The organism is Candidatus Nitrosocosmicus oleophilus (genome assembly GCF_000802205.1).
Taxonomy (GTDB): domain Archaea; phylum Thermoproteota; class Nitrososphaeria; order Nitrososphaerales; family Nitrososphaeraceae; genus Nitrosocosmicus; species Nitrosocosmicus oleophilus.
Map to the genome: position 1 here is coordinate 634,385 of NZ_CP012850.1, position 461,373 is coordinate 1,095,757.

Sequence of the window (461,373 nt, forward strand, 5' to 3'; positions counted from 1 at the left end):
GTTAGACCTGTAAAAGAGAACTTTGAGATCGTAGCTGGCAATAGAAGATTTGATGCTTGCAAAAATTTGGGTTGGAAAAAGATCATATGTCATATAGTGGAACTAAACGACAAGGAGTCTTTTGAGATTTCCCTTACAGAAAATATACAGCGTAAAAATTTAGATCCAATTGAGGAAGCACGATTATACGAAATATATGTATCAAAACTTGGGTGGGGAGGGATATCTGAACTTGCATCTAAAATAGGAAAAAGTGTTTCTTATGTCGATAGACGACTTAGGCTGCTTGATCTACCCAGCGATGTAGTTGAATCTATTTCTCATTCATTGTTAACGCCATCAAGCGCTGAGGAATTAATTACAGTTAAAAGTAAAGAAATTCAATCATATTTAGCCAAACTTATAGTTGAAAAGAAATTGTCCTCAAGACAAACAAAGGACATGGTAAATCAGATGGAGTCAGCAAATGATTATGAAAGTTTTGAATTCTTAAATGGAACCAAAATTATTGACATTGATAATTTTACTTCAAAAATATTTGACAAGTCAATTACTATACTAAAGATTGCTTCAAATAAGTTAGGGACCTTAATACCTGAGATAGAAGAGAATTGGATAATATACGAATTGTTGATGCAACATAAAACTGTAATAGATAATAGAATTGATATATTGATAAAACAAAAGAGAAAATTATAGCATTTTTAGAATTTTGCCGCGCGGCAAAAATTATCTTACCATTGTATGATTCTTAGCATTCGATGAAAAGGTATAACTAATGGTTAGTAAATGTTGTCAAAAAAACTAAAATACTATAATATGAAACATTTGCTATGTCAATATCAGAATCTGATAAATTCAGATCCTCATATGAAGAAGAACAGGAAGAGTATATCTCTAACCCGGAAATGGATTATGAATCATTTGCTCTTCAAGCCGAATCTGAAAACTTTAATTCAAATGAAACGATGTTACCAGAGCAAGAATCAATGATCAATCAGACTGAGCAATTTGAAAATGAACAATTAGAGGAATCCGAGACCGAATATCAATTATTTGCTAACGAATTAAGAGATTCTGATTTCGAAGGTATGGCCTTTGAATTCGTACAACAATTAGGATCAAATTTTCAAGGATATACACAACAAATCGGGATAACTGGTGAATCTGAACAAATCATGGCCAGTCCTGAATCTGATAATCTTGTTAATGGTTACTTTGAAAATTCAGTAGCCAATATGGTTCCTAGTCTCGAAAGCGAAATGGATTCATTTTCGAACTATATACAAACTCAATTTCCAAATGGTGGAGAATATGAAACCTTTTCCTTGTTGGTAGATAGATATCAACCAATTCAATCTGAAGATTTTGTGAAAAGATTTGCTAGAAGGATTGCAAAAGCATCAAAAGGGTTTGTCAAAAGGGGATTAAAAAAAATCGGAGGTGCTGTAAAAGCAGTCGCAAAGGCTGGAAAATGGTTAGTAAATAAAGGCATCATACTTGGATTAAGAAAATTTATTAATTTTGTCAAGGGTAATATCAGAAAAATATTAAGAATTTTTGTAAGACGAGCTATAAGGGGATTGCCCCCAATATCAAGACCCTTCTTTACAAAGGCTGCAAGAAGGATAGGGTTGGCAGAGCAAATGTCTCCTGAAATGGAGCTTCAAAATGAGATGGTATTTGAAAATGAACAATTTAATACCTTCATAACTAGTGAATTAGAATTTGAGACTGAAAGTATGGTCTATGATGCTGAATCTGAAAATGAATCAGAAGAGGAATTTAATGCATTACAAGAAAATGAAAACCAGATTGCAGAGATGATGGAGGAATTTGACCGTCAGCTCTTTGCATTTGGAGAAAATGAACTCAACAATATTGTAAATTCTGAAGCCTCAAACCCATACAACCCTGAATCATACACACCTGAAGCCTCAAACCCATACAACCCTGAATCATACACACCTGAAGCCTCAAACCCATACAACCCTGAATCATACACACCTGAAGCCTCAAACCCATACAACCCTGAATCATACACACCTGAAGCCTCAAACCCATACAACCCTGAATCATACACACCTGAAGCCTCAAACCCATACAACCCTGAATCATACACACCTGAAGCCTCAAACCCATACAACCCTGAATCATACACACCTGAAGCCTCAAACCCATACAACCCTGAATCATACACACCTGAAGCCTCAAACCCATACAACCCTGAATCATACACACCTGAAGCCTCAAACCCATACAACCCTGAATCATACACACCTGAAGCCTCAAACCCATACAACCCTGAATCATACACACCTGAAGCCTCAAACCCATACAACCCTGAATCATACACACCTGAAGCCTCAAACCCATACAACCCTGAAGCTGAAATGGAAACGGAAAATAATCATGAGAATATGACTTTGGCTTATGATAACTTTGTAACTAACCTGAGGAATGATTTATCATCTTTCAACCTACAGTATGAACAATTCGCCCCAGCAATAATAACAGGTGCTAGAATTGCATTCAAAACGATACCACCTCTTAGGCGTAAGGTAATAAATTTAATTGCACAAGGTTTGCATAAATTATTAGGTAAATGGATACCAAAAAATATTGGCGATGTTGCTTACAAACCTCTGGCTAATATTCTCCTAAAACTAATGGGACTTGAAAGCTCTCATCCTAATCAATATACTGAACAGAGAGTATTTGCAGAAGCATTAGCCAATACCACGTTAGAATCATTAGTTAATACATTTAATTTGCCACAATCTATATTAGAAGGCGACAATTATACACTCGAGGCTGAAGTTGAGGGAATAGTTCAGCAAGCTGCCCTTAATAATTTTCCAGCCAGCGTTGTTCCAAGAATGGGACCAATTTCACAGTCCAGAACTTCATTACAATTTGTTTCTAGAGGTAAATATCAGATCTTAAATAGACCTATAAGAATAGTACTAACACCGTCTCAAGTAAATAGTATTAGGCTAAGAAATTCTTTGACACTCAATAGATTCCTTAGACAAAATTATAATTGGGATGGGAAATCTATCGTAACTATAGACGTAAGCGTATTCAGAAACCTTGCGGGCATGGCCAGACCATTTAAGATACTTCAAGACCATTTTGGAAAGGGTAGAAGAATTAGAATAACAATAGCACATTTAAGACGACTTTACAGATTAACTAGAAGAATCTCTAGACTTTTTAGACTATCTAGATTTTGGTCGTCATCATTTCCTGTATACTTTATCATAAACAAAGTTTCTATTTCTGGTAATCTAGGAAGACTGTCCATGGAGTCTGTAGCTCCAAGATCCTCACGGACTAGAGGAAATGATGTAAGGGCAAAATTAGATACGCTGGGTCGCCTTAATCTGTCATTTTATATTGATCAGCCAACCATAAACAAAATCAAATCTCTAGGCGGTACAAACATCTTGACAGGACTTAGAACGATGATGACAAAAATGTCATCTTCAAGTCAAACGTGGTTGCTAAATCTGCTAACTAAACTAAGGATCCCTAGATTCATTTCTCGTGGTATAGTAAGGTTATTGATGAGAGTAGCAAGACACTATATCAACAGATATAGCTCTTCAATACTAAGAAGGGTAAATGCTCTAATAAATACTTCAAATGGTTTAACTATAAAACTTCGCGTTCAATTGCCGACTAATTTTGTCCAGTCAATACGCAGAATAAATCCATTGAGGATACCGTCATTACTGAAATCACTAAGAAGGCTGTCGATCTCTATCTTGGTATTGCGTGGATATTCTTTGTGATTCCAAGCAGTAAGTCCAAATCAAGTAGTTGATTTAACATGTATCAAACCATTGCTGCTATATATGGTAAAGGTTTGCATAGAGATCAATCTAATGCTATTTTTCTTTTAAAGAACTCTCTGAATAGCTTAGACCATGCAATTCACAATTTGACAAACCCAGTATCAAAAATATCTGAACAAGCAAGAATGCATCTAAGATTTAATCAGAGGATCGCTGTTGAAAATTCCTTCTCACTAAGGACAGTATATCTGAGAAGATTACTCGCAGATCTAAAGCATGAATTATCACAACCTGATCTAAGAATCCTAAATAATCTCAATCTTATACGACTAAAACTCGAAACTGTTAGGAATGAATATCTCAGAAGTGAGATGGTTTTTGGATATTATATTGATCTCCTTCACACCAGGGCCATAAGTGGAGTGGAAAGAATTCTAAAAGGATATGATGTACTTGCTACAGAAACACTAAGGGTCTTTCTTTCTCCATTAGGATATGAAATACCTACAGTTATTGTTTATTTGGAGCAAATTGGCGATGGTGCAGCCATAATGCGAGCGGATGTATCACTATGGGATAGATACAGAAATCCATGTGCTGTAATCAAAATGCCTCAAAGTAACATTTGTACTCCTAGATCATCAATATTTCATGAAGCAGGACATCAAATCGGAAGTATTACGGGTCTAAATAAAGAGGGGGCTGAATTATTGTTTAACACGGTAAGAAGTTCAGGAGGTAGTGTCGCACTTGCAAATTATTGGAAATTTTGTGCTACTGAGATCATTGCCGATCAAATTGCAACTCAGCTTACTAATTGGATAGGTGCGCTAACCATGTTCAACATATATTCAGGATCATCGGGTAGCACTATTGGTATTGCAGGTAGAATGTTTTTTGTAATACCTAGAGATCCACACTTGATGGGTTATCTAAGAATTCTATCCAATCTCGAATCTTGTAAACAAGCATTCGGTGTGGGTCCATGGATTGATTTTGAAGAATCATTTAAGATTCTTTATCCTACCTATTTAGCATCTCCAAATTCCTTAAAGATCATAGAAGAGTCTCAGGCTTTACTACCTTCCATATGTAGAGCTCTATCCCTAACCAAATTAAAGTCTCTTGGTGGAAAAAGCTTGGAAGAAATGTTTCCAATGAAAAAATCGTCACCAAATATGATAAAAAAACTTTTAAACTTGGATCTCTCTAACTTTTCCATAGATATGGTAACAAGAATAAGATATCCTTTTCAGACATTAGTTGCATTTGGAATTATGCAGATGATGGGAGGCAAATCCACTTACTGGGTAACATCTGAAATGGGAAAATGGTTAAATTTTTTGGGCGAACAGGAGATGAAATAATTACAATGAGTGCTCAGGGCATAATATCAAATTTGAATATCGGAGATGTAGATCCTATTCAAAGACTAGGAAGAAAGGCGTTATTACAATTTGTGGCTTTGGACTATTGCATACATATTCAATCTAAAGTGCTGGCCGCAGCAATAGTAGATGGTTTACTGCCTAATGTTGCGGACCCACTATTCGATAGTGCTAACGATTTCTTAAAGAATCCATACAAGTTAGATTCAAATATGATAATTGAGCTAACCAACTATGTTAGTTTTCCCCGTAGTATCAATACATATCCTGATGAGATTATGCGGGTATTCAGAGACTATTATATATCCATCTCAATGCAACAGATCCTTTCACACGTACTTGTCAATACCCAAAGAATAGTTGATCTACAGTATGTAGAATTGGAAAACATTTCTGGAACATCAGAATCCTATGGGACTACTGATCAAATTGATAGTGATATACTCGATTATTATAGAGATATTAGGAATAGTCATGTTAAAGAGGAACTCGAGACATCAAATTCTGGAACTCCATTGAAGGGCGAATATGAAGAAATAATAATAAAATTTATTGAATCTATAGCTGATTTATCTAACCTAGATCTGGAAAACCTTTTACAAAATAATATGAACTATGTCGTTGACGAGCTAGAAAGAGAACGGATATTATTGACAAACGTTTTTCCCTTTCCTACCATTCCAGCAGTATCCCTCCTCCAACCCGACGTGTTAAATTCCAACACTAATGAGATAGTTAAAAATAACTTAGATAACCATATGACTACATATACAGAAATTTTCAGATTGGCTGGATTAACAGAAGTGATCAATATTTTTGACGCTTATTTACCTAATGATATTGTAGGAATTGTTAATTCCGACATTTTTTCTTCTATATTGGATTATTGGGGTCACTTATTTACCGAAAGTCGACCTGTGATTATTAATACCTTAACAACCACCTTGCCTAAAATTTCCGAAAAATTCGTGACTACTGTTACACCGTCAATATCCCAACAAGATCTTCGTTATAATTGTTTGAGATTAATGATTGATTATTTGCAAAAAACCATAAGATCAATAAGATTAGATGAGATGCAAAATATTTCTGAAAAGCCTACTGCTGCAAATTCGGTGGTTTTGTTTAGAAGTTTAAGAGCGATGACTGACGGCCTAATCAAACCTGTACCTGCGACTAAATTATTGGATCCAACATGGACTCCAGATGGTGATCTAACTGGAAGGCTGGGGTACATGTTTAACTGTTTATGGGTTTTATCCGCAGAAAGAGAGTTAAATACACTATTTAAGTTTGCATATGATGTTATATATGCATCTAATCCAGCCGTGGATCCTTACGGCTTGGGCAGCCAATCTCTAGGTGGATTAAAGGTAATTCCCGCGGCGGTCTTTCCTGGTAGCTTGGATTCAAGCAGTGCTTTGGAAAACTCCAAGAGTCTCATTGATCTGGATTTTGAGAACGATAAAAGGAGGATCAAAATCAAGGAAGAAAAGATGAAACGGTCTGGTGAACTAGAAAAAGTTATGATGAATGAAGGAGGGAGGTGGCTGATTTGAACAAATCTTCTTACACCTCCAGTCTGAAAATAGGGGTTCCGCAGGGTACCGTCCACCCCATATGGACTTACTATGTTTACTCTACCAACATTTACAACGTGATGAGAAGAGTATTGCGTACCTTCCTAATTACTAATAACCAATTTAGCTTAACTCCAGTAGAAGATCAAGAGGAAATCCAATTACTATTGGAAACCCTGAAATACGGTTATTCATCCCCTAAAACAACAATCGTCAGTGAATTTGGCTACGAACAATTACTTATTAATACTTTTCACAGAACATTTGGATTTTTTAACAACCCCAATCTGAAATATCCTCGATCTACTACCACGAATTCTAGATTCAAGAGCTTATTGGAGGATTCGGTCTTGCTAAATATAGCACAGGCTATTTGGAGTAAGAAAAGTACATTTCAATTGTTAGACGATCCAGCATCATTATATGAGCAAATTATCGACTTAAAAAGTATGTTACTGGCTTCTAAAACAAATACGATAGAATGGTTAAATAGATATTGGGTTAATATTTTTCATAGATTCTTTACCATATTGAACAATAGAAAACTCATTAGAGAAAAAATGGGTATAGTGGAAGTGGGTCCAGATAAGATACTCATAGCGCTTGGGGCTAAGTTTGGTGTCAACGTTCCAGTTGATACTCTCTATAGGTTCGAATTAGCTAACTATCTGAATACATTCTTGTTGAAGATAGAAAGAACAGATTGGAATGTAGATTCCACCGAAGCCTTGTATTCTAGTGACAACTTTTTTAAGCTTTTGTTCAGTGCTTATAAGGTAATAGAAAAAAGAGACTTTAAACGGGAAGTACAGTTTATAGCACCCTCTAATAGACAAACCGCATTTACTAGAGTATAGTAAATAATCCTTTTCGTGATGAGCTGTATTTCAAAAATAGTGCATCAATTTTTTTATTCTTAAAGTATGGAAAATAGACGCTTTTCTATTAGATGATTTTGTTAAAAGTCATATTGATTCTACTTCTTTGCTGCAAAAGACTGCCTAGCGCATCCAATACTCAGACAATAGTAGTATTTCTGAAAAAATACAAGAAAGTACCTTATACAAATACGACTTACATATGATTGTTTTCTATTTCTTTCAAAAAAGATATAGAATACAGAACATTTTGGTGCCATAGCTTTATAGAGACGTTAATAGAGTTTATTATGATAATTCAAAGATTTGAATATTAAGACATAACTAATATGTGATTATTTTTATGAAAATTTAGTTACCTTTTTCGATGGTTTTTCTAAAATGATTCAATTTCAATTTGAGAAAGTTACTATTATTTATATGAAGTATAAGTTTGAATTAATGTATTATTGAAGTACTCCTCTAAAATATTACAAGACCTATAAATATGTATTAGAATAATGGGTGTAATTCAAATGCCTGGCTATTTAAATACTTGTTACTAGATTAATAAACTATGTCCATTCATAGATTTCCCTTAATTAGAAATACTGATCCTGCAATTTTCTCTAATGAACGCTATCTAGATAATTTTGTTGAAATTGATTATGATAAAAATTATAAATCGAACCGAACAAATAATCCAAAAATTCTGAAACTGAAATATAGAGATAACGTTACAATCGAAATCTTGCAAGATCACATTCGACATGATTTTCTTAATCATGATTATGCTATTCGAAGTTTCAAATTTTATATGGGATTTCAGAATCGATTATATCCATCCAGTTTAAATCCATACACTGTTCCTAGGTTGTGTTACATAAAATCAAAAATCATAGAAATTACCTCGATTACAGATATGGATAGAATGGTCCTAATTCCTTCGCGGAGATTTCCCTTAAGTAATTCAGAAAATGAAAATTATGAGTTAGGATCAATCAAAAATGAGGAAAATTTGTTCGGAATTTTTCGGAATAGAATGAGCCTTGAAAAGAGGTACCTCAAAGCCAGATCATTAGTAGGAAAAAAAGGGATTTACGTAGTTCTTGTATATAATATTTATTTCTATGACGGAAGAATTTATGAAGGAGCATCTATTAATACGGGGGATCCTAGATCCCTGTTCAATGGACAATCACATGCAGAAGGACAATTCGATATACAATTTCGTAAATTGATAACAATAGGTGGCTACAATTCAAAAAATATTAGAGAAGTGATTATTAAAATTTCTCATAGCCCGTGCCAGAAGTGCGGACGTACTCTACATAATCTTCAGCAAAGTCATCCAAAAATTAAATGGACCTTAATTTATGAACAATATTGGGAAGGAGAAAGTAAAAATGCTCCTATGATAGCAAGGCGACTATTGCGTGTTTTCTTACCTGGTTGGAATATTTATCCACCACCGTAATCTCCATTTTACGATTTTCTCTTATCGTTACAATTTATAAACTGAAAAATAGAGACTTTCTACAAACTTATTATGCAAAAAAATTGGATACATGTTAGAAGGGAAAACCCGTTAAATGGATGACGAATATATTATTATCATATCAGGTTATATATAGAATGATTAGACTTTGAGTAATAAAACCAAATTGTCCATCTTATTTACATGTCCACACCACGGGATAATGAGGCTGGATAGACAGAGTATACGAGTCAAAGATCATCTACCTGATTCATGCAAGAAAGATCTGGGTCAAAAATTTAGCGATGATAATGATTTATTTACTCGACAGCTAACTGCAAGTATCGTAGATAATATACAAAGAAAAAGTGGAAAAAAACCGTATGATCAGGTAGCGGAATTTCACAGAAAGTATGTTGATTACAATAGATGTGAGGAATGTGCGTTTGAATTATCAAGCTTTTTAGCTAATCGAGCATACTTAGAATATCACAATGAGATATTACAAATAATTGAAGAAATGGTTCCAGAAAATGGGAATAGCTTGGCATTTTTATTCGATATTCATGGTACAGATCGAAAATCTATACAAGTTGAAGGTCAAAATTTTCCTTTTCAAGTGCTAATTGGAACTGATGAACAAAGGTCTATTCAAGCACTAACACAGATTGATTCGCAAGCTTGGTGGCATGATGGTAAGGGTCTAATACCACGGCTGCAGGGGAAAAACATAACAGTATTTCCTCCAAATAAAGATCTAGAAATCCAGAATCATATACTTGATGGTGGTTACACTATACAAAAGTATGGTAGTTCTCAATTCAAAAAAAGATTAGCAGCAATTCAAATCGAAGTCATTTATGAGATACGAACAGATAGGGATAAACGTCAAAAACTTGCTGAAGATTTAGCTGATTGCATTTATGAGTTTACTCTTCCATTTATACCCCATACTTAAATATTGAGACTTGACAATTAGAATCTAATCAAAATGTGATATTGGTTTCTCATCATGAACACATCTGCTTGTATGAGCATAAGATTTAATACAAATTTAATTATACTAGATCAGCTAATACATGACCCTCTTATTGAATACTCAAGGTTTTTGGATCATGTTCAACAGACGATGTGCATATATATTGAAAGTATTAGAGTATGTTTTAGTCATTCAATAAACAGTCTGAGACAAACAAAAAAAACTATCTATTATAAATACTATAAAAAATACATAGGTGAAATGAAGATTTACGAAAAATTGATGTTACTTTTAACTATTGCCTTTATATTTACTATACCTCTTGATATTAATACTATAATACATCAACAATCTTTTGCTCAAATTAGCCCTTCTCCTGAACGATTGCCACCTACTTCTACACCACCATTTGAAGAACTACCTCAACAACAAAAAGCCACATCGACAAACAAAACATGTATTATAACTCCTTCATTAATCGAAGTGGAAGGTACACCTCAACAGATTGAAGGTCCATATTTTGTTGATAGCATGCCCAACCGTTCTGACCTCCGAGTGGAACCATCCGATGGCTCAATTCAAGAAGGAATTCCTTTGAACATAACTATCAATGTCTATAGAGTTGATGACAGCGATGGAAATGGAAAAGAAACTTGTGTTCCTTTTAGTGGTGCCATAGTGGATATCTGGGAAGCAAATTCTCAAGGACTATATTCTGGAGTTAGAGAAGATGGTACTCAAGGACTGGATTACCTTCGGGGAAACCAAATTACTAATGAAAATGGAACAGTGAAATTTCAAACAATTTATCCAGGATGGTATGAAAACAGAGCTATACATATTCACTTGAAAGTTAGAGATTTTGAAGGTCCAGAGAAAATCTTTGAATGGACTTCTCAATTGTATCTTCCTAATTCAATAAATGAACAAGTACATTTACAACCTCCGTACAATGACCATGGACCTGTCCCCATGACAAATGAACAAGATTTTATTTATACTGGGCCTTCTACTGATGGTTTGATAAAAAATAATACAGGAAATCACTTAATCCTTAACATATCCAAGTCCGATGGCGGATATAGTGGTACATTTAATGTGGAATTGAACGCTACTATGGATACATAACAAACATAGACGAAGTTTGGGACTCGAAGCCCTGTCATAAAAACAGGGAATCTAACAAATTGAGTTTATTATGATGTAGGAGATGGGTTTGTTTACATGCTAGATGGTTACAGGTTAATATAGTATTTACTAATGATAAAGTCAATATATCTAAGGCACCAGAAGAGGGATTTGAACTCCGTAGTTATACTCTAAGAGACAAATAAAATGAAAAATATCTCCAATTAAAAGATTGAAGAAAATGAATTATCAATGTATCTCTATTAGCCACTGGATAGGACAATGATCCTTTATTATATTTACTGACCTTCGATTGCATAATTCAGTTTAGCGTTTTCAGACGGTGGCCCACTACACTTTAGCCAAAAGTACTCAGAATCAACTATTGATGATAAACCGCAGGTAACAAGGTTCGTAGGCACTAAAGAATTAGTCAAACCATCTATTATTGACACAAAGTTCATCCAGTGATTGTCATCAATATTCGTATATGTGGCGTATATTTTATTCATGTCGCTAATCAACAGTTCTTTGACAAATTTAAGAGGAATGGTCTTAATCATGTTGAAAGAGGTAGCATTAACTACTGAAATCCCGTCATCATCTACCGCATAAAGAGTATTAGTATCTTGATTTAGTTCCATATAATAAGGCGTGTGTTGACTCAACTTGATAGTTGTTATCACTTCATTAGAAGTACCATTAATTACCGAGATGGTTCCTTCCTGATTGAGTACATAAACTAGGTTTGTATGACCATCAGGAGATATGGACTGGATTATTCTAATAGGGCCAATTCCAACCTTCACTGTATCTATGACTTTTTCAGCTTCGGTATCTACTATGGAGACGGTTCCATTCGGTTTGAAAGCGTATGGGCTTCCTTCGTTGGCTACATATATTCTGTGATTACTGTTGTCCACTATCATGTCAGAAGGTGTATTACCGATCATTATTTGATTCTTATCCCAATAAGCGGTATCATTAATTACAGTGATAGTTCCGTTAGTCCCGGACTCATAGTAACTATTAAGTACGTATAATGTATGCGGATATTCGTATCCAACTTCTATTGGTCTGTACCCGGTAAAGATTGTTTCACTTATTGTATTTGAAGTAATGTTTAATTCCTTAATCCCGGATGTAGTCCAGTCAGTAAAATAGAACATATTAGAGTATGGTCCATACAATTGGTTGAAATCATTATGACCAATGTAAATTTTGTCAGTAATTGTTAGTGTTGGAAGGTTTATTACAAGAATATTTGAATTCTCACAACATAGGAGGACGTTTAGACTATCTAATTTGGTTACTGTTGGACGATAATCCGAGTCAACAGTCATGTTAATTGGAGATAATGTATTAGACAATTCATCGAGTATAGATATTGATGATTGGGACCATCCATATGGAATAATAAACAATTCACCCTTTGAAGCTTCAGCCAATGAAACATCAGATCCTAGTCCCAATTTTAATCCAGAGAAAGGTACCGTATTTACAACGCTAGTTAGAACAGAGTCATTTTTTATATTTTGATCAGTGATGGCGAATTGTGAAATTTTCCCATCAGGATTCCATCCCTTTAAATGTCCAGTTTCGTTGTCCTGTAGTGTTACAAAACTTCTATTGATTTCTGAGGAGTTGTATGTCGTAGCTAAAGACGAATAAGAGTAATTATCAAAAGGATAAAAGTAGATAGCACTAATAAACAGAATGATTCCCAACACAGGAATTAAAGGGTTTATATTATTTGTCGTACCATGGCTTTGAACCCCTATCTAATAAACCTTGTGTTAATATTCTAAGTATTATAAAATATTGTTTGAAAGTTTGAATTTTTCCTGATCCTTGTGATGTTATTAATAAAAAAATTTGTTTTGTATTAAGAAACATTGGGCATATTTAATGGAGTTAGATATGTCATGCTTGAATTCATTTTACTGATTCCTCGTTCCCAATACTCTCGTCTGCTATTGCATCAAGTAATGAATTAATGGATAATGTTTATCTAGATGATTTCAGTTTCGAGATAGGTAGTGACTGTATAGCCGAGGGACTTTAAAATGGGACGGATTGCACCATTTCAGAAGTAATATGACCATGAAGTGAAGAAAGAGCTTTCGAGGCGTTTCCATCTTTATAATGAATGTCTATTCCTAATTGATAGAGTATTTGGTACTATTTTTCTAGTCTTCATTGAAGATCATCATAGGAATTGATAAGTAATCCAAATAGACAAAGGAGGTTTGGGACTCGAATCTACGTCTTTCGGACGTGGGTTCCAACAAAAAAGGGCCTCCTACTCTTTAAACCACTTGACTAATCAAGGTCCGGGCCCGGTGGGCTTCAGGACGATATCAGTCCTATAATGTGGGTTCTATTGATTATTGACTGTATCGACTATCCATCCATTTGAATTCAAAAGAAGTTTGTAGTTATTCTAAAGTCCTCTCATTGCTATTTGGCAAATCCATAACACTGCCTTTAATTGGTTTATCTGGTTGTTCGAGAACTCCATCATCTTGTATTGGTGCCGCAGGACCAGATGGTGAGGATGGTGGAGGATTTGGTGGTGTATCAAGCATTTGAAGCTCCTTTTGGGTGCAATTGACATAACCTTCGCCTTCTACCCACGCACACTTTTGACAAAATGATTCTCCCAAGATACTGCCTTTAATTTTTTCTCTCCAACAACAAGTTTGATATTTATCATTAGGTCCAGACCATGAGCAATTACCACTATTAGAATATCCTGGGGCTGGTCTTTCAGCAAATACAAAAGTTGTACTAGAAACTAACCCTGCCATCAAAAGAGTCATAATAGCTGCTATCACAACATTACTTTTGATCATCATTCCTTATTCAACTTCTTTTTGTTTCCACTATCAATATTATTTGCATAAAAAATAGATATTTCGTACTTTTGGATATGATTTATAAAATACATGAACTTCATGTTCACAAAAAGTATTTTAGAATAACTAACAAATTCTAAGAATTTTAGACTAACAATAACATTAATCAAACTTAGGACGAATAGTTCAGTTAAAGACAATAGGCCTGGTGGGTTTAGTAATAGATATATTACGAATCCAAATTGCAAGTAATAACTATCATTGGTATAGATGTTACGATTTTGCAGATGAAAGCAGGATTAAGATCATCTTTCTAAATATCTTACATATTTCATTTCAATCGAAATAATGTTCAAAAATAACAAGATTATTAAACATAGTCATCTTAATCCTTTATTGAAGATTATGATACCCAAATTAATGGTCATGAGTTTATTGTTGGTGTCTACTGCGATTATCTTTTTCTCTCTTTGTGACGACTACGCATTAGGGCAATTTCAAGAAACTTCAAATGGTTCTGCGCCTACAGGTATGAATTTTTATTTTAATCCCATTTATAATGCATCAATTAATTATCCATCTAACTGGTCTGTGAATGAAACCGATCCGGACGCTACGGACAGGGTTGACCTTATTGCTACGTTTGTATCGCCCTATGAAACTTATAATGATAATTATACTGAATATGTAGAGGTGTATAGGGACGATGGAATTTTTTATGAAGCCGATTTAAATGAATATTTGCAAGAAGGGATTGATACTTATCAAAATATTTCCAATAACTTTACTATAATCGATTCTTCAACTTCAGGTACTCTTTCTAATCTCCCTGCTTATACTCTTAGTTATTCTCAAGTCATTGAGGGCCAAGATGGTCAAGAACCTATTAAACTTAAAAACTATGAGACAGGCACTTTGGTAAACAATACTGGATACTATATTACTTTTGTTGGAGAAGACAAACAATTTGATAAATACTTACCTATTGCAAAGCAAATGATCGACTCTTTCGAGTTGCTGTTGCCTTCATCTGTGAATTTAACCTATCCATCAGATGAATTAGAGGAATTAGATACTGGAACCAACGAGACCATTCCAACAAACAACGCGACTAATTCTAATCTTACTACAATAAATGATTCAAATGAAGATAAAATTATTAAGAACTCTACTGGCACGTCCAAGAGTGAAACTTTCTCTAAATTAGTTCAAGCCCTACGTGACATTCTTCAGCGTAACAACTAGTATAGTATGAATGGCATTTGAACATTTGTTGTATTCAAACATTCATGAATGGTGAAAGAAATAAAAGGATAGAACTCATAAACCACTACTCACGAGAATTTAGTCAAAATATGTAACCGATAAAAAGATTAATGTATCATAAAAGACTTAACCATTGACTTCTTCAGGTTAGAGGAACTATTTTTAACGTTTGATATACTTTCTTATGGTTTTGCTCACTTTAATGTATCCTTTGTAATAATTAGTCTAGATACCTTTTATAAATAGAATCAAAACAAGGATTTCTTATCACAATCCACCTGAGTAAGGACACGGTGGAAATATGTGGGCTAAAAACTATAAGGATTGGAAAGGTTCAACATTTTCCTTTAATCTTCTATTACTCTTATAAAAAAATATACAATAAAAAAAATGTTCTATATCTTCTAGTATAGTTATACATAATCAATAACTTTGAAATTACTACTAGTAAATTGGTGTACCAAAGTCACAATATACAAGCATTTCCCGTATTTAGCTTTTTTGTGTTTTTGTTAATTTCATCCTCTTTTTGCTCAACAATTCAACTCTCTTATGGTGCCTACGCCAAAGCTCCTCGATCACCATATGGACCTACAGTGAATGACGATACTCTCACAGTTGAAAAAGTTACAGATAATTTAGATATTCCTACGAGCATGGCATTTCTAGGTCCTAATGACATCCTGGTTACAGAAAAAACTACAGGTAAGGTAATGAGGATCTTGGATGGACTGGTGATGCCGCAGCCAGTTTTGGATGTCCCCGTAGCATCACTAATTGAGCGAGGATTACTCGGTATAGCTGTTTCCAAGAATATAGCAGAAGGAAAAACATATGTTTTCCTCTATTATACCGAATCTGGAGATGGAATAGATGAAAGTGACGCAAATAATCTTGTCGATCCATTGGGAAATAGGCTTTATCGTTACGAATTTGTTGATAGCAGATTAATAAATCCAGTTTTGTTATTGGACTTGACCGCAATTCCTCCAAACACTAGAGGTGAACATAATGGAGGCAAAATCCGAATTGGTCCAGATGATAATGTATACTTGATAGTTGGAGAAGTGGGTGGTCACAGAACTCAGGCACAAAATGTGTTCGATGGTCCAGCTCCAAATGGACTTGGAGGCGTACTTAGAATTAGTCAAGATGGTGGAATAGTAGATCCAGATAATCCTATTTTTGGTGATGGATTACCGCTAAATGTTTACTATGCAATGGGCATTCGAAATAGTTTTGGTATGGATTTTGATCCTCTAACAGGCAATCTTTGGGATACTGAAAACGGACCTGACACCGGTGATGAAATAAATTTAGTATTTCCGGGATTTAACAGCGGCTGGGTTCAAATTCAAGGTTATGAAGATGATGATTTACTAGAGAATGAAGCATCTGAAGCTAATTTGACAGAGTTTGGAAATAGTGAATATGCAGATCCAAAATTTGTTTGGGATACGACGATAGGCATAACTGCACTAAAGTTCCTGAATTCAGACAAACTGGGTAAAGAATATCAAAACAATATGTTCGTCGGAGACATTAATAATGGTCTCCTATACCGATTTACCCTTAATGAAGATCGAGATAATATTTTCATCAATGATACTTTTGTTGGTGATATCGATTCATTAGATGATAATGAAATAAATGACCCTAAAGAGAACCAGCCAATAATCTTTGGACAGGGTTTTGGAGGAATAACTGATATTCAGGTCGGTCCAGATGGCTACCTATACGTTTCAAGTTATTCAGGCTCTTTATATAAAATACTACCAGTATCTGAAAGCACTACTCCAAAGAATCAACCTAACTTGACCCCACAAAACACTACCTTGACAAATCAAACCGTTTCTGCAGTTATTTTAGGAATAGACGGAGATGATTCATATTCACCAGAACCAATTGAAATAAGGGCAGGTCAGACTGTTACTTGGCATAACGGAGATACCATATCACATACTGTTACTTCAGGACAAGATGGAGATCTAGATGAAGGAATCCTTTTTGATTCTGATGCTATAATACCTAACCAAGACTATAGCCTGACATTTGATACTCCTGGAGAATTCGATTACTATTGTATTTATCATCCCACTATGGTTGGTGAAGTAACAGTGAGTGGACCAGATGCATCTACATCTACATCAGAAGATTCTACAGATGAAGAATCAGATGAAGAAGACGGCTAGATGAGTATTGCATGTTTGCCTTGACAAATTAAAGGGCAAATATCTAGTGGTAAATAGAACGTGTATCCGCATACAGCTGCAGTCCATCTCTTTTCAAATTAGTAAATAAGAATAGTAACAGTTCTTATCCGTGGGGAAAGTTCCTAGTGGTAGTAGGGTTCTAATACAACTGTATGTCAACAGGTTCTTTTCAAGACAATTATTTTTTAAAATTAGTGTGATAATTGAAAGAAATAAATTCTCAAAGTTCCAATTGCTTTCGTGAAGGATAAACCATTTGATTTTCATGGTTCAAAGTTTACAATCAAGGTCCTTAGCTCCGAAACAGACTATAAATATACAGTTCTAGATATATTTCACCCACCCAATTTAGGTCCGGCGTTACATACACATCCAAAAGGTTCAGAAACTTTTTGCATAATTGATGGAGATTATCGCTTCATTTTAGATGGAAAATCGATCTTAGGTAGGCCCGGAGACACTATCTTTGTTCCGAAGGAAACTCCTCATCGATTTGAAGTAGGTCCAAAAGGTGGACATGCGATTGTAATTAGTCCCCCGGAACTTGAGTTTTATTTTTTCAAAGTCGGTGAATTGCTAGTTAAAGGACAGGTTTCTTATGAAGAAGAGTCAAGTATAGGAAAAAAGTATGGTCAGGTTTTTCTTGACAATACAAAACATTGGAGCTAATGTGATTATTTGTTATACATTAGAGACTATGAAGTCTAAATAAAATTTATAAACTATGATGATGAGGATATGTAATTAAAAATCACATTAGTTTGCAAAAATATCGGGAAAAGGTTTTTTTAGAAATAACTAGAAATGACAATAAGGTTTTCTTAATTATCGTATTATTACCGCATTGTATTTTATGGGTAACTATACATCTTTTGTTGCAGTTAGTGGTCATGCAATTCCTATTGCCTTTAAACCTCGACCTGATCAAATTGTAAATTCAACTACATCGATACCTGACAAGATATCAATTACTTTTAATGAACGGCCTGTATTGGATGCTAGTACTATTCGAGTCACGGATTCTAATGGGACTAGGATCGACAATAATGATCTCAAATTAGGAGATTCTGAAAAAGAACTTACAGTATCTTTGAATGCATCCAAAGTAGTATCAGGTGATTATTTTGTAGAATGGTTCGTCTTTTCTAAGGATGATGGTTTGATTACTAAAGGCTCATATTCTTTTTCATATGCTTCTGACAGGAGCTAAAACTTTCTTATCACATTTTTGCTTAAAATTTCAATATTGTATCTAAATTCCTTATTATTATCTTTTATGGAACCAAAAATGACCGATGCTGGAAACATTGTATTGATTACTTCAATACTCATGTTATATATCATAAATAATACATATATTTATCACTATTGTCAATAAATAACAAAATTACGATTTCTGCAATGATAAACTGTATATTAAATGAGTCGTAATTGATTCTTTACTATTACACATCATTGTTGATCAGGAAAAATGCGGAATTCTCTTATTGATATTTATTCAAATTTTGCTAAGAAACTAGAAAATAATTTTAAATCTTGAATCTCTTTTGAATAATATGATCATGTTACCATAAATTAAAATTAGTTTACAAACATCTAATGATGCTTGTTTAAAAAGACTCTGGTTATGTGACTTAGTTTTTAATATTAGTAAAGTGTTGATTCACGAAATAATTCGGTAAGTTGTAGATATATTATAGACATGTTAATATACCATGATCAATAATGGGGATTAATGCCAATATCAAATTATAGTATGTTAAAAGCTAAAGTTGTAGACTCCCGTTTTGCTTCAGGTACCAATCCTCATTATCAAATTAAGGTAGTAGATGATGAGAAGGAATACAGAATTGCTGTTAATGTTAGATCACAAGACGGATCAGACCTCCAGTATGTCCTTAATTCTCAATGGAATCATCCAATACAAGACGATTTAGAACAATTAGAACTTGGATTACACGGTATTCTAAGTAAGCCTGGAGGACTAGCTTTGGATTATATTCGTGGCAACGTAGTTGATCCACGACTCTTTATCACAATTCCTATGAATCTTCCTGGTCCAGATAACGACTTGAATGAAAAACTCAACCATTACATACAACGTGCAATGGCCGACGAAAGCGCCATTTTATACTCTTTTGGTGAACCCTGGGGTCCAGAAAATAAGAGAGACAAGATTTTTGGATTTCTTCCAGGTGCTGGAATTCACAATATTCATAAGAATCAAGGTAACAATTCCAACTGGGCTAATGATGACGGAGTTTGGCAAGATGGCGGTCTTCTTTTTCATTTCCCAGAACACAATCAATGGATAGCAATATTTCTAAGGTTTCAGAATCAATCCTGGCATACTGATGATGTTACTGGTCATAAAATTAAGGTCCCTACAAGTGGACCTCCTTCTGATTCGATCGCTGTTGAACCATTAAATAGAGACTCACTTCCCACTTCAGATCGTCCTGATGGGCTCATTAGGATTGTTGCTGCATTGGTTAACGATACAAATAGCCCAGAGAAAGAGACTGTTACATTATTAAATACTTCAAACGGCGAAGTATCATTAGATGGCTGGATGATAGCAGACAAACATAAAAATAAGATGCCTTTAAATGGAAAACTGACTAGGGGTAGCACCATTACTTTTCCCATTTCGCCGCCTGTAGTGTTTTCAAATAAGGGAGGAATTATAACGTTACTTGATGACCAAGGTCTCAAAGTTGATGGGGTATCATATACTAAGTCTCAGGCACGTCATCCAGGTTGGACCATAAAGTTCTGAATAATTGAAAAATAAAATGAGGAAATGCAAATGAACATAAGATTGGGTACTTTTAATCTGGAAAACTTGTTTTTAAGATATAGAATTCTAGACGGTGATAGAACTGGAACTTTTAATCCAAAACCTATCCCTTTTACAGATATATCTAAATTCATATCTACTTATACAGAATATCTAGAAAAATTTGGTGGACCAGAAAAACTCGAGAGTGATCCTAAGGCAAGAGAAAAATTGTACAAAGAACTGGCCTCAACCAGCAAAGGAAACAAAATTTTAGCTAAATTTCTTTTAGAAGGTGTATCGATAAACAATCTTCAAATCGATCAGTTGTACGCTGTTAATGAAACTCAAAGAAAAAGTACTGCAAAGGCCATGCGAGGAGAAGATAATGAAATGAATTTTCCAGATATTATGGCATTGCAGGAAGTCGAAAATATGCAAGCTCTAGGAGATTTTAATTCTACTAATTTCGATAAACACTATAAATATAGATACCTTATTGACGGTAATGACGATAGGCAAATTGATGTAGGGTTTTATAGTAATTTTCCTGCAACCCGAATTCGAACTCATCAATTTGCTAAGGACATAGATGGAACACATCTCTTTTCGAGAGACTGTCTTGAAATAGACTTTGCATTAACTGATGATGAAGAGAAGATCGATGATAGTACACCTATTCTAACAGTTTTTAATAACCACTTAAAATCTAAATTTATTGATTTTCGTGTGAAAGAAAGTGATAGAGAAAAAGCCAAACAAAATGCAGAGTCAAAAAGGAAAAGACAGGCTGATGAAATCGTACGTATTCTTAAGGAAAGATTCGAAGGTAATGATTTTGAAAAAAGAGATTTCATAGTATGTGGAGATTTTAATGATTCACCTTCATCTCCGTCTTTAACCAAATTATTAAACTCGGGAATAGAAAATGTAGTAAATAGAATTGGTAACGGAGACATAAAAAAAGAATGGACATACTATTATTCACAAGAAAATACCTTAGAACAGATGGATTACATACTCTTGTCACCGTCTTTATCCAAAAAGAACAAGAATAACAAACCAGAAATTGAAAGAAGAGGAATGGCCAATTACAGGAAACTAAAGACTGATCATAATTTTGACCTAAAGCGATTTGAAGGGGTAACAAAAAGAGGTACAGAAGCTTCAGATCATTGTCCGGTGTTCATGGAGTTAAATATAGAATAACAAATGAATCAAACTTACTTATGAATATCTGTCTAGTTTAATTACTAGCCTCATTTCTGTTTGCATACATCCGTCGGAATACGATTCAAGGTTGAATATGATCCGACAATTAATAAAATATTGAAATCCATTACAATCGAAGGTTCCTTACTACCAACGAGCCACAATCTTATACCCATTATATAATATTATGAACATTACAATTTGAAATAAATGAAGAAAATTTTTGTTTTTACAAGTTTTGTGCTGTCATTTGTGTTGACAGCCTCGTTAACAAGCATTTCATTGGGCCAGATGGCATTAGCCCAAGACCTGTCCAGTCTTAAAGATCATGCAACAAAGTTACTCACGGGAAATGACAATAGTCAGAGAACAGATAATATGTCAGAATCAGCATCCGATAATTCTACCTCATCTGACTCCTCATTAACACAGAGAGCAACCGATGCATTAGGTGCATTCTTAAAATAGAATACTTGGATCAAAATCTATAAAGGATTTTATTTATCTTTAACTATTATTTTGATGCCTCTCAAATTCTAGAAGTATAATAGTTTTTTATTGATTGTCATATTCTTTCTGAGCAGTAGATGATAACAAGCCTATACAAAATACGATCTGAATTGATAATCATTACCAGATAAAAGAACAGTGAGTTTGGACGCGTGGGGATTAGGGTCCCAGTGGTAGTAGGATTCTAATGTAATCTGCATGTGGCATTTTATTTCCGGTAATCGATAAAGAAATAATGCTTCTTTAAGTTATAATATTATCTTCAATGGGGAGACTGTTACAATCCTTGTTTTTTTAACTTAAAAATTTTATATTCTTTAACTAGATTTCATATATATACAACTAATTTATAGTTAATATTATGATTCCCAAAAAGGTCTACTCTACGAATTTGTTAAAACATAAAAAAATGTAAGAAGGGGTACAAGAAATCAGGCTTAAATTTCATTCGGTCTTTTTGTTAATTTTGATCAATAAATGGAAACAAACATCAACAACATGACGGTAACTATGAAAAGCAAATCCAGAACAGAAATAGAAATACTCTTGATAGTAATAATGAAAGTTTTAAGATAATTCAAATTTCAGTATATCAGTAAATCAATAAGAATAAATAATTACAGGCTTTTCCTCAACAACGTTGACCTGTGCATTAATCTTAAGTTCAACTAAATTTACCTGTATGCGAGTATTAGTTGCACCTAACGCTGTCAAATGAACAAGTTAAAACACTACAAAGGTATGGACAGGAATTCAATCAATGGCTTGAGACACTGCACTTCATATGAGAGTTAGACATTTCTGCGTAGAGCTCTATAATGTATATATGAATACCACCCATGGGTATGATGTTGCATTTTCAAAAAAAGAAGGGGAGCTGGAATGAGGTTTCACATAGAGAAAAAAGGTTTACGTGTTTTAGGGATAGCCGAAAGCTTCACAAAAACTAGTACTTGTTCCACACTTACAGGAATAGTAATGCGCCGTGATCTGGTAATTGACGGCATGGTTTTTGGAAATGTTACGATAGAAGGAAATGATTCGACACAAAATATCTTGTCTATGTATAGGTCATTGAGGAGAAACGACATCAATTGCATAATGCTTGATGGTCTTGTAATAAGCATGTACAATATTATAGACGGTGAAGAACTTGAAAAGAGCACTAGTGTTCCAGTTATAGCAATAACTTTCAAAGACTCTGAAGGACTAGAAGGTGCAATAAATCATCATTTTTCCAGTGACTCTGAGATGAAGATGAAATTAGAACAATATCGTAAACTAGGTAAGCGAGACGCAATTCTGTTAAGGACTGGTAAGATCTTGTTCGTACGATACTGGGGAATCAGTTCTGAAGAAGCATCCAAGATCGTTAATTTCTTTACGCTCCAAGGTTCAATTCCTGAGCCGATTAGAATAGCAAAACTTGCCGCACGTGCATGTATGCGAAACAAATAATCTGAACTCGGCTGATGTATGGCTTAGAGGAGGTAACCACATACTCTTCTAATTAGGTTGCTCGTTAGAATTATTTTCAAATGGAATATGAATACGCAAAGCGATTTTTAAATAATCTAAACTGATATGGGTAGGGTGTAACCTTAACTGTTCCTTACTACCACACAACATAAACCAAACGAAAGAAATCAAGAGAATCAAAGGAATCAGATCTTTTTATTTGTAAATTTAATTATATATTATCTGTTTGTCATGACGTTGTTATTAAGCAGAAAGGAAAAGGAAGAACTAGTTATCAAACTCGCTCGGGAAGGAAAGACAACAAGAGAGATCGCAAAAATTGTACACATATCTTTGAAAGATATAGGTGAAATAATAAAAAAATTTACTGGCGAAAGTAATTCTGAAAGTAACGAAGCGGAGAAAGAAAAGGAGAGATTAAGCAAATTATCTATTTATGCTCAAGCTTTTCAACTTTTTAGAGAAAAGAAATCATTAACTGAAGTCGTAATTACACTTGATTTAGAAGCAGACACTGTCTTGTATTACTATAAGGACTATCTTAGACTAAATCATCTGCATAAACTGGTTAATTTATATCACAGTTTAGTAAAAGATCTTCCCTTGTTTCTTCATTTGTTTAATAGAATAAAAGAAGAAGGATTAAGCAGGGAAGAAATCGCATATATGATAGAGATCCAAAGCAATATAGCAGATAAGCAAGAAACTGTTGTCTGGCTCAATAAACATATTTCAGAACTTGGGAAAGAAAAGCAGGAACTTGAGAAAGATATAATTAGGCTTAGAGAAATCAAGATGGATTTGGAACAATAGGCACCTTTTAGGGAAGAAGTAAATCAAAATTCAAGTATTTCTAAATCCAATGCCTGATCAATAATGCTTGCTTGACTAATTTGAGAAAATGGTGATATAGATTGAATACCCCCATTTTATCTATGATAGATTAAAACAACAGTAAAAGATTCTCAAGCAAATGACTTATCGTTATGTTATAAGCAACAACTTTATTAGAATAACCATGTCCTCCTGTATACTAATCACCAGGTTTGATCTCCCAACTCCAACCAGATGTTTTCCCAGTATCGAGATTAACAAAGCCGTCCAAAATTATTTCTAGATTAGGTGTAGATACACGGTTATTGGAAGCCATATCCCTGCGTAGAGGAACGAATGGCAAAATAACCTTACATGACATCTCCTTATTTTTAGGCTCTTTATTTCCCCCCATCTTTCAGAGCTTTATCCTTTAATTTGTCAGCAGGGACGAGTTGAGTTGATTCTCTTATGACCTGTTCCAGTTCCTCTATCTTGATATTCTTTAGGTCAATTAATTCTTCTTTAATATTTTATTAAAATAAGGTCTTGAAAGAGTCTTGGTAATCGAATCAATTTTTCTTTCCAGATCGGAGAGTGATTCTCTTGGATTCTCGTATAATTGATCGGTGTTACCGGAATGATTCAACTAATAAAAATTTGCTCTTTTGATATATAACAATATAGGAGGAACCCACATTTGAGGCGCCGGGAGTGGGACTCGAATCCATACCGTATAATCGTGGAGTCATCAAATAAAACTTTTTGATCCATAGAAGGGTTTGGGATTTGTTTACATGTCAGGTAGTCATGGGTTTTTACCATACGACTAGTATTGTATATCCTCTGATACATCGTGTAGTTTAAGTTCATAATTTATGGAAGGTAATATTGTCACTCATCCACAAAAATCCTTATATCATTTTTACTATAAATCATGTTATGAATTACCACACAGACACCGAATCTGGTTCTTCTGGGTCATCGGTGCTTAATGATGAGGTAGAAAATAAAAAAGCTATAAAGGAGATACAAGATAAACTAAATGAACTAGCACCTTCATTGCATAATTCGGTTAACCTAACTACCATTAAGGACCTTGAATTACGTGTATCCGATGTAGAGGGGAAAGTAGAAAAAATTCTTAGTATTCTAGAATCAAAAAAGGATATCAGATAGTCATGAATTACATGTGATTGATAAGTAAGTATATACCTAGAATAATGACTGAATTAAGCTGATTTGAAGCCATACTCTAATTATAAATTGATTGTTTAACAATATTGAAAGTATTAGAGTATGTTTTAGTCATTCAATAAACAGTCTGAGACAAAAAAAACTATCTATTATAAATACTATAAAAAATACATAGGTGAAATGAAGATTTACGAAAAATTGATGTTACTTTTAACTATTGCCTTTATATTTACTATACCTCTTGATATTAATACTATAATACATCAACAATCTTTTGCTCAAATTAGCCCTTCTCCTGAACGATTGCCACCTACTTCTACACCACCATTTGAAGAACTACCTCAACAACAAAAAGCCACATCGACAAACAAAACATGTATTATAACTCCTTCATTAATCGAAGTGGAAGGTACACCTCAACAGATTGAAGGTCCATATTTTGTTGATAGCATGCCCAACCGTTCTGACCTCCGAGTGGAACCATCCGATGGCTCAATTCAAGAAGGAATTCCTTTGAACATAACTATCAATGTCTATAGAGTTGATGACAGCGATGGAAATGGAAAAGAAACTTGTGTTCCTTTTAGTGGTGCCATAGTGGATATCTGGGAAGCAAATTCTCAAGGACTATATTCTGGAGTTAGAGAAGATGGTACTCAAGGACTGGATTACCTTCGGGGAAACCAAATTACTAATGAAAATGGAACAGTGAAATTTCAAACAATTTATCCAGGATGGTATGAAAACAGAGCTATACATATTCACTTGAAAGTTAGAGATTTTGAAGGTCCAGAGAAAATCTTTGAATGGACTTCTCAATTGTATCTTCCTAATTCAATAAATGAACAAGTACATTTACAACCTCCGTACAATGACCATGGACCTGTCCCCATGACAAATGAACAAGATTTTATTTATACTGGGCCTTCTACTGATGGTTTGATAAAAAATAATACAGGAAATCACTTAATCCTTAACATATCCAAGTCCGATGGCGGATATAGTGGTACATTTAATGTGGAATTGAACGCTACTATGGATACATAACAAACATAGACGAAGTTTGGGACTCGAATCTACGTCTTTCAGACGTGGGTTCCAACAACAAAAAGCATTAACTTTCATAAAAAATAAAATTTTCAGTTATAGAGTCTAAATCATAAGACGAGATGAATTTTAGTATCACATATTGATGCAGAATAGGATATACGAAAAGAAAAAGAAAACAATTTTTAGATTTGTTATTGTTAAATATTGCCAAAGCATAACAATATATAGCTGTAGTACACCATTAATATTAGGATATGTAGTCAAGTGCAAGTTTTAGATTTTAACCATGATGAATGTGATGAAAATGGCTCTAATTATGTTGTCTCTAGACCCGATAATCCTATCGATAATAAGGGTCAAATGAAATTCATTAATTATACGCAGCAATATTGTATTGGAATAATTGATATTGTTAATTCTACTAACGAAACATCAAAAATATCTAGTCCAAATAAATTGAGAAAATATTATTCGCTATTTCTTAATACAATGTCATCTGTAATCAATAGTTGCAATGGGAAGGTTATCAAAACTATTGGGGATAGTCTGTTTTTCTATTTTCCAAAAACTTGTAATGAGACCAATGAATCTGCTTTTCATGACGTATTTGAATGTGGGATGAGAATGCTTTCATCCAGTAGTAAATTGGATAGTCAATTACGTGAGAACGATTTACAACCTATCAATTACAGAATCTGTATGGATTACGGAGAGGTAGAGGTAGCGATGTCAGATAATTCTAATGAAGTCGACCTATTTGGATCGGTTGTTAACGAATGTTCAAAATTGAATAATTTTGTATCATCAAGAGAGTGGTGTATTGGAAAAAAACTGTATAATAGATCTAGTAAATCTCAATTCATCAACAACTACACCGTAAATAAGGTAAATATACAAAATAACTCCTATAATAATGTAAAATTCGATGTAAATTTTAATTATTTTTATTCTGTGAATATACTTGATAAAATTCAAAGAAAAAAGTCTATACTTGATTACAGAGAAACACAAAATACAATAAATAAGAACAATTTGGCAAAAGTTACCGACAAAACATCTATTAATATTCTCTTAATAGACGATGACAAAGATATTCTTTACACGTTTCATACTATTTTAAATAGTCAAGGTTATATCGTCAAGGCTTTTTCAGATGCAACTGAAGCTCTGGAACATGTTATCCGAAAAGGACCTTACTTTTATGACATGATCGTAATGGATATTCGAATGCCTGGAATAAATGGTATTCAGCTATATTATAGATTTAAAGCCATAGATCCCCATGCGAAAATTCTGCTAGTATCAGCACTGGACATTGTACCTGAATTAGTAGGTTCAATGCCTGGTATAGATATGAAAGAGATAGTAAGAAAGCCTATCGAAGCAGAAGATTTCATATTAAAAATAAAATCAACAATAAAAGTTTAACCTATGGGATTTATTGCCGCTAGTTACGAATAAGAAAAGTTCATTGCAAAACAATTATACAGTTTAATTTACAGTATCAGTCAAATTTACGCTCTTGTCTATAGGATCATAGAGGTGATAAGTACTTGTAAATTATACATTCTTTTACTTATAATTTAGACTTTTATTTCTATTTATGTATAGTACTTTATTTTCTCGATATATCCAGTTCAAAAGGTTATGATCATTATCTATTTGTAATCTCGAGGCTTTTAATTTCATTCCAATATTTTTCAAATAGGATTTCTTGAACATAAATCATGTGTTCTGAATTTGAGAATGATGCCACCAGCCTGTTTTCTAGATCATATTTTACCTGTAACATATATTTACTATCATTTGTTATAACCAACTCATGAAAGTTACCTAGTTTGTTGGTATAACCTAATTGTATCGGGTAGTAGTTTCTATTCATCCCATTAATCAATTCAAATTGTTTTACGAAATATTTGTCAATACCATCAGTTAAAATTTTAATATTGACTTCTTTTTTTAGTAATGGTTCAATTTTATTAATAAAGTTATTTCTATTCAGTATAGAGCTAAGGATTTTGATTGATGAAAATATTAATAGATCTTTCTTGCATTGCTCGATGATAAAAACTATTTCGGACTGAACATCTTCGAAATTAGTGATTGTTTTTTGGTAATCTGATTTTTCTTCATATTCTATCTCTTTGACTCTCAAAGCTAATGGGATGGCAATATCCCATAATTTCTCAAATAATTTCTCTTGCTTAGCCACCAATTCTTTTACGTTACTAAACAATGCTTGATCGGGTTGTTCTTTTTCATCATGAAAAATTTGAACCATATATGCTCTATTATCAAAAATTGCAAAGTTGCCTCGTAGATTTTCAATATGCCTTATATCATAGTATTTAATTGAATTTATTAAGTCAACATTTTCTTTCGTAATTTCTACAATTAATCTAAACTTAATTCCTTTATCTCTAGCTTGATTTTCAGCAAGCATTATACCATCTTTAAAGTATTTCCATACAAAAGTAAACATTAACCTATCCCATACTATATCAAATCCACGAACAATACTTTTAAGCGCGATTGATCCCATTTCTAACATTTTATCAGAATCATAAATTACTTCCGTAACCTCAGGAAAATAATGGTTCGACTCCTTCAATTGTTTAAATGTTGAATCATCCACCATTGTGGATTAACATCCCATTTGATAAAAACTTCGTGTTTTAAGGCAATTATGTACTCCCTATAACAAATCCTTGATAATTAATGTTAAGAAACCAAAATAAATGATTTACTATTCGGACAATACCTGTTTTAACACCGAGAAGCATTATCAATTCCTTCGCTTGCAGCGGGTGTACCAGCAATAGCATTCAACGTTACAAAGTCATGAATGGTACCAGGATATCGAGAGGCAGCCGTTGGAACTTCGGCTCATAGGATATCCATGTCTGTATTGGTATTTGGTGGGATATTTACCCGGCACTAGGTGGAGATTTTCCAGGAAACTTTGCACTAAATTCTACCAAAGCGTTATCCGCAGCCGTGATGGTATTACAGTCTTCTTTTCAGGATTTTGAATTCCAGAAGAACGGCCAGTGTTAAACTTTTTCTCATATTAAATGAGTGGGACTCGAATCTACGTCTTTCGGAGGTGGGTTCCAACAAAAAAGCCTCCTACTCTTTCAATCACGACTAATCAAGGTCCGAGCCCGTGGGGATACGATTCAAGGTTGAATATAACCCAAACCCGAAAATAATTGAAAAGGAACAGAGAAGTTTGGTAATATAATTTGGTTAAATGACGAACAAGATTGGGTTATAGTACAAGTTCAAGTTTTATTTCCTTATATAGTTCAAGATATTGATTATATATCATTCACAGATGATAGTGTTATAGGACATTAGAGCAAATTAATTTTAAAAAAAGAAATGGAAAAAGATTCGCTGTAGGTTTAGTTAATTTATGAAAGACCTAAGGTGCTTGGAGCAATACCACTACCAAAATCAATATTACACGTTACTGTGCTATTTGAAATAGTTGCGGTTGCATTCAGCAAATCATCCAGATATTATGGTCCCCTCGAGTTAGGTTACTAATGGATTTGTGTCTATTTGTGTTTCCTTTTGCTTTTCAGATTTTTTAAATAATCAATAAAAAATGTCGCAAAGACTCCAGCTGTCCCACTGCCGAGAATCACTATTGCAGTCCCGTATGTATTCCAAAAGGCCATAAATTCCTCATTAACAGTTAGTGGCGGTAGTACCTCTATTGTTAAATTACCTTTACCTATTATATCGCCGGTAGTTGGATATTTTTTGGACACTTGAAACTCTGGGTCCACAATTTCAGTTACTGTGTCATTAAACATAGGCGATGTCGACGATGTTGTTTGCACTAGCATTGAGGCCTCAAACGGTACAGTATACACACCTACTGGTGATTGTGGAGAAACCTCTACCTCAAATAGTGGGGGCTGGATTCTTTGGGCAGATACACTTAAGCCATTAGAGCTGAAATTAGTGCCATATTCAAAAGCTATACTAGTAACATTACTAGAGAGGGGCGTCTCTATCTCAGTCGGTACTATTTTCTTTTCTCCTTGTCTTATGACTATACTCTCGGGATGTGTTAATATGTCTATGACAGGTGGAGGAACAGCAACCCAGCTTGTGAAATCCCTTACTTCGCTTGACTTGAAGGACTCTGCTGTATAAAAAGATAAGCCGTAATTGCTTGGGGAATTTATGGAATCCAGGTTCAATCGCAGTTTGACATACCCTGGCCCTATTTTGGGATTACTGAAAAGATCAGTATAGTTTGTCTTGGATGCTATAAGTGCAGAAGTACCTGTTGATGATAACTGGTAAAGATATTCACTCCATTTTCCATTAGCTGCTTCAACATAATAGTTGAAATTGGCTCCGTTATATCCTGAATTTTGAGGCAAGGAAACAATGGCAATAAGCACACCATACCTGATCTTTTTGAAAGGTTGATCGTATGCAGAAGCATTTTCCGAATTTGATTTCACCCAAAATGTAATATCTAGGGTTTTTCCATCACTAAAATAATCCACTGCCAGTAGGTCTGCATGGTCGGACCTTAAATTAGCACTATCATTACCATAAGTTTGAACCCAGTCGTTTTTCTGATTGCTGATATTTTTATCATAAATTAAGACTTGATCAAACGCAGGCGGTGCAGCAAAAGCCTCATGAAAGGGCGAACAGGGGTTTAATATCGATAACAACACAAAAATAATACTAACTGAAGCAAAAGTTATGAATGAGTATTTTTGTAATTGCAAGTCCGTATTGAGTAACCCTTTATACACCAAATAAAATCATACATAGATAAGGTTTTTGTCAACAATTCGCATGTTTTAAGCACATTAATTATCCGAACTTCGGGATCTGAATCCACTATGCTCCTGCTTGAAACCTAACTAGCCTGACTAACTTGTTTCAATTTATGGAAGATCATAAAAAGAACAGCAACCAATGCGGCGCCCAATTGTTATATTTGGTTTAAGGTGTTGCCTTTATGCGGATTTGCGTATTATTTGGGAAAACTTCGTAACCAAGAGAGGAATTCGAAACCCTAATATTAAAAAAGATAAGATAATCAATATATTTATGTCATCGTATTTTGAAGATATTAAAATCAAAATGTTTGCGATATAAACCCAATAAATGAGGACCGTACTTTAGGATTGCTAACAAATTCTAAAACTCGTGTTATAACATTATTACGTATTAAACTTTAGGATTAATAGTTCATGAAAATGTAACTGCTATATTGTCTTCAAATAATTAGATCTTTGTTTGTTACTAATTCCTTAAATCATTTATATATCATTATATGTATTACTATATTAGGAGAGTATTTCAAATGCATAATAATAAAATATTACCATATTATCGGTTTAACAGTTTTTTTAATCAGGTTCCTAGGAAAGAACTCTATGATAGATACGAAGTATTCAGAGACTTTGATGATAGTTATAGAGGAATAGATAGCAAGATCAGTATGTTAAATCGCAATTCAGTGAATGATCCAAAGGAGATAGTAAGAGTAAGAGAATATGAAACACAAGAAGTGCCAATGTACTGGAATAAAAAAATAAAGGCCACACCAATAAACTAATAACCTGTGTTGGTGTAAGCGCTAATCCAATTTACTAAACTCCTTTGTAGAAAAGCAGGATACAGAATTTTATGTGAGGAGGATTAGGCAACTAATCTAGCATATTTATTAGACTTTAAGATAGATATGTTAATCTATAAAGCATACAATCTCATTTTTTTATGAAATGATAGAGTCATCAAGTCTAATTGATGTTTATTTCTGGTGGTGCTGGCGGCATCATTAAGAAAAAACCTTTGGAAGGTAACTGAGGATCATTTAACTTGTACTGGCAATTTACAATATTTTGTTCATAGCATATCAAAGTAGTATCATTCACTGAAGGAACTTTATAATATTTTATAACTTGGATATTTGAAAGAATTATTGCACCTTGATTTTCTAAAGTTCCATTTATTTTGTAAAATCCAGAAGAATTCTTAAAACTCTTTACGATTTCTACCAGAGTATTATCTATTGGTTCCTGGGGGGTAGACATTCTATCTGCATAGTAGTGTATTTCGGGTTTTTCATGATCGTTGTAAGCAAAGGAATTAACCTTGGATAACAGATCTGATATCGATAAACTGTATATAGCCAAGAGACCAAATAGTATCAAAGCAACAGCCAATACAGTTGATCCAAGTCTCATATGTTAGAAAATAGTATATACCAAACTATTTCATCAGTTGCAAGTTTTCTAGCAGAAAAAAGATCTTCTTTTTTACTATCTATCTTATATCTATACAATAATCTACAGGGTTCATGATTCTTAGATATATAAGTCCGATCCAATGTAAAAAGTGGGATAATAACATTCGACCTGTTATACCTAAATAGAGTAATATTTTTTTCTTAAGGGACAAGAACGATACAAAACCAGATGAAGTTGGGGACTCGAATCCATACCGTATAATCGTGGAGTCATCAAATAAAACTTTTTGATCCATAGAAGGGTTTGGGATTTGTTCACATGTCAGGTAGTCATGGATTCAAATCAATATATTATAGACCTGTGAAAATGGCATGTGGTTAATTTATCTGATATCAATATACCTCTTTTATCTAGTATACTAAAGAATTTTTGAATCCATATAAGACCTATTCTTATCTATCATTTCGTCCTAAGCAATTAAAGGTAAAAAGAAAATTTTTGAATGTAGGTTAAATATAAAAAATTGATCTGAAAAATTAATAATATTAAATGACTGTACACTGGTAAAATAATACAATTTGACATTCGACATCATAGATTTTTATAACAACGAGATATTGTATAGTAAAATTTAACTATGTAAGAAAAACCCAATTATTTGAAATAATTAAATACCTCTGTAGATAGCATTATTTATGTGGATACATAATGCACAATAAATTGGTTCTTTCAGGATCTTCGCCCCTAATTCTTCTTCTATTGCTTACATCTGTAGGATGGATATCAAGTGTATATGCTCAAGGCAATCTGAATATAAGCGAGTCACAAATAGTAAATCTTGAAGGAAGTTTAGCTCAAGTTTCTAATACCACTACAAAGGAAATTATTTCCTCCATTATAACTCCTTGGAACACAGGAAATAAATGATGAAGGTGATGATGACACTCGTGATTTATCAAACATCCACTACATCTTAAACTAACAACTTAATCGACCAACTAATTTCGATATGAGTTTTCTTATCGTGGTAACAACATAAGAAAGCAAATCAAACATTCAAATCCAAGGCGGCTGATCTATGAACGAAACAGGGTTGGGCTATACTTAAAATGATATGTTTGATTTTGAATTAGCAGAGACTCAGATAGACAAGTAAAATATTTCTTATTTAAACTGAAATAACCTACTATGCCTAACTAGTAAGGGTTTTTAGCTGTGGGGATTAAGTTCCTAGTGGAGTGGGGTCCTAACGTTAATAGAAAATTTGAATGCAATCTACAATTATGCAAATCTAATTATCATTTATTTAGTTACATCTTTGTAATATCTTCGCATGGATCTTTAAATTGAGTTTTATCTTACGTAAGTTTCTTGCCATACTGCGAATAATAATACGATAAGGAGTATAAAACCAGCAGCAGTAAGAATTTTGGCAATCTTTACGCGTCCAGCCAATGCGAATACTGCTGAAATTGCAAATGGTAAAATCATCTCCCATGTTATAGCAAACGCTTCAGAAATTCTTAGTTGTTCAGATATGGTAGGATTAATAGTGGTCAAACCCGCCAAAATCAATATACCTGCAATTACTGTTGCATCAATTCCAGCGATATCCCTATCTTCAAACACTTTGAAGTAGACACAAGACTAAAAATAAAGATTTTGATTAATAGTTATTTAGGAATATGATATTCAATAATCTATGTATGAAAATGCATCTTCTGGAATAACTTTAACTAGTTTAATCAAATGGATATTCTTATACAGTAATAGTTCTTATCCGTGGGATTTAAGTTCCTTGCGGTAGTGGGGTTCTATGAGATAATTAAATTTACTTAGATTAATCTTAAATTAAACTGAAACTATAAATTCAAAAAATGAGTAGAGATGGTTTAGCTCTGTGCTGCTGCGTTGCTGCCAGAGTTCTCTTGACTTTGGACGTTGATGTTGTTACCAGAACCTATTGTATCTCCACCAGATACTACTTGGCTGTTTTGGCTAGAGGATTGAGATTGACTGATGCTTTGGTCTGCAGAGTTTCCACCGTTGTCGTCATCATCGTCTTGTGCTAATGCATTGTTACCACTGTTCTTTTGGTGTTGGAAGCTAACATTGTTACATGAGAGGAAGGTAGTTCCACCAGAAGCACACAATGCGTTCTGTACTGAGGCTTGTGACTGAGATATTGATTGCTCAGCATGATTTCCTTTTTTCTTTTTGGTTGCGAAGGCATCATCCATAGCCACGATGGGACTTGCGAAAAGAGCTAATGCGACCACCATTGCGATTGATGCTACTAGGAGTTTTTTGTTTTGGTTTTTGTTGTGAATATTTGTTTTATTCATACAAGTCATACAATAGAAAAAATATATGGAGATTGCTAACTAGGTGCAATACTCTAATATTCTAGCAGTTTTAGAATTAAGTTATAAAATCCTAAACTAGTAGGGTTCTATAGCATGATGCTATGTATTATCGTATAATACTACATCAAAATAAAAAAATTTCAAAAATTTAGGCAGCTATTGGGTTTACTTCTACCTTTCTAAATTCTGATTGTTGTTGAATTATTTTCTTATCTTTTTCTATAGTTTTCTCCTGTTCCTCTTCTATTGGCATTTCATAATCACAGCACATAACATAATTTAGAAAACATTGTTTATATAATTATAAGAACAAATATGCAGAGTATCATGGTGACCATAAAGCATATCTTTCTGGTGACACATCCAAAAAACATGAAAACAATCAAATTTTGCTCTTTTAATATATAACGATATAGGCGGAACCCACGTTTGAGGCGCCGGGAGTGGGACTCGAACCCACGAGTCCGGAAGGACATCAGCTATCTATCCTTTAGTTCCTCATTTATTAGATCTCGAGGCTGACCCCTTTTAGGGCTGGATTTTTTGATTGCTTACCTAGCTTGGGTACCCCGGCTTTTTACCTTACATCACTTTGCAAGTGTTATATTTTTAAACTTATGTTAATAATTATTATTTCTCCATAAATAATTAATACCCTACATTATTACTAAAGATATGCTTTCATTAAATATTCAAGGGCCTACTCTAGATACTGTAAAAGCATTGTCTCTTACTGATCTCGCACTCATGTCTTATTCATCACACCTTTTAAGAAAAAGATTGACTAGTTATTTCAATATCGATTGTTTTACAGTCCCTGATCCATTTTCTGAAGAGAATGAATTTAATTATTTCGTAGTTGTGGACAAAGCAAATACTAACAGGATCATTTCTTTCATTGCATTAAAAGAAGTTCTTGATATTGATTTATGGGATTTACTCTTTGGTAAAGATATGTTAAGATTGGATATATCAAAAGAAGATGCACTATCTTTAAAACAGGAATTAATGCCTAAATATACTGACAATTTTTTCCCTATTCGAAAGGATAGCTCAATAATAGGGTATATTGCTTTTAGTTTCGAAGTCTGTGGTACGAAAAATTAACTACCTGTTTATTATTAATGACGAATTCTATACATATTTTAGGGATATATCTATTATAGCTGCAGATTTACTGAAATTGGTAATTCCAATTCACCATTTTTTTGTATGATTATTTTCATATCCTTTAGAATTTCTCTTGCTCTGGTAATTCCCTCTCTCTGAATAATCTTGTTTGCGATATCTTTCCTAAAGGAATCCGACCATTCTTGTCCGATTTTATATTTACCGTCAATTGTATCAACATTAATTTTTATTACTGTTAGATGTATGATGGATTTTGTATCTTGATTTAATTCAGCATACTTACCTTCCGATTGATATTTTTGCATCATTTTGTTCATTGCAAATGCTTTTTCTTGATTATCAGACACAACAGATGCTTTTCCTTTTATTACTATACTTGTATACAATGTGTCCGCGAAAGAAGCATCGGTAGGATGAAAATAGTACGAGGGCAGAAAGCAAATTTCCTTATCGACTTCAAATCCTACTTTTTGATTTCGTAGGAAGTTCTCAATTTTCTCTCCTCTGTGATGGGAATGCATATAAATTACATGTTCATAAAGTGTTGTTTTTTTGGTGGAGACATTCTTTACTATCTTGAAATCATTGTCTATATTTTCTCTTTTGCCGTCTTTTCGATATGTTGGCTTCCCGTAATCAAGGCTAAAATTTTTAGTGTTTAGATCTGTAACTGTATGAACAAAATTCATTGGAATTATTTGAGGATATCCGTTTACGTCAATTGTTGCTAATCTTCCAACATGTACATCGCTCAAAAATTCTATTATGTTGTTGATATTTTTTATTCTAAATCTGGACGTTAGTTGCATTTTTCTGCTCTTGTAGAACTAAAAAACCGACAATTCTGATTCATTCCTCTTTCATTCCTCTTTCATTCCCTTCTTCTGTAGTAGTAACTGGGGAAATTCTTTCTTTCCTTGCTAAAAATATCAATAAAATCCCAAACAGTCCCAATATTATTGACAAACCCTGAGCTCCGCCATAGGGTATAAATATATAATAACCAATCGAAAAGCAAAAACAGATTATGGCTTGTAAGGCATAAGTGATTGTCTTTCTTAAATCTATTTTTCTTGTGATGAAGCCTACTGCAAAAAATGCTATACTGGGATATATAATCAGCAGAATATACTGATCTATATCTATGCCATTGTGTGACATATTGTATTATATCTTTTTTGTATTAATTAAGATATCAAAAAATATGCCAAAAGTAAAAATTAACGATATGATTTCTGTTTTCTTCGTCTTGCCCCTGAGCCGCCAAATTTCTTTGACTCTGTTTGTCTTGGATCCCCAACCAACAAATGTCTATCAAATTCTGTTATTTTTTTCTTGATTTCTTCTCTGATGTTTCTTGTAAATGGATGATCCCTTGGATCCTTTGCACCTTTTGTTTCTCCTGTTAATGCACGTGAAATTGCTACTGCGCTTGCAAACGCTTGCCCCATGAAGCCGCCTCCATTGACGTGCACATTAACATCTACTCTATCCCTTAGTTCACCAATTATGTTAGTAGGTGTTAAAATGAGTTCCTTTGCTACTTCTGGTTGAATTACCTCTACAGGGATATTGTTAATTCTAATTTTTCCATTTCCTTTTACTATTGTAGCTACGGCTCTACATGTCTTCCTTTGTCCGGGATAAAGATCTATTTTATTCATATTATTGAACTACTCCTTTCCAACCTATCTGTTTTGCCACGTCACTCATGGATATGTAAAATGATTCGGGTCTCGTAATTTTGGCGTCCTCAAATGATTGCATTGCTGAATTTTTTAACTCATCTGGTACGCCTATATATACCCTTAATCTTTTAAAAGATTGCATTCCACTGGACTTTCTTTTTGGGACCATACCTCTTATCATTTTTGTAATTATGGTGTCTGGTCTTCTTGGATGAAATGGACCGTGAATTGGGTTAACAATTGATCCAACTTCTAATCTTTTCTTGTAACTTTCGATGACTTCATACTTATTTCCGGATACCATCACTTTTTCAGCATTTACTACGGATACTCTATTACCTTGCAATAATAATTTTGATACCTTCGAACATAGCCTTCCTGAAATACAATTTGTTGCATCGACTACTATGAGCTTATTTTGCTGTGGCTGACTTTCTTCTGGTTTTGTCTCCAACTTTGTTTCCTTAGCCAATTATTTTTACACCTTTCCCATCAGGATATTTACTTATTAATGATTGCAATGAAATAACTTCTGCCCCTGCAGAGTTCAATTTATTTATGGCAGTTTCTGAAAATGAATATGCATAAACTGTCAGTTTGTGCCCCAACGTTCCATTGCCCAAAATCTTGCCTGGAACTACCACTATATCCCCGTTATTAGTAATTTTATCCAATCTTTGGATGTTAACTTGTCTCCTGTTTGATCTAGATCTGGAAAATTCTTTCTCCAATGCTTTCCAAATTTGCGCCTTGTTACTTTTAAATGCTTTACGTAGAATCCAAACTGTATTATCTATTAAAGTATCGTTAAACATTACTTGCTATTCCAATTAAAAGAGTATAAAGTACCAAATAAATTTACCTAGAGGTTGTTTGGTATTTGGAGTGCGTTAATTGTTTCGCCAAAGTCCTTTATACTTTTATTTAGCTGCTCGATTGCTGCTATGATTATTTCCTCTGCAGTTAATGCTCCATTAGATTCAACAGTTAAAAAAATTTCATTTTCATTTTCGCCATATTTTACTACTGCTATTGTAGCAGGCTGCCATTTTGCATGATCCCTACCAAATCCCAACCTCGCATATGCTTCAAACTTTAATTTTTGACCAGGAGCTAATACTATTATCGGAATATCTTGACTTACAGGTTTTACAAATTCATCTTCTGAAATTAACTCTGAAGTAGTAATTGTTTTAGTTTTTTCGTTAGCTTCTGCATCAAGTTGCAATAACACCCTACAATTCGTACATCCCAGTGTACTCTTACAACTACATTCTTCAGGTAATGAAAATTTCTTCAAGTCAGTCCTTAGTGGAATTAAACCAAGCCTGTGAGCAACTGCTTCATCATGCATTACTGATGAATTTTCTAGAATAACTACGTCATCAATAGCAAAAGTAGGCACCTCGCTAATTGATAGCCGTCTAATTGCATTTACGTACTGACGAGGTACATTATTAAATTTAATGGTTATTCTTTCATCATGTTTCTCAATAACCTTTAAATCTATGGAGATCAAATCAAATAAATTTAATCTTACGTATATTAAAAATGTAATGAATCTATTAGGAATATCGCAACCTACTAAACATATTATTATATTAATATATCACAGTTAATTTTCTATTATATGGCTGATTCAAAAGTTACTGTTGTAAAATTAACTATTGGAAATGATAGATTTGAAATTTTAGTAAAGCCAGATCCTGCATTAGAGTATAAATTAGGTAAACGAACCGATTTGTCTTCCGTATTAGTCTCAGACGAAATATATTCAGATGCAAATAAAGGATCTCGAGTAGCCGTTGATAAATTAAATAAGCATTTCAAAACTAGTGACTCTAATGAAATACTTAAACAAATATTACTTAAAGGAGAACTAAATCTTACTACAGATCAAAGGCGCAAAATGGTAGAGGACAAGCGAAAACAGATTGTTCAATACATAAATAAGAATTTTGTAGATCCCAAAACAAAACTTCCTCACCCTGTACAACGAATAGAAAATGCACTAGAAGATGTAAGAGTCACCATCGATCCTTTCAAGAAAGCCGAAGACCAGGTCAAATCTATTGTTGACTCGCTTAGAAAAATTCTTCCATTAAAATCTGAAATGTTACAGCTTGTTATTCTTATACCAAGCTCTTTTTCCTCCATAAGTTATAATTATATTAAAAGCTCTGGCGTTCTAACTTCTGAAGAATGGCTATCAGATGGTTCTTTAAAAGTAAATATAGAAATAAATGCCGGTATGAAAGGGAACTTTCTCGATCGCATAGGTTCGTTGACTAAAGGGTCTGCACAAGTTAAGGAATAACTACTTACAGATTATATTATAGAACAAATTCTACATAATTAGATATAGAAATATGAAAACATTTCATTTTACATCTATTTTGTTATTGGAGGTAGACAGTATCTAAAATGCAAGAAATAAAGAGGAGATATGTTATACCTGGAGATAAAATTATTGAGGGTAATTATAAACCATTGATGAATGTTGTTAAAAGTGGTAATTATTTGGTATCTACCAGAGTTGGAATTGCTGAAGCTGGTAAAGATGGCGTTAAAGTTATACCTTTATCGGGTGTTTATATACCACGTGTTAACGACTTAGTAATCGGAAAGATCATTGATCGATCTTCTTTGTCTTGGGATGTTGATATCAATGCATGCTTTTTTGCTCACCTGCCAGCACAAGATGTATTTGGCCGAGATTTTTCACCAGCCAAAGATGATATGGGTCGACAACTAAGCATCGGCGACTTAATTATTGCAAGGATTGTATCTTTTGATAGAACTAGGGACCCCATGCTTACAGTTCAAGATAAGGATTTAGGAAAGATCCCTTACGGCGAATTCATAAAGATTTCTCCTACTCGGGTTCCACGATTAATTGGAAAACGTGGTTCTATGATTCAAACTATAGAACAAGCTACACAAACAAGGGTGATAATAGGTCAAAATGGTATAGTAGTTGTTACAGGCAGAGACCCAGATGGTCTCAGTTTGGCTGCAAAGGCTATTAAAATGGTAGAGGAAGAGTCTCATACTACCAATCTTACTCAACGAGTCAAGACTTTACTAAATGTTCAAGACCCAGTTGATCCAGAACAACCAGAATCAATGAATGCTTCGCCCGGTACTGAATCATCAACACAACCACAACCACAACCAAACAATGAATCATCAACACAACCACAACCACAACCAAACAATGAATCATCAACACAACCACAACCACAACCAAACAATGAATCATCAACACAACCACAACCACAACCAAACAATGAATCATCAACACAACCACAACCACAACCAAACAATGAATCATCAACACAACCACAACCACAACCAAACAATGAATCATCAACACAACCACAACCACAACCAAACAATGAATCATCAACACAACCACAACCACAACCAAACAATGAATCATCAACACCGAATACTAGTAAATCTGGCTCCAGTTCAAAGGAAAAGCATAGAAATGATAGTTCTGAAAAGTCATCCAACAACGATAGCGATATCGATCAAAAAGAAAAAAAACAAGAGTGATCAAATAGGATGTGTATAATTTGAAAGAATTAGCTTTAATGGACGAAAACGGAAAAAGATCCGATGGCCGAGGGATAGATGAATTACGGTCAATTAAAATTACCGTGGGCGTGGTGAAAAATGCAGACGGTTCAGCTTATATAGAATTTGGAAAGAATAAAATAATTGTCGCTGTTTACGGGCCACGTGAAGTTCATCCAAAACATATGGCTCTTCCAGACAGGTGTGTTCTTAGGTGTAGATACCACATGTCTCCATTTTCTACGGATACACGAAAGAACCCTGCTCCCTCTCGACGAGAAGTGGAGATATCTAAAGTAATGCGTGAATCTTTGGAACCATCATTAATTTTAAGTGACTATCCGCGAGCAGTAATTGATGTTTTCGTTGAAGTATTGCAAGCCGATGGTGGCTCTAGGTGTGCTGGCATCAATGCAGCTTCTGTGGCATTAGCTGATGCTGGAATTAATATGCGTGATTTGGTTTCTGCTTGTGCTGCTGGACGGTTATCAGACAATATTGTACTAGATATTAATGATCTTGAGGATAAAGAAGGAGATGCAGATATGCCTGTAGCTTATTTGCCCAATTTGGAACAAGTAACTTTGCTGCAGTTGGATGGTAAGTTAACTACCACTCAATTTAGTGAATGTTTGGAAAAAGCAATAAGTGGATGCAAGTCAGTGTACGAAATACAAAAAGAAGCGCTAATGAAAAAGTATTTTGGCAATGAAATGGAGTTGAAAGAAGAAGCATGAGCTCCTCTAAACGTTCTACAGTAATAGTCGAACAACTACGAAAACAACAAATGCTAGAAGCTTTGTCAAGAGGGAAAAGATTGGATGGCCGCGATTTTGAGTCATACAGAAATTTTGAAATTGAGATAGGAATAATAGACAAAGCTTCCGGTTCTGCAAAGGTAAAGCTAGGTAATACCGAAGTTATAGCAGGTGTTAAAGTTGAAACAGGCGAACCATTTGAAGGATTAGAAAATAAAGGCGCATTGATCATGTCTGCAGAAGTTTTACCCACTGCCTCTCCTCACGTTGAACCTGGGCCTCCTGACGAGGACGCAATAGAATTATCACGGGTTGTTGATAGAGGGATACGCGAATCAGAAATGCTAGATTTAGATAAATTGGTTTTGATTCCTGGAAAAATAGTTTATACTGTTTTTGTTGACTGTAGTATAATAAACAGTGATGGTAATTTGTTAGATGCTACCTCTTATGCAGTAGTGGCTGCTCTTTTAACAAGTAAATTTCCGATCTATGAAATTAAAGACGAACAAGTAGTTGATACCGGTAAAACTATGCCTCCACCCATTACTACAATGCCGGTATCTATTACCGCAGTTAGAATTGGAGAATCGGTCTTGTTAGATCCAACAACAGAAGAGGAAGCATGCATGGATGCCCGCATAACTATGACAACCCAATCTGATGGAAATATAGTCGCTGTACAAAAAGGCTTTACGGGCCCATTTTCTGTCAATCAGATTGTCCAGTTCTCTGAAATCGCAAGAATTAAAGGAGAGGAAATGCGCTCTAAAATAAAGGAGTTGAATTAAAGGTTAAAAGAAAAAAGGGTTCAACAGCACTAAAAGGTTTGGGTGTAAAGTTTGGTGCTACCGTACGAAAAAGATACGGTAAGGTCTATAGGACATTAAAACAAAAAAGACGATGTCCAAGCTGTACTTCATTAAAATTTAAAAGAGTAGCAATGGGTATATGGCGGTGCAATAAATGCGAATATAAAGTCGCAGCAGGAGCCTATGACGTAAATCTTGGAAAGCTTCAAGGCTAAAATTCTTATTTATTTTGATGTAGAGCAAAAAAACCACAATAAGGGATTTTTCCCACCTAATAATGATGACGGTGATATTTTAAAAAAACCTTTGAATTCTATTTTTGTTGCATTAAAAGGCGATATTCAATCTACCCCTGATTTTGATACCAATGTTACTGTTTCTACAGAAAATAACTATATTATACTATCAATATCTGGTAACAATGTGTCTAAATTTCGTGCGTCATTACTATCTTTTTTGAGACTAGTGGATTTAGCATATTCTATACTGTATATTGACAAATGATATATGGTGTAATAATTTTTATCTTAGTGAATATTTAGTTACTTTGTATTAATAATGAGTGAACAAGAGCTTCCTCCATGGCTAAAAGAGCAACTTGCAAGATTGCAACAATTACAACAAAATCTTCAAGCAATAATGATGCAAAAACAACAGGTTGAACTAGAAATATCTGAAACAGAAAGAGCCTTGGAGGAGTTAAAGAAAACTACTCCCGATGATGTCGTATACAAGCTTGCAGGCCCTTTGATGGTTAAATCTGACAGGGATAATTTGATAAAAGAACTAGAAGAAAAGAAAGAGCTTTCAAATACCAGGACTGTAGTTTTGGGCAAACAAGAATCTAGGGTCAAGGAAAATCTAAAAGAAGTGGAAAATAAAATTAATCAAATGATGCATATGGCCCAAGGAGGATCACAATCCAATAAATTTAATCAACCTCCACAATAACAACTTTTTTCTTATGAATGTTAATTAAGAATATGCTTTTTTATTATTGCATTGGCTATTCGAATTGTTGCAGATGAGCGAGAGAAAAATAGTCGAGTTCCTAATTTACTTAAACTTAGTGGGGTATTTGTCGATTATAAACAATTACCAGTTGGAGACTATATTGTTTCCTCTGAGACTGTTATTGAAAGAAAAACCATATATGATTTGATAAATTCTGTCTATGACGGTCGCATATTTATTCAATGTTCGGATTTAATAAATCATTATACAAAGCCACTGATTATTATAGAAGGAAATTTAACAGACCTTGATACAAGGGAGCATTTTGAAAATGACTCTAAATTAATTATCGATAAGATACGGGTAGCATACGAAACTTTGATAAAAGTAGCACTTGATTTCCGAATCCCAATTTTATATACTAATTCTGTATTTTATACTGCTGAATTGTTAGTTTTACTAGCTTCTAATCAATTTAGGAGTAAAAACGATGGACCTTTGCTTAAAAAGATAAAAAAGTCAAATCCATTTCTTCTTCAACAATTATATGTTCTTACTTCTTTACCAGGAATAGGTTCTAAACTAGCTACAAGATTGTTGGATAAATTTCATTCCCCTACAAATGTTTTGAATGCTTCGATAGCAGAGCTTGCCAGGGTACCTGGTCTTGGAAACATGCGTGCCGAAAAAATTCGAAAGATTTTGGATACTCCTGTACCCAAAGAAGTAAATGTCTACACACAAAAAAAATTGATGATAGATAATACAGACGAAAATACCGGTGATGGTTCGCATAAGGATAATATGACTTAACTGATATTGTCAGTGTAAAATTTTATTCATGACTTTTTAACCACAGACGACTCTAGGTCGCTAATGACTTTTCAATTACTGATATTACTTTGTCATTCATCTCAGTATTTCCTATCGTGATTCTCATTGCACCATTGTAGTTCCCAAGGTCTCCAAAATTCTTTATTAGTATTCTTTCATTTAATAATTGGTTTTTGATATTATTGTAGTGACTAAATGTTTGAAAGAAAAAGAAGTTGGAATCTGATTTGAATATTTTGATCTTGTCTAATTTATTTAGCCTATCAAAGATTTTTGTTCTTTCTCTCTTTATTACTTCTATACTTCTATTTACAATCTGAATGTTATCAAGTGCTTCAATTGCCAATTGCATTGAGAAACTACTCAATGGGTATGGTAATTGAATATATTGGTTAAAGACATCAGATATTTCTTCATTAGCCAAGATATATCCTATTCTGGCTCCGGCCAGACCAAAAGCTTTTGAAAATGTTCTCATTATTAAAACATTATGATATTTTGTTACTATATCAGATAAACTATATTCAGCAAATTCCACATAAGCTTCATCGATTATTATCATCTTATCTTTTAAAATATCGATTATACTTGAAATATCGTCAAGTTTAAATTGATTTCCAGTGGGGTTATTCGGTGAAGCTATGTATATAATATCATAATCTCTAGCTTTTTTGATAAAGAGTTCGAGGTCAAAAGAATTATCAATAGCGGAAAGATCTATTAATTTAGTTGGTATTTTATACAGATTACATCTGTCTGTAAAATAAGAAAATGTAGGGTTTACTGTTATGACTTTTTTTCCTTTACCTATTGTTGATAATAATAAATCCATTATTTGGTCAGACCCACTGCCTATTCCAATATTTCTTGTACTTAGTTTGGTATACTCTGCTAATTTCGTATACAGTTTTTCAAATTGTTCTATTGGATATTCTCTAAAATCGCTTTCATGAAGAGATTTTGATGCAATTGATTTTATAAATCTCTGTTCTAAAACTAAATTTTCATTTGAATCTAATTTATAGAAATCATGAATTTTTTCTGGCCTTTTATAAGGTTTGTATGATTTAATGTGGGCAAGTTCTTTATCTAACCAATCCCCCACCATTATCTTATCCTTCCATTTACCGCTTCATAGTGATTAAATAACCCTTCTGTTGATGTTATTTCTTTTATGATTGGAGAGATTTTCTTTAAAGCATCCTTATTCATTTCTATCACATTTACTAGTTTAATAAAATCTAAAACAGATAGTGCTGACCTAGATTTTGCAAATCTATACGTTGGAAGTACATGGTTAGAGCCAAGACAATAATCACTCACAGACGATGGAGTGTATTCTCCAATTAATATCAATCCTGCATTATAAATCTCCTTTAATATTTTTTTATCATCAATTGCAAATATTTCAAGATGTTCAGGCGCAAATTCATTAATGAATTCTATTATTTCTTCATTATTATTGCATAATGCAATGAATCCATTATCATTTATACTTTTTTCAACAAATTCTTTTCTTGGTATTTCATCCTCTTTAATTATTCTATTTAATTCTTCAGAAATCTTTGTTGCTAACATTTTTGATTTCGTTACTACTCCGCATAATGTATCTTCACTGTGTTCTGCCTGAGAGATCAAATCCAATGCAATATATCTTGGATTTGACTTTTCGTCAGCATATACTAGTAATTCGGTCGGACCGGCTATCATGTCTATTGATACATCTTTTGATACCACTGACTTTGCAACAGATGCATATACACCACCTGGTCCAACTATTTTATCCACTCTTTTTATGGTCTTAGTACCATAAGCCAGTGCTGCTATTCCGTACGCGCCACCTACCTTATAAAACTCATCTACACCGCAGATGTCACCTGCAACAAGAGTCAAAGGGTCCACCTTTCCGTTTTTCATGGGTGGTGTAATAGCTACGATTTGCTTTACCCCTGCAACTTTTGCTGGTATGGCACACATTACTATCGTACTTGGATATCTAGCTTTCCCGCCTGGGATGTAACATCCTATTCTGAAAATAGGCATTATTGTTTTGTTTATCTTGATTCCATCCGAATCAATTTTAATATTCTTAAGATTATCAATTACAGCCTTTTCACTTTTCTCCAATTTGGATTTCATGTATTTTATTATTCTTATTTGCATGGTTGAGACGTTTTCATAGGCTTCTTTAATTTCAGACTTACTAACAACAAATGAATCAATCTTGATGTTTTCATATTTCTCAATACATTTTAACAATCCTACATCCCCGTTCCTTTGTATGTCATCAATGATTTTTAGAACATTCTTTGTTGGAATTGAAAGATCCTTATTCCAAGATCTTTCTCTTAATTCATTAGCTTGTTCTCGTGGTTCTCTAATTCTTATAATCTTAATCAAATTTTATTTCATCTTTATCATCTAGAATTATTTTATCCATCGATAATATTTGACTTGGTTCTAAAATTACCAACCCTTGAGCAATTTTTCTGATAGTTGGTATAAGTCTAATAAACTCATTTTTGTCTATTATGGTATTTACTCCGTACCATCCTTCTTTACTTAAATTACTAATGGTTGGACCTTTCAATGATGGGAGAATACGTAATAATTCTTCAAGATTATCTTTTTCTACATTAACGAAAATATGTAATTTTTTTCTTGCTTCTACTACTCCTCTCAATAGGACAATCATGTCTATAATTTTTTCCTTTTTTATAGGATCCTTTAGAGCATCTTTATTTGCTATGAGTACTGCTGTAGATTCCATTACTTGATCTATGATTTTTAAATTATTTTGAATAAGGGTGGTTCCTGTTTCTGTGATGTCAAAAACTGCATCGACATCTTCTGGAGGTTTTGCCTCTGTTGCTCCGAACGATAAGAAGATTTCTACCATTTTATTATTACCTGTCCTAGACCAAGGAGTTACTATTGTGGGTTCCAGATCACCAAAGTATTTTTTATAGCTCTCCTTTGATTTTATATACGAGGATGTTGATTTTAGATATTCCGTTGAAAATCTCAATGTCTTTTTGTTCTGAGCAAAATTATCTATCAACTCATCCAGACTATTGAACTCAAAAAATTCCGGAATAGCTATTACCTGCTTAACTTTGCCATATTCTAAATCTAACAATACTTTGACATCAGCATTAGTTTCTCTTATCCAGTCTTTGCCTGTTATTCCAACATCATGAAATCCCTCTTGTACGTATGTTGGAATTTCCTGAGGTCTTAAAATTTTGACCTCTATATCTGGGTCTGCAATCTTTACCCTGTATATTCTACCCCTTCCACTAACACTGCATTGCCATGCCTGTTCTATCATTTTAAAAGTAGCCTCTTCTATACTGCCTTTGGGCACCGCGAATTTAATAAGACCCATATTTGATACCTATATCGCATATACTAATTATTACGTTGTTTATTTGTTTTATTAATTCGACTTTCTATTTTATCAAGCTTAATTTTCTTTTAATGATTCTAGAATTTCCTTGGCTCTTGAAACTGATACATTTCTCTCTTCAACCATTTTTCTAGAGACCATTTCTATTTTGTCATTTGTAGCTCCTGCGATTATTGCAATATTTTTTGAGTGCAGTTTCATGTGTCCCTTCTGAATACCTTCGTTAGATAAAGCTCTAATTGCTGAGAAATTCTGTGCTAATCCTGAAGCAGCAATAATGGTAGCTAATTCCTGCGAATTTGATATATTCATTAATTTCAAACACGCTTTAACGATAGGGTGTGTGTTTGTTATCCCTCCAATTATTCCCACCGCCATTGGAATTTCTATTTCTCCCACGAGATCTCCTTTAGAATTTTGATACCATTTAGTCAAAGATCTATACTGTCCATCTCTGCACGCATATGCATGACATCCTGCCTCAATAGCTCTAAAATCCTGACCAGTGGCTATTGCTACGCTATCAATCCCATTCATAATTCCTTTATTATGAGTAACGGCTCTATGGACATCAGTGAACGCTAGCGAATAAGCAAATAAAATCCTTTTAAGAATTTCTTCACCACCAATTAATTCTGTCGGAAATATCCCTCTACATTTTACTAGGCGTTGGGTGGCATAATTAGATAAAATTTTTAGTACTACTTTACATCCTGTTAATGCTTCTATTTCGGGTGCAATGGCTTCACACATTGTATTAACAACATTTGCACCCATTGCATCTTTGGTATCCACCATGATTTCTATTATTATCATCTGTCCGAGTTTGTTTATGCTTTCATCATTGACTTGTTTAATTTTAATGTCTAAACATTTCGCAAATTTGCTTTTAGTATTTGCTAGAGATATTATGTCAATCTTATTATTTGATATCAACTCGATTAGATTTTGAACTTTTGGTTGATCGTATGAGCTATTTGGGATTAATTGAATTTGCCCAATCATGATAGAATCATCTGCTTGAGCCATAAAACCTCCACCTTTACTTGCTATCTTTGCGGCGTTGCTTGCAGCAGCTATCACAGATGGTTCTTCTATTGCCATCGGAACCAAATATTCCTTATTGTTGATGACAAAATTGTTTGCTATTCCGATAGGGAGTGGAAAAATTCCGATAGCATTTTCTATCATCCCATCGATATTACTAAATTTAAATACCGATGTATTTCTAAACAAATCAATTTCGTTATCATCTAAGCTTGTATTTACTTTAATAAATTGAAGTCTTTCTTCATGTGTCATGTTCCTAAATTTTTTCTTATCCAAATTTTTACTCATTTTTACTCATTTTTTTAATTATTCTTAACAATTTTTAACAATTTGTCGATTGCACCACCACCGTTATCAAAAAAGTCTCTATTGTTTGTTATCAGATATAATGATCCATCGCTATCTTCTGTCACATCCTTGATTTTGCCATATCCGGTTAATATTGAAGATTGATCTTTTGAGATAGGATCAATACTTCTCAAATGCTCACCTTTTAAAGTAGCCACAATTAATTTTCCATAGTAATCTAGTTCCGTAGAATTGCTTATCAAAATTCCAGAAGGATATATAGAAGGCGTAAAACAAAATTCTGCATTAATGAATAAACTTTCTTCTAAATTACCGCATTCTTCTATTGGCCAACCATAATTTTCACCCGCTTTGATTACATTAATTTCATCATTTCCAATCCTGCCAGCTTCACTAGCATACATTGTATTATTGTTAAAATCCCACGTAATACCTACAACATTTCTATGTCCATATGAATAAATTGAAGAATTAGGAAATGGGTTGTCACTGGGTATGGTTCCATCATCGTTTACACGGAGTATTTTTCCTGCCAAACTAGATAAATTCTGAGCTAACTCTGAATTTGTAGTATCTCCAACACCAATGTACAATTTTCCATCCGGTCCAAACTTTAATACTCCGCCATTATGAAGCTTTGAAGCCGGTATATGATCGATTATTGTCTCTGCTTCACTAAGTGAGTTATTTTTTTCTTGTAATCGTATTATCTTGTTGAATGTCTGATTATCATTATTTTTATAAGTATAATAAAGATACAAATAATGATTATTGACAAATTGAGGATGAATTACCAATCCTAATAGTCCTGCACCCTCGTCAAAATAATTATCCGTTACTTCGTAATTATTCAACTGGGATCCGTTACTATTGAGAATTAATGCCTTTCCTGTTTGTTCTGTTATTATGATTCTTTTATCAGGTAAAACTGCGACACCTGTGGGATATTCTAAACCATCTGCAATAACTTTGACAGCCGAAGCCCTATCTTCTGCGTACGGTGAAGGTAAAAGGATCGTTGTATCTGAAGGAGTATTTATTATTGTTAATGCACTTATTATTACAACTGTAATTCCAATTACTATGACTACATACTTATTCATCATCTTTTATCTTATGACCTATAAGTTGTCTTATAGTCAATATAAAATATTATTCTACAATAAATTTTGAAGTACTATGTGTTTCTATATCCGTTGAAACTATGCCAACTATTCTCTCTATCTGATTGACATAAACGACTCACAACCATTGATTTTATTTTTCTCTTCTTTTGTTTGAATTGGTCCAAATATTTTTAGACCGTACTCTTTTTTATCCTTTATGAGAAAATGATGAGGATATAGCAGTAGACTATGGATCAAAATCAAAATTTTCAGCGCAGATGAGGAGATTTGAACTCCTGATCGCCATACGGCGAATCGGCTTTCTTTTAATCTACCTTGTTATTGACTCAAGGCCGACGCATTACTATGGTCCTAATAATTCTGCATTAGGATGACCACTCTGCCACATCTGCACTAAAACTAATTATTATTGCCCTCTATTATATTTTAACACACTTTATATTCATCTTCGTTTAGGAAGTATTACAGTCTCTACACCGTACGCTATGGTGAACTACACTAAATAAAACTGATATTTCTAATTAATTAATTCCGTTTATTACTGATTTTTATATCTGTTAGATAATAATTATAAAATAATGATTCCAATAAATAAGCCGTGGTTGGATGATGATGCTAAACAAGAAGTTTTGAATGTACTTGATGAAAATGCATTGACTTCTCCAGCTAAAAATGGTGGAAAACGGGTACAAGCATTTGAGAATCTCTTAAAATCTTATCTCAAGGTGAAGCATGTAATAGCTGTTAATTCGGGAACATCTGCTATACATGCCGCCTTATTGTCTTTGGGAATTAAACCTGGCGACGAAGTACTTCTTCCATCCTTTACTTTTGTAGCTACGGCCAATTCAGTTGTTGCTACTGGAGCAAAGCCTGTTTTTGTCGATATAAACAAGAATGACTATACAATAGACGTTTCAGATGTTGTGAAAAAAATTAATAAAAATACAAAAGCAATTCTTCCAGTTCATCTTTACGGTCATCCCTCTGATATGGATGAGATCAATTCTATTGCAAAAGATAATTCATTAAAAGTTGTGGAGGATTCATGTCAATCATTAGGTTCTTTGTATGATCAAAAACAAACTGGTATAATGGGAAATTTGGGTTGTTTTAGTTTTTATGCTAGTAAAGTGCTCACGACTGGCGAAGGGGGAGCAATTGTTACTAGTGATGATGATTTATATGAAAAATTGCTAATGATAAGAAACCATGGTATGGTAAATGGGTATGATACAGAGATATTTGGTCTGAACTTGAGATTACCCGAAGTAAGTGCCGCCATAGGAATTGCTCAGATGCGAAAGCTAGACAAGATGCTAGAAATGAGAAAAACAAATGCAAAATTATTGTTTGATGGATTAAAGAAATTTGAACAGAAATGCTTACTCACATTGCCTTATGAACCTGAGAATAAGAAATTCAACTGGTACCTGTTTACTATTGGGTTCAAGGAAAACTCTCAACGAGATTTGATCAAAAATGCTCTTATTAAGGAAGAAATTGGTGCTACTGTTTATTATGATCCACCAATACATAAAACTCCTTATTATAGTCACTCTAATGATCTTAACTCTGATACTTTTCTCTCCAATACTGTTTGGGCTTGGAATCATGTGTTGTCATTGCCTGTTCACCCGTTGATAACTGAAGCCGATATTAACAAAATTCTAAAAACATTTGAGAATAATCTACAGTGATCAAAAATACTACTTGAATTAGTTTGAACTGGGGTTTTCTCAATAAAATACCATTTTTATGTGAGTTCTTAAGTCGGGTTTAATGTAAATGAAATTAACCATAGAAAAAGACGAATTTCTTTCTAGGAGATTCTACCTAGTCATTTTTTATTTATGTGCATTTGTTATGGCTGCAATTACGTTTTATTCATTATATGTAAGTCTTTATGAATATTTGAATACTGGAAAGGTCATAATAGGAGAGGTATTGGTTAATACTGAATTCCCAGTTAAGGGGCTAGCAAAATTGGTAACCTATCTTATGATCGTTTCTGTGGTAGCGTGGTATTGCGTTACTAAACTTGGAGAAGATAGGGTAAAAAATATCCCAAAAAGTATAAGATCCATTTTGCAATTGATAGTACTTGCAATACTAATAATTTCAATTTATGAATTCATTTATAATTTTATAATATGGAGCGCATTAATCACTGCTGACTTGGTTAATGGTGAATTAAGATTGGACGATTTATTTATGCCCTATCCTAATCCTAATACTCCTTGGAACTTGGTATTTGCTACAAAGATGTCTTTGGCAGCTTTGATTATTTCTGCTCATGGTTTCTACATAATATCGAAAAGAACCTGAAAAGGCGATAAAGTTAGAGATTAGAGATAGATACTTTGGTTCAAAAAAAGCTAGTTATTTATCATTATTGATGCCACCACTATTGCTGTCCTACTGCCTGTCTACTTCATTTTTAGAGACTCGCATGCCCTCACATATTAAAAGCAAATAAGATTTTATTACAGAAACTGAAAAATTTTAACATGGGTAATACTGACAAAAAGAGTATTCAATTAACCGAAAAAGAGTGGCAAGTAATACTTGATTCTTTGAGCAATACTATTTTTAACGAAGAAATAACTGAAGAGGCCAGAAAAAATGCTAAAGATCTGTTTCTCAAAATAAATAAGAATATCTAATTTATTGTGTTTAATGTAATTATTTACAAATTAGTAAAAAAATCACATTTGGATCTATGATGTAAATAGTTTCCATTTCGATCCATTTCTGATGGTTTATCTATATTATGAAGGAAATTTATCATATTTGTAGCATCTTGAGTTTCCTTGTCACATTTGCTTAATCTTCAGCTGAATCTACAAAATGTGTCTATCTTGTTGTTCATTTGACGAATTTCCGTTCTAACCTATATATAAAACCTGACACTCGGAGAAAAAATGCAATTTCGCCAGTGATTCGACTAAGGTTTTTTCTAGTTTCAACTAATGCTTATATTGTAGGAGTATCCACAACACTGCATCGTTGTATTGATTTATTGAGACTTTTTTTATATTATTAATAATTTATCAAACAACTAATTGACATGGAGAACAAAATTCCTGTGTATTCGTCACATGATTCCGACTAGGCAAAATGAATCTGATTTTAACCATATTCTAAGAATATCTTAAGATCAATATAGTTTCTAATCTACTTTGTAAGCAAATTTCTAATCTGTTTTACTAATTCCAATATTCTATCAATATCGTTTGCTTCTGGATTCAAATCTATATATTTATAAAGAATTTCTAGAGCTTGTTCATATTCCTTATTTCTATATAAAATTATACCTTTGTCTCTGAGTGCTTCAGAACTAGTGCTATCCAGGGAGAGGATCATCTCGTTTATTTTCATTATTTTGTTTAAATCGTCCACTTCCATGTATCCATTTTTCAAATTATTTAAGACCCTGATTGTGATTTGTAATGAATTTGTCTTCTTCAACAAGTCGTTAGACAAAGAAATGGTAGATCTAGGATATGCCTTGTTTAAAAGATCTTGTAAGACGTAGTCATCCATGATTCGGCCCTTGTTGAACGGATCAATTACTATCGATTCGTCCGAATCTTCATCTAATACGTATTTGACTAAAAAATGAGATGGAAAATTAACGGGATGGAGTTTAAAATCCATATAACTAGCAAGGTGAATATAGATCAATGACAGCGTTATGGGAATTCCTGTCCTTTTTTCTAATACTATGTTTAAATAATTATTGACAGGATTATAATAGTCACTAATATTTGGTTGAAATTTTTTATCATCAAAGAAAAAATCATTTAATTTTTCAATAACATGGGTTGGCCTCATACCTTTTGTATTTTTTATTTGGCCGGTTAACTCTTTTCCCATCTCATTCATCATGTTCATATATTCTGATATTTTCAGGTTGGGATAATCGATAATTCTAGCAATATGAAGTACATGTTCAGTTATGTTTACTATGTCATCATTTTCTTGTACTTTGTCAATTACTGTCTTTTTCCAATCTTCTAGATAGTCTTTCTCTATCTTATCTTCAAAACCCAATATTAGTAAAAGCTTGTTTCATCCTTATAAGTAAAATCAAAAAAATGTATCATGTTGCAGTCGTTGAAATATTGTCGATGATTTTTATCATACATTTAGTAGTTTTTTCAAGAAGGTCGATCTTAGCAAATTCGTTGGGTGAATGTATCCTTGAGAATATATAGGTCCCACCAATTGAAATGCAAGGAGCCTTTAGCAAATCAATAAAATCATACATAGGTCCAGTACCTGCAGATGAAATCGATATTATTGAATCTCCAAAAATTTCATTTGCAGATTTTTCAACTATTTTTACATACTGATTATCTAATGCAGTTCTTCCAGCGGCTTCTCCATGAATAAGTGTGACTTTAATGTCCTCAAATCCGTTTTCTACTAGATGTTTCTCTAGCCTTTTAAACTGAAGAGCAGGGTTCATATTTGGAACCAAACGAAAGTCAATCTTTGCCATTGCTTTTGAAGGAGTTATGGTTTTTGCACCTGGACCTGAATATCCAGAATTTAATCCAGATATGTTACAAGTTGGTTCACAAGTCAAAGCTTTCTTTACCCCTTTCCCGCTAAGATTATTGATAAATTTGTTGATTCCATATTCTTTTTTGAAACTTTCCTCATCAAATGGTTCGCTGTCTATTATCAAACTTTCCTCTTCAGATAATTCTTTAACTTCTTTAAACCAATCCTTTATCAAAATTTTTCCTTCCCTGTCAACCAATGTTGATAAAGCTTGGACAATTCTCAAAGCAGGGTTTTCTATCAAAACAGCTAAACTAGAATGAACGTCTCTGGAGGCACCTTGTGCCGTCAATTCTACGTATAAAAGACCTTTCATTCCCAAACTGATAATGGGTTTTTGTTCCTGATCTATATATCCAAATTCCCAAATAACTAAATCGGTGTTAAATTTTGTATTGTATTTTTTTAGATATTCTGATATGCTCTTGCTTCCAATCTCCTCTTCTCCCTCAATTAGAAACTTTATATTCATTGGAACATCGCCTCTTTGTTTTAGAATAAACTCTATTGCTTTTAACCTGGTTACAAGTTCGCCCTTATCGTCGGAAGCACCTCTCCCATAAATCAAATTCCCTTCTACTTTACCTTCAAACGGTTCATATTCCCATAAATCCCTAGGTTCTTCTGGTTGTACGTCGTAATGATTATAAAATAATAAAGTCTTCCCATTTGGATTTGATTTGGATTTGACCTCTCCATAAACTAGTGGAGGAGGTGTAGAATTTTTCTGATCATCATCAAAATATATCAACTCTGCGGCGATTCCTATTCTTTTCATCATTACAACGATCTCTTTGGCACACTCTTCCAAGTTTTGCTTTCTTGCAGAAACACTCGGAATTTTTATCAATTTCTGAAGATCGCTTATCAGTCCATGAGTATCAATATCTATGGTCAACTTGTTTGAAGACATTTAGCTATGATGATAAATATTTCTTTAATATAAAAACTAAATTTTTTTAATATTTTTATAACCAGATGATATACTTTTTTTATTGAGTAATGAAAATCTAAAGAACATTTTCCTGTCACCATCTTCTATTGCTGTAATAGGAGCATCAGAAAAACCTGGGGTAGGTAAAGCTATTTTTTCCAATATATTGAACGGCTATAAGGGAAAAATATATCCGATTACCCCGACTAGTTCATCGGTATCGGGCATAAAAGCCTACAAAAGCGTACTTGATGTCGATGACAACATTGACCTTGCGGTAGTCGCCACTCCAAATAGAATCGTTCCCGCAGTTATGGAAGAAATAGGAAAAAAAAATATAAAATCTTGCATAATTGTTTCTGCAGGCTTTAAAGAAGTTGACGAAACTGGTGCACAATTGGAACAACAAGTACAAGATGTTGGTAAAAAATATGGAATCAGAATAATAGGGCCTAATTGCCTTGGAATAATGAGTCTTACAGATCAAAATCTTATGAATTTAACATTTTTGAAAATTACTCCTAAACATGGCGAAATAGCTCTTGTTTCTCAGAGTGGAGCCATTTGCGCAGCTACTGTAGAGGATGCCATAGCTCAGGGAATAGGGTTTTCCAAAGTAATTAGTATGGGAAACAAGGTGGACATGAATGAAACTGATATACTTGAATTATTAGAAGATGATCCTTATACCAAAGTGATTGTGATGTATTTGGAGGATATCCATGATGGACGACGGTTCATGAATACTTCTAAAAGAATTACTTTGGAAAAAAGAAAACCAATTATTGTTTTAAAATCTGGTAGGACTCCAGAAGGTGCCAGAGCAGCAATGTCTCATACAGGTGCATTGATGGGTTCAGACGAAGTATACGATGCTGTATTTAAGCAAGCTGGTGTGATTAGGGTAGATACAATGCAGGAATTATTTGAATTAGCAACTGCTTTTTCAAAACAGCCTTTACCAATGAATAACTTGGGGGTGGTAATTGTTTCTAATGCAGGCGGACCTGCAATCATTTCCACCGATTCTTGTTCCAAATATAATATACAAATGGCAGATATTTCTAATTCAAGAGAAAGTATAGCTAAGGTTATCCCGCCGCATGGATCCTCCAGAAATCCTGTTGATATAGTAGGCGATGCGGATTTCAATAGATTTGAAAAAGTATTGGTTGAAGTATTGTCTAATTCTAATGTTGGGTCTGTAGTAACAATGTGTACCCCTTCTGCGACTTTAGATTATAATGAATTAGCCAATACAATAATTCGAACATCAAAGAATAGTGGAAAGACAATGCTAGCTGCATTAATGGGTTTGGCTGAAGGTGTTGAAAACAAATCTATATTGTCAGAAGGAGGAGTACCTCATTTTATGTATGCAGAACCTGCCATAAGAACATTAGATTCGATGTATAAGTTTAGTAATTGGTTAAGCAACAAAAAGGAATCTATACCATCTTTCTCCGTTAATAAGGAGAAGGTTAAGGATGTTATATCTAGCGTTTACGAACAAAGCAGAACAAATCTTTTGGAAGATGAGGGCTATGCTGTACTTCAAGCGTACGGATTTCCAGTTCCAAAAAGTATGCTAGTAAATAATGAAGATGATGCTGTTAAATCTGCAATAGAAATTGGTTATCCTGTTGTCATGAAAATATCTTCAAAAGATATTATACACAAATCAGAATCGGGTGGTGTAAAAGTTGGTTTAAAAAATACCGATGATGTTCGAAATGCGTATAATTCTATCATGTCTAGTGTAAAAAATTATAATCCAAACGCAAGAATTGAAGGTGTATTGATCCAGGAAATGGTAACCAATTCCAAAGAATTAATCCTTGGTGCAAAACAAGACAAATTATTTGGGCCATTGCTGATGTTTGGATTAGGAGGAATCTACGTTGAGATTTTGAAGGATGTAAATTTCAGGTTGGCTCCTATTTCTGAATCCGAAGCCAGAGAAATGGTGGATTCAATCAAAACAATTTCGTTATTGAAAGGCGCAAGAGGTGAAAAATCATCAGATATCCCATCCGTAGTTGATTGCTTGCTAAGATTGTCTCAACTAATTACAGATTTTCCAGAAATCGAAGAATTTGATATTAATCCGTTACTGGTCCTAGAGGAAGGACGTGGTTCACGGGTAGTAGATGTGAGAATTGGATTAAAAAATAAATAGCTTTTTCATTCCAATTTTTTGCCACATTCTTCACAAAAAATAGATTCTACTTCATTATTGTATTTGCAATTTCTACACGTTTTACCATCTAATTTTGTTGCTGCTGCTGCTGCTGCTGCTGATGAACTATCGATGTCCGTATTACTGCTACTATTACCATTATCACTACTAACGTTATGAATACTTCCAGAACCTCTTGATTTAATCTCGTTAGACTGGGAATTTTGGTCTGCCAATATAATTATGTCTCCTATTTTAGAAATCTTATTCCATTCTATTTCTTTAACTTCATTGTTTGAATTTTTTATCTTGAAACTGAATTCAACATTCCCATCTAATAATTTTCTTAAACCAATTTCCTGTACTTTACCAATTAGGTGTGCATTATTATCATAAGTTGACATCCCAATTATTTTTTCAATATGCACATACGTGGATTTTACATCTGGAATGACTTTATCATCATTGTTATTTTCAATTTGATTGATTGGTTTACTGCTCTTGCTCTTGTTTTCGCTCTTGCTTTCATTTCTATTTTCTGTTTCTAGTACTTCGTTAACTCTGTCTTGCTCTTGCTCTACTTCTCTTTTTCCTCCCCCTTCTTCTATTTCTTCTTTTTTTGATTCATCAAATTTTCTATACTGTGCTATAATGTAATCACAGGTTTTGCATTTGTATTCTCCTTTTTCTTTTAGTATTATATTCTCACCCAGATCTTCGTTGGGGTTTTCAAATTCAAGATTAGGTGCTCCTTGATATTCTTTTTCACATTTGTTACAATAATATTTCTTAAATCTTTCTTTATCTAACTTGCCTATGCCTGCCAAAAAAAGTTCAGGACCACCCAAATTTGCTATCTTTTGCTCGTCGTCACTAACCTTTGCAATTGCATATCCTCCAGAACCTCTTAATTTTTTTTCGACAAATGTTTTTTCCTTACTCATGGTTACAAGGCCAATTAAAGGTGAAATCCAAATAATATATAGGTATCTTGGTTTAAATGTTACAAATTAGGCTTTATGAACAAGAAAAAAATGTTAATCAGGACCCACTATAGGTAGTGCCTTGCTAGCGGGCAAAGTTATTATTTTTTCTTGTTGGTCTTTATCTATTCTTTCAAATTCAAGTGTCATCTCAATAGGTGCGTTATATTTTAAACTCAGTTCTTCTGCAAGTTGAGCTATAGATTGTTTATCTGCAAATTCTTTAGAACCTTGCAAGAATCCCCTTGTTTGTTTATATGCTACTTTACCACCAAACTTTGAATTGAGAAAATTTGCAATATCTTTAACCTTTTCAACCGGTATCTCGTTGTAGTAGAAACATATTCCATTAACAGGTTCCTTATCAAATGGCGTTCCGTACCTATACCAAAATACACCAAAATGCTCATGGTCTCCTTGTAAACATTTAATCTCCCAATGATTTACATTGTCAATCGGATAAGTTCCCTCTCTTAAATCATTTAGGCTGAGCCTCCAGTATCTAACACGCATGTTTATTTAGGGATAGGATTATGCATTTTATATTTGTAGATTTATTTTGATGTTCTAAATCTACTTTTTGGTTTACAAAGGCATTGTATTCCTTAATGTGACTTGCTAGAAAAAAAAGTTGTAATGAATTTTCCTAAGGGAGAATTTTACAAACCGTTATAAATCCTTGTAATTTGTCTAAATCTATTTGGATAATAGATTGAACTTGTTAATGGAAATGGAACAACGCTTTGATAATAAAGACGAGACATATTTTAAGAATCTAGTTGACCACAAGGATTATGTAATAAGAACTAGAGCCGTATGCATACTAGCAGATATTTCTGGAGAAAAAGCCATTGAATCTATTGGACGAGTTCTATTAAATGATTCAGACCAACTTGTAAGACACGAAGCAGCCTTTTCTCTAGGCCAATTAGGGCACACAAGGGGAATAGACGTTTTATCAAAAGCTGTGCTAGAGGATCCAAGTTTTTTTGTTAGACATGAGGCCGCAGTAGCATTGGGAGTTATAGGATCCGAACAATCACGCAAAACCCTTGAACAAGCACTAAATGATGAGAGCGAAGAGGTAAGGGAATCTGCAATGATAGCACTAGCAAATCTGGATTATATCGCGCATGTACAAAGAACTAACAAGTTTACAAGTTTGACCGGTGGATAATTAAGATGATTATTGATTCAAATTCAAGAAATTAAGACCATCAATCTTACACAGGGAAATATAATATTATTCCATACTCTATAGATGCGTTGGTAATTATAAAAATCGACAAATTAATATTGATTCTCGAAAAAATAGTATTATAAGATGTCTGATCTCAAACAAGATGAAGGCCTTACTCTACTTCTTGAGGAAAAAGTAAACGAATTTAATGAGTGGCGTTTAGAAAATCTCACTATAAAATTAGACTTTACAGGAACTGATTTTTCAAATAAAGATATTTCTAACGCTTATCTTAATGGTGTTAATCTTACTGGATGTGATTTTTCAAATTCAATAGTCGTGGGCACTAATTTCGTGCAATCCAATTTGTCTGAAACTACTTTTGAAGGTTCCGACATGTCTGAAGCTTTGATTATGTACGCCACAGTAAAGGGTTCTAATATTGTCAAAACTCAATTAAGTAATACCAATTTTATGTGGTCTGATTTACAGAATTCAGATCTCAGGGAAAGCATTATGTACAAGACTATTTTTGTTGAGGCCGATCTCAGAAATGCCAATACCGAAGGATTAGATAAAAATGACGCGTATTTAAAATATGCAAAATTGAAAGGAACTACTTGGGAATAACATTTTTTCAATTATCTGTAGACTTGAGCAACATCATTATGTAAAAAAAATCACTGCAAGTATTTTCAAACCAAGTTGCCTATTTTTCTCTATTTTATAACTATTGGGTTAACTTAGATTAATAACTAAAACCATTGTCATTTTGTGTCGTATAGTTTTTTGGTTTTGTTAATGTAACAAAGTCATTGTATCATTAACGATACCTTTTTTATTAAATAATTGATATTTACTCTTGATGAATATTGCACAGTCAATCCAAAATAACACTTTAATAAATAAAATGGTTCTAACTAAAACTATGATTGCATGTCCATTAATGATGACTATGCATGTAAATTTATGGAATGTAAATGCAATAAAGTTAAAGAGCTTGGAAAATAAACATGATATTAGTCAAAGTGTAGAATGTATTATTGTGATGGTACAATGGATTACAATTTTCGTATATATCTCCTTATCTGCCTTGCTGCCATCTTTTTATATTGTTGTCAATATAAAACAATCTAAACCATTTAATACCATTTTATATAAAAAATTAATATGTCTGCATAACTTTTTAGATAAGATGGAGGAAATAGGTACTGCAGAAGGATTAGAAGAGTCCACAAAAACAATCCTCAATGTATTAAATAATTCAACAAACAGTCTTTTAATTTGTGCAGACCAGTACTGGCCTTCAGTCGCGATTGGCATAGAAGTATTTAATAAAGGGATGTTTGACTTAAAGAAAAGAAATGTAAAATGCAGGTTTATTACAGAAGTAACTAAAGAAAATATTGCTTTTTGTAAAGAATTATTGAAGATAGCTGCAGTACATCATTTACCTGGATTAAAAGGAAATTTTGCAGTAAATGAAAATGAGTACATTGCATCGGCGACAATGAAAAATTTACAATTATTGTCTCAAGTGGTATACAGCAATTCAAAGGCAGTTGTAGAACAACATAATTTCTTTTTTGAGAATCTGTGGGATAAATCAATTTCTGCAACAGAGAAAATTGATGAAATTGAAAAGGGTATTGTTCCTGAAATTGTAGCTGTCATTAAAAATCCCCTCGAAATAAAAAACATCTATTTTGATGTTCTAAAATCCAGTGTTACTGAAATAATGCTTATTCTTACAACATCCACTGTTTTTCTAAGTGAGGAAAACGATGGATTAATGCAATCTTTGATAGATGCTTCAAATAGAAATGTAAAAATAAGAATAATTACTCCGTCATTTAGTAACGCAAAAAATGAGATTGACAATCTAAGTCAAAAGAACAAAATTGAAGTTAGACGTATCGAATCGCCTTTTGATGCGCCGATAAATATACTAGTCGTAGATGAAAAGTATTCACTGATAGTTGAATTAAAGAATGACACAAAGCAGAAATTTACCGAAGCAGTTGGCTCGGCGATATATTCTACAAGTCAACCAAATGTTATATCATTTGTTACCATTTTTGATACATTATGGAAACAAACAGAGCTATATGAAAAACTAAAAGACGCAGATAATCTTAAAGAAGAATATATAAAAAAACTGCGGGTGGCCGACAAAGCAAAAGACGAGTTTGTTAATATAGCTGCCCATGAACTACGAACTCCAACACAAAGCATTTTGACATTTGCAAATTTATTAAAATATGATGTTAATAAAAATGAATCTATAGAAGCGATTTATAGGAACGCTAAAAGACTCAACGTTTTGATAAAAAATATTTTAGATGTTACTAAAATCGAAAGTAACAAACTTGTATTACATCAAGAAAATTTTAACATAAACGATTTATTAACTACCGTCATAAAGGATTACACAAGACAGTTAAAAAAACCTACTTATAAAAGGCGCATAAAAGTGTATTATACTCTACAGAGTGAAATCTTAGGACCGGATGCTCTTATTCATGCTGATAAGGAAAGAATTATTCAGGTTATTTCAAATTTGCTCGATAATGCAATAAAATTTATTGAAAAAGATGGATTGATTAGGATAACTCTTAAGATATCAAAAGGAGAGAGTCCACATGCGAATGGATACGCAGAAATAATAATTAAAGACAGTGGAAGTGGGATTTCAGAAGAAATCCTTCCTCATCTTTTTAGTAAATTTTCTACTAGGTCGTTTCAAGGTACCGGATTGGGATTGTACATTTCAAAGAATATTATTGAGTCTCATAGTGGAAGTATGTGGGCTGAAAATAATAAAGATGGAAAAGGTGCAACTTTCTCTTTTAGAATTCCATTAATTAAGACCGATCTGATTCAAAATAGTTCTGGGGTGAGTATATAAAATGAAAATCAAAAAAAATAAAATAAAAATTCTTATCGTAGATGACGAGGATGATATTACTTTATCTTTTAAACGTATCTTAGAAATTCATGGATTTGAAGTGGATGCCTTTAATGATTCAAAGTTAGCTTTGTCAAAATTTAAAGTAAATTACTACGATATTGCACTTCTTGATATTAAGATGCCATATATAGATGGTTTTGATTTGTACAAGCAAATAAAGGAAATGGACGATAACATCAAAATATGTTTTTTGACTGCTAGCGAGGCTTATTATCAAAAATTTCGGGAAAAGGACTATCATGAATTAAGTAGGGATTTATTTATCCAAAAACCAATTGAACTCGAAGAATTATTAAAAAGACTTGCCTATTTGATGAAATAATCATAATGACAGGATTGGGTGTCTCATCAACCCAAAGGACAAGTCTTCAACCTATACAGCCCTCACAAATCCGTAATAAGTAAACCATTGTCCTCATTATTATTATCTGACTCTAACGACAATAGCATTATAATTTACAATAGTAATGTTTTTAAACCTTGTTTTAATAAGCAAAGTTAACAGTGTATTGAACCACCGTGACCAAAGCTTCAAGTATTGCGCTAAAACGATTCTTTTATAATGATATTGGTATATATTTGCAATAATAAACAAAAGTCATAAATAGTACATGATCTGTATTATCCATATAAAGATGATAGATAGTCTAAATGATCTATCTAATTACGATAAGGAGAATAACTCTGAGAGTACTTTCAATAGTTCCAGCGATGGTATTCCAAGATCAAATGCCGATCCGAATAGTTTAACTAAAGAAAGTAATCAAGAACAAATAAATTTTATTAATTTTACACAGCAATATTGTATCGGATTTATCGATATAATTAATTCCACTCAAGAAACTGCAAAAATAAAAGACCCTAAAAAGTTAAGAAAATATTATTCACTTTTTTTGAATTCGATGAGTACTATACTTAATCAATACCATGGAAAAATTATTAAAAATAGTGGAGATAATTTGTTTTTTTACTTTCCAAAAACATCAAATCCTGGTGATCTACATGCATTGCAAAACGTTTTTGATTGCAGCAATTCAATGATTAAATCAAACAAACCTTTGAATCAAGAACTGGCAGCAGAAAACTTACCTCCAGTCCATTATAGAATTAGTATGGATTATGGATTAGTAGAAGTTGCCTTGGGCTCTAATAACAAGGAAGTAGATTTATTTGGCTCGGTAGTAAATGAATGCGCTAAAATAAACAGCTTGTCTAAATCAAATGGATTGGTAATAGGAAAGAACTTGCATAGTTTATTAATCAATTCAACATTTGGTAAAGAATTTGAAATATCTGAGATTGAACTATCATTGGATGGGAATAGCAAAAATATTAATTCCTGTTATACAATAATAGATAATAGAAATTTATTAATCGCAAACAAACGGGATGAAGCCCTCAAACACCAAGTCCCTTCTAATGAAATCAAACGAACTAGTCAAATAGAAAACAAAAAGTACAATATCTTACTAATAGATGACGAGGAGGATATTCTATACACATTTCATTCACTGTTAAAAAAGGAAGGATATCAAGTACATTCTTATTCAAATCCTATCGAAGCTCTAGAAAACTTGGCAAAAAAAAATTCTCATAATTATGATTTGGTAGTTATGGATATAAGAATGCGCGAGGTGAGCGGAATAAGGCTATTCTACAGATTTAAAGCGATAGATCCATATTTGAATATCATTTTTGTAACTGCTCTAGATCTGGTTGGCGAGTTCGTCGAAGCTTTACCTGAAATCAAAATGACTGAAATTGTGAGAAAACCTTTAAACGGTCAACAGTTTTTATCGATCATAAAAAGGAAGTTAGCTGAAACTAAAACAGTTGGTAAATGACAGTATTGGATTTGTTAATTTTTGCTATCTTTGGTGTTGAAATTGAATTCGTACTTGAATTCATAACTAGTAGTAGACCAATAGACTTTCCTAACCTGTCGAATATTTTGAATTTTATAATAATCATTGGTTAAAGATGATGCTATTGAAAAATCTCGATCATATTTTCTCCCAGGATTCACTTTTATCAAGTCTAATTAAATTAGTAGTTTTTCCATGTCTACTGCTGACGCTGTTCTTAGCAATCTCATTAGATCCTACTTTATGGGTTAGTTCAGAGATACATCATTTTTACATCGAATTGATTGCAGTAATATTAGGTTCGGCCCTATCCTTTTATTACATTTTGCGCTATAGAGTTCTACGAGATCGATTTAGTCTTTTTGTTGGTATAGGATTTTTCATTAGTGTTTCCATTGATTTGTTCCATGTTGTAGTGTCTTTCGCTTTAATAGAGAATATATCTTTCATAAAGTATTTTATTCCTCAAACTTGGTTTGCTGGACGTTTCTTCCTTGGTGCGATGCTCCTAATTGCAATTTTAAAATATTCATCGGTATCTCCAAGAGAAGAAATAGAACAACTGTCTGATGTCAGAGCACCATCATATACACGAGAAGAAGAAAATGAACAAAAGGCCATTACTGAAAAAAAAGATGGTATGATTTTCTATATATCCATTTTAGGGATTATTGCAATAGTAACGGCTGTAAGCTCACTCTTTTTGGTTTATCCTTCATCAGTTTTAGATGATTATTCTGTTCATAGGCCGTACGAAATTCCACCTCTAATACTTTTTTGTTTGGTATTGTTCTTTTTTTACAAGAAAAAACTCTATCAAAAAAAAGATGTAGTGTATAAAGGACTTGCCTTGTATCTTGTAATTGATATATTTACACAGGTCGTCATGGCCTTTTCTGCTATGTCTTTTGATACTGCTCACAATATGGCACATGTTCTTAAAGACGTAGGATATTTTGTAAATATTATTGCACTTATTATGTCAAGCATGCAATACAGTGCTTATCTGAAAAAGGCTAATTCATTAATCAAAGAAAATCTTAAAAAATTACAGGAAAACGAAAAACTCAAGGATGATTTTATTAACATAGCTGCCCATGAACTACGAACTCCAATTCAACCCATTCTAGGACTTTCTGATCTGATTAATCATAGTCTTCAGAATGACACTAGCGAGATCGATAAATCAGAATTGAAAAGTGATATGAAAGTGATATATAGAAACGCAAAGAAATTACAAAAGCTAACCAACGATATTTTGGACGTCTCCAGAATAGATAGTCATATTTTAAATCTGAATACCTCGAGATTTGATTTTGTGGAACTTATTAAAAATACCATTGAGGATTTTACCACAAATTCAGAAAAAAAAGAAGAAAATGTATACATTGATTTTGATCTCCGCGATGAAACTAAATCAAAAGAAGTTCTTGACCAATCAATATTGATAGAAGGAGATAAGACTAGAATATCGCAGGTTTTGTTAAATTTGTTAAATAATGCAAGAAAGTTTACCGAAGAAGGAAAAATAACTGTAACGGTATTGATAAAAAAGGACGCCAAAGAAGTAATAGTAAGTATCAGTGACAGTGGAAAAGGAATTAATTCTGAAGTAATGAATCATCTATTTGAAAAGTTTATTTCAAGGTCAGATAGTGGGACTGGTTTAGGACTATACATTTCAAAAAACATAATAGAAGCACATAGAGGTAAAATTTGGGCATCAAACAACCAGAACGGAATTGGAAGTACCTTTAGCTTTAGTATCCCTGTTGAAACAAGATCTATGACAGAATCCGAACCCAAACCTGAACCCAAACCAAACGCAGGAATAAATCGCGCCTGAACTAAACCCTATCAAATCAAATTTTATTTATTGAAAATTATTGTAAACAAAAGAAGGATAATATCCTTATAAGGTATATCTTGGTATCCGCATTGGCCTAACAATCATAGTCCTATTCTCAATTTCTCATAAAAACCTAATCTCAATTGAGCTACCAGCACGTGTAACTTTTTTCATTATTGATAGTTTTTAGATCTTAAATTATTTTCTATGTTACCATTATGGTTACAATATCATTAATTCCAATTTCATAATTTGCATCCAGATTCTTGCTTAACTGAATATTATAGGTCTTCATCACAGTAATCAAGAATCTTGATCATTTTTCCAGAAAACCTGAAGGTCGTTTATACCAAAAATAATAATATATAGATCGAGCAATAATAAAATAAAAAGATCAACTCATCAAATTCTGATTTAATTAATCAACTTAATTTCGAAATAAAGTACAATTTTTTTCCATTCTACTTAATTTACATGAAATCAAATTGCAATTGTGATTTTGGCAAAATATTATCTACTCGTATTTTTTTACTTAATATCCTTACAGTAATACAGTATCGGATTTGATCTATTACTTTTGTATATCTTGTTAATATATGTTAGAGTTACAGGTTTTTAAGAAGAATTCTAAATATGCACAATATTAATTTAAATAGTGAATAAGATGAAATCAAATTCAAAGCTCTTCATAATGACAATAGTTTTAGGCAGTCTATTTATTGGATTGTTATCTTACGTACAAGTTCAATCCTCAAGCGCACAATCTACAGGGTTGTCAGCCTTAAAAAATATTCCTGGATATAGCATGTTTGAAGAAACCCTTAACGATAAAGCTGGAGCTTCTACTGCTGCAATAGGTACTCCGGATTATAGAATAATTGATAAAGCTGTAATCGCAAAATCTGCAAATAATGTACAGGCTGTTTTGCAAGCTCATGGACATATTCCAACTAATGGAGATGGTGGTGCTTTCGGGTATGGTATTTTGACTACTCAAGGTTTAAACGCTGTAATGGTAAGCACTACTCATAAAGGTGTATACGATAGTGAAGATCAAAAAGGTACTAATGACCCAAGGTGGCACAACCATTATGTATCGTTGGCAGATGTTCCAGGTGATCCCTGTGGTTCCAATCCAGCAGTCACATCAATAACATTCCAATCTCCAGGTGAAGTGGTAGTTAACAAGAATAAAGCAGTAATGTCAAATCTTCCAGCTAAATTTACAGGTACTTCACCACCATCCGATGTACACCGAGTTACATTAAATCCTGGAACTAATGTGCAAGATGTAGTGTCATTTACCCTTGAACCTACAGGCAATTCGGTATGTGTGACTAATATCAAGCATATAGATAAAGACGATATAATAAAGAACTAGAATCCTTATTATCAATTTTTTTGATTGAGTTATAGAAATTTTCTTGATTCTGTGTATTTCTATCATACCCTTCATCTCATAATGAACTGAGTGATTAAGATGGAGATCTAATGATATATTTTCAAAAAAATCTGAATTATTACATTTAGCGCTTTTGCGTAGATTATTGAATTGTCTGACGACTAGAATAAGTTGTCATGTTAGATCCTGTTGTTCTTTTTCTTTAAATCAAAAAAATTTATTCTAATTACTACCCTAAATTATCATTCTTGTTGTGATCATCAATATGATATGAACGTCATATTTTTCCTTATTAGAAAGAGATAATATAACCATAACAATAGATGTCATATGGTAGTTGATTCAAGCATAATCTACGGATCAATAGATTTAAAATTTGTCGGTACGCCTGCTAATTTTTCCTATTTGCAAATGAATATTAAAATAAGGATGTAATTGGTATCGAATAAGAATCTCTTAACAAATGATCCAACACGAGTATCTGGGATTAATGCTCACTTGTTCTTGTTCTATATGGACTTTTAATAAGCAAAATTGCTTTTACAAATTATATTTTATTATCATAAGGCCTTTTTTGGTTGAGCTTGAAAGCTAAGATATGTTTTTATGTATTGTGTCTTATCTACTTTCTAATGAAAAAAGCAAATAACCTATATGTTTTATTGTTTTTTGCATTTATGATATTGTTGCCCACTGGCATACAATTCTCATATTCTCAAGGTCAGGAATTGTCAACTGGGCAAGTACAATCCAATAGCACGAATGCAACAAATACTCCATTAATAAGTAATTCTCAAACTTTGTTATTAGAGGATACAACCTTACCTCAAGCAAGTTATCTTCATCTTTATGACTCTTCCCCATATAAAATTATGAATAGTCATATTGCTGCAAAAATTCCATGTAACGATGACTACACCACGCCAATAATCTTCCTTTTTGGGCCAGACATTCAGGTGCCTCTTGATGGATTAGCATTGTCACCTTTACTTTCACAAGCCGGTGGACTATGTATGTATAAGGGCGATATTATAGGAAATGGAACCACAAACTTTACGGATATTGCAATATACAATAACTCCACTGATGATATTGTCTTTCCGCCAACATCAACCATAAATATAAGAGTCAATGAGGTTTCTCCACAACTAAACAACACCATCCAGTAACACTTTCTTTTTTCTTTTCTCAGAAAATCAACTAATCGATTATTTGGACAAGAGGCATCTTTTTCATACATTATGACTAAAATGAAATAATGATACTGTAAACAAATTACCCGTTATTTAGAAATGATGGTCTATAATAATCCGATACTGTCACGCTTACTTTTCTATCATCAATAAGTGATAGTGACATGTCCATATGTAAACAGGAGTGATTATTTTTATGCTATGAATTTATTACTCTAATTTTTCTACCTAACCAAATTATTTACGTTTCCAAAACAACCAATTATCTATCTATTCATGTCTTATTTTTGATTAACTTGATAAGAAACGTTGATAATTAGATGGTCAAATATTTTCGAATACTTTTATTACTATTTATTAATATACACAAATAAAGTTGTAGTACTGGGAGACTGGACTAAAAATTGTTTAAAAAAGGATTATTGTTGACCTAGAGCATTGTTACCGAAGTTAAGGTTCAATGATGCATCTACATTATTACACGATGCTAATGATGTTCCATTTTCAGAAAAACATGAGGAGCTCTGTAATGTTTCAGATTGCTGTCCAATTCCTTCTTCTGCTACATTTTTTTTGTTTTTTGATGCAAAAACTGTGTTATGGTCTATAGTTATTACTGAACCAATAAGTGCTGTTGCAACAAATATTGTCATAAATGCCAATCTGGTTTGATTTTTATTCATAATTAAAAATGTTAAATATACTACATTAAACTTGCCAATACTAATTCTGCTTGCTTTTCTCTATAGATTTTTCTAAAAGAATATTTTGTAAAAGTTTAATGCATGTTTTATGGTCAATTCTAAACAATAATAAATCTCCTATTAAAGATGTGTCAAAAAAAGATTACTTATTTTTGAAAAGAACTTGTGTCAGCTAACCAGTGATATACTTTAATATATTTTTAAGAGTTTATGTGAAAAAAGACTCTTACTCCTTATGATCATCATACGTAGGAATTTAGATATCTGCTGACGGTAACAAAGAAATTCCTATATTTACTAACGCTATCCATTGAAAGATATCAAATTCATTGCAAACAGACTCATATATTGTATTTAGATTCCTGCGATGCGATTGTAATCAATCTGAGATTAGCTATTGCCACCATTGCCACCATTGCCACCTATACTGTTTCCACCATTGCCACCATTGCCACCTATACTGTTTCCACCATTGCCACCATTGCCACCATTGCCACCATTGCCACCATTGCCACCATTGCCACCATTGCCACCATTGCCACCATTGCCACCATTGCCACCATTGCCACCATTGCCCCCTATACTGTTTCCACCATTGCTACCTATACTATCGACAGCATTGTTCTTTCCTGTTCTATCGTCCGATTTACTTGAACATGTGTCATCTCTATCATTGCCACCATTGCCACCATTGCCACCATTGCCACCATTGCCACCATTGCCACCATTGCCACCATTAATTCCAGTGCCATTACTACCATCTAGACCATTGCTACCATCTAGACCGTTGCTACCATCTAGACCGTTGCCACCATCTTTACCCTTTACATTACATGAGGAAAAAAGCGTATCTTTGGTCATAGTATTCGAAGAATTAGACAAAGTTTCGTTGTCTACATTACCAGTGCCAGAATAAGCGCTTTGGTTGCCAATTAAACATAAAAATAAAGTACTAAAAATTCCCCAAATTAGTAATTGATTCAATAGTGATTAATAACAGGTCAAAGATATAAAGTATTTTGCCTAATTCTTATTACGTAAAATCAATGGGTTATATTTTAAGGTTTAATGGATCTTTTCTAAAATGGGTTAAATTATTCTGTATTAAATTAAATGAAAATCTACAAAATACTACCTTCTTCCTTTCTATTAATAAATAATTTGCAAAAAATTCTAATAATAGGCAACTGCAGTGGTATTCATTTTTAGTATACCAAGCTAAAAATTTTTTAAAAGCTGAAACATTTCATAATTGGGACATTAAGATAACTAGGATTCATATCTTAAATCTTGGTAAAAATGTAGATTTAAATTATCATGAACAATTTAAAGGTCATTTTATATTTACTGCAAATATACTATGCACGTTTAGATATGTGCTAATACATGAATATCAAAAAGAAATCAATAATACTCACATTTTTGGGCATTCAATTACTATCAGGAATTCTATTGTTTACAAATCCATTAAGTGCGAACGCTCAATTGGACTTTTTGAATTTAGGCGAGCAAGTATCACCTAATGATAATCAAACCAGCTTTAGTTCTCTATTTTCAACACCCGAAAATACAGGATCTCAAAATACAAGCAGTAATCAAGATGATATTTTAATTCCTAGTATGTCGTTCCATGATGGTCAAGATGGTCAAGACGGCTTATCAGGTCAAGATGGTCAAGACGGCTTATCAGGTCAAGATGGTCAAGACGGCTTATCAGGTCAAGATGGTCAAGACGGCTTATCAGGTCCGGAAAGGACAGTTATACCATAATCTTTTGTAAATCTCTTTTTTTGCTTAAATACCATCACTCATTATTTCCTTTATACCTGATTCGCTACTTCATTTGGAATAGCATAACATAGCATCAAGAAAAGTAAACTGATCAGGTCCGTCTGCTGAATATTATTATGGTATATCCAAATATGTCCCTCAAGGGTTCAGACAAGATTATTTATTAATCAAGATGGATAATGAATGTTTTGATAGGTGTTCATTTGCCTAATCTATATCCAAAATAGCATTGTATGAACCGAGAATTTGGCGAGTGAGACGTATTTCCGAATTGAATTACCTATTTATTGTTATTGTAGCTTTGTTCTCTTTCTACGAACGTTCCTTAAATGTTTTATATATCACCGTGATCTGTCATTTCAAAATATCGGAGTTATAATCCATTTTCAAAAAGAGAATGATACCTGAATATTCAATTTTTGTTCGTATTATTAACTTAAATTTGAATATCTCTAATAAGGTTCAAATGAAAAAATTGGAATCTATCTAATATTGTTCAACTGAAAAATTGGAACTAATTTCTACTATACTATTACTATAGATTATATCCAATTATTTTTCCATAATAAAAAACCTTATATAGCTACTTTGTGAAAGGTACACAACTTTGATCAATAACAAGTATATGCTATTTAGCATGGTATTTTTCTTAGCCATGACTTTATTAGGTCCAATTTATACAAATCCTGCTCTTGCAGCTAATAACGGCGGCTCAGGCGGTGACGGCGGCTCAGGCGGTAGCGGCGGTAGCTCAGGTGGCGCCATATCAGTTGGCGGCTCCGGCGGGTCTGGCGGCAATAGTGGCTCTGGCGGTAACGGTGGTAACAGCGGCGACGGCGGCTCTGGTGGCGACGGCGGCGGCAGTGGCGGTGGAGGAGACAATGAAGCCAATGGTGGCGACGGCGGTGACTCTGAAGGCGGCGACGGAGGAGACTCTGAAGCTGGTGACGGTGGCAACGGCGGCGACAGCGGCGATGCAACAAGCGGTGACTCCGACGGCGGCTCAGGCGGCGACGGCGGCTCTGGCGGCGACGCTGGTTCCGGCTCACTCTTCTCAGTAGGAGACGATGATGATGAAGATAATACAGGCGGCGACGGCGGTGCAGGCGGCGACGGAGGCGAAGGCGGCGATAGCGGTGACGCTGTTTCCATAGGCGGCTTTGGCGGCGACGGCGGCGACAGTGACACTGGTGGCGACGGCGGTACAGCTGGTAACGGCGGTAACGGCGGTGAAGGCGGTATTGCTGTGGGCATTGGTGACGACGGAGAAAACGAAGCCAATGGTGGCGACGGCGGTGACTCTGAAGGCGGCAACGGAGGAGACTCTGAAGCTGGTGACGGTGGCAACGGCGGCGACAGCGGCGATGCAACAAGCGGTAGCGCTAACGGTGGCTCAGGCGGCGACGGCGGCTCTGGCGGCGACGCTGGTTCCGGCTCACTCTTCTCAGTATTGAGTAGCAATGAAGGAACTAACACTGGCGGTACAGGCGGCGACGGCGGTACAGGCGGCGACGGCGGTGAAACCGGTCTAGCATTTACACTAGGCGGCTTTGGCGGTAACGGCGGCGACAGTGCTGCAGGCGGCGCAGGTGGCAATAGTGCTACAGGCGGCGACGGAGGCGAAGGCGGTTTCATCTTAGGCTTTGGCGATGATCAACAAAACGAAGCCAATGGTGGCGACGGCGGTGACTCTGAAGGCGGCAACGGAGGAGACTCTGAAGCTGGTGACGGTGGCAACGGCGGCGACAGCGGCGATGCAACAAGCGGTAGCGCTAACGGTGGCTCTGGCGGCGACGGCGGCTCTGGCGGCGACGCTGGTTCCGGCTCACTCTTCTCAGTATTGAGTAGCAATGATGAGGATAATACAGGAGGTTCTGGCGGCTCTGGCGGCTCTGGCGGTGCAGGCGGTGAAACCGGTCTAGCAGCAGCTGTAGGCGGCTTTGGTGGCGACGGCGGCGACAGTGACACTGGCGGCGACGGAGGTACAGCTGGTAACGGCGGTGCAGGTGCTGCAGGTGGTATTATTATAGGCGTAGGTGACGGACAAGAAAACGAAGCCAATGGTGGCGACGGCGGTGACTCTGAAGGCGGCAACGGAGGAGACTCTGAAGCTGGTGACGGTGGCAACGGCGGCGACAGCGGCGATGCAACAAGCGGTAGCGCTAACGGTGGCTCTGGCGGCGACGGCGGCTCTGGCGGCGACGCTGGTTCCGGCTCACTCTTCTCAGTATTGAGTAGCAATGAAGGAACTAACACTGGCGGTACAGGCGGCGACGGCGGTACAGGCGGCGACGGCGGTGAAACCGGTCTAGCATTTACACTAGGCGGCTTTGGCGGTAACGGCGGCGACAGTGCTGCAGGCGGCGCAGGTGGCAATAGTGCTACAGGCGGCGACGGAGGCGAAGGCGGTTTCATCTTAGGCTTTGGCGATGATCAACAAAACGAAGCCAATGGTGGCGACGGCGGTGACTCTGAAGGCGGCAACGGAGGAGACTCTGAAGCTGGTGACGGTGGCAACGGCGGCGACAGCGGCGATGCAACAAGCGGTAGCGCTAACGGTGGCTCTGGCGGCGACGGCGGCTCTGGCGGCGACGCTGGTTCCGGCTCACTCTTCTCAGTATTGAGTAGCAATGATGAGGATAATACAGGAGGTTCTGGCGGCTCTGGCGGCTCTGGCGGTGCAGGCGGCTTTAGTAACTTTGCAGCTTCTATAGGCGGCTTTGGTGCTGATGGCGGTAACAGCGAAAACGGCGGTAACGGCGGTACAGCTGGTAACGGCGGTGCAGGCGAAGACGCTGGTATTGCTATAGGTATTGGTGACGATGCAGAAAGCGAAGCCAATGGTGGCGACGGCGGTGACTCTGAAGGCGGCAACGGAGGAGACTCTGAAGCTGGTGACGGTGGCAACGGCGGCGACAGCGGCGATGCAACAAGCGGTAGCGCTAACGGCGGTGCAGGCGGTGCAGGCGGTGCAGGCGGCAACGCAGGTTTATTTTCATACTTCAAAGTCTTTGACTTTGATAACCTATTCACTTAAACCTGAACTAACTACTACATACTAGCCTAACAGAACAGAATATGATGAAAAGGTAACTTTTCATCTTTATTTTATTATATTATTAAAAGAAATTGAAACTTTATTAATCCCATATAAGTGTACGTTAGAAAAAAAGAATAGCATCTAAAACAATTCATTAGATCGATAATTTTTATAAATTTGTGTTCTATTGATAATTTATTTCGACGACTAATGGTAGTGTTATTAAGATATCACTTGAAGGAATCATAAAATATATAAAGTACGCATGTCAATCTACTTTGTTTAAAATACTTTTATGTTCTCCGTAAAAGGAGTATTTATACTTATCCACAAATTACAACAATTTGAATTAAGTTACAATGCATCTTGATCCACTTTTATCAATCATCTGTTGTATAGTTACTAAACATAAGAAAACAAAGACGATTGACTATATCCAGACCAGGTCCCATAATATGAATGCTGTCTTCTTTATTTTTCCTTATTTTAAATAATATACTTGCGCTAACAGGCAAATAATATTCTCATGTTTATTTTACATGTGTTATTATATATCTAAATAAGTAATTTAGTCTATTATTATGATCATATTCATAGGATCTTCGAATAGCGTAATAAGTAACTAAATAATGGATAAAAATGATTAATCCCTTAAAAGAGATTAAGGGATTAATTAACCTAGTTTAAATTGTTTCTGTTCCTGGGACTTTAGGTATTAATGAGTCTTCTCCTTCTTCATTGCATGCAAATGCATTGCAAATAGCTATTGCATCTCCACCTTTTCCACCGTTACCGCCTGCGCCACCGTCAGCATTTCCACCGTTTGTCTCACTAGTACTACCGCCGTCACCACCAGCACCTGCAGTAGAGTCACCACCAGCACCACCAGTAGTGCTACCACCGTTGCCACCGTTAGCAGAGTTCTCTCCTACATACTCATCTGCACCGACTAATTCTAATGCTGCATCAAGTAATTCTTCGCCTATATTGCCTCCAGCACCGCCTTCTCCGCCGTTACCGCTATTACCACCAGCGCCACCAGCTTCGCTAGCACCACCTTCACCACCGTCTCCAGCAGTTGCGTCTGCTCCGCCTCCTTCACCACCATCACCACCATTGCCAGCGTCTCCACCGTTTCCAGCAGTTTGCGTTAATGCATTTGCAAGTGAGGTTGATGGAACCATTGTTGTCAAAAGAGCTAGTGCAACTGCACCAAGCACTGCCATATACAATAATGAGCTTTTTTTCTCATTCTTGGATTTTTCATTACGTTGAGTCATATTAAAAATTATTGTAGATCATAATTATATTATAATTTGGAGTGATAATTTCATTATAATTTTCTAGTATTATATTTGGTAGAATTATTAACATTAGAATTTTGAATGTATGGGCGTAAATGGGGGATATCTTGAATATTTTGAATATAAAGGAGAAATTTGTCATTTATTTACTTTTAAATTGTATTGTAGTATTCTGGTCGCCACTAATCCATCAGTAATTGATTCTAGATGTACTGCTTAGAACTGTTAATTGTCAAATAAGTTATCTTGCTGTTGTCTTAATTATTGACTTTTCTGCAAGTCAATTCCATGCCATGTCTTCTAACTAATTTCTTATTTTCTTAATGCTATATTTATTTTGTCTAATAGTTGTTGGGATTCTACAGGTTTTCTCAAGATATCTGAATCATTAATTTCAGGAAATAAGCTTAACAATTCCCAAACAGCGTCTAAGGCCGATATAAAAAGTATCTTTACGTTGGGATTCATTATTCTAAATTTGGAGTATAATTTAATACCATTTATTCCCGGCATCCGTATATCCATTATAACTAAATCGTACAAATATGGATTCGTTGTTGAAAAGTCATTGAGGGCTTTGTATGGATTTGAAAAAGAGGTTATTTTAAAGCCTTGACTTTTAATTATCGCTGAATATGTAAAAAGAATGTCTTTGTCATCATCTATCAACAAAATGTTAAAAGACGAGTTATTTCTATTTTGATTAATACGCTTACGTTCAGCATGTAATTCTAGTATTTTACTTTCTATTTCTTTTTGTTTATTAATATCTTCAAATCGACGTACAGAATAAGTTGTATATACATTTCTATTATTCTCTGAATGATGGTCGTTACCATGGTTTTTACGTTCTATTTCCTCAAATACATAGTCATCGAAATATGGCATTTCTTTAATGACTTGATAAAGATCTCTATGAATAATCATTTGATTTGATGAAGCTAAATGATTTATTTTAGAACATATATTTACAGGTGTTCCAAAAATATCACCGCTATGAGAATTTGCTACGATAGCTAATTCTACTTTACCATAACTTGCACTAATCCTATAATTTATAGGAGGTAAACCATTTAAATCCAACAACAGATCCATTTGATCCTTTGCATCAATCATCGATAATCCACATTCAATTACATTTTGAAAATCTAAATGGTTACTCTCATTCATTGTACTTGGAAAATAGTACAACAAGTTATCGCCAGCGTTTTTAACTACTTTGCCCCCATGACGACTTATAATTGAGGTCATGGTATTGAGGAATACAGAGTAGTATTGCTTGATCTTTTTAGATTCTAATATGTCATATGTATTGTTTGTAGAATCAATTATATCAATTATGCATACACAATAATTATTGGAAAAATCAACAAAGGTTATTTGATTATCCTGTGGACTATCTTCTTTTAGGGAAAGATGTATTTTGCTTTCATCTTTTGTTGTACTATTTTTATTTTCCAAATAATCCGCCAACTTCTTATTCATTTTCTACTGGTTTAACTGGACCATTAAACTGATGCAACTTCTTCTAATGTGTATCTTTTATAGATAGCAGCATGAAAATATCTGGTTTTCATGTTCAATTAATTCATGTAATGACGAGGTATTAATATGTAAATATGTGATCTTGTTAAGCATTACCAAAATATCACAATAATTATATATAAAGGTTGTCAGTAAATGTTTTTATTTAATGAAATTGGAAGCATACCCAACATTCAAAATAATAGATGGACGATAAACGTGAAAGGAGAAGATATCCAAATAACTCCTTACGTAGTTTTTCTAACTACTACCAACTAATTTTTTTGCTAGTGAGCCCTGTTACTAAAACTAACTCCAGCTTTTCCTGGTTTTCCAATTCTACCTACAATAGATGGATTAAACTTGTGTTTGGATAACTCTTCTATAATGGTTGCTGCAAAGTCTTTAGATACTATTATAATATTTGTATCCGGAGTAGAAGCACTAACATTTGACAATAGGTGCTCCTTTGATACAAAATTCTTAATGTCATTATCCACATATGGAACATTATCAATTATTATTTGGTTATTAATTAATTTTGAAAGTTCCGCAAATGATGCAATACCGTTCTTTGAGATCGGATGTGTTACTAATATATTGGATTGTAAATCGAATTGGTTTTCAAAATCAGGAAGATACTTGGATACTGTTTTCCCAATCGATACTTTTGGCTCTGTGAGACTTTTAAGAGCCTGATCCTTTAATTGATTTACTTTCTCTCTATCTATACCATATTTATTCATTTTTTGAAATACTGTGTCATCTAGATTAGTGATTATGTATAAACCAAGACATGCCAAAAGTCCCAAGCTTTCAGTTGCTATAATTTGCATATCTTGTTCTATCAAATCATATCTGTTTGGCAATTCTTTATGAGTATTACCTACTGCTGTGGTACCAAAAAAAAGACCGCCAAACTTCAACGAACTATAGTCTTCAAATGTATAATTATATTTTGCTGTAAAACTATCAATATTTCTTCTTATATCATCTAATAATTCATCATTTGGTGCATCATATATTGGATAAAGTTTAATGTCTTTAGAACACCCAAGTAGATTTAAAAGACTAATAGATTCGGTAAAGGATATTTCCATATGAATTGGAGAGCCTATTGGTTGAGTAACATCTGTTGCCTGGGTATTAGAATTAGTAACAATTGTATATCCAGTTTTGTTTCCCCTTTGAGTTTTAATATGATCAAACAAAATAAACTGGAAATCCTTTTTACTGTTTGTAGGTATGATAGATACCTTATCTACTTCTATTTTAGTATCAAAAGACCCAGATATTTTCTTGATCTCGCTCACTAATAGGTCTTCGTCATTAACTGTGTTTTTATCATACTTTAATATTGATACAGCTTTTTTAGTTTTCAGATCTTCGTGCCTAAACTCTTCGTCTATTTTGTAAACTCTTCTAATTATTTCTGCATCTTTTTTTTCTGGATATTGGAAATAGCTATAATGATTTGGTATTATTCTTAAATTATTTCTATTTTTGAATTCGTCTGCAATGTCATCAAACTTTTCATGCTTTAACTCGTTAGAACAATCAGGTAACCATCTCAATGGATCAAAGCCCAAATTATTATATTCTGAAAATAATTCCCACTTTTCTAAACTCAGACCCTACTTTCACCACGAGTTCTGTTTACTATGGTAACCTCCCTAATAAACTAGATGTCCTTGTAAAAACCTCCTTTTTTGCAATATCACATTTTAACACTTTACTTACCCTACGTTGATTTAACTTAAGAAAATATTATATGAGTTATAGTTCCAACTAATAATATGTCCAACAATGATGGGAAAATTGAATTTATGAAACTCTATTCTGAAAATCCATCTAAATTTGAAGCAGAAACTGCAAAAGATATCTTATCTTTGTCAATCAAGACCTTTTCTCCAAAAATAGCCTTTGCATCAAGTTTTGGTGCAGAAGATGTTGTAATAATTGATTTGATGTATAATATTCATGGTGATAATACTCGAGTTTTTACTTTGGATACAGGCAGACTTAATCCAGAGACTTATGATGTAATGGACAAAATAAGAAAAAAGTATTCTATATCCATTGAAACTATGTTTCCAGACTATATGGAAGTAGAGAAAATGGTGACAGAAAACGGAGTAAATCTAATGTACAACAGCGTTCAAGAACGGAAATTGTGTTGTGAAATCCGTAAAGTTCATCCTTTAAGAAGAATGCTAAAGGATCTGGATGCCTGGATAACCGGGTTAAGACGTGAGCAGACTTTTACTAGGTCTAATGCAAAAAAAGTTGAAATTGATGAATCAAATAACAATATTATCAAAATCAATCCTATCGTGGACTGGACCAATGACATGGTTTGGGATTATATAAAAAAGAATAACATACCATATAATAAACTCCACGATAAGGGATATCCGAGTATAGGCTGTGCCCCTTGCACCCGTGCAGTAGCAGCAGGTGAAGACCTAAGAGCTGGCAGATGGTGGTGGGAAAATGATTTACATAAAGAATGCGGACTACATTGGAATAAGAATTGATTAATTCTAGCAAGATAAAAACATCCCTTCCAATTTAAGTTAAGCAAAACATAACAAAACAAATCATATAAGAAAAAAAGAAAGAAATAACCTCTTCTATCATTCTATAGAAGGATGCCTAGACCCCATGGTGGTAGCTTAACAAATAATTTTATAGATCTGTCTAGAATTGACAAGGATTTATTTACACTAGATGTGGATACTGGACTAAAAATGGAAATAGAGAATATTTCATTTGGAGTATTTAGCCCATTAAAAGGATTTTTAAATGAAGAAGATTTTACTAGCGTAGTAAAAAGAGGGAGATTATCTAATGATTTACCATGGACAATTCCTATTGTTTTAGATGCCAATGAAGAGGTAGCAAAAAAAGTAAAAGATTCGTCCCAAGTTGCTTTACGTAACGACGGCCAAATTTTTGGAGTAATGCAGGTAGAAGACTTGTATAAATTTGATAAAACTGAAAGCGCTAAATCCGTTTTTCAAACTGACGATCCATCACATCCCGGATTCAATAAATTTGTTACGATGCAGGATATACTTATTGCAGGAGAGGTTAAAACAGTCAGTACCACACCCAACAATAAATTTTTAGAGGACCTTCGCTTAACTCCTGCAGAATCTCGAAAAAAGATTGAAGATCGAGGTTGGAAAAGTACGGTTGCATTTCAAACCCGAAATGTTCCACATGTGGCTCACGAAATGTTGCAAAAAGCTGCATTAAACATTTACGATGGTTTATTTATAAATCCTTTAATAGGTAAAAAAAAGGTAGGAGATTTTAAAGACGAAGTAATATTGAATTCTTATACGGTCTTGATAGATAATTATTATCCCAAATATAGAATCATTTTTTCTACCTTACATACCGAAATGAAATATGCCGGACCAAGAGAAGCTATTCATCATGCCATTATGCGTCAAAATTTTGGATGCTCTCATATAATAATAGGCAGGGATCATGCTGGTGTGGGTAATTATTATTCCCCATTTGCAGCTCACGATATTTTTAAAGATTATCCAGAACTTGAAATTGAACCTATCTTCTTTCCGGCCTTTTATTACTGTAAAAAATGTCAAAGCTATGTTAACGACCGCACATGTCCTCATTATTTGGACTATAGGGAAGAATTAAGTGGAACCAAAATGCGAAAAATGTTTTCCTCAGGCGAATTACCACCTTCTCATCTAATGAGACCTGAAATTTCTAAAGTAATATTATCCTATCCAAGACCATTTGTAGAATGATTTACTATACATTTTACAAATATATAATCGCATTATGAAGAATTAGTATGATAATAAATTATAAATTTTCGAGTTATAATTTATCATATTACCACATTTTCTTAATTCTTGGTTTAGGTTTAACTATTGTTATGGTGGTGAGTATTTTTTCCCCAAATCCCTCATTCTCTCAATTAACTAATATTTCTCAAGAATTTCAAACAGCCAAAACCAATGTCTCAGAAAGTTTTGTTTTGCCTTTTAATGATACTAATACTGATAGACGGAATCCGGTTGAATATGTTTTTAATGAACCAAAGGTAAATAATTGGATTATCTCGATATATAACAATCTTAGCTATTACAATGATAATGCTTCTAAAACCATCATAAAAATTAAGGAGCCACCTCCTAGTGAGAAATTTATCGAATTGATGTTATTTGGTGATCAGTCAAAGAGATTTATAGTATCTGTGAATACAAATGACACTGGATATATGCGAATGTATGAAAACAATCAAAATGGATGGTCTACGGACGGTCCGGTAACCGTATCTCATGCCAATGTCCAAGGATTGTCTGTCACCAACGGAAAAAGGATTGTATTAGATAAACTTGGATTAAACGGATTCGACGTGGGATCTATAGAAGTTTATGGAAAAGATGAACCTTCAATGTCTAATTCTACATTTGGGGGCTCTATCCAATTCGAAGTTCTCAATGGCAGTCTAACTGAATCTGTTCTTTACTATATGCCGTTAGTAATGATAGTAGGTGTAGGAGGAACCTTGATATTCTTGTTGTTTTGGAAAAAGCGAAATTAAAGTTATCAAGATGGGTGTCCAAAATACTAGAAACTTAGACCTTTTTTATTTTTCTTTTTCTTGCTTTGGTTGTGTTTTCTTTGTTTTCTTTATAATACTTGCAAATTTGTCTTAGATTACAGTAATTGCATTTTGGTTTTAGCGGAAGGCAGATATTTTGGCCGTACCTCACAAATGCAGAATTTAGCCTAATCCAGTGTTTTCTGTCTACCGATGCAGACAATTCCTTTTCTGTTTCTTCTGGGCTTTTTGTATTTACTATTCCTAATCTATTGCAAATTCTATGCACATGAGTATCTACAGGTATGGCGGATTTTTGGAAGGCATACACGAGTACGCAATTTGCAGTTTTTCTTCCTACTCCTGGTAGTTTTAACAGTTCTTCTTCATTATTTGGTACTTGTCCATGAAATTCACTTTTTATAATATTTGCAACTTGTTTTATCCTAGCTGCCTTGATATTGTAAAAACCGACGGATGATATCTCCTTTTTAATATCATCCAAATTCGCTTTAGAAATCTCTTCTACTCCTTCATATTTGTTAAATAGTTTTAAAAGCGCCTGCGTGGTATTTTCATCTCTTGTTCTAGCCGAAAGAATTGTGCCAATCAAAATTTTAAACGGATCTCCTTTTTCATTTTTATGAAGATCCTCTAAAGCTGTTAATCTCAAAAAGTTGTTGGTGTTTAAAGCAAATTCTATTTCACCAAGTATTTTTAAGATATCATACATTACAATAAATTATTTTTGGATTTCTTAATTTATTGTCTCTTTTTAATTCTTGCTCTTCCTGTCTTTCTGGGTGCAATGTTACCTACTTTGGCACCAGGTGGGGTATTTCTTGCTACAGACGATGGATGACCTATGTGTTGATGTCTTCCTCCACCATGAGGGTGATATACTGCTGCTTGAGCAATTCCTCTTACAACTGGGTATAATCTTCCTCTGGATTGCATATATTTCGCTTTATTACCTGCTTTAAGGAACGGTTTTTCTGATTTTCCACCTCCTGCAACAACTCCAATCATTGCACGACATTTAGGATTCATGTTTAGGATCATTCCTGACGGAAATTTCACCTTTACACTATCAACTGAATGTGAAAATACTATTGCTGATGTTCCGGCTGCTTTTATCAATTTTCCACCGTCACCAATGTTTTTTTCAATATTACAAACAAGTGTTCCATCTGGTATGGATCCTAAGTCTAGAATATTTTTAGACAAAGGTTTTGCTCCGTTTCCTATCTCAATTTTGCTTCCGACTGTTGTGCCTTCTGGGGCCGGAATATATGAATAATTATTGTCATCAAATTTAATTTTAGCAACTGGTGCATCTCTCCCTCTTTCATGTACCAAATCCATTACAATACCATGATGAACTTCATTAATCTCAAAATTAGGATATTTAGTGGGAGCTATTTTTCCAGTTATAATTGCTCTAAATTGCTTTCCTCCTTTCCCTCTTCTTCTTACTAATGTCCTCTTTCCCAATTAAATCTAATATATCGATCTCAACGGCCCGCTATTAAATTTATTCTTGATAGATTTAGGAATTTTAATAGTATGACGATTTCTATTATAATGGAATCAGACACAACATTAATTTGAAATTTTCCAAATTAAAGAATATCTGAGAGAGAAATCAACCAATTCTTGATAATAAAGTTATAAAGAGTTGTGTAGTTATATAATTATGAGCCAAAACACCATATCACTAAAGGTGCTTGAAGCTTATACCCGAGATGTAGGCCGTGGTGTTGCTAGAATTGATTATGAATCTATGGATGCTTTGAGCGCATCTACAGGTGATGTCGTGGAAATTAAAGGTAAACGTAGAACAGTTGCAAAATGTTTGCCTCTTTATCCGTCGGACGAAGGTAAGGGTATACTCCGAGTTGATGGTCTGGTTAGAAATAATGCGGGTGTAGCTATAGGAGACACTATAATTGTTAGAAAGATTAAAGCTGTTCCTGCAGAAAAAGTCATAGTTGCACCATTAGAAGCTATTCCTCCAATTGATGAACGATATTTAGCTGATGCTCTTGAAAGTGTACCATTAATCAAAGGCGACAATGTGATGGTGCCATATTTTGGTGGTAGACTTACATTTCAAGTCATAGGTGTCACTCCAGGTCCTGGTGTTGATGCCGTTTTAGTTACTCAAAAAACTGTATTTCATATTGCTGAAAGGGGAGAAACTCTTCGTGGAGTACCCCAAGTAACATACGAAGATATCGGTGGCTTAAAAGAGGAAGCCCAAAAAGTTCGTGAAATGATAGAACTGCCATTACGACATCCAGAAATATTTGAAAAACTGGGTATCGAGGCACCAAAGGGAGTGTTGTTGTATGGACCTCCAGGTACCGGTAAAACCTTGTTGGCAAAAGCAGTGGCCAATGAAAGTAATGCACACTTCGTGAGTATTTCTGGTCCAGAAATAATGAGCAAATTCTACGGTGAATCTGAAGCAAGACTGCGTGAAATATTTAAAGAAACCAAAGAAAAGGCTCCTTCTATAATGTTTATCGATGAAATAGACTCTATAACTCCAAAGCGAGAAGAGGTAACAGGAGAAGTTGAAAGAAGAGTTGTATCTCAGTTATTATCTTTGATGGATGGATTAGAAGCAAGAGGTAAAGTTATAGTTATCGCTGCCACAAATAGGCCAAATGCTATAGATCCAGCTCTAAGAAGACCTGGTCGATTTGACCGAGAAATTGAAATCAAAGTTCCTGATAAACGTGGTAGATTAGAAATCCTACAAATTCACACAAGAAACATGCCTTTAGAATCAGATGTAAATCAAGAAAAAATAGCATCTGTAAGTCATGGTTTTGTTGGTGCAGATTTGGAATACCTCTGTAAGGAAGCTGCGATGAAATGTCTTAGACGATTGTTACCTGAACTTAACTTGGAAGATGAGAAAATAAATCCTGAAGTATTGAATAAGTTAATTGTTACCATGTCTGACTTTGAAAATGCTCTTAAAGAAGTGATGCCATCTGCCATGAGGGAAGTTTATCTGGAATCTCCCGATGTTGAATGGAATGATATAGGTGGATTAGATGATGTTAAACGAGAGTTACAGGAAGCAGTGGAATGGCCGTTAAGGTACCCAGATCTTTATACAAAACTTGGCCACTCTAATCCCAAAGGAATTCTGATGCATGGTCCCTCTGGTACCGGAAAAACTATGCTTGCCAAGGCAGTCGCAACAGAATCTGAATCTAATTTCATTAGCGTAAAAGGACCAGAATTATTGTCAAAATGGGTTGGCGAATCTGAAAGAGGGATCAGAGAAATTTTCCGACGAGCAAGACAAGCTGCACCATGTGTTGTTTTCTTTGATGAAATAGATTCGATCGCACCAGTAAGAGGACTGGGAGGTGACAGCATGGTGACTGAAAGAGTCGTTTCCCAACTATTAACCGAATTGGATGGAATTCAACAATTAACCAGTGTGGTTATTATTGCCGCAACTAACCGATCGGACATGATAGATCCTGCATTGTTAAGACCAGGTAGGTTTGACAAGATAGTATATGTGCCTTTACCTGACAAGGCTACAAGAAAGAAAATATTGGAGATTCATTCATTAGAAAAACCTATTTCTGACATCGTTGATTTCGATAGAATCGCTGAAATTACAGATGGATTTAGCGGAGCTGATGTATCTGCTGTTTCAAATACGGCGGTTTCACTCGTGTTGCATGAGTATCTTCAAAAATATAGTAATCCTGAAGACGCTGCAAAACACGCAACAGAGGCACATGTTACAATGAAACATTTCGAAGATGCTGTAAAGAAGATAAAAACTCAAAGAGATAGTAAGTCGGGTGAGAAAGTTACAGTACCTTATTACAGGTAATTTTTTCTATTTTCTTCCATATTTTGATTTCTTTATTAGTTGAAAAAAGTTGTATTCTTATATTTTTTATTGATATTGCATAAAAATTATTATAAATTATTTAACATAATTATTAAAATGAAAATAATTTTTAAGGGCAATGTTTTTAAGTATAATTTCTTGAATAACTTTCACAAAAAGAATGGTTGAAAATGCACTACAGATTATTCAAAACAAAGTAACGTTATCTAAGATTAATCGTTTCTTTACAGACGAAGAAATTAGCCAGTTGGTTGAAAAATATGGGACTCCGTTATATCTAGTAGACGAAGAGGCTCTGCATGATAAAGTCTTAGAACTTAACAGAGCTTATGAAAAATTCCATGGTCATGTAAAGATTGCTTATTCAATTAAAGCCAATTTTAATCCCTCTATACTTAGAACATTCGTGAAAGACAATATTACTTTTGATCTTACTTCTCTGGGAGAATTGTTTTTTATACGGGAATTAAACATTAATCCTGAAAATATTGTCTACACAAGTGTAACAGAGGAACTAGATGAGTATAAACAGGTCCTTTCTTACGGGGTTACGAGAATTGTCGTAAGTTCTTACTTTGGATTAGTTAATTTGGCTCAAGCTGCTAACGTTGTTGGCATTATTCCTAAAGTAATGGTACGTATGAATCCTGAAGTAGGCGTTAAAGCTGAGGTGCGTGCATCTTACAAAAATGGCAAATTTGGAGTTCCTTTAAACGGTGGGAAAGTTGATTCAGCTTATTTCATTGTTAAATCCATTTTCAATAATCCCTTGTTGGAGTTTGAAGGTTTTCATTTTCATTTGGGGTCTCAAATTACTGACTTTGTATGTTATGTTAATGCTCTAGACCGACTAAATTCGTTATTAAATAAACTAAAAAAAGAGATCCCAAATTTTTCATTAAAAACACTCGATATTGGTGGCGGGACTCCTGTATTTTATAACGAGCCCGTTCCTACCCCAAGTGAAATGTCCTCTGTATATATAGAAAAACTGAATAATCTAGTGTCCTCTCATGGTAAATTTACGCTAATGATAGAGAGTGGTAGATACCTAGTTGCAGAATCATCTATAATGGTTTCAAAAATTGTAAACACTAAAGAATACAATGATCATAAAATAGTTATTTTAGATACAGGATACCATCTTTTGTTAGATGCTGCTTTACTTAAACAAGAATATCCTCAGGAAGTAATATCAACCAAAAACAATAACAATCATCTTTACTTTTCCGATTCTAACAAACAGTATACTGGGAAGAATATTCATCTTGTGGGAAGGTTGTGTGATACGTTGGATGTTTTTCCTACCTCCAAACTATCCGACCTGTCATATGCTAACATTGGGAATTATGTTTTGTTTTATAATGTGGGAGCCTATTCTCTAGTGTTTAATATGCCCTTTCATTGTCAAACTAAGCCCCCAGTTCTGATGAAAACTTGTGAAGGCGATATAAAATTAATAAGAAAAGGTACCTCTTATAAGGATCTTTATGAAGAAGAAGGCGGCCTAATTTCATAACTTTTTGTATGTGATTCGAATATCACGTGGTGATTTTGACTTTGATAAATTATACTAGAGTCCATATTTTTGTAAGCGGAAAGGTACAGGGAGTATATTATCGTCAAAACACTGCTCAAAAAGCAGAGGAGCTAGGCATCGTTGGTTGGGTTAGAAATTTGTCCGACGGACGGGTAGAATCTGTAATGGAGGGTTTGGATGTCAATATTGATAAAATGCTTAGTTGGTGTAAGTTTGGACCTAAAGATGCCTTAGTGACAGATATTAAAATTATGAATGAGGAATATAAGAAGGAGTTTTCTACTTTTGATATCGTCAAAACACTTTAGATGCATGATGAATGCTCCTCTAATGAGTAATACTTTTAGTTTTAATTTTAGAATATTTTAGAATATTGTTACTGTTTTGTTTTTCCAATACTACCTTATAACTTAAATTAACTTAAATGAGCGTTACGGTCTTACTAATATGTTATTTTTCTCTAGGTATTTTTTAACATCTTTTAGCTTTGCCTTATTAAAATGGAACAGAGATGCTGCCAATGCTGCATCGACATCTGTTTTTTTATACACTTTTAGTATATCATCAACCGATCCGCAGCCTCCTGAGGCTATAACAGGAATGTTTATTTTATCACAAATCGAATTAATTAATTCAATATCGTATCCATTTTCTGTCCCGTCTGTATCTATGCTTGTCAAAAGTATTTCTCCTGCTCCCATTTTTTCAACTTTTTTGGCCCATTCGATCGCATCAATACCTGTAGATTTTTTCCCACCAAAAATCTTGATTTCAAACCAATATTTTTTCCCATCCTTGGAAAAAAAATATTTTCCACCTTGATCATAGTTTCTTTTTACATCCAAAGCAACTACTATACACTGCTTTCCGAAAATACACATTAATTCCTGGATCAATTCTGGATCTACTACTGCTGCGGTATTTATTGAAACCCTGTCTGCACCACTTAAGAGTAGATTGCGTGCATCTTCCAATGTTTTTATGCCGCCCCCAACCGTAAAGGGTATGTTTATTACACTAGCTACATTTTTTACAATATCTTTCATTGTTTTACGATGTTCTTCAGCCGCAGTAATATCTAAAAATATTAATTCATCGGCGCCTTCGTCGCTATATTGTTTGGCTAATTTGACAGGATCTCCCGCATCTTTTAGTTCCTTAAAGTTAATACCCTTTACAACTCTACCCTTATTTACATCCAGACAGGGAATGATTCTTTTTGCCACTGCCATTTTAAATCAATTCTTGAACATGTTCTATTTTCAATTTCTCGTCATACAATGCTTTCCCTAAGATTACTGCATAACAATTAACGTTCCTTAACTTTAATATATCTATTATATTGCTAACTCCTCCGCTAGAAACTATTTTTATGTCTTTAAAGGTATTATTTATTTTAATTAGTGTTTCTATATCAGGACCTTCCAAAGTGCCATCTTTGCCAATGTTTGTTAACAAGAACTCATTAATACCCAGTTCTTGATAAAACCTGATGGCATCAAATAGTTTTATGCCTGAAAATTCCTTCCATCCAGAGATCATTACATTTTCTTCGTTATGATCTACTGAAATTATGATCCGATTTAGTCTTTTCTTTGATATCTTTTGTATCATCTCAGGTTGTTTGAAGGCAAATGTTCCTATGACAACCTTGATTGGTTTTTTGATATCTAAGAATCTATTTATACTGTTAATAGTTCGGATACCACCTGCAACCTGTACTGGAATGTTTACCGAATCAATAATCTTTAATATTATTTCGCTATTGTTCTTTCCCGTATTCAAAGCTGCATTTAGATCAACTATGTGTAACATATCGACCCCTTCGGATTCCCATTTTTTTGCTACTTCTAATGGATTGTCACCGTACACGGTTTTATTTTCTAATTTACCGTTAACCAATCTTACTACTTGGCCATCTAATAGATCAATTGCTGCGATGCTTTTCATTTTGATCGTTTGCAAATATTTATAAAGTTTTTAATCATTTTTTCGCCAGTTGTACTTGATTTTTCTGGATGAAACTGCGTACAATAAATACTGTCAATTTCTATTGAGGCCGGGATGTGTACTCCATAATTCGATTTTGATGTTATTATGTCGCTATTTTTAGGTTTAGTATAATAAGAATGTACAAAATATACCCAAGATTTATTTGGTATTCCTTCAAATAATTTACTCTTCTTGTCTGTTATCTCCAAACTATTCCATCCAATATGAGGGATTTTTACCAAGTTTTTGGGTAGGGACAACACTTCTCCTTCAATTATGTCAAGTCCTGCTAATTGTCCCTCTTCGCTTTTCTCAAATAACATCTCCATTCCCAAGCATATTCCCAAAACTGGAATGTTTTTTTCAATAAATCGGGAGAATCCTGTTTTACATTTATTTATTGAAATAATTGCTGGATCAAAATTTCCGACACCGGGTAATACTATTCCATCCACTTCTGATGATTCTTCAAAATCATTTATGATTGATACTTGTGCTCCGTTTCTTTGCAAGGAAGATTGAAGACTAAAAATGTTTCCTGCTCCATAATCAAAAATTGATATTTTCACCATATGCTACATCATTCCTTTGGTAGTGGGACCACCCTCACTGTTTGGGTCAATCCCTATTGCGTTCCTCAATGCAACTGCAGCGGCTTTTATAGCAGATTCAACTTTATGGTGATCATTTGTTCCATAATGTACGATAATATGCATACAACAATTAATATTTCCAATAAATGATTGAAAAAAGTGAATAATATCTTCTTGCGACATGTTCTCAATCTTTTCTCTTTCTAATTTCATGTCGATGTGACTATATTGTCTCTTTATCAGATCTACAGCGACGCTTGAAGCGGATTCATCCATTGGAACTGTAGCATTTCCAAAACGATTAATGTTCTCTCTCTTGCCCAGGGCTTTATCAATGGCTTGGCCTAATACGATGCCTGTATCTTCAATTAGATGGTGTTTGATACCGTCTTCGCTTTTTGCTTTCAAATCAATGTCAATCTTACTGTGTTTTGAAAAAGATACTACAATATGATTTAAAAAATCGATCCCTGTATTAACGTTTGAATTTCCTTTTCCGTCTAAATTGATCTTGATCACTATACTTACTTCCTTTGTCCTTCTTTCAATTTCACACGTACGTTGATGATCCTCAATAATCACTATGTGCTTTTAATTTTTTGTATTATTTAATATATTTGGTAAATCGTTTACATTTTTGATGATTACGTCTGCATTATTTGATTTTAGTAGTCTTTTCTTATCATTTGATCCTTTGTTGTTTTCACCATCATCATCCCCATATACTCCACAAAAAAATATTCTATCCTCTCCTGTTTGTTTCCTAAAATTTTCTACCATTAAGAGATCTGCAATGGAGTCTCCTACATACAATGCACTAGTTAATTTCAATTTATCAAATACTTTGCGTAGGGAAAATGCATTCGGTTTGGAAAATTCTCTATTTTCATCCTCCAAAAACACACAAGCATTTTCATTAAAATAATTTATGATACTGTTAAGAGTGAAATAAGACGCAATCTTGCTCCGTCCGGATATCAATCCCAAATTTCCTTTAAATTTCTCTGAAAGAAGACGTATTGTACTCTCTTTAATTATTAGAATATCCTTGCTTATGAGTGGCTCGTCAAAATAATATATCGGCTCCTTATTGAACCGTTCTTTATATAAAATTGGACCATAAAAGATCTCATTAAAAAGAGTGGAAATCGTATCGTCATCACTGGGATACCTTAATTCTTTTGTTATGGATGTTATATTTCCGATCTTCCCGAGTTCTTTTTCTACCGAGTCTTTGCCCTTGTCATCTAATTTCTCTAATATATTATGAAAAACTTGAATGGTCTTGTCTGTATTCATTTTATTTATAAAGATACAATATAAAATTATTAGGACTATTGAATAAGCGGTATCGATATCATTATTAAATCCACCCGTATTTCGAAGTTTTGAAATAATATCCTGAAATGGAAAGTTATCTACATTTGTATTAAAACTCTTAATTAGAATAAACTGAACTGTTTTTATTATTGCTTGATCATATGATTTCTTTACGTCAACTAATACACCATCTATATCAAAAATAATCGCTTCACAATCTGAAAAATTGATTTTCTTATTAGTCAACTTTATAGAAAAGATGATCAGTAATCAATAATTAATACCCTGGTATAATCTTGCGTATGTATAATTAAATCGACTATAGTATATTAATATAGAATAATCAACAATACAAGTTATATAATACATTCTTCTATATTATTGTGTGAAATATCGGAATAGGACCGAAATAATTTCTAATATCCTAAATGCCGCCAATGGAGGCATTTCAAAAACTAAAATAATGTACAAGGCCTTTCTATCATATGCTCAGATAAAGGAATACTTGCCTATATTATTGGAAAATAACTTGTTGGCTCTTGGCACCGACGGCAAATACAGGACTACTGAAAAGGGTATTAGGTTCCTAAAGATGAATGAGGAGATTCAAGAATTAATCGAATCAAAATCACTTCAGGATGATTTTACCTAATTATAATATCCCGATATGAATAATTTTATTAAAATAATGGTTTTATCTTAAAAAATTAGGGCTTTGGCTTACCAAATAATCCTATTTTTAGCTTAAATATAAAAACCAATATATTGTTATGGTAAGAAATAAAGATGGATTTAGGTAATGCTAGTTGTTAAAATTTTTCATCTAGGAATCTTATTTACTGTTTTTATCTTTACTATTCATATTAGTTCCGTTTATGCTACAGTTGATGCCAAAAACAACAATAGTTCTTCAACCGGTAATAACACTTCACCTGTAAAACCTGATAATTACGCTATTAAAGTGGGGGAAGGAAATCATACTGTATCTTATACAAAGTATTTTCCTGATTATGTGGAAATAGCTGCCGGGGATAGTATAACGTGGTATAATGGAGTCGATGTTCCATTACCTCATACTGTTACCTTTATAAATGATTTAGGTAATACCGAAAAGATCGGGCTTCCATTCTACGTTTCTAATAACACACAATTTACTCCCGTATTAAATAATCTGGGAGAACCATTAGAAGAAACGACCGGAAATGGAACACGGATTGTAATGATGTTAAATGCAAGAGCTTTAACTCCTACTGTAATTACAGCAGATAATAAAGTAATGGAACTAAAAAAAGACTCTATATATACTCTTAACGGAACTGAAAAATTCGTTAACTCTGGACCGTTGCTATCTTTGGATAAAAAACAGACCTTTGATTACTCTTTTAGCAACTCCTTTACTGTTGTTTTTAATAAACCCGGATTTTATGAATATACATGTCTATTTCATCCTTGGATGATTGGAAAGTTATTGGTGAAACCCTAAGGAGCTATATATACTACCTTCTTAAAATTTACTTTTTATGATCTAACTATATATTTTCTAACCTTTTTCATACTTGTATAATTGACAAGAAATATTGATCTCGATTCTCATGATAGCTCTGATAAAAACTATAGTAGAAATTCTCAAAAAATTTTAAACAAATTTAATGTTAGCTTAGGTTATGAAGTGAAAATAGTTACTAAAAAAGCAGAATTTTTTGGCATTATCTTACCCAGATATGAAACATTTAGTGATAAATATATCGTTTTAAAATTGAAAAGCGGTTACAATATTGGAATTGAAATAGAAAATATTATAGAAATTATTAGTAAAAATGTTGATCAATTATCAAAAAAACCTATAGCAAAATCAGATCCACGTGATAATGCCACTGCTAACGATGATAATAACAGCCGCAATTTATTCGATAAACGCAATGGTTCTAAATTATTACCAAAAATATTGCTAATTAGCACTGGTGGCACTATTGCAAGTAAAATTGATTATAGAACAGGTGGAGTAACTTCACTTTTGAGTGCATCCGAATTATATTCTGCTTTTCCAGAACTTTCTGACTACGGATACATTTATCCTGAATTCTTATTCAATGAATATAGTGAAAACATGAATCCCAATCATTGGTCTGCTCTAGCGGATAGAATTTCATTTGCTATCCGCAACGAACACTATGATGGAATTATTGTATCTCACGGTACGGATACAATGCATTATACTTCCTCTGCACTAAGTTTCGCTCTCCAAAATGTCCCAATTCCTGTAGTTTTGGTTGGTTCTCAGAGATCATCCGATAGACCTTCTTCAGACGCATTTAGCAATCTAGTTGGTGCAATAAGATTTATCAAGGATACAAAACATTCAGGTATTTTTGTTTGTATGCACCATAATACTTCAGATGAAGTAATTGCATGTCATCTTGGGACACGAGTGAGAAAAAACCATACCAGCAAACGTGATGCATTTAAATCTCTTGATGCTATGCCTTTTGCATTAATTGAGAATTCGGACATAACATACAATAAATTACTACACAACGGGATGGAACGTGCGAATATTTCAAAAAATTTTACTTCAAAGACGGCTTTCAGTGATAAAGTGTTTTTATTGAAATTCTATCCTGGATTTAGTTCTTCATTTCTTGAGAACTTTTTACAGATGGATTATAAAGTCATTATATTGGAGGGTACTGGGCTTGGACATGTGAGTAAAGACTGCTTTCCTATTTTAGAAAAACTAATAGAGGCAGGTATTTTTGTTTTTATGACTTCACAATGTATATTTGGTACGGTACGGATGACCGTTTATGATACCGGCAGAGACCTTTTGGCTTTGGGTGTTATCCCTCTTTCAAATATGAGTTCAGAAACTGCTGTCGTTAAAGCAATGTGGGCATTAGGTAATAATACGGGTGCTGAGGATTTTGTTAGGATCATGAAAACTGATTGTTCTAGTGAAATTTCTAATATGTTGCCACTAGTTTAAGATTTAAAGAGGACAAGTTTGATGAATCTAGATATCGACAAATTACACGTAAAGGTTGGCTTTGAAATACATCAACAACTAAGTACATCGTCTAAACTCTTTTGTAGTTGCAAAGGTGATGGATCCAACGACGAGGGTTATGATTTCAACTTTATTCGTATTTTGAGACCTACAAAAAGTGAATTGGGTGATTTTGACAAAGCTGCATTATTTGAACACTCCAAAATGAATTCAATCAAGTATTATTCTAAAGTAGGATACAGCTGTTTAGTAGAAGCTGACGAGGAGCCCCCGCATGAAGTAAGCAAAGATGCACTTGAAACAGCATTGTTGTTTTCACTTGCTCTAAGTTCAAATATTGTTGATGAAATTCATGTCATGAGGAAATTAGTGATAGATGGCTCTAATGTTAGTGGATTTCAAAGAACTATGTTGATATCAACTGGAGGTTACTTAGAAGTCGATAATTTTAACAAGGTAGGTGTCCAGGGTATATGTTTAGAAGAGGATGCAGCAAAATTAATTTCTACCAATCCTCTATTAAAGGAATATGGACTCGACAGGCTTGGGATCCCGTTAGTCGAAATCGCACTTGATCCTATATCTGGGACTCCTGCAGAAATTGTAAACGTCGCATTAACTCTAGGTCGATTACTTCGAAGTAGTAAAAGAGTCACTCGAGGAATTGGGAGCATAAGGCAGGATGTGAATATATCTGTCAATGGTGGTCAGGTAGTCGAAGTCAAGGGAGTACAGCAATTATCACAACTTATCAAAGTTTTAGACTACGAAACAAAAAGACAGTACGGATTAATCAAAATTGCGGAAGAATTTAAAAATAGAGATATCGATGATTCCTTTATTGGCGACAGAATTGAAGACATAACATCCTTGTTCTCAAATTCATCATCTAAGGTGATAAAAAAAATATTAAAAGATCCAGACCCGGTCATTAATTGTATCCGTTTAAGGGGTCTAAGAGGATTGATTGGCTATGAACCTATAGAAGACATAAGACTCGGTAAAGAGTTGGGAGAGTTTGTTAGATTTTTTGGTTTGGGTGGTGTCTTTCATTCCGATGAGTTACCCAATTATGGAATCACTATCAATGAGATAGATAACCTTAAGAAATCTGTTGATATTTCCTCTGACGATGCATTTGTACTAATAGGTGGTAACAGGGAAAAAATAAGCAATCTTCTTGAACCATTAATTAAAAGGATAATCCAATTTAAATATGGTGTCATTGCTGAAACTCGTTCAGTTACTCTAGACGGAACTACTATTTTTTCACGACCCCGACCAGGTTCATCCAGAATGTATCCTGAAACGGATATAATGCCAATTCCTGTTGATAGTAACTTACTTGATAGTTTGAAAGATAAAATACCTTTGCCGTGGAATGAACTAATCAAAGGAATTATGAAAAAGTATGGATTGAATATGAAATTATCTGAACAAATCTTTGATTCTGATTATTATAATTTATTTGAAAAACTCTTGATAACCAATCCCACTATTTCGCCCACCTTTGTTGCATCAAAACTTACTGAAGATATTGTTAGTCTCTCCAGAAATAATCTTGATAAGGACCTCTTAACAGATGAAATGATTCTAGACATTTTCAATAGGCTTGATAAGGGATTTATTGCAAAAGAGTCTATAATATTAATTTTTGAAAAATTAATGAAAAAGGATTACATCTCGGTAGAGGAAGCAATAAATTCTCTCAACCTAACTAAATTGGATGATGCAGACTTATTTTCTACATTGGATAAATTATTTGATGATAATTTGAGCGTTATAAGAGAAAAGGGGCCCAATTCCATGGGTGTGTTGATGGGGAAAAGTATGGCGGTTCTGCGAGGTAAGGTAGACGGTAGCAAGATTAATGACTATTTGAAGCATAAGTTAGAAACATTTCTTAACGAAGGATCTTCATCTCCTTCATCTTCTTAGCATGACTCGCGTACCTAAATCAATCAAGAATCACTATGTTGATTCCTTTCTCATAAATTCCGAGAACTTGAAGTCATTCCTCTCGTCTCACGAGATTTCAAACACAGAACTGGAGGATGTGTCATTTACAATTTCCAAACTATATAATCAAAAGATGGAGGCTATTTTAGAATCGTGTGGCAATGATTGGGCTAGGCTAGATTCTGCTTCTTCTCCTTTAATTTTATTCGTTCAATGCATTGATGAATTACTCAGTGAAGATCACTCGAATATTTCATCACGATGTAGGTTTATTCTAAATTCATTCTCAAAAACGTTAGAATCTTGGATGATTTGGTAGTTTATGATTTGTTGTGTTGTATTGATTTAATGTATTTACTCTTGTATTTCTGACTGAATAAATTTATATAATTTTATTGCTGATTCTAAAAAAAATATTTAGTGTGCGTGAGGTGGTGGTGCACTACCTTTTGATAATTCTTCGTTAAATGTTCCTGATGCTTTTTCGTGGAATTCCAATGCGGCTTGATCTACCTTAATTGCTTGAGGTGGACATACCGACACACATGCCATACACCAAATGCAATCGTGTTCTCTGATTGGATCTGCTTTATCTGTGTAGTCTTTTCTTTCTTCTTTAACTGAAGAACCAGTGCCTTCAAATACTTCATTTACTGCCTCTTTAGCTGATACGTCATGTTCAGTTCTGTACCATTGAAAAACTTGTACAGGACATGCTTCAATACATGCTCCATCCGCTACACACGAGTCCCAGTCGACTGCTACCATAGTTCCACTTACACCTAAAGGCCCTATCTCTTCTCCTTTTGCTTGAAATGCTTCTTTAACTTCTGGATTTTCTGCTGCCTCTTTTAGTGAACCTGGACCCCATAAATAGTGAAAATGTTCATCGTCTGACGTTTTTATCTTTCCAATTACTTGATGATTTGCTGGAAAATCTGGATCGATTGGCATATTTTTTTGCAGTGATATCTGATCCTTCTATAATATATAAATCATGTGTAGTAATATCTATTAGAAGCTAGATATTTCGAGAAATTTTGCATAAATCTTTGATCCGATTTATTCTTTCTTATTCACCAATTGAATATATTGGTACGCAGAGGTTTCATTATCAAAAGCATAATGTACCTTTTGAAAATTCTTTTTAAACTCTGTTACATTTTGCAAAACTTTAGGAATATCTTGCTTGTCTATTACAACTTTCTTAATAAAGGTTGCTATTTCTTGCATTTCGTCTTCCTTCATTCCTAGTCTGGTTACTTCGGGAACTCCTATTCTAACGCCACTGGGATGAAAATAATTTCTTCCCTCTTTTATGTCTCCAGGAAGCAATTGTCTGTTTAAGATTATATTACATTTTTCCAGATCCTTTTCTATAGTTCCGCCATCACCATAGTTTGAGACATCGACAGCAAGCTGATGTGATTCGGTATAACCTCGCTTTTCCCCTAAAACATTGAATCCATGATTTGCAAGGGAGTAGGCAAGCATTTTTGCATTCTTGATGACTTGTTTAGCATATTCTTCTCCAAATTCTAGTGATTCAGCTAATGCTACTGCTTTGCCCGCAACATGATGTAAGTGATGACTACTTGTATTTCCAGGAAAAATAGCCTTCTTTATAGGATCCGAATACTTTTCAACCGATACTATGATGCCCCCTTGGGGTCCCCATAGTGTCTTGTGCGAACTCATAGTCATTGAATCAACGCCTTCTCGTAAAGGGTCTTGAAATTGTCCCCCCGCGATTAGACCTGCTACGTGGGCTCCATCGTAATTTATATACACATTACGTTCATGCAAGAATTCTGATAATTCCTTCACAGGATGGGGGAACAAAAAAAGACTCCCACCAAACATCGCTATTTTCGGTCCTTTTCCTTCGGAAATCATTGTATCTATTTTTTTCTTGGTCAGCTCAACATCGATGGTCATGTTTTCTTTTGAAAATGGAAAGTGTTCTATTGTTAATCCATGAACCAAGCCAGCCGTTCCTGAGTGTTCCTTTTTTCCATGTGAAATATGTCCACCAGTGGGAATCGACGATGCTATCATAGTGTCTCCAGGATTTGAAAATGCAGAATATATTGCCAAATTTGCGACAACCCCAGATGTTGCTCTACAATCTGCAAATTCAGCTTTAAATACCGATCTTGCTAAATCATTGCAAATATTTTCAACTTTGTCTATAAAAGTGCAGCCTGCATATACCCTTTCTCCAGGCCACCCCTCAGCATATCTATTTCCAAAATCAGACGCTACAGCTTCCCTGACTGCTGGACTGGGGATGTTTTCACTTGCTATGAGGGGAATGGAGTTATTGAACCAGTCGTGATGTTCTTTAATTAATTTTAGAATGTTATCCTGAATTTCTTTTGCATTCAATATCATTTTTTGCAATAATTACTTATATAAAATATCGTAATCTGGCAAAATAGTACTATTTTAGTGATGATTTTTTGGTCATTTATAACAATAATTTTATACTACATGTATTTTATCTACTCATGCAGAAGGTTAAACAGATGGAAGGATATTGTGTTAAATGCAAAGCAAAAAGAGAAATGAAAGATGAAAAAGAGGTAACCATGAAAAATGGAAGACCTGCTACTCAAGGTATATGTACAGTGTGTAATACGAAAATGTTCAAGATAGGAGGAAGTAAAAAATCAAAATAAATAAAAAAAATTTCAATAATCTAGTAGTCGATTCACATCGATATTTCCTATATTTACCTTTTTGATATGATTTGTTGATATTGTTTGTTATCCATAAATTGATTGATTTCAACTTGTTTGAGAATAGATTGTCAATTTGTTTTAAATTGGAATTAAATGCAGTTGAAAACAAAATTCTTTGGTAATTAGCTGTTTTTCATTGGTATTTCTCAAAAATCTACTTAATATTTTTATAGGTGACATTATTTTATGATATTACAGTAATGATGACAACCTTCTAGCTCTGAACTGTTGTATTTTAATTAATGGCTATTTATATAGGAATTTATGGATGGATTGGACAGGGAATTTGAAAGACCCGATTGGGACGTTTACTTTATGATACAAGCTTTTTTGGCAAAGCTACGATCCAACTGTCTCACCAGGCAAATCGGAGCTGTAATAGTTAAAGATAATAGACAAATATCAACTGGTTACAACGGTACTCCATCTGGATTTCAAAATTGCTTTGAAGGTGGATGCAGAAGATGTACAGATAGGATTAAAGGTATTGTTAAATCGGGTGAATCTTTAGAGAGATGTATTTGCGTTCATGCTGAGGCCAACGCAATAATGCAATGTGTTATGTTTGGAAATGCTGGCAGTACCAAAAATGCTACTTTATACTCTACTCTTGCTCCATGCATAGAATGTAGTAAGATGGCGATTACGGTAGGGATCAATAGAGTGGTTATTTTGTCTAAATATGACGAGGACGGAACCGAGATCCTAAGGCATGGAAATGTACAAATACTGGAAATGAACCCAGCTAAATTGCAACTTTGGATCTCAAAGCTATTTGGATGATGCTCCTCAAGAGTACAATTTCTGTCTAGTTGATCTTATCTATCCTGAGTATCTAAATAATTAACTACAAAGTTTACTAACTAAAATAAAACAAAAAACTAAAAACAAAAAAAAGATTATGGAACTGATCTGCTGTAGAGTTTTCCTTCTAATGCTAGTTTGTACATTTCTGCTACATAGGGGTTCCTTGCAGGAGTTTCGGCGCCAAGTTCCACCAAACGTGCGTATACTCTAACTACATAGGCCAAAGCACCCATGAAAGCTACTACTACACCCATGTTAAACATCCAGTGGTTAGGTACTGAAAATATTTCTTCAACAAACCAAAAGTGCCACATTTCATTGATACCAATGGTGAACATGGTAGCTAAATAACCGATAATGGTTATCTTTAGACCCGTATTCATTGAATTGTTTGGCCCTCTTAAAGCTGGTACTCTCCTGTCATACATTGCAACAAATCCCCAACCTAGTGGGAGTGCAATAAAGTGACTGTATAACCACCAATGAGCTGGTGTAAATGCACTGTCTCTGATGGCTGTTTGATGCAATGATCCGTCAACAAAGTTGTCTACTTCTACTGATGCAGCAATAGACCCTAGCATAATGACCATTAAATAGATCTTTTTTAGCCTCTGGATTTCTACTTCCTTTGGAATTAATGCAGGCATTTGTGCCATTTTACTATCATTATGTCTTCGTCGATTAAATATATAAGATGTGAACTAAAATATTTATAAATAATACTAGATATTGATGTAATATTGTATAATTATTAGACTATTAGTTAATTAATTAACTAAAATTCTTTTGTTTTATCATAATTGCCAAGCTTATCTTCAATGATTATCATTGGTGATAAAATAATCTAAACTATAAATAATTAATGGCTTTAAAAATACTTGGTGAGACCATTCATCTTCTTTGATCTTGGGCAAACTCTCATTGATGAATGGAGCTACGTTACTTATTTTGATAAACTATTATTCCAGACACTTAATGACTATGGGGCTAGGATAGATCAAAGAAACTATTATGCGTTGAGAAATGATTTAGTTCGAAACAGAAAATTTGGTTCATCAGGATTTCTTGAAATTATTTCTCTAATGGTACGTCTTATTCTTCCTAGGGGGTATGATTCTGTAATTTTCGATGATTTGAAGACAGATTTATTAGAAAATAAAAGAAAACTAGTCAAACTATTTAGTCAGGCTAACTACCTCATCCCATTATTATCCAAGAAATATTCATTAGGTATTATCAGCAACAATTCATCCGGCTCAGCCAATTTGTTGGTTCTAAATGGTCTAGATAAACATTTTAAAATAGTGTGTTTGGCAGAAGACATTGGATCTAGAAAGCCCAATCATGAAATATTTCATAAGGCGTTACTTGATTCTAATTCAAGTATCGACAATTGCATCATGGTTGGAGATAGATTGGATATCGATATTTTACCTGCCAATGAGCTGGGAATGAAGACCATAAGAACTTTGGACTCTTTATACAAAATTCAAGAGCCTGTAAACAAAAAGGAGACACCACTTTTCACTATATCTTCTCTATCTGAATTACCAAAAGTTTTGTCCCGTATTTCTTCTTAGTTTCTTTGTATTTCTTTGGATATTTTTCTCCATTGTTCATCTAAATCACTCCCCTGAGTATCTCGTTTACTAAAAAGAGAATGAATTGAAATCTTTTCATTTGATTCTGCAATTGGAATAATATGAATATGGAAATGAGGAATTTCTTGTCCGGCATCTCTTCCATTATGTATACCTATTAGTGAAGAACTACAGTTCATTGATTTTTCTATTTTTTCGGTCAATAAATGTAATGCATCAAAAATGTCCCTGTTTTCTATCAAGCTCAAATCTTGAATTTTGGGTTTATGTGATTTGGAAATAATAAGTGAATGTCCATCCTTGAGGGGAAATGCGTCTAAAATTGCTATTGAATGTTCAGTTTCATATATCTTTCTAGCTTTAATATTTCCATTAACTATTTCACAAAACACGCACTTGTTTATCGAATTCATAGTAATATTTTGTGCAACTGTTCAATAAATGATTATTATTCCTATATCACTCTAATTAATCAAGATTAATAAAATTGGATGAAAAAAAGTAACCTATGGGAAAAACTATAGTTCATGAAAGACCATTGACTACAATTGTGATGAATGAAAATATTGCAAAAGTACTAAGCGATCCCCACAGACTAAAGATTTTAGATTTTCTTTATCATAAGAATCTCTCGACCAAGGATTTATTTGATTTATTAAAAAAAGCAAAATTTAACATCGCCATGACTACTCTGAGACATCACATAACCATATTGAAAAAAAATGATTTGATAAGTGTTTATAAAACAGAAGAGGTTAAGGGAACCTTAGTAAAATATTATAAAGCTAATGTAAAGATGCTGGCTTATGAAAACTATCCATTTGTTTCGATCGTGAGAGATAACAGGGAAATTATTGATATGCTATATCCAAAATTCTATAAAGCCATCAAGAAAATCATGATAACTGAAAAAAATTTAATGGCTGCCATTTCATCCGAATCAAAATCAAGATGCCGAATTTGTAAGACTTTTCATTATGCCGAATTTTTGATTTTCATGATTCTGAATATGATCATAACGAAAGTTTTACGAAAGTTATTGAAAACTAGGACTAGGACCAATGTTCAGATGTAATTGATTTTTATTCACAAAAAATGGTATGTGTACTTTTGATGTTCTTAGCATCAGTTCATCCTGATATATTTTATTATTACATCTTTAATCCAAGTAAAAAAAACATGGTTGAAATAATTTACAATGTATATCTAGAATGGGGCTAAATATGACTTTATTATTGTGATTGTCTACCAAAATACAAATAATTAACTGATTCTAGTTGTTAACCCTTTTTGAATATTAACTATAAGAAAATGAGTTCAATCTGTTGCAGCAGCCGCAGCAGCATCAAATCAGTTCCTGAACACTAATAGATATATTTTAAAATACCGACAAGCTCATATTTTATTTGTGTCATCTTTGCCTGTACCTTTGCCTTTGCTTCAAGTCAAAAATATAAACAAAACTTTTCCAATTCATAGGAATATTTTCCACCTTTTATCTTCATCAAATCCAGCCAGAAAGGCAATTGATAATGTATCTTTTGATTTGGGACAGGGGGAAGTATTGGTTATAGCCGGCGAATCCGGTTCTGGAAAAACTACACTTGCTAAACTTATAATGGGTGCTTTAATCCCTGACGATGGTACTATATCCTTTGAAGGGAATTACATACACTCTCTAAAAAAAAGGAAGGCACTTTATTCGATGATCCAGATGATCCATCAGGATCCATATAGTTCCCTAAATCCCAACATCAAAATAAAAGACATAGTCATGGAGCCGCTAAAAATTCATGAGAACAATTTGAGTCGCAACGAAAAAGATGAGAAAGTGCGTCTTGCGCTACGTAGAACAAGACTTGAACCAGTTGAAGAAATTTTAGAGAAATATCCAACCATGCTTTCAGGTGGTCAAAGGCAACGTGTTTCAATTGCAAGATCTATTGTAAAAATCCCAAAATTAATAATAGCAGATGAACCTGTTTCGATGTTAGACATTTCTGTTAGAGCTGAAATCTTATCATTATTAAATGAGCTAAGGAAGACTCTGAATATTTCCATTATCTATATCACACATGATTTGGCAACCTCACGATTTATCGGTGATAAGATTGGGATTATGTTTGCTGGAAGCATCATCGAATATGGGGAAATTGATGAAGTATTACATAATCCGCTTCATCCGTATACTTGGATGTTGCTGGATGCGGTTACTTTTTCAACCAATGAATCTAAATTCTATAAGAGCTTCGATGGAATAAATTTATCTGAATTACCGTTAAAAGGATGTAAATTTTATAATAGGTGTAAGTTATCTTTTACGGATTGTACTAATGATTTAGAACAATTTGATATTAGTAAGCGACACTCTGTTTCTTGTTTTTATTATAGAAACCAGAACATAAATCGTAATCGTAATATCGATTAGGATTCAATTTATTCTTCGTTTAATTAATTTATGTGTCATTCTACTTCTAATTTGACTTTGCTTGGATGATTGTACTTTACCACTTGAGATATTCCATTCTTTGGATAAACCCCAAATATTAAATCTGATTTTGCTACTGTGGAATCTTTGAGTGTTACCATTATAATTTGATTATTGACAGATCTAAGCAGTAGTATTTTTGATAGCCTTTCAGTGTTTTGAGCATCAAGATGGGCGTCTACCTCGTCCATTAAATAAAATGGAGACGGTTTTAGCGATTGTAATGCCAGGAGGAATACTATTGCAGCCATTGTTTTTTCACCTCCGGACAAGGATGTGGATTCCCTAGCAGGTTTATTAGGAAACTGTACCATTAATAAGATCCCGCCAGAAAAAATGTTATCAGGATCCTCCAATTCCAAATAGGCATTACCTCCAGTAATATCGGAGAATGTTCTTCTAATATCATCATCAACCTTCTTAAAAGCATCAGTAAATAGATTTTCTTTTTCTTTACCTATTTCTTCAATGAAATTCACAATTGAATTTCTTTCTTCTTCAAGATGGTTTCTTTTATCTGATAAACCTCTGTATCCTTCTATTATTTCTAAATAAGTTTCATCTGCTCTAAAATTTACTTTATCTCTTACATTTTCGTACTCTTCTTTTAGTTCGCGATATAAGTTATCTACATCAAAACTCTCCAATAAGGTTTTGTGACCTAATCTCGCAAGATCGTTAGTTTGATTCATTTTTTGATACTCCAGATCCAGAATATCTTTTCTCAAAAATCCAATATCTTTTTCTAATTGATTTGATTCTTTGTCAAGCTTTTTTTCGAGTTCGGTTAACTTCTTGATCTCAGTTTCATACTCTTGTAATCTTGAGTAAGTGGTACTCGTTGCTTGAATTATTTCATCTTCCTTTTCCCTCAGAGTTCTTAATTCTGATTCTACATCTTTGCCATCTGATAAGGCTTTTTCTAGAATCCTATTTCTCTCGATCTTATCTATCTTGATTTGATCCTCTTCTTGTATGGATTTATTATGTGCTCGAGTAGTATTTTCTATATTATTCTTTACCATCGAATGTGTTAATTTCAATTGATTTAGTCGGGTGTTTATGATATCTAGTTCACCAACAATTTTGCGTTCATCTCCTTCAATTTTCATTATCCTTTGCATGTCAATTCTTTCATCCGTATTTTTCATTTCATTATTCATTCTGATATTGGTATTAGTAATAATTTTGAACCTCCTTTTAGAGTAGTTAAAATTGCTAAAAAGATCGTCCAAATGTGTACTATGTTCCTTGTTTATAGCATATAGTATATTCATATTTTTAATATTTGCAGATAAAAGATTTTCTAACTCATCAATGTTTTTTACGATATTGGACTTTTCTAGAGCAAATGTATCCAGTTTTTCTCTCAAAGATGTCCTCTCCTTATTTATCATATCAAGTTCCGTAATTCTTATCCTTGTCAATTCTTGTAATTTTTCTATATTGGTTCTTAAATTTTCAATAGAGTCAGAAAGAAGTAAATCCTTGGTAACATCTGCAATTTTAGATCCATAATCAAATTGCATTAACGACAAGTTAGGAAAAAAAATTTCTCCACTCGTTGATACAGCTTTGAAACCATTATTGGATAATAAATATGCTGTCAACGGATTCTTCGTAAGAATCGTGTTTCCAAATAAAAATTCAGGTAAGTGTTTTACTTTGCTTGAGACAAAATCTGAGAGAACTCCCAAAATAGATGGATTGTCTTCAATGTCTTTTATCTTTTCCCCACTAAGTAATTCTAATGGAATTATCTTAAGAAAATGTATACCCTTATTTTTTGAGAATTCTGCAAGTGTAATCATACTTTTGATGTCTTTTACAATTACCGCTTTCATCCATTCATTTCCGGATGCTACTACAGCTTTTTGATATTTCTCATTCCATGTTATTAAATTAAATACGTATCCTATTACATCTAAATTCTTAAAGTCTTTTAATAAGGTCGCAATTGAATAGTCCTCAGTTAAACTATTCTTTGCAAGGTTTATTTTCTCTTCATATTTGACGATCACTTTTTCTGCATTTTCTATTACTCTTTTTGAGATATTAGTTTCGGTAGTGTCCTTGAAAAATTTATTATCAATTGTTTCTTTCTCGGCTTCCATCTTACTTATTTCAGTATCGATCTCATTAATCTTTGATCTTGAACTGATAATAACACTTTGAATTTCCTGATTCTTTGCAAGGAACTTGTGGATTTGTGAGTCATTTTCTTTTATCTTTTCGGAATAATTTTTGATATTTTCTTCAAATCTGGCTATGGCTATTTCAATTTTTCCTTTTATGGGAATTAATTTATTTATTCTATCTGTCAAGAAATTCTTGTACGTTATCTCGCCTGAATTTATCTTGTTAATTTCATCTATTTCTTTTGTTATCTCAGATTTCTTGTTTCTCAACTCATTTTGGTTTTCCTCATCTATCTTGATCTTTGATTCAATATCTATTAATTGATTGTTTAATTCAATCTCTTTTTCTCTAAAAGTTTTTTGCTCGATCTCGTTGGTTTTCTCCTTTTGATGTAATTGGTCAAAATAGTGTTCTGCCTCTTTTATTGTAGCTCTATTTCTTTCGTATTCATAAGCTACCGTTGATAGTCTTTTCTCATTTTTTGTTCTCTCACTGCTTGCAGAATTGGCCTGAACCAAAAATAGCTTTTTCTCTTGGCTGATGTTTTCGATTTGAGTGGTTATATCTTCTAGTTTTTTTGAAACCTCTTGACTTTTAATTTCCTTAGTTTTTTGCTCTTCATTGAATTCTGATATTTTTCTAGTTAGATTGTTTATACTTCCGGACAGTTTTATGGCTTTTAGCCGGTTAATTTCTGATTCTATTTGCATATATCTATGTTGATCATTTCTCTCTTCTTCTAACTCATCAATCCTGTTCCTTACTTCGTCCATTTTAGCCAATGCTATTTCAAGCCTTCTGTCTGATTCCTCTAGCTGTTTATAGGCCTGATCTTTTTTTTCATCAAAATAAGAGAGTCCTACTATATCTTCAATTATTTTTCTCCTTTCTTCTGAATTCAGTTCTGATATTCTAGTAATCATCCCCTGCTGGACTATATTCAATTTATTAGGAGATGCGACCACTATCTCCAATAGTTCCAAGATGTTATTTCTCGATACTCTCTTTTTATTCAAATAGTATTGACTTTCTCCAGTGTTGGCTCCGGACATTTCTCTTGTTATGGTAACAAGATTGTCATCAATGGGAATTCCTCTATCTTCATTATCAAAAGTTACACTGACCTTAACTATTTTATGAGCATTATTTGAACTACTATCATGAAAAAGTGAGTGAAATTTGTCTACACGAAGTGCTTTTGGACTGTTCTCACCTAAAGCGAATATTATTGCATCAAGAATATTGCTTTTGCCAGATCCATTTGGTCCAGTTACAGCTATTAGACCTTTTTGAAAATTTAGTGAAATGTTCTTTGATCCAAACGATTTAAATCCAAAAACATCTAATTTCTTGATGTAGACCAAAATTATATTATATTTGGATGTTTTCTTTCTTTATTAATTCTTTTTTTTATAGGTCATTTTTGTATGTTGTTGTTGTTATTTTGTTGTTTTTGAATAGTTATTATTTTGACATTTTTAGCGTCTTTGGTGTGTCTTGATTTATCTGGATTCAGTGCTCCTGACGCAACCTTACCGAATGTGTCAATTATTTTAAAGTCATGCTCAGGTATTAATGACATTATTTTTCTAAAATCCTGTTCGTTTTCCACAATAATTTGAATAGTCCCGTCTTGGCTCAATTTAGACATATACGAATGAAGGAGATTTTTTAGAATCCTTTCTTTATTAATTCTTTTTTCAGAATTATCACAAAAGATTGTGATCATGAAATTATCAACGGATTTATCTTTTATGAAAGGTAGAATGTTGTCCGGGTTGCCTGGAAGAATCTCTAAATTCTCTATTTGAAGCTCTGATAATTTGGTTTGTGCCTTTATTATTTCGTCTTTATCTCTTATAATTCCTATATGATATTCGTTCTTATTATGAAGAGCAGTGTTAATTAAATAATCGCAATTACTGACCAATACATCCATGTTAATTTTTTCATATTTTGTTTTAGCATCTAAAATTAGATTGTTTATTTTGTTTGATGGATTTCCCTCGTGAAAAAATTGATATACATTGTCCCATTTTTGTCTGAAAACATCTGGAAAGGTTTTTCTTGATATTATGTCCTTGAATAATGAGCCTTCTGAAAATAATGACAAAAATCTGTCAGTTCTAGAAACAGCTCCTACCAATGGAAAATCTAATTCTTCGTACAATTTTACCACTCTGTTCCATGCTAAAAGAGGATCAGAACTAAGATATGTTACTGATAGATCAGCTAATGATAGAATTTCTGCAATTAGGTTAATTTTCTCTACGGAAAAATCTTGACCATCTATCTCTTTTAGTAACTGATTAAAATTGTTATAAGCATTTTCATTAAAGGGAAAGTCGGTTCTCCAAATTAAAGCTTCAACTATTTTACCTTCGACTCTAGTTTCTATGTCATTTAACATTTCTGGATGAGTAGTAGCAAATTCTTGCGCCTCTACCAAAGGAGGGGATGCATTTTTTCTAAAAAACCTTACTAGTTCTTCGCTATTTAGTATAAAATATGCATCATGAATTCTTTTTCTTTTTATTTCCGTTATGGTGTTTGCTACTGTGGGAACTCTTGAATACATCAAATCATAATGAGAGGTACCTTGCACCGGATCGTAATCATGCAACAATGCTGCAACTAGCATTATTTCATAGTCTCTTTTGGTAATGGTGTAACCATGAATTTCCTTTGGTAACATGTTTAGGCTCATATATGCGACCTCTAGAGAATGATGTAGATTATGATATTCACTCGATCCTTCTCCTAAGCCTAGCTTATCGTATTCTTTTTTTAGATATTGGGTCAATAAATGCAATTTAGTCAATGATTCCTCATTGATGCCTATGGTTCTGGCTTTTAACAAAATAGAATCAATTAGATAATCTAGAGATACACTTGAAAGATTTTCATTCGTGTATTGTATTTGACGCTCTTTAACACCCGGAAGTATTTCTATAATTCTACTGTACACTATCCTTATGGGTAGACTTTTGTTTAAGTACGTAGAGAGGGATGTAAGAACATTTCCAGAATATTTCAGAAAAGGCTCTTCTTTGAAAATTATTTCATCAATTATTTTAGGTATGTTTTTATTAACATCTGAAAGTATACTTGTTACTGTGTTTATTTCTGTTTGAGAGAAAATGTTAAATCTTTTATATTCTGTGTTAATTACTAGCCATTGCGGAATAATAATCCTAAATATCGCATTCTTATTATCAGTTGATTCATTTTTCTTTCCTGGAGAATCTACCTGATTGAATTTTTTTAATATAACAACTACGTTACCCTTTCCTCTTTTAAAAGGGAGATTTACATCCTTTGTCACTTCCAGTCTTACGTTCTTGTTTACTTTCCGCAACTCTAATAATATCTTCCAGTATTTTCCCTTATCAAGCCAGTGGGGTACTTCGTTTTCCCTATCCCAAAAATCTACTAAACTATGATACGCATACCCATCTTCTAAATGATTTGTTTCCGGATTGAACGTTTCATAGTCATATTCTCCTATAAATGGGTCTAGTTTACGACATGAATGCCATGTATTCCTTATCATTTTTGCAGTGTTATCAAACTGTGAATGTGCCATAAGACCCCATATACAACCCAACGCACTAGTAGTAGTGAAAAGTACGTTGGTCCAATCTCTATTCCAATCAAGTTCCTTACCAGAAAAAAGATCTGATATTAGTGGAATGGCGAAAATACCCGTTGTGATCATCGAAGCAAATGATAATGAAATGAAAAAACAACTCGCATAATCATAATAGGACAAATTAAAAGTCCATTTCTTAATCGACTCGCCTACATTCAAATCAATTTTCCCCCCCAAATGGAAATTGGGTTCTGTTTAAGTTTCCATTTATTGATATTTAACTTGAATTATCCCTCTATCTATCTTATGAATGTTATTTTTGCATTACCTCATATTGATACTAAAAATTATATACCAACATATACGTATGATAAAATACTATAAGAAGTTAGGAAACTGCTTTGAAATTTTGATTTTGATTTTGAATTAGTATTCGATATTCAAAATTGGTAGAAATACTTTGAAAAAAGATAGTAAACACCATTAGGAAATATTCATTTGTTTCGCTTTATTCACTATGTTTCTTATAATGTTATTAGATGCAGAAAGCTGACTTTGGGGATTAAATATCACTTCTAATTCCTCTTTGCTTACATTTTTGATAATTTCTTCTTCTTTTATTAGAGCATCAAAAAAATGTTCTTGTTTTTCAACTGCATTGAAGGCAATTGATTGAATATCTCTATATGCTTTGAATCTGGGAATACCCTTTAATACCAAAACCTGCAGGACAAATTCGGCAAATATTTGACCCTTGGTCAATTCTATATTATTTACTATTTTTTCCTTGTTTATTTTCAAACCTGCGATGATCTTTATCATTGTGGTTATCATATCATCCACCAGGATGGATGACATTGGAATAATAAAACGTTCGTTAGCCGAATTTGATAAATCTCTTTCATGCCATAATGCTATATTTTCTAAAGAAACGTTCAGATTTGATTTAACGATTCTGGCCAATGAAGAGATTCTTTCGCTCTTTATTGGATTTTTTTTTACTGGTACTGCGCTACTTCCCATCTGGCCTTTCTTAAATGGTTCTTGAACTTCTCCTATCTCCGTACGCTGCAAGTTTCTAATTTCGATGGCTATTTTGTCTAATGTTAATGCTATTAGTGTAATTGTGAATAACATTTCTGAATATCTCTCCCTTGGAATCACTTGTGTTGCGGCTTCGACGGGGAAGAGGTCTAGTTTCTTTGCAACTATTTTTTGAACCTCTAATGCATTCTCTCTCATCAAAGATCCTGTTCCCACAACTCCCAGAGTTTTGCAAAGTAGGAATCTTTTTTTCCCTTCGTCAATCCTTATTAGGTGGTCAAGTAATTCATTTGACCAAATGGCAAATTTAAGTCCGAAGGAAGTAATACTTGCATGTTGTCCATGAGTTCTGCCTACCGCAGGCAAGTCTTGATATTGTGTTGATTTTTTTAGTAATTCGTTGATAAGCTGGTGCAATTTTGATTCCAATATCTTAAATACATCTCGCATCTGCATTGAGGTACTACTGTCTACCACATCATTACTTGTCAAGCCATAATGAATCCAAGGTTTTGAACTTTCTGAACATAACTCGCTTATTGCCTCTACTATTGCAGCAGTATCATGATCGCTTATGCTTTCTAATTCTTTAACTCTTTGTACTGTTATTTTATTAGATGAAATAACCTCTTCAATATTTTTAGAAGCTTCCATTGGGATTATCTGTAATTCAGCCTGTGCATTTGCAACTGCAGATTCAAAAATTAATTCATAATTTAGTTTTCTATCTTCTTCAAAAATGTCTTTCATTTCTTTTGTTCCATATCTTCCGCTATCTATAGGTAAAATAGGCATTAGTCTAAAATCAGATATTGATTATCTAATTTATTATTTAGGATGATTAATATTTGACAAAATTAAAATATTTATCATAAAGGGAATAATGTCTGGTTCATTAGTAACAAAAAATGGGAAGCATATGGTTAATAAAATTTCTGACTATCAATTTCAGATATCTAAAGAAGATTCGCGCGGGATGAATGTTCCTGTAACAATATTTGCGAATGATCTATTGATATCTAAAATGGCCCTCGATCGAACACTCGATCAAGCGGTTAATGTCACAACCCTGCCTGGGGTAAAAAAACATGTAGTTGTACTTCCTGATGGTCATGAGGGATATGGATTTCCTGTGGGTGGTGTGGCTGCTTCAGATTTAGAAGAAGGTATCATTAGTCCTGGTGGAGTGGGTTATGATATTAATTGTGGAGTCAGACTGATTAGAACTAATCTTGTAGAATCTGATGTTCATTCGAAACTCAAAATTCTAGTTGATTCTCTATTTTCCTCTATACCCACAGGTGTGGGAAGTGAAGGGGCCATTAAGCTGACCAGCTCTGAGCTGGACGATCTACTCATTGATGGCGCGAAATGGTCTGTAGAGAATGGTTATGGAATAGAAACCGATCTTGAATCTTGTGAAGAGCGTGGAAGAATGAAAGGAGCGGATCCTATAAATATTTCAACTAACGCCAGAAAACGCGGTTCGATGCAACTTGGGAGTTTGGGCTCGGGAAATCATTTTCTTGAGATCCAAAAAGTGGACAAGATATATGATGAAGAAGCAGCCAATACAATGGGAATTAGAAAAGAAGGGGAAATACAAATTTTAATACATTGTGGTTCCCGTGGATTTGGACATCAAGTTTGTAGTGACTACCTACGGTTGTCAGAACAAGCCATGAAAAGATATAATATAAATGTTGTAGATAGAGAATTGGCATGTGTTCCTAATACGTCAGTGGAAGGAGAAAGTTATAGAAAATCCATGTTTTCTGCACTAAATTTTGCTTGGGCGAATAGGCAAATGCTTACTCACTGGACGAGGAAGACATTTCAACGAGTTCTTCAACTAAGCGAACAAGATCTCGGCATGGAATTAGTATACGATGTATCTCATAATATTGCAAAGGTAGAACGTCATCGAGTTGATGGGGAAGGCTCTCGTGATTTAGTAGTACATAGGAAAGGCGCAACACGTGCTTTTCCTTCTGGAATGGAACAACTACCCGATAAGTTTCGATCCGTAGGACAACCCGTAATTATTCCAGGGTCCATGGGTACTGCAAGTTGGGTTCTCTTGGGCTCACCTAAATCAATGGATCTTAGTTTTGGATCAACTGCTCATGGTGCAGGAAGAACTATGTCGAGATCAGAAGCAAAAAGAAAGCATACGTTAGATGATGTAAAGAAAAAGTTAGAATCACGGGGCATATATGTTAAATCTTTAACCAAAAATGGATTGATAGAAGAATCTCCCGATGCGTATAAGGATGTCGATATGGTTGCCGATGTATCACATAAGGTGGGGATTGCCACAAAAGTTGTTAGATTGGTCCCATTAGGAGTTATTAAAGGTTAAATTGGGCGCCGACAAAAAATCAGGCATGGATGATCCTGATCTTGAATTAATTAAGGCAAGAAAGATGAAAAAGCTACGAGAACAATTAGCCTCCAAAGAAAAAGACAAGATCAATTTGGAACACCAGAATAAAACAAATAAGGATAAATCAGAAGGAATCGATGCTGAAAGGAATTTCTTGTTGCACTATCTGTACGATAGAGGTGACGAAGTTTTAAAACTTGCTGAACAGCAATTTCCTTTGCAAACTAAAATTCTTATAAGGAAATTAAATGAATTGATTCGATTTGGGGAGATTTCTAAAATATCGGCCGGAGACCTGCTCGCAGTATATAGATCAATAGGTTTGAACATCCGAGTGGATACACACATTTCCATATCTGATCATGGTAAAACGATAAGTTTCTCTGATAAACTGAAACAATCTAGTGATGCAGATCAGGATGCTGAAGGATTACTATAAGCACCACTCTGTTTATTCTAAGATGTATTTCTTATAAAGAAAGGTTGACTGGTTGGTTGATTGGTAGGACTTTTAGGGAAATTAAATTAACTATCGGTTTCTATTTTAATTTGACATTAACTAACTAAAATAAAACAAAAAACTAAAAACAAAAAAAAGATTATGGAACTGATCTGCTGTAGAGTTTTCCTTCTAATGCTAGTTTGTACATTTCTGCTACATAGGGGTTCCTTGCAGGAGTTTCGGCGCCAAGTTCCACCAAACGTGCGTATACTCTAACTACATAGGCCAAAGCACCCATGAAAGCTACTACTACACCCATGTTAAACATCCAGTGGTTAGGTACTGAAAATATTTCTTCAACAAACCAAAAGTGCCACATTTCATTGATACCAATGGTGAACATGGTAGCTAAATAACCGATAATGGTTATCTTTAGACCCGTATTCATTGAATTGTTTGGCCCTCTTAAAGCTGGTACTCTCCTGTCATACATTGCAACAAATCCCCAACCTAGTGGGAGTGCAATAAAGTGACTGTATAACCACCAATGAGCTGGTGTAAATGCACTGTCTCTGATGGCTGTTTGATGCAATGATCCGTCAACAAAGTTGTCTACTTCTACTGATGCAGCAATAGACCCTAGCATAATGACCATTAAATAGATCTTTTTTAGCCTCTGGATTTCTACTTCCTTTGGAATTAATGCAGGCATTTGTGCCATTTTACTATCATTATGTCTTCGTCGATTAAATATATAAGATGTGAACTAAAATATTTATAAATAATACTAGATATTGATGTAATATTGTATAATTATTAGACTATTAGTTAATTAATTAACTAAAATTCTTTTGTTTTATCATAATTGCCAAGCTTATCTTCAATGATTATCATTAGTGATAAACAAAAGAGATCCTTTCCTATGAAATAATTGGGTCAACACTTTGAACAGTTAGCGCATGGTTATCTGTCAATGTATTTGTGATAATTTCTGTATCTTTGATTATTATTTCAGAGCCATTGATGTCAATTTTCTGATCTGTATTATTCGCTGAAATCTTATTCTTTATCAATGACAATGGGTCGACAATCCCATCGGGATCAATATGAAAGACAACAGTGAAATTACTTATTTTATTCTTATCTTTTGATAGAATCGAAAAGTCTGCTTTTAGATATACCACTTCTTTGTTTAAATCGTCTAAAGTATTCACTGTGTGAAGTACATCTACGTTGATTAGATTACCAATTTCGGATTCGTTTACAATAATATTTGCATTCTGATTATTTAGAAAGTTATTTACCAATAATCCGTTATCAACACTGATTTCTAGTTTTATAATGCCTTCTGTGAATTTTTTAGGAAAGGTGGAGCTAGAATTAGTATTATTTTTATCTTGGATTGGAAGTATTTTTGAGCAATTAATACTAGCAATATTTTCTGAAGGAATATTTAGAATGTTGAAATTGTTCTTGACTTGCTGATCTATTGCAATAGCTTTCCAAATTACGGTTATTGGGTAGCTTTTCTTGTTGAATATCGTAATATCTGAATCATATTTTCCAGGTCTCAATGGACCACTATCGTCACTGATTGCACCGCAATTAAATCTTGCATAGTAGTTTACTGTTTTGTAGCTACTTAGATCGTTACTTGATTGAGTTGGTTGAGTTGGTTGAGTTGATTGAGTTGATTGGCTTGAAGCCAATTCTATAGTTGATGTTCCATTCGATCCTAAAACAACAGATTGAAGAATAAAAGCGAATAATGTTAAGGTAAATATCAATCGGATCATGATATAGACGAGATCATTTCGTCGATATAATTTTTTTTATTATCTTATCAATAATAATTATATAGTCAAAATTCCTACTTTATTTCATGAAGTTTCTACTGTCGATAATTTTGATTTTTAGTTTGATATCTAGTCCTTTGTTGACATTTTTTGTTATTTCTAAGAATGTATATGGTGATGGACTTTTCATGGAAGAATTATCAGCGTCATTTGGTGATAGAAACGCAGATCTGCTGATAAAAATGAATCCTCCTATAGTAACCACAGAAACTATCAAGGATCAAGCCCAAAAGCCCACCGTACAGTTTAAACTACTTGATTCAAAAACAAACCAAACTTTCAAAGAGGTTACTTATTTTATTACGATTGAAAAGGATGGAAAGCCTCTGCTGTCTGACTGGTTCTTTAATCCTGGTGGCGACTTGTTAATTGAGATGCAACCAAGAAATCAAAGTAAAATATCAGTATATGGGGAACTTGATCCCATACTTGAAGCTTATACCAGTAGAGAGGGGTCCCCAGTAGTTGCCTCTGGACCAATATTTTTGGATGGAGGTTTATATCACTTTATCGTCAGAATTGTAACCGTAGATTATTCTCGCACAATCTTGCCAGATGATCAACAACCAGTCTTTGATGGTTGGCTCAGTATTGGAGCAGCAAAGAATGCAAACTTGACTGTAGACGGCAAAATAATTCCAACCAAAGTTCTTTCCTATTATGATGAAATAGGAAATATAACATACAATAAACCATCTAATTCCATCAACTTTACAATGCCATTTAATTATGACCCTAAGAGACTAGATGACCCTAAGAACACAGTATTTATTCATCAAGAGGTAGAAGTCCCTAAACCTAGTGTTCTATCCGCTGACGGTGCATACCAGGGTTATACCAATGGAAAAGATGTTACAAATGTTTTAATGGTCGATGGAAATAATCAGACAAAAGATGTCATACATTTCATGCTAACTAAACCAGTTGTACAACAAATTTCCAACGAATACCTGAATAAAACAAATCAAACATCTGCAGACGGACTCATGACGTTCTCACTGGTTCCATCTAAAAATGGATCTATGGCAATGGGAGGAGCCATGAATCACACAATGCCAATGATGACGCAATAAAAACAATTTTTGAATTTCATACAACAGGATGCAAAAAGATTGATCGATTAACAATATGAAAAATACAAAATTTTATTTCATATTAGCAGTTGAACATGTAGATTCAAAATAATTAATCAATTCAGTACAATAACAATTTATATTATGAATTTAACTAAGAAATAAATTTGGGTAATCGATCCTCTTTTCTTCCTCTTTTGCCAGGATTATTTCCACTTACCTTGATTTTTACTTTTTTACTATTGTTTATCTCTTCTGATCTTGGGTTAGTTGCATCATCTGCAAACCAGGAACCTACGTTGGGGAATCATTTAGGATTGGCACAAGGCATGAATTATAATGATTTACTCTTGTCCATCAATACTCAAACAGATGGGGGAATTGATGAGGAATTACCACCGATCAACAATTCTAATACCTTTTATACAAAAGGATTATTGTCCACTGTACTATTCCCTGATAATAGTGAGATAATCCAAAATTTATCCAGACATAATCCTGCATCTCTAAATCAAACTTCTGAATCGGTTGTACTCCATAATTTTCAAAAACTGGTTTCTGGAACTTGGTCTTTGAATGTATCTAGAGGTTTAGTTACAGATTTTCATGCCAATTTTAAATTGCTTACCGTAAATGGTATCGAGAAACATTTTATAGAAATACTCAATTTTCAAAATAGCAATGGCTCTCCTGTTACTTTTAATCAATTTTCAAATACTCCGATAAATGGATATGCTGACATAAAAATTGACGATGAGCTATTCCAAAGTAAGTTTCCTTTGACAATTCAAATATTTAAGATTAATACTATTGTCATAACCATAAAAGATGAAGCAGTAAGCGATATTTTCTATAACAATAATTTGTTGGGCATTACTGATTCCTTTAAGAATTTCAAAGGTGATGAACTTTTGATTTTTGAGGATGAAAAATAACAACGGTTTCAATATTGTTACGCTGGTTGTCGTAGTCTTAGTCAGTATATTCAATTATTTAATATAACAGAAAGTACATATAGTAGAATATGGTCGAAAAAAGAAATAGTGAAAGAATAAAGGACGAAGATGTTGTAAGCGCTCTTTCCAGTGAAAGCCCTGAAATTTCTGATAACGATTTAGAATCAAAACCTATCCCTACTATTATTGATGATTTAGATATACAAGATATTCCAGGTATTGGTCCAACTACAGCAAAAAAATTACGTGATGCTGGTGTACTGACTGTGATGGACCTTGCAGTTACAAGTTCAGAAGAGCTTTCTGTTGAGATCAACTCTTCAAAAGAAAGTGCAGCAGCGTTCATTATTGCTGCTCAACAACTTTTACGAGATTCTAATCTTTTGGACAAGGAATTCGTTACTGCAGATGTTGCATTAGAAAAAAGAAAATCATTGTTGCGATGTATCACTGGTTCAAATGCTTTGGATAAACTTCTTTTGGGAGGTATAGAGACCCAAGCTATTACTGAATTTTATGGTGAATTCGGTTCTGGCAAGTCTCAAGTCTGCCATACTCTATGTGTGACGGCTAGTCAGCCAGTCGAGAATGGTGGATTTGGAAGTGGTTCCATATATATTGATACAGAAGGGACCTTCAGACCTGAAAGAGTAGACCAAATAGCCGTGGCTAGAGGACTTGATCCAACTAGTGTTTTAAAAAGTATCGCAGTTTGTAAGGTTTACAACAGCTCTCATCTTGAATTAATCATAAAAGATCTTGGAAAATATATCAATGATTTTAAAGCCAGGCTTGTTATCATAGACAGCATTATATCTTTGCACAGGGCAGAATTTGCAGGAAGAGGCACGCTTGCCGATAGACAGCAGCGACTTAACTCTATGTTGCACAAAATCATTAGACTTGCTGAGATTTATAATATTTCTGTGGTTATAACCAATCAGGTTCAATCTTCACCCGATACCTTTTTTGGAGATCCTACAAAGGCTGCAGGAGGAAATGTATTAGGTCATGCCTCAACCTATAGGATTTATCTAAGAAAGTCAGGTGAAAATCGAACCGCAAAGATGATCGACTCTCCCTATCATCCATATTCTGACACTAAATTTACTGTAACTGAGAAAGGTGTAGATGATTTGGAAGAAGAAACAAGTTCAAAGAGAGGGAAATTAAAGGAATAGTCTAATCTTTATCTTTATCTTTATTTATGTTATTATTTGAAGACATCGTAGTATCACTCTTTGTGTCTTTTTCTTTACTATTCTTATCTTCTTTTGGAGCATTCTGAACCAAAAAGATAACAGGTATTGAAATCCGATCAGCCACGATACTTACACCATTCTTTTTATGATAATCAAAAAATCCTTTATAATAAAAATAGTAGTTATTTAACATATTAATTAGAATAATAGTATTTTGACATAATGCTAACAAGGTTTTCCTTTGCTCAATCAAATCTGAATTTTTATTTTTTATTTCATCAAGGAGGCAGCTTTGGTGTTTGATTGCAGCTTTGATTCCACCATATTTTCTTAACTCGTCTATGAAAGTTTGGTAGCCTCTGCCTTTATCGAGAGTATTATTGACAAGTCTTTGAATCATTTTTGTTATCCCAATTATTGTCGGTTGTTGTCGTTTCTAACAGGTAATCTTGAAACAACCGATTCATATCTGTAAGATCTTGTTCAGTAATACCTTTCTTATATAGAGAAAGAAGCAAAGGTCCTATGACCGGCTGCAAGGAGAGATTATGTCTGTTTATATTTAGTTGTGAATTTAACATTGCTAATTCATTTCTTTTTTCCTTGACTCTGTCCTCAAATTTTAGTTTGTTATAGTAATTATCCTCAACATCTTTGATAAAAAAAGCAACCGGGTTTTCAATCATATCAAAATCCCTCAAAGGGTCGCCTCTATTTTTTACAATTTCTGAAACTGTTAAATATAGTTGTTCAAGTTCGTCGATTCCAAATTTCATTAACTCTAATTTTTGATAGGTATCCCAATTTCCTATTAATATTTAAAATAGATTGACATGCATGAATTTCATTCGATAAGTCAGTTAGTTTTTTTTGATATGCCTCAATCTGCTTTTCGTTCTGTGCTATATCCCACCTTAGTTTTACGGCTTTATTGTATTCTGTTACTATGTTAGTGACATTATATCCATTTTCCTTAAAGTCGATAAATAATTTGGTGATTGGCCCTAGATCTTTTTTTATATCGATTCCACAATCATCCCTTAATATTTTATCCAGTTTCATGAATGTATTGTAAAGTCCGATGATGGATTGTCTTTGTTATTCTAATATCTTAATTTTTCCTATCAGGTCTGTATTTTGTAATTCATATTCTTTGATTTCTTTTCGTATCTTTTTTTCCTGCTCAGACAGATCCCCAAGTTTCCTCTTCTTCTGTTCAACAAAATCTGAAACCACAGAAACAAATGTCAAAGCTCTTTTTTCACTATTTTGATTTTCATTTGATGGCCTTTCCGTATGATTTTTACTACTTTCATACAAGTATCCATAATTCTCGGTCGAGAAATAAAGTAGGTCATCTATCCATGCCGTAACAACATTAGGAGTTATTCCCACCTCTTCACATTTTTTATATATTTCATTGACAAAATAAGATAAACTATTTAGATCAGAATCAATATCATCGTTTTCAATTGCTATTCCTAATCCTTTCAATATTTGTAAAAATCTGAATCCTTTAGTACACTGTTTTATGGTCATTCCTGACTTATTCATGTTTACGGCAAATCGCCTTAATTCCTCAATATCAGGAGCTTCAAGTTTTCTCTTCCATTCATTGATTTTATTGGACACCGTTCCTGGTGCTACACCAGTTTCTTCTGCTATTTCATCTCTAGGATGCCCATGTATGTAATTCTGTATTATTAACTCTTCAACCTGATTACTAATCAATTGCTTTTATCCATGGTCCTGAGATTCATATTTTCGTCATTTCCGTCAAAAATTTCCCCAATTATCTCTTATTGAATTGAGCGCAAATATGAAAAATTATTAGAGGAAATATTTTGTTTGATGATGATAAAATTATTATGGCAAAATTATGAACGGAAAGATTCATCACATCGCGAACTAGGAATACTCATGAATTCTAGCAGAACCATTTTGATTTATTTTTTTTAGCCTGTTGATCGCTAAGGCAAAATGCATTGCAAAAGATATGAAACATAGAGTTTTTAAAAATTGTCTAACCATTAAGCATATTGCCAGTATATCATCCCTTCTTAAATTTCACCAGCAGTATAAGGCTTCCTGAATATGGATATGTTGGAATTACAGATATCGAGAAAAACATAATCAATACAAGCTATTTTCAACGCCTCAGAAGAATAAAACAAAGCTCCAATCTCTTTATGGCTTTTCCAGGAGCGTCTCATTCAAGATTTGAACACTCTTTGGGCGCCATGCATATCGCTGGTGAGGCTTCCACACATATTATCCTGAATTCCAATAACAAGATCAATTCTACATCTATAATCGACTTGATGGATTCAATTAACTGCAAAGCCGAGATCAAAAAACAAATTCAACTAACAAGACTGGCAGCGCTACTACATGACATAGGACACGCTCCATTTTCTCATACATTTGAAGAATTTTTAAAACTAGTCAACCCATCTTTAGATTGGAAACATGAATACTTGAGTTTAGAGATAATATACAAGAAATTCACCAATTTGGTTAAAGAATCTTCTGAAAACAAGGTAGAGTCTTATGAAATAATGGCATTATTATGCGATCTATCTCCTAATTTTGGAATTATTGAAAATACAAAAAGAATTCTAGAAAGGATAGGCGTCAGCGAAGAGATTATTACAAAGATGGATACCTTTTTGGAGTCTAATTGGTATTTGAACTATCTTATAAAGGAAGATCCGTACAATGTTGACCGATTTAACTACCTGATATTGGATTCTAATAGAACTGGGGCAAAAGAGTATGGTTTTGTAGACGTAGGGAGAATTGTTCAAAATTTATACTATTTAAAAGAAGATGGAATTGTAACTGTTTCAACCCAAGCCAGAGAAGCAGCAATGAGATTCTTTGAGGCCTATGCCCAGATGCACAGGTCGATTTACTTGCATAAAATATCCCAAGGCGCTGACGTCCATTTGTCTTATTTAATGAATGAGGCTGCAAAAGAACCCAACTCGGCCTTTCAGAAACTAGCCAATCCAGAGATGGAATTCATATTAGAATTATCTGATGATGTCTTGATACATGAATTAACCAAAGTAGAAAATGAAAAAACAAGGAAACTTGTAGATGATTATTTAAATAGAAATATTTTATCACTCGTTCACGAATTTGATTTGAGTGATAATAACAGGATTACAAGGATTATGGATTCAAAAGGATCAAAGGGATTACAAGATGAAATTAGAAAGGAAGCAGGATTGCCTGATGATGGGGTAGTGTTGGTGATCAATATTACAAGTAAGAAGGTGACAAAACCACCTGTTGATGAAACCACATTGAAAAGGCTAATGTTTTATAATACTAAATCTAAAAAATTAGAACCATTGGATCTCGATTTTATAAGACAATTTTACCCTAACAAGAAGTATCGAATATTCACCGAAAAAGTATACAAGCAAAAAATTAAGAGTATTATTTCGACATGGACAGACACAAACGTGTGAGATTTTAACCTTGATTTAACAAATATTTTGGATAACTAGATTATTTGGGAAGCCTAGTAGAAGTTATTACATATGAACTTAATAATTTTATTAATATTGGACAAATAATAATGAAAAAATAAAATTTAAAATGAATTGATTAAAAGCAATAGCTAATTACTATTAATCAAAACTAAAGTCTATTCCACTGTCTCTTATAGTGTCTTCTACAGAGTCCATTATACTGCCGCCGTTGTCATTATCATTATTGTTGTCATCATTATTGTTGTCATCATTATTATCCTCGTCATTCCTGTTACTGTTGTCATCATTATTGTTGTCATCATTATTATCCTCGTCATTCCTGTTACTGTTGTCATCGCTATTATCCTCCTCAATTTCCTCATCATCATTCGTGGTAGCAGTATCTGTAGCATCAGTTGCTGGGACGTCTGTACCAGTGGTAGATGCACTAACCTGTCCTGGACTACTTCCTGCTATCTTACAACAGATTGGGCCATTTCCTGTATCTTGATTGAATTGTTGGATTTGTGCAAAAGGCTGTAATCCGCCTGATACCTGACTCATATTACCAGTATTTGTTGAATTTGAAGACTCTAACATCGTGTTGTAGCTAGATAACTGTGCTTGTGTAAAGTTAGAAGCTGTAACATTTACAGAGTAATAGGCTTGTAATGTTTGAGGACCTTCTAAACAAAGAATCTTTGATGTTATTTTGTTGCTTCCTTCATTGATGTTTGTATAATTACTTGATACTGTGTATTGCCAGTTAGAATAATCGCTATCTCCTTGACTGCCTGTAGGTTTAACTTTCTGATATGGTTTTACATTATTTATGATAACAGAAACATCACAATCTGATGTTACATTATCCTTTGAGACTCCTTTAATTACTAGCGAATTGTTTGAATTTAATGGGACTAGATCTCCTTTATCTGGAGAAATTATCTTTACTCCGCCAGTAAGCTTTGTAATATTTGATACTGTGTCAGAAGCAATGGGAACAGATGTGTTTGTAGTACTTGCAGAAGTAGTATTTTGCTGTGCTAATACTTGGATGTTTGCATTATAACTTATGTTTGATAATAATAACAGTATTAATAGTCCTGAGAAAATAATACCAAGCCTTTTTATCATGATTATTTTGATATTTATATATATATTAAAGTTTGAATAGATTTTTCTATATGATAAAACTAGTGATGTGTTCTTATTAAGGTAATCTTTTCTCTCGATCTGAAAGGTGATCTGTGTTCATTTTTCAAACCAAATAAACCATAAACTTTAACAATTCCGAAATAACATTATCGACGTGGAAGAAAATACTGACAGAAATCAAAAAACTCTGCTTACATTCTCAAACATCCAATACTTGGTTGAGGGTTTAGACGTATTACTCCATACAAATCTAGATGGTGATAAAAGAACAAAAGTAATAAAATTAAGAGATGATCTTAACGATTACCTCAATAATTTCTTCAATGCATATTCTTAACTTTGTTGATTCATACTTTAGATTGAGAAAACTAAGAATATGAGATAATGGTAATAGTATTTTGAAAATAGTACTTTCTGGAACACCTGGTGTTGGCAAACACACCATCGCTATCATCCTCTCATCTTTGTTTGATAAAGTACCAATTGTTGATATAAATAAGATAATTTTATCTGAAAATCTTTTAATTTCTCCCGTAAGTGGCAATCATGATGTAGATATTCAAAAGTCGTTTGATTTTTTGAGTTTGTTGCTTTCTAAGCAAGAATATCAAGATAGTATAATTGTTGGACATCTTGCTCCTTATGTAATAGATCCACTGTTAGTAGACCTTGCGGTAATATTAAGAAGATCTCCCTACGAACTTAAAAAAATATATGAAGAAAGATCTTATTCACAAACTAAAATTAGCGACAATATGGTCGCTGAGATCTTGGGTATTATATCATATGATGCACTAAAAAACTTTGAATTTTCCAAACTTTCTGAATTAGAGATCGCAACCAGTATTTTACCATCCTTATCGGCTCAAAAGATTGTCCATATGTATGGTGATAAAAAGCAAAGATCTTTTGGAAACATTGATTGGTTGCCACTTATCCAAAATGATCCAGTTATGTTGAAATTTTTGAAATAAATCTAGTCTGAACTGATTTCATATATATATACCTTAAGACATTATCCTCTTGGATAATGGCTGCTTTAATTTCAAGAAGATTTGCTGAAGAAAGTGTACAATTTTTAGGAAAAAAAGTTTCAATTGAGACCTCAGATAATAAAACTTATTCTGGTGTTTTGACTGGTCTAAATGAAAAATTTGATTTAATATTGGACCATGTAGACTCTCAACAAATCCAAAAACTAATGATAAACGGTTTATTCGTAAAAGAGGTAAAGCTCTTAGAGAGGCCATTTGATTTGAAAGCTCTTGCTGAAAGGTTGTCAAGAGTATTCCCTGGGTTAGTAAAGATTCGAGAGGACGTAGGCGCAATCATTGTGATGGATAAAATTAAGGTGACCGAATCTGGAATCGAAGAAGGATCTGGTTTGTCTGCTACTCGTGTAAAAGCGATTTACGATGAATTCCTTAGGGAGTCCAAGAGTTAATCTTGGTATTTGAGGTGAAATGTACTGATTTAGCTGCTCGGATCGGTAAATTAACCACTCCTCATGGTTCTTTTGAAACTCCATCGTTTATACCCGTAATTCATCCAGTCAAACAACAAATCAGTCCAAGTTTTTTAAAAAGTCTTGGCTTTGAATGTATAATAACAAATGCCTATATCGCTTTGAAATTTTATGGTGAAAAGGCCGAAAAGCAGGGAATTCATCAAATCGTTGATTTTGATGGACCCATCATGACAGATTCAGGAGGTTACCAAGTGTTAGAATATGGTAAAGTCAACGTAACGCCTTCGATAATGGCCCAATTTGAACTTGATATTGGTAGTGATATTCCCGTTCCATTAGATAAACCAACAGGCTATGGTTTGCCTTATAATACGGCAAAGTCCTATGTAGATGAAACTACTTCAAATATAGATGAAACAATCGATATCATAAGAAAAAATCGAACTGATAAGAATGATGATATTTTATCATCAAAGGGTGAAATATGGACTGGAACAATTCAGGGAGCTGAGCATTTTGATCTCGTGCGGTATTCCGCCTCACTCTTAGATAAAAAGGGCTTTTCATTTTTTGCAATTGGTAGCCCGGTTGAACTGATGGAAGCTTATGAGTTTTCTACACTCTCTCGACTTATAGAAGCTACCAAATTATCCATACCAAACAAACCTATCCATTTATTTGGTGCAGGTCATCCATTAACAATACCTCTTGCTGTTGCACTAGGTTGTGACACATTTGATTCTGCATCGTATATTTTGTATGCAAAAGCTAATCGTTACATGAGTTCATCAGGAACACTGAGGTTAGAAGATCTTTCATATTTACCGTGCTGCTGCCCTGTTTGTTCCGATCATTCAGTTAAAGAATTTATTGATGAAATCCCTCAAACCAGGATTATTAATCTCGCTAAACACAATTTGTATGTTCTAAAACAGGAGATGTCTGCAGTAAAACAATCAATTTACGATGGTAGGCTTTGGGAATACGTGCTGCAAAAAGCAAGATCTCATCCCAAATTAATGGATGCAATTCACACAATTAAGAATTTTGAATATATTCAACAAAATACTCCCGTCTTTAAGCAAAAAGCAATCTATTTGTTTGAACCAATAGATCAGTTTAGGCCGGAGCTAAAAAATTATCGCAACATGCTAATTAATAACTACAAATCGCCCAATAATAATATCCTACTATTATATCCAGATCAGGGGATAAGACCATTCTATTCCTCCTCTGTATTGCGAAAACTTTCCAGTACTTTTCCTGACGCTTCAATTTGTCTTTATAATCCTTTTTTTGGCTTGATTCCGGTTGAAATATCGGATATTTATCCAACATCCCATAATATATTTACAAAACATTTTGACGAATATGATCCTAAAAGTTATACTGAATTTCTGAAATTGTTAAACTCCTTCCTAAAAAATAATACTTTTAAATCAATTCATATAATTGCGAATAGGTTCATTAAAAAACTGCTTCCCATCATTGAACTCCCAAAGGAAACAGAAGTAATAATTGAAGATTTTATTGGTTATAAATTAGATTGAGTTATAGACAGAGTTAGAATAAATTTAAAGTTGATTTGGATTTTTATTTTTTGACTATGTGATAAAAAAGATTAAAATTTAGCGCCGACGCTATCTTTAATTTCTTTGGATAATTCTGTATATCCATTTTTATCTATTATCACTGCATTTATGCTGTCTCCAGTACCTGCATTTCTTCTAATCGCTGCGGCAATGGCTTGAATTGCTACTTTATATGCTTCATTTACACTCATTCCTTCCTTAAATTCCGACTCTAAATATCCATATGCAACAGGAGACCCACTCCCAGTTGAAATGAAGCTCTCTGTAGTCATCGAACCAAATAGATCTATATTATAAATTTGTCCTTTTTGTTGACGAAAATCAAATCCGCCCATGATAATTTGAACATAAAATGGAAAATATCTTTGATTAAATAGAATGTTAGAACATAACCTTGCAGCAGAACTGACTGGGATGGGCTCTTTTTTAGATAACCTGTATATATTTGAGTTGTATCTCATTGTATCAACCAGATTTTGGGCATCTGCAACACCACCTGCAATTGTCATACCTAAATGATTATCAACTTTTTGAATTTTCATTACATGCCTATCTGCAATAAATAATCCTGCACTTGCTCTTGTATCTGCAGCTAATACTACACCATCACTACAGGTAAGAGCACAAGTAGTTGTTCCTTTTTTAATTTGATCTAAAATTTGTTGAGGATATCGATCATCATTAACATGCATTTATATCAAATGATAAAAGACTACATTTAAGCATTGTTAATTCGCAATTAACTATAAAATAATTATTATAGTCGTTTTGTTATAATATATTATAGTTGGCACAAACTCTATACGACAAGATTTGGGATAATCACGTAGTATATTCTGATGAAAGTAGTAATCTGTCGCTTTTATACATTGATAGGCATTATGTGCATGAAGTAACTTCGCCTCAAGCTTTTGATGGCCTTAGGATTAACGAGAGAAAAGTTAGAAGACCAGATCTTACTTTTGCTACGGTAGATCATAACGTTCCCACTACTAACAGGTCCTTGCCCATTGTAGATCAAATCTCATCATTACAAATAAAAGCATTGGAAAATAATTGTAAAGAATTTGGAATAAAACTTTTTGATATTCATGATAAGTATCAAGGGATAGTTCACGTAATCGGTCCAGAATTAGGATTGACACTTCCTGGTAGTACGATTGTTTGTGGTGATAGCCATACTTCCACTCACGGGGCATTCGGATCCCTGGCTTTTGGTATAGGTACCAGTGAAGTAGAACATGTATTGGCGACTCAATGTCTGTGGATGAAAAAGTCAAAAAATTTTGAAATAGTTTTGAATGGCGGTTTAAAACAAAACCAGGCTGTAACATCTAAAGATGTTATATTAAACATTATTAGAAAAATAGGTACATCTGGAGGCTCAGGATCAGTGATTGAATATAAGGGAAACTACATTTCATCCCTCACAATGGAAAAACGCATGACTATTTGTAATATGTCTATCGAAGCCGGTGCTCGAGCGGGTCTTGTTGCTCCAGATGATGTTACTTTTGAATATTTAAGGGGAAGAGTCTATACTCCCAAAAATGAATTATTTGATCAACAAATAGACGATTGGAAGAATCTCCGATCTGATAACGGAGCGCAATACGATAAAACCTTCTCTATTGATATCGACAATCTTGCACCTCAAGTTACCTGGGGTACTAATCCAGCTATGACTACCGATGTGGACTCTGCAATTCCTTCTCCTGATGAATATTCTAAGGGAAATGATGATGAAAAAAAATCTGCTATCAAAGCCCTCGAATACATGAATTTAAAACCGGGTTTACCAATTACTGATATTTCAGTGGATCGAGTTTTTATCGGTTCTTGCACAAATGCAAGATTAGAAGATTTAATCGAAGCTTCTAATGCAGTGAAAGGAAAAAAGGTATCTTCTAGTGTTAAAGCAATGGTTGTTCCGGGATCACAACAGGTAAAAATTGCTGCCGAAAAATTGGGATTGGATAAAATTTTTATCAATGCCGGCTTTGAATGGAGAGAGCCTGGCTGCAGTATGTGTTTAGGTATGAATCCTGATATACTCCAAGCCGGTGAAAGATGTGCTAGCACTTCTAATAGAAATTTCGAAGGACGCCAAGGTACAGGGGGACGTACTCACCTTGTTAGTCCTTTTATGGCTGCGGCCGCTGCAATAGCCGGAAAGTTTGTTGATGTGAGAGAATGGGTTTAAATTTAATTTATTATAGATAAAAATTACAGGTGTATTTATGGAACCTTTTAAGAATTTGACAAGTAAGGTAGTTCCGCTTGATATTGCGAATATTGATACAGATCAGATTATTCCAAAACAATTCTTAAAACTTTTGGGCAAAACTGGGTACGGTGAATATTTATTTTTTAATTGGCGTTATGATCAACAAGGTAAACCATTAGAGGATTTTGTGTTAAACTCATCCCTATTTAGTGGAAGACAGATTCTGTTAACGCGTGAAAATTTTGGTATAGGAAGCTCAAGAGAACATGCGGTATGGGCACTTAAGGATTATGGCTTCAAAGTAATCCTTGGGGTATCTTTTGCAGATATTTTTTACAATAATTGTTCTAAAAATGGAGTTTTGGTCATCAAAATGGACAAGAATACAATCGAAGATTTCTTTTCCTCAAAAACAAACGAAAACTTTGAAATAGACTTGATACAACAACAAATTAAGATAAATTCTAAAGTCTTTGATTTTGACATTGATCCTACATTAAAAAGTTATTTGGTAAATGGGTTAGATGAAATTTCCAAAACTCTAGAACTAGGAAATCATATCAAGAAATATGAGGATAAACATAAAGTTTCTGTGGAAACAGAAAGTATGATATAAAAACATTCAGATAAAATGCTATAGAAAAAAAAATAGTTAATTTTACAAAGGGTAAATCTAATTAGATTTATTACTGTAACGATTGAAGAGTTTCTTATAAGATATATAACTACTATTTTTTAAGATATGAAAATAATTACATCAAAATTGACTCTTTTAATCATACTGTCGACAATTATTGTTGTTAGTAGTTTGACGATCCCACAGAATAGTATGGCTGCTACTACTGCTACTGTTGCTACTAATGTTGATGAAAATTCTGTATCTTTACATCCTATTTCTGCACAAGATCTTGATACCACTTCTGGTTCAAATCAATATCATACCTCTTTTGTTTGGTCAAATCCAGGTACTTCTAAAATGACTGATGTTTTGACTGCTAGTTTTACAAACATTCTTGATACACAAATTTATACTGGTTTAGACAAGATTACGAACTAGTAAAACCCCTTTTTTAGAACGACAAATGAATGTTCATGAGCATCTTGTCAAAAATTAATGCGTATTTGTCAAATTCCTTTTGTTCAGCTAAAAGGGAAAAAATATAGATATTATTGTTAATAGTCAAAAAAACCTGTTTAGTTTTAAACAAGAAACCTGCATTTTCAAAGCTGTATGTTATGCTTTCAGCTGTTTTGTTTATGCTATCAATATGTATGGTGGATATGTTATCAATTCTAAATCCCTGGTTCTGGTTTACAAGTTTCTGAACTATATCTTGCGTATTGATGCTTTCGTTAATTGTAAAGTTATTTTTTGGCATCAAAACATTTACGACAATGTTTTCTTGAAAGAGATCTTCTGGATTTTCTTTTGGTGATAGAAATACTATTATGTTGTTAGTTTGATTTTCATCATCATTCTTTTTATCTTCAACAATCTCCCAATTTGTGGGATAGGTTATGCTTAGACTGCTATCATTGGTTGTATAATTTGACCAAGTAGTTTCTTGAGCGAATGCTTTATTTACCGAAAACAAAGTGAGACCTTGAGCGGTGTCTATCAGGCTATTGTGGCCAAACCAACTAGACAAAAACAGGAGCAATACACATGGTAATGCGAAAATTATAATGTTGACTTTCCTAATAGACATACTAAATTCTATTACCATATTATAATTAGTATTTTTTACATTTCTATTTATTATTATATTAAACTTTAATCAATAGGTTCATATGATAATCTACCTATGTTCTAAATTATTTGGGTATTTTCAGGTATGACTTGTATAAAAGTCCTAATGTAGGTATATTTGCAAAATCTAACGATAAAATTGTATTACTTCCACATGGTTATGCTGAGACGAAATTAAAGAAAATAACGGATATTTTAGAAGTGGATCCAATTTTTGTTTCTATAGCAGGAAATAGAATAATTGGTCCTATGGTTGTCTTAAATAATAATGGGATGCTGCTGCCTTCAACAGCATCAGAGGATGAGGTGTTACATCTAAAACGTGTAACCGGATTGAATGTGTCCAAACTAGAATCAAAATTAACGGCTATCGGCAATCTAATATCCACTAATGATAAAGGAGCAATAGTTTCTCCGTTATTTAAGAATGAGTTTGATAAACAAATATGTGATGTTTTAGGAATAGAAACTCATACCATGTCTGTTGCTGATTTCAATCAAACTGGTTCGATGATTGTGTCAACAAATGATGGTGCAGCAGTACATCCAAAGGCCACAGAGAAAGAGGTTGAAACTATTTCATCAGTTTTAAAGGTAGAAGTAGAACCTTTAACCATCAATGGTGGTATTCCATATCTATCATCGGGCATTGTTTGGAATACCCGGTCTTTGATTGTAGGGAATCTAACTACTGGACCAGAATTAATCATGTTAAGTAGGGCGTTTAAAATGTAGTATTTTCAACGTCTGGTTAGCGACTCTTATCATAAATCAAATTAAGTTACTCATTTATTTGTAGTTTTTTTTGAAGATGATGAGTGGATATCCAAATCATCTTTAAATTTATTTAACTACTGAATTTCTTCATACTTTTGAGGATGTTTTTGGATGCTTTTTTAATACCTTTTAATTCCTTTAGGACTTGTTTTTCATAATATGAGAGCTGTTCTTTTTCTTTATTTTCTGAATCTGTTAAAATAGAACTTGATAGGCTTATACTGTCCTTTTTTGTAGCATCAACCGCATCCTTATTTTCCTTTTTTATTTTATTACTTTCTACATTTTTTTTATTACTTTTTGTAGCATCAACCGCATCCTTATTTTCCTTTTTTATTTTATTACTTTCTACATTTTTTTTATTATTATTAGTACTAATTACCATATTTGTTATATGATCTAACCCTCATAATAAATATCTTAATTATTTTAGTTTTTATCGAATTTTACAACCTCTATTCTAAAAACATGATCTGAAAAGGAAACTAAACTTACTTACTCTATTGCAGATAAAAATGTAATTCTAGAACAGATACTCGATCATACTAGTAGCAAATCATAGAGGTACGCACAAACTAACTTCACCATAAGCTCTCAGGATCCCAGGGGATTTGTGGGCTGAGGAATAATTGAAACACTCACTAAAGTTAACTACGCATAAGAAGGGTTGGATTTCTTTAACCCAAAGTTTCAATAGATTAGGTATGTAAAGTATTGATGTTGTTATAGACTATATACAACATAACTATAAGAAATGGAAACTATATTTGATCATGAATCCACAAATGTTCATGGACTTTGAACTTGATAAATTAAGAGAATTAAAAGATAATTACAAATGGCTCTATTCCAATTATGAAGTTTTTAAGAGAAACTATAAGAATCAATTCATTGCAATAAAGGATGAAGTACATCTAGATAATGACATTGACCTTGAGAGATTGTTGCAAAGATTAAAACAGAATAATTTCAATGGACCAATTGCGATTGAGTATATTTACGGTTAATTTCTTTACTTTTTAAAAGTACAAAGATAGGTAATAAACAAAAAATTTTTCATCATGCTAAAGTTATGACTATAAATATCATTTTATGTACATTTCCTCAGAGAATAAATTATCTATTGTCATACTCATTAATTGTACAAATCTGAAATAGTAAAAAGGATCTTACTGTCTGTCTTAATTTCTCTTCATATTCAAATCTTGTCGAATTGATGGTACAAGATTTATGTTCTCATAGACTAATTACAAATTTGCGTCTTACGTTTTTGATTAATACTCGAGTAATAATTATTACTGTATACTACGTCTTCTCCAGGAATAATGTGCTCCCTCACTGATACTGCAGCTGGTGACAAATCAATAATATATTTTCTGTTACAATTAATGTTATATACGGATGTGTATTCAAATTTTCCTGTTTTTTCAAATGTTATCTCATGTCCATGAATATCCACATAACTTTCATTCAGGATCTCGGATATCTTTAATTTTAATCCGTTAGTCATCTTTTTCATTTTTTTCTAGTCTAATTACAATTAGCTTCTGACATTATTATCGTGCTTCAATATAATGTCCGTAGACAATAAGATGGTAATTGATTTCATTTCAATCTACTTAAATACATCTGGTTTCTATGAAGAAATCATATCGTTGTTTTCTCCTTTTATGCTAAGAAATCTCCTCATTTCCTTCTTTGATAGGGTATTGGAGTAAACTTATTCTACCATTTTGGTAGATCGAGAGACCTTACTCAGATCATTTTACAGGATTGACGGATCAAACCATGCTATTAGATATGATGAAAGGAGGCTTGTGTGGTAACAATATCAATGGGGCCAATAGATATACAAATTAAATCTATATGCCTGCAGGATCCTAATCATATCTATTTTTCTTTACAAGTATTTTACAAACATGTAGCTGAAGAACACATATCTAGTCTTTATTGCTCTCTCAATTCAATACCTTATATGGTGGTACAATACTAATTATCATGTTCTTGTCTATATTGATTTCAACTTTTTTAATTGTGTTTATATAAACCTGATAGAAGAACTATATAGATCTATATTAACTATAATGTATAAATATAAGTATCGTTCTCTTAGAACGATGGGAAGCAAATCTACTATGTCATCCTCACAACTGATTCTACCTTATATTGAAAATTTTCAAAAGAATTTTGCAGATATAAAAAGTAAAAGTAGTTTTTATTTAAAAACCAATACAGAGAAAGATTTTTTCGATTTAAATCACGATATAAAGAAATTGGAATATAACTTGCTGATTTTTCCTAAGAAGATTAGAGATCAAAAAGACCTGAAAACAATGAGACGGATCTCTAAATCATTGTCAAAAGTTGAGGGAGATCTAAGAGCATATGATCTGATCGACAAGGAGATCTTAAATAAAAAAGGATCAAGTAGGGATCAAAATCATATAAAGAATTTTGAAAACATACTTAAAGTGAGAAAACAAAATCTATTGTCAGAATCAAACAGCATAATTCAAAAAATAGAATCTGTTAATTTACCAATAATTGATATGCAGTTTGATGACAGATCTCTACATAAAAGAACAAAAAAGTTGTCAGCTAATGTAGATAAACTAACAAGAGGAATTGGAAAGAAAGTCATGAAATTCGATTCAGATAATATCATTGTACCTAAAAATAATAATGTTTCAAAAAATATATTCAAACTACAAAAAAGATGCGAGAAACTAAAATTAACTCTAGATATTTTAACTCATCTTCCACAACAATCTGATATAAGAGATGGAGGATATCAAAATACCGAAAACGTCGTCATAAAGAATTGTAACAAGATACACCGATTACTTCAAGACATCAATAGTATTAACTATGCTACAAGTTTACTAAAGCAAGCAGGGTCCGAACACTATATGATGAAGGCAGTTGATAAAGTAAATGATGATTTACAAGAGAAACAAAGACAGTTTATAGATATGTGTAAGCACTTTTCGGAGAATAAAACCGCATCTGTTAATGATACAAAAATAGATACCCAACCAAAAAATGTTTAATTTTAACCTTAAATTCAGTAATGCTTGTTGGAACTCCTAAGGATTGAGGAAGTTTTGCAGGGATGTATGCCATCTTTACACGGCCTATAAAGATGAATATTCTAAAGGATATTATTCGGAGGGGCATAAAAGATGTATAGAGTGTAATTTATTTTTGGATTGGAGTGGAATGAGGTGTCTTGTTGTGACCATGTTCTTAGAATAAAACCTCATAACAATCGGTGTAAGTCACGTTTATTAAAACTTGCCGCTAGAATATGATTTAGTAAACAACTATAATGAACTATGGCTCCCAGTTTAGTCAATTTAATTAGAAATCTATTTCCATATATTCAAAAACCATAAGATTGTACAAAATCAAATCTTTTCGCTCTGGATTTGAATTATCAGAATGTAATGTTGTCTCTTCATCAATGATATTCATGCAAAAAACAGCAAATATAAAAAGAAAAGGATATCAATGTTAAGAAACATTATATTTTATGCCTTGTAAAGGTAAATGTGCAAATGAAAAACCTATAAAAGGATCTCATAAAGATAATACCGCTAATTCCAAATGTTCCATGTGTGGGATCAGATATTATTCTGATGCCCGTAGATGTTATTGTTGTAATTCATTATTAAGGAAGAGAAAATCCAGACATCATTCTTTAAGACTTAAGGAAGAGGCAAATATGATTACGCGTTATTGATTAATTTTATTTTTTTGATATAATCGTGTTTAGCAATCTAAACAAATATTTATACAAAGGATCTTTCCCAAGGAATATTGAAAGTATCTAATTTCTAAGAGAATAACATTAACTATATATGATTCACTTAGAAAAAATTTACAAAATATGTTCTATATATAATATTATCAAACACAATAAATACATCCAAAATTATGTTAAGGTGAGAAATGAAACTTTATTTATGTTCTAATGTTAATCGATTTTATGAAATTATGTATTCGTGGTGATTGATTGTGGTGCAAGTAATTGGAAATAATAATCCTAACAATATTAAGAACGACGAATCGGGAGTTCTTATTGTAGTTGAAGGAATTGACGGGTCAGGCAAATCTACGCAAATTCACTTGGTAGATAGATGGTTAAACTCTAAAGGATACGATGTTTTTTTTACAGAATGGAATTCTTCGGAAACCGTGAGAGAAATTACCTCCAAAGGGAAAAAAAAAGCAAGATTGACGCCCATGACTTTTTCACTTTTACATTCAACCGATTTTGCTGATCGATACGAAAAGAATATTTATCCATTATTGCGAGCTGGATATATCGTTCTTGCAGATAGGTATATCTACACTGCTTTAGCTAGAGACACAGTGAGAGGGTGTGACAAATCTTGGGTGAGGAATATGTACAGTTATGCTCGAAAACCTGATCTAACTTTCTATTTCAGGGTACCAATAGAAACTGCAGTAAATAGAATCATTTCTGGTAGACCAAAGTTGAAACATTATGAAGCTGGAATGGATCTTGGATTGAGTAAAGATGAATATGAAAGCTATAGGATCTTTCAGGGAAGAATTGTTGATGAATATGAATCGATGGTTGATGACGAAAATTTTATAGTAATTGATGGTACACTTGAAATAGAAAAACAACAAAATATTGTAAGAAGACACGTATTGAGGACATTAAAATTGAAAAATCCGATTCAAGGACATATACTTGAATAATATTAGAAAGGGTTACTAGGGAATAGAACGTGGTCTCAACATTAACAAAGAAAAAATATTCGGCTGATGATAGCAAAGGCAGTAATAAAATTAAATTTATTAACCATTCGGGAATAAAATATCTTAAAGACATTGAAATACATGGATCGTTCATAGTAGTTGAAGGACCAGATGCTTCGGGAAGAAGTACCCAAATTCAAAAAATAACTGAGAAATTGGAGGCTGATGGACATGCAGTAGTTAATGCCGGATTAAAAAGATCTGATCTCATATCAAAAGGAATAATTGAAGCAAAACGAAACTATCAGGTTGGGAGAAGAACGATGGCACTTTATTATGCAGCAGATTTTGCAGATCAATTGGAAAATAAAATAATCCCTGCACTTAAAGCTGGTTTTGTAGTAATTTCTGATAGATATATCTACACACTTATTGCGAGAAGCTCTGTAAGAGGGATAAATAAAAATTGGTTACATCAATTACATAGTTTTGCGATCAAACCAGATCTTATTTTCTATCTGAATGTGGATCCATATAATCTGATACATAGAGTATTTAAAAAGAATAAATCTCTTGATTATTATGAATCAGGAGCGGATCTAGGCATATCTGCAGATATTTTTGATTCCTTTATTAAATATCAATATTTGTTGAAGAAAGAGTTTGCTATTATGCAAAAAAAATATGGACTTATTGATATAGATGGTGATAAGCACATTGAAGATATTTATGATCAAATTCAATCGAGAATTAGTGAATTTCTTAATCTAAATAAACATAATGGGACCCGAGTTTAGTTGTAGAATTAAAAACATTTTGAGTAGCTATTCTTTGTAGTGGAAATGATTGTAACAATCAATTAATCTAAAGACTTATTTATTTACTACTACTCCTTTATTATGAATTTGTACCATTCAACGAATCAACGAAATCAATCATAATCTTTGAAATTTTAGGATGGATATAGATCATCTATTTTCTCTTTATGGCGATAAAATTTTTTGTAATGTTTTTCTCATATCAAATCCACTTTATTCTTTAATTTACAACTAAGATCTTGATGCCTAGTTTGTTACAATATTTGTTGCATACCCAGTTGAAAGTATACCTCTATAGAGTACATAGTAACTATTAGGACAATTGTTAAATCCTTTATCGAGATAGTTTATTCAAGGTGAGTAAGAACACAAATTTATATCCGGAGGAAGGAAAATTATGCATGGGTTGTTTTCATCAAAGATTTAATCATCGATATAACATGGGAGAGCAAAATAATTGCCTTTTATGTGATCACCCGAAATGCGATTGTATCCAGTTTATCGAATGGATTTGATCTGCCTTAATCATGGTTTTTGATAGTACCTAATAATCGGTATACGAAGATATATTTGTATGATATTATTTATTTCCCAAAAATAAAACAAGATAATATAAAATCTGCCTTATTCCTACAGATCGATCCAAATGTTAATAATTTCGATAGAATATTTTGATATATTATATGGCGAAAGACAAGTGACTCCTTTGTAAAGGATCATGTTTGATTCTTGTCGATTATGTCTTCTCCAATATGACACCACCCACACTTGAGTTTAAATTAATTATAGACAAATGTCATGAGCGTTTTACATAATAACATAGGAAGGGTAAAGTATTCATTTCCTCCCACTTCTTCTTACTAGGTTCATGTTGTTGCTAATTATTTTATGTTAGACTATTATAAGCCACCATTCACAACTAAAGTTCTAGTAGATTTACCATAATTAACGAAGTCATCAAATTTTGCCTTTCGTACTTTGATGATATTTGTTATTGTACTTGTAATTAGTGGATTGTTAGATGCTTTATGTTGCCTCAAATAATTCAAGGCAATATCATAGTCGTGGATATCGCCAAGCATTCCTTGAATTTTTTCAAGATGTTCGAGGATCTTTTGATAATTATTGTCAATTAATACATCCATGTCATCGTTTATATTCCTTTTGCTGGTATCATTCTCCTCTTTATTTATTACAAGTTCGATTAAATAGCGCAATTTCTTTGAATCTTTTCTTAGTTCGTGTAACTCCGTGATTTTACTATCATCGCCAATTACGATTGGGATCCTCGTTTCTATTTTATTCTTTAATTTTCTGGAGATTTTTGCTAACCTTTTCATTGAATTTCCTTCAAAATTCTTATCAGTCTTATTTTTGTCGTACAAACTGGGGACAACTATTCTTCTTAAATCTAAAGCAATTGTTCTAGCTTCTTCAAGTTGATTTTCTTTTTCTTGGACTAGAGGGTTCTCATAATGCTCTAATTGTTGTTCATGCATCTTACCTTCCCTAGTCAACTTTTCAAGAATTATGTCAATATCTCGTATATTACTATTAATTCTGAAAAGTCTTTTACCTACACTAGCAAACTCTTTGAATTTCTTTTTTTTCCGGATTTGTTTAGGACTTGACTGGTAGGTTGCTTCGAGTCTTCGAAGTGATGTTCGCATATGGTGAATGTTATCTTCCGTTGGATTTTCCAAATACTTTTCCAATTTTGTATAAACTCTTTTAATGTTTTGAGTACAGTTATCAATATATGTATTGACATCAAAATGGATATAGTAATATTCCAACATACAATACTACGCTACTATTATACTAATTTAAGTATTATATACATAACTAAGAGACTTGAATCTCCTTTGAAAGTTGATGGGTAGACTACAGTAAATATGCTAATTATCAATAGGATGGGATGAATGAAGTAATCATCATCCATTTACTCTCAAAAGCGATCTATAAACGAGACTAAATATTTACATAATTTCTATATTTTGTTTTCCATTTCGGCTTGGAAAGAATCTTATATCCTAAATCATTATTCAATTTTTTTTGGTCTCCAAATATCTACAAGTTCAGATCTAAAATTACAATGCAGATCGATAGATCTCCAATTTTCAATACTTAATTTTAGTTGAACGATAGTGCAGGTTGGTATCCTTATTTTTCTGTTGATCAGAATACTTGCTAATTCTTCTAAATCGGGATTGTGTCCAATGATCAGTAATTTTTGTTTGTCATTTGATACAGTATCTAGTGCATTTATGTAAGCTTCAACACCACCTCGGTGCAATGAAAAGTTGACTTCAACGAGATTATTATACCCAGAATATCTACACAGGTATTTGGTAGTTTCAATGGCTCTAAGCGCTGAAGAGGTTATGATGGTATCCGGTAATATGTTCATTTTTTTTAGGTGCTCTCCCATTTTGATTGCCTCTCTTCTGCCTCTCTTGTTAAGTGGCCTGTCGTGATCATCCACCTTTTTATCCTTCCAACTGGATTTTGCATGTCTGAGTATTAATAAGACTTTGTGAATATTCTCAGCCCCATTGACACGCATGAAAGCATTATCGATAACATACTAAAAAAGTATCCTGATTAATTATAGAAACGCTATTTACAACAAGAGATTTCATTAAAATAGGAATTAGTATGTAGTAGAATTGCGATAATCAAAAAATATTTCAAGAAAAAGTATTCACATTAAATTACCCATACCACGATTCTAAATTACATGACACAACCACCGACACCAAGTTTTGAATATTTGTAAATTGCAGGACCAAAATAAACCAGTTATTTCTATCAAAGATAAAGGCATCAATTAGAAGCCCACTTGGTGCAACTTTCTCATGCTTTTGTGTATCATAATGTCGTAAACCGTCGTCAAGGTTATCGGAACGTTGGTATTAACATCCCACATTACTATTACACTTATGACGTGAATGTAGTCTTTACTTTTCATGCGAAATCAAGTATTCTTGTGTGTATAATCATGTCCAATTCAAATATAAGGTAGTTGTATATTTTGACAGTAGATCACATATCTCAAACTTTTAGAATAGATGAATTTTCCTTATACATACTCTTGTACAACTACATGGAGTCTTTGTACCTGGAAACGCATGATTTGCGCAAAGGATTTCGCGATGAAGATCATGTTATGTTACTGTGAAGGAATCATAATGAACTGATTATTTATGAGAGTGTATGTTAACTGTTATACTGTAAAAAGATCGAAATTTCAAAAGAAGTGACTACATTACATAATAATTTATAATGCATTTTAATATTATTTAAAAATTCAATAAAAATTATGGCCAATTAATAATTTTCATCGATAGTGATAAATAATGATTATTATTTGTCTATAGATGATAATAAAATTGAAAATAATCTCCCTATGTTGTGTTATATCGTCATCCAAAAATGTCCGTCGGTCATTTTCTTTTATAGTTATCCTTAGATTATTGACTTACGCATTAGACCGCCAAACAATAAGGAGGATGGGAGTGGCTTTATGAGTAATAATCCAAGAGGTCTTCCGTTAACTAGAGCTCATATAGAGCGAATATTTCCTAAATTGACCGATGAACAGCTTAGTAGAATGCAAGAGCGAGGTCACTTACGTTCAGTAAAACTCGAAGTCTTAGTTGAGCAGGGGGATAGTAACGTTCCTTTCTTTGTAGTGGTATCAGGCGAAATTGAGATTCTTCGTCCTTCCGGTGACATTGAGACCCTTATTACCGTACATGGCCCAGGTCAGTTTACAGGAGAGATCAACATGCTTTCTGGACGTCGGGCTCTCTTTCGTGCACGTGCAACAAAACCAGGTAACGTAATTGAAATGGATCGTCAAAATATGATGGCTTTGCTTCAAAGCGACGCTGAGATAGGTGATATCCTGATGCGGGCTTTCATTCTGCGTCGTGTGGAATTAGTGGCAGCTGGAGTCGGAGACGTTGTGCTCATTGGTTCATCCAATTCGGCCCGCACGTTTCAGATCAAAGAGTTTCTCATGCGCAACGGACACCCCTACAACTACATAGACCTTGAAAACGATTCAGAAGTACAACATCTATTGGATAATTTCCATATTTTAGCCAACGACATACCTGTTCTGATATGTCAAGGTAAATTTGTGCTACGAAATCCCAATAACCAACAAATCGCTAATTGCTTGGGCTTTAATGAATTAATTAACCAAACCGCACTGAGAGATCTAGTTATTATCGGTGCCGGTCCCTCTGGGTTAGCTGCGGCAGTATACGGGGCTTCTGAAGGACTCGATGTCTTAGTGATGGAAACTAGCTCGCCGGGTGGACAAGCAGGTTCAAGTTCAAGAATCGAAAATTACTTGGGATTTCCAACTGGTATATCGGGCCAGGATCTTGCGAGTAGAGCCTACACTCAAGCGCAAAAGTTTGGTGCAGAGATCCTTATCACCAAAGGGTTACGACTCTCCTGTGGCGGCAAACCCTACATAGTTGAAAATGAGGATGGATCTAAAATACCTACACGTACAGTCATAATTGCAACGGGGGCTGAGTATAGGAGGCTGAGATTAAAAAATCTGCAACGTTTTGAAGGTATGGGCGTTTACTACGGAGCAACGTTTTTGGAATCACAGTTATGTAAAGGGGATGAAGTAATTGTTGTTGGAGGAGGAAACTCGGCTGGTCAGGCAGCTGTCTTCTTGGCAGAGTCGGCAAAGTGTGTACACATGCTCATTAGATCTGCCGGCTTGGCAGAAAGCATGTCACGCTATCTTATCCGCCGGATCGAAGATACTCCCAAGATTATACTACATACGCACACGGAGATCATAACACTCGAAGGAGACATTCACCTCGAATCTGTACAGTGGCAAAACAGTATAACTAAGGAGATAGAGGAGCATAAAATTAGTAATGTGTTTGTCATGGCAGGCGCTGCTCCAAACACCTCATGGCTTGATGGCTGTATCGCTCTTGACTCTAAAGGCTTTATCAAAACTGGTGCTGATCTGTCACCAGAATATCTGAGTAATATAGGTTGGCCAGTTGCACGTCAACCATACTCATTTGAAACCAGTTTGCCTGGAATTTTTGCTGTGGGTGACGTGCGTGCTGGCAGTATCAAGCGAGTTGCATCCGCTGTGGGAGAAGGATCAGTTGCGATCTCATTTATTCATAAAGTACTTCAGGAATGAATATGAAAATAGGTTAATTAAGGCACCATGATGGAGAATTATTTTATTATTCCTAAATATGCAACATTTCACAAAAATTAGGTCGAATATCATATCATTATGTTTATCGGATTTGGTTGAAAAACAACCTACTTTTGAAACATTACCAATAAGAAGATGCTATCAGGTATCTGATCTTCAAGTCTGTTGCTAAGATAATTTGGAAATATTTTGCATGGATTAAATAAGCATAAATCATTTCAAAAATACAGTACCAAATTAGACATTAGGTAAAAAGATTATTAATTCTGATTTTATCTAGGATAGCTGATATTTATACTATAATTGGAAAATACTATCATGACAAGGGATAGTCATCAAGGTATTCTTGGAATACACCATATCACAGCTATAGCCGGTAACCCCCAAAAAAATATTGACTTTTACACTGGTTTTTTAGGATTACGACTAGTCAAATTAACCGTTAACTTTGATGATCCACAAACATATCATTTCTATTATGGAGATGATATTGGGAGACCAGGTACAATACTGACATTTTTCCCTTGGCAGAACATGCCAAAAGGTTTTAGAGGAACAGGCCAAGTAATTACCACAGCCTTTTTGATACCCGAAAGTTCAATAGAATATTGGATTAACAGACTAAAAAGTCAAGGAGTAAGTTATACTGGTCCGACCAAGAGGTTCGATGATGTTGATGAACAAGTTATTACGTTTTATGATCCAGATGGTATGGAAATAGAACTAGTTGCACATAAGGACGCTGAGACAAAAAAAGATCATGTTTGGAGAAAAGGCCCTATTCCCGAGGAATATGCTACTAGAGGATTTTATTCAGCAACCCTTTCCTTGGAAGGATATGAACGAACAGCGGATCTCTTAATTGAAAACATGGGTTTCTCAAAAACTAAGAGTGAAGGAAATAGATTCCGATTTGAAATTAAAGATAAAGAAAAAATAATAGATGGTTTCTACAGTAACAAACAAAAAAGAGAACTCGATCTTTTGAATTCTCCATCTACTGTGGATCTTGTATGTCTGCCATATACTCAACGAGGTTCTATGGGAGTGGGTACTGTCCATCACATTGCATGGCGAACTCCAACTGATGAAAGCCAGTTGGATATGCGAAAAATAATAATTAATACGGGTTTGGATGCTACCCCTGTAATTGATAGAACATATTTTCATTCACTATATTTCAGAGAACCTGGCGGTATTCTATTTGAAATAGCAACTGATCCACCTGGATTTATGATAGACCAAAAAGAGGAGGAGCTGGGACAAAAGCTCTTACTACCTGAATGGTTAGAACCCGACCGCAAATATCTTGAGAAAGTGCTTCCCAAAATTAGTACACCATCGCTTGATAAATTTTCTTCTCCTTCTCCTTCTCCTTCTGATCAAACTAGTAAACTAAGTGAAAGATAATGAAGCAACCTGATTTTAAATACCGTTTTATTCCTTCCCAGTCACAACAACAAGTAGCAGACAATTCTGATCAAGCATATAGGCCCAAAGACAATAAATCAAAAACATTGACTTTATTACTGCTTCATGGCACAGGTGGAAATGAGGATGATTTGATACAAGTTGGTCAAATGATATCGCCTTCTGCATCATTATTAAGTCCTCGGGGAAAGGTGTTGGAAAATGGAATGCCTCGATTTTTTAAGCGACTCGCCGAAGGTGTATTTGATTTGGAGGACTTGAAGTTTAGGACCCACGAATTGGCTGATTTTGTTAAGGATACATCAAGCATTTACGGTTTTGATCTAAACAAGACAATTGCAGTAGGATTTTCTAATGGTGCAAATATAGCAGCAAGTCTTCTTCTTTCATATCCGGGAACCCTAATGGGTGCGATCCTATTTAGGGCAATGGTCCCATTCATACCAAATTCTCCACTCGATCTATCTGATAAAAAGGTGCTATTATCTGCAGGAGTGTATGATCCAATAGTATCAGAAAGTCAAACACAAAGTCTCTATAATATTCTAAAAAAAAGTAGAACAAATGTGACTTTGAAATGGCAGCAATCGGGACATAATCTTACAGAGTCAGACATATTAGACGCAAAAGAATGGTTGTCTGAAAGCATTCGTTAGATGTGATGGGCCTTTATCCTGTTTCTACTCAATTTCGGTAGTCATCATAGATTTGGATTCAATAAATCTATTACTAAACCCACCCACCTGACCCATTGCAATATACTGCTTTTTAGTATTAAACAGGTTAAGAAAATAATATTTTGAAATAAAATTAGAAAAAAATCTATTATTTATCCCATTTCCTTTTTTGACTTCACATGATTATTACAATCATCAATATGTCAAAAATACAAATATTAGCTAAGATAGATGCATTCTGCGTGCGTTTTATTTCTGGTAATCAATAATAATTATCTTGTGAAATGAGCAAACTATTTTGATATCTAGATACTTATTAAATTGAATGTTGAACCCATTTCTCATAGACATAGATTCGAGTCCCATCTCTGGCACTAATAACGACCAATTATACTATGTTTTGATATAATTTTACTGTTTCAGATGTTTAAATTTCAAAAGAAAGATATATTCAACCATGATGTAACCTTGGTTCACAACTATCTAAACTCCACAAAATAATACAATTGGTATCCATTTGTTACATGTCAATTGAATATTTATAACAACGTACCTTGTTATCAATGGTATGGGGTTCGGAAAATACGGAAATATGGGAAGAAGTATCTTGGACCGAGATTCATCGATACGATTTGTAACGATATTTGATACTCGTACTGAAAGTATAGTGTTTTCAGAACATCAACCCGGAGCTACCAATTTGTTATCAAGGGAAGAAAGTCAGGAGTCTCTTCAGTTGGCGATTAACGCATGGAAGACTAGAAGTAAATTGGCACCAAAAATAGGTAATGGAAAGTACGTATTGGCCGAATACGAGAAGATAAAAAGAATTACAATGCCGTTGGACAACGATCATTTGTTATATATAACAACAGAAGTTGAATGCGATGCACTTGATTTGATTGATAAAATTAGGAAAATGTAAACATCATAAATGAAAAATACCAGCCTGTATGCATAGTGAAGAGAATGAATACTTAATTAATGAAGATCCAAAAAGAGGAGTCATTTTTGTCACTCTAAACACCACATGGAGCGAAATTGTATTCTATCATGAATCATATTCAAGGAAGTTAACAACTAGTAGTAGAGTACCTATGAATCCTTCTGAAAGAAATGCTACATCAGAGTTACCATATATGATGAAAATACATCAGAATTGAACAACAATAACAGAACTCCCTACGCGAAGGTAATAAAATTACAAAAGGAATTGGCAAAAAAAGTCATAACAAGAGACGATTTTGATAGTAACGTTGAATTTATTTGTGGAGTGGATGTATCCTATAGAAAAAAAATTGCATACTGTTCAGCAGTAATAATCAATAAAGAAAATTTTGATATAATAGAGACAGTCAGCAGCAAAACTGGGATAAAAAATCCATATATTCCAGGTTTATTTATTCTAAGGGAATCTGCTCCTATTCTTCAAACATTGAGATTGATCACAAGACCATTTCAACTTTTGCTAGTGGATGGTCATGGGGTCCTTCATCCTAGAAGATGTGGATTAGCATGTTATGTTGGCATAGATACAAACATACCTACCATTGGTGTAGCAAAAAGTTTGTTATGCGGTGGTGTTCAATCAGATAACTTTGTAACTCACAAGGGTGAAATTCTTGGATATGCATTAAAGTCCAATGAAAACTCAAAAAAAGTGGCATATGTCAGTGTCGGACATAAGATCGGTCTACTGACATCGATAGAACTAGTTAAATCAATAACAAAAATAAATCAATATATTCCCGAACCTCTTAGAGTTGCTGACAAACTATCAAAAGAACTAGATGACAAATAATCCTTACTCTTCCAATTAAATTAGGTAAATCTATTAAAACGTTATCTAATTATTAAATAGCAAATTTTTTCAAAGATCGATTTTACCTATCCCATAATAATGAACAATGAAATTATAAAAAAATTAATTTAACAACTTTTGGAAAGTATCAGACTCGTAAGAAATCTATTACTAAATCCACTGTATCCGATCCGTTGATCGTCTTTTAATTAATCTTGTTAAGAATCAATGTTTTAAATGTTATACCAAAGTCAATGTCAAAAGAATTATCGGAACATATTCTTCATATATTACTTAGTCAATTACCCTACCTTAATTTTTTACCGTTAATAATATGAACTCGACCTAGGCTTTTGAACTTTCCAGGATGAACCTTGCTAACTAACGGATCTGGATGGATGCAATTGGGGTTGTCCTAGAAATGTTTTCCACTAATTATAATCAACTTAAATTCACTTTAAAATCAAAAAGCAAAGAAACAGTTTTGATCGATAAATAAATCACTTCTGTTCTACACGTTTTTAAATAACTTTGGGATTCTAAATACGGGGAAGATTTAACGATGAGCATAACCGGTATACAGGAATTTGATTTTCTGATAAATATCGGCTTGTCACTACTTGCAGGTGTATTAATCGGTGCCGACAGAGAATTGAAGGGGAAACCCTCTGGAATTGGAACACATTGTTTCGTTATTGGTGGTTCAATGATATTTACTTATCTTTCTGCGATCGTTGATCCGAATTCTACATCAAGGATCGCTGCCCAAATCGTAACCGGAATTGGATTTCTTGGAGCAGGGATAATACTAAAAGATGAAATTTTTGATAAAAAGGATACAGCTGATTCTAAACATACTAAAGTATTAAACTTGACTACTGCAGCAAGCATATGGTTTTCTGGTGCAATCGGAATGGCAATAGGATTTAACTTTTACTTTGTAGCGATAGTTTCAATAGCTTTTGCCGTAGGCGTTCCTCATATTCCTAAAATTAGAAATTAAACTTAACCTGTCTAAATAGAGGTACGCATATAATGTTGACAGGATACCAATGATCATGACTGATACTATGTTATTATGAATCTAATCATTTGGAATCATCTTTTCCGGAAATAGATTGATTTATCTTAAACATTCAAATAAATTAAATGTTAAAGTCCGCAGAAATTCGGTGGTTTTTTGAAGGTAGGATACCTATTCACATACCTGAAATTTTGGAAGAGGCAAGATTGGATATTTCTGAAAACAGAACTGACCACTATTTATTAGTGCTAGGTTGTGACAATATTGGCATTAAAATAAGAAACTCTAGGTTGGAAATCAAACGTCGTCGTGATGTACAACCTTATTGCATATCTAAACTGAATATTAGTGGCAATATTGAATGGTGGGAAAGATGGGAGTGGAATGATAAGACAACGTGTAACGACATTGAACAATTGGTTTTTAAGGATGATAAAAATCCCTGGATACGGGTAGACAAGAAACGATGGCAAAAGAAATTTAATATTCGTGATAATGACTTGATCCCAATTCCTTCTCGAGTGTTGTACTCTGATCTTGCTATGGAAATTACCGAATTGAAAGTAAATAGAAAATTATGGTGGACAATTGGCTTTGACTCATTTACAGACCAGAATCATTCCTTTTTTGATAAACTTATTGAAACCTGTCTTGCACCACACATTGAAGTAGATTTGAAAAAAGAGTGGTCCTTTGGGTATCCTCGTTGGCTATCTCGGGTCATTATTTAGGTTAAATTATGTACCTTTAGTAGTATCTTGAAAAGTATCAATAAGGTAAATTCTACTACTGTCAATGTTATTCACAGTTTATGGGATTGTTATTCCTTTCTTACTTCGCGATGAATACTGCTTGAAAACTATTCATATTAATACTAATTGATAGAAGTTTATTGCATTGTCTTGATTATTTATGTAATGTTCTAATCTTGAATTTTCTAACGAGGGGTTGAGGGATGTATGTACAACCTCCCGGTTGGCATAGTGAAGTCTAAGTCAAAAACCTAGACAAATATTGTCGGGATATCAACTTATTATTCCTATTCTAAATTATCTATAAAAGACCTGTTTCTGGATTTTATATGTCGGATCAAAGACTCGATCTCTATTCTTGGGTATCTCTTACGGATTTGAAGGTAATTGAATTTCATAGATGTAATGATGAATAGGATAAGAGAAGTCTAAGAGAAGTTACACACGAGTTCTTTCCTATCCTATTCTTAGCTAGCATGTTTTGTGGCTGAAAAGTCCTGTGTAATCTGATTAATGTATTCTCAAATAGATAAGCCTAATCTATAGGATCTAATTAATTCGCATATGCCATAGTGATTATTTACTTGTCCTTACACTACTTATCTGAATTCTCCGCTTCAAAGTTCAATACCAATTAGATAACGCTAAGAAAGCTTACAACATTCAATATTTGAAATTATATTATTATCCAACAATGCCATATCGCTGGTAATAGATAAATAACCCGCCTAGTCAACATTGGAATAGAAATATGAAACTTGGTGGTATTATTTCATGCGACTAACCATTGTTTCCTTTTTCCTTAAATAATGTGAAATGAACAGTTTCTCTTTCGCTATCACGATCTATTTTGTTATTTTTTTACCACTGCCTCATTCATTAATTTGTATCAATTTTTATGTGCGAGATCACTTTTTGTCTATATGACTTCAAATCAAAAGGTGGCTGTAGTTACTGGAAGCTCAAGTGGAATAGGCCATGAAATAGCACTAATACTTGCAAGGAATGGATTTCTTACATATGCTACCATGCGAGATTTGCAAAAAAATTCCAAGCTAAAGTCTATTAAAGATGAAGAAAACTTGCCATTAGAGTTTATCCAACTGGATGTTACCGACGAGAATTCAGTAAAAACTGCAGTTCAAAAAATTTATGATGATGTAGGTAGAATTGACATGTTGATAAATAATGCGGGTTATGGACTAACAGGAGCATTCGAGGATCTTTCAATTGATGAAATAAAAACACAATTTGAAACAAATTTTTATGGATTAATAAGAACAACTCAAGCTATTCTTCCTATCATGCGTAAACAAAAATCAGGTACTATTGTCAATATGAGCTCTGGTGCCGGCAGATTTGGTTTTCCCATGGGTTCTGCCTATGTTAGTACTAAATTTGCAGTAGAAGGTTTGAGCGAATCGTTGTCATATGAAGTGGAACCATTTGGCATTCGAGTCATTTTAATCGAACCCGGTATGATAAAGACAAACTTTTCTAATGCTTCCATCATGGCAAAGAAATCTATTGATCCCAATTCGTCTTACGCTCCTCTAATGAAAAACATGCAAACAGGATTTAACAAATTACTAGAAAATGCATCTTCACCACAATTAGTAGCACAAATAACACTGGACGCAATGACATCTGATAAACCAAATCTGAGATATTTAGCCGGTAAGGATGTCGAACAATGGGTAGAAGCTAAGAAGAAAATGTCAGACGAAGAGTTTCATGATATGATAAAACAGATTTAGACCATCTCTATCTTTTTTATGTACATTGATTCTTGATCACCATGTTTTATCTGATCGAAAGATCTATACCTGTTATAGTCACATAATCAGTTAGAATCTCTTTTATAATACCAATATCAACTTGATCTCCACGACTGATAACTGTTACTATTTGATAATTCATTTTCATGCGCAAAACCAATGACACTACTTCAAGTCAATATTAAATTGAATGTATGAATCTGCCTTAATTTTTTTTGACCGAATATCGATTACTTAACCTTTGGTGATTTGAACATCATCATCTACATCTTGGGATTGGATTGACTATAATGCGGTGAGCACAGCATAACCTTATCCAAAGATAAATAAACATAATCATTAAATGTAATGGCTCTCTATTGGCAATTCAGTAATTGACCATGATGAAACGATAGATTTTTACCTATTCAAACCATGTATAAATTGCTACCATGTAAAGAAAGATCATTTGTATTATCAAAAACAAGATAATAATACACATCCTTGTCTCAAATTTGGATGCGTTTGTAATCAGTATACAGAATAGATTTTATTTTTTATATAAAACTATTAATTTGAAAATCCACTCAAATTATTGTAGATATAGTTTCGATATTAGCAAATAACATGATTCGCTGGGTTTAATGAATATAAACAAGGGGAAGCTAGTTTGTGTAACTTTTTCTTGATTTATGAATAATTGTCTATGTTTCATCTAGATTATATAGGATAAGGCTAAATCATATTGATACATTATCTCTTATACTCTACGAGACATGCTTCATAGAATTAGGATCGGGTCATGTGGCACACTGTTGCTTTCTAGTAACCCTATCCTTTTTCATCATTTAGTGATGTAGACTTTCAAAGATCCGAATTCAATTATTGATTCTTATTGCGTGTTTGACTACATCCACATATTTTCAGTCTCTGTTCTAACATCGATACATCAGCAAACCTAGTTTCACTGTTACTAAATTCATATATTCCTACAATGTGTGTATGACATGTTGGGCAATATTGATAGTATAACTTGTGCCATAATCGTGTATTAACATTGTAAGTTGGTTCGCAACTTAAAAATTGAGGAACAAACTCTACTTCACAATTAAAACAACGCACAAAGATAACAATTACCTTAGGGTTTAATAAACTGTATTATGGTATTGGTAAACTCTGAAGATCTTATATTTCATTTAGATTATTTAGTATAATGAAAATAGTCTGTATGCATTTACCTACATAGATAGTTTTCTCTACCTCAACAGCATTATTACACTTTGGATAGGAGGTTGGTACTGGAAGACCCTTGATCTAACCCTGGGCTGTCCAAAGTATCTATTATGTTTTGATCTGAACTCAAAATGAGTTTTAATCAAATCCATTATACATTTCCAATTTCCTATCTTGTGTTACAATTATGAGAAAAAGGAGAACAAACCAATAATATAACTTATCAAAAATATTCATATCTATTGCTTGTAAGTATATTCGCCTCTAATTGTCATTGTTTATTCAAATAACATACATTTCATAAACCTCTGACCCGACCTATTGATAATACTGTTACTTAGAAAAATTTTGGTCATAATAAGATAATAAATAAAATCAATTTTAACTATTACGTATGTGACTATGAACCGTATATAAAATCCTCAACCGATCCGAACCTCGAATCTTGAAAATCTCCTAGTCGATTAGTCGAATTGTTAAGAAGAACTTTCCATTGAAATCGTCATAACTATTATATTAGATTGATATCTATCGACATTCTGGTTATCTATATTGATAAAGACCATGGCCAGTAGAAGCGGCACAGAACTATATAAACCATGTATGAATTGTTTTCATACAAAAGAATATCATCTATATTATGAAAGCCAGGATAACAATAAACGCCCATGCATGAAACTTGGATGTAATTGTAGTCAGTACAATCATGACCTTAAATAATATTTGATGATTTTCAGCCCATCTATTTCTTTACTACGAGTAATTTTTACGCATACCGATTGAATACGTCATCTATGTACTACTTTAAATCAAGACCTAACTCCACTTCCCAGAGTACCGGTAGCCCTGATAATTAGAATCATTTCACCCGAGTACAAGTCGTTGCTAAAGCATTATTTTTTTTGGGATAACGCATAGTGGATAATGTAAACATTTTATAGCAAATGAGTAATCACTATCACCCAGTAGATAAAAAATGACGGTGGATATCGTTCAATCTTTAATTTTGGGAATCGTGCAAGGAATAACGGAGTGGTTGCCAATATCTAGCTCAGGACATCTAGCACTAACCCAATTATTACTTAATATTCATGTACCTATTTTCTTTGATTTGATTCTTCATATAGGAACTCTAGCAGGCCTCATGGGGTTTTATCGAACTGATTTGCTAATGATTTTCAGGTCTGTTTTCTATTCTCGTTCCATGTCATTGCAAGCTGTCAAAGAATATAGAAAACTATTAATGCTTATCATAATTGGAACAATCCCGACTGCAATTATCGCATTTGCATTAAAGTCCTTCTTCGAATTTTCATTTTATGATTTCTTCCTGTTGTCTCTAGGATTTCTGATAAGCGGTATATTCATTTATATCACCAAATATTTCAAGAAAGGTTCTAGAGATATCAATAATATTGATGCTATATTAATTGGAATAGCCCAGGGATTCTCTGTATTCTCAAGCATTTCTAGAAGCGGGATTACAATTTCTTTAGGAATGATAAGACAAATTGATCACACTCAATTGGTCAGGTTCTCATTCCTGTTATCCATCCCGGCCATTCTAGGTGGCTCTGTATTTGATTTTGTTCTGATGGATTCTACACAGCTATCTGCGATAGGGGAAATCCCTTTTTCTTCTTATATAGTTGGATTTTTATCATCCGCAATAGTTGGGTATTTAACAATCAAACTGTTAATAAATATTATAAACAGAGGAAAACTTTACTATTTCGCATATTATTGTTTAGGACTAGCAGCAATATTACTAATATATTCATTCATCATGGTTTGAAATTCACCTGATGATATTCAAGAATATTATAATATTTTTAGGTAACAAAATGACCTTTACTAATGGATCATCCTTTGTAAAGACTAGTATTGAATTTTTTATCAACAATAATTGTCGGACCACGTAAACTCTAGAAGGAAAAAACCGTGCAGTTACCTCTGTCTTTGATTTGATCAAGACAAATTATGATTTATAGATGGGAAGGCCTTTGAACTGATTTCATTTAGATACTATAGTATAAAAATAAAAACAGATTTGCAGAATAGAAGATCTCTGGTTTAACGGCTCAAGCCTCCTCCAGTATTGGGATCGAATATAGAATGTTAGTTATCTTGACCTGTCATCACTCTATTTACTATCCTATTTCTAATCTATGATTTCTATCAGATGATGTTTCTTATATTTGATTAATCCTTCTTATTCAAGGAATTTTTCATTATTTCCATTGACGTTTTTTCATACCAAAATACCACATTCATACATAGTGATATGGTAACAATAACAAGAAGCAGTATCTGGCAATCTTATGTAATAAAATGGATGCAATTTTCTTACTAATCCATCATAAGGAGTTAAAAAGACAAGACCGAAAGGTCGTGTATGTATATGGGTGCAATAGCGTACCTAATTTGGGCTTAACATCTTACCTGATAAGAAAATGAGTTTTCAATGTTAATATTTCATTTAGATAATATAGGATATGGATATATCTTATTCCTGGTATACTCATCTTACTCAAACTACACGATGATTTTGTGGAAATAGGATAGGACCTCATCTCGCAAACGGGTCGTCAGACTATCCTGTTTCCTTTTCAATTTAATTTATGTTTTCAATATGGTTTAAATTTTAGAAATAAAAAAGGATCATGGACTCGAACCGTTTTAGATCAGATCAAAGATGAAATCTCCAATTTATAGATCAAGATCAACAAGATACATGATCAATTATTGATTCTTTCTATAAATTATTCTCAATATGTTTGGATCATAAGTTTATAATATTGATATTGTCTTTACTACTTGCAAGTAAGACCTTTAGTGCTGGATATCGATTCATATATTCATGATTTTCGCTGGTTTCACATATTACAATAACGCTCTCACTCTATCATGATTCTAGAATTTAGACTGCAGAAGAATGTTTTTATCATTAAAACATCGATCCATATACTATAGTGAACATTTAGATAAATAATTAATATATTATAGATTAAGATCGGATATGGAAGAAAGACAATTTCTCCATAGATTATGCACTACTGCGCTTCATGTTGATACTTCTATCGAATTTGCTGGCGTTATTGACTCTAATGGCAAATTGCTAGTAGGGAAATCAAGAAATATACGTTATAATCCCAATTTCTCAAAAAGGAAAATTACTTGTCCTTCTTTTAATAGTTCCCGCCATTATGGTAACCCACTTTTTAAAGATAAAACCTTGTCATCAAATAGCATAAAAAGTATAGTATCTCTCCAGTCCAATTTGATTGATGATGATACAGAATTCAAACTAATTAATTTATGTGAGGATGTTTTTTTGGCATATATCCCAATAAATCAACTATACGATCGCTTCCTCTATATCTATTTTAGAACTGATGACTATTTGGAAGATGTCCTCTTAAAACTTGATACTACTTTTTCATAATATCTCATTTGTCACTATTAAATTACAAATACAAAATATGAATGCTCTATGTTATTATCATTGATAACATACAATGTATGTCACTCTATGGACTCATTAACTTGACCGGTTTTACAAAAAAAAAACCGGAAGAATTACGTTCCTAATCGGTAGTATTTTTTACATGAGGGAAATGGTATCCATATCTATTTTCTTTTCTTATAATTTCTAGAATTTTTCCGGCCCTGTTGTTCGTTCTCCTCAAATAATCGAATACTAGAGTACAGGATATTTTTTCTATAATTCTTATTATTGAATTGTAGACTCGCTTGATAATCTCATCCTTCACTTTTGACCTTTTATTTAGTTGCTCTATTGTAGATTTTGAGTCGCTTCTAATAACTATTATTTTTCTTTTTCCTCTTTTTTTTAGTTTGGTCTTAAATATTTTGAGATTATCTGAAATTGCAAAATATATTGCTAGCATTTCCATTCTCTGGACGCCATATCTTTCATTCTTCTTGTAAGGTTTTAGCGTTCTTATTTTGCTCTTGTTTTGAAAATGGTTATGCCAGGAAATGTATCCCGATGGTGATCCGTCTACATCAATTGCGATATGTATCTTGCGCAATCTGATTTTCTATAATCTATGTCATGATATAACCATTATCTATATAGTTACCATAAAGCGTATAAACTTTATCGAGTGATCTTCGAGGTGCTTGTTGATCGATGATGATCCTAAACGGTTCTATAATAGAGATAACGCTTGTGAGAATCAATGTTTATTATCATACTCTGTTATCGATGTTGATGAACAATGTATGACGAACAGAACGATTTATGGCATGCGAAAATCAGGTAGAAATAGTGACCATTCGATGACATGGGAGGAATGGCCACTAAGTGTGATTGCAGAAGGAAAAAGGTAAATTGATTATTAATGCAGACCAAATTAAGACTTGTTATAGTTTTCTATATAGAATTAGTTTTTTAATATTTTCAACTGTTACTGGATGGTCCGTCTTGTTTTTAAGACATGATTTACTAGGGTTCTCTGTAATAAGATTAGAAAAGCTTGTCTTGCATAGAAATTATTTATGGATGTATTAATGGTATATGGTTTTATTATATCAAAAGAGGGATATCTTATTATGAAATATCTTTGGTATTTTTTATCCTAAATTAATCTATTCTATATAGTATATGAATAATATATAGACAATTGATTAATAATTATATAATTATACAAACTTGATGAGTAATCTAATCAAATATAGGATATTAGGTATATCACTTTTAGCCGTATCGCTATTAGTTCCAATTTATGTGAATTCAGTACATGCACAAAAAGGTTCTATTAATGGAGCTGGAGCAACCTTTCCTTATCCTTTAATAGATACATGGAGAGTAGAGTATCAAAAAGTAAACCCCGATGTTAATCTTAATTATGCTTCTATAGGCAGTGGTGGAGGAATTAAACAGTTCACTGAAAAAACAGTTGACTTTGGTGCTTCTGACGCTCCTCTTTCGGAAACCGAATTCCAAAAAGCAGGGAGTGCAGTACACATTCCAGAAACCCTAGGCTCTGTTGTTCTTGCATATAATATTCCAGAAGTTACTACACCTCTTAAACTTACAGGGCCCGTTATTGCAGACATATTTTTAGGAAAAATCACTAAATGGGATGATCCAAAGATAAAAGAACTAAATCCAGATGTAACTTTGCCTTCTGAAAATATAGTTACAGTTCATCGTTCTGATGGTTCTGGTACAACATTTGTATTTACTGATTATTTATCAAAAGTAAGTCCTGACTGGAATCAAACTATTGGTAAGGGCAAATCAGTACAATGGCCAGTTGGCATAGGCGCACCAGGAAATGAAGGCGTGGCCGCATCAATTCAAGGAACACCTTATACCATTGGGTATGTCGAATTAGCATATGCCTTAACAACGCAGATGAATTATGCATCAGTTCAAAATAAAGAAGGTAATTTTATCACACCATCAGTTAATTCAACCAGGGCAGCAGTAAGCGCAGAAGCATCTACTTTGCCCAGCGGCTCAGCATCTTGGTCTAACGTGACAATAACAGATCCATCAGGACCTGATTCCTACCCAATCTCTAGTTTCTCCTACCTTTTGCTCTATAAAGACTTGAGCACCAATCCATCAATAGATGAGCAAAAAGCAAAAGCAATAGCTGAATTCATAGAGTGGGCCATAACTGATGGACAACAGTTCGCAGAACCATTGGGATATGTTCCATTACCTCAGTCTGTAGTTGATGTCAATGAAGCAACATTGAAATCACTGACTTTTAAGGGAAACCCACTAATTACCAACTAATTTTTATTTTTTTTCTATATAGAATATATCTTCTATATTGATTCTATATGTAAAATATATTATTGAATAGTTTTACTTTATTGATATACTTTGCCTCCTAAAGACTCTAAAAATACTCATGCCGAGCTTGTAAAGAAACTAGATTTACAATCTCAAAAATCGTTTTTTGGAGATAAATTTTTCAAAGGATTAGTAATTGGGGCATCTGTTTATACTCTTTTTATGGTTGCCCTTGTATTTTTTGCTTTAGCTGAAGGTTCTATACCTATTTTTCAAGAAGAAGGCTTTAACTTTATAACAGGAACCGATTGGAATGCTGTTGAGGGACGAGAGTCCTTTGGAGCCCTGCCTTACATAATAGGAACGCTTGTTAGCTCAACAATTGCAATGGCTATTGCGGTTCCTATCAGCGTAGGAATAGCCATATTTATTACAGAAATGATGAAAAATAAAATTGGAACCGTTTTATCATTTATAGTTGAGCTTTTAGCAGCTGTCCCCAGTATTATTTATGGTCTGTGGGGATTATTTGTTTTCAGATTTTGGATTAGAGACTACGTAGAAGAGCCTCTTCATAACACATTTGGAGGTTTTCCTTTTTTTGCCCAGGCTCCTTTTGGTTTGGATGTTTTTACAGCAGGAATAATTCTTGCGATAATGATTATTCCTATCATTACAGCCGTATCGAGGGAAGTTATTAAGGCTATTCCTCATTCACAGAAAGAAGCCGCATACGCACTTGGTGCAACACGATGGGAAATGGTCAAAACTGCTATTCTACCCTCTTCAAGAACTGGTTTGATGGGAGCAACATTTTTGGGATTGGGAAGAGCTATTGGAGAAACCATGCTGGTGACATTGGTTATAGGAAATGCAATTGGTTTGGCTGCTATTCCGACATCTTTGTTTTCCCAAAGTCAAACTCTTTCTAGTATTATTGCCAATGAATTTAATGAAGCATCAAACGATCTTCATCTTTCAGCATTAATTGGTTTGGGGTTGGTACTTTTTGTAATTACTATTTTCATAAATGTTGCTGCAATCTATATAATTTCAAAGGTTTCCAAATCCTATTCTAACTTGAGGGAATAGTATGATCAAAGAAAACAAAACTAAAGATTACAAATCATTAATTCAGGAACGTGTTGCGAAAAATTCCAGAAAAAGAAAGATCTTTAATAATTTTATGACCGTTTTGTTGTTTGTTTTTGTAGTAATAGCGATCATACCTTTAGCCTCCATTTTGTTTGAAGTGTTTAAGAATGGTGTTGGCGCTCTAAGCTTTGAGTTTCTATTCAGTCCTCCGGGTGCATTCGGTTCAGGCGACGGGGGTATTGGTCCAGCCATCCAAGGAACTTTGATAGCTGTAGGACTTGCCTCTTTAATTGGAGCCCCTGTTGGGGTTCTGGCAGGCGTATACCTGTCCGAATATTCCAGTTCTAGCAAACATTTTGCATATTTCCTTAGACTCTTTAATGATGTATTGACTGGTATTCCTTCTATCGTTATAGGAATTACGGGATATATCTCACTTGTACTAACGCTTGGCTCATTTTCAATCCTGGCAGGGGCCTTTGTTTTATCTATAATAATGATTCCTATTGTTGCAAGGGTCTCTGAAGAAACATTGAAACTAGTACCAAACTCTTTAAGGGAAGCAGCATATGGTCTAGGCCTTCCAAAGTGGAAAGTGGTATGGCATATTGTGATAAAGGGATCTAAAAGCGGTATATTAACAGGCATCGTACTTGCCGTATCAAGAGTCGCTGGCGAAACCGCACCATTGATAATGACTATTTTAGGAACAAGTCTATTTTTCAGTGGCTTTAATTCCCCTGTTGATGCATTACCTTTAAGAATCTGGCGATTGGCCTCGCAGCCTTATCCCGCGGCTCATGAACAGGGATGGGGTGCTGCCTTGGTGCTTATATTGCTTATATTGGCGTTAAGCGTTGCCCTGAGGATGTTTGCACAAAAAAGGAGTACGTATAAATCGACTACGTAATAATTTATCTAACTTATCTATATAATACTATATATTTCATATAGAAAACAAATATTATGATTTTTTGATTAATAAAGATATCTCGTGGGTAACTTGGACAACTCCTTAAGGTCTTCTATTAAAGATGAAATTGATGCCATTTCAGAGTACACTAAAATCAAGGCCGAAACTGATACTCCTACTAAAAATGGAATTTTACCTTCTTTTAAAGCAGAGACTGAGCGCAATCTTGATTCAGAACTCAAAATAGAGAATCCTAAACTATCAATCCAATCTTTGAAAGCCTGGTTTAGTGGTAAACTAGCTTTAAAGGGTATTAATCTAGATGTTAAGGAAAACTGTGTCACCGCATTAATCGGTCCATCGGGATGTGGCAAAACAACCCTATTAAGATGTATTAATAGGATGCATGATTTAACTCCAAATGCTACTGCTGACGGCAAAATTATTTTAGATGATTTAAATATTTATGATAAACAATCAGATCCTGTCCTTATAAAGCGACGAATGGGGATGGTCTTTCAAAAACCAAATCCATTTCCTACTATGAGTATATATGATAATGTAGCTGCTGGCTTGAAACTCAATGGCATTAAGGATAAAAATTTGATAAAGGATATAGTTCACGATAGCTTGAAGGGAGCTGCATTATGGGAAGAAGTAAAAAATGATCTTGATAAACCAGGAATAAGTTTGTCTGGTGGCCAACAACAAAGACTTTGTATTGCCAGAGCCCTTGCGATGCAACCTGAAATTCTCTTGATGGATGAACCAACTTCTGCTTTAGATCCTATTGCATCTTCAAAAATTGAAGAGTTGATGAATGATCTCAAGAAGAATTTGACTGTGATAATTGTAACTCATAATATGCAACAAGCAGCCAGAGTTTCTGACTACACCGCATTTATGTATTTAGGAGAGTTAATCGAATTCGGTCCAACCGATCAAATATTTAAGTATCCAAAGAAAGAATTAACTGAAAGATATATTTCCGGCAAATTCGGATAAGCCGCCTACCTATAAATTTTAAACGCTTTAGTCAAATTGGTACGATTACTTGATTTAGGGCTGACTAAGGTTAGCAGCATTATTTTTGATATGGCTGGTTTAGCTGAAAATACAGTGTCCAAAGCTATTACATCCTATAAGGATGATGATACCTCCACAAAAAATCAAATATTTGAGTCGTCTGCAAAACTGCGTTTTCTTCAGGATGAAGTATCGGAATTATGTATCGAATTGATTGCTCGATTCCAGCCTGTGGCAACAGACTTGAGATACATAAAATCTTGTATGGAGCTATCTTATGTTTTTTCAAGATTCGGTAGATATGCTTTTGATATTATTACAGTATTAGAAATTCTAGGACCATTAGAATTGTGCGATAAGTCTTCAGTAATGCGCATGTCAAAACTTGTATTAGAGATGATGGATCTTGGGATATCTGCATTACGATTGCGGGATAATTCTATTTTAGCCAAAATTTATGAAATGGAGGAAATGGTTGATGTGTTATATAGAAAAAGTACGCGTGAATCATCTCAAATTGTCATCGCAAACAATTATTCAGATAACAGATGCAATATCTCCACCGCTTTAATTCTAAAGTATTTGGAACGCATTTCTGATCATGCATGCTATATTGCAGATTCAGTTAATTATATCGAAACTGGTATGGCTAGTCCAAGAAGATAATTCCTTCACAAAAAATTGTACGAATCACATCGTATTGCATTATACTCATAAATTCAGACGGAATTTCTCATAGTCAATTTAATTATTGTTAAAAGTCTCATAGGTTTTGAATTATTTAGGATAAATAGCTTTGCATATACAACATACCTTTGCTTTTTGTGTTATTCCTCCCAATCAAATTCATCTCCACAAACTAGACAACCCGGTGGAAGCCGTGTTTTTTTATATTAGTTACTGTCTCATATCCACATTCAGGATTGTTACTGAAACCGCCAAATTCTTTCATTTACTTCAAATGAACATGCCACAATGGAAGCTCCCAAAAGAAACCAGTATGTAGGATTCCTGGGAACAAAAAAGGGGAATTCTGGTTTACGTTTAGCCATTTTGTTACGTTCGTTAATCGTATCTCTTTAAGGATATCTTTAATCAATTAACATCCAGCGATCCTGTATGTATTTGACATACATAATAATCAGTTTATTTTGTTCATAATTTCATGGGAATATGGATGATTATGGAAACGACTAGCTCATCTATCGATTTCAGATTCGTATTATATCTATTGCTAAACCCACCTGGCCTGTAATGAATTTCCTGTTATGTTGTAGATTTTGAATAAATTGAAGAAAGTCACCTCTCTCCCATTTCCTTTATGAATTCCATTGCGCTCAAAGATCTGTATCCATTTGGAACCCTATAGTGAAGAATGAAAAATTAAAATACGTATTTTCATGTTTGCATTATTTTTTAGAGTTTAACTGATTCTTCATTTGCATAAAATCAGTAATATCTTTAAATATTTTTGATATATTACTCATGGAGTTAATACTAAATGAAATTCATGGTAGGTTATTATCTAAATGGATACATTTACACGAGATAGACTCAAAGTCAAAAAGATTCGAATTAATGTCATCTCGATTAAAATCATTATTTTTTATTCCTATTGTTGCTTCTATTCCTATTATTACGCCTCTCACAACAGCACTGATGCCTTCAATGGTCTCTGTGTTAGAAGCACCATTACAACAAAACTACATAGACTATAGTAGGATATGTTAGATCTGACAGACGAAGATATTTCATTTTGGCCTCATATCTAAGTAATAAACAAAAAAGAAAGCACAAATACAAACTACAAAAAACATATCCTTCAGGATTAATTTCTTAGCATATCTATTTGGCGAGTGTAAGTAATAAATGAACAAAATGATGGTTATACAATGATAGTAAGATCACTTAATTAATTATATATCATTTTAGCAAGATATAGATAATGACAATAAGACAACTGCAACGACAAGCGAACAAAATAGTACTATGGGACAGGTAAATGAAGTGAATGTTAAAGAATATCCATCGGCAATAGAATTATCAACTATATTAAAATGCGTTAATTATCCTGCTGCCAAAGATACAATAGTTAATTCTGTTTTAAGCGACAATACGGATAAAAATTTATCTGAAATGTTAATACAAATAGAAAATAAAGTGTATAATAATGCACCAGAAGTCATGTGCAATAGACTTAGTAAACAGAGAATAATATAAAAGACTATTATTTTGTATTTTGGCGAGAACGATATTGAAACAGAATACGTGTATCTCCGCCTTCATGTTACTAATAGATAAATTTATTTTATATTCATAAATACGAAGATAGGGGTGTATTTTATTACTATTATAAAAAGGATATGATATGTTTAATTACCTATTTTAGTAAATACTAACAACCTAGAGAATAGTAATAGGCTACATTTATGTCATAAATAGTGTTGTAATAAGGGTTATGGCAATGAAAGGTAAGTCGCAAACTACTTTCATAGATTTCTTATCAAAATCTATCAAAAACATGAGGCATGAGATCAATCTGGATGATGACGTGGTCACAAGTTTACTGATGCCTTTTGCTTATTTTCTAGGGTTTATTTTCTCTCTTAAATACTTGTCATTCTCTCTGTCATGTTCATAGCATATGAATTGCTTTGTCGCCTAACTCAACATATTTAGCTGGAATGAACAGATTGATTATTTGTGATAGACTGGCCCTCTTACAATCGCTCATTAGTTCAACGCGGTGAGATCCTCTTCTCGTATGATTTCCTTGATGGTTGGGGTTCAGAGATAGAGAATATGAATATAAACAAAAAGGGTAAACCATTTGTATTTCCAGATTCTTTCATCTTGGCCATTGGTTACATTCGCTATTTATTTCACCTACCATACAGACAAACCCAAGGTATAATTAAGGCCACAGGAAAAAGGTTACCTGCTAATCCACCAAGTTATGGTCACATCTGTAAACGAATCAACAAGCTAAACATCGATATTAAAAGAGACAAGATGGATGACGATGATGACCTAATAATATCAATAGACAGTACAGGTATCAAGATTACTAACAGAGGTCAGTAGATGGATGAGAAATGGAATACACAAAATAGAAAAGGATATCTCAAGATCCACGTTGCTGTAGACATAAAGACCAGGAAAATCATTGCTTTGGAAGTGACAGATGAGAAGGTACATGATGGGAAAATGCTAAAGAAACTAGTCAATCATGTTTTGGATTCGAGAGAACCAAACACTGTAAAGATAAAATCGGTACTAGCTGATGGAGCCTATGATTCAAATCCAAACTTTGTGTATCTTGAGGACAAAAAGATCAATCCAGGTATAAAGGTAAGAAGGAACTCTATTGTTTCTCCTAAAAACAATAGGTTAAGGAACAACGAAGTAAAGTTACAAGCAAAGGATCTGTTGAAATGGAAGACAAAAAGAAAATACGGACAGAGATGGATATCTGAAACTGTGTTCTCAGCTATAAAGAGAATGTTTGGTGAATACACATCAGCAAACAGGTTTCAAAACATGGTAAAGGGGATCATGATAAAAGTATCATTGTATAACATTTTTAGAAGAATATAACATGATGATCATGATGATAACCGGAGAATAAGGAATTATGCAACAAAGCACATATGAATTCCCATACAACTAGATATCAAATAGATTAGTATAAAATTTCATACCAGTCCTACTGAATAAAATACCTAGTAGAGCAATGATAATGATTAAGCTTTATTGAATGATGGGGTTTTCCATTTTATCGTATATCACTACGAATGATAAAAGGATGTTTTGATATAGATGACTTGTAAAAACAGGAAATAATGAAATTCAAATTGTTTTACCTAAAGGTCAAGTTATAGACATTTATGACATTCGTAAACTTATAAGCTTCAGGAGCTTGAGGTTTTTTGAATGTCTCCTGATGAGGACATTCAAGATCATTTGGTAAAATATGAGAATTTATGAGTGGCGAACCTGAAAAAGTAATGCTATATCATAAATTAGAGTTAGAAAATCTAAAGATAATCAGTGATAAAACTAATTATTTAGACATGGATACTGCTAAAATTCCTATTGTAGAATTTGTATGTGATAAATGCAATTTGTCTATGGAAAATCGTCAATTTCCATCCAAAGTGGATCTCTTCTGTATAAACTGCAATCAACCATATCCTTAGTTTCTTTATGAATTATTTCCTTTCAATTACTTTTCATATACAGAAAGGTTTGTTCGGATTAGTTATCAATAATTAGTTTTGTTAAACTAATTCTTCAGAGAAAATTTATTGTTAGAAAATTTTCTTGCTTTTTCTAGGAGATTACGATAATTTACTACTTGTTGAAAAATCATACAAATTATGAAAAAAACTGCGAAAATCACAGCTAGGAAAAAAGATAGATAACCTAGAAAATTCATAAAATCTCATCTACACTATTTCATTTATATTTTTAGATTCTTTCTCTTTCTATTCAGAATCTTAAAGTATAGATTATTCAGCCAACAATTATCGTCTGACTAATGTAGATATTAAAGAAGTCCACCGTTTAGAAAATAGATAGACGATGTATGCACTGTTTTTTTATTTTTGGTTCTAAAAAGGAGAAAATAACATAATGAGATGCAAATCTTGTAAGTTTTAGAGTTCGTTACTATCAATTTTTAATTTTCTTAGACCGTCCTCATTTTGATTTTAGATCCATCCCACATTCATTACAGTATCTTGAATCTGCAATATTTACAAGATTACAATTCGGATATGAGGTCAACTTCTTGACAATTTTTGAATCAAAAATAAATTCAAAACACTTTTTGTGTACATCAACCAGAAATATCTTAAAAAATCACTTGGTCGTCTCTATCATAATCTTGCTTTAAGCAAATTGCAAATCCAACATGACCACAATCATCCGTGCTACAAGACATACACAAAGGCATGCTCTCTCTATAATCAACGATAACATCTTTTGAAATACTTTTATCAAACAAAATTACATACTTATTAACAAGAAAATCCTTGACTACAATCAAAGTATCTCCCGAACCTGCATCTTTTGCTATTAACCATTTCATAAACTCCATTGTACCTAAATCAAGCGTAGTAAATACAGTTTCCTGCTCAGTTAATTGGGATTTTCCAGACAAAGCTATCTTAATCTTTCCTTTCCAATGAATTTACACACAAAAATGGGTATTAAAGTTATCTAAATTATGTTACCTAATATCATTTTTTTAAAATGTAAAATGTTGCACAATTATTACAGTATTTCAACCTTTGTTGGAACTTAATTATAGCGAACATCGGTTTTCATTGGCCGACACCGCAGATATCCATTTTTCAGTTTTCGGATAATCGATAAGAATGGTAGTCTTATAATTTTGTCGCTTAATGGAATTTGATTTGTCATAGTCTGATCAAGACGCAATCGAATAGCCTGAATATTTGATTTAGCATCTAACAATTATCTCAGGTTTAAGCAACGCATACCTATCATGTTAATTCTTTTGACCTTTATTCAGTGACCTGTATGCCCTATAGATTGATAGGTCATAAATTGATTGATAGAACTAACTAGACTTGAATTATTTGTAATTAATAATAAGATGGAGCCATTTTTTAAATCCTGTATCTTGTATTGTATGTGATCTTTATTTTGGGTCAGAGCGTCTGTGCCAGGAACTGATTGTGCATGAATGAGTAATGGTTTTTAAAGTTTCCTTCAGCAAAGTCATTTTGTATATCTCTTGTGTGGCTTTTAATTTGATTAATTGTTTTATTGTCTTTCTCATCTAATGCTGTTATCTTTATTTGTCCTCTATCCTTAGTTGAAGAGAATTCATGAGATATCTTGGTTTGATCAAACCCCATGGCAAGATTACCTCTTTGCATTATCTGAGTCATATTATGACTATTCATAGGTTGCGATAAGTCATTCTGTAAAGCATCGATAGAGGATTCTTGTCCAAATATAACAACTAAGTTAGTAGTGGCACATAGGAGTGTGATAAACGTAAAATAAAGAATTCCAATAACCCCGTAAATTAAAAGAAGCTTTCATGATTATCGATGTAAAGACTAACAATAAAGAATTATTGTTCATTCGTAGAATCCCATGATTTTTTACGATATAGATAAGAGTAATTAGCGAATCAAAATATATGTGCAAAGGATTTATGGCTTTAATACTTGAAAATTATCTAGAACAACAGGATTGAAATATTGGTCAAGTGTAGACGGTGAAGCACCTACATTATATGATTAAGCTTTCGGTCCTGTTTCGTAAGTTATTGTAACCCTATTTATCAAATTTTTAATCCTACCTTCATTTGGATTAGATGATTGTGATTCTCCTGCTGAAGCTGGAGGCGCATAATCGTAATACCTTCTTTCTAATACTGGAGGCAAATCTTCTGTCCTTTGTGAATAAAAGATTTTCAGATAGCCAACTCCTCAGGCATATATGTAAAAGCTGAATATGATTTTGGAGTTCAAATATAACACCCATAATATGTTAACTTTGAATTTGTGATTCATCTCAAACAAGGATCGCAAAAACATTCTCTATAAGCTATAACTTGTAATTTACAAGATATTATTTGGATTTTAACCAAAAATACAACAAATACAAGTAACTGAGGTAGCAGAATTCAGGAGAGATAATATCTAAACATTTGCAACTGAGGAGAATTTGTTCAAACTAAGCCCACAACTAAGATTTTTTTATAGACTATTAAATCTCATAACTTACAAGAGATGTATTATTAGTCAATTGATTAGATTGACTATGACCTACCATGATTATCTCATCTCGACTGAAGGCAGGTTAAGTATTACTATATTTGTTATAGACAAAAAGTTTAGTATTTACATTTTATTCGAATCGGAGGTATTATTTGACAAAATGTGAATGGGACAAATTAAGAATCTTGAAAAATTAAATAGACAATATCAAATATTTAATTATAGTTAAATAAATTTAACTATCTTGATGAATTGGATATATTGAATAGGTTTGAATAAAAACAAAAAGTGCATAATATGTGGATGCTCTGGTCATTCTCTTTTCGGTTGTTTTTCTCATTGGACGGGTCATAAGAAAAATAACGGTATGTGTGGTAAACACTAATCACTGGTATCTTACTTCAATTCATAAAGCGCTATCACCAGTTTTAACAAGATTTTTTCGTTAGTTGTTTCTGCCAATGGTACAAAATATTTCTGTGTTTCTTCCTTAATTCTTGCTATTTTGTCCTTCCTTCTCGAATTTTTCAACGATCGAAGTTCATCTAGTCGTTCAGCCAGAATAATGTTTTTTATCATGCTGTCTGATTGTTTTATTTTGCCAAACAGTTTTTCTATTTTTAATTCTTCATTCTTGTTGGATTCTGAATCGGAATATTTGCTAAAAAATGATACAGTTGTGAATGTTTTTTCGCTAATCTCTTTTTTTATGTAGTCTTTCGTCTCTTTGGGTACTTCTTGTTTATTGAAAATATCATGAAGTAGTGCAGAACAAACCAGATCTGAACTATCTGAGTTCATCTCTTCGTTTAGAATTAATGCTACTCTTAGTGAATGATTGATTTGAGGTTCAATTTTATCATATTGGTATTTTCTAGTCATACTACTGTAAATCCTCAATGCTAATCCGAAGGCTTTCGAAATTTTTTCTACTTCGTTCATTGAATCCTCAAAAGGTTTTAATAATTTGGTAAATCCTGTTTTAATGAAATTATTCTTATTATCACTATCCTTAGACATTTCTAGTAATTTGACCTAAGACCTTTGGCAATTCATCCATTAATGTACTTTTCATCTACTTCCTAAACTACTTTGATAAAAGTTCATAATAAGGGTAATAGATATACATTCATAAGTTTATAACATTTTATCAATTTATTGAATATATTTACATGGTTTACGATGATCCAAACAAAAATAATATTGTAAATATCTCTATTCAATATAACGATATAAAAGTGCAATTTAGTGGGGAGCCTGAGAATGTCCTTTTGTCTACCATTTCTTTTCTTACCAAAAATATTCCAGAGATACGCTTGGCTCAGAAAATTTCCTTAAATTACTCTGTGTCCGAATTAATCGAGATGTATTCATCCATAATCAAAATTACACCAGAGGGGCCCAAAATATTGCCCAACGTTGGAGAAATTCATAATAAGAAATTTTCCGATAAGGAAATAGTGATGTTATTTTTGTTGGGGTCAAAAATAGCATTCGAATTGGGCAAGATTTCTGAAAAATCATCTCCTATATCCGAAATCCAATCTACAACAAACCTAAATCCAAAATCTATTAGTTCAAGATTGTCTGAATTAGTGAAAGTTGGATATGTTATAAAAAGTGTAAATAAGGAAAATCAAGCAGAATCAGTAGTGTATGGGATTACCACTATCGGAATTAAATGGTTAAATGATATTATGGCAAAAAAATTACTCTAAATTAGTTACTTTTCAAACAATGGCTTTTTCTGAATATATCTGTAGTTTCTTAGAGTTCCTACACGAGTTAATATCCCTTCTCTTACCATGTCACTTAAAGAATGTGATACTGCTGTTTTATCGTAATTATATCCAATTCTTGACAACTCTTGGTGAACCTCTATAAGTAGTCTCTCACTTTCAAAAAATTTCTCATAAAAGATTTTTTCCATCAAACTTCTACACGTATTTCCATTCTTTGCAAGTTCCTTTAATGAAACATTGTTTCTTTTTTGATTTATATTTTGCAAATTAGCGTCTCCATCAATTTTAGATCTTAATAAATCAATTTCAGTCTTTAATTTTTCAATTTCACTATTGGTATTTGTACTTGAGAGCGAGGCGATATCTATTCCGGTAAGGACATTCTCCACTACATTCTTAACTTTATCTTCTACACATGTAATTTCGACCTCCCATTCTTTATATTTCAATTTTATCTTTGCCTCCAAAGATAATTTCGATACCGCTTCACTCATGTTTGATATTGTATGTACTTCCTGTCTGATAAAGGTGTTGTTGCACAACATGCACATCATGAACAACATTTATTAACATCATGTTGTTGTTGAACAACATGCACAATCAATTAAATCTTCATGATCTGGAATCAAATATAGAGGATATGAAAAAATCTTTAATTAATAACTTTAGTAATTCCTACTTTTGTAAGGACTATAGAAATTTAATTGAAAATAAGAAGCTGGTTTTTGTGGACGATGACGAGGGCGTACCCATTCAAAATTGGGGAATTCACTCCGAAAAGTACGCTAATTTGAAAATAAATGGAATCGAACTAGTAGAAAAGGAAAAGTTGGTTTTTGGTATCGACTCTAGTTGTATTAAGGTTGCAGAAGTCGAGGATGGTGGATTATATGCTGTGAAAGGATCCATCTGTATATCTTTTAAGGGTAAACCTGCTGCGCATTTAAAAATTGGCCCGTTAATTTTTTATCTTAACGAAGAAGCTCTTCAGAATCTTCGACTTGAGCACAATGTTTCCAAACTAATACTCTTTAATGACGATTATGCAAAAAAATTTTTGAGAGTAAACATAGAAAGGTATATTCAGTTTTGGCTATCAAAATTAGTTTCAAACTCTATAATACTCGTTGATGGGTCATTGAAATCTTCAATATTTGAGAATCATTTTTATGATATTTCAAAAACCATAGAAAATTCTGTTATCAACAAAAATTCATTAATTGGAATAAGTAAAAACTCCAAAATAAAGATACTAAAGTATTTGTCATATCCTTTAATAAGATCTAAGACTTGTTCCTATGTTGACATAAATCTGGTTATTAGAAGCTTGATTTCTAGGATATATGGTGAACATCTTCTAGTAAAGTTGTCTAACAATCAATACTCAAACATACTAAGGGCTGACGTAGTATCATATAATAACGATGTGAGTAGTACTTTAGGAACATTACTATATAACGAATTAATTCATTTTGGCTATCCAAGCACTCTCCAACTTTCACATCATGTCTCTGTTTTTTCAAATACGGACTTGGCAAGTATGAAGAGTTTCATAAAGTCTAATTATTCTGTTAGAGAAATTTCTCATGAGAATGCTAGATCATCTGTTTTAGGGACTGTCTGGAGATGAAAATTCTATCAAAAACAGGCGATGAAATTCTCTTACTTGCGGTAACAAATGATTTTGCAAATAAGGGTGACTATTTTGTTATTGAAGATTTTAACAATAATAAGAAACTACTTGTTCAATTCTATGACGAAGAGTATTTTTCATCATCTTCCATTGTGGAGGAGATAATAAAGGATGAGGTGATTTCTAAATTTAGTACTGAAAATATTTTTGATCCCTTGGAGATCACCAATCTATCTCAAACAATACGGGATGTCAGGATCTTTAAAACTAAAATAAGGGCTTCTATTGATAATGAAAATCAAATATCAACTGATGTGGATTGGGTACCATCAAGAGTAAACTCCAAGATAGTCAAAATTGGGTTAAACGAGATAAAGGCTTTATTAAAGAAAAACATGCAATATCCAATATCATTAGGTAAATGCGGATCTGATAATCAAAACTTTGAAATTTTTGCTGAAGATCTAGATGGTAAGCTAAATATAATCACAGGTAAGAAAGAAACCGGTAAATCTCATCTTTCAAAAATATTGATCAACTCTCTCATGCAATATGGAGCCTATGTAATAGTGTTTGATTTAAATAATGAGTATAGTGGGCTGTCCTGTAATGTTGATGGGATGCCCTCATCTATAAGCGATAAGCTTCTTTTGTTAAATCCTGGAAGAGAATTGAAATTCAACTTAACATATTTTGGAAAACCTTCTATTTCTAATATGTTAAAAAATGCATTAGATATGCCTTCTGCTTCACTAAGAGAGTTTTTTAGGATATGGGATTCGCTAGAAAACAAAAAGATACTTAGTCTATTTGAGCTTGGTAAGGCTTTTGGAACTTGGACTATTAATGAATTGGTGAGGGATGCACTATTATCCCGTTTCCACATGATTAATTCCTCACGATTGTTTTCGTCCAATAATGTTAACGAAAGAGGGTTTCAATTTGAGGATGTAATAAAAACAAAACCAAAGGGGGCTGCTATGATAGTTAATATGAGCAGGATTTCTCCTGTGGTAAGACGAATGATTGTTGAGCTCGTGATGAATAAATTGATTGAATTATTGGAAAAATCCCTAATTCCACCAATTTTCATATTTGCTGAAGAAGCTCAACTGTATATTCGTGATACATATTGGGAAGATCTAATAACCAGAATGAGACATTTTGGAATTTATTCTACATTTATTACAAATCAGCCAGATGCTATAAATGATACTATATATAGACAGGTTGATAATATTTTTTTATTCAATTTTACAAACGATTCTGATCTCGAAAAAATTTCAAAGGTGTCGTTAGTAGACTCCTCAACTATCAAGTCGTTGGTCAAGACACTTTCGCACAGAAATTGTTTAGCAATCGGAAAGGCCGTGTCAAATTTGCCAATGGTGATTAAAATAAAACCCGTTGATATGTTGACTCTTGGAGAAACAAAAAAATTTTTCAAATAACTGGATTACCTTCAATCGATAGTATGAATTCGTTTTCAGAGATTTTCTCAAAATGATATTCTATAGAATTGAGCATTCTAATCACTTCCAAATTTGTTAATAGATGTGTCGTTATTTTTGATATTTTGTACCTGGATTTCCCATTAACAAAGCTCAATGGCAAGACTAGCATATCCGCTAGATGTTGATCAATACATGCTTGAAATTCATAATCATCTATGAATTTCTTTGCAGCTCTATTTCCTATTATTTCTGCTTTGACGCCCTTTTCGCCGATAGAATCAGCCCCCAAATATATACCTGATTCTGAAGTAGTGTATACTAGAATTGAAGATCCCGGACTCTCTGAATTTTCTAAAACAGATTTGTGTTTAGAGTACCTTATGCCTTTTTTCTCCAAAGTTGCTATTGCACTTCCAATCTGTCTCTCTGGAATGTGTTTTGGCAACCTTGCTGCTATGCTTATTATGTTCGGTTCAACTTCTTTGAAATTACAAAACTCTATTGGATGAAGATCAGTGGCTTTTCTTATTTTGATTTCGACAAACCCTTGTCCTCTGGGGTAAAATCCTCTTTTTAGGACATTTATGTCAAATACGATTCCAATTTTAGAAAATGCATCTCTTAATACATATTTTATGTAATCTATGGTTGGACTAAATTTCACATCGGTTCCACCTGACAATCTAATTACCAAGTCTTTTTGAGAAATTGCTATTGTTGGAATTAATGTCTGTAACAGTAGTGGTATACTGCCTGCAGTTCCGATGTCCGCAATAATGGCATCATTTGCAGGTTTATCATATTCATTGAATCTGTTATCTTTAGATGCTTCAAACCTGATCCATTCCGAACCCAAACTTACATTTTCGGTATGTATGTTAAATATCCTTGAAAGTAGCTGAATTGTTAAAACATGCTGATGCTTCAAACCAGGATCCTTTCTATTTGATCTTATATTTGTCACTTTTATTGGCTTCCCGATTATTGTTGAAATCGTTATTGCACTTCTAAGAATCTGTCCACCTCCTTCGCCGATTGAACCATCTACTAACAACATTTACAGCTATTTCCTCAAAATTCTGACCAGTCTGACTTAATTATGATATTCTTTGGTAACATGTGATTTTGTTAAATTGTATAAATTCTTTATCCTGTCTACACCCTCGATTTCATTTATCAGTTTTATCGTCGGAGTGGGTACCAACTCTTCCCAGTTCTTGTCATTTGCAATCCTGTGCCTTACTTCTGTGGCAGACAAGAATTCTCTACTAATTAAGTCTGGATATATAATCTCAACTCCCCTTTCTTTGTATAACATACTAGTAAAGGGATCGTTTGTAAATACAATATTATATCTAGGGACTAATAGATCCATGTTATATGTCCACAGTAAGTGTACTCCTACGTCTGGTACTGGGATAAGAATAATTTTATCACTTTTTTCTTTTATCTCATTGGTTATATTTTCTCTAATTATTTCTATTCTTTCTCCAGCGGTGAAAGGATTTCTTAATTCAAAACTTTTGTCCGAGCTTCCCACAGCAATTATCAACTCATCTACCTTATCGCTGCACCATTTGAGCGAATATAAATGCCCTTTATGAAATGGTTGAAATCTTCCAATGTACAATCCTCTTTTCAATAATTTTTTTATATTCTTTTTGATTAAAAGTATATCTAAACTACCTGTATACTTGTAGACCGATATTGTATTACCTTATCGATTAAAAAGTTATTATAATTTAACTGCTAAAAGATTCTAGTTTTGTCTTATAGTAGTTTTGGACGCGAAGCAGAATATGCTGCGGGATCGTGTCTTACTAACTATGGTTGGGCCGTATTTTTTTCAAAGGGTAGTAGAGGACCAGCTGACATAGTAGCCCGTAGGGACGATATCCTCTTATTGATCCAAGTAAAATCTAGCACAAAAATACCAAAGATTCGTGGAGCTGAAATACAGAACCTTATACAAATGTCTGAAAAAATAAGTAACAGCTATCCATTGCTCTCGTTTGTTCATCCTCATATAGAATGTAATGTCAACAACAATTCAATTATTTTTGGAAACTATTTGATAAATTTCTTTATTTTACCTCAATGGGAAAGCGTTGATTTTCTAAAATAAAAATAAAATGGTTAACACTTTCAACTTTTGATTAACAAGTTAGCATGAACGTGACGGAACTCATTTATTACTAAAGCTTTTCCAAAACTCTTTGACCATTTTTTCATTCATTCTGATAGAAGTTATTGTAAACTCCTTCCAAAATTCAATTAAATTAGAGATATAATTTTGCCATGGATTTTCAAATTGACCTAGATCTGTTTGGACTTTTTCCCCTAGATGCTGAGACCCTGATTCATTTTGAATACCTATTACATTGTTTGAAACCAATTTTGTTATCTCTTTATTACTGATCGCGTTATCGATTCCGAAAATGACTGTTTCTTTGCCCAGAGGCAAATTATATAATTTCATTTTGTCATATTCAAATATTACAGACTCCAAATTTCCCAAGTCCGTAAACCTTTTTCCAGCTTCCAATATAATGGGCGTCTGAGTCATACTTAGTTTAACATCATTCTCATCAATTTTGTTATTTTGGCTGAAACTTATATCTTGATTACCATTTTTTAATATCCCTATAAATTTTATTCTTGAATCACGCTGTAAAATTACATTAGAGTCTTCTCTCACGCTCATTGCTTTATTTTTTTTTACAATTAGGACTATATTTAGATTCTTTTATTGAATGAATTATTGTTGGATAAGATTGGGGAATTTATCAATTCATATCAATTCCTCAATTTTTCCTGCTAATATTATATCATTTTTACTTACACTGTTTATATCATGCGTTGTTAGGTCAATATGAACACTATTATATGATATTGTAATGTCTGGATGATGATTCATCTTTTCAGATATTAACGCAATCCTTGTAACAAAACTGAAAGCTTCAATAAAATCTTTAAATTTAAAGTCCTTTTTCAGTTTATTTTCTACTTTCTCCCATCCTGCTAAATCCTTTATCTCTTTTTCAAAGTCTTCCATGAAACTTTAAGAGTGTAAAAATTATTAAACATTGTTGAGCCATGAACTTTGAACCATGGTATTTCTATATTTAATTCGGAATTAATCAATTAAATAGATCAGTAATAACCTGTATAATTACCTTTGATTCACGGAGTGAGGTACTTAATAATACTATTTGTTGAGACGAAAGTAAGAATAACAAGTAGATAATTCTTCAATTCTTTCAGTCAATTTGTCAACCAATTCTATTCACTGACAACTAATTTAATATTAAACTTCACAACACTCTTGTACGATTATGGTAAGGGTTTCGATTGTCCAAATGAAGTCGTCACCAGACAAAGAGGAAAATCTGGCTTTCTCTTTGAAACAGATTGAGCAATCTGCAAAAAAAGAAGCAAAGATTATTTGCTTCCCCGAATTCCAAATGTCTTTTTCTCCCCCATCACAATCTAGCAAAGAATTGTTTTCAATTTCCGAATCCCTGAATGGTAATTTTGTTAAGCAATTGAAGAAAAGTGCCAAAGAAAACAATATCTTTATTGTTGGTTCCATTTATGAACATACAAATCTAATATCAACCAATATGAAGCAGGAAAAGGAGAATCAAATAAACAAAAATTCTTACCGTGTTTATGATACAGTGGTATTAATAAATGAACGGGGAAAATTAATCTCTTATTATAGGAAGCTACATCTTTATGATGCACTTGGTTTTAAGGAATCCACCAAGTTATTGGCTGGAAGTAAACTATTTTCCCCTATTATTTCTCCTTTGGGTAAACTTGGGACTTTGGTTTGTTATGATTTGCGGTTCCCAGAACTTTCTCGAATCCTTGCTATTAAGGGATCTAATGCATTGATAGCTCCGTCTGGTTGGGTACAGGGAACAATGAAAGAAGATCATTGGTTAATAATGTGCAGAGCTAGAGCAATAGAGAACGGAGTTTATCTGATTGCTCCCAATCAAATTGGCAATATTTTCTGTGGTCGCAGTTTAGTTGTTGATCCTTTTGGCGTTGTCGTCGTCGATATGGGTAATTCAGAAGGATTTGAGATTATAGATTTGGATCTATCTAGGATTGACGTGATTAGAAAAAGCCTTCCCTTGTTAAAGAATAGGCGGAGGGATTTGTACCACATACACTAGATAGTAATTGAATTTGACAGTGTCAGAGACTTTCTGAATTAGGATTTATTGCATCAAGTGTTACTGAACTTGATTTACATAATTTTCTCTTTTTGAGTTGCATGCAATTAAATATGTTACCAAAAAATGTCTCTATGAGGGCGTTTCCGTTTATTACATATATACTGTTCAATTAAAAACAAAAGCAGAATCAATAATATTGAGATTTTATGCACTCACTTTACATTTTTATTATGCTAAAGCCATTCTAAGATATATGGGTGAAAAGGTCTATGTACTTGGTGCTGGCAGTACAAAGTATGGCAAATTACATGAGAGTATTATTGAGATAGCCTTGAATGCTTCAAGAGATGCCATTGAATCAGCTGGTATAACTCCAAGAGACGTGAAAGCTGGATACATTTCGAACGTCTTTGGTGTGGCTGATAAACAGGTTCACATGGCTCCGGTAATTATGAGTAACCTTGGGATCCCTGATGTACCTGGACTTACCATTGAATCTGCATGTGGTTCTGGCTCTGTTATGTTTAGAGAAGCTTTTGCAAATGTATCTGCTGGATTTTATGATTGTGTTTTAGCACTGGGAGTTGAAAAAGTAACTCATACCAGTACTGTTGAAAGCACAACACTCTTTTCCTATTGTTCTGATTTTTTTTATGAGGGGGGTAACGGAGCATCGTTTCCCGGTCTTTTTGGTTCGATGGCTAGAGCCTATCTGGCTACTTATAAAGCGACAGAGGAAGATCTGGCCCGAGTGGCTGTTAAAAATCATGAAAATGGATTTCTTAATCCAAAAGCCCATGTAAGGAAGAAAATTACTATAGATGATGTGTTAAAATCTCCTGTGGTTGCCTCTCCACTAAAGTTATATGATTGCTGCCCTTTCTCTGACGGTGCCTCAGCTGTGATATTATGTAATGAGGAATTCGCAAAAAAAAGCGGAAATCCATATATGGAAGTAGTGGGCTCAGGCAGGGGTGCATCACCTGCTTCAGTCCAATCTAGAAAAGATATAACCACTATTCCAAGTACCGTTGAAGCGGCCCTTCAAGCTTATAAAATGGCAAATCTATCTCCAAAAGATATTGATTTTGTTGAAGTGCACGATTGTTTTACCATAGCCGAATTAATAGATATCGAAGATTTAGGATTCTATCCAAAGGGTTCTGCTGCTCAGGCTGTTAGAGAGGGGCGGACCAGATTAAATAGCGATATTACTGTTAACCCTTCAGGCGGTTTGAAATCTAAAGGCCATCCAATAGGAGCCACCGGTGTTGGTCAAGTTGTAGAAGTATTTGAGCAATTTACAAATAAAGCTGGAGAGCGAACGGTTAAAGATGCTGAGATAGCCATGACTCATAATTTTGGAGCTACCGGGGCTAGCGCAGCAGTACATATATTCAAGAAAATAAAATAGACAGTGATATTGTAATTGACCCAATCAAAGCCAAAGAATCAAAGCTCCCGGGATCGGTTCATCGAATTTGCAAAGAATGGGAACATAATTCTTAATCAATGCAATAAATGCAATAATATTATACTAGAAACTGTATATTATTGCGATAAATGTTTTTCTAGCTCTTTTAAACAAATATCATATATCGGTAAGGGCACAGTTGTAACATATACAATTCAAGCAGTCGCTCCAGAAGGATTCGAAGATGTCAATTCGTATGCTTGGGTTATTTTTAAATTAGATGATTGTAACATAAATGTTTCCGGGTTTCTACCTGGAATATCTTCACCTTCTGATCTACCATTGGGTTCTAAAATCAAAGTGGTTGATTTCCACGAAAAACATGGTTTAATATTGCAAAAATATCAGTAGTCTAATGTCGCATCACCCTAGCTAAATTTAATCCTCCTTTTTGTTTACAGAGTTTAACATTTGTTTTTAACAAATGTACTGATTACTGATGATTTGATGGAAAAAAGTGGCCAGTTCTATTATGATGTTAACAGCGCTATCTCTGTGATAAATACGCAAATCTCGCAACTCAAACTAATGGATAAAAAATTTTCTAATATTGATGCTAACTTTAGCTCCAAAATAACTCAAAATATAAAATCAGGAAATAATGCACGTGCAAATATCATTGCAAATGAGTTATCTGCTATGAGAAGACTTAGAAAGAACACTCACAATGCAACAACGGCTTTAGAAGTGGTTGCAATCCGATTCACTACAATAACCGAATTCTCAACTATTATGGATACAATTAACCCGACAGTAGAAATGCTCCAAGATATTCAGAAAGATCTTTCAAAGGCTGTTCCGTCTGCAACCGATGTTTTGAATGACATTCATACACTAACTGGCGATGTATTAATTAATTCTAATATTAACACCGATGATGGTAAAATAGCATCTGTTATCGACAAAGATGCTTTGGCCATATTAAGTGATGTTCAAAATAGTTTGGAAGACGAGGCAAAAGAAAAACTACCCGAAGTTCCAGTGTCTGTCATTTCAAAGAGACCCAGTATTAATTTAAAGGATGATATACTTAATAGCGGACAGGTATTGTTAGAAAGCTAGTTTTCATCAAACTAGAGCATCTTATCCTTATTCTGATTGATAGTTTTATTTATATACTAATAATAAGACTGCTCTTTGTAGTTGAGGTATACATATTTGCCCCCATCCGAAACTAAACGCGGAGTTTTGGAATCCACATCCAAACGAGTAAGAATGATTTTTTCAGTAATGGCCAGTCCTAATCGAATTGATATCTTACGCATTCTTAATAATAAAGGACCTCTAACCTACTCTGAACTAAAATCACTAGCAGGATTTAAATCAAAGAAAGAATCTGGGAAATTTGCATATCATTTAAGAAAACTATTGAGACAATCCTTAGTAGGTCTAAATAAGGGAGAAAGGCGGTATACCATTACTAATCTGGGTAAATTGGTATTAAACTTGGCTAGACAGATAGAAGAAAAATCTATAGTTGAAAGTGGAAAGATGTATGTTAGAACCAGCCATCAGACCATCGAAGAATTCAATCCACACAAAATAATTCAATCCTTGGTTAGAGAAGCAAATATGTCATTAGAACAAGCTACAAAAATTACTGAAGAAGTGGAAAATAAAATATATAAACTCTCAACCTCTTACCTGACATCTAGGCTAATAAGAGATTGTGTAAACAATGTATTGTTAGAACATGGTTTAGAGGAACAAATGAATAAGTTAATCAGAATCGGAGTTCCCATTTTTGACTTAAATAAAAAATTCCTCCATAATGATAATGCATTAAGAAATGGCATAAGTGACCTGATTACAGATATTTCGGAAAAAGTCTTTTCTGATTATTTTGCAAATAATTTCCAAAAAGATATTATGGATATGCATTATAGTGGTGAGATTCATTTAGATGCACTAGGTCATTGGGGTATTGGCGCTGATACTATTTTTGTTGATATCGAACAAGTAAACAAGAACTTGAAACTTAAAAGCCATTTTCTTTTTTTACCTAGGACTACACATGCTCATAAAATAAATATCACATTACCCATCATGGTTTCACTACTTCAAAGAGAGGTTTCCAGAGAGATTGTCATAGAAAATATCGATAAAATTTTTGATGATTATGCTATTGATAAAATATCTGAATATTTTTCACTTTCACTGATTTCATCTTCTATTTCAATGCGATATGCAGGAACTCCCTTTATAACACTAGTTTTGAGTGGAAATGAAAATAACGAACGTTTGTTTCAAATGCTAAGCGGATATTTGTATTATATAGAGCAAGTATCTCTACCCAATTTTGGACTTTTTATAACTTTTGCAAATTCCTTATCAAATGACTTGTTGTCACTTCTTACAAAGATCATAAAGCTAGGAGGTAGAATATCTCTCTCGCAAAAATCGGTTCGTAGTAGTAGAGGTATTCATAAGATGCATCAAGATATGGGGTTGCCGATCATCGTACTACATTCACTTTCTATAAATCTGCCACGTCTAGCTTATCAGTCAAATAAAGATGAAACCTATTTTAGGACTAAATTAGCCTTGTTAATGAGGCCCTCAGTGAGTACTTTATTACTAAAGAAGGAAATATTATTAGAAAACATTCGACAAGATATATTACCCGCTATATCCCATACCATGGGCTTTCCACAATTGGGTTCTACTTCTATAATCGTTAACTTGATTGGATTAAATGAGTCTATTCATGATATTTTGGGATTTTCTAAAGAGATGGGATTTGATATTGTAAAGAAAGTGGTTAAAACGGCTAACGACGTACTACATGATTTCGGCCAGAATAACACAGACAAATTTGGCGTTTCCATTATAAATGATTCTAGTTCAACAAGATTTGTTAACCTTGATTCTGAGAAATTTGGTAAATTGACTCATGATTTTGGATCATATTCACAAGGACTAGTTATTACCAAAAAAATGCTTGATGATGAAGAATCATTATCTAAAAATCTGATCGAATTGGATAATCTTATGACTGGTGGTTTGCACGTAAAACTATTCACTAGCGATGTTTCTCCTCAGGAAATGGTGGAATTGCTACAAAAATCCATTCATGTTGTTCCATACTTTGATATATTTGAGGAGAATCGTATATGTTCCATATGCGGAGCTCGGGTGGCTAGTAGCGATGTTTGTTCTATATGTGGATCTCGAAATATTTTCACATTTAAATAATATCTATTACCCAGTACCCGTGGAATAATCTATCTATTTTAGAATCCTTCAGTTATTTTTTTGTATATATATTATATATAATTATTTGAAACTGGATACATGATAATACAAGAGTCTATTACGTACGGTATAGTTCCAGCCTGAATGTAAGCTCTTATTTGAAACTCGTTAATTTATAAAATAAGCTATCGAAATTAATATAAACGATCTATAAATAATATATAAATGTTATATGGCTGAAACTGATCTTCATGATTCAAAAAATAAAACCATTGTACATATAAAAAAAAGAAATAGTACAATAGTGGATTTTGAGCAATCAAAAATATCAAATGCAATTTACAAAGCATTGGTTGCAGCTGGTAAACCCGATCATAAATTGGCTGAATTACTTGCATCAAAATTGGTAAATAAAATTATTAAGAATGGATACTTGGAGTCCATTCATAAAGATCATGTTTTGAGCGTCGAAGATGTTCAAGATATGGTTGAATCAATTTTAATTGAAGAAGGTTTGGCTGAGACAGCTAAGGCCTACATCCTATATCGTCATGAAAGAAGAAAATTGAGAGAAATGAAAATGAAGATCTTAAATAAAAAGGATCTTGACGAAGTGGATAAAACATTAGATGTCAATTCTCTGCGTGTTCTTTCTTCAAGATACTTATTGAGGGATAATAGTGGTGAAATTATCGAAGGTCCAAAGCAATTATTTGAACGAGTCGCAATATTGGTTGCTATATCGGACATTATTCATGACTCTCGAGTATATGATTTTCATGATAATCATTCACAGAATTTATCTGAAGCAGAATTATATTATAAAAAATTAGATGATTTCGATAACAAGTTAAAAATTGGAAGTTATTATTTTAATAAATATCATTTTGAAGCATTAATCAGATCATATATCGATGAGGCCAAACTGGGAAGAATGAAGTTAAGCTTTAAAGAACTTTTACGATTGATTGCAGAAGGAAAAATGAGCAATTATGGCAACAAAATAACTGAATATTATAATTTGATGGTTTCTAATGAATTTCTTCCTAATACCCCAACTCTAATGAATGCGGGTGCCCGATTGGGACAACTATCTGCCTGTTTTGTTCTTGATATGCCCGATGATATGTATTCTATTATGAAATCATCCACTGATGCGGCAATGATTTTTAAATCTGGAGGAGGTGTTGGAATAAATTATTCTGACTTAAGACCGGAAGGGGATATAGTTGCATCTACTAGTGGTGTTGCATCTGGACCAACTTCTTTTATGCAAATTATAGATTCAATTACAGACGTAGTTAAACAAGGCGGAAAAAGACGTGGTGCAAACATGGGTATTTTAGAATCTTGGCATCCCGATATTGAAAAATTCATTACAATGAAAACTAAACCAGGGATGTATGAAAATTTTAACGTAAGTGTAGGGATCTGGTCGGATTTTTGGAAATCATTAGTAAATAAAGAAGATCATAAATATTCTCTTAAAAATCCAAGAACCAAGGTTAATGTGAAAAATATCGATTCTCATCAATTAATGGAGCTAATAGCTTTGAGTGCATGGAAAAGTGCTGAACCTGGTGTCATATTTTTTGATAATATAAATAAATACAATCCCTGTATGAATGCCAAAGGGGGACCACTTAGAGCAACTAATCCATGTGGTGAACAGTCCTTGTATCCATGCGAGTCCTGTAATCTCGGCTCTATTAATTTATCCAAATTTGTAAAACGAAAAGCAGATGGAATGTATGAATTTGATTGGCCAAAATATGAACAATCCATTAGAACTGCTACACGATTTTTGGATAATATTATTGACGTCAATAAATATCCTGTAGAGGAAATTGATATCAATACAAAACTAACCAGGCGGATAGGATTAGGGATTATGGGCATAGCAGACTTGTTATTTATGTTACAGATCCCCTATGATTCAAAGGAAGGATATGAATTCATGAGTAAACTGGCTGAAACTTTGTCGTATTTTAGTATGGATGAAAGTGTCGTCATTTCAAAATCTCGGGGTGCTTTCCCGTTATTTGATCAGACTGAGTATAAAAATGGAGATATTCCACTGTCAGGTTATCATGAGATCCCTAAGGATTCACATTATTATGATTGGGACTCTTTAATAGAAAAAATTAAAAACAATGGGATCAGAAATTCATGGACCACTACTATTGCACCTACTGGTACTTTATCAATGATTTCGGATGTATCTAATGGTGTTGAGCCTGTTTTTGCTTTGGTATTTGAAAAACGTGTTACTGTTGGCAGGTTTTTTTATACTAACAAGATTTTTGAGAATGTATTGAAGGAACATGGATTATACACTGATGAAATTTTGATAAAAATTGCAAATAATTACGGATCCGTTCGTGGCATAAATGAAATACCTGAATGGATACAAAAGCTGTTTGTTACGGCCATAGATATTCATTGGACCGATCATATAATGGCTCAAGCTGTGTGGCAAAAATGGATCAGTAACGCGATTGCAAAAACAATCAATATGCCTGGAGATGTTACGGTTGAGGATGTAAAGTGTGCATATCTACTTGCCCATGAATTTGGATTAAAAGGGGTAACTATTTATAGAGATGGTTCTAGGAATGAACAAGTTTTACACATCACTGGTAATGATCGTGAAAAAAGATTCCAAGTTAAACCAAGTATGTATTTGCATGATTATATTCTAGCAAACATACATGAACCTTACGTTCTTGATCAGGTAAATCCAATTTTTAAGGATTATGAGTCAAGTGATCAATATGCAGTAACAACTAATACATTCGATAACCAACTAGAACCTAATAGTTTTGAATCTAACACTGTATCAATTAATGCCAAACCTGACTCATACGCTCTTACTAGAACAGAGAATGATAAAGAAGCATGCCCAGTTTGTAAAAATTACTTAATTATTACGGAAGGTTGTAACATGTGTATTGAATGTGGATTTAGTAGCTGTGGCTCTGGATGATTTTTTATCCTTGCTGTCTACTGAATGATGGCATATTTTAACAAGTATTAATTACATGGTTATTCATGATTAAAAATAGATTTTTCAATCGCAATATAGTGTCCATCCGTGATTTCAATATAGATGATTTTACCTTTCTCTTTGGTATTACTGATAAAATAAGAACTTTGAAATCAAGAGAGCGTGGGGAAATCGCAAAAGGCTTAATTCTCGGATATATTTTTTATGAATATAGTACTAGAACCCGGTTAAGTTTCGAATCTGCTATGTCCTCCATTGGAGGCAGATCTTTGGGAATATCGGATGTGGATTCTTCATCTATCATGAAAGGTGAAAGTTATGCTGATACCATTAAGACCATCTCATTATACTCAGATATTATATTGATACGTCATCCTTCTGATGGTTCTAGTAGATATGCTTGTGAAATATCAGAAAAACCTGTGATAAATGGGGGTAGCGGAAGCGAAGAACATCCTACTCAAGCTATGTTAGACATTTACACCATATTCAAAGAAAAAAAAAGAATCGATGGTTTATCTATTGGAATAATAGGGGATCTAAAGTATGGCCGTACGGTATATTCTCTAATCTATGCCCTGTCTAATTATAAAGTCGAAATTCATCTTGTTTCGCCGTCTATACTACGAGTTCGAAGTGAATCGATATACGATGTCTCCACGAAGGTAAAAATGTATCATCATATTGAATTATCTGATGACTTGTTAGACAAATTAGACGTTATATATGTAACACGTATTCAAAGAGAACGATTTCCGGATCTTCAAGAATATAAAAAAATTCAAGGATTGTATACTATTGATGAAAATATCTTGAAAAAGTCAAAACCTGATGTTTCTATTTTACATCCATTACCTAGAGTTGATGAAATATCTCCATCAATTGATAATACAGTAAATGCTCTTTATTTTAAACAAGCTGCTTACGGAAAAGAGTTAAGGGCAGCCTTATTGTCCGCATTACTGCATGAAGAACCCTTCTGATCTAAAAAAGTTGCCCCTAGCTAAATTAATTTAGGATGATGATACTTTGTGTATTATTTATCGAGTTTAATGACACACAAGTCAAATGTTCCATTTACTGTTAATATTAATGCGTTTTACACATGAGGTGAGCTTTAACTTTCTCACACTTTACAAAATCAAACTTACATTAATCTTTAATAATTGGACTAAAACTTTACAAACTGATCAATTTTTAAGAGAACATTTTCCTGATCATGAGAAACATTATATCGTTTCCTACCGAGTAATCTCTTTCAAAAACACCCTTGAATCTAACTTGGAAAATTCTTGTAAATTAATATTTGCACCATCTTTCATCATGCTTCTTAAATATTTTCCGGCTTCTTCTGATTCCCACCAATTTTCCCCGTATAATTCTTCAATTTTTTTTTCCAACTCTGCAGCTCTTACAGCAGCTAATAAATAACTAGGTACATACATTATTGATTCTGGCATTATGTGGTGAAGCATCCAGTACTGCCCAGGCATTTCAATATTTGTATATTTTTTCATCATCGATGAGTAAATTTTATTAGTATTTTCGATGGACCGTTTATTCATCCAAAAATCCATTTTTGTTAAAGAGTTTGCAGCATAGAAAGTCACGAAAAATAATTCCATAAAATTATTTAGTTCAATTATTTTATCCAGCTTTCCTTTATTTGATATCTTTAATTGTTTTTCCAAATATTTCTTATTTCTCGTTAGTCTTTCCAAAAAGATTGAGAAGATTTCGTTAATTCCCATTGGAATATGGTATTTTTTTTCATATTCTAAACTAGGATCAATCGAGGTTGCATGCATCGCGTGTCCTGATTCATGAAAACATCCTTGAAAATCAAAATATGGACTTTCCTCTCTATAAAGAATTCTTATATCTGAAGGAATGTGTATAAAAAAGCAGATGGGAGATGGATATTTATTTTTTCTATCCTCTGAATCAAAAGATATTTTTTTTACATTCATTCTTAAATCCCTTAGAGTCTTGATAACAGTTGAAATAGGATTTGCTTTAGCAAATTCGTCTGAGATATCTTTAAAAACTCTGTTCCTAAAATAGTAAAAATCATCATAATATTCTGGATTTCTATCAAAAATTTTGTTAGATAGAGCAACTAGTCTTTCGTTAAATAGTTTGCTTGTTAAATTTGCTAGATTCTCTACAAATTCTTTTAACTTATTATACGATACCCCTTCACTTTCTAAATATCCATGCAGAGGATTCATTCCTCCATCATATTCGTAAATATTCCTAATCTTGTTGAATCTCTTTTCTATAACTGGTTTTATCAATTCTGTTTTCTCAATAAAACAATCAAAAACATTCTTTCTATAATTATGATTTGTTTCTATCGCGTTAAATTGTCTCCAGTTGCTCCAGTTTACATAGTTATCTTCAATCCTGTACCTCTTGTCTACTAATTTCTTATTTCTGATCTCATGTAATTCACGCTCTAATCTTTTAGTTTTATCTTCTGCGAGACTTTCTATGGATGACAAAAACAATTCTCTAGGGGTATCAAAAGATTTCAAAAATAACCGACAACCTTGAATCTTCAATTTTGATATCTCTTGAATTATGGCGGGATTATACTTTAGACCCGCAAATTGGTAATATGTTTCCTCATTTTGAATTATGTGAGCGTTTTCTAATATGTTCCTTATATTATCTATTTTCATGAATTGATTGTAAAAATTAGATTAGAGTGATCTTATTTATATTTGCATTCTTAGTCCATCTCATATATTTCAAGATAAGTTTCCTGGATGACCTTTTGATGTTCTGGGAATGGTGTCTGACCCAAATAACTAGTTCCATATAATGGGCCTCTATTGTATACCAATAAATAGAATTTATCTTATATAAGATAAATGAATGCAAATGCATGATGAACAGTCTAGTTGTAGTGGCATGATTCTGATATCTACCTTCTCCGATGAGCAATCTTTAATCAATCTATCTAAAACACTTGTGGTGGAGAAGAAATTATGTGCGTGCGTAAATTATACAAGAATAAATTCTTTGTATGTTTGGGAATCTGAATTGAAACAAGAAGAGGAATTTATCGCTTTTTTTAAGACCACATCGAGCCATATCCAATCCTTGAAGGCTGAAATACTAGCCCATCATCCATATAAAGTACCTGAAATTGTCATTATTAAGATGGATGATGTTTCATCGGAATATCTTTCATGGATTATTAACAATACACACAAAGGGTAATCCTGATTTCTAATTTGGATTGATACTGTGTTGTTAAATTTTTCGAAGTCTCAGAATTCAAAATCTAATGAATAAATTATTATTTTGTGCACTTTAATTCAAATATTTGCTTATTGAAAGTTTTTTGACTTGGTTCATAATACATCATTGTGTTATATGAATCCAAATCAAACTTCAATTTATCCGGTACCTCAATAATGCAATTATTCCACCTAGTGATGACACCCTTAACCCTATATCGGTAGTTGAATCAGTTGCATAAATTTTTACGTTATTATGTTCCATATCGTTTAGTAGTTTTATGAACTCGTCTTCTTTTATTTCTGAAAATACCTTATCAGAATAAACCAGCGAATCAATTGCATTTAAAGAATGAGCGTATTTTGTCTCTTTTATTCCCATTGCATATTTTTTCTCTCCGTTGTTTATTTGTTGCATAACTCTATCTAGAATCGTAGAAACCATGGCAATTTTGCTACTGGACATAAGATCCTTCATGGCTTCTGATCTCAAAAATACATAAATCCCGTCTTCACCAGCCGTTTCAATACCCTCCGCTATAGTAAAATCTTTGTCTTGATAGGCTTCATTTTTTTCCCTTAGATGATTAAGGAATCTTCTCTTTGTCTCTCCAGGACCAAATATTACTATTTTGATTCCATGTTCTTCCAAATAAATATCCAAGGCAGTTCTTATATTCTCAAAATAGATCTTATTATTTAACACATTCCTTTGATCAGTAACGTATCTCTTACCACTCTTTCCGGAATGTATGTTAGGAGTTATTTTCAAATTAGTTCCAGTTAATTTTGCAATAGCTGTCTCTTGTGAGTCTATTGAGATAAATAAATATTTAAATTCAAGAGCCGACTTTGATAGTATTTTTATATAGTTTTCATTCCAATTTGATTTTTCTAAGATGATCGTATCATTGATTTTTACGTTAATAGAATGATGCAAACCCTTGGGTATGTTTTCATTGTTTGAAGTAATTATTACTCCTGATATCTTTAATCTGTCGATTGCATCATCAAAACTAATTTTTTCTATTCTTAAGATTATCCTGATCTTAATTCTTTCTCCTTTATCTGGTCTAGAGTATTCATTATCCTGTTTTATTACCCTAGTAGTATCGGCAATAATGCTGTCTCCTATATCTATTACTCTTCTTAGGCTGAAAAGATCATCTGGTTCTTCTAAGGTTAAGACCATTTTGTTTTCTGAATCCTTTAATTTGGTAAATTTCATTTTTTATTTGTATCCTATTTAACCAAATCTTCATCTTGTTTTTGAGACTTCAGATAGTGTTCAAACCAGTGTTTGGTTAATACTCCTGATTCCACCAAATTGACTAATGCGCTAGGTGACGCTTCGCCTATAACTTTTCCATTCTTTTTCTTTAATTGTCTCCATTTCAAAATGGTATTTCCAGTTTTCGATGAATAGATTATTCCAAATATTTCTTTTGCATTTACAAATGTAATTTCTCTTAATTTTTTTACCATTAGTTTATCTGCTGCTTCAATATAAATATCGCCTGGTCCAGTATCTCTTTCGAGAAACATCTCTGGATCTCTATTATGATTACTAGGGATGAATGATTTACAAGTGCTGAAAATTATAAATTTTCTAAAACTTTCCAATGATGATGTAGTTCTTATGTGGACCACTACTTTTCTACACTGTGTGTTATTAATACAATGAATATATGTATTTGAAACCTTTCTAAATTCAAATTTTTACAACATACACAAATTAAATAGGACAAACTCTTTACTCAAGATCTACTTCATCTAATCAGTAGGGCTTTTCACATCATTGTTTGTCCTGCTATTTTTAAACTATTCTGTTATAAGGCTTTAGCTATTCATTCTATTTTTTTGCATCTTGCCACAAATAATGGAAATAATCTTTAGCAAAACTAGCCAATCCAGTATGCTCTGCCCATATGGCTATAGTGTCATAGCTGGAAGTTGTTGTTGGATCGTTTTTTCCTTCTCCAAGTAGAATTAATACATGTCTGGAATCTCCTATAACTCCACCACCAAACATATCATTCTTGAGTCTTACTTCAGCTACTCTGGACATTGCCTTTACGGTATCATTATTAGTTTCATCTGATGCTAAAATAATAATTTTAACTCCTTTTTCGGCGAGTTCTCGGAGTACTGGCTGAATCGATTTCACAACATTCTCTGGAATTTTGGGGATGGCTATTAGGAGCTCTTCTTTTGTTGATCGAATTATTTCAGTAACTTTTATTGCTATATTGTATAATCCACTTACCACCCAAATATCTGGTTTTTCTTTTAATCCTGTTTTTTCATAGATCGGCATTAATTCATTGATAATGACATTTTTATTACTCCTCAAATTGTTCTCCATTTCTATCATCATGGCTTCAACTGCATTTGATGGGGATTTAGGAAAAAAATTCTGTGGTCTTTGATTATCCGAATATATCCATCCTCTTACATACAGACTATTTAGGACATCATAGATTTTTGAGTATGGGACTCCTGATTTCTTGCTGATTTCTGATGCCGTAGTTGAACTGGCAAACAACAACGAAGTATATACTCGAATTTCATAGTTTGTTAATCCAAGGCTTTCCATAGATTTCTTGGCCTTGTCGCTAATTTCCATAGTTTTATGTGACTAGTTGAAACTTGGATATTAAATCTTTCATCTATATTGCACTTTACTAACTAAACACCGTAGGATTTGTCAGATCATCTTTATAAAGTTAATCAAGTGCAGTATTAAAGGTCAACATTATGGATCTAATACAAATTTCCAATTTAACTAGTAAAACTATTGGTTCTAAACGTACCATTAGATATACTCAAAGTATATGCCCAGATTGCAATATGATTCTAGACGCTGAGGTCTTTGAAAGAGAAGGCAAAGTTTTCATGACAAAAACCTGTCCTAGCCATGGTGAGTGTGAGGAATTGTACTTTGGCTCTTATGAAATGTATAAGAAATTTAGTACCTATTGGATGGATGGAAAAGGTGCACAAGCTCCAAATGTGATGGTTGATAAATGTGCCTGCCCTACTAATTGTGGGTTATGTACTAACCATCTTTCACATTCTGGTTTAGCAAATATTATAGTCACTAATAGGTGTGATCTTACCTGCTGGTATTGCTTCTTTTATGTTAAAAAGGGATTAGAGGGCGCTTATCTCTATGAACCTTCACATGAACAAGTACGCGCGATGATGAAAACTCTAAAGGCTGAGAAACCTATAGCAGGCAACTCTATTCAAATTACAGGTGGTGAGCCAATGTTAAGAGACGACATTACAGAACTTATCCAAATAATGAAAGAAGAGGGTGTCGATCACGTACAACTCAACACCAACGGCATAAAACTTGCACTTTCACCAGAAACAATGAGACAAGTTCGAATGTCTGGCGTCAGTAATCTCTATTTGTCATTTGATGGAGTGACGGCTAGAACAAATCCTAAAAACCATTGGGAAGTTCCATACACGCTAGAATCAGCAAGGAAGTGTGGAATGACTGTTGTTTTTGTTCCAACCGTAATAAAATCTATTAATGATCATGAATTAGGTGGCATAATACGATTTGCTCAAAAAAATATGGATGTAGTACATGCTGTAAATTTCCAGCCTGTTTCATTAACTGGTAGAATGAGCAAAAAAGAACGAGAAAAGTATAGAATTACAATACCTGATTGCATAGAACGAATTGAAGAACAAACTAACGGTGAAATATCAAAAGATGGTTGGTTTCCGGTTCCATCCTGTATGCCTTTAACAAATGTGATTGAGGCATTTAGCAAGAAACCAAAGTATGAATTATCCATCCACTTTGCATGTGGTGCTGGAACATACGTTTTTGAAGATGTTCAAACAAAGAAACTGACACCTTTAACGTCTTTTGTTGATATAAAAGGCCTCTTAGAGTATTTCGAAGAAAAAACTGAAGAGATTAAATCAGGTTCGAATAGGTATTGGACCATGTTGGAAGTAATACGAAAGCTTAACCAGTTTGTAGATCGTAGTAAACAACCATACGGGCTTGATTTAGGACGCATGTTTTCGAGTATTCTTCTCAAACAGAACTTTGATTCTGTAGGTTCATGGCATGTACGATCATTATTCTTAGGCATGATGCATTTCCAAGATAAGTATAACGAGGATCTAGAGAGATTACAGAGATGTGACATTCACTATTTGACTCCCGATTTGCGTATAGTACCATTTTGTGCATTTAATGTAATACCTGAATGGTACCGGGATAGGATACAGAAGAAATACAGTGTACCAGTAGAAGATTGGGAAAAAGAACATGGACAGACATTAGAAGCTGGGTTGTATCGCGGTATTATGAGAAAGGGCAAACCAGAGGCTCAAATGGGATGTGCAATGTCTGAGATGCATAAGGCAGCCGCAGAAGCAGAATCCAATGAGGAACATCGAGGAGTTGAGCTCCGAAATGGAATGGCTGGTGCATGAAAGCCAATCTCCATTTGAAAAGTTGATTTTTTATATTAAATAATTTTTTTGATTTTTGTATCTTCAATCCCGCAACTCTAAATTGATTCTTATAGATGTTTTTGTAGATAATTTTAAATAGCTTGAAAGTGTAGTAATATATGTAAAATGCCGTCGTCATCAATTAATGCAATCACTCGTATGAGTGCAACCTTAAAGGATCTTTTTATTTATATCTATGATTTGTCACCACTAGATATGGATTTATTGCTTACCTTAATAGCACATAATAATAAACAAATGACTTTAGAAGATTTGTCTAAAGCTGTAAATCGTGACAAGAGTACGGTATTTAGATCTTTACAAAAATTAACAGGATTGGGAATATGTGTAAAAGAAAGCAGAACTTTGAAAGAAGGAGGACATTTCCATGTGTATTCTGCCATCTCTAGAGAAATATTTAAACTCGAAACAGAAAAACGTGTAAAGGAATTAGAACAGAGCTTAAGAAGAATATTGAAGAAATTTGAAGATGATCTAGAAGTAATGTTGGATGATGTTTTTGACACAAAAAAGAAAATAATAAAGTAGACAAAAATAACCTCAAAATACATTGGAATTCAACTTAGATAAGATATTCGAAGGGTCTGATCAACAACAGGTTGATATTTTTTTAAATTCCTATTATTCATTTCTTTTTTTAAAAAAGAATTCATTCTACGATTTTTTAAAAGCAAATACTGATACGAATTCACCTGCAATACGACTGTTGATTTCATGTAAAGATGGCGATCAATATGATTCGATAGTGGATTTTTTCAAGCCTTTTAAGAATGTACAAGTAAAAAATGTCTTATCATCAGCCGAACCCACTGAACACATGATTACAATTATTACTAACCAAAATCTAGTTTCTTTTTTTAAAATAGATTACAATACTGATAAGCGAATGTTTACCTGTAAGTTATCCGATTCGCTTACAGGTGATATTGTTACTTTTTTCTATACTCTTTTTGTCAATATTTGGAGCACAATTGATAAGAATATCATCCTCGAAAAACGCAATATTTTTCAACAAGATTTTGTTGATATTGCTTCCCATCAATTAAGAAATCCTATATTACCTATCATAGGATTTTCTAAAACACTAAAATCAAAAATTGAAGACCCTGATATGTTGGATTATCTCAATATTATTATAAAGAATGCTGAAAAACTGAAAAATATTGCAAATGATATTCTGGATATCTCTAAAATTGAAGCAAATCCACTGAAATTAGATTTTGAAATTTTTGATCTATGCGAACTTTTGGAGATTATTGCTAGAGATTATAATCAATTTTCAAACAAAGACTCTTCGGGTATTCGGATACTTTTTCAAGGACGTCCTAATGTGTTTATAGAGGCTGATAAGGAATACATTAAACAAGCATTTGAGAACATTCTAAATAATTCTTATTTTTTTACAAAAAAGAATGAAGGGAATAAGATTATTATCAGTGTCTTTGAGAACGACGATGATTTCTATGCTAATGTATTAATAGAAGATGAAGGACCTGGTATTCCAGATGATGATCCAGAAAGAATCTTTACCAAATTCTATCCAAATTCTGGAGGAGCCGGACTTGGATTGTTCATTTCAAAAAAGATTGTGGAAATCCATGGGGGGAGTGTTGTTGTTGGAAATAGGATAGACGACATTGGAGCAAAATTTCTTATTAAAATCCCATTGAAAGGGACAAATGTTCCTGGTCAACCCGACTACAATAAATCCACCGATGGTCTTAAACTCTTAATTATTGACGATTTTTCAGAAAATCTGGAAACGGTTAAAGAATCGATCTTGAGTTTGGGATACGATATTGATCATTTTGAAGATCCCTATAATGCGATAGAAAGATTTGTTCCGGGAAAATATTCATTGGTTTTCTTAGGTATTAATGTCAAAGGACTAGACGGCTTTGACTTATATGATGATCTAAAAAAGAGAGATAAGAAAATTAAGGGTTATTTTATGTCCTCTAGTAAAATAAACAAGGAAGCTATGGAATTTTTGAATAATAATATGATGTATGATCACTTTATTTATAAACCACTTTCTCTCAATGCATTTGTAAAAATTCTACGAAATGAACAAGTGAATTAAAAATATTAGTCACAACATAGTAAAATTTTATTATTCGTTTGCTTTAACTGGGTTAATATGAATGTTCTAATCATTGAGGATGATGATGATATTTGTCAATTGTATTCTATATGGTTAGAAGAAAATCGACATGATTACATTATTGCAAAAAACTATGAAGATGGGATATTAGAATACGTAAAGTCGATTCAACAAGGTGACGAAGGTTATGAATCGGATAATAATATATTCGATTTAGTTGTCCTTGATTACGATTTACCATCAAAAGATATGTCTTCCAATCAAAATGGCTTACATATTGCAAAAGAAATCTTGGAATTAAAAGGCGATCAACGAATAATGTTCGCATCCGCGTGGCCCAAAAAAGCATTCGTCGAATACGTTTCTACTCTAAAAAGTGTACCAGAAGTTCTTCCAAAACCGTTCGAAAAAGAAGAATTCATTAATCTAGCCGAAAAAATTAACTTGTATGATATTGCCAAAAAATTTACCAAACAACTTCGAGAGATGAAAAATCCAAATAGTCCTGATGTTGATATCAAATCGCTTGAATCTTTGTTTAAACTCATGAACAATGCGAGAAGAGAATTTTTGCAAAAAGATAATGATAAAAGCGATGATGTAGATTTTATCGAATGAAATTTGATAAGATTTATTTTAAAGAGCCATTGAAGTTTGTTTATGTCTTCTATGAAATATATTCAAATAGATTTACTTAATGAAATTGCAATATTAAGGATAAATAGACCTGAAGCTTTGAATGCAATGAATCTTGACGTAATATTTGAACTGGCCAGAGCAATCGACATAATTTCTGCAGATGAGGGGATCAAGGTGCTAGTAATTACCGGAGCTGGAGAACGATCTTTCTGTGCTGGCGCTGACATTTCATACATGGTAAATATTGACGCCGTAACTGCTGAAAAATATGCCTCATCTGCACAATCCGTGCTAAATAAAATTGAAAAGATGGAGAAACCTGTAATTGCTGCAATAAATGGCTTTGCACTTGGTGGCGGATGTGAACTATCATTAGTTTGTGATATAAGGATCGCATCCGAAAATGCAAAGATTGGTCAACCAGAAGTAACTATTGGTATTCCTCCTGGATGGGGCGGTACTCAGCGACTACTTAGGGTAGTTGGACCCGCAAAAGCCAAAGAAATGATTTTTACCGGCAAAATGATTACCGCACATGAAGCTGCCACTATTGGATTGGTTAACCAAGTTATTTCCTTATCAGATGAGGAAAAGTCTAATTTAGATCCATCTGTCGATCAAAATAATGAAAAGGAGAAAAGTATTGCGCTCTCAAAGTTACTAAATAAAAAACTTTTGGAACATTGTATAACTTTTGCTAGGGAGATCACTAAAAATAGTTTTAATGCTGTAAGAATCAGTAAAATGTTAATTAATAAGGGTATGGATGCGGATATTGATACTGGTTTGCGGCTGGAAATTTATGGTTGGGCTTTGTGTTTTGCTCACGAAGATAGACAGAAAATGATGGGGGCATTCCTCAATAAAAATACTAAAAAGTGATCTATTTTCCAAAGCCCTGATTTTCATTTCAACGAAACTATTCTTGATCCATTACCGGATTTAGACATAAATGTTTTACATTTAATATTTATTTTATCATATTCCTCTTCCATGACTTCTGATATGCGCAGCCCCTTCTTGCTTGAATCTAAAAAAGCTACTGTAGAAGGACCAGCTCCACTAATGGTAAAAGCCATTGCTCCCTCTTCTAAAGATCTTTTCTTTATTTTTTCATATCCTGGGATCAATTTCTGTCTGGCAGGTTCTATAATACAATCGTTTATACCATTACAAATCATTCCTACATCCTTGCGATAAAAACCTGCAACTACGGAACATGCATTAGCTACATTATGAACCATTTTTTGTAAAGGTACTTGTTGAGGAATAACTTTTCTTGAAAACTCCGTCTTCATTTTAGGAACTTGAATAAGTGGTACGCATATAACCATAAATAGATTATTTGGCGAATCTATCCTGATAAATTCTAATTTTGGATGAGTCTTAACTATTACAAAATTTCCAAAAAGCGAGCCTGCGACATTATCGAAATGCTTTACACCTGCACTTGCAAGTTCGCCTTCGGCAGAATAATCTAGTAATTTGGTATCATCAATATTCAGTCCAAATAATGCATTTAGTGAAACTGCAGTTGCTACTGCTGATGCGGCACTACTTCCCATCCCATAACCAGGTGGAATATTTTTTCTAATTTCAATTAAACAGTTGTAATTATATAAATTATAATCTGAGATAATTTTTTTTGCTACCTTGCCTGCAGAATTGGAGTCAAGATCATTTGGAATACTTTTGCCCAGATCACCATTCATTATTATTTTTACATTGTTCTTGTTTGCTATTGTTTTTCTCTCTATTTTGATGGATACTGTATCCTGTAGTACATCCAAACCTAGCCCAAATACATCATATCCTGGACCCAAATTTGCAGTTGATGCAGATGCAGTAGCTGTGCATTCTATATATTTAGCTACAATTTCATACTTTTCTTTTTTCATTCGTGTTTCTGCTCCTCCTCACCTTGTGTTAATATTCTTGATAATGCTGCAGTTAAATTTATCATCCCATTCATAGTTAAGTTAGATACTGCAATGGGGCTCAACATATTTCCACTTTTATAAAGTGTTTTTATAATGTCCTTACCCAATAAAGATTGCTCTGAATCTTTTTCTAGATTAAGAGAGTCTTGAAGTGAGGTGATGGAGTTGGACCAATTCAAAATTTCTGCTAACTGCTCAATTATTTTGTCTCGTTTCGTTAGGACGTTGATCTGTGGAATGTTTAAACGTAATCTGACTGATTGTGACAAGAACATCAAGGAAACAAAACTAATTGGAGATATTGCTAATGTCCCATCTATGGTAAATAGTGTAACTTTAGAATCTGAATAAAAATTTGAAACAAAATAAGGACCACTAGATCTGAAAGCAAACAGCTCTATTTGTCCGGGAGTATCAATTATTATGTAATCAGGATTAAGTTCCTGAACCTGAGTTTGGATTTCATCTATTTTTGTTGATATCAAGTCATTAGCCAACACCAATGACCCATTTGGTCCTAACTTGTAATCATCCATTATCGAATAAAAATCAATAAACTCTCTTACGTCTATATCTGGATCATACGGTAAACTAGATACTCCTGGATCCAAATTAATTGAAATTGGTGAGACATCATTGTTGTGATACCATTCCAACAGTCTCGAAGTCAATAATGTTTTCCCTGAACCTGCCGTGCCAGTCACGAATATAGTATGCATTTCAAAAATTTCTAATTGCTATTCTAATTTTATTGTTATATTTGTATGATTATTATATTCCTTCTCTTGAACTAGTTGATATACCTTGAATTGGCGAGTAATTTTCATTCTTGTAAGTGTTATACCTATAATGCTTATTTTTCTATTTACTCCAGTTTCGCTAAATGATGTTTTATCTGTAGGTATTATCCCTTTTTTACTTTCTTTTCTTGCAACAATGGTGAGAATTTTTCTTCAAGCGATTAGGTTTTATTATTTTGTTCGAAAATTCATTGGAAAGAATGTCAGTTCATTTTGGAAAATTATTTTCGCCCGGTTAGCTGGAGAGTTTGTAACTCAAACTACTCCTTCTTATATTGGTGGGGAACTAGTTCGAATCGCTTTTTTAACCAAAAGTGGTGTGCCAGCGGGACGAGCAGCCTGGGTTACTACCATGGAAATTATTGCCGATGTATTTGTTGGTACAATTTTAGCTTTTATCGCTGGATTTGTTGCAATAGCTAACGGCTCCATGTTTATTGGTATGCTAATTATTGCGATCGCTGCCCCTACATTTGGATTCTGGTTTTTTATCTTGATATATTCAGCAAAAAAAAATATACGATTACCTTCATTTTCATTAAGATTGGCGAAAAAATTTATTTCAGAACAAAAAGCTCAACGGGGGATTAATTCTGTTAATAAAGCATTGGATGATTTGTGCATAATGAGCAGAGAAAACTTTAGTTCATTTAAATCTGTAAAAATATTTTCAGTGGGCATTGCAATTACAGTGGTCGCATTTATTTTCCAAGGTCTTTCATTTCTAGTTTTAACACATTCCGTAGATATTTACATAGGTCTATTTTTGTCGTTTATGGCTACGGCCTCTTCCACAATTTTGGGTACCCTTCCCATCACAATAGGAGGTTCCGGCTTAGCCGAGTGGGGATTATGGGCATATATCAATCAACTGAATAACGTTTCGCAAATTGGTAATATAATAAATGATATCGATCAATTAAACGTCATAATTGCATGGAGGATTGCTTCTTACTATTTGCCGTTAGTGATAATGTGGATTGCATTGATGAGGGTAGCATTGGGAACTAATTATTCAAAACCTACCCCACCCTCATCCACTTCCACTACACCTGACAGTCGAGCTGATTGATAGTATTTTAATAACGATTATTTCCCTTTTATATGGTGAAGATTTTGACCGACCTACTAGAAAATAAGATAGTCCTTATTACCGGTGCATCAAGCGGAATAGGTAGATGCATTGCAAATGATTTTTCTCAATTTGGTTTGAAATCCTTGATTTTAATTGCCAGAAATATCGATAGACTGAATGAATCGGTTCTATCGATGAAGGAAAGAGACTTTGAAATATTGACACTAAGTTGTGATGTGTCCAAAAAAGAAGAAGTTAAGCGTGTTGGTGATCTGATACTTGAACGATATGGATACATAGATGTTTTAGTCAACAATGCAGGGATTGGCATATTTGGGAAGGTTGAAAAAACGTCCATTGAGGAAATCGAAAAAGTCAGTTTCACTAATTATTTTGGCATGATTTATTTTACAAAAATTTTTCTAGATTCAATGATTAGGAGAAATAGTGGTCACATAATTAATGTTGCTTCCTTAGCTTCTAGTTTTGGTATCCCTGGAATGGCCGCATACTGCGGATCAAAATTTGCAATGTTGGGTTTTTCGGAATCCTTACATCGTGAATTAAGAAAAACAGGCGTAAAGATATCTGTTATAAGTCCAATAGGCGTAAAGACCAATTTTTTTAATAATGAATATTTTAATAATAAAACTCCTATGAAATATATGTTAAACCCAGAAACTGTTTCTAAGGCGGTATTAAACTCGCTTACATCCGATTCATTTCAGATTTTTGTACCCACCTTAGCTGGATTATCCGTGCCATTCAAAGGCTGGTTTCCTGCGATAATTGATTCAATTATTGAGAGCCAATTCCGCAAAAATTTTGGCTGAATTTCATTATTATTCCTCTTCCTCTTCATCCTTATCCTTCTTATTTGGATCAAAATCTGATTCTACATCCATCATTTGTGCACCCTCCAAATCAAATTTAAAAATCTCGTCCATATCAATTTGATACTTGGTTTTTAATAATTCACATAATTGATCACTTAGTTTGGCTTTTGATATTTTGATTTTATACTCATATACGAAACCTTTCATAAGCTCTGAAACCTTCAAATCATCTGCTAAATCAATTTCTTCAATTATTGTTCTACCGTCGGGTAGTGATTCGTAGAGCTGGATATCTGCTTTTTTGGTTTGTTCATTGATGTCTAGAAAATAACCTGTTCTATTAATCGTGTCTAGTATCTGAAAATTTGCATTTTTCAGTTCATTGTCGGCCCATTCGGGAAGACCATTTTCTTCTGATTTTGCCTTTGCCGCTTTTCTTGCCATTTCTTGCCCGTTATGTATTCTAGTACTTTTTATTAAAAACTTTTTCAAATTTATCTTTGGACTTCTAGAAACCATTATCTATAGGAGTATGTATACTTAGGTCCTTGAACACCGTTATAAATGGTGAATCTTTACTTGACTTAACCCGGCGTCAACACTCTGATTTAGTGCTTGTCGATACCAGATCATTTGCTGAGTATGCGCAGGGTCATATTCCTGGTGCCATTAATATCGATTTGATGCATTTCCATTGGTTTGATACTTCTAAAATGGGAATTTTGCAATATGAAAAACAAATGGGTTTACTATTAAATTATCTGGGCATTAATCCATCAAGTAGGGTTGTTTTTTATGATAATATTTCCGGTCCGACCGCTTCTCGGGGTGTTTGGCTATTAAATTATTTCTCTCATCTTGATTCATTTATCTTAGACGGCGGATTTGAAAACTGGTCAAAACTTAAATATCCAGTAGAAATAAAGACAAACCAATATTCACATTCTGCTTTCAATTTTTATACGAATAGGGCGATATTAGCTGATTTAGAATATGTAAAAGACTGTGTAGACAAAAATTCACAGGATGTGATAATTGTTGACTGCCGTTCCCAGGCTGAGTACAACGGAACTGTTGCTCGTGCTTTTCACAGGGGACATATACCTAAATCCGTTAATGTTGAGTGGTCAAACAATCTTCACAATGAGAAATTCTTGGAATTTGACGCCTTGGTTAGGTTGTATTCCTTTATATCAAAAGAAACAGAAGTTATAACATATTGTCAAGGTGGTTACCGAGCTGCAAATACTTATCTCGCTCTTAAACAACTTGGATATCCAAAAGTAAGAATGTACCTAGGTTCTTGGGGGAATGGGGTAATAATCCTACGCTTCCAGTTGAATTGAATTAATACGTTAACTTACGTTTTACTTTCCAATGAATATGCTAAATGTTCTAATAAAAAAAAATGGAGCTAACTATTTTTTATTAATTGGAAGATTGTTTAATTCTTGTAGTTGTCTATTTATCTCAGTTGTATTTTCCTTCCCATATGTTATCAATATTCTGTCGTCATCGTTTAGTACATAGCTCATTATGTCTTTAGTTTCATTACCATTAACATAGAATTTTAGTTTATACTGGTCATTATCGCAGAAGCGCTGGTTACTATCTGTAATGAAACACCCATTGGAAGCGTCCATCCTAATACTCTTGAGAAATTCACCAATTGGAACATTAGACGAGTGTTTATGGATTGTTGTTCCATCCAGTGTGCGATTGTAGGTTTCTACGTGAATATAGTTAGACCTCACCATGTATTTTTGTTGTGCTAGGTCTAAGTTTGTACCATTTAAATTAATCAATAATGCTGCATGTTCATGTGCTGATCCTAGCGCACCATATTTGGCGGCTACATTTTCACTGGGAAAAAATATTGCTAACACAATTGCAAGCGCGGCTAATCCAACTACAACAGGGACTATTATTTTTAAATATTGTTTTCTTTTCTTACGACCTCTTGCAAAATAACTACTATCGTTATTATCATCCTTGTTAGAAGTATTATTCTTGTTACTATCAACGTCTGAATTCTTTTTCTTCTTGCTCATTCTATCGTAATTCTACTGAAATGCTCTCTAATTTAAAATTAATATTTGTTATTCTACGCATTATTTGTCATTTCGCTTATGATGCTTCTTAATTTTAAAGAAAATGGATGATTTGGATTGTTAATTACTGTCAAAAACTCTCTAGGACTAAATTGTATGTCGCAATAACATGGTAGTGGGGAAAGAGAGTTTGCACCCGTAACGGCATGAAGTTCTTCCAAAACTTTCTTATGATCTTGGTTTTCTTCAAGATTAGAATCGTGTGTAGTGGCCGGAATACAATATCCTGATATCCTATTTAACAATATATAAGAAATAGCACCAAATCGTACAAATGTTGTATAAATTTCAAACAATAGTTTTTTTGTTCCTTCAATGTCTAAATCATCCATTTTCATAGTAAGTATTAACTTATCAGCTATTGACAGGGCATTAATGGACCAATGTCTTATTCCTGGACTCGTATCAATAATGATGTAATCTGTATCGAGCTTGGTAATAATTTGTTCTCGAAGAAAAACTAATTTCCTAAACTGTTTTTTCCAATAGTCTGTTCCATTACCCATTTCAAATTTAAATATCGCGTCTCTGCTAGGATTAGAGAATCCAGTATAGAGTTTCCCTGTAAAATTGCTCTGCTTTTGATCATCTTTAAAAAGAATTTCAGTCATATCAATTATCGATTCATAAATATCTGCATTATTATCCAAAAAGTCGTTTATCCATTTTTTTGGATTTATCTTAAAATAATTATGTAAGCTGGGTGCATAGACGTCTAGATCCAGTATGGCAACCTTTTTCCCCATTTTTACAAGTAATGCTGCGGTATTAGCAGCTATTGTGGTCTTACCAGTGCCTCCCTTATAGGAATGTATTGCTATACAGTGAGTCATACTTAGCTTGCCTACTACATTACTTCAAAGTTCAATATTAAATCTTTTGAAAATTTATTATTGAAATATGCTTTGTTGCATAATTCCTTATTCTCCGGTTATCATCATGATCATCATGTTATATTCTTCTAAAAATGTTATACAATGATACTTTTATCATGATCTCCTTTACCATGTTTTGAAACCTGTTTGCTGATGTGTATTCACCAAACATTCTCTTTATAGCTGAGAACACAGTTTCAGATATCCATCTCTGTCCGTATTTTCTTTTTGTCTTCCATTTCAACAGATCCTTTGCTTGTAACTTTACTTCGTTGTTCCTTAACCTATTGTTTTTAGGAGAAACAATAGAGTTCCTTCTTACCTTTATACCTGGATTGATCTTTTTGTCCTCAAGATACACAAAGTTTGGATTTGAATCATAGGCTCCATCAGCTAGTACCGATTTTATCTTTACAGTGTTTGGTTCTCTCGAATCCAAAACATGATTGACTAGTTTCTTTAGCATTTTCCCATCATGTACCTTCTCATCTGTCACTTCCAAAGCAATGATTTTCCTGGTCTTTATGTCTACAGCAACGTGGATCTTGAGATATCCTTTTCTATTTTGTGTATTCCATTTCTCATCCATCTACTGACCTCTGTTAGTAATCTTGATACCTGTACTGTCTATTGATATTATTAGGTCATCATCGTCATCCATCTTGTCTCTTTTAATATCGATGTTTAGCTTGTTGATTCGTTTACAGATGTGACCATAACTTGGTGGATTAGCAGGTAACCTTTTTCCTGTGGCCTTAATTATACCTTGGGTTTGTCTGTATGGTAGGTGAAATAAATAGCGAATGTAACCAATGGCCAAGATGAAAGAATCTGGAAATACAAATGGTTTACCCTTTTTGTTTATATTCATATTCTCTATCTCTGAACCCCAACCATCAAGGAAATCATACGAGAAGAGGATCTCACCGCGTTGAACTAATGAGCGATTGTAAGAGGGCCAGTCTATCACAAATAATCAATCTGTTCATTCCAGCTAAATATGTTGAGTTAGGCGACAAAGCAATTGAAATAAATATTTTATTGTTAGCCTCAGAGATATTTGTCTTCCTTTGTGAATCCTTGATCCATAGATCACTCACTTTCATGCTATTAAATACGAATGACATAGATTTGATAAGAACTTACTATGTCGCAGGTTATTAAAAACGTACAATATCATTGTGCTGTATTCATACATCAGTGTCCTCAATATAGATCAGGTGAAAAGATCGTTTGATGGCGTATATATGACATGTAAATAAATTGTGATTTATGCCTAAGAAAGGTATATTAGAAGAAATTATCAGTAAAGCTCTCTATGCAGATGATGCATCTTCGTATCTAGTAACATATAGAGATTACAAAGATTATAAAATAATTACATTGTCAGATTTCATCTTAATTTCTGAAAATTTTCAAACAATACCCGCTTCAAGGATAACAAAAATTGAACTAAAGGGACGATTATTATATAAAAAAAATTAAAATATTACATTGTTTAAACACCAATAATAATAAATCATGGAAAAATATGTTACCGAATTTAAAAACCTTTGTAATGAAATTGTACAAATCGATTCAAGAATACGATTCATTGGGGTTGCTGATAAGCATGGAATAATTATTACCACTGCAGAGCGGAAAGGAATAATTCCACTTTTAAGCGATGAAGAAACTGAGCAATATGCTATCACTGCCTCCACCAGGCAATATACTAGGTTAAGGTGGCAAGATATACTAGGAAAACTGAATTATACTTGCTCTCTTTATGAAAAAATTTTGCGGATTACTATACCAATAACAAATCAGAAAAATAGATTAGAGTATCTCTTGATCTTTACATTAGATCCACATACAGATGACTTTGATAATTTAATCATGGAAAAAATAATGCCCTCGATTAGTGGTTTCTTTTCGAAGCTTTTCAAAGTAAATTAGTCCCGCATTAAAGGCCAATATATGGAAATAACGAGTATCAAAACCCAAGATCAAGATCGGTCTGTGTAAAACATATAAAAGTCATCATTGCGATTTATGCTTAGGATATCATTCAAGAGTAATATTATGTTATTAGGATATCATTCAAGAGTAATATTATGTTATTATTTGACTTTCATAAACTGATTTTTAGGCATAAAAAGGGAATTGAATTGAATAAATGGTACCTTTTTCTATAATCTGACAATTTGTAGACTGAATAAGAAACCCTTTTTTACCTGTAAAATGCAATCTAAAAACTTAAACATTCACACTCTAGTGACGGTGATATTGTTGAATAAATTACCATAATTAATCATAGAGAATTCTTTTCATTATCTTTTCAAAGCCTTTGCTTGTCTTTCAAAAAATTCTCTGAATTTTGTGATACCTGGTCTATATTTGATAGTTGTCTAACGATTTAATCGATTCATCTGAATGTTTTTAAAAGAAAAAATATATTTTTGTTTGTTGACAAATGTGGGTAATATTTCAGTCACTTCATATGGAAAGACTCGGATTATGGGTATCATAAATGTAAGTCCAGAATCATTTTACAAAGACTCGATAAAACATCAAGAAGACGAGATTCAAGATACAATCCTTAGAATGCAGAATAATGGAGTTGATATAGTGGATGTAGGTGGTATGTCAACTGCTCCATACTTGAAGACACTAATTCCAAAGGATCTCGAATCAAAACGATTACACAATGCAATCTCAGCTATTAGGCAAATTAGCAATATTCCTATATCTGTTGATACAGTAAGATCCGACGTAATCCAATCCTTATTGAAATTAGATGTGAATGCGATTAACGACGTTACTGGCTTAAAATATGATAAAAAAATGCCTATCCTGGCTTATGAGCAAGATCTTCCTGTGATCCTTGGCGCTTATCTGTCTGATAGAGAAAATCTTCAAGGTGATGGGGACATACAGGATACTATTTCTCTACTAGCTGAAAGTATTAGAATTGCCAAGAAATGTAAAATCGACGATGATAAACTAATCATCGATCCCTCGATTGGTTTTTTTAGAAAAGACGGATTAAATCCATTTTATTCCAAAACTCTGGGAATGGATTGGTACGTGCGTGATATCGATATAATTGCTAATATTAAATTGTTAATGTCTTTGAAAAAACCGATATGCGTTTCAATTTCCAGAAAATCGTTCATAGGATCTTTATTTGGTTTAGCTGTGGAAGATAGACTAATTCCTTCAATTATTGCTGAGATGTATAGCGTTATTAATGGAGCCTCTCTGGTACGAACTCATAATGTCAAAGAAACTAAACAAGCAATAGATATGCTCGAAGTGATCAACTAGATACCTGAGTTAATGTAACAATTATAACTATTAGAAAACAAATATCGTTTGATTTGATTTGAATAAAACTCATGAAATTGATTATATTATTCCTGGAAAACCGTTAGCTATAATTGAAGAATTTGATGCGGGGAAAAACACCTATTTAGATGAGGGTGAGGTTAGATCTTCTGTTATTGGAAAATCTAGCGCTAACATGGTCGATCGTATTTTAAGTGTTAAACAAAAAAATCCACCTATGATACCCAAGATTGGTGATATTATTGTTGGATATATCGATATGTTATTTGGAAATATGATATCGGTAAGGATTGTTTATATCAATGAAAAATATTCTAAATCTGGTTTTTCTGCGATAGCCTCGACTCGTATGTCTAATTCAGGGGGAAACTATGGTTCAGGCTGGCGTGAGAGAAGCTATAAAGGTAAATTTGTTTTTAAGGTGGGCGATATTATAAGGGGAAGAGTATTCAGCTTATTGAATTCTTCAATTCATTTAACATTAGAGGACAGAGACTTGGGAGTTGTGTATACAATTTGCTTTTCTTGTGGAAATGAATTTGTCAAAGTACCTGGAGGATTAAAATGCAATTCCTGTGGTAATTTTGAAGACAGGAAAGTTTCAATTGATTATGGAAAAGAATCCTTTACACTTTTGTATGATAAACAATTTCCTATGACATGAATGCATTCAAGGTAGGTTTTCAAGGCGAATCTGGATCTTACAGTGAAGCATCTGCGCGTATTCAATATCCTGATCCAAATTATTCATTCATTCCGTTTAGATCATTTCGTGAATTGTTTGATGGTGTTGAAAATTCTACAGTGGATCTGGCAGTAGTTCCAATTGAAAATTCTACAGAAGGGAGTGTAAATGAAACTTACGACTTACTAGTTGAAAAACCTCTTTACGCTATCGGGGAAATATATCAGAAAATACATCATTGTTTAATCATCGATAATGATGCGTCTCCAGACGAAATTTCTGTTGTCTATTCTCATCCACAGGCATTGGCTCAGTGTAGAAAATATATTCAAAAGAAACACTTAGAATCAATCCCTATGTACGATACTGCAGGATCTGTTAAATTTATTAAAGAAACTCATAGTACTAGCGCAGCAGCAATAGCTAGCAAGCATGCTGCCCAAATCTATGACATGAAGGTTGTAGAAGAAGACATCGAGGATAATTCTAATAATTTTACTAGATTTCTAATAATTTCTAAAAGTTATAATAGGAAAGCCGATGACAATAAGATATCAGTTATTTTTTCTATCCCTCATACCCCTGGATCATTATATTCTATACTCCAAGAATTTGCATTAAGAAACATTAATTTAACAAGAATTGAATCAAGACCCACGAAAAATATACCTTGGGAGTATTATTTTTTTGTAGATTTAGAGGGAAACGTTAATGATGATAAAATTTCTGCCTCTCTTTTAGCTGTCAAGTCGGCTACTATTTTCTTTAAGTTATTAGGTTCGTATAGGAAAGACGAAATAAGGTAGTTATGACTGCATTCTGGTTCTGATTCCTAATCCTAATATCACAACACCAGTTATGATCAACATCATTTGACCACTAAACGCAAGTGGACTGGCCTTCGAAAACGCCCCTAAATTCAAATTTAATGTATTTTCCCCTTCATTAATAACCTGAATTTTGTACTTACCATTTGTTTCCGATGTAACAGTTTCATTCAGTACCCCAATATTTCCAGTTTTATTCATTATCAATTTGTTGTTGGGGTCTATTACTAGCACTGTAAATTTAGATCCATTGGCATAAATATTTGCGATGTTGCCCGAATTCATATCTGGAGTGAATATTCCAGATTGATTTGGTTTTATCATCTCAGTAATTTCCACATATCTGGGGATATTCGAATCAATAATTGAAACAATACCTATCCCAATAAAAATGAAACCTGCAATAAAAAATATTATCAGGGAAAGCCTTCTTGATATAACTACCATAAATTTGCTTATGATAGCAGATGATTAAATATAATCTTTACAAATTCTACTGCAACAATTATTCGATATCGATTACTGTTTGAAAACCAAACAATGCTTCTTATGCTATGGTTTATTTTTTATTAAACTCTGATTAGGAGATTGATTTGGTAATCTCTATAAAATGTCAATCATGCAGAAGAATTGTATAACTGACATGCAATAGCAAGTTTTGTATCAGATGCTTCGGATTCGTGGCGTTATCCAAGTTTACCTTATAACCAATGCTGAATTTTGAAAAATTCCTCGATGGGTTCTTTCTTTAATAACTTTATCAAAGCTAATCCTTGTGGAACTGATAGTACTGGTTTGGAAAAATAATTATCAGTTCCTAGTCGTGGACATGCTACTTGAATAAACGCATCAATTTCTCTAAAGTTTTCTAACTTCTCATTTGAAATCTCGGTCAAAGCTATCAGTTGTATGTTAATTCCTAATTTGCTTAGCTCTTTCTTAAATTCTAAAGCTTTAATATTTGCAAATTGTCCCTCTTTTAATCCTATTATTATCCCCAAAGTTCTTGCATCGAGTGCCTTATACACAGAGAGTATTGCTCTCTTCTTGACAACTTCTGCTTCGTTATTGATTTGTAAAAATTCCTCAAAATATGGATCGAGCATAAATGTCGGTTTTTCTGTAGAAAGGGCTATCCCTATCGAATGGAATCTACTTTGGCCAAGAAAAATAAAAGCCTCAATTTCACTTTTGATGTTGTGCAGCGGATGAAATTCACAACCAAAGACTTGTGTATCATTCAATTGTCCTTTACCTTTTCCTTTTACCACGACAAACCCGTTATCCTCAAAAATCTTCCTGACCGTGTCAATTTGATGCAAGTGTTGACTGTCTGTAACTAATGATATAGTTTTAAATCGCCCCTTTAGTTCCGTTGCGCATTTTAATGCAACATTATCAAATCTTATAGTGTCAAAGGCATTTATCATGAATACTTTCTCTCCAAAATTTTCTATAGTTATAGTATGTCCTACGTTAAATAATATATCTGCACCCAGCATCTCTGCAGCATGAGTGTTAAGATCACAAGAACCCCAGCTCTTATCTCCTATTATATATGATATTATGTTGAATTCATTTTCAATTTTTTCAGAAACTTTTTGAATTTTTGGTAATAGGGGTTCAGGACCATTCAAAGCTATGGAACGAGGTTTTCTGTCTCTAATGATATCAAAAATTCTGTCTTCATCTATCTGGATCAAATTAAACGCCTTTCTGAATCGTATTGGACTATACATTAATATTTTTATGTATTTTTGTATCTCATCTTTCTATAACCAAATACATTCACGGCCGTTTCTTCCTCTTATGAATTTTGAATATTTGATGTATAATTTTGTAATCATACTTCGATAGTCAAGAGTTCAATCAATTATTATGATTATGGTTCTTGGTCACGGATTAATGATTTGGATACTTGGAGAAATAACAATAATATAGATAAAACTGTTACCGCTGTGCGGATAATGTTATTAGCTTTAAGAATGGGCTGGGCTGGGCTGGGCTGGGCTGGGCTGGGCTGGGCTGGGCTGGGCTGGGCTGGGCTGGGCTGGGCTGGGCTGGGCTGGGCTGGGCTGGGCTGGGCTGGGCTGGGCTGGGCTGGGCTGGGCTGGGCTGGGCTGGGCTGGGCTGGGCTGGGCTGGGCTGGGCTGGGCTGGGCTGGGCTGGGCTGGGCTGGGCTGGGCTGGGCTGGGCTGGGCTGGGGTAATGGCTATCCTTTCTTTTATTCCATTTTCTCTTCAGGATCTCTTTCTGAAATAGTTTAGAGATTTATAAAAAATTCGTTGCAGGTTAATCATGCAACAGCTCCCCAGGTTACAATCGATAATGCCTTAACTATTACATTGTTTGCGGACGTTACCGCTTTTGAATCGTCGAGGCTAATGGGCTCCGCCCTGAGTAATGGCAGTTTGGAATATTAGTTAAGAGATCAAATGATATGACAAATGATAATAAAATCAAGTATTATTCAAAAGCACAATATGTGTTACAATATTTATAAAAATACATAAAAAATTAGGTAGAGTTCCTATTCAGTTGTTGGCTTAGATCAAATTGTGAAATATATGGTTCGGGGAATCCTGTTCTATCCTCAGGACATCCGAAACCTCCTTGCAGTGCCTTTCTTACCACATTTTCGGAAATGTCAACTGTAGAGTTATCAGAAGGTGCAGATTCTCCTCCTGATGGTTGACATGAGAATGTTACATCAAAGTTTGTTCCATTGATGTTTCCATAAATCCTATAGTCAAATGTTGTTGCAACTGTTGGATAAAATGTCTCTGACTCATATTTTCCTACTTCACCAAATGCAGGATCCAAATTAGGTTACAAAAAATCCAGAGCCAAGAGCAAGTAATATCAAAATTATGAGTTCTAAGAATTAAAGAATTGGTAACACCGATTTAAGAGCATCCAATTCAGATAAGTCACTTTCTGTTACATTAGACTCATCTAAAGTTATCCCCGGCGTTTACACCGTCAATTGGCTTGTAATATCTAAAGACGACCTTCATATTACAAAAGGCTCATACGTTTTTTCAGTTGAAGACAACAGTAGTAAAACAAAACAACCATCAGAACAAAATATATCAAATATGTCCCCCAATTATTCTAAAAATCTTCCGACCACTGACAATCTAGTTCTTAATTTTAATATTGCTCCTTTTAAAACAGGCTCAAATACCTTTAATCTTGATATTTATTATGTAAATAATACCGCGATTGAAAATATTAGGAATGTGTTTTTAGAACTTAATAATTTTGATAAGAACTTAGGATCACTTGTTGATACTATGAAAAAAGTAGGATTGGGAAATTATTCCTCTATTGGAAATTATCTTAGTCAGGAAGGGAAATGGGAAATAAAAATAACCGTTCAAAGAATTGGTGAATACGACATCAACCAACGAATCAATGTTGATGTCAAATAAGCAATTCATAACTGTTATTAGAACTGCATAGCGTTCAGCATGCAACCCCAAATAATGATTAAACTACAAACATCTTGTTAAATGAAATATTATTTTATCATACCAATCCTATTATTTATTGATATTTTTAGGTTCGGTTTAAGAATTTGGATAGATCGTAGTAAAAGTCAGGGCATAACTTGAAATATTTCTTGTCCAATATATCTTTCTGATTAAAATTATTCATACCCTAAGGTTAATATTATACTGAACAAAAATCTATTTTGACTTGCATTCCGCAAGTCGCACAGGAGTTAGAATGTGAATGGAAAAATTAGTAACTATAACAAAGTAACTACTTTTCGATGAAACAACTAATCGATGTCATTAAACTAGTTAACATGAAAATGATGAGGGGAGATTCGATCAAAAAAATCAGTGCTGACCTGATAGATTGAATCTGACATGGGAATGATCAGATAGATGATATCGAAGTATAGATCACTATAATGCTATTATAATTGCATTAAAGATGATCCTATAGAACAAATCTAGCTAATGTGTGATTTATTTATTTGTACTAAAAAACAACATACAAATCTAGTTTTTCGATCGTACTCTTTCTCTTTATTGTAATCAAATCAAATTGATATACAATAAAGAAAGAAACTCAATAAACGTCCTTTCAATTTTTTAACTTAACTTTTCTTTGCTATTTCTCCTATCCTAATAAGATAGAAGAACAAGAATAGAGGAGGAGAAAGGAAAGGAAAGGAAAGGAAAGGAAAGGAAAGGAAAGGAAAAGTTAGGAAAAAAAGAAATGAAATGGACGATAAAAGTTCAACCGACGATTTATAATAAAGTAAATAATAATTCTACAGCCATTATTTACTTTATTTGACTCCGGTTGATCCTGCCGGACCCGACTGCTATCAGAGTGGGACTAAGCCATGCGAGTCAACATAGCAATATGTGGCATACGGCTCAGTAACACGTAGTCAACATGCCCAGGGGACGTGGATAACCTCGGGAAACTGAGGATAAACCGCGATAGGTCATCACTTCTGGAATGGGTAATGACTTAAATCTATATGGCCCCTGGATTGGACTGCGGCCGATCAGGCTGTTGGTGAGGTAATGGCCCACCAAACCTGTAACCGGTACGGGCTCTGAGAGGAGGAGCCCGGAGATGGGCACTGAGACAAGGGCCCAGGCCCTATGGGGCGCAGCAGGCGCGAAACCTCTGCAATAGGCGAAAGCTTGACAGGGTTACTCTGAGTGATTTCCGTTAAGGAGATCTTTTGGCACCTCTAAAAATGGTGCAGAATAAGGGGTGGGCAAGTCTGGTGTCAGCCGCCGCGGTAATACCAGCACCCCGAGTGGTCGGGACGTTTATTGGGCCTAAAGCATCCGTAGCCGGTTCTACAAGTCTTCCGTTAAATCCACCTGCTTAACAGATGGGCTGCGGAAGATACTATAGAGCTAGGAGGCGGGAGAGGCAAGCGGTACTCGATGGGTAGGGGTAAAATCCGTTGATCCATTGAAGACCACCAGTGGCGAAGGCGGCTTGCCAGAACGCGCTCGACGGTGAGGGATGAAAGCTGGGGGAGCAAACCGGATTAGATACCCGGGTAGTCCCAGCTGTAAACGATGCAGACTCGGTGATGAGTTGGCTTATTGCTAACTCAGTGCCGCAGGGAAGCCGTTAAGTTTGCCGCCTGGGGAGTACGGTCGCAAGACTGAAACTTAAAGGAATTGGCGGGGGAGCACCACAAGGGGTGAAGCCTGCGGTTCAATTGGAGTCAACGCCGGAAATCTTACCGGGGGCGACAGCAGAGTGAAGGTCAAGCTGAAGACTTTACCAGACAAGCTGAGAGGAGGTGCATGGCCGTCGCCAGCTCGTGCCGTGAGGTGTCCTGTTAAGTCAGGTAACGAGCGAGATCCCTGCCTCTAGTTGCTACCATTATTCTCAGGAGTAGTGGAGCTAATTAGAGGGACCGCCGTCGCTGAGACGGAGGAAGGTGGGGGCTACGGCAGGTCAGTATGCCCCGAAACCCTCGGGCCACACGCGGGCTGCAATGGTAAGGACAATGAGTTTCGATTCCGAAAGGAGGAGGCAATCTCTAAACCTTACCACAGTTATGATTGAGGGCTGAAACTCGCCCTCATGAATATGGAATCCCTAGTAACCGCGTGTCACTATCGCGCGGTGAATACGTCCCTGCTCCTTGCACACACCGCCCGTCGCTTCATCGAAGTTGGTTCTTGGCGAGGTGGTGCCTAATTGGTACTATCGAACCTGGGGTCAGCAACGAGGGAGAAGTCGTAACAAGGTGGCCGTAGGGGAACCTGCGGCCGGATCACCTCCTTAGTTATTATATTGTAGTAGTGGTAGTGGGTTAGAAGGGGCCTAGTGCTCTTTCTAATCTGCGAGACTTTACAATAAAATTATACTAATAAAATAAAATCCCTAAATCTATCATATTATCATAATCATCATCTTCATCTTAATACATGAATGATGTAAGATAAAAAAGAGAGGGAGTGCAATCAAATCAATCTGATCAATCAATTCCTTCATTTTTCATTCATACGGTTCGAAAAACTGACTAGTATGTTGTATTTAGTATAAAAAATATTCATAGTTGCTGGACAGTTCTATTGGCGTAGTCTGTGTAAATATTATAATACATACCATAAAAACAATCTAAAATCATCTATCTGATCATTCCAAACAAAATCAGCATATGTAGTATCGGATGCAATTCTTTGTCTCATAAAAAAATGAGGAGTAGAAGATAAAGAATGAAGTTGATGTAGTAAACGTTGTTTACAATGATCATCATGTAAAGGAAAACTCCAATCATATATGGATAGAAAATGAAATACATAGAATAACTAATACTAATCCAAAATTATTGTGATAATGAATAATTTATTATTCGCGTAATAATGGAATAGTGAATTGTAGTAAAATATTATGTGTAACTGGTTGTAGTGCAAACAGAGATTAATATATAAACATACATACGAAATACCAAATACCGACCAAATCAAATCAAATCAAATCAAATCAAATCAAATTAGACTTTTCTACCACAAGTGGAACTAACTAACTAACTAACTAAAAGACTAGACTAGATAACTAATCTAATAACTAGATCCAAAGGACAAAGAAAGAAAGAAACTCCAACAAAAAATAAAAAATAGAAAGTAAGTAAGTAAATTTATTTATTTATTTATAACTACTGGACTGGTGCAAAGACGCCGATTGGTGGATGACTCGGCTTGATAAGCGATGAAGGACGTGGCAAGCTGCGATAAGCCTGGGTTAGGTGCATGCGACCGACGACCCCGGGATTTCCGAATGAGGTCTCTCTATACACTCCCATGCTTTAGCTAGGGAGAGCAAACCGTCCGAAGTGAAGCATCTGAGTAGGACGAGGAAGAGAAATCAATTGAGATTCCGTTAGTAGCGGCGAGCGAAAGCGGAACAGCCCAAACTGAATCTGTTATGGTAACATGATAGAGATGTGGTGTTACGGATATGGCGTATAGGATCCTGTAATCGAAGCTAAAGTGTACTGGAAAGTACCGGAATAGAGGGTGATACCCCCGTAGGCGAATGAGAGCAGGATTCTGTCATATTCAGAGTAACTGGCCTTGGCAGTGGCCAGTGAAGATGGGTGAAAGTAGCATCCAAGGCTAAATATTCATCAAGACCGATAGAATACTAGTACCGTGAGGGAAAGTTGAAAAGTACCCCGGAAGGGGGGTTAAAAGCGCCTGAAACCAATCGGTTACAGACGTGTATGGCTCGAAAGGATTTCTAGAGTCATACGTTCCGTCTAGAAACACGGGCCAGGGAGATTGCTGTCATGGCAAGCTTAACCTTTAACAGAGGGAAGGCGAAGGGAAACCGAATTTGCGCATTTTTTCATTTGAAAAAAGAGGCAATGGATCTGAAAGGGTCTTGAGTCATGGCAGTAAGGCTAGAAACCGGACGATCTAGTCCTGGATAAGACGAAGGTGAGCGAAAGCTCGCTGGAGGTCTGCAAGGGTCCTGACGTGCAAATCGGTCCCCTGATCTGGGATTAGGGGTCAAAAACCAATCTAGTCCGGTGATCGCTAGTTCCCACCGAAGTGGATCGCAGTCCTGCCTTAGCTGAGATTGCTTGTACTGTAGAGCACCGATCGGGCGGTAAGGGCTCGAAAGAGCTCGCCATCCATTCGAACTCCGAATGTGCAAGCGTCGTAGAAGCTAGGAGGCGGGTTTATGTGGGGTAAGCCTCATAACCGAGAGGGGGACAACCCAGACTAAAGTTAAGGTCCCCAAATGTCTACTAAGTGTCAAACCAAAGGGTGTTTTCGAGCAAAGACAGCAGGAAGGTAGGCTCAGAAGCAGCCATCCTTCAAAGAGTGCGTAACAGCTCACCTGCCGAGCTCGAAAGCCCCGAAAATGTACGGGGCTCAAGTAGACTACCGATACTTTAGACCACCGACGATGTCGGTGCGTGGTAGGTGGGCGTAGTGTTTGGGTAGAAGCTGGGCTGTAAAGTCCAGTGGACCGAACTACTAGTGCAGATCCTGGTGGTAGTAACAGCATAGCCGAGTGAGAATCTCGGCGACCGCATGGGCAAGGGTTTCCCGGCAATGCGTCATCAGCCGGGAGTTAGCCGGTCCTAAAAACAACCTCAACAGAATTGTTTGAATGGGAAACTGGTTAATATTCCAGTGCCTTGAAAGTTCGTTATTACCTCTTCTGTCGCTTCCGGATAGGGTAAGCAGAACCGTCGTTCTGTCTAAGTATTCTAGCTTTGAGGAGTGCCGTAATGGCGAGAATTAAAGCGAGATACCAATGGCCTTCTGCAAGGAGGGTTTACTTGATTCCAGGAGACAATGAAAGCAGAAATAGGAAGATACTTTCAAGACCGTACCGAGATCCGACACTGGTGCCCTGGATGAGAAGTCTAAGGTCTATCGGGTATACCGTATGGCAAGGGAACTCGGCAAAATAGCTCCGTACCTATGGTATAAGGAGTGCCTGCAGTTTTTACGAGGAGTAGGGACTGCAGGTCGCAGTGACTAGGGGGTCCCGACTGTTTAATAAAAACACAGGTGGTCGCTAGTCCGAAAGGATGTGTATGGCCTCTGTATCCTGGCCAGTGGCGGTACCTAAAACCTGGGTTCAACTGGGCTAAGGGCCGCTAAACGCCGGGAGTAACTCTGACTCTCTTAAGGTAGCCAAATGCCTTGTCGGGTAAGTTCCGACGTGCATGAATGGAACAACGAGGGCCCCGCTGTCCCTGCCTACAACCCGGTGAAGCCACATAACGGGGACGAACAGTCCCCGAACCTCTGTCGGGGAGAGAAGACCCTGTGGAGCTTTACTGCAGCCTGTTGTTGCGATATGGTGTCAAATGCAGAGAGTAGCTGGGAGCCGTTATGGTCAGTTCTCCGGGACTGATTTAGGCAAAAGTGTAACACCAGCCATTTGTTACCGTATCGCTAACCTGTTTAACAGGGACATCGGCAGGTGGGCAGTTCGGCTGGGGCGGCACCCCCTTGAAAATGTATCGAGGGGGCCCAAAGATTGGCTCAGGCGGGACAGAACTCCGCCGGTGAGGGCAAAGCCAAAAGCCAGTCTGACTGGATTCCCAATGATACGGGATTCAGAGGCGAAAGCCGGGCTTAGCGATCCATCATGTCCTCACTATTGGGGGCTGGTGGTGACAGAAAAGTTACCCTAGGGATAACAGGCTCGTCGCGGGCGAGAGCTCCCATCGACCCCGCGGTTTGGTACCTCGATGTCGGCTCTTCCCATCCTGGTTCTGCAGCAGGAGCCAAGGGTGGGGCTGCTCGCCCATTAAAGGGGAACGTGAGCTGGGTTTAGACCGTCGTGAGACAGGTCGGTCTCTGCCTGACAGGGGCGTGGTTGTCTGAGGGGAAGTTGCCCCTAGTACGAGAGGAACAGGGCAGCGCAGCCTCTGGTTTATCAGTTGTCCGACAGGGCAAGCTGAGCAGCTAAGCTGTTTAGGATAACTCCTGAAAGCATCTAAGGAGGAAGCCTTTCCCGAGAAAAGACAACCTTCCGTAAGGAGGAGGGCGGCCATAGAAGATGGCGTTGATGGAATGGAGGTGTAATTATCAAGCCTTCGGGCGAGATATTCAGCCTGCCATCACCAATAGCCCAACGCACCTGATCTGTAATTAAAAAATTACAACCGACAAGTAAGTATGTGGATATATGTGTAAGTGTATATAGATAGCTAACTAGTAAGTAGGAAGGTATCTGAGTATCTGAGTATGTATGCAAATACATGTTTTATCTTCTTCTTGATTGCACTGCATCATCATCATCATCACTACTACAGTAATGTAGCGTGAACCAAAAGCACAAAAATATGAACTACATTTCTATTTCATGCGTAAAGAATAGCTTTATGATCTGTCAAGTAATTTTGATTATGTTTAGTTTTATGATTTTTTCTTCTAAATGATGTTATGATTGGACTTTCTTTCAGTTTACGGTAGTCGAAGGGTGAATTCGAGCTAACTTGCTATTTGAAATCAAAGCTCGGGTTCTTTTTTCATCTAAAGCTTCTTCGATAAATACATTTACAGTCTCAATTGAATATAACCTCAATATTTCAACTAATTTGGAATTTCTGTTCAATTCATAATTTTTCATTTTGCCTTTATACTTATTTTCTATTACAATCTTATTTTGAACTAATTGGGGGATGATTCTTTGGACTGTTCTTAAAGGTATTTCACTAGATTTGCTTATTTCTGCTGTAGTAAAATTAAACTGCTGATTTATTATAAGAAAATCAATCACTCTGGCTATATTATTTCGAAAAATTCTTTCCAGCGGTCGATTCTTTATTAGAGTTAATTCTGTATTTTCATCCATGTCAAATACTATTTCTGACAGTATAAATTGTTTGTGCCAAAACTGGCGCTAAAGATCAAATCTCAACATTATTGCTTTCTTCTTGAACCCTATTTTCTCATAAAATTTAGATACTTTTTCATCACAATCAAGAATTATTTTATAACATCCACGTTCTCGCGATATGGTGATCAGCTTATTCATAATTTCTTTTCCAATACCTCTACCCTCGTACCCTTTTCTAGTTGCTACATCTTCTATATGGCCAACCTTGCCTCCATTATGAATGAATTTCTGTTCTATGAATAATGTGGCTGTACCGATGACCTCTCGACTCTTTGTATCCTCTGATATAATTATTACATAATCCTTATTTGTTATGATTTCTTTTATGATTTCTTTTTTTAACACTTCATTAGTTTTTATGCCGCCTACCGCGGATAAGTTTGAGAGTGTTTCAAAAAACCCATTATCAAAATCATTCTCTTCAATTTCTCTTATTATGAATGACATGCGTTTTAAATTATTTTGACGTATTGTTAAATTAATCTTTATTCACGTATTTACCCTAAAAACTCGAAAATTCGGTTTATGGGTATTAAAAATATATACAATCTCTTCTTCATTGATCGAACATTACGATTAATATCTATATTCAGTTGATACTTTATGTTATGGTCTTTAGGCCTATTTAGTAATTCTTCCAAAGTCTCCTTTTCCCATATCCAATCTTGAGAATGCCTTAGTTTTGAAACAAAAATTCTTTGGGTAAAATATATCGTCTTGTTAATTACACATTACCATAATTAACCTTGTTTTTTCATGAATGAACTTTGTACTGTTAAAATTAAACTATTGAATGTCTTAAGCTTATTATATTATATAAAGAAATTACGAATTCTTTAGAAATGCTAATTAATATATTTCCTTTAATCAATTATTAGTGTAAAAATAATATCCATGACGTCCGAAGTTGAAATTAACAATCCTAACAAGAATAAGATGGCTAGAATAATGGTAGTGGATGATGAAAAAGATATTCTTAGAGTTATTAAGAGAGATTTGGAAATAACAAATGAATTTCAGGTGGAAGTATTTTCGAGTGGCCATGATGCGTTGAGCTCTTTTAAAAATCACGAATTAGGCTACTACGACGTAATCATCACTGATATTAGAATGCCTAGGATGAATGGTTTTGAGTTATATAGAAATATCAAGGAAATGCGCCCTGACACCAAAATTGCCTTCATTACTGCGTTTGAAATAAACAGAGATGAATTTACAAAAGTTCTTCCATCAATTGATGTTAAAGATTTCATTATTAAACCGATCGATATGAATGATTTAATTTTTAAGATTAAATCTATGTTAGCAATTTAGATGGAACTTTCATATCAAAAATGTTAAACAGCTTGTAAATGATAAGCATAGTATCATCTAGAAATAATATTTTCTTGCTGATTCTTGTAATTGGCGTAGGTATTTCTTTGTCTATATTATCATATCATTATTCTGGCCTAACCGCAGATCAAATTGGTGAGATTGCTTCTAGTGATATAAGGTCAAATGCCATAATTGAAACAGACGGTCTTTCTAAAACTCTATTGCATATCATAGATCCAGTATCTACTAACCTCGAGATCTTGTCTAAAATTGTAAATTACAGCAATATAGATGGAACTAAACTAATTATGGATGAAGTTCAGAACTCGACAAAGTCGTTGACTGAGGGATACTATTGGATAAATGAAGATGGTAGAATTGTCTCAATAAGCAACGTTAACTCTAGTATAATTGATTCATATAGTAATATTGATTTAAGTAATCGAGAATATTTTGTTATTCCTAAAGAGACTCATGCTAGTTATTATAGTAGTGCAATAGAATCTATAGACAAAATTCCGCGACTTTATATTTCATTTCCTGTTATGGAACAATCCGACGGAGAACCTGTGTTTAAAGGGGTTATCGTTGCATCCATCAAAATTCATGAATTAGGTCGTTTTTTACAAAGCGAATTAGCTCCTCAAGTAGCAGGTAATGTTGGGTTGATGGATAAGAATGGTATTATTATTTATGGTAGTAATCCTTCGCTCATTGGAAAATACTATCTTGGAGAAGAATTTCAATCCCTAGTACCTGAGGAAATTAGAGGACCTTATAATTCTCTATTGGCTAGATCTCTTCAAGGATCGGCTGGAGCTGAAGATCTAATATTGGATGGGGGAAACAAGACTACTATTACATATCAACCCGTCTATATAGGTGGAAAGTATTTGTGGACTTTGTTTGTGAGCTCTCCTCATCAATTAGCAGCTGAGGTGGGATTTTTGATAAATAATCAGAAAAATTTTAGTACTTTAATGATCCTAATAATTGGAGCGGTAGCCTTGGGCATTGCGTTTTTGATCCTTTCCTGGAATAAACGGCTAGAGTCTGCAGTAAATTCGAGAACTATAGAACTAAAAGATGCAAATAATTCATTGATAAAATATAATAAGTTACTCGAATCGGCTAATGAAAAACTGAGCATTCATGATAAGATGCAAAAAGAATTCATAAATATTGCTGCTCATGAATTGAGAACTCCCATAATGCCTATACTTGGAGATGCGATATTTCTTGAAAAACAATTCGAAGATGGAAAAGAAGAAGTCAAAGTTGACAAAGAACAAGTGAGTTCTATTATTAGAAACGCCAAACGATTAAAGAGATTAGCATCAGATATTTTGGATATTACTAAGATCGAAAGTCAGTCCCTGAAGCTTAACAAAGAACGCTTTAATATCAGGGACATTATTTTGTCGTCGATCAGTGATATAAAAACCCAGTTATTAAGCAGTAATCCAGAGCAACTAGAAAATTTGGATATAATATATGAACCCCAAGACATCTTTGTATTTGCAGACAAAAATCGAATCACACAGGTTATTTTTAACCTTCTAGGCAATTCTGTAAAGTTTACTGAAAAAGGATCGATTAACATCGAAGTAAAAATTGAGAGAGATGTGGTAAAAAATATTGAAAATGTGATCATTAGTATTTCGGATACTGGACAAGGTATCGATCCTGATATACTTCCAAGATTGTTTACTAAATTTACTTCAAAGTCTTTTGAAGGTACTGGTCTTGGTTTGTTTATATCAAAGAGTATTATTAATTCTCATAATGGCAAGATCTGGGCAACCAATGATCCCAATGGCGGTGCTACCTTTTATTTTAAAATACCTCAACAGTGAATTAAATGGATGTAAATCAATGATGCTTTTGCAGATTTTATAAAATCCAAGTTGATCTCGGCCATGAAAGTATGATACTAGATTGGGAGAAAAACTAGCTCGAAAAGTAAGATGAAACAAAATTCAGATGCCGGGTCTAATGTCTCTGAATATTTTTTAATATTATTCTGGATTGTTTTCTCTTTCGCGGTTTGTTTTTTTGGCCAGTCTTTTATTCCATAACTTACTTGCGATGAATAGTAAAACTATGGTTATTATCAGTGATATTTCAAGAATTATTAAACTAGTAATGGTAAGAGTCTCAAATATTTGAATCAATACTATGCCCATTATATTTCCGGCAATTAACGCGATAAAAAAAATCTTTAATATCTCCTTCCATGTCATACTGCGATTATCATTTCATATTATAAAATTAAATATATTTTTATTGAATTGATTTATTTACGTTGACCGAATAAATATTGAATTAATGTAGTCGACATTCAGAAAATGTAGTGTAAAATATCAAAAAAATTAAGTTTTATTAAAAGCTGTCAAAACCTCCGCCATCAAAATCAAATCCTCCTCCCCCTGTGTCTCCGCCCTGCATGTCTACATTTTCTGTTGCTCCTGTTTCCGTGCCGGCTCCCGAATCAGACTCCGACCCCGTGCCACCGGTATCTCCTGTGTCTCCAGCCATTGAACTCTCCATTGGATTAAGGGCCATACCCATAAACGACATTAACGACATGAAAAACACCATATCCATAATGCCCGAAAAAATCAAAAATGGCATCCATGATCTGTTATTTCCCATAAATGTTTGGAGTTGGGCTTTATCACCTTGTGAATACCATTGTTGAACTTGTCTCAACTTATTCTCTAGTTCCTGTTGTTTTGAAGTTAATACTTTTAACCCTGTGTCTGTTAATTTGTACTGCATTTTCTTCCCAAAGAAAAATATTTTCTTTTCAAATTTATCTACAAGTCGTTGACTTTCTAATTCCTTAAGAATTGTCTCAACTTCTGACTTTGTAAGTTTTGTAAATTTTATGATTTTATCGGATGTATTAAAATTCTTATAAATTGCATTAAGAACTGTGAAATGTGTTGGACTATCGTTAAGATTGAATGACATATTTATAAATATATAAAGTTATACTTAAATACTATTGCATTTTTTGTTTTTCTAATAAATTGGTTTTGTGATGAAAAAGTTGGCATGTTGATGCCATATCATTGAAAAATTTGGCAAGATGGAAATCTTTTCTGCATTATGGATTTAGTACACTGTAGGACTAATTAATCCTAGTAATCCTACGATCATCTACATGTCCTGCATTATCGAAATCTGTATTCACTCTCCATACACTATTTAACAAATATCATATTATGATAAATGAAATCATAACGAGAACCGAAACATCAATAGAAACTAGGAGGTTAAAAATAGTTGTAGTTATATTAACTATCTATCTAGCGGTAGAAATCGTGGCTGGATATATCACCGGAAGTCTGGCTTTAATTGCAGATGCTCTGTACATGTTTGCAGATGTCTTCGGAATTTCACTTGTTCTTGTAGCTTCCATATTTAGTAAAAAGCCTCCAACTCCTTTGCATACCTACGGATTCTATAGATCTGAAATTCTGTCCTCTCTTGCCAATTGTGTTATTCTGTTATTGATATCAATCTTTATCATATTTGAAGCCTACAGACGGATTTTTGAACCTCGCGACATAGAAAGCTCCATCATGCTGATCGTTGCCATAATAGGATTAATTGTAAATCTTGTTGGGCTCAGGCTTTTAAAAGGAACGCATAAACATGCGGAACATACATTTTCTGAATCAACACAGGAATATAACAATTTAGGAATGACCGATGCTCTTCATATTCAAGGTGCAAAGCTAGAATTATTTAGTGATCTTCTTGGATCTATTGCAATCATCATTGGAGCTGTTCTCATATATTATACTAATTATTATCTGATAGATTCCATAATTAGCTTTGGTCTCGCTCTGTTCATTATACCTCGTGTTTGGTATTTGTTGCAAAGATCAATATCAATTTTAATGGACAGTTTCTCCGTCAAGTTTGTTGTATAAGGACAATAAAGGATTCAATTCTGCAGATAAGAGGCGTGACAGGAGTGTTTGATCTCCACATATGGAGTATAACTTCCGGAAATATTGCATTGTCTGAACATAGTTATTTTTGATTCAACCAAATCACAAGAGATACTCCGAGAAATAAATTCACTCTTAGAAAAGAAATTTGAAATTTATCATACTACAATTCAAATCGAAAAATATCATATAGTTGATGATAGGGATCATTAAATGTTTTTTATTATCTTTGCCTGAAATTGACTATAAAGTTGTCATCTTTATAGGATAAAATAGATATTTATGTATGCAACCTGATCAATATTAGTCCTCAATGGTATCTGAAATAACTATCGCACTAGATCTCGATTCTGTTTTAGCTGATGTAATGCAAATCTGGTTAGAGGAATATAATACAATTTTTAATACCAAAATAAAAAAGCGGGATATATCTGATTGGCATATACATAATATATTATCAATAAGCAAACAACAGATAACGGATTTATTCATAATGGTCTGGCAAAAACGCTGGCAGGACATACCTCCAACCAGTAACGACCTTTCAGATGTAATAATTCAATTACAAGACAAGGGCTTTCGAATTTCCATTATTACAAAGAGAGAGCGTGTTACAATGCCATTTGTGGCTCATTGGCTAGACCTAAATAATATACCTTTTAATGATATTGTTTTCATTTTTGATGACGTGTCAAAGAGCCATTTTCCTTTCTTTCTATTGGTCGATGATTCTCCAATCAATGCGAAGGAAGTTGTTACTCCTAAACAGATAATAATTTTTGATCAGCCTTGGAATAAATCTTTAGCATCTTATACAAGAATAAGCAAATTGAATGAGCTAATTGACTTGGTATGATATATAACGATTGACCTTCAATTTTATCTTATTCTACTATCCAACTCTATAAATAATCTATTTAAGGCCGATGATAGTCCGCTATGATTACAAAGGAAGTTGAAACTTTCTTCGAACTTATCTCTATCCAAAGTTGGTTTTCCCAAGTAATCTAATTCTATGTCTTCCAGATCTGTTTTCAAATAAATCATTATTGAACATGCTTCGTCATTATCGATGTCACTTAATTTGTATTCTCTAAGCTCAAGCTTTATTACTGTCCTCCCTTCGATTACAAATTTGTTCTCTAGAATAACTTTCCTTCTATTTAATCTCAACAGTATTGAAACACTATAATAACTAATTTAATGTTAAAGTTCTCCATATGGGGTATATTATTGTCTGCCTATTTATAGTCCAAAAATCGTATCCATTCGGGAAACCATAGCTGACTTTCATGAACCCCAATGCCTTTCGCCAAAATCTCCGGAGAGTTATAAAATACAGAATCAGCTCCTAATTCTGATGCTATCTTCTTATTCAGATCATCTATATATGATATCTTGCCAACATATTTTCTTCCAATAAGATCCTTTTGTTGAGTATATAATCCAACCTGGCGGCCATCAATGGTGGGAACGTAGCTAACTACTATATCAATTTTATGAGCCCTTGCTTTTCTTAAATAGAAGACTGTTTCAATTATGGTGCCTCCAGTTTGGATTGTACCTTGAACTGATAGAATGTTATTATCATAGGTAACTGGAGTAATAATGAACTTAAGGGTTTTACCATTGGATAGTAATTTATTCTTACTTACCTGTTCCGAATAATCAATCATTGGATCTGAATCATCATATCTGTCTTTTATTATACCTTCAACCATTTCAAATTTTTTTCCATTATTTTTGAATCCTATGTTTAAGCCTAGAGCCATTGGTCTAGTATAATCTGGTTCCGCAAAGATCATGTCTGCGTCTATGTTTTTGTTTGATAGATACTGGGCCTGAATGTTTCCAATATTTTTTCTTATAGAATAAATGCTCCTGTTATCAAAAATACTTGACACATGTGATTCGCGAATAAATTCGAATGGATCCATTAAGATTCTATTCTTATCCAGTTGTGTCAGGATATCCATACCATACTTGGGACTTAAACGAATTAGCTGTCCTGGATTTATTTCTTTTAATTTTAAGTGGAAAAAACTCTCTAGGTAGTTCTCGGAAGTAACCATAAAAAATAATTCGTTTTCATCCCGTCCCAGAAAGAGGGGTTTAAATCCTGTACTATTTCTAAAAACATAGATTTCATTGTTAATATTTATTACATAATTACCCCTTAAATGCCTGTCCAAAAATTCAGCTGCTTTATAAGGATCTTTTTGTGCCAGTAGCAGTTCTTTGAAAATGTAATGAATTTGTTTTAATGGTTCGGATTTTCTGTTTCTTATTAAAGGATGTGTTGTTAATTTATCTAAATCTATAAAAAATCCATCAAGAGCAAAATTTATTCTCTCCATTCTTTTGGACTTTGGTTTTTTTTTTGAAAGATGTCCAACCGTCGTTTGCATTGGATGATTCAGCTGCTTTACAATTTTCTCATGTATGGTATCAAATGTAGGCAACGAGCCATAGCCACCGACCTCAAATTTACCCGAACTAATTTTCCAAACTGCCTTTCCACGATGTTGGAGTAATTGCATCCCGCGAAATACTTGATAAATTATCTTTTCGTTATTGACGTTCTCATCCAGTACGCACACTGCAACTATTCCGCCCATTAAGATCCAGAATTGTTTTATCGTTAGAACGATAAAAATTTTGACATTTATACATTCTCTGATCATTTTGGTCCAAAATACTACGTAAATATATATTCCATTGTTAACTAATCTTTTAGAATTGATAATTGGTTTATTGGGTAAAGCAAATGTTGGTAAATCAACATTCTTTAATGCAGCTACAGATTCATCAATACCAATTGCTAATTTTCCGTTTACTACTATTAATCCGAATATCGGTGTTGCATTTGTAAGAGTAAATTGTGTTTGTAAAGAGATGGGTGTTTTGGATAATCCCATTACTTCTAAGTGTATTGACGGAATAAGATATATCCCAATAAAACTAATAGATGTAGCAGGACTAGTTCCCGGTGCACACTCGGGAAGAGGTTTAGGCAATAAATTTTTAGATGACGCTCGTCAGGCTGACGTTCTAGTCCACGTAATAGATATCTCAGGATCTACCGACGAAGAAGGCAGGCCAGTTAATCCGGGTGAAGGAAATCCGCTTTTTGATTTGGAGTTCATAGAAGATGAATTTGATCTTTGGATACGTTCATTAATTCTGAGGGATTGGGACAAAATAATACGAGAAAGTGAAAATCTAAAACAAAGGATAGAAACTGTATTGTCTAATAGACTTTCTGGTCTATCAATTAGCGAACAATTAATCAGAAATTCCTTGGACCATATAAATTTGATCAAAAAGCCAAGCGAATGGACTAAAGAGGATTTGCTCATATTAAGCAAACAAATACGAACACGCTCCAAACCAATTATTTTAGCAGCTAACAAAGCCGATATCTCATCATCAGATATCAATATTGAAAAATTGAAGAATTTAAAGAGACCGTTTTTTCCTACTGTATGCGAGGCTGAATTGTTGTTAAGGAGAGCTTCTCATAAAAATCTTATTTATTATTTGCCAGGGGATTCGAGTTTCAAAATCAAGCAATCTGAAACACTTTCTAACAAACAGAATGAGGCGTTGGAGGTTGTATCTGGTATATTACACAGGTTCGGTTCGACAGGGATTCAGCAAGTAATAAATTATGCGTGTTTTGAAATATTACAAAATATTGTAGTTTATCCAGTGGAGGACGAATATAAATTTACAGACAAAAAGGGGAATGTCTTTCCTGATGCAAGAATAATTTCCAATGACTCAACTGCCAAAAATTTGGCATATTTGATTCACAATGACTTGGGAAAAGGATTTCTCTATGCTATTGATGCAAGAACAAAACAACGAATTGGTGCTGAGCATAAACTGAAAAATGGCGATATAATTAAGATAGTATCCACAATGAGTAGGAATTAATGCATGTTATGTTATGTTTAGGAATTGAAAGCACCGCTCATACGTTTGGATGTTCTATAATAGAAATTGACAAAAAAAGTGATACTGGCAATACAGAAAGCGAGTTTATTTTGTCAGAAGTAAGGGACATTTATAAAGCATCAGCAGGATGGGGTATTCATCCTAGGGATGCATCTAAACATCATACCATGGTAGCTACCGAAATCTTAAAAAAATGTCTACAAGATGCTAGAGTTGGTATTAAGGACATTGATATTGTTTCTTATTCTGCTGGTCCAGGATTGGGACCTTGTTTAAGAATAGGCGCTGTTGTTTCTAGATCATTGGCTTCTTTTCATAATATACCTCTAATTCCTGTAAACCATGCAGTGGGTCATATAGAATTAGGAATTAAACTTACTGGATCTGAAAGTCCATTAACATTATTGGTTTCTGGAGGACATACTATGTTACTTATTTACTATAAGAATAAATGGAGAATATTTGGGGAAACTTTGGATATTACACTAGGACAACTTTTTGATCAAGTGGGAAGAAAAATGGGCTTTTCATCCCCATGTGGAAATAAGATCGAAGAGGTATCTTATTTATCAAAGAGTCGAAAGATATACCCACTGCCCTATATTATTAAAGGGAATGATGTATCATTTTCGGGATTACTTAGTGCAGTTAAAACTTTGCTAAATGACAACGATAATGATATCCGTGACATATGTTTTTCACTACAAGAAACAGCATTTTCTATCATTGTAGAGGCGGTCGAACGTGCACTAGCCTTTACTGGAAATAAGGAATTTCTAATTGTTGGGGGTGTTTCAGCGAATAAGAGACTGTCCAACATGCTTGAAACCGCCTGCGATATACATAGTTCTAATTTTAATTCTTGTCCACAGAGGTTTTGTGGGGATAACGGCACACAGATAGCATGGACTGGTGCTCAGATGTATTTAAATTGTCCATCTAGTAGCGTTAAACCCGAAGATGCATCTGTTTACCAGTCTTGGAGATTGGATAGTGTACATATTCCGTGGAGATAACTTCATGAACTACCTTTATTTTGATCTTCGATCTGTAACTTAATTTCTTTAACCCAGTTACCGGGATTCATCACTCCAAACTTGTAAGTGTTGTTACTATTGTTTAGTTCTATCACTAATTTTTTGATAATTCTTCCTTCAGATCTTGCTTGTGCAATGTCCTTTAATTCAAATTCTATTTTTTCACCAAGTAATTCTTTAGATAATGTTGCTATTCGACCTTTGGTTTTTTCAAAGGCGAGTTTTCTATTTGTTAAAGTAAGAATTCCACTCTTCAAAGTATCTTCTGAACAGTCTTCAAATAGAACATTTTTTTCTTTATTTGATGAAGATGATGTTTTGTCCATAATTTTTAAAGTAATAACGTATTACTAAAATTATCTATTGACGAACGATAGAATGTTATTAAAAAAAGGTGCTGAATCAGAACTGTACCTCATTAATTGGCATGGTGTTAATGCTATTTCAAAGGTTCGAATTGCTAAAGCATATCGTAACTCTTCTATCGATATTCCATTGAGGAAACGGCGAACAATTCATGAAGCTAATATTTTATCCCAAGTAAAGTTTTTTGGGATCAATACTCCTTTCATTTATTTTCTTGACATAAAAAATTTTGAAATTATAATGGAATACATCGAAGGAAAAACGGTCAAAGACTTTTTTTCCCCCGATCTTTGTATAAATCTTGGGGAAATCGTTGGAACCCTTCATTGTAATAACATAATTCATGGAGATATTACCACATCCAATTTTATTATATCCTCAAATGGAGCCATTTTTGCAATCGATTTTGGATTGTCTTTCTTTTCTGAACGATATGAAGATAAAGCTGCAGATATCCGGTTATTTAAGGAAATATTGGCCAGCTTCCATGTAGATGATTTTGACATATCTTTTAGAAATTTCTATAATGGATATAAGAAAATATGTGGTAGTATAACGTCAAAAGTATTTAAAACAGTAAGTGAAATTGAAAAAAGAGGTCGCTATTCAAGATCTGAATTCTAACATTGTATGTAATTTTCTTTAATATTGAAATATCTATTGTATAACTTTTTTACACAATCCTTTTTCCTTATGTTGTACAAAATGATCTTGACAAAAATCAGTTTCACATTCATAGCAATGCCACCCGCATAAAGTATAACATACATTGCATTTTGAAATTGGTTTATTATAGTCAAATTCTTTAGTTTGTTTCACAATTCTTGGCTTTTGTATCCTTTTTTGCTGTTGCCTCATATGTCTATCCTCTATTAAAGCGCAAAACATCGTCGTGATGTTTGAAAATTCTTCTCCAACTGTGTGGATCTATCAACCTGTTTCATAAAATCAGAATGTTATTTAAGCTTTTCAAATGATAATTAGGGAATTTTCAACTCTTATTAGATTTGTAATTCAAATTAGTTCATAAATGCGGGAGGTGGGATTCGAACCCACGAATCCCTAAGGAACAGGGTTGTAGGAAACTTCCAAGCTCATTCTAAGCCTCGCACAATTTCTGACCTGCGCCGTTGACCGGGCTTGGCAACCCCCGCATTACTTTGGACTACATTAAAGCCAAATTTATCTATTGTTAATACATTTCATGTTAAATTCTTTGTTCGATGATCTTTCTTACCTGACGGATTATTCATTCTCTTATCGTTTAAATAATTATTAGGAGGGCATAAATATTGATTTAACTAGGGAGATGTTTTGACGGAAAAAAAACTATTTGGGACAAATGGCATAAGGGGGATATTTGGAAAAGATCTGTCAATTGAGTTTTTAATAGATATCACTTTTTCTATAGGTCGTTTTTTTGAAAAGGGGCCAATAGTGTTGGGATATGATGGTCGTTCTTCTAGTTTTGCAATTCAAAAAATTATATCGGCTGTGTTAATGTCAATGGGTATCGATGTATATACGATGGGCATGACACCTACACCTTGTCTACAATTCACTGTCAAAAATTTGAGATCTTCTGGTGGAATTATGATTACAGCATCACATAATCCTAAGGAGTATAACGGAATAAAACCAATTTCAACCCATGGATTTGAGCTGTCTAGAGATGATGAAATAAAAATTGAGTCCATCTATTATGAAAAAAAGTTCATGAGAGGGGATTCTGGTTCCTTTGGGAACTTATTCAAATTGGATGTTTTGGGACAATATATCGACAAGGTGCTATCTTTTATAGATATTGACATTATTAGACGATCAAATCTTAAGATTATCATGGATTGTGGTAACGGGGTCCAATCGTTAGTAGCTCCTTTGATAGGAAGAATATTAGGATGTGAAGTGCTAATCATGAATGGCTATATTGATCCAAATTTTTCTGCAAGGGGCTCCGAGCCGAAAATGGATAATTTATCTAGTCTTACTGAACTGGTAAAAAAGACAAGCTCTGATTTGGGTGTTGCATACGATGGGGATGGGGACAGAAGTATTTTTTGTGATGAAAAGGGAATAATCCATTGGGGAGATAAAACAGGATCAATTCTATCTTATCATTTAATTAAAAATAAGAAAATGGATACGACAATCGTATGCCCTGTTAATTCTTCATTGGTTATTTCAAAAATTGGTGAGTTGGTTAAGAAGGATGTTTATTTTACTAAGGTCGGAAGCGTTGAGGTTTCTTATGGCATGAAAAATACTAATTCTCTTATCGGATTTGAAGAAAATGGAGGTTTTTTTTATGGACCTCTGAATTTAGTTCGTGATGGAGCGATCACCACAGCTTTGGTTTTAGAAATGATGAGCTATCATAAGCAGGAAAAACAGGGACAAACCACAAAAAGCGTTGACAAGCTAACAGATAAAAAATCGTCACTATCAGATATTTTCTCTATGTTCGATAATACATTTCAATACAAATCTAGCTTGAATTTGTCTAGCAACGATGACATGCAACATGTTTTGGATGTATGTGCTGCACATGGATCTGTATTCAAGATAGAAAGGATCGATGGAGTGAAAATATGGTTTGATGCTGAGTCGTGGATAATGTTCAGACCTAGCGGCACAGAACCTTTGATTCGAATCTATGGCGAATCCAATGATGAAAGTTTGTTAGATTCAAAAGTAAAAGAATACCTTAATTTAATAAATAATATTTTGAACCCTGCTGATTGATATATGATAACATTTTTAATACTCTTTTTTATCATAAGAAAGAGTGGAAATGATCCCAATGGGTGATTGTAAATTATGAGTAAACCATATTATGTAAAATTTGATATACCTCAAGATCTGGTTAGTGCCGTTTATGAGGCAGTAAGACTTGCAAAACAGAGTGGTAAAATTAGAAAAGGAACAAATGAAACTACAAAAGCAATAGAAAGAGGAATAAGCAAATTAGTTGTCATCGCAGAAGATGTTGAACCACCAGAGGTTGTAGCACATTTGCCAATTTTGTGCGATGAACGTTCATCTAAATATGTTTTCGTTCCTAGTAAGAAAGACTTGGGTGGTGCATTAGGAATTGATGTAGGCTCTGCTGCTGCAACTATAATAGATCCTGGCGAATCTCAACAAATTCTTGACCAGATTACAAATACTATTGATAGCATAAAAAACAAGTCTGAGTAAAACAGGTGTATTTTATTAAATGAGCAAGACTGAGGAAAAGGTCATTCCTGCAGAAGTAATTCAAATCGTAGGCAGAACTGGAATCGCTGGAGAAGTAATTCAAGTTCGCGTAAGGATATCTGAAGGAAAAGACAAAGGCAGGATTTTAACTCGAAACGTAAAGGGACCAGTTAGAATGAATGATATTTTGATGCTTAGAGAAACAGAACGTGAGGCAAGAAAAATAAAGTGATGCTTAAAATATGGAGTTATTGCAGGTGGTTAAATAATGAGTAAGAATGTTGCATCATTGCGAAACTGTTTTTTTTGTGGAAGGCATGTTGATACGGGTAAAGGGATAATGTTAGTCAAAAATGATGGATCGATCCAATGGACTTGTTCATCAAAATGCAAAAAGAATCTTCGCGATTTGAAACGTGATCCACGATTATTTAAATGGACTGATAAATACATCAAAGGTGGAATTAGGAAGCAAAAGTGAAATGGGGGTAGAACAAACTCTAATACTTATTAAACCAGATGCATTTAAACGAAAATTGGTAGGAAAAATAATTCAACGTTTTGAGGAAAAGGGCTTTAACATCAAACAACTAAAGACCTATGATTTTACAGATGAAAAAGCTCAAGATTTTTATTCAATTCATAGAAGCAAACCTTTTTTTAAGGAACTAGTTTCATTTGTTTGCTCTGGGACCGTAGTTGCATGTATTTTGGAAGGAAATAATGCCGTCAGCACGGTTAGGATAATGATTGGCCTTACAAAATCTTTCGATGCTGCCCCTGGAACAATAAGAGGCGATTTTGGTCTGGGAATAAGTGATAATATTATTCATGCTTCCGATTCGCATGAAAGCTTCATAAAAGAGTCATCAGTAGTATTTTTATAAGTGCATCTACGTCAGCCTGTAGTAGTAGTTCTAGGTCATGTAGACTCTGGTAAAACCTCGTTACTAGATAAGATGAGGGGAACATTCGTTCAATCGCGAGAAGCTGGGGGTATTACTCAACATATCGGGGCAAGTTTTTTTCCAATAGAAATAATTCAGAGTTTGACAGGTCCGTTATTTAAGAAATTATTATCACATGATCATGCTATTCCTGGATTATTAGTTATTGATACCCCTGGACATGAGGTTTTTGCAAATTTAAGATTAAGGGGGGGATCAGCTGCAGATATAGCAATTGTTGTAGTCGATGTTAATAAGGGATTTGAACCTCAGACTATAGAAAGTATAAACATTTTAAAGAATAGGAAAGTACCTTTTGTAGTTGCAATAAACAAAGTCGATCGTATTACAGGCTGGAAAAAAGGAATTACCAATTTCATTACCGAAGAGATCAAATTTCAGCCGAAGGAAGTTCAAGTCGATCTTGATAATAAAACTTATAGTGTATTGGGTTCTCTTTCACAATTAGGATTCAATTCAGAAGCTTTTTGGCGTGTTAAGGATTTTACTAAAGAAGTTGCTTTAGTCCCAGTTAGTGCATCAAGTGGTGTTGGTATTCCTGAGCTTTTGACAGTCCTGGTAGGATTGGCTCAACAATTCATGATAAAAAAATTAGAAAGGCATGAAGGATCCGCTAAAGGAATTATACTAGAAGTAAATGAAGAAGTCGGATTAGGACCTTCTGCTAATGTCATTCTTTTGGACGGTATCATAAAGCAAGGTGATTCAGTAGTGGTCGCAAAACGCAATTCTGTTATAGTGACTAGGATTAAATCGTTACTTCTGCCAAAGCCACTTGATGAAATGCGTGATCCCAGGGATAAATTTCGTCATGTAGATACGGTAATTTCTGCTGCGGGATTAAAAATAACTTCCCCTGATTTGGATGGTGTGATAGCCGGCAGTCCATTATATGGACTCGCCTCTACCGATGACGAAGAGAAGATAAAAAATCTAGTTGAATCCGAAGTAAAATCTGCACTTATTAACACAGACTCCAATGGCATTATTCTAAGATGCGATACTATAGGTTCGATTGAGGCAATTTCGGAAATGCTAAAAAAAGAGAACATCCCAATCCGCTCTGCAGACATCGGACAGATAAGTCGAAGAGACGTGATGACTGCATCTGCAGTTAAAGAAAAGGACAGATACCTGGGCATAATATTGGGCTTTAATGTAAAAATTTTAGAAGATGCAGAAAAAGAGTCGTTTGAAAGGGATGTCAAGATCTTTAATGAAAAAGTTATTTATAACCTGGTGCGTAGCTATACCGACTGGGTATCTTACCAAAAGAATCATGAGGATTCTATCCTATTTAATGAAATATTTCCAATTTGTAAATTTGAATTTATGAAAGGCTATGTTTTTAGAAGAAGTGATCCAGCTGTTTTTGGTGCGGAAATTACCATAGGCAAAATGAAACAAAAAATGTCAATAATGAATCCTGATGGAAAAAAAGTGGGGGTAATACATCAGATCCAGGATAAGGGTAAATCAATCGAAGAAGCTACTAGGGGAATGCAAGTGGCTGTATCAGTTAATGGGCCTCAGATAGGACGGCAAATTAACGAGGGTGATGTTTTTTATACCTATCTGGATAGTAGGCAAGCTAAGTTACTACTGAATCGTTTTAATAATAAATTAGATGAAGAAGAAAAAATAATTTTGGATCATATCGTTAGCCTCAGAAGAAAAACAGATCCCGCTTTTGGATACATATAATAAATATGTAATTAATGTCATCTGATATTTATATAGTGTTAAATTTGTAAATAATATAAAACCTATGAATGAATTTAATTTAATAGGAAAAATTTTCTTTGCTCCTAATACTTCTGATTCCGAATTAATCGAAAAAGCCAAACTAAGATTGAAAGAACATGGGATACCTGAAGAGACAATTGAAATTAATTATAATGTTCAAGAACTAAGCGAGGGTGATCTATACATAAGTTATGATCCACCAGATTTAGTGTTGAGAAAAGTATATGCAAAGACTCCAAGTGGTTTTATTAAAATGAAAAGTGTAAAATCCATCAAACTCTAGATTTATCCCAATCTTATTTCGACTAAATCATTAACTAATTCATCAAAGCCCTTAGTTATGTTTATCTTCCTATCTGTCATTTGAAATGAGTCTCTTAATATTACTTCACCATTTGTTTCTAAATCCTCTTTACTTACAATTATGATTTTTTTACTCTTCTTATTTTCTGCTTCTGCCATTTGTTTTGAAAATGATCTTCTTAACAAGTCATAGTCAACTGGAAAATTGTTTCTCCTTAAATACGAGGCTAATCGTTCTACATAATCATATATTTCGATTGAGTCATATACTATATAATTCAAATCTTTAAATTCATCATTTTCATCTTTCTTAAATATTCCTTGTTGTTTCATTGCCAAAACAATACGCTCGATCCCACCCGCTGCTCCAATGGCTCCAACATCCTTTCTTCCAAACGCATCGGTAAGTTTGTTGTATCGACCACCTCCAACGAGGGATCCTAGATCATTTCCTGTGTCTATTGCTTCAAAAACTACCCCTGAATAATAGTCCAAACCTCTTACGATGCCCAAATTAATTCGAATGTTATTTATTCCTTTATTTGATAACGACGTATTGATTTTTCCTAGATCTTCCCAGCTTTTCAGTTTGAGCAAATTCATAGCACCATCTAATTCCTTGAAACTACCTTTTTTCTCTGCAAAATTAATCACTTTTTCTAGGACTTTAATATCAATTCTTTCATCATATTCTTTTAGCACACTGGCTTTTCCCTTCTTTGGTATTTTGTCAATTGCCCTAAATATCTCAAAAGTTTCTTCATCGTTTGATATCTTGAGAATATTTTTGATATATTCTTCAATTAAATTTCTACTGCTAATATCGATTAGTATATTCCTCAATCCAAGTTTTTGTAGAAAAATTGATGTAAATTCAATTATTTCAGTATCAGATTCTATTGATGTAGGGCCGTATATTTCAATGTCCCATTGATGGAAAAATCTGTATCTTCCTGCTTGTGGCTCATCATATCTCCAAACTCCCCCAAAGGAGGCCATTTTTGTGGGAATCTTCAGATCTCTTCGTGATACAAAGTATCTTGTTAATCCTATGGTCAAGTCAAATCTAAGAGCAATATTCCTATTCCCTTTGTCTACGAAATTGTAGATCTCCTTAGTTATAGAAGGACCTGACTTTGTCTCGAGGGTAGATAATAATTCTAATGGAGACGGTTCCATCAACATAAAATTAAAAATTCTTGCAGAGTCTATGAAAGCATTTCTGATCACATTGATGTCCTTGTACTCGTCTGGCTCTAGATCCCTCATCCCTCTCGGCAGTAGAAATTTCATTGTTGTTTAGATTGTCAATATTTTTTAATTTAGATTTTCCGGTTCATTATAATATCTATCAGTTTAATAATGCTGTATGTTTCTTGACAGTGTTGAATATCTTGACCATATGACGGACGCATATTTACGCATCAGAGGTCAAACCATGAATGAAGCTTTTGAATATTCGGCAATGGGCTTGGTTAATATTATGTATGATATAGAAAATATAGAGAAAAAGCAACAGATTCCTATTTTTGCAGAGGGTGACGAGTTAGAGAATCTATTGTTTGATTGGCTTGATAAAATCTTGCTGATGATGCTCATTGATAAAGTGATTTTTTCAAAGTTTAAGATTGAAATTACCTTTGATGAATCTTCTAATAGATACTTACTTACGGGCTATGGTGAGGGCGAACTTGTCGATATTAGTAAGCATGAACTTAAGGTGGAAATTAAAGGAATAACCTATCATGAAATGAAAATACTCAATTATAAAGATACAAATGAAACCATAATTGAGTATATAGTAGATTTATAGCCTTTTAGCACTTAAGATGCGTTATATCTGTTATTGCCATTCTAAACTTTATTAGTAAATTAGAATGTTATTATTCTATTTATAATAAATAGTTAAATCTAGATCTAAATGATATAAATATTTTAATTTTCGTATCATTTTATCAATAGATTGGTGCCTACAAAACACTGGAAAAAGAATGGAGGTTAGAATATTCTTATTCTGTCTATTACATTGTTTGGGTAGATCATTTCTTTATAAGCGTTTTTTCATATAGAAATATATAGAAATATATAGAAATATATAGAAAATTCATGATATGCTGGTATCTCATGTGTCGGTTTATAACAGTGTGTCGCATTCTAACACATCATGATCTAATTTTTTCAGGCAGTTAATTCTACTCTTTTATCTAGCATATATAAATTAGGTAAAAAATACATTTAAAGAATTTTGTCATGGTCAAAATCGGATATCAATCTGAAGAAGAAATCATGCAAGCAATGGTATCTCAGAAATTTTTTAATTTGATAACTACAAATCATACGAGTTTTGCATAATTTCATCCTATTGATTGTGCTCAGATCTTAATTTATCATGTCATATAATAATTACAATAAAATATCTTTGAATATTTAGAAATGTAAAAAAAATCAATTTATAACAAAATATATAGTACAGTTGAATGCGGTTTATATAAATTTAGTTTTTTATGTTAATACGTTTTCCTTAAAAATCTATTAATTTTTCATTAATATAATGATTCATGTGATCGTAAAGTCTTATATATCAAATATTAATATAGATTATCCGTAAAAATGACTAACGAATCAGGATCTACCTCCTCTTCTAATACTATAATAGAATTATCCGAAAATAATTTTGAACACTTTATATCTGATAACAAGATCGTCTTAGTTGATTTTTGGGCAACATGGTGTGGCCCATGCCAATTTATGCTCCCAATATTTGATAAACTTTCCAAAAAATACACGGATAAAGTCAAATTCGGTAGATTAAACGTAGATGACAATCAATCAATAGCAATGCGTCTAGAAGTGTATGCAATACCTACATTTGTAATGTTTGTTGGTGGTAATGCAGTAGATAGAGCAGTTGGTGCAGTAGGCGAAAAGGGATTGGATAGTCTACTCCAAAAAACCCAATCCTAATAAATAAGATCAGTATAAAAACGAGTTTTTTTGCTTAATTTCCTATTTATGCAATTATATTAAAAATTGATAATAAATAACAGATGTGCTGCAAACTTGTGATTAATTATTAGAAAGAATTTATTATTGACTTGATTTAGATATCATGAGATAAAGTATTTGACGGAAACTCTTTCTTACGATATACTTATAGTAGGGTCTGGCTTGGCAGGACTTAGGGCTGCTATTACTGCCGCCTCGAAAAACAAGAATCTAAAAATTGCTGTTCTGTCAAAAGTTCAGGTCATGCGTTCTCATTCTGTATCTGCTGAAGGGGGTACTGCTGCTGTACTGTATGAAAACGAAGGTGATAACATAGAATCGCATATATATGATACTATTAAAGGTAGTGATTTTTTAGCAGACCAAGACGTTGCAGAAAAACTTGTAAATTGGATTCCATCTGAAATAATACAACTAGATAGATGGGGAATGCCATGGTCGAGACGGGATAATGGAAGAATCGATCAACGGAAATTTGGTGGCTATTCTTTTCCGAGGGCTACTTATGCTCAAGATAAAGTAGGATTTTATGAAATGCAAACGCTCTATGATACATGTCTTAAATATGATAATATTTTTTTCTTTAATGAATGGTTCTGTACCTCAATCCTTCATGAAGGGAATACCTTTCAAGGATTTACTTGCATAGAGATGAAAAATGGCAATTTTGTTAAGGTCGTTGCCCCATCAGGCATAATTTGTACCGGAGGCGCAGGCAGGATCTATAGCTTCTCTACCTATGCTTATTCTTCTACTCCAGATGGTTTAGATATGGCATACCGTGCTGGAATGGCTTTAAAGGATATGGAATTTGTTCAATTCCATCCCACGGGTATTTTGCCATCTGGAATCTTGATTACCGAAGGTGCGCGGGGAGAGGGGGGATATTTGATCAATTCTGAAGGTGAGCGGTTTATGAAGAATTATGCAGGCGAAAAATTAGAACTTGCTCCAAGAGATGTGGTGTCTCGTTCTATGATAACTGAAATTCAGGCAGGGAGGGGTTTTAAACATGTTACAGGTGCCGATTGTCTTAAATTGGATCTAACACATCTAGGTGCAGAAAGAATTAAAGAAAAACTTGCAGGGATCAGAGAAATTGGAATCAAATTTTCTGGAATAGACGTAATTGATGAACCCATCGAAGTGAGACCTGTGTGTCATTATATGATGGGTGGCATCCATTCTAATGTGGATGGTGCTACTGAATTTGATGGGCTGTGGGTAGCTGGTGAGGCCTCGTGTAATAGTACTCATGGAGCAAATCGTTTAGGGGCAAATTCTACTTCTGAATGTCTCGTATGGGGTGCTATTACTGGAGAATTAGCTGCCAATCACGCTTTAAGTAAAAAGAATAGCATTCCAAGTACGGATGATCATCAATTTTTGATGGAAGAAAAGAGAATTTATGATGGGATATTTAGAGGTCGTGGCGATTCTAACCCCTATGAAATTCGAAAGAATTTGACTGACACTATGGATGAAAAATCTTATGTTTACAGAAATGAAAATGATCTCATAGAGGGACTAAAAAGAATTCGTAGTCTTAAATCTTTGAGTTGGAAACACGTTGATGATCAAGCAAAAGAATACAATACAAATTTCATTAATGTGATGGAAATAGATTCCATGATGCGAGTTGCTGAAATAGTATTGATGGGTGCAATAAATAGACGCGAATCTAGAGGAGCTCATGCACGAATAGATTATCCCAACCGCGATGATAATAACTTTTTAAAACATACTCTTGCGTATCATAATAGTGACGGGGAACCTAGGATGGAATGGCATCCGGTCGTATTTACTCGGTATGCACCAGTGGAGAGAAAATATTAAATGGGTATAAAATCTAATAGTGAGAATAATCCTAGTACAGGTGGCGATATTAAGCTCAAATCTGGACGTGAAGGATTGATGGGCTGGTTGAACCCTACTAGATATGGTTGGGAAAGAGTATCTTATTGGTTGCAACGTTTAACCGGAGTAGGTTTGTTAATCTACTTTATAGGGCATATATATGAAACTAGCTCATTAGTAAATGGGATTAATGCTTGGAATAGTATGTTAGAGTTGACTCAGACAACTGGAGGCCACATATTTCTATTATTGGTTATAGGTGCAAGCACTTTTCATACAGTTAACGGATTACGCCTTATTTTTACCGAGTCTGGAATAGGCATAGGTAGACCAGGACGACCGGATTATCCATATGATGCAACTTCTTTGAATTATAAGCAAAAATCTGGCATATGGGTTGCTATGTTATTAGCTGCTATTGCCATGTTGTATGGTGGTATGGTTATGTTTGGAGATGTGAGCTAAGGTTGGACATGACAAACACCTATAACAGCTTGAATTATTTTATGGAGCTTAGAATCTAGGATGCCGTTATTAAAATTGCGCGAAAGTCAAATAATGAAAATTCATTATTTGACGGGGATATGTGCCGTATTCTTTGTGGCAATTCATATATTATTTAGACTTATTATGCCCTTTGGCCAAAGTTTAGAATTTCATAACGTAGTGGCTAATTATCATAATATGTACTATGTGATACTGTTGGAATTAATCCTCGTTTTTATCTCCATTCATGGATTTAATGGCTTGAGAATTATCTTGATAGAACTTAAACAAAATCAATGGTGGGAGTCCACAATAACTATATTGGTGCTGGCCGCAATGATTGGTGTTGTAGCATATGGTACAAGAACGATTATTATTGGGAGTCAATTATAATATGTATCAAGAAAATTTAATACACTGGTCATCTTTTACACCAATTCTGATTGTTAAACTTGAATCTGAAATAAAAACATGTGTGGATAGATATGAGCGAAGAAACTAACAAAATAAAATTAAAGGTATATAGAACTAATTATAACAAAAAAGAGTCTCCACATTATGACGAATTTGAAGTATCTGTTAAACGATGGACTACCGTTTTGGATGCACTGTTAGATGCCAAATCTTATTCTGACAGCAGCTTAGGAATTAGATATTCATGCAGAATGGCTTCGTGCGGGTCATGTGGCATGAAAATTAATGGCAAGCCCAGATTAGCATGTTATACAAAAATATCCGAATTAAATGACCAAACAATAGTTTGTGATCCACTGCCTAGTTTCCCAAGGATAAGAGATTTAGTCACAGATTTTACAGAATTCTTCTCTCATCACAAAAAGATCGAACCGTATATACATAATGAAAAGGTGCCCATTGAAGTTGTAAATAAAGATGATTTGGTTGAATTTAAACAGACTCCAGAAGATGTAGACAAATATTTGCAATTCTCGTATTGTATTAAATGTGGTTTATGTTATTCTGCATGTCCTACCGTAGCAACGGATACAAAGTTTCCAGGACCTCAGGCTTTGTCTCAGGCCTATCGATATATGGCCGATAATAGAGATTCTGGCGAGTCCACTAGACTTGACATAATTGATGATAGACACGGAATTTGGAGATGCCATTTTGCGGGTTCTTGCAGTAATGTATGCCCTAAAGGGGTTGACCCGGCATTAGGGATTCAGCTTCTTAAGGGCCATCTGATCGGAATTACAAAAAATGATAAAAAAATTGCGACTCTAAGGTCAAAAGAGGAATAGCAAAAAATTCATTATTTGCCTAGTAACAGACTATTTTTCACTCTTTTTTCTCATCTGGTTTTTCTGAAGGTTTTTTACTTTCATTTACCTGCTTGTTTATGGCTTCTGCCATGAAGTGATTGCTAACATTTACTTTTACATCGTTGATGCCTTCAACTTTAAAAATATTGTCTCTTACATCTTGTGCTATCTTAAATCCAAATACTGCTGGACAGAATGGACTTGTAAGATGCAAATCGACATCAACTTTTCCTTTATCGATGTCTACCTTGTCTATTAATTCTAACTCCATTATTGAAACTCCTATTTCTGGGTCAACTATTTTTGTAAGTTCATCAAATATTAGACGTCTAGTTAGTTGTAAATCTTGAGACATGATTAACATATATTGTCATCTTGCCTATTTATTAATTATTTACTAAATTCCAATATTTTTCGTCTAATCAATTTTATTATGTTAAAATATCCGTTTAAATTAAAATTTTTGAATGTATAGGTCCAGGCCCAGCGGAAATTTGGATGATAAAGCTCTATCATTTTTGTCTTCAATAGCCGAAGATGCTGACTTATTTTATTACGATATTTTGGGAAGTCAGGCTCACGTAATAATGTTATATGAAGTTGGTATTCTGACTAAAAAAGAACTAGTTGCTATTTTAAAAGGTATAGATCACTTATTGACCAATTCCGATTCATTAAACAGATATGGTGATAGCACTTCTGAAGACATCCATGAATTGATAGAATCTGCTATTATAAGGATCACCGATATCAAATCGGGTGGGAAAATGCATACTGCTAGATCGAGAAATGACCAAGTAATATTAGACATTAGAATGAAACTTCGGGATGATCTAAATCGAATAAGTGCTAATATAATTCTGCTAATAAAATCATTATTATTGCAGGCAAGCAGCAATGTTGATTCCATAATGCCTATGTACACTCATATGCAACAGGCTCAATTGGGTGTTTTTTCTCATTATTTATTATCATATTGCTTTTCTTTAACCCGAGATTTCGAAAGATATTCAGAGTCATATGAAAGGATTAATTGTTCTCCACTGGGGGCTTGTGCTATTGGAGGAAGCAGTATGAACATAGATCGTGAAAGAGTGTCATCCATGTTAGGTTTTTCAGATATTGTCTATAACAGTATAGATGCGACGAGTTCACGAGATTCATTGATAGAATTCGCTTCTACTTCTCTGACTTGTATGTTAAACCTATGTAAGGTAGCAGAGGATCTTATTGTTTGGTCTACATCCGAATTCGGTTTTGTTTTCTTGGATGATCGATTTAGCTCATCCTCGTCCATAATGCCGCAAAAAAAGAATCCTGATCCTCTGGAACTTATTCGTGGAAAGACAGGGGTCGTACAGGGAATTTTGGTAGCAATTTCTACGATCATGAAAGGATTACCTTCAGGATATAGCAGAGATTTACAGGAAATAAAACCTTTGTTATGGAAAATTACTTCAATACTTGAAGACTCTCTATCTATTATGGTCGGTGTGATATCCACAATGAGTGTAGATAAAAACAAAATGTACGCAGATTCATCTAAAAGTTACGCTATATCACTAGACATTGCAGAACAACTTATAAAAAAAGGAGGAATACCTTTTAGGGAGTCTCACAAATTAATCGGTACTTTAGTAGATTATGCGGTAAAGAATGGAAATATCCCTTTGAATCTATTAAAACTGAGTGACATATCTAAAGCATTAGGACTGATCGAATATTCAAATCCCGACCTAACGCTAGAAAAGATTCAAAGTATAATCCAAAGTTTGACTCCAGAAAATTCAATAGAATATCGCGCTACTAAAGGTTCTCCTAATAAAAATGAACAAAAAGAGATGATATCCTACATTACTACAAGAATGAATGAATATGAGGAAATTCTTGCGGATCGTTCTAATAGGTTAAAGATTGCTAATGACAAACTCAATTTGAAAATAAAAGAATTTATTGACGATTCTTCATAACATATTAATAAGAGATTATTCTCTATTACTAAAAAATCTTAGATTTAAATTATCCCATCAAATTACTTATATTGATGTCAGAAGTACACTCACAACCTAATCAACAAAACAAAGAAAATAGCCCTACAAGAGACGCAATATACATCGGTAAAAAACCATTGATGGCTTATGTAACTTCAACACTTATTCAATTGGCAAATCAACCTTCTGTAACTATTAAAGCCCGTGGTTTAAGCATTGGCAGAGCTGTGGATGTATCACAAATAATACTAAAGAGAATGGAAAATGCTGGCTATGCCGTTGGTGATATCCTTATAGGATCTGAAACCGTTCAAGCCGAGGACGGTAGAACAAGAAATGTTTCGACAATAGAAATTCAGATAAAAAGAAATTCTTAAATACCTTTAGTTTAATTTTTCTCCCTTTGTGCTATGGAAATAAAAATTGCGGCGATATTTTTAGCACATATTAACCCTTTGACTATTTCGCACGAGTCAATTATCCAAAATCTTTTACAGAATTATAGCGTTTATATTTATCCGGTCAGGTTTTTGAAAGATGGAATGGAAATAAATACACGAAGTTTCCCATTTTCCTACGAAATTAGAAAACAAATGATATTGGAATCTTTTAATTATCACAAAAATATTCATGTTCTTGGGGATTATGCTTTTCTTTCTCCATACATACAATACTTTCCACCATTCGTATCCCCTGCATTTAAGAGATTAAAAAATAAGATAATTCTTAATATCCGGGAAAATTCTTTCATAACCTATACTGGAGATAGAGCCGAACGGGTTCTGTTATCCCTCTTTGGTTTTAATCCAGTTAAAGCTAATAGACAAGTTATCTCGTCAACGAATGTAAAAAATCTTTTATATAAATCGGTTTTATCCACCGAAAATCTATACCCTAATGAGGGATCAAAAAATAATGATTTGAAATGGCATGAATATGTTTCCCCTAAAGTCGGCCAAGTGATAGAAGACAATTGGGAAACTATAAAAAATTTTTCCATTACAAAGGATGAAACTATACGTGTTATGGGTATGAAATTTCCAAAAAATGGGTTTATTTAAGTTGATTACTGTAGATTTAACACTTTTATAGAAGTAAAAAACTTGCAAATCTATGAATACTAAAAATGCTGATTTTATTTGGTTTGACGGTGAATTCAAATCATGGGATTCTGTTACCGTTCCTATTACAACTCATGCGTTACACTACGGAACGTCAGTCTTTGAGGGCATCAGGGGATACTCCAATGATCAAAATCTGTTTATTTTTAAACTTAAGGAGCATATGCAAAGATTACTTCAGTCTGCCGAGGTTTATTCTATAAATTCAAATTATACCCTTTCTGAAATGTGTACTTCTACTGTTGAATTATTAAGGAAGAATAATATTAGAAAGTCTTGTTATATTAGGCCCCTATTATTTGTTGGATTACATGGCATAGACCTTAATGTTACTAAACGCTCTCCTTCTCATCTAGCCATTATTGCTTTCCCTTTTGAAAGATATTTTCCAGAAACCGGGATAAGAACATGCATTTCTTCATGGAGAAGAATAAATGAGAACTCTACTCCACCGATGGCAAAAGCTGGCGGTAATTATATGAATTCCGTGTTAGCTACTCAAGAGTGTAAAAGAAATGGATATGATGAATCGATATTACTCGATTATTATGGGAATGTGAGTGAAGCACCAGGAGAAAATATTTTCCTAGTTCGAAATAATAAGATTTATACTCCATCATTATCGGATTCTGTGCTTGAGGGAATTACTAGAGATACTGCAATCACAATAGCAAAGCATCTTGGTTATGAGGTATACGAGCGATCCATTACCCGTACAGAATTATACATTGCCGATGAAATATTTGTTACAGGTACTGCAGCTGAAATTACTCCAATAATAAGCGTGGATAACCATAAGGTTGGAAACGGAACAGTTGGCGAATTTACAAGAAAAATCTCTGATTACTACCAAAAAATAGTAGTATCTGAAATACCTGATTTTAATACGTGGGTTACTTCAGTATGGTAAATTCAATGTTATTAGTTCTACAATCAAGAAAAATAATGCTATTTAGGAGATGTTGAAACAAATGGATGAAAAATCAATCAAAATTGCCGTAATTGGAACTGGTGGCTGGGGTAAGAACCACGTGCGTGTATTAAACGATTTGGGGGTATTGTCTGCAATTTGCGATTCAGATGAGAATAGATCTCAAGCCTTAGCAAAAAAATATAAGATCAATAGTTATTCAACTGTTGAACAATTACTTGAAAAGGAAACTTCCCTTGATGCGTGTCTAGTATGTACTCCAACCAAAACACACTTTCCAGTCGCGCAAGAAATAATTAAACATGGGATAAATGTGTTTGTAGAAAAACCATTATCTTTCTCATCAATTGAGTGCGAAGAACTTACAAAATTGTCAAAACAGAATAATGTAATTTTAACCTCTGGATACATAGAGCGTTTTAATCCTGCTGTACAGGATCTCAAGCAAATTATTGATGACAATACTTATGGGGAATTATTAATGATGGAGTTTCATAGGGAAAATAGAATGCCCATGCATATAAAAGACGTAGGTATAATCTATGATACTTCAGTTCATGATATTGATACTGCTTTGTTTATTTTTGATAGTAAGCCAAATGTGGTTTTTGCTCGTGCAGGAAAGAAGTTTCATAATTCTGAAGATTTTGCAACAATAATGTTAGGATTTCCAAATCAAAAAGTAGCAATAATTGCATCTAATTGGATTACTCCAAAAAAAGTTAGAAGATTTTCAGCAGTTTGTTCTGAGGGAACCATAACCGGAGACTTTATCACTCAGGAAATAAAAATAGATGATGAGAACCAGACACTTATTCCACGAAGGAATATTCGAGAACCATTAACCTTGGAACTAGAAAACTTTGTTAAATCTTTGTCTGGGAATATTACCAAGTATCTCGTAACTCCTGAGGATGCTACCGCCGTAACAAAGATAGCTGAGGCAGCTTTAATTTCTAGCAACACTGGGACGCCCGTTTACCTTTCTTTCTGACGTACCCGTACTTCTGCTAATAATATACACATTCTGAAATGCGTCTTGAATTGTAATGTTCTCTGATTAAGACATTAATGATCTTTTATCTTTGTCATTTTGGCTACTTAATTTGGTGTCTCAGTTCCTGCACCTCATCTGATAAGTAAATTCGTATTTTAAGTTAATTATAAATGGACTGCAATGGTAATCTAATTGAATTAGAATGTCTGAAAAAAAAGAAAGTTCTGTAATCAATTTCATTTCTCCTAAAGCTACGATTGGTAAAAATGTTAAAATATGGCATTTTGCGTATGTTGGGGATAATACCGTTGTGGGTAATGATGTTATGATCGGCTCACTTACTCACGTGGATTACAATGTTAAGATTGGAAACAACTGTAGGATAGAAGGTTCTGTTTATATTCCACCACTTACAGAGATTGGGAATGATGTTTTCATTGGCCCTGGAACTACCTTTACCAATGATCCTTATCCTATGAGCAAAAGAATGATTGGAGTGATAGTTGAGGATGGAGCAATCATTGGAGGGAGATCCATTATTAAAGCTGGTGTAACAATAGGTAAAAATAGTGTTATTGCAATGGCCTCTGTTGTAACTAAAGATATACCTCCAGATGTAGTTGTAATGGGACACCCGGCAAGGATAAAATATTCTAGGTCGGAATACGATGTAAAAAAAACTAATTGGGATGTTTAGTATTTCCTTAAATTCCATTTTTTATTCTCCTGACAAATTTATATTCTAAATTAGATCCTTTTTATTCGGATGATTTTATAAGGTTCTGAAGTAATGTTGAAAGTCGATGGAGAACAAATAATACAGATCACAATTAATGCTTCATTCCTATTCAAATTTTCTGCACAATTCTCGTACTACAATTCCATTGTGTTGAAAGTAGAGTTCGCCGCTATTATGATTAACTTGTAGTTAGGATGACGGTGATTGATATTCTTTCCCATTCTATCAATTATTTTCTTATAGTCTTCACTTGAACAGGCAATTATGATGTTGTTAGTAGAATTGGGGATATAATTTTCAACGTCTTCGATTTCTACTTCTGCAATATAATCTCGTAGTTTTGATTCCAGTAATTCTCGGATAATTGTTTTGTCTCCTCTTATTTCGTGATTGTCAATCGTCCAAAAAATAGTAACCTTTGTTCTACTGGCCTTTATCTCCCTGAGCTTTAGTTGACTTCTTGTTTCATCAACCAAGTTTTTTATGAATCCTTCAATCGATCTAATTGTCCCATTCACCATATAGCTTAATGCAGTGGAACTAGATATAGACAAACCAATAATCCTTAGATCGAACAAGCCGTTTGCTATTTCATCAAAATATATTGATTCTACATTTTTGTAAAAGATTTCTCGTTTATCTTCTTTTGATTTACCTAATTTTGAAATCTCATTGATGCATGTTAACTTTGAATAATTGTTTATGATATTAATCGAGTATACTAATTCTGCAGATGTTATACTTGCTAATTTGATATTATTTTGAATGTGATTGTTCTCATTAATCAAATCAAAAATGCTATTTAAAAATAAATTTTCATTTCTTTGTTGATGGGAACCCAATGTTATTTCAGATCTCTTGTCTGAATTTAATGGATTATAATAATATGTAACATCTATCCCAACCATTAAACCTGACTGATGTTCAATGAGTGTGATTATTTCATTATTTCCTCCAATTCCTAGTGGAACATTAATTACAATTGCAGTATTTTTCCTTAAATAAGTAATTATCTCTTTAAATTTTAATATTATTTCATTCTTTACATCCTGATTGACTTTTCTTATCCTGGGTGCAAAAAAGACGATTGGAGCATTACTAATCGCTTTATCGAAAGGTTCCAAATTTAACAGGAGCTCCTCCTCATTTAAGAAGTTAATATGTGGGTATTCTTTTACAATTTCAGAAGTGAGAACAATTCCCAACCTAGAATTTTCATCAATAATGATTACTTTTGATTGCCTACGGAGTATCTTTTTTGCAATCTCATAACCCTCAGTGCTTAATCCATAAATCACAACAAGCTTGTCTTTAGGATCACTCTTTTCTGTCTCCAGATTTTCAACATTCCTTCCACTATTATGATATGTATCTTTTGATAATTTTTTAGGTTGTTCGCTTACAGTGTCATTTGTATTATCTATTTCGTCTGAAATTCTCTACGCCCCCAATACCTTAATTTTAGATTCTTTATTTAGTTTTGGATTTATTGATTTTTATTGCAATTTCGACTAAATAACGACTTCAAGAAACGAAAGAATTTTTTAATATTAAAGAATAATTCTAATTGTGAAGATTTGGTTTGACATTTTGACTCCAAAACAAATAATGTTTTTTAAACCTGCGATTAGTATATTGCAAACCCAGGGTCATGAGGTCTTATGTACATCACGAAATTACAGAGAAGCCAATGAATTATCACGATTAATGGGATTGAATCTTTTGATGATTGGTAACCATGGAGGATCAGATCTTTATGATAAACTCTTTCAAAGTTCAAAGCGAATTATGAAGCTGGCTAAAATAATTTCAAAATTTTCACCTGATTTGGTGATCAGTTTTTCATCTCCTGAAGCTTCGAGAGTTTCTTTTGGTTTGGGAATAAATCACATTGGTTTCAATGATTCACCACATGCAGAAGCTGTTGCAAGATTAACTATCCCATTGTTAACAAAGTTGTTTTCTCCCTCTGTCATACCTATTTCCGCTTGGAAAAAATATGGCATATCCTCTAACCAAGTCATTCAGTATAAGGGCTTAGATCCTGTTGCATGGTTGAGCCGAGACATTGATGAAACCACCTTCCGACTGAACGGTAGGAAACGACCACGTGTAGGTAAAGATTTTGAATTCTTGAAAGGGTTAAAGATAGATCACTCTCGAAAAACTATCCTGATAAGACTTGAAGAATCAAAGGCTGCCTACATTTCTAACAAGAATTTGCGAGTACGACCATTAGATCTAGTAGATTTTGTTGTAAATAATTTTGCAGATAATACTACCATCATTATTCTATGTAGATATCCAGATCAAATTACAGAAATGTCCAAAAGATTCAGAAATAAGGCCATTGTATTGAGACAAGTTGTTGATGGAGTTAAATTACTACGTAATATTGATATTTTTGTTGGTGCAGGGGGCACAATGACTGCAGAGTCTGCACTACTCGGTAAACCCACTATTTCAATAGCTCCAATTCAGTTCTATATTGATGACTATTTAAGAAAAATTGGATTGGTTATTCAAGCTTCTAGTCCATTACAAATTGACAAATTATTGAAATCATTCTTAGACGATGAACAAGAATGCATTTTAATACAAAACCGTGCCGCACGGATTTTGAATAAAATGGAAGATCCGATTGAAAAACTCGTAAAATATGTATCTACAATTGATAAAAAATAGATTCGTAAAATTAATAACGTCCGTACTTACAATATAGAAATGCCCGGAAGCCCGGTAGTATTACAAGTGCCGAGTGTAGTGGCCAAGCATAGAGGCCTTTGGAGCCTTTGACCCCAGTTCGAATCTGGGCCGGGCTATTTCTATGAAGAAACTAATGTATGTTTGATTTTTATTTATTATGCTGTGCTGCTCTGTTCTGCGCTATTTTCTTGATAACATCTACCGATTTTTCCTAATGCAATAGTAAATCTGTGGAATTTGTTTCAAAGACCTAGAAGAAATCAAATGACTAGATTAAAGTATTTTTGTCACTAGTAAGATGCAACTTTAACTGTTGTTAATTTTGCATAGTCAAACCAATTTCATGATGCTATTCCCATGACAATCCTGAAATCTATAGAGTAGAATCAATTGTCTCGATAATACAAACCAGATTATCCTCGCCTTAAGGACTTTTCTTTATATCAACCATATGATTCATGTTCATAGCACCATTTCCACGATTTTTTTGGCAGTTCTACCATAACTGGATGTTTGTGATTCTCAAAGTGTTTCCTAGCATGAAGTCCGACCGAAGAATCGCAACAACCGACATGACCGCAAGTAAGACACATTCGTAATGCAACCCAATTCTTTCCTTCATTTTGACATTCTTCGCATCCTATGGTGCTTGGTGTCAATTCCTTCTTGTTAGATTTATCAATATGTTCACATATTTGTGTCATGTGTGATTATGAATATCAATGAATTTAAACACTCATTAGTACGATCTCAACTTTTATGAATTGAATTAATACGGAAATAAACTCGTTCTCCTTATCTTTACAGCATATAACCGTATCATTGGATCTGAATGGTTTCTAAAATACCACTCGATCCTTCATACCTATGTTTTAACTTTAGAATTTAAGTATCTAATAAGTTACCAACTTCATATCTTATTGATCATACACCATATTTTAAATCCTTGAATATAAGAACTCACGACCTCAAGACATGTTGGTGTTACTATTTTGAAAGTTTTTTATAGATTCTATTAAAGGTTCGGAGAATTCTCTAGTCTATATGAACTAATGTATAAATTATATCGCAAAGCAAAATAAACTAAAATTATTATCCTTTTTATAACTACTTTAATTTCTAGTTGAATGAATGAATGAATTCGATCATTATTGTATGTTGCTTGTTTTTAAGTTTTAAATCTTTGTTTGATTTAATATTTCAGGAATATAACAGCTATAAATCCTTGAATTGGCGGCTCAGACCTTCGATTGGACTTGACAAAGGTAATAGAGATTAAATAGTATGTTTCACATATATTGATATTATGCCTCAAAATAACAACAAAAATGGTAATAATAGAGGTTTAGCTTCAGCTAGCGAAGAAACTAGAACACGAGTAGCGAGGGCCGGCGGAAAAGCCAAGCATGATGAAAGAGGATTACAAGCAGCTAGCGAAGAAACTAGAACACGAGTAGCGAGGGCCGGCGGAAAAGCATCACGTAAGAATACATGATCCATTTCATTATGGGTTTACACCCAATTTACTTTCCTTTTATTCAATGATTGCGGTCCTTTCGCTCTGTTTGATATTTGTACGAATTCTGACCTTAGGTATTACTAGATTGAGGATTAAAATCTGATCTGGTTTCTGTTATTTACTTATTTTTCAGGTCTTCTAAATGTGACACCCAGTCTTTATCCATTTAAATATTTAATAAGTTTACACAAACTATTTTTAGATCATTATTGAAGATTGACTAATAACTAATTTTGAATGATCATGTTATAATACCTTAGTAAATATATGTGAGAAATAACTGATAAAAAAAATAGAAAAAAAATTACGTTTATTGTTGTCCTACAGCGTTACTACCGGTGTTATTTTGACTTTGTGAGTTTGCGTTGTTTCCTGAACCAGCAGTGTTGCCACCAGATACTACACCACTACCTTGGTTAGAGGATTGTGATTGGCCTATACCTTGGTTAGCTGTGTTGCCACCACTACCACTACCACCTTGTTGTGCTGCTGCGTTGTTTCCAGTGTTTGTTTGACTTTGTGTGTTTGCGTTGTTTCCTGAACCAGCAGTGTTGCCCCCAGATACTACACCACTACCTTGGTTAGAGGATTGTGATTGGCCTATACCTTGGTTAGCTGTGTTGCCACCTTTTCCACTACCACCTTGTTGTGCTGCTGCGTTACTACCGGTGTTATTTTGACTTTGTGTGTTTGCGTTGTTTCCTGAACCAGCAGTGTTGCCACCAGATACTACACCACTACCTTGGTTAGAGGATTGTGATTGACCAATTGCTTGGTTAGCTGTGTTGCCACCTTTTCCACTACCACCTTGTTGTGCTGCTGCGTTGTTTCCAGTGTTTGTTTGACTTTGTGAGTTTGCGTTGTTTCCTGAACCAGCAGTGTTGCCACCAGATACTACACCACTACCTTGGTTAGAGGATTGTGATTGACCAATTGCTTGGTTAGCTAAATTGCCACCACTACCACTACCACCTTGTTGTGCCAATGCATTGTTCCCGCTGTTTTGTTGGTTTTGTGCATTCAAGTTGTTACAAGAAACAAACGTTCCAGTCCCTGATACACATAGAGCATTTTGGTTAGAGGATTGTGCTTGACCTATACCTTGGTTAGCTGTGTTGCCATCATCATCATCATCATCATCGTTGCCACCACTTTGTGCTGCTGCGTTATTTCCGCTATTTGCTTGATTTTGGTCACTTAGGTTGTTACATGAGAAAAGGGTGCCGTCACCTGATACACAAACACCAAGTTGAGTTGAGGATTGTGATTGGCCTATACCTTGGTTAGCTGTATTGGTTGTAGCAAATACATTCATGGTCATTGAAGTTGGACCTAAAAGTAGTACAAATGATATTGCTAATACCGCTGAAGTCGCTAAAAATTTATTTACAGTAATGAAACTATTCATTCGATATTTATTACTAATAAAAGTATATAAACTCATTTATGTAATTATTGAATCTAATAATATTTTGTATGTGTTTTCTGTTATATTCTTTCATAGATCAAAACCGGTATATCAATAGACATGGATTTCAACTATTGAATCAGATCATTGAATATCATTCAAATAAAAAATGATTGTTGTAATTACCAACTCGACATATTTTATTTGGTGTTTTCATCCTGTTTGATATTTCTATTCATATATGAAGGTCTTTTTAATTTTATATTCCTGAACCGATCCATTCTTGAAGTTACACGCGTCTCCGAAGCGGAATAAGGATGTGGTATTACCAACACTCTCTCAATGGAGGGAAATTGAGAACTAATTACCAGCTGTATTTTTAAAGATAGCATTTCGACTTCTTCTAATGATTCCTTTCCATCAACTGCTATGTGGATCTCTGCTTGATCTATCATGCCCGAAGAGCGAAGTAATACGTCTCTAACTACTATTTTTTCGTCGCTAAATTGCTCTGAAATTATGTTTTTTATTACCACTGTTAATTTTGGGTTTTGCCATGAGTCTACTAATATCAAGGATGATTTTTTAAGTGATAAATATGAAACTGAGAAGATATAACATGATATTATCATTCCGCCTATTGCGTCCATTTGTACAAACCCAAATTGTGTTGCAATAAGTATACTAAAGAAACCAATGACTGAAGCTGATCCATCTTTTATGGAATTTCTCGCATCTGTCTTTAGTGAGAGCAAATTATACTTATTAGCTATAATGCGCATTTGAAATGCTCTATGAAGTGATAATGCACTTGCTCCGGCTAGGACTGCCATAACAATATAAGGATGTCTTATTTCATGGGGATGAATCAATGCCTGATAGGAATTATAAAAAATGACCAGACCAATCACTATCATTCCTATTGCAGCTATTAATGCTGTAAAGCTTTCAACTTTATGATACCCGAAATGAAACTTTTTGTCAGCTGGTTTATGTGCGATCCTTAGACCTAATAATACTATAAAAGAAATGGCTGCATCTGATATTGAATCTAATCCATCAGCGGTAGCAACAACACTGCCGCTGAGAATTCCTGTAATTATTTCTACAATACCTATAGCAAGTAAAGTCACAACAGAAGTTTTCGCAATCTTTTTACCTGCAATGATTCCTTCTTCGACTAAATTGGGCGATTGCTGTGTACTAATGCCGCTTTTTATTAGATTTTCCTTGAGGTCCGCGAGTTCATCAGTAGATTTATTTTCTTTACTATCTTCTACATCGTCCAAATTAATAATTTATTCTAGTATCCTGTTCACACTATTTAAAATTTGCGAGCTCGTCTATCTTTGTAAAAATTCTTACTAAATACATAATCAAAATTAGCAATTTATTAGTAAAATATTATTAATTTTAAATTATTTTGAACGTTTTCTGCCCATTACTAGATAATCTAAAGTACATGCTATCATTTAGTAGTATTGGTAATATTCCTATATCAGTCTAATTTTTGTTGGTGCAATCTTTGGGTTTCTATTGATAATATATATAACATTGTCGCAGCGTTACTTATGTGTATCATCCAAATTGGATGATCCATGAATCTATTATTCTAAAATGGGATCAGCCGGATTTGAACCGACGACCTCCAGCGCCCGAGGCTGGCATCATACCAAGCTAGACTATGATCCCTTCCTATTTTCGAATTATACTATATTATGCCTATGGCAAAAACATGTAAGTACTGTTATCAGCTTTTAATCCTTTGTTTATTAATTTTATGATCATATAAAATCAAGATCAATTTCATACTTACAAGCTTCAATTAGTTTCTGGTCAAAAAATGCTAGTTGAGTATCCTTGTGGTCATCTTCTCGATCATTTTTTATAATCCCTCGCTGGAGAAGTTTAAAAATTATTGAATAACTTATGGGGAAGGCACCTGTGGCTCCTGGAGAATTATAATTTAATATATGAAGCATGTTATTTCTCAGCATGAAAATTGGATTCATTACAAAATTTCCTTCCTTGTCTATCAAGTTTGATCGAATTCCAGCAGTTCCACGAATTCTAAAGTCTCTATCTTCTATAATGGGGAGAAACTTTTTCACCCTATTTATCATATATTTTTTAGAAATGCTACTTAATCCTTCCTTGTAGATTAGATTGAGCATTTCTGTACTGAATAACGTTCTAATTATTTTATTGTTTTTTCCCTTCATAAGTTTGTATATTTTGGGAAGGAATTCCCTAGCATTAACGATCTTGTTGTAGCCATAGGGTGAAAAAACAGGACATGCATTAGGTCCTACTTCTCTATTTCCGTTAGCTCTAATTATCCAGTGTGGATCCAAAAAAGGAAATTGTTGGAATTCAGGTACTGAATAAATACTATGGTTTGTAAGTTTGTTATATTTTGGTGGTGCTATCCAATATTCACCTCTGAAAAAAAGGTCGCAATACTGATGGATTGTTTTGGTCATATCTAAAATATTAATTGAATTGCTTCCCGCGGCGCTGATCAAAAAATCACATTTAATTTCTTTTATCTTGTTTTCAAAAAGGTTGATATATTCTAGGATAATTTCAGGACTTGGATCACTTCTATTTTTAATGTTTAGAACTTTAGATCGTGTTATAAAAGTTACTTGATGATTTTCACCGCATATCTGGGTTGCTAATCTTTGGGTAATCTGGCCGTAATTTACCGAAGCATCTTTATTACATAAGATCGCCGACTGACATTTAAGATTGGGTTCAAAAATTGATATCTCCTTTTCATCCATCATGATTATCTCCTTTTCATCTAGACCATTTTTTATTCCCCATTCCAAGTGTTGTGAAAGTGTGCTTAATGCTTTTTCATCATTTGCTACTTCAATTACTCCATCCTCTACAAACAAAATATTATTTGCTTGACAATATTTTTTCCAAAAATTATAACCATATAAGGCAGCTTTGGCCCATATTTTCTTCTTTTCAGGATTATAGATAAAAGGTGCATGGACCTTGCCGGTATTTCTCGAACTAGTATGCAAACCTGCCCTTTCTTCTTGCTCAATTATAGTTATCTTTGAGCTTGACAGAGTAGAAATAGCATATGCTAAAGTTGTTCCTAGAATACCTGCACCAATAATTACAACGTGGCTATTATGTATGGTCAGACACTCTTTCCGCTATCTCGTATTATTCTTATACCCCGGTCATAGTTACTTTGCCCATAATCAGCGACTGGTTAATCTCGTTTATTTCATGACTTTTATGTTTTCTTCTTTCTATCACATACCCCGATTTAGAATGATAATATATTATCATGTCCGTTGGATAAAATGAAATTATTGAATGGTTATCAGAATCAGATGCAAGGTGTCGAAGATGGATGCTTTCCCATTCAAAGAGTTTATCTATATTGCCATCAAAATGGAAATTGCTTCCACAAGCACACTGAACATTTCTCCAGCTTTCCTTAATATTTCTCAACCATTTGTCCTTTTTTGGCCCTACTTCAACTTTTTCAATGTTGTTCTTTTTATCAATTATTTTTGAATCATTAGATAGCTGCAAATCCCTTTTCTCCGCACTCTTCAAATACAATATATGATCTTCTTATTTTAAATCTGTTTACTTTTATGAATATATGTTATCACATCTATTAGTTTTTTGCATAAAATGCCTCAAGCCAATTGAGAAACATGATCTCTTCTGAGGGCTATTTTGCGATTCACCTAAAAACATATTTGTATTGCTCAAAAAATAATTTGCTATACGGGTAAATCCCTGTTTTTCCATGTCATTTTGGCTTTCGAGTAGTCCAGACCATTCCACTCAATATGGAATCCAAGCGACGTGAGTAAATTAAGATGTATCTTTTCGGGTATTTTTTTGGAATCTAAAATATTACATGCTTCGCCCAAATTAATGATATTTTTTATATCTTTCCAAATCTTTTCAATAAACTGCGCCTTGAGGATATAATCATCAATCATTACTAGTCGTTTTTTGGATAACTCACTTTCAAATATGAATTTGAAATCATTATTCTTATCCATCAACTCCTTGAGGCTCACCTTCAAGAATGCGTCACCATTGGTGCAATGTCTCTTCAACATTTCATCCAGGTTACCTAAATACAAAAAATTTATTTCAGATTTTATAAATTCTTCTACGAGTCCTATCATATTTTGAATGATCTTATTCTGATTCTGTGTATTGAGAACACTACGACTTATGTAAATGTTTTCAATATCTTTAATATATTTTAGTATCTCTCTGAATGAAATCTTATCGTTCTTATAAGAGGTTATCAACACATTCCTATTATTTTTAATATGGGCTATCTTATCTTCTTCATTTAATTCATACGACATCAAATTTTCAAGATTGATTACAAGGATCATGAAAAATTTTTCATCATAAGTCTTTTTCTGTAATATTTCAAATATTTTAGTTATTTTCCTATCGAGATATTCTTTTGTCCAGAAACCAATAATCTCAACAAATACACTGTTGTCAAATTTTGACAAGACAAAATCTGGTATAAAAGCAGTTTTTTGTTTTGTTATAATAGGTTCCGGTTCTCGCTCGATTGTCCATCCTGTTTTAAATAGTTCAAATTTTTGAAAGAATATCTTTTCTATTTTGCTGTCAAAAAGAATCGGCACATTAGAATTATCTATCAGGTTCTCGATATTGATTTCTTGGATGTTTAAATCCTTTCTATCTTTTGAATCATATTCACTATGGGATTTCTTGTTCTTTAGAAAAGGATCTTTCTTTGATTCATTGTTCTGATAAAAGGAATTTAAGTGCATTTTAATCATTTTATCTGAAGGAAGTGAGTTTGGATAGGACTTTTCAGATATTTCAAATTCGTAAATTAGTTTCTTTCCGCTATTTGTTACCTTGAGAATGTCTGCCTGTAGGTGCCATCTTTCTGATTTCATAATATTGGGTATTATTTTTGATATCGCGGTACCATATCTATCAGTCAATTTTATTACATTTAAAGCACCTTCAATTGAACAAATTAACGTATTTTCTTTAGAATCCTGGGTAGTTACCTCTACCACCTCTAACCAGTACATTAGACCGAGCCTTTTTACTTCTCTGAGTACTTCTTTCCACCGAGTTCCTAGATTTAAGTTCGACCCCAAATCTATTCTAATTTTTAGGCAGCTAAAAAGTAGGGTCTGAATCAAAGATACATTATAAAAAAGGAGTAACTTATTGACACTGATCGGTTCATATGTATATATTATCATGTTTTCATCAAGATCAGACCACATTACTTTTGACAACATCTCATTGGATATTCCTAGTTTACTAGATATTTTCTCAAGAATTGTTTTCCTTGTTTGCTCACTAACGGCGATATTCTGGCTGGCTGATTCATCAAAAACGCTTCTTCTAATATCCATTGCAGAGAAATTTTTGAAAATTTCGATTGGCTGTTTTGAATCGTTATGATGAGGATCTTTTGAGTTAACTAGTGATATGGATCTAAACATGCATCTTTTTTCTAAAACTGCGGCTAATCCTCTAATGAGCTTATAGTCTTTATAAGATTGCTCCAGACTCTTAAGAGACTGATTCAACTTTTCTTTTATAACGCTATTTTGATAGGAATATTCAAAAACTTGTATGACTTGTTTAGCTATCTCGATGTCTTTAGAGTTCTGTTCCAGAGAACATAAAATGGGATATATTTTATAACTTTTATTATCCAATTTACATCTTAGTAAATCTGAAGATATCATTTCTTATTCACTGACCATTCTCTGATTGTCAGACTCGGACTATTAGATCTCTTCTCATTTAGTTCTCACTGATTTTATTTATCTATTAATTGTTTTTTATTGTTTATCCCTTTATTTCTTCTGTTACTAGTGAAGATTTCGCTTGTGTCGGATGAAATTATTTCAATAAGATTAGCCATGTTTTCAGCATCCTTTTTAGGTCTGAGTAATCTTCCTAGTCTTTGAACAAATTCTCTTTTGCTTCCAGTACCACTTAGTATTATGCCCATGTTGGCATCAGGTACATCTGTTCCCTCGTCCAAAACCTTGGTGGTGACAATAATTCTGTACAATCCTTTCTTGAATTTTTCTAAGATTTCATTCCTTTCTTCATTCTTTGTTTTATGTGTTATGACAGGAATCAAAAATCTGTCTGAAATAATATAAGCCAGTTTAGTATGAACCGTAAAGATTATTGTTTTCTCTGTGGTATGGTGTTTTAATATCTTTTCTAATTCTACAATTTTTGCATAGCTATTTAGAGCTATATCTACAGCTTCATTTCTCAAAAGTAAAGCCTTTCTAAGATTGCTATTATTTCCAGATAGGATGATTAATCTTTCTAGTCTAATGGGATAGAAGATCTTTGCTTCCTTTAACAATTGGTTATATTGAAAAATTCTTCGTTTATATTGTAAAATTTCGTCTGGCAACATCTCTACCTTAATTTTTTTTAATCTAAATTTGGATAGATGATTATCTTGAGATAGTTCGTAAAAATCTTTACTAAACACTATCCTTCCTACTAATTTGTAAATATTCACATGTTTGCCATCTTCACGCTCTATTGTTGCTGTTAGACCCAATCGGTAAGGAGAAATAAACTGTTCTCCTATCAATGAATATTTATCAGAAGCCAGGTGATGTACTTCATCAAATATTAAGAATTCAAATTTGTTTCCTAGATATGCCGATTTGAGGTAAGCTGAATCATATGTTGTAATTGTAATGCTTTTTATGTCTTCATTGCCACCTCCAAGCTTGCCTATCTGGTTCTTCATCTTTAGGATATTTTCCATGGCTTCAAACCACTGTTCCATCAAGTTTAATGTTGGAACTATTACAAGCGTTGAGGTATTTGTTTTCAATATTGCATGTAAAGCAATTATTGTTTTGCCTGCACCCGTTGGTAGAATTATACATCCTTTCATATTGTGTGTTATCCATTTATTCCAAGCTTCTTTTTGATAGTCCCTTAATTCATTGGTTATTTTGAATTGGTTCCTATTGAGTGGAATGATGTAGTCTCGTACTTTATCTATATAATCAATTTTATTTCTTCTGAAATAGTGAATTATTTCCGGATAGTAGATACCTAGGGCCCGATATCTGTTAATTCTAGGGTCAAATACTGAATATGGGGTGTGAAAATCACCGTCTAATAGAATGGTGCCCTTATCATATCTTAGCTCAGTGACAGCATTTTTTTTATATGTGATATATCAAGAGGTTTTTTTATTTAAATCTATTTTCAATTCCCAATGGGGCTAGATCCTACGTGTTAATGTCGTTGGTCTAATGCCTATTTCAAAGTCTTTTTCTAACATTTGAATTACTAGGACAGTTCATTCTGCTCCGTCCCTTCGTGCTATATATTAAAAACTTTTGGTATATTATTCTAATTGATAAGTGAATAGATAAAATTAAAAGGATAGTGAATGAAATAATTATTGATTGCATAAATGTCAGGTGACGAAAGATTATCACAATTTCTAAAAGAAGGTAAAGATTGGGAAAGAAAACCTACCAACATAGCCGGCGTTTTTTTGTTTAAACTTCCTGAATATCGTGGCAGACCAGCAACGATAGCAATAGAAATTAATCCACTCAATTCAAATGGCACTCCAAGTAAAAAAAGAGGGATTGTAATCAAATCCCTAGAAGAGCTAAATTCCATATTGGAATTAATTAGTAATTCTAAGGTTTTACAATTAGCACAATCTATTGACAGTGTTAACCCTGAAAGGAAAACCATGGTAAAGAGTGAATCAAATGAGGTATTTGAGATCTGAATATTGATAACTTCGATCCTATACCACCATTAGTAGCCTTCTCTGATATTTTAAAATTTAACTTTGGTCAATAGCTATTTTGTTCATCCTCTATTAAGGGATGAAATGATTAAATATCGACAATACCAGGAGGATATTGTAAATAGGGCTTTATATAATAATTCATTAGTTGTGATCCCTACGTCATTAGGAAAAACAATTGTTGCCTTATTAGTTAGTCTTGACATTTTACTCAACTGGAAAAAATCAAAAGTTCTAGTTCTTGCTCCTACGCGTCCTTTGGTTTTTCAACATTTTCAATTGTTCAAAAAGAATACTTTTCTCTTAGACCAATGCATTGCCTTAACAGGTAAGATAGGACCAGAAATTAGAAAAACTATTTGGAAATCCTCTTCGTTTAGGGTGTACTTTGCTACACCCGAGTTGGTAAAGAATGATATCCGAGATGGTACACTTAATAAAGATGAATTTTACTTAATTATATTTGATGAAGCCCAAAGAGCTGTCAAGGACTATAGTTATACATCCATTTCTAGACACTTTTACAACAATTCTGATCATGGTAAGCATCCACTAATCCTAGGATTATCTGCTAGCCCCGGAGCAAAAGAAGAAAAAATCAAAGAGATTTGTTCAAATCTATTTATAGAGCAAATCATTGCCAAATCTGAACGAGATGATGATGTGTTACCATATATCTTTGATACTAACATAGAGCATTACTCCATCGAAATGAATGATTATCAGAAGGATCTATCAGCCCTGTTGAATTCCTTAATCAATGATAAAATCTTATGGCTAATCAATAACCAATTCATAAGAAAGAGGAAGGTTGAAAGTGTATATAGAAAGGATCTCTTGTCACTTGGAGACTATATAAAATCGAAACTAGATCCAAAAAATATGAATTTTTTCTTACTTCGTGCTTTAAAGGTTCAATCTCTATCTCTGATCTTGTTATACTGTCGTGATTTGGTTGAATCCCAAGGCAGCTTTGCTCTCAAAAAATTCTTAGACAACGCTAAAGATAACTTCGCAAGTAAAACTTATCAAGAACTATTTTTGGATTCACGAGTAAACGAGATAATCGAAAAATTAAAGGATCATAATAATGAACCTCCACCCAAATTAATCAAAGTGTTATCAGTAGTTAGTCAGTTTCTTGATCTAAAAGAAGACATAAAAACATCCTGGAGTTCATCTAGGGATACTGATACTTTTATTACTAAACAGGGTAATTTGAATTACAAAGACTGCAAAGACAAACTAGTACCTACTAATTATCAAAAAAAGATTTTGATTTTTTCTCAGTACCGTGATACGCTTGAAGAAATCACAAACTTTCTAAATTACAATTGTATACCCTGTCGAGGGTTCTACGGTCAATCAAATAAAAATGGACAGAGAGGCCTAAGTCAGGATAAACAATTATCCATTCTTGGTGATTTTAAAATGGGAAAATTCCCGGTCCTTGTTGCTACGTCAGTTGCAGAGGAGGGCCTTAACATCCCAAATGTTGATCTTGTACTATTTTATGAACCTGTTCCAAGCGAAATTCGGTTTATACAAAGGAAAGGTAGGACGGGTAGATTTTCCAATGGAAAGGTAGTCATTCTAATTTCTAAAAATTCTATTGATACAAAATATTTGGAGATCTCTAAAAGAAAAGTTAATCGGATGAAATCAAGTCTTCAGAATTCGAATTTTATTTTTGAGAAACATGACAAGAGAACTTTCAAGAATCCCGACAAAATGCTTGAATCTGAACTCTTTTTCCTGTACGAAAAATCCAAACAATATTCTGAATCTGTAAATGAAGATAATTACAACGAAAATATTAATCCCATTTTGGATTCCATTTCTTCAAATTCTAATAAGAAAATTAAAAGCCTTGTCAAGAAACTGTCCTACCGCCATCGTAGCTCCCATGATTCAGAACAATCTATACCTTTTACAAAAAGAAACTTGGAAGATCTTTATGAAGTCTCATTGAATCTGGATAGAAAGAAATTAGTCGAGCGAGTTCAAAGACAAATACATGACCTACTCGGAAAGGCAGGGAAAACTGGACTAGAAGTTTCATATCTAAATGAGGTAATGGGCATTGATCATGAGATTATTGGAAAGGCGATTGAAAACCTAACCAAAATGAAGCGAACTATATGGCTGAATAAGAATACAGTTGCATTAATCGAATCTATCAAGTTTATATCTGGAAGTAAATATTCTGTATCCGTTGAAAAGATTGTAATGGGCAAAGCAATTGTAATCGTTAATGAAAAGTGGTATGCTTCTTTGGAACCCCGGGATTACTTTGGTCCTAGGGCGCTATTAAAAAAAGGTAATACTTTTGATATTATTGGCGAATTATATCGACGTGCAGGGACACTTCATTTGATTGTAAAAAAAATAATCTAGTTATTGATATGGTAGATTACTAAAACCTATATCCTAATGGATAATCATACTGCAAAGGTGCGACAGTTAGATGATCATGATCATTGTCCACCAGAAACCATTATGATTATGAAACCTAGAATGAACTCCAATATGGCATCAAATACAGTTAAAGTTAGTATATTTGATTCTGAAAGCTGTACTATGTACGATATTAGAGCACCTATAAAGATGTAAATCCAGCAAACGCAGTTATTGCATTTTATTTTTCTATTATCAGTGTGATGGACTTTTGGTAATATTTCTCAGCCTAAAAGTCTTTCATTATTTCATTCTTTATTTTCTGATGGTCAAATTGTCCGTTTTGTTCTAATTATTGTTAATTTTCTACTATTTTAATAGAAAATATTTCCTTAGTATGTGACTAGTGGTAATACTATATTAAATATCTATATTTATTAGATAATCATACAATCAAGAAAATATCGTTATTTGTCTTTAATTTAAAATGCTAGTCATCCAACATCTCTAGGTTATGCCTTCGTCTCTGGCGGATTACACCATTCTGGAATAATTTGGTAAAGGTAGGTAGGTAAGACGATTCTGAGATGCTTCGCGAATGTGTTCAAATATGTGTTTGTATTCCCATGAAAGAGAATCAATATTTAACCATACATCAATCGATGACTTGGAACGTTCCCATCCTCAGATCCTCCTACTCCTCCTCCTCCAGCTGCAGCACGCTGCTCTTGTTCAGCTTTGATAATTTGTTCTAATTGTTTCTTCAATTTTTGTCCTTGTTCTCTCAATTGACTCGTCTCAATCTTTAGTTTATTGTCTTTAATAAAATTATTAAATGATTCAATCAATAAAGAAGCTCCTTCAGGATCAGGAATTCCGCTCGAAGATGGAATAAGGATTGCAGCGCATGGAATTTGATTAGATAAACAAGCAGACAACAATCCGCCTGCAATACCTCCTATGAATGTAGTATACTTCTTAGTTGAATCTTCAATCGCTTTTCTATTGAAATTACTTTGTGGGTTAGATCCATCGTCCGGGGCAAATTCGGTCTCACTTCCATTATCTTTTTTTACTTCATCATCTGTAACTTTAATTTCTTTATTTGTACTCTGTTCCATATTCTCGCTTGCCAAAATCACTGTTTTTCTATCAGAATCAGGTATGCCTTGAACAGGAATTCCATCTAAAACCATCACTTCTTCTATCGAATTTTTCATAGCCCAATCCATTACAGCATCTAGAACAAAATGTATACCATCCATCATTATGGGCGCTTCGCATACCAAAACACAAACATTTCCTTCCTTGTTTGCGTATAACCTAAATGGATGTCTTAACTTACCATCAATAAATATTACTCCGGGAGATATGTAATGAGATTCTACAAATGCAATCTGATACATTTCTAATTTGTCAATTATATAGCTTGTACTAATTGAGCCGACTAGCCCAGGTCCTGGGAATCCAGCAATAAGGATTGTTCGATCTTTTTTTAAGTTATTCAAGTCTGCAATAGTAATAATTTTTGTCGTAATCGGAGTTGTAGTTGCAGTTTCACTACCACTTGATAATGATGAAGACATAGAATTCATTAATTATCTATACCTCTCATATTTGCTTATTAATTAATATAGTTATTAATGGTTACATGGCAGAAACTTTGAACTAGATACCTTTAGGTTAACCTATCACGGAAGGACGATTTTTGATTCTTCACTGTTTTATTTCAGTATCTTTGCTTTTATGTGAATAATATATTACATTCTCTGATATAGATTTCGTGTCAAACTCTTCACTAACAGATTACATCGTAATTGAATACCAATTGAAATAAGATTATATAGATATCAACTCAGTTTGATTGTATATATGAAATTAAAAAGGATTCAGTTACGCAATTTTGTTATCCCCATATATTTTCCTTGAAAGTCCATTTTTTATTAAATAAGAAATTACTAACTGATGCTATTGTGACTCCTACTAAGAGTGAAATATCATATGGAACTCCTGATTCTCTGAGCATATATATTGACAAGAACTGTATTAGGATGCCCAATGAACTACATCCAATGAACATTCCGTATTGCCTTAAGAATCGTGTCAAATTGACATTTTTGTCTTCGAAAGTCCAGAATTTATTTAGCAAGAAATTTGTGGTTACTGATACAGCTATCCCGACTGCAGTGGCTTGCAAATATCCAAAGCTCCCCAAGATACCATTTGATAAAAGAATTGATATCAAATAATTTAAAACAAAGCCGCTGAATCCTACAGTGTAGAACCTAGCCGCCTTTGAAATGAATCGAACCGATTTTCTCTTTTCTAATTGAGTGTTTTGTTTCTTAGATTTTCTTCCATAACGATAGAGTTTCCAAACTGCCTTAATATACTCCAAAATTATTGGAAAGTTGAGTTTACTCTGTCCGTATTTTCGATCCTTAAAAGTGTAGGGTATTTCTTTCACCTTGACGGTATTTTTTTTCTTTATTAAAATTTCTAACAATATTTTAAATCCATCTGTATTAAATTCCATGCCATGAAGTGTATGTTTTGGAAAAGCAAAAAACCCTGACATCGGGTCATAAACATTTTTTAAACATAATCCATGTCTGGCAATAAAATTTGCTCCTATACTAAGCAATAATCTTTTAAGAGGCATCCCATTGATAGCTCCGCCTGTAATATATCTAGAACCGATAATAATGCAGTTGGGTTCTTTCTTTAACTCTGATATCATTCTGTTTATTACCTCGGGAGGATGTGAAAAATCAGCGTCCATGATTAGGACGTTTTGGCCCTCGCTTGTACTGATTCCGTTCACAAGAGCCGAAATCAAGCCAGTTTTTTCTTTTCTATGAATTATCTTTATTGAGGTGCTTGGGTTTACCTGATCTCTATATAAAGTGCCCATTTTTTCCTTGATATATTTTTCCACTATCAGACCAGTTCCATCAGGGGAGTTATCGTCCACTATTATGATTTCTACATTCGTTCCTGCAGGTATATTTGATTGAATTTGATTAAGTAAATCCGTAATATTCCTAGATTCATTAAAAGTAGGTATGATGATAGATACAAATTTTTTATATTCTGTGGTTTTTGATATGGTATCATTTAGATTAAGCATCGTCATTAGTAATCCCTCATCTCACACCATTAATTTATTAAAATACTATATAATACATACGATTGTTTTCTAATATAATATAGGTTTGTTAGAATCAAGATTTGGTTTGCATTTAAAATTTGATTATACAATTTCATCTTTCCTACTGCATAATTTTTAGATCGGATTTTCTAATTGTTGTTTAGTGATCCTGTAATTTTATCACCAATTTGCATGAATCTAATTTATTATTTACAAGGCTGCAAATTTGCATAAATTACAATATGTGGTTTTGAGTCACCTTTTTATGATATCCTCTTTGTGATTGATTGGCTTTTGATACTTGCTGAAATCTTGACTAATTTGTTAAATTGTTGTTCTTGATTGATGATTTCTAAGATTTATTAAAGAAAATACAAAAAGTAGATTAGTCTGATTTCAAAACTCATGAATCAACAAAAATAATTAGATCTTAGTCTTAATTAGGAACTATTCTATAGAGATTACCATAGAGATGAGAAAGAACATAAAGATACCCTTCTGGGTCCTCCTTGATGTTAGTGGCGATAATCAAATGATACTATTTTTCATCAATGTTGAATTGCTTTAATAGCCTTGGACTATCAACTACAAGTTCATGAAATTTATCTATCTCAATAGTCTTAATCGGATCCATCAAAATAATTTTATCATTTGATTTGATATTACTAAGACTATCTTTTTGCTGTAACATGAGTAAATGATTTTTTATATCTGTAGTAATTTCAGTATTGCAGATTTTACTATTATTAATTACATTCAGGGATTCTTGAAGCATTCCTTGAATATGTTCATTTCCTTTATTTTCATGGAAGTGGGGATTTCTTGTTTCAACTTGAAATATTTCCACACCATGTTGTCTGATGTCCACTGATTTATTGGAAATAATACCTCCATATTTTTCTAAGATATTGATTAGTTCATATGGTTCTACGGAATATCCACTAGAGAAATCTAGGTTTTCTGCAAGCGACATAGAAAGTGAGTGTTCTCCAGCATTACCCGTTGTAATAATATCTCTCTCATATCCGGTAATGTATGAGATCAAGTCATTTAGGTATTTATTACTATATTCAGATATTCTTCCCCATTTTGGAAAATATACTTTGTTGTTTGCTATTTTTGGTTTAGAGTGCCAACATATTCTTACATTACACAGAGGAGAATTTGACATAGCAAAACCCGATGCAAAGATCTTGATATACTCATTTACTGCTCCGGGAAAATAATTGTCACTATCTACAAACCCCACATACTCTTTCTTATGCAATTTGGATAGCAAAATCCCAATTATCATTCCTTCTGCTTTGCCTTGACGAACTTGGTTATTGTGATCCAAAATTGAAGGGTAATTAATCTTGTGGAATATTCTACCAAGGTTAGGATCCGTTTGATGTATTGTGATAATCCTTTTGTTTGAAAACAGAGAATACTGTTTAACCATTTCCACTTCCATAGCGTACCTATCAACGGGATGTCTTTGGCTGTTTGATACTATGATTATTAAACATTCGTTAGGGATACCGCTTAAAACCCCTTCCAAAAGACTCAATTTTTCATCCTTAACTGGAATCACAACTGCCATGGCTTGAAATATTTGTGATAATGTGTCATTGTCAAATGCCGTGGTCAAACTGTTATATGCCTGCGAAGTGGTACCAAAATTACACCCGGAATCTATTTCATATATTTTTTGAAGTGAGTGGATCTTTACAGCACCTATGGTTTCAGTATATTTAGGTGGAAAATCTAACCTCATTTATCTTAAGGCGTATATACATAATTATTTAATAATATGATATATTCTGGAAATTAATTCCATGCTTCCCTTAGGTTCAAGTATTTAACTTTAACTATTATAATTCATCCTTCAAAATGATTTGGATTTTCTTTAGGAAATCAAATCAATCTTAATCCAAATAGGGGTGAGAATTCTAATCTAATTATTGCAACCCAATTTAGTTCTCTTTACTTGATCAGCTTTTATATCTTTTGTTTGGTAGTCTGTTACTTCATACCATACTTTATCTATGTGAACAGGATAATTACAAAGAGTAGGTCTAAAACTTGACTATTCTGTGATAAAGATTAAATGACGCACTCGGGAGTATTGAGTCTTTGTTCTGCTAATTAATTCAGAATTCAATGGAAATGATTTATCACTACCTATCATTTTTCAGTATCAGTCATTACGAAAATGATTTAACTAATTGAGACGAATTGCCTAACTTACATTGTAGGTGAAGAAATATTGTCTGATTGGTTTATTTATTTCCATATTTCTACCAACTTTTATTGTCACAAATCATGATGTTATCATATTCGAGGATTGCCATTAATCTTATATTTATTATGGTCAGACTATGAATATGAAACAATTTCTTATACCTATTCTATGTTTTGTTTATATGTTGTCGATCTTTTTTATTGCAGTTTTTTTGGTTCCTATCTTTAATCCCTCTTTAGCGGCCGCGACCCTCTCCGGAAAATCTATTTGAATGAAGGGTATGGATTTACCTAATCCGAGAACTGAGGTAACGGCAGCTAATTTGGATGACACAGTTTATGTGATAGGTGGTTTTACTTTTGATGGTAAAATTACAGATATTGTAGAAATGTATAATTCAACTGATAATACTTGGGCTCAAAACATAAAGTCATTACCTTTGCCTCTTCATCATTCTTCTTCAGACACCTATGGGGGCAAGATTTATGTGGTTGGAGGATATACGGGGAATTGGATCCCTAGTAACAACCTATTCATTTATGATCCAGCTACCAACAATTGGACCGTGGGTAATCCTATGCCTACACCACGAGGTTCGCCAAATGCAAATTTCGTTAATGGAATATTGTATGTAATTGGAGGAGATAGTTATGATCATTCTCAAGTAGTTGTAGAAGGATATGACCCGATTACCACTGAATGGATGACACTATCTTCGATGCCTATATCTAGACATCATGCTGCATCTGCCGTGGTTGATGGAAATATTTATGTGATCGGGGGTAGACTTACTGGTTCATTAGTAAATGTAGATGTAAATGAGGAATATGATCCTGATTCGGATTTATGGACTACTGATCTTGAGCCAATGCCGTCAAAAAGGAGTGGTATTGCGGCCACATCAGTAAATGGGTCAATTTATGTATTGGGAGGTGAACAAAATCAAGGAACGTTTAATAATAATGAACGTTATGATCCTGCTACTGATACTTGGAGCCAAGAATTGCCAATGCCCACTGCTCGACACGGATTGGGTGTTGCTTCATATGATGATAAGATATATGCAAGTGGTGGAGGCCCACATACTGGATTGACTGTTTCGAATAAGAATGAGATCTATTATTTGAATCACGAGTGAATCTAATTATTGACTCTTCTTTAATACTTGTCAAGATTTTCACTAGGATTCAATTTTTGTGGTGGGGTCTAAGGTTATCAGAGATTAAGAAAGGCGACATTCTAGGGACATGGACTAATATTCATTACTCATTGCTATGTATTAGAGGATTCTAATTCCAATGGATAATTCCAGTTAAATTCACTGCTCTTGCAAAATATTCTTGAGAAATTCAAGATTGTTGATGATATTATTATTTTATGTGATTAATAATGAAATAATTCTGTATAGTTGAACATTAATAGATTATTACGAAACCTTAATTAATTTATGATATTTCTCTATATTATTAGACTTATCCATGTTTCATAGAACAAAACTATTGATTTCTTTTTTCGCTATATCTTTGATTTTACTTTCTACTATATCTTCTTCATATGTTCAGGTTTCTTATGGGGCTTATGCAAAAGCCCCTTTATCCCCCACCGGACCGACAGTCAATGATGATACCCTTACGGTTGAAAAAGTAGCTGATGGTCTGGAATTTCCTACTAGTATGGCTTTTCTTGGTCCTAATGACATTCTAGTCACTGAGAAAACTACAGGTAAAGTGATGCGAGTTACAAACGGTTTTGTGTTGCCTCAACCAGTACTTGATGTACCGGTAGCAAGTGCAATAGAACGCGGCTTGCTAGGTATAGCTGTGTCAAAACAAACAGACGGAAAAACTTATGTTTTTCTCTCTTATACTGAATCAGGCAATGGTGTAGACGGCAGTGATGTTGATGCTCTTATTGATCCATTAGGAAATCGATTATATCGTTATGAATTTGTTGATGGTCGATTGATAAATCCAGTGTTATTATTGGATTTAACCGCAATTCCAGTAAATGGTAGGGGTGAGCACAATGGTGGTAAAATTCGAATTGGTCCTGATAATAATGTCTACTATTTAATAGGGGAAGTTGGGGGCCACAGAACCCAAGCCCAAAATATAATTGATGGGCCGGCCCCGAATGGTCTGGGAGGCGTACTTCGAATCACTCAAGACGGTGGTATAGTAGATCCCGGTGATCCAATATTTGGGGAAGGGCTGCCTTTGAATGTCTACTATGCAATGGGTATCCGAAATAGTTTTGGCATAGATTTCGATCCATTGACAGGGAACTTATGGGATACTGAAAATGGTCCAGTAGCGGCAGATGAAATTAATCTGGTTTTTCCTGGCTTTAATAGTGGTTGGGAACAAATCCAGGGCTATGTGGACAAGGATTTACTAGAACATGGTACCACAGAAGCAGATTTGGTATATTTTGGGAAAAGTCAATATGCTGATCCAAAGTTTGTGTGGGATACGACAATAGGCGTGACAGCCCTTAAATTCTTAAATTCACATAGGCTTGGAGATCAATTTGCAAATAATATGTTTGTAGGTGATATCAACAATGGCTTGTTGTATAGATTTACACTGAACGAAGAACGAGATGCTATTTTCATAAATGATACTTATGTTGGTAATACAGAATTATTACAAGATAATGAAGTAGATGAGCCTAAAGAAAACCAGCCCCTGATCTTTGGACAAGGTTTCGGGGGAATAACCGATATTCAGGTAGGTCCAGATGGGTACTTGTATGTTTTAAGCTACACGGGATCAATTTATAGAATATTGCCAATATCTGATAGCATTGAATCAAAACCTCAACCTAGCTTACCTCCCACCTCACCTCCACAAAATGGCACTTTAGCATCCAAAACCGTATCTGCAGTGATTTTGGGAATAGATGGTGATAATTCCTATTCGCCAAACCCTATCGAGATTGAATCTGGACAAACAGTAACGTGGTTTAATGGAGATACCATATCTCATACGGTAACTTCTGGACAGGATGGTGACTTGGATGAGGGCAATCTATTTGATTCTGATGCTATAATTCCAAATCAGTCTTATAGTCTGACATTTGATACTCCTGGAGAATTTGATTACTATTGTATATATCATCCCACCATGGTTGGTGAAGTAATAGTGAATGGACCAGGTACATCTTCATCCACATCAGAAGATTCCTCGGACGAAGAGTCAGATGAAGAAGATTAAGAAAATTGAAAATATGGATCCCCTCGGATAACTCAAGCAACTCTTACCAAAATAACTAACTATACTTTCACTCCCCTACCCATTTTTATAACATATTGAACATATTCAGCTATGAAACAATTGATCCATGATCAAAGACTACAACTACTATTCGACTCTTTTTTGAATCTACATAATTATGGGAATGTTGACATCTCTAATTCAGAATGGGGAATTTATTATGTTGAGTACTAAAAATGCGCTAGCAAATATAGCTGTTAAGAATTTAGAAATTTCTAGAAAGTTTTATGAGAACATTTTGGAACTGGAAAAAATAGACTCTGTTGGAGAAGAAGTAGTGGTTTATAGATGTGGTACCTCTGCCATCATAGTATATCAATCACAATTTGCTGGAACTAATAAAGCCACTAGCGCAACTTGGGTAGTGGATGAGGATCTGAATGTTTTGGTAAAGAACCTTAGATCTAAAGGTGTAAAGTTTGAACATTATGACTTGCCTAATACAACATTAAAAGATGATATTCATTTTGATGGTGATATGAAAGTGGCATGGTTCAAAGATCCTGATGGTAATATCCTAAATATTATTAACAAATGATCTTATACTATTATTCTTCATCCATATAATGAAAGTTGTTCTTTTTTAGCTCAAGTCCAATAGAATTCTACATATAACAATAATGCAAAAGAAAACAAAATGATTCATCATGAAATCGATATGATCATGATGCTACTCCTTCTTTATCATTAACTTACCACTGTTATGATCAGTGTATAAAAATTAATTTTCTGATTTTTATAGTATGGTAAATAAAAATAATACCTTGCCATTCATTCGGATAGTAAGTGGATGGTAAGGTAACATTTTCTTTATCTTGTTTGTGGCTTATAGATAAGCGTGTGTTCGTAGCCCACCATTAACGTTGTACTAATTACTTGAACCGCTATTTGAGTTTGGAGCAATGTTGTCGCTACTGTCGCTACTGTCGCTACTGTCGCTACTGTCGCTACTGTCGCTACTGTCGCTACTGTCGCTACTGTCGCTACTGTCGCTACTGTCGCTACTGGCGTCAGCGTTATCACTAGATGCTGTGTTAGCACCTGCCTCTGGATCATAAATTGGTCTAAAACAATCCCTTATTTCGCTTTCAGATACAAATCCCTTTTCGCCTTCTGATTGAGCCAGACAATTAACAAATTCTTCATAATTGTTTTTTCCTGTTTCGTCATCGCCATCAGATTGAGCAAATACGGAACTACTTGTTATGCCGGATGCAGCAAACAATGATACTATCGCAATTACTATGGTGACAGTTATTTTCTTAGTCATGTTCATTAAATTTACCTGATTAACATCGTATAAAAGTGGGGACCCATCATTCTACTATTATGGATTTATCCCTTATTTTTCTATGCTCTATAGAGTTTGCTGTCATACACCATGGATAGTTTGGCGAACATAAATTTCATTATAGGGTTTAGAGTTATTAAAAGTACCAGGATTTTCTACCCCTGGCGTCGGTAAATAGACAAGCAGGATTGAAAATTCAAACAAAATACCGTATAAATAAAAAGCGGAGTTGACGATATTCAACTACATTTTATTTTTAGTACAAAAATTCATCAAATCTTTATAAAGATATTTTGCTATCCATAGAATATATTTGGTTAATTATAGATAGTTTTGTGTCTCTAGAGACACACCCTGTTTCATCTAAAAATACTCAAACATCTAAAGCGCCTATGTTAATCCATTGCCAATCAGTATATGTCCATTTAAGTTTAAAAGGCTCACAGATTTAAACCACCCAAGGATTCATGACAATTGAGTCTAAAGATTTTAGATCATATAATACAATTTCAACATTTTTATCTTAATACTATTGGTAAAAATACAATCTCTGAATGTTTGAACATTTTGTTTCATTTTATTATCGGATTTACGTCAATCTACTAATATCGTTTCATAGCCCTCCGAATTCAGACCCTAGAATATATCGATAACGAGGAGATTAACTATGGAACATAAAATTGAGGCCAACAATTTTCCAAATCCGATATTTGTGTGTATGAAGCTTTTTGGATACAAAAAAATAAAATTTGGTTGTATAAGGATGATGTTAGTAGATTGCTATTTATTGTGTTGTTGTGCTATTGTCTGATGTGCTATTGCCCATCATGGTATTAGCGTCCATTCCCATCCCTGTATCTGACAACTGTGTAGTGTTATCAACTGGTGTAGATGAAGAAGTATTCATTGTCATGTTTTCTTGGGCGAATACTGGCGTGTTTGCTCCTATCAATAATACTGACGTAGCCAATACGGCTATGATTGCGACTGTAAGAATATTGTTCATTAAAAGATACTAAATAACAATATTTATAACATTCCACCATTTTTAAAACATGCTATAAATCAGTACCGATGTACAAAAATATCGTAGTCTACTTTTGTAAATCATTGACTCTAGAATTCTACAAATTAACGTTTTATACAAAAGTTTTAGATCATTTGAATTATTTGTGTACATGTATGTATTTGATACAATAATCGTACTTTTCTTTAAATACAACCCATATAGTATTTAAATTGAAATGAAGAACATTATCTTCCTGAAATCAGCAATCATATCTGTGCTTTTTGTAACATTTGGCATAACTAGTGGAGGTTGGACATCAAACAATGAAGTTTCTGCTCAATCAAATAATCAAGAAAATAGCCAGGTTCTTGCTGAATTGATCGCAAATTTAACCCAAGCACAAAATACTGTATCAAGTAATAATTCAACAGTCGCAACCGCTCAACTAACTGCAATAATAGGAGAACTTTCTGATATTCTAGGTAAAATTACAACGGACAACGATGGTCAATATTTAGATACACACACTCACTTCTTTACTCACAATGGTCATACCCATACCGTGACCCATACTCATCCTCATCATGCAGATCATCACAGTCATCATGAGAGCTGGACCGAGAAACATCATATCTTTGATCCCAGTAATTGCAAACCAGGTAGAATGTGTTAAATATTCTATCCATCTTATCCGCTCTTAATTTTTTTCTGTTGTGAATTATTTGTCATTTAATGGTTATCATTAGATGCCGTTACTGGATTTTAATATTTATTTAATAATTTTAACCACCTTGTGTTCCGTAATCCATAATCAAGAGATATTTGTTAACTTGATAGGTGAATATGGTGTATAAATTACTGAATCATGGTTAATGGCTTAAAATATTATCGATGAGCTCTAATGATACCCTTTTAGAAATCTCCTGTGAGGTATACAACAAATTCAATGTTATAATTTTTTCGGCATGTCTTGCTAACAAATAAAGTCAACCGTGACTAACTTGAACCGAACTTGGTCAATAAATTCGACTATGCTCTATATTACTATAACAAAATGACTACTATAATAGGAATCAAAACAACTGAGGGAGTAGTACTTGCATCCGATAAACGCGCTAGTAAAGGCTTCTTTATAGGATCCAAGATAGTACAAAAAATTTCCAAAATAGATGATACCCTTGCAATTGCTATTGCAGGACAGCTGTCCGATGCAGAGCATTTAATCAAGGTTACTGCAGCTGAGAGAAAATTGATAGAACTACGGAGGGGATTCCCACTGAGTGTAAAAGAATCTTCAAGACTGATCGCAAATCTCGCCTACTCGGGGCTAAAGAATTATCAACCTTATTACGTCGAGTTACTAGTAGCAGGTGTAGATACCAGCGGTTCACATGTAAATGTTGCAGATATGAGTGGTGCGATTACAAATGAAGATTATGCTGCATCAGGTTCGGGAGCTCCTATAGCTTATGGAGTGCTTGAAAGCCTTTACCATTTTGATATCACAAACGACGAAGCAAAGGAAATTGCTAAAAAGGCTGTTGCAGCGGCAATGGAACGGGACCCAGGCTCTGGCAATGGAATAGATGTTTTAGTCATACCAAAATTGGTAGCAGCCGAACGTGTTGTATTATAAGGGGTAGGAGGATAATAACAAATGTCTGAAGATAATAATTCTGTAGGTTCTCCTTATAGTTTTGGAAATAACAATAGATATCCATACTATTATGGACAAGGTGGTCGCCTGGTATTAGTAGATAATGCTCTAGAGGCAGTAAATAAGGGTTCAACAACAATTGGGTTAAAAACTTCGGAATTCGCCCTCATTTCAAGCCATATCAAACCCACTTTACCCTTGGTAGATCCTAATGAAAAAATATTCGTAATTGATAAACACATAGGAGCGACTGGAGCAGGCTATATTGCAGACATAGAACATTTAATAGAAGAAATAAGACTGCAAGGACAGAAACATCGCATTTCATATGACAGCTCTATCGACATAAGATCTATCACAAAACATCTAAGTACGTATTTACACAATTACACAATTTATGCTGTAAGACCGCAAGCAGCTTCAATCATCATTACTGGAGTAGATGAAAGTGGAATACATTTGTACCGAGTTGATCCTAGTGGAACTTATTTGAAAGGAGGTGGGTTTGCAATAGGTCATGCTTCCGATGGGGCACTAGACGTGATTCAAAAAGGATATGACACAAATATGAATATTGAACAAGCATTGAAATTGTCAAATGAAGCTATAGAAAAAGCAATCGGAGAAAAACCTGTGGTTGAGTCGGGGATAGTTACTTCAAAAGGATTTACAAAATTAAGGCAGAAACTATAACATAACGTGATAATGATGCCTTGGTATCAAACAATCCATTTCATGAAGCGATGATTCCTAAGTACATTTTTTTGATTTCCTATTAATTTACAAGAGGTCTATAATGTGCGAGAAAATATATTGATTGTTTGAATTTTTGTATCTTACAATATTCTTAATTCCCGTTTTAGGTGAAAGTCATAACAGACTGAGTTTTCTATTTCTTCAATTATTCCTATCATGCGAAACTTTTATGTCATTAGCGTAAATGGGGGTATATTCTTTTTCTGGTTTAAGTTCTTCAAGTAAATTCTCTTGCAGAATTTTTATTATTTCCTCAATTATCCTGTTTGAGTAATGCATAGCTTCTACCTTCTCACCATCAGAAACGGCATCAGTCTCTACAATAATATATTCTGATAAAATACTAACATTAATCTGGAATATTTTATTGCTACTGTGTTTGTCTACTGCTATCCACTGAAGTCTAAAACCTGTTTCTTTTTTTATCAGGCCGAACCATCTTAAATTGCCAAACCATTTCCCGGCTAAATTATCCACTATGGGTTCGATGTTACTCTTTACGGGCATATAGATCTGGATTAATTGCTTATATTTTCTATGTTTTTTTGATTTATCTATTTCTATCTCTTCATTTAAAAGATTATCTTCCAATATTGGATTGAAGTTATACATATTTCTTTCAACCAACTTGTACCCCGATGATGTTTTCTCAATTAGGTCCAAATCCAAAAGTCTTTTTAAAGCCCTTGATAGACTTTGTTGGTGAATATCAAGTTTTCTCTCAAGAGCTTTAAATGAATATGTTGCCAACATTTCTTTTTGTAGCAATGATAGAATTTTCTTATCGTTATTACGAATATCATTGATAGACGTTGTAAGCTCCTCGTTATTTACATGAGGATCAGTTTTCTGTTTTGAATTTAATGAAAAGTCATTATAATATATTTTTAATTTAGTTGTCTTATTTTGAAAATTGTTGCCAGCGTGAAGAAGCTCCACATAGTTTTGGATGTTACCATAGTCCTTAGATTCATATTGTGGTAACAATAACTTTGTCATTTCCAACATTAATTCAACCCACTGCCTAGATACGGAAATAATTTTACAAGAGTTGATGCAGAAATTTTCCCAAACATATATTCTATTTCATTCATGGACAATTCTATCCTCAATTCCATATTCTATATATCGATTAATCCGCTTAAATACTTATTTCATGGACTTTTTTGTCTATTTGTCCAAGTCTTCGTACAGAAATTGATTAAGGGAAAGACAATTTCATCTCATTATGACTAGCGTGATAAATGCCTAAATTCTATTTCTTGTTACTAAATTTCACTAATTGAGTCTCATTAATTTGATTCCATTTTTTTGTTACACGTACATTTGGAAATGGGTATGGCGTAAGAAGTCCCGACTTGTTACTGAGGAAAAGCTTTTCGCAACTGTATATATATCATCTGCTAATATATCTGACAGAAAATTTTTGTTCATGCCATGATTATTATTAATAAATCTAAATTTGGTAATAAAAAATACCAATGTCTGGTATCTATGTGAACTAACGAATAGGTAAGGAATTTATATTAGTATGTACTAATACAAAAAATGGATCTTGATCAGAATTTTACCCTAACAAGACTTGAAAGAAGATTTATCCTTTCTTTTAGTTTAACTATTTTTTTAGTAGTTGGAATGGTTATTTCGACCAGTAATGCTTCTGTTGCATATGGACAGATAGGGGATACTAAAGTCGGTGTATTCAATCATACTCAGACCGATTCTTCAGGAAACACAACCTGGATAAACTCTGGTAACTGGTCTATGAGTGGAATAAATTCATCATCTCCCAGCTTGACTGCCATTATTGAAATGGCCAAACCAAACGGAAGCGCAGGACACGAACATGAGATAAATAATTTTAAATTAATAGGATCACCCGTTGTTGAAAATCAAACGATTCACCTTAATGGTACCTCTACTATAACCATGAGGGACGGACCGGTTACAAGTGAACCCACCGTAATAGCCTTATCCCAGGAAAAAATTGATATTTACTTTGATCCTGAGAATATAAATAATCATTTTGAGAATCAGTCAATATCAGGAATAGTGAATTGAGTGCATCAAAATTTTGATATGTAACAAATATATCTCTTTTTTTGATATTTCAATAGTTTTAATTACTTCAGAACAATAATTTTTCTACAACTAAAAATCATTCCTTGAACCCTTTTATATATTGGGATAATGCTTGATTTTGAAGTTTTACATATAACTCTAACAAGTAGTGTTAATTAGTAGATAGCGTATCGTCTATTACTAAAGCCGTTTATGAAATGTCAACAGTTCTCTATATGCATAACACTGTTGTCAAGATTCTGCTCTTATACAAAATAAATCAATGATTTTATGGTATGAGATAACTTTGTAAAGGATAAATATTAGGTCCGTATTCTAAGGATTTTTGAAGAGTGTTCGACCTGTATATCACTTGCAGTTTTATGTTTTTAAATTAATTATGAAATATGTATACTACTTTGCATACAAACTCACTAAATATTAATAAAAGAACTCCCTTAAATTCTTATTATATTCTAGATATACTTTTAAGCAACAAACCATTTGAGTCCAACCTTGGCAGTTGCTATATGATTCGTCTAGCGATGGCTGGTCTTCATTTATCCAGCCTGCCTCTGAAATCGTTACTAGTGTCATGTCATCTCCAAGCTGTTCAAAGTCTATCTCTACAGTCAAGCGATTAGATTCAACTGCACTAGCCCATTCAAAAACGATTTTCTGGTTCTTAATTGTCTGTTTTACATATACTGAAAAAGTACCGGGATAATCATGAAAATCCCACATGACCTCCGTTCCTTCATCGAGTGGCCCACTTGCTCCACCTGTGGTAAAATATCTGCTTAATTTCTTTGGATTATAGACTGCATCAAATACTTCCTCTATAGGCTTTTTTATCTTGGCTTGCACTCTAAATTTCAAATTCATGAATATACGCCGTTATAAGGTTTATTAGTAGTATATGTTATATAAATGTAACATGTATTCAGAAAGGGAGTATGACCATATCCTTAAGGCACTAGCTCATGCTGGCAGACGTGAAATCCTTGATTTGATAAAGGATAAACCACATACAACCTCAGAATTGTGTCTAATCTTAAAAAAAATGGATAGATGTACGGTAATGCAACATTTAAACGTCTTAGAAAAAGCGGATTTGATTCTAGTTAAACATAGCGGCAAATACCGATGGAATTACATTAACCTTCTTCCTATTCGAGAATTACATGATCGCTGGATATCCAAATTTTCTCTGGATGCCATAGACATACTTACAAAGTTGAAACAAGATATAGAATGAAATCCCTGAATACCGAAATCTGAATTCTGATTCAAAAGATGCTTTGAATTATTCCTGAGCGTATGTTAAATGGCTACTGCATTTGCATTTAGGTGTATTGATTTCTCGGATCAGATGGAAATCGAATTTAAAAAGAGGAACAGTATGATTATCCGTTTGTTTTGTTACTAATATGATCAAAAATTAGATATGCCAAATAATATTTTGTTTTTGAATGCTGACAACAGACATTATTTGGAAAATTAATAAGGCGTTTTAAAGAGGATTAAATTTAATGCTCGACGGCTAATTCGATACGGAGTTTCTATCAATTGAAAAATTCATGCTACTCTAGATGATAACATGTGATCCAAAACAGATTGTAAGGCACAATTCCAAGGTCCCTAAATACTCGGAATATCATTCCATAACCTTTATTTATTTTAACTATAAAGCAGTCATATGTGGTATCAAAAATACTTTTTATTTCTGTCAGTTCTTGCCATCATGTCACTAATATTGCCATTCAAAGTACCAATTAAAGGTTCATTAGCTCAAAATTTTACCTCGAATATCGATGCTTCATTTCTCAGTGAAGAGGATAATAAATTATATCTTCTAAAAGGCGACCAATATGTTCGCCTTACATTTTACGTGGGTCAGGGTGCAACGATGGATAGTGGTTATCCACAACCAATCAGCAATTGGGTTGATCCCCCAGATTCTTAGGCTCAAATAAAGGATACATCTATATCCCTACAGAACTTTTATTTTTTCTCTTTCTCATAATGCCCTAGATATTTTTAAGCATTAATGAATTTAATTGGTTTACAGTTCGTGAATCGAAACTATACCTATTTTTTTTTGACTTTGTGTGTTTTCCCTTTGTTGTTTTAATAGATTGTTTTCCTGAGTCATTACGTACTAATTACTGATAAAGTATTTTGAGTGAAAAAAATCAAATAATCAAACAGATCATTTTGTTATTTACTAATATTAAATATTGTCTGCCTTTACTAATATAGTATGAGTACTAATTTTTGGTTAGTTGTTAGATAGATGTGTTCTATGCACAGACCTTAAAAAGTTAAGTTATAGAATACTAATATTCATCATATAATATACAAAATACTACCATGAACAACAAGTTTGATATCTTACACGCCAACTTGAGATCCATACTAAACACCAAAATTTCATACAACTAATTTTAACTATTCATTGATACTACAAAGGCCATTTATGGGTCAATCAAGGCAACTATGAATGATTTAGTAACCTATACTAAATCAAATAAAAATAAAGATTTTCCCCTGATTATTAAGTACTTGAAAGTATCTGCAAGTCAAAAGCTTTTATCAAATTCGGATGAATCTGAGTATGAACGATCATCATTATATCAGTTGGTGGAACTTTGAATTCTATTGAATTTACAAGTTGCTTAATACCGCCTTCCAGATTAGTACTATATGTGGAAGTGCCGTTTTGGGATATTATTGGTTTAAGTTCTTTATTAAAAATATCCAATAGTTTTTCAGCCATGCCTTCTGCACTTTGATAATTTGCCATATTTACTATAGATTTATTAGTATTCCAATTGGTATCTGAATTATTAATTGATGGCGGCATATCCATCATCATGTTCATATCCATGTTACTATTGTTACTAGAATTATAGCTATTATTATTTTCAGCCATAGACCCTTTGTTCATATTTCCCATATTTCCCATATTTCCCATATTTCCCATATTTCCCATATTTCCCATATCGGTCATATCAAAGTCAACACTATAGGCATCACCATAATTCCTTAGTACTTCGTCTACTCCATCAGCAAATCTCATAGGATGGATTGAGCCATTGTTGTTATCCTTTTTTGGACTAAATATATTTGATATGAACATACTAACTTGATTTAGAAAGTTAGAATCTTCTGATTGTTTTTTAGCTTCCGTTAGAGTTATGACTTTATCTACATTCGTATTGATACTTGCAACTAATTGATCTGATTGTTCTAGTTTTTGTTTTTCACCTTGAATTGAAGAAGTGGTATTTGAAAATGAAGATGTCAAGTTGCGCAAATTTTCTACTGCTAATTTAAGATCATCTCCAATTTTTTTATCCTGTTTAACTATTTCTACCAACAAGTCCCAGTAAAAAATACTAACAGCTTCATCTGCATGTTTTTGAGCCAAAGTTGCATTATTATTTACCAGATTTGACTGAACAAGATTCGATTCGGTCTGAAATTGATCTAAAGACGAGAGAAATGAAGCATAATTATTTGGAGGAAAATTGTGACCATACGCATTTTGGAAAAAAGTAGAATCCGGACTAATATTTGTATTACTATGGATGATTGTGCTAAATAAAATACCTAACACTAATAGAATAGATAGTGTATTTTTCCGATTCACAATGATAAAATTATGTTTAAATGTTATAATAATACTTCGTTTGATTACAATTAGCAACCTATGGTTTAATGGCAAATCATTTGTTGATATAATAAATGCTCTAATTTATCTACAATAAACCAAGATACAATAAAGTCCAATTGTTTTTTTTTACTAGTAGTAACTTCAACAGGTTATTCTCATTTAGCAATCAATACTTTGACTGAGACGTGTTTTTATTAAAGTAAAATGTTAATTTTCATATAGAGATACTACCAATATTATGAAGATATAATATTTTCATAATATATTAGGAGACAAGGAACATGGATATCCTCTTGTTAAAAGCATTTACAAATTCTTCAACTATTTGTACCTGTTCTTTGGTCAACCTTTCAGATTGTATCGAATTGGGATCCCTGTTTATCTTGTTGTCCATTATTTTTGCCACTTCTCTAATTGTTTTATTCATAGAGTGTTTATGAGCCTCAGATATTTATAGATATTGGTATCTATTGGCAATTTTAAACAATAATATTGTATTGGAGGTCAGCGCAATATAAAATGTTTTAACCGTTTTCCAAGTTATCCCCAAATAAACATAAAACAAGGATTTTTGAGTACACCTACAAAATTGAAAAGTCAGGATTTTGAATATTTTATCCATTCTGAAGTTTATAGTCATATATTAGAACACAATTTTCAGGAGGCCTGGGCGATTGAATTCTTTGTATTGATAGTTTTGACAAGTCATTGGTTAAAATTATGGTCTTTTATTCATATTCGGTCTATTCATAAGCAGTTTAACTCTTTTAACAATTAATATTTTAGAAAAGAATTCAATCTTGGGTTTCGATTTGTTGGGAAAATGAGAGTATATCCAAAAGCCAATGATTTTCTTCATCAGATTGGTGTAAAATCCTATGAATATTGATTCTACCCTTTAATTCAAATCTTTTCTATACTCAAAAATATCTATATTGAAGAGAGGTTATCTCCGTAGAAAAGAAATATTATATTCTGATTCGTTAGTAGATATGGATTTTAAGTCAGGACAATTGTTAAATACCCTATCTAATTTTTGTAATTCCGACTGGGATAGATTTGATATAGTCCCTTTTTCATAAGATGCAAGAAAATTTTCCTTATTTCCTTCCAGTGCAAATAAATTATTCATTATTTCACTGGCCTTTTGTTTACATTGTTCTTCAAAAGCGAATGGGGCAATTAATCCTACTACTACTGCAGTTACGATGATTATTGGAATAGATAAGACTATAATGATCTTTTGACTCTTTTCCATGATATATTGAATTAGTTAAATCGTATTATAATAAAGATATCATTTAGGTCTTGTTTATTGAGCTGAATTCATATCTTCTCATCTTCTTGGCAGTCTAATAATTTATTTATCTTCTTTTTACATTGTTACTTACAGTCCGATATCTTTGTATTACATTGTCAGTGATATCGACATCGATAATTTCTTTCCTAAGAAACTATAGATTTGTATAGACTAGCAGTTACTATTTCCGGGATGACCTACTAATGAATATCATTTGATGTCTATTACTATCATGATATGAAGCACAATGATCCTGTATCTTAAATGATGATACTCAGAATTAGTTTTATTGTCATGGGTAGGTGCAAGATGCAAGTTAAGCTAGCGAATTAATCTGATGTGTTGGGAATTTGTACTGCCCAAGCCAAAAATATTAAGGATTGTCATAGCATATTGCATATGTCTGTACAGTTAATGCTGAATCCATACTTGAACTAGTGGTAATCGTGGTGGTAAATGTGCTAAGAGAATCCGGAATTGCAGAGTAAGAAATTACATTTCCATCAGAAATATCATAAATGGATCCTCCTCCCACGATCAAGTCACCATTGTGGCAAGATGCAGTAGAGGAATAAGGATTACCTCCAGTTTTATCGGTCGGCCCATGAATTATGTATATTTTTCCATCTAATGATAATGAACCAGTTGAAGATGATGAACCAGTTGAAGATGATGAACCAGTTGAAGATGATGAACCAGTTGAAGATGATGAACCCGAAACCACTATATTATTTGTGGTATCTGTGGAACTACTTACATGATTAGCATCAGCTGAACAACCTACATTAGATGTGCCTTTGGGACCAGTTGGACAACCTACACCTCCAATACTTTTCGCATTACCTTGACCTAGTTGGCCTCCAGCATTACCTTGACCTAGTTGGCCTCCAGCATTACCTTGACCTAGTTGGCCTCCAGCATTACCTTGACCTAGTTGGCCTCCAGCATTACCTTGACCTAGTTGGTCTCCAGCATTACCTTGACCTAGTTGGCCTCCAGCATTACCTTGACCTAGTTGGCCTCCAGCATTACCTTGACCTAGTTGGCCTCCAGCATTACCTTGACCTAGTTGGCCTCCAGCATTACCTTGACCTAGTTGGCCTCCAGCATTACCTTGACCTAGTTGGCCTCCAGCATTACCTTGACCTAGTTGGCCTCCAGCATTCTCCATGTCTTGATTACCAAAGTGAAAATTACCTCTTTGTGCTAACGAAAAATTCAACAGATCGGGGCTATAAGGAATGGTTAAAATTATGAAAATTAATCCACACATTAATAGTGTACTAATTAGAAAAGTCATGATTTAGAAATCAGAGAATGGTAATATAGATTTTATTCATCAAAGTTTATCTTGATGCTTCTGCCTTGACAACAATAGATAATCCATGGTATTTTCCTAGCGTGTTTGGTCTCCATGTATATATGGTTTGATCTTATCTGAATTTGTTTATTTGTCGCTGGATGACATCTTCCAGAGTTTATGCAATGCGTTTCATCTCTTTTAATTTTACACACCTATGCATGTATGAGGAATGAACCTATCAAAAGACACTTAATAATTGAGTGTGATGGATGTTATCATCTATGAATTTTGTTATTGAATATTCTTAATTCTTTGAGAATGTTGGCCAATGCGAATCATTGTCAATTATTTTTCAATCCTTGAGCAACTAATATCGAATAACATCCCAACCCACATTTTTCACATATTGGCTTCATTGCATTACTATCGGAGCTTCCAATACAACAAGGCTGTTTTGACTTTCCTTTATGATCTAACGATAATATTGCCCACGAAGGACAGTCCACCGGGGTAGTTTTAATTCCTCCCCAATTTCCTTTCATTAATTCTAGTTGCTTTTCTGTGTTCATGATAAAATCTGGATATTTAGTTCTTAATCTTTGAATATTATTAATTATTTCAGTTCTTGTATCACCGAATGGTAACCAAAGTGGATCATTGTCTGCAAAGGGAGTATGAAATTGAAATCCTATTTTATTTATCGTATCTTTCCATTCGTCAATTAGATCTTCTATGGTGGTATAATTTAGAGAATTTATGGTCATTGTGATCCAAATGTCCTTCCAAGCTGGTTTTCCGTTGCGAGCGGGCCCGGAGATATAGTCTAAAATATTCTTTTTGGTTTTCGCATAAGCGCCTTTTCCTCTAATGCTATCATGTACCTGTTCTGTACCATCAAGGGATACCCAGTAAAAGTAAAGCTTGTCAAATCTTACTAAAGGATAAGTACCGTTTGTTACTACACAAATTCTTCTAGGCATCTCATCACAAAAAACCTTTATAATATCTTTACGCATCATAGGCTCGCCTCCAACGAGTGTAACTACATAAACATGATGTTTTTTAAAGGTCTGTTTTATTATTTCTTTCCAGTCGCCGGGACTCAACTCGTCTAGTTCATTTCTCCTAGTTTTCCACCAATAACAATGGGAACAATGTAAATTACAGACGTTGATAATGTCTGCAGAACCATAGATAAATGGTTTAGATTTAAAAAACTTTATAGACATATATTTACTTAGGATACTAAAAATTGTAGGAGCGTCTTTTATTATATCGGTTATACCCATACCGTATACAAGATCTACCAATAGTAATCATAAATAGTATGGATTCCAAAGTATATTAATAATACCCGTAATTTGGAGATATTTTTCAGTGGACCTGCACTCATTGAAAAAGGCTAAACATTCTATATCTCTTTCATGAAATGATGTCTAATTCAATTAGAATGTCGTTGATGGATTATTTAGATAATTTGATCAATAATGACATCGAAATATTTCATGGTCAAGGTTTGTAATTTGTAATTTGTAATTTGTAATTTGTAATTTCTACTCGTAATAGTAGGTTTAGTTCAAATCCCGGATTTTATCCAATGTGCAGGTAATTGACAATATGTGATCCCTATATTATTTCCGTATTTTGTTTCTATACCACTTTATGGATGAATTTGGAATTCAAGAAATTGTTCTAAAATTGTAAGAAACCATGACCTTCAACTATACTGTTTGTTTCTTTCTATTTCTCTTTTCCTCTGGGGGTATATCAGTGTAATTTTTTAAAGCGTTTCCCAAAACAAATTCAAGTCCATTTTCCATCAATCGAGCAATGTCAATAAGAATGGATATCATTTCTGGTCTCTAAATAGTGTTATGCATGTTATCCGGTGCGGTAATCAGCGATATTGTCTTGAAATAATTAACTCAAATGGTCGATCATGTCTTAGTAATTATTTTTGTTATTCTAGTTCTAGATCATGCTGTTTACTATTAGATTAATAGTTCACATGAAGGAATCATTTTTAATAGATATCGAAATGATGATTAACACGAACTGAAAACGATATTCATCAGAATATACTTAAGAGACCTGGTATGTATATAGTAATATGGTAATAGAAAAAAGTTATAATAATAATCACCTTCCCATTATGTCATTAGATTCTCTTCGTAAAAGTACTATGATCAATCAAACTAAAAAAGAAAGTATGGTTGTCCTTGCTGAAGAACAATCGAATGAAGATATAGAAACATCTTTTCGCCAAAGATATTCTCAAGAATTAAGAACTAAGAAACAGCAAATATATGATATGGAAAGAGGTTTTAATGAGTTAGACGATGAAAGAAGGAGTGTTAGACAACAAATGATGCGAACTCCTGGACGACGAGGAGAGCTCATAAAAGAGGAAGAAATCTCTAAGGAATTTAGCAGGAGATTTTTTGAAACTCCAGAGATACGTGCAAATTAGATCTCCTTCACTATCTCATAATATCATATTTTTATGTTGTTTTATCTTTAAAAGATATATACAATTTTTACCATTTTGTAGAATTATATTTCATGTCAGGAGTGTTTATTCGTATTTTGTTTACGATATCAACATGATCTAGGCCTGCTTATAACATAAATGGGTGAGTAGGTGTTCCTAAACATGTCTTGAAATTCTCATCAAATCTGTTTGCATCGCTTTTTATTTGAACTTGTGATTCATACCTTGCTAATGTAATAACTTTATAAAGTTTTGAATTCCATAAAGCATGTCCAAATAATATCTATTCAAAATAAAGGCAAAAGTTCAACTAAATATGCTCAAAAGTCAAAACGAAAGGATTTCGAGATAATTAACCTCTAATTATATTGATTACTCTTAACGTCTATTACCAAATCTTGAGAATTTCTGCATGTGATGTTGGTTAGATAGTGAAAGAAATCTTTGTCATGTTCTATTACAATTACTTTATGTCTGATTGTGCTTGATTATATATGCCATTTAGTATGGTCTTGATAATCCTTAATATTGTATCATGTATATCATAAGTTATGAGTAACATGAATAACATTCAATTGTTAATGTGTAAGAATTGTACCCATTCAAAGAATGAGCATAGACAACAACCCAGTGGTCCAAGATTTTATGATCATCGATGTTTATTTTGTAAGTGCCAGCAATTCACCTAAATTTGTTCTTTATTTCCTTACCGTCTTTCTCAATTAATGACACGATTACATGCTTCTAGTTGAACAAAAGTACACTTCTATTGTATTTCTGATTCATACTACTTATTATTATTGCCATTTTCTTCGAAATTTTCTATATGAAACGAGAATGGAGTTAGTTTGTTTATAAATTAAGAATCGAAAGATCATCTATATACCAAAATGTATATAGTCCATCTCAGGTCAAATACCGTTAAGCATTGCTCTAAGTGTTCTATTTAAATACCTTGCCAATAACCATATTCAATGTTTATGCCAATTCAAAACGAGGTCATCTCAAAAATCAAATTCTGTGTTGACGATTCATCCCATTGACGCCCGAGAAACCCCAAATCCTAAAGAGATATTCAGATAATCCTATACTTATTCCCAATAAGAATAACTGGTGGGAGTCCGAAGCTGTTTTTAATTGTGCAATCTTAAATGACGGAAAAAAAATTCACATGCTTTATCGTGCGATCGGTGAATATGAGCACTACCTTTCAAGAATAGGATATGCATCTAGTGAGGATGGTTATCTCTTTCGTAGGCGTGATGAAATAGCGTTTGACCCAACAGTGGACTACGAAAAATATGGTATCGAAGATCCACGATTGTCCGAAATCGACAGTCAAGTTTACATTACTTATGTAGTATTACCTGATCGTCCAAAAAAAGGTCCAATGGTATCAACCGCATTAGCAACTACTAAAGACTATTCCAAATTCGAAAGACTGGGTATCATTACAAATGAAGGGATGGATAACAAAGATGTGGTTCTTTTTCCAACCAAATTATCTTCCAAAAATACCGTCAGTAGTGAAAAGATGACGTATTTTTGCTTGCATAGACCAAGTTCATGGGTAGGTGCCGCATACGGAATTGATAAACCTAGCATATGGATTGGAGAGGGGACTACATTGACAAGTTTTGAAACGCATACTTTGCTCATGAAACCGGAACAAAAATGGGAAGAATTAAAGATCGGTGCTGGCTCCCCGCCTATTAGAACAAAATACGGGTGGTTGGTGATATATCATGGTGTGAGCGCAGACAGAACCTATAGTGCTGGGGCTGCACTTTTGGATTTAGAAGATCCATATAAAATAATTTGTAGAAGCAAAGAACCCATTCTAGTACCTACTACACAATATGAGAAATATGGCGATGTAAACAATGTGGTTTTTCCTACAGGTGCTTGCATTATCAATGGAGAACTTTTTGTTTATTATGGTGGTGCGGACAAGGTATGTTGTGTTGCCACTGCCAAGTTAAGCGATCTTGTAGATTATATTTTTCAAAACAGTTAGTATGTCATGAGTTGTTAACTCAATGAATTAGTGAAAGATCAAGAAAAACTGTTTTCATAGTAGGAAACAATAAAATTGGAAAAACAATTTTACCGGCTATCATTTTATGTTAATTTTTGTTCTATAGGATGTAATTTAGAAGCTATTCAAATTGTTACCTTTTACATTAACTGTTAAATATTACGACAATGCAGTAAAAACAAATTCAGAAGAAGTCTTTTCAAATTCTTATCAGAGATTTAAACAATCAAATCTCTTCCTTAATCTATGAATCCTTTGATCATATAACATAGAAGTCGATCATGATAAAATCACAACACTGAAATTCTGTTATGGACTAACATAAGGGAATAGGTTGTTTTTGATTCCCTCGTTCTCGCCTAAAACCGTGGTATAAAGTGCATAATGCTGTAATGCAACATTGTCCCACGTTAATTCCTTATTGAATTCGTCAATTCTCTTAGTATATTGAGAATAATTCGCTCCTAGTTTCTTTATTGCTTTAGCAAATTCGTTAGGTCTTCTTTTTACTACTATTCCAAGTCCTTTATTTGCAAATTCTCTGAAGAAGCCTAAATCAGTCGCTATAAATGGTAACCCATGAGCCAGTGCATCAAACATTACCCCTGAACCTGAAGTTACGGTATAGGGAAGGACGATTATGTCACATGCATAAAAAAGAATTGAAAGTTCTTTATCTGTTAAGAATCCACGATTCAAATTAATTATTTTACCATGATGTGTATTTTTACTTTCTGTGTTAAGAATTGCTCTATGGTTATCATGACCATCAATTGAAGACGGCTTTATCGTATTGAATAAATTTTCCGACTGGTTAATTACCATCGCCCAATCATCTGGAATATCCAAATTATTTAATATGTCCCACCCTTTGGTATGTGTCATGAATCCAAAGAATAAAGCTATTTTACGATTTATTGGTAAGGTGTATACTTCCCTTGCCTCTTTTTTCTTTATAGGCATATTAAAATTTGGTTCTGCACCATGATATATGACAGTAAAATTTTTCAATGATTTTTCATCATTTTCAGCTATTAATTTGGCTAAATAATTTGAAAAAACAATACTGGCCTGGCTCATTTGCATTTTTTGTTTATTTGCGGTATTAAAAGATCGGTAGTTTATGAAGCGTTTCCAGTAGGCTATTATTTGCTTGCTCAGATTAATCGGAAAAGTAATCATGTCTTTATCCATAATATTTGGGTGTTTTGACAGACCCATCCATTGTCGTAGTGGATATGCAGAATGAAATGTAGTGATTATGGGTATTTTACATTCTTTATAAAATTCGTCTATGTTCGTACTTAATTTGTTTGGATTGATGACGTCCATCTTAAGTCCATAAAGTCCATGTTCTAATTGGATGTGGACAAGATCAGGTACATACTCATCAATCACATCTAGGATTACTTTTGAATTATTGCCATTTTCAGGATCAATACCCCCATAATCTCCTTTTCCCTTCTCGTTGCATAAAACAGAAACTTTAATACCCGATCTTTTCAATCCCTCTGTGAGATTTTTTGCATACCTACCTACGCCTCCGGGAATGGGAGGATATTCGGTGGAAACCATTAGAATTTTTAACGAAAATTTATCATATTTATCTAACTTATAAGACATCATAATAATAAATTATATTATACAACAAGACATATAAGCAGCTGTAATAACGCTACCAATTCATCGATATTTACACATTTTTTACCGGTATTTACTATATTTTGGTTATCTTACCAAAACTACTGGACACGTTGCAACTTCTGAAATCCATCTAGAAATACTTCCTATACCTTTTCTATCATGTCTTTTCTTTAATGATCCACTACTACCCATTATTATCATGCTTGTATTCTCTTCCTTAGATACGGTAAGGATCTCATCTGCAGGATGACCAACCCGAATTTTTGACTTAGCTGCAACACCGTCACGGATTAATCTATCTACCTCCTTTCCAACCATTATCTGGGCTCCATCTCTAATTGTCTTTTCAAAATAGTGCCTAGCTTTGTCAAGATCATCCATATTTGAAATAAATTTTGCAATTTCCTTGGGATAGAAACTTGTATCATCAATAACATACAAAACGATTATCGTAGAACTCTGGTTTGTTGCAAGTTCTTTTGCTTTCTCTAAGGCCTTTACTGACAGCTCAGTCGCATCAAATGGAACCAAAATATTGGATTTATTGTTATTCATTCATTATTACATAATTCTTTGAATATATAGACATCACCTTTTGCTATATGCTCTTATTTTCTCATGTCACCGACTAGATTAAAGACATTTTAAACTCAATAACACTAATTTTGTTTTCTGTATGGTGGCGTACATTCTATCATATACATTGCCTAGTTGATTACAAAGTCTATTTCATACATCCAGTTCGTCGTTTTGATTGTTGGTCTATCAATATTATGGTATATAGAATAGGAATAAGAAAATCCAACTTATTTCCGACACTAGAATGTTTAATGGAAAGAAATGGGATGGATTTAACTTTGTTAATAAACTTAAATTCCTGGTTAGTAAATTGGACTAATTTCAACAAAGGAAGGCATATGGATCCTGATATATTAGTGATCTAATATATGTAATAGCCCAAAAAATACTATATTTTTTCTATACGAGCGATCACAAGGGATTGAGTGCGGAATCCCCTCGATATACTTGATAGGAATAAAGTATATATCTAACATATGAAAGGTACAGGAAATTTTAGTGGAAGAATGATGTCTATGGTTTATCTACGTAAAGTAATAGCCGAAAAGAAGCTGGCAAATAAAGATGAACTGAGTTTGAAAACGTCTGTTTGAAGGAAAACACTACTGACAACTATCAATACAAAAAAAAAACAAGTCCTACCATCATATTGGGACATTTATTGTTCATTTCAATTCTTAAAACTTGATATAGATTTCGTTAGGTTAAATGTTTATCCACTCGTTAGAAGTCTTGAAAAATGATTTAGGGAATTGTCTTTGATTTTCCCCTCTAGTCGTGAATTTAATAATTTTGGAACAATTACAAGTATATTTGAAGACCATCTTTCCAATGGCTGTATTCATGTTAATGTAAATTAATAAAGGATTGAAGTTTTAAACCAGGTAAAAAACAAACTTATATTCAATAGATGTTTTAAGAAAATAATAGAATGAAGAAAATAACTTATGACATCGAGCGTCAATAATACAATGCCGAATAAACAAGTTAAACATGATAAACAAGAAAAGCCATCAGCTAAAATAGAAATATTAAAAAAAGCAAAGAAAAAAGTATCTGATGTATCACAATGTGATAATCTATCTATCGCTGAAATAGATGCGCTTCACTATCATTATAGCAAATTATCCCCTTTATTTAAGAATGCGCCTCATCCCACGTTCTTGGTTTTGAGGATCTTAGAACGTTATATCCAAATAGATAATATTGTTATTGGAGATGTAATAAACGAAATCAAACAAAGAGGGCTCGATGTCTCTCATACTGATGCACAAGTAGATGCATTAGTGAATGAGCTAGCATTAAATAATAAAAAATATAAAGCAAAATCCAGTGATTAAGGCTTAAAAAGTATATCTGTGTTTATTGACACTGGGAAACATCAATACCGTTATTGACAATATTTCTACTATTAGGTACTTATACTGAAATTAGATATTCTGTATTAATTAGTAGTATTTTGAGATATAAAATAAATAACTGTAATAGGATTAGGAAAGTCAATTTTACCTATGATAATTTGTAAAAAAGATCTTACAATTGCTAGAAGATCGAATGGCGTTTGTGAATGTCACGTACTGCTGGATGGATGTTGAATTCGTTGTTTAAATCCGAATTTTTCGACCTGAATGAGTATATGTATCCTATTTAAATGAAATAAAAAATGAGGTTCATAGTACAAATTCGAAATGGCGTACTAATCTATTGTTTGTTTAAGTTTGTTAATAAAATATTTTAGCACTTGTATTCTTCCTTGTTATTTCCTATTTTTTCCGAGATAAAAAAACATGATTAAGATAGATCAGTTGAATGTTCTGAATCTATGACAGGTCTACATAGTCCTCAAGCGCATAATTATTCAAATGCCCTTTAGAGCATTTGAATGTTGAATTTGGATTCTTATCAGATTCATTTCTAAATTCAGTCATGTTGTCTGTATATACTCCACTAAATATTATACCACAAGTTTTACATTTTAACATAAGCATAGGCATCTTTATTCCTTCATCCTCGACGTTCTCAATACGTTGAACTTGTTATTATCCTTACATTAATCTGGAAATCAATAGTCAAAATCAAAATGGTTATTTGACAAGATAAGTTACTATTCAAGTATAAACTTAAATGTTTATACTAATATTTACTTCAATTTGGATTTCTAATTTCTTTTTTCTTACTCCATGAAAATCATATTTTTGTACTTATTTAGGGGAAAAATATCTATTGGTTGATTTAAAAGATAAATCGTAATTTACATCCTTCATGACAGAATACCCAGTGTCTCAAACTTGTAGGAGTACAAGATCTTGATATATATATGCATAGTATACTCAATGATTAAAAATATTTTTTCTTGTCATGACTTAAATGATTTATTAATGTTAGTAATTCTGCATTTCAACAGAAACAGACCTTCTATACAATCTTTGGATGATTCTACTTATTAGTTTCATACAGATGGACAAGAGTAGTCCAGTGCCATTATGTGCACTAATTATTAGACAGGGTAATGACCTGACATTGCATTTAACGCCTATTGAAAAAAACCATTAGTATGTCACTGATTGGGTTAACTTAAAATGTTTCCAGTGGGAATGGATTCACGACAAAAGTAAGCAAATCCATCTACAAGAGATCTTATTCTATGGTTTAAATCGAGTTATCTAATATGCACGCGAATATCTCCAACTGCCGTTATGAAATGTCTCAATGAATCTGATCCCTTCAGGATTATTTATTATCCTGGTGTTGCCATTCTTAGGGTTATTAAGCTGATTTCTCCTATTAATGACCTCAATAAGTTTTCTCATATTTATATATACATTTCCTCATATAAGAACGTATAAAACATTGATAACAAATCAAATCTTTGGAGTAGTAAAGGAGGTCTGACTAATCATGCATGCTTGTACCCACATAAAGTAAAACTTCACTTCTTAATTTGAATTATCATCTCACTCTGACTTGTTTACCACGCTAAATATTGCACTCGTAATTAGATTCGCCACTACATTTCCAAAAGGTGCATTAAATGATCCAGTTCACACTAATGTAAGTAATCTATCAGCATTTCTCTTTTATTGTCCTTGATAATTACAAATTATTCTACAATCTCATTGAAAATTCTTCATTATGGTACTAATTATCATTACTCCTTTGTTTGCGAGCATATTTTTATTCCATTTGATAAAGTATTGATTTGTGTTCCTTAATGGTTTGACAAAAGAGTCTTTAATCTTCTTTATAGATCTAAAACACTGTTGTTATATCCTCATGCTTTCTTTGATTCAGGGGTTAGAAAGGTCCAGCTTATCTTTGTTTAATTTCAATTAGTATTATTCTTCTTTTGAGTATTTTCATTTTGGAAATACATGTGGTTATTACCTTTAGTACGCTTTGGCACGTTTGCAATTGTTGCTTCATCATCATTCTTGCTATATGACATCAATTACTATTTGGATTCATCTTATATAAGATTATATTAGGTTCTAGTTTGTCTGAGGAAACCGTAATTTTGAAAGGTAATCTAAAGTAATATCCTACAATCGATTGGCAATAAAATTTTTCAATAAATTCAAATGTTGACCTAATCTCTCTTGGACCTTTAGTTATTTTCTAAAGACAACTTATTTTAGGGTTGATTGACCTATAATTTAACCGACTGATGATGTTTTTCTGGAATTAGATTTTTTTCCAGTGTAGGAAGCAAATGTGGTTTGCAAATAAAGTCTCCCTATGAAATTGTTCTCAATCCTCAGTCCAGAAAATCCTAAAATCACTCAATTATTGTGGGTTGGTCGATAATCAACTGAATTTCTTTTCATATTCTCGTAGACTAGATTCTACTGCATAGTCTACATAATTGTCCATACCTTCTTGACGTATGTTTGAATCATAACTTGTCACCTTTGTGGGAAAACTTTAAGGCATTCTGAAGGGACCTTTTCAAATTCTAGCGAATTTACTGTCTTATCCATAGCCAGAAATTACTATTTTCTAGTAATTTTCCAACCATTAATATATTTGTAGGGCAAATAATAAGTTATGAATGATGCTAGTATTCAATTATTAATCTGTAAAAATTGTACACATTCAAAGAAAGAGCACAGGAATGAACCTAATGGTCCAAAATTTTATGATCATAGGTGTCTTTTATGTAAATGCCAACAATTTACATGACCTTTCTATCCATATTTTTCACGATGAGTACAAAAAAATGTCGTCGTGTTATTAATATAAAGATGGGGTCAAGGCCAAATGGTATACCCCAAAATGAATTACATCAGATAAGTTCTTTCTGAAATTATTGATACCATATTACAGTATACATTTGAATTTGCATCTTGCAGATAAATTGAACTTATCCTGATCTTCTTTTCTATTATCCTTTCATTCTAATCAAAGTGTTGTTGAAGTTGAAGTTTGAAATTCAATCAAATAATACATGATAGTCCATCTGAAATCTTAAAGCCCTTCTTACTACAAAAATAACCTAAAATTAATTAGGAGAAATTCTTGCATGTAGGATAAGCTAATTACGAAAACTCGATCATAATGTTAGAGGAAATTGTTAATATAAAAAATGAGACCAATTGATGTAGCTACTGTATTTTCTGCATAGAAAAATGTTATGAACAATCTTGCATTATCATTTTTAAATTAATGTCTATAATATTTATGAGATGTATGGTCTTAAAGTATTGGTACCTTTTAGCATTATTTTCTGTTTTGGGTTGATGACTCTAGCATGTTATGAATACGACAATGTCTATGGCTCGTTGGTATCAAATAATTCCACTGAAAACAATTTGAATTATACTATCTACTCTGATGATCGGTTGGGAATCAGTTTTGAATATCCTTCTGACTGGAACGTTGAGGAGAAGATTAATAGGTTTTCAAAATATTCCGATGTACTAGTGTATAATGGTAATAATTCATTCAAAATCATGAAATCTCAATCAAATTCCGATACAGTAATGGCAGAGAAACTAGGAGGTTTAAAGGAAGTAGTGGAAATAATTTTACCCCCTGAAGAAAGAGTAGTAGGAGAGATAGAGGAAAACAGGTATGCAATAGATGGTTCAGATACCGTGTCAGTGCTAACTGCAATGGAGGGATTGACTAATATTCCTGACAAAGGTTTGGAAAGAATTCTATTGATACATGATGATGTTTTGTATATTCTTACTTACCAAAATACCGTGGTTGAATTTGATTCAAAGCAAAGTCAAGAAACAATACAACACATATTGAGTTCCTTCCGATTTATTGACTCGACCGATGAGGAGGACCCAGATGATATCAACGAAGATGATGACTAAAATCCGATCGACCAAAAATATGGCAAACCTTTATGATGATAAAAAAATGCCTCCTCTACTTATTTTTTTCATATGTAACAAGATGAATTTAGCGGTGTATTGATCGATAAACCGTAATTAATCATGGGATCTAAAAGATTTCCAATGCTGCTGAGTGCTTCTCTCTTGAGTGCGGTCCAGTCCCATATCAATCACATGGTTCCTTAGATTAACCGTTCCATTTTAACATCTATTCGATATGGGATCGACGAGTGTTTTTATATAAAAATCACGTACTTTTCTCATCATAGGTCTGAATGCTGTATAAGTATCTCTTCTTTTCTGTTCGCATTAAATAAATGATTCCAATTACTAATACTATTTCTAATGCCTTGGCCATAATTCCTGCAAGATCCACATCTTCGGGAGTTGCGTTTGGTGAGAGTGGAGGAGGGAAAGTGACTGAGTACAAGTATAATAATATTAGAACCAAAGACCCTGTCAATCCAATCCAGTTTAAGATTAAAGACTTTTTGTAATACTCTTTTGAAACATACTTTTTGTCGGTTTTTTTGACCGTGAGTTTATCATCAGAGAAAATTAGCAAGATATATGAAATCCCATAGAAAAGTTGTCCACCTGCGGCGGATATGAGGAATATACTATATTCATATCTTAGAGTTGCGTGACCGGAGTATACTGCAAGGTGAACTATGGCCGCACCCAGTGCTAAAAACAAGACTGAATATTTAATAAATTCATCGTTTGATATCGGATTTGTCTTGCTTTTTCTTCTGCTTAGAAACATCCAGCTTAAAACTAATCCGACAATCAAGATAACTCCTACAGCTGAACCATAGATCACTGTGGTAAAAATGAAGCCAAACGATTCAGTTATAGAAACATTAAATACGGCTCTTTCACAGTTGCAATTTGAATTATCGCCTAGTATTGTACGTGCGGGAGGAATTGTATTGATGATATCACCACTAGAAGCATTGGAATTATCATTTAGTATGCTTAAAACAATTTGATAATTTCCTACCTTTGGAAATATGTAGGGAATTTGGAAATCGCCTACTGCTAGCTTTGTCCAAGGGTAAGCAGACAACCGTTCATTGGTAAGTGTTGAATAAATTTCAACCATCCCTACCAAATTGCTTGTGTCTTTGCCTTGCTTATCTTGAATGCTAAATTGGATCTGTGATAATTCATTTGGTTTGGTGTATTCTGGCTCTATTTGTTGGAGAACCATATACTTATCCCCAATTCCTGTATCTCCATTATTATAGTGGGCAGAGTGGCTGAAATGCGCCTCAGCCGAACTAAATGAGCATGAAATAAGATAACAAATAAAAATCATTAAAGACATTGAAATTAAGAATTTGGTATTTTGCTTAAAAGAATAAATATCATTTATTCTATAATTTTTCAATTTTATATAATTATACGAAATCATGCTATAAATACCGTTATCTTATTTATGATCTTCTACCTTCTAAACACCTATAGACATATCTGTTTAATGGCTATTGCTAGAAAATTTATGATAAATTGCCGTTCAATAACTTGCGTTGGCAACAAAATTCGTACTTTTAACCTCAAATAAACATCGTATACTTGATACGGTATGTTAAAGATAGATTTAAGCAGGTGGACTAATTTACATTGTATATCCCTGTCGAGATATTTTAATAGAAATGTAAGATTTTCTGGTTAGTTTATAGTACTAGACACTTAATCTAGTGCGTGTAGGTGATTCAAATTTGTAGAATTGACTCTGGGATTAGGGTGAGTAGTATTGTTGATATTGGAACTATCCAATCCTATTCCGCTGATTAAGGTGCCAAACATTTCATTAGAACTCGAAAAATGCCCTCCAGTTTTGTTAGCATCAATCATTAAACCCAAAACCTTTTTGCCCATAAGATGAATAGTTATTGGCACCTGTGCGTATTGGGTTCCATTATCGGAATGTATGCTTGATAACCCTGTAACTACGATGTCATTTCCAGCAAGAATAACGTTATTTGAGGTAAAATTATTTATCAGGTGATTATGGGAAAGACTTCCATCGGGTTTTATCATGGTAAAATTGGCATTAAAAGTTGCACTCATGTTTGAATTGTTCACATTTTTCTCACTAGAATTTTTGATTTCCAAATTCCATAGCCCCCCTTGAATCCAAGTTACTACCCCATTTTCCATCTGGTTATTTGCAAAGTGTCCAGATGCAGATACTAACATTGGCTCATTTTGTCCGCTGGTAATTAGGATATTATTGTCATGGCCCCGATGTAAACTGGCTGTAGGATTCTGGCCTGGCTCATAAATCATTTGTGCATAAGCCTTTATCAAGTAAGGATTATGTTGTACGGGATCCATAATATTAGATGCTATGCCGACAGTAGTAACTAATAAGATTATTACAATGGATAGAATGATTGATATCTTATATTTTGATATGGAAAAAAATATGTTCACTAGAGAATGTATTAAATTAATACATAAATTTTTTTCGTAAAGGAATCCATCTCACACACAAAATGTATTTTATCCATTTTATGGTGATCATGTCTTAATGTAACCAATGCTAAATACTGCCAATAAATTATTTTGTAGGGTTTTGATACCGTGTATTGAACAGGTCTGTAAAACATTTAGGACTACTTGTAACAATGCTGAGTTCTTTTATTTAGTCTTTTTTCCACGAGCCATAGCGAATTTGAAGCTCTGGTCACTAAGATCATATTCATTGTTAAGCAAGTAAGGGAGGTTACATTTCAAATGCGTTCTAATCTTATTATAGGAACTAATGCGGATGTTACCACAGATATCAATCATCTATTATATACAATAGTCCGGACATTTTAAAAGTAAAGGAAAAAAATTATTATTTTTAGTATTTTTGTTATGGGTTTTAAACTATATTGCATTAATTGATTAAATCAGTATATTAATCAAAACCAATCTGTAGTATGAAAACATCTCATAATGAATATTCGAACCATGGACCCTCATATTGTAATTATTGACTAATATCTCTTGATATAGAGTTATCACTTATTTAGGAAAAAAGATTTTGATATGGATCCCTCATTCGCATTATAATTGGGTCTTGGATAGTATTTTTAAATGGATTTTATTCAATTTATTGAAAAGTGAAAGAGAATAATACCCAACGATCTTTTTCTGCTCTTACAATTAAATTTGAGAGAAACTATAGAACAAATGGATAGTGATGTTTAACAAATGATTCTACCGCTGCGGATAAAAATTGAAATCATTCTCAATAAATCAATCAACAAGTTGTAATGAATAAATATTTAGTCTCCTCTATTATCATATTTGGAATTTTCATAGTCTTTACACTTGCAATTTATAATGATATTATTGAATTGAATGATTACTCATCTGAGGGCAGTTTGATTTATGAATTTGACACTGGTATTATGCAGGCTCGAAGCTATTTCTTTTCCTCTGTCACAACCGAAATCATGAATATTTTGTCCGATTTTGGCCGAGAGTATTTTTGGATTATTGTTCCTATCCTTCTGTTTGTATTCGAAGGAATTGATGGTAGAATTGTTGCCGTAATTATCTTGCTTTCATTTATGCTTGTTATTCCCTTGACTACTTTGGTTAAAGATTTGATTGACAGGGATAGACCGCTTGTTTTTTACGGAGCTTCTGTCAATAAATTACCGGTAGATGAATCCTATCCTTCTGGCCATGCCAGTATGGTTTCAGCTGGTGCGGTAACAGCTTTATTATTGCTAAGAAAATCTCCTAGGCAGAAATTGATTTCCATTCTTCTTGTATTTGAAGCAGGATTAGTTTGTTTATCCCGACTATACCTTGGAGTTCATTATCCTACTGATCTAATAGGCGGTATTCTATTGGGAAGTGGAGTTGCACTTTTAGTAACCAGTGCTCATAATATGATTGAACGACTTGTAAAGTTCAAAATTTGATGGTTTTTCTATGGATTCTAAATAGTTCAATTCAATCTCAGAGTCGTTAGTCAGGTTCTAAAGATTGATCCAAAACGACCAATGCTAGAAGACAATTATTTGAGAATGTTTTGTCACAACGTGATTCGTAAGAGTCTTCACTGAACGTCCCCAGTGATAATATATCTTAACGTTAATCAAGTTGACTTGATGACCTACTCTAGATCCTGAAATCACCAAACCATGATATTCTGCATTTAATAACTGTGATCTAATCTATAACACAAAGTTAACTGGTTCAACGGGCTTGCGGACGGTCACGCTAAGATATAAAAATTGTATAGTTTTATCTAGAAATCATGGCTATACTGTGAGGTCTAAGAATACCATACGATAAACACTGAATCACTTAACCCGTTTTAGAATATGTCATTACAATGTTACAATTCTTCGTTTCTACTTTCATTATTCCACCATTACAGTCACTGGAGAATGAAGTATTGTAATTAGGAATAGATGATGTAGTAACACTGTACATTCCCATTGATAATTTTATCACAGTGCCCGAAACATTTCCTTTAAAGACATCAGGGACTGGGTCGTTGGCATGAATATTTACTATGAAATCAGATGAGAAATTCCTTCCCTGTCCTCCATTTAATGTGGTTACTTTTACTATTAGTGCTCCTTTACTCTCTTCTTTGCCCAAAGCTGATGATGAGTTATTAATACTACCTTTGCTTGTCAGATCGATTTGACTGGTCTTGCTGAAATTGGTTCCAGTATATGTGTCATTACTTAATTTTGAATCTAACTCAGAGCCAAAGCAGGTCAATGTAAAAAGAGAAGTCATTAATACGAATAAAAACGGTAGCAAAAACAATTTAGATGCAAATTTCATAAATAATGATTGTATTACCATATTAAAAAGAGTACAGGTTTTTGCAGTCCCTGTCTAATAGTTGATTGTATACCTCGCCCGATATTTCTTAGAATTAATGTAATTGGTCCTCGACTATTGGTAATCATTTTAAAAGATTTTTGGGGTGGATATTGGTCTACTATGCCTTTTTCCGGTAAATTCATGATTTTTTTTTGATGATGTTGTTTAATGCAATGCTAGATGAGCAAATCAGAATAAGAAACGACATGCCATTAGATAGACAAATACTACGGTTGACATCTACTACGAGGAAACAGGATTTGAATATTTGTGATTGTCCATTTGAAATATCTTGTGATTTATTACCAAACAATTTTTCACGAACTCATAAACCAGATGAATTTCAACCAAGCAGGCGAATTAAATTACTATGATTAATCGATCTCAAAAACAAGGTTCACAGATCAAATAATAATTTGCAATTATTATATACGATTGTTCTAAATTTAACTAGTAGAATTATTTTTATTAACCATGTTAACAAATTATTTTAATAAGTGTTTTTGTTAAATAATTAACAATTAATTTGTTAAGGTCCAAAAAAACTGCAAGCCTATTTCTACTAACTACTTTGATAGCATCGCTTTCCATCATTTTTACTTTTGCCGGATTTGATCCTTCATTAAAGGCCAATTTAGTATTTGCTCAAACCCTTGATTCTAATGCCATCCAGATTATAGGTACTTCATCTTTTATAGATGATTTGGGAAATTTTCATGTCATAGGTGAAGTAAATAATACTGCATTTGATCCTCAAACGGATATTGTAATTACCACTATTTTATCCAATACGACAAACAAGACTATAGTAGGAAATCATTCTGCATTCACATCGATAGGAACCTTGAGACATGGTGAATCCTCTCCATTTGACATATTGGTACAGGACCCTCAAATAGTAGGAAAGTTTAACTTTATTGAGTTCTTCACTAGTTCTCGACCTACGACAGAAAAACCTGCAAACCTAATTATTAATGACAGCAGTGTATTCTTAGACAATGTTGGTAATCCTCATATCACCGGTAATATAATAAACCAAGGACCATTCCCAGAACAATTCTTGAATCTTGTTGCAACATTTTATGACAACTCTAGTCTTGGTATAGTTGGAACTCAAAGTTTTGGATTAAATGTTGCTAATTTGTCTCAGAATCAAGTGGCTCCATTTGATATTACCATTACAGACAATAAAACTAAATCTCAAGGTGCATTCTACTCACTATATGTTAAATCTGACCAAAGCTCTATGAGTTTGCCTTTTAGTTCAAAATCGTCATTTGTTTCAACTGGAGGTTCTTTTAGTGGTGCTAATGTTTTGAGTAATACTTCATCTTCAAGTAGTAGCGTTGGATTGCCAAGTAATGATAACAGTAACAATGATTTAAGTAATCCTAGGAATGATTCTGATAATGATAATCAAAATAATAATGACAATGATGATCAACGCGGGGAAAAGAAAACAGATGATAATGGGAATCCATATTATAACGATAAAAATTGCAGTGAGAAACCTGGCTCTTCTGGAGGAAATTCTTCTGAATGCCAGGATGCAGAAAATGAAGAACAAAGTGAGCAAGAAGATGAAGATTCTTCAGAAAAGGATCAAGGTCCTCCATCTAACTCAGATTCTACAGGAGATAACAATGGAGAAGATAGTGACGCTGGTAATGAAAGCGATGACGATAAAAACACAGATAGCAATGAGGAGAATGGCAGTGGCGATGATGGTGGTAACAACTAGATAGTTGCTTCCAAATTACTACAAACCTACCTTTTGTTTATTTATGCTGTCTCAAATAATCATGATAAAGTCGATTGGACCCTTTTTTTCGTCAACGTGAACCAATCAACCTAGAAAATATGGAAAAAGATTGATGCATTTATTTGGTCGATAAAGATAAAAGAAGAAATTACCCTCTTAGATCATACGTGGTTTCTAAAAAATGGCTCTCATGGTTGAAAGGCAATGATAAAATAATCATCGAGATGTTGGAAAAACAATCAGCTAATTTAGTAGATGCAACAACATCATTGGTTGAAATCATACTAGAAAGTCAGGAAAAAAACTTTAGCAAAGGAAAGATATCCAAAATCAAGGATTTAGAACACGAAGGTGATAATATAACCCATAATTTATTTACTACTTTATCTCAAACATTTGTAACTCCATTAGATCGGGAGGATATTGCTGGCCTTGCTAGTGCAATAGACGAGGTGTTGGATTATACAGATGGTATAGCAGATAGGTTTTTGCTGTTTAATATTCAAAGACCTACTTCTATTATGATCGACCTTTCTAAGATTCTTCTTGGTGCAAGCCGAGAAATACATTTTGTTACCAAAACATTACATAATATGAAGAATGCTTTTGAATTGCTACCTCATTGTCATAATATCAAAAAATATGAGCAACAAGCGGATAAATTGTACAGAAGAGCAATTGCTGAATTATTTGAAACCAACACTGATGCTATTGAAGTAATAAAATTAAAAGAAATATACGAAAATTTCGAATCTTCATTAGACAAATGTCAAGATGTAGCTGATATAATAGAAGACATAGTCCTTAAATATGGATAGTATGTCTGTGCATGTTAGTTTGGGTAATATTTAGAATTGTGTAATTGTTGGATAGAAAGATATAGTCTCTTTAATAACTTGAATATTTAACCATGGAGGAGAATTTGATGTATATCACCATCGGGGCAATATCTTCAGCCCTTTTGTTTGATTTCGTAAATGGTTTTCATGATTCAGCAAATGCAATTGCAACAGTGGTTGGAACTAGAACTCTGAAACCATTACATGCGGTGACCATGGCATCAATTACTAACTTCATAGGACCGTTTATTTTTGGAACTGCTGTGGCTGCAACTGTTGGGAAAGGAATAATTCAGCCAGAATTTGCTACTACTGAAGTAATATTGGCTGGTTTAATTGGAGCTATTGTATGGAATTTAATTACTTGGTATTTTGGTTTGCCTTCTTCTAGTAGCCATGCATTGATTGGAGGTTTAATTGGATCCGCATTAATTTCTGGAGGGATTCAAGCCATAGTATTTGAAGGATTAGAAAAAACTATTGTTTTCATGGTTGCCTCCCCAGCCTTGGGATTTTTCATGGCATTTATTCTTGCTATACTCTTGGTGTATTTTCTAAAAAGGAAAAAACCCCGATCAATCAATAAGGTGTTTGGCAAATTACAAATATGTTCATCAATTTTTTTTTCGTTGACTCATGGTGCTAACGATGGACAAAAAACGATGGGTGTAATAACAGCATTGTTGATAGCTGGAGGTTTTTTGGAGTCGACTGAATTTGTTGTACCTATTTGGGTTATATTGAGTGCGGCAATTGCGATAGGATTAGGCACCTTTTTTGGTGGATGGCGAATTGTAAAAACTATGGCATTTAAGCTTACAGATTTAAAACCCTATCAGGGATTCTGTGCAGAAACTGGGGGTGGAGTGATTCTTGCAGCTATGGCTTGGCTTGGAATACCCGTCAGCACAACACAAGCTATTTCTGGAGCAATAATGGGGGTGGGAGCGACTCGTAGGCTTTCTGCCGTGCGATGGGGTGTAGGCAAGAGAATTATTTATGCATGGATAATAACCATCCCTGCTAGTGCTGCTATTGCTGCCTTAGTTTTCGTAGTTTTTAGCTTTTTTACATATATGTTATAAATATTCAACGCAGGATCAAAAAACCCTTCTTATATTATTTAATGAAATTGCAATGATTGAAATTTTATTCTTTTCTCAAATCTTCAGGAGAATATTTTGTTAGTTTATGACTTAATTATCTTACCGGTGCATCGCTCATAGAAATATGAGGTGGAATCATCTAAAAATGAAATTGTGGATCAATCTCTGATTTGGTGCGAACTGAGTAACTGTAGACTATCAAGCATAGACGTTTATTATTGTTATTAATTATTACCAACATTTGTTTTTTTTATTGTTTCATAACTTTGCTAATAATAGAAAACATTCTTTTTTAGATATGCAGATTGATTCTATTGCTAGGATGTTGTGTTTAAGAAAAACAAACCTTGGCGTTTGGTCTGTTCGCAATATGTATTAGTAACGTGCATCTACTGGGCTTAGTTGCCAAAAGATGGATCTATTAATGAGATATATCATTATAAAGTTACAACGACTGCTAACTTGGAGCTAATGCCAGACATTATTTTGAATGGTAATTCCAGATGCCTTTTTCTTATCAATCTTTTTACATTGGATTTCTAAGGCCTTTTTACAATCTTTCAATAAAACACACTTCAATGAATCTCATGCTGATAGACAGACAACAATACTTTTATTCCCTTGTTAACTTATAAATTATAATTTTATAGAACCTTAATGAGTCAGGTGAAAAAATCCCTGACGGATATCATTCTATAACCCCATATTTGATAGTAAATAATGGATCAGAAGCAATTGAGTATTACAAAAAAATATTCGGAGCAAAAGAACATGGCCGGATGATGACTCCAGATGGGAAAAGAATAGCCCTGCAGAAATTGAGATTGGTAATTCCAAATTAATGTTGGCAGAAGAATTTCCAGAAATGAATTCTCTTTCGCCAAAGACCATAGGTGGTAGTCCTGTTGGATTGTTTTTGTATGTAGACGACGTTGATAAAATCGTTAACCAAGCAGTAGCCGAGGGAGCAAAGGTGTTGATGGAAGTTGAAGATCAGTTCTGGGGAGATAGATATGGTAGCATAGAAGATCCATTTGGCCACCGATGGTCAATATCTACTCATATAAAGGATCTAACTGAAGAGGAACTAAAAAAAGCAGCAGAAGATGCCTTCGCAAAAATGTCTGAAAATAAACCAAATTAATTTTTTCATTCCAATCCCTGAGACTCCCATTATGCAAAACTGATAATGATATCCTATCTCTTGATAGGTAACTAAAAATGCTGTGTAAAAATTCGTAATCTTCAAACCTGGTATAAGTACTTGGCATAGCTTATTTGCGATATGATATTCACTTTGTTTACAATTCAACTCCGCATGAAAAAGTAATGATTGAGTTAGAACCTGATTTGAGATTTAGAATCTATCTCAATATTCGTGACAACAAGATATTACTAACCTAATGGGATTCATGTGTTTTCTACAAGTTGAAAAATATATTATTAAGAAATGAATTAAGTGATTACATTCTTCCTAGTCATATAATATGAATATTTAACATATACATTTTCATACTCATTTATTTAGCATTATTTTTATTGTTTGAATGCTAAAGCATGTCTGAAGAATATGATCCGTGAACAAGAAAATGCCTTCCAACAGCCAACGAATAAAGAGGATCAATCTGATCTAGACATACTTTTCAAGTACTTTATAAGATGTGATGCATGTTCATGGAGCACCGCCTTTTATGAAGCGTCTGGAAATATTCAGCTAAATACTGCAAAATTACTTTGCCCGACATGTTTCAAAAAGGAAGTAAGATGGTGGAAAGTCCCATTCTAAATATTTTCTAAATAGATTTTTGAATACTGTACACAATATCACAATAAAAGCTGTTTTCAAGGCACAATATACAATTTGTATCTTTGGAGGAAAAATAATATATCATAATGGTAATTCAGATCGGAATTGCTGAAAGACTATCAATGTTCAGATAGCAACGCTTAACACTGAGCATGCACAATGTACACGATGAATCTCAAGGGAAGAAAAGGGGATAGAAATTCCATGGTTACATGTAATTTATGCCATGGCGGATTAAGTATATGGACAGAAGCAGATCTAAAAATGCATGACAAAATATGGCATCAGAAAAACTCAATCAATTATTTTATTAGGCACAAAAAAGTTAATTAAACTGGATTAATTTTTTTCTTATGGTTTAAAGAACCTTTTACAAAATTATCAACTTAATGATCCTGGTTTGATGTCCTAAACATATAGAAAGGATATGGTATTCAAATTTAATGGAACTTTAAAAATCTATCTTATCTTGTCTATAGGACCTGGCTGGGAATATTGTCCATATTGATTGTAGAAAATCGAATACATACACGTACTTTTGTTATTATCCTATCTATCTCTTTTTTTGGGAAAAACACTTTCATTTAATTAAAGTTTAGGTAACAAAGACATGAATTTCTAGATAAAGGTGATGATAAGACCTGCGGAGTAATAAAGGCATCAATAGGTGTCTCGTAACCCTCCATGTTTTTGTATTGTGATATACAAGTCACTACTGACTCTATCATCACAATACTTATCACATGAATGTAGCCTTTATTACTCCACACTGGTAGGTATTCGTTCAATTGAAAGAGTGATCCTCTTCATGAATTGGTAGGTATATAACAGAAGATTCATCGGTTATTTATAGATTGCCAATAATCTCCAATCTGACACTCTAATTTTCCAATAACAATAACAATATTAAGACTATTCGCCTTACCCAGAAATCCACCCTAGGAAAGGGTGCGAGAATGCTTATGGACTATTCTGTGCTCAAATCACTTGACTATTCTTGACATGGATGAATTATGCATAAATTGAGGATCAGATCGAGTACCATAAATGGGTAACTTACCAAAATGATTATCTACACTTTCTGGATCTATATTTATGATTATTACATTGTCATTTGATTTTTGTAAAGTAGTAGGAATATCTGTTGCGGGCCCAGCTTGCAAACTTATTGTTGACGTCCCGTTATAAAGCGTAGAGTTGTTGTCTGGATGAGACACATTTAAGAAAACAAAATCTGTCATAGTATGTGTATGCCTTGTTGTACCATCAGATTTTACCATTTCAATCGCAGCATTAAAAACATCTGAAGATTGATAATTCTGAATGGAAGTATCATTTGATATGTTTAATCTCCAACTTCCATTCATAATCCAATTAACAGCACCACTTTCATTTTCTGAAAGTCCAGAATTGGACCAAAAACAAACTGGTCATCAATAAATTGAGGGGGAATAGCCATTACAGGATTTGAGATGGATCCAATATAAACAAAATTAGAAAATATGATAGCAGAAAATAATAATGTTAATGCTTTAAAATTCTGCATATACAATAAGGAAATTCATAGGTAATAATTACGACTTATTTTATGCAAGTAGATGCAAATAATTGTGATCATCCAATATTGTCAATCTTTTTTGTTCTAAATCCAGACAAACAATACAGACTAGTAGTATTGTATGGTCTTGAGGGAACCATTATTCCAAAACGTGTAATAGAATCTACAGCACTATTCATTCTCTCTCTTAACTTATGGGTAAGAAACTCTATTACAAAGCCTAAATTCATAAATCATTCTTAAAGTATTGAAGTTAATTCATTTAAACTCTAAGAACTTTGCAAGATACTTGACTATGTAATTCAAGGTAATGCGTACATCGATTCTATGCGACATATACAATGAGCCTAGAACAAAGTTTAAAATGGTATCTTTTTAATTTGAGTTATTCAATTTGTCAACAAAGGCATTTACACCTAGAATAAGATTAGAACACGTCATCGCATTTAGTGATGCAGTATTTGCATTCGCTATAACCTTAATGGCCTTAACAATCGATATCCCTGGACTTAGTTCCAACCTTACTGAAACACAACTAGTTGAAAGTTTATTTGAAATGTCTTCCCAAGTAGAAAGCTACGTTCTTAGTTTCTTCATTATTGCCCTTTTCTGGGTTTCATATCATCAGGTATTCAATCACATTAAGGATTCGTACCTCTCTATGGTTTATCTAAACTTACTTTTTCTGCTCCTAATAACACTTTTATCAATCTCCACATCTTTGGTCATAAATTTTGATTCATATCGGGTCGCATATTTGATTTATTATGGAGTAGTGATTGCAGCAAGTACATTACTTGTTGTAATTTGGTGGTATGCAATAAGGATTAACGCCGTGGGAGAAAACCTTCATCCCCTGTTCAAGAAAGGCTTGTTTACCCAATTGTTAATTCTTCCTCTAGTATTTCTATTATCCATTGTAGTATCATTTATTAACTTAAATGTCGCACAATATTTTTGGTTGATCATAATTCCCTTAAGTATTTATATTAGACACAAATTCAAACACTAACAGTTTTGTCCTTGGTATTGCCTTTTGATACTATGATTGATAGCAATAAATATTGTTATCAAAATCCGCATAGACTATTTCTACATATCCAATTGCCGTTATACAAGAATATACGAAAATAACGGTTCTTCCTTCTGAATTAAGAGTAATAAAACAATAAAACAATATCTGTTATTAAGTGGATTTTGAGCTCAATATTTGAACTTAGTTCTTATTTTACAACTTTTCTTGCTTGATTCGGTACTAGTCTTATTATAATATGTGCCAACTCAGTACGCGTCAAGAAAGGTTTCTCTACATTTGATGTATTTATGAGATATTCGACGGGTTGGAAATTAATGAGGGTGTATCTACTCTTACAAGTCTTTGTGATTTGATATACTTTTTTAACTGTCGGGGGGAATATATGGTATCTATAGTTATTTGATAAAAATGTATTTAAGATCAGTGCAATCAGATAAAATAGATATTTAGTAACTTTTAACAATCTATGTTAAAATGGACATGAGGACAAAGTAAGGATAAGAATTTTATCCTTATTCAAAAAACATCATAAGAAAAAGTTTTTAGTCCCCTATAATACAACCTACCACATTAGGTGCAAATACAGTTTAACATATACGGTCTTAGTTCAATTGCAGTTGTATCGTTCATCTTGTTATTGTCATTTGTGAGCAACGATTTTTTACATAATGTTGCTATGGCTTTGTCACCCACTTTTGAACTTCAAGAACTAATAAATGAAAATCGTGACTGGGTTCAAACGTATGGCAACAGTAATGCTTATCTAAAATCAAGCTACACTGACATACTGGCAGTCAATTATGTTAGCGACGGACAGGTTTTAAATACTACTATTTGGTTGTATTCTGGTTTTGGCAATTATTCTTCTACTTTTAATTCTACTGATAATCAATCCCCTAGAAAATTAAGCTATGGAATGCTTATTGATGCAGACGCCAACACAAAAACAGGATATAATGGTGCAGATTATGATTTTTATATAGAATCAATGGCAGGAAAATTAAGTGGATATCTTTACCAATTGTCCTCGACCGGTGGTTATATGTTAATCGGATCCAAAACTAACTTTACTCAGTCCCATACCGAATCATCTGTAGGTCCTGGTTATGTTAGGTTAAACTTGGATCTGAGTTCTATAAATTCACCCAGTGAATACAATTTATTGTTCTACTCAGCAGAGTCAATCGGATCCGATGAAGTTAGACAATTTACTAATTGGGTGACCATACCTCCTCCTAATCTGGAAATTTCCACTTCACCAAGTGACATATCTATTAGGCAAGGTGAAGAACAGTTAATTCCAGCTCGGATAAAATCCACTTCTGGTTTTTCTAATGATGTTATTAATATAACTTTGGGTGGTATTAGCAGTTTTAACAGCAAAATTGACGATTACAATATTCGATCCGGTTTTAACTCAAGTGAACTTCATGTAACTATTCAAAGGAATCAACCTCCTTTGATTAAAATAGGTGTTCCTCAACAAACTCCTGTTGGCATTTACACGATCCCTTTGGTCGTTACAATAAGGGAGCCATCGATGGCCACAACAACAAAACCAACATTTACCGCTCCTCAAGGTGGGACGATAGATCCAAAGTTTGAATTATCCAAAAAGTTTCCAACTGTAGGTTATTTAACAAAGCCTGTAAACTTGACAGTAACAGTAATTCCACCCAAGGGTATCGATGATCAATTTAAAGATTTTTGGGGAACATATGGACAGTTCATTGGAATTTTTGCAGGTGCGTTTGTAGGTGCATTTGCTAGACAAATGTTTGATAGAGCAAAGAGAAAAAAAGAAAATGAGTGATTTATCAAAGTGGGTATAGGGTAGAAAAAGTTACCATTAAAACCAAAGGATTTCTTGTTGGTAATCTCATAAGGTTAATTCTTCATCATGGGTCACTGCTTAGTATCCAATATTAACAAAGTTAGTTGAAATACCTGGTTCATCCAACTATCAATAAATCATGTTCTGGCGGTGTTCCTGCGATACCTCCGGGATTCCTATTCAATTTACATATAGTCGTCCATTCTAACTTTCATCCTATCATAGATCGTAACTGAAACATGTGGGGTTTAACCGGTATCCGTACGCATTCGCTGTCTTAAACTCCTTTTATAACTCCAACCTAGCTCGAATGTTGCCCTGCCAATCTTAAAATTGCCCAAGTTTCCTTATTCAAAGTTTATTACATTATCAGAGTCAATATTTTTGGTTGACATTATTCCTTTCAAAAGAAAATGGGATAATTTGATTATAATCAATATATCAAAATAATTTTGCAAGATTATTACTCCTTATTTATTATTCTGTACAGACTGTTTAAAGTCTACTCAATTGTTTTTCAATCCCGGCTAAAATCCTCGTCACCTATGATATACAATCCAGGAATCAAAGACAGTGAACCATATTCAAAATTGCTTTGAGGTACAGCATGATGTTGGATGTTGGATGTATGTGATGTTTGGAAACCCCTATCTCCTTTAAATAAATTTCATTTTCTAGCAATGTCTCCTCTTATTTGTCCATAAATGAACAAACTTTTTTATTTCCTGAAATGCTATTTTTAGATCATTGCACTAGAATTAATTCTAAATAAATTCTCGAAATGAGCAATACATCCTGCTTCAGATTCTTGAATAATATTAGAGGGACTGAAATTTCAGTTCTAAACTATGCATTTGTAGGCCTCAGATTCAGGCAAGTGAAGGTATTCCCCAATCACGTTTAGAACAGTCTTTCATTCCACAACTATGATGGATCTGTTTTGAGAGATAAGATGTTTACTTTGTGTTGTAATTCAGCTCTCCTGTGCTCAAGGGTTGGTATATCTTGAACATATTTACAAAATTCGACTAATTCTTCAATAGTAATTTCACCACTTTTGAGTGAATCTATAATTTGCAGTATGCGAGGTAAATAGTCCTTATAGTTTGTATAAATTGTTTCAACGGACCTCATTTCTTGAAGGCTCAAATACTGTGAGTAAATTCTCCTTATATCTTCATAATTTAGATCCAATTTAATAGCTACTTGAGTTGGTGATTTTCCCTTTAGCAACAAACTATATGCTTTGGAGGTAATAGGTTTAGTATAAAAGACTGTCTTTTCTCCTGTATATTCTTTAATTATTTTTCCAATATCCCTTGGAGATATTCTTACCATTTTTGCTATTTCTTTGTAAGTTTTTTCGTCTTTGTACAACTTAATCACTAGTTCTTTTTTTTCACTTTTTGTGAGTATTTTCATGATTGGTCTAATATGCAACTAAAATGCATAAAAGACTGATATCAGAAATTATCATTATTATCAAATTATTTCTTTGCTTTCACAAGGTTTGCAAGGTATAACCATTAAGAATGATTATTTTCACTTCACTTTAAAGCATTTTAGCATATGAAAACTTGACATGCACTGATTCTAAAATACTCTGATAATTGATCAATAAATCTCTCTTTTACAAGAAAGCATCTATTAACATAACCAAGAAAAGATATATCGCTAGAAAATACAAAAATTACATTTGATTTCCTGTATTAGGCATCGTTTGATTTTCTTTCCAATTTTTTATCATGCTTCCGGTATTGGCTAAGATGGACGTAAATTCTTTTATAATTCTTAATCAGACACTTGATTTTCAATGCAACGATGAATAAAAGATACTCTACCAAATGCAGATTTTCTGTGAGGCTATAGTGCATGGGTCTACATCAGTTGAATCCTATTAATGTCAATAATAGACTTCGATGATTGAACTAGATTAGTTATATACTTTTTTGTACACATTAGACGTAACATTGATCCATCAAATTCTAAGGAATATGGTCCATTGTTTTGGGATTTTGACACTTTTATTAATTTTAACAAATTTACAATTCCCATTTGCACGGCAGATCCCTTTGTGTTCATTTGATGGAAAAAATCATCGTATGAAGGTGGAGCGGGTCAGTGGACAAGTACCTGTTAATAATGCGACTAACTTAGAATTACTAATTATCTCTCCAAATATGAGGGGTCAGAAAAGTGCGGAAGCAGATGCCACACAACCAATTATAGGACTTGAAAATTCATTAAAAACATACAATTTGACTGAGAATAAGACTCTTGATTCAGAATTGGGACCTGCATTGTTTTTTCTTATACATGCGTATAGAGGGATTGAGTCATGATTTCAATGAAATCTTTTGTCTCTTTTTCTCTAATTATTGCTATACTTTATACATTATCGTTTGTATCGCCTATAGCTCTAGCACAAGAAGAACAGGATGACACCTTTTCTTCTGATGCATCAACCGAATCAGTAACTTCTACCTATGACGCAGTTTTAAAAGCTGTGCTAGTTATTTCACAGGTTGCACTTATTGGATTAATATTTAATCATCTCATCTTACAAAGATGTTTTCGTAACAATAAAAAAGCTCAAGAAAATAATATTAGACAATTCGTTTCTACCTCTTCCTCTCATACATCCAGGAAGTTGACCCTCCTTCTTCTGATTTGCTGTATTTCAATTATCGTGTTTTCTTCGGGAATCATCATACTTTCATCCTATGAATTGGCACAGAACTTGGAACTTGATATACCATCAGCATTTTGGATTATTTATTCAACCCCTGTTGGAGATGTTTGGATGATGAGGATTGTTACTTCTGCTGCAATAGTTGGCATCCTAATAATACATCTCATCATGATAAGAAGAAATATCAACAAGAAAAAAAGATTGAATCAAGAGCAAGGCCAAGACCCGAACCAAATTACATTTATCTACGGTAAATTGACTCAGATACTTTTGATTTCCATAGTTGTATTGAGCTCATTCAATCTTTATTCTAATAGTATGGTAAGTCATAGTAACTCATTGGATTCTTTTTCATCTTTGGCGGTTTCGGTAGATTGGATTCATTTCATGTCTGTGTCTATTTGGATAGGTGGATTATTCTACCTTACTGTTTTTTTTACAAAGAGGAATTTTATTACTATGGATCAGATCAATAGTATTGATACAAATGGTGTATCTCCTAGCTCAGATAAGAGAATTTTAGAACAAATGACTCAGAGTTTGATGTATTTCTCTTTTATCGCTGTTACTGCTATCAGTGTAATAGGTATAACCGGATTGTACTTGGCCTTTGTACACTTGCAAAATTTATCATCCTTGATTACTTCCGTTTACGGCTTAATACTTATAGTAAAACTTTCTTTGGCTTTTCCAATGATATTTATCGGTCGTTATAACCAAGTCAAGATATACAATTATGCAAAACTAATTTCATCTAATAACACCAATATTGCGCAGAATGGAGAAACCCATCCAGATTTGGACATGAAGTCAAACAGTATAGTATTCTTGAGGAAAATTAGTAAATCCTTAAAAGTAGAATCCGTATTAGGCATACTGATCCTTATCGCGGCTTCATTTTTATCAGTAACTTCTCCACCCTCTCTAGAATCGATGGACCAAAATCTCAACCACAGTAACCTAGGTGTCCAAAGTTCAAGTGGTATTTTTACATCAACTTTGACTCTTCTATACCTTGTAATATTTTTGTCAATAATGATATCAATCTTTGGCATAATAAATTTTAAGAAGAATCAAAAACAAATTTGTGAAGTAGCATCCCCTTCTACTGCTCAAAGCGCGGAGAATGGATAGAACATGCCAATCCGATGTTACTATATTTATAACTAATTAAGAATCTAGATCTTATAGAACAACGATCTCAAAACGGGGGGGGGGGGGGGGGTTAGCGACATCATTATCCATTATACGGATGGAAAATGTTATTGTTACCTAAAATCTTATTTCAAAGTAGTATTATTTGCAAAGTAGCCCGTCAATCATTATTTAGTTAATCATTAGACTATTCTAGACATTTGTAAAACTATCAAAACCCGTCTCAGGAAATCCTGAATTCTGATATTCTGTCTATTGTATGTCTTGGAATTAATTAAAAATAAATAAAATAGATAATATTTTGCCTTTAAAACCTATTACGATTTTATTCATAGGATTACTAAACATTATTTTATGGTTATGTAGTTGTAAAGTCATCTGTGTAGATGTCTTCACTTTTTAAATGATGAGATAAAAGATTACTGAAATAGTGTCGTCGAGTGATCGTTTATTTTTCTAATATATTAACATGTTCTATTTCTACTGAGATTCATGATACCATACTTAAATAGGTATTATGGTCATTATCATGCAAAACCATGTATAACTAGGTTTTTCCTACTCCTACTATACAATCTAAAGGTGTTTGATCCCTTGCTCCACCTAATCAAAATATTTTCGTAGATAAAATAAAGTGTCGAACTGAAATCGTTAATAGGCTAATTCTAAAAAGAATTAACCTTATAGGGTTATTTGCACAGATCTGGGACTTCTACACAGATAAGATGCTGAGTTCCATAAATTGGAGTACTTCCAAAGTGCTTATTGGTTAAATTACCTTCAACAGTAATGGCTATTGCACTATCATCTAGTAGACTTATTTGTGTTGGTATATTAGAAACTGGTCCATCCTTTAATGTTACTGTAGTAGTTCCATTATATGTAGTAGAGTTGGAATTACTGTCAATAACTGGATCTCCCGATAACTTCAAATCATATATCGAATGGGTATGTTCTGCTGTACCGTCAAGATTGATCATATAGAAAGTAGCGTTAAATGCAGGAGAGGATGCATTAACATCAGTAAATTTATACACTCCGCTAATTATCCATGCTGGTTCTGTTGTGTTACCATTATTTGAATGACCCGATATGGCTCCCTTCAAGACAGTAGGGTCGGGATTAGAAGGATTTTGAGCAAGAACGTGGTTCAAATTAAATCCTGCAATCGTAGAAACAGAAACTGCCAGCAAAAAAATTGCCGAAACCATTTTATAGATAGTTTTCATCATCCTTTCTCAAGAAATATAGTATTTAAATTTCATCAATATGAAATAATGATATTATATCGGATCTGATGTATACATACATTACATTGTATTTCTTGAATAAATAATCTTTGACTTATCTATTCTATCAGCTTATCCCAGACCTTAGTGGCGAATAAAGATATTGCAAGTCTATTTATATAACTTAAATAACTTAATCTTGATATTTTGTATATTGTCTTGATTTTTTTACTTCAATATCTCTATTAGTGATATTATTCTAAATTTAGAACAATTATTCTTCTAATAAGGCATCCAATCTCTAATAATTTGAACTAAGAGACTAATTAGCCCAGAGGACTTTAATTCCATTATATATACGGAGTTAGCTAGTCTATTTCGTCTTATGATTCTCTTTATATCCATTAAAATTTGGAATAGGCTTCTAGTGTCCTATTCCTAACAATAAACCTTGATCGATATTTGTCAATTAATAATAGAAAGTTATTTGCATGAATATCCAGGTATTTGCATTAGCAATCTGATTATACATTTTTTGACTGACTATGGATTTCGATTTGTTGTGTATCAACTTTTTCATAATGAATAAATTCATGAGTATGGGGATAATATTATTGGTCAGTCCCTTAATGAACGTCTTATTTTTCTCTTTGTTAACATTTACACTCTTACTCACATACTTCTCTTTACTATCACTTAACAATGAATACTTTGCAAAGGCACAACAACAAACACAGTCACAAACAAGGATAGGTGCGCCGCTAGCTATAGTCCCTGGTCTTACAGGCAATATTCTTACTGTAGTTTCTTTCCTGGTAGGAACATCGTCCTTTATTTTAGGATTGAGGATTCAAAGTGCATCTAAAACAGCAGCAGTAGCAGATCAAGGAGCTCCAACGAATCGATTAACATCATCATCTGTAATTACCAAATATTATGAATTATTGATAGTCGCACTAGTTGCCCCATCAATAGTTATCAATATTTATGGTATACTTTTAATTTCGAGCCACTTATATGTAGAAGATACTCCTTATTTGTTACTACTTTTTGTTCTTTTTATACCAATAGGGGCTATTTTGTTTTTAGTCAAAAAATTACATTGAAAGACACACCTTTGGACAAAAATATTTGATATGAGAAACACTTGTTTCTAATCCCATGATTTGTTAATCGTTCCAGTCATTTATCATGCATTGAATTCATTTTACAATAATCTCTTTATTATTGAAATTAAAGATGTTTAGGATATCGGGTATAGAAAATTCAAATGGCTATAAAATAGGAATACAAGATGATCAATCTGCTATCACTCTATATCCTATTGGGGGCATTCAATTTCGATAATCTTTGCTTATGGTCAATTGTGACCGTGAAGTTTTATATTAAGAAAATTAGTTATCAACAGATTTTTTCTATAAAATCATAAATAAATTATTAAGTTGCGATATCTTACCTTTATAATAATGGTGGATTTAGTATGCGAGATGTGTTATTATAAAGGAGATAAAACTGAATTTGAGGCAAGTAGTGATTACTGCAGAGAATGTCTTTGTGATCACGCGATGTGTCCGAAATGTGGAGCCCCATATCATTCTGCTACCATTACAGACTAGAAAAAAATAAGAATGTTGTTGTTCTTATTATCACTGATTTTTCTGTATAATATTTTCTAAACTATCTCATTTTATCGAAACACAATTTCCTGTTTGTAATCCTTGTTAAGGAATATAAAGACTATATTGGAATATTACATTTAAGAAAGGATATATTAATCACATTAATGAATGATATCACACAGCGTAACGATATGTTACTACTTGCACTACTTGATTTTGTTGTACCTCTGGGTTTATTTATTAGTATTTATCTAACAAAAGAAAACTATTTAACTGAAAATAATAAAATGATATACACTCAGATATATCTTACAGGATCTTATTATTTTCTAGAAAAAATGTGACTAATTATAATTCTCAACTCACATCATGAACATCATATTGTTCTCAAAAGAAAAACAAGTCAATAAAATATTTGATATTTGCATTTATGATGGTATTGGTCGTATTTAATCTATATTGTCGTGTGGTTTAAGTTTGATTATATCACCCCTCTTTATGTCCATTAATCTATATTTTTTAGCATTGATGTTAAATTATTACTTGAGTTAAATATATACCTAATGGGAGTAACAAAGAGAATAATGGAAAAATACTTATAGTACCAACAGTAACATTCATTCGGTATAAATGTATGTCGACTGATAAAAGAAATATAATTGGTATAAAAAGTTATGGAAATGAACAAATTTTGAACTTGTTTAATGTCAATGAACGCAATTGGTTATCTGGACGTTTCATTCCTATGGTACTAGCCTTATTTGGTATTACTTTAATGACAACATTGGATTCCTATTCTCCGATGGTTTTTGGACAATCTGCATCTCAACCTCAGAATCTATCCTTTACTTATTATACTAATTGGGGTTCAGTGGGTGAGGAAGATGGGCAATTTGACGGTCAGAATGATGTTGACTATTTTAATGGAAAAGTATATGTTCCAGACTATGCAAACCACAGAATCCAAATATTTGATCCTGAAGGTAATTTCTTGTCTAAATTTGGAGAAGGTGGAGAAGGCGATGGTCAATTCCATAAGGCATCAGCACTTTCTATGGATTCAGAAGGAAATATTTACGTAGCAGACCAGTTTAACTATCGAATCCAAAAGTTCGATAATAACGGTACATTTTTGGCAAAATGGGGTTCTGAAGGCGCAGGAGACGGTCAATTCTTACATCCACACGTTCCTGCAAATGATGCTACAGGCAAGCTGTTTGTAACAGATAGAGATCATCCAAGTGTTCAGGTGTTTTCAACGGATGGTGAATTCTTATATAGATGGGGTTCTGAAGGCGAAGGCGACAGTCAACTTTCAAATCCAGAAAGTTCTATAGTAGATTCCAGTGGAAATGTGTATATAGCAGATTATGGCAACGACAGGATACAAAAGTTTAGCAATGACGGCACCTACTTATCCCAATGGGGAACAAAGGGTACAGAAAATGGCCAATTCCAAGGTCCGTCTGGTCTTTCCATAGATAGTAACGATAATATTTACGTTACAGATAAGAACAATAACCGAGTACAGGTATTTACTAAAGACGGTCAATATATTACGCAGTTTGGTGGCGGCGCTGATGCTGGAGAAGGACAATTACTTGATCCTGAGGGTGTAGGTGTTGATAAAGAATCTGGGACTGTGTATGTTGCTGATACGGGTAACACACGTATAGTTGTATTCAAACCTAATTAGCAATCCTTATCCTATTTTTTATAAATGTCTTTGAATGGCCATATTGATTTCACATTCAGGATATAATTGTGTTCGATAAATGAAAATCCCACTACTTTTTTTAATTTTCTCAATTTTGTCTTTGTTGTTTGTGGATATATTTGGAGTTATTGTTACTGCTCATAACTTTGATACAGATGACAATTCAACTTTTCTTACTTTTATGAACATGATATTGATTGAAAACCGACTCATAAACCATAGCTTAATTGATGGTTCAACTAATGCAAGCAAATCTTTGTCTAATAACAATATAGAAAACATTAATGAGATAATTGATGATATTCTCGTAAGCGAGGATTCGCTTCTTATTGATAGTGATCAATTTTATAATAACACAATTATCGCAACAATGATGGCTAATTTAGGAGATGAAGTTCTTAGAAAATATGGATATGCATTTGGTATACCTTCAAACATAATGTTGAATATGAATTTCTCATTAGCCAGCACGATAGAAATGAATGGCAGTAACGCGGTAGATACAGATAATCACTCTAGTCATGATTCAATAGAATTAGGGAATCAACCTGTTAAACTTAAAGACAAATCTCAATATGATAATGCTTTGGAAACCTCAATAATGATGATTGAAATTTATGAAAAGGAACTAGAGCCCAAAGATATAACATTCGGAGAAAATAACTCAGTTCCATTTCTCAAAGAATCATTGCATGAGCTAAAAGATAATATTGAGAATATTTCACAACCTTCAAAAATTATGGAGATCGTCCACGGAAAGGTACATCCAAATTTGCAATTGGCATTTAATCTCACTTTAAAACAGTAGAGGTCAAATGACGATATTCGTAACGTATGAACTACTATAACATTATTACCTACCGCCCCTGCGTGTTTAGTATTAGATATTTTGCGAATCTGTGTCAGACTTTTTGTATTAATCATGCTAAAATTTGCTTATTCCTTACTTTTGGCACTTAATTGGTGCACTTCAAAGCGATATCAGTCCTTATCGTAGATTATACTATTATGATGTTTTTTGAGAATTCAATGTAGAAATAGTCATTGATATTCAGACTTTACATCTTAGTTTGCATATTCATATCTGTAAAACCATTTATTCTTAAATATTTACTCAAGAATAATGGCAATTAGTCATGCCAATACACTCGACGGGTTGATATTTAATCTTCTACTAAATCTGTAGGAACGAGATTGTAAATCTGATTCATAACAATTATCTAGATCTCGTGTAATTAGTACAAACACCTTTTGAAAAGATGTGTGAATATATCGCAGGTCTCTTTATTTTAAAGATAGTACAAGAAGAAAAATTAAACGATATCTGTCTTACAAATGAGGTTGAATATGTTGACTGACCTTTTGATTTACATATAAGTCGAATCGTATATAGATATATTAAGGGAAATTAATTAAATGAACGTGTCTCAAGTGACATAGGTTAATCTTTCTCATAAATGCAAAATTAATTCCTACTATTGATAAAAAGACTCAATCCAACGACCACCACCAGATTGTGACTATATACTATTGTAGTGTGTTAATCAAGTTATAAAAGATAAAAAGATCTCTTTTGTGTAATTAGTCCAAAACAGCTTTATTTCTGTACATCTTATGTAAAGATGTATACCATTTGTTATCCTACGATAGGTTATCCAGGAAACCAACACTTTTCAAGTCATTCACCCGTACCTCAGTCAAGCAGTTTGATGACATTTATAAAATAATGGAATCAATATCCAAAACACGAGATAAAGAGCTTATCTCACAATAAGAGAAATATGGAGAAAGAGCTATTTGGTGCTGGTGCTGGTAGACGACGTTTCAAACTGGATGTTAAAGATAGGGGTTATCATGGTCTTGGTATACTATCGTCTATATACTTCATCTATATCTTGATAGGTTTTATGTTTGACCTTGGCTTTCTAGGAGTGGAAAAAACTTTCCTCAACAAAAATCATCATTACGTATCAAGAAGGACAAGGTTGAGAGCTAGTTGCAGAATAGAAAAAGATTACAACAAGAACCATTCTGCAAAGAGGATAGTGGTAGAACATGTCATGCCCTCTGCAGAATAAAAAAGGTACAGGATAATGGATGATGTGCTTAGGAATAGGTTAAGAAAGTATGATGGAGTTTCAGATATAGTGTCAGGACTGGTAAAGTACAGGATAATGAATACCTGTTAGTTACCAGATGGATGATAGTGGTTAGAAGATATGATTAATCCCTGTTGATTACGTAGGAGATCTTCTGTTTTTCTTTGGTTTATTTTTTGTAATTCTTAATGACTTATTGTTACATAATAATCTATAGAAACTTACTTTAGTAGTGTGAAGGTATAATTAGGGAAACCTAATTTGTTGGATGTTTTTTATGTTACTCATGATTTAGCTAAACAGATGTATAAAAAAATTATCACCTTAGATAAAGGAAATAAAACGATCGTTTTGTCTGGAATTTTTGTATTTATTTTGACATTGGCTTTAATTAGTTCAAATTATCACATTAATAATGACTTCATTGCATTTGCTACTACATTAAATAATACACAAACTCAACCGAATATCAATGCTAAATCCATTTACGATACAGGTACTGCTGTATTAGGAAGTAACGTTAAGAATTTAATAATATTAATACCTGATGAAGCCCATCATGGTAATGGGGAAGCAAAAGAAAATAGATTCATTGAGCAATCTTTTCTACCCCAAAAATCAATAATAAATAAAGGAACGAAAGTTATTTGGTTTAGCGGTGACGTTAGCCACGAGCATCAAATTATACTAAATAATGATCAAAGTTTATTTGATAGCGGAACGTTACCTGAGTTTACCGAATCTAACCCTATGGTTTTTAATACAGTAGGGAATTTTGGGTATATTAGTCCAGACATTGATCAAGAAGCAGTACAAAAAGGATTTGTAATGAAGGGCGATGTTAAAGTGATAGACCAATCCAATGTCTTAAATTCAAGCGCAAATAACACTGTCATTGGATCTAGTGCTATTACTACTCCATCAAGTGATGAAGCAACACAGGCCGCAGCCACTACTACTACTACATTATCTCCAGCTACATCCAACAACAACATAGAAACCGTTGGAGTATTTATGGTCCCAACTAAAGATATCGACGAATACGTTCAGGATTTTAAAAATAATGGTTTTTCAATAGACAGCACATACTCTTTTAAGGATCTCCGCGGTTTAGCAAGGGATACGGGTTCAGAACAAACACTCCTGGTATGGACAGCAGGTCCAACCATGACAGTTGATACGGCAATTTCAGCATTAAAAGATATAGGAGAAAAGTTACCATACAAGTAATATGATATGATAATATTTGATAAGATATGACAATAAATCATAGGTCTTTTTTATGCAAACTCCAAATTTTTTAACAATACATCTTGTCTCATTATTAGTAGCTTTTATTGCTGTATATTTTTTATCTTTCTCCTTCTCCGTTTATCCTATAATGGCAACGGATAATAATAATAATAGTTTGACTACTTTTCAAGGATTAATCCATGAAAATTCACAGATAAATTCTACTCCCAATTCTCTTTTGGATTTGGGTTCACAAAACAGTTCAGTTAACAACAGCTCTCTTGTTACCTCTAATAATACAAGCAAGAATTTAATTTCTACTGAGGAATATGACAAAATTAAGAATTGTAGTCCTGATACCGATAAGAAGCCATCCTCCATAGAATATTTGACTTTTTTTAACTGTGGTCATATCAAGTCTACTAGTAGTAGTCTAACAGCTTATGATAATGATGATGACAACAATAACAATAACAACAACAGCCGAACTAATCAAACAGTCAGGGAATTTACTTTGATTATAGAGGAAAATCAATCTATACCTATTGCAAGTAATGGTTTAACATTTTTAGATGCATGGACTTTTAATGGCACAATACCTGGTCCCACTATGCGGGTAACAGAGGGTGATCTAGTAAAGATAAATGTAATAAACAGTAAGGAAAACAACCATACTCATTCACTGCATTTACATTCAATACATCCCTCAGAGATGGATGGAATAGATGGACCTGGAGGGTTTATAAAACCAGGTCAAAACTTTACATACTCTTTTACAGCACAGCCATATGGTGTTTATCCGTATCACTGTCATTCAACGCCTATTGATCAACATATCAACAAGGGTTTGTATGGTGCTTTTATTATTGACCCCAAAGTACCAAGACAAAATATGACTGAGATGGTTATGTTGATGAATGGATATGATTTAGACTATGAAAAAGAAGGAATAGGTCCTAGCCGTATTCCAACTCCTCAGGAATTTGAAGAAGACTATATGCCACAAGCATTTGAACATGGAAATGAAGTATATGCTGTAAATGGTAAGGCATTTGATTATGTGGAAAACCCAATTCCTATTCACATGAACTCAGATTATCGTATCTACCTGATTAATATGTTAGAATTTGATCAGGTTAATTCATTTCATTTGCATGGAAATATGTACAAGTACTACCCAAGTGGAACTTCTAAAGAACCTTCCTTTGAAAATGACATTGTAACACTAGGTCAAGGCGATAGAGGCATATTGGAATTTAAATATCTTTATCCTGGAAAATACATGTTTCATTCGCATATAAATGAATTTTCAGATTTAGGATGGATGGGATTATTTAATGTGATGGAATAATATTAAAAAATGTCCAATATCAACATGATTATATTCTGATCCGTAGCTCAAAACTAATCGTTTCCATTAATTTCATTATCATTATTTGAATTGCTATTTTTGGATATTTTGGTTAGGACTGAACACTTTTGTATCTATGATATTTAATTAAATATTTTAGCAGAGACTAATTTTGGGTCCGACTTTTATTATCCGCAAAATGATTAAATGGAACTTCTATGGATGCATCAAAGGACAACATTTGGATCTAATCAAGAAATATACTTATGTTTCTAAGTATCCTTAGTAGACTACGATATTGTTGCACAAATGAACAAAAAATATGTGTCTTTTCTCCCAAATTGTTCTAAACTCTTGTTGTAATTTGTTACCAACTATCAATTTCTCACCTTTTGTTGCCTTTGAGTCCCAGTAAGATAGTAAACTTACAGCGGGTGTCGTGGCCTTTGAAATAGATGAATTACGAGTCCAAATGTGAAATTATCTTCTCTCGTATTTAGGATAAAATCTGATTTATCAATATTTTTGAAACTAGCCGTGCGTATATTAAGCCTAAGCTGGTCTTTTATAATGAGTTCCAGTTAAAATTGGAAGTTGATAGATATCTTTAACTTAGTGCAATAGCATTTACAATTTATGACTTTAAGCATCAATTGTAAGGATGTGGGAGATCCCGTGTGTACTCATACGATGTATGGCGAAACAGAAGAAGAATTGATGGAAAATGCGAAGAAACATGGTATAGAAGTTCATGGCTATACAGAAGAGTCATTCGAAGAAGAAATGGCAAAGAATCTTGAAAATTTTAGAAAAGTAATAAAAACAACTTAATTTTTATACCACATTTTTTTCCAGCTAAAAAGATCAATTTTAGCCTAAGTGACAGGAAAGAAATGTAAACTGATAGAGCATGATCCTTTCTTTCCGATTAGTTTTGATTGGCTTTTGATAATGTGAATAAATTATGAAACTGAGAGTAGTTTTAGAGTTGGTATTGAAGATAAAGAGATTGCTGGTTTAGTACTCGCAACATGCTCTTCATTTACTCTGGTTTCTTCATGCAGTATCCATCCGAAATAAAACCCAGTTAAAAACATGGTTATCTCCCACCATTCATACATCGGTCTTGATGGTATTGTTGTTTTATTTTGGGCCTCGGTTCGAATTCTATACTATTGTCCATTTTAACTTTTACCCTTCGAGAGGTTATGATTTAAGGTTAATAATTGATTTATGATCAAATGGATATCCAAGAAAGGTTTCAAAAGATATTCCTAGCAAAGACTAATAACACTTGAATCCCATTCATCGACAAGGTTACTAATTATGGTAAAATACTGTTTATTTCTTTTATTAAGTATTTATCCATACCATCACTGCCAAACCCACCGTTTGAGCTAGGTTAATGACAAACAAGTAGGGTGCAGCGGCATCCACAATCGTCTTTATTGCAGGACCAGCTGTGTAAAGATTAAACCAAAAGATAACAATTACAATGTTTTGGACCATAAATGCTGAAGCCACAGTTATCAAGCCATAAGTAAAATATGATTGGACAAGTCTCGTATTCTGTACATATATTACTATTATTGTTCCAAGCAATCCTATGTTAAGAAGAGCTGCAATAGCTGCTGCGATCATGAAGTCCATTTGTTTATTAAATTAGTTTAAGGAACATTGTTTAATTTACTTTTTCCCAATTCTGTCCATAATTTCTTTAAATGCAGAATAATTTTTTTCCATTAAGGGAGATATAAAATATGTTGCACCATAGGCATCTTCATTGTCCGTAACAATCAGGCTATTTTTCTTTAGGACATTTAGATGATGTATTACTGTTTTATAATCCAGTTTTAATTGAACGGATACTTGGTTAGCATTTGACGGACTTTCTACCAAAAAATTTATTACTTTTGCTCTGTTAATTCCACCTCTAGTACTTACTATCATTGACCATGGCAGCCTCTTAAAACGAGGGTCGACAGGTTTTTCTTCATTTATATTCGGTTTTTTGTTCTTATTATTGTCATTATTGAACTCAGATCCTCCGATTCTACCTTCATTATTATCTGTATCTTTCTTGTTGTTTGAATCAGAATCGGGTGAATTCAAGCTAAGACACTAATATTATTATGTTGTATGATAAAAGTTTATTAGCGCAGGTAATAAAATCAGGGAACTAGATTTATTTACATAAATAATATCCGATACTATCAATACCTAGTTCTCATAAATTGAGGTGTAATTATGGTATAATTTGGGAATTTGCTTAAATAACTTTTTTAACATTCCTCTGTAATGTCAAGAATTGACTACAACAAAAACGTAACTAACAAAGACAATACAAGTTTACCTGATAAAAATACCGATCGCTCATATAGGCAAGGATCTAAATTTTTATTTATTGGACTTGTTTTGGCTATCGCACCACTAATATTCATGTCTTCAAGCATGGTATATGTTCATGGAAACAGTAATGAGTTTTTAGCCTTTGGTCAATCTGAAGGTGACAAAAATGTTGGAACAAGCTCATTGCCTCAACCAAACAATAATGATACTCTAATAAATGTCGAAGCATCTGACGCTCTTTTTGAACCTGCAGCAGGATTATCCAATGTATTTGGCCCTGGTGGACTTTTTCCATTTGATAACTTTAGCTGTGCCGATGCATTGACCTGCGGAGTTTCAGCTGGAGAGAATGCTGAGTTTATTGGTACTTTTGAAAAAGGGAATACAAACAATATGACTGGATTTGAAGCAACTTATACATCTCCCTTAACATATGGACCACATCAAATCGCAGGTCATGAATACAAAATCACATTAACTGATGTAAACTGGAACAGTCCTAGTGCATCTCTTCCTACAGAACAACCACAATTTGCAGCACTTACGAATAACGTAGGTTTTAATCAAATACAACATGGAGCTTCCAACGTAGATAGATCAGATGTACCACAACTTTCTAACATGGTATTTCTATATGGACACGCCCAAGTCACAGATATCACAAATGGAAATAATACTATAGTAGCCGAAGATGTTTTTACACATCTAATGGTAGGTCACGTAATGAATGAGCAAACGTTTTATCAGGATTTGAGGGATGAAGCATTGAGCCCAAATTTTGTGTTTCTATTTACAATAAACATACCTGATGATACTGAATTACCAGGTGTTGGTTCCCTTACTGCCGAACAAGCTCAATCATACACCCCACTTGCAAGCGACCAATCATTGGATAATTCTCCACCAATAGACTATCCAGTAAGTATTCCTGAGCCACGAGATGAAACGATGGGAGAGATCGATGAACCAGGCGCTCAATCAACTACATGGCCAGTAGCAAACAAAGAACAACCTTTATTGTTTAACTTCTTGGTATACCAAGATACAAACATAAAGGTCCAATAACTTTATTTTATTTTATTTACTACAAGTTAATATGAAATATGCTTTAGATTTATTACCGATATTAATTTGGTTCAGTAACCTATCCAAATGTAAATACGTAAGCTTGCAATCCTTTTCCATGAATTTCAATCAAAAGTATATGACTATCGTCACTGTATGATCCGTGATTCACTATATTATACAGCCTTGGCTCATTAGCAATGAATTTACTATTAATTCCAATGTCAATTCCTTTGGATTTATTCGATATCAAAGAATTGTTTTCATATACTGTTACTTGACTTTCATTTTTATCACTGCTATTAACACCAACTACAATGTTTACAGACTTTGCCGAATAGTCTAGTAATATGTGACCCGTATTACTTTGTAATTCTACATTATCAGGATTGTTTTTCCATTTTCCTTCTAAATATATTGTATTAGGTTTGGTGCTTGAATTTGACATCGATGAAGATGTATATGATGAAGGTAAGAAATAATCTATTGTTTGACCCAAATGAAATCCTTCAGGATTTCCTATTGCTGAACGAGATGATTGGTTTCCAAAATACAATTCAGGTGTTTGTATTTTTGAAAAGTCGACAGGTTGTCTAAGAAAATTAGCAACGGTATTATTAGTAGCATTCTGAATTACTTTGCTATTATCAAAATAAGGATAAGTATTATTATTGTGATTGATATTTTTTATACTTTTATTGGCATTTCTTTCATTTAGAAGAAACTGAATTACCTTTTCTGTGCGATCGTAATCAGATTCACCGATCTTATCATATCTTATATATCCTTGAGCATCCACAAGATACATTCTAGGCCAATAGCTGTTCTCGTATGCATTCCAGGTACCATATACATTGTCCTGAAGGACTGGATATTTTATTCCGTATCTTTGTAGTGCAGATTTTACATTTTCCGTATTTTTTTCAAATTCAAATTCTGGTGTATGAATTCCAACTATTACTAATCCACTATCAGCGTATTTTGTATCCCAATCTTCAAGATGTGGAAGTGTCCTTAAAACATTGATACAACTATAAGTCCAAAAGTTGACAAGTACTACATCTCCTTTCAATGAAGCGATGGTCACAGGCATGTTACTCTTTGTATTTATATTGTCTTCAATTTTCTGGAATTCAGGTGCCCTTTTAAATTGAAACATTGTATCAATATTGACCCCCTTATCGTCATTAATATTGGCATTAGTCATCGATTTTTGGAGACTCTCTACTTTGTCTTTAATTAATGCTGATTTTTTCAATGACTCATCAATTGCATAGCCAAATAGAGTGGAGTTGATGACTATGTAACCAACAATTGATGCCACCGAAATAATCCCAATCATAATGACTAATTGAATAAGATTCATTTGTTAATGTGTTCTTCTTGGGTTTTATTGTTATTATAGATATATTTTGAATACCACAAAGGACAACTCGGATATTTAGTATTCGACATTATCGGACAAGCATTAAATACTCAACATGACAAATCTATTGTCCAAGGATAATCAACAAACTAAATTAACAGTTTTCCCACTTTATTGATAACACTCTAAATATTTGAGAACGTTGATATTTGAAATCGCATTATTGTGAATTTTTTACTAAAAACTGTTACTAAAATAGCACGGGGGTTTTTTGATAGGCTTTGCAATAGATTTAGCATGAGTCTAAATTTCAATTATGAGAAATTAGTTAATAATAAATGAAAGAAATTATTAAATCATTAAGGTCAATCTTCTTAATACGTAGTGGTTTAATGGTGAATTCATCTGTATACTCATCTCAATACGATGCGATTGTAATAGGAGCAGGACATAATGGTTTGACTTGTGCTTGTTATCTTGCAAAAGCGGGGCTTAAAGTATTGGTATTAGAAGAATATCATTCAATAGGAGGTATGACAATAACAGAAGAAGTTACTTTACCTGGCTTCAAATCTGATGTACATGCGTTTGGTTATCAGCTCGCTAACTATTCTCCAGTTCCAATGGAATTAGAGCTGCGCAAGTATGGATTTGAACTTATATATCCAGAAATATCCTATTCACATGTATTTCCAAATGGTAAATATGTTGCCATGTATCCTTCAATAGAAAGAACAGTAAAAAGTATTGAAAAATTTTCAATTCAAGATGGAAAAACTTGGAATAAATTATATAATAAATTTCTTTCAAATAAGATTGTCCTAATCAATTCCATAAATTCTTCACCCTGTTCTTTGGACTCTAAAGGACGTGAAGAAAACCGTCGTAAAGTGAGTTATGAAGATTATAGAAAGCAACTACAATCAATGAGATCTTGGTGTAATGAGAAATTTGAATCCGACGAAGTCAAGGTAATGTTTGGTACATTTGCAGCATTTGTGGGCCTTTCTCCTGATGATGCAGGCGGTGGAGAATTATGTTATCTCTTTTCAGGAACTATTCAAGATCAAGGTAATAACATCGTTAAGGGGGGTTTTGGAAATCTACCGTTATCTTTAGCAAGGTATCTTGAATCCAAAGGAGGAGAAATAATGACTAATTCGAAAGTTTCGGATATTGTCATTGAGAAAGATAGAGCCATAGGAGTTTGTCTTTCAGATGGACGCAAAATCAAAGTTAATAGACTAATTGCATCCAGTACCGATCCCTACACATTGGTTGTCAACTTGATTGGTGAAGACAATGTTGATTCTGATATAGTAAGAGATATCAAAAGAATTGAATGGGGTGATGCCATTTTTGGACTTTACTTAGCCTTAAGTAAGAAATTAGAGTATAAGGCAGGAGAAGAAATAAACAAATCAGCTCAGGTGCATATTTCTCCACCAGAGCTAGAATATTTTTCAAAAGTTTTCTCCGAATGCAGAAGTGGAAGAGTACCCGAAAATCCCATTCCAATAATGAGTAATGATTCGGTTATGGATCCAAGTAGGGTTCCAGTTGATAAACATTTAATAAAATTCCTCATACCTAATGTTCCCTATAAAATTGAAAATAAAGGAAGAGATGAACATGAATCAGATTGGAATCTGGTAAAAGACCAATATGCACTTCAAATAATAGAAATGGTTACAAGAGACTATATCCCTAATCTAAGAGATGTAATTTTAGAAAAAACAGCACTCTCTCCAACGGATTATGAAAAAAGACCTTCTACATCAATTAAAGGAACACTAGCCTGTGGAAGCTTGTTACCTTATCAAACTAAGTCAATGCGTCCGATAGCACGATTATGTAATTATAAAATTCCTGGGGTAGAGAATGTATATCTTTGTGGATCTGGGAGTCATCCCGGCCCCGGTGTCTCGATGGCGCCCGGAAGAAATGCTGCACAAACAATCCTATCCGATCTTGGAATAGATTTTAATAAGTTGGTCCAGTAATGTTGCTAATCAATGTGGATTGATAATAATTACCTTACCTAAATTAGAGGCTTCACGTTGACTTTTCAAATTGAATGATTTACAAAAAAATACCGTTATTAAAAAATGAAGATTGATATTTCTATTTATGCATTTTAGTTAGATGATCTTCAAATAGGTAAATACACGAAGACTATGAACTGATTTTGAATTTAAAGACATATGAGTATTATTAGTTACTCCAGTATGATAAGTCAAGAGTGCATTTGTTCCATCCATCCATCCATCCATCCATCCATCCATCCATCCATCCATCCATCCATCCATCCATCCATCCATCCATCCATCCATCCATCCATCCATCCATCCATCCATCCATCCATCCATCCATCCATCCATCCATCCATCCATCCATCCATCCATCCATCCATCCATCCCATCCATCCATCCATCCATCCATCCATCCATCCATCCATCCATCCATCCATCCATCCATCCATCCATCCATCCATCCATCCATCCATCCATCCATCCATCCATCCATCCATCCATCCATCCATCCATCCATCCATCCATCCATCCATCCATCCATCCATCCATCCATCCATCCATCCATCCATCCATCCATCCATCCATCCATCCATCCATCCATCCATCCATCCATCCATCCATCCATCCATCCATCCATCCATCCATCCATCCATCCATCCATCCATCCATCCATCCATCCATCCATCCATCCATCCATCCATCCATCCATCCATCCATCCATCCATCCATCCATCCATCCCATCCATCCATCCATCCATCCATCCATCCATCCATCCATCCATCCATCCATCCATCCATCCATCCATCCATCCATCCATCCATCCATCCATCCATCCATCCATCCATCCATCCATCCATCCATCCATCCATCCATCCATCCATCCATCCATCCATCCATCCATCCATCCATCCATCCATCCATCCATCCATCCATCCATCCATCCATCCATCCATCCATCCATCCATCCATCCATCCATCCATCCATCCATCCATCCATCCATCCATCCATCCATCCATCCATCCATCCATCCATCCATCCATCCATCCATCCATCCATCCATCCATCCATCCATCCATCCATCCCCATCCATCCATCCATCCATCCATCCATCCATCCATCCATCCATCCATCATCTGAGCACATTTAAGTTACATCTTTACACCTCGTGTATTGTTCCATGGAGGTGACCATTTTTGATTAAAAATATTGAGGAATAAATATGAATTAAGACCAAAATATGGATGATTGGAGATGGAACGGGAAGTAATAGAGGGAACCGGTGAGAACCCTCCCCCTGTCTTACTTCCCTTCCATGCACTCGCAAACTAAAAGAATGTATGTTTGGCTTGATGCGTTGGAGTGGGTTAATAATTCAACATACAGTCTAGTGCAACATTTTTCTAGGAACTAAATATATTTAGTTTATATTGTGATTATTGAATTTGAAAATAACTTTTATTTGATTTAGTAGTTCCTTCAGGCCCTCATATTTCCATTGTGTTGAATTATTATTGGCATCAAATATAGAGTTTTCAAAGAAGCAGTTTTACAACTTATTCCATTATTTGAGGAATCAATAGTTGGAATAGAGGGGTAGATAATCCTTTAGCTAATCTTCTTATCGGGTGTCTAGAATACAATAATGATAATATACGGAATCGTGTGATTAAACCTGGGGGTAGCCCCATGATTTAGGAATAATTTGGAAGGATTTTGTTATGAGAGAATGATTCCTTATCAGAAAATTATGAAGTCGAAATGGTTCTAGAATTAACTATAAATTTGATGAAACAATGATGCAAAATGAGTACAAAGGAACAGATTTGAGTATTGAGTTAGGGAATTCTTTATCTTCTCTCATCGATTCATTTGTCTGGGCCAATCTCAAATACAAAATTGATAGAATCTATATTATTGAACATATTCCTATTCCATACCTACTTGTCAAACTGTTTTAGTATTTTCATTTTGATAAATAAGGTGATAGTCATCTTAAACATCTTCAAGAATTTTCATTCCGAGATTTATCCTCTACTTACTTATCATATGGAGGTGCCGTCTTCTCATTACGTCCTTTACAGTTTTGACCATTTTATCAACTGATTCCTAAATTACTGAGCCGTTGGTATCTAGTCATGTAGTATATTAAATTAATCAATATTTTTGGATATTATTCGTCTGTATTTTCCAACGACCTCTAATTTCTCGAGTAAGAAATTTAATAAAAAAGAGAAAAGTAATAAAGGCATCAATTAGAAGTTCGCATGGGGAACTTTCTCATGCTTTTGTATCTTTCTCTCATGCAAGAATGGTAAGATAGATTGGAGTGTTACCTATCTATTTTTTTTACTGTCATCATCATGGTTATCAGATTGTGGTATAATGACCAAGATTTGTTCAACTGTCATGATGCTTATCACATGAATGTAGCCTTTACTACTTTTCTCTCTCACTACGCGCAAAAGTGATGAGACTTGAGTTTCACCCTTTGATCCAGGTGTAAGAATGACTTGGGAGAAATTCCTATTTATTATTTATCTTGATTATCATTTTTTGATCCAAGAAGAGAGTCTAGCAAGGAATAAACAAGATCTATGATATAATCCTATTCCATTTTTCTTGTCATCTTGTAATAAGCAATTTATCGATAAGATATATAGTTTTATAACTTTATACTAGCAATGAATAAGATTCTGTTAATTTCCATAGCAGCAGCAATATGTACAGGAATCGCGGGCATTCTTCATCTAAATATGCTGCCAACCAATAATACCAATTCTACAATCCTTTTTCTGGTAGGTGGTTTGGCTCAAGTCTTTTGGATTGTTCCTACGGTTAGAAATTGGGGTAAAATATGGGATTACATTGGCATAGCAGGAACTTTTGCATTTGTACTTATATGGGTTATTACTAGGATACCCGAAAATCCAATAACCGGTAGGGGAGGAATGGTTGGAGACATGGCAATTGCGATAGAAGTCTTTCAAATAGCATTTATAGTATTACTAGGGCTCTTAGTTGCAATGAAGTCATCAAAAAAACACATTGAAAATTATCCCAAGAACAAATAGCCCAAGACTACTTTATGAAGACTAGACAAATCTATTTATTTTTTACAAATTCTATACTGATCCTTAATTGCAATCATGTTTATCTGGTATCTAACATTATTATTCTCCCTGAACTACTGAGCATAAAGATGATACGGGTATTTTATTGAGAGTCTAGGTAACAATTTAAACAATACTATGTGGTTTTACTAAGTAGTAAAATTACAATATGACTGGTAGGCTTCAAGACATTATAGAAACTTTATTTGGGATTTGTGATGTAAGAGATTTAATATTATACTTTCAATAGGTTTATTCATAAAAGAATAGAAGGTTAATTATCAGAATTTTTATATGATTCAAAAATTAGTAATATTGATGTTGCTAAACCATGAGATCATTGCAAGAAACACAATACTTCAAATACATATTTGTTCTCAAATTTATTAATAATGCAAAATCGAGAACAAATCTTGTAATAAGCAAGTCAAAACTGCATTTTACCATAATCCCAAGTAGAAAAGAACTTTGGACTAATTTCAACAAGTACAACACCTCCCTTCTTTGAATCCTCGGAAATCATTTTTGCTATCGGATGATCCAGCGTACCAAGATATTTCAAACTAATTTTTTCTCCTAATGGAACCACTATTTTTAGATCATCTATTATGGTTGCGATTCCCTTACCTTTGACTCCTCTAACTGGAGGATTTTCATCGTCTATTGAAAAATAAATAGTCGACCTCTTTAGAATATTTTGAGTTTTTTTAGCAAATTTAGATGTGTTTATCCAGAGTTTTTCCTCATCTTTGTCATAATAAAACCAGACAGGTTGGATATTTGGATCGCCTTGTTCATCGATAGTGGCCAACTGCAAATTCAATTTACTTTCAAGAAATTTCTCTGCTTCTTCATTGGTCATACTAGGAATTTCGGAAGTGGCACTAATAATTTTCATAAAAGATAACTTACATACTTATAGATAAAATTTCCTTCTATAATTATTGCCTCTTATTTAGCATCACATCTTTCACATGAATGCCAATGGGGTTGGGGGTTGCCCTACTTCTCACACCTACACAACCCAAGAGTTATTGCTATACGTAGTTACAAATATGAAATATAATGAAAATTTCTTGAGGGAGTCAGAATTTACTAATGCTAGGATTAATGCACTAATCAAAATAAATATTATTGAATCTGGGGTACGTGTTTTCATTTTTTGAATTTTTGTATCTGTAAATTCATCTCTTAATGTTGCTGTAGCTGTGAAAGATAATTTGTGATTTTAGGTACCTGACAATTTAATTGCAGTCATTGGAGGAAAATATTGAGTCTTACCCCAATAGGTTCTATTAGGAGGTTCATTTGAAATAGAAGAATTCTATAAATCGTGAACTAATGCTACTTGGAGTCAAATTCAATACGACCCACTTGGTTTCCGTTGCGTTTTTACTACTAGCAATTGGATTTGTTTGTGTTATCATTAGAACTTTTTTGTTAATCTTCTTAGAAGTTTATGTTTTAAATTGATTTGGCATTTTGTTAGAATTTGATTTCTTTTTATACATAGTCATTTAAAGTTAATAGTCGGATATGAACAACAAAGGAGAGAAAGAAGGATATGCTTGGTCTGAATGGTTAGATTTTAATCACTCTATTATCACTACAACTGCTAATCTTGACAAGCCAGGAGTCTTTAAGGTTCATGCAAGCATGAAAATTCTATACATTGGAGGTGGTATCAACATAAAACAATCATTGTTAGAATCGTTATCAGATCCTTGTATAAGCAAAGCAAAGAGATTTAGTTATTTGGTTACGGAAAACGCCGAGGATGTAAAGGATCAATTGCTAAAGGAATACCGTGAAAGTCATGGCGGAAGTTTGCCTACATGTATGGATAATTAGTCGAATCAATGAGTCCACCAAAAACTACTGTATTCAAATATAACTTGGTAGAAGTGAAAATTAGGTTGATAAATTTGTGATTACAACATCGTACACATTTTATTTCATGATCTGTCTTTATCTCTTCTCTTCTTAATGAATTAGCATCCTATCATTAACGATTGTCTTCAAGACTATATCAGTCCTTAAATGTAGATTCTGTCATTATCATGTCTGAATTTGAAAATTTATTGATGTATAAATCGAAATATTCAAATTATTTCTAATTAGATTATCCATAATCTTAGTACTAATTATACTTAAATATTTACGCAATAATAATAAAGCATTGTCAACGTATTCCATTGATAAATCACTTGTTTTAGTCCATGGATCTTGTCATGGAGGATGATGTTGGAATAAGATGATTCCTTTTCTAAAGATGTATGATCATGAAATCTATACTCCTACACTTACCGGTTTAGGCGAAAGAAGTCACATATTATATGAATCTCAATTTATCTACCCATATCAATGATATAGTTCAAGTATTTGAGTATCAAGATCTCTATGATGTGGTCTTGGTAGGTCACAGCTATGGAGGCATGGTGATTGGCGGCGTAGCAGAGAAAATACCTGATAGAATCAGATCAATGGTTTTTCTTGACGCATATATTCCACAAGATGGTAAGAGTGGATTTGATCTGATACCTGGTTTAAGAGATATTTATGAACAAAGAAGACTAAAAGAAGAAGGTAAAAATTGGCTTGTACTCTCCTATACACCTGAGGAATTTGGAGTTACTAATAATGATGATATTAATTGGATGAAAAGTCGTTTATGTCCAATGCCTTTCCATACTCATGACGAGCCTCTATCAATCAAAGAAATCAAACCCAAGAGGTTATCAAGAACTTACATCACATGTACCGATTTCGGAGATTCTATGTTTCATAGCATAAAATCGAAAGAATCAGATGGCTGGGATTATTTTGAGCTTCGACCAGGTCATGATTCAATGATTACGGCACCAGAAGAACTATCCGGATTATTGTTAAAGATCATAAACAATAATGATTAGTAGAGGTTTTTCTCATGTTGACAAAACATAAAACTCTAAAACCTAGGTAGGCTTTGCAATCGATATGATGCGAGTCCAATTTTGTAATGAAACCTTACCTTATCAAAATTCCTTTTGAGATGTAGAGCATCGAATCTAAGGATCCAAAATTTACTGGTATCAATAATTTATTGAGTGAATCTATTGAGGTTTATTATTAGGGAAAATCTTAATCTCGATCTTCAATGCTAAATTATTATCTGCACTATGAAAAGTCATCAGTCACTGATCGTCATAATTACCATAATTTCTTTTTCAATATCCATTCTTACATCATTTCTTCTTACCACTAATAACAAATTACAATCTAATACTATTTGTAACGTTGATTGCAATAATAATAATAATAATAATAGTGGTTTGCCCCTCCTAATCAATTCACATAATTTGAAAGTCCTAATCGGGAACACTGTAGATGCCAAATATGATACGAAGCTCATTACTCTTGATAAAACTACTCAAATGCCTGAAATCCATGGATTTTATGATATTGTTTCCACTCAGATCAGCAAGATGTATAACAATGATTTGATTTTCACTATCAATTTGGATGATGATCCAAATAAAAATAAAAAATATGAATCAACATATCTTTGGCTAATAAGCCAACTTGATCCATTAAATGACCACAATCAGGTCTTTACTATAATTATACCTAACTTTGGCAGCGAATCCAATTTTAGAATCAAAGGATGGTATTTGGCAATTTATGACAATATAAATAATAAGTATTCACTTCCTTTATCAAGGATAGACAAAATGACTGACAATAAAGTGGAGATAACAATCGATCCTAATTTCATAGGGGGTATCCTCGATTTCAATTACACAACCGCAGTTATGATCAGAGTAAATGATACATTTCTTGATAAACAACCAGATTATCTAATTGACTCATCTCCTGATGATAATACCTTTTGGTCGAAATGGTTTCTTTAAGAATGATGATTTCGTTCCCATTACTAAATGTCTTTAGGAAAATCAATAATGTGACTAATCCAATTGGGATTATTAGAGTAATTTTGCTTCGTGCAAGCATAAGGTCGTTATGGCTATAGAAACGAACCCCAGATGAATACTGTTTATTATGGACCATTTTATGTATCTAAATTTGGATGTGTTCCGAACGAACAATTTTTGACATATTATATGTATTACTATTATTATTTTGAAACCTATTTTTAGCTGCAGTCAATATATCATTAGCAATAGAACCCATAATTTATCAGAAATAATGACGTAAGAACAATCCTTCATTTTAGTATATAATAACCTTAGTGAATAACATATACTAATATTGTAGCAATGTATGGTTATTAGATGGCCGATAAAAGATACGTAAATAGATGTTATATCACAAGAACCAATGATTAGTAATATACATTCACAACAGACATTATATTTAATTACCAGATACAGCTCACCATTGTTCTTCATAACGTTTCTATCCATCTAATTCTTAAATCTGGGTTCTATCCAAACATACTATATAAGAAGTACATCAGAAAAATATAGTATCATTTTAGATAATAAATAAATGATATAAATTGTACAGTAAAATCGCATGAATAAAATCTACTTATTTGCAATCGCAAGTATTCTTGCAACAGCTTCTTTAATGGCGGGCACTTTTACATCAGCAGCAATAGCCCAAGGTCCAACTACACCAGATAGTGAATTGAGTTCTACGGCAGATCCAATGTCTTCAAACAATACCGCAACAGATGGAAATGTTACGGGTGCAGATAACTCAACAGCACCTATGTAGGTTAATATACTAACGTATAGCCACAAACATTTTTCAATACTCTTTTATTTTCTGTTTTGGATTTTCAAAATTTATTAAACAGTATTATTTGACCCCTCATTAATATAATAATTTTCAAAAGTACTGTCTTTCTAACGTTTGTATTGTGATTAAATTGATGTTATTACTACATCAATTTTGATTCCAAACATACTTTTGAGATATTCATTTCTTGTATTCCTAAAATAGAGAGGACATATTTAACGGATATATTAATAGTTGGTTGAATATACACTATTAGCAGTAGCTTTTAATAATATCGTATACCTACTTGGTTTAAAAAAGCCAATTTAATGAAGGGAAAATTTGGTCGGATCAGAGAAGCACTAATTGAATATAACTTTACTACTTATGATATACGTGTATAGTTAAACGCAAATTACATATCTGTTGTTGGAATTAATCCTTTATACAAATGCATATATTTCCGAGTTCAAACTACAGGCCATGCTATGTATGAGTGGACAAATTAGTATCAGATCTTACTTTCTAGTTATTATATTATAGCACTAATTTATTAATAAGTATGACATTACCTATTTATTCTCATGATTTTTTATTTTCATCCAGAATCTTACACTCGCTCATCATACTTTCCTAAATTAATAAATGATTGATTAAGAATGGGTTTAGAAAAAAAGGGTTTAATTTTTGGTAAGGGGCGACTTGAATCCCTTACTGACGGGGTATTTGCAATAATTATGACAATATTGGTATTTAACATAAGCGTGCCCGAGCTCATCTTATTTACAGAAGGGGATTTCGCTTCAGAAAGACTTTCTGCTAAATTTGCTGATTTATGGCCCGATTTCTTAGCTTACGTGATTAGCTTTTCAACCCTTGGTGCTTTTTGGGTTGCACATCATAGAATTTTCCGCTGGGTACTCTATGTAGACCGCCCTTTAATCTGGATCAACATCTCGTTTCTAATGATTATTGGATTAATACCCTTCTCAACTACATTACTTACACAGTACTTGGATAGTCAAAATTCGATCTTTGCGTTTTCGTTCAATGCAATTCTTGCAGGTTTACTAATATATGTGATATACTATTATGTCAAAAGGAATCCAGATTTGGTTGACAAGTCGATACAGGCTTTAATTGAGAAAAGCTCTAGTAGGCGCATAGTAGCTACGATATTAACGTACTCTGTAGCCATAATATTTTCATTCATATACTTACAAGCTAGTCTGTTTCTTTTATTGCTAGTTTTGATACCAGAGATTATACCCGACAAATATTTTGGAAGAAAGACTGAATAGATATTATTCATCAAAAATTTAATTCAAATTAGCAAATTAAGAAAACTACTTTACATACGAAACATGCTCAGATGTCGATATTACCACACTTAGAAAAGCTATACCCGATGCTTGTAATGTTCGCTATAGTTAAGGTAACCAAGTTTCAAAGTTTGCCAAGCTGAAAAATAAGGCTTTGTTGTATAGCTGATATATGTCTCATGATTACAAAATATTAAACTATAAGATGCCCAATGGACCTTAATACGAAATATACTTTAGGAGAGGTTCTACCGATAATTGAACCACCGAGTAACTTGTTGTAAAGTGCTTTCATTTGAACCTTAATCTGAATCTAAAATCCCATTATCAATATTTGGATTATTTGTAGAACCACCTCTATTTGGATTATCAGGCTGCTCTAAAGTTCCATCATCTTGTATGGGTGATGCTGGACCAGATGATGGTGGAGGATTTGGTGGTGTATCAAGCTGCAGTTCTTTATCATCGCATTTGGAATACCCTTCACCAACTTTATATGTGCAAGTTTGACAAAATACATTCCCATCGCTTTCTTTCCAACAACAGATTGTATTTTTAATTGGAGAGTCAGTGGCAAATATTTTGCATCTATTACTATTCATAAAGCCCGGGTCAGGTTTTGCTGCAAATACATATGGTGAACTAGAAGTTAGTCCAGTCATCAAAATAGCCACGATGACTACTAGATTACTCTAATACTGAATGTTAAATACTATACTATCCTAAAGTCATAAATGAGGAATTTAAAAATCAAATCAAAATTGTATAACGAACATTTTCATAAAATATCCATAAAATTGGTTTTAATAATTATTGTTTTGGGATTTTTAGGGATGTCGTCTTTTGATTTGACCCATAACAATATAACTGCACAGACTCTTCAAGGTAAATGTACTCCTGATATAGGAACAAATATTTCAAAGTCTAACTGTTTCTCAAACAGTCCTACAAATCCAGTATACAATGTTCCAAATACTGATAATGTTAGACCGCCATCTGAAAATACATCTGCCTACTCCAATAATTCAAACTCTAATACAAATACATCCACTAGATAATCTAATCCTAGCAGACTAGGACAGAGACGATTTCATCAATGACTAATGATTTTCTCTGATTTTCCATTTCTTTTTTTACTCTAAAACATAAGTCATCAGCTAATAATATTCATATTTTTTTGCAGAATCGTATTTGATTAAGGTTAATTCTCGAAGGTTTTAATAGACGTTATCCATCTTTCTGTGCATTCATTAATGTCGCAGGGAAATACAATCTAAAAGTTTGTTGTAGGGACTTCTGCCTTTAATGAAAAATAAACCTGCTAATTATCTAAAGAAGTATACAACATTAGTAACGTAACAAAAGATAAAGCATTTCTCGATTGTACTTGTGCCATGTTATTGTATGTGGAACTGTAGCTGCTGTCGCAATTCACGATGGCTTGATTCTGACCACAACTCTACTTCAACTTAGGTTTGTTACCATGTCTGTTATCGCACCTGCCTGATTATCGTTGCCAAAGTAATTCGTTTTTACATGTCGACCGTTAGTGAGAACCTGGAGTGTACTCATCGCGCCGGCGAAACCACAGATCAGTTTCGTTTCGCCCCTTCGGTGCACGGTCGAGCCATTGATACATTCCCCATAGTGCATCGAGGCCCCGCGAATAGGCAGAATAAGTGTGGTAGACTATGCCGTCAGAAAATGCAAAAGCGCTCATACCTGGTGCCTCACGAGTGTAAGTTAGAACGTCGGTGCCGCTCATGATCGCGAACTTATTTGCACCCGACTCCGAGTCTGGAATCGTTCTGAGCTCGCGATAGTTGTAGTCGACACTGCCAGAACCCTGCTGCTCCTCAGTGAAAGAAGTGTTGAAGTCGTAGTTGAAGTCGCTGTTCAGAGAAGACACCCAATTAAAAGTCCAACCCATACGGCGCTTGTAGGCCTGAAGGGCAGTGATAGGGGCACGCGAGACTGCGGTCATTGATACATCGTGGTGTTCGAGATGCACAGCGAAACCGTTGAAGCCGTCGGCGATGGCAGAGCATGCCGGGCAGCCGCCAGTATACTCGGGGCCGAACATGAAGTGATAAACGATAAGCTGCGAGTGTCCTCTGAAGAGATCGGCTAGAGACATGGTGCCATCGTCAGTCTCGAAACGATACTCTTTGTCGATTCGAACCCAAGGTAACTTCTGCCGCCACTGTGCCAGTTCATCGCTACGTCGGGTTAGTGCCTTCTCGGCCTTGAGCAGCTCCAGCCGGGCCTCAAGCCACTCTTCTCGTGTTCCGATCTTGTGATCAGTCATCGTTTCTCTCCTTCCTGCCACCAAAAAGGCAGTATTTCAAAAGATGTATCTCTAGTCAATGTATAGTCCTTTTCTTTTTGCATAAGTCATGAGAAAGAACAAATTATATAAGATGCATCGCTCTGTTGCACGATCCACTTTGATTCATTTGCGTCTGTCGTTGTAGTTTTCTTGGATATTCTGAATGAATTTAGTGTAGGTTGATGCATCGAACGCTTGTCCCTTGTATTTCATTGGTTTTGTGATGAATTGGTTTAATCGACATTTCAATAACAATTACAAATGTAATCGTATTATTCGTGTTTGTGAAAACTTTCGGTAATAGAATTCACTTAATTTTCTTTAGTTCAATTAAAATAGTGGTAGACTTACAACCGACCCACATAATTCTTAAAGATATGGCCAATTGTTTAATAGTTAGTTAAAGATAGATTTCATTAAATATTAATTGTAAGAATATAACAATACTATGTCAAATAAAGTTAATAACATTGACCTTGACAAGATACAAAAGACCATAGAAAGTGGACATAAGGACTCACAATTTTTAAAGAAACCAATCAAATTGGAAGGGGAATGGAATTTTGACATTCAAAAAGGATACCAGTTCAAAACAGAACTAGCATATGAGAAAGGCAAAGAAGTAATCGAAATAGATTCACCATCGTTTTTGGGAGGTAGTGGTAACAGATTAGGACCTATGGGGTATTGTGTGGTAGGAATAACCTCATGTTTTATTAACACATTCGTAAGTATTTTATCAAGTCATGGAATCAAACTCAATAAACTACGAATAAATGCAGAATGTAACGTTAATTTTGCCAAGACTTTTGATATTTCAGATGAACCTATTACAGAAGGAATAAATTTTGAAATTGATGTTGGTAAGAATGAGGGCGAAGGAGATAATTTTGCAGATGACCAAAAACTTCGGAAGTTGATTATTATGGCTGAAGAGAGGTGTCCTGCTATTTACAGTATGAGTCACATTATTAAGGTAAGCGCAAAATTGAAATAAATCAAAATCAAATTCAAAAAATACTATTTTGTCAATCATATTCAATGATGTTACTAAGATGGTTACTTGGTCTGGTGGACTTAGTAATAGTTGTATTAAGAGCTGACACGTCAGAACGAATTTTATGAAGACATTACAGTTGAAAACACCAATAGTACCACTAATTTTGCACAGATAAGCGAAACGATGGAAAATGACTGTGACGTCACCGTTGTTACTATTACAAGCTGTCTTTTTTCACTACGTTGGTAAAAATATTTATTGTATATTTTGACCTCTATATGATCTGACCACTTTGATTAGTCGCCAACAAAAACAAAATTACTTTGATGTTTGTTGCTTACCTCATTCGTTACTCGTAGGCCCTGAATGAGGTTTTGGAAGTAGAGGAGTGATCGCTTTTGATATCAAGAAACCGGTAACTGCTCCAATAACGATTACTGGCAAAAGATCAGTTTGTCCTCCCATGAACCCTAACAAAAGAGCTATCGTCAAGGGAAGCGGGAAAACTGCACACGCAACGGCTGCCATTCCAACGGTTACTCCTATGCCCTCTGGAATGAATGTAAGACCCTTAGAAATCGCAAGCCCTAAACATCCACCTATAAAGAGTAATGGGAATATAGGTCCGCCCTCAAATCCTGTGGAAAATGACGTGCTTGTTATGAGAGTTTTCACGAGCACCATAATAAGCAAAAGTCCTATTCCATAGGTTGCAGGGTTATGAATAATTTGCAATAGTTGATCTTGACCAGAGTACAGTGTCAACGGGAGAAAGGTTCCAATGAGCCCTATGACTATACCTCCTATGATCGCACAACTAACCGGTCTTTTGGCAAGTCGCGCAAAGACACGTTGAACGATACCGAACACTATCTTGAACATAATACCGACAAACCCAGCAATTATGCCCACAAGCAAAGCCCACCACATGTCAATAAGGCGGGGTGAAGCATAGTCAGGGAAGCTGTATATTCCAAGAAATGAATCCTGTAGTATTGCGGAATAGACAGCGTATCCAACAGCAGCGGCCAATAAGCCCGGAATCAAATGACGATTGAGATCCAGCTCTTTAATGAACATGTACTCAATGGCTCCAACAGCTCCAATCACGGGTGAACCAAAGAATCCGCCAAAAGCTCCAGCTATGGAACTATAAACAAGTACCTGGACATCATTCTTTTTGAGCTTGAGTCGCTCTGAGAGAAATGTTCCAAAACCTCCTGTCAGAAAAACTAGAGGACCTTCTGGACCAATCGGAGCCCCGCTCCATAGTGAGATGAATCCTTGAAGTATGATGCTAGGCACTTTGCGAGGATTGATCCGACCTGTTTGGGCATACTCGGTCTGGGCGATTCCTAATCCCCCATTATGACCAATAAATTTGATAACAAGGCCAATTAATGCCCCAGCAATGGTAAGTAAGACTAATGGCCATATGTTGATATTAAGTACCATGAGGCTTACTTGCTCAAAGAGCTTGACTCCTTGACTATAGAGGGTGATATAACCCACTGTAAGCAAAGCTGATAAGGCACCGAACAGTGCTGCATAGACCATTAATATGTAATAGTCGTTCTTAGAAGGGATGTCTGTTTCGGTTGTCATGGTAAGCTCCACGCTCCAGTGATTGCATTCATTGTGTTTAGAAACATCCGTGCCTCTTTCGTGTTTTCTCTATATGTTTTCATCTTTTCATCTAATGTCAAGACAAGTGCCTCTCTTTGCTTTCCGTCAAATTACCATCTATTTAAGTCTTATTTGATTTATTATTTTCTACAAATAGTTTGCACACAAAAAATTATGCAATATAAAAATCCATCAAGATCATGATAAGATCAAATCGTTCCTTTGACACTTGTTGATAGAGAATCCTTTAACTCATTTGAAAGGATACAATAAAAATAATGGGTTTGTGGTTTTCGATGTTTTTTTACTACTAAAAGAGCATTCGATTACTATTGATCTAAAATCTGTTATACTTCTAGATTCTCTTGATCTTGATAACTAAATTTCTCGAATTGTATTCCGCATTTATCGATCCGGTCCTATTTAGCTAGACACACATACAAATGAACATATTATTGGGGTATTCTTGAAGCTAAGGTTATAAGGTCGATATTTATACAGACTGTATGTCTATTTTAGGGAATGTAGGTGGTATCAATGATGATCTTAAAAGGACAGCGGTTGCAATCATGAGGAAATTGAATAGTGAACGTATTGTTAAAACTCCTTGGGTATCAACACAGTCATTGCAAGTAAGTACCAGGGCAGTTCATACATATTTCAATCAGGCAATCCTAATCTTGCAAAATAATAGGTTAATAGAAATGAATGATCAAAATGAATTTCAAATAACTCATCGTGGCATTGCTGATTTAGAGATAATGGAGAGGCAATAGGCTGTAATATAAAACATACATATTCAATCAAGTATCAATACAAATCGTTCTTTTCATATGAACTGTCAAACCATCATATTTTGAACTTCAATAAAATTACGCATCTGATATGATCTCTGATCCAAATTTCATTTACTGATTTTGGAGAATCCGCGTTCTATAAGAAAGGTGACTGGGACAGAAGGCGGTTTGGGTATATTGTAAACTTAGATAAAGTAATGATGTAATGATGTAATAATCATATTCGTCCTCAATGAGCTTTGAAAAGTGTTGTCAGATGTATGCTGCAAAAATAGTTAGTCCAAATTACTTAGAATTAGTTCAGATATCTTGAAATTACTATGGCTCTAGATTTAGTAATAGATATGATACGAGTCTAATTTTGATTCATCGTGCAAGTAAAATCTCTTAATCTTGATTTCTGTAAATTGTTATATTGTCAATATGCTCTCAGTAGCAAACATTTTCCTATTCCCTTATTTAAGAAAAACGCTTGATAAAGACAATATTTGAAGTAATCTTTATTATTTTTCAGTGTGAGTTATTCGATATATGCTCCCATCAAAGTAAGTTAGTTTATACAAATTACCGTCCAATCCAGTTTCAATATCTGTAATTCTTCCTTCAAATCCCTTTGCAAATATGACTTGTTCTAGTTCGTTTTTATCGTCTACTACTAAATCTTGTAGTCCTTTTCCACCGCGCTTATCAAGAACATTATGATTCAAATCGATTGCAGATCTGTTTGAATCTATTTTAAGGAAATACAAATTCCATTATTAATGTCTCCTACGAAAATATTATTTTCCAGGTCATCGCCTAACAAAGAAGATTCCAAAATTCAATATCTGTTACACCAACAGGCTGCCTCCAGCTAAGTTCCGGATCTGAATAGTGAGAACCATTAGACACAACAAGATCAGAAATTGAAGTGTTATTATTTCTTGAGATTGGTCCTATTATTTTGGACCATCCACTGTTAAAACCAGATTGGACAAGGTTAATTTCATCATAGTTGTCCTCGCCATTTTCAGTATCCTATAGTTTTCCAGTTAGAGGATCAATAGCCAAACCAAAACTATTCCTTATTCCGTATGCATATTTGTTTGATAAGGTAATTCCTAACAAGCCCTATTCTTTTTCATTTGAAATGTTATTTATAGTAAAAATAGGATCTTTTTGCAAAATGCCTTTGGATATCAGGCGAACATTACCTTGATTCTTCTCCGTTACCAATAAGGAATTATTATCTACAAATATCATGCTAGTGGGAAATGATAAACCTTTCACATAAAGATCCACTTTGATCCTATCTTTGTAATTTGGGCTAATTTCTATTTGTTTCTTGTTTTGTAGTGGATTTATATAACTTTCAATAAAGTGAGAATAATCGATATATTTGATTACAATGATTGTTATGACAATTAACGAAAATATACATATAATATGTCTCTTCATCCAGATACAATATTTAATTATGAACTATCTCCTGTATTTGTTTTACCTGTTTTCTGTTTTCCTTCCGTTCTAGAAACTCTCATTTCAAGATTGAGTCAATCAGCGATTTCTTCATATTTTTCTTTTATTGTTTGGTGTTCAATTCGGTTTGGTATCCAAATTCCATAAAAAAGACCGAATAGTTCTGTTTCCCTTGTATGATTCATACTTGAAGATTGCAGATAAATTTTGTCCCATCCCAAATCTCGGTTTCTGTACCTGGGTAATAGAGAGGTCACCATTATCATCAACTACGCCAATAGAAGACATAATAGATTAGGAAAATAACATTAACAAACTTGTTCAGGAAGTACAGGAGTAATATCATCGGATAATCATCGTCCTCCGATGGTATTTCATACCTGAATGAATCGGTATTCAATGGTCAATCGACAAATCAAAACAGTAATGTTGTTTCCCGATTTATCTTTTTTATTTGAGAAAGGGAGAATGTTGTCTGTGCTAATATTTTTTGGTTCATATGAACTACTGCCAGTCTCCTTATATTTGGATTGGTAGGTTTTAAAATTGTACACTATTTATCAATAAAGGGTTACTAAAAAGGGGGACTACATGGTAGATTTTGTAATTATTATGTTATGAGTCTAGATTTTTCCATTGAACCTTTATTATGATATTTGATACCTGCGACCGAACTGGTAGACTTAACGATGATGAAGATCCTTAAACAGTTATCGATATTGACCTAACTCAAATTGAATCGTAATAAAATGAAGCTTTGATAGTTTCCTTTATTGTGACCTTGTAACTTTACTTATAACCATTCCATGAACTCTAGGTTTGGGAGGGTTTAGCTTCATATACCATATTGACCTGAGTTTGTGTTGTTAACCGGAATCTCTTGAATCCAGCTTTCTTCATAATCTCTGCAATTTTAGATTGTCCAGCTTGGGCTCCCAATGCAGGCCCATTGCAAGCCATGGAACTTAAAACACATGCCGAGGCTGAAGCCGCAAACATGATCCTTCCTAACGGGGTTAGATTGTCCTCCAAATTATCATTAGAAAAGGGTTCGACTAGCATAATGGTTCCATCCTCTTTTAGAGATTTCAAAGCATGATGTGCAGCCCCTACTGGATCATCCATATCATGAAGTGCATCATAGATTGTAATAAGGTCGTATTTGGTATCTGGAATCAGTAGAGGATAGTTCTTTGCTGATTGGATTTCAAAGGTAATTCGGTCCTCTCTTAATCCCTCCTCTTGAGCGAGTTTCCTTGCCCTGTTTATTGAAGGTCCATGATTATCAAATCCAACAAACTTTGAATTAGGATATGCCTTGGCCATAATTATGGTGGATAATCCGTGTCCACATCCCACATCTGCGACTACTACACCCTTTTTTAGATTTTCTTCTACCTTGCCATCATCCAAAGAAGGTATCCATGAGGTGATGATATTTGCACGGTAATTCGGTCCAAAGAATCTTTCTGTACCTTCAAAAAGATCATGACTATGATCTCCCCATGAAAGTCCTTTTCCAGTTTTAAACGCTTCAGATATTTTTTCCACATCCTTAAAATAAGATGAAGCTGCCTGAAATCCTCCAAGTAAGTAAATTGGACTATTTATGTTAGCTAATACCATTGCATGTTCATCTGGAAAACTGTACCTTTTCGTTTCTTTGTCATAGACTATATAACCACCTGCTGCCTGATTTGCAAGCCATTCACGTATACATCTTTCAGATGTTCCTGTTATTCTTGACAATTCATACGAGTCCAAGGGTTTGTCCGCATTAGCCAAAGCCTCGTACAATCCCAGTCTATCTCCAACATTTACCATAACTGAGCTTAATGTGGCGGCTAGATCTCCCATTACTCTTTCTGCAAACTCGTAAAGTTTTGATTCATTTATTTTGTTTTGTTCTTGATTTTGATTGAACATACAATCAATTTAAACTGCTCTATTAATATACTTTTTGATTGATCGTTCAAACAAATAATATATAGGATCGAGATAGTTATATGATGATGTCAAGGTCTAAAGCAAAGGAAGAAAAATCCCAGTTAATCATAAATACAGCTTTAAAAGTCTTTTCAGAAAAAGGATACGATAATGCAACCATCGGTGATATAGCAAAATCTGCAAAAGTAAGCATGGGGTTACCACTATATTATTTTACTAATAAAGAAGAGCTGGCATGTCAAGCATTGGAGTTCAGTTCAAAGCAAATTACCCACTCTATTCTCAAAGACATATCAGGAAACTCCCCAGAGGAAATTGCTGCAAGTTTCATTAACTCTTTCAGAAAAAATATTAAAATCTACCCCGATTTTTATCCTTTTTATTTTGAAATGTGGTCCGCAAGTAGGAGAAACAAAAAGATTAAGAAGGTGTTTAGAACCGCATTAGATAATACCATTAATGCCACTAAAATAGTATTGATTAACGCTCAAGAAAAGGGTCTTTTGTCTATTGGTCTAGAAAACATAGAGAGTATTGCAATTTCTCTGGTTTCCAAGGCTGATGGATTGGGACTACTTCTTGAACAATATCCGCAACTTATCGAAAATGAAAATCTTTGGAAAAGCGACAAGAAAATGTGGATGTCTGTCCTAGAAAATCAGATCGAAGATTAGAAATTTCCGCCATGTCTATGGCAACAGAGAAGGGAAAAGAAGTCATAGGTTATTGCAAAAAGGATTCGATATACAATGACATGTTACTCTATATTGTCATATTAATCCAATCACAAACTCGCCCGGTGGGCTTGAGGTCGATATCCGTCCTCACTGTTGAATTCTGACTACTTATTGGTGTTTTTTGATGCAATGTTTTGTGTATTATATATTAAAGACAAACCCTGCAGCAAAAGGAGTACAATAATTAACTGTCAAAAACTTCAAATCCTATAATATAGGAGCGGTATTTCTTAATGAATATTTGATACCACACAATTTAGTAAATCACCAACTTGTTTATCAACAAAAAGTATCGATGACCCGGATAAATTGGATTAGGCAATCAGTCAGTAGATAAATAAAATTCTTTGAATATGTGATTCGCTTAATATTTCTCAAAATCTTTCAAAAAAATAAAGAATAGATTATTATGGACCGCAACATATGAAAAGATACATTCCGCTTTGAAAGGATTCTTCAGCAGAATCATATGCTTGTCTGTTTATCTCTTTGCACGCCCGCAGATAATCTGACCAAATAGCGAAGAGTGTCAGAATATGTGAGGCAGGACTGCTGTATTCTTTGCTCATATATAGAATTACGATAAAAAATATATTGAATTTGCTACCTGACTGCAATACTCTAATATTCTAATAGTTTTGGAATTAACAACGCAAGTTATTATAGAAATCATGAAAATTGTGCAGATCATTATAATTATTATAAAATCTTGTTAACAATTTTATAATATTATTGCAAGAATGTAGGATTTCCCTATGTTGATCTTCTGTTGATAGGTTTCATTGTACTTGATATAACAAAGCAATTAGTCTTACTCATTTTGCTGTGGTATTAAATTAGTCTTGTAATGCTTTGTTGCATAATTCCTTATTCTCCGGTTATCATCATGATCATCATGTTATATTCTTCTAAAAATGTTATACAATGATACTTTTATCATGATCTCCTTTACCATGTTTTGAAACCTGTTTGCTGATGTGTATTCACCAAACATTCTCTTTATAGCTGAGAACACAGTTTCAGATATCCATCTCTGTCCGTATTTTCTTTTTGTCTTCCATTTCAACAGATCCTTTGCTTGTAACTTTACTTCGTTGTTCCTTAACCTATTGTTTTTAGGAGAAACAATAGAGTTCCTTCTTACCTTTATACCTGGATTGATCTTTTTGTCCTCAAGATACACAAAGTTTGGATTTGAATCATAGGCTCCATCAGCTAGTACCGATTTTATCTTTACAGTGTTTGGTTCTCTCGAATCCAAAACATGATTGACTAGTTTCTTTAGCATTTTCCCATCATGTACCTTCTCATCTGTCACTTCCAAAGCAATGATTTTCCTGGTCTTTATGTCTACAGCAACGTGGATCTTGAGATATCCTTTTCTATTTTGTGTATTCCATTTCTCATCCATCCACTGACCTCTGTTAGTAATCTTGATACCTGTACTGTCTATTGATATTATTAGGTCATCATCGTCATCCATCTTGTCTCTTTTAATATCGATGTTTAGCTTGTTGATTCGTTTACAGATGTGACCATAACTTGGTGGATTAGCAGGTAACCTTTTTCCTGTGGCCTTAATTATACCTTGGGTTTGTCTGTATGGTAGGTGAAATAAATAGCGAATGTAACCAATGGCCAAGATGAAAGAATCTGGAAATACAAATGGTTTACCCTTTTTGTTTATATTCATATTCTCTATCTCTGAACCCCAACCATCAAGGAAATCATACGAGAAGAGGATCTCACCGCGTTGAACTAATGAGCGATTGTAAGAGGGCCAGTCTATCACAAATAATCAATCTGTTCATTCCAGCTAAATATGTTGAGTTAGGCGACAAAGCAGTCTTGTAATAAAATTTTTTGGCCAGATTAGGAGACTATAAAGGACAGCTAACAAAAGAAAAGGATGTTCTACTATCGCAACTCAAAGAACAATTAAAGCATTTTAAATCACGATGATTACGAGGATGTTGTCCCTTCATCATTTAATGGGGATTGTAACTAGTGTTGATTAATTCAAATGGTACCGTTTTGGGCGGTATAACAAATTCTTATCCATTTGATCCAAAATAGCCGTAGAAAGAAGAAAAAGAAACGAATCCAAATCCATTTAGTGGATTGTTTAATAAAACCAGTTTTATTGGGTCGTATACAATATTATTATTGACAAAGAGATGATTATTAGCAATTGTTATAAGTTACCCTTTTAATCAGATAATGTGATTAATAGACAACCAATTACCTATTTCTCATTTTCATTGTTTGCTATTCTATTTTGTATGGTAATTATATTTTCTATACCCTTGAAAAGCTTGGGCTTGTCAACAGAAGCCTCAAATTCTAATTCCACATCTAGTGATTCTACGGTTTTGACTACCAAGGGAGTTGAGCTTAATAAAGTAGGTAATTACAATGAATCTATTGTCTACTTTGACAAGGCGCTGGCAATAGATCCAAAGAATGCTTTTGCGCTAAATGAGAAAGGCAATGCTTATGGAGGCTTAGGAAATTACAAACAGGCTATTGCCTCTTACGACAAGGCTCTAGCTTTGGATCCAAAGAATGCTACTGTATTAGATAACAAAGGTGTAGTTTTTTATCATTTAGGGAATTATACTGAGGCTATTACTTACTACGATCAGGCATTATCTATAGACCCAACTGTTGTTTTTGCATCATATGACAAAGGAAATGCTCTTGAGGCTCTAGAAAATTATTCAGGTGCGATAACATATTTTGACAAGGCATTAACCTTAGATCCAAAGCACGTTCTTGCAATGATTGGCAAAGGTTACGCACTTGACAAACTAGGAAATCATACCCAAGCCGTTTTCTATTATGATAAGGCTAAGGCTACAGATCCAAGATATATTCCTGACTTAACTAACAAAGCTAATTTCCTTGATAAGATTGGAAATTATAATCTAGCGATTATTTACTATGACAAAGCTTTGGCTATAAATCCTGAAAATACAGACGCTATAAAAGGTAAAGAAAATGTGCTTTCCCATATTGGAAATCAGACTTTGTCTCAAAGCTCAAATAATACCAATATTGTAGATAATACCAAATAGAATGATATAAACAATCCTTTTATTTCCGGTGTTGTCTATTCGATAACATTTCTGCCAAAGCTATTATTTTTGTAGATTCGCAATCATTTGTCCTTTAGATAGATGTAACTAACCATTTGATATATGTTGTACGTGACCATTTATAAAAAAAATAAAACAGAATATAGAAAAACATTATCCAACACATTATCTCCTATCAAGAAAATTTATCTGATGAGAAATAATCATCGAATTAAGGAATATTCAAGGATATATAAGGTTATGATTTGGAACGATCATAAGATGGATCCGATAGTCATCAAGACGATATAGTCTTTTAGAATGGGCTTTAACCTGTTTAAAAATCTAAAAATCCAAAAATCCCAAGATCAAGTTTCAAACAGGGTAAGACTGATCTTTGAGTATCAATAATAAAAATATGAATAAGGAATAGCTCAACAATTCTAGTTCAACTGAATTTGAATACATTTATTTTAATGATTTTACAAAAGTATCAATGGTAAAAGTTTCTGTATTTATTGGTACTAGTCTAGATGGATTCATTGCAAGAGAGAATGGAGATATAGACTGGTTAGATGATGCTAACAAACAAGTAACTCCTGGTGAGGATTTTGGATTCAAAAGTTTCTTAGAGTCTGTGGATCAAATAATTATGGGAAGGAAAACTTTTGATCAGGTTATGAACTTTGACAACTGGCCTTACAATAATACCAAAATGATTGTATTGACCTCAAAGAATATTGAAATCCCTGAGAAATTAAGGGAAACTGTAACAACATCCAATACATCATCCCCTGAACAATTAATTAAGGAACTATCTGATCAGTCTATTAATCATATATATATAGATGGAGGAATAGTAATTCAAGATTTTTTATCAGCAAGATTGGTTGACGAAATTACTGTTACTATAGTACCAATACTTATAGGAAAAGGAAAATCATTTACTGGGTTATTACTAAAAGATTCATCTTTGAAACATTTAAAAACGACAGTATATAATTTTGGTTTTGTTCAAATCAAGTACAAGATTAACAAGTGAGAAAAATTGAACAGGTTTTATAGAATATCGCTAAAATATATCTATAGTATGTGATTATGAGGAGTTTTCACTATTCTTTATGTATAGTCAGAAGGAACAGATTTTGTACCTTGGATTCTTTTAAGATCTATATTGCATTGATACAACCGATGACTCTTGTAGGATTTCAACATTGTTATTTATGAACTACTTTTGGCAACTCTCTTCCCTTTGGAATAAAGTGTATGGATAATGAATTGACACATTCCCGTGTATTTTTATCTGTCAAATGTTCTCCCAGAAATTCATGTCCTAGATGCGCACCACAATTATGACATTCTATTTCTGTTCTTATTCCATCAGGATCAGGTATACGTTTTATCGCATTTTGGAAGCTTTCATCAAAGCTTGGCCATCCGCATCCTGCATCAAACTTGCTTTTGGATGAAAAGAGGGGGTTATTGCATCTTCGACAGATAAACGTACCATCTTCATAAAAATTGTCATACTTACCAATGAAGGGGGCTTCGGTAGCTTTATCTACAATAATCCTCTTTTCCTCTGGTGTTAGCTCATTATAACTCATACTTTATAGCTTTCTCACCCGAGAATTTAAGGACTTGTATATTTCGTTATATCTTCTCTTTGTAAGAGTAGCGATTCAAAATTGTTTTGGTATTGGATTCTTTGAAATCTTTAATCTAAAACTGATTCTATTTATTGATCCCTCATACCTCTAGCATCTACATCTGGTATATGTTAGAGACTGCAAATACATCTATTATATTCTTACAAGATAGGTAATTTTGAAAATATTCGAGATCCTCTAAGAGATAAGATAATGTTGATGACGCCCAAATCAGTATCTGCATATTAAGAATATTTATCAAAACCTCTTACAAGCCATTTTGTTATTTCTCAGAAGCGTAAATACTTTATGGATATCTACAGAAGTTCTATAATAGATAATTACAGGAAAATGCAGATCCTATAAACCGTAACATCTATACAATTAGGTCCTTTTTTTAATTTACTGTTATAACTTACTATATAAGTGTATAAAGTACCAAAATTCGGCAAGAATAATATTAAAATGTATAATAATATTGAATTCAACTGGGGTTATTGAAATAGGAACCCATATACAAATTGTAATGCATTATAAAACTGATCGAGAATGGGGGAAGGTTTCGTTAGGGTTGCTGACACTAAGGACATAGCGCCATCACAAATGAAAGAAGTTCAAGTTGACGGTGAAAGTATATGTATTGTTAATATTAATGGAAATTACTACGCCATTGGTAGTATTTGTACCCATGAAGGGGGCCCTATAGCAGATGGTACTATCAATGGATTTGAAGTTGAATGTCCTTGGCATAATTCCAAATTTGATGTAAGGACGGGAGAAGTAACAAGTCCACCAGCAAATGAACCAGAACCTGTCTATGAAGTAAAAATAGAAGGTAATAGCGTATTTATTAAGTTACAAGGTAAAAGTACCTTATCTCCTCAATCTGAGCTAAAATTATTAGAAAAAATCAAAGTGGAGGGAACCGATGTAATGTCTTTTAAGTTTAGTAAACAGGATAATCAAAAAAAAGAGGACAACACACCATTATTGTCCGACTATACTGCAGGTCAATTTGCCTTTTTTGAAATAAGCGATGTCAAAAATGATCCCAAAGGTCCCATAAGGCATTTTACCATTTCATCCTCTCCAACGGAGAACTTTATAATGTTCACAACAAGGATAAGGGGTTCTCCATACAAAAAGAGGCTTTCTACATTAGAGGATGGGACCAAAGTCAAGGTTAGAGGTCCTGAGGGACAATTTGTGTTACATGATGATTATTCAAAACAGGCTGTGTTTCTTTCCGGAGGAATAGGTGTTACTCCATTTAGAAGTATGATAAAGTATGCTACTGATAAACAACTGCCACTAAAAATAGTGATGTTTGATTCAAATAGGGATCCGGATGGAATCCTTTTTAAAAAAGAGTTTGATGATTGGACTAACTTAAACCAGAATTTGAAGATCATTTATACTGTTAGTGAAGACAAACATGATGAGAATCAATCAATTGTTAGAAATGGTTGGAAAGGGGAGTACGGAAGAATAAATAAAGCAATGATTTTAAAATATCTCGACAATACTATGATAAATAATTCAATATTTTATATTTGCGGTCCTCCAAGCATGTTGAAAGCTATGCAATCATTGTTGCAGGAAGAATTAGATATTTCAAAAGAAAAAATCAAATTAGAAGAGTTTACGGGCTATTGACATCGTAATGATCAGAAAAATATCATAATCTGTTGGAGTAGAGAAATTCAAAGATGATTTAATAGTAACGAAAGGGCTCAATTCATATAGTTAGGAAACATATTTTTCTAAATATATCATAGTTAGATTCTCATGAATTGGTATTCGCTTAAATTCTTTGTATCCAATCTTTTGGTACAGATGTAAATCCTCTCACTTTTATGACCTGTAAACAATTCATATCTTTTATTATTTTTAAAAGAATCTTCAATTGATTTCATAAGCTTTGTTCCTATGCCTTGATTTTGATAATTAGGATTAACAATCAATCTTTTGATAAATACAGTTTCATCCACCTGAAACCCTCTAACCGATCCAACTATAAAATCTCCTAATACTGCTTTAAGAATTATTGATTCTGAAAACTCTTTTGTTAATTCTTCTAATGTTTGAAGTAAAGGAGGAGAAATATCGAAATCATTGTATATATCTGCTTCACTCAAAAAGGCTTGTTTTTGCAATACTAATATAGTTTTGAGATCCTCAAAAGAAGCCTTTGTAATTTCGACCGAGGTCATTATCATATTAATACGTTTTCAGGATTAATTAACGCTATTTAATTCAATTTCCAAATTCCGTTAATTATTTCATGTGAATGGCATTCATGAAATGTCCTAAAAACTTTAGATTTTCTAACAGGGTTAATTAAAAATTGAGAATAAGATGATCTGCTCAAGAACAATCTTTATGTTCATCGTGATATTATTTTTGATTTCATAAACTAGAATAAATTGAACCCGGATTTCTTAAGTTTAGACCAGTAGCCGAAGACTATCAGAGGTTCAAAGGATTAATGAAAGATAGTAATTGTTTTAATAATTTGTTGTAAATGTAATAAAGATATGTATAAAGATCATCCGATAAAATGCTCGTCGTGTGGCAAAGTTTTCACTTCAAAAGAGGATGAAACTGTCTGTAATGAATGTTCTAAAGAACTCGAAAATATAAAATAATTTCTTTTAAGGTTTTTACTATTAAAACCATTCTGCCATAATGTCTCATACCATTATTTTACTCCTTTAAAAACTATGCCTGGCCGTTTTGAAGGCCGAATCCTATTTTACTACAATCTATCATTTTGTAATTCTTATCGAAATGACTAAGAAGGTTTTACTTCTTTGAATGGATCATTTACATCCAATTCTAAATGGAGAAATTTACTAATAATACTTTTTGAATATTTGAGAAAGTATATTAATGATACTAGAAATAGGTCGGGCAAGTTCGCGTTATTAGGATGATGACCTCCCAAAATATTTCCATGAAATAAGAAAATTAAATTTTGTAGTTCATGCATCTCTGCCACTTTAAATCCGATTTCTTAGAAACAAGAACAGAGACAATTAACCTATCTAACTTTCTACAAGAGGGAGAAATATTCAACGATAATTATACAACTCAGTAGAAATGAAGTGGGCAGAACATGATGCCGCATACAGATAATGAATGCTACCCGCAATATTTCTACAGAGTGGAGGGAATATGGGATGGATGTTATGATCTAGGTAATTTCTATATAAAATGCAATTATATTTAGAACTTGCCAAATATGCAAAATATCAGTTGATGTGGTGTTTTCATCGCATATTGCATGTAAATTAAACTTAAAACATCATTGTCTTTTAATGCATTTATATGAATAATTATCTTTCTAAAAAGATATCAAATTTTATACCAACAGTATCGTCTAATAAATAATAAATAATAGATGTGAAATAATATTAGAAATAAATTACGTTTTATAAATAGGAACATATGACCGCATAAGACTTCGGTGGCTTTCAATCCCTGAGAAATAAGGAAACCGTTAAGTTACCAACCCTTTTGAGAAAACAATTTGATTCAGACTTTGTTCTATTATTTTATTATGTAGCCAGATGTTTGATTATAGAATTAATGGCATATTGCACCATCTTACCAAAGAAATTGATCTTCAAAAATGCTTGATTGATGGGCATGTTGCGATGTGAAATATACATTAATACCTTAAAACTATATAAAATATAGTGCAACAAACTATCTTCTATTTTAATCAAAAAGAAATGATAGAAGAGAAAAATGATTTGAATGTAGATCTAAAAACCAACCATAATCTTTGGATCGACATAACAGATCCTACAGATGAAGATATTAGAGATTTAGAAAAGAAGTTTTCACTAAACAAAAAAGCATTAGATCGAGTTATACAAAAATCAAAAAAACCAGTTGTAAAAGAAACAGAGCATGATAGTAAGTTCACTATTCTACTAGACCTCAAATTTAATAATTTACAACATCTTGAATCTTCTCCACTATACTTTTTTGTAGGAGATAAATGGCTGATCACAATTCATTCAAATAAAATAGATTTGGTAACTAAAGTAAAAACGATTCTCGCAGATAGAAAAACAATTTTGGAATCTTCAATCGATGCCCTTTATTACAGTATAATTTCCTATATCATAGAGGACTATGAAGAGCTTTTGACCGCAATCGAGCTCAAAGTATTTGACATAGAAAAAGACGCACAATATAGACCATCCAAACGAGTACTCACTTATTTGGATACATTGTCTCGGCAGGTTATCATACTTAGACGATATTTTTGGGATGCTAGAAATATAATCAACTATCATACCACTATGGAAAAAGACAAAGATGACATAAAATATATTCAAATCGTGTTCAATAATGTTAATCAGCTCATAGAAATGATTCAATCTTATCAGGATACAATAAATTCTACAAGAGAACTATTCGCTAGTAGTATATCTTTGCAGATAAACGAAACAATGCGAGTGTTGACTATCTTTTCTGCCATCGTATTACCTCTTTCACTTTTGATAGGTGTATTAGGCTTACAGGGATTTGATTTAAACAACCTAGCCACAATACCAAAATATCTTGGCTTTTTGGTAATAGTTATGCTAGCCATAACTGTAGTATCGTTACTGGTATTTTGGAAAAAAAAATGGATATTTTCATACGATAAAGAAATCAAAACAAATCAAGATAATAAAAGGTAAAACAAAATATTCACAACAATTGTGAGTAACAGCACCGACACATTAATCAATACGGACATATACCATGAAGAATATAGTAATGACCAAAAAGTCCATAGTCATAGTAAATCCAAATTCAAGTGGAGGTCAAACGGGAAAAAATTGGGATTCCTTGCATGCTGTTTTAAAAAAATATTTCGGAGAAGACATCGAATACATATTTACAAAGAAAGCCGATGATGGAACCATTCTAACACGAGAATATCTTGAAAAAGGTTATAACAATATAATTCCAATCGGAGGAGATGGGATGATAAATGAAGTTGCTAATGGATTTTTCAAAATAAGGATCGATAAAGGCTTTAACTTAGAGAACATCAAAGATAACAAGAATTCGTCCAAATTTGTTCATCTGGATGTTACTAATTCAGAAGCAATATTAACAGTTCTTCCTGGTGGAACTAGAAATATTTTGGTAAAGTCGTTGGGATTGCCCTCAGAAATTGAAGAATGCTGTAAGACTGTGACTTCTACGGATAACTTCAAGAAAATCGACGTTATCACAGCAGTTATCCACAATAGGAACGATGATAAAGATAAAGATTACGTTAGTCGTATTATTTTAAATGCAGCTGAAATAGGAGTTAGTGCGGAAATAATAAATAGGTCTAAAATGGTTAGAGACAGAATCAGCAGTCGTCTGCTATCCACCATTACAGGAGTACTTGCAACATTACCAACCTATCAAAGCAATGTTTGTGAATTGATTGAATACTTTAACGATACCGGTAATACAAATATCAAAACGCTTTTGACCAAGATGACGATGGCAATGGTATCAAACGGTAGTATTATGGGAGGAGGTTTTAATGCAGCAACAAGAGCTGAAATGAATGATGGATTGCTAGATACCGTTATAGTAAAAAATTCAGGTGGTTTCAAAATACTAGAAAAACTTGTGGATATAAAAAGGGGTGAAGATTCTATTACCAATCAAGACGAGATCTATTATGGTCAATCACAGGCTATAGCATTGTTATCTGACCTTGAAAATAACATTACAGTATCTGTAGATGGAGAGCCAATTGGTATTTTACCATCTTATTTCAAAGTTTTTCCATTGAGCATAAACATTAAGGAATAGCATTGATAAACTGAAAAAGCAAATTAGATTATCACCAGATTATGGTAATTTGACCAAATATTCATTTGACAATATTAAAATATTATGTACAGTAAAACTTTGTGGATTTAGATAAAATGTAGACTTTGTGGGCTTGAGGGTTTGAACATGCATCAACCCTTTATGGAAAATAATAAGATACAATTGATTCTTTCTTAGCTGTAATTGTTTTTTGATTTGAAATGTCCATGAATCTATTGAAAATTATTAATAAATGCTCTAAAAAGTCTTTTTGCAGTTTTTTAAAACTTGATCTACAACCCATGAAATGAAAAATCCAGTATTCTTTTTCTAAGGCTGAAAGGACGTTTAAAACCCTTATCATTGAAACATAACCACATCAAATTCCCAGTTATTCGCGTCACTAATGACTAATCTCGTAACATTGTTAATTTATAAAATAAAGTCTTTTGTTGGATTAATTCTCTAGAGAATGCTTGTTATTCGCAAATTTCCTTGCCTTTTCTATGATACTATGATAATTTATCATTTGCTGAGCAGCCAAGCAAATTATAAAAGATATCGTAAAAATCACAGCCAAAAGAAAAGACAGGTAACCCAAGAAGTTCATTAAATCTCAACTATATCCTTTTATTTTTCTTATTTTCAGATTATTTTGTTTTTTCTTTATTATATTCAGATCCGAGGTCTTTGTCGGTATCCTTGACCTTGTTGATAACAGCTTTTGTTCCTGCCTTTACTTTATCTACTGCTTCGTCAAGAACACTCTCAGACTCATCTTGAGGTCTTCCATTTTCATTATATTCGCTTGTTATGTTAACAAGATTTTCCCCACGGTTTTCGGTCTTTTTATTATTTTGATTTTTAGACATTTCAATCTAGATTGTATAGCATTGCATAAATAGACAATAGAATAGTTGCAACATATTTTCTAGCGAATAAATCATTTAGATGGTAAAAATCAAATCTTGATTCTAATAATAGACAATGTTGGTAGAGATGGTTTTGTAGTTCTGCTACTAGTGCTACCAGATCAATTTTCTAGATTCTTATTTCATGTATCTCTTTTCCAATTGGAAAAATTTTGTTTAGATCATATCTGGATATTTTAGCTGAGACATATAGTAAAGGGCTATTTCTCTCTAAAACATATTTGTCAGAATTGGGTACCTTACATCATTAACAAAGCAATAAAAGAAATAATATTGAGCCGCAAAGTGCTTTTTGATCCGATCAATTTGGGTTCGAATTTTCATTGTTTCTTTCTTATATTTTGGTAATTGATAAAACATACTAACATATTTGAACCTTGTTTCTTGCTATCAGAAATATATGATCTTATTATAGTTTGATAGTTCATAGTCAATGTAAGGTGAGTAATTTTTTTAGATGATGACTAAAAACAAGTACGTGGTCCCTATACCCATGGAGATGTTACAAAGAATAGATAGATCATCTTCTCCTGCTCATATTGGTAAGCTACGAAATGCTGTGGATTTTGTTACCCCTATAGGTACACCTGTTCTTGCCGCAGCGGAAGGCATAGTAACTCAAATCAACGATGATTTTTATGTTGGGGGACCTGATGCTTCTTATTGGTTTTTCACTAATTTTATTACTATTAGACATTCAAATGGAGAATTTTCTAGATATGACCACCTTGATTACCAGAGCTCCAAGGTCAAATTAAATCAAAAGGTTCTTGCCGGCGACGAGATATCCAAAGTTGGAATGACCGGGTATACCTATATTCCACATCTACACTTTCAAGTATATGTGTACACGGGATATAATATTTGGACTGATTTTGAAACAATAGAGATTAAAGATTTTAAAAATATATTATAATCATTTCTTGATAAACTAGGAAATTCATCTTGTAGCCGCCGCCGATCGGACCCGAGCGTTATATTGGAATTTTTTCTTTCTATTAATTATTATATAAAAATAAATTCCTTTTTTATGATGAGGTGTCGAGTCAAATACTCAGAAAAGGATCGAATTATACATTATGTAAAAAAATATTATATTGCGATTTCTTGAAATTTTTGTTAGGATTATTTCCCGCTAACGAAATGTGGAATGGAACTCCAAATTTTTACATTTTTAAGCTATTCCTGCTTCCTCTTTTTTTAATGGGGTTTCTTCCTCATTTTCTTCTGTCAAAAGTTTTGAAGATTTTTCGTTTTTATTCATAGTAGACTTCAAAGTATTTTCAAGCGGAATCTGTTCCTCGGATATGGTAGAGTCAATAATCTTATTTTCTACATCTGTTTCTTTATTTAAAACCGCAGCTTCCTTTACCACTTTCTTTTCTATTTCCAAGTCTGCTTCCTCTGTTGTAGGTTGAATAAGCTCATCCCTAAGCGTATCATCAACTGCCTCATCGATTATTCCTTCAATTTTCGTTGAATCCGCCGTAGTGGTGACTATATCAAGTTTAGTATCAGAACCTGTCCCAACCTCTACTGGTCTTGGTTCAAAAAGTTTCTTATATTTTTCAATTGCTTCAATCTCAGATATGTTAAATTTAAGAACCATTCCATCATAACTATCTACTGCACTTTGTGGAAAACTAAATAATTCTTTATTTACTATACCACGTTGAGTCAAAACCAGACCATTAGAAACTTCTTGAACTTCGCCAAAATCAGCATCATTTAATCCTCTTGCCTCTTTTTTTATCACATCTACCCAATCAATATTTAAGCTCATGATATTATTGATTAAACATATTATAAATATGACAACAACTACGATTGTGTTAATTAATTGTTCATAGCATATTTATGATTAGCAAATTTTCTCATTTTTTCTAAAATACTCAAAATGAATGAGTCCCTAGTATTTAGAAACCCTCCTCTGTTGCATAAAGCTGTTAAATCCTTTTATATATAGCGTGATAGCACCAAAGTAATGGTAAATAGTTTCAACTCAAAAATATTGTGGTTATCAACATTTGTTTTAGGTATTTTTTTGTTAATAGGAGATAATTCTAATGCTCTAGCGGTTGCTAATCATCCTATTTCACTTAATACATTAAATGGGTATGTTGATGGAGTAATGGTTTCCTATATAGTAACAGATACCTCCGATAATAAAACTGCTGTTTCCATTACTGAGAGTCAAGGGCATCAAATAAATTTCGCTCCATTATTAGCGTCAGTACCAAATCAATTCCTTCAGCAAGGGTATGACTTTCTTAATGGGATAAAAGGAGAAGGGCCATTTGGATTTCAGCTTCCTGTTGGAACAGCACTACCAGGAGATAATGACTATAGCCCTTTAATTCATCTAAACTTTGTAAATTGGACAGATCCGGGTCAAGCAAAGATCTTGAAATCAACCGAAGAAATTGTTCAAGCGGAGCAAAGTGGTAAAGTTCGGATAGCTCCATCAGGTATAATCATAAATAATCCTGCTGTGTGGCCTGAATAACTTTGTCTATAGTTGTTTGAACCCATATGATATTGTGTCTGGCTGACTTCGAATCTATGAGGTAAATGAGATCTGTTAATTTGGAAAATATTAGCAAAGATGAGGTGGAATCGCTTCTCGAGAATGAGAATTATTTTACCTATCACTTTATGGTCTTTTTAGGTCGACATTTTTCTTAAATTATGTAATTTCATCTATTCAAAACCTAAAATCAATGTTCCTTAGTGATCCGATTTGATACGGTGAATGTAAGGATTAGACTGGAGTCCTAAAAAATTATTGAGGCAACATATCAATGATTTTATTGACTAATCAAATCGAACTAGAGCCCTGCCCATGGTATCTCCTTTAAAAAGACTAACAAAGGCCTTTGGCGCATTTTCCAATCCTTCGACAATATATTCTTTAAGTTTTATCCTATCTTCACTAATCCATTTAGACATATTTGAATTAAATTCGCTCAAAATATCAAAATGATCGCTCCAAATAAAACCTTGAAGTTTAAGCCTATGTGAGACAGCCAAAGAAAGATTAGATGGTTCTAAAGATGGTGATTTGTTAATATGTTGATCTAGGTTACCAGATGATATCTTGAGATCATCATTGTATTGAGATGTTGTTCCACACAGAGCAATTCTTCCAAAAGTATTCATGTTGTTAATGGCTGCCTCTAGGTGTTTACCTCCAACATTATCAAAATATAGATCGATCCCGTTTGGACACACTCTACTTAATTTCTCAGAGATGTTATCCAACCCTATTTTTCGATAGTTAAAAGCATAGTCTACTCCAAGTTCATCAACTAACCACCTTGCTTTCTCATCACTACCGCAGCTGCCTACGACTTGACAACCCTTTATTTTGGCAAGCTGACACACAACAGAGCCCACTCCTCCTGCAGCTGATGATACAAACACAGTATCTTGTTTTTCTCTTAAATTGCAGATTTTAAAAAGACCAACATATGCTGTGATGCCTGTGATTCCAAGTAAACCTAGAAAGGATCTTAATGGCCCTAATGTAGAATTGACTTTTGATATGGATTTTTCTTCACTTTGAGTTTCTTTGCCTATCCAATATTTCCTCCAACCAAAATTGGCTTTAACGTAGTCACCTACTTTAAACTTGGAACTTTTCGATTCAATTACTTTTCCAATGCATCCACCCTCAAGAGATTTGTTTAGCTCAAAAGGAGGTGCATGTTTAGTTCCTTTGGTCATATAGATGCGTAAAAATGGATCTACGGACATCCAAATAATTCGAACCAAAAAATCACCCTCCTCTTTGAGATCTGGAACTTCCATATTTACTAATTCAAAGTCTTCCACTTTTACCGATCCCACTGGATGCTTCTTTAGATGAATCTCATGACCTGTTCTTTTATTTTTCAATTTACAAACACATAGACGTTAATGATTCAAAAGAACTTTTTTGTTTGGATGAATTGTGTAAATCCAAGCGATCTGATAGTTTGATGAAAATCAAATGAATAGTAACATAAGAGAATAGAGATCACTGTCCAACTTAGTTTGGACCTATCTGACGTAATTTAAGTGAGTACAAATAACAGATTTGGAATACTCAATGGATTATCTACGAAAAGATCCTTAATCTATCTCTCGGTTGGACAAAATATATAGATCCTCTTCTTGAGGAACTGTCATGACGGTAAATTGACAAAAATGATTATTGCCTTAGAGCATTTCTTTAACCTATATGTTAATATTTTAATATTAGTTATAAACGGGACCTGGGGATACAGGATGATATCAATCCTTTAGAATGGGGTCTAATCTGTTTAAAAATTGGGAAATTCTTTATATACTTTCTAATTATGCAAAAGAGATTGTCAACACCTAGGCAAATACTTCTATCTCAATCTGACTTACCATCTCAATTAATTTACAATTGTAATTTGAGTCTAATTGTGATGATTGTTCTTGGTATTGGTTTGCAATTCCTTAAGAGTCTTCACTGATTTCACCATCTTAGATTGCCAACATTTTTTCAATTCACAACTAGTTTGGTGTCTACATACATTGTAAGTGTTGCAAAACCAGGGAATTACTGTCTCACTGATAATTTGGTTGTGATGATTGTATAACACTCAAGGATTGGTAACGATATTTCATAAATCTTGTAAATGGTATAGACTCATGCGTATATACACATTATTTTATTGCTTAATAATAGGTATTAACATCAAATTTATTTAATAAATTCATGTGTTGTATGATGGACCTTAAATCCTATATGTTCATAGAGAATTAATATATAGATGATTATTACTTAGAATTTAAGTAGATGTTATCAAAAAATAAAGAAACTTTTAAGGTGGTAATAATGGTGGGTTTGATGTCTGTTTTAACCTTTGTTCCGTCAGCAAATCAGATCGGATTTTCCTCTCTTCCTCCTCCGCCATCTACGCAGCAACCTCAATCGCCATGCGTAGTTTTCGGGGACACGACCCTACCAAATCAGACAGTCATAATACGATCAAACGAATCTAATGAGCTCATCTCCAAGGATAGCTGCCAAAACCTTGTAGATGAATTAGTTGAACAGTTTGGATTCCGGGTTATTAATACTTCAGAAGTTTCAGGTTGCGAATGTTTTGAGTGGATATTGAAAAACTAGGTATAGCCCTTCTAAAGTAATAATCTCCAATATTTCTATTTTCGACAAAATAGATAACTAATTCTTTTGAGTCTTATTTACACCTTTTCTAATTTCTTGAATTTTTCATCAACAAGATATTCTGCAAGTTTTTTCGTCATCAAACATATATGTTTCCTCTTTTTCTAATAATTTGGATATTTGAAAAATATATTATTGTTTATTGTACTCTAAAAATATGTTTCTTCGGGAAAAGACAAGATAGATGAGTTTAGTAATGGATATATTACATGTCGAGTGCTTGATTTTTTTAATGCTTTCATAATGGGGAACGGATAGATAATACGTGTCAATCATTAAAAAAGAATTTGTCAATCGACTTTGCATTTGAATACTGATCATTCATATTATTTACCACGAATTGATTGCTTTATTATGAATAGGTATTCATAATGGTCCCCAAAGACAATGGAATTATTATTATTGTTAAATGCCAAACAAGATCTATTTTGGTTTTTAATCACTGATTTAATTTATACTATGATATAAGGAAATATTCAAAACCAATAGCAAATCTTATAAAATAGGTTTAGATCTATAGTGTGTGCCAAATAAAAGACTATTTTATTTTTTGTATTTGATGACTTTGTTTATGACAACTGTTCCCTTGATTGCTTCACCAATTCAAATTCAAGGACAACCAATGCCAGAGGATGAATGTGCGTTTCCAAATTCACCAATTAGTTCAACAGCAGACGAGGATTCTTCCTGTAAAAAAAAGTCTACTTCTAACATAACTGATGTTAATTGTTTTGACACACTGCATGATGGCCCGACAATTTGTAAGGAAGCTCAGACTCCATTTGTTCCTTCAGGTGCAAACTAGGTATTGATTGAAGACTGATTTGTCCTCATGGAAGGGTACTAATCATGTTCTCTTCAAGTTTGATGAAGGAAATATAAAAGAAAGAATAGCAAATAATATGAGATTACCCATCCCAACAATTTTCACTATCATTTTTTTAGAAATTCAAATTAACAGTTATAACTTAGTCCGATCATCAGACTAATTCCACCTGTCAGTATTTTCTGATGAACCAAGCGGTTAGACGTTATATTTCTAAGGTATTACTACAAGTAATTTTATATTAGGTTCATATTTGTTTAATAAAGAAAGTATTATCTAGCACCAAAATATATGAACTTGGATAAGGAAAACGAACTCACTACTGAGCTGAAAGTCAAGAGAGATATCAAACGGGCCTGGTGGGCTTCAGTACTAAATCGGTCTTTGAAGGGGATTCTTTAATACTATCTATTAAATTAAAATTTGATATAACAGTATAGTATTTTTTCATCCATCAATACTCGATTTCTTTACATTAAATTTGCCTTCTACAAAAACAGGTTCTTCTATTCCCCAACTCCATTTTTTTGTAGGTCTTATTCTTATATATCGAGATTGTGGATGATCTGTGTTAGACATGTAGCCTTCTTTCCGGTCAACCGTGTCTGCTAATCCATAAATTCTAATACCTCGTGGGTCCCATGGATTTATACTTCTTAAATCATCAATCACTAATGCAACTTTGTTATTCTTTATTACATTCTTATATTTCGTAGATTTTAGAATATTTATTCCACCAACATAAAAATACTCGCCATCAAAATCAAAGCCTACTGGGACAACATCTGGTTGACTACTTTCAACATTTGAAGGAGAGATCGAAGACGTGGCTATTCTTGCAAGTCTTTGTGATTTAATATATTCTATTTCTTTTTCTGTAAACAAATAATCTCTATTAATAATTAATCCGCATTGCATTTAAAATTAGTCACAGAATCAGGTTATCACTAGCTGTTATGTCTTGTTAGATGGATTAGTTATTTATTTTGATGAATGGTGATTTAAAATGGATCCGGTGGGCTTCGAATCCATGAGGTGTATGGGATCTGTAATTAAATAAATATTCCTTTAACTATTGATATACAAATAAATATCGTAATTATTTCTGCATCTCGGATAAACATAGATCACATCGGTATCTTAGTAAATGTAGCCTTTTGTCAGAGTCGGAGTTGGCCATTTTTAGTTCTGGAAAAAACCAAAAATCTATTGGCGATTAGAATAAAAGAACCAATAGTAAGATAGAAATGAGGCAGGAAAAGCACCTCATAGGATATATGTCGTCATAACATACCTCATTTAATGAATTGACGTCTCGATACTCCTGTAATGGATACTTGAGTAAACTGACATGTATAAAATAGTATTTAACGATAATAAAAATAGCTGTGAGTGAGCACGATTAATCCGGCTAATAATATTAATAATTTTAAAAAATTGTTCTTGTTAAATGAAGAATTGGGATAGATACATATTTGAATACAACTTTTGCGTTAGTTTATTTAGTATATGAAAAAGATCATTACTATTGTTTTCTCAGACCTTGATAATAAAAATATCAGACTCGAATTGGACAGTTCATTTTCTCCAAAGACTTTTAAAGCAATACTTGACCATCTGCCGGTCAAAGTCAAAATTAACAGATGGGGAGATGAGCTTTATACAGATCCAACAGAAATCGATGTTAAAGAGGAAGAAAATGCAAAGACGGAAGTTAATGAACTGGATGTTGCATATTGGCCTGAAGGTAAAGCCTTATGTTTATTCTTCGGTCCAACACCCATAAGTAAAGATGGGAAAATATTGGCATATTCTCCTGTTAATGTTGTAGGTAATATTCTAGATCCACCACTGAAAGATGATATTTTAGATCATGTTGAAACTAAATCAAATGTAATAATAAATTAGCAGAGTTTACTGAAAAAACATTTAATCATAATTCATCCTGCAAGAAGCTTGCAATAAAGATATGTTTTATGGGAACATAGGTAGGGGTTGGGTTGGGTAGGTAAAAGAGTTAAATAACAATAATGACGAAGGCAGAATTAATTATTCTTTTAATTTCAAGTAATTTATCAAAACGGTATGAACAAGAGTTTGTGCAGGTAGCGGTTCTATAGAAGTGGTTCTCTTTTGCACGTGATGTTTTAAAACGAACTATTTTGTTATTCTATTTGTTTTTACATGGAATAAAAATAAATGTCTTGTAGAAGGTAAAAATTCTGGTATTAACTTCCATACCTGTTACTATTGTCATATAATTAAATACGATCAGTCATTAATCAGGGAATCATTTTTATCGTCATGGTGCAAGCTATGCTTATTCACCTATTACTTGTAATATGATTTTGCGTTCCCTCGATCTTGTATCCATCTCTATCAACACTATCTGTTGCCAGGTTCCAAGCGTTAGATGACCTTCTATGAATGGAATGGCTAAGCTTGGTCCAATTAACGATGCTCTAACATGGGAGTGTCCATTTCCATCATGCCATGTATTATCATGAGCGTATTCAATATCTTTAGGCACTAGTCTCGATAACATGTCTGGGAAGTCATTTTGCAATCCTGGTTCATACTCTATGGTTGTGATTGCCGCTGTTGACCCGACAACAAAAACTATGACAGCCCCGTTTTCTATTTTACTTTCTTTAACAATCTTGGATACCTGATGTGTAATGTCAATAATGTCATTTTCTGATTTTGATTTGATCTGAATATTCTTCGTTATGACGGTCATGTTTTGTATTAACATTTGAATTATTTTTATAAATAATAAAAATTTTTCATTGTCATCTATTGCACAAGAAAGTATTTGTCTAAACAAGTTGTTAGAAAAGTAATTATTTTGATTAGTGTTTCAAAATATACTTTTTATCTACTTAACCATCAGATCAATGCTTTAGTTTCTAAATTTTAATCTACAAATATTGATACTAATGAATAGACTTAATTCGATTCCGTTTAATCGAATAATTAGTTTGGGTCCAAGGAGTTTAGTAATAGATATATTACAAGTCTAGAGCACTTTGGGATTTGATTCTGATATAATCATATCGACTAAACTACGTATTATCATGAATTCGATTCAAAAATTAAAGAATAAGACCCACTGGACTTTCTGTACAAGCCTTGATAGTAAGGTGAATTAACACTGGGAAATTTTATTTTCACTAATATCGAGGACAATATTATCATATTCATTTATACTTTCATATACAATATTGAAATGAAATGACCGAAGGTCAAAATCAACATCCATTATCAGAATTAATTGTAGAAAAAAGGAGTGGTAATTCTGAAAAATTTGAGGAAGAGAAACTCGTGAGAGGAATTAGCAGGGCAGGAACACCGTTTATGCTTGCTAAAGACATATCCAAATCCATTATCAATAAATTAAAAGAAAATCCGCCCATAGATAATTTTATTTATTCAAGTAAAATACGAGAATATGTTACACAAGAATTAAAGCAAAGAAATCAAAATACAATAGCTGAATCATTTGCTGGCTATAGTAAAAATAATATAACCTCAATTAAAGAAGAGCAACTTAAAAATAATAAATACGATTCAAAAGTTTTACAAACAAAAAACACTCAATCAAAACAGTTGGCAAAAGATAAAGATAACACTTCTGGAAGAGGTACAAAAACAGGACTTCAATAATTACTAATCATTTATTCTTATAAAAATCCTTGGTATACACATAATGAAGGTATAAATTAATACTCCTTAACAGGGGACCCGAAAATAGTGGAAATTCATAATACGTTGGCTCGATTTGGTCCTTGATGACCTCGCATCTGTCTAATTCAGAACAGTTTCCCTGTACGTTACCTAATGATAATTAAAATCCTCAGTTAACCCCTCAGGCTTAAATTCAATGGTTCATTGATTCTTGTTCACAAAAATATTTTTGCGTTGATATGACAAATTAAGTTTAACTTTTTTTATAAAGATATCAAATTCTTAATGTAGTTTAATATCATAATCTACTAACTTTTATCTTGTATTAAAATAAAGAAGTATTAGTTATATAAATATGGTAAAATTTAGCAAATCTTCCATACTATATCTTCTTTTAATATTTGCTCCAATATCTCTCTTTTTGGATCAATTTGATTCTAATGCCACACTTATTTTCATTGTATCTATACTTGCATTGATTCCTTTGGCAAAACTAATCGGAGATTCTACCGAACACCTGGCTTCACATTATGGGTCTACAGTTGGGTCGCTTCTGAATGTGACTTTTGGAAATGCAGCTGAGATCATTATAGGTATAATTGCCATAAGCGCAGGTTTGATAGACTTGGTTAAAGCTTCTATCATAGGTGCTATTTTGGGAAATATTATGCTAATTTTTGGTTTAAGTATGATTGTGGGAGGATTCCGTCATAAAGAACAATCTTTTAATCGTGAAAATGCGGGCTTACAATCCTCAATGATATTTCTTTCTATCATTGGATTGGCAATACCAACATTGCTAGCAATAACTACATTTCAACCACAATCAGTTAACGGAGAAGCAAAGATCCAACTTCTAAGTGACTCGTTAGCTATTATTTTATTAGGTGTTTACATGGCCGGTATAATTTTTACATTTGTTACCCACAGATATCTTTTTACTTCTACTGAATATTCAAATGAAAATGATAACACTTTATCTTCTCTAAGTCTGAAGCATTGGAGCAAGAAAAAGTCATTTTTGATACTTGGACTTAGTATGCTGGGTGTGGTAGTAGTAAGTGAAGTTCTTGTTGGTTCTGTAGAAGAAACAGGCGAAAAGCTAGGTTTTGGTGAAATGTTTGTTGGTGCCATCATAGTGGGTATTGTAGGAAATGCGGCTGAGCATAGTAGCGCGATACTCTTGGCAAGGAAGGGGAAAATTGATTTATCTATTGGTATAGCTGCAGGTTCGGGTACACAAATTGCCCTCTTTGTTGTTCCAATCCTAGTTTTTGCAGGAATTGCCCTAGGTCAACCTTTTACTTTGGAGTTTACAATATATGAATTGGTAACCCTTTTCTTAGCTGCAATAATACTTAACTTAATAGCCCACGATGGAAAAAGCAACTGGTTTGAAGGAGTGATGCTAACTGCTGTTTACATAATCATTGCCCTTGGATTCTATTTCCTTGGATGACTCTTCTTTTCGTCCTCCATTTACAACCTGATTCCTAAAAAAGTAAGTCAAAACTGATATCTGTTTTGCCCTTATTCTTGTTGTAATTCTATTTACAACTATTATTATCTCATCTTATATTCCTGCTATATAGTAAAATTACAACAGGCCTGGTGGGCTTCGTAATAGATATACTACGAGTTCAATAAATCTTGGACTTTCTCTTTATTTGTAAAGGAAGATGGATTGTCATTTGACGATGTATTGGTAAAAACATACCATTTTACAAGTTTTCCAATTATTTGACAAAGCTCTTTTTTAATGACGAAATACCTAATATACAAGATAAGAACATAGAGAAATGATCTTTTGTTATTTTACAAATCATGGATAGTCTTTGTGTACGCCCTTGCACTTTCCTTGGAATCAATCATTATCGAATATCTTACGATATACTTTGTTAGGATTTCTCCTATAGTGCTTTCTTCTTTGAGTATTACGCTATCTGGTATAATGTTGTTATCGGTCGGATCTATTATCTTTAAAAATTATAATGATCTTATAAAGATATTTACTAAAAGTTGGAAATCTCTTATTATGGCATCTTTGTCACTTTCATTAGGAATATATGGATGGTATGACTCTATAAATCGAATAGGAGCTTCGAAAGAAGCCCTTATAGCTGCACCAATAGAAATCATTCTTATAATTATTCTAGCAAGAGTATTTTTGAATGAACGATTAAACAAATTTCAAATTGTTGGTATATTTATAGGATCTCTTGGGTTTTTCCTGTCTCTGGCTAGCGACGTGCCTTTTGATTATTTCAACAATCCAAATCTCTCAAATTTCATTGTGGGTGCAAATATTAATTCAATATTTCATACAGTCTTCTCATTAGTCAGTTTCGGTGATTTGGAAGCAATCCTTTCTGCGGTAGGTTTCGCAGTTGGAGTATTATTTCTGGGAAAATTAGTCAAGAAACACTCTTCAATTCAGGTGGCAGGTGCATCCATGTTTCTTTCAGGCATGATTCTTGTGATATTCATGGTTCTTTCATTGTTATACGAAACAGCGTTTACACCAGTACAATATTTGAATGAATCACCATCTCAGGTGGAATTGCTGTCGGTACATAGAAATCTAGTTCTCTTGTTTTTGTTTTCTCTAATTCCATTTATTGGTTCTTTATCTTATGTAATTGGCCTCCGTAGGATTGGTGCTTCTCTTACGGCAACTATAGGATCTTCTAATATCGTAATTATACTCGTAATTCAAATAGTCTTAAAAGAATTAGGATATCCTAGTCATTTGCCTGAAAATATATTTTTGGCCACTTTTGGATGTATCATAGGATTTCTAGGGATTTTCGTAATTCATATGTCTGATCTTATAACCGCAAAATCAAAGAGATATTATTAGCAGATAAATTATTAAATTGTAAGAAGTCAATATCAACACTACATTCCTATCTAATTAAGATATATATTTACTTGATAAAGAATTCGTATCGTCAGACTAATATAACAAATTCAAATAAGTTTGATAAATATTAAGTTCATTATTTCAATAATTATTTGTCTACTTGCCGATATTTTTGATCCAATTTTTACAAATAAAGCGATACCTTATTGGTATTATGCATTTATGATACCTATGATTGTTCCACCGAATTAGATATTTGGTCCGCTTGGGTTTATCTCATATATCAAATGGGCCCAGTGGGCTTCCGGACGATATCAGTCCTTTAATATTGATTCTAATATTTGATAGATTCAAATCTGATGATTATGGTTTTAGCACCATCCAAAGTGGAACATTCCATTTCCTTATTACTGATTGAATTTTAAGTAAATAATCCGATTTACTAAAGCCAAAAAATAGGCAATACTCAAATCCCTCATTCACTACATCGTCAACATTATTTTCGTATATATTAAACATCCTACGCAGATGCGACCTAAATTTATATAATATCTATCCAAGAAAAAATAATGGAATTGCTTACAAAAATCGTAAAGCTGATCAAAGGGAAAGAACTTGAGATGTTAATAAAAAGGACTGGCAATGAAATCACTTTGAATGGGGCAAAGATAGGGTTTACAGATTTAAATATGGGTCTGGCGAACTTCTCTAATAAATTTATCGAATTTGTGAAAACAAATGAAGTTGCAACTTCACTTGATAATTGTCAGTATCACCTAAGCAAGACAATTACAAATATAAAAGATAATGATAATTTTAAGCAAGAATGTCAACGAATTAGACTGATGATCATTGTAGCATTTCACCAACTAAGTCAAATAATAGGAACCGCTAAAATGACTTCGGATGAGAGTCTAAAAGAACAATTGACAGAGTGGATTAGATATATGAATGACCTGATCAAGCATTCTATTTCGATACTGGAACCAGGACCAAAGTTAATCACTAAAGGACCAGTTTATGATCAAATTATGAAATATCAAGGTTTAAGTGAAAAAGATATGCAAGAGGCAATAGATAATTTATGAATTTTGATTATTTGTTGATTCTCCAATATAGTATTCATCTAAATAGGAATTTTAATCGGAGAGAGAACTGCTAGTATTAGTAATGAAAGAGGAATAATGTTCTTGTTAACGTTTTTGAGTCTGCTTAGTTTATTGAAGGATAATTGTGCATACAAGACCTATTAATTTATTATCATTCCTTAACTATTCATATGAATTATTTTCAGAAACTTTAAATTTTCGATTTCAATGTCTTACAATATCCTTACCTGTGATGACAATCATCTTCTATAAGACCAGAGACGGTTCCTTCTAATCCTACATCATATTTGGATACCGATACGAAGTACTATACTGAGATATGTTAACACACACATATGCGATTCACAAGCCATCAAAAGATAAATAGTTTCTTGTTTGTATAAGTAATAACACGTATTATTACTATTATTGGAATTATACTATAGACAAAGAAAACTCACAGCTAGATTCAACTTCTGCTAGCACTACCAAAAAATGGTATTGTAGATCATACCATACACTCTTATATCATTCTGATAATGGTGGGGCGATTATTCTTGCGAGCTGAATCATCGAGTTTTTTCCTCTTTGAATCAACTATAAGGAATTTTCAATATACGCTGTGCATATGTTGAACAAAGATAAGAATCAGCCTTCCCCAGGAGTGTCTATAGTAAAAGTTTATCTTTAAGCAGATTATTATTCAAAATGAATTAATGTTTAAAGTTACTCTGCCCAATGGTCGTACTATTGTACCTGCCTTAGTTGTTGTAGATATGCAAAATGGTTTCGTATCAAAGGGAGGATCTTATGATATAATAGGATATAACACAGCCTTATATAGGGAAGTAATTCCAAAAATTAAAGATTCAATAGAATTCTGCAGAAGTATGGGTATTCCTGTCTTTTACACCGAGGCAGTGAAGGAGGAGAGTGGCATAGATATTCTTACAAACGTACATAATATCTTACCAAAATCAAGACAGGAGAGGTTGAAAGTACCTATCTGTGTTAGAGGTACATGGGATGGATTAACAATCGATGAACTAAAACCGGATAAGAAAGATCCTGTAGTTATCAAAAGAAGGGATTCTGCTTTCCAGGATACAGATTTCAGAATTATGCTTCAGAGTCAAAGTATTAATTTTTTGATATTTACTGGGATTGATACTTCTATTTGTGTAGAGACCTCATTAAGGGAAGGATTTAACATAGGTTACGATGTAGCAATAATATCTGATGCTACGGCATCCGGAGATAAGAGACACTACGAAACAACACTAGAAAGGGTAAGAGATTACTATGGAATAGTAATGGATACAGAGAAGTTTAAAGAAGTTATTGGCAAACTGGATAAGATGCGAAAAGGTGAAGCCAAGGCCTTTGTGGGGTCACAAGAAGAAGCGAAAGCCTGGTTAGAGGAATTTAATTTACTAGACCCTAGGGGATTTCCTTCTGAACAAGTTAACCTTTAGAATAGGTTAGTCGTTGTAACACTTCATTTTTGTGCAGTTCATTTTAATATATGAAATTTAGTTTAGTTAAAATCCTCATGTCATACTATTTCTACTACCAAAGTGCCATCTATTCAAGTGTGGGGAATAGTTGTTCTAACGAGATATTAGGCTACGACCAAGAATCATATCGTTTATAATTAGATTGTTTTGATCCTTTACTAAATGATTTTTATGATAATGATTTTTCTATGCAAGTAGCATATCATTTTCATCTAGAGTTAAAGAATTAATTGCAAAACTATAAAAATTATCGAAGGGACAAAAAATTTTGACATAAAAAATTAAAGTTGATGTGAGCGTCTTGATAGCTTCTCTTGTTATTCTATGGTTACATTATCAGCGATAAAAAATGATACCAGTTCGTCATTATTTTCATAACCTATAACCATTTTCCAGGTAGAAAATCCATCATCTAGATTTGGTACTATGAAAAAATCAGTATTAAAAAATTTGAAGTGATCCAAAAACACCCTAGCAAATTCGTTTGAATCAAAACCTATAATATTTCCGTTTTCAACATTCCTGCCAACCAAAAAAATATCTAAATCATCATAATCCTCTCCACCTTCTCTAGAAAATACAAATATTTCACCTGGTTCCAGAACCACATTATTTGGTTGTTGTAGATTGTTATAGTATGCTGTAATATCATTAGTATCGTCATTTTCTATAATTTCATAATCAAAGTCAATCCTGATCTCTTTGTCATTATTTGACAAAGTTACAGTACACGGAGTTTGGCCATTAATCCCAAGGAACTCTGAACTAGTACCATCTATCGTATTACATACTACTTCGTTTTCATTCGAAAAACCAGAAATATTGCCTATTGATTTATTTAATGCGAGACTTTGTAATACATTCCTGTCGACTTGTATTTGCCTTTGATTTTCATTTAAGGGAATAATAGAAACAAGTTTGTTATAGTTATTTGTTGAATCTGAATCATTTACTCCCAAATAAGTTGAATTCGAGTTTATTTTAGATATGTCAAGTTGAGACACGTTAGTGTTAAAACTTGCACGATCATTTGTCTTGATTGTATCGGAGCTGGCCAAAGCGTAGAAATCAGTATAGGGGATCGTTAATGTTAAAAGAATCAAAGATATAGTCAAAATACCTATTTCAAGTAGAGATGGTTTACAATTGCCAATCTTTATTATTGACATATTAATGAATGGTTAGGGTACTACTTATAGTTTTGGCAATAATTCCAAATAACGTGAGTCATTGGGTATTCTAGGTAATCAGTTACAAATGTTTTCTATTCCTAAAATGGATCTTTTAACTAATAATAAACATTCAGGCATTATAACGTCATTTATGTTTGCAAGATCAATTGGAATTTTTAAGTTAAAATTAAAAACTGATTACTCTAAGAGCACTTCTTAAAGATGTAGTAATATTACCAAACCAATGTTTTTGGTAATGTTACCTTTTATATTTTGACATCTGCGATTTGGTCTATATGATAAGAGAAAATTGAATATTGCTAGTGAAAGAATTTATATAATTACTTACAGTTTATGAAGGTGATTTGTTTTCCAAAATCAAAAATTACGTATGAATGACGAATTATTGGAATCTCAGGTTCTTGCAATTGTTTGACAGAACTTAATTAATAATTCTGTTATATATTTAGGCACTAATACAAAAACAATCTCCAATACCAATAATTACCATTAAAATGCAATATTCCTAAATACATGATATCTCAAGCATTTATTTTCAGAAACTTTAAATTTTCGATTTCAATGTGTTACAATAACCTTATCAGTGATGAGATATATAATATCTGAATTATTGATATCTAAGATAGAGAATAATAATGATAAAAAGAATCGTGTTCAGTCAAAACTAATTCTAGTTAAAGAGCTAAATGAAGTACTTTCTATTGAAAATGCAGCAACACTTAGAATAGCTTCCCGAATAGACAAAACTCCAATTCGAGGGTTAAAGCAGGTATTAAGAAGGCATCTTAAAGTAACAAATATTCAAAAGATCAGACTTCGAGATATAATAAGCCAATTTGGAGAAAAACCCACAGATAAAAAGACCGACTTGTTATCATTATTCGTAACTACTAATGTAAACCCAACACACTCTGAAATCAATCTTTCAGAGAATTCAAAAATAGAAGAACAGAAGAAGGATTTAAAACATTCTTTACCAGAGGACTATGAAATCATACAACTTAGACAAGATTTTGCGATAAATCATGGTGAATTAAGGGCGTACGAATCATTGATAGAGAACATGCAAAAGATTGACATTCCAAATAAACAAAAGAATTTGTCTTTACTCGAAAAGAGTATGAAGGAAGAAGAATTGATGGTTTATTGGTACAAAACCCATACACCTTTGATACTTGATAACCTTTGGCCAAAGGTAATTCATTCTACTGTGAGACGTGGTCAAAACTTTCTCCTTAGCCATGTCGGCACAAAGATCCCAATAATAATCATATACGCTGATCTAGTTGGTTCAACGAAGATGAGTATGACCTTACCCATTGATAATCTTGTTTCTATTGTCCGGATTTTTGATTATCATATCTCAAACGTTGTAGATACTTTAGGTGGGTATGTCTTAAAATATGCTGGGGATGCAGTGATCTCTTTTTTTCCAAGTCACATTGATAATCAGAACAAATATTCTGCTTCAGATACAGCAATCGAATCTGGGAAATTAATGATAAAGTCGATCCAAGAGGAAGTGAATTCATTTATGCATAAAATATACAAGTTTCCAGAGCTTTCCGTCAAAATAGGGATAGATGCGGGAGAAAACGCAATTGTTCAGTTCGGATATGATCAACGCTCACCTATTGACATATTAGGATATGGTATGAATGTAGCATCGAAAATAATGTCAATAACAAGTCCAAACAAAGTGTCCATCGGGGAGAATATATATAAATCACTGGATCCTGATTTACAGAACGAATTTCACGAACTAACGATACCTAATGAGCGATGGAAATATGTGAACTATGGTACTAAAAAGCCATACAAATTATACACATCCAATACGTAGAGATGAATTAATGGAAATATTCAATTATATAGGCAAGAGTGAAGCGATTTTTTTTATTATCTGTGATTCCATAAAAATGGGGGGGGGGTCGGACTGATCATTTTGATATCCTAAATAATATACCTAATTGGATTTCAAGATTCTAAAATTGCGATAGTGCTAATATTATGACTCACATACTATTATTCTATATTAACGAGCTTACTAAAGTTGAAGACTCATTATTTTTCCAAATTTAATTTAACTAGGTCATACAAGTGTTGTCTAGAGTTCAAAAAGACAAATTTCAAAACTCAATATTCTATTCTACGTATTGAAATCGTCTACCCCATTTAAATGGTTATAGACCTTTTTGACATTATATTAATAAAATGTATGTAGTTTGGAAAGTGTATTAAATGAATCTTTTTAATGACAAATTTGTTAATGTATTAAACAAAGATGGTGAAGCAAACTATTATGGAATAATAATGACAACATCAGAAGCAAACACATACTATAATTTGTTACTAAAGAATATAAATTGGAAGAACGATGAGGCATTATATCACGGAAGACACATAGTTACAAAGAGAAAAGTTGCTTGGTATGGTGATCAAGGTTTTCTTTACACTTATTCTAATACCACAAAGCAAGCACTACCTTGGACCAATGAGTTAATAGATCTGAAAAGAAAAACAGAATTAATAACAAATTCGCAGTTTAACTCTTGTTTACTTAATTTATATCATGATGGTAATGAGGGAATGACTTGGCATAGCGATGATGAAAAATCCCTGGGAAAAAATACCGTCATAGCCTCTTTAAGTTTTGGCGCGGAAAGAAAGTTTTCATTTAAGCATAGGCGTACAAGACAAACAATCTCACTACTATTAGAGAATGGAAGCTTGCTTGTGATGAGAGGTAATACACAATCAAATTGGTTACATTCCTTACCTCTCTCGAGCAAAATAAATCATCCAAGAATAAATTTGACTTTTAGAACAATCATAGACGAACCAATCCATGACACAAAGTTGACTTAGATAACATACTAATTTAGTTATTAATAAGATTGATTTTTAGGTAAATCAATAATAATCATTAAATGGGGGCTGTCAAATGGGAAAGATTCTATTTGGAGTTCACTTGCCAGTTATGGGGTTTGATAAAACTAACCATGAGAAGAAAGGAATAGACGAATCGCCTAATACACGAGAACAGATATTATCTATTATAAAAAAGGCCGAACTTCTTGGATATGATTCATTAAGTGTAAATGATCACATCGTTTTTAGAACTAGCTGGTTAGATTCATTAAGTGTATTGTCTGTAGCAGCTGCAGTAACCGACAAGATAAAACTTGGGACTTCAATACTGAGTATAGTTGTAAGAACTCCTGTAATTTGTGCCAATGCTCTATCAGCCATAGACGTACTATCATCAGGACGCTTATTTGCAGCAGGAGTAGGACCTGGTTCACATAAAGGCGACTATGACGTATGTGGAATTCCTTTTGATCAGAGATGGAGTAGATTCGAAGAGGGATTAGAAATTTTGTATAAACTTTGGGATTATACACACGCAGAACAAAATTATGTATTAGATAAAGTAGATTATAATGGCAAACATTAGAAATTAGAGAAAGTATTTCTTGCACCTAAACCATATCAAAGACCTCATCCTCCTATTTTCATAGGAACTTGGGGATCATCAGAAGTAGGTCTAAAAAGAGTAGCAAAATATGGTGATGGTTGGATGGCATCTGCCTATAATATTACACCAGATGAGTTCAAAGAAAAATGGGATATACTTTTATCGTATAGAAAAAGATTAGGTAAAGATGCTGAATTATTTGAAAATTCCATTATGTCGATGTTTGGATACATTGATGATGACAAATACAAAGTTAGAAAAACGGTAAAAGATATTCTATCTCCTGCATTGGGAAGACCTGTAGAGCAGTTAGAAGATTCACTACTTTTTGGCTCTATCGAAGAATGCATCCAAAAGATAAATGCTTTTTATGAAGCTGGAGTCAAACGAATACATTTTTGGCCCATAAGTGATTTTGAAGAACAGATCGAAATTTTTAAGAAAGACATAGCTTGTAACTATTAGATTAAAAGAAAAGAGACAGATTAACAGAAGGTCCAAAGATTACATTTAGTTCACTACTCATAAAGTATGAGATATGGCTATTGCATTTACTATGTTAATTCCATGCTATTTCTTCTATTTATTCAATAAAGAATATTATCTCGTATTTCTTGTAGTAATTAAATGAGTGATAACCCAAACGATACCCGAATTAATAAGGTAAATACACGAATGCTGAAAACCATGTATGAGTCCCTTCAGAATAATCCTTCTGCAATGACAACAGCAACGTTTTATGTAAAATCGAATTGGAATGGTGGTTTTGGTGTTACTTCCAGTTCCAAAAATTTCAGCCTTGGTGGTAGAACCATGGAAAGGAATACAGAATACAAAATGGATTACGATTTTCCCATTCAATTTTCAGGTGAAGGAAGCGGTCCCACTGTTTGTGAGGTCTGTATGGGTAGCGTAGCTGCGTGTTTAATACAAACTATAGTAGTTCATGCTACATCAAGGGGGATCCTTATTGATAGCATTAATGTTGATGTAGAAGGTGATGTTAATTTGCGTGGTTTTACCGGCATAGATTCAAGTGTTAGACCCGGGGCCCAGCAGTTTAGAGTAAATCTGAATATCAATAGCAATACTGCATCAAAGGAGCAAATTGATGAACTATATGAAATTGGAAAAAAGTTTTCCCCTGCGTTTGACACATTAACCAACGGAACTTCAGTTGTTATGGTTGGCTCTGAATGACGATATCTAGACTCTAAAATAACCAATTTAAACATATTGAAGTGTCCGCAAATTAATGGCTACATTCTCCAGACAGTCCCTCATATATCAGTACGTTTGAATACTAAATATAATGGGACATTAGAAATGAATTTATTTGTAGATTCGTTTACCCAATTGCGTACCATTTTTCTTGTTCGAAACATGATAAATGCCTTGACGATTAATACTCTAACAAAATTTTGGGTACTAGGGGGTTTATTTCGGTACATAACAGGATTCAATCTGGTATTTCACATACAGAACTTTGGTTTTAAATTTTTAAAGACATTACAGAGGAAAATTGTAGTACTTAATCCGGGTTCGGTGGGCTTCAGGACGATATAGGTCTATATCATAGATTGTAATGAATGTTGTAAATGTTAATTTCAAATTTTTGAAGAATTTTGGTAATTTGAGTTATGAATTAAGAGTTGTTATCATATATCTACGCGTCCTAAACCCTTTAGAGCATATAGAAGATAAAATGAAGAGTTCGTTTCAATCCTTGTTCTATTGGAATAGTCTTTCATAGGGCATGTTCGTTAATATCCATTTTCTAATCCAATATCCCTAATTTTACCAATGATAGTGCTATTGAAAATAATCCAATATAGAGAAAGATGATAAACCAGATAGCACCATCTACTTCTTTTAGTCTCTTAATTTTATTCATTTCATCTGTTCTTTTTGTATATTACCATTAAATATATAATTTTTCAATCCTTGTTCTATTGGAATAGTCTTTCAGAGAGCCTAAGTAGGCGTACAATTGAGCACATTCTACATCATTTTTTACCATTATCCTCAGATACGTCATCGGTATTAGCTATTAATGAGACCCTAATTAAAGATCCAACGCTGCATATTTTCCTATAACAACAACTAATGCACTCATTGCTAAAGTTTTGATAGAATTCCTTTAATAATAATTTGATTGACAACACGCTCTTATTGTCACAAAGGACTTAACTCTAGTTATATCAGAGTCGGTGCAAAAGATTCTTTTGAGAAAGTAGGTCTGTAATGCACCACTTATGATATCTACTATTCACCTAACCTAGAAAAACACTATGCTGTAATACAAAAAGGGTACTCAAAGTTCAAATCAACATTATCTTGCAAAACTAACGGGCCCGGTGGATTTAGTAATAGATAAATTATGAGTCTAGTTGGTATGAAAATTTGATCAGAATGAGCTGATTAGTAATAAATAAATCTTTTGGCTGGTGCTAAATACCAGTGGATACCTGCGGTTAAATAGTATAATAACACAAATTATTACAATGTCTAAAAACGATAAAAGAGAAAATTATGACCAAACTTCGTCTTTAAATAACAAAAATGTCGATAATCAACAAGATATTTACCAAAATAACCAAAGATTATATAATAGAATTATAGAAAAAAACACCGAATCCCTTGAACAAGCTTTCGATGAGTCAAAAACAAATATAGATAAAAGTATCAGAGAAGCAAGAAATCAGATTCCACGTTATACTGAAACTGTCAATCAAGTTCAAGAACAAACACTTCAGGCTACTAAAGATATTACAGAAAGCTACCTTGAATATCAAAAACAAACGATCGATTCTTTTCAATCAATATCTACACCATATCTATACAATGTAAATTCCCAATTTTTGAATAATCAAGATTACTTTAGAAGAATACCAGAAATATACTCAAAAATAGTAAATAATTTTGCAGAAAATACTATATCTATGAGCAAAATTTTTAATGATATGGCATTCTCTAATATCGAATTATTCAAAAATGTAGTTGATAACACAAAAAAACAATCCAAACATCTTGCAGAAATAGGAAAAAGAAATATATCAGCATATGAGAGAATCGAAAGAGAAAACAACGATGTATTATTATCAACTCAAAAGTATCATCAGTTTAAAAATTAAAAGAGATAGATGAATTAGTCTTCTCTAATTCTGTCAATTTTTCATTTGTAGTTTTATAGAAAACCTACTAGATCTCAAGAAATGAGATAAATTGATCATCAAAGCCTGTTATTCTTCTGGATTAGTATGTACTCCCCATTAGTAAAAATCGAATTTAACCAAAGTACACTGGAACACTTTGGACAATTATTTTGATTATAATGGCAATTATCGTTATAGTAGTTTAATTACGATTTCTTTTTGGAATATTAGTCATAGCTCCTGTAGGATTGGAATTCGTTAAACCTGGTACAACCATCGATACAGCGTTATCGCTAGTTACTGGCATCTAGTAATTGGCGAAATGACATATGCGTCTAGAACACCTATGATTCGTGATGAGAGACAGTTGGGGATCGATTCTATCGCGTTGATAGGTTTTAACACAAGTGTGAACTGGTTATCGGGTTAACTTCAGAATAATAAATTAGATAGTGAAGGATTAAAGTAATTTATTGGTTGTTAGTCATTAAACATGTGAAAGAGATCAATTCTATATTGAATAAAGAGGACATTGGCTTTACTAATGCAAAAAATATAGTTATCTTTGTGTCCTATTTCTGGAGAACACATTTCTATGAGATGTAGTACAGTAACCACAAAAATCTACAATACCGGGTTTGCCATGACACATACATTCACAATTATTTCCTAATGAAAATCTTTGTCTCACAACCATATGTACCATCCATGCCTTATAATAATATGTAATGATTTGGCTTTAGTATAATAGTTATATCAGACTGGGTTATAATTCCAAACAAATAAAGATCATCTTATAGAGTATCATATTCTGGAATTATTTGAATCCATATGGTTAACGGGCCTGGTGGGCTTCTGGACAATATCGGTCATATATCTTGGGATCTACTTAATACTATAGATGTTTCTTTCAAAAGTTTGAAGAAAATTAGTTAAATCTAGCTAATTTTGACGTACATCATAAAAATATTCTTAATTTATATCGATATTTTTCATTTCGATTTATTTCTAAATTAGTTCATCCAAGATCCAGTATTTGAGCATGCAAAACAACATGAGTAAATGAGAAAATATCACCAATATCAAGAAAATTTTACAATATCACTAATAGCTGATATTTTAATATCTTTATAAACTGACCATCAAAACTATACATTTTACAGATGATAACTAAAGAAAAATATGACTTGATTGTCAAGTTGTTAAAAGAAGGTCGTACTAATAGAGAGATTTGCAAAATTGCTAGATGTTCACCTAACGAGATTACCCCAATTCGAAAAACAATCTTTGATGAAAATACAGTTACAGATGTAGACATGAAAGGTAAATCTATCTGCGCTCAAGTATTCGACTTATTAGAAAAAGAGATCTCCTTATCCCAAATTGTAATAAAAGTTGATATCGATCCCGAAGAGGCTATGAAATTACAAGAAAAATATCTCTGTGTGTCAAAAAGGGATAAAATCGTCAATTTACTAAATGATCAAAAAAGCATGGATTTAACTATCGATATATTAGAATTTCTAAAAGCAAATCCCGATCTTCTGAACAAAATCAAAGGCTTTAAAGACTTACAATTGTTGGTTTGGAATTTGATGATTGATAGAAAAGAGATTGAAAATGATATAAAAGTAGATAAAACTCTACTCAAACATTTTGATAAACAAATAGAAAATAGACGAGAAGAATTGGGACTTGAAAAGTTTTAACTAAGGCAAAAAATAAATCCTCTTGTCATGTTTGCTTAGTCATCCATATCGATTTCACTACCCACACTGAACTCCGATGGGACAATCTATTATTACAGCGGGCCCGCTGGGCTTCGTAATAGATATATTACGAGTCTAAAGTACCTTTATTTCTTTTATATAGGGGAATATTACTCAATGAACGTTAATCAATCTTTTCAAAGCATATGGTTAATCATAGAAGCATTTGGAGATATGGGCTGGATAAATATTAGTAATATTCTAATACTTTCTCATGTATACTTACACATTTGAATCACGAAATTTTTAGATCTAACACAAATACAGTGTTACTTGTAGAATTTATACAATATTTTAAAGTAGTTCAAAATTTATCATTATGTACAAATTTTGGAGGATGGTATTATGTCTAAAATAGCACAAGCAAGGGAATTTATTGATAACTTTCCAATTCAAAAAATCATGGTAGGAGATATGGAAACAGAATACAAAGTTCTTGACAATCAAAGTACTAGTGGCAATAATAAGGACAGTACTCCTCTCCTTTTCGTACCTGGATTGCGGATAACTATGGACATGTGGCCGCCAACTCTATTATATGATTTTGCTCAGTCTAATTACAGAGTTATAGTCTACAATAATAGGGGCACTGGAAATTCTTCTGATGGGACTAAAGAGTATACAATTGGTCAGCTCGCCAGTGATGCTGCAGGATTATTAGATGTACTTGCCATAGGTAAAGCCCACATTCTAGGTTGGTCAATGGGTTCATATATTGCGGAAGAATTGGCCCTTTTACATCCGGATAAAGTCAGTAGTCTTATTTTGTATGGTGCGGGTCCTGGTGGTGACAAAGCTATTCCTTCTAGTGCTGAACTAATGCAAACGTTGGGTGGAGTTTCGGGTACTCCTGAAGAACAGGCAAGACAAATACTTTCATTTTTTTTCCCTCAGTCATGGCTTTCGAACAATCCAGACTATATAAATCAATTTCCCCTGCTTAAAAGCACAGTATCCATGGAAACTACTCAAAAACAAGCACAAGCAATAGTTGGTTGGAATGGAATGTATGATTCCCCATCATTGATTACTCACCCAACATTAGTCTTGATGGGTACAGAGGATATCATTACGACCCCTAAAGCAGCATTATCATTAGTCGAAAAGATTCCTCTAGCGTCACTTATACAGGTAAAAGATGCAGGCCATGGATGGATGTATCAGTATCCAGAAAAGTTCACGAAAATAGTAAATACATTTTTAGAAATCATTTGAGAATGGGTTGTAAGGCAATACTACTGTATTTTCAGGAACCAGTATATTATTTAGTAATATGTTAAACATAAATAATTCGATAAAACAAGAATAAAGTGGTTACCTCTTTCGTCAATTTCATAATCCCGTAGCATTACTATGGGGAGGATAGCAAATTAACATAAGACAAGGCTAAGGCCAGGAGAATTGGACATACACGACATTGTTGGATCGAATATTAGATAGTTTAAATGTCGATTTGATATGACCTAGTTACCCAACGAAGATCTTTATGAAATCCATTACCCTGACGGAATAATTTAATTGCTTTAAGATAATAAGGAACTGTAGATGCCCGTGGGGTAAGTTCCTACTGGTAATAGGGATCGACTAATTTCTTCAAACTATTAAGGAAAATCAGTATTTTCCAAATTGCAGTAGATGTTCTAAGAAAGCTAATTAGACAACATTCCTTCATGTATGGTATTTAATCCATTGTTATCTATTATTTATTTTAAAGGTAGCCGGAATGATTCTATCTTCTTGTGAAAAGTCTTCTTGATAGCAAGAACAAAATGATACTAAATTTAGATCTTACATTTCACTTCCTTCTTATAGGCCAATTGCAAATTTAGATATACATGATAATACTTTTTTTCCAACCATCACTACTCGATTTCTTTACATTAAATTTACCTTCTACAAAAACAGGTTCTTCTATTCCCCAACTCCATTTTTTTGTAGGTTTTATTCTTATATATCGAGAATGTGGATGATTTGTGTTAGACTTGTAGCCTTCTTTCCGGTCAACCGTGTCTGCTCATCCTTAAATTCTAATACCTCGTGGGTCCCATGGATTTATACTTCTTAAATCATCAATCACTAATGCAACTTTGTTTTTTTAAGACATTTTGATATTTCATAGATTTTAATATATCTATTTCTCTTACCAAAGATACTCCTAAACTAAAGCAAAATCCACAAGCGAGGATACGGATTAGATATCTACTAAGTAAAAAGCCCTCTACTCTTGTATTCTATCTGGAAAGCCTCTTGGTTAGGTAAAATAAGGAGAAAAAAGCATGTGTATGTCCTGACTATGAAAAATGTTATAGCCCTAATCGGAAGCGCCACGACGTCATCGGCCAATCATAAACTGATTGAGTACATCCGGACAGAAGCTAGTGATACTTTCCAGGTAACGATTTATGACCGGTTGAAAACATTGCCACATTTCGACCCGGAGCTGTCTCTGGAACATACCCCGTCAGCAATTAGAGAGATGCGCAATCTTATCGAGGATGCGGATGGAGTCATAATCAGTACGCCGGAGTACGTGTTCAGCATACCGTCGGGGTTAAAGAACGCCATAGAATGGTGCGTGGCCACTACCGTCTTTTCCGGAAAACCCTTAGGAATTATTACCGCTTCCACAAGCGGGATTAAAGGTCACGAAGAATTGCAGTTGATCATGCATACCCTTACGGCAACCTTTACACCCGAAACCACTTTGCTGATCCAGGGTGTTAAGGGAAAAATTGATGCACACGGAGTTATTATCGATCTCGAGACTAGGGAAAGCTTGCGGCTCTTCACAAAAGCCTTATCGGCCTTATTGGGTAACGAATCACATTAGAATAGTAAAATCAGTCGACGTCTGGTTACTGCTACCCTTTTACAATATGTATCTAGATATCTCATACAAAAACAATATAATGATTCTTAAACACTACCGCTCATGGTTTCAATAATTTGACATACCATTATTAGAATTAATGAAGACAATTCTGGTCTTGCGTTCCCTTACATGGAGAATGCACGCACTGATAACGATCAGTGATAATCCAGATGATATAATAAGGCTATGGCCATGTCATATGTTTACCTTCAATAGGAAACAAAGTATGAGAAAGTGAGGCATTCTACATAATAGAGAGGCGGGCCCGGTGGGTTTAGTAATAGATATATTACGAGTCTAGATTGCAGATAAAGACATCATAGGTTCTTCCATAATCTATTTAGCCAAATATGTGGGAGCGTTAACCAAAAAAGTATTAAAACCCTCTCAAAATTATTAAAAGTTACTTCGCAAATTATGTTATCTGTAACCATTTAATTTATAACTGTGAGAGGCTTTCTTCCATGTAATAATAGATTAATGTTATTTAGAATAATATCTGTTGTTGTATTTGTTGCTTCTAATGTCCATCCTGCAATATGGGGAGTATATACAAAATTATCTAAATTCAACAATTTATCAATAGGATTAGCTGGTTCCTCATAGAATACGTCAAAGCCTGCTCCCGCAATTGTTCTTGAAGTCAAAGCATTGTATAAAGCATCTTTATTTACTATAGATGCTCTTGAAACGTTTATCAGAAAAGAAGATCTTTTCATACGAGCAAATTCTGTTCTTCCTATCATATTTTTTGTTTCTAAAGTAAGAGGAGTATGGATGGAAACAACATCGGCTTTACCTAAAGTATTTTTTAAATCGGTAATACCTTTAATTTCATCCACCAGTAAGCATTCTGAAACGCAATATTGAAGAGTACTAATGTCTTTAGATGTATTGTAATTCATAGTGACCTTATTCCTTAATTCAGGTCTTTTTGTAACTGATATGACATTCATACCAAAAGCCTTAGCTCTTTTTGCAACCTCTATTCCAATTGCTCCCAAACCTATTATAACCATTGTCTTATTATATAATTCAGTTCCTAAGACGTTTACAACTCTTCGTTCCTTTATTCCTTTTTCTGCACCTTTTATGTTTTTAGCAAGATAGATCATAAGGAATATGGTATGCTCAGCCACAGAGATATTGTTGACATGAGGAACATTAGCTACATAAATAGATTTTGAAGCACAGTATGATACGTCCACATTATCCACTCCTGTTCCTATTTGTTGAACAAGTCTTAATTTAGGACAGAAATCGATTATCTGTCTATCCAATTGTCCTAGACCATTTATAAGAATGTCTGAATTAGATATTTGATTTCTAATTGGTTTATTGTAATCTACTCTATATGCTGTTAGACCCAAAGGTTTAAGCTTACTACAAAGTTCTGCTTCTAATCCTGCTGCATAAGTTAACATACTGATTTTCAAAGTCAAATATCATCTCCTTAAAGCTTGTATACTCCTGTCTCCCTAGAAAAATAACAATATACGTTTAAATCCTCAATTCTTTGTCTGAAAAATTTAGATAGATCTACAATAAAAAATATTTTTAAAATTGGACTCTCTATCGCATGAAGATTTTGTGTTATGTTTTTGGAAATGATAGTTCTTTTGTTAGGATAACTGATATGGTACGTTGACACTAATATCAGTAAACTCTTTGAAATAATGGCAATAAATAATATTAACAGATAACTAATTGACATACTGTACATATATAATAGGATTATATTTAATTTAATCTTTATTAGTATTGGGTCTGTTTAGCAATGGATAGCATTTTCATTAACTGATAAATACTAGGAGGTACTAAAATATATTAAATTAATAGTAAAATACAAAAAAATTAATGTTTAAAGATTAGTGTCTGTACCGAATTGGGTTCAACTTCTAAGTTGTTCATTACTTTATATTCTCCATCAGGAAAATAAGCTATTATCACATATTTTCCTGGATTCAAATTTTGAAATACATACTTTCCTTCTTGTGTTAAGTCTGTCCTTGTTGTTTTAGATAGGCCATCTTGTCCTGCGGCTATCACAATCGTTCCAAGGGCTGGTAATCCTGATGAGGTAAAAACATATCCATTCACAGCTCCTAGTCCATTATCATATACTGGTAATGGATCAAAGATAGACCCCATTGTAGCATTAGGCGATGAAACACTATCCAGGAGATATCCGATAATTAGAATCGTTGATATCATTGTTACGCTAATGGTTATTGTTTTCCTGTGTATTCTAAGTAGATTTAGTATATGTGACTGCTTTGTTTGCTGTATTTCATTGTGTTTGTGTTTTATTGTGATATATTGCATTGTAATAACAATATCATATAATAATCATTTTATTTAAGTCTTTGTGATTGCTTTCCAAAATCTATATGTTGTGTTCATTTTTTTAAAATAATTCTATGAAGTAATAAGTATTGTTATAAATTTTTGTATATTTACTATTGAAGGTGTTAAGAATAACAATCAGTAGACTTCATTTGGATATTCTTGTTGAATTAAAGTGGTGATAGAATTACAGCGGGCCCGGTGGGCTTCGAATCCATGTGGTACATGGGAACGATTAATTTATTAAATTTTTGTAGAGATCAATGAGTCATTTCTGGCATTAATTATAAGGCGGGTCCGGTGGGTTTAGTAATAGATATATTAAAAGTCCAAAATTCCGAATTAGTTATTCTGATTTTGAAGGTTTTGGTTTGAGCCGTGTCGGATTTATATTGTTAACGGTACAAATTTGAGGTTATTGTGAGATACTTGTGATCATTCCAGAAAGCGATCTTTCTTAAACTCGCATACCATATTGATTATTTATTTCCATCCTTTAACTTAATCTGTAGAGGATAAAGGTTCGGGGCAAGAGTTTCCCGTTGTGCTATCACCGCTAAAATTGGATTCAATCCCTATACTTACCAAGAAATAATTAAACTTTTAGAAAAATTAGTTTGCTCTTGCATTAAGCGACTTTATGGATCAAAGAGGGTTGGGATTTGAACCTTTTTCTTCCATTCATCAGTTCGTGCAGCTGTCCAATAATAAATGGTTGAAAGTCAATATGTTTGGTGCCATCTCTTTTTTTTGAGATTCCTCGATGGACTTATTTTTCTACTTTTAAGCAAGGGTGTTAATAAAAAGTTGGATGAAGAGACATGTTTTACTAATTATAATTGCAATTACCGTATATTTGGTGTGGACATTTGCCACCTACCTTTTTGAAGGTAGAATAAACCTACTACACATAGATGATCCAATTGGACGATTGGAATATTCTGTTATTGTAAACATGATCATAGGAACTGTGATAGCATTACTAGTTATCAGGCCATTTATTATAGAGTCAGTTATAGAGTCAGGTCAATTGTCGTTGAGTCAGATAGGGTTTAGATCGATAAAAAACACGGTTGTGTTAGTAGCTGTTGCAGGAACGATAGGGTTTCTGTTATTTGTCATTCAAGGATCTGCGTCACTAAATCCTATTGTATTTTCAAATGTATTTTCTCAGACATTACCTACATCCATAGCAGAAGTGGTAGTATGTTGGGCTGTCATGGGTGCTAGCATGGAATCTTTTTCAAAGAACAAATTTGGGAAAAAACTTTCAGTTATAGTAGGCATCATCACATCCACAGTGCTTTTTGGTGTTTATCACTTTGCTCATAGTGAGCCTTTCAATCAGATCAACACGGTTATGATACTAATGTTGCCCGGTTTATTAACAAGCATTGTTTATTTCGTTGGACGCAATATTTATGCTACTATCGTTTTCCATAATTTCCAAGCTTTATTCGGTGTATTGGCTTCTGTTGAAATTGAACACATGTTACAAATACAGTTTCTGGTTGTAATGCTTGCAGTAGCCTCAGTTTTGGTATTGATAATTATGGATAGATTCATACTCCGCAGAAAATCAGATAGCATTTTTGAATGGAAAATGAAAAGGTAGGAAAAAAAGAGAAGTCACCCCCTTTCAATTACCATTTATAATATCAATATTTAATAGGATTATCATATTGTATCTCCTTTATCTTGAACTTGGCATAGGTAAAGTTACCTACTTCACTATTCCATGATACCTCGATGTCCCACGGAACCAGTATATTTTTAGTAACAGCATAATTTGAATAGTGACCAAGCCATTTTTCTTTTACAAAAGAATTATCAACTGCACGGTATCTGTCAGCATTCATTTGTACGATTTCACCTTTTTTATCGAAATGAAATAATGCCTCAACTCTAGTCCTACCGTAATCAATTATGGCCTTTGCAGAATCAGAATCCACAGGTTCCCAGTGTAAATAACTACTGGGCAATAATGCAGTCGGAAATAAAGGTGCTTCTGCAAGCCATCTCATAAGCTCGCTCTCATCCAACTCCTTACCTGTTGGATCATCTGCTATTGTGAAGATAGACATTATTTTTATTTGAAATGTGCCCCTACCTTCCAAATACTTGTCAACGCCGGTAATCCATACTAAAGGTAACAATGATATTTTTCCAATCCAAATAAAACCTGGTGTCTCAGTGGTAAAGTACTCTTGTCCTTCGATTGACATCCATTTTTGATTTTCACCTTGACGGAACTCTCCCGTATGCTTTAGTTTAATATAACTGACGTAATGTTGACCCTCCTCTAAGGAATGTGTGAAGTATCTCTTAACAGGCTCTGGAAGATTCTTTATCTGGTCCATGGAAAAAGTTTTGTTTGATACATCCTTTGAAGCAGAATAAAGTCTTTCAATTTCTCTTTCTATTTGTTGTTTGAATAACATATCACTGAGACCAATAGTAACAAAGTATGCAAAAACTGCAACAGAAGATATTATTATCGCTAGTATCAAGACTTTGTAGCAGAATTTCACAGGTTGACATCGCCTTGTCTTTACTATCCACTAAGCATGACTTTCTTCTTCACCGATTCTTCACCGATCATTCTTCACCAAGCATAGTTTGTTCGATTGACCTTCTTGGTGTTGGCAGCACTTCTCTATCCGAATAGCCTATTCGTAGAAGTAATTGTGGATTTTTGTCAATATGGTCAAGTATTAGACTGCCTAGTCTTTTTCTTAGATCTGGGACTTCTATAGGTTGGTTTAGGTAAGAAGACCATATATTCTCAGATTTGAGATACAAAAGTATGTTTGACATAGCTAGTCCCACATTCATCCATGAAAGAGTGTTATCAGTGTTTGTACCTATCACTAACAGAACAGGAGAACCTATAGCAAGTTCCTTGTCTTTAGCTGCTTGTCCTTTGCCAAAGTCAAACGTTCGTATTACAAACGGGCCGACTAAAGACATGATATCACCAAATCCAAACGCATAACCGGGCATTCCATCTCCAAGATGATTTCTATTTGCGTGGACCCATGAAGCCAATTCCCTCCTAAGCTTTTTGTCGGACATTTGAATGATGTCTCCTTCTGTAATCAGTTTAGCAATTTGCTCTTTTTCCTCTTTGTTCTTCTCAATATGAAGCCAGACACTGTCATATTTATGAGCGATGGATTGAAGGTTGGACAGAACCTCTTGCGAGATTTCCTTATCTTCATCAAATCTAAATCTGTTTGTTCTTCTCATAGTGATCGAGTTAAACAATCTTTTTAGTTCGTCATTCTTATTTTTCTCTTGTTTTTTATGGATGTCCATTACCTTAACGATAGCCAACAAATCATCATCGTCGCCCTCATTTTCTCTTTCTCCTTTTTGTTGTTGTGATAACAAGGTTGCTTCAAATCTATAGCCAAAATATGATATTGCTAACTGCAAATTAAACAAGGCGGAACCACAACTTATTATTAATTCTCTGTCGTCAGGATCTACAACAGGTAATGCTCTGGTTCTGTCAGCATACAGATGAATTGTGTTATCATCAGCAAATATTCTAAATGCCCAAGGCTGGGTATTGTGACCTGATGGGGCTAAAATAGCATAATTGAGAAAAAATTTTAACTTATCAAATGGTTTATCATAACTTGAGAACCGAGTTTCAGATACCTTCCAAGGTTCAAGACCTTTATTATCTGTGTCTTTTTTTGTTGATAACGGCATGATATTCAAAGAAGGAGCAATTAGAAAAGTATTATGTGTTGTATACAGAGTTATTTGACAGAATTTTTTAGATATTCTATGAGTGTATAATGGTAAACATTGTCGGGTGGGACTTAGGCCAGAGGTTTCCGTTGTGCTATTACCACTAAAAAAGTATCAAACATGAATCTAAAACTTTAAGGTAGGAATACTACTTTAAACATTATCTGTAAATGCATAATGAAGATAATCAAAAAATAGATCTTGTTTGGACAAGACGATTTATTACAGCAGCCATAGTTCAAGGAGCAATTATCGTAGGTCTAACAGTCTTCATAATATTTGGAGAAATATCGATATTAGAACCAGGTGTATCTAGAGTGATAGCATCAGGAGGAGCAGGTACATGGTTTTCTCTAGGCTATGTAATGTACATCGTTGTTGGAGTAATAGGCGTTGCAGTATCAGCATTGTTTTATTTATATATAGAACGAGTCCTTAAAAAACAGTACAAAGATCATAAAGGTGCAAGAGTAGTAGCTTGGATACATCTTATCCTTATGAATATAGGTACTACCTTTGCAATGGGTCTATTGATGCTAGCCGGGTATAAAGGCGGAGCAGCCATGCTTCCAACTTCGGTAGGTGGATTAGGATATAATGCCGGACAAGCACATGAAATTCTTGCACCTTTTGTAGAACCCATTGCTGCTGCTATATTGATATTAATTATTGGTGTGATCTGTGGTGGAATCGGATTCTTGGTAATAAGCCGGAAAGAAAAGGACAAATAAGCTTTTCATATACACAGAACCGCTATAAAGGTCCTTAAGTCCACGGACAATCTTTGCGATTGAGGGCAGTATATGATAATAGAAAATCGCTTTGACCAAATGTTGGTCATTCATGATGATTTTGGAAATACAAGAAAATTATCATTCATGTATATGATGTTGTACAATGTAGGTCATTGTATTAAATAATTGCAACTAATTCATACACAATAAATAGTCTGAAGATTAAATCAAAAGAATGACAAAAACTAAACACTTGTTAATAGCTAGTACGGTGCTGTTTACTGCCGCAGTAGTTTTAGTCGCATCAATGAATAGCAACAATGTGATGGCTCAGTCAGCCGATGGGATAAACACCTTTAGTGCTCAAGGGTCTATGGGAAACTTGGTGCTATCTCCTGAAGCTATGCAATCATTGAATGCATCGCAAGATACGAACTTGAATTATGTAACTGGTGGAAACTGGAGCTTTGATGTGTCAAACGGACAATTGCAAGACTTCAAAGTCGAACTAAATCGACATTCATTAGGAGGTCATGAAGTTGAAACTCACGTTATAGACGGATTAACCGATGTTACTCCCATAATAAACACCACGGGAAATAATGAGCTTGTCTTAGTTGGTAATAATACACAATTTAAGGGTCTAGCTAATATTAAAACTGTTGAGACAGGTAAAGTATGGGAAGATGTTCCAATATTAGCTTATTTGATCAACGGACATATACTTAACATATCTTTTGATCCAGCAAAAACTGAAGGACATTTCTTGAATCTTCCATTGTTAGGTGTGGTAACATCATTAACAGAAGGTAGTAGTGGTAGCCAAGCAAACTCAACTGCAACCCAGTAGTTGATTATTTCTCAATTTTTTTTGATCTTTTATTTGGATAAATTATTTCTAGATTTTGCTTATGTGAGTGCATTATTTGGTATCATACATCTGCGTATAAATTCTTAATAAACTAGAAATCTTGTAAACTCGCTTATGTAACTAATTTATCACTCAATACTTGCATTATTGTTATTATTGATATTCAAGTTCGCATGATGTAAAATGATTGTTTTACACACTCAACAGGAAGATAAAGAGAGTTTTAAATACTATAACTACTTATCAAATGTAACTGTGCACCAAATTGGGTCATGGTAACAACCTTTGCTGCAAGAAAGATTGGTTATGAAGTCAAGTTTCACAATTGATTTTTAGAATTGATAGTAGCAAATGTGCTTATTGAAACTTCACCAGTTTTGTATTTTCATTAATTAGAAAATACGAGCGCTAAGAATAGTTGTTTAATTGAAATAAATGCTTGTTATCATAACCAAAAAGATCTTTTAACATCTTGTTTTAGATGCTTTATGTCCCTTCTTTCAAAAGGTGAGATTCAATACCTTGAGGGTCGCAAGCAGATGTCCAATTCATAAGAGAGAGAAATGAAATGCATAATACTAAAGAGGATTCAAACCTTAAGAAGAGATATTTTTCTAATAAGCAAAACTAATTCCTATAGACCAAATATTTGACATGAAAAATCCGATTATCACAGCCAATACTGAATCCTATAAAACACAATATACAGTTGCTGGACGACTTACCGCTACTGAACCCATATGGGCCGGGTCGGATTTATATGGTTAAAGGTACAATTTTTGGGTTGTCCGACTAACTACATGTTACACCAATTCAGATAAGCATAGGATATATCCATTTACCCTGTCAGGTTTGGTCCAAATTTTGGATTTTGTATGCAGTAATCACACTAAACATTTCCTATCTTTCTATCCAATATCGAGTTGATATAAATTTTTAAATGTTGACGTGCAATATTATTCCATATTAACTCTGGTTTAAACTCTTCAACTTTTTGAACATATTCCGAGTAACCCACTTCCAATCTCTTAAGGGCACCCTCAAACTCGCCTGGTTTTCTTTTTACTGTAATACCAAGGCCCTTTTTTTCAAACTCTTTAAAAAAACCCAAATCAGTTGCTATAAAAGGAAGACCATGGGCCAGGGCATCAAAAAGAACTCCTGAACCAGAGGTAACGGTATACGGTAGAATGATAACATCAGAACTATAAAGCAAAATGGAGAGATCCATGTCGGTTAAAAAACTTTGATTTAAATTGATGATTTTCCGGTCTCCGTTATTAGCATACCCTTTGATTTTGTGATCTAAATATTCAATTGTTGTGACTGTTGCATGATCTTTTGTCCCATAAAGGTTTTTTGATTGGTTAATCACTATAACCCAGTCATGGGGAATATTTAGGCTACTTAACAAGTCCCAACCCTTGGTGTCTGTTGCGAATCCAAAGAGTAATCCTATTTTCTTATCTACCGGTAATTTAAACTTTTTTCTAGCCAATTTCCTTTCTAGAGGCACAGGTAAAGTAGGTTCTCCACCATGGTAAACAACAAACAAGTTGTTCTTTTTTGAGATCGACTTAGTCATGACTATTCCATTTGATATCAGATGACCTAAATAATCTGAAAATACAATATTGGAACTACTTTTTTTCATCTTGTTTTTATTGGATTTCTTAAACTCATAATAGGTTGACAGGGATATCATGAATTCATTGATTTTCTTGAAAGGATTAATTGAATTCGTATTTGTATAATTTTCTTGATTGTATAATAATTTGGATGGCAATGTATTTTATGCAGAGGTAAAATACAATGAGAAAAATAAAACAATATCCTTGGTCAAAGGACATGGATGGGCCTTTAATGGCAAATCAGCATGGAAAAGTATTCTAGAAAGATGGCCAAACGAAACAAAGGATTGGGTTGGGAGTAACTATTTTTGTTATCTATGTGTTAAAGGATTTAAAAACAATCCATTTAATTACTTTCCTCATGAGGAACAACAGGTTACAAATCCTAAAGACATAATACTACTTAGCTATAATCCCTTCGGAATACAAGAGCATTTGAACAAAAATGCTACAGTGGCAACATACGAACTCAATTACGGAAAGGGAAGGACAATAGCATTAGGAATTTATTCAGATGATATTATAGAGAATGGACAATTTGATAGATTCTTTGATAGTCTTATAGTAAAATATGGACTGCATAACGACACTTTATCAAAATAGTTAGTTTATTTCATACGGCTCTTTTAGATTTACTATTGTGTCATTTTCAAAAGCATTGTACTATCCAGTCTAGTCAAAATCACTATTATTCTCAAAATCAAACGGGCCCGGTGGGCTTCAGGACGATATCGGTCCTCTGGAGTAGGTCCTAATGCTTTTATAAATATCATGAATTAAATGTTTCTCTATCTTCATAGTTACAATATATATAATTGTTAGAGGAAGAAAAGTTTAGTAAAGCGTTTAATTAAATTTTTGATGTTATCATAATGAATAAATCATTCTATTTCAATTCTGCATATTGTTTCTAGGAATGATCTGTAAATCTTGTTGATAAATTAGTCATTGATTTTTGAATTTCATTAAAATTCGATAAGAATTTCAATAAAAAAGAGGTTTTAATTAACAGCCCTTGCAATGGAAGAGACTGTTATAACCATTAGAGTTTTCGAAGGACTTTTGACTTGAGCATTTGGATTTATATTCACCGGTATCGGCATCGTAGTGAGCGTTACAAGCGGCAGCGTTTACCTCTTGTACAGACAAGGCCGTTCCAATCATGACCGATATTGTTCCAAATGTTGCTGCAATGGCAACTATTGTCAATATTGTGTAAGTTCTCATTAAATTGTTATATAAGTAACATATATAAAAAAATATTGAATTGCTTAAATCTAATTTTAATACATTATATTAAATTAATAAATTATATTAGTTTTTTAAAATAATAACTTAAATCCTTATACACCATTAAAATAATTATAATGTTAATATCATGATATTGGTAATTAATGTCAATAACGTAAAGGATATAAAAATATGTTATAAAATAAATTCATTGATATTTCTCTCATACAGGCCGGTCAGAACAGTCTGAAATTGAATTTGGGATAGACTAAATATGGTTTTACGAATGCGACAAGTCAATGCATCTATCAACAGAGTATGAATCTTCATTTACAGTGGATTGAATGTCACCAGTCAAAAACTAGACACAAAAATTATTAATAACTACTATACCAAAAATCAAATTAATTTTTGCCTTTCACTTATTGGTTAATCTTCTCAGAAAGTTGTGAATTTCAATTCTGTGTATTCTCTCAATTAATATAATTGTGAACAAATTATTATTTTTATCTTGAATGAATTATCATAAGTTCAATTGAATACTCTCCATTTTATCCTAAAGGTTTAAACTCAAGTTATACTAATTGGGGCCAAACAAACCTTCAACATAGTAGGCCTATAATGTATCACATGTGATATTTATTATTCACCTGACTTATTAAAGCAGTATACAAATCAAACGGGCCCGGTGGGCTTCGAATCCATGAGGTACATGGGAACTGTTAATTTATTAAATCTATTATTTAGTAAATATTGATTTCAAAATTATCCCAAAAAATACCTTGTGTAATGGACTTATTATACGGTATCATTGTCAGAAGATGTAATCTTTACGACTGAACTATTCTCAAAATCCTCACCTTCCTTTATTAGCTTGTCTATGGTTTCTGAGGTATAATCTGCCCACTTATTATATACACTATGTATATCGTCCTTGCGTTCTATAGTCACTATTCTTTTTAAATCAAATCTGCCTTCGATAAGATCCTTATAGGTTCTATCCTTTCCCGTTCGTTTTTTACTTTCAATTACTGTACTTAATAGGACTTCGAGATTATTTTGGAACGATTCATATTCATTTTGGTCCTTGATGTGTATTTCTGCAATCTCTTTGGTTTTCTTATAGAGATTCAAATAGTCCGTAACTAGTGCAGCAATTTTTTGATCATATTCTGTTTTGTCACTATGTGTGAGATCACTATTTCGTTCCTTAATTCCATCGTAGTCTGATGGAATAGCCTTTTCTACCGATGGCCAAACGCCAATAATATAGACCTTCAAGTCTGGAACTAAAGCATCTTTATTTCCTTTGCCTACATCTTTATACCAGTAATCACGATGTGCTTGCAAAAGCTCCCTTAATGGCGTATTGCTTAAGATTCCGCCATCACATAATTTATGCCCGTCTACTTCCTCATAGTCAAAGTACAATGGAAATGATGCACTAGCCATTACATGTTCCTTCATAATACCCTCGTCATATTGTATGATATCATCTACATTTTTTGATAAATCCGGATCATAAGAATCCAATACAGATTTCAGTAAATAGCTATCAAAGGTAACAGGTTTACCTTGTTGTACATCAACACTTACTGCAAGGAATCTCGGTTCATGTGCTTCAAAACTTGTAGATAAGGGAAAATTAACAAATTTATCCCCATGACGGTCTCTGTGTTCAAGACTATTTCTTAATGGAGAATTGCTATAACGGGTCCAGAGATTTGTTGGTGGAAATAATGGATTATTATCAAAAAATCGATAGTCAAGTTGTGGGAACGGAAAGGAGGGTGAAAATACATTTGGTACACCATATGCAAAAAAATACTTTGTAGAGTAATATCGTCTTGCAGCCTCCTCAGATGCAATCTTGCTATTGCCATTCCACAGTTCGTAGTATTTTCCTCCCCACCATTGGTAGATCTCTTCCCACCATTGCGTCCCAAATTTTGCAGCTATGGGCGTATGGGTAGATAAGTGCTCTCTCCAGTACTCCTCGAGTTTTTCAGCTGAACCCTTCCATGTTTTTTTTTCTTTAACATGACTTGTCAATATGGCTGCGTTTACAGCTCCAGCTGATGTACCTGCAACAATATCAAACATCCTTGATTCCCAGTTTGGATCTTCTTTTTTAATAATTTCGTACAATTTTTTAAAAACCCCTGCTTCGAAAGCCCCTAAAGCAACACTACCTTGCAAAATCAGGGCTCTTTGTGTAGTTGGAATTTCTGAATTAGACATAGAATGATTGACCTATCCAAATGTTTGAGCAATTATCATTTCGTTCATATCGCAAAGAATGTCCTCCATTCAATTTTGTCTCGATATGATTCAAACAAAGCCATTGAACTAATATCATCCGAGGAATTGTAGATATTGGCATTATTGCCAATTTGTGGAATTGAATCACAAGATTATTGAAATAAGCTTGTTAATAAATATTTGTTCATAAAGTCTATTAATTATTATGGATTATTGCAATTGGGTATTATTGGCAAAGGAGTTTAAATTCAAGAATTTTCTGAATGTAGCACAGTTGGTTTTAATACATCCGTGAAGACAGTGTTCAAGGTTGAATACGATCCTGACTACTATTTTATAAAAATTAATGAAAACAGCCTAAACTACTTGGTGTTAACAAAGTCTAGCCATTCGTAACCTCAAGACTTTTTACTTCGTTCCAGTATTTTTCAAATAAGATTTGCTGGACTAATACTTTGTTTGAATTGTTTGTAAAGGTCCCTACGAATGAACCATTATTATCTTGTCGGATTTGAAGAATATATTTTCCATCAAAACAGATAATCATTTCATTGAATTCACCTAGTCTATCCGAATATTCTAATTGGATCAAACTAGTCCTATCGTTATTATTCAAAACTTCAATTTGATTTTGTATGTGGTGATCATAGTTATCCACAAGGATTTTACTTACTATATTATCTTGTAATTTAGCATTTAAATTAATTAACATATTTGAATCGAATATGCGTTTCAAAATTTCATAATTAGAAAATATTGTTAACTCCTGTTTGGCGTGCTCAACAAGAAAATTTATTTCGTTTTGAATGTTCTCAATGCCGAGAAAGGATTTAGTATATCCATCATTATTTTGAAATTCTAATTCTTTGATTCGTGTAGTCAAAGGTTTAGCCATATTCCACAAATCATTATAGATAGACAATTGTTTTTCAACTAAAGACTTTGAATTGCTAAAAAAGGATTGTAAAAGTTTGCCGTTATCTCTATCCTGCATTATGACTACGGTGTATAATCTTTCGTCATACAAACCAAAATTACCTCTCAATCCCTCCAAATGCCTAATTTCTAAGAAATCTAGTGTTTTCAGAAAGTCTATGTTCTCAGAAGTAGCCTCAACTAATAATTTGCCTGACAATTCTTTTTCTTTTACCATTCTTTGTTTAATGAGTTCTAATGTCTCTACATAATATTTTGAGGCCCATTTACAGATTTCTGCGTCCCCAATAAGCACAAGCAGTTTTCTCCCATTTTGTAATGCCAATATGTATTAACTCAAGAAATTGGTCCTGATCATAAACTATATCCGAAATCTCAGGACTTCTAAAACCGGATTCCCTTAATTGATTGAAGAGTAATCGGTCCACTAAATCATTTACTTTAATATTTGTTAAAAACCTCGCGGTCTTAATGACTGACAGAGTTTATCTTCCACATATCTTTCACCATCGCATAGATCCGTTGGGATACGGTTCAAGATTAACTAAAATCCCAACTCTATATCATCAAAACAGATGAAAATTGATGGTTAAGATATGACATAAATATTCTGACGGCTTTATTTTACCTTACGCAGTGTATTAATGTGTATAGTTATATATAGTCAAGAGTAAGATAATATAAATGAGTTCTTTAGACGTCTCCAATATTAATTCAAAAAATTGTGTGTACGGTTGCAACACCAAAATCTACTGGAATACCCTAAATAGCGAATATTTAGAGGTTCTTACGAAGAAGAAACATTTTTGTCCAAACAGATCAATCGATAAGAATAGATCAGGAGGTGCAGCGACAATTAACAATCATATCTCATCAAAGCCCCCATTTTACAAAAATGATCGCGTGAATAATTATAACAGCAAGAACAATTACAATTATAAAAAATCAGGGTATAACTCAAATAACAAACAGCCTATGGATAACTCTTTGGAAATACTGCAAGGATCACCCCTTACGATCACAAAACAATATGAGGTGTTATCTGATTTGATAAAGGAGTTCAATGGGAAAACTCATGGTTCTCAATCACACACTTTGCCAGATAACTCCTTACAGATAGTAGTCTATTACGAAGTACCGGAAGGAACGAGAGATGAAATCAAAAGAATGTTTCAGAGCGGTACAAAAAATGAAATGGAACTTCCTCATCAACTATAGCAAATTAGTTTTACAGAAAAAAGTTTGGAAATTCATAAATTAATCTATAAATTCTAAATATTGTGAGATATGTTGCTGGTTTATTTATTATTTCTGTGATATCGGCTATCCTACCTTGTGATTTTGTTTTTGGAGAACCCTCATTGAGAATAACTGATTGTATACAATCAAAACATCAACTAAGGTATAATGTATACGCAGATGGTTTTATTCCTAATACAAGACTAGTCCTGTCGTACATTATGCCAGATGCCGAAAGACCTAACAGTGCTAGCTCTTATACCGATTCTTCTGGAAGTTGGAAATTTGAAGGAGCAGGCTATACTTCGTCTGTGGGAGTATCCAATGGAACCACAACATTTGAGGCATTTAATGTAGATGAAAAACGAAATATGATCCCTGATGGTCCATATGCAACAGCAGAATTAATTACTCCATGTCCTTTTGTATCTGATCCGCCTAATACAGAGGTATATGCATCTGTAAATGACAGGCAAATTTTTGATGATGACGAAGTAAGCTTGAATTCTATTCATTTTACATATTACATAAGAGACAATTTTGCACCTTATGCACAATTTGATTGTAAGTTAGACGAAGAACAATATGAGCATTGTACAATCGAAAGATGCGAAATACCCGGTACATGTATTCCTAATACGTTATGGTATGGCGAAAAGGATTATGATAATCTTCTCCCTGGACAACATACTTTCATGGTCAGGGCTACTGATGATGCAGATAATACCGATCCAACACCTGCCGAGTTCACATGGATAATTTTAAAACCCGTTGCTGATGCTGGAAATGACCTCACTGTAAGTAGTAATGACATAGTCACTTTGAATGGCGGTAACAGTTCGGATCCGACTGGATCTTCCTTGAATTACTTTTGGAATCAAACTGCAGGACCAGAAGTCACTTTACGTGATTCAACGTCATCGAACCCAACCTTTACAGCACCTGAAGTAAATGAACAAACTGACCTCAGATTTGAACTAACTGTAGTCAACGAAGAAGGTATTGTTAGCGAGCCGGATGAAGTAGTAATAACTGTAAACCCCATTGTTATACCTCCACCGACAGAAGAACCCCCTAAAACAGTCGGTGACCTTATTAAAGGAATTATTCAGAATCCCCTCGACGTAACAAACTCTATTAAATCTGCAGATAAAATTTATGATATTTTAACAGACAATGACCGTGACAATGATCAACTTGTTTGCGACTTGATAAATTCAGAGGATGAACATACTACATTTAACATTAGGAACATTCTTGATTGTTAATTGAGAATTGTTAGAAATTATAGTCATGGAAACACATGGTGGAATTAAATATACAAAATGTTATGGAAACTATATTAGGTTTTATCATAAATACGATTTAAGGTTTAAGAATACCGTGTATCCATAATCAACTTTCACCATAGTTACAGTTTGGTTTTAAACCTTTATTTTCCAAAAGAATTGAATGGGAACGTACAATATGATAAGAATTCAATGGGCTTCGAATCCATGAGGTACATGAGAACTGTAAGCTGATAAATATTTAGGTTTAAACTATAAACAGATCAAATATACTGTATGTACAAAAAAGTTCTTAGATTTATAATTTCAATAATTATTTGTCAGTCAGCAGGTATATTCGGTTCTTTATTTACTTTTGAAGCAGTTCCAGACTGGTATATCACATTGGAAAAACCTTTCTTTGCTCCACCTAATTGGATATTTGGTCCTGTTTGGATTATTTTGTATTATCTTATGGGTGTATCTTTGTACATAGTCTGGAAAGATGAGTTAAAATCAAAGACCAGAAACGTCTTTTTTGTAGTATTTGCAATCCAATTGATTCTAAATGCTTTGTGGTCATTGTTGTTTTTTGGATTAAAGTCGCCTCTGCTTGGACTAATTGACATTTTGATTTTAGATGTCATGCTAGTAGTTACAATATTTTATGCCAAGAGAGTTTCAAAATATGCTGCTATGCTCTTAATCCCATATATGGTATGGATAATTATTGCTTCAGTATTAAATTATGCAATTATGGTGTTAAATTGATCAAAGTGCTTTCTATTATTTTTTTTTTCATGGCACATAATTTTCATCTAATCTTTTGCTTCCTTTTGATATCTTTCTTCCTAGTGTAGACTGAATTACTACTACAACAAGTATTCCAAAGATGATGGAGATTGGTATATGTGATGGTATCTTAAAATAGTCTGAAATTATCATTTTTATTTCCACAAACGCCTTTATTGCTACTAGCCAAGGTTTAAGATAGTAGAACTTGTCCAGCATTCCTATCAACAAAAAGTACAAACTTCTCTAACCAAATATTGTAAATAGAGTGCAGTTATTACGACAAAGTTGTCGATTGTAATTGCCCCTAGGATGGTAATTGGATCTAAATCAAATATTAAATCGGTTGCCACAATTATTATTAAGGCTACAAGTATTGGCTTTGCTTACATGACAATATTGTTATAATTTTAAATTCTTATCATAAATTTACTTCCATGTAACTGGCGTATTGGGGAGGGATTTCTTTAAAATACTTATACAATACTTTATCTTCTTCTTTCTTATCTACTATTATTCTGATGTTGTAAAAAGTAAGAGCTCCAGAAATATATATTATGTAATTAAAGGTTTTAAGCAATGGTATCCCTGGTAAAATCAAAACAATATGTTAACGAATTATTCAAATCCTATTGACGTTTTTTCTATATCTAATGAATATTTTTTTATACTCATAATAATGGCTAATAATTTAATTCCACTATTCTTGATAATAAATACCTGATTTGTTCCATCATATAAGATCAGACCATATTCAATCAAATAATACAAGTATTTCTTTATAGTGTGTATTGTTAATGACGATATTTGACCAGAAGAAGATGTAGAGTTTCTAATTAATTTATCAATATCGCTTGTAGCGAGACCTTTTATTGTAGCTCTTAGTAGTAATGCAACTAATTTTGCTTTTAATTTTGGTGCCTTTGAATCATCACTACAATCTATTAGTGAAATCATTCGCTACTCCGTTACTTCTACTTACATTGGTATCAATGTCAAAGCAATGTAATTTATTATTACATGACGGACATATACTAATTTGTTTTACGGTGGAAAAAAAGACTGTTCTTAAATGTGTTGATGACATCCAACAACAATTTTCACAGATGAGGAAATACTTATCCTTACCAAAATTAAATGAATTTTGATCATTTAAGTGGCTACCTGTTGAGTCTCTGCTTAGATTGCTCGTATATGATCTCCTCGACTCTTTCTACTACTCTCTACCCTTTGAATCGCGAAATACGTTCCCATAGGAATTAAATAAATTTTAATTTTAGACAAATTATGAATAATTGTTCTAACCATTTTTGACAAATTGATTTTTTAATTTTCGTTATTATGATATTTAAGATAATAACTAACCTTGTAATCGATTGGCACTATTATACGAGAAGACTATCAAATTTCTAATGTATTTGTATGATAGTGATCGAGGTATTTTATACATCAAATAACATCAAAGTAACCATAAATATGGGCTGTCGTTGCTAACTTAGCGGTTCAAATAGAATGACTTTGAGAATTTTGTTGTTATATCATTTATCTGATAATGATTTTTTAATAATCCTTGAGAATCATTTTTAAACAATCCTCCCCCCGTTAGGCACTATCACAGAATTTGGGAATTGGTTAAATATCTTTAATTAAATATTATTTTTATGAGTTCATTAAATATTCGTGAATCTCCTAAAATGTTTATTCTTTATTGTTCTTTGGCAGGCTTTATTGCTGCTTGGGGAATCTCTGGATTATTAGTTAGTATCGACTTAATCTCTCAATCACCACCTGGTTCTTTTTTTGGGATAATAGGGATTTCTCTTGGATATTACGATCCTTTTACTGCTCCACTTATTGGATTTGTTCTACATGTCGTAACTGGAACTATAGCAGGAAACATATATGGCCAGGTATCCTTGTTCTGGAAACGCATGTCACCCTATAGTGCTAGGCATGGGCTAAAAACTGGGATGATTGTAGGGGTAGTATTATGGGCGGTATTTTTTGTTCCAGTTGCATCACTACTTATTCAACCTATGATAGATAATTTTAATAGCGGAATAACTCCAAATCAGTATGTTTATTCGGTTGCCTCAAGCTTTAATGGATTATATGGAATAATCATAGGAGGTTCCTTAATATTTCACTTGATTTATGGCGCTTTGCTAGGTTATATGTCGGGCAGGATGACCGATATCAAAGCATTTGTATACCCTAAAACTATATGATATAAGGAAACTATCTAAGTTATCAAAAAATCTTTTTATTCATATTATGAACCATGGCATTTACAACTCAAAATAACAGAAGAGGATTTTCAAAATTGACAGATGAATATCGATCACCGGAGCGGAAAAACAACGATCTCAAAATTCTGATTACAGGTGCCAGTGGCTTTATCGGAAGCAGATTGCTAAAGCAATTAATAAAGATCAATATTGAAACCTCAGATAATCAAGGCGCTAAATATTCAATTCGTTGTTTGACTCGAAATAAAAAAACCTTTGGTAGTTCTGACATGGACAAAAAGCATGAATCGTCAAAAGTAGAGGTCATTGAAGGAGATTTAAGCAACTATGAGGATTGTTTAAATGCGCTCAAAGATGTAGATATAGCATATTATCTTGTTCATTCAATGGAGGGATCTTCAAAGAATTGGAAAAAGTTTTCAGAAAAGGAACAAAAAACTGCTGAGAATTTTGCAAATGCAGCAGACAAACGAGGAGTCAAAAGAATTATCTATTTAGGCGGTTTAACACACGCAAAAGAGTCCGAACTTTCTCAACACATGCTTAGTAGAAAGCAGGTAGGAGATATATTAAGAAAATCACACGCGAAGGTGACAATTTTTAGAGCAGCCGTTATACTGGGAAGTGGTGGGGGCTCTTTTGAAATGCTAAGGTATCTAGTTGAGAGATTACCTGTAATGATTTGTCCTAAATGGGTGCTGACTAAATGCCAGCCAATATTCATAGATGATGTAATTACATACCTCTTTAACTCGATTGAAAAACCACAAACTGAAGGAAAAACATTCGATATAGGAGGCCCAGACATACTTACTTATTTTGATATGATGAAAATTTATGCTAAAATACTCGACAAATCCATTAGAATCTTGATCATTTCATTCCTAACTCCAAGACTTTCATCCTATTGGGTTGACTTGGTTACCCCCATAAAAGCATCGTTGGCAAGGCCATTAATTGATAGTCTTAAACATGAAGCAATAGTTAAGGATGATTCGATCAAGAAAGTTATTCCTATAGAATTAAAATCGTTTGAGGATTCGTTGCGATATTGTATTAATGAAGAAGATAAGTACACAAAGAAGAAGGATAAGAGTCTAATAAAAAAAGAACGGACATCCATGTCTGCTAACTACAAGATTCTATTGATTTCTTTATTCTTACTTTTGGCAATAGGTACGACCTACTACTTTTTAGAAGACAGAGCTCAATTTTTGGAGCCCTTCTGGCTCTTCATAGCAGTCATCTGGTATTTACTTATCTTCACTTCAATTTACTTTGTACGCTTTGGAGCTAGACTTGGTGCACTGATAGCCGGGATACTGGGATGGGCAAGTCTGGTATTTTGGTTGTTGGATAACTTTCATATGGTTTCTGGATATTCTATTATAGCTGAAAGACCTAGTAACAATGAAGTTTGGAGAGATATTGTCGGAATAGTTATAGCATCTTTTACTGTCATCTCATCACATAATATCTTTCATAAAATACGGTTACATGGCTGATTGGAAGAGTTAGAAAATACATAGTAAATTTTCTATTAAAATTCTCCTTAAATTAACTCGTGATCAGAACTGATCTTTAACAATAATCTTCTATGGATCCACGTTAGCACTAGCGTATTATATAATAATTGATTAATATTCTATGATTTGGTATTAAAAATATGGCTTTTATTCGAACTAAAAAGATAAAGGGACATGATTATTATTACCTTGTAGAAAATCAATGGGATCCGGTTAAAAAAAAGTCTACTCAGCAGGTTATCAAATATTTAGGTAACATAAAAAATTTCACTATTAACGATATTCCAGAAGAACACCGAAATAATCCTAAAATATTATATTTACTAGACTTGGGTTCAAAGATTGAAAAGAAAAAAATAAATTAACTGATGCAAGTAAATAGTCTTTGCCAATAATTATTAAAATATAATACCAACAAATTAAGAACAGGCTACATATTTATAAATGGTAAATCCCCATTTTTAGGAATAATCGTAATTATTTTATCTCAACCTTCCAGTTTTTAATTAAAGTGTATCTTTTTAAAAAAACATATTTTAAATATCGTTATTTCTTAATTTTCTTTTATATAAAATTAGTTTTTGAATTAAATTTCCCTCCAGACCCTTGTTATGATATCAAACCGAGTAGATGTTTATTTCGACATTTAAAAATGGGATTTTTTTGAATTTGATAAAATGTTATATGATTTCCTAAGTGCTCTGCATATCGTATTAAGACTTTGAGCAAACCATTTTGATAGTTTTCAGAAGTATCTGTGTTCTGAAGATATTTGTAAAAGTCCTTAATTATTTGTCTGTTGGTCTGATTTGTGACCTTGATTTCTATATTTCTAATAGTTGTGGTTAACTCAGCGGGCAATAATGTACCTCCTTTTATCGTCTCTTAATCAACCACGAATAATTTGAACCCATGTGATTAACGGGCCCAGTGGTTTCCGCTGTATTTTTACCACTAAAAGAGGACTCATGTACTATTTCTAAAGAATTAATTAAACTTTTGGGCAGTCTATGGATCAATGATCGTTAATAGGAGCAGGATTTGCTGGAGTGTTATCATCTATTCTTTGAACACATAAAAGAAAGAAGAGAAAGGAAGTCTAAGAAGTAATTGTTTCACTGGCATCGTCAATTGATCTACAATTATATCGTATTCTAACGCTTAGATAATTTTTTCTTGCTAATATTAAAAATGGTAAACAAATATAAAATTAGAGAATTATAGTAATTGATGGGCATTCCTACCGTGTTCTTTTAATTCCTGTTGTGTATTAAATTTTTGATCGCACTTATCACATATAAAAGATGAATCGCCGTCGGTTGATTGTACCTCAGAATTATTCATATTTTCTAACTCATATTTATCGACTATAGCTAATAAATTATGTATCATATGAGCATTCAAATTCGTTATCTCAATACTCAAGAATCTTTATTTAGAAAAGCCTTAAATATTTTCAATCAATTTATTTTCCAGTGTATTGTAATTCAGCGAATTTCAAATACTTACTTACGTTTACAATTATTTCATTTATTGCATCAATTTTGATAGTATCTATAGGATCTGTGCAAGAAGCCGATGCAAGATGTCTTGGTGAGTTATCTGGTGTATGGGTTGGAAATGATGGTGCAACTTATTATATACAACAAAATGGGCAAAAAGTGTGGTGGGTTGGAGGAACGACGTATAATGAAGGTACAACTTTTGTCAACGTTTTTTTTGGACAACGATCAGGAGATAGTATACATGGAAACTGGGCAGACGTACCCTTGGGGAAATATAGGGGACATGGCGAAATAACACTCGTATGTAGTCAAGATGTTCATAACTATATTTTGACTAAAACTGACTCTACTGGAGGATTTAGTGGCTCAGTTTGGGAAAAATATAGGTGAATGGACCATATAGAAAATTTTCTCTAGGCAAAGTTAATATCCTAAATATCAAAATATTGCCGTAAAACTAAACGTGATATTAAATACATGAAAGTTTTAGTCGAGATCAAATGAGAACTTTGAGTTTAATTAATGACAATTCAAAGAAAGAGATAATACCTGACTCTTGCTGGACATCACTTTACATTTGTTTAATTTTGTTTTTTGCAAAAAATAAAGTAAACTATATCAGAAGATACATAATTATATTTTTATAAACGCTAAATCAAAATACTGGGCTGCAATAGGATGATATTGATTAACTACGGTAAAGGCCTATATATTTGCGAGTTAAATGGTTGACATGAAACATAAACCATCAAATTACTCTAATCTTCCTTTTTCCATATTTCTTTTTGTTGTGTTCACTGTTAGTACTTTGTACTTTTTGGGGTATCAACAAAACAATAGTGTTTATGCGCTCAATCAACAAGACTATAAACGATATTTTCATTTTGTTAGTGAACAAGACACAGAATGTACAGAAAATTTGCCTGAAGAACAGACACAAATGAGTGAATCTGTCTGTATGCAGATATGTCCCACTGATCCAACTTCTGCAATTCCAGAACAGTGTGTCCAACAACAACCCCAAGGAGAGGATCAATCATCAAAGGAAGAGCAACAACAACCGCCTCTAGACCAACAGCAACAACAACCGCCTCTAGACCAACAGCAACAACAACCGCCTCTAGACCAACAGCAACAACAACCGCCTCTAGACCAACAGCAACAACAACCGCCTCTAGACCAACAGCAACAACAACCGCCTCTAGACCAACAGCAACAACAACCGCCTCTAGACCAACAGCAACAACAACCGCCTCTAGACCAACAGCAACAACAACCGCCTCTAGACCAACAGCAACAACAGCAACCAGAGAGCGATTTTACTAGTCCAAACAATGCCTCTACCAATAAATTTGTTGGTGTACAGAATTTTGGACCAAGCAGTTCAACAAATGTGAATTTTTCACCCGCTTCTGAATGTTACAGAGATTTAACTGGAAAGTGGATAGGAAATGATGGCGGAAAGTATTACATTAGACAAATAGATAAGACGGTTTGGTGGTTTGGATTTAATACCCTTTCAATTGGAGAAGGTTTTAGCAATGTTTTTCATGGCATTAGGAGTGGGAATGGTTCAGGCGACCCTACGATATTTGGTCAATGGCAAGATGTTCCTCTGGGAGGAACCAAAGGCAGCGGATCGTTTGATATTCAAATAGATCCAACAGGGACTAAATTAACAAAATTCAATTCGAATGGTGATTTCTTTGGTGCATCAGAATGGACAAAGTCTGATCCCTGTTCAAGAATATCTTCAGGTGACATCACAGGTCCGAGTGGAGAAGTCCTAAAACACTAAATTAAACATTCTCTATAACATGCCTCCCATGACAGACTTTTATTAGGCTAATTTGTTGGTAAAATGCTTATATAGATTTAAAAATATTTTTTAATACTAATGCAGAAATTATTAATATTATCCGTTCTCTTGATTGGTGCTTTTGTAGGAACTTTGTTTGGATGGACTCAATTGGGCTCTGTCCAGGCAACGTTTAATCGGTCCGGCCCTGTCCATCTAGTAGTGTTCAATGTATTACAGCACCTTGTAACTATCAGTCCCCTCCACCCTTATCATCGTCAGCAAACTTAGACGGTAACGACAATACGATTGCCGCACCAAAAAGTGGGATAGAAACATCTGATGAAATTCAAAATAGCAATGATAAAAATGAACCATGTCTTTCTCCATGTTCACGAGGAACAGAGATGTGTATCCAAATGTGCAAACCAACAGGTCAACAAGGATTAGTTAACGAAGAACCACAAAGTGATTCGCAACAAGAATCTAATTTCTCACCCCAGTAATGCAGAAAGAAGCACAAGTTGAAGGATTTAGCATATTACCTTTATCACAAGAATAAATCAAGATCCTAGAACTATTTGATCTTTTATTAGAAGCGTTTATTTTTTTTTAATTCCAGTTGGACTTGAAATTATCTTACTACTAAAACAGAACACTTTGCATTGGTCATCACGCCTTGGGCTACGCTACCGACCAACATTCTATCAAGCCTTGACTTACCAGTACTACCTAAAACAATCAAGTCAATATTTTCTGCATCGGCACTTCTAATAATTTCATTCACAATTGATGATGTAGTCTCTTTTACCAATGCCTTAAAATGAATATTCTTTTCATTGGCCTCTATCATAATATTCTTTAACCATATTTTCATCTGCTCATCATCATAAGCGCGTAGTTCTTCCCATCCACTTTGAGGCAACCGTCTTAAATAATATGGAATCAATGAAATATGAATTGCAATAACTTCTGCGCTGTATTTTTTTGCCATGTCTAAAACCTTTCTTACGGCTTTGATTGAAGCCTCAGACCCATCTATACCGACCATTATTTTAGAGATCTCTTCAGACACAGGGTAAGGATTTCTCCAAATGATAATAAATTCATTTGTTTGTTCTTTAATAGGTATTGATTGATAATCTTTACAGTTGAGTTTTACATAGCTGCATGATATTTATTCTGTATTAATAAAAAGTATTAAATTAGTCAATTATAACAAAATGTCAACAACCCATTCTAGATTCAGTGGGGTTCGAGTCCATGAGGTACATGGGAACTATTAATTAAATAAAATCTTATTTCAAGGAAACATATTGATCCTTTGCTAATAAGAGAAAAGATTACATGGGGCCCGGTAGGCTTCAGGACGCTATTATCAATTTGTATAGTATTCCAGATTCATAACTTGAGAAAATGTTTGTTATTAAAACATTAATTCGAAATTGATTCTACAAGATATTAAAACCCCTTGTCGATTTCTTCAATTCTTTATTGTAATTTCTATTTAGTAAAACGTAGACTGACTAGATTATATATTAATAACATACGTTTTAAATCATTAATATTTAATAATCTAATTATGTGGGGGGATTTGGATATAGGTCAAATTGATGATCTTCTAAAGTCAGAATTAATAGGAAGAATAGGTTGCTTTGATGGTAACAAAGTGTATGTTGTTCCTGTTACATACGCTTATGATAATGGATATATTTATGGACATACAAAGAACGGGTTAAAAATTCGTATGATGCGAAAAAATCCGAATGTCTGTTTTGAAATTGATTGGATGAGAGATATGAGCAGTTGGAAAAGTGTTATCCTTTATGGAACCTTTGAGGAACTAAAAGGAAATGATGCAAACAATGGATTGAAGATTCTGATGAAATCCATTATGTCTAATTTGGATAGAAAATCTCCTCCTCCGATTGAAGCCTCTGACTATAATTTTCGGGGCATCGAAAATCTTGCATTTTTGCACTCATTTTTGTCACCGTTTTTACACAGCAAGAACAATGAAATTTTTGAAATCGTGGTATATCGCATCAAAGTAAACGAAGCTACAGGAAAATTTGGAGATAATAAAAAATCTAATTCATACTACTAGAACAGGATTTCCATTGGTTCTCTAATTTAATGAAAGTTTCATTTATTACTAATTATTTCATCCCGTATTTACATACTACCAACAGTATGTAAATAGTATAACAGATATACAAGCCGTTTTAAAGTGCACATTAATGTCAGTTACATATGTTTTTTGTTCAGTTGCATTTAGTGTTTGTGCTTGTGCTTGGTTGATAGCTTGAGTGAGGATTGAACTATATGCTGAAATTATGGTCACTATTAGTACTGCCGTAATCCCAAACATTGCAATTGTCGTTTTCCAATTGTTTATTTTATTAGGTTTTTTCATTTTATATTGACAAGAAAATAATGTTACTCTTGTTTATACATTTTTATAATTATTCAATTTACAGTAAAAATCTCTTTTTAAAAATATCTAAAAGTAGACAGGATAGGTTCGCTTCCTTCCTTGTCAGTATATCAATTTTTATTTGTAGTTCAAAAGATCAAATAATAGAAAGAAAGATCTCTATTATTTTATCCACAGTCTCAGGATACTGTTGCATCACTCCATGACCTCCACCATCTATCTGAATTAACCAAGCAATTGGTATTTTTTCTGCTATTTTTAATGAATTAATAGGTGGAGATGTAATATCTTCGGTTCCAGTAATAACCAACACAGGTTTATCGATATTTGATATGCTATCGCAGGAGCCTTTCCATTTGCTCACTGCTTCGCCATATTTTAAGAGAATTTCTTGAGAAACCTGAGGAAGAGCAAATGTTCTGTTTATCTCATCACTATTTTCTCGTATCCAATTGTCTGGAAATAAAGCATGTAAAAATAGTGACTTATTTGCCGTTCCAGTTTGCATACTTTGTAGATCTCTTGGTGATAGTTGTGGTGGTAAAGATTTTTCTCCTCCACAGGATGAGGCAACCACAATAAGATGATTTACAATTTCTGGATGTGACATGGCAAGTTCTTGTGCGATCATTCCCCCTAGTGAAAGTCCCAGCACATCAATTGGTTTTTCAATCTCTAATGCTTCTATAAGCCCAACTATATCATTGATAAATTGGTTCATTGAAAAAGTCCTATTACCTGCAGTTGTTTCTCCAATTCCCCTGTTATCGAATATAATAACAGTGTGATTCTCAGACAAGTCATTCAATATCGGTCCCCACATTTCTTTAGTCATTGAAAAACCTGGAATCATTAAGACGGGATCTCCTTTTCCAAATAATTTGTATGCTATATCTATATCTCCTACTTTTACCTTTTGAGAAGTCGCATTGTTATCTGTTATTAATGCATCTTTAGAAGGAAAAGTATTTTTTTGGATTTGACTATCGTTTATTTGGCCAGTAACATTCGGAATGTTATTATTTATATTATTAATAGTCTCTGTAATCGTTTGCTGAACTTTTTTATTAATTTCAGACTGCAATTCCTCCTGGCTTTGTTGAATGGATTGGTCTAGAGATGTTGTTGCATAAACTGGACTAGTTCTCAAACTCGATATAAATAGACTGCTTACAATACTTGACGAAAAAATACTGATAGTTAATACAAAAGTTGCGGCTTGAGAGATTTTCATACAATGTTTACTTTGACCTTGTTAATAAGATTTAGAACAAAAAAATTTTACTGCTACTTTCATAGTTGATATATCATTTTCAAACCATCATCTAATATTATTTAAATAGATAATTAAGTGTAATCCTGGCGTGTCGGATTAAGTTCACTATGGTAACGAGGTTCTTATCGTGAGGAATTTCCAACATCATTTCATAGATTATACATAAATATCTGTATATCTCGCTTAAATAGCTTAAATAGAAGTCAAGTCAATTGATAAAATAAACAAGTATTATTAAAATAAGGTCTTGAAAGATTCCTTGTAATGGAATAAGTAATCCTCTATACTTGTCGCAATAATTGCCGAAAATTAATTGAATACGACGGAGATAATTATATTTTCTATGACTAAACTTGATTAGTCCGTAGTTTCATTATCGATAGGGGTATTGGCCTCGCTCTCACTTTCAAACATATTGGTTTCTTCACTCTTCTCATCGTTTGAACCAGTATCAAATTGTGGTGCTTGTTCCATAATACCTACTCGTGGAGCATCTGTTTTAATTCCATCGCCAAACTGAGGTATTGATTGGTTTGGCTCTTGTTCTAGTACAGGTAAATCATTCCTCTGTCAGGTAAGATGCGGCCAATATGCGGGGTTGATGTTCGTGGTTGAGTGACTTCACCGCAGTTAGTGTGTGTTTGAGTGCTAGGGTCGTATGTACGTGCTGACAATATCGAGAATGGCAATATATATGCTACAATGCAACAGAGACTTGGTGGCTCTATTTCAATCGTTATTATAGATGGGAAAACCAATGATGTCATTGATAAAATTGTCATCGGAGATCAACAAGAAGATCTCGATCGCCAGGCCATCGCTTATAATCCAACTAATGGTAACATGTATATTGTTAGTCCTTCTATAAACGAAGTAGTTATTCTTGGTGGATCCACTAACACGGTTATAGGAAAACTAATGTTGGTAACAAGCCAGAAGCTATTGCATTTAATGAGAAAAACGGCAATATGTATGTATTATGTACTGGCTCGCAAGTTATTAGTGTAATAGATGCGAAAACCGATAAGGTTATTGAAAATATTCTAGTAGGACCAAATCCTACTGATATCTTGTATAATTCAGCCAATGATGCCAAAGGTTCAAGCTTACTACAAAGGTCTGCTTCTAATCCAGCTGCATATGTTAACACACTAATTTTTAAAATTAACTATCAATCTCCTTAAGGATTGTATACTTTGTCTCCTTAGGGAAATAACAATCTCTTTCAAATCCCCCGATTCTTTGTCTGAAAGATCTAAAGGGATCAACAATAAAAAATATTTTTGAAATTGGACTTTCTACTGCATGAAGATCTTGCGTTTTGTTTTTGGAAATGATAGTTCATTTGTTAAAATAACTGATATGGTACGTTGACCCTAGCATCAGTAAACCTTTTGAAATAGTGGCAATAAATAATATTAAAGAATAGCTAATTGATATAATATATACATATATCAGAAGATTATATTTAAGTTTTATAATAATTGGGTATCTATACCAATATACAACATTTTCATTATTTGATAAATAATGGGAGATACTAAAATATATAGAATAAATAGTAAGACTGAAAAAAAATTAGTATTTGAAAATTAGTGTCTGCACCGAGCTGGATTCTACTGGGATATTATTTATCACCCTGTACTCACCATCTGGGAAAAAGGCTATAATCATATATTTTCCTGGTTTTAAATCTTGAAGTACATATTTCCCATCATGTTCCAAGCCTACACTCACTGTCTGAAAATGTCCCCTCTGATCTGCTGCAACTATGATTGTTCCAAGAATGGGATTTTGAGGTGAGCCAATTACATATCCGTTAATAGCCCCGAAACCATTTTTATAAACTGGTAAGGGATCGAAAATAGAACCCATACTTACATTAGGTAACGGGACACTTCCTAGAATATAAGCTAACGTTATAAAAATAGTTATTGTTGCTATAACTATACTAATTATCTTTTTCTGTACTTTTATATTGCCTCGGACCTTTAATTGCTCTTGATATAAATCTCCATAGATTTTGTGTTTATTTGTTATTAATTGCATTTATAACACAATATCGATATGCGTTGATCATATTAAAAGTTTTATTATTATTTCTAAAATTTGTATCACATTCATATATGAATGTAATAATTGTAAGAAATGACGTCAAAATATAAATTTTTTATATGGATTTCAGAGTCCTAAATATCAAAATATTTGTCATCATCCATTCGATTTAAGATCTTTAAGGCATTTGTGGGCTTCAAATCTATATACTCCGTGGGAACTGTTACTTCAATAAAATTTTTTGAGATCACTGAGCCATTTATGACAGATGTTAATTATAAGGCGGGTCCGGTGGGTTTAGTAATAGATATATTACGAGTCTGAATTTCAGGCTTGAAAAAGATATGAACTCATTGTTATATATCGATCTGAGACCATATTTACTGTAATTCATATCTACGATTTCAAAAGACTAATTATGAAGGGCAGGTCAGAGAAGAATCAAGATCAATAAAACTGTTTTTGATAATTAAGCAAGAGATCTGTCCTTATAATAAAACAAAAGCAATAAATCAATTTAGGTATAACACCCCAGGTATGCTCATTCATCATCAAAATAATGATTTAAAAGATGATAACAAAAAACCCAAGAATGTTTATTTTCCACCTGCTATTAACTAATAAATATGATTAGGATAAATTATCATAACAATACTATCGTACAAAAAATTAGCAATTTAACAATTTCTGCATTATTCATAATCTTATTTGCAGTATCTCTTCCTGTTGTCAATGCACAGCTGCAACAGGGGCCAGTAGGATCAGTCCCACCATTACCTGATAGAATAAACCTTTCTATATCGAACATAACAGTTATCGAAAGCCCTACGGGCTTGACTGGTATAGATGGCATTATTTTAAACAATTCAACTGAAAATGTAAAAGATGTCAAAGTAGATATTATCTTATTTGATCCACTAAACAAAACAATAGAGGATACAACCAGGTCCATTACATCTCCACTATCTACAATGGAACCAGGCTCTACAGAAGGTTTTAGTTTCCTTATGAGTACGAAGGATATTGATCATTATGATGCACGTTCCTATGGTCTAAGAACAGAATAAAAGACCCGACCTGAAGGATTTTGAAGATCGAACAATAGATTTGTTACAGGTAGATAAAAGGGTTAAATCAAGTCTATTATTAAATAAGATGATATGATTTTTCGGCGCTGTTAACTTAAGCATGGATCATCTCCTCGTTATGATAATTCACAAATAGATTCAACCAGTTTTGTAAATGCTTTAGTTTACATTTCTTTATTCTACATTGAAAGTATCTTTGACATATTGGATGGTTCTCCCAATTAGGATTTTCTCTTTTTTTTAGCTACAAAGGAATGAATATGATGCTTTAATCCAAGAAATCTACATGCCATTGGGTACTCTGTCCATCGGCTGAAGAGATGATATATTCATCAGATCTGGTGTTCTTTCATCCGAATCAAATAACTAAGAAATCTTTGACCTATTGCCACGGATAGCACTTTATATTCAATGATTTTCATACAAGCTTCATGAACAAACATCTTATGATGGGAGCTGTCATGATAACTTTAGCAACAGTTGGAATAATTACAGCCGCCACACTGATAGCCCAACAATCGTTCGGAATCTCAATGCCCACATTACAACGCGGCACAGGCTCGGGCGATGAGGGGGGACCAAAAGCACCAATCGCCATATCTGGGGATAATATATACATTACATGGTGGACTAACGCGACTGGAAATGAGGAGATTATGTTTAGAGCTTCGAATGACGGAGGTACAACATTTGTGGATAAAATGAATCTAAGCAATTCCACAGAGGCAGACTCGGAAGACGTAGAAATAGCAGCAGATGGCGATCACCTAGTTATCACCTGGTGGGAACGCAACCAGACAGCAGAAGAGCCCGTTGTTAGAATAAGCTCAGATGCGGGAGCAACATTTGGACCATTACTGAAATTAGCAACTAATGGAACGATTGGAGTAGCATCGGAAGAAGAATAAAAGTAGTTCATCAATTAAAATAGCCTATTTATTTTATATTTTTTTTCAATTTGAATTAGATAATTGTAATTCTTTGTTTAAGTACAGCGTCTTTATACAAAGTCGTTACCCTATAATAGTAAATATAGAGCGGGCCCGGTGGGCTTCGAATCCATGAGGTACATGGGAACTGTTAATATTAAAAGGTATTTTCAAATGCATCGAGTGTCTAACTTGAATTATTACTAATATCAATAATAAAAGTTTGTAAATCTTGGTAATGGGTAGATTGGCAGATATAAATTCAAAATCTTATTGATGGTTATATGTTAGGAAAGTATAAAAAATAAAAAAATTAGTCCGAGTCTACATCATCATCAGATGATGAGGGTACTACTGCTGGAGCTGGAACTACTACTACTTGTTTTCCACTGGCGCTGATCAATGCATTTTGAATCTGAACTAAACTATCTTGTGCGGCACTAGTATTATCATCATTTAATGCAAGAATAGCAATATTTGTATAATTAAGCAATTTTTCGTTCATTTCAGGATCTTGTTGCTTTGACTGGTTAGATTGTTGCTGTGTTGGAATGGCTTGCTCTTCCTGTTGTTGAGCTTGTTGTGTGGTATTCTGTCCACTAGTTTGGTTGGCTTGTGCTAGCTGTTGTTGTGTTTGATTAGATACTTGTTGTTGAGTTTGGTTGGCTTGTGCAAGTTGTTGATTGGCTTGCTCTAAATTTTGTTGAGCTTGTTCTGTAGTGTTTTGACCGCCGGTTTGGTTGGTTTGATTTGTCTGATCTATTATTTGTCCATAGATACTGGCGCTTCCAGTATTTAGTAATAATACCAAGCTAATGGTTAGTATTACTGGAATACTAATGTTGATGAATGTCTTCATTGAAATATAATTTCTAACAATGTTTTTAAAGTAGTAACATGCGAGTCAAATATTTCTGTATGTTAATTACCAATAGATGTACCATCCAAGATAACTGATAGTACATGTATATAAACCATTATTGATAAAAAATTCTTAAGATATGCTTGGAACACTTTGGACAATTATTTTGATTATAATAGCAATTATCGTTATAGTATTTTTACTACGGTTTCTTTTTGGAATATTAGTTATAGCTCCTGTAGGGATGGAATTCGTTAAAACTGGCACACCTATCGATACAGCGTTATCAATATTTACGGGCATCTGATTAGTTGGCGAAATGGCATAATGCGTCTAGAACACCTATTGTAGGATGTTACTATTATCAAAGTTTGTGTAATACATTATTAATTTTTCTACTTACTACTAATTTCTTTATCCTTAAATAAATATCATTAAATTAAATTTTTTTCTTTCACATCATGGTGAATGATTTCAATTAGCGTTAGAACACTATTTGATTGCAAAAAGATTGAAAGAAAATTCGAGTATACTTACCGACTTTAACAATAGCTGATTTATTGATTACTTGTAGTGTTCAGTCTTAGAATGCTCCCTTAACTCTCGCAATAGGCGCTACCGCTATTATGTGGATAATAGCCAACAGCCTCATAGAAATTACAGGGGTAAGTAGAGAATTGATAGAAGGGATAGAAGGGATAGCAGGAATCTCTGCTGTAGCGTACTCTTTGGGATCAAACATAATATGACAATCTATTCAAAAATTAGTATATTGATACTTTTTATTTGTATATCTTATTAGAAACTAATTTATCTTTTTCACTAATCCTGTAGCCAGAGCTATGTCATAAACGTCCTGATATTCTGATTTTTGGTTCAAATTATTTTGTATAGTCTCCAAGACATCACTGATTCTATTTCCCATCGCCGGTGATTTTTTATTCACATGATTTTTTATTTCCTCCGTCGTAGCTGGAAATTGGAGAGTCCCTCTAACAAATTTGCCATTTTGTATACGATTTCTCTATCTGTGGCTTCGTTATCAGATGGGGTATTTGTTTTATCGCCTTGTCTCAAATATGGAAAACTCGCCCGTTTTGGTTGGATCAGTATAATTTATGTCATTATTGGATTCTGACATATTAATAATATCTGATCAAAGTAGTTAAACATAACAAATTCAAAATATTTTACCTATTAATTAATAATGTTTTTTAGCGAACAAATCTAAATATAGAATACATCATTTAGGCTTGATGTTTACATCTGGAAGAGTTGAAAAATACTTTTCTAGATGTAATATTTATCAATTTAAGGCTTAGCAGGAAGACTGATTAAAGATAATGAATTATTCTATTTCAACTACTTAGGGTGCAAATATAACGCGTTTTATTATCTAATACCTAACAAGGTAATATCCATCCTTGTTACCTTTCTTTTTATTCTAATAAAATTTTCAGGATGAAAAATCGGAATTAGTTAGTTTTAGTCCTTTTTCTAATCGAGTCTTGTGGAAATCATGAGGATATCCACATGGGTTTGATATGAAGATGTTATATGGTATCAACCATTGGGTCGATATTACTATGGTAGGTTTGAGTATGTTCCTGGGACGGTAATCATCCATCAGTCAAAGATCAGAGAATCCTTGATAAAAGGAAAATCACGGTATCCATCTAATGACCATAGGCAAACCTTGTAAGATAATTGCTATAAGGCTTCTTATGAGAAAAAAAATAAATATTTCCTGCAATCTTTTATTATACTATGACTCTTAGGATAAAATGTAAACAATGTGGCTTTGATCATATTTCAAACATATATAGATTAGAAGAACACAATTTTCATAGAAATTTTTCAAATCTTGAAAGTTGTCCTAGCTGTGGATATGTATCCAAATGTGACGAATCAGATTATAAATCTTAATTAGTCAGAGTACAATTGTTGGCTTAATAGGTTATCCATATTGGACAATCGAAAAAAGCAAGATCTAAAAGGATAAATAAAATGGCGTAGATGAAGTTTCATGAATTTCCTTGGATATCTAACTTTTTTCCTAGCTGTGATTTTCACAGTGTTCATGAATTTCCTTGGATATCTAACTTTTTTCCTAGCTGTGATTTTCACAGTGTTTTTTATAGTTTGCATGGCTATTCAACAAATAGTAACTTATCATGATATCCTAGAAAAAGCAAGGAACTTTTCTAACAATAAATTTTCTCTGAAGAATTAGATTAACAAAACTAAATCAGTAATAACGAATCAAAACATTATTGCCTATCTGTGTGTGTATATGGATCCAATATTGAGAATTACTGACTAGGTTCAACCTACTAACACTATTTGTACTCTCAATGATTGAATAGATTGGCATGAAATACATTAGGTAGATGGGACGGTCACTTAATCTAAATAGAAGGTTGAGGTCTTTAATATTGAAACAAATATCATGTAGGGTTTTTCAAATCCATCTTCTGATACAGAATGTCAATGACTTCTATCGCATTTATTACGTTAGTAACTGCTTCGAAGAAAAAATTCTGATTAAATCCGTCAAAATAAAGATTCTTACTTATGTCGATAGATTCTAAATCATCAATATTATTTAGTGCTTTCTTATCTAAACTTACTGGATTATGGTTTTTATGGATGAAAACATACTGTAAATTCATTTGTAATAATGATAATTGCACACTGCGTAGGAATTCAAAACCAATGTTTCTAAGATTTGAAATTTGACCCTTTAGTTGTTGATTGAATCTATAAGACGTTGAAATTTTGACAATCTCAGATTCATTAAGGATTATTATGTTGTAGCCATATCTATCATTGACAGTTACCTTTCCAATAAAATCAATTTTCTGAGATTTTATCAGATCATGATCTGCCTCTACCCTTAGTTTGGATAAATCAACCCATTTGTATATGTTATCCAATATTTCTTGCAAATTGAAATTAATATAAACAGATTATTTTTAAACATATTGATTTTAGTGTCTGAAACAGAAATACAATACTTGTTTGCCAAGAATATCATCGAGGCTCACGGTGGTCAGATCTGGGCTCAAAACAACAAGTATGAAAAAGGGGGAACCTTCTTGTTTAGTCTACCATTATACAAATGATCCCGTTATTCAAATACCAACTAATTAAAGTCGATATAATGTTACTCTCGTGTGGCAACAGGCTCGAATAATAAACTACCATTACTCGGTTTTCATCTAGTGTAGACTGTTGAAGGTTGTAGCGCCGCCCTAAAGGCGGCGGGTAACAGTTTAATCTTGTTTTGATTACAGGTTCAAATTAGATTATTTCGGTTAACAGCAAGTTTTTTCTTAATCGTAAAATCTTAATAATAATTTAATAATTGGCATTTGTTTTTAAAATAAAATGGTAGATAAGGTAGAGGTAACAGTTACAGATTTATCTAAAAAACATAATGGCAAACACGGATACGAGAATATGTATTCTGTAGCTAAACATGTCTACATGGATAATGGAGAAGTAGATACAGTTGGTTTCGCAATCGATAAAGAGAATCTAAAGATCTTGAGGGCTAAGATTGATGCGATGTTAATAGGTGATTATAAATCGAGCAAAAAGGAAAAAATTACTATTTGATATAATGGTCTAGTATTGATTTGTCTTATAGCATTCAGTATAGGCGAACAATAAACACCAAGACTAACTATCAACTTTAATTTGAATTCTTTTCTTTCTATTTATGGTAATGTAATTTCGCGGTTAGAAAAAGAGTGGTTGCCGCGATTGCTAGACAAATAATACCAAAAGTAAGGGAATACAGCACAGTTCCTTCAGAATCCTTAGTTCCAATTATAGAAGTATAGACACCTGCAAGTCCAAATAATCCCATAAAAATAGCAAAAATAGTTCCCATAAAGACAATCATGTTCTTAAAGAGTTTGTTCATAAAGAACTAAAGCTAAGTGAGTGACAACTACATCATGATTTTAGTCTTTGTTTCTATTTGTGAAAAATTTATTTTCATCGTGAAATTCGTATGCAACAATAAAAATTAAAAGGTGAAATCAGCACCGTCCTCATAAAAAAATATATTAATTACTCCAGTGACTCCAGCATCAATATCTTTCACCACTTGAATATTAACTATCTTTTTATTTCCTGTTTGTAGAAAATAATTGATTTCATCCATGATAGTATTATTCCATCGAAATATTTTCTGTTTTATTACATGTATTTTGAGAATTTTGTAAGTATAACTGAATCCCAAGGTTATGTTGAGGTTGGAAAGTCAATCTCACAAGTTCAACTCTAAAATGGTCCATCTCTTTTTAGTGTCATTTAGAGAGACCCCATCTATACCAATGCTTTGAATTTGATACGGTGCACTAGTCACTTAGGAATTTTGATAATATGGATTTTCTTGCGAATTACTGCCAAAAAGAATCATTCTATATATAGTTGTCTACATAACTTTAATGATGTGGTTACATTCCGTTCATAAGGCAATGACAGTCAAAAAAATGAAAGTAATACCAGCTATTAAATACATTACTTCAAGCAGTTTTTTTGAGCAAAATAACCTTGATGCTCTTTAGATAGTTTCTTATTGTAGAGCCTGTTATCTCTTTTCTGTTAAATCTTTCCAAAAGAGATTGCATAAATTTTAATATGACATTGAATGTCCATCTAACATCATACTCTTTTGTATAATTAACAAATGCAATGCTCTTTTCCTCTATCGTCTTTCCATCTATTTCTAGATAGTCAAAGAATTTCTCAAGTCTCTTTTGATATTTTTGTCTTGTTACCGGTGACTTCAATGCATATAGATATATTGACCATATGTTGTTTTCATCAATACATTGAGCTTTAAGTTGTGTTCCGTCACTTTTTATACGTTATATCTTCTCAGAACCTACTTAAAAGCTCCTTTATCGTAACGGGCCCGGTGGGTTTAGTAATAGATATATTACGAGTCTGAAATTCCAAATTAATTATTCTGATATCAAAGAATGACTAAACAAATTGAATTATTTTTATTTTATCTAGTTCTAGTTACAGATGTCTAAAATATAGGGTCTTGCATAAAGGGCGTGGGACTAGAGATTATGCAAGACCCTTATGGAATTGCTTTGGAGATTAAACACTACTAGCATGATGAGTTTAAAAACATCTCGTATTTCTAGTCCTATATCACTATGGTTACAATTCACTCTTAAACAGCTATTATAATAAAAGACATACTTGAGAATCCACCGCATGTATCTAACTCTATAGGCTCATTAAATCAAATAAGAGACGTTTTGACAGATAATATTCGAGGTAACAGCATTGGAATAAAGATCTCTAATAGCTAGTATGGTGAATAGAAATTGACTCCTTTTTTACAATAAGATATAGGGGTGTCTTCAAATTTGAAATACATCGCAATATTAATATCTAAAAGGATAAAAATGATTAACATGAAATATCAGCATACATTTAATAATGTTTCATTTTGCTTTTGGGATTTGTAATTGTATCTACTATTTTTATGGTTACACAACATGCCCAAGCCCTAGATAGCACCGACCTGTGCAAAAATAATGGTTTAGGAAACCCATTTTTTGTTGAACATTACCAAACTGAGCTAGGGAAACTGAATACGACAAACAATAATGCTTCCGAAAGCTTTTCATTAAGGGAATAATTAACGGCACAGCAGATATAACTGCTGATGTGAATGTGACTGAAACCTTCAGAGATAATGACACATCTTATCTGCAAGGAAACACAAAGTATGTTACTGATAACAGAGATATAGCAACTTATACCTTTTATGCAATTGCCAACTATCATGTGGGTGGGGGTTATGATAGCAACGGAATTGCTATTTTTGATGACGTTGCTACGGGTAATCTCTCCTCTTTGAGTAATTCAGTAGGAGTCTATAAGGACTATGTCGATAGAAATGGAACTGGGACATTTCTTATGTGGCATTGGAGGTAAATATAGCTGTATAGGGAACGTTAAATAGGCAGAAAATAAACCCTTTATTTTCTCATAAAGTATTTCAGACAATTTATATTATTTAAAAACAAGGATGATTTGGAATTTGGAGATATATGTAGATATCCTTAATTAGATTTATTCTTGATGTGCCTTCTAATTCTTGTCCAGGCTTGTTTAGTTTTATAATCCATAGGTTGAATATTCGATTCCTTTAGATTACCATATCGGTCAAACTCTCTCGCAAATGCTGTTTGTACCCTGTTTAGAACTTCGTTCCTATCTGTTCCAACAATCATAGATTCGGTAGTATTTATCCCAAAATCATCTAGGATTTCTTTGGTAGTAATCTTGATTATTCCCAAGTGAATGTCTATTGGAATTGGATTAAATTCGTAGCCATCAACGGGGTCTGGTTGAAATAGGAATCTAGGCATAGTTGTATAAGTTTCAGCCAATTGATATTAAGACATTGGCAGCCAGTTTAAAAAAGATTTCACAAAATAAGCAATAATGGGTTGAGTTTCTCTAATTAGCTTTTGAAAGAAAAATAGTGGGGCTATAACACTGAAGGGATAAAAAGAAGTGCTGCAGCTATAAATGCAAGTGCGATTGGTTGACTGATTGGTATTTGTGTAGGGTTGTTACCTAAAAATGACTCCAAAACATCAGAAACACCCGCACCTTGCGGCACTTGAACCACATTGTTCTCTAATCTGATCTATAATTTCATCATCAGAAGCAAATACATTATTTTGTGAGAATGAGTTCATTACATCGGATACATCTGCACCTTCAGGCACTTTGCCTAAACCACACTGTTCCCTAATCTGGTTAATACTTTCCACATCTAACGTAAATGCATTAGCTTGTGAGAATGCTCTTGAACTTAATGATGATAGTCCAATTGACAGAGTTAAAGCCATGCAAAATAGTGTCAAACTGAGTCTGGTGTTTAATTTCATATGATTTATCGCAAAGTTTGATTTATTAGAGCTACCATTGATTATGACGATATAAAATATCAAGGTAATTTTACTGCTAATATATGATATAATTCCAATAAAACCTGGTAGAATGCATTTAGGATTTTTAATTCAGTAATCAAATAAAAGTAAAATCAAACCTTAGTCCTAAAACCGCAAGTAATCCAATTTTCACAAAAGGGGACCCCATAAAAGATAGTTAAGCATTCTTTAGGATTTACATCTAACAATTGAAATGATGAAAGACCACCGACTTTCACAGAATTAAGACAGAATGATCAAATAGTAGTCTCTGGAATTTAATCTAATGACTAGGTGTCAATTCTGTCATCAGGGTCTTAATTCTAACTATATTAGAGTTGGTGCTAAAGAATCTTTCAGGAAAATAGGACTTTACTGTACCACTTGCGATGTCTACTATTCACCTAACCTGACAAAACAGTATACAGTAATGCAAAAACAGTATACTAATCAGTTTACTCAAAATCCCTCTAATAATCAAAATCAAACGGGCCCGATGGGCTTCAGGACGATATCAGTCCTTTACGATGGGTTCAAATTTTAATTAACTATTTCTTCGTGCAACTTTATTACAATACATATACGATATAGTAAACTAATTATTTCTTAAATCTATACTACTTGTTTATTTAAAGGATTCAATCATCTTAATTACTAAGGACATGCTATCGAATTAGAAAGTACTGTCAACGAAAATAAATTAGTATCTTTCATTCTACAAAGCCCATATTTACTTCATTGAATGACGTCTATAAAAAATGAGTTGTGTATTAAGAATTGGGTATGTCCTTAGTATTGGAATCAGCGGGATTTGAAAGTGTTATTTTATCACTGAATGTTTGTCCTCCGTCCTCACTGATTCTCATTAATGGTGTATCTGAACCATCCAAATTTCTATCCCACCATGTTACATACACCTTATCATCTATCGCCTTCATGTGTATCCTGTCTGAGGTAATTCCTTTTGATTGACTCAAATTGATATCTTTGCCAAAAGTCTTTCCGCTATCATTTGAAACCTTTAGGAATACGTCTGGTTCGTAAGAGGTGCTATTTTTTTCTGCTCCAGTTGCTAATACATATACCTTATCACCGTCAGCTGCAACCTTGAGTTCATATGGGGATATTTTTACTTTGTTGTAATTCATTTGAGACATTAATGTCTTATTTGTTATAGTTGAATTAGTATTGTCAGTTAGTAATATGACTGGATTGAATGTTTTTCCGTTATCGTTAGAAGTAATAATATATGCATCAGCGTAACCGGTCTTGTTATCTGCAAATGTAACATATACATTATCTCCTGAAGTTGCAATATCTGCCTCAACAGAAGTTCCATTGGTAGAGTTGCTTAAGCTAATTTTATCACCTAAAGTCTTACCGCCGTCATCTGATGCTTTAAACATTACCTCATAGTTTCCTGAACTATTTCCCCACCAAGCTACATACACATTATCTCCTGAAACAGCTATTGGAGCTTTTCCATCACTTCTATCAAGATGAGGCCAGGAGAAGCCATATGATGATTGACCTTGGTACATGGTGGCAAACACCGCAACACCAATTAACATCAACGCTGATAGAATTATTACATTCTGTGATCTATATTTCATGATTTTTGTATATTAATGTAGTATAAAAACAATTCTTGACAAGATTTCTTTATAGAAATAATATCATCTTCATCAAGACAATATGTCATGTGCGAAATCTGAGAAAAGCTTCGAGTTGTTGTAGTTTTAACGGGCCTGGTGGGTTTAGTAATGGATATATTACGAGTCTGAAAACGGCTTTCTAAAATTAAGCATGGACCATCTCCTCGTTATGATAATTCACAAATAGATTCAACCAGTTTCGTACATGCTTTAGTTTACGTTTCTTTATTCTACATGGAAAATAATTATCAAAACTTTCAGTTCTATCTTTGATATATTGGATGGTTCCCCCAATCAGGATTTTCTCTTTTTTTTGAAAGAAACGAATGGATATGATGCTTTAATCCGAGAAATCTACCTGCCATTGGGTACCATGTCCATCGGCTGAAGAGATGAGACATATATTCATCAGATCTGGTGTTCTTTCATCCGAATCAAATAACTAAGAAATCTTTGACCTATTGCGACGGATAGCACTTTATATTCAATGATTTTCATACAAGCTTCATGAACAAACATCTTATGATGGGAGCTGTCATGATAACTTTAGCAACAGTTGGAATAATTACAGCCGCCACACTGCCAGCCCAACAATCGTTTGGAATCTCAATGCCCACATTACAACGCGGCACAGGCTCGGGCGATGACGAGGGACCAAAAGCACCAATCGCCATATCTGGGGATAATATATACATTACATGGTGGACTAACGCGACTGGAAATGAGGAGATTATGTTTAGAGCTTCGAATGACGGAGGTACAACATTTGTGGATAAAATGAATCTAAGCAATTCCACAGAGGCAGACTCGGAAGACGTAGAAATAGCAGCAGATGGCGATCACCTAGTTATCACCTGGTGGGAACGCAACCAGACAGCAGAAGAGCCCGTTGTTAGAATAAGCTCAGATGCGGGAGCAACATTTGGACCATTACTGAAATTAGCAACTAATGGAACGATTGGAGTAGCATCGGAAGAAGAATAAAAGTAGTTCATCAATTAAAATAGCCTATTTATTTTATATTTTTTTTTCAATTTGAATTAGATAATTGTAATTCTTTGTTTAAGTACAGCGGATTTAGATAAAAAATGTTACCCGATAAAAGAAAGAATAGGATATTATACTATTAGTTAGGGAATATTTTTCAATTGGCAGAGTTAATATGTACTTAAGAATATTCAGAAAATAGCTAGCCAGGTTAGCTTCGAATCCATGAGGTACATGGGAACTGTTAATTTAATAAATATTTATTTTAAACATCAAAAAGGTCGGTTTTATAACAAAACAAAGATTACATCGGGCCCGGTGGGTTTAGTAATAGATATATTACGAGTCTGAAATTCCAAATTAATTATTCTGATATCAAAGTATAACTAAACAAATTGAATTAATTTTTATTTAATCCAGTTCTAGTTGCAGATACCTAAAATAAAGGGTCTTGCACAAAGGGCGTGGAGAACAAGACATGCAAGACCCGTATGAAATTGTTGTGGAATTAGATTAAACACTACTAACCTGACGCCTTTAAAAATAGCTTGTATTGTAGTCTTTATTCACTCTAGTTACAGCCTACTGCTGCAAAAGGGCAACTCAATAAGAATTGAAAGTATTGATTTTGGAGTTTCATGGTTATGATGAAGGATAAAACTATGTCCACCTTCATATGAAAATAATGGCTAGGAAAGAATTATCTCTCATATCGCATTCGATATCTAATATTAGTTTATTCTTTCAGAATGACAAGCTATCCTACTCGTTCATAAAACAAATGGGGATTAATGGACTAGGAGATGATAATCGTTATTTAGATTACATTTTGACCCGTCTGGAATAGGGCTAAATATACAATTATAAATCCATTTTGAATGTCATATTTGCTTAACAATCTTGAATAGCAATTTAGGATTATTCTTTATGAGTAGGATCGTGTAGATGTATAAATAATTTTATGACAATCTTATGAGGATAATGGATACTAATACTCATGTCTTTCAACCATCTTTGAGGAACAAATTCTTGGTTGAAATTGTTGGAACATTTATTTTAGTATATGCGATTTGCTCTGCGACAACTGTATATTCTGATAGTGGACAACTAGGAGTAATCGGAATAGGTTTGGTTCATGCATTGGTACTTACAGCTATTGTATATGCCATAGGATATCGCTCTGGTGCACAGGTTAATCCTGCAGTCACAATTGGATTATTGGTAGCAAGAAAAATAACGGGTAAGGAAGCCGTTGTTTACATAATAGCTCAAATTATTGGAGCAGTATTAGCTGCAGCGGTAGTATATTCAATCTTTGGTTCTGAAATGGCTGCTAGTGTAACCCTGCCATCAGATGATAATGTAGTTAGAGCCCTTATTTTAGAAACGGTGATGACATTTACCTTGGTATATGTTGTATTAGCCACGACTACCTCTAAGAACTTTAAGATATTACCGTTGGCTGGTGTAGCTATAGGTTTTACATTAGGTCTAAATGTTATTTTTGGAGGTTCGATAACCGGAGGTTCATTGAATCCTGCTCGTTCTTTTGGTCCTGCTTTAATGACTTGGAATTTTGAATATAATTGGATTTATTGGATAGCTCCAATAGTTGGTGGATTAATAGCAGCAGGAGTATATAAAATACTACATACGAAGGAAGAAGAAGAAAATGAACAACTTCCTCAAAAATAATTTTTTCATTCTTTTTAGTCTTAAATCTTATTGTTTTTCTAAAAATTATATGTGAAAGTTGACCTATGTGTTTAACTTAACTTGACATTTAAAAACTGTTACAAATAATAGTTCTCGTCTGCGCGATCAATTTCCTATGTCAGTAAATTCTTAATGCATCTAGTTAGAGGTCTATACGAGAAATTGAAACTAAAATGGCCTCTACCATAGTTCCTAGTGCCACGTATTATTACATACCTCGACATATTTAAAAACAAAATCCTAGTTTAGAAGTATTAAAGGTATCAATATCCTCCAGTGCCGTCAACTCTCAGATATATGGTTTTAAATTCTCATGCTTTTGTGCCCACCACCTTTGGAAAAAGTAGTTGCGAATCTATTGTTTTTTTGGCGACGGATACTTATCACATGAATGTAGCCTTTAATACTATTTCTCTAGGACGTCTATTAATTATATTGGAACTAAAGTTAATAAATAATATACTTGATTCTCTCTAAAACTATATAATAATCACAAAATTAGTTCTCCTCGAAATTATCACTTACTTTGATAATTGTGATACAACCAATTCTAAATTTAGCAAATACCTTGCATGTTCTATAATCCAAATTAAATCCTTTTGTCGGAGAACAATTCAAACTAATCATACAGTAACTTGGACTCATTATCACTTTCTTTTCCTCCTTAAAAATAATACAATTGGTATGACAATAACCATCAGAACAAAAATACCTATACCCAACATTAAACTCCAATAGTCGTTGAAAAACAATTTTACATTTAGCCAAGAATACGGAATCAAAACTAGCAAATCCAAAATGGAAAAGTCTTCCACCTTCCCTACGGCTAGACTGAATTTTCCAAACTTGGGTATATTATTCTGATCAAGAGTGTTATTACTCAAATTATTTTGACTGTTATAGACTATAATATAATATGTTCCTAATTTGTTCAATTTAGAATTTATTTCTTGTCGTTCCCAGTAACTTGTTTGTGTAAATGGCTCGTAAGTGGTGGAAGATGGTAGAGAATCATTATAGTCTTCGTTAATCATTGCTTGGTAATTTGTTGGAATGCCAAATGGCAAAGAACCAGTATTACTATCATTAGAACTGAATTATTGTGGTAACTAACATCGACAATATTATTATCTTTGATTTCATGAAATATTGGCTCAAGTAACATTATTGATGGAGTAAAGTTTACGAATTGATCTATTTTCGGAATAACTATTTGAGCATAAAAGCTACTATTTATCTGAGTGTTGTTAAATTTATAGAACCGCGCTTCAATACCATCCTTATCGTCTAAGGTTTGGTATATGGCTCAAGAAATAGTATGATTAGGAATAGTCATTGCTGAAGTAAATTTACTGTTATCATCACTGCCGCTGCTACTTAACAATTTGTGAGCCTCTACAAGCATTCCTTGTTTGTAGTCACACAATAGACAAGCGTTTAATACAATACTAAAAGCTAGCATTGGATATAAGGTCAGTAACCACATGGTAATTCAATAGCCAAATGTCCTATACATACTAAATTTTTTGTTCATAACAATATATCTAAAATAATATAGTATAATTACTCCTATCATTCATAATATTACATAATTTACAACTTCAAGTTTAACAAATTATGGTTATTGACAATGTTCCACTAGGGGTATATACTAATATGTCAAAATATGGGCCCGGTGGTTTCCGCTGCATTTTTACCGCAAGGAGAGTGTCATTTAATAAAATTAACAATACAAATAGATATTTTGATCTTATTGGAGTTATACAGGTTAAGTGACGCTCATAAGCTTAATTCAATTAACTGCTAGACTGTCATTAAATAATTATTTAACCAAAAAAATGTTGGTTGTCAGCCTATAGCAGCAGTAATACTTTCCTTTCAAACATCTGGTTTGATCACCACAATGATATCGATTGTGATTGTTATTGGCATTACCTATGTAATTTATTATCTTACCGATCCTATATATAAGATTCTTGGAAGACGTGGCTCGTTAATTATTACAAGAGTATTCGCTATTCTGGTTGCAGCAATAGGAGTTCAATATATCGTGAATGGACTTGAATCGTTATTAAACAATTAGTTATGTTGTATGGCAAAAATATATCTACAATTTAATTAATGATTTGATCATCATCATGTTTTTGATGATACATTTCTACCATCTCGCCATTTAGATGTAACATTATCAAGGTTAAAGTTTACATTATTGGCTCTTTACTCAAATGACTTCCTAAATATTTTAACCTATTTTCTAAATCTGTTCCCAGAGGATACATTTTATCATTATTTGTATATTCATAAAGTTACACCTGAGAAGTTTTACAATTGGGACAGTATTGATAATATAACCAATGCCATAATTTTGTATCATCATTAAATTCAGGGTGATTGTGCCTTAATTGAGGATGGAAGTGTCCTTTACAACTCTGGCAGTGCATAGGTAGTATTAGGTCGTAATATTATTAAACCGTTATGTGAGTATGAATCATTTTGACTCAATCTAATACAAGAGTATGAAATCTTATTTCCTATGAACGATTTACGTACGTTCAATCGTAATCCTCAAGGTTTGACAATAGGTCCAATGGAGACTTGTACCTAGCAGAATATGGTCCCAATTCTGAACACGAAATTAATCATCTCATAGTATAAGGTAAGATGGTTAGCCATATGTTGCGGGATTCAATGAGTACCTGGTATATCGATAGGAAATTGCGTTTTAGTTCGTATGCTTATTTGATAATCGACTTCGGCTTTTTAGTATATCCGTTTATAAAGTACATTAAATTCAGTAAGAATGACGTTAAATTATAAATAATAGTATAAGATTCAGATTTTGGGATATTAAAATGGGAACCCATATACAGATTATAATGCATCCTAAAACTGATCGAAAGTGGGTGAAGGTTTCATTAGAGTTGCTGATACCAAAGACGTACCACCATCACAAATGAAAGAAGTTCAAGTTGAGGGTGAAAGTATTTGTATTGTTAACGTTGACGGAAAATACTATGCTATTAATAATATTTGTACCCATGAAGGCGGTCCTTTAACAGATGGTACCCTCGATGGATATGAAGTTGAATGTCCTTGGCATAATTCTAGATTTGATGTTAGAACAGGAGATGTAACAAGCCCACCAGCAAATGAACCAGAACCTGTGTATGAAGTAAAAATAGAAGATAATAATATCTTGATTAAGTTACAAGGTAAAAGTAAATCCTCGCCTCAATTTGAGCTAGAATTGTTAGAAAAAATTAAAGTGGAGGGAACCGATGTAATGTCATTTAAGTTTAGTAAACAAGATAATCAAGTAGAAGAGGACAAAACATCGTTACTATCGAGATATACTGCAGGTCAATTTGCCTTTTTTGATATAGGCGGTGTCAATAATGATCCCAAAGGTCCGATTAGGCATTTTACTATTTCATCTTCTCCAACGGAGAACTTTATAATGTTTACAACAAGGATGAGGGATTCTCCATATAAAAAGAGGCTTACTACCTTAGAGGAAGGGACCAAAGTCAAGGTAAGGGGCCCAGAGGGACAATTCGTGTTACATGACGATTATTCAAAGCCCGCCGTGTTTCTTTCCGGAGGAATAGGTGTTACTCCATTTAGAAGTATGATAAAGTATGCTACAGATAAACAACTGCCCCTAAAAATAGTAATGTTTGACTCCAATAGGGATTCAGATAACATCCTTTTCAAAAAAGAGTTTGATGAATGGACAAAATTAAACAAAAATCTTCAGCTTATATATACAGTTAGTGAAGCAAAACATGATGATGATCAATCAAATGTTAATGGTTGGAAAGGAGAACAAGGAAGAATAGACAAGTCAATGATTCTAAAATATCTGGATAATGCTTTATTAGACAATTCAATATTCTACATTTGTGGCCCTCCAAGCATGTTGAAGGCTATGCAATCATTATTGCAAGAAGAATTAAAAATTTCAAAAGAAAAGATCAAGGTGGAGGAATTTACGGGTTATTGACAAAACAACTTTTGGAAAAACATTATTATCTGTTGGAGTTGAGAAATTCAAAGATAATTAACCAGTAACAAAAGTGGTTAACTCGTTTCTAATTTTTTCTCTCCGTTTGTTGTAATGGAATATCTTCAAAGACGAAAGAGTAAAATAATTTATTTTTGGCTTAGATAAGAAACACCCTCCAACCACAACGATAGAAGAACTTATCATCTCTATTACCGTAATTGGTTTCGAATTAAATAAATTTACTTATGTTTGTTCGTGATAGATGTGAGAAATATAAATATGTTAAAAATAATTAAACTAAACATTCATTGTCTTAGATCTCGATTCATTTGAAGAGTTTTTTATTTTTTATAATTTCGTTTGTTTTCTCTTCTCCCTCCTTTATCGAATTCTTAATTGTCTGGGGTGAGAAATCTGCATTTTCTGACATATGAGGATATGGCTCTTCACGTTTTACATGATAAATTTCTTTGATTTCTGCACCATGCTCTTGTTTATATATTTTATATTTTTGACGTATTCTCTTAAGTTGTTTTTCATCTATCCGTAATTTATCAACATTATTTTCTATAGTTTGGTAAAGCTCTTCAATATAATCGAGATATCTCGATATTACCTTTGACATTTGTATATTGTGTTCTGTTTTATCAGAAAACATAATGTCCCTAGCTCTATGATAAACTTCGGGTATATTCTTTGGCAAACTATCTATATTCTTTGGATAATTTTCTATTATGTATATTCTTTTATCCCTTTTTGGTGAAGCTTCTATAACCTCTCTTAATGGAGTATTACTAAGTAAACTACCGTCCCATGCAAAGACTCCGTCTTTTACTTTTATCCAACTAAAGTTATATGTTGGATAAGCAGATGTAGCCAATACGTGTGTAGCAGTTATTTGCTCTTTATAACTATCAAATGTTAAAGGGCGTGCGTTTAAAACATTTACCGCTGTCAAAATTAAGCGTACATTAGAATTTCCTTCTGGTTTTAATTTATCATAATTGATGTATCTTTCCAAGGTTTTTGCTAAAGGTGAATGATCATATAGAAAGGTCCATTTTTGTGGTGTAAAATATTCTGGATCCTTTAAAGCGTATTCTGGTATCCACCTAGGGACAAACATTTTATTATTTCCAAAAATGGCAGAACTGTAAAAGGACTTTATTTGTTTTACTTTCATCTCCATTTCAATTCTATTCGAAGAATAGGTTTCTTTTATTCCTGCTACTGCTGCAGATAAAGGTGAATAATAGGGATAATAGTCAAACTTGGAAAGTACTTGCAATGTTTTCATATACCAATTCCACACAGAAAATGGAGAAAGTTTATCTATATCTACAAAGCCTTCGGATAGTTCCAGCCAAAAATTCTCTAAGAGCTGATCTATATTATCCTCCCTTTTACTACCTGCTATTATTGCTGCATTTATACCACCAATGGAAGTACCCGCAATTACATCTAGATGGATATTATTTTTTACAAGAGCTTTATAGACACCACATCCAAAAGCACCCAGAGAGCCACCACCTTGAAGTATCAATACATTTTCGATGGTATTGTTAGACATAGTCAAATTCTCTCCTTAGTCCTGTAATTACTTGCTATTACTTTTTTACTTGTCATCTCTAGTCCTCACTCTACGTGATGGTTGTGAATCAATTGATCATAGAATCTGACTGATTTTATATTTACAAATTCAAGCATACCGTACCTTGACAACTCCCTGCCAAAACCACTTTTTTTTAATCCACCAAATGGAACTCTAGGATCTGAAGCTACGACATTATTAACAGATACCATACCTGACTCGATAATGGTTGAAAGTCTTTCTGCTTTGTCTAAATCTTGAGTCCATATACTTGCTCCTAAACCATATTCTGAATCATTGGCAATTCTTATGGCTTCTGCATCATCACTGGCTACAATAATTGGAGCAACCGGACCAAACACCTCTTCCTGAGCTATAGACATTTTTGGTTTAATGTTTTTGAGAACTGTTGGTCTATAAAAATAGCCTTTTTCCCCTACTTGTTCTCCTCCTGTGAGAACTTCTGCACCCTCTTTAATCGAGGTTTTAATCTGAGAATCTATTTTCTTTAGGCCCCTAGCATTTACAAGAGGTCCTATATCAGTATTATACGATAAGGGATCGCCCACATTAAGAGCTTCAGTTTTTTGAACGAATTTTTCAATGAACTCGTTGGCTATACCTTTTACTACAATAAAACGCTTTGATGCTATGCAGCTTTGACCACAATTTATAAAGCGTCCCTTTATCGCACCTGAGGATGCTTTATCAATATCGGCGTCATCACACACTATGAAAGGGTCACTTCCTCCCAATTCTAACACCGTTTTCTTTACTTGAGACGTAGCCCTTTGCGCAACTGTTGCACCTATGGGAACACTTCCTGTAAAGGTCACAGCATTAATATCTGAATCAATTAATGACTCTGCAATTCTTGAGTCACCTATTAGTGTTTGAAATACTCCTTCCGGCATTCCTATATTATCGAAAGTATTTTCTATTTTAATTCCACATTGCATAGTTGCACTAGATGGTTTTAATACAATTGTATTACCAACCATTAGTGAAGGTGCCGCAAATCTTAATGCTTGCCAGTAAGGAAAGTTCCACGGCATTATACTGCCTATTACTCCAATAGGTTGAAATTTTATCAAGGTTTTTCTTGCATCCGTATTTAGAATTTCATCCGTAGAAAGGATTTGTCCATTATCTGCATAATATTCCATCGCCCAAGCACATTTTTCAACTTCGGATCTAGCTTCTTTTATTGCCTTACCCATTTCGTTTGTGGCGGTTCTAGCGAGGTTTTCTTTATCTTTTCGTAATTCATTAGCAAACGCATGGAGAAAATCTGTTCTTTTGTTTGCATCTTTTTTCCATTCTTGAAATGCAATTTTGGATTTCTTTACTCTGTCATTTATCTGATCTTTGGTCATATTTTGGTATTGGTTGATAACCTGTTCTGTTGCAGGATTTATTGTTTCAAATTCCATCGCTAAAGAATCTTTCATGGATTTATTACCCCTCTACCTACAATTTTGCCCTCTTTCAGCATCGTCAATGCTTGTGTTGTCTGATCAAGTTTAAACCGATTTGAAATTAGCGGTTTTATTACTCCTCTTTTAGCTAATGAAACTAATTCTACTAAATCGTTTATCGTTCCAGTATATGATCCGATTATACGATATGCTCTTGTAGGCATACTTACTAGACCCAATTTTAATTCGCCTCCAAATAGTCCTACCAAAACTACTCTTGCCCTTCTTCGTAGAAATTGCATATCAATTTCTACGGTTTTTGATGCATTGACAAAATCAATTACCGCATCAGCGCCAACATTGTTGGTTAATTCCATTATTGCCTTTACAGGATCTTCTTTTTTTGAATTGATTGTATCATTGGCGCCACTATCTTTGGCCGTTTTTAATTTGTCATCGTCGATATCCAGCGCAATTATCCTAGCGCCAGTAACTGCGCTCGCTAATTGTATGGCCATCAAGCCTAATCCCCCTGTACCAACAATCACAACGTTGTCATTTGGTTTTAGATTAGCATTCTTTACCGCTCCATACGCAGTAAGGGCAGAACATGACAAAGTTGCAGCTGCATCCATATCCAAATCATCGTCTATTTTTACTAGATATTTGTAACTTGGTACTAAAACATACTCTGAATAGCCTCCATCTAAATAGACGCCTAATGATCTTGGTTTGTCACAAAGGTTTTCCTCGCCACTTCTACAAGCAGGACATAAACCTTCACCTATCCAAGGGTATACGATAACTTTTTCATTTTTGCTAAATCCTTCAGCTTGATCTCCTAGACTTTCTATAGTGCCTGCTATTTCGTGACCTGGAGTCAGGGGATATTCTACTCCTCTATCAGTTGTTTTTAAGATTTGTCCATCAAGGCCTTCATATCCTCCATCCCACAAATGAATATCACTATGACAAACTCCAGAAGAATTAACTTTAACAAGAACCTGAGGCCCCATGGGTTTAGGAATTTCGAGTTGTTGTACCTCCAAAGGTCCATGAGGTTTAGTAATTCTTGCAGATTTCATATATGTGTTAGGAAGTTACTGCTTATAAAGAATGATCAATAAAATAGCGGAAATTAAAAGATGTATCAATATCTATTTTTTATGAATATTAATTGATACTCTTGGTAATAGTTACTCAATTCATTCATTCCTGCAGAATCTGTTAAAAATAATATACTCTAGTTTATTATTATTCCATAAATGGATTCATTCTTGGCATATGTACCCCTAATTTCTCTTCTAATAGTCGCTGGGCTTTTTGTTGTGGCAATAGTAAATTTTTCACTTTTAAGAAAAAATACGCAAAAACAAAGTGAACAGTGGATAAAAAATTTGAAAATGCAAAGTGAACAGCAAATTTATTCTAGAATAATGGATGTAAGGCTTAAACTGGAAAACACCGAAACTTTTACCAGGATGGCAAAGGAAAGTCCTGTTTTTGAAGAACGATTTTCCTCAGTTGATAGTCCGGACGAATATTATATTATCGTGGCATTCCTAGACTTATTTGAATACTTATTTGCGCTTGATAAAAAAAATATGATTGATCCTGAAGTATGGTATCGCTGGAGAGGTCTTGCGAAAACAATAATGACTATACCGAAATTTAATAAAGTATGGGATAAAACAAATCATATTCATTCTGTTGAATTCAGAGATTTTATGAATTCTCTATGAGTAATTTGATTTAGGATAATCTATTGGCTAGGATGGCAATGATATTTCCCGAAAGTTGTTGATAAAAGTACATGAGGTAGACCAAAACACAATAGTTTCCATAATATATACGACATTAATTTCCAAATAGTCTTTTGATTATGATTCTATAAACAGGATTTAAAACATCATGAAGTTAATTAATTTCTTTGGTGAATTACTATTTTTAGTATAATTCATATTTCATTAATCTGTATTTTTAACCCTTGTTGTAAAAGTCTAGATAATTTGTGTCACTTTTTATTATTTATTTTGTGCCTCCACTAATCAATCACGGTGTATGGATTTTCTTTCCATGACCTATTTTTGTTTAACGTTTTCATCATAGATATCTTTAAAATCTCTGAGTTTAACAACATTTTGTCTTCCTTCTACTTCCTGTTTCCATGCTATGAATCCTCCTTCGATACTAAAGGCGTTAAATCCTTGTTTGTTAAGCTCATCTGCGGCTATGTCTGCTCTTTTACCCACTGTAGAGTAAAGATATACTGGAACTTGTCTAAGTCTATCTAAATCACCATTTTTTGAGTCCCTTATTAGCTTTGTAAACGGGATGTTGACAGCTCCAAATATATTGCTATTACCGCCATCGGCCTCTTGTTCTTCCAACTCCTCTCCATCTCTTACATCAATTATGATATATTTGCCTGGTTCGCCCCTTTTTTTCTCCAAGTCTTTAGGTGCTATTCTATTTGTCATTAACACACAATAACATGCTATAACTATATTTAATTTCCTTAGGCCTAGACTACTCTAGTACAAACACTCAAATTGCAAGGGAAAAATCGAAATTCACAATACAATTGCCTTAAATGTATCTTTTAAAGGAAAGAACGATGTGCTTAACCTTATTTATACTCCTGACGTGGCATTTGTAGTCAGAGACATAAGTAAGGATAAAAAATTAGCAATTGATTATACGTCAAAATGGAACAATGTTGCTATTGTTTGTGATGGGATCCGAGTAGTCGGATTAGGAGATGTTGGTCCTGAAAGGCAATTCCAGTCATGGAAGGAAAATCAGTATTGTTCAAAGTTTTAGGTGGGTGTAAATGCTTATACCTTGTGTATTGACACCAAAGATAAGGAAGAGAAAATTAAGTTAGTTAAATCTATTCAACCAATTTTTAATGCGATAAATATATCTAATCATAAAATAAGAATAGGAACCAAATGAGATAAGTACAAAGATATGCTCATTTACCCTCGATGATTTGAGGTTTTTTATTATTTATTGTCATATTTAATTTTAAATTTAAATCTAACATATTATATTCTATTATAGGTCTAAAATATGCAGAAAATTATCATTTACTGCCCTATCATTCTTTTTCTTTCAATTTCTTATATAAACATTGTAGAATTTGCAAATGCACAATCACCAGTAAATAATAGTATTGATAATAGTATTGACATTAGTGGTATTTACTTGTCTGACAAGCAAATTATATATCATGTTATACAAACAAATAATTCAATTTGGATATTAGGGACTGATGCTCCAAATCTTAAGTCCAACACCTTTGTAAGCATTTTTAGTGGGACGTTAGAAAATAACAATAACAAAATAACTGGAAAATGGATAGATTATCCATTATCAAATGATACTAAAAGTGGGAATGTTATTTTTAATCTTTTGATTGACGATTCGAATAATAATAATATGACTTTAACTAAGAACCTGTCAACATCAGGATCAAACAACGTTTATCCAGCAAATATATTGACCAAATATGACCCCAGTCTTCATGGTCCTTTAACAATTTATGTGTCAATGGAAAATATATTAGTTGATATTCCCCGGTCGCCTTTGACCGATATTTTGTATGTAGGAATAAGTGGGCAAAAGAATAATGATACTCCTTTAGCTGCAACAAAATACTTGGGACCTAAAGGGTTTGGTTCAAATATAACTACAGATCTAAGAATTGGTCCTTTTTTAATTGATGATGAAAATGATTCTCTAAAACTATACATACTGGGACTAGATAAGGAAGATGGCACCACATCATTTACATTAATCAGTCTTAGAAATGCACTAATTCAATTAATGGAATCGTCCTACAATGTTACGAATCTAGTACCGGCTACAAATATCATTAGTTCATTATCACCTGCATTAATTCCGACAGGATGTAATGGTTTAGTATTTATAGATAAATTGGAATTATCTTCTGCAGCTTTGAGAAATTTAACCGCCTTTAATGAAGAAAACTATCCAGAAAAAACTTATACAGGAACAACAAGTCCACCAGGTTGTGGTCCACCTTCTCAATATGTCATCAAACTATCTATAACATCTCAATAATATGCATATTTATGAAGCTAGGAATAATATTATGAAAATAATCACATCCTGTATATCTAATTCTTACAACATCTTTAAACAAGTCCTACATATAACAAATGCAATTAGCTTGAAAGGGAATATAGGCTCAAATCAAATAAAAATATTCAAATTAAACACTGAATATCTAAATTAGAATAGTCGTCAATTTTTTTCGAGTATGCGAGACTTTATTAGTTAATAAGCAAAATTGTCAATAATTTCTCTCTATAACCGCGTTTTCCGGAGTGATCCTAGATGCTATTGAGATGATAAGGCTAGTATAAGATGGTTGTTGACCATGATAACAGTAATTTAGAAATAGTTAATGAACACAGCCATTTTGTAATATAGTTTAATATAAAAGGAAATAAAAGTTAGTTAATGGGTCTAGAATCAATTGGCATTTCAGAGATAATAAAGAAAGATGTTAAAGTAATTGATCAAGAACAAAATATTTTTGCTGCTTCTAAGGTTATGATAGACAATAGTATAGGTTCGGTTGTAATTATTGATAATAACGACAGCAAGAATCCAGTAGGCATTATTACAGAAAGGGATGTGGTTAGAATAGTAAGCACATTTTCGTTATCAGATTTGGAAGTACCTATCAGAGAACTCATGAGTAATCCGTTAATTACGCTCTCGCAAAATGCTTCCGTTTTAGATGCAATGAAATTGATGTATGAGCGAAAGATAAGAAGAGTGATTGTTCTAGAAGGAAATACTCTCTCAGGGATCGTTACTGAGCATGACCTATTTAAACTTCTCATGAGTAATAGGGAATTAATTACCACAGTCATAGCTCCTGATTCTCCAATACCTCAAAAAGAGCTATACGAAGATTTTTCACATTTTTGGTTTAGTAATTCTTTTTATAAATAGCAATAACCGATGATAGAGACATCCTTAATTTACAAAACTCATTCTTACCCAATTAATTGAAAGATCACTTATTCGGATTAATCATAGTTTTTTTTAAAAGTCAATATGAATATGTCTTGTCATCTTGTATATCCGTATCTCTTATTGTTTATTATAGAATAGCTAATTCTTTTCAAATTTTACAATTAATGATTTAATATTTCTAAATCTCTATTTATATAGTATGTTATATTATGATTTTTGCTTTGACAAACCACAAAAATGTAAAATTTTCATTTAAACATTCTATCATGACTCTAGCATTATTTGGACTAATAATTCTGTCAGTAGTTCCAGCAATGCTTAGTGGCTTTTTTAATACTAAAACTGTTGCAACTACTGCAACAAACATTGTTCCAATCGTATTGGCACAAGGAGAGGATCCGTTCCCATCAGTAGTTAATGAAAAATTGACACCAGCTCAACAACAAGCTCGTGAACAGCTTTTGAAGGAACAGGGCTTTTCAGTTAATGTGATAGCGAAAAATCTTAGCGCACCATTAAATCTCTTATATGGACCCGATAACGCTCTCTGGATTACGGAGCGAGTAGGAAAAGATGTTTTACGAGTAGATCCAATTAATGGCACAATACTCAGTAAAATGCCTATTCCTAACGTCAATCAATCCGGAGGTCAGGATGGTGTTTTGGGAATGGCATTTGACCCTAACTTCAACAGTACTAATCATATTTACATTGCATACACCTATGAGGATGGCTCCGTGGGAGTTCCCGATCTCAGAACCAAAATTACCCAATTCACCTTCGACCCCTCTACTAACAATATTAGTGAGCCTAAAGACCTAATAACTGGTCTGTCAGGAAGCAGTGATCATAACTCCGGTCGTATGACATTTGGTCCAGATGGAAAGTTATATTATACTATAGGTGATCAGGGTAAGAACCAGCTAGCTTTAGCATGTTTGAATAATATGGCACAGCATCTCCCCACCACTCAGCAAGTTGCTGCCAATAACTGGAGTACCTATGAGGGTAAAGTACTCCGTATGAATCCTGATGGCTCAATCCCTGAAGACAATCCTGTAATAAACGGAGTCCAGAGTCATATCTACACCTATGGACATCGTAATGCTCAAGGTATAACAGTTGGTCCTACAGGTGATATCTATATTTCAGAACATGGAGACAATTCCGATGACGAGGTCAATCGCCTTGTAGCAGGAGGAAACTATGGATGGCCTTATGTCTCAGGCTACATTGATGACAAGGCATATCAGTATTATAACTGGTCGGCTGCAAAGAATTGTCCAGAACTAAAATTTAACGATGTTGCACCAGCACCTCCTGGTGTAACTGTAAAGAACGAAAGTGAATTCAACGCTACAAACTTTGTACCACCAATTGCTACATTCTATACCGTAGAGAAAAACTTTAACTTTACGCAGGCAGCCAAGTCATGTGGAAAGATGGCTTCTACCTGTTACCCAACCGTAGCACCATCAAGCCTACGCCTATATACTTCTGACACTATTCCTGGATGGGAGAATAGCTTACTTATGACTACATTGAAAGGAGGCAAAATCATCAAAATAACTTTGGATGATAACGGTACAGCAGTCAAAGGTAAACCTCAAGAGCTTTTCCGCTCAGAGAACCGCTACCGAGACATAGCTTTTAGTCCCGATGGAAGCACAGTATACGTAATTACGGACATGGGAGGTCCAGTGCAGGCTATAAAAGAAGGTCCAATCACGCCTACCACAACTCTTTGGAGCCCAGGAGCACTTATAGCATTCAAGTATATGGGAGCAGAAGGAGGCGGAGGAGGAGGTAACTCGACTACACAATAGATACTTTGTTATTAATGCTGACTTACCTTTTTTTCTTGTTAGATGTATCCCAGTCTTGACTGTTCCATGTATCTTCCCAACGAGAGAACAATCAACATTACAAGTTCAAACGACACGAGAAAGTTATTGATTTGAAGCTAGAGGTAGGATGAAAAAGTCGCTGCTTCAAAAAAATTTGAATTAATTAGCTGTACGGTGACGGTTTCTCAAATGATTTTTTCAATCAGTCTTCAAATAGGTCATCATCATCATCATCATCATCATCGTCATCATGTATGTTATAAGCTGTAGCAAAGCAGCCTCTTATTTGCTGTGGTGTAGCGAATCCCGTAGTTCCAGCTATATTGTCAAGACAATTCTGAAAATTATCGTAATTTTGTTTATTTAGGTTATTGTCATCCGAGCCTGTATTTGCTTGTGTTCCCGAATTTGGTTGGGCGAATGATGCGCTGGATACATCCACTGAGGAAAATAACATTGCGACTAAAACGAATGAAACGCCAATAATTGTCATTTTACAAGTAGTCATATGCATGATATTTCGTACAATAAACTATAAAAAGACTTTCAAAATTGAATAGAATAATAACTAACGTATACTATTTCTGAAATATTTAACATCACTTATATAAAAAATATATATATTATAAAGGAAATAATAATGTCTAAGGGCATTAACTTAGTTTTTATCATTATGCAAAATTCAAATAACCAAATTCTAGTAAGAAAAAGAAATGATAATACTGAGTCCTTCGATTTAAATAAGCTAACTTCATCGATCAGTAGATCGGGTGTACCATTTACTATGGCAAAAGATATAGCTGAGTCAATAAATGATTATATAAAAATCAATAATAATGATAATTTGGTAAGATCCAATGAAATAAGAGAATTTGTAATTAGCGAATTAAAAAAAAGAAATCAAAAAACCATTGCTAAATCATACTCTGGTTATAGCAAAAATAAAGTCACAAAAATAAGAGAAGAACAAACACACGATATTAAACATGATTCAAAAACTATACCCACTACAGAATCGCATCAAAAACAATTCTCAAAGGACAAAGACAACCCTACTGGGAGTGGAGCTAAGAGATAACACCCACTGACTTTCAGTAACAAATCTTTTACTTGTTATATATCTACATACATTTTATAATTATAGAAATTTGTTATGTATTTTATAAAGGTCCTTGTAATTGGCTAGTTCATAGGTATGAATACTTTTTTGTCATCTTATGCTTATGGTTGTAAATCAAATATTATGAAATTTCACTTAGATAAATCGCTATAACTTTTTTAGTATAAAGTTTAATACTAAGTATATATTTGTTTCACCTTTAATTCTCATGAATGAAAGGTTAGTGATAGTTATGGTCTTAATGGCTGCGGTTTTTGTAGGAATACCCTCCATGACAACGGCATTTGGAGATCTCTTCCCAAATAATCCTGGTACCATTCCTGACATTAGTAATAGTAATGGTGACTTCTTCTATAATACTCCGTCTAACACTCCCGATGCTAGTAATAGTAAGATTGAAGTCAATAATAACCAAAGCATTAATCAAAAAGGCGATGTAATTATAGGCGGTCAAAACTGTGCAGAAATTAATGTTAACTCACAGAATACTGCCGGCGATGAAGGGCTAGACTGCCACAATATTCAAGATCAGAGTCCAGAAAATCCAAATACACCTGAATAAAATTAGCATATGCAATAGGAATAAAGGTCAATTGACATAGATATTCAATATCAAATATCAGTGGATGACAATTAGTAACTAAATACAATCTAACATACCATTTTTTGAATTTATACGGTGACTAGCTAATGCTGTTCTACATAATATGTTTATAATTTTTTTAGGATAACCAAAACTTAAACAATCCAATTATAAAATAATAGATAAAAGTATGATTCAATTAATTATATCATTTGAGTTCTACTAAAAATCTGAAAAATGATCATATTACAATACGAAGAGTAAGAAATATTGCTCAAAAATGTTCAGATAATTTATATTCAAATAAAGAAGTTCCCTTGGAGCATATTGAAATTATATCCGTGATCATAGAAGAGTTTGTAGATGACTTTCATCACGGGAAAGAAGAGAAGGCCTATTTCCCTGAAACCAAAGAAAAAGATGCGTTTGCAGAAGACATCCGCAAGTTTTTGATAGAACACGAGTTAGGAAGAAGGATAGCAAATATGTTGAGGAGAGAAATAACAGTATTGAAAGAAAACTATAGTAAAGATAAAAACAAAATGTTACAAAATAATTACAAAAACAAACTCGAAGAGCCGGTAGCGAGATTCCTAAAATCATATGCTGTTTTTATAGATGATCATACAGGGAAAGAGGATAAATTCTTTGATTTAGTAGAGTCTAGTAAATCTCTGTCTTTAGATGAGGACAAGAGACTATTAGAACACTATGAAGTATGTAAAAACCAGGTAGGTGGGGAAACAAGGATTCAACAAATGCTCAAACTAATAGACTATTTAGAGGAACAAGATTGGATGAAATAATTAAACTATATCTATAGTTAATCATCATCCATTACAGAATAGTATGTTTTATATCACCAAAATACTTTGATTTGAAAAAAAAAACTAAAGTCTGTCATTGATATTAGAACCAATTTTTAATCCTATTTATTTGGAAATAGTATTGACAAGATTCCATTTAAATTTGATTAATGTACGAATTTACAATTAAGAGCCTATCCCAAAATTATCCTTCTATAGATGATTATGAAACAGGAGAACTGTACCAGTCCAAGATAGTTCTCTGCGTTTTTCTCGTACCTGGTAAATAATTTTCGGAACCTATTATGCCATGAATTGGTTCTTTCTACAACCCATCTTCTTGCAGAATATTTTTTCCGATTTAAGATCTGTTGTGTTTCAGCTTGATCTCATCACCTTTTTTTCTTTTGTGTGGAATATGCAGAGCCTCGTTTGATTAGTTCCTGTTCATCAGGTTCGGAATTGTATGCTTTATCTAGACATAGGTGTTGCAGTTTTCTTCTTTTTTCTGGTTTAGTTTTATATGATGATGGTCGTCGTCTGATAACCGCACTATCAACCACTTCTGTTACCAGTTTAATATCATGAGTATTAGCAGAGGATATTACAACCGATATCGGGATACCTTCCTTATCTGTCAAAATGTGTCTTTTTGTGCCCAGTTTGCTCCTATCTGTAGGATTATTTCCGGTCATCACCACCCTAAAGGTGACTTTATAGATATAGAATCTAGCGATTGCCATGTCCAGTTGATACCAATGAGGTTATCATAGATTTTCAACAGTCTAATCCATATCCTTTTGAAGACGTCCAGTTTATTCCATTGCTGGAATCTCCGATGACAGGTAGAACCCGAACCATATTCATGAGGTAGCATCTTCTACTGACAGCCTGTTCTTAGTATGTATAGGATACCGTCAAGCACCTTTCTGTATGGTACAATTGGGCGACCTATAGTTTTATATGGTTTCTCATTGGGCAAAATTAGCTTGATCTCATCCCATAATTCATCCGAAATATTTATGATGGTACAAATATCTTTTCTGTCCTTAGCTCTCTCTTTCTGGATACAGGACACAGTTTAGCAAGAGAGATAAGGAGCTATATTTCTATCGAATTTTGGGATAGGCTCTAAGATAGTGGCAAGGGAATCTTACAAGAGCGTTACAAAATTCAAGAAATAAAGGAAGTCATTAAGAATTAGAAATCGAATTATTAATATTGAAAATGAAATAAACAAAAGAAGCTGATATGGATGAAATAAAACATATACATATCTTTCTTATCTCTTAATACTAGTAACTACAACAACTGCACAATTCAATTAATCTAATAAATTACTTGTTGCTTTCTTGCATAGGCTTCTCTTGCTACACTAATTGCACCCTTTCGTAATAACATCGCCCTATATACTATTTGTTTTGCTGTTTCCATTGCAACCTTTCTGATACTGAATTCAGATGTGTTGTCTGCCTGATCTGTTGACGAAAGTGAGTTGTATAGTGCTCTTTTGACATTATTAGTAATTTTATATTCTATTAGATCAAAGGCTTCTTTTTCAGTTCGACCTTGATATTCAACAAATGAGCCTATGACACCGCCAGCATTTGCAAGAAAATCAGGAATGATTAGAATACCATTGTTTACCAAATATTGATCAGCTGATGGAGTTGTAGGAATATTTGCAGCTTCTACAATTATATTTACATTATTTTTCAATAACTTGGGAGCAGTATTGTCGTTGATAACACCAGTCAAAGCGGCAGGAATAAAAATATCAGTAGCAACATTAAAAATTTCATCTTTATCTAGAAGGTCATAACGGTGTTGCTGCTGCTGGTGATTGTCTAAAAGATCACTCAATCTAGCCTTTTCTTTCATATCACTCATTAATTGCGGAATATCTAAACCATTTTCATCAAATACAAATCCTGAGACATCACTAACTCCTATAACTTTTATATGTAAATCGTTCAAAAATTTTGTAGCAAATGAGCCCACGTTACCAAATCCCTGAATAACGACTTTGATATCATCACTTTTTTTATCCAGACTAGTTGTAAGATCAAAAAAAGGTCTGGAAGCCTTTGATCCTTCATGCTTGATATCTCTTAAAAAATCTAACGTAGTTCGTAGAGCAACACTCACACCGTATCCAGTTGTTCCTAGTTCGTGAGGAATTCCTCCAAGTTCCTGTGGTTTACCAGTACATGCACGCATATCACCTATTTCATGTGCAAATACTGCCATATCCAACTCGGTTGTACCAACATCAGTAGCTGCAATATATTGTGAAGGACAATAGGGGCTTATCATTTTGGCAAAGGATTTCATCCATTCTACTTGGTTTACCTTACTAGGGTTTGCAATAATACCTCCTTTAGCTCCACCAAATGGTAGTCCAGCTGAAGCACATTTCCATGTCATTGTTCTTGCAAGTTTAAATACCTCAGCAGGAGTAACACTTTCTGCAAATCTTATTCCTCCCTTACCTGGGCCAGTGGATGTATTATCAATGACCAAAACACCCTTCATACCTGTATCAGGATCATAAACCTGCAATACTTTTTCAGGACCCCATTCGTCTATTTCAGACCAGCCGGAATTACCTTTTATATCATGTTGCTCCATACTAGGCCCTAAATGTGAGTGAGATAAAGATGAATCAGAGTTAACCATTTCAATTTTTAATATTTATGATATCTTATAATTATACTATATAGGTACAAAGTCACTTCTATTTGTTAAACATATTTCCTATAAATAATATACCTCTGATAACAATCAAAAAAAAAATAATGATTGTCAAATCAAAAATCTGTATAACCATGGTAATAAAAGATTACAAATACCATATTGCCAGATAAGTATGAAATTTATTGTCAAAGAAATATTCGCGGTATTTTAACATAGTAATGGGAAGACTATTGATTTTATTTTCTTTTTTGAACTCTATAAATAGCGTAATATACTACTTTTCTTGTGGAAGCACCAATCGGACAAATATTACAGGATTTTGCAGTAATAATGATAATTGCCTCTGTAATGACTTTGATTTTTTACAAATTAAAGCAACCTGTAGTTATAGGATTCATTGTGGCTGGCATCATAATTGGCCCCTATAGTCCACCATTTAGCCTCATTCACAACTTAGATGTGCTGAATCTATTTGCTGAAATGGGTGTAATCTTATTGCTTTTTACTGTTGGAATGGAATTTCCAATCCAAAAACTAAAGGAGGTTGGAAGAAAAGCAATTGTTATAGCTTCAAGCGAAGCTTTTGGAACGTTAGTAATAGGTTTTATAGTTGCACAATCATTGGGATTAGGATTTTACGACAGTCTATTTATTGCACTTGCAATATCAGTAACAAGCACTGTCATTATAATGAGAGTTCTTGGAGAACTCAAAATGATGAAAGATGAGTCTGCTACTCTAATTTTAGGGACAACCATCATTGAAGATATAATTATAATTTCACTATTGGCAATATTTCAATCCGCAGGTGCCAGTGGAGAATTTTCTATATATGAAATCATAGTTTCTGTAGGAATAACCATAGGTTTTATAGCCGGAGTATTAGTGATAGGCTCCAAAATTATTCCTAAGTTAATGGATGTGGTAGCAAGAACCAATCAACACGATGTACTAATAGTCGCAGCAGTAGGTGTTGCTTTTGCATTAGCCTTCATATCATTTCAGTTGGGGATTTCAGTGGCAGCGGGTGCATTCTTTGCAGGTGTTCTTGTAGCAGAATCTAGATCTCACTCAGTAACCAGTGTTTTAGCCAATCCTGTAAAGGATATTTTTGCAGCATTATTCTTTGTTTCTGTTGGCGCACTAATGGATTTTTCCTTAATTCCGCAGTTCATAGTCCCTGCATTAATACTGATAGCAGTTTCAATAGGAGCGAAATTTATGACCGTTTATATTTCATCCAGAATCCAGAAGCTAAACAATCTTACTTCAGCAAGAACTGCCTTAGGGTGCTCATCCTCCGGGGGTGAAATAGCGTTAGTTGTAGCGAAGGGAGGTATTGATGTCGGAGCAGCCACTCCGATTATACTACCGATGATTGGAACTATGACAATCATAACTACATTCATTGCGCCGTATATTATCAAATATGGATGGAGATTTACAGAGAAATTTTCTAAAGTACGAAATAAGGACGAGGGACAGCAAAATCAACCATCCAAAACAGATGATAGTTCAAACAAGCCTCCTTAAAAAGGAACTTTTACTTTAGATCTCATTATTTCTACCTAAACAGGATATTTTTAACTTCTATTCAATAACTCATGCATGAATTAGATCCAGTCTAAATCTATTTGTCTCTTATAAATAAAGGACATACAACTTAATAAATCGGAGAATCAGAGTCATATTATGGATATCTAATACCTTTTTTGTCTGTACATAACACGGAAAGGAAAGATAAAAAAAGGCCTTGTCTGGAAAATCCAAAGCGTCTGAGGAAAATTCTGCATTGTCTACCCTTGATTTAGGTACTATGGAGTTTATGAAATGGCTAGTATCAAAAGACGCCAATTCCGGAGATACTTTGATAGTAGTCAAGGACTATTTTGATAATAAATATGTCATTCTGTTTGACAAGAGTATTCTAAAAAACATTATAGTCGGTTATAGGGACGGTATGCCCTGGTGTATGACCTGTAATACTGATGATTGCGGTCATGTCGGATTTGCTATTTGTCTAAAACAAGACTATGATAGAAATGACCAAGTAGTTTTTTAACAGTGGTTATAAAAAAATACTTAATTTCATGCTATTGTAAATTACAATTTCATGGTAAGGAAAGCAAAGATATAAGTTCATAGTGTTTCAAGAAATCTCTTGTTTAGGTCTTTGGTTCCCTCTACCATCGGCGCAAAATTTCAAAATTTTTGAAAAATTTATTGTTTTTCTGATTTGGATTATATTAGTTGTAATGAACTTCAGATAATTTGTTTACGTCAATACGACATTACTCAGACCCTACAGTATAAACACTTTGAATAGTTATCTTACTATTAATAACGCACAGTTTACTTCTTCGGCAACCTTTCTTGCAACACTTCCTAATTTCTTAAACATTCCTGAAATTCCTTTGTGTCCTATACTACCCATAACAATGAGATCAATGTTGTTCTGTTTAGTAAAGTCTACAATTATTTCTGCTGGATCACCAATTTTAATTTCTGTGGTGATAGAAATATTGTGCTTAGCGTAGGTGTTCTTCACATCCTCCAGAATCACAATCATTTCATTCTTTATCTCATTATGGAGCTTATTAACTAGTGGAGATATAGTCACCTCATTGTTCTTTAACTCTATCCTTGAATAGTGAATTGGTAACGGTATTTCACTGATTACATGTAATATAAAGATTGGAGATTGATCGATCGCAGATATTTCTACAGCTTTTTCCAAAGCTTTGACTGACAACTCGGAAGTGTCAAAAGGTACTAATATACGAGTAAAAGGCATCATTTAACAATAAGTTTCGAACAATATAAGCAATATCAAGTTGAGCAAAACGTACTGCATGTCTATTTGAATAAAGATTAGGAGATCTATACTATTTAAGAATTTTAATCAAATTTATAAATCAGTTTTAATTCAATGATTGCAAACTAGTTATTGTAAAAGATAAGTTAGATAGTAACTATGATTTGAGTATTAGAATCTTAATTTTTCAAATAGTAGGTAGATTATTTCCGATCGATATAATCCTTAAAATACATTATAAATAAGAAAGGTTAACAAAAGTGCCAAAGAGTAGAGCAGACCCGCACACACAGGCATCAGGATTAGAGAAAGACGATTTAATGCTTCTTGTTGCAATTGCTATATCAACCGTAGTAGGTATATTGGCACCATCATTTGGAATAATATTTGAACCTTATCTTTTGGTCTTCCTAGGATGCTTGTTATTCTTAAATTTAATCAAAATGGATCCCCAAGAGCTAGCATTACAGTTTAAAAAGCCTATTCCTATTGCATTGTTAACTGCAATCAAACTTTTGGCAATTCCCATTATTCTATACGCAACTACAAACATAATTTATCCATCACTTGCCATTCCGGTCTTACTACTTTCAGGAATATCAACGGGTTTAGGAGCGCCATTTGTAATTAATGTTTTTGAGAAAAGCCATCAATTGCCGCTAGTTGTAGGGATGATAATCTCATCATCTATCATCGTTCCATTTGTTTTGCCTTCTCTAGTATATTTTTTGGTAGATTTTGAAAAATTTAATATTCCCTTTTTAGATATGACTATTTTATTATCTCAAGCTCTTTTTCTGCCTTTATTTGTAGGTTGGTTGATGAGGAGTAAAGCTCCGAGAATAGCAAAAAAAATTGAAGCAACTTCTTTCGTCCCTTCAGTCATTCTAGTATCATTGATGAATCTGGGAATATATGCAAAATTTTCTAACTATTTCATTTCCGATTATTCACTTGTAATTACGATGATTATTGCAGCATTTGCTTTGTTCTTTATATACGGATTCATAGGATATTTTACCTTATATCTTATAGGTAAAAAAGACAAATCATCTAGAATCGCTGCCTTCGTAACTATGAGTTATGTAAATAATACACTTGTAGTTGTATTTGCATCTCAGTTTTTCGGAACGGAAGTAGCTACCTTGGCAGCATTCTACAACTTGGCTTACTATGGTCTAATGGTGCCAATGAAAAAATTATTTTTGAGTAGATCTTTATAACATCTTTCATTTTCATTATTTATTTAATAAAACTTCATATTTGATGGATAAAGTGTTTTATTATAATTAATAAAAAAAGACAACGCTAACTACTTTTGAAACTCCATATATTTAATGATAAGATTAAATTTAAACTGTTTTGTATGATTGAATTCTGTTAGTAATGGTCCATTTTACAATATTCATCGAATATTTGCTACATGAAAAGTGTATAGTTTTTTGGGTATGCTGTATCATATATCGCTACTAATATTGTTACCTTATTATTGTCATAGGACAAGAAACTGATTCTGATACTTTTCTTGAGACACTTCCAAGTCCTTTGAATTTAGCTAATCCTTGCAGTCCATTACTTCCCATAACTATTAAATCAACTCGATTATTGTTAGAATAATCTACGATTTGATTAGATGGGTCGCCATAAAGAATCAGTGATTCTAGTTTAATTCCCTCTATAGATTTATAGGCTTTCTTTTTTTTGTCCATATCATTTTGCATTAGAGTTTTTGTTTCTTCATATATGCTATTGGCATGTTCATTTAATGATGGGTTTACATTTTCGTTTTTAATTTTCATTTTTTCCAACAGACTTTTGGTAAACGGGATTTCTTGTACCACATGTAGCATTACGATTTTAATTATTCGTTTTTTTGGATCACCTCGGAAGATTGCTTTTGCTAAATAGACCGCATACTCTAATGCATTTTCGGAAAAATGAGAACTATCATACGGTACTAAAATAACTCGTAGATCCAATCTCAATTATGAAGATGGATATTACATCATAATAGCCTTACTATGCATACATATTTTTGCTTCCATGACTAATTAATTCCATTTGTCAAAAATCATATTTGATTTAATAAAAGCAATCAGACTTAATGTGATAGTCTCTATCATATTGTATATAAAAATGACAAACTATTATTTTAATAGGTCAGCATAGAGACAATATGTATAATAAAGATATTACAAGGTGTTTTTATTGAAGCGATATCGGATCACCATGGATGAAATTATGATTGTAGGTTGCTTTGTCGCCTAACTCAACATATTTAGCTGGAATGAACAGATTGATTATTTGTGATAGACTGGCCCTCTTACAATCGCTCATTAGTTCAACGCGGTGAGATCCTCTTCTCGTATGATTTCCTTGATGGTTGGGGTTCAGAGATAGAGAATATGAATATAAACAAAAAGGGTAAACCATTTGTATTTCCAGATTCTTTCATCTTGGCCATTGGTTACATTCGCTATTTATTTCACCTACCATACAGACAAACCCAAGGTATAATTAAGGCCACAGGAAAAAGGTTACCTGCTAATCCACCAAGTTATGGTCACATCTGTAAACGAATCAACAAGCTAAACATCGATATTAAAAGAGACAAGATGGATGACGATGATGACCTAATAATATCAATAGACAGTACAGGTATCAAGATTACTAACAGAGGTCAGTGGATGGATGAGAAATGGAATACACAAAATAGAAAAGGATATCTCAAGATCCACGTTGCTGTAGACATAAAGACCAGGAAAATCATTGCTTTGGAAGTGACAGATGAGAAGGTACATGATGGGAAAATGCTAAAGAAACTAGTCAATCATGTTTTGGATTCGAGAGAACCAAACACTGTAAAGATAAAATCGGTACTAGCTGATGGAGCCTATGATTCAAATCCAAACTTTGTGTATCTTGAGGACAAAAAGATCAATCCAGGTATAAAGGTAAGAAGGAACTCTATTGTTTCTCCTAAAAACAATAGGTTAAGGAACAACGAAGTAAAGTTACAAGCAAAGGATCTGTTGAAATGGAAGACAAAAAGAAAATACGGACAGAGATGGATATCTGAAACTGTGTTCTCAGCTATAAAGAGAATGTTTGGTGAATACACATCAGCAAACAGGTTTCAAAACATGGTAAAGGAGATCATGATAAAAGTATCATTGTATAACATTTTTAGAAGAATATAACATGATGATCATGATGATAACCGGAGAATAAGGAATTATGCAACAAAGCAATTGTAGGTCTATAACATAATCGACAAGAATCTGATGTTTGTGAAATTTTCATTTAATTTTGTTATTTGGGATGGATGCTAGCTCGTCTGTGGCCGCCAAGCCCGAGAGATTTTATTCTCATCGAATAAGTAATGATCATCAATGTAATTCAGATCAACTTGAGTTTTAGTATATATTCATTAGTTATGGAGGAATATTATTTATTGATATTCTTCTCAAGACCCTGTTCCAAAAAGACGTTTATAGATCTCATTTAATCAAAGGTAAACGGCTGTATTGTACGTAATAACCCGAGTTTTGTTGCCTTCATGTTAATTTATTCCATAGAAAGGAGCCTAGCATAATACATAAACATAATCTTGTCAATACAACTTTATAATGAATGATAAAATAAAGATACTTGGATTTGCGGGAAGCTTAAGAAAAGAATCCTTCAATAGAGCACTTTTACGGAATGCAGATAAATTCGTTCCAGATAATGCACGTCTAGAAATTTTTGAACTTGATGGTATTCCGCCATTTAACCAAGATACTGAAAAGGAAATGCCTCAGAAGGTAAGAGAATTCAAATCCAAAATAAAGGATGCAGACGCAATTTTGATTAGTACTCCTGAATATAATTACTCTGTACCCGGGGTGTTAAAAAACGCAATTGACTTCGCTTCTAGACCATATGGCGATAATCCCTTTGACGGTAAACCAGTTGCTATAATGAGTGCATCAATAGGAATGTTAGGAGGAGCAAGAGCACAATATCATCTCCGACAAATATTCGTATTCCTTAACATGTATCCAATTAACAGGCCCGAGGTAATGGTAAACTTTGCTACAGACAAATTCGACTCCGAAGGCAGTCTATTGGATGAGACCTCACGGGAGCTGATAGGAGAGTTAATTCAAAACCTAGTGGATTGGGTTATGTTATTAAAAAAATAACTAAACCAATAACCTGAATGAATTAAATGAAAAACAACTAATCTGTTATCATTAGTTGGACCTGTGATCGTATTTAAGAATGATGGATATACTAATATTATAATTATTGAACTAATGCTACTAGAAAGAAGTCGATTACAATCAGGTCTTGTATACATTTTGACTATCTAAATTATGAAATTTTGTAACTAAGAATTAGGAAAGTAATTTATACATGCTTTCCTGAAGATGGTTAAACAGGATATACCATAGGAAAAATGAATTCTGTGGGCTTCGAATCCATGTGTTATATAGAATCTGTTAATTAATATATTTTTATTCTGAAGAACCACTTAGATCGATCTACAATAAAACGGGAAGATTACAGCGGGCCCGGTGGGTATAGTAATAGATATATTACGAGTTTAAGAGCTTTCCAAAAAAAATAATTAACTTATATTTTCTAAATAATATGCATTTAGACCTAGTTAGCGGTTTAGCAATTGAATGGGATTAACCACAAAACCCTTCTCGTGTGATTTACAGTAATTCGTATCTTAAAAATTAGTATTTACTTAATATTATCTATTGATGACCGGACTTGATTAGAGTTGAGGCAATGGTATCAATAGTTTGTCAATTACTGAAAATTATATTCTTCTTGGAACCATGACTCGTATTTTTTATCATATAAAATTGCAAGTTTGATTTTTACTCGAAACTTTATTTGTCATTCAAATCAAATTTAAATAATGATGTTATGTACTGAGTCGCCCTGCTCTGCATTATTATCTATATATTTCTCACAAAAAACAATACTATTTACTATAAATATGATCAAGGTATTTGTAGTCTATTCTAATAGCAGCTCCTTGGGTAATATATTGATTCATTATTTCTATATATTGCTTTATTGAATCATATAGATCGGTATCTTTATCTGCAAATATTAGCCTTCGCCTGTCATTTTGAGTCACCTCGTTTGAAAGATAAAATGAATCATGTAATTCTTCAATTCGTACTGCATAACTATCATGCCACAATCCTACATCTCTCGAGTCCAACAAATTAGATGGTGTTGTACTGTCTATAGCGTTTTTAGCATTTTCAGGACTCACCCAAAATAATTGAACATGCATGTTCTCATGTCGTCTTACAAATTCCTTACAAACATAATATTTAGCTCGAATATCCGCGTGTAGGTTATCTATGTCCGGTATTAGATATCTATTACCAAAATTGACTGGAATCGGAATCCCTTTAAGTTGGCAGTCTTTTTTTATTCGTTCAAACATCATTTCCTGACTTGTCAGAAAGCCTCCTCTTTGACTTTCAAAAACACTGGGTAGGAACCGACTAACTCCAGAATATTTTGACCCACCATAGTAAAATAATGTTTTGTAAAAATTAATTTCATCTTCTGCTTCTAAATCGTAACCATTGGCGGTAAAAATTTTAGAGAATTGTTTCTTGAATTGATTTACTTTCAATATGAAAAATTCTTGAACTGGAATCTTAGACTCCTTGAGTATATTAGGAAAATCTAGAGCTTCATCAATATTTAAAAAATTCTTGATACTGGCATTTCCAAAATTGAAGTCATTCATACTTCCATAAAATGAAAAAACTTCCTCGCCCTTTTTATCGTGTTTAATTGGATAGTTTCCGATCGAATGTATATGATCAAAAAGAACAAGTTTCCAATCTGGAAGTACTTTTCCAATCATTGCATCTCGAGCCCCTTTAGATAATAGAATTTGATTTGGAAGACATAAATTCAGTAATCTTTGTGCTATAATGGAGCTATAACCCCATGGTGCATATTTATTATGAGTTTTTTCAAAAAATGAAATACTTGTACCAAAACTGATTCCCATCTTCAATGCTATCTTTTCAGTATCATCATCTTTATTTTCAGTACTTAATTTATGATGTAGGAAAAGTGCCAAGTTAATAGCATCGTAATATTCATCAAATACCATAAACATACCGTCACCGGTAAAATTGTAGTACTTCTTAATTTCGGTATATTCTTTAACTCTTTCTGCAATCATTAAAAATTCTAATGTCCAGTCTTGTAGCGTAGTAATTTTTTTTACTTGAATGTCTTCTGGTATACTAGTCTTTGACGAGTCAACTACGTCTGTATAGACAAAGAATTTTGCTTGATCGGATGACATACCAGTGTAAAACCATATCAAACATATATACGTATATTTGTTCAATGGTAGCGTGAGTAAAAAGGAAAAAAAATTAATATATATTTATATATTACCAGTGTAATAATCTAATT

General features: G+C 33.5%; 438 protein-coding genes, 5 tRNA genes, 2 rRNA genes and 6 pseudogenes (1 of these 451 running past the window's edge). 265 read left to right on the plus strand and 186 right to left on the minus strand.

Annotated elements, in window-relative coordinates; genetic code table 11:
- The 8 genes from NMY3_RS03070 to NMY3_RS03105 form a co-directional block, all read left to right on the plus strand.
- On the plus strand, positions 1 to 699 hold the 3' portion of the coding sequence (locus NMY3_RS03070; RefSeq protein WP_196817480.1) for a ParB/RepB/Spo0J family partition protein. Its footprint begins 156 nt before the window's first position; 699 of the gene's 855 nt are visible here — the last part of the coding sequence; the start codon falls outside the window, past its left edge; the stop codon is at positions 697 to 699.
- Positions 700 to 833: 134 nt separating this feature from the next.
- Positions 834 to 3,797, plus strand: coding sequence for a hypothetical protein (locus NMY3_RS03075; RefSeq protein ID WP_196817481.1), 2,964 nt, complete (start codon positions 834 to 836; stop codon positions 3,795 to 3,797).
- A 38-nt stretch (positions 3,798 to 3,835) separates the two neighbouring features.
- On the plus strand, positions 3,836 to 5,167 hold the full coding sequence (locus NMY3_RS03080; protein ID WP_196817482.1) for a hypothetical protein: 1,332 nt from the start codon (positions 3,836 to 3,838) through the stop codon (positions 5,165 to 5,167).
- A complete protein-coding gene (locus NMY3_RS03085) occupies positions 5,131 to 6,747 on the plus strand; it encodes a hypothetical protein (protein ID WP_196817483.1) in 1,617 nt (538 codons plus the stop codon). The genes NMY3_RS03080 and NMY3_RS03085 overlap by 37 nt, the downstream gene beginning before the upstream one ends.
- Positions 6,744 to 7,625 carry a hypothetical protein gene (locus tag NMY3_RS03090; protein ID WP_196817484.1) on the plus strand — a complete coding sequence of 294 codons (882 nt, stop codon included), beginning with the start codon at positions 6,744 to 6,746 and terminating at the stop codon, positions 7,623 to 7,625. The genes NMY3_RS03085 and NMY3_RS03090 overlap by 4 nt, the downstream gene beginning before the upstream one ends.
- A gap of 577 nt (positions 7,626 to 8,202) precedes the next feature.
- Positions 8,203 to 9,102, plus strand: a complete 900-nt coding sequence (locus NMY3_RS03095) for a hypothetical protein (RefSeq protein WP_196817485.1) — start codon at positions 8,203 to 8,205, stop codon at positions 9,100 to 9,102.
- 169 nt (positions 9,103 to 9,271) lie between these two features.
- Positions 9,272 to 10,060, plus strand: coding sequence for a hypothetical protein (locus tag NMY3_RS03100; protein WP_196817486.1), 789 nt, complete (start codon positions 9,272 to 9,274; stop codon positions 10,058 to 10,060).
- 282 nt (positions 10,061 to 10,342) lie between these two features.
- The gene (locus NMY3_RS03105) at positions 10,343 to 11,209 is read left to right on the plus strand and encodes a hypothetical protein (RefSeq protein WP_196817487.1); all 867 of its coding nucleotides are present in this window, start codon (positions 10,343 to 10,345) and stop codon (positions 11,207 to 11,209) included.
- 299 nt (positions 11,210 to 11,508) lie between these two features.
- On the opposite strand, the gene NMY3_RS03110 is transcribed toward NMY3_RS03105, so the two are convergent.
- A complete protein-coding gene (locus tag NMY3_RS03110; RefSeq protein WP_231100206.1) occupies positions 11,509 to 12,939 on the minus strand; it encodes a YncE family protein in 1,431 nt (476 codons plus the stop codon).
- Between the two features lie 708 nt (positions 12,940 to 13,647).
- Complete coding sequence (locus tag NMY3_RS03115) at positions 13,648 to 14,064, minus strand: hypothetical protein (RefSeq protein ID WP_196817489.1); 417 nt, start codon at positions 14,062 to 14,064, stop codon at positions 13,648 to 13,650.
- A gap of 444 nt (positions 14,065 to 14,508) precedes the next feature.
- Here NMY3_RS03115 and NMY3_RS03120 point away from each other — a divergent pair, with 444 nt between their 5' ends.
- The 4 genes from NMY3_RS03120 to NMY3_RS03135 all read left to right on the plus strand — a co-directional run bounded on the left by NMY3_RS03120 (position 14,509) and on the right by NMY3_RS03135 (position 18,756).
- On the plus strand, positions 14,509 to 15,312 hold the full coding sequence (locus NMY3_RS03120; protein ID WP_196817490.1) for a hypothetical protein: 804 nt from the start codon (positions 14,509 to 14,511) through the stop codon (positions 15,310 to 15,312).
- 617 nt (positions 15,313 to 15,929) lie between these two features.
- Complete coding sequence (locus tag NMY3_RS03125; protein WP_196817491.1) at positions 15,930 to 17,525, plus strand: PQQ-dependent sugar dehydrogenase; 1,596 nt, start codon at positions 15,930 to 15,932, stop codon at positions 17,523 to 17,525.
- A 261-nt stretch (positions 17,526 to 17,786) separates the two neighbouring features.
- A complete protein-coding gene (locus NMY3_RS03130) occupies positions 17,787 to 18,215 on the plus strand; it encodes a cupin domain-containing protein (protein WP_196817492.1) in 429 nt (142 codons plus the stop codon).
- 184 nt (positions 18,216 to 18,399) lie between these two features.
- The gene (locus NMY3_RS03135) at positions 18,400 to 18,756 is read left to right on the plus strand and encodes a copper resistance CopC family protein (RefSeq protein WP_196817493.1); all 357 of its coding nucleotides are present in this window, start codon (positions 18,400 to 18,402) and stop codon (positions 18,754 to 18,756) included.
- Here the strand turns inward: NMY3_RS03135 and NMY3_RS16850 are convergent.
- On the minus strand, positions 18,753 to 18,878 hold the full coding sequence (locus NMY3_RS16850; protein WP_257720001.1) for a hypothetical protein: 126 nt from the start codon (positions 18,876 to 18,878) through the stop codon (positions 18,753 to 18,755). The genes NMY3_RS03135 and NMY3_RS16850 overlap by 4 nt on opposite strands.
- A gap of 403 nt (positions 18,879 to 19,281) precedes the next feature.
- On the opposite strand from NMY3_RS16850, the gene NMY3_RS03140 reads away from it, so the two are divergent.
- The 5 genes from NMY3_RS03140 to NMY3_RS03160 all read left to right on the plus strand — a co-directional run bounded on the left by NMY3_RS03140 (position 19,282) and on the right by NMY3_RS03160 (position 24,339).
- Positions 19,282 to 20,325 (plus strand): DUF2278 family protein, encoded by a 1,044-nt coding sequence (locus NMY3_RS03140; RefSeq protein WP_196817494.1) that lies wholly within the window; start codon positions 19,282 to 19,284, stop codon positions 20,323 to 20,325.
- A gap of 30 nt (positions 20,326 to 20,355) precedes the next feature.
- A complete protein-coding gene (locus NMY3_RS03145) occupies positions 20,356 to 21,534 on the plus strand; it encodes an endonuclease/exonuclease/phosphatase family protein (RefSeq protein WP_196817495.1) in 1,179 nt (392 codons plus the stop codon).
- A gap of 213 nt (positions 21,535 to 21,747) precedes the next feature.
- Positions 21,748 to 22,005, plus strand: coding sequence for a hypothetical protein (locus NMY3_RS03150; protein WP_196817496.1), 258 nt, complete (start codon positions 21,748 to 21,750; stop codon positions 22,003 to 22,005).
- A 924-nt stretch (positions 22,006 to 22,929) separates the two neighbouring features.
- Entirely contained in the window at positions 22,930 to 23,505 is a 576-nt protein-coding gene (locus NMY3_RS03155) for a DUF99 family protein (protein WP_196817497.1), read from the plus strand.
- Between the two features lie 252 nt (positions 23,506 to 23,757).
- Positions 23,758 to 24,339 carry a hypothetical protein gene (locus tag NMY3_RS03160; RefSeq protein WP_196817498.1) on the plus strand — a complete coding sequence of 194 codons (582 nt, stop codon included), beginning with the start codon at positions 23,758 to 23,760 and terminating at the stop codon, positions 24,337 to 24,339.
- 220 nt (positions 24,340 to 24,559) lie between these two features.
- Here NMY3_RS03160 and NMY3_RS03165 read toward each other — a convergent pair whose 3' ends face one another.
- On the minus strand, positions 24,560 to 24,754 hold the full coding sequence (locus NMY3_RS03165) for a hypothetical protein (protein ID WP_196817499.1): 195 nt from the start codon (positions 24,752 to 24,754) through the stop codon (positions 24,560 to 24,562).
- 99 nt (positions 24,755 to 24,853) lie between these two features.
- Positions 24,854 to 24,988 (minus strand): hypothetical protein, encoded by a 135-nt coding sequence (locus tag NMY3_RS16855; RefSeq protein ID WP_257720002.1) that lies wholly within the window; start codon positions 24,986 to 24,988, stop codon positions 24,854 to 24,856.
- Positions 24,989 to 25,230: 242 nt separating this feature from the next.
- Between NMY3_RS16855 and NMY3_RS03170 the strand changes: the two genes are divergently transcribed.
- From NMY3_RS03170 to NMY3_RS03180, 3 genes are all read left to right on the plus strand, one after another.
- On the plus strand, positions 25,231 to 25,518 hold the full coding sequence (locus NMY3_RS03170; protein ID WP_231100207.1) for a hypothetical protein: 288 nt from the start codon (positions 25,231 to 25,233) through the stop codon (positions 25,516 to 25,518).
- 198 nt (positions 25,519 to 25,716) lie between these two features.
- On the plus strand, positions 25,717 to 26,583 hold the full coding sequence (locus NMY3_RS03175; protein WP_196817487.1) for a hypothetical protein: 867 nt from the start codon (positions 25,717 to 25,719) through the stop codon (positions 26,581 to 26,583).
- A gap of 267 nt (positions 26,584 to 26,850) precedes the next feature.
- Positions 26,851 to 28,014, plus strand: coding sequence for a response regulator (locus NMY3_RS03180; protein WP_196817501.1), 1,164 nt, complete (start codon positions 26,851 to 26,853; stop codon positions 28,012 to 28,014).
- A 226-nt stretch (positions 28,015 to 28,240) separates the two neighbouring features.
- Here NMY3_RS03180 and NMY3_RS03185 read toward each other — a convergent pair whose 3' ends face one another.
- Together NMY3_RS03185 and NMY3_RS03190 are read right to left on the minus strand one after the other, a co-directional pair.
- Positions 28,241 to 29,224, minus strand: a complete 984-nt coding sequence (locus NMY3_RS03185; protein WP_231100208.1) for a hypothetical protein — start codon at positions 29,222 to 29,224, stop codon at positions 28,241 to 28,243.
- 925 nt (positions 29,225 to 30,149) lie between these two features.
- Positions 30,150 to 31,379, minus strand: a complete 1,230-nt coding sequence (locus tag NMY3_RS03190; RefSeq protein ID WP_196817503.1) for a hypothetical protein — start codon at positions 31,377 to 31,379, stop codon at positions 30,150 to 30,152.
- A 554-nt stretch (positions 31,380 to 31,933) separates the two neighbouring features.
- On the opposite strand from NMY3_RS03190, the gene NMY3_RS03195 reads away from it, so the two are divergent.
- Positions 31,934 to 32,188 (plus strand): hypothetical protein, encoded by a 255-nt coding sequence (locus NMY3_RS03195; protein ID WP_196817504.1) that lies wholly within the window; start codon positions 31,934 to 31,936, stop codon positions 32,186 to 32,188.
- Between the two features lie 184 nt (positions 32,189 to 32,372).
- Here NMY3_RS03195 and NMY3_RS03200 read toward each other — a convergent pair whose 3' ends face one another.
- Positions 32,373 to 32,819, minus strand: a complete 447-nt coding sequence (locus NMY3_RS03200; RefSeq protein WP_196817505.1) for a hypothetical protein — start codon at positions 32,817 to 32,819, stop codon at positions 32,373 to 32,375.
- Between the two features lie 711 nt (positions 32,820 to 33,530).
- Here NMY3_RS03200 and NMY3_RS03205 point away from each other — a divergent pair.
- Positions 33,531 to 33,749, plus strand: a complete 219-nt coding sequence (locus NMY3_RS03205; RefSeq protein WP_196817506.1) for a hypothetical protein — start codon at positions 33,531 to 33,533, stop codon at positions 33,747 to 33,749.
- A gap of 426 nt (positions 33,750 to 34,175) precedes the next feature.
- On the opposite strand, the gene NMY3_RS03210 is transcribed toward NMY3_RS03205, so the two are convergent.
- From NMY3_RS03210 to NMY3_RS03220, 3 genes are all read right to left on the minus strand, one after another.
- The gene (locus NMY3_RS03210; RefSeq protein WP_196817507.1) at positions 34,176 to 34,451 is read right to left on the minus strand and encodes a hypothetical protein; all 276 of its coding nucleotides are present in this window, start codon (positions 34,449 to 34,451) and stop codon (positions 34,176 to 34,178) included.
- 263 nt (positions 34,452 to 34,714) lie between these two features.
- Positions 34,715 to 35,167, minus strand: a complete 453-nt coding sequence (locus NMY3_RS03215) for a hypothetical protein (protein ID WP_196817508.1) — start codon at positions 35,165 to 35,167, stop codon at positions 34,715 to 34,717.
- Between the two features lie 456 nt (positions 35,168 to 35,623).
- A tRNA-Ser gene (locus NMY3_RS03220) sits at positions 35,624 to 35,762 on the minus strand.
- Positions 35,763 to 35,863: 101 nt separating this feature from the next.
- On the opposite strand from NMY3_RS03220, the gene NMY3_RS03225 reads away from it, so the two are divergent.
- Positions 35,864 to 36,295: a hypothetical protein gene (locus NMY3_RS03225; RefSeq protein ID WP_196817509.1), complete on the plus strand. Its 432-nt coding sequence runs from the start codon at positions 35,864 to 35,866 to the stop codon at positions 36,293 to 36,295.
- A 53-nt stretch (positions 36,296 to 36,348) separates the two neighbouring features.
- On the opposite strand, the gene NMY3_RS03230 is transcribed toward NMY3_RS03225, so the two are convergent.
- Genes NMY3_RS03230 through NMY3_RS03255 form a run of 6 tightly spaced genes read right to left on the minus strand, consistent with a single transcriptional unit; the run spans position 36,349 to position 39,526 of the window.
- Complete coding sequence (locus NMY3_RS03230) at positions 36,349 to 37,128, minus strand: pyridoxamine 5'-phosphate oxidase family protein (RefSeq protein WP_196817510.1); 780 nt, start codon at positions 37,126 to 37,128, stop codon at positions 36,349 to 36,351.
- A gap of 40 nt (positions 37,129 to 37,168) precedes the next feature.
- Entirely contained in the window at positions 37,169 to 37,480 is a 312-nt protein-coding gene (locus tag NMY3_RS03235; protein WP_196817511.1) for a hypothetical protein, read from the minus strand.
- A 59-nt stretch (positions 37,481 to 37,539) separates the two neighbouring features.
- Positions 37,540 to 37,983, minus strand: a complete 444-nt coding sequence (gene rpsI / locus NMY3_RS03240; protein ID WP_196817512.1) for a 30S ribosomal protein S9 — start codon at positions 37,981 to 37,983, stop codon at positions 37,540 to 37,542.
- Position 37,984: 1 nt separating this feature from the next.
- The gene (locus tag NMY3_RS03245) at positions 37,985 to 38,479 is read right to left on the minus strand and encodes a 50S ribosomal protein L13 (RefSeq protein WP_231100209.1); all 495 of its coding nucleotides are present in this window, start codon (positions 38,477 to 38,479) and stop codon (positions 37,985 to 37,987) included.
- Entirely contained in the window at positions 38,472 to 38,822 is a 351-nt protein-coding gene (locus NMY3_RS03250; protein ID WP_196817513.1) for a 50S ribosomal protein L18e, read from the minus strand. The genes NMY3_RS03245 and NMY3_RS03250 overlap by 8 nt, the downstream gene beginning before the upstream one ends.
- Before the next feature lie 47 nt (positions 38,823 to 38,869).
- Complete coding sequence (locus NMY3_RS03255) at positions 38,870 to 39,526, minus strand: DNA-directed RNA polymerase subunit D (RefSeq protein ID WP_196817514.1); 657 nt, start codon at positions 39,524 to 39,526, stop codon at positions 38,870 to 38,872.
- Between the two features lie 111 nt (positions 39,527 to 39,637).
- Between NMY3_RS03255 and NMY3_RS03260 the strand changes: the two genes are divergently transcribed.
- The 8 genes and pseudogenes from NMY3_RS03260 to NMY3_RS03295 all read left to right on the plus strand — a co-directional run bounded on the left by NMY3_RS03260 (position 39,638) and on the right by NMY3_RS03295 (position 44,926).
- A complete protein-coding gene (locus NMY3_RS03260) occupies positions 39,638 to 40,324 on the plus strand; it encodes a ribosome assembly factor SBDS (protein WP_196817515.1) in 687 nt (228 codons plus the stop codon).
- A 107-nt stretch (positions 40,325 to 40,431) separates the two neighbouring features.
- A pseudogene (gene rrp4, locus NMY3_RS17010) lies at positions 40,432 to 41,097 on the plus strand (exosome complex RNA-binding protein Rrp4); the annotation flags it as partial.
- A gap of 509 nt (positions 41,098 to 41,606) precedes the next feature.
- Positions 41,607 to 42,326, plus strand: coding sequence for an exosome complex exonuclease Rrp41 (gene rrp41, locus NMY3_RS03270; RefSeq protein WP_196817516.1), 720 nt, complete (start codon positions 41,607 to 41,609; stop codon positions 42,324 to 42,326).
- Positions 42,323 to 43,138: an exosome complex protein Rrp42 gene (gene rrp42 / locus NMY3_RS03275; RefSeq protein ID WP_196817517.1), complete on the plus strand. Its 816-nt coding sequence runs from the start codon at positions 42,323 to 42,325 to the stop codon at positions 43,136 to 43,138. Before rrp41 ends, rrp42 begins: the two co-directional genes overlap by 4 nt.
- 38 nt (positions 43,139 to 43,176) lie before the next feature.
- Positions 43,177 to 43,374, plus strand: a complete 198-nt coding sequence (locus NMY3_RS03280) for a 50S ribosomal protein L37 (protein ID WP_196817518.1) — start codon at positions 43,177 to 43,179, stop codon at positions 43,372 to 43,374.
- Positions 43,355 to 43,663: a KEOPS complex subunit Pcc1 gene (locus tag NMY3_RS03285; protein ID WP_196817519.1), complete on the plus strand. Its 309-nt coding sequence runs from the start codon at positions 43,355 to 43,357 to the stop codon at positions 43,661 to 43,663. The genes NMY3_RS03280 and NMY3_RS03285 overlap by 20 nt, the downstream gene beginning before the upstream one ends.
- Positions 43,664 to 43,717: 54 nt before the next feature.
- The gene (locus NMY3_RS03290) at positions 43,718 to 44,110 is read left to right on the plus strand and encodes a prefoldin subunit beta (RefSeq protein ID WP_196817520.1); all 393 of its coding nucleotides are present in this window, start codon (positions 43,718 to 43,720) and stop codon (positions 44,108 to 44,110) included.
- A 51-nt stretch (positions 44,111 to 44,161) separates the two neighbouring features.
- Positions 44,162 to 44,926, plus strand: a complete 765-nt coding sequence (locus NMY3_RS03295) for an ERCC4 domain-containing protein (protein WP_196817521.1) — start codon at positions 44,162 to 44,164, stop codon at positions 44,924 to 44,926.
- Between the two features lie 52 nt (positions 44,927 to 44,978).
- Here the strand turns inward: NMY3_RS03295 and NMY3_RS03300 are convergent, their stop codons facing one another.
- The 6 genes from NMY3_RS03300 to NMY3_RS03325 all read right to left on the minus strand — a co-directional run bounded on the left by NMY3_RS03300 (position 44,979) and on the right by NMY3_RS03325 (position 51,234).
- Entirely contained in the window at positions 44,979 to 46,055 is a 1,077-nt protein-coding gene (locus NMY3_RS03300) for a pyridoxal phosphate-dependent aminotransferase (protein WP_196817522.1), read from the minus strand.
- Complete coding sequence (gene hisD, locus NMY3_RS03305; protein WP_196817523.1) at positions 46,055 to 47,347, minus strand: histidinol dehydrogenase; 1,293 nt, start codon at positions 47,345 to 47,347, stop codon at positions 46,055 to 46,057. The genes NMY3_RS03300 and hisD overlap by 1 nt, the downstream gene beginning before the upstream one ends.
- Positions 47,340 to 48,335, minus strand: a complete 996-nt coding sequence (gene hisG / locus NMY3_RS03310; protein WP_196817524.1) for an ATP phosphoribosyltransferase — start codon at positions 48,333 to 48,335, stop codon at positions 47,340 to 47,342. Before hisG ends, hisD begins: the two co-directional genes overlap by 8 nt.
- A 78-nt stretch (positions 48,336 to 48,413) precedes the next feature.
- A complete protein-coding gene (locus tag NMY3_RS03315; protein WP_196817525.1) occupies positions 48,414 to 49,694 on the minus strand; it encodes a hydroxymethylglutaryl-CoA reductase, degradative in 1,281 nt (426 codons plus the stop codon).
- A 14-nt stretch (positions 49,695 to 49,708) separates the two neighbouring features.
- Positions 49,709 to 50,821 carry a PQQ-dependent sugar dehydrogenase gene (locus NMY3_RS03320; protein ID WP_196817526.1) on the minus strand — a complete coding sequence of 371 codons (1,113 nt, stop codon included), beginning with the start codon at positions 50,819 to 50,821 and terminating at the stop codon, positions 49,709 to 49,711.
- Between the two features lie 273 nt (positions 50,822 to 51,094).
- Positions 51,095 to 51,234 (minus strand) — tRNA-Ser (locus NMY3_RS03325).
- Positions 51,235 to 51,420: 186 nt separating this feature from the next.
- On the opposite strand from NMY3_RS03325, the gene NMY3_RS03330 reads away from it, so the two are divergent.
- From NMY3_RS03330 to NMY3_RS03340, 3 genes are all read left to right on the plus strand, one after another.
- A complete protein-coding gene (locus NMY3_RS03330) occupies positions 51,421 to 52,542 on the plus strand; it encodes a DegT/DnrJ/EryC1/StrS family aminotransferase (RefSeq protein ID WP_196817527.1) in 1,122 nt (373 codons plus the stop codon).
- Between the two features lie 88 nt (positions 52,543 to 52,630).
- The gene (locus tag NMY3_RS03335; RefSeq protein WP_196817528.1) at positions 52,631 to 53,170 is read left to right on the plus strand and encodes a hypothetical protein; all 540 of its coding nucleotides are present in this window, start codon (positions 52,631 to 52,633) and stop codon (positions 53,168 to 53,170) included.
- A gap of 182 nt (positions 53,171 to 53,352) precedes the next feature.
- A complete protein-coding gene (locus tag NMY3_RS03340) occupies positions 53,353 to 53,508 on the plus strand; it encodes a hypothetical protein (protein ID WP_196817529.1) in 156 nt (51 codons plus the stop codon).
- Positions 53,509 to 54,019: 511 nt separating this feature from the next.
- Here NMY3_RS03340 and NMY3_RS03345 read toward each other — a convergent pair.
- The gene (locus NMY3_RS03345) at positions 54,020 to 54,898 is read right to left on the minus strand and encodes a SirB1 family protein (protein ID WP_196817530.1); all 879 of its coding nucleotides are present in this window, start codon (positions 54,896 to 54,898) and stop codon (positions 54,020 to 54,022) included.
- 49 nt (positions 54,899 to 54,947) lie between these two features.
- A complete protein-coding gene (locus NMY3_RS03350) occupies positions 54,948 to 56,327 on the minus strand; it encodes a M20/M25/M40 family metallo-hydrolase (protein WP_196817531.1) in 1,380 nt (459 codons plus the stop codon).
- Between the two features lie 82 nt (positions 56,328 to 56,409).
- On the opposite strand from NMY3_RS03350, the gene NMY3_RS03355 reads away from it, so the two are divergent.
- Positions 56,410 to 58,527, plus strand: a complete 2,118-nt coding sequence (locus NMY3_RS03355) for an acetate--CoA ligase family protein (protein WP_196817532.1) — start codon at positions 56,410 to 56,412, stop codon at positions 58,525 to 58,527.
- Between the two features lie 5 nt (positions 58,528 to 58,532).
- Here the strand turns inward: NMY3_RS03355 and NMY3_RS03360 are convergent, their stop codons facing one another.
- Positions 58,533 to 59,471, minus strand: coding sequence for a hypothetical protein (locus NMY3_RS03360; RefSeq protein WP_196817533.1), 939 nt, complete (start codon positions 59,469 to 59,471; stop codon positions 58,533 to 58,535).
- Between the two features lie 93 nt (positions 59,472 to 59,564).
- On the minus strand, positions 59,565 to 60,023 hold the full coding sequence (locus NMY3_RS03365) for a hypothetical protein (RefSeq protein WP_196817534.1): 459 nt from the start codon (positions 60,021 to 60,023) through the stop codon (positions 59,565 to 59,567).
- Between the two features lie 187 nt (positions 60,024 to 60,210).
- On the opposite strand from NMY3_RS03365, the gene NMY3_RS03370 reads away from it, so the two are divergent.
- From NMY3_RS03370 to NMY3_RS03405, 8 genes are all read left to right on the plus strand, one after another.
- Complete coding sequence (locus NMY3_RS03370) at positions 60,211 to 60,687, plus strand: HEAT repeat domain-containing protein (protein WP_231100211.1); 477 nt, start codon at positions 60,211 to 60,213, stop codon at positions 60,685 to 60,687.
- A 147-nt stretch (positions 60,688 to 60,834) separates the two neighbouring features.
- On the plus strand, positions 60,835 to 61,320 hold the full coding sequence (locus NMY3_RS03375; RefSeq protein ID WP_196817535.1) for a pentapeptide repeat-containing protein: 486 nt from the start codon (positions 60,835 to 60,837) through the stop codon (positions 61,318 to 61,320).
- Between the two features lie 235 nt (positions 61,321 to 61,555).
- Positions 61,556 to 63,598, plus strand: a complete 2,043-nt coding sequence (locus tag NMY3_RS03380) for an ATP-binding protein (protein ID WP_196817536.1) — start codon at positions 61,556 to 61,558, stop codon at positions 63,596 to 63,598.
- A 1-nt stretch (position 63,599) separates the two neighbouring features.
- Positions 63,600 to 63,983 carry a response regulator gene (locus NMY3_RS03385; RefSeq protein ID WP_196817537.1) on the plus strand — a complete coding sequence of 128 codons (384 nt, stop codon included), beginning with the start codon at positions 63,600 to 63,602 and terminating at the stop codon, positions 63,981 to 63,983.
- A 313-nt stretch (positions 63,984 to 64,296) separates the two neighbouring features.
- Positions 64,297 to 65,505 carry a response regulator gene (locus NMY3_RS03390; protein ID WP_196817538.1) on the plus strand — a complete coding sequence of 403 codons (1,209 nt, stop codon included), beginning with the start codon at positions 64,297 to 64,299 and terminating at the stop codon, positions 65,503 to 65,505.
- A 145-nt stretch (positions 65,506 to 65,650) separates the two neighbouring features.
- Positions 65,651 to 67,372 carry a sensor histidine kinase gene (locus tag NMY3_RS03395; protein ID WP_196817539.1) on the plus strand — a complete coding sequence of 574 codons (1,722 nt, stop codon included), beginning with the start codon at positions 65,651 to 65,653 and terminating at the stop codon, positions 67,370 to 67,372.
- Between the two features lie 667 nt (positions 67,373 to 68,039).
- Positions 68,040 to 68,756: a hypothetical protein gene (locus NMY3_RS03400; protein ID WP_231100212.1), complete on the plus strand. Its 717-nt coding sequence runs from the start codon at positions 68,040 to 68,042 to the stop codon at positions 68,754 to 68,756.
- 653 nt (positions 68,757 to 69,409) lie between these two features.
- Positions 69,410 to 69,946 carry a hypothetical protein gene (locus NMY3_RS03405; protein ID WP_196817541.1) on the plus strand — a complete coding sequence of 179 codons (537 nt, stop codon included), beginning with the start codon at positions 69,410 to 69,412 and terminating at the stop codon, positions 69,944 to 69,946.
- A 443-nt stretch (positions 69,947 to 70,389) separates the two neighbouring features.
- On the opposite strand, the gene NMY3_RS03410 is transcribed toward NMY3_RS03405, so the two are convergent.
- Together NMY3_RS03410 and NMY3_RS03415 are read right to left on the minus strand one after the other, a co-directional pair.
- The gene (locus NMY3_RS03410; protein WP_196817542.1) at positions 70,390 to 70,653 is read right to left on the minus strand and encodes a hypothetical protein; all 264 of its coding nucleotides are present in this window, start codon (positions 70,651 to 70,653) and stop codon (positions 70,390 to 70,392) included.
- A gap of 411 nt (positions 70,654 to 71,064) precedes the next feature.
- A complete protein-coding gene (locus NMY3_RS03415) occupies positions 71,065 to 71,658 on the minus strand; it encodes a hypothetical protein (protein ID WP_196817543.1) in 594 nt (197 codons plus the stop codon).
- 402 nt (positions 71,659 to 72,060) lie between these two features.
- Between NMY3_RS03415 and NMY3_RS03420 the strand changes: the two genes are divergently transcribed.
- Together NMY3_RS03420 and NMY3_RS03425 are read left to right on the plus strand one after the other, a co-directional pair.
- On the plus strand, positions 72,061 to 72,444 hold the full coding sequence (locus NMY3_RS03420) for a collagen-like protein (RefSeq protein WP_196817544.1): 384 nt from the start codon (positions 72,061 to 72,063) through the stop codon (positions 72,442 to 72,444).
- Between the two features lie 628 nt (positions 72,445 to 73,072).
- Complete coding sequence (locus NMY3_RS03425; RefSeq protein WP_196817545.1) at positions 73,073 to 75,502, plus strand: hypothetical protein; 2,430 nt, start codon at positions 73,073 to 73,075, stop codon at positions 75,500 to 75,502.
- 686 nt (positions 75,503 to 76,188) lie between these two features.
- Here the strand turns inward: NMY3_RS03425 and NMY3_RS03430 are convergent.
- The 3 genes from NMY3_RS03430 to NMY3_RS03440 all read right to left on the minus strand — a co-directional run bounded on the left by NMY3_RS03430 (position 76,189) and on the right by NMY3_RS03440 (position 79,922).
- Complete coding sequence (locus NMY3_RS03430; RefSeq protein ID WP_196817546.1) at positions 76,189 to 76,785, minus strand: hypothetical protein; 597 nt, start codon at positions 76,783 to 76,785, stop codon at positions 76,189 to 76,191.
- A gap of 336 nt (positions 76,786 to 77,121) precedes the next feature.
- On the minus strand, positions 77,122 to 78,294 hold the full coding sequence (locus NMY3_RS03435; RefSeq protein WP_196817547.1) for a response regulator: 1,173 nt from the start codon (positions 78,292 to 78,294) through the stop codon (positions 77,122 to 77,124).
- A gap of 326 nt (positions 78,295 to 78,620) precedes the next feature.
- A complete protein-coding gene (locus tag NMY3_RS03440; RefSeq protein ID WP_196817548.1) occupies positions 78,621 to 79,922 on the minus strand; it encodes a hypothetical protein in 1,302 nt (433 codons plus the stop codon).
- Between the two features lie 237 nt (positions 79,923 to 80,159).
- On the opposite strand from NMY3_RS03440, the gene NMY3_RS03445 reads away from it, so the two are divergent.
- The 3 genes from NMY3_RS03445 (at position 80,160) to NMY3_RS03455 (ending at position 82,921) form a co-directional block, all read left to right on the plus strand.
- Positions 80,160 to 80,870, plus strand: a complete 711-nt coding sequence (locus NMY3_RS03445; RefSeq protein ID WP_196818459.1) for a phosphoadenylyl-sulfate reductase — start codon at positions 80,160 to 80,162, stop codon at positions 80,868 to 80,870.
- Between the two features lie 114 nt (positions 80,871 to 80,984).
- Positions 80,985 to 82,118: a sulfate adenylyltransferase gene (gene sat / locus NMY3_RS03450; protein WP_196817549.1), complete on the plus strand. Its 1,134-nt coding sequence runs from the start codon at positions 80,985 to 80,987 to the stop codon at positions 82,116 to 82,118.
- A 131-nt stretch (positions 82,119 to 82,249) separates the two neighbouring features.
- The gene (locus NMY3_RS03455) at positions 82,250 to 82,921 is read left to right on the plus strand and encodes a hypothetical protein (protein WP_196817550.1); all 672 of its coding nucleotides are present in this window, start codon (positions 82,250 to 82,252) and stop codon (positions 82,919 to 82,921) included.
- A 34-nt stretch (positions 82,922 to 82,955) separates the two neighbouring features.
- Here NMY3_RS03455 and NMY3_RS03460 read toward each other — a convergent pair whose 3' ends face one another.
- Positions 82,956 to 83,654: an endonuclease III domain-containing protein gene (locus NMY3_RS03460; RefSeq protein ID WP_231100214.1), complete on the minus strand. Its 699-nt coding sequence runs from the start codon at positions 83,652 to 83,654 to the stop codon at positions 82,956 to 82,958.
- Positions 83,655 to 83,683: 29 nt separating this feature from the next.
- Entirely contained in the window at positions 83,684 to 84,415 is a 732-nt protein-coding gene (locus NMY3_RS03465) for a 50S ribosomal protein L2 (RefSeq protein WP_196817551.1), read from the minus strand.
- A gap of 202 nt (positions 84,416 to 84,617) precedes the next feature.
- Here NMY3_RS03465 and NMY3_RS03470 point away from each other — a divergent pair, with 202 nt between their 5' ends.
- The 3 genes from NMY3_RS03470 (at position 84,618) to NMY3_RS03480 (ending at position 88,661) form a co-directional block, all read left to right on the plus strand.
- The gene (locus NMY3_RS03470) at positions 84,618 to 86,792 is read left to right on the plus strand and encodes a CDC48 family AAA ATPase (protein ID WP_196817552.1); all 2,175 of its coding nucleotides are present in this window, start codon (positions 84,618 to 84,620) and stop codon (positions 86,790 to 86,792) included.
- A gap of 181 nt (positions 86,793 to 86,973) precedes the next feature.
- Entirely contained in the window at positions 86,974 to 88,332 is a 1,359-nt protein-coding gene (locus tag NMY3_RS03475; protein WP_196817553.1) for a diaminopimelate decarboxylase family protein, read from the plus strand.
- A 41-nt stretch (positions 88,333 to 88,373) separates the two neighbouring features.
- Positions 88,374 to 88,661: an acylphosphatase gene (locus tag NMY3_RS03480; protein ID WP_196817554.1), complete on the plus strand. Its 288-nt coding sequence runs from the start codon at positions 88,374 to 88,376 to the stop codon at positions 88,659 to 88,661.
- A 123-nt stretch (positions 88,662 to 88,784) separates the two neighbouring features.
- On the opposite strand, the gene hisF is transcribed toward NMY3_RS03480, so the two are convergent.
- The 5 genes from hisF to NMY3_RS03505 form a co-directional block, all read right to left on the minus strand.
- Positions 88,785 to 89,585 (minus strand): imidazole glycerol phosphate synthase subunit HisF, encoded by an 801-nt coding sequence (gene hisF / locus NMY3_RS03485; protein ID WP_196817555.1) that lies wholly within the window; start codon positions 89,583 to 89,585, stop codon positions 88,785 to 88,787.
- 1 nt (position 89,586) lies between these two features.
- The gene (hisA, locus tag NMY3_RS03490) at positions 89,587 to 90,303 is read right to left on the minus strand and encodes a 1-(5-phosphoribosyl)-5-[(5-phosphoribosylamino)methylideneamino]imidazole-4-carboxamide isomerase (RefSeq protein ID WP_196817556.1); all 717 of its coding nucleotides are present in this window, start codon (positions 90,301 to 90,303) and stop codon (positions 89,587 to 89,589) included.
- Positions 90,300 to 90,917, minus strand: a complete 618-nt coding sequence (gene hisH / locus NMY3_RS03495) for an imidazole glycerol phosphate synthase subunit HisH (RefSeq protein WP_196817557.1) — start codon at positions 90,915 to 90,917, stop codon at positions 90,300 to 90,302. The genes hisA and hisH overlap by 4 nt, the downstream gene beginning before the upstream one ends.
- 3 nt (positions 90,918 to 90,920) lie before the next feature.
- Positions 90,921 to 91,457, minus strand: a complete 537-nt coding sequence (locus NMY3_RS03500; RefSeq protein ID WP_231100215.1) for an imidazoleglycerol-phosphate dehydratase — start codon at positions 91,455 to 91,457, stop codon at positions 90,921 to 90,923.
- A gap of 72 nt (positions 91,458 to 91,529) precedes the next feature.
- Positions 91,530 to 92,504 (minus strand): HAD-IA family hydrolase, encoded by a 975-nt coding sequence (locus NMY3_RS03505; RefSeq protein ID WP_196817558.1) that lies wholly within the window; start codon positions 92,502 to 92,504, stop codon positions 91,530 to 91,532.
- Positions 92,505 to 92,643: 139 nt separating this feature from the next.
- Here NMY3_RS03505 and NMY3_RS03510 point away from each other — a divergent pair, with 139 nt between their 5' ends.
- The 4 genes from NMY3_RS03510 (at position 92,644) to gatE (ending at position 97,200) form a co-directional block, all read left to right on the plus strand.
- A complete protein-coding gene (locus NMY3_RS03510) occupies positions 92,644 to 92,910 on the plus strand; it encodes a winged helix-turn-helix domain-containing protein (RefSeq protein WP_144734365.1) in 267 nt (88 codons plus the stop codon).
- A 147-nt stretch (positions 92,911 to 93,057) separates the two neighbouring features.
- On the plus strand, positions 93,058 to 93,741 hold the full coding sequence (locus NMY3_RS03515; RefSeq protein WP_196817559.1) for a hypothetical protein: 684 nt from the start codon (positions 93,058 to 93,060) through the stop codon (positions 93,739 to 93,741).
- 81 nt (positions 93,742 to 93,822) lie between these two features.
- Entirely contained in the window at positions 93,823 to 95,241 is a 1,419-nt protein-coding gene (gene gatD, locus NMY3_RS03520) for a Glu-tRNA(Gln) amidotransferase subunit GatD (RefSeq protein ID WP_257720003.1), read from the plus strand.
- Between the two features lie 21 nt (positions 95,242 to 95,262).
- Positions 95,263 to 97,200 carry a Glu-tRNA(Gln) amidotransferase subunit GatE gene (gene gatE, locus NMY3_RS03525; RefSeq protein ID WP_196817561.1) on the plus strand — a complete coding sequence of 646 codons (1,938 nt, stop codon included), beginning with the start codon at positions 95,263 to 95,265 and terminating at the stop codon, positions 97,198 to 97,200.
- A gap of 438 nt (positions 97,201 to 97,638) precedes the next feature.
- Here the strand turns inward: gatE and NMY3_RS03530 are convergent, their stop codons facing one another.
- Together NMY3_RS03530 and glyA are read right to left on the minus strand one after the other, a co-directional pair.
- Entirely contained in the window at positions 97,639 to 98,175 is a 537-nt protein-coding gene (locus tag NMY3_RS03530) for a 4Fe-4S dicluster domain-containing protein (RefSeq protein ID WP_196817562.1), read from the minus strand.
- Between the two features lie 108 nt (positions 98,176 to 98,283).
- Positions 98,284 to 99,615 (minus strand): serine hydroxymethyltransferase, encoded by a 1,332-nt coding sequence (gene glyA / locus NMY3_RS03535; RefSeq protein ID WP_240532637.1) that lies wholly within the window; start codon positions 99,613 to 99,615, stop codon positions 98,284 to 98,286.
- Between the two features lie 134 nt (positions 99,616 to 99,749).
- On the opposite strand from glyA, the gene NMY3_RS03540 reads away from it, so the two are divergent.
- On the plus strand, positions 99,750 to 99,902 hold the full coding sequence (locus NMY3_RS03540) for a DUF5679 domain-containing protein (protein ID WP_425319421.1): 153 nt from the start codon (positions 99,750 to 99,752) through the stop codon (positions 99,900 to 99,902).
- Positions 99,903 to 100,229: 327 nt separating this feature from the next.
- Positions 100,230 to 100,748 (plus strand): deoxycytidylate deaminase, encoded by a 519-nt coding sequence (locus NMY3_RS03545; RefSeq protein WP_196817564.1) that lies wholly within the window; start codon positions 100,230 to 100,232, stop codon positions 100,746 to 100,748.
- A gap of 116 nt (positions 100,749 to 100,864) precedes the next feature.
- Here NMY3_RS03545 and NMY3_RS03550 read toward each other — a convergent pair whose 3' ends face one another.
- Entirely contained in the window at positions 100,865 to 101,428 is a 564-nt protein-coding gene (locus tag NMY3_RS03550; RefSeq protein ID WP_196816369.1) for a methane monooxygenase/ammonia monooxygenase subunit C, read from the minus strand.
- A gap of 225 nt (positions 101,429 to 101,653) precedes the next feature.
- On the opposite strand from NMY3_RS03550, the gene NMY3_RS03555 reads away from it, so the two are divergent.
- On the plus strand, positions 101,654 to 102,352 hold the full coding sequence (locus tag NMY3_RS03555; protein WP_196817565.1) for an HAD family hydrolase: 699 nt from the start codon (positions 101,654 to 101,656) through the stop codon (positions 102,350 to 102,352).
- On the opposite strand, the gene NMY3_RS03560 is transcribed toward NMY3_RS03555, so the two are convergent.
- Positions 102,349 to 102,786 carry an HIT family protein gene (locus NMY3_RS03560; RefSeq protein ID WP_196817566.1) on the minus strand — a complete coding sequence of 146 codons (438 nt, stop codon included), beginning with the start codon at positions 102,784 to 102,786 and terminating at the stop codon, positions 102,349 to 102,351. The genes NMY3_RS03555 and NMY3_RS03560 overlap by 4 nt on opposite strands.
- A gap of 95 nt (positions 102,787 to 102,881) precedes the next feature.
- Here NMY3_RS03560 and NMY3_RS03565 point away from each other — a divergent pair, with 95 nt between their 5' ends.
- Both NMY3_RS03565 and NMY3_RS03570 read left to right on the plus strand, forming a co-directional pair.
- Entirely contained in the window at positions 102,882 to 103,448 is a 567-nt protein-coding gene (locus NMY3_RS03565) for an ArsR/SmtB family transcription factor (protein ID WP_196817567.1), read from the plus strand.
- Positions 103,449 to 103,802: 354 nt separating this feature from the next.
- The gene (locus tag NMY3_RS03570) at positions 103,803 to 104,801 is read left to right on the plus strand and encodes an ABC transporter ATP-binding protein (protein ID WP_231100216.1); all 999 of its coding nucleotides are present in this window, start codon (positions 103,803 to 103,805) and stop codon (positions 104,799 to 104,801) included.
- A 35-nt stretch (positions 104,802 to 104,836) separates the two neighbouring features.
- Here NMY3_RS03570 and NMY3_RS03575 read toward each other — a convergent pair whose 3' ends face one another.
- The 3 genes from NMY3_RS03575 to purB form a co-directional block, all read right to left on the minus strand.
- Positions 104,837 to 108,364 carry a chromosome segregation SMC family protein gene (locus NMY3_RS03575; protein WP_196817568.1) on the minus strand — a complete coding sequence of 1,176 codons (3,528 nt, stop codon included), beginning with the start codon at positions 108,362 to 108,364 and terminating at the stop codon, positions 104,837 to 104,839.
- Positions 108,365 to 108,417: 53 nt separating this feature from the next.
- The gene (locus NMY3_RS03580) at positions 108,418 to 110,829 is read right to left on the minus strand and encodes an HD domain-containing protein (RefSeq protein ID WP_196817569.1); all 2,412 of its coding nucleotides are present in this window, start codon (positions 110,827 to 110,829) and stop codon (positions 108,418 to 108,420) included.
- A 246-nt stretch (positions 110,830 to 111,075) separates the two neighbouring features.
- On the minus strand, positions 111,076 to 112,431 hold the full coding sequence (gene purB, locus NMY3_RS03585) for an adenylosuccinate lyase (RefSeq protein ID WP_196817570.1): 1,356 nt from the start codon (positions 112,429 to 112,431) through the stop codon (positions 111,076 to 111,078).
- Between the two features lie 124 nt (positions 112,432 to 112,555).
- Here purB and NMY3_RS03590 point away from each other — a divergent pair, with 124 nt between their 5' ends.
- Together NMY3_RS03590 and NMY3_RS03595 are read left to right on the plus strand one after the other, a co-directional pair.
- Complete coding sequence (locus NMY3_RS03590; protein WP_231100217.1) at positions 112,556 to 113,998, plus strand: RtcB family protein; 1,443 nt, start codon at positions 112,556 to 112,558, stop codon at positions 113,996 to 113,998.
- Between the two features lies 1 nt (position 113,999).
- A complete protein-coding gene (locus NMY3_RS03595; protein WP_196817572.1) occupies positions 114,000 to 114,461 on the plus strand; it encodes a hypothetical protein in 462 nt (153 codons plus the stop codon).
- Between the two features lie 160 nt (positions 114,462 to 114,621).
- Here NMY3_RS03595 and NMY3_RS03600 read toward each other — a convergent pair whose 3' ends face one another.
- Both NMY3_RS03600 and NMY3_RS03605 read right to left on the minus strand, forming a co-directional pair.
- Complete coding sequence (locus NMY3_RS03600) at positions 114,622 to 115,185, minus strand: methane monooxygenase/ammonia monooxygenase subunit C (RefSeq protein ID WP_196816369.1); 564 nt, start codon at positions 115,183 to 115,185, stop codon at positions 114,622 to 114,624.
- A gap of 199 nt (positions 115,186 to 115,384) precedes the next feature.
- Positions 115,385 to 116,260, minus strand: coding sequence for a hypothetical protein (locus tag NMY3_RS03605; protein ID WP_231100218.1), 876 nt, complete (start codon positions 116,258 to 116,260; stop codon positions 115,385 to 115,387).
- Positions 116,261 to 116,346: 86 nt separating this feature from the next.
- Between NMY3_RS03605 and NMY3_RS03610 the strand changes: the two genes are divergently transcribed.
- From NMY3_RS03610 to radA, 3 genes are all read left to right on the plus strand, one after another.
- Positions 116,347 to 117,393 carry a hypothetical protein gene (locus NMY3_RS03610; protein WP_231100219.1) on the plus strand — a complete coding sequence of 349 codons (1,047 nt, stop codon included), beginning with the start codon at positions 116,347 to 116,349 and terminating at the stop codon, positions 117,391 to 117,393.
- A 167-nt stretch (positions 117,394 to 117,560) separates the two neighbouring features.
- A complete protein-coding gene (locus NMY3_RS03615; RefSeq protein ID WP_196817575.1) occupies positions 117,561 to 118,328 on the plus strand; it encodes a hypothetical protein in 768 nt (255 codons plus the stop codon).
- An 89-nt stretch (positions 118,329 to 118,417) separates the two neighbouring features.
- Positions 118,418 to 119,530: a DNA repair and recombination protein RadA gene (radA, locus tag NMY3_RS03620; RefSeq protein WP_231100220.1), complete on the plus strand. Its 1,113-nt coding sequence runs from the start codon at positions 118,418 to 118,420 to the stop codon at positions 119,528 to 119,530.
- A 1-nt stretch (position 119,531) separates the two neighbouring features.
- Here radA and NMY3_RS03625 read toward each other — a convergent pair whose 3' ends face one another.
- From NMY3_RS03625 to NMY3_RS03640, 4 genes are read right to left on the minus strand one after another with little or no spacing between them, the layout of a single operon-like run.
- The gene (locus NMY3_RS03625; protein WP_196817576.1) at positions 119,532 to 119,951 is read right to left on the minus strand and encodes a hypothetical protein; all 420 of its coding nucleotides are present in this window, start codon (positions 119,949 to 119,951) and stop codon (positions 119,532 to 119,534) included.
- Positions 119,929 to 120,327, minus strand: a complete 399-nt coding sequence (locus tag NMY3_RS03630) for a hypothetical protein (protein ID WP_196817577.1) — start codon at positions 120,325 to 120,327, stop codon at positions 119,929 to 119,931. The genes NMY3_RS03625 and NMY3_RS03630 overlap by 23 nt, the downstream gene beginning before the upstream one ends.
- On the minus strand, positions 120,302 to 120,613 hold the full coding sequence (locus NMY3_RS03635) for a hypothetical protein (protein WP_196817578.1): 312 nt from the start codon (positions 120,611 to 120,613) through the stop codon (positions 120,302 to 120,304). Before NMY3_RS03635 ends, NMY3_RS03630 begins: the two co-directional genes overlap by 26 nt.
- 36 nt (positions 120,614 to 120,649) lie before the next feature.
- On the minus strand, positions 120,650 to 121,282 hold the full coding sequence (locus NMY3_RS03640) for a helix-turn-helix transcriptional regulator (RefSeq protein WP_196817579.1): 633 nt from the start codon (positions 121,280 to 121,282) through the stop codon (positions 120,650 to 120,652).
- 308 nt (positions 121,283 to 121,590) lie between these two features.
- Between NMY3_RS03640 and NMY3_RS03645 the strand changes: the two genes are divergently transcribed.
- The gene (locus NMY3_RS03645) at positions 121,591 to 123,030 is read left to right on the plus strand and encodes an HD domain-containing protein (protein ID WP_196817580.1); all 1,440 of its coding nucleotides are present in this window, start codon (positions 121,591 to 121,593) and stop codon (positions 123,028 to 123,030) included.
- Positions 123,031 to 123,192: 162 nt separating this feature from the next.
- On the opposite strand, the gene NMY3_RS03650 is transcribed toward NMY3_RS03645, so the two are convergent.
- Positions 123,193 to 124,167 (minus strand): hypothetical protein, encoded by a 975-nt coding sequence (locus NMY3_RS03650; protein WP_196817581.1) that lies wholly within the window; start codon positions 124,165 to 124,167, stop codon positions 123,193 to 123,195.
- Positions 124,168 to 124,586: 419 nt separating this feature from the next.
- Here NMY3_RS03650 and NMY3_RS03655 point away from each other — a divergent pair, with 419 nt between their 5' ends.
- Genes NMY3_RS03655 through tgtA form a run of 3 tightly spaced genes read left to right on the plus strand, consistent with a single transcriptional unit; the run spans position 124,587 to position 127,206 of the window.
- Positions 124,587 to 125,162 (plus strand): adenylate kinase family protein, encoded by a 576-nt coding sequence (locus tag NMY3_RS03655; RefSeq protein ID WP_196817582.1) that lies wholly within the window; start codon positions 124,587 to 124,589, stop codon positions 125,160 to 125,162.
- A gap of 56 nt (positions 125,163 to 125,218) precedes the next feature.
- The gene (locus NMY3_RS03660; protein ID WP_196817583.1) at positions 125,219 to 125,632 is read left to right on the plus strand and encodes an Lsm family RNA-binding protein; all 414 of its coding nucleotides are present in this window, start codon (positions 125,219 to 125,221) and stop codon (positions 125,630 to 125,632) included.
- A gap of 14 nt (positions 125,633 to 125,646) precedes the next feature.
- Entirely contained in the window at positions 125,647 to 127,206 is a 1,560-nt protein-coding gene (gene tgtA / locus NMY3_RS03665) for a tRNA guanosine(15) transglycosylase TgtA (RefSeq protein ID WP_231100221.1), read from the plus strand.
- 71 nt (positions 127,207 to 127,277) lie between these two features.
- On the opposite strand, the gene NMY3_RS03670 is transcribed toward tgtA, so the two are convergent.
- A complete protein-coding gene (locus NMY3_RS03670; protein ID WP_196817584.1) occupies positions 127,278 to 127,940 on the minus strand; it encodes a proteasome subunit beta in 663 nt (220 codons plus the stop codon).
- A 95-nt stretch (positions 127,941 to 128,035) separates the two neighbouring features.
- On the opposite strand from NMY3_RS03670, the gene leuC reads away from it, so the two are divergent.
- The 3 genes from leuC (at position 128,036) to NMY3_RS03685 (ending at position 130,532) form a co-directional block, all read left to right on the plus strand.
- Positions 128,036 to 129,451, plus strand: a complete 1,416-nt coding sequence (gene leuC / locus NMY3_RS03675; protein ID WP_196817585.1) for a 3-isopropylmalate dehydratase large subunit — start codon at positions 128,036 to 128,038, stop codon at positions 129,449 to 129,451.
- 37 nt (positions 129,452 to 129,488) lie between these two features.
- Positions 129,489 to 130,091, plus strand: a complete 603-nt coding sequence (gene leuD, locus NMY3_RS03680) for a 3-isopropylmalate dehydratase small subunit (RefSeq protein WP_196817586.1) — start codon at positions 129,489 to 129,491, stop codon at positions 130,089 to 130,091.
- A 126-nt stretch (positions 130,092 to 130,217) separates the two neighbouring features.
- Positions 130,218 to 130,532, plus strand: coding sequence for a hypothetical protein (locus tag NMY3_RS03685; protein ID WP_196817587.1), 315 nt, complete (start codon positions 130,218 to 130,220; stop codon positions 130,530 to 130,532).
- A 13-nt stretch (positions 130,533 to 130,545) separates the two neighbouring features.
- On the opposite strand, the gene NMY3_RS03690 is transcribed toward NMY3_RS03685, so the two are convergent.
- A complete protein-coding gene (locus tag NMY3_RS03690) occupies positions 130,546 to 131,202 on the minus strand; it encodes a PsbP-related protein (RefSeq protein WP_196817588.1) in 657 nt (218 codons plus the stop codon).
- A 113-nt stretch (positions 131,203 to 131,315) separates the two neighbouring features.
- On the opposite strand from NMY3_RS03690, the gene NMY3_RS03695 reads away from it, so the two are divergent.
- The gene (locus NMY3_RS03695; RefSeq protein WP_196817589.1) at positions 131,316 to 131,960 is read left to right on the plus strand and encodes a translation initiation factor IF-6; all 645 of its coding nucleotides are present in this window, start codon (positions 131,316 to 131,318) and stop codon (positions 131,958 to 131,960) included.
- Between the two features lie 112 nt (positions 131,961 to 132,072).
- Here the strand turns inward: NMY3_RS03695 and NMY3_RS03700 are convergent, their stop codons facing one another.
- On the minus strand, positions 132,073 to 132,387 hold the full coding sequence (locus NMY3_RS03700) for a hypothetical protein (protein ID WP_196817590.1): 315 nt from the start codon (positions 132,385 to 132,387) through the stop codon (positions 132,073 to 132,075).
- A gap of 388 nt (positions 132,388 to 132,775) precedes the next feature.
- On the opposite strand from NMY3_RS03700, the gene NMY3_RS03705 reads away from it, so the two are divergent.
- Positions 132,776 to 133,009 carry a hypothetical protein gene (locus tag NMY3_RS03705; RefSeq protein WP_196817591.1) on the plus strand — a complete coding sequence of 78 codons (234 nt, stop codon included), beginning with the start codon at positions 132,776 to 132,778 and terminating at the stop codon, positions 133,007 to 133,009.
- A 236-nt stretch (positions 133,010 to 133,245) separates the two neighbouring features.
- On the opposite strand, the gene NMY3_RS03710 is transcribed toward NMY3_RS03705, so the two are convergent.
- A complete protein-coding gene (locus NMY3_RS03710; protein ID WP_196817592.1) occupies positions 133,246 to 133,521 on the minus strand; it encodes a hypothetical protein in 276 nt (91 codons plus the stop codon).
- Between the two features lie 598 nt (positions 133,522 to 134,119).
- Here NMY3_RS03710 and NMY3_RS03715 point away from each other — a divergent pair.
- The 3 genes from NMY3_RS03715 (at position 134,120) to tmk (NMY3_RS03725) (ending at position 137,530) form a co-directional block, all read left to right on the plus strand.
- Positions 134,120 to 135,052, plus strand: a complete 933-nt coding sequence (locus tag NMY3_RS03715) for a hypothetical protein (protein WP_231100222.1) — start codon at positions 134,120 to 134,122, stop codon at positions 135,050 to 135,052.
- Positions 135,053 to 136,019: 967 nt separating this feature from the next.
- A complete protein-coding gene (tmk, locus tag NMY3_RS03720; protein ID WP_196817594.1) occupies positions 136,020 to 136,733 on the plus strand; it encodes a dTMP kinase in 714 nt (237 codons plus the stop codon).
- Positions 136,734 to 136,762: 29 nt separating this feature from the next.
- Positions 136,763 to 137,530, plus strand: coding sequence for a dTMP kinase (gene tmk / locus NMY3_RS03725; RefSeq protein ID WP_196817595.1), 768 nt, complete (start codon positions 136,763 to 136,765; stop codon positions 137,528 to 137,530).
- A 920-nt stretch (positions 137,531 to 138,450) separates the two neighbouring features.
- On the opposite strand, the gene NMY3_RS03730 is transcribed toward tmk (NMY3_RS03725), so the two are convergent.
- Positions 138,451 to 139,350: a CHAD domain-containing protein gene (locus tag NMY3_RS03730; protein ID WP_196817596.1), complete on the minus strand. Its 900-nt coding sequence runs from the start codon at positions 139,348 to 139,350 to the stop codon at positions 138,451 to 138,453.
- A 242-nt stretch (positions 139,351 to 139,592) separates the two neighbouring features.
- On the minus strand, positions 139,593 to 140,117 hold the full coding sequence (locus NMY3_RS03735; RefSeq protein ID WP_196817597.1) for a SixA phosphatase family protein: 525 nt from the start codon (positions 140,115 to 140,117) through the stop codon (positions 139,593 to 139,595).
- Between the two features lie 1,047 nt (positions 140,118 to 141,164).
- Between NMY3_RS03735 and NMY3_RS03740 the strand changes: the two genes are divergently transcribed.
- The 11 genes from NMY3_RS03740 (at position 141,165) to NMY3_RS03790 (ending at position 154,889) form a co-directional block, all read left to right on the plus strand.
- Entirely contained in the window at positions 141,165 to 142,748 is a 1,584-nt protein-coding gene (locus tag NMY3_RS03740) for an FAD-dependent oxidoreductase (protein WP_231100435.1), read from the plus strand.
- Between the two features lie 339 nt (positions 142,749 to 143,087).
- On the plus strand, positions 143,088 to 144,179 hold the full coding sequence (locus NMY3_RS03745) for a ring-cleaving dioxygenase (protein WP_196817599.1): 1,092 nt from the start codon (positions 143,088 to 143,090) through the stop codon (positions 144,177 to 144,179).
- Positions 144,179 to 144,856 carry an alpha/beta hydrolase gene (locus NMY3_RS03750; RefSeq protein WP_196817600.1) on the plus strand — a complete coding sequence of 226 codons (678 nt, stop codon included), beginning with the start codon at positions 144,179 to 144,181 and terminating at the stop codon, positions 144,854 to 144,856. The genes NMY3_RS03745 and NMY3_RS03750 overlap by 1 nt, the downstream gene beginning before the upstream one ends.
- A gap of 589 nt (positions 144,857 to 145,445) precedes the next feature.
- Entirely contained in the window at positions 145,446 to 145,802 is a 357-nt protein-coding gene (locus tag NMY3_RS03755; protein ID WP_196817601.1) for a hypothetical protein, read from the plus strand.
- 28 nt (positions 145,803 to 145,830) lie between these two features.
- Entirely contained in the window at positions 145,831 to 146,040 is a 210-nt protein-coding gene (locus NMY3_RS03760; protein ID WP_196817602.1) for a hypothetical protein, read from the plus strand.
- Positions 146,037 to 146,678 (plus strand): endonuclease V, encoded by a 642-nt coding sequence (locus tag NMY3_RS03765; protein ID WP_196817603.1) that lies wholly within the window; start codon positions 146,037 to 146,039, stop codon positions 146,676 to 146,678. Before NMY3_RS03760 ends, NMY3_RS03765 begins: the two co-directional genes overlap by 4 nt.
- A 562-nt stretch (positions 146,679 to 147,240) precedes the next feature.
- Entirely contained in the window at positions 147,241 to 147,681 is a 441-nt protein-coding gene (locus NMY3_RS03770; protein WP_196817604.1) for an MgtC/SapB family protein, read from the plus strand.
- Positions 147,682 to 147,827: 146 nt separating this feature from the next.
- Positions 147,828 to 148,433 carry a hypothetical protein gene (locus NMY3_RS03775; RefSeq protein WP_196817605.1) on the plus strand — a complete coding sequence of 202 codons (606 nt, stop codon included), beginning with the start codon at positions 147,828 to 147,830 and terminating at the stop codon, positions 148,431 to 148,433.
- Between the two features lie 944 nt (positions 148,434 to 149,377).
- A complete protein-coding gene (locus NMY3_RS03780; RefSeq protein WP_196817606.1) occupies positions 149,378 to 150,211 on the plus strand; it encodes an SDR family oxidoreductase in 834 nt (277 codons plus the stop codon).
- Between the two features lie 2,209 nt (positions 150,212 to 152,420).
- Positions 152,421 to 153,239, plus strand: coding sequence for an undecaprenyl-diphosphate phosphatase (locus tag NMY3_RS03785; protein ID WP_196817607.1), 819 nt, complete (start codon positions 152,421 to 152,423; stop codon positions 153,237 to 153,239).
- Between the two features lie 1,224 nt (positions 153,240 to 154,463).
- A complete protein-coding gene (locus tag NMY3_RS03790; protein ID WP_196817608.1) occupies positions 154,464 to 154,889 on the plus strand; it encodes a hypothetical protein in 426 nt (141 codons plus the stop codon).
- 142 nt (positions 154,890 to 155,031) lie between these two features.
- Here NMY3_RS03790 and NMY3_RS03795 read toward each other — a convergent pair whose 3' ends face one another.
- The gene (locus tag NMY3_RS03795; protein ID WP_196817609.1) at positions 155,032 to 155,499 is read right to left on the minus strand and encodes a reverse transcriptase-like protein; all 468 of its coding nucleotides are present in this window, start codon (positions 155,497 to 155,499) and stop codon (positions 155,032 to 155,034) included.
- A 626-nt stretch (positions 155,500 to 156,125) separates the two neighbouring features.
- Between NMY3_RS03795 and pstS the strand changes: the two genes are divergently transcribed.
- The 8 genes and pseudogenes from pstS to NMY3_RS03835 all read left to right on the plus strand — a co-directional run bounded on the left by pstS (position 156,126) and on the right by NMY3_RS03835 (position 164,453).
- Positions 156,126 to 157,220: a phosphate ABC transporter substrate-binding protein PstS gene (gene pstS / locus NMY3_RS03800; RefSeq protein WP_196817610.1), complete on the plus strand. Its 1,095-nt coding sequence runs from the start codon at positions 156,126 to 156,128 to the stop codon at positions 157,218 to 157,220.
- Positions 157,221 to 157,310: 90 nt separating this feature from the next.
- The gene (pstC, locus tag NMY3_RS03805) at positions 157,311 to 158,312 is read left to right on the plus strand and encodes a phosphate ABC transporter permease subunit PstC (RefSeq protein WP_196817611.1); all 1,002 of its coding nucleotides are present in this window, start codon (positions 157,311 to 157,313) and stop codon (positions 158,310 to 158,312) included.
- 1 nt (position 158,313) lies between these two features.
- Entirely contained in the window at positions 158,314 to 159,225 is a 912-nt protein-coding gene (pstA, locus tag NMY3_RS03810; RefSeq protein ID WP_196817612.1) for a phosphate ABC transporter permease PstA, read from the plus strand.
- A gap of 246 nt (positions 159,226 to 159,471) precedes the next feature.
- The gene (pstB, locus tag NMY3_RS03815; protein ID WP_425319422.1) at positions 159,472 to 160,233 is read left to right on the plus strand and encodes a phosphate ABC transporter ATP-binding protein PstB; all 762 of its coding nucleotides are present in this window, start codon (positions 159,472 to 159,474) and stop codon (positions 160,231 to 160,233) included.
- A 36-nt stretch (positions 160,234 to 160,269) separates the two neighbouring features.
- The gene (locus NMY3_RS03820) at positions 160,270 to 160,920 is read left to right on the plus strand and encodes a phosphate signaling complex PhoU family protein (protein WP_196817613.1); all 651 of its coding nucleotides are present in this window, start codon (positions 160,270 to 160,272) and stop codon (positions 160,918 to 160,920) included.
- Positions 160,921 to 162,243: 1,323 nt separating this feature from the next.
- Positions 162,244 to 162,474, plus strand: coding sequence for a hypothetical protein (locus NMY3_RS03825; RefSeq protein ID WP_196817614.1), 231 nt, complete (start codon positions 162,244 to 162,246; stop codon positions 162,472 to 162,474).
- A 483-nt stretch (positions 162,475 to 162,957) separates the two neighbouring features.
- Positions 162,958 to 163,851: pseudogene (locus NMY3_RS03830) on the plus strand (IS5-like element ISThar1 family transposase).
- A gap of 386 nt (positions 163,852 to 164,237) precedes the next feature.
- A complete protein-coding gene (locus tag NMY3_RS03835) occupies positions 164,238 to 164,453 on the plus strand; it encodes a hypothetical protein (RefSeq protein WP_196817615.1) in 216 nt (71 codons plus the stop codon).
- A gap of 656 nt (positions 164,454 to 165,109) precedes the next feature.
- On the opposite strand, the gene NMY3_RS03840 is transcribed toward NMY3_RS03835, so the two are convergent.
- The 4 genes from NMY3_RS03840 to NMY3_RS03855 form a co-directional block, all read right to left on the minus strand.
- On the minus strand, positions 165,110 to 165,418 hold the full coding sequence (locus NMY3_RS03840; protein ID WP_196817616.1) for a hypothetical protein: 309 nt from the start codon (positions 165,416 to 165,418) through the stop codon (positions 165,110 to 165,112).
- 514 nt (positions 165,419 to 165,932) lie between these two features.
- Positions 165,933 to 166,190 carry a hypothetical protein gene (locus tag NMY3_RS03845; RefSeq protein WP_196817617.1) on the minus strand — a complete coding sequence of 86 codons (258 nt, stop codon included), beginning with the start codon at positions 166,188 to 166,190 and terminating at the stop codon, positions 165,933 to 165,935.
- A gap of 342 nt (positions 166,191 to 166,532) precedes the next feature.
- Positions 166,533 to 166,679 (minus strand): hypothetical protein, encoded by a 147-nt coding sequence (locus NMY3_RS03850; protein WP_196817618.1) that lies wholly within the window; start codon positions 166,677 to 166,679, stop codon positions 166,533 to 166,535.
- Positions 166,680 to 167,411: 732 nt separating this feature from the next.
- Entirely contained in the window at positions 167,412 to 168,035 is a 624-nt protein-coding gene (locus NMY3_RS03855; protein ID WP_196817619.1) for an HD domain-containing protein, read from the minus strand.
- Positions 168,036 to 168,187: 152 nt separating this feature from the next.
- Between NMY3_RS03855 and NMY3_RS03860 the strand changes: the two genes are divergently transcribed.
- Positions 168,188 to 168,733, plus strand: coding sequence for a hypothetical protein (locus NMY3_RS03860; protein WP_196817620.1), 546 nt, complete (start codon positions 168,188 to 168,190; stop codon positions 168,731 to 168,733).
- A gap of 5 nt (positions 168,734 to 168,738) precedes the next feature.
- Here NMY3_RS03860 and NMY3_RS03865 read toward each other — a convergent pair whose 3' ends face one another.
- On the minus strand, positions 168,739 to 169,251 hold the full coding sequence (locus NMY3_RS03865) for a hypothetical protein (RefSeq protein ID WP_196817621.1): 513 nt from the start codon (positions 169,249 to 169,251) through the stop codon (positions 168,739 to 168,741).
- 146 nt (positions 169,252 to 169,397) lie between these two features.
- Between NMY3_RS03865 and NMY3_RS03870 the strand changes: the two genes are divergently transcribed.
- Both NMY3_RS03870 and NMY3_RS03875 read left to right on the plus strand, forming a co-directional pair.
- The gene (locus NMY3_RS03870) at positions 169,398 to 170,387 is read left to right on the plus strand and encodes a DNA double-strand break repair nuclease NurA (protein WP_196817622.1); all 990 of its coding nucleotides are present in this window, start codon (positions 169,398 to 169,400) and stop codon (positions 170,385 to 170,387) included.
- Complete coding sequence (locus tag NMY3_RS03875) at positions 170,384 to 171,841, plus strand: ATP-binding protein (RefSeq protein WP_196817623.1); 1,458 nt, start codon at positions 170,384 to 170,386, stop codon at positions 171,839 to 171,841. Before NMY3_RS03870 ends, NMY3_RS03875 begins: the two co-directional genes overlap by 4 nt.
- On the opposite strand, the gene rtcA is transcribed toward NMY3_RS03875, so the two are convergent.
- Both rtcA and NMY3_RS03885 read right to left on the minus strand, forming a co-directional pair.
- Positions 171,834 to 172,901: an RNA 3'-terminal phosphate cyclase gene (gene rtcA / locus NMY3_RS03880; RefSeq protein WP_196817624.1), complete on the minus strand. Its 1,068-nt coding sequence runs from the start codon at positions 172,899 to 172,901 to the stop codon at positions 171,834 to 171,836. The two genes, NMY3_RS03875 and rtcA, sit on opposite strands and share 8 nt — an antisense overlap.
- Before the next feature lie 36 nt (positions 172,902 to 172,937).
- Positions 172,938 to 173,486 (minus strand): nicotinamide-nucleotide adenylyltransferase, encoded by a 549-nt coding sequence (locus tag NMY3_RS03885; protein ID WP_231100224.1) that lies wholly within the window; start codon positions 173,484 to 173,486, stop codon positions 172,938 to 172,940.
- 123 nt (positions 173,487 to 173,609) lie between these two features.
- On the opposite strand from NMY3_RS03885, the gene NMY3_RS03890 reads away from it, so the two are divergent.
- Positions 173,610 to 173,969 carry a hypothetical protein gene (locus tag NMY3_RS03890; protein WP_196817625.1) on the plus strand — a complete coding sequence of 120 codons (360 nt, stop codon included), beginning with the start codon at positions 173,610 to 173,612 and terminating at the stop codon, positions 173,967 to 173,969.
- Positions 173,970 to 174,029: 60 nt separating this feature from the next.
- Here NMY3_RS03890 and NMY3_RS03895 read toward each other — a convergent pair whose 3' ends face one another.
- Entirely contained in the window at positions 174,030 to 174,548 is a 519-nt protein-coding gene (locus NMY3_RS03895; RefSeq protein ID WP_196817626.1) for a hypothetical protein, read from the minus strand.
- Positions 174,549 to 174,635: 87 nt separating this feature from the next.
- The gene (locus tag NMY3_RS03900) at positions 174,636 to 174,899 is read right to left on the minus strand and encodes a 4a-hydroxytetrahydrobiopterin dehydratase (RefSeq protein WP_196817627.1); all 264 of its coding nucleotides are present in this window, start codon (positions 174,897 to 174,899) and stop codon (positions 174,636 to 174,638) included.
- Between the two features lie 280 nt (positions 174,900 to 175,179).
- On the opposite strand from NMY3_RS03900, the gene NMY3_RS03905 reads away from it, so the two are divergent.
- From NMY3_RS03905 to pyrB, 7 genes are all read left to right on the plus strand, one after another.
- Positions 175,180 to 176,031: a carbon-nitrogen hydrolase family protein gene (locus tag NMY3_RS03905; protein ID WP_196817628.1), complete on the plus strand. Its 852-nt coding sequence runs from the start codon at positions 175,180 to 175,182 to the stop codon at positions 176,029 to 176,031.
- Positions 176,032 to 176,287: 256 nt separating this feature from the next.
- The gene (locus NMY3_RS03910; RefSeq protein WP_196817629.1) at positions 176,288 to 177,448 is read left to right on the plus strand and encodes a thiolase domain-containing protein; all 1,161 of its coding nucleotides are present in this window, start codon (positions 176,288 to 176,290) and stop codon (positions 177,446 to 177,448) included.
- Positions 177,449 to 177,463: 15 nt separating this feature from the next.
- Positions 177,464 to 177,859: a Zn-ribbon domain-containing OB-fold protein gene (locus NMY3_RS03915; RefSeq protein WP_196817630.1), complete on the plus strand. Its 396-nt coding sequence runs from the start codon at positions 177,464 to 177,466 to the stop codon at positions 177,857 to 177,859.
- A gap of 60 nt (positions 177,860 to 177,919) precedes the next feature.
- Positions 177,920 to 178,570 (plus strand): Snf7 family protein, encoded by a 651-nt coding sequence (locus tag NMY3_RS03920; protein WP_196817631.1) that lies wholly within the window; start codon positions 177,920 to 177,922, stop codon positions 178,568 to 178,570.
- Between the two features lie 153 nt (positions 178,571 to 178,723).
- Entirely contained in the window at positions 178,724 to 180,703 is a 1,980-nt protein-coding gene (nrdD, locus tag NMY3_RS03925; RefSeq protein ID WP_425319423.1) for an anaerobic ribonucleoside-triphosphate reductase, read from the plus strand.
- 232 nt (positions 180,704 to 180,935) lie between these two features.
- Positions 180,936 to 183,689 carry an adenosylcobalamin-dependent ribonucleoside-diphosphate reductase gene (locus tag NMY3_RS03930; protein ID WP_196817633.1) on the plus strand — a complete coding sequence of 918 codons (2,754 nt, stop codon included), beginning with the start codon at positions 180,936 to 180,938 and terminating at the stop codon, positions 183,687 to 183,689.
- 65 nt (positions 183,690 to 183,754) lie between these two features.
- Positions 183,755 to 184,693 carry an aspartate carbamoyltransferase gene (gene pyrB, locus NMY3_RS03935; protein WP_196817634.1) on the plus strand — a complete coding sequence of 313 codons (939 nt, stop codon included), beginning with the start codon at positions 183,755 to 183,757 and terminating at the stop codon, positions 184,691 to 184,693.
- A gap of 258 nt (positions 184,694 to 184,951) precedes the next feature.
- Here the strand turns inward: pyrB and NMY3_RS03940 are convergent, their stop codons facing one another.
- Positions 184,952 to 186,394, minus strand: coding sequence for a M3 family metallopeptidase (locus NMY3_RS03940; protein ID WP_196817635.1), 1,443 nt, complete (start codon positions 186,392 to 186,394; stop codon positions 184,952 to 184,954).
- A 202-nt stretch (positions 186,395 to 186,596) separates the two neighbouring features.
- On the opposite strand from NMY3_RS03940, the gene cutA reads away from it, so the two are divergent.
- A complete protein-coding gene (gene cutA, locus NMY3_RS03945; RefSeq protein WP_196817636.1) occupies positions 186,597 to 186,938 on the plus strand; it encodes a divalent-cation tolerance protein CutA in 342 nt (113 codons plus the stop codon).
- A 174-nt stretch (positions 186,939 to 187,112) separates the two neighbouring features.
- Here cutA and NMY3_RS03950 read toward each other — a convergent pair whose 3' ends face one another.
- The 3 genes from NMY3_RS03950 to NMY3_RS03960 all read right to left on the minus strand — a co-directional run bounded on the left by NMY3_RS03950 (position 187,113) and on the right by NMY3_RS03960 (position 189,584).
- The gene (locus NMY3_RS03950; RefSeq protein WP_196817637.1) at positions 187,113 to 188,186 is read right to left on the minus strand and encodes a pelota family protein; all 1,074 of its coding nucleotides are present in this window, start codon (positions 188,184 to 188,186) and stop codon (positions 187,113 to 187,115) included.
- A 14-nt stretch (positions 188,187 to 188,200) separates the two neighbouring features.
- On the minus strand, positions 188,201 to 188,608 hold the full coding sequence (locus NMY3_RS03955) for a hypothetical protein (protein WP_196817638.1): 408 nt from the start codon (positions 188,606 to 188,608) through the stop codon (positions 188,201 to 188,203).
- A 202-nt stretch (positions 188,609 to 188,810) separates the two neighbouring features.
- The gene (locus NMY3_RS03960) at positions 188,811 to 189,584 is read right to left on the minus strand and encodes a TrmB family transcriptional regulator (protein WP_196817639.1); all 774 of its coding nucleotides are present in this window, start codon (positions 189,582 to 189,584) and stop codon (positions 188,811 to 188,813) included.
- Positions 189,585 to 189,715: 131 nt separating this feature from the next.
- Here NMY3_RS03960 and tes point away from each other — a divergent pair, with 131 nt between their 5' ends.
- From tes to NMY3_RS03985, 5 genes are all read left to right on the plus strand, one after another.
- Positions 189,716 to 191,425, plus strand: a complete 1,710-nt coding sequence (gene tes, locus NMY3_RS03965; RefSeq protein ID WP_196817640.1) for a tetraether lipid synthase Tes — start codon at positions 189,716 to 189,718, stop codon at positions 191,423 to 191,425.
- Positions 191,426 to 191,572: 147 nt separating this feature from the next.
- On the plus strand, positions 191,573 to 191,995 hold the full coding sequence (locus tag NMY3_RS03970; RefSeq protein WP_144733198.1) for a helix-turn-helix domain-containing protein: 423 nt from the start codon (positions 191,573 to 191,575) through the stop codon (positions 191,993 to 191,995).
- A 22-nt stretch (positions 191,996 to 192,017) separates the two neighbouring features.
- Positions 192,018 to 193,550 (plus strand): hybrid sensor histidine kinase/response regulator, encoded by a 1,533-nt coding sequence (locus NMY3_RS03975; protein ID WP_196817641.1) that lies wholly within the window; start codon positions 192,018 to 192,020, stop codon positions 193,548 to 193,550.
- Between the two features lie 57 nt (positions 193,551 to 193,607).
- Positions 193,608 to 194,189 carry a response regulator gene (locus NMY3_RS03980; RefSeq protein WP_196817642.1) on the plus strand — a complete coding sequence of 194 codons (582 nt, stop codon included), beginning with the start codon at positions 193,608 to 193,610 and terminating at the stop codon, positions 194,187 to 194,189.
- 51 nt (positions 194,190 to 194,240) lie between these two features.
- The gene (locus tag NMY3_RS03985) at positions 194,241 to 195,092 is read left to right on the plus strand and encodes an enoyl-CoA hydratase-related protein (RefSeq protein WP_196818467.1); all 852 of its coding nucleotides are present in this window, start codon (positions 194,241 to 194,243) and stop codon (positions 195,090 to 195,092) included.
- A gap of 23 nt (positions 195,093 to 195,115) precedes the next feature.
- On the opposite strand, the gene NMY3_RS03990 is transcribed toward NMY3_RS03985, so the two are convergent.
- Both NMY3_RS03990 and NMY3_RS03995 read right to left on the minus strand, forming a co-directional pair.
- Positions 195,116 to 196,108: a homoserine kinase gene (locus NMY3_RS03990; RefSeq protein WP_196817643.1), complete on the minus strand. Its 993-nt coding sequence runs from the start codon at positions 196,106 to 196,108 to the stop codon at positions 195,116 to 195,118.
- Entirely contained in the window at positions 196,105 to 196,869 is a 765-nt protein-coding gene (locus NMY3_RS03995; protein WP_196817644.1) for an ATP/GTP-binding protein, read from the minus strand. Before NMY3_RS03995 ends, NMY3_RS03990 begins: the two co-directional genes overlap by 4 nt.
- A gap of 85 nt (positions 196,870 to 196,954) precedes the next feature.
- Here NMY3_RS03995 and NMY3_RS04000 point away from each other — a divergent pair, with 85 nt between their 5' ends.
- Positions 196,955 to 198,022 (plus strand): lysylphosphatidylglycerol synthase transmembrane domain-containing protein, encoded by a 1,068-nt coding sequence (locus NMY3_RS04000; protein ID WP_257720004.1) that lies wholly within the window; start codon positions 196,955 to 196,957, stop codon positions 198,020 to 198,022.
- A 44-nt stretch (positions 198,023 to 198,066) separates the two neighbouring features.
- Positions 198,067 to 198,858: an SDR family NAD(P)-dependent oxidoreductase gene (locus tag NMY3_RS04005; protein WP_196817646.1), complete on the plus strand. Its 792-nt coding sequence runs from the start codon at positions 198,067 to 198,069 to the stop codon at positions 198,856 to 198,858.
- A 9-nt stretch (positions 198,859 to 198,867) separates the two neighbouring features.
- Here NMY3_RS04005 and NMY3_RS04010 read toward each other — a convergent pair whose 3' ends face one another.
- Positions 198,868 to 199,305, minus strand: a complete 438-nt coding sequence (locus NMY3_RS04010; protein ID WP_196817647.1) for a hypothetical protein — start codon at positions 199,303 to 199,305, stop codon at positions 198,868 to 198,870.
- A 104-nt stretch (positions 199,306 to 199,409) separates the two neighbouring features.
- Here NMY3_RS04010 and NMY3_RS04015 point away from each other — a divergent pair, with 104 nt between their 5' ends.
- Positions 199,410 to 200,207, plus strand: a complete 798-nt coding sequence (locus tag NMY3_RS04015; protein WP_196817648.1) for a sulfurtransferase — start codon at positions 199,410 to 199,412, stop codon at positions 200,205 to 200,207.
- Positions 200,208 to 200,279: 72 nt separating this feature from the next.
- On the opposite strand, the gene NMY3_RS04020 is transcribed toward NMY3_RS04015, so the two are convergent.
- The 3 genes and pseudogenes from NMY3_RS04020 to NMY3_RS04030 form a co-directional block, all read right to left on the minus strand.
- Complete coding sequence (locus tag NMY3_RS04020) at positions 200,280 to 200,912, minus strand: hypothetical protein (RefSeq protein WP_196817649.1); 633 nt, start codon at positions 200,910 to 200,912, stop codon at positions 200,280 to 200,282.
- Between the two features lie 53 nt (positions 200,913 to 200,965).
- A complete protein-coding gene (locus NMY3_RS04025; protein ID WP_196817650.1) occupies positions 200,966 to 201,805 on the minus strand; it encodes a ParA family protein in 840 nt (279 codons plus the stop codon).
- A gap of 118 nt (positions 201,806 to 201,923) precedes the next feature.
- Positions 201,924 to 202,817, minus strand: a pseudogene (locus tag NMY3_RS04030) (IS5-like element ISThar1 family transposase).
- Between the two features lie 302 nt (positions 202,818 to 203,119).
- Between NMY3_RS04030 and NMY3_RS04035 the strand changes: the two are divergent.
- The 5 genes from NMY3_RS04035 (at position 203,120) to pheA (ending at position 206,668) form a co-directional block, all read left to right on the plus strand.
- Entirely contained in the window at positions 203,120 to 203,332 is a 213-nt protein-coding gene (locus NMY3_RS04035; RefSeq protein WP_196817651.1) for a DUF504 domain-containing protein, read from the plus strand.
- Positions 203,333 to 203,368: 36 nt separating this feature from the next.
- Entirely contained in the window at positions 203,369 to 203,785 is a 417-nt protein-coding gene (locus tag NMY3_RS04040; protein ID WP_196817652.1) for a hypothetical protein, read from the plus strand.
- Positions 203,786 to 204,304: 519 nt separating this feature from the next.
- Positions 204,305 to 205,156: a dihydropteroate synthase gene (gene folP / locus NMY3_RS04045; RefSeq protein ID WP_196817653.1), complete on the plus strand. Its 852-nt coding sequence runs from the start codon at positions 204,305 to 204,307 to the stop codon at positions 205,154 to 205,156.
- Positions 205,157 to 205,214: 58 nt separating this feature from the next.
- Entirely contained in the window at positions 205,215 to 205,841 is a 627-nt protein-coding gene (locus tag NMY3_RS04050; protein WP_196817654.1) for an exosome complex RNA-binding protein Csl4, read from the plus strand.
- Positions 205,838 to 206,668 carry a prephenate dehydratase gene (gene pheA / locus NMY3_RS04055; protein WP_196817655.1) on the plus strand — a complete coding sequence of 277 codons (831 nt, stop codon included), beginning with the start codon at positions 205,838 to 205,840 and terminating at the stop codon, positions 206,666 to 206,668. The genes NMY3_RS04050 and pheA overlap by 4 nt, the downstream gene beginning before the upstream one ends.
- Here the strand turns inward: pheA and NMY3_RS04060 are convergent, their stop codons facing one another.
- The 3 genes from NMY3_RS04060 to NMY3_RS04070 form a co-directional block, all read right to left on the minus strand.
- The gene (locus NMY3_RS04060) at positions 206,669 to 207,136 is read right to left on the minus strand and encodes a hypothetical protein (RefSeq protein ID WP_196817656.1); all 468 of its coding nucleotides are present in this window, start codon (positions 207,134 to 207,136) and stop codon (positions 206,669 to 206,671) included.
- Between the two features lie 254 nt (positions 207,137 to 207,390).
- Positions 207,391 to 208,392 carry a diphthamide biosynthesis enzyme Dph2 gene (gene dph2 / locus NMY3_RS04065; RefSeq protein ID WP_231100228.1) on the minus strand — a complete coding sequence of 334 codons (1,002 nt, stop codon included), beginning with the start codon at positions 208,390 to 208,392 and terminating at the stop codon, positions 207,391 to 207,393.
- An 814-nt stretch (positions 208,393 to 209,206) separates the two neighbouring features.
- Positions 209,207 to 209,512 carry a hypothetical protein gene (locus NMY3_RS04070; protein ID WP_196817658.1) on the minus strand — a complete coding sequence of 102 codons (306 nt, stop codon included), beginning with the start codon at positions 209,510 to 209,512 and terminating at the stop codon, positions 209,207 to 209,209.
- Positions 209,513 to 209,580: 68 nt separating this feature from the next.
- On the opposite strand from NMY3_RS04070, the pseudogene NMY3_RS17015 reads away from it, so the two are divergent.
- The 4 genes and pseudogenes from NMY3_RS17015 to NMY3_RS04085 form a co-directional block, all read left to right on the plus strand.
- Positions 209,581 to 209,724 (plus strand): annotated as a pseudogene (locus NMY3_RS17015) (copper resistance protein CopC); the annotation flags it as partial.
- A 63-nt stretch (positions 209,725 to 209,787) separates the two neighbouring features.
- Complete coding sequence (locus NMY3_RS16635) at positions 209,788 to 210,123, plus strand: hypothetical protein (protein WP_231100234.1); 336 nt, start codon at positions 209,788 to 209,790, stop codon at positions 210,121 to 210,123.
- An 879-nt stretch (positions 210,124 to 211,002) separates the two neighbouring features.
- Positions 211,003 to 212,471, plus strand: a 16S ribosomal RNA gene (locus NMY3_RS04080).
- An 881-nt stretch (positions 212,472 to 213,352) separates the two neighbouring features.
- A 23S ribosomal RNA gene (locus NMY3_RS04085) occupies positions 213,353 to 216,307 on the plus strand.
- Together the 16S and 23S rRNA genes form the textbook arrangement of a ribosomal RNA operon.
- A 315-nt stretch (positions 216,308 to 216,622) precedes the next feature.
- Here the strand turns inward: NMY3_RS04085 and NMY3_RS04090 are convergent.
- Together NMY3_RS04090 and NMY3_RS04095 are read right to left on the minus strand one after the other, a co-directional pair.
- Positions 216,623 to 217,018 carry a hypothetical protein gene (locus tag NMY3_RS04090; RefSeq protein ID WP_196817659.1) on the minus strand — a complete coding sequence of 132 codons (396 nt, stop codon included), beginning with the start codon at positions 217,016 to 217,018 and terminating at the stop codon, positions 216,623 to 216,625.
- Between the two features lie 48 nt (positions 217,019 to 217,066).
- A complete protein-coding gene (locus NMY3_RS04095; RefSeq protein WP_196817660.1) occupies positions 217,067 to 217,510 on the minus strand; it encodes a GNAT family N-acetyltransferase in 444 nt (147 codons plus the stop codon).
- 447 nt (positions 217,511 to 217,957) lie between these two features.
- Here NMY3_RS04095 and NMY3_RS04100 point away from each other — a divergent pair, with 447 nt between their 5' ends.
- Positions 217,958 to 218,377 carry a response regulator gene (locus NMY3_RS04100; protein WP_196817661.1) on the plus strand — a complete coding sequence of 140 codons (420 nt, stop codon included), beginning with the start codon at positions 217,958 to 217,960 and terminating at the stop codon, positions 218,375 to 218,377.
- Positions 218,378 to 218,484: 107 nt separating this feature from the next.
- Positions 218,485 to 220,236 (plus strand): sensor histidine kinase, encoded by a 1,752-nt coding sequence (locus NMY3_RS04105; protein ID WP_196817662.1) that lies wholly within the window; start codon positions 218,485 to 218,487, stop codon positions 220,234 to 220,236.
- Between the two features lie 162 nt (positions 220,237 to 220,398).
- Here NMY3_RS04105 and NMY3_RS04110 read toward each other — a convergent pair whose 3' ends face one another.
- Both NMY3_RS04110 and NMY3_RS04115 read right to left on the minus strand, forming a co-directional pair.
- The gene (locus tag NMY3_RS04110) at positions 220,399 to 220,623 is read right to left on the minus strand and encodes a hypothetical protein (RefSeq protein WP_196817663.1); all 225 of its coding nucleotides are present in this window, start codon (positions 220,621 to 220,623) and stop codon (positions 220,399 to 220,401) included.
- Between the two features lie 139 nt (positions 220,624 to 220,762).
- The gene (locus tag NMY3_RS04115; protein WP_196817664.1) at positions 220,763 to 221,356 is read right to left on the minus strand and encodes a helix-turn-helix domain-containing protein; all 594 of its coding nucleotides are present in this window, start codon (positions 221,354 to 221,356) and stop codon (positions 220,763 to 220,765) included.
- 254 nt (positions 221,357 to 221,610) lie between these two features.
- On the opposite strand from NMY3_RS04115, the gene NMY3_RS04120 reads away from it, so the two are divergent.
- Positions 221,611 to 222,324, plus strand: coding sequence for a cation diffusion facilitator family transporter (locus NMY3_RS04120; protein WP_196817665.1), 714 nt, complete (start codon positions 221,611 to 221,613; stop codon positions 222,322 to 222,324).
- A gap of 334 nt (positions 222,325 to 222,658) precedes the next feature.
- Positions 222,659 to 223,201, plus strand: a complete 543-nt coding sequence (locus tag NMY3_RS04125; RefSeq protein ID WP_196817666.1) for a 5' nucleotidase, NT5C type — start codon at positions 222,659 to 222,661, stop codon at positions 223,199 to 223,201.
- A gap of 23 nt (positions 223,202 to 223,224) precedes the next feature.
- Here the strand turns inward: NMY3_RS04125 and NMY3_RS04130 are convergent, their stop codons facing one another.
- On the minus strand, positions 223,225 to 223,518 hold the full coding sequence (locus NMY3_RS04130) for a hypothetical protein (protein ID WP_196817667.1): 294 nt from the start codon (positions 223,516 to 223,518) through the stop codon (positions 223,225 to 223,227).
- A gap of 68 nt (positions 223,519 to 223,586) precedes the next feature.
- Positions 223,587 to 225,029, minus strand: a complete 1,443-nt coding sequence (locus tag NMY3_RS04135; RefSeq protein WP_231100235.1) for a hypothetical protein — start codon at positions 225,027 to 225,029, stop codon at positions 223,587 to 223,589.
- Positions 225,030 to 225,099: 70 nt separating this feature from the next.
- Between NMY3_RS04135 and NMY3_RS04140 the strand changes: the two genes are divergently transcribed.
- Together NMY3_RS04140 and kae1 are read left to right on the plus strand one after the other, a co-directional pair.
- Positions 225,100 to 226,284, plus strand: coding sequence for a redox-regulated ATPase YchF (locus NMY3_RS04140; protein ID WP_231100236.1), 1,185 nt, complete (start codon positions 225,100 to 225,102; stop codon positions 226,282 to 226,284).
- A gap of 8 nt (positions 226,285 to 226,292) precedes the next feature.
- Positions 226,293 to 227,321, plus strand: coding sequence for a KEOPS complex N(6)-L-threonylcarbamoyladenine synthase Kae1 (gene kae1 / locus NMY3_RS04145; RefSeq protein ID WP_196818470.1), 1,029 nt, complete (start codon positions 226,293 to 226,295; stop codon positions 227,319 to 227,321).
- Between the two features lie 2 nt (positions 227,322 to 227,323).
- On the opposite strand, the gene NMY3_RS04150 is transcribed toward kae1, so the two are convergent.
- The gene (locus tag NMY3_RS04150) at positions 227,324 to 227,668 is read right to left on the minus strand and encodes a hypothetical protein (RefSeq protein WP_196817669.1); all 345 of its coding nucleotides are present in this window, start codon (positions 227,666 to 227,668) and stop codon (positions 227,324 to 227,326) included.
- Positions 227,669 to 227,705: 37 nt separating this feature from the next.
- Here NMY3_RS04150 and NMY3_RS04155 point away from each other — a divergent pair, with 37 nt between their 5' ends.
- Entirely contained in the window at positions 227,706 to 228,332 is a 627-nt protein-coding gene (locus NMY3_RS04155; protein WP_196817670.1) for a KEOPS complex kinase/ATPase Bud32, read from the plus strand.
- 407 nt (positions 228,333 to 228,739) lie between these two features.
- On the opposite strand, the gene NMY3_RS04160 is transcribed toward NMY3_RS04155, so the two are convergent.
- Positions 228,740 to 228,862 (minus strand) — tRNA-Leu (locus NMY3_RS04160).
- A gap of 160 nt (positions 228,863 to 229,022) precedes the next feature.
- Here NMY3_RS04160 and NMY3_RS04165 point away from each other — a divergent pair.
- The 7 genes from NMY3_RS04165 to NMY3_RS04195 all read left to right on the plus strand — a co-directional run bounded on the left by NMY3_RS04165 (position 229,023) and on the right by NMY3_RS04195 (position 233,903).
- On the plus strand, positions 229,023 to 230,450 hold the full coding sequence (locus NMY3_RS04165; protein WP_196817671.1) for a phosphoglucosamine mutase: 1,428 nt from the start codon (positions 229,023 to 229,025) through the stop codon (positions 230,448 to 230,450).
- Positions 230,451 to 230,525: 75 nt separating this feature from the next.
- Complete coding sequence (rpl7ae, locus tag NMY3_RS04170; protein ID WP_196817672.1) at positions 230,526 to 230,906, plus strand: 50S ribosomal protein L7Ae; 381 nt, start codon at positions 230,526 to 230,528, stop codon at positions 230,904 to 230,906.
- 19 nt (positions 230,907 to 230,925) lie between these two features.
- Positions 230,926 to 231,138: a 30S ribosomal protein S28e gene (locus NMY3_RS04175; protein WP_134484477.1), complete on the plus strand. Its 213-nt coding sequence runs from the start codon at positions 230,926 to 230,928 to the stop codon at positions 231,136 to 231,138.
- Positions 231,139 to 231,174: 36 nt separating this feature from the next.
- The gene (locus tag NMY3_RS04180) at positions 231,175 to 231,387 is read left to right on the plus strand and encodes a 50S ribosomal protein L24e (RefSeq protein ID WP_196817673.1); all 213 of its coding nucleotides are present in this window, start codon (positions 231,175 to 231,177) and stop codon (positions 231,385 to 231,387) included.
- Position 231,388: 1 nt separating this feature from the next.
- Positions 231,389 to 231,793 (plus strand): nucleoside-diphosphate kinase, encoded by a 405-nt coding sequence (gene ndk / locus NMY3_RS04185; RefSeq protein WP_196817674.1) that lies wholly within the window; start codon positions 231,389 to 231,391, stop codon positions 231,791 to 231,793.
- Entirely contained in the window at positions 231,794 to 233,578 is a 1,785-nt protein-coding gene (gene infB, locus NMY3_RS04190) for a translation initiation factor IF-2 (protein WP_196817675.1), read from the plus strand. It abuts the gene before it with no gap.
- A 64-nt stretch (positions 233,579 to 233,642) separates the two neighbouring features.
- Positions 233,643 to 233,903 (plus strand): hypothetical protein, encoded by a 261-nt coding sequence (locus NMY3_RS04195; protein ID WP_196817676.1) that lies wholly within the window; start codon positions 233,643 to 233,645, stop codon positions 233,901 to 233,903.
- A 2-nt stretch (positions 233,904 to 233,905) separates the two neighbouring features.
- Here the strand turns inward: NMY3_RS04195 and hisS are convergent, their stop codons facing one another.
- On the minus strand, positions 233,906 to 235,216 hold the full coding sequence (gene hisS, locus NMY3_RS04200) for a histidine--tRNA ligase (RefSeq protein WP_196817677.1): 1,311 nt from the start codon (positions 235,214 to 235,216) through the stop codon (positions 233,906 to 233,908).
- Between the two features lie 76 nt (positions 235,217 to 235,292).
- Between hisS and NMY3_RS04205 the strand changes: the two genes are divergently transcribed.
- The 6 genes from NMY3_RS04205 (at position 235,293) to NMY3_RS04230 (ending at position 240,534) form a co-directional block, all read left to right on the plus strand.
- Positions 235,293 to 235,736, plus strand: coding sequence for an archease (locus NMY3_RS04205; RefSeq protein ID WP_196817678.1), 444 nt, complete (start codon positions 235,293 to 235,295; stop codon positions 235,734 to 235,736).
- 797 nt (positions 235,737 to 236,533) lie between these two features.
- Positions 236,534 to 236,887, plus strand: coding sequence for a thioredoxin (gene trxA, locus NMY3_RS04210; RefSeq protein WP_196817679.1), 354 nt, complete (start codon positions 236,534 to 236,536; stop codon positions 236,885 to 236,887).
- A gap of 159 nt (positions 236,888 to 237,046) precedes the next feature.
- On the plus strand, positions 237,047 to 238,765 hold the full coding sequence (locus NMY3_RS04215; RefSeq protein ID WP_196817680.1) for an FAD-binding protein: 1,719 nt from the start codon (positions 237,047 to 237,049) through the stop codon (positions 238,763 to 238,765).
- A 78-nt stretch (positions 238,766 to 238,843) separates the two neighbouring features.
- The gene (locus tag NMY3_RS04220) at positions 238,844 to 239,251 is read left to right on the plus strand and encodes a succinate dehydrogenase (protein WP_425319393.1); all 408 of its coding nucleotides are present in this window, start codon (positions 238,844 to 238,846) and stop codon (positions 239,249 to 239,251) included.
- A 60-nt stretch (positions 239,252 to 239,311) separates the two neighbouring features.
- A complete protein-coding gene (locus NMY3_RS04225) occupies positions 239,312 to 239,665 on the plus strand; it encodes a succinate dehydrogenase (protein WP_196817682.1) in 354 nt (117 codons plus the stop codon).
- A 92-nt stretch (positions 239,666 to 239,757) separates the two neighbouring features.
- Positions 239,758 to 240,534, plus strand: coding sequence for a succinate dehydrogenase/fumarate reductase iron-sulfur subunit (locus NMY3_RS04230; RefSeq protein ID WP_196817683.1), 777 nt, complete (start codon positions 239,758 to 239,760; stop codon positions 240,532 to 240,534).
- Positions 240,535 to 240,571: 37 nt separating this feature from the next.
- Here NMY3_RS04230 and NMY3_RS04235 read toward each other — a convergent pair whose 3' ends face one another.
- A complete protein-coding gene (locus tag NMY3_RS04235) occupies positions 240,572 to 240,910 on the minus strand; it encodes a metal-sulfur cluster assembly factor (RefSeq protein ID WP_196817684.1) in 339 nt (112 codons plus the stop codon).
- A gap of 112 nt (positions 240,911 to 241,022) precedes the next feature.
- On the opposite strand from NMY3_RS04235, the gene argH reads away from it, so the two are divergent.
- The 6 genes from argH (at position 241,023) to NMY3_RS04265 (ending at position 246,292) form a co-directional block, all read left to right on the plus strand.
- Positions 241,023 to 242,525, plus strand: a complete 1,503-nt coding sequence (argH, locus tag NMY3_RS04240) for an argininosuccinate lyase (RefSeq protein WP_231100257.1) — start codon at positions 241,023 to 241,025, stop codon at positions 242,523 to 242,525.
- A gap of 74 nt (positions 242,526 to 242,599) precedes the next feature.
- Positions 242,600 to 242,923, plus strand: a complete 324-nt coding sequence (locus NMY3_RS04245) for a DNA-binding protein (RefSeq protein WP_196817686.1) — start codon at positions 242,600 to 242,602, stop codon at positions 242,921 to 242,923.
- Between the two features lie 33 nt (positions 242,924 to 242,956).
- Positions 242,957 to 243,607: a hypothetical protein gene (locus tag NMY3_RS04250; protein WP_231100258.1), complete on the plus strand. Its 651-nt coding sequence runs from the start codon at positions 242,957 to 242,959 to the stop codon at positions 243,605 to 243,607.
- A 52-nt stretch (positions 243,608 to 243,659) separates the two neighbouring features.
- A complete protein-coding gene (locus NMY3_RS04255) occupies positions 243,660 to 244,577 on the plus strand; it encodes a branched-chain amino acid transaminase (RefSeq protein WP_196817687.1) in 918 nt (305 codons plus the stop codon).
- A gap of 61 nt (positions 244,578 to 244,638) precedes the next feature.
- The gene (locus NMY3_RS04260) at positions 244,639 to 245,592 is read left to right on the plus strand and encodes a Gfo/Idh/MocA family protein (RefSeq protein WP_196817688.1); all 954 of its coding nucleotides are present in this window, start codon (positions 244,639 to 244,641) and stop codon (positions 245,590 to 245,592) included.
- 205 nt (positions 245,593 to 245,797) lie between these two features.
- Entirely contained in the window at positions 245,798 to 246,292 is a 495-nt protein-coding gene (locus tag NMY3_RS04265; protein ID WP_196817689.1) for an acyltransferase, read from the plus strand.
- Positions 246,293 to 246,468: 176 nt separating this feature from the next.
- Here NMY3_RS04265 and NMY3_RS04270 read toward each other — a convergent pair whose 3' ends face one another.
- On the minus strand, positions 246,469 to 247,632 hold the full coding sequence (locus NMY3_RS04270; RefSeq protein WP_196817690.1) for a hypothetical protein: 1,164 nt from the start codon (positions 247,630 to 247,632) through the stop codon (positions 246,469 to 246,471).
- Positions 247,633 to 247,903: 271 nt separating this feature from the next.
- Here NMY3_RS04270 and NMY3_RS04275 point away from each other — a divergent pair, with 271 nt between their 5' ends.
- On the plus strand, positions 247,904 to 249,019 hold the full coding sequence (locus tag NMY3_RS04275; RefSeq protein WP_231100260.1) for a DUF354 domain-containing protein: 1,116 nt from the start codon (positions 247,904 to 247,906) through the stop codon (positions 249,017 to 249,019).
- 48 nt (positions 249,020 to 249,067) lie between these two features.
- Positions 249,068 to 249,156 (plus strand) — tRNA-Gln (locus NMY3_RS04280).
- A gap of 327 nt (positions 249,157 to 249,483) precedes the next feature.
- Here NMY3_RS04280 and NMY3_RS04285 read toward each other — a convergent pair.
- Positions 249,484 to 249,744 carry a UBP-type zinc finger domain-containing protein gene (locus tag NMY3_RS04285; RefSeq protein ID WP_196817692.1) on the minus strand — a complete coding sequence of 87 codons (261 nt, stop codon included), beginning with the start codon at positions 249,742 to 249,744 and terminating at the stop codon, positions 249,484 to 249,486.
- 602 nt (positions 249,745 to 250,346) lie between these two features.
- On the opposite strand from NMY3_RS04285, the gene NMY3_RS04290 reads away from it, so the two are divergent.
- Positions 250,347 to 250,535, plus strand: a complete 189-nt coding sequence (locus NMY3_RS04290; protein WP_196817693.1) for a hypothetical protein — start codon at positions 250,347 to 250,349, stop codon at positions 250,533 to 250,535.
- 334 nt (positions 250,536 to 250,869) lie between these two features.
- Here the strand turns inward: NMY3_RS04290 and NMY3_RS04295 are convergent, their stop codons facing one another.
- From NMY3_RS04295 to NMY3_RS04325, 7 genes are all read right to left on the minus strand, one after another.
- A complete protein-coding gene (locus NMY3_RS04295) occupies positions 250,870 to 251,967 on the minus strand; it encodes a hypothetical protein (protein ID WP_196817694.1) in 1,098 nt (365 codons plus the stop codon).
- Between the two features lie 200 nt (positions 251,968 to 252,167).
- Positions 252,168 to 253,256, minus strand: a complete 1,089-nt coding sequence (locus tag NMY3_RS04300) for a cation diffusion facilitator family transporter (protein ID WP_196817695.1) — start codon at positions 253,254 to 253,256, stop codon at positions 252,168 to 252,170.
- 329 nt (positions 253,257 to 253,585) lie between these two features.
- A tRNA-Pro gene (locus NMY3_RS04305) sits at positions 253,586 to 253,659 on the minus strand.
- 92 nt (positions 253,660 to 253,751) lie between these two features.
- Positions 253,752 to 255,131, minus strand: coding sequence for an FAD-dependent oxidoreductase (locus NMY3_RS04310; protein ID WP_196818472.1), 1,380 nt, complete (start codon positions 255,129 to 255,131; stop codon positions 253,752 to 253,754).
- Positions 255,132 to 255,159: 28 nt separating this feature from the next.
- Positions 255,160 to 255,555 (minus strand): hypothetical protein, encoded by a 396-nt coding sequence (locus NMY3_RS04315; RefSeq protein WP_196817696.1) that lies wholly within the window; start codon positions 255,553 to 255,555, stop codon positions 255,160 to 255,162.
- 173 nt (positions 255,556 to 255,728) lie between these two features.
- Complete coding sequence (locus NMY3_RS04320; protein WP_257720005.1) at positions 255,729 to 257,723, minus strand: DUF790 family protein; 1,995 nt, start codon at positions 257,721 to 257,723, stop codon at positions 255,729 to 255,731.
- A 74-nt stretch (positions 257,724 to 257,797) separates the two neighbouring features.
- Positions 257,798 to 259,201 (minus strand): DEAD/DEAH box helicase, encoded by a 1,404-nt coding sequence (locus tag NMY3_RS04325; RefSeq protein ID WP_320410462.1) that lies wholly within the window; start codon positions 259,199 to 259,201, stop codon positions 257,798 to 257,800.
- 243 nt (positions 259,202 to 259,444) lie between these two features.
- On the opposite strand from NMY3_RS04325, the gene NMY3_RS04335 reads away from it, so the two are divergent.
- Together NMY3_RS04335 and NMY3_RS04340 are read left to right on the plus strand one after the other, a co-directional pair.
- The gene (locus NMY3_RS04335; protein ID WP_196817699.1) at positions 259,445 to 259,774 is read left to right on the plus strand and encodes a hypothetical protein; all 330 of its coding nucleotides are present in this window, start codon (positions 259,445 to 259,447) and stop codon (positions 259,772 to 259,774) included.
- 105 nt (positions 259,775 to 259,879) lie between these two features.
- Entirely contained in the window at positions 259,880 to 262,192 is a 2,313-nt protein-coding gene (locus NMY3_RS04340) for a helicase-related protein (protein WP_196817700.1), read from the plus strand.
- Between the two features lie 644 nt (positions 262,193 to 262,836).
- Here NMY3_RS04340 and NMY3_RS04345 read toward each other — a convergent pair.
- The 4 genes from NMY3_RS04345 to NMY3_RS04360 all read right to left on the minus strand — a co-directional run bounded on the left by NMY3_RS04345 (position 262,837) and on the right by NMY3_RS04360 (position 267,900).
- Positions 262,837 to 263,787, minus strand: coding sequence for a proteasome assembly chaperone family protein (locus tag NMY3_RS04345; protein WP_196817701.1), 951 nt, complete (start codon positions 263,785 to 263,787; stop codon positions 262,837 to 262,839).
- Between the two features lie 311 nt (positions 263,788 to 264,098).
- The gene (locus NMY3_RS04350) at positions 264,099 to 265,328 is read right to left on the minus strand and encodes a glycosyltransferase (RefSeq protein ID WP_196817702.1); all 1,230 of its coding nucleotides are present in this window, start codon (positions 265,326 to 265,328) and stop codon (positions 264,099 to 264,101) included.
- Positions 265,329 to 265,881: 553 nt separating this feature from the next.
- Complete coding sequence (gene mpgS, locus NMY3_RS04355) at positions 265,882 to 267,099, minus strand: mannosyl-3-phosphoglycerate synthase (protein ID WP_196817703.1); 1,218 nt, start codon at positions 267,097 to 267,099, stop codon at positions 265,882 to 265,884.
- Between the two features lie 645 nt (positions 267,100 to 267,744).
- Complete coding sequence (locus NMY3_RS04360) at positions 267,745 to 267,900, minus strand: hypothetical protein (protein ID WP_196817704.1); 156 nt, start codon at positions 267,898 to 267,900, stop codon at positions 267,745 to 267,747.
- Here NMY3_RS04360 and NMY3_RS04365 point away from each other — a divergent pair.
- From NMY3_RS04365 to NMY3_RS04375, 3 genes are all read left to right on the plus strand, one after another.
- Positions 267,890 to 268,705: a Kelch repeat-containing protein gene (locus NMY3_RS04365; protein WP_196817705.1), complete on the plus strand. Its 816-nt coding sequence runs from the start codon at positions 267,890 to 267,892 to the stop codon at positions 268,703 to 268,705. The two genes, NMY3_RS04360 and NMY3_RS04365, sit on opposite strands and share 11 nt — an antisense overlap.
- A gap of 361 nt (positions 268,706 to 269,066) precedes the next feature.
- Positions 269,067 to 270,782: a PQQ-dependent sugar dehydrogenase gene (locus NMY3_RS04370; protein ID WP_196817706.1), complete on the plus strand. Its 1,716-nt coding sequence runs from the start codon at positions 269,067 to 269,069 to the stop codon at positions 270,780 to 270,782.
- A gap of 220 nt (positions 270,783 to 271,002) precedes the next feature.
- Positions 271,003 to 271,380, plus strand: coding sequence for a VOC family protein (locus tag NMY3_RS04375; protein WP_425319391.1), 378 nt, complete (start codon positions 271,003 to 271,005; stop codon positions 271,378 to 271,380).
- A gap of 330 nt (positions 271,381 to 271,710) precedes the next feature.
- On the opposite strand, the gene NMY3_RS04380 is transcribed toward NMY3_RS04375, so the two are convergent.
- Together NMY3_RS04380 and NMY3_RS04385 are read right to left on the minus strand one after the other, a co-directional pair.
- Positions 271,711 to 272,112 (minus strand): hypothetical protein, encoded by a 402-nt coding sequence (locus NMY3_RS04380; protein ID WP_196817708.1) that lies wholly within the window; start codon positions 272,110 to 272,112, stop codon positions 271,711 to 271,713.
- 805 nt (positions 272,113 to 272,917) lie between these two features.
- Positions 272,918 to 273,139, minus strand: coding sequence for a hypothetical protein (locus NMY3_RS04385; RefSeq protein ID WP_196817709.1), 222 nt, complete (start codon positions 273,137 to 273,139; stop codon positions 272,918 to 272,920).
- 238 nt (positions 273,140 to 273,377) lie between these two features.
- Here NMY3_RS04385 and NMY3_RS04390 point away from each other — a divergent pair, with 238 nt between their 5' ends.
- The 3 genes from NMY3_RS04390 (at position 273,378) to NMY3_RS04400 (ending at position 275,492) form a co-directional block, all read left to right on the plus strand.
- The gene (locus tag NMY3_RS04390; protein WP_196817710.1) at positions 273,378 to 273,815 is read left to right on the plus strand and encodes a hypothetical protein; all 438 of its coding nucleotides are present in this window, start codon (positions 273,378 to 273,380) and stop codon (positions 273,813 to 273,815) included.
- Positions 273,816 to 274,154: 339 nt separating this feature from the next.
- Entirely contained in the window at positions 274,155 to 274,778 is a 624-nt protein-coding gene (locus NMY3_RS04395) for a hypothetical protein (protein WP_196817711.1), read from the plus strand.
- A gap of 21 nt (positions 274,779 to 274,799) precedes the next feature.
- Complete coding sequence (locus NMY3_RS04400) at positions 274,800 to 275,492, plus strand: hypothetical protein (RefSeq protein WP_196817712.1); 693 nt, start codon at positions 274,800 to 274,802, stop codon at positions 275,490 to 275,492.
- A gap of 204 nt (positions 275,493 to 275,696) precedes the next feature.
- On the opposite strand, the gene NMY3_RS04405 is transcribed toward NMY3_RS04400, so the two are convergent.
- Entirely contained in the window at positions 275,697 to 276,563 is an 867-nt protein-coding gene (locus NMY3_RS04405; protein WP_196817713.1) for a MarR family transcriptional regulator, read from the minus strand.
- 540 nt (positions 276,564 to 277,103) lie between these two features.
- Here NMY3_RS04405 and NMY3_RS04410 point away from each other — a divergent pair.
- Entirely contained in the window at positions 277,104 to 277,616 is a 513-nt protein-coding gene (locus tag NMY3_RS04410) for a hypothetical protein (protein ID WP_196817714.1), read from the plus strand.
- 441 nt (positions 277,617 to 278,057) lie between these two features.
- On the opposite strand, the gene NMY3_RS04415 is transcribed toward NMY3_RS04410, so the two are convergent.
- Entirely contained in the window at positions 278,058 to 278,501 is a 444-nt protein-coding gene (locus NMY3_RS04415; RefSeq protein WP_196817715.1) for an SRPBCC family protein, read from the minus strand.
- 52 nt (positions 278,502 to 278,553) lie between these two features.
- Between NMY3_RS04415 and NMY3_RS04420 the strand changes: the two genes are divergently transcribed.
- Both NMY3_RS04420 and NMY3_RS04425 read left to right on the plus strand, forming a co-directional pair.
- The gene (locus NMY3_RS04420; RefSeq protein WP_231100267.1) at positions 278,554 to 278,874 is read left to right on the plus strand and encodes an ArsR/SmtB family transcription factor; all 321 of its coding nucleotides are present in this window, start codon (positions 278,554 to 278,556) and stop codon (positions 278,872 to 278,874) included.
- Positions 278,875 to 279,360: 486 nt separating this feature from the next.
- Positions 279,361 to 279,582 (plus strand): hemopexin repeat-containing protein, encoded by a 222-nt coding sequence (locus NMY3_RS04425; protein WP_196817717.1) that lies wholly within the window; start codon positions 279,361 to 279,363, stop codon positions 279,580 to 279,582.
- Positions 279,583 to 280,173: 591 nt separating this feature from the next.
- Here the strand turns inward: NMY3_RS04425 and NMY3_RS04430 are convergent.
- The 6 genes from NMY3_RS04430 to NMY3_RS16860 form a co-directional block, all read right to left on the minus strand.
- Positions 280,174 to 281,271, minus strand: coding sequence for a hypothetical protein (locus tag NMY3_RS04430; RefSeq protein WP_196817718.1), 1,098 nt, complete (start codon positions 281,269 to 281,271; stop codon positions 280,174 to 280,176).
- A gap of 289 nt (positions 281,272 to 281,560) precedes the next feature.
- Entirely contained in the window at positions 281,561 to 281,722 is a 162-nt protein-coding gene (locus NMY3_RS04435) for a hypothetical protein (RefSeq protein ID WP_196817719.1), read from the minus strand.
- Between the two features lie 519 nt (positions 281,723 to 282,241).
- Positions 282,242 to 282,553, minus strand: coding sequence for a hypothetical protein (locus NMY3_RS04440; RefSeq protein ID WP_196817720.1), 312 nt, complete (start codon positions 282,551 to 282,553; stop codon positions 282,242 to 282,244).
- Between the two features lie 415 nt (positions 282,554 to 282,968).
- Positions 282,969 to 283,868, minus strand: a complete 900-nt coding sequence (locus NMY3_RS04445) for a hypothetical protein (protein ID WP_196817721.1) — start codon at positions 283,866 to 283,868, stop codon at positions 282,969 to 282,971.
- 371 nt (positions 283,869 to 284,239) lie between these two features.
- Positions 284,240 to 285,187 carry a radical SAM protein gene (locus tag NMY3_RS04450; protein ID WP_231100268.1) on the minus strand — a complete coding sequence of 316 codons (948 nt, stop codon included), beginning with the start codon at positions 285,185 to 285,187 and terminating at the stop codon, positions 284,240 to 284,242.
- A gap of 432 nt (positions 285,188 to 285,619) precedes the next feature.
- A complete protein-coding gene (locus NMY3_RS16860; RefSeq protein WP_257720006.1) occupies positions 285,620 to 285,751 on the minus strand; it encodes a hypothetical protein in 132 nt (43 codons plus the stop codon).
- Between the two features lie 257 nt (positions 285,752 to 286,008).
- Between NMY3_RS16860 and NMY3_RS04455 the strand changes: the two genes are divergently transcribed.
- Together NMY3_RS04455 and NMY3_RS04460 are read left to right on the plus strand one after the other, a co-directional pair.
- The gene (locus NMY3_RS04455; RefSeq protein WP_231100270.1) at positions 286,009 to 286,368 is read left to right on the plus strand and encodes a hypothetical protein; all 360 of its coding nucleotides are present in this window, start codon (positions 286,009 to 286,011) and stop codon (positions 286,366 to 286,368) included.
- Positions 286,369 to 287,428: 1,060 nt separating this feature from the next.
- Complete coding sequence (locus NMY3_RS04460; protein WP_196817723.1) at positions 287,429 to 288,406, plus strand: glycoside hydrolase family 130 protein; 978 nt, start codon at positions 287,429 to 287,431, stop codon at positions 288,404 to 288,406.
- Positions 288,407 to 288,736: 330 nt separating this feature from the next.
- Here NMY3_RS04460 and NMY3_RS04465 read toward each other — a convergent pair whose 3' ends face one another.
- Positions 288,737 to 290,002: a glycosyltransferase family 4 protein gene (locus NMY3_RS04465; RefSeq protein WP_231100271.1), complete on the minus strand. Its 1,266-nt coding sequence runs from the start codon at positions 290,000 to 290,002 to the stop codon at positions 288,737 to 288,739.
- Between the two features lie 153 nt (positions 290,003 to 290,155).
- Complete coding sequence (locus NMY3_RS04470; protein ID WP_196817725.1) at positions 290,156 to 290,626, minus strand: universal stress protein; 471 nt, start codon at positions 290,624 to 290,626, stop codon at positions 290,156 to 290,158.
- A gap of 995 nt (positions 290,627 to 291,621) precedes the next feature.
- Between NMY3_RS04470 and NMY3_RS04475 the strand changes: the two genes are divergently transcribed.
- Positions 291,622 to 291,990 (plus strand): hypothetical protein, encoded by a 369-nt coding sequence (locus NMY3_RS04475; RefSeq protein ID WP_196817726.1) that lies wholly within the window; start codon positions 291,622 to 291,624, stop codon positions 291,988 to 291,990.
- 480 nt (positions 291,991 to 292,470) lie between these two features.
- Here the strand turns inward: NMY3_RS04475 and NMY3_RS04480 are convergent, their stop codons facing one another.
- Positions 292,471 to 292,644 carry a hypothetical protein gene (locus NMY3_RS04480; protein ID WP_231100273.1) on the minus strand — a complete coding sequence of 58 codons (174 nt, stop codon included), beginning with the start codon at positions 292,642 to 292,644 and terminating at the stop codon, positions 292,471 to 292,473.
- 2,688 nt (positions 292,645 to 295,332) lie between these two features.
- Between NMY3_RS04480 and NMY3_RS04485 the strand changes: the two genes are divergently transcribed.
- Entirely contained in the window at positions 295,333 to 295,974 is a 642-nt protein-coding gene (locus tag NMY3_RS04485) for a PsbP-related protein (RefSeq protein WP_231100274.1), read from the plus strand.
- A 268-nt stretch (positions 295,975 to 296,242) separates the two neighbouring features.
- On the opposite strand, the gene NMY3_RS04490 is transcribed toward NMY3_RS04485, so the two are convergent.
- Entirely contained in the window at positions 296,243 to 297,325 is a 1,083-nt protein-coding gene (locus tag NMY3_RS04490; protein ID WP_231100276.1) for a hypothetical protein, read from the minus strand.
- A 365-nt stretch (positions 297,326 to 297,690) separates the two neighbouring features.
- Complete coding sequence (locus tag NMY3_RS04495; RefSeq protein ID WP_196817730.1) at positions 297,691 to 298,437, minus strand: hypothetical protein; 747 nt, start codon at positions 298,435 to 298,437, stop codon at positions 297,691 to 297,693.
- Between the two features lie 830 nt (positions 298,438 to 299,267).
- Between NMY3_RS04495 and NMY3_RS04500 the strand changes: the two genes are divergently transcribed.
- Complete coding sequence (locus tag NMY3_RS04500) at positions 299,268 to 299,927, plus strand: phosphatase PAP2 family protein (RefSeq protein ID WP_196817731.1); 660 nt, start codon at positions 299,268 to 299,270, stop codon at positions 299,925 to 299,927.
- 388 nt (positions 299,928 to 300,315) lie between these two features.
- Here NMY3_RS04500 and NMY3_RS04505 read toward each other — a convergent pair whose 3' ends face one another.
- Complete coding sequence (locus NMY3_RS04505) at positions 300,316 to 300,807, minus strand: hypothetical protein (protein WP_196817732.1); 492 nt, start codon at positions 300,805 to 300,807, stop codon at positions 300,316 to 300,318.
- Positions 300,808 to 301,375: 568 nt separating this feature from the next.
- Between NMY3_RS04505 and NMY3_RS04510 the strand changes: the two genes are divergently transcribed.
- The 6 genes from NMY3_RS04510 to NMY3_RS04530 all read left to right on the plus strand — a co-directional run bounded on the left by NMY3_RS04510 (position 301,376) and on the right by NMY3_RS04530 (position 306,342).
- Positions 301,376 to 302,590, plus strand: coding sequence for a hypothetical protein (locus tag NMY3_RS04510; protein WP_196817733.1), 1,215 nt, complete (start codon positions 301,376 to 301,378; stop codon positions 302,588 to 302,590).
- 143 nt (positions 302,591 to 302,733) lie between these two features.
- On the plus strand, positions 302,734 to 303,429 hold the full coding sequence (locus tag NMY3_RS04515) for a DUF47 domain-containing protein (RefSeq protein ID WP_196817734.1): 696 nt from the start codon (positions 302,734 to 302,736) through the stop codon (positions 303,427 to 303,429).
- 107 nt (positions 303,430 to 303,536) lie between these two features.
- On the plus strand, positions 303,537 to 304,535 hold the full coding sequence (locus NMY3_RS04520) for an inorganic phosphate transporter (protein WP_196817735.1): 999 nt from the start codon (positions 303,537 to 303,539) through the stop codon (positions 304,533 to 304,535).
- 728 nt (positions 304,536 to 305,263) lie between these two features.
- The gene (locus NMY3_RS16960) at positions 305,264 to 305,398 is read left to right on the plus strand and encodes a hypothetical protein (RefSeq protein ID WP_269464947.1); all 135 of its coding nucleotides are present in this window, start codon (positions 305,264 to 305,266) and stop codon (positions 305,396 to 305,398) included.
- Positions 305,398 to 305,700, plus strand: coding sequence for a VOC family protein (locus NMY3_RS16965; RefSeq protein ID WP_269464948.1), 303 nt, complete (start codon positions 305,398 to 305,400; stop codon positions 305,698 to 305,700). Before NMY3_RS16960 ends, NMY3_RS16965 begins: the two co-directional genes overlap by 1 nt.
- Before the next feature lie 399 nt (positions 305,701 to 306,099).
- Positions 306,100 to 306,342, plus strand: a complete 243-nt coding sequence (locus NMY3_RS04530; protein WP_196817736.1) for a hypothetical protein — start codon at positions 306,100 to 306,102, stop codon at positions 306,340 to 306,342.
- 1,004 nt (positions 306,343 to 307,346) lie between these two features.
- Here NMY3_RS04530 and NMY3_RS04535 read toward each other — a convergent pair.
- Positions 307,347 to 307,730 carry a hypothetical protein gene (locus tag NMY3_RS04535; RefSeq protein ID WP_196817737.1) on the minus strand — a complete coding sequence of 128 codons (384 nt, stop codon included), beginning with the start codon at positions 307,728 to 307,730 and terminating at the stop codon, positions 307,347 to 307,349.
- Positions 307,731 to 307,951: 221 nt separating this feature from the next.
- Here NMY3_RS04535 and NMY3_RS04540 point away from each other — a divergent pair, with 221 nt between their 5' ends.
- From NMY3_RS04540 to NMY3_RS04550, 3 genes are all read left to right on the plus strand, one after another.
- Positions 307,952 to 308,164 (plus strand): hypothetical protein, encoded by a 213-nt coding sequence (locus tag NMY3_RS04540; RefSeq protein ID WP_196817738.1) that lies wholly within the window; start codon positions 307,952 to 307,954, stop codon positions 308,162 to 308,164.
- A gap of 151 nt (positions 308,165 to 308,315) precedes the next feature.
- Positions 308,316 to 308,933: a TMEM175 family protein gene (locus tag NMY3_RS04545; RefSeq protein ID WP_196817739.1), complete on the plus strand. Its 618-nt coding sequence runs from the start codon at positions 308,316 to 308,318 to the stop codon at positions 308,931 to 308,933.
- Positions 308,934 to 309,603: 670 nt separating this feature from the next.
- A complete protein-coding gene (locus NMY3_RS04550) occupies positions 309,604 to 310,770 on the plus strand; it encodes a hypothetical protein (protein WP_196817740.1) in 1,167 nt (388 codons plus the stop codon).
- A 945-nt stretch (positions 310,771 to 311,715) separates the two neighbouring features.
- Here the strand turns inward: NMY3_RS04550 and NMY3_RS04555 are convergent.
- The gene (locus tag NMY3_RS04555) at positions 311,716 to 312,213 is read right to left on the minus strand and encodes a helix-turn-helix domain-containing protein (RefSeq protein ID WP_196817741.1); all 498 of its coding nucleotides are present in this window, start codon (positions 312,211 to 312,213) and stop codon (positions 311,716 to 311,718) included.
- A 593-nt stretch (positions 312,214 to 312,806) separates the two neighbouring features.
- On the opposite strand from NMY3_RS04555, the gene NMY3_RS04560 reads away from it, so the two are divergent.
- Entirely contained in the window at positions 312,807 to 313,133 is a 327-nt protein-coding gene (locus NMY3_RS04560) for a hypothetical protein (RefSeq protein WP_196817742.1), read from the plus strand.
- Positions 313,130 to 314,617, plus strand: a complete 1,488-nt coding sequence (locus NMY3_RS04565; protein WP_196817743.1) for a copper resistance D family protein — start codon at positions 313,130 to 313,132, stop codon at positions 314,615 to 314,617. Before NMY3_RS04560 ends, NMY3_RS04565 begins: the two co-directional genes overlap by 4 nt.
- 710 nt (positions 314,618 to 315,327) lie before the next feature.
- Here NMY3_RS04565 and NMY3_RS04570 read toward each other — a convergent pair.
- Positions 315,328 to 315,849 carry a hypothetical protein gene (locus NMY3_RS04570; RefSeq protein ID WP_196817744.1) on the minus strand — a complete coding sequence of 174 codons (522 nt, stop codon included), beginning with the start codon at positions 315,847 to 315,849 and terminating at the stop codon, positions 315,328 to 315,330.
- 632 nt (positions 315,850 to 316,481) lie between these two features.
- On the opposite strand from NMY3_RS04570, the gene NMY3_RS04575 reads away from it, so the two are divergent.
- From NMY3_RS04575 to NMY3_RS04610, 9 genes are all read left to right on the plus strand, one after another.
- Positions 316,482 to 316,973: a hypothetical protein gene (locus NMY3_RS04575; RefSeq protein WP_196817745.1), complete on the plus strand. Its 492-nt coding sequence runs from the start codon at positions 316,482 to 316,484 to the stop codon at positions 316,971 to 316,973.
- 360 nt (positions 316,974 to 317,333) lie between these two features.
- On the plus strand, positions 317,334 to 317,483 hold the full coding sequence (locus NMY3_RS16640; RefSeq protein ID WP_231100278.1) for a hypothetical protein: 150 nt from the start codon (positions 317,334 to 317,336) through the stop codon (positions 317,481 to 317,483).
- Between the two features lie 167 nt (positions 317,484 to 317,650).
- Positions 317,651 to 317,830 carry a hypothetical protein gene (locus NMY3_RS04580; protein WP_196817746.1) on the plus strand — a complete coding sequence of 60 codons (180 nt, stop codon included), beginning with the start codon at positions 317,651 to 317,653 and terminating at the stop codon, positions 317,828 to 317,830.
- Between the two features lie 290 nt (positions 317,831 to 318,120).
- Positions 318,121 to 319,182, plus strand: coding sequence for a 6-bladed beta-propeller (locus tag NMY3_RS04585; protein ID WP_196817747.1), 1,062 nt, complete (start codon positions 318,121 to 318,123; stop codon positions 319,180 to 319,182).
- Positions 319,183 to 319,261: 79 nt separating this feature from the next.
- Positions 319,262 to 320,011: a hypothetical protein gene (locus NMY3_RS04590; RefSeq protein ID WP_196817748.1), complete on the plus strand. Its 750-nt coding sequence runs from the start codon at positions 319,262 to 319,264 to the stop codon at positions 320,009 to 320,011.
- Positions 320,012 to 320,984: 973 nt separating this feature from the next.
- A complete protein-coding gene (locus tag NMY3_RS04595; RefSeq protein WP_196817749.1) occupies positions 320,985 to 321,281 on the plus strand; it encodes a hypothetical protein in 297 nt (98 codons plus the stop codon).
- 285 nt (positions 321,282 to 321,566) lie between these two features.
- The gene (locus NMY3_RS04600; RefSeq protein WP_196817750.1) at positions 321,567 to 322,532 is read left to right on the plus strand and encodes a hypothetical protein; all 966 of its coding nucleotides are present in this window, start codon (positions 321,567 to 321,569) and stop codon (positions 322,530 to 322,532) included.
- Between the two features lie 52 nt (positions 322,533 to 322,584).
- Entirely contained in the window at positions 322,585 to 323,886 is a 1,302-nt protein-coding gene (locus NMY3_RS04605; protein ID WP_231100283.1) for a multicopper oxidase domain-containing protein, read from the plus strand.
- Between the two features lie 636 nt (positions 323,887 to 324,522).
- Positions 324,523 to 324,717, plus strand: a complete 195-nt coding sequence (locus tag NMY3_RS04610) for a DUF1059 domain-containing protein (protein WP_196817751.1) — start codon at positions 324,523 to 324,525, stop codon at positions 324,715 to 324,717.
- A 131-nt stretch (positions 324,718 to 324,848) separates the two neighbouring features.
- Here the strand turns inward: NMY3_RS04610 and NMY3_RS16865 are convergent, their stop codons facing one another.
- The 3 genes from NMY3_RS16865 to NMY3_RS04620 form a co-directional block, all read right to left on the minus strand.
- Complete coding sequence (locus tag NMY3_RS16865) at positions 324,849 to 324,983, minus strand: hypothetical protein (protein WP_257720007.1); 135 nt, start codon at positions 324,981 to 324,983, stop codon at positions 324,849 to 324,851.
- 256 nt (positions 324,984 to 325,239) lie between these two features.
- Complete coding sequence (locus NMY3_RS04615) at positions 325,240 to 325,536, minus strand: hypothetical protein (RefSeq protein WP_196817752.1); 297 nt, start codon at positions 325,534 to 325,536, stop codon at positions 325,240 to 325,242.
- A gap of 36 nt (positions 325,537 to 325,572) precedes the next feature.
- Positions 325,573 to 325,998, minus strand: coding sequence for a winged helix-turn-helix domain-containing protein (locus NMY3_RS04620; protein ID WP_196817753.1), 426 nt, complete (start codon positions 325,996 to 325,998; stop codon positions 325,573 to 325,575).
- Between the two features lie 186 nt (positions 325,999 to 326,184).
- Between NMY3_RS04620 and NMY3_RS04625 the strand changes: the two genes are divergently transcribed.
- Positions 326,185 to 327,300, plus strand: coding sequence for a hypothetical protein (locus NMY3_RS04625; RefSeq protein ID WP_196817754.1), 1,116 nt, complete (start codon positions 326,185 to 326,187; stop codon positions 327,298 to 327,300).
- A gap of 79 nt (positions 327,301 to 327,379) precedes the next feature.
- Here the strand turns inward: NMY3_RS04625 and NMY3_RS04630 are convergent, their stop codons facing one another.
- Positions 327,380 to 328,666 carry a redoxin domain-containing protein gene (locus NMY3_RS04630; protein WP_196817755.1) on the minus strand — a complete coding sequence of 429 codons (1,287 nt, stop codon included), beginning with the start codon at positions 328,664 to 328,666 and terminating at the stop codon, positions 327,380 to 327,382.
- Between the two features lie 338 nt (positions 328,667 to 329,004).
- On the opposite strand from NMY3_RS04630, the gene NMY3_RS04635 reads away from it, so the two are divergent.
- Complete coding sequence (locus tag NMY3_RS04635) at positions 329,005 to 330,669, plus strand: phytoene desaturase family protein (RefSeq protein ID WP_196817756.1); 1,665 nt, start codon at positions 329,005 to 329,007, stop codon at positions 330,667 to 330,669.
- Between the two features lie 138 nt (positions 330,670 to 330,807).
- Here NMY3_RS04635 and NMY3_RS04640 read toward each other — a convergent pair whose 3' ends face one another.
- Positions 330,808 to 331,791, minus strand: coding sequence for a hypothetical protein (locus NMY3_RS04640; protein ID WP_196817757.1), 984 nt, complete (start codon positions 331,789 to 331,791; stop codon positions 330,808 to 330,810).
- A 1,591-nt stretch (positions 331,792 to 333,382) separates the two neighbouring features.
- On the opposite strand from NMY3_RS04640, the gene NMY3_RS04645 reads away from it, so the two are divergent.
- Complete coding sequence (locus NMY3_RS04645; protein WP_196817758.1) at positions 333,383 to 333,772, plus strand: hypothetical protein; 390 nt, start codon at positions 333,383 to 333,385, stop codon at positions 333,770 to 333,772.
- A gap of 466 nt (positions 333,773 to 334,238) precedes the next feature.
- On the opposite strand, the gene NMY3_RS04650 is transcribed toward NMY3_RS04645, so the two are convergent.
- Complete coding sequence (locus NMY3_RS04650) at positions 334,239 to 334,709, minus strand: pyridoxamine 5'-phosphate oxidase family protein (RefSeq protein WP_196817759.1); 471 nt, start codon at positions 334,707 to 334,709, stop codon at positions 334,239 to 334,241.
- A 638-nt stretch (positions 334,710 to 335,347) separates the two neighbouring features.
- On the opposite strand from NMY3_RS04650, the gene NMY3_RS04660 reads away from it, so the two are divergent.
- The 5 genes from NMY3_RS04660 to NMY3_RS04680 all read left to right on the plus strand — a co-directional run bounded on the left by NMY3_RS04660 (position 335,348) and on the right by NMY3_RS04680 (position 339,834).
- The gene (locus NMY3_RS04660; RefSeq protein ID WP_196817761.1) at positions 335,348 to 335,662 is read left to right on the plus strand and encodes a hypothetical protein; all 315 of its coding nucleotides are present in this window, start codon (positions 335,348 to 335,350) and stop codon (positions 335,660 to 335,662) included.
- Between the two features lie 485 nt (positions 335,663 to 336,147).
- Positions 336,148 to 336,723, plus strand: a complete 576-nt coding sequence (locus NMY3_RS04665; RefSeq protein ID WP_196817762.1) for an alpha/beta hydrolase — start codon at positions 336,148 to 336,150, stop codon at positions 336,721 to 336,723.
- 246 nt (positions 336,724 to 336,969) lie between these two features.
- A complete protein-coding gene (locus NMY3_RS04670; RefSeq protein ID WP_196817763.1) occupies positions 336,970 to 337,701 on the plus strand; it encodes a hypothetical protein in 732 nt (243 codons plus the stop codon).
- A 625-nt stretch (positions 337,702 to 338,326) separates the two neighbouring features.
- Positions 338,327 to 338,530 (plus strand): hypothetical protein, encoded by a 204-nt coding sequence (locus NMY3_RS04675; RefSeq protein WP_196817764.1) that lies wholly within the window; start codon positions 338,327 to 338,329, stop codon positions 338,528 to 338,530.
- Between the two features lie 662 nt (positions 338,531 to 339,192).
- The gene (locus NMY3_RS04680) at positions 339,193 to 339,834 is read left to right on the plus strand and encodes a TMEM175 family protein (protein WP_196817765.1); all 642 of its coding nucleotides are present in this window, start codon (positions 339,193 to 339,195) and stop codon (positions 339,832 to 339,834) included.
- Positions 339,835 to 340,157: 323 nt separating this feature from the next.
- Here NMY3_RS04680 and NMY3_RS04685 read toward each other — a convergent pair whose 3' ends face one another.
- On the minus strand, positions 340,158 to 340,517 hold the full coding sequence (locus NMY3_RS04685) for a hypothetical protein (RefSeq protein WP_196817766.1): 360 nt from the start codon (positions 340,515 to 340,517) through the stop codon (positions 340,158 to 340,160).
- A gap of 186 nt (positions 340,518 to 340,703) precedes the next feature.
- Between NMY3_RS04685 and NMY3_RS04690 the strand changes: the two genes are divergently transcribed.
- Positions 340,704 to 340,913, plus strand: coding sequence for a hypothetical protein (locus NMY3_RS04690; RefSeq protein ID WP_196817767.1), 210 nt, complete (start codon positions 340,704 to 340,706; stop codon positions 340,911 to 340,913).
- Positions 340,914 to 341,401: 488 nt separating this feature from the next.
- Here NMY3_RS04690 and NMY3_RS04695 read toward each other — a convergent pair whose 3' ends face one another.
- Entirely contained in the window at positions 341,402 to 342,163 is a 762-nt protein-coding gene (locus tag NMY3_RS04695) for a DUF899 domain-containing protein (protein WP_196817768.1), read from the minus strand.
- 469 nt (positions 342,164 to 342,632) lie between these two features.
- Between NMY3_RS04695 and NMY3_RS04700 the strand changes: the two genes are divergently transcribed.
- Positions 342,633 to 343,181: an OsmC family protein gene (locus NMY3_RS04700; protein ID WP_196817769.1), complete on the plus strand. Its 549-nt coding sequence runs from the start codon at positions 342,633 to 342,635 to the stop codon at positions 343,179 to 343,181.
- Positions 343,182 to 343,526: 345 nt separating this feature from the next.
- On the opposite strand, the gene NMY3_RS04705 is transcribed toward NMY3_RS04700, so the two are convergent.
- Positions 343,527 to 344,639, minus strand: a complete 1,113-nt coding sequence (locus NMY3_RS04705) for a chloride channel protein (RefSeq protein WP_196817770.1) — start codon at positions 344,637 to 344,639, stop codon at positions 343,527 to 343,529.
- Between the two features lie 677 nt (positions 344,640 to 345,316).
- Here NMY3_RS04705 and NMY3_RS04710 point away from each other — a divergent pair.
- Positions 345,317 to 345,586, plus strand: coding sequence for a hypothetical protein (locus NMY3_RS04710; RefSeq protein WP_196817771.1), 270 nt, complete (start codon positions 345,317 to 345,319; stop codon positions 345,584 to 345,586).
- A gap of 524 nt (positions 345,587 to 346,110) precedes the next feature.
- Here NMY3_RS04710 and NMY3_RS04715 read toward each other — a convergent pair.
- From NMY3_RS04715 to NMY3_RS04730, 3 genes are all read right to left on the minus strand, one after another.
- A complete protein-coding gene (locus NMY3_RS04715) occupies positions 346,111 to 346,314 on the minus strand; it encodes a hypothetical protein (protein ID WP_196817772.1) in 204 nt (67 codons plus the stop codon).
- A gap of 403 nt (positions 346,315 to 346,717) precedes the next feature.
- On the minus strand, positions 346,718 to 347,044 hold the full coding sequence (locus tag NMY3_RS04725; RefSeq protein ID WP_196817773.1) for a hypothetical protein: 327 nt from the start codon (positions 347,042 to 347,044) through the stop codon (positions 346,718 to 346,720).
- Positions 347,045 to 347,878: 834 nt separating this feature from the next.
- Positions 347,879 to 348,991, minus strand: a complete 1,113-nt coding sequence (locus NMY3_RS04730; protein ID WP_196817774.1) for a class I SAM-dependent methyltransferase — start codon at positions 348,989 to 348,991, stop codon at positions 347,879 to 347,881.
- Between the two features lie 86 nt (positions 348,992 to 349,077).
- Here NMY3_RS04730 and NMY3_RS04735 point away from each other — a divergent pair, with 86 nt between their 5' ends.
- Positions 349,078 to 349,686 carry a TetR/AcrR family transcriptional regulator gene (locus tag NMY3_RS04735; protein ID WP_196817775.1) on the plus strand — a complete coding sequence of 203 codons (609 nt, stop codon included), beginning with the start codon at positions 349,078 to 349,080 and terminating at the stop codon, positions 349,684 to 349,686.
- A 470-nt stretch (positions 349,687 to 350,156) separates the two neighbouring features.
- Here the strand turns inward: NMY3_RS04735 and NMY3_RS04740 are convergent, their stop codons facing one another.
- Positions 350,157 to 350,318: a hypothetical protein gene (locus NMY3_RS04740; RefSeq protein ID WP_196817776.1), complete on the minus strand. Its 162-nt coding sequence runs from the start codon at positions 350,316 to 350,318 to the stop codon at positions 350,157 to 350,159.
- 329 nt (positions 350,319 to 350,647) lie between these two features.
- Complete coding sequence (locus tag NMY3_RS04745; RefSeq protein ID WP_196815659.1) at positions 350,648 to 351,541, minus strand: IS5-like element ISThar1 family transposase; 894 nt, start codon at positions 351,539 to 351,541, stop codon at positions 350,648 to 350,650.
- Positions 351,542 to 352,031: 490 nt separating this feature from the next.
- Between NMY3_RS04745 and NMY3_RS04750 the strand changes: the two genes are divergently transcribed.
- The gene (locus NMY3_RS04750; protein ID WP_196817777.1) at positions 352,032 to 352,826 is read left to right on the plus strand and encodes a tetratricopeptide repeat protein; all 795 of its coding nucleotides are present in this window, start codon (positions 352,032 to 352,034) and stop codon (positions 352,824 to 352,826) included.
- A gap of 496 nt (positions 352,827 to 353,322) precedes the next feature.
- The gene (locus NMY3_RS04755; RefSeq protein ID WP_196817778.1) at positions 353,323 to 353,868 is read left to right on the plus strand and encodes a dihydrofolate reductase family protein; all 546 of its coding nucleotides are present in this window, start codon (positions 353,323 to 353,325) and stop codon (positions 353,866 to 353,868) included.
- A gap of 175 nt (positions 353,869 to 354,043) precedes the next feature.
- On the opposite strand, the gene NMY3_RS04760 is transcribed toward NMY3_RS04755, so the two are convergent.
- Entirely contained in the window at positions 354,044 to 354,433 is a 390-nt protein-coding gene (locus NMY3_RS04760; protein ID WP_196817779.1) for a methionine-R-sulfoxide reductase, read from the minus strand.
- 591 nt (positions 354,434 to 355,024) lie between these two features.
- Between NMY3_RS04760 and NMY3_RS04765 the strand changes: the two genes are divergently transcribed.
- A complete protein-coding gene (locus tag NMY3_RS04765; RefSeq protein ID WP_196817780.1) occupies positions 355,025 to 356,131 on the plus strand; it encodes a Rieske 2Fe-2S domain-containing protein in 1,107 nt (368 codons plus the stop codon).
- Positions 356,132 to 356,253: 122 nt separating this feature from the next.
- Here the strand turns inward: NMY3_RS04765 and NMY3_RS04770 are convergent, their stop codons facing one another.
- The gene (locus tag NMY3_RS04770; protein ID WP_196817781.1) at positions 356,254 to 356,688 is read right to left on the minus strand and encodes a GNAT family N-acetyltransferase; all 435 of its coding nucleotides are present in this window, start codon (positions 356,686 to 356,688) and stop codon (positions 356,254 to 356,256) included.
- Between the two features lie 1,488 nt (positions 356,689 to 358,176).
- Between NMY3_RS04770 and NMY3_RS04775 the strand changes: the two genes are divergently transcribed.
- Positions 358,177 to 359,175 carry a magnesium transporter CorA family protein gene (locus NMY3_RS04775; RefSeq protein ID WP_196817782.1) on the plus strand — a complete coding sequence of 333 codons (999 nt, stop codon included), beginning with the start codon at positions 358,177 to 358,179 and terminating at the stop codon, positions 359,173 to 359,175.
- Positions 359,176 to 359,254: 79 nt separating this feature from the next.
- Positions 359,255 to 360,298: a diacylglycerol/lipid kinase family protein gene (locus tag NMY3_RS04780; RefSeq protein WP_231100285.1), complete on the plus strand. Its 1,044-nt coding sequence runs from the start codon at positions 359,255 to 359,257 to the stop codon at positions 360,296 to 360,298.
- Positions 360,299 to 360,458: 160 nt separating this feature from the next.
- Here the strand turns inward: NMY3_RS04780 and NMY3_RS16645 are convergent, their stop codons facing one another.
- Complete coding sequence (locus NMY3_RS16645) at positions 360,459 to 360,662, minus strand: hypothetical protein (protein WP_231100286.1); 204 nt, start codon at positions 360,660 to 360,662, stop codon at positions 360,459 to 360,461.
- A gap of 286 nt (positions 360,663 to 360,948) precedes the next feature.
- Positions 360,949 to 361,170 (minus strand): hypothetical protein, encoded by a 222-nt coding sequence (locus NMY3_RS04785; RefSeq protein WP_196817784.1) that lies wholly within the window; start codon positions 361,168 to 361,170, stop codon positions 360,949 to 360,951.
- Positions 361,171 to 361,690: 520 nt separating this feature from the next.
- Between NMY3_RS04785 and NMY3_RS04790 the strand changes: the two genes are divergently transcribed.
- On the plus strand, positions 361,691 to 362,146 hold the full coding sequence (locus NMY3_RS04790; RefSeq protein ID WP_196817785.1) for a M23 family metallopeptidase: 456 nt from the start codon (positions 361,691 to 361,693) through the stop codon (positions 362,144 to 362,146).
- A 258-nt stretch (positions 362,147 to 362,404) separates the two neighbouring features.
- Here NMY3_RS04790 and NMY3_RS04795 read toward each other — a convergent pair whose 3' ends face one another.
- Positions 362,405 to 363,013, minus strand: a complete 609-nt coding sequence (locus NMY3_RS04795) for a hypothetical protein (protein WP_196817786.1) — start codon at positions 363,011 to 363,013, stop codon at positions 362,405 to 362,407.
- A 201-nt stretch (positions 363,014 to 363,214) separates the two neighbouring features.
- On the opposite strand from NMY3_RS04795, the gene NMY3_RS04800 reads away from it, so the two are divergent.
- Positions 363,215 to 363,736 carry a DUF7482 domain-containing protein gene (locus NMY3_RS04800; protein ID WP_196817787.1) on the plus strand — a complete coding sequence of 174 codons (522 nt, stop codon included), beginning with the start codon at positions 363,215 to 363,217 and terminating at the stop codon, positions 363,734 to 363,736.
- Between the two features lie 308 nt (positions 363,737 to 364,044).
- Here NMY3_RS04800 and NMY3_RS04805 read toward each other — a convergent pair whose 3' ends face one another.
- The gene (locus NMY3_RS04805) at positions 364,045 to 365,127 is read right to left on the minus strand and encodes an NADP-dependent oxidoreductase (protein ID WP_196817788.1); all 1,083 of its coding nucleotides are present in this window, start codon (positions 365,125 to 365,127) and stop codon (positions 364,045 to 364,047) included.
- Positions 365,128 to 366,040: 913 nt separating this feature from the next.
- Between NMY3_RS04805 and NMY3_RS04810 the strand changes: the two genes are divergently transcribed.
- Positions 366,041 to 366,373 (plus strand): hypothetical protein, encoded by a 333-nt coding sequence (locus tag NMY3_RS04810; RefSeq protein ID WP_196817789.1) that lies wholly within the window; start codon positions 366,041 to 366,043, stop codon positions 366,371 to 366,373.
- A gap of 631 nt (positions 366,374 to 367,004) precedes the next feature.
- Positions 367,005 to 367,238, plus strand: coding sequence for a hypothetical protein (locus NMY3_RS04815; protein WP_196817790.1), 234 nt, complete (start codon positions 367,005 to 367,007; stop codon positions 367,236 to 367,238).
- Between the two features lie 468 nt (positions 367,239 to 367,706).
- On the opposite strand, the gene NMY3_RS04820 is transcribed toward NMY3_RS04815, so the two are convergent.
- Complete coding sequence (locus NMY3_RS04820) at positions 367,707 to 368,177, minus strand: PPOX class F420-dependent oxidoreductase (protein ID WP_196817791.1); 471 nt, start codon at positions 368,175 to 368,177, stop codon at positions 367,707 to 367,709.
- A 591-nt stretch (positions 368,178 to 368,768) separates the two neighbouring features.
- Between NMY3_RS04820 and NMY3_RS04825 the strand changes: the two genes are divergently transcribed.
- On the plus strand, positions 368,769 to 369,167 hold the full coding sequence (locus NMY3_RS04825) for a cyclophilin-like fold protein (RefSeq protein ID WP_196817792.1): 399 nt from the start codon (positions 368,769 to 368,771) through the stop codon (positions 369,165 to 369,167).
- Positions 369,168 to 369,579: 412 nt separating this feature from the next.
- Here NMY3_RS04825 and NMY3_RS04830 read toward each other — a convergent pair whose 3' ends face one another.
- Entirely contained in the window at positions 369,580 to 369,999 is a 420-nt protein-coding gene (locus NMY3_RS04830) for a secondary thiamine-phosphate synthase enzyme YjbQ (protein ID WP_196817793.1), read from the minus strand.
- A 494-nt stretch (positions 370,000 to 370,493) separates the two neighbouring features.
- On the opposite strand from NMY3_RS04830, the gene NMY3_RS04835 reads away from it, so the two are divergent.
- From NMY3_RS04835 to NMY3_RS04845, 3 genes are all read left to right on the plus strand, one after another.
- The gene (locus NMY3_RS04835) at positions 370,494 to 370,925 is read left to right on the plus strand and encodes an ATP cone domain-containing protein (protein WP_196817794.1); all 432 of its coding nucleotides are present in this window, start codon (positions 370,494 to 370,496) and stop codon (positions 370,923 to 370,925) included.
- 376 nt (positions 370,926 to 371,301) lie between these two features.
- Entirely contained in the window at positions 371,302 to 372,405 is a 1,104-nt protein-coding gene (gene cax, locus NMY3_RS04840; RefSeq protein WP_257720008.1) for a calcium/proton exchanger, read from the plus strand.
- A 348-nt stretch (positions 372,406 to 372,753) separates the two neighbouring features.
- A complete protein-coding gene (locus tag NMY3_RS04845) occupies positions 372,754 to 373,806 on the plus strand; it encodes an EamA family transporter (RefSeq protein ID WP_196817796.1) in 1,053 nt (350 codons plus the stop codon).
- A 366-nt stretch (positions 373,807 to 374,172) separates the two neighbouring features.
- Here NMY3_RS04845 and NMY3_RS04850 read toward each other — a convergent pair whose 3' ends face one another.
- Positions 374,173 to 374,328 (minus strand): hypothetical protein, encoded by a 156-nt coding sequence (locus NMY3_RS04850; protein WP_196817797.1) that lies wholly within the window; start codon positions 374,326 to 374,328, stop codon positions 374,173 to 374,175.
- 50 nt (positions 374,329 to 374,378) lie between these two features.
- Here NMY3_RS04850 and NMY3_RS04855 point away from each other — a divergent pair, with 50 nt between their 5' ends.
- The gene (locus tag NMY3_RS04855) at positions 374,379 to 374,897 is read left to right on the plus strand and encodes a hypothetical protein (protein WP_196817798.1); all 519 of its coding nucleotides are present in this window, start codon (positions 374,379 to 374,381) and stop codon (positions 374,895 to 374,897) included.
- A 716-nt stretch (positions 374,898 to 375,613) separates the two neighbouring features.
- Positions 375,614 to 376,372 (plus strand): cysteine hydrolase family protein, encoded by a 759-nt coding sequence (locus tag NMY3_RS04860; RefSeq protein ID WP_196817799.1) that lies wholly within the window; start codon positions 375,614 to 375,616, stop codon positions 376,370 to 376,372.
- Between the two features lie 359 nt (positions 376,373 to 376,731).
- Here NMY3_RS04860 and NMY3_RS04865 read toward each other — a convergent pair whose 3' ends face one another.
- Positions 376,732 to 377,583 carry a hypothetical protein gene (locus tag NMY3_RS04865; RefSeq protein ID WP_196817800.1) on the minus strand — a complete coding sequence of 284 codons (852 nt, stop codon included), beginning with the start codon at positions 377,581 to 377,583 and terminating at the stop codon, positions 376,732 to 376,734.
- A 610-nt stretch (positions 377,584 to 378,193) separates the two neighbouring features.
- On the opposite strand from NMY3_RS04865, the gene NMY3_RS04870 reads away from it, so the two are divergent.
- From NMY3_RS04870 to NMY3_RS04910, 9 genes are all read left to right on the plus strand, one after another.
- Complete coding sequence (locus NMY3_RS04870; RefSeq protein WP_196817801.1) at positions 378,194 to 379,450, plus strand: adenylate/guanylate cyclase domain-containing protein; 1,257 nt, start codon at positions 378,194 to 378,196, stop codon at positions 379,448 to 379,450.
- Positions 379,451 to 379,848: 398 nt separating this feature from the next.
- On the plus strand, positions 379,849 to 380,475 hold the full coding sequence (locus NMY3_RS04875) for an alpha-ketoglutarate-dependent dioxygenase AlkB family protein (RefSeq protein WP_196817802.1): 627 nt from the start codon (positions 379,849 to 379,851) through the stop codon (positions 380,473 to 380,475).
- 76 nt (positions 380,476 to 380,551) lie between these two features.
- The gene (locus tag NMY3_RS04880; RefSeq protein ID WP_196817803.1) at positions 380,552 to 381,064 is read left to right on the plus strand and encodes an LLM class flavin-dependent oxidoreductase; all 513 of its coding nucleotides are present in this window, start codon (positions 380,552 to 380,554) and stop codon (positions 381,062 to 381,064) included.
- 123 nt (positions 381,065 to 381,187) lie between these two features.
- Positions 381,188 to 381,550, plus strand: a complete 363-nt coding sequence (locus NMY3_RS04885) for a hypothetical protein (RefSeq protein ID WP_231100288.1) — start codon at positions 381,188 to 381,190, stop codon at positions 381,548 to 381,550.
- Positions 381,551 to 381,712: 162 nt separating this feature from the next.
- On the plus strand, positions 381,713 to 382,285 hold the full coding sequence (locus tag NMY3_RS04890; RefSeq protein ID WP_196817804.1) for an OsmC family protein: 573 nt from the start codon (positions 381,713 to 381,715) through the stop codon (positions 382,283 to 382,285).
- A 1,304-nt stretch (positions 382,286 to 383,589) separates the two neighbouring features.
- Complete coding sequence (locus NMY3_RS04895) at positions 383,590 to 384,219, plus strand: hypothetical protein (protein WP_196817805.1); 630 nt, start codon at positions 383,590 to 383,592, stop codon at positions 384,217 to 384,219.
- 1,184 nt (positions 384,220 to 385,403) lie between these two features.
- Complete coding sequence (locus NMY3_RS04900; RefSeq protein ID WP_231100290.1) at positions 385,404 to 385,949, plus strand: hypothetical protein; 546 nt, start codon at positions 385,404 to 385,406, stop codon at positions 385,947 to 385,949.
- A gap of 405 nt (positions 385,950 to 386,354) precedes the next feature.
- The gene (locus NMY3_RS04905) at positions 386,355 to 387,224 is read left to right on the plus strand and encodes an alpha/beta fold hydrolase (protein ID WP_196817807.1); all 870 of its coding nucleotides are present in this window, start codon (positions 386,355 to 386,357) and stop codon (positions 387,222 to 387,224) included.
- Between the two features lie 1,078 nt (positions 387,225 to 388,302).
- The gene (locus NMY3_RS04910; protein ID WP_196817808.1) at positions 388,303 to 388,839 is read left to right on the plus strand and encodes an NADPH-dependent FMN reductase; all 537 of its coding nucleotides are present in this window, start codon (positions 388,303 to 388,305) and stop codon (positions 388,837 to 388,839) included.
- Between the two features lie 476 nt (positions 388,840 to 389,315).
- Here the strand turns inward: NMY3_RS04910 and NMY3_RS04915 are convergent, their stop codons facing one another.
- Positions 389,316 to 390,323, minus strand: a complete 1,008-nt coding sequence (locus NMY3_RS04915) for an NAD(P)-dependent oxidoreductase (RefSeq protein WP_196817809.1) — start codon at positions 390,321 to 390,323, stop codon at positions 389,316 to 389,318.
- Between the two features lie 412 nt (positions 390,324 to 390,735).
- Positions 390,736 to 391,206, minus strand: coding sequence for a carboxypeptidase-like regulatory domain-containing protein (locus NMY3_RS04920; RefSeq protein WP_196817810.1), 471 nt, complete (start codon positions 391,204 to 391,206; stop codon positions 390,736 to 390,738).
- Positions 391,207 to 392,038: 832 nt separating this feature from the next.
- Here NMY3_RS04920 and NMY3_RS04925 point away from each other — a divergent pair.
- Positions 392,039 to 392,842: a CPBP family intramembrane glutamic endopeptidase gene (locus tag NMY3_RS04925; protein ID WP_196817811.1), complete on the plus strand. Its 804-nt coding sequence runs from the start codon at positions 392,039 to 392,041 to the stop codon at positions 392,840 to 392,842.
- 43 nt (positions 392,843 to 392,885) lie between these two features.
- On the opposite strand, the gene NMY3_RS04930 is transcribed toward NMY3_RS04925, so the two are convergent.
- On the minus strand, positions 392,886 to 393,758 hold the full coding sequence (locus tag NMY3_RS04930) for a DUF6920 family protein (protein ID WP_196817812.1): 873 nt from the start codon (positions 393,756 to 393,758) through the stop codon (positions 392,886 to 392,888).
- A 67-nt stretch (positions 393,759 to 393,825) separates the two neighbouring features.
- Positions 393,826 to 394,947, minus strand: coding sequence for an Acg family FMN-binding oxidoreductase (locus NMY3_RS04935; RefSeq protein WP_196817813.1), 1,122 nt, complete (start codon positions 394,945 to 394,947; stop codon positions 393,826 to 393,828).
- Positions 394,948 to 395,159: 212 nt separating this feature from the next.
- Between NMY3_RS04935 and NMY3_RS04940 the strand changes: the two genes are divergently transcribed.
- Positions 395,160 to 395,720 (plus strand): hypothetical protein, encoded by a 561-nt coding sequence (locus tag NMY3_RS04940; protein ID WP_231100292.1) that lies wholly within the window; start codon positions 395,160 to 395,162, stop codon positions 395,718 to 395,720.
- A gap of 238 nt (positions 395,721 to 395,958) precedes the next feature.
- On the plus strand, positions 395,959 to 396,573 hold the full coding sequence (locus NMY3_RS04945; RefSeq protein ID WP_196817814.1) for a hypothetical protein: 615 nt from the start codon (positions 395,959 to 395,961) through the stop codon (positions 396,571 to 396,573).
- A gap of 910 nt (positions 396,574 to 397,483) precedes the next feature.
- Here NMY3_RS04945 and NMY3_RS04950 read toward each other — a convergent pair.
- Entirely contained in the window at positions 397,484 to 398,380 is an 897-nt protein-coding gene (locus tag NMY3_RS04950) for a glycosyltransferase (RefSeq protein ID WP_231100293.1), read from the minus strand.
- Between NMY3_RS04950 and NMY3_RS04955 the strand changes: the two genes are divergently transcribed.
- Entirely contained in the window at positions 398,370 to 398,828 is a 459-nt protein-coding gene (locus tag NMY3_RS04955; RefSeq protein WP_196817816.1) for a hypothetical protein, read from the plus strand. The two genes, NMY3_RS04950 and NMY3_RS04955, sit on opposite strands and share 11 nt — an antisense overlap.
- Before the next feature lie 402 nt (positions 398,829 to 399,230).
- Here NMY3_RS04955 and NMY3_RS04960 read toward each other — a convergent pair whose 3' ends face one another.
- From NMY3_RS04960 to NMY3_RS04970, 3 genes are all read right to left on the minus strand, one after another.
- Positions 399,231 to 399,452 carry a hypothetical protein gene (locus NMY3_RS04960; RefSeq protein ID WP_196817817.1) on the minus strand — a complete coding sequence of 74 codons (222 nt, stop codon included), beginning with the start codon at positions 399,450 to 399,452 and terminating at the stop codon, positions 399,231 to 399,233.
- 801 nt (positions 399,453 to 400,253) lie between these two features.
- A complete protein-coding gene (locus tag NMY3_RS04965) occupies positions 400,254 to 401,696 on the minus strand; it encodes a patatin-like phospholipase family protein (RefSeq protein WP_196817818.1) in 1,443 nt (480 codons plus the stop codon).
- 403 nt (positions 401,697 to 402,099) lie between these two features.
- Positions 402,100 to 402,978 (minus strand): hypothetical protein, encoded by an 879-nt coding sequence (locus NMY3_RS04970; RefSeq protein WP_196817819.1) that lies wholly within the window; start codon positions 402,976 to 402,978, stop codon positions 402,100 to 402,102.
- 359 nt (positions 402,979 to 403,337) lie between these two features.
- On the opposite strand from NMY3_RS04970, the gene NMY3_RS04975 reads away from it, so the two are divergent.
- From NMY3_RS04975 to NMY3_RS04985, 3 genes are all read left to right on the plus strand, one after another.
- Complete coding sequence (locus NMY3_RS04975) at positions 403,338 to 403,871, plus strand: hypothetical protein (protein WP_196817820.1); 534 nt, start codon at positions 403,338 to 403,340, stop codon at positions 403,869 to 403,871.
- Between the two features lie 95 nt (positions 403,872 to 403,966).
- Positions 403,967 to 405,160, plus strand: coding sequence for a PKD domain-containing protein (locus NMY3_RS04980; RefSeq protein WP_196817821.1), 1,194 nt, complete (start codon positions 403,967 to 403,969; stop codon positions 405,158 to 405,160).
- Positions 405,161 to 405,457: 297 nt separating this feature from the next.
- The gene (locus NMY3_RS04985; RefSeq protein ID WP_196817822.1) at positions 405,458 to 405,931 is read left to right on the plus strand and encodes a TspO/MBR family protein; all 474 of its coding nucleotides are present in this window, start codon (positions 405,458 to 405,460) and stop codon (positions 405,929 to 405,931) included.
- 27 nt (positions 405,932 to 405,958) lie between these two features.
- Here the strand turns inward: NMY3_RS04985 and NMY3_RS04990 are convergent, their stop codons facing one another.
- The gene (locus tag NMY3_RS04990; RefSeq protein ID WP_231100294.1) at positions 405,959 to 406,180 is read right to left on the minus strand and encodes a hypothetical protein; all 222 of its coding nucleotides are present in this window, start codon (positions 406,178 to 406,180) and stop codon (positions 405,959 to 405,961) included.
- 390 nt (positions 406,181 to 406,570) lie between these two features.
- Entirely contained in the window at positions 406,571 to 406,909 is a 339-nt protein-coding gene (locus NMY3_RS04995) for a hypothetical protein (RefSeq protein WP_196817824.1), read from the minus strand.
- Positions 406,910 to 407,613: 704 nt separating this feature from the next.
- Here NMY3_RS04995 and NMY3_RS05000 point away from each other — a divergent pair.
- The 3 genes from NMY3_RS05000 (at position 407,614) to NMY3_RS05010 (ending at position 410,092) form a co-directional block, all read left to right on the plus strand.
- Positions 407,614 to 408,180: a hypothetical protein gene (locus tag NMY3_RS05000; protein WP_196817825.1), complete on the plus strand. Its 567-nt coding sequence runs from the start codon at positions 407,614 to 407,616 to the stop codon at positions 408,178 to 408,180.
- Positions 408,181 to 408,233: 53 nt separating this feature from the next.
- Complete coding sequence (locus NMY3_RS05005; protein WP_196817826.1) at positions 408,234 to 409,706, plus strand: NmrA family NAD(P)-binding protein; 1,473 nt, start codon at positions 408,234 to 408,236, stop codon at positions 409,704 to 409,706.
- 161 nt (positions 409,707 to 409,867) lie between these two features.
- The gene (locus NMY3_RS05010; protein ID WP_196817827.1) at positions 409,868 to 410,092 is read left to right on the plus strand and encodes a hypothetical protein; all 225 of its coding nucleotides are present in this window, start codon (positions 409,868 to 409,870) and stop codon (positions 410,090 to 410,092) included.
- Positions 410,093 to 410,336: 244 nt separating this feature from the next.
- Here the strand turns inward: NMY3_RS05010 and NMY3_RS05015 are convergent, their stop codons facing one another.
- The gene (locus NMY3_RS05015; RefSeq protein ID WP_196817828.1) at positions 410,337 to 410,588 is read right to left on the minus strand and encodes a hypothetical protein; all 252 of its coding nucleotides are present in this window, start codon (positions 410,586 to 410,588) and stop codon (positions 410,337 to 410,339) included.
- A gap of 357 nt (positions 410,589 to 410,945) precedes the next feature.
- Entirely contained in the window at positions 410,946 to 411,152 is a 207-nt protein-coding gene (locus NMY3_RS05020; protein ID WP_196817829.1) for a hypothetical protein, read from the minus strand.
- Between the two features lie 140 nt (positions 411,153 to 411,292).
- On the opposite strand from NMY3_RS05020, the gene NMY3_RS05025 reads away from it, so the two are divergent.
- Both NMY3_RS05025 and NMY3_RS05030 read left to right on the plus strand, forming a co-directional pair.
- Positions 411,293 to 411,622: a hypothetical protein gene (locus NMY3_RS05025; protein WP_196817830.1), complete on the plus strand. Its 330-nt coding sequence runs from the start codon at positions 411,293 to 411,295 to the stop codon at positions 411,620 to 411,622.
- A gap of 343 nt (positions 411,623 to 411,965) precedes the next feature.
- Positions 411,966 to 413,030, plus strand: a complete 1,065-nt coding sequence (locus NMY3_RS05030; RefSeq protein WP_196817831.1) for a hypothetical protein — start codon at positions 411,966 to 411,968, stop codon at positions 413,028 to 413,030.
- Between the two features lie 634 nt (positions 413,031 to 413,664).
- Here NMY3_RS05030 and NMY3_RS05035 read toward each other — a convergent pair.
- Positions 413,665 to 414,105, minus strand: coding sequence for a universal stress protein (locus tag NMY3_RS05035; RefSeq protein WP_196817832.1), 441 nt, complete (start codon positions 414,103 to 414,105; stop codon positions 413,665 to 413,667).
- A 507-nt stretch (positions 414,106 to 414,612) separates the two neighbouring features.
- On the opposite strand from NMY3_RS05035, the gene NMY3_RS05040 reads away from it, so the two are divergent.
- Complete coding sequence (locus NMY3_RS05040) at positions 414,613 to 415,137, plus strand: pyridoxamine 5'-phosphate oxidase family protein (protein WP_231100296.1); 525 nt, start codon at positions 414,613 to 414,615, stop codon at positions 415,135 to 415,137.
- Between the two features lie 75 nt (positions 415,138 to 415,212).
- Here NMY3_RS05040 and NMY3_RS05045 read toward each other — a convergent pair whose 3' ends face one another.
- Together NMY3_RS05045 and NMY3_RS05050 are read right to left on the minus strand one after the other, a co-directional pair.
- Entirely contained in the window at positions 415,213 to 415,446 is a 234-nt protein-coding gene (locus NMY3_RS05045; RefSeq protein ID WP_196817834.1) for a hypothetical protein, read from the minus strand.
- 157 nt (positions 415,447 to 415,603) lie between these two features.
- The gene (locus NMY3_RS05050; RefSeq protein ID WP_196817835.1) at positions 415,604 to 416,701 is read right to left on the minus strand and encodes an alpha/beta fold hydrolase; all 1,098 of its coding nucleotides are present in this window, start codon (positions 416,699 to 416,701) and stop codon (positions 415,604 to 415,606) included.
- A gap of 687 nt (positions 416,702 to 417,388) precedes the next feature.
- Between NMY3_RS05050 and NMY3_RS05055 the strand changes: the two genes are divergently transcribed.
- Entirely contained in the window at positions 417,389 to 417,751 is a 363-nt protein-coding gene (locus NMY3_RS05055; protein WP_196817836.1) for a hypothetical protein, read from the plus strand.
- Positions 417,712 to 417,927 (plus strand): hypothetical protein, encoded by a 216-nt coding sequence (locus tag NMY3_RS17020; RefSeq protein WP_196817837.1) that lies wholly within the window; start codon positions 417,712 to 417,714, stop codon positions 417,925 to 417,927. Before NMY3_RS05055 ends, NMY3_RS17020 begins: the two co-directional genes overlap by 40 nt.
- Positions 417,928 to 418,321: 394 nt before the next feature.
- On the opposite strand, the gene NMY3_RS05065 is transcribed toward NMY3_RS17020, so the two are convergent.
- Positions 418,322 to 418,792 (minus strand): carboxypeptidase regulatory-like domain-containing protein, encoded by a 471-nt coding sequence (locus tag NMY3_RS05065; protein ID WP_196817838.1) that lies wholly within the window; start codon positions 418,790 to 418,792, stop codon positions 418,322 to 418,324.
- A 632-nt stretch (positions 418,793 to 419,424) separates the two neighbouring features.
- Between NMY3_RS05065 and NMY3_RS05070 the strand changes: the two genes are divergently transcribed.
- Both NMY3_RS05070 and NMY3_RS05075 read left to right on the plus strand, forming a co-directional pair.
- Positions 419,425 to 419,865 (plus strand): hypothetical protein, encoded by a 441-nt coding sequence (locus NMY3_RS05070; RefSeq protein ID WP_196817839.1) that lies wholly within the window; start codon positions 419,425 to 419,427, stop codon positions 419,863 to 419,865.
- A 452-nt stretch (positions 419,866 to 420,317) separates the two neighbouring features.
- The gene (locus tag NMY3_RS05075; protein ID WP_196817840.1) at positions 420,318 to 420,794 is read left to right on the plus strand and encodes a hypothetical protein; all 477 of its coding nucleotides are present in this window, start codon (positions 420,318 to 420,320) and stop codon (positions 420,792 to 420,794) included.
- A gap of 334 nt (positions 420,795 to 421,128) precedes the next feature.
- Here the strand turns inward: NMY3_RS05075 and NMY3_RS05080 are convergent, their stop codons facing one another.
- Positions 421,129 to 421,674, minus strand: a complete 546-nt coding sequence (locus tag NMY3_RS05080) for a hypothetical protein (RefSeq protein WP_196817841.1) — start codon at positions 421,672 to 421,674, stop codon at positions 421,129 to 421,131.
- A 629-nt stretch (positions 421,675 to 422,303) separates the two neighbouring features.
- On the opposite strand from NMY3_RS05080, the gene NMY3_RS16870 reads away from it, so the two are divergent.
- Positions 422,304 to 422,426 carry a hypothetical protein gene (locus tag NMY3_RS16870; protein WP_257720009.1) on the plus strand — a complete coding sequence of 41 codons (123 nt, stop codon included), beginning with the start codon at positions 422,304 to 422,306 and terminating at the stop codon, positions 422,424 to 422,426.
- Between the two features lie 56 nt (positions 422,427 to 422,482).
- On the opposite strand, the gene NMY3_RS05085 is transcribed toward NMY3_RS16870, so the two are convergent.
- Complete coding sequence (locus NMY3_RS05085; RefSeq protein WP_196817842.1) at positions 422,483 to 422,623, minus strand: hypothetical protein; 141 nt, start codon at positions 422,621 to 422,623, stop codon at positions 422,483 to 422,485.
- A gap of 1,501 nt (positions 422,624 to 424,124) precedes the next feature.
- A complete protein-coding gene (locus tag NMY3_RS05090) occupies positions 424,125 to 424,613 on the minus strand; it encodes a DUF2299 domain-containing protein (protein WP_196817843.1) in 489 nt (162 codons plus the stop codon).
- A 57-nt stretch (positions 424,614 to 424,670) separates the two neighbouring features.
- Here NMY3_RS05090 and NMY3_RS16650 point away from each other — a divergent pair, with 57 nt between their 5' ends.
- Both NMY3_RS16650 and NMY3_RS05095 read left to right on the plus strand, forming a co-directional pair.
- On the plus strand, positions 424,671 to 424,802 hold the full coding sequence (locus NMY3_RS16650) for a cell wall metabolism sensor histidine kinase WalK (protein ID WP_231100297.1): 132 nt from the start codon (positions 424,671 to 424,673) through the stop codon (positions 424,800 to 424,802).
- Between the two features lie 265 nt (positions 424,803 to 425,067).
- Complete coding sequence (locus NMY3_RS05095) at positions 425,068 to 425,298, plus strand: hypothetical protein (protein ID WP_196817844.1); 231 nt, start codon at positions 425,068 to 425,070, stop codon at positions 425,296 to 425,298.
- Between the two features lie 97 nt (positions 425,299 to 425,395).
- Here NMY3_RS05095 and NMY3_RS05100 read toward each other — a convergent pair whose 3' ends face one another.
- The 3 genes from NMY3_RS05100 to NMY3_RS05110 all read right to left on the minus strand — a co-directional run bounded on the left by NMY3_RS05100 (position 425,396) and on the right by NMY3_RS05110 (position 426,482).
- The gene (locus NMY3_RS05100) at positions 425,396 to 425,608 is read right to left on the minus strand and encodes a hypothetical protein (RefSeq protein ID WP_196817845.1); all 213 of its coding nucleotides are present in this window, start codon (positions 425,606 to 425,608) and stop codon (positions 425,396 to 425,398) included.
- Positions 425,609 to 425,713: 105 nt separating this feature from the next.
- The gene (locus NMY3_RS05105) at positions 425,714 to 425,851 is read right to left on the minus strand and encodes a hypothetical protein (protein ID WP_196817846.1); all 138 of its coding nucleotides are present in this window, start codon (positions 425,849 to 425,851) and stop codon (positions 425,714 to 425,716) included.
- A gap of 364 nt (positions 425,852 to 426,215) precedes the next feature.
- Positions 426,216 to 426,482 carry a hypothetical protein gene (locus tag NMY3_RS05110; protein ID WP_196817847.1) on the minus strand — a complete coding sequence of 89 codons (267 nt, stop codon included), beginning with the start codon at positions 426,480 to 426,482 and terminating at the stop codon, positions 426,216 to 426,218.
- Positions 426,483 to 427,159: 677 nt separating this feature from the next.
- Between NMY3_RS05110 and NMY3_RS05115 the strand changes: the two genes are divergently transcribed.
- Positions 427,160 to 427,351, plus strand: a complete 192-nt coding sequence (locus tag NMY3_RS05115; protein ID WP_231100299.1) for a hypothetical protein — start codon at positions 427,160 to 427,162, stop codon at positions 427,349 to 427,351.
- Between the two features lie 35 nt (positions 427,352 to 427,386).
- The gene (locus NMY3_RS05120) at positions 427,387 to 427,650 is read left to right on the plus strand and encodes a hypothetical protein (RefSeq protein WP_196817849.1); all 264 of its coding nucleotides are present in this window, start codon (positions 427,387 to 427,389) and stop codon (positions 427,648 to 427,650) included.
- Between the two features lie 128 nt (positions 427,651 to 427,778).
- On the opposite strand, the gene NMY3_RS05125 is transcribed toward NMY3_RS05120, so the two are convergent.
- The 4 genes and pseudogenes from NMY3_RS05125 to NMY3_RS05135 all read right to left on the minus strand — a co-directional run bounded on the left by NMY3_RS05125 (position 427,779) and on the right by NMY3_RS05135 (position 430,270).
- Positions 427,779 to 428,087 (minus strand): hypothetical protein, encoded by a 309-nt coding sequence (locus NMY3_RS05125; protein WP_231100301.1) that lies wholly within the window; start codon positions 428,085 to 428,087, stop codon positions 427,779 to 427,781.
- A gap of 125 nt (positions 428,088 to 428,212) precedes the next feature.
- Positions 428,213 to 428,296, minus strand: a pseudogene (locus NMY3_RS17025) (type IV secretion protein IcmD); the annotation flags it as partial.
- A 22-nt stretch (positions 428,297 to 428,318) separates the two neighbouring features.
- On the minus strand, positions 428,319 to 428,615 hold the full coding sequence (locus tag NMY3_RS05130; protein ID WP_231100303.1) for a hypothetical protein: 297 nt from the start codon (positions 428,613 to 428,615) through the stop codon (positions 428,319 to 428,321).
- An 812-nt stretch (positions 428,616 to 429,427) separates the two neighbouring features.
- Positions 429,428 to 430,270, minus strand: a complete 843-nt coding sequence (locus tag NMY3_RS05135) for a sialidase family protein (protein WP_196817852.1) — start codon at positions 430,268 to 430,270, stop codon at positions 429,428 to 429,430.
- A gap of 549 nt (positions 430,271 to 430,819) precedes the next feature.
- Here NMY3_RS05135 and NMY3_RS05140 point away from each other — a divergent pair.
- Together NMY3_RS05140 and NMY3_RS05145 are read left to right on the plus strand one after the other, a co-directional pair.
- Positions 430,820 to 431,296, plus strand: coding sequence for a hypothetical protein (locus NMY3_RS05140; RefSeq protein WP_196817853.1), 477 nt, complete (start codon positions 430,820 to 430,822; stop codon positions 431,294 to 431,296).
- 984 nt (positions 431,297 to 432,280) lie between these two features.
- The gene (locus tag NMY3_RS05145) at positions 432,281 to 432,994 is read left to right on the plus strand and encodes an MIP/aquaporin family protein (RefSeq protein WP_196817854.1); all 714 of its coding nucleotides are present in this window, start codon (positions 432,281 to 432,283) and stop codon (positions 432,992 to 432,994) included.
- 668 nt (positions 432,995 to 433,662) lie between these two features.
- On the opposite strand, the gene NMY3_RS05150 is transcribed toward NMY3_RS05145, so the two are convergent.
- Positions 433,663 to 434,082, minus strand: a complete 420-nt coding sequence (locus tag NMY3_RS05150) for a hypothetical protein (protein ID WP_196817855.1) — start codon at positions 434,080 to 434,082, stop codon at positions 433,663 to 433,665.
- A gap of 239 nt (positions 434,083 to 434,321) precedes the next feature.
- On the minus strand, positions 434,322 to 434,477 hold the full coding sequence (locus tag NMY3_RS05155) for a hypothetical protein (RefSeq protein WP_196817856.1): 156 nt from the start codon (positions 434,475 to 434,477) through the stop codon (positions 434,322 to 434,324).
- A 405-nt stretch (positions 434,478 to 434,882) separates the two neighbouring features.
- On the opposite strand from NMY3_RS05155, the gene NMY3_RS17030 reads away from it, so the two are divergent.
- Entirely contained in the window at positions 434,883 to 435,098 is a 216-nt protein-coding gene (locus NMY3_RS17030) for a MarC family protein (RefSeq protein WP_425319394.1), read from the plus strand.
- Positions 435,099 to 435,914: 816 nt separating this feature from the next.
- Positions 435,915 to 437,018 (plus strand): Rieske 2Fe-2S domain-containing protein, encoded by a 1,104-nt coding sequence (locus NMY3_RS05165; protein WP_196817858.1) that lies wholly within the window; start codon positions 435,915 to 435,917, stop codon positions 437,016 to 437,018.
- A 328-nt stretch (positions 437,019 to 437,346) separates the two neighbouring features.
- Here NMY3_RS05165 and NMY3_RS05170 read toward each other — a convergent pair whose 3' ends face one another.
- From NMY3_RS05170 to NMY3_RS05180, 3 genes are all read right to left on the minus strand, one after another.
- Positions 437,347 to 438,591: a patatin-like phospholipase family protein gene (locus tag NMY3_RS05170; RefSeq protein WP_196817859.1), complete on the minus strand. Its 1,245-nt coding sequence runs from the start codon at positions 438,589 to 438,591 to the stop codon at positions 437,347 to 437,349.
- A 65-nt stretch (positions 438,592 to 438,656) separates the two neighbouring features.
- A complete protein-coding gene (locus tag NMY3_RS05175; protein ID WP_231100304.1) occupies positions 438,657 to 440,063 on the minus strand; it encodes an NAD-dependent succinate-semialdehyde dehydrogenase in 1,407 nt (468 codons plus the stop codon).
- Positions 440,060 to 441,115, minus strand: a complete 1,056-nt coding sequence (locus NMY3_RS05180) for an alcohol dehydrogenase (RefSeq protein ID WP_196817860.1) — start codon at positions 441,113 to 441,115, stop codon at positions 440,060 to 440,062. Before NMY3_RS05180 ends, NMY3_RS05175 begins: the two co-directional genes overlap by 4 nt.
- Before the next feature lie 180 nt (positions 441,116 to 441,295).
- On the opposite strand from NMY3_RS05180, the gene NMY3_RS05185 reads away from it, so the two are divergent.
- Positions 441,296 to 441,772: a hypothetical protein gene (locus NMY3_RS05185; RefSeq protein WP_231100307.1), complete on the plus strand. Its 477-nt coding sequence runs from the start codon at positions 441,296 to 441,298 to the stop codon at positions 441,770 to 441,772.
- A gap of 339 nt (positions 441,773 to 442,111) precedes the next feature.
- Here the strand turns inward: NMY3_RS05185 and NMY3_RS05190 are convergent, their stop codons facing one another.
- Positions 442,112 to 442,510 (minus strand): rhodanese-like domain-containing protein, encoded by a 399-nt coding sequence (locus tag NMY3_RS05190; protein WP_196817862.1) that lies wholly within the window; start codon positions 442,508 to 442,510, stop codon positions 442,112 to 442,114.
- A 139-nt stretch (positions 442,511 to 442,649) separates the two neighbouring features.
- On the opposite strand from NMY3_RS05190, the gene NMY3_RS05195 reads away from it, so the two are divergent.
- The 4 genes from NMY3_RS05195 (at position 442,650) to NMY3_RS05210 (ending at position 446,872) form a co-directional block, all read left to right on the plus strand.
- Positions 442,650 to 442,853 carry a hypothetical protein gene (locus tag NMY3_RS05195; RefSeq protein ID WP_196817863.1) on the plus strand — a complete coding sequence of 68 codons (204 nt, stop codon included), beginning with the start codon at positions 442,650 to 442,652 and terminating at the stop codon, positions 442,851 to 442,853.
- A gap of 252 nt (positions 442,854 to 443,105) precedes the next feature.
- Positions 443,106 to 444,119, plus strand: a complete 1,014-nt coding sequence (locus NMY3_RS05200) for a hypothetical protein (protein WP_196817864.1) — start codon at positions 443,106 to 443,108, stop codon at positions 444,117 to 444,119.
- A 402-nt stretch (positions 444,120 to 444,521) separates the two neighbouring features.
- Positions 444,522 to 445,022 (plus strand): CBS domain-containing protein, encoded by a 501-nt coding sequence (locus tag NMY3_RS05205; RefSeq protein WP_196817865.1) that lies wholly within the window; start codon positions 444,522 to 444,524, stop codon positions 445,020 to 445,022.
- A gap of 290 nt (positions 445,023 to 445,312) precedes the next feature.
- Complete coding sequence (locus NMY3_RS05210; RefSeq protein WP_231100308.1) at positions 445,313 to 446,872, plus strand: glucose/sorbosone family PQQ-dependent dehydrogenase; 1,560 nt, start codon at positions 445,313 to 445,315, stop codon at positions 446,870 to 446,872.
- A gap of 223 nt (positions 446,873 to 447,095) precedes the next feature.
- Here NMY3_RS05210 and NMY3_RS05215 read toward each other — a convergent pair whose 3' ends face one another.
- On the minus strand, positions 447,096 to 447,386 hold the full coding sequence (locus NMY3_RS05215; RefSeq protein ID WP_196817867.1) for a hypothetical protein: 291 nt from the start codon (positions 447,384 to 447,386) through the stop codon (positions 447,096 to 447,098).
- A 147-nt stretch (positions 447,387 to 447,533) separates the two neighbouring features.
- On the opposite strand from NMY3_RS05215, the gene NMY3_RS05220 reads away from it, so the two are divergent.
- The 3 genes from NMY3_RS05220 to NMY3_RS05230 all read left to right on the plus strand — a co-directional run bounded on the left by NMY3_RS05220 (position 447,534) and on the right by NMY3_RS05230 (position 449,402).
- A complete protein-coding gene (locus tag NMY3_RS05220) occupies positions 447,534 to 447,971 on the plus strand; it encodes an ATP cone domain-containing protein (protein WP_196817868.1) in 438 nt (145 codons plus the stop codon).
- Between the two features lie 250 nt (positions 447,972 to 448,221).
- The gene (locus tag NMY3_RS05225; RefSeq protein WP_196817869.1) at positions 448,222 to 448,575 is read left to right on the plus strand and encodes a hypothetical protein; all 354 of its coding nucleotides are present in this window, start codon (positions 448,222 to 448,224) and stop codon (positions 448,573 to 448,575) included.
- Between the two features lie 233 nt (positions 448,576 to 448,808).
- Complete coding sequence (locus NMY3_RS05230; RefSeq protein ID WP_196817870.1) at positions 448,809 to 449,402, plus strand: hemerythrin domain-containing protein; 594 nt, start codon at positions 448,809 to 448,811, stop codon at positions 449,400 to 449,402.
- Positions 449,403 to 449,596: 194 nt separating this feature from the next.
- Here the strand turns inward: NMY3_RS05230 and NMY3_RS17035 are convergent.
- A pseudogene (locus NMY3_RS17035) lies at positions 449,597 to 450,438 on the minus strand (IS5 family transposase).
- A 293-nt stretch (positions 450,439 to 450,731) separates the two neighbouring features.
- The gene (locus NMY3_RS05250; protein ID WP_196817873.1) at positions 450,732 to 452,033 is read right to left on the minus strand and encodes a Glu/Leu/Phe/Val family dehydrogenase; all 1,302 of its coding nucleotides are present in this window, start codon (positions 452,031 to 452,033) and stop codon (positions 450,732 to 450,734) included.
- A 351-nt stretch (positions 452,034 to 452,384) separates the two neighbouring features.
- Between NMY3_RS05250 and NMY3_RS05255 the strand changes: the two genes are divergently transcribed.
- Positions 452,385 to 453,632 (plus strand): cation:proton antiporter, encoded by a 1,248-nt coding sequence (locus NMY3_RS05255; RefSeq protein ID WP_231100310.1) that lies wholly within the window; start codon positions 452,385 to 452,387, stop codon positions 453,630 to 453,632.
- Positions 453,633 to 453,852: 220 nt separating this feature from the next.
- Positions 453,853 to 454,161: a hypothetical protein gene (locus NMY3_RS05260; protein ID WP_196817874.1), complete on the plus strand. Its 309-nt coding sequence runs from the start codon at positions 453,853 to 453,855 to the stop codon at positions 454,159 to 454,161.
- A 264-nt stretch (positions 454,162 to 454,425) separates the two neighbouring features.
- Here NMY3_RS05260 and NMY3_RS05265 read toward each other — a convergent pair whose 3' ends face one another.
- Positions 454,426 to 454,893 (minus strand): universal stress protein, encoded by a 468-nt coding sequence (locus NMY3_RS05265; RefSeq protein WP_196817875.1) that lies wholly within the window; start codon positions 454,891 to 454,893, stop codon positions 454,426 to 454,428.
- Between the two features lie 281 nt (positions 454,894 to 455,174).
- Between NMY3_RS05265 and NMY3_RS05270 the strand changes: the two genes are divergently transcribed.
- Positions 455,175 to 456,137, plus strand: a complete 963-nt coding sequence (locus tag NMY3_RS05270) for a bile acid:sodium symporter family protein (protein ID WP_196817876.1) — start codon at positions 455,175 to 455,177, stop codon at positions 456,135 to 456,137.
- A 255-nt stretch (positions 456,138 to 456,392) separates the two neighbouring features.
- Here NMY3_RS05270 and NMY3_RS05275 read toward each other — a convergent pair whose 3' ends face one another.
- The gene (locus tag NMY3_RS05275) at positions 456,393 to 456,899 is read right to left on the minus strand and encodes a universal stress protein (protein ID WP_196817877.1); all 507 of its coding nucleotides are present in this window, start codon (positions 456,897 to 456,899) and stop codon (positions 456,393 to 456,395) included.
- 321 nt (positions 456,900 to 457,220) lie between these two features.
- Between NMY3_RS05275 and NMY3_RS05280 the strand changes: the two genes are divergently transcribed.
- Entirely contained in the window at positions 457,221 to 458,114 is an 894-nt protein-coding gene (locus NMY3_RS05280; protein ID WP_196815659.1) for an IS5-like element ISThar1 family transposase, read from the plus strand.
- Between the two features lie 429 nt (positions 458,115 to 458,543).
- Positions 458,544 to 459,101, plus strand: coding sequence for an NADPH-dependent FMN reductase (locus NMY3_RS05285; RefSeq protein WP_196817878.1), 558 nt, complete (start codon positions 458,544 to 458,546; stop codon positions 459,099 to 459,101).
- Positions 459,102 to 459,898: 797 nt separating this feature from the next.
- On the opposite strand, the gene NMY3_RS05290 is transcribed toward NMY3_RS05285, so the two are convergent.
- Positions 459,899 to 461,260, minus strand: coding sequence for an adenylate/guanylate cyclase domain-containing protein (locus tag NMY3_RS05290; protein ID WP_196817879.1), 1,362 nt, complete (start codon positions 461,258 to 461,260; stop codon positions 459,899 to 459,901).
- Positions 461,261 to 461,373 lie beyond the last annotated feature (113 nt).

Coding starts and splice junctions, on each gene's coding strand:
- NMY3_RS03075 (WP_196817481.1), top strand. CDS start 834: ATGTCAATATCAGAATCTGATAAATTCAGATCCTCATATGAAGAAGAA.
- NMY3_RS03080 (WP_196817482.1), top strand. CDS start 3,836: ATGTATCAAACCATTGCTGCTATATATGGTAAAGGTTTGCATAGAGAT.
- NMY3_RS03085 (WP_196817483.1), top strand. CDS start 5,131: ATGGTTAAATTTTTTGGGCGAACAGGAGATGAAATAATTACAATGAGT.
- NMY3_RS03095 (WP_196817485.1), top strand. CDS start 8,203: ATGTCCATTCATAGATTTCCCTTAATTAGAAATACTGATCCTGCAATT.
- NMY3_RS03105 (WP_196817487.1), top strand. CDS start 10,343: ATGAAGATTTACGAAAAATTGATGTTACTTTTAACTATTGCCTTTATA.
- NMY3_RS03115 (WP_196817489.1), bottom strand. CDS start 14,064: ATGATCAAAAGTAATGTTGTGATAGCAGCTATTATGACTCTTTTGATG.
- NMY3_RS03135 (WP_196817493.1), top strand. CDS start 18,400: ATGGGTAACTATACATCTTTTGTTGCAGTTAGTGGTCATGCAATTCCT.
- NMY3_RS16850 (WP_257720001.1), bottom strand. CDS start 18,878: ATGAGTATTGAAGTAATCAATACAATGTTTCCAGCATCGGTCATTTTT.
- NMY3_RS03140 (WP_196817494.1), top strand. CDS start 19,282: ATGCCAATATCAAATTATAGTATGTTAAAAGCTAAAGTTGTAGACTCC.
- NMY3_RS03145 (WP_196817495.1), top strand. CDS start 20,356: ATGAACATAAGATTGGGTACTTTTAATCTGGAAAACTTGTTTTTAAGA.
- NMY3_RS03150 (WP_196817496.1), top strand. CDS start 21,748: ATGAAGAAAATTTTTGTTTTTACAAGTTTTGTGCTGTCATTTGTGTTG.
- NMY3_RS03155 (WP_196817497.1), top strand. CDS start 22,930: ATGAGGTTTCACATAGAGAAAAAAGGTTTACGTGTTTTAGGGATAGCC.
- NMY3_RS03160 (WP_196817498.1), top strand. CDS start 23,758: ATGACGTTGTTATTAAGCAGAAAGGAAAAGGAAGAACTAGTTATCAAA.
- NMY3_RS03165 (WP_196817499.1), bottom strand. CDS start 24,754: ATGGGGGGAAATAAAGAGCCTAAAAATAAGGAGATGTCATGTAAGGTT.
- NMY3_RS03175 (WP_196817487.1), top strand. CDS start 25,717: ATGAAGATTTACGAAAAATTGATGTTACTTTTAACTATTGCCTTTATA.
- NMY3_RS03185 (WP_231100208.1), bottom strand. CDS start 29,224: ATGGTGGATGATTCAACATTTAAACAATTGAAGGAGTCGAACCATTAT.
- NMY3_RS03195 (WP_196817504.1), top strand. CDS start 31,934: ATGCATAATAATAAAATATTACCATATTATCGGTTTAACAGTTTTTTT.
- NMY3_RS03200 (WP_196817505.1), bottom strand. CDS start 32,819: ATGAGACTTGGATCAACTGTATTGGCTGTTGCTTTGATACTATTTGGT.
- NMY3_RS03205 (WP_196817506.1), top strand. CDS start 33,531: ATGCACAATAAATTGGTTCTTTCAGGATCTTCGCCCCTAATTCTTCTT.
- NMY3_RS03215 (WP_196817508.1), bottom strand. CDS start 35,167: ATGAATAAAACAAATATTCACAACAAAAACCAAAACAAAAAACTCCTA.
- NMY3_RS03225 (WP_196817509.1), top strand. CDS start 35,864: ATGCTTTCATTAAATATTCAAGGGCCTACTCTAGATACTGTAAAAGCA.
- NMY3_RS03230 (WP_196817510.1), bottom strand. CDS start 37,128: ATGCAACTAACGTCCAGATTTAGAATAAAAAATATCAACAACATAATA.
- NMY3_RS03235 (WP_196817511.1), bottom strand. CDS start 37,480: ATGTCACACAATGGCATAGATATAGATCAGTATATTCTGCTGATTATA.
- rpsI (WP_196817512.1), bottom strand. CDS start 37,983: ATGAATAAAATAGATCTTTATCCCGGACAAAGGAAGACATGTAGAGCC.
- NMY3_RS03250 (WP_196817513.1), bottom strand. CDS start 38,822: ATGTTTAACGATACTTTAATAGATAATACAGTTTGGATTCTACGTAAA.
- NMY3_RS03260 (WP_196817515.1), top strand. CDS start 39,638: ATGGCTGATTCAAAAGTTACTGTTGTAAAATTAACTATTGGAAATGAT.
- rrp41 (WP_196817516.1), top strand. CDS start 41,607: ATGGACGAAAACGGAAAAAGATCCGATGGCCGAGGGATAGATGAATTA.
- rrp42 (WP_196817517.1), top strand. CDS start 42,323: ATGAGCTCCTCTAAACGTTCTACAGTAATAGTCGAACAACTACGAAAA.
- NMY3_RS03290 (WP_196817520.1), top strand. CDS start 43,718: ATGAGTGAACAAGAGCTTCCTCCATGGCTAAAAGAGCAACTTGCAAGA.
- NMY3_RS03300 (WP_196817522.1), bottom strand. CDS start 46,055: ATGGTGGGGGATTGGTTAGATAAAGAACTTGCCCACATTAAATCATAC.
- hisG (WP_196817524.1), bottom strand. CDS start 48,335: ATGGGTCTTATTAAATTCGCGGTGCCCAAAGGCAGTATAGAAGAGGCT.
- NMY3_RS03315 (WP_196817525.1), bottom strand. CDS start 49,694: ATGAGTAAAAATTTGGATAAGAAAAAATTTAGGAACATGACACATGAA.
- NMY3_RS03320 (WP_196817526.1), bottom strand. CDS start 50,821: ATGATGAATAAGTATGTAGTCATAGTAATTGGAATTACAGTTGTAATA.
- NMY3_RS03330 (WP_196817527.1), top strand. CDS start 51,421: ATGATTCCAATAAATAAGCCGTGGTTGGATGATGATGCTAAACAAGAA.
- NMY3_RS03335 (WP_196817528.1), top strand. CDS start 52,631: ATGAAATTAACCATAGAAAAAGACGAATTTCTTTCTAGGAGATTCTAC.
- NMY3_RS03340 (WP_196817529.1), top strand. CDS start 53,353: ATGGGTAATACTGACAAAAAGAGTATTCAATTAACCGAAAAAGAGTGG.
- NMY3_RS03350 (WP_196817531.1), bottom strand. CDS start 56,327: ATGTCTTCAAACAAGTTGACCATAGATATTGATACTCATGGACTGATA.
- NMY3_RS03360 (WP_196817533.1), bottom strand. CDS start 59,471: ATGAGTAAGGAAAAAACATTTGTCGAAAAAAAATTAAGAGGTTCTGGA.
- NMY3_RS03365 (WP_196817534.1), bottom strand. CDS start 60,023: ATGCGTGTTAGATACTGGAGGCTCAGCCTAAATGATTTAAGAGAGGGA.
- NMY3_RS03375 (WP_196817535.1), top strand. CDS start 60,835: ATGTCTGATCTCAAACAAGATGAAGGCCTTACTCTACTTCTTGAGGAA.
- NMY3_RS03380 (WP_196817536.1), top strand. CDS start 61,556: ATGAATATTGCACAGTCAATCCAAAATAACACTTTAATAAATAAAATG.
- NMY3_RS03385 (WP_196817537.1), top strand. CDS start 63,600: ATGAAAATCAAAAAAAATAAAATAAAAATTCTTATCGTAGATGACGAG.
- NMY3_RS03390 (WP_196817538.1), top strand. CDS start 64,297: ATGATAGATAGTCTAAATGATCTATCTAATTACGATAAGGAGAATAAC.
- NMY3_RS03400 (WP_231100212.1), top strand. CDS start 68,040: ATGAAATCAAATTCAAAGCTCTTCATAATGACAATAGTTTTAGGCAGT.
- NMY3_RS03405 (WP_196817541.1), top strand. CDS start 69,410: ATGAAAAAAGCAAATAACCTATATGTTTTATTGTTTTTTGCATTTATG.
- NMY3_RS03410 (WP_196817542.1), bottom strand. CDS start 70,653: ATGAATAAAAATCAAACCAGATTGGCATTTATGACAATATTTGTTGCA.
- NMY3_RS03420 (WP_196817544.1), top strand. CDS start 72,061: ATGAATATCAAAAAGAAATCAATAATACTCACATTTTTGGGCATTCAA.
- NMY3_RS03430 (WP_196817546.1), bottom strand. CDS start 76,785: ATGACTCAACGTAATGAAAAATCCAAGAATGAGAAAAAAAGCTCATTA.
- NMY3_RS03435 (WP_196817547.1), bottom strand. CDS start 78,294: ATGAATAAGAAGTTGGCGGATTATTTGGAAAATAAAAATAGTACAACA.
- NMY3_RS03445 (WP_196818459.1), top strand. CDS start 80,160: ATGAAACTCTATTCTGAAAATCCATCTAAATTTGAAGCAGAAACTGCA.
- sat (WP_196817549.1), top strand. CDS start 80,985: ATGCCTAGACCCCATGGTGGTAGCTTAACAAATAATTTTATAGATCTG.
- NMY3_RS03455 (WP_196817550.1), top strand. CDS start 82,250: ATGGTGGTGAGTATTTTTTCCCCAAATCCCTCATTCTCTCAATTAACT.
- NMY3_RS03460 (WP_231100214.1), bottom strand. CDS start 83,654: ATGTATGATATCTTAAAAATACTTGGTGAAATAGAATTTGCTTTAAAC.
- NMY3_RS03470 (WP_196817552.1), top strand. CDS start 84,618: ATGAGCCAAAACACCATATCACTAAAGGTGCTTGAAGCTTATACCCGA.
- NMY3_RS03475 (WP_196817553.1), top strand. CDS start 86,974: ATGGTTGAAAATGCACTACAGATTATTCAAAACAAAGTAACGTTATCT.
- hisF (WP_196817555.1), bottom strand. CDS start 89,585: ATGGCAGTGGCAAAAAGAATCATTCCCTGTCTGGATGTAAATAAGGGT.
- hisA (WP_196817556.1), bottom strand. CDS start 90,303: ATGAAAAGCATCGCAGCAATTGATCTATTAGATGGCCAAGTAGTAAGA.
- hisH (WP_196817557.1), bottom strand. CDS start 90,917: ATGGTGAAAATATCAATTTTTGATTATGGAGCAGGAAACATTTTTAGT.
- NMY3_RS03515 (WP_196817559.1), top strand. CDS start 93,058: ATGCTAGTTGTTAAAATTTTTCATCTAGGAATCTTATTTACTGTTTTT.
- gatE (WP_196817561.1), top strand. CDS start 95,263: ATGAATCTAGATATCGACAAATTACACGTAAAGGTTGGCTTTGAAATA.
- NMY3_RS03530 (WP_196817562.1), bottom strand. CDS start 98,175: ATGCCAATCGATCCAGATTTTCCAGCAAATCATCAAGTAATTGGAAAG.
- glyA (WP_240532637.1), bottom strand. CDS start 99,615: ATGATATTGAATGCAAAAGAAATTCAGGATAACATTCTAAAATTAATT.
- NMY3_RS03540 (WP_425319421.1), top strand. CDS start 99,750: ATGGAAGGATATTGTGTTAAATGCAAAGCAAAAAGAGAAATGAAAGAT.
- NMY3_RS03545 (WP_196817564.1), top strand. CDS start 100,230: ATGGATGGATTGGACAGGGAATTTGAAAGACCCGATTGGGACGTTTAC.
- NMY3_RS03550 (WP_196816369.1), bottom strand. CDS start 101,428: ATGGCACAAATGCCTGCATTAATTCCAAAGGAAGTAGAAATCCAGAGG.
- NMY3_RS03560 (WP_196817566.1), bottom strand. CDS start 102,786: ATGAATTCGATAAACAAGTGCGTGTTTTGTGAAATAGTTAATGGAAAT.
- NMY3_RS03565 (WP_196817567.1), top strand. CDS start 102,882: ATGGGAAAAACTATAGTTCATGAAAGACCATTGACTACAATTGTGATG.
- purB (WP_196817570.1), bottom strand. CDS start 112,431: ATGCCTATTTTACCTATAGATAGCGGAAGATATGGAACAAAAGAAATG.
- NMY3_RS03590 (WP_231100217.1), top strand. CDS start 112,556: ATGGTTAATAAAATTTCTGACTATCAATTTCAGATATCTAAAGAAGAT.
- NMY3_RS03600 (WP_196816369.1), bottom strand. CDS start 115,185: ATGGCACAAATGCCTGCATTAATTCCAAAGGAAGTAGAAATCCAGAGG.
- NMY3_RS03605 (WP_231100218.1), bottom strand. CDS start 116,260: ATGATCCGATTGATATTTACCTTAACATTATTCGCTTTTATTCTTCAA.
- NMY3_RS03610 (WP_231100219.1), top strand. CDS start 116,347: ATGAAGTTTCTACTGTCGATAATTTTGATTTTTAGTTTGATATCTAGT.
- radA (WP_231100220.1), top strand. CDS start 118,418: ATGGTCGAAAAAAGAAATAGTGAAAGAATAAAGGACGAAGATGTTGTA.
- NMY3_RS03625 (WP_196817576.1), bottom strand. CDS start 119,951: ATGATTCAAAGACTTGTCAATAATACTCTCGATAAAGGCAGAGGCTAC.
- NMY3_RS03630 (WP_196817577.1), bottom strand. CDS start 120,327: ATGAAATTTGGAATCGACGAACTTGAACAACTATATTTAACAGTTTCA.
- NMY3_RS03635 (WP_196817578.1), bottom strand. CDS start 120,613: ATGAAACTGGATAAAATATTAAGGGATGATTGTGGAATCGATATAAAA.
- NMY3_RS03650 (WP_196817581.1), bottom strand. CDS start 124,167: ATGATAAAAAGGCTTGGTATTATTTTCTCAGGACTATTAATACTGTTA.
- NMY3_RS03660 (WP_196817583.1), top strand. CDS start 125,219: ATGGCTGCTTTAATTTCAAGAAGATTTGCTGAAGAAAGTGTACAATTT.
- NMY3_RS03670 (WP_196817584.1), bottom strand. CDS start 127,940: ATGCATGTTAATGATGATCGATATCCTCAACAAATTTTAGATCAAATT.
- leuD (WP_196817586.1), top strand. CDS start 129,489: ATGGAACCTTTTAAGAATTTGACAAGTAAGGTAGTTCCGCTTGATATT.
- NMY3_RS03685 (WP_196817587.1), top strand. CDS start 130,218: ATGAAAATAATTACATCAAAATTGACTCTTTTAATCATACTGTCGACA.
- NMY3_RS03690 (WP_196817588.1), bottom strand. CDS start 131,202: ATGGTAATAGAATTTAGTATGTCTATTAGGAAAGTCAACATTATAATT.
- NMY3_RS03700 (WP_196817590.1), bottom strand. CDS start 132,387: ATGGTAATTAGTACTAATAATAATAAAAAAAATGTAGAAAGTAATAAA.
- NMY3_RS03705 (WP_196817591.1), top strand. CDS start 132,776: ATGAATCCACAAATGTTCATGGACTTTGAACTTGATAAATTAAGAGAA.
- NMY3_RS03710 (WP_196817592.1), bottom strand. CDS start 133,521: ATGAAAAAGATGACTAACGGATTAAAATTAAAGATATCCGAGATCCTG.
- NMY3_RS03715 (WP_231100222.1), top strand. CDS start 134,120: ATGGGAAGCAAATCTACTATGTCATCCTCACAACTGATTCTACCTTAT.
- NMY3_RS03730 (WP_196817596.1), bottom strand. CDS start 139,350: ATGTTGGAATATTACTATATCCATTTTGATGTCAATACATATATTGAT.
- NMY3_RS03735 (WP_196817597.1), bottom strand. CDS start 140,117: ATGCGTGTCAATGGGGCTGAGAATATTCACAAAGTCTTATTAATACTC.
- NMY3_RS03740 (WP_231100435.1), top strand. CDS start 141,165: ATGCAAGAGCGAGGTCACTTACGTTCAGTAAAACTCGAAGTCTTAGTT.
- NMY3_RS03745 (WP_196817599.1), top strand. CDS start 143,088: ATGACAAGGGATAGTCATCAAGGTATTCTTGGAATACACCATATCACA.
- NMY3_RS03750 (WP_196817600.1), top strand. CDS start 144,179: ATGAAGCAACCTGATTTTAAATACCGTTTTATTCCTTCCCAGTCACAA.
- NMY3_RS03755 (WP_196817601.1), top strand. CDS start 145,446: ATGGGGTTCGGAAAATACGGAAATATGGGAAGAAGTATCTTGGACCGA.
- NMY3_RS03760 (WP_196817602.1), top strand. CDS start 145,831: ATGCATAGTGAAGAGAATGAATACTTAATTAATGAAGATCCAAAAAGA.
- NMY3_RS03770 (WP_196817604.1), top strand. CDS start 147,241: ATGAGCATAACCGGTATACAGGAATTTGATTTTCTGATAAATATCGGC.
- NMY3_RS03775 (WP_196817605.1), top strand. CDS start 147,828: ATGTTAAAGTCCGCAGAAATTCGGTGGTTTTTTGAAGGTAGGATACCT.
- NMY3_RS03780 (WP_196817606.1), top strand. CDS start 149,378: ATGACTTCAAATCAAAAGGTGGCTGTAGTTACTGGAAGCTCAAGTGGA.
- NMY3_RS03785 (WP_196817607.1), top strand. CDS start 152,421: ATGACGGTGGATATCGTTCAATCTTTAATTTTGGGAATCGTGCAAGGA.
- NMY3_RS03790 (WP_196817608.1), top strand. CDS start 154,464: ATGGAAGAAAGACAATTTCTCCATAGATTATGCACTACTGCGCTTCAT.
- pstS (WP_196817610.1), top strand. CDS start 156,126: ATGAGTAATCTAATCAAATATAGGATATTAGGTATATCACTTTTAGCC.
- pstA (WP_196817612.1), top strand. CDS start 158,314: ATGATCAAAGAAAACAAAACTAAAGATTACAAATCATTAATTCAGGAA.
- NMY3_RS03825 (WP_196817614.1), top strand. CDS start 162,244: ATGGGACAGGTAAATGAAGTGAATGTTAAAGAATATCCATCGGCAATA.
- NMY3_RS03835 (WP_196817615.1), top strand. CDS start 164,238: ATGAGTGGCGAACCTGAAAAAGTAATGCTATATCATAAATTAGAGTTA.
- NMY3_RS03845 (WP_196817617.1), bottom strand. CDS start 166,190: ATGAATAGTCATAATATGACTCAGATAATGCAAAGAGGTAATCTTGCC.
- NMY3_RS03855 (WP_196817619.1), bottom strand. CDS start 168,035: ATGTCTAAGGATAGTGATAATAAGAATAATTTCATTAAAACAGGATTT.
- NMY3_RS03860 (WP_196817620.1), top strand. CDS start 168,188: ATGGTTTACGATGATCCAAACAAAAATAATATTGTAAATATCTCTATT.
- NMY3_RS03865 (WP_196817621.1), bottom strand. CDS start 169,251: ATGAGTGAAGCGGTATCGAAATTATCTTTGGAGGCAAAGATAAAATTG.
- NMY3_RS03870 (WP_196817622.1), top strand. CDS start 169,398: ATGAAAAAATCTTTAATTAATAACTTTAGTAATTCCTACTTTTGTAAG.
- NMY3_RS03875 (WP_196817623.1), top strand. CDS start 170,384: ATGAAAATTCTATCAAAAACAGGCGATGAAATTCTCTTACTTGCGGTA.
- rtcA (WP_196817624.1), bottom strand. CDS start 172,901: ATGTTGTTAGTAGATGGTTCAATCGGCGAAGGAGGTGGACAGATTCTT.
- NMY3_RS03895 (WP_196817626.1), bottom strand. CDS start 174,548: ATGAGCGTGAGAGAAGACTCTAATGTAATTTTACAGCGTGATTCAAGA.
- NMY3_RS03900 (WP_196817627.1), bottom strand. CDS start 174,899: ATGGAAGACTTTGAAAAAGAGATAAAGGATTTAGCAGGATGGGAGAAA.
- NMY3_RS03905 (WP_196817628.1), top strand. CDS start 175,180: ATGGTAAGGGTTTCGATTGTCCAAATGAAGTCGTCACCAGACAAAGAG.
- NMY3_RS03910 (WP_196817629.1), top strand. CDS start 176,288: ATGGGTGAAAAGGTCTATGTACTTGGTGCTGGCAGTACAAAGTATGGC.
- nrdD (WP_425319423.1), top strand. CDS start 178,724: ATGATTTTTTCAGTAATGGCCAGTCCTAATCGAATTGATATCTTACGC.
- NMY3_RS03930 (WP_196817633.1), top strand. CDS start 180,936: ATGGCTGAAACTGATCTTCATGATTCAAAAAATAAAACCATTGTACAT.
- pyrB (WP_196817634.1), top strand. CDS start 183,755: ATGATTAAAAATAGATTTTTCAATCGCAATATAGTGTCCATCCGTGAT.
- NMY3_RS03940 (WP_196817635.1), bottom strand. CDS start 186,394: ATGAAAATAGATAATATAAGGAACATATTAGAAAACGCTCACATAATT.
- cutA (WP_196817636.1), top strand. CDS start 186,597: ATGCATGATGAACAGTCTAGTTGTAGTGGCATGATTCTGATATCTACC.
- NMY3_RS03950 (WP_196817637.1), bottom strand. CDS start 188,186: ATGAAATTTACCAAATTAAAGGATTCAGAAAACAAAATGGTCTTAACC.
- NMY3_RS03960 (WP_196817639.1), bottom strand. CDS start 189,584: ATGGAAATTAGCGACAAGGCCAAGAAATCTATGGAAAGCCTTGGATTA.
- tes (WP_196817640.1), top strand. CDS start 189,716: ATGGATCTAATACAAATTTCCAATTTAACTAGTAAAACTATTGGTTCT.
- NMY3_RS03970 (WP_144733198.1), top strand. CDS start 191,573: ATGCCGTCGTCATCAATTAATGCAATCACTCGTATGAGTGCAACCTTA.
- NMY3_RS03980 (WP_196817642.1), top strand. CDS start 193,608: ATGAATGTTCTAATCATTGAGGATGATGATGATATTTGTCAATTGTAT.
- NMY3_RS03985 (WP_196818467.1), top strand. CDS start 194,241: ATGAAATATATTCAAATAGATTTACTTAATGAAATTGCAATATTAAGG.
- NMY3_RS03990 (WP_196817643.1), bottom strand. CDS start 196,108: ATGAAAAAAGAAAAGTATGAAATTGTAGCTAAATATATAGAATGCACA.
- NMY3_RS03995 (WP_196817644.1), bottom strand. CDS start 196,869: ATGCATACTATATTCGTGACTGGCACGGCAGGTTCAGGGAAAACATTA.
- NMY3_RS04010 (WP_196817647.1), bottom strand. CDS start 199,305: ATGGCAAGAAAAGCGGCAAAGGCAAAATCAGAAGAAAATGGTCTTCCC.
- NMY3_RS04020 (WP_196817649.1), bottom strand. CDS start 200,912: ATGAGCAAGAAGAAAAAGAATTCAGACGTTGATAGTAACAAGAATAAT.
- NMY3_RS04025 (WP_196817650.1), bottom strand. CDS start 201,805: ATGACTCACTGTATAGCAATACATTCCTATAAGGGAGGCACTGGTAAG.
- NMY3_RS04035 (WP_196817651.1), top strand. CDS start 203,120: ATGCCTAAGAAAGGTATATTAGAAGAAATTATCAGTAAAGCTCTCTAT.
- NMY3_RS04040 (WP_196817652.1), top strand. CDS start 203,369: ATGGAAAAATATGTTACCGAATTTAAAAACCTTTGTAATGAAATTGTA.
- pheA (WP_196817655.1), top strand. CDS start 205,838: ATGAATGCATTCAAGGTAGGTTTTCAAGGCGAATCTGGATCTTACAGT.
- NMY3_RS04060 (WP_196817656.1), bottom strand. CDS start 207,136: ATGGTAGTTATATCAAGAAGGCTTTCCCTGATAATATTTTTTATTGCA.
- NMY3_RS16635 (WP_231100234.1), top strand. CDS start 209,788: ATGTCCCCCAATTATTCTAAAAATCTTCCGACCACTGACAATCTAGTT.
- NMY3_RS04090 (WP_196817659.1), bottom strand. CDS start 217,018: ATGGATGAAAATACAGAATTAACTCTAATAAAGAATCGACCGCTGGAA.
- NMY3_RS04095 (WP_196817660.1), bottom strand. CDS start 217,510: ATGTCATTCATAATAAGAGAAATTGAAGAGAATGATTTTGATAATGGG.
- NMY3_RS04100 (WP_196817661.1), top strand. CDS start 217,958: ATGACGTCCGAAGTTGAAATTAACAATCCTAACAAGAATAAGATGGCT.
- NMY3_RS04110 (WP_196817663.1), bottom strand. CDS start 220,623: ATGACATGGAAGGAGATATTAAAGATTTTTTTTATCGCGTTAATTGCC.
- NMY3_RS04115 (WP_196817664.1), bottom strand. CDS start 221,356: ATGTCATTCAATCTTAACGATAGTCCAACACATTTCACAGTTCTTAAT.
- NMY3_RS04120 (WP_196817665.1), top strand. CDS start 221,611: ATGATAAATGAAATCATAACGAGAACCGAAACATCAATAGAAACTAGG.
- NMY3_RS04125 (WP_196817666.1), top strand. CDS start 222,659: ATGGTATCTGAAATAACTATCGCACTAGATCTCGATTCTGTTTTAGCT.
- NMY3_RS04135 (WP_231100235.1), bottom strand. CDS start 225,029: ATGATCAGAGAATGTATAAATGTCAAAATTTTTATCGTTCTAACGATA.
- kae1 (WP_196818470.1), top strand. CDS start 226,293: ATGTTATGTTTAGGAATTGAAAGCACCGCTCATACGTTTGGATGTTCT.
- NMY3_RS04150 (WP_196817669.1), bottom strand. CDS start 227,668: ATGGACAAAACATCATCTTCATCAAATAAAGAAAAAAATGTTCTATTT.
- rpl7ae (WP_196817672.1), top strand. CDS start 230,526: ATGAGTAAACCATATTATGTAAAATTTGATATACCTCAAGATCTGGTT.
- NMY3_RS04175 (WP_134484477.1), top strand. CDS start 230,926: ATGAGCAAGACTGAGGAAAAGGTCATTCCTGCAGAAGTAATTCAAATC.
- NMY3_RS04180 (WP_196817673.1), top strand. CDS start 231,175: ATGAGTAAGAATGTTGCATCATTGCGAAACTGTTTTTTTTGTGGAAGG.
- ndk (WP_196817674.1), top strand. CDS start 231,389: ATGGGGGTAGAACAAACTCTAATACTTATTAAACCAGATGCATTTAAA.
- NMY3_RS04195 (WP_196817676.1), top strand. CDS start 233,643: ATGAATGAATTTAATTTAATAGGAAAAATTTTCTTTGCTCCTAATACT.
- hisS (WP_196817677.1), bottom strand. CDS start 235,216: ATGAAATTTCTACTGCCGAGAGGGATGAGGGATCTAGAGCCAGACGAG.
- NMY3_RS04205 (WP_196817678.1), top strand. CDS start 235,293: ATGTTTCTTGACAGTGTTGAATATCTTGACCATATGACGGACGCATAT.
- trxA (WP_196817679.1), top strand. CDS start 236,534: ATGACTAACGAATCAGGATCTACCTCCTCTTCTAATACTATAATAGAA.
- NMY3_RS04220 (WP_425319393.1), top strand. CDS start 238,844: ATGGGCTGGTTGAACCCTACTAGATATGGTTGGGAAAGAGTATCTTAT.
- NMY3_RS04225 (WP_196817682.1), top strand. CDS start 239,312: ATGCCGTTATTAAAATTGCGCGAAAGTCAAATAATGAAAATTCATTAT.
- NMY3_RS04230 (WP_196817683.1), top strand. CDS start 239,758: ATGAGCGAAGAAACTAACAAAATAAAATTAAAGGTATATAGAACTAAT.
- NMY3_RS04235 (WP_196817684.1), bottom strand. CDS start 240,910: ATGTCTCAAGATTTACAACTAACTAGACGTCTAATATTTGATGAACTT.
- argH (WP_231100257.1), top strand. CDS start 241,023: ATGTATAGGTCCAGGCCCAGCGGAAATTTGGATGATAAAGCTCTATCA.
- NMY3_RS04245 (WP_196817686.1), top strand. CDS start 242,600: ATGTCAGAAGTACACTCACAACCTAATCAACAAAACAAAGAAAATAGC.
- NMY3_RS04250 (WP_231100258.1), top strand. CDS start 242,957: ATGGAAATAAAAATTGCGGCGATATTTTTAGCACATATTAACCCTTTG.
- NMY3_RS04255 (WP_196817687.1), top strand. CDS start 243,660: ATGAATACTAAAAATGCTGATTTTATTTGGTTTGACGGTGAATTCAAA.
- NMY3_RS04260 (WP_196817688.1), top strand. CDS start 244,639: ATGGATGAAAAATCAATCAAAATTGCCGTAATTGGAACTGGTGGCTGG.
- NMY3_RS04265 (WP_196817689.1), top strand. CDS start 245,798: ATGTCTGAAAAAAAAGAAAGTTCTGTAATCAATTTCATTTCTCCTAAA.
- NMY3_RS04285 (WP_196817692.1), bottom strand. CDS start 249,744: ATGACACAAATATGTGAACATATTGATAAATCTAACAAGAAGGAATTG.
- NMY3_RS04290 (WP_196817693.1), top strand. CDS start 250,347: ATGCCTCAAAATAACAACAAAAATGGTAATAATAGAGGTTTAGCTTCA.
- NMY3_RS04295 (WP_196817694.1), bottom strand. CDS start 251,967: ATGAATAGTTTCATTACTGTAAATAAATTTTTAGCGACTTCAGCGGTA.
- NMY3_RS04320 (WP_257720005.1), bottom strand. CDS start 257,723: ATGATATCTTCAGATTTACTAAGATGTAAATTGGATAATAAAAGTTAT.
- NMY3_RS04335 (WP_196817699.1), top strand. CDS start 259,445: ATGTCAGGTGACGAAAGATTATCACAATTTCTAAAAGAAGGTAAAGAT.
- NMY3_RS04340 (WP_196817700.1), top strand. CDS start 259,880: ATGATTAAATATCGACAATACCAGGAGGATATTGTAAATAGGGCTTTA.
- NMY3_RS04345 (WP_196817701.1), bottom strand. CDS start 263,787: ATGAATTCTATGTCTTCATCATTATCAAGTGGTAGTGAAACTGCAACT.
- NMY3_RS04350 (WP_196817702.1), bottom strand. CDS start 265,328: ATGACGATGCTTAATCTAAATGATACCATATCAAAAACCACAGAATAT.
- mpgS (WP_196817703.1), bottom strand. CDS start 267,099: ATGAGGTTAGATTTTCCACCTAAATATACTGAAACCATAGGTGCTGTA.
- NMY3_RS04375 (WP_425319391.1), top strand. CDS start 271,003: ATGTTGAGTACTAAAAATGCGCTAGCAAATATAGCTGTTAAGAATTTA.
- NMY3_RS04380 (WP_196817708.1), bottom strand. CDS start 272,112: ATGACTAAGAAAATAACTGTCACCATAGTAATTGCGATAGTATCATTG.
- NMY3_RS04385 (WP_196817709.1), bottom strand. CDS start 273,139: ATGAACAATATTCTTACAGTCGCAATCATAGCCGTATTGGCTACGTCA.
- NMY3_RS04390 (WP_196817710.1), top strand. CDS start 273,378: ATGAAGAACATTATCTTCCTGAAATCAGCAATCATATCTGTGCTTTTT.
- NMY3_RS04400 (WP_196817712.1), top strand. CDS start 274,800: ATGTCTGAAGATAATAATTCTGTAGGTTCTCCTTATAGTTTTGGAAAT.
- NMY3_RS04405 (WP_196817713.1), bottom strand. CDS start 276,563: ATGTTGGAAATGACAAAGTTATTGTTACCACAATATGAATCTAAGGAC.
- NMY3_RS04410 (WP_196817714.1), top strand. CDS start 277,104: ATGGATCTTGATCAGAATTTTACCCTAACAAGACTTGAAAGAAGATTT.
- NMY3_RS04415 (WP_196817715.1), bottom strand. CDS start 278,501: ATGAATTTGAAATTTAGAGTGCAAGCCAAGATAAAAAAGCCTATAGAG.
- NMY3_RS04420 (WP_231100267.1), top strand. CDS start 278,554: ATGTATTCAGAAAGGGAGTATGACCATATCCTTAAGGCACTAGCTCAT.
- NMY3_RS04425 (WP_196817717.1), top strand. CDS start 279,361: ATGTCACTAATATTGCCATTCAAAGTACCAATTAAAGGTTCATTAGCT.
- NMY3_RS04435 (WP_196817719.1), bottom strand. CDS start 281,722: ATGAATAAAACAATTAGAGAAGTGGCAAAAATAATGGACAACAAGATA.
- NMY3_RS04440 (WP_196817720.1), bottom strand. CDS start 282,553: ATGGAAAAGAGTCAAAAGATCATTATAGTCTTATCTATTCCAATAATC.
- NMY3_RS04445 (WP_196817721.1), bottom strand. CDS start 283,868: ATGTGTGGATTAATTTTCATAATTTTAACCATTCCTTATAGCCCCGAT.
- NMY3_RS04450 (WP_231100268.1), bottom strand. CDS start 285,187: ATGGGTATAACCGATATAATAAAAGACGCTCCTACAATTTTTAGTATC.
- NMY3_RS16860 (WP_257720006.1), bottom strand. CDS start 285,751: ATGATATCCATTCTTATTGACATTGCTCGATTGATGGAAAATGGACTT.
- NMY3_RS04455 (WP_231100270.1), top strand. CDS start 286,009: ATGGTAATAGAAAAAAGTTATAATAATAATCACCTTCCCATTATGTCA.
- NMY3_RS04465 (WP_231100271.1), bottom strand. CDS start 290,002: ATGGTTTCCACCGAATATCCTCCCATTCCCGGAGGCGTAGGTAGGTAT.
- NMY3_RS04470 (WP_196817725.1), bottom strand. CDS start 290,626: ATGAATAACAATAAATCCAATATTTTGGTTCCATTTGATGCGACTGAG.
- NMY3_RS04475 (WP_196817726.1), top strand. CDS start 291,622: ATGCCGAATAAACAAGTTAAACATGATAAACAAGAAAAGCCATCAGCT.
- NMY3_RS04480 (WP_231100273.1), bottom strand. CDS start 292,644: ATGCCTATGCTTATGTTAAAATGTAAAACTTGTGGTATAATATTTAGT.
- NMY3_RS04485 (WP_231100274.1), top strand. CDS start 295,333: ATGTATGGTCTTAAAGTATTGGTACCTTTTAGCATTATTTTCTGTTTT.
- NMY3_RS04490 (WP_231100276.1), bottom strand. CDS start 297,325: ATGTCTTTAATGATTTTTATTTGTTATCTTATTTCATGCTCATTTAGT.
- NMY3_RS04500 (WP_196817731.1), top strand. CDS start 299,268: ATGAATAAATATTTAGTCTCCTCTATTATCATATTTGGAATTTTCATA.
- NMY3_RS04505 (WP_196817732.1), bottom strand. CDS start 300,807: ATGAAATTTGCATCTAAATTGTTTTTGCTACCGTTTTTATTCGTATTA.
- NMY3_RS04520 (WP_196817735.1), top strand. CDS start 303,537: ATGTATATCACCATCGGGGCAATATCTTCAGCCCTTTTGTTTGATTTC.
- NMY3_RS16965 (WP_269464948.1), top strand. CDS start 305,398: ATGTTGGCAGAAGAATTTCCAGAAATGAATTCTCTTTCGCCAAAGACC.
- NMY3_RS04535 (WP_196817737.1), bottom strand. CDS start 307,730: ATGAATGGAAGTTGGAGATTAAACATATCAAATGATACTTCCATTCAG.
- NMY3_RS04540 (WP_196817738.1), top strand. CDS start 307,952: ATGCAAGTAGATGCAAATAATTGTGATCATCCAATATTGTCAATCTTT.
- NMY3_RS04555 (WP_196817741.1), bottom strand. CDS start 312,213: ATGAAAATACTCACAAAAAGTGAAAAAAAAGAACTAGTGATTAAGTTG.
- NMY3_RS04565 (WP_196817743.1), top strand. CDS start 313,130: ATGATTTCAATGAAATCTTTTGTCTCTTTTTCTCTAATTATTGCTATA.
- NMY3_RS04570 (WP_196817744.1), bottom strand. CDS start 315,849: ATGGTTTCGGCAATTTTTTTGCTGGCAGTTTCTGTTTCTACGATTGCA.
- NMY3_RS16640 (WP_231100278.1), top strand. CDS start 317,334: ATGGTGGATTTAGTATGCGAGATGTGTTATTATAAAGGAGATAAAACT.
- NMY3_RS04580 (WP_196817746.1), top strand. CDS start 317,651: ATGAATGATATCACACAGCGTAACGATATGTTACTACTTGCACTACTT.
- NMY3_RS04585 (WP_196817747.1), top strand. CDS start 318,121: ATGTCGACTGATAAAAGAAATATAATTGGTATAAAAAGTTATGGAAAT.
- NMY3_RS04590 (WP_196817748.1), top strand. CDS start 319,262: ATGAAAATCCCACTACTTTTTTTAATTTTCTCAATTTTGTCTTTGTTG.
- NMY3_RS04595 (WP_196817749.1), top strand. CDS start 320,985: ATGGAGAAAGAGCTATTTGGTGCTGGTGCTGGTAGACGACGTTTCAAA.
- NMY3_RS04605 (WP_231100283.1), top strand. CDS start 322,585: ATGCAAACTCCAAATTTTTTAACAATACATCTTGTCTCATTATTAGTA.
- NMY3_RS04610 (WP_196817751.1), top strand. CDS start 324,523: ATGACTTTAAGCATCAATTGTAAGGATGTGGGAGATCCCGTGTGTACT.
- NMY3_RS16865 (WP_257720007.1), bottom strand. CDS start 324,983: ATGTTTTTAACTGGGTTTTATTTCGGATGGATACTGCATGAAGAAACC.
- NMY3_RS04615 (WP_196817752.1), bottom strand. CDS start 325,536: ATGGACTTCATGATCGCAGCAGCTATTGCAGCTCTTCTTAACATAGGA.
- NMY3_RS04625 (WP_196817754.1), top strand. CDS start 326,185: ATGTCAAGAATTGACTACAACAAAAACGTAACTAACAAAGACAATACA.
- NMY3_RS04630 (WP_196817755.1), bottom strand. CDS start 328,666: ATGAATCTTATTCAATTAGTCATTATGATTGGGATTATTTCGGTGGCA.
- NMY3_RS04635 (WP_196817756.1), top strand. CDS start 329,005: ATGAAAGAAATTATTAAATCATTAAGGTCAATCTTCTTAATACGTAGT.
- NMY3_RS04640 (WP_196817757.1), bottom strand. CDS start 331,791: ATGGATGGGGATGGATGGATGGATGGATGGATGGATGGATGGATGGAT.
- NMY3_RS04645 (WP_196817758.1), top strand. CDS start 333,383: ATGAATAAGATTCTGTTAATTTCCATAGCAGCAGCAATATGTACAGGA.
- NMY3_RS04650 (WP_196817759.1), bottom strand. CDS start 334,709: ATGAAAATTATTAGTGCCACTTCCGAAATTCCTAGTATGACCAATGAA.
- NMY3_RS04660 (WP_196817761.1), top strand. CDS start 335,348: ATGAACAACAAAGGAGAGAAAGAAGGATATGCTTGGTCTGAATGGTTA.
- NMY3_RS04665 (WP_196817762.1), top strand. CDS start 336,148: ATGAATCTCAATTTATCTACCCATATCAATGATATAGTTCAAGTATTT.
- NMY3_RS04670 (WP_196817763.1), top strand. CDS start 336,970: ATGAAAAGTCATCAGTCACTGATCGTCATAATTACCATAATTTCTTTT.
- NMY3_RS04675 (WP_196817764.1), top strand. CDS start 338,327: ATGAATAAAATCTACTTATTTGCAATCGCAAGTATTCTTGCAACAGCT.
- NMY3_RS04680 (WP_196817765.1), top strand. CDS start 339,193: ATGGGTTTAGAAAAAAAGGGTTTAATTTTTGGTAAGGGGCGACTTGAA.
- NMY3_RS04685 (WP_196817766.1), bottom strand. CDS start 340,517: ATGACTGGACTAACTTCTAGTTCACCATATGTATTTGCAGCAAAACCT.
- NMY3_RS04695 (WP_196817768.1), bottom strand. CDS start 342,163: ATGACTGATCACAAGATCGGAACACGAGAAGAGTGGCTTGAGGCCCGG.
- NMY3_RS04700 (WP_196817769.1), top strand. CDS start 342,633: ATGTCAAATAAAGTTAATAACATTGACCTTGACAAGATACAAAAGACC.
- NMY3_RS04705 (WP_196817770.1), bottom strand. CDS start 344,639: ATGGTACTTAATATCAACATATGGCCATTAGTCTTACTTACCATTGCT.
- NMY3_RS04710 (WP_196817771.1), top strand. CDS start 345,317: ATGTCTATTTTAGGGAATGTAGGTGGTATCAATGATGATCTTAAAAGG.
- NMY3_RS04725 (WP_196817773.1), bottom strand. CDS start 347,044: ATGAAGAGACATATTATATGTATATTTTCGTTAATTGTCATAACAATC.
- NMY3_RS04730 (WP_196817774.1), bottom strand. CDS start 348,991: ATGTTCAATCAAAATCAAGAACAAAACAAAATAAATGAATCAAAACTT.
- NMY3_RS04735 (WP_196817775.1), top strand. CDS start 349,078: ATGTCAAGGTCTAAAGCAAAGGAAGAAAAATCCCAGTTAATCATAAAT.
- NMY3_RS04740 (WP_196817776.1), bottom strand. CDS start 350,318: ATGAGCAAAGAATACAGCAGTCCTGCCTCACATATTCTGACACTCTTC.
- NMY3_RS04750 (WP_196817777.1), top strand. CDS start 352,032: ATGGTAATTATATTTTCTATACCCTTGAAAAGCTTGGGCTTGTCAACA.
- NMY3_RS04755 (WP_196817778.1), top strand. CDS start 353,323: ATGGTAAAAGTTTCTGTATTTATTGGTACTAGTCTAGATGGATTCATT.
- NMY3_RS04760 (WP_196817779.1), bottom strand. CDS start 354,433: ATGAGTTATAATGAGCTAACACCAGAGGAAAAGAGGATTATTGTAGAT.
- NMY3_RS04765 (WP_196817780.1), top strand. CDS start 355,025: ATGGGGGAAGGTTTCGTTAGGGTTGCTGACACTAAGGACATAGCGCCA.
- NMY3_RS04770 (WP_196817781.1), bottom strand. CDS start 356,688: ATGACCTCGGTCGAAATTACAAAGGCTTCTTTTGAGGATCTCAAAACT.
- NMY3_RS04780 (WP_231100285.1), top strand. CDS start 359,255: ATGACCAAAAAGTCCATAGTCATAGTAAATCCAAATTCAAGTGGAGGT.
- NMY3_RS16645 (WP_231100286.1), bottom strand. CDS start 360,662: ATGATAAGGGTTTTAAACGTCCTTTCAGCCTTAGAAAAAGAATACTGG.
- NMY3_RS04785 (WP_196817784.1), bottom strand. CDS start 361,170: ATGTCTAAAAATCAAAATAATAAAAAGACCGAAAACCGTGGGGAAAAT.
- NMY3_RS04790 (WP_196817785.1), top strand. CDS start 361,691: ATGACTAAAAACAAGTACGTGGTCCCTATACCCATGGAGATGTTACAA.
- NMY3_RS04795 (WP_196817786.1), bottom strand. CDS start 363,013: ATGAGCTTAAATATTGATTGGGTAGATGTGATAAAAAAAGAGGCAAGA.
- NMY3_RS04800 (WP_196817787.1), top strand. CDS start 363,215: ATGGTAAATAGTTTCAACTCAAAAATATTGTGGTTATCAACATTTGTT.
- NMY3_RS04810 (WP_196817789.1), top strand. CDS start 366,041: ATGTTATCAAAAAATAAAGAAACTTTTAAGGTGGTAATAATGGTGGGT.
- NMY3_RS04815 (WP_196817790.1), top strand. CDS start 367,005: ATGACAACTGTTCCCTTGATTGCTTCACCAATTCAAATTCAAGGACAA.
- NMY3_RS04820 (WP_196817791.1), bottom strand. CDS start 368,177: ATGCAATGCGGATTAATTATTAATAGAGATTATTTGTTTACAGAAAAA.
- NMY3_RS04825 (WP_196817792.1), top strand. CDS start 368,769: ATGAAAAAGATCATTACTATTGTTTTCTCAGACCTTGATAATAAAAAT.
- NMY3_RS04830 (WP_196817793.1), bottom strand. CDS start 369,999: ATGACCGTCATAACGAAGAATATTCAGATCAAATCAAAATCAGAAAAT.
- NMY3_RS04835 (WP_196817794.1), top strand. CDS start 370,494: ATGACCGAAGGTCAAAATCAACATCCATTATCAGAATTAATTGTAGAA.
- cax (WP_257720008.1), top strand. CDS start 371,302: ATGGTAAAATTTAGCAAATCTTCCATACTATATCTTCTTTTAATATTT.
- NMY3_RS04850 (WP_196817797.1), bottom strand. CDS start 374,328: ATGTTTAATATATACGAAAATAATGTTGACGATGTAGTGAATGAGGGA.
- NMY3_RS04855 (WP_196817798.1), top strand. CDS start 374,379: ATGGAATTGCTTACAAAAATCGTAAAGCTGATCAAAGGGAAAGAACTT.
- NMY3_RS04860 (WP_196817799.1), top strand. CDS start 375,614: ATGTTTAAAGTTACTCTGCCCAATGGTCGTACTATTGTACCTGCCTTA.
- NMY3_RS04865 (WP_196817800.1), bottom strand. CDS start 377,583: ATGTCAATAATAAAGATTGGCAATTGTAAACCATCTCTACTTGAAATA.
- NMY3_RS04870 (WP_196817801.1), top strand. CDS start 378,194: ATGAGATATATAATATCTGAATTATTGATATCTAAGATAGAGAATAAT.
- NMY3_RS04875 (WP_196817802.1), top strand. CDS start 379,849: ATGAATCTTTTTAATGACAAATTTGTTAATGTATTAAACAAAGATGGT.
- NMY3_RS04880 (WP_196817803.1), top strand. CDS start 380,552: ATGGGAAAGATTCTATTTGGAGTTCACTTGCCAGTTATGGGGTTTGAT.
- NMY3_RS04885 (WP_231100288.1), top strand. CDS start 381,188: ATGGCATCTGCCTATAATATTACACCAGATGAGTTCAAAGAAAAATGG.
- NMY3_RS04890 (WP_196817804.1), top strand. CDS start 381,713: ATGAGTGATAACCCAAACGATACCCGAATTAATAAGGTAAATACACGA.
- NMY3_RS04895 (WP_196817805.1), top strand. CDS start 383,590: ATGTCTAAAAACGATAAAAGAGAAAATTATGACCAAACTTCGTCTTTA.
- NMY3_RS04900 (WP_231100290.1), top strand. CDS start 385,404: ATGATAACTAAAGAAAAATATGACTTGATTGTCAAGTTGTTAAAAGAA.
- NMY3_RS04905 (WP_196817807.1), top strand. CDS start 386,355: ATGTCTAAAATAGCACAAGCAAGGGAATTTATTGATAACTTTCCAATT.
- NMY3_RS04910 (WP_196817808.1), top strand. CDS start 388,303: ATGAAAAATGTTATAGCCCTAATCGGAAGCGCCACGACGTCATCGGCC.
- NMY3_RS04920 (WP_196817810.1), bottom strand. CDS start 391,206: ATGCAATATATCACAATAAAACACAAACACAATGAAATACAGCAAACA.
- NMY3_RS04925 (WP_196817811.1), top strand. CDS start 392,039: ATGAAGAGACATGTTTTACTAATTATAATTGCAATTACCGTATATTTG.
- NMY3_RS04935 (WP_196817813.1), bottom strand. CDS start 394,947: ATGCCGTTATCAACAAAAAAAGACACAGATAATAAAGGTCTTGAACCT.
- NMY3_RS04940 (WP_231100292.1), top strand. CDS start 395,160: ATGCATAATGAAGATAATCAAAAAATAGATCTTGTTTGGACAAGACGA.
- NMY3_RS04945 (WP_196817814.1), top strand. CDS start 395,959: ATGACAAAAACTAAACACTTGTTAATAGCTAGTACGGTGCTGTTTACT.
- NMY3_RS04960 (WP_196817817.1), bottom strand. CDS start 399,452: ATGAGAACTTACACAATATTGACAATAGTTGCCATTGCAGCAACATTT.
- NMY3_RS04965 (WP_196817818.1), bottom strand. CDS start 401,696: ATGTCTAATTCAGAAATTCCAACTACACAAAGAGCCCTGATTTTGCAA.
- NMY3_RS04975 (WP_196817820.1), top strand. CDS start 403,338: ATGAGTTCTTTAGACGTCTCCAATATTAATTCAAAAAATTGTGTGTAC.
- NMY3_RS04985 (WP_196817822.1), top strand. CDS start 405,458: ATGTACAAAAAAGTTCTTAGATTTATAATTTCAATAATTATTTGTCAG.
- NMY3_RS04995 (WP_196817824.1), bottom strand. CDS start 406,909: ATGATTTCACTAATAGATTGTAGTGATGATTCAAAGGCACCAAAATTA.
- NMY3_RS05000 (WP_196817825.1), top strand. CDS start 407,614: ATGAGTTCATTAAATATTCGTGAATCTCCTAAAATGTTTATTCTTTAT.
- NMY3_RS05005 (WP_196817826.1), top strand. CDS start 408,234: ATGGCATTTACAACTCAAAATAACAGAAGAGGATTTTCAAAATTGACA.
- NMY3_RS05010 (WP_196817827.1), top strand. CDS start 409,868: ATGGCTTTTATTCGAACTAAAAAGATAAAGGGACATGATTATTATTAC.
- NMY3_RS05030 (WP_196817831.1), top strand. CDS start 411,966: ATGAAACATAAACCATCAAATTACTCTAATCTTCCTTTTTCCATATTT.
- NMY3_RS05040 (WP_231100296.1), top strand. CDS start 414,613: ATGTGGGGGGATTTGGATATAGGTCAAATTGATGATCTTCTAAAGTCA.
- NMY3_RS05045 (WP_196817834.1), bottom strand. CDS start 415,446: ATGAAAAAACCTAATAAAATAAACAATTGGAAAACGACAATTGCAATG.
- NMY3_RS05050 (WP_196817835.1), bottom strand. CDS start 416,701: ATGAAAATCTCTCAAGCCGCAACTTTTGTATTAACTATCAGTATTTTT.
- NMY3_RS17020 (WP_196817837.1), top strand. CDS start 417,712: ATGTATGTATTATGTACTGGCTCGCAAGTTATTAGTGTAATAGATGCG.
- NMY3_RS05065 (WP_196817838.1), bottom strand. CDS start 418,792: ATGCAATTAATAACAAATAAACACAAAATCTATGGAGATTTATATCAA.
- NMY3_RS05070 (WP_196817839.1), top strand. CDS start 419,425: ATGATTAGGATAAATTATCATAACAATACTATCGTACAAAAAATTAGC.
- NMY3_RS05075 (WP_196817840.1), top strand. CDS start 420,318: ATGAACAAACATCTTATGATGGGAGCTGTCATGATAACTTTAGCAACA.
- NMY3_RS05080 (WP_196817841.1), bottom strand. CDS start 421,674: ATGAAGACATTCATCAACATTAGTATTCCAGTAATACTAACCATTAGC.
- NMY3_RS16870 (WP_257720009.1), top strand. CDS start 422,304: ATGTGGATAATAGCCAACAGCCTCATAGAAATTACAGGGGTAAGTAGA.
- NMY3_RS05095 (WP_196817844.1), top strand. CDS start 425,068: ATGGTAGATAAGGTAGAGGTAACAGTTACAGATTTATCTAAAAAACAT.
- NMY3_RS05100 (WP_196817845.1), bottom strand. CDS start 425,608: ATGAACAAACTCTTTAAGAACATGATTGTCTTTATGGGAACTATTTTT.
- NMY3_RS05105 (WP_196817846.1), bottom strand. CDS start 425,851: ATGGATGAAATCAATTATTTTCTACAAACAGGAAATAAAAAGATAGTT.
- NMY3_RS05125 (WP_231100301.1), bottom strand. CDS start 428,087: ATGCCTAGATTCCTATTTCAACCAGACCCCGTTGATGGCTACGAATTT.
- NMY3_RS05130 (WP_231100303.1), bottom strand. CDS start 428,615: ATGAAATTAAACACCAGACTCAGTTTGACACTATTTTGCATGGCTTTA.
- NMY3_RS05135 (WP_196817852.1), bottom strand. CDS start 430,270: ATGAAATATAGATCACAGAATGTAATAATTCTATCAGCGTTGATGTTA.
- NMY3_RS05140 (WP_196817853.1), top strand. CDS start 430,820: ATGAACAAACATCTTATGATGGGAGCTGTCATGATAACTTTAGCAACA.
- NMY3_RS05145 (WP_196817854.1), top strand. CDS start 432,281: ATGGATACTAATACTCATGTCTTTCAACCATCTTTGAGGAACAAATTC.
- NMY3_RS05155 (WP_196817856.1), bottom strand. CDS start 434,477: ATGCTAGCTTTTAGTATTGTATTAAACGCTTGTCTATTGTGTGACTAC.
- NMY3_RS05170 (WP_196817859.1), bottom strand. CDS start 438,591: ATGTCTAACAATACCATCGAAAATGTATTGATACTTCAAGGTGGTGGC.
- NMY3_RS05175 (WP_231100304.1), bottom strand. CDS start 440,063: ATGAAAGATTCTTTAGCGATGGAATTTGAAACAATAAATCCTGCAACA.
- NMY3_RS05180 (WP_196817860.1), bottom strand. CDS start 441,115: ATGAAATCTGCAAGAATTACTAAACCTCATGGACCTTTGGAGGTACAA.
- NMY3_RS05185 (WP_231100307.1), top strand. CDS start 441,296: ATGGATTCATTCTTGGCATATGTACCCCTAATTTCTCTTCTAATAGTC.
- NMY3_RS05190 (WP_196817862.1), bottom strand. CDS start 442,510: ATGACAAATAGAATAGCACCTAAAGACTTGGAGAAAAAAAGGGGCGAA.
- NMY3_RS05200 (WP_196817864.1), top strand. CDS start 443,106: ATGCAGAAAATTATCATTTACTGCCCTATCATTCTTTTTCTTTCAATT.
- NMY3_RS05205 (WP_196817865.1), top strand. CDS start 444,522: ATGGGTCTAGAATCAATTGGCATTTCAGAGATAATAAAGAAAGATGTT.
- NMY3_RS05210 (WP_231100308.1), top strand. CDS start 445,313: ATGACTCTAGCATTATTTGGACTAATAATTCTGTCAGTAGTTCCAGCA.
- NMY3_RS05215 (WP_196817867.1), bottom strand. CDS start 447,386: ATGACAATTATTGGCGTTTCATTCGTTTTAGTCGCAATGTTATTTTCC.
- NMY3_RS05220 (WP_196817868.1), top strand. CDS start 447,534: ATGTCTAAGGGCATTAACTTAGTTTTTATCATTATGCAAAATTCAAAT.
- NMY3_RS05225 (WP_196817869.1), top strand. CDS start 448,222: ATGAATGAAAGGTTAGTGATAGTTATGGTCTTAATGGCTGCGGTTTTT.
- NMY3_RS05250 (WP_196817873.1), bottom strand. CDS start 452,033: ATGGAGCAACATGATATAAAAGGTAATTCCGGCTGGTCTGAAATAGAC.
- NMY3_RS05265 (WP_196817875.1), bottom strand. CDS start 454,893: ATGCCTTTTACTCGTATATTAGTACCTTTTGACACTTCCGAGTTGTCA.
- NMY3_RS05285 (WP_196817878.1), top strand. CDS start 458,544: ATGAATGATAAAATAAAGATACTTGGATTTGCGGGAAGCTTAAGAAAA.
- NMY3_RS05290 (WP_196817879.1), bottom strand. CDS start 461,260: ATGTCATCCGATCAAGCAAAATTCTTTGTCTATACAGACGTAGTTGAC.